Here is a 453,170-nt window from a genome sequence, read left to right on the forward strand (position 1 = left end):
ATTCCGAAACCCCATTTGCGAAAGCAGATGGGGTTTTGTTTTGGGCGGTCGAAAACATTAGCGCCTCGAATCCCCCGACAAATTTGCACAGTTATTTCTGAACCAGACCACTAGAATAGGCACCTAACCTTTTTTTAGAGTCCGAGCCCTACTTATGCCCGATCCGGTTGATGCCCTTGAGGTGTCGGATTTACCGCTGGACGACCTGGTGGCATGCCATGAGTGCGACTTGCTGATGCGCAAACCAGTGCTCGCCCTTGGCGAAAAAGCCCAATGCCCGCGTTGCGGTTACGAGCTATACGCTCACCGCCACAACGTCGTTGAGCGAAGCCTCGCCTTGGTGCTGGCGGCGTTGCTGTTGTACATCCCCGCGAACTTTCTGCCGATCATGCAGCTCAATCTACTTGGGCAGTCCTCTGAAGACACGGTATGGAGCGGCGTCGTTGGCTTGTTCGATACCGGCATGCAAGGCGTTGCCGCCGTGGTATTCCTATGCAGCATGGGTATCCCATTGCTCAAGCTGCTTTGCCAGTTGGCAGTGTTGCTCAGCATTCGCTGGAACATCGGCCGCAGTTATGGACTGCTGTTTTACCGCATCTACCATCACATGAAAGACTGGGGGATGTTGGAGGTCTATCTGATGGGCGTACTGGTGGCGATCGTTAAACTCGCCGACATGGCCGCCATCACGGTGGGCCTGGGTCTTGTCTGTTTCGTCAGCTTATTAATGGTTCAGGTGCTGCTTGAGGTGGTGATGTCGCCCCACCAGATCTGGCAAGCGTTGTCAGGAGAGGATGATCATGCGGGCGATTGATGCAGGCATTCTGATTTGTACCGAATGCCATGAGTTGAACAAGCAAGACCCCGATAGCGACGAGCAGCTCTGCACGCGCTGCGGTGCGTTGATCCATGCGCGGCGCCCCAATAGCCTCACTCGCACCTGGGCGTTGCTGATCACTGCGGCAATTTTGTACATCCCCGCCAACCTGCTCCCCATCATGACGATCAATTCCTTGGGGCAGGGGGATCCCAGTACCATCATGGCCGGTGTGATCCAACTCGTTCAGCACGGCATGTTCCCTATCGCCGCCGTGGTGTTTATCGCCAGTATCCTGGTGCCGACATTTAAGCTGGTCGGCATAGGTCTGCTACTGTTCTCGGTGCAGCGTCACCAACCGCTGTCCGCGCAACAACGCATTGTGATGTACCGTTTTATCGAATTCATTGGCCGCTGGTCCATGCTGGATATCTTCGTGATCGCCATCCTGGTGGCGGTTGTAAACTTTGGGCGACTTGCCAGCGTCGAGGCTAATCTCGGCGCGGCAGCGTTCGCCAGTGTGGTGATCTTGACGATGCTTGCCGCAGTAACTTTCGATCCCCGACTGATTTGGGATAACACGGAGTCGGACGACGACCATGAGTGATTTGCCTAAAGCTAAAACCCGCCCAGCTTCCAACTGGTCGGCTATTTGGGTGCTGCCCCTGATTGCCCTGATCATCGGTGGCTGGCTGGGGTGGCGTGCCTATTCCCAACAAGGCATCGATATCCAGGTGCGCTTTGAAAGCGGCGAAGGCATCCAGGTCAACAAGACCGAAGTGGTCTACAAAGGTATGCCGGTGGGCAAGGTCAAGGCTCTGGCCTTGGACGACGAGGGTAACAATCGCGGGGTGATCGCCACCATCGAGATGAACAAGGACGTCGACCAATACCTCAAAACCAATACGCGCTTCTGGCTGGTCAAACCGAGCGTTAGCCTCGCCGGTATCACCGGCCTGGAAACCCTGGTATCAGGCAACTACATCGCCGCCAGCCCAGGCGACGGTGAACCCACGCGCAAATTCAAGGCGCTCTCCGAAGAGCCGCCGTTGTCCGACGCGAAACCGGGCCTGCACTTGACCGTCAAGGCCGACCGCCTTGGTTCGCTCAACCGTGGCAGTCCGGTGTTCTACAAACAGATCCAGGTCGGTCAGGTCAAAAGCTACTTGCTCTCCGAAGACCAGAGCACGGTCGAGATCAAGGTCTACATCGAGCCAACCTACGCCAGTCTTGTGCGTAAACACACACGGTTCTGGAACGCCAGCGGCATCAGCATCGACGCCAATCTCTCCGGTGTAAAAGTCCGCAGCGAATCCCTTTCCAGCATCGTCGCCGGCGGCATCGCCTTCGCCACGCCGGAAAATCGCAAGGACAGCCCGCCCACCGATCCGAGCCTACCCTTCCGTTTGTACGAGGATTTTGACGCGGCCGCAGCCGGCATCCGGGTCAAGGTCAAGCTCACCGACTTCGAAGGTCTGCAAGCTGGCCGTACGCCAGTGATGTACAAAGGCATCCAGGTCGGTAGCCTGAAAACCCTGAAGGTCGACCCGGACCTGTCCAGCGCCAACGCAGAACTGACCCTCGACCCACTGGCCGAGGATTACCTGGTGCAAGACACCCAGTTCTGGGTGGTCAAACCTTCGATTTCCCTGGCCGGCATCACCGGGCTTGAAGCCTTGGTCAAAGGCAATTACATCGCCATCCGCCCTGGTGACAAAGGCACCGCCCCACAGCGCGAATTCGTTGCCCGCGCCAAGGCTCCACCGTTGGACCTGCGCTCACCAGGCCTGCACATGGTGTTGTTCACCGACAACCTCGGCTCCCTGGATGTCGGCAGTCCGATCCTCTACAAGCAGGTCAAGGTCGGCTCGGTGCAGAGCTACCAGTTCTCGCGCAAGAACAAGCAATTGGTGATCGGCGTCCATATCGAGAAGGAATACGAAAACCTGGTCAACGGCTCGACGCGTTTCTGGAATGCCAGCGGCGTCACCCTGACCGGTGGCCTCACAGGCGGCATCCAGGTCAAGAGTGAATCCCTGGCCAGCCTGATGGCCGGCGGCATCGCCTTCGAAACCCCGGAGCCGAACGTGCCTCTGAAAAAGCGCATCCCGCGTTTCCGCTTGTTTGCCGACCGCGAAGCCGCCAACCAACACGGCACCTTGGTGACCATCAAGGTCGACCGCGCCGATGGCATGCGTCCTGGCACGCCCGTACGTTTCAAAGGTTTGGACGTCGGTAAGATTGAGAGTGTCGACCTGAGTGCCGACATGCAATCGGTGCTGCTCAGCGCCCGTATCACCCAAGTGGCAGACCGCATTGCCCGCGCCGGCAGTCAGTTCTGGGTGGTCAAGCCTGAGCTGGGACTGATGAAAACCTCTAATCTGGAAACCCTGGTCACCGGGCAATACATTGAAGTGCTGCCAGCGGCGAAAAATGCCGGCCCACAAAAGAGTTTCGTCGCGCTGGATCAACCCCCAGAAGCCGTGCACCAGGAAGCTGGCTTGAGCCTCACCCTCAGCGCCGCACGCCGCGGTTCACTGAAGGAAGGCGTACCGGTCACTTACCGTGAAGTCACCGTGGGCAAAGTGACCGGCTACGAATTGGGCCAGACCGCTGACCGCGTACTGATCCACATCCTGATCGAGCCCAAGTACGCTCCCCTGGTGCGCAGCGGCAGCCGCTTCTGGAACACCAGTGGCTTTGGTCTCGACTTTGGGCTGTTCAAAGGCGCGACGGTACGCACCGAGTCCCTGGAAACCCTGGTCGCCGGCGGTATCGCCTTCGCCACACCAGCCGGTGAGCGCATGGGCAACCCCGCGCGCCCACAGCAAACCTTTGCGCTGTTCGACAAGTTCGAAGATGAATGGCTGACCTGGGCGCCTAAAATCCCACTCGGCAAATAAACGCCGACAAAAAAGGCCGCGATCCCGAAGATCGCGGCCTTTTGCATTTCAGCGAAACAAATCAGACTTCATCCAACTCCGGCTCATCCGCCTGCACATTCATCGTCGCCTTCACCACATCGTGGCGACGGATGTACTTCCAGTCCGCCTCGTCGATATAGATCCCGTTCGGCCCACTGCCGCCTTCCAGGTCGATCGCCACCTGGGCGGATACTTGTGGCTTCACGCTGGCCAGAATCGGCACGAAGCCCAGCTGCAAGCTGGTTTCCAGCAACGCCGCCTGGTTCTTCTCGTCGATGTCCGCCGCCTCGTCAAGGTAGTACGGCAAGCGCACGCGCCCAGCCTGGTCGCGGTCCATCAAGTGCAGCAACAGATACATGTTGGTCAGCGCCTTGATGGTCATGGTGGTGCCGTTGGACGCCGCGCCATCGATGTCGGTGTGAATCACTGGCTGGCCATGCACCTTGGTGATTTCGAACGCCAGCTCGAACAAGTCCTTGAGGCCCAACTGGTTATGGTTGGCCGCCACCAGGCGAGCCAGGTATTCCTTGGCTTCTTCGTTCTTGTTGTCTTGTTCGGCGCTCTGGCTCAGGTCGAACACCGACAGTGTCTCGCCTTCTTCATACTGGCCGGCACTGTGGATGATCTGGTCGATATGCTTGAGGGCTTCCTTGTTCGGCGCGAGTACGATGCGGAAACTTTGCAGGTTGGAGACCTGGCGTTTGTTGATCTCACGGTTGAACAACGCCAACTGGTGCTCAAGGCTGTCGTAGTCGCTGCGAATATTGCGCAGGGTCCGCGCAATGTCGGTGACCGCCGCACGGCGCGCCTTGCCCAACGTCAGGGCTTCATCGGTACGGTGTGCATAGGCGTTGATCAGCAACTGCAGGCGACGCTCGACGTCGTCCTCGCTGTCGAACTTGGCCACGCCCTTGAGACGTACCTGGGCATACAGTGCTTCGATCTGCCCATCGGCGCGCAGCAGACCTTGCCAGCTGTCCTGATAGTCATTGAGCAGAGGCAGCAGGTTGTCCATGGAGTCGTCCACCGGGTCCATGAACGGCGTACCGAACGGCAAGTCCGCCGGCAGCAGTTGACGACGGCGCAATGCGTCATCCAGCGTGCGTTGCTTGGCTTCCATATCGCCGATCTGACGGCCCACCAGTTGCAGCTTGGCCGACAGCTGCTGGACGCGTTCAGTGAAGGCATCACTGGAGCGTTTCAACTCATCCTGCGCTGCTTCCATCTGCGCCAGGTTTTCCAGCTTCTCGCCTTCCTCCGCGCTCAGGGTTTGTGCACGGCGGAAGTCTTCCAGCGCCTTTTGTGCATCCAGCACCTGTTGGTACAGCGCTTCGGTCTGAGTCTTGCTCGCAGCGCGGTCAGATGCGACGGCCTGCTGGGTTTTCAGTTGCTTGAGTTCTTTTTCCAGGCGCTCTTTCTGGTCGCGCAATGCCGCGCGATCCGCAAGCGCCTGCAACGCCGGCGGTTCGATGTGGGAGATGTCGATGGACAGCCCCGGTACTTCAAAGCGCTCGCCTTTGAAGCCATCGAGGATCTGCTCCAGGGATTTGACCCACTGGCCATCCTCGTCCAGCGTGATGCCATGCTCGCCCAACGGCAGGCTGAACAACGAACTGTTGAACAGACGCATCAGACGCTCGACATCCTGCTGTGAGAATTCTTCCCGCAGCTTGGCGTAGCTGTTGTTGTCCGCATGGTCGAGCTGCTGTTTGACCGACTTCAGGCGCTTTTCCAGGTCGCGCAGACGCTCGTCCAGATCCTCGGCGCTGAACTGCCGCGACTGCGCCAATGCGCCCGCCAGCTCATCGTGAGCATCCTTGGCTGCCAGCAGCTGTTGCTCTAGCACCTTCACGTCATCCACCAGCGCAAAGCGATGTTTGAGCACCGACAGCTCACCCAGCCAACGCTGGATCCCGCTGATCTCACGCTCCAGGCGCATCAATTCCTGGGTGCCGCCGCGCTGGTCATTCTGCAGCGCGTCCTGCTCGTTACGGTAATGCTCGGCCTGGATGGTCAGTTCTTCCTTGCGCGCACTGGCGTAGTCCGACCAGGTGCCCAGCAACGAATCCAGCAAGGGTGACAGGCGATGCAATTTGCCGCGCAGGATGTCGCGTTGTTTCACGCCGTTGGAAAGCGCTTCGACCAATGGACCGGCGGCGACCAAGGAGTTGTAGTCCTGCTCCATGCGCCTTACATCGCGGAAGGCTTCTTCGCACGCAGCGATGTAATCCACGCTGCCGGAACGCAGGCTGTGTTCAAACGCATCGAGGAACAGCTGCTTGAGCTTGGCCGCGGTGATTTCCCGCATGTGCAGCAGGTTGATAAACAGCGCGCGGAAGGTCTTCAGGCTTTGTTCGCTGGTGGAGCGCAGCGGAATCAGGGTCAAGTCCAGCGGGATCGACGTATGGCCGCCCACCAGCAAACGACGTAGCTCATCGGGCTTGAGTTCGTAGGCTTTCAAACCCTCGCGCTCAAGGTTGGTGAACAGCTCCTTCTGGCGCAGGCAGGTGTCGTTCTTCTGGTAGTGGGCCAAGTCCAGCTTGCCGGCATAGGCGAAGAACTGGTGACCGAAACCACCGCCCGGGCCGCGACCGACCACGCCGATCACGTGCGGGCCGTGGGGTAGAGAGACCTCCACCAGGATGTAGCTGGTATCGGTGGCGAAATAGAAACGCCGCGATTGCTCCAAGGTGTACTTGCCGAAACTCATGTCCGACATGCGCGCCAGGATCGGGAACTGCAAGGCGTTGATCGACGCGGATTTACCCAGGTTGTTCGCGCCATACACCGACAGCGGTTCTTCCAGTGGGAACAGGCCCAGGCTGTAACCGGCGGTGTTCAATAGGGCGAAGCGGCGGATGCCGTAGCGTTCCTTACTCATGCGTCGGTCTCCTGTTCTTCGGCAATGGCGCGGGCCAGGGCGTCTTCTTCGCTTTCGTCCGCAAAGTCACTCAAGTCCAGCGGGTCATCGGTTTTCAGCAATTTCTCATCGCTGTCTTCGTCGATGATCACCGGTGCCGGCAGCGGCAACACGCTATGGATGCTGGCCGCAAGATCGCGGTCCTGCTGCACCGACAGGCACACATCGAGGAAACGGTGCATCGGCGGCAGGAAGCGATAGATGCCGTTGTCTTCGCTGGCGAACCCGAGTTGAGTCATGCGGCGCATGATTTTCTCTTCGAGCTCTTCCTGGGTCTGCACTTCGGCCTGGATAAACAGGTCGCGGTACTTCTCCAGCAGCGACGGCAGTTCATCACGGCCCAGGCTGCCACCATCCAGCACGGCAATCGGGTCACGGCCCTGATCGGCCAGGTGCTCGACGATGATGAACGTGAACAACGCCAGGCGCTGGGCGGTCTTGTTAACCTGCGCGGCGGCCACGGCGGTGTCCGGCACGAAGTAGTAGAAGCCGCGGGTATCGCAGACCAGCTCAAAGCCCAAAGCCTTGAACAGCGTGCGGTACTGGTCTTGGAAGTTCGACAGTTGCGCGTACAGCTCCGGGTCGCGGCGGCTGACGTGGTAACCCTTGAACAGCTCGCGAAAGATCGGCGCCAGCTGGGACAGTTCGGATAGATCAAGATGCATGAGGTGTACTCGCAGAGTGCTCGGCGACGTCGGATCCAGCCGGGAGCAGGGCGAATGAGCGCAGGCTGACCTGGTGCTCGTGTGTGTGGTAATCGCGGCGTTCCAGGCGCTCGCGCTTGAAGCGTTTTTCGCGGGACAGGCGCGAGAACCAGTACAGCAATTCGTCGGTGGCGCCGTCCGGTTCCTGTTCCAGCAGCCAGGTCATCAGATCCGGCATCGGCAGTGCGTCTTCGCAGCGCTCGAGCATCTCCTTGACCGTGCGCGGTGCGCGCTGGGCGTCGCCCTTGTGGGACTTGTGCGCCTTGGGGAAACGCGCCGGTTTCGGCTCGAAATTCGCCAGGGCGTACACATAGGCTTCGACCTGGCTGGCACTGCCGAGAAACGTGCTTTGCGGCCGGGTGAACATCGGCATCGCCGCTTGCGGCACCGCGTCCAGGCCTTTGCGGCGAATCGCCGACAGCGCCAGCGCCGCGCCACGGGTCACGGCATTGTGTCGGCGGGCTTCTTCACGCAGTGGCAGCAACAGCTCGCGGGCGTGACGCAAGGTCAGCTGGGCGCTGGTCTGCATTTCGAGGATGCGCGCGTGAGTGCGCAGCAGCATGTCGTCATCCACCAGGTGGCCGAGGCGCTGTTGCTCGGTGAGCATGCGCAGCAGCACATTCTCCACCTTGCGCACGCCTTGCTCGAACGCGCCGTCGGCGTTCACCAATTGGATCATCGGTTCGACGTACTCGTCCCAGGTGGCCAACACCTCCGCGTAACGCTGGCGCAACGGGATCTGCCGGTCGCTGGTCTTGGCGCGGTCGGCCACGGCAGCGAGGGCCTGTTCGTCGTTGGCGAGTTTTTTCAGCACGTCCCGCACGCGCATGTCGAGCAGGCGCAGTTGGCGGGCCAGGTCGTGGCCATCACGGATGTCGAAGGCGTCCTGGATATAACCCGCCAGGCGCTCAAGGTGGCGCAGGTAGGCTTCGATTTCCAGGCACAGGCCAAGCCGGTGCTCCTTGCGAAGATAGGCGAGGAAGTCGTGGATCTGTGCGTTGAGCTCGAAACGGTTCGGGCTCTTGGCGACAGGCACCAGGATATCCAGGCGAATCCACACGTCCAGCAGGCTGGTGATGTCCTGGGGCGTGCTGTCCAGTTGTTGGGCGGCCAATTGTGCGCGCAGTTCACCCAGGCTCAGGGTGCCTTGGTCGAAGTGTTCGCACAGTGGCTCAAGTAAGGCCCAGTGTTCGGCGAGGGCGCGCAGGACGCGCTTGGGTTCGATCATGGGAATGGCCGGCTGGTTGGCGATTAAAAGTCGCGATTGTACTGCATCGGGCGCGGGATTTATCCACAGCCGGTCAGTGCGCAGTGGGCGATTGTTGCCGAACAGCGGTAGAATCCCCGCTCTTTAGTTATCCACAAGTGGCCGAGCTGTGCTTATCGAGTCCCGACGTCGCGCTTACTTGACCGCCATGCAGGTGGTCAACTGGCTGCCCCGCACCGAACTGCCGTTTGCCGCGCCGTCGCGGCCGGAGCTGTTGCAGGCGCTTGAGCCCTTTGAGGCGTTCGAGTCGTCGGGCGAGGAGGCGGCCGCGCCGGTGGCGGTGGTCAAGCCTGCGCCTGAGACGCGCCCGGTCGTCGAACGGGCGAAGGTCGAAGTGCCGCGTCCGTCGCCGGTGACCAAGGCCGCCAAGGTGGTGGAAGAGGCGGCGCCGGTGGTCAAGGCCACGGTGGTGCCGCCACCGCGTTTTGCCCTGCAATTGCTGCGTGCCGGACGCTGTCTGCTGCTGGTGGAATTGCCCACCGGCGAACGTTTCCAGACCCGCGACCCTGCCTACATGCTGCTCAAGGACATGCTGCGCGCCGCCGGCCTGCCCGACAGCCCGCAGATCGTCGGCGACCCGGTGCGCTGGCCGCTTCTGGTCCGCGGCAACATGGACCAGGGCCCGGAAGCCGCTCGGGATTTTGTGCAAGGTTTTGTGTCGGCACGCCTGGAAGACGAACCCTGTGTGTGCCTGTGGCTGATCGGCCTGCCCGCCGTGCGCTTTGCCGGCGAAGCCAATGCCGAAGCCTGGTATCGCGAACTGCAGGTCGAAGGCCTGGGTTCGGTATGGGCCCTGCCGGGCCTGGAATTATTAATGGAAGAGCCACAGCGTAAGGCTGATGTCTGGCAAGCCATGCGCCGGCTGATGGCGCGCTGGAAAACAACCGATGAGTGAGGCTTTATCCTTCCGCCCGATGACCGAGGCTGACCTCGACGCCGTGCTGAAAATCGAATACGCGGCGTTCAGCCATCCCTGGACCCGTGGCATTTTTCTCGATGGGCTGGGCAAGTACCAGATCTGGCTGATGTTCGAAGGGGAGCAGCAGGTGGGGCATGGCGTGGTGCAGATCATCCTCGATGAAGCGCACCTGTTGAACATCACCGTAAAGCCGGAGAATCAGGGCCGCGGCCTTGGCCTGGCGCTGTTGGAACACTTGATGTCCCGTGCCTACGCCGCCAGTGCACGTGAGTGCTTCCTGGAGGTGCGTGACAGCAATACCGGCGCATTCCGCCTGTATGAGCGCTATGGCTTCAATGAAATTGGCCGGCGTCGAGATTACTACCCTGCCATCGGGGGCCGCGAAGACGCGGTCGTCATGGCCTGCACGTTGGTGGATTAACCACAAATCCAAATGTGGGAGCGGGCTTGCTCGCGCAAGCAGTGTGTCAGTCAAGATATCGGTCGACTGGCACTCCGCATTCGTGAGCAAGCTCGCTCCCACCTGTTGAACCGCGTTTTTTCAGCGGTTGCCGTCAATCGGATCAAGGTCGGCCAGCTCTGCCTCATCCAACCCATTCCCGCCGCCAATTTCATCTTCATCGACGATACTCAAGTCCCAATCCGCCTGCTCGCCTTCACCCGCTTCCTGGGCATCCCGCGCACCGTCTTCATGGATCAGCGTTTCCGGGCTCATGTCATCATCCGTAGACTCATGATCCGCCGTCGAAGCGCCCGTCATCCCGGCCTCACGCACCCGCTCTTCGGGCATCAGATGCTCGCGCTCACGAGGTGGAATCTCATCGCCAATCTCTGCCGTAGGCGCTTCCTCGTCAAAATCCAGCTCGCGCATCGAGCCCATCCGGTCTTCGTTGTCGTCAATGGGTTCAGGCTGCGTAGCGCCGTAGGGACGTCGTGATTCAGTCATGGCCAATCCTCATACTGTGGGGCTTATAGTGTGTGGACAGGCTGCGCGTCCCAAAGATTCAAGCTAATTTGCGTGCGGCGTGACCTGGACGAAGGGTTGTCAGTCACAAAACTGCGCATCATTCCTGAGGCTTTCCCTGATGAACGAACTACAAGACCTGCTTGATAACAACGAACGCTGGGCGGACGCGATCAAACAGGAAGATCCCGAATTCTTCGCCAAGCTCGCCCGCCAACAAACCCCGGAATACCTGTGGATCGGCTGTTCCGACGCCCGCGTCCCGGCCAACGAAATCGTCGGCATGCTGCCGGGTGATCTGTTCGTGCACCGTAACGTGGCCAACGTGGTGCTGCACACCGACCTCAATTGCCTGTCGGTGATCCAGTACGCGGTGGACGTGCTCAAGGTCAAACACATTCTCGTCACCGGCCACTATGGCTGTGGCGGCGTGCGTGCTTCGATGCAGGACCGGCAGTTCGGCTTGATCGACGGCTGGCTGCGCACCATTCGTGATCTTTATTACGAAAACCGTGACCTGCTGGCCCAGCTGCCGACCGAAGAAGAGCGCGTCGACCGCCTGTGCGAGCTGAATGTGATCCAGCAAGTGGCCAACGTTGGCCATACCAGCATTGTGCAAAACGCCTGGCACCGTGGGCAGAGCCTGTCGATCCATGGCTGCATCTACGGCATCAAGGATGGCCGCTGGAAGAGCTTGAACACCACCATCAGTGGTTTCGAGCAGCTGCCGCCGCAGTATCGCCTGCGTCCGTTGGGTGAAGCCTAAGAGCGTTTGCGCTCGCGCCACCGGGCCATGAACGCCTGCCCCTCGGCGTTCAGCGGCTCGTCACGGCCGGTAATCCAGCCCCGGCAGTTGAGTTCGCCACACTGGCAGGCGAACTGTCGGAACAGCGCGTCTTCGGTCACCGCGTAATCCATGGTCAGCAGGGCGCCGGCAGGGATTTCATGCAGGGCCCAGACCTCCAGGTAGTGCACGTCGAGAAACACGTTCGGTTTGCACGAATGCGACAGCAGCCCACTGAACCAACAGTCGTAGAGGTGGATGCGCGGCGACAGCTGCAAGGTGTGCAGGCGTCGCTCGCTCAAGACGTAGCCGGAGATCCTGGCGATGCATACACGCCCGTCAAAGGCCGCGAGAGCCTTGACCCCGGCAACCCTGTCGCCGGGGGCCTGTATGACCTCGAATTGCGCGCTCGACGGGTAGCCTTGTCCTTTTGCCAGCTCTGATTTGAAAGGGTAAAGGCAGTCACTTACCGCGGTTCTAGCCTTATCCATGGCTTGAGTCTTCATAACTCTCCTGGCTTAGGCTGCATCGACCAGAGGGTGGGGCTGACTACCAGTCTTGCAGCTGTTGGACGCGGCTCAAGACTCGCTGAACAGGTAGCCGATTGCTACTGTCAATGTTGACAGTCAAATCGGCTTTTTTGTGCGAACTACAGCGCCGGCGCCGCAATGGCCGGTGCGGGGGCCGCGTTCTTCAGTTGTTTCAACTGGGTCTTGATGGCCGGCGTGGCGCATTTGGCGTTGGCCTCCTCCGTGGACAGGTTGCGCACCGAGGTATAGAACAACTCGCAGGTTTGCTCCTTGCGTGTGACCTGCCAGGTGTTCATGCACGCCTTGAGCAACACATTCGGATCGCTCGCCGGTTTCTGCCCCATCCCGGCTTGCCAGCAGGCGGCGCTCAGATCCTGGCCCATCACCTTCAACCCGGCCTCGTCGGCTTTCTGCTCGTTGCCGTCGTAAGTGTCGGGGCTCGCGGCATACCAAATGTAACTCGGGTGGTTGGCGCCCAGCACCGGGACGGTCTTGCCGGCGACCGGGCTGATCTGCGCCAGGCCCAGCACCGCCACGGTCTGCCCGTATTGTTGCTTGATCCAGCTGCGCACCGGTGCACCGAACGCCACCATCGGCAACGCTCCTTTGGCCGGCAGGCTCAGTTCCTGGACCATGCGCGTCTGGTATTCAGTGAAGTAGCCGTAGACGGTTTCCAGGTCCTTGCCCGCGTTGGACGGCGCGGCGATGGGCGCGATATCAATGATGGTCTGGTAAGCCGGTGTTTCAGTAGCCGGGATACCGTTCTCCGTGAGCAGGGTGGCCCAACGGTCGGTGGTGGCCGATTCCAGGTAGTCCTGGGCCTGGGTCAGCGAGTAATCCGGCGGGAAGTGCAGCAACTCGATGCTTTTGCGGTTCTCCAGGGCCATGCCCAGCGGCAGGAACAGGTACCAGTTATAGGCCCATTTGCCGTCGCTGTTGAGCTTGCTCGCGCCTTGGTAGGCCAGGTCAGCGGTGTTGAGTAGCGTGGTCAAGGGCTGGCCGTAGCCGTCCGGCACGCCGGTGAACGTCGCCGACACCTGCCCGTCACGGGTTTTGACGCTGACCTTGGCGCGGTTGTAACCGTCACGCTGCAGGCTCTGGTTCAAATAATGCTCGGCAGTCTGCTCGAGCGTCCACGGCCGGAAGCAGATCACGTTGCAGTTATTGGGGAACGCGAACAACTGGGTCACACGTTGCGTGCTGCCCAGTTGCACCTCGATGTCGGCCTGTACGGCCGCACTGGACAGCAGTGCGGCCAGGGTGAATGACAACCTGTTCGGTTTGAACATACTCGATTCCTTGTCAGCGAAAGCCCGTCTGCGCGGGGTGAAAGCCCACGTGCACACAGTAGCGGTTGACCAGGGAAATCGCGTGCTAAATCACCGTGCATGTCGCTATTGGATAAGAAAACCTACAGGTTGAACTGCAAGGCGTTGCTCAAATCACCCATGGGCTTCTGGCCACGGGCGGTCATCGCGTCGTCGCGCAGCTTGAGGCCGTCCAGTTTCTCCAATTGGAACACCCGGGTGATCAACCGCAGGATCGACGCCGTGTCGTAAACCGTATGGTCCACCGTGCCCTTGCGCGCGAATGGCGAGACCACAATTGCGGGAATCCGTGTGCCAGGGCCCCAACGGTCGCCTTTTGGCGGTGCGACGTGGTCCCACCAGCCGCCGTTTTCATCCACCGTGATAATCACCACCATGTTTTTCCACTGCGGGCTTTCCTGCAGCATTTTCAGGGCGCGGGTGATATGGCGATCGCCCGAAGCCACGTCGGCATAACCGGCGTGCATGTTGAGGTTGCCCTGGGGTTTGTAGAACGTCACCGCCGGCAGTGTTCCGGCCAGGGCATCCGCCATGAAGCGGTTGGTGCTCGGCTCATCGCCCAGGCCGCCATCGCGCAGGCGTTTGTTGCGCTCAGCGCGGTTTTCCGGGCCTTGCTGCTTGAAGTAATTGAACGGCTGGTGGTGGTACTGAAAGCTCGGGATCTTTGGAATGGCCAGCGAATCCTTGTGCTCGTCGATCGTGGCCTGCCAGGCACCGCCGTACCAGGCCCAATCGACGTTCTTCTTCGACAGCTTATCGCCAATGTGTTCGTGGGACTGCGGCACCAGCACGCTGGGCAGATCGGGCTTGGCGTAGTCCGGGCGCTCGGGATCGCGGATCCAGGTCGGCCAGTAGGGAGGTGCCATGGTGTTGACCGCATAGCCGTCCGGCGTCAGTGCGCTGGGGCCGAATTGCGGGGGGCCGGTCATGGCGCTGGCCGGGGATTGGTCCAGCGGCTTGAGGCGCGTGCCGGTCGGGTCGTCGCCCTGCAGCGTGGCGATCTGGGATTTGGCCACGGAATTGGCGGCGTCCGGGTAAAACGGCACCTGAGCGCTGATCAAGTACTGGTGATTGAGGTACGAGCCGCCAAAGGCACCTTGAAAGAAGTTGTCGCAAAGCACGAACTCTTTGGCGACGTCCCACAAGCGCAATGAGTAGCGCGTTTGCGGGTAGTGACCAAACGTCAGCGCACCCGAGTCGGCCCAGGCGACAAAACTGTCGTTCTTGCCACCATTGATCTGCATCTGGTTCTGGTAAAACACGTGCCACAGGTCGCGAGTGACCAGGCTCAATGGCAGGTCTTCGCCGTTCGGACCTTTCAGTGCGTAAGGTGCGTTGGGCAAGTGCTCCTGATATTGGGTGGCGCTGGGGTAAACCACCCCGTCAATCGTCTGTGGCCCAAGCTGAGTCACGCCGCCCCAGACTTGCGGCAGCGTGTCCAGCAGGCTGCCGTCGCGGTCGCGCTGCTGGTAGTCGGCGGGTTTGAGTGCGGACAGCGGGCTTTCCACACCAGGGAAATCGGCAAACAGGTTGTTGAAACTGCGGTTCTCGCCGTAGATCACCACCACATTCTTCACGTTGTCGTGCAGGGCCTTGTCCAGTTCGGCAGGCGTCAGATCACGTTGGGTGACCGGGCCTGGCTGATCCGCCGGGCTGCCGCAGGCGCTCAGGGTCGCCCCGGCGCCAAGCACGGCAACGCCGCCTAAAAAGCGTCGACGGCTGGAGTCGGGGAGGGTGTCGGAGGGCTTTTTTACGGAATTCTGGTCTTCTGTTTCGTTGGTCATCCGAGGCTTCTCGCGGCTGTTTTTAGTTTATTTGTTGCTGGATGTTTCGGTGAAGAGGCGGCAAATATGGCAAAACTTGAACGGTTCAGTCTATAAGGCGAGGCCTTAGGGCATAAAAGTTCTGAGGGTGACTCATGGGTTTTGTAGCGTGGCCGCGCTGCACTGCAATCCTGTGCACCTTGATAGGTGGCGTGCCGATCAAGGTGACGGAAGCGTGCCGGGCCTGGGGTGAAGCTTAGGCAGGAGATGTGACAGAAGCGTTTACGGCATCACGGGCGGCAGGTACTTGAGTGTCGTCCCCAGCGCCCACAGCAGGAACAGCACCAACGGCGTGTGCACCAGCAACTGCACAAACGAGAAGCCAATCAAATCCCGCGCCTTCAACCCCAATACGCCCAGCAACGGCAGCATGTAGAACGGGTTGATCAGGTTCGGCAGCGCCTCGGCCGCGTTGTAAATCTGCACCGCCCAGCCCAGGTGATACTGCAGGTCATTGGCCACTTGCATCACGTAAGGCGCTTCGATGATCCACTTGCCGCCGCCCGACGGGATAAAGAAGCCGAGCACCGCCGAGTACACGCCCATCAACAATGCATAGGTGTCGTGGGAGGCGATGGAGGTGAAGAACAGCGAGATATGGTGCGCCAGGGTCTGGCCGTCACCGCCCTTGACCACGGTCATCAGCGCGGCAATCGAACCGTACAGTGGGAACTGGATCAGCACGCCGGTGGTGGTGGGCACCGCACGGGCCACTGCATCGAGGAAGCTGCGCGGGCGCCAGTGCAGCAGGGCGCCAACCATGATGAACAGGAAGTTGTAGGTGTTCAGCCCCGAGATCGCGCTGATCGCCGGCTTGGTTGAAAACTCATGGAACAACCAACCGGCCGCCAGCAATGCCAGCAGGACGGTCAGCAACGGGCTGTGTTCCAGCCATTCGCCGGGGCGGGTCGGCGCCTGCAGCTTGGGCATGTTGAACGCCGGGTCGACGCCGCAGGCTTTGGCATCACGTGCGCTGTTCGGGCCGGGGGCGGTGGCGTAGGCAATGATCAGCGAGACCACGATCAATGCCAGCAACAGCACGCCGGATTGCCATAGGAAAATGGTGTCGTTGAACGGGATCACGCCGGTGATCGACAGGATCGACGGCGGCAGGCTGGCCGGGTTGGCCTGCAACTGCGCGGCGGACGATGACAGCCCCAGCGCCCATACGGCACCAAGCCCCAGGTAAGCGGCTGCACCGGCTGCGCGGTAATCCATGCGCAAATCCGTACGACGTGCCAGCGCCCGCACCAGCAAACCACCGAATACCAGGGACAGGCCCCAGTTCAGCAAGGAGGCGACCATCGAGATCAACGCTACCCAGGCCACGGCCGAGCGACCGTTCTTGGGGATACGCGCCAGACGGTCGATCAGTTTCACCGCTGGCGGAGAACTCGCGACCACATAACCGCCGATCACCACAAAGGCCATCTGCATGGTGAATGGAATCAGGCTCCAGAACCCGTCGCCGAACGCTTTGGCGGCTTCGGTCGGCGCGGCGCCCATGCCCAGTGTCGCCACGGCGACGATGATCACGGCGAGTGCCGCAAACACCCAGGAGTCTGGAAACCAGCGTTCGGCGAAGTTGGAGCAGCGCAGGGCAAATCGGGCATAGCGGCTTTCTTCGATAGCGTCGGCCACGAGTCTTTCCTCTTATAGTTATTAGGGTGAAGGCTATTTCCCGGCATGTTCCGCTACGGCCATTGATATGGGAATGCAGTTATCTTCATCGATCCATGAGGAAAACAAATATATCTGTCGCGATTGCCATCACTGGGTTCAGCTCATAACCTGCACGCCATTTTGTTTGTCTGCCGAGTCTTCACATGACTGCCACCTTTCCTGCACAGGCGCAGCGTTTTTCCCGCTCCGACTACAAAACCCTGGGCCTGGCCGCCCTGGGCGGTGCCCTGGAAATCTACGACTTCATCATCTTCGTTTTTTTCGCGTTGACCTTGAGCCAGCTGTTCTTTCCGCCGGAAATGCCTGAGTGGCTGCGCCTGCTGCAAAGTTTCGGCATTTTCGTCACCGGTTACTTGGCGCGCCCGCTGGGCGGCATCCTGATGGCGCACTTTGCCGATCATCTGGGGCGCAAGCGCGTGTTCAGCCTGAGCATCCTGATGATGGCGCTGCCGTGCCTGCTGATCGGGATCATGCCGACCTACGCGCAAATCGGTTATTTCGCACCGCTGATCCTGCTGGCGTTGCGCGTGCTGCAAGGCGCCGCGGTGGGCGGTGAAGTGCCCAGTGCCTGGACCTTCGTCGCCGAACACGCGCCGACCCACCATCGCGGTTACGCATTGGGTTTTCTGCAAGCCGGCCTGACCTTCGGTTACCTGCTCGGCGCACTGACGGCGACCCTGCTGGCGCAAGTCTTCACCCCGGTCGAAATCCTTGACTACGCCTGGCGCTTTCCCTTCCTGCTCGGCGGCGTGTTCGGTGTGATCGGCGTGTGGCTGCGTCGCTGGCTCAGCGAAACCCCCGTGTTCCTCGAAATGCAGGCCCGCCGCCAGGCCGCCGCCGAACTCCCTCTGCGCACCGTGCTGCGTGACCATCGCGCCGTGTTGCTACCGGCGATGATCCTCACCTGCGTGCTCACCTCTGCCGTTGTGGTGCTGGTGGTCATCACCCCGACCATGATGCAGAAAACGTTCGGCATGAGCCCCAGCCACACATTCGCCTTGAGCGCCCTGGGTATCGTGTTCCTGAATATCGGCTGTGTGCTGGCCGGCTTGCTGGTCGACCGCATCGGCGCCTGGCGCGCGGTGCTCGTCTACAGCCTGTTGCTGCCAGTGGGTATTGCGGTGCTGTACGCCAGCCTGATCAGCGGCGGTATCTGGCTGGGTGCGGCGTACGCCGTAGCGGGCTTGAGTTGCGGAGTAGTAGGCGCGGTGCCATCGGTGATGGTCGGCCTGTTTCCAGCGCAGGTGCGGGTGTCGGGAATTTCCTTTACCTACAACATTGCCTACGCGCTGTGGGCGAGTACCACGCCGTTGTTGCTGATTGCGCTGATGCCGACCAGCCCGTGGATTTGCGTGGGGTACTGCGTGGTGATGGGGGCGGTGGGCGTGGTAAGTGTGGCGCTGTTCGGTAAGCGCCACACCCTGGCTGCCTAAGGCTCAGGTCAGGAAGTGCCAGAGCAGCAGCGTACCGACCAGGCCCACCACGGACACAATAGTCTGCAACACCGACCACACCCAGATCGTCTGCTTCAACTGCAGGCCCAAGTACTCACGCACCATCCAGAACCCGGCGTCGTTGACGTGGCAAAAGAACACTGAGCCGGCGCCAATCGCCAGCGCGACCAACGAACTCTGGGTCGCTGCGAGCCCGGCCATCATCGGCGCGAGGATGCCTGCGGTGGTCGTGGTCGCGACGGTGGCCGAGCCGGTTGCCTGGCGCAACGCCACGGCGATCAACCAGGCCAGCAGCAGGTAAGGCATGTGCGCGCCTTCGGCGACCTTGCTGATGGTCTGGCTCACGCCGGCATCCAGCAGCGTTTGCTTGAGACCGCCGCCAGCGCCGATGGTCAGCAGCAATACGGCGATGGGCGCGAGGGCCTTGCGCAGTGTGTTGCCGACTTCCGCGCGTGGCATGCCGGCAGCCCAGCCCAGGCAGATCACGGCGGCGATCACGGCCAGGCCGAGGGCGATCAGCGGTTCGCCGAGGAATTTCAGGGTCAGGCCGATGGCGCTTTCAGCCGGCAGCGCGACTTTGGCCAAGGTGCTGCCCAGCATCAGGATCACCGGCAGCAGAATGATCAGCAATGACACGGTAAAGCTTGGCTGGCGCGGTGCCTTGGGTGGTGCGCTGAACAGCGCGCCGATGTCGGCCGGCTCGTCTACGTGGAGACGTTTGGACAGCCAGTTGCCATAGATCGGGCCAGCCAGGATCACCGCCGGCACTGCCAGGCAGAAGCCCAGCAACATGGTCAACCCCAGGTCGGCATGCAACGCGCTCACTGCGATCAGCGGCCCCGGATGCGGTGGCATCAGGGCATGCAGGGTGGTCATGCCCGCCAGCGCCGGGATCGCGATTTTCAGCAGCGGCTGGTTCGAGCGTTTAGCCATCACCAAGATGATCGGCACCATCATCACCAAGCCCACTTCGAAGAACAGCGGGAGGCCGATCACCATGGCCACCAGCGCCATCACCCAGGGCAATGCCTTGCCCTTGCCCAACCCGAGCAAGGTGGTGGCGATACGGTCGGCAGCACCCGACTCCGCCATCAGTGCGCCGAGCATCGAGCCCAGGGCGATGATGATCCCGGCTTCACCGAGGATCGCCCCGGCGCCTTTGCTGAACGCCTTGGCCACTTCTTCGGGCGGCAGCCCGGCGCCGACCCCGGCGATAAAAGTACCGATGAGGATCGACAGGAACGGCGGCAATTTGGTCGCACTGATCAGCACGATGATGCTGGCGATGGCCAGCAGTACACAGAACATAAGGCGGGTGTCGTGAACCATCCACACGGCAGTCGATAACTCCAAAACAGGGCTCCTCATCGAACAGGTCGGGAAAATTGTTTCTTTTTGTTTCCTGCTCGAAAAGCATACCTGATACGACGTTGGCCAAGTGCTTATGTGCCGTTTTGGTGCGATCAGCGGTAAGAGGCGGTGATGCCCGCCGCAGAGCCATTGCTGTCGGATTTGTAATCTTTGCTCCACCGCCTTGATAAGTCGCGACGGCTACATTGCCCCCGCTTGTACTTCATGGGCGTGGAACTCTTGTTATGGCAATTTCCGTTAAAAAACTTCTCGGAGCGGGTGTGTTGTGGGTGGTTGCCAGCGCCGCCCAGGCACAAACCCTGACCCTCGATTCAGCCCTGCAAACCGCTTTCGCCAACAACCCCGATTTGGCGGCCGCGCAATGGGAAATCGACATCGCCCAGGGCGGGCGTCAGCAGGCCGGTTTGATCCCCAACCCGGTGGCTTCCTGGGATGTGGAAGACACCCGCCGCGACTCCCGCACCACCAGCATCAAGATCAGCCAGGCCCTGGAACTGGGCGGTAAACGGGGGGCGCGTATCGACGTCGCGTCCCGTGTGCAGGACGCCGCCGCATTGACGTTGGAGCAGCGGCGCAACAGCCTGCGCGCCGAAGTCATCGACAACTACTATGGTGCGCTGCGCGCACAGGAGCGCCTCGACCTGGCGCAGCGTTCCATGACGCTGGCCGAACGCGGGCTGGTTGTCGCCAACGGTCGGGTGACAGCAGGCAAAGCCTCGCCGGTGGAGGCCACGCGGGCCCAAGTGCAGTTGTCGGAGATTCGCCTGGAACGTGACCGCGCGCAGATGGGCCTCACCGATGCCTATCGTCGCCTGGCCGCCAGCACTGGCAGCGCGGCGCCGAACTTCCAGGCCGTCGCCACACGAAACCCTTCCACACTGGCCGTGCCGTCAGCCACCCAGTTGCTGGCACGCCTTGAGCAGACCGCCGAGTTGCGCCTGGCCGAACTGAGCATCCTGCAATACGAAGCCAGCATCGGCTTGGAAAAAGCCCAGCGTATTCCCGACCTCGATGTGTCCATCGGCAGCCAATACGATGCCAGCGTGCGTGAACGGGTGAACCTGGTCGGTGTGTCGATGCCGATCCCGTTGTTCAACCGCAACCAGGGCAATGTACTCGCCGCGACGCGTCGCGCCGACCAGGCTCGCGACCTGCGCAACGCCACCGAACTGCGCCTGCGTACCGAAACCCGCCAGGCCGTCGACCTGTGGCAGTCCGCGAATACCGAGGTGCGCGTATTCAATCAGCAGATCCTGCCCGCCGCTCAAAGCGCGGTGGACAGCGCCACCCGTGGTTTCGAAATGGGCAAATTCAGCTTCCTCGACGTGCTGGACGCCCAGCGCACCCTGATCGCGGCGCGCACCCAATACCTCACTGCCACCGCCCAGGCCACCGACGCCTGGGTGCGTATCGAGCGGATTTACGGCGATCTCGCCCGTTTTTGATTCTCTTTGGAGTCCACTATGAACAACCGACACGGCGTCGCACTCGCCGTCGCCCTGGGCCTGATGCTGTCCGGCCTCACCAGGGCCGACGAAGAAGAGGGCGCACTCGAACTCACCGAACAGCAGATCCAGGCGGCCGGCATTCAACTGGCGATGGCTGAACCGCGCTCAATCGGCACGCTGCTGACGTTACCGGGGGAAGTGCGCCTGGATGAAGACCGTACCTCTCACATCGTCCCGCGTGCGGCGGGCGTGGTGGAGTCGGTGAAGGTCAACCTCGGTCAGTCGGTGAAGAAGGGTGAGTTGTTGGCGGTGATCGCCAGCCAGCAGGTGTCCGACCAGCGCAGCGAGTTGGCGGCCAGCGAACGACGCGTCGAACTGGCACGCACCACCTTCCAGCGCGAACGCCAATTGTGGCAAGACAAAATCTCCGCCGAGCAGGATTACCTGTTGGCGCGCCAGACACTGCAAGAAGCCGAAATCGCCCTGAACAATGCCCGCCAGAAGATGACCGCGCTCAGTGGCAGTGCTGGGCTGGTTGGCGGCAATCGTTACGAACTGCGCGCGCCCTTTGCTGGCGTGGTCGTGGAAAAACACCTGGGCGTTGGCGAAGTCGTGGGTGAAACCAGTAACGCCTTCACCCTCTCGGACCTGTCCCACGTGTGGGTCACGTTCGGTGTATTTCCCAAGGACTTGAACAAGGTCCGGGTCGGCAAACCGGTCAACGTCAGCTCTACCGAAATGGGCACCGAAGTGCAGGGCACTGTGGCGTTTGTCGGCAACCTGCTCGGTGAACAAACCCGCACTGCCACCGTGCGCGTCAGTGTCGCCAACCCTGACGATGCGTGGCGCCCGGGCTTGTTCGTCAACGTGCAACTCGTCACAGATTCTTACGAGGCCAAGGTCACCGTCCCACAAACCGCAATCCAGACCGTCGAGGAAAAGCCCTCGGTCTTTGTACGCACGCCCGAGGGTTTCATCACCCGCCACCTGGAACTGGGGACGAGTGAAAACGGCTACGTTGAAGTGCGCCAGGGCCTTGAGGCCGGGGCACAGGTGGCTACTGTCGGCAGCTTCATCCTCAAGTCCGAACTGGGCAAAGGCTCGGCCGAACACGCCCATTGATCCCGCGAGTGATTCCCCATGTTTGAGCGCCTTATCCAATTTGCCATCGAGCAGCGCATCATCGTGCTGCTGGCGGTGCTGTTGATGGCCGGTGTCGGCATCGCCAGCTATCAGAAATTGCCCATCGACGCCGTGCCCGACATCACCAACGTGCAGGTGCAGATCAACTCGGCGGCGGCCGGGTTTTCGCCGCTGGAAACCGAACAGCGCATCACCTTTCCCATCGAAACCGCCATGGCCGGTTTGCCGGGTTTGCAGCAGACCCGTTCGCTGTCACGTTCCGGGTTGTCCCAGGTCACGGTGATCTTCAAGGACGGCACCGACCTGTTCTTCGCTCGCCAGTTGGTCAATGAGCGCTTGCAAGTCGCTCGTGAGCAATTGCCCTTGGGGATCGAAACGGCGATGGGGCCAATTTCCACCGGGCTTGGGGAAATTTTCCTATGGACCGTTGAGGCCAAGGAGGGCGCGCGCAAGGACGACGGCACGCCTTACACGCCGACTGACCTGCGCGTCATCCAGGACTGGATCATCAAGCCGCAACTGCGCAACGTGCCGGGCGTGGCCGAGATCAACACCATTGGCGGCTTCGCCAAGGAGTACCAGATTGCGCCCGACCCCAAGCGTCTGGCCGCCTACAACCTGACCTTGAATGACCTGGTCACCGCGCTGGAGCGCAACAACGCCAACGTCGGCGCCGGGTACATCGAGCGTAGCGGCGAGCAACTGCTGATCCGCGCGCCGGGGCAATTGGCGTCTATCGAGGACATCGCCAATATCGTCATTACCAGTTCGGATGGCACGCCGATTCGCGTGCGCAATGTCGCCCAGGTCGAGATCGGCCGTGAACTGCGTACCGGTGCCGCCACGGAAAATGGCCGCGAAGTGGTGCTGGGCACCGTGTTCATGTTGATCGGCGAAAACAGCCGGAGCGTGTCCCAGGCCGTGGCGAAAAAGCTTGAAGCGATCAACCGTTCGCTGCCCGAGGGGGTGGTCGCCGTCACCGTCTACGACCGCACCAACCTGGTCGAAAAAGCCATTAGCACCGTGAAGAAAAACCTCTTCGAAGGCGCTCTTTTAGTGGTGGCAGTGTTGTTCCTGTTTTTGGGCAATATCCGCGCCGCGCTGATCACCGCGATGGTGATTCCCCTCGCGATGCTGTTCACCTTTACCGGCATGTTTACCAATAAAGTCAGCGCCAATTTGATGAGCCTTGGCGCGCTGGATTTCGGCATCATCGTCGACGGCGCGGTGGTGATTGTCGAGAACGCCATCCGCCGGCTGGCCCACGCACAGCACCGCCATGGCCGACTGCTGACTCGCAGCGAGCGCCTGCACGAAGTGTTTGCCGCCGCCAAGGAAGCACGACGGGCGCTGATCTTCGGGCAACTGATCATCATGGTGGTGTACCTGCCGATCTTCGCCCTCACCGGGGTGGCCGGGAAGATGTTCCACCCTATGGCGTTTACCGTGGTGATTGCCCTGTTGGGCGCGATGATTCTATCGGTGACCTTCGTGCCGGCGGCGATTGCGCTGTTCGTCACCGGCAAGGTCAAGGAAGAAGAAAACCTTGTCATGCGCAGCGCGCGTCGGGTCTATGCACCGGTGCTGGACTGGGTGATGGCGCGTCGTCCGTGGGTGTTCGGCTTGGCCGTGTTGACCATCGTCGCCTCGGGCGTTGTTGCCAGCCGCATGGGCAGCGAATTTATCCCCAGCCTCAGCGAAGGCGATTTCGCCCAGCAGGCCTTGCGCGTGCCCGGCACCAGCCTGACGCAATCGGTGCAGATGCAACAGCAGCTGGAAAAAACCTTGATGGCCCAGGTGCCGGAAATCGAGCGGGTATTTGCGCGCACCGGAACTGCGGAAATTGCCTCCGACCCGATGCCACCGAACATTTCCGACAGCTACGTGATGCTCAAGCCCAAGGACCAATGGCCGGACCCGCGAAAGTCCCGCGAAACCCTGATCGCCGACATCCAGCGCGCCAGTGCGATTGTGCCGGGCAGCGCGTACGAGTTATCGCAGCCGATCCAGCTGCGTTTCAACGAGTTGATCTCCGGTGTGCGCAGCGATGTGGCGGTGAAGGTGTTTGGCGATGACATGGACGTGCTGAACAAGACCGCCGGGGAAATTGCCGAGACCCTGCAAAAGCTCGGTGGCGCCTCGGAAGTCAAGGTTGAACAGACCTCCGGCCTGCCGGTGCTGACCATCAATATCGACCGCGACAAAGCCGCGCGTTTTGGCCTGAATGTGGGCGATGTGCAGGACACCCTTGCCGTCGCTGTCGGGGGGCGCCAGGCGGGCACGCTCTACGAAGGTGACCGGCGTTTCGACATGGTCGTGCGCTTGTCTGACGCGCTGCGCACCGATATCGACGGGTTGTCGCGGTTGTTGATTCCGGTACCGGGTAATGCGTCTGGACAGTTGGGTTTCATTGCGTTGTCCCAGGTAGCGAGCCTGGACCTGGTGCTTGGCCCGAACCAGATCAGTCGTGAGAACGGCAAGCGTTTGGTGATCGTCAGTGCCAACGTGCGCGGACGCGATATCGGCTCGTTCGTGGAAGAGGCTGAGGCGGCGATTCTCGCTCAGGTCAAGGTGCCGGCGGGCTACTGGACCACCTGGGGCGGCCAATTCGAACAGTTGAAGGAAGCATCCGAGCGGTTGCGCATCGTGGTGCCGGTGGCGTTGCTGCTGGTGTTTGGTTTGCTGTTCATGATGTTCAACAACCTCAAGGACGGCCTGCTGGTATTCACCGGGATTCCGTTCGCCTTGACCGGTGGGATCATGGCGCTGTGGCTGCGGGATATTCCGCTGTCGATTTCGGCAGGAGTGGGCTTTATTGCCTTGTCCGGCGTGGCGGTGTTGAACGGCCTGGTGATGATTGCGTTCATCCGTAACCTGCGCGAGGAAGGGCGCTCATTGTCGATGGCGATCAACGAAGGCGCGTTGACCCGGTTGCGCCCGGTGTTGATGACGGCATTGGTGGCTTCCCTCGGGTTTATCCCCATGGCGCTGGCCACCGGCACCGGCGCCGAAGTGCAGCGGCCGTTGGCGACGGTGGTGATCGGCGGGATTATTTCTTCTACGTTGCTAACCTTGCTGGTGCTGCCGGCGCTGTATCAGTGGGCGCATCGCAAGGACGAGGAAACACCAGGCTGAACCGCGTGAAACGGCCCGGCTGGCTGCTGACGTCGGCGTGCCCCTGATGCAGGTGCATGATCGACTGCACAATCGCCAGCCCAAGGCCGGTGCCGCCTTCAGCACGGGCGCGGCTGTTGTCGGCGCGGTAGAAACGCTCGAAAAGATGCGGCAGGTGATGGGCTTCGATGCCGCGCCCCGGGTTGCCCACCGACAGCGACACGCTCTGCTCATAGCTTTCCACCAGCAGCAAGACGCTGGCGTCGCGAGGGGTGTGGCGAATGGCGTTGGACAGCAGATTGGAAATGGCGCGCTGAATCATCAGGCGATCTCCCGTTACCCAGGCGTCGCCGCGCAGGGTCAGGCTGACGTTTTTGTCCTCGGCGCTGAGGGCGAACAACTCCATCACCCGCAGCGCTTCCTGCTCCAGCGACACCGGTGCAAATCCGGCCCGCGCCGCCGGGTGGCTGACCTGGGCCAGGAACAGCATGTCGGACACCATGCGCGACAGGCGTTCCATTTCCTCGGTGCAGGACTCCAGGCTGGCCTTGTATTCGTCCGAGGGCCGCTCGCGGGATAAAGTCACCTGGGCCTTGCCCATCAGGTTGGTCAAGGGAGCGCGCAGTTCATGGGCGAGGTCGTCGGAGAACTGCGTCAGTTGCTGCACCCCGGCGTCCAGGCGGTGCAGCATGAAGTTGATGCCCTGGGCCAGTTCGCCCAGCTCTTTGGGCAGGTTGTCCAGGGACAGCCGGTGGGTCAAGTCCTGGGTGCTGACTTTGGCTGCCACGCGGCTGAACTGCTGCAGCGGTGCAAGCCCGCGTTGCACCAGCCACCAGGCGCCCATGCCGATCAGGATCAGCAGCATCGGCAGGGCGATCACCGTGGAACGCAGGTAGGCACTGAGCAGCGCTTCATCATCAGAGCGGTCCAGGGATAGCAGCACGCGTACGTACTCGCCGCCTTGCAACGGCATCAGGCGCGTCGCACTGAGGATACGATTGCCCTGGCCGTCGACCCAGTTCAAATAAGCCAGGTTTTTACCGGTGGGCACGTCGAGCAACAGCGGTTGCTGGGGCTTGGCGCCGACGCTCAGCAGTACCGGCGCATCGGAGCGTGCGCCGATGATGGTCAGGTAGATATTGTCGTGGCCCATCACCAGGTCCAGCAGTGAGTGCGGGCGGTTAGTGATGCGGTGTTCATCGAGGCCCTGGCCGAGGGTATGGGCCAGTTGCTCCATTTTGTTTTCCAGGCCCTTGCGTGCCAGCTTGTCCAGTTCGTGGGTCAGGGCCAGGTACGCCAGGCTCGCCAGCAGCACAACCAACCCGGCGCCCATCAGGCTGACCGTCAGCCCCAGGCGCATCGACAGGCTACTGGTCTTCATGGGCGCGCCTCCAGCACGTAACCCACGCCGCGAATCGTGTGGATCAGCTTCACCTCACTCTGATCATCGACCTTGGCGCGCAGGCGGCTGATGGAGACTTCCACCACATTGGTGTCGCAGTCGAAGTTCATGTCCCACACCAGCGAGATGATCTGCGTGCGGGTCATCACCTCGCCGGCCTGGCGCATCAGCACGTGCAGCAAGGCAAATTCTTTGGTCGTCAGGTCGATCCGACGGTTGCCGCGATAGGCGCGATGCCGGCGTGGGTCCAGTTCCAGGTCCGAGACGCGCAGCACATCCGGCAGCGGGATGTGCTCGCTGCGTCGCAACAACGTGCGCACACGGGCCAGCAGCTCGGGGAACTCGAAGGGCTTGACCAGATAATCATCGGCGCCCATGTCCAGGCCCTTGATCTTGTCGGCCAGCCGCCCACGCGCGGTGAGCATCATCACGCGCTGGTTACCGTCGCGGCGCAGTTGCTCCAGCACTTCCCAGCCGTCGGTGTTGGGCAAGTTGACATCCAGGATCACCAATTCGTAGCTGTGTTGCCTGGCAAGGTGCAGGCCATCAATGCCGCTGGCGGCGCAATCGACGACATAACCGCTTTCGGTCAGGCCTTGCTGCAGGTAGTCGGCGGTTTTCTGTTCGTCCTCAACCACAAGGATACGCATGGGGAATTACCTTCAAAGAAAACGACAGGGGCATGGCCCCATAGCGAGGCTGAATTGAGCGTAGGAAAATTCTGAACCGTGAAGTAGCTTTAGGGTCAAGCCGCCTCAGGCAAGTGCGACGATTCGTCACTCAAGTCTGCACTCAAAAAAAACGCCCCAACCGGGGCGTAAAAGTTCATCTCTGTTCCAAAGGAGCTACACAAAAGCCGCAGAGATGAGGTGTGTTCGATGTGCAGTGTAAAAAGTGCAACTTAACGAGAAGGTGAGGCCGATATTACAGTTCTGTCAGATTTCAACTTGTGAACAGATGTAGCGCATTAGAAAGTGAATGTAATTGGCCTGCCTCACAGCACCGCAATTGGATATTCGACAATCACCCGAACTTCTTCCAAGTCCGACTCAAATGCACTTGAGCGCACCGTCGCCTGGCGCAGTCGCAACGACAAATCTTTCAAACGGCCCGCCTGCACCACATAGCGGGCTTCGATATCCCGTTCCCAGCGGCGCTGATCGGTAAGCGGATTGCCGGCCCCATCACGGCGCATGTACACCGCGTTGGCGTTGCTGTAGTCAGCGCCGGAGCCTCTGCCGTAGCGGGTCATGAATGACAGGCCGGGAATGCCGAAGGCCTGCATGTCGAGGTCGTAGCGCACCATCCATGAGCGCTCCTTGGGCGAGTTGAAGTCGCTGTACTGGATCGAGTTGTTGAGGAAGATCGAGTCCGACTGGCGCAGGTAATCGAAGTCGTCATCGCCGTTGTTGCGCTGGTGCGAGACAGCCAGACTGTGGGCGCCGACTTTCACGCCGAGCCTGGCGCTCCAGATGTTGTTGTCGAATGCCCCCAGCCGCTTCTTACCTTCGTCCACCGCCTTGTAGTAGTTGAAGTCGCCGAACAGCGAGACCTCGTCATTGAGTGGATAACGGGCGGCGCTGCCGACATAGTACTGGTCCCAGGCGTCTTTCAAGCGACTGCTGTAGAGGCTGAAGCTAAGGTTTTTGTTGACGGTGTAGTCACCGCCGAAATAGCCGATCCAGGGCGAGTCGACCGGGCCTGCGTAGAAGGTGGCAAACCCCTTGTCCATGCCGCTTTGCGCAGGCTGGCTCATGCCGGTCAAGCGTCCGCCCTGCAAGCTCAGGCCTTCCAGGCTGGTGTTTTGCGCGGTGACGCCACGAAAGCTTTCGGGCAAGACGCGCGAATCGCCGTAGGCCACGACCGGGGTCAGCGGGAATACATCGCCGGCTTTGATCACGGTGTCCAGCACACGCAATTTCGCGGCACCCCCGACTTTGCTGTAGTTGTCTTCCGGGTGGTTGCTGCTGTCCACCGGCAACACGCCGAACGAACCTTTGCCACCGCTGCGACCGGTGCCCGAGTCGAGTTTCACGCCGACCATGGCAAATGCGTCCAGACCGAACCCCACGGTGCCTTGGGTAAAGCCGGATTCGAATCGTCCAATCAGTCCCTGCGCCCAGGCTTCTGAATAGCCGTTGCCGGTGGGGCTGGACTGGCCCTTGCGATCATCGCGATTGAAGTAAAAATTACGTGCCAGCACGTTAACGGTGCTGCCTTCGATAAACCCCTCGGGTGGGTCTTGCGCGGCCACAGCCGTGAAGGGCAAGGCGGCGCACAGTGAGAGGTGAAGGCTGTAGTGACGGATACGCATGGTTCGCTCCTGGTGACTGGCAGTGTTCAGCTTCTTATGGGAGTGGGCGTTCTTATTGATCTGGCCCGGGCTGATAGTTGCAAACCCTGGATAACGAAGACGTGGCGTGAACATTACAATTATGGAAACTCACCGTTATCTAACAAATAAGTAATGTTCTGGTGAAGATTGCGTCAGGGTCAGTTGGTTAGTCTCGACACTGAACTTTCAATCGAGGAACTAAGCATGAACGTTTATTCAATCGGCCTGGGTGTGTTAACGGCAGTCTTGTCTTTTGGTGCCTTGGCTGAAGGCGGGGGCGATCGTACGTTCGCGCTGATGATGGAGCGTAATGAAAAGGCCATGGCCGACTACGCCGCCAAAAAGGGCAAGCCGGCACCCGAAGTCCAGGCCTATCGCTATGGCATGAAGCTGGACATTGCCGAGGTGGTCAACGTCACGGCACCGATCCGCTCGTGCAACACGGTGCCGTCGCGCATGACCTACGAAGACTCCAGCGGCAAGCTCAATACCCTTGAGTATCAAGTGATGGGCGTGTGCCGAAACAATGGCAGCTGATGGAGCTAAAAATATACTCGGGAATGGGGCTAAAGCCCTCTTCAGAAAACACCGGGAGCGCCGATGCAGGTCAGATCCATCTCCCCCATTAGATCATCGGTGCCCCATGTTCAACACCCGTTTGAAGCAGGAGCTGGCGGCTCTTCGCGAAGAGTTGTCCAGCTTGAATCAGGTCAAGGAGAGCCTGGAAAGTGAAATGCTGTGCCTGACGCTGGACGCCGAAGGCCGGGTGGAGTGGGCCAATGCCAACTTCCTGCAGGAACTGGTCTACCAGAGTGGCCAACTGCTTGGGCGTCCGATCGAAGACTTGGTGCCGGCCCACGTGCGCAAAGACGAGTTCCAGCTGCGCTTCAAGAACGCACTGGTGCGCGGCGAACATTTCGCCGGCACCGTGCGCTTGGTGCGCGGCAATGGCCAGGAAGTGTGGCTGCGCTCGATTGTGCAGCCAGTGCGCAGTTCCGATGGGCGCATCAAGCATTTCTCGATTTATTCCAGCGACCTCACTCGCACCATCGAGGCTTCCCGTGAGCATGAAAACCTGATCACCGCGTTGGTGCGTTCCACCGCGGTGATCGAGTTCGACCTTGGTGGCCACGTGCTGACGGCGAACGATCGCTTCCTCAGTGGCATGGGCTACAGCCTGGCGCAAATCCAGGGCAAACATCACCGCATGTTCTGCGAGCCGGAGGAATACAACAGCACCGAGTACCAGGACTTCTGGAAACGTCTGAACGCCGGTGAGTTCGTCGCGGCGCGCTTCAAACGCGTGGACAGCCATGGCCGTGTGGTCTGGCTGGAAGCCACCTACAACCCGGTGATGGATGCCACCGACCGGCTGTACAAAGTGGTCAAGTTCGCCACGGTGATCACCGATCAGGTCAACCAGGAACAGGCGGTTGCCGAGGCGGCAAACATGGCTTACAGCACTTCGTTGCAAACCGATAACAGCGCCCAACGCGGTACGACCGTCGTGACTCAGGCAGTGGATGTGATGCGCGACCTGGCCAAGCACATGCAACAGGCTGGCGAAGGCATTGAAGCGCTGAACGCCCAGTCCCAGGTGATCGGCACCATCGTCAATACCATCAGCGGCATTGCCGAGCAGACCAACCTGCTGGCGCTCAACGCCGCGATCGAAGCGGCGCGTGCAGGCGAGCAGGGGCGTGGTTTTGCGGTGGTCGCCGATGAGGTGCGGCAACTGGCCTCGCGTACCAGCAAGGCGACCGAGGAGATTGTGGGCGTGGTCCGTCAGAACCAGGACATGGCCCGCGATGCGGTCAGCCTGATGACCGACGGACGCCTGCAAGCCGAGCAAGGCCTGGCTCTGGCGGCCGAAGCGGGCACGGTGATCGTGGAGATCCAGGACGGCGCGCAAAAGGTGGTCAGTGCGGTGGGGCAGTTCGCCAACCAACTGTCGAGTTGAGCCTGGGGCTTCGGGTATCGTAGGCGCTTTCTGGCATAAAAGAGTCGACCGTCCATGAGCCCTACCCACCGTCGCCCCGTTCCGCTGTCCAAAGCCTACCGTTTGCTCAACCATGGCCCGACCGTGCTGGTGAGCGCCGCGCACAACGGCCAGCGCAATATCATGGCGGCTGCTTGGGCCATGCCGCTGGATTTCGAACCGCCGAAAGTCGCCGTGGTGCTGGACAAGGCCACTTGGACACGTCAATTGCTGGAAGGCGCCGGCACCTTTGTGCTCCAGGTGCCTTGCGCGGCCCAGGCGGATCTTGTGCAGACGGTCGGCAACACCACCGGCTCCGAGATTGACAAGTTTGCCGCTTACGGCTTGCAAACGTTCAAGGGAGAACACACCGAAGCACCGCTGCTGGAAGGTTGCGTGGCGTGGTTGGAATGCCGCCTGCTGCCCGAGCCTCACAACCAGCAGACTTACGATCTTTTCCTGGGTGAAGTCGTCGCGGCCTATGCCGACGACCGCGTATTCAGCGACGGCCGGTGGCACTTCGAAGGGCATGATGAACTGCGCACGTTGCACCATGTGGCAGGCGGGCATTTCTTGACCATCGGAGGTCAACTCCAGGCTTCGAGCTTGACGCCGCAGGCGTGAAACTCACCACTTCGGTGAGTACTGCCGGGACGGCGGATAGACCAGCGAGATCGTCCGACTGCGCCCGGCGACGGAGGGTGAGCGCATGAACCGCTTCGGCGTCCAGTACTGTTTCCTCGCACTCTCGCTCTGGCAGGCGCGGTGTTGGCGCTGCGCCTCAAGCGCCCGGCCGGGTCACCTGTCCTGGAAACGGTCTGACATTTTTACCCAGCGCGATGGTGGCATGCCGTAGGTGCTGCGAAACTGCCGGGTCATGTGGCTCTGGTCGGTAAAGCCGGCGGTCATCGCCGCGTCCACCAACGATTGGCCCTGGGCCAGCAGGCTGCGCACCAGATCCAACCGACGCATGGTCAGGTAGCGGTAGGGGCTGGTGCCGAACAGCAAGCGAAAATCCCGCGACAAGGCCCAGCGGTCGCGGCCGGCATGGTTGGCCATTTCATCCAGGGTGATGCTGCGGCCCAGGGCGCTGTGGATAAATTCCCGCGCGCGCTCGGCGGCCACATAGTCGAAGGTCTTGCGGCTGATGATGGCGCCCGACACGTTGCTGAGCGCGTGGGCCAGGTCGAACAGGGCGTCCTGTTCCTGCAACGGGTCGATGGGGTTTTCGAGGTTCTGCAGCAGCACTTCGCTGGCGCGGAACAGCCTCGGATCCGTGGATAAACCGTTAGGGATGAACGGCAACGGCTTGCCGCCGAGAATCTGCTGGATCAGCGACGGCTCGACATAAATCATCCGGTACTTGAACCCTTCGTCGCTGCCCGCATGACCGTCGTGGGTCTCATCGGGGTGCAGGACCATGGTGGTGCCGGGCAGGCTGTGGACCATGTGGCCGCGGTAGTGAAAACTCTGCACACCCATCAGCGTCCGCCCGATGGCGTAGGTGTCATGGCGATGCGGGTCGAAGGCGAAGCCGGCAAAATAGGCCTCGATACGGTCCAGGCCGCTGGCATGTGGGGCGCGGTGCAGCCAGTCGAGGATGGCGGTGGGTTTGCCCATGGTGGCGTGTCACAAAAAAGAGAGGGAAGTACGTTAACCCAGTCTGGCTCGGATTGTCTGCCGAGGTCTTGTACGATTGTGCAGGGTGTGGGCGAGGCCTATGATTGCTGTTCGTGCCTTGCACTGATGGAGCGGCCTCTCATGGATTTTTTCAACCCCGCCTACCTGGCGCCCCTGGTTTCGCTGGCCCTGCTGTGGACGGTGGCAGTGGTGACGCCCGGCCCCAACTTTTTCAACACGGCGCAATTGGCCGCCAGTTGTTCGCGCCGCCATGGCGTGGTGGCATCGGCCGGCGTGGCGACGGGTACCATCCTGTGGGGACTGGCCGGAGGCCTGGGGATCAAGTCCTTGTTTACCGCTGCGCCGATGCTGTACCTGGCGTTCAAGATCATGGGTGGCTGCTACTTGATCTACCTCGGGTTGAAGCTGTTCAGGCGCTCGGCACCGGCCATGGGCCAGGGCATGCTGTCGGCTGAGGCACGGCGCTCGTTGTTTTCCGCATGGCGGCTGGGCCTGCTGGGCAACTTGTCCAACCCCAAGGCGGCGCTGTTTGTGGCCACCATCTTCGCGTCCACCATGCCGCCGTCTCCCTCGCCGATGCTGCTGACCCTGGCGGTAATCACCATGGCCACCTTGTCGTTCAGCTGGTATTCGTGTGTGGCCCTGGTGTTTTCCAGTCAGCGCATGGCCGACCTTTACAGCCGTTCACGCAAATGGCTCGACCGCTTTGCCGGGGGCTGCTACCTGTTGTTCGGTGCACATCTGGTAGCGAATCGCTGACCACACGTGGTAAGAAGCCTTACTTTCAACAGTGAGGCCGGGTCATGAGCAAGGTGCGGGTAGGTATTATTTTTGGTGGCCGGTCGGCCGAGCATGAAGTCTCGTTGCAGTCGGCGCGCAACATTGTTGATGCGCTGGATCGCTCCCGTTTCGAGCCGGTGCTGATCGGCATCGACAAGGCCGGCCACTGGCACCTCAACGACACATCGAATTTCCTGCTCAACCAGGAAAACCCGGCCCTGATCGCCCTCAACCAGTCCAACCGCGAACTGGCGGTCGTGCCCGGCAAGGCCAACCAGCAACTGGTGGAAACTTCGGGCACGGGCCTGCTTGAGCATGTGGATGTGATCTTCCCCATTGTCCACGGCACCCTCGGCGAAGACGGTTGCCTGCAAGGCCTGTTGCGCATGGCGGACTTGCCTTTCGTCGGCTCCGACGTGCTCGGCTCGGCCGTGTGCATGGACAAGGACATCAGCAAGCGCTTGCTGCGCGATGCTGGCATTGCGGTCACCCCGTTCATCACCCTGACCCGTAGCAACGCGGCACGTACTTCGTTTGAGGCTGCGGTGAACAAGCTCGGCCTGCCGATGTTCGTCAAACCCGCGAACCAGGGTTCCTCGGTAGGCGTGAGTAAAGTCGGCGATGAAGCCGAGTACCACGCGGCCGTCGAACTGGCCCTGGGTTTTGATGAAAAGGTGTTGGTTGAATCCGCCGTAAAAGGCCGTGAAATCGAATGCGCCGTGCTCGGCAATGAAAACCCCATCGCCAGTGGTTGTGGGGAGATCGTGGTGAGCAGCGGTTTCTATTCCTACGACAGCAAGTACATTGACGACCAGGCTGCCCAGGTGGTGGTGCCGGCCGATATCAGCCAGGAAGCCAGCGAGCGCATTCGCGGGTTGGCCATCGAGGCGTTCGAGGTGCTGGGCTGTTCCGGTCTGGCACGGGTCGACGTGTTCCTCACCGACGACGGTGAAGTGCTGATCAACGAAATCAACTCACTGCCCGGCTTCACCCGCATCAGCATGTACCCCAAGTTGTGGCAGGCGGCGGGCATGAGCTACAGCGAGCTGGTGAGCCGGTTGATCGAGCTGGCATTGGAGCGGCATGCGGGGCGTAAGGGGTTGAAGATCAGTCGGTGAGACGAGCAATCCACGAATAGATCAACGTCTTCTGTTCCTCCGGGTTATGCGTCCTTCGGCGATAGCTGGCAAAGGTGGGGGAGGTGCAGTAAGTGCACACCTTACTCACCTCGATCTGCTCCCGCCGGATGCCGGCTGCTTGCAGCAACATCACCCCATAGCCACTCAAATCAAACCACGCACTTCCCGCATGCCTGGCGTGGGGTGGTGCGATTTCAGGTGGCAGCAACGGCGCGGGTTGCGCGGCGCTCCACGGCGCTCGCCCGTTCAACCACAAGTGCCCCTGATCCGCCTGGAACTGTGTGATAAACCCCTCGCTCACCTCATAGCAGCATGGCTTGATCGACGGTCCGATCGCCACCCGCAACTGGTCGACGGCAATGCCTTCATCAGCAAAACGCTGCACGGCGTTAGCTACAATCCCGCCTTGCAAGCCTTTCCACCCGCCATGGACGGCCGCTACCTTCTCGCCGTTTGTGGCGGCGATGAGAATGGGCAGGCAATCGGCCGTGATCACCGCGATGGGGTGAGGCTCGCCGGTATATACCCCATCTGCCTCCACCGTATTGGGCACTGCGCCGGCTTGCCATTCAATCACTGAGGCGCTGTGCATTTGCTTGCAGATGAACACCGCTTCCGGGCGCAGCGGATCATCGATCGAACAAAAACCGTGGTCGATGCCGGGAATGGCGCCGAGGTTATCTGCTTGCTGCACGGGCGTTTCTCCGTTGAATGATTAATCAGTCGCCGACCGCTTCGCCTTCACGCCGAGGGTCGGCGCCGCCGCTCAGCGACACCTTGCCCTGGGCATCCCGGGTGAGGACGATGGCCTGGATGCCGCTGGTCATATCGATCTCGCTCAGCGCATGGCCTTTGTCCTTGAGGGCCTGTTTCAGCGCGGGGCTGAACAGGCCGCTTTCCAGTTCGGTCGCGCCATTGCGGCTGCCGAAGTTGGGCAGGCTGATGGCGGCTTGCGGATCGAGTTTCCAGTCGAGCATCGCCACCAGCGACTTGCTCACGTACTCGATGATTTGTGAGCCACCGGGGGAGCCGACCGTGGCCAGTAACTCGCCGCTCTTGCGGTCGAACACCAGGGTCGGCGCCATGGCCGAACGCGGGCGTTTACCCGGCTCGACACGGTTGGCCACGGGCTGGCCGTTTTCCTCGGGGATAAACGAAAAGTCGGTCATCTGGTTGTTGAGCAGGAAGCCCTGGACCATGACATGGGCGCCAAACGCCGCTTCCACCGTGGTGGTCATCGACACGGCGCCGCCGAGGTCATCCACCGCCACCACTTGCGACGTGGAAATGCGCAGCGGCGAGCGATCCGGTGCGTAGGCCACCTGGATGCCCGCCGGCACGCCCGGCTTGGCGATGCCCATGCTGCGCGCGCCGATCAGGGCGGCACGTTTTGCCAGGTAATCCGGTGCGACAAGGCCCGCCACCGGCACCGGGACGAAGTCCGCGTCGGCGACGTAGAGGCCACGATCGGCAAAGGCCAGGCGTCCGGCTTCGGCCAACAGGTGCACGGCTTCGGGGGGTGGCTCAAGGCCGGCGGGCGACGGGCTTTTCAGCGGTTGCATCGCTGCGATGGCCAGGGCAGGATCGCGGGCTTCCAGCGCCTGCAAGGTGCCGAGGATTTGTGCGATGGCGACGCCGCCCGAGGATGGCGGCGGCATGCCGCAGACTTTCCATTGTTTGTAATCGGTGCACAGCGGCGTGCGTTCCTTGGCGGTATAGCCCTTGAGGTCCGCCTGGGACAGGCTGCCGGCGTTGCGATGGCCCTGCACCTTGCGTGCGATCTCATCGGCAATCGGCCCTTGGTACAGCGCATCCGGCCCTTCCTTGGCGATGCGTTTGAACACATCGGCCAGCGCCGGGTTTTTCAACAGGGTACCGGTGGCTTTGGGTGTGCCATCGGCGTTCAGGAAGTACGCCGCCATGTCCGGCGATTGCGCGATATAGCGGTCGGCCGCGATCAGGCTGTGCAGGCGTGGAGAAATGGCAAAACCCTGTTCCGCCAACCGGATCGCCGGCTCGAACAGCTCGGCCCATTGCAGATGACCGGTCTTCTTGTGCGCCATTTCGAGCGCACGCAATACCCCAGGGGTGCCGACCGAGCGTCCGCCGATCTGCGCTTCCGGAAATGCCATCGGCTTGCCGTCAGCCCTCAGGAACAACTGCTGCGTCGCCCCGGCCGGAGCGGTTTCTCGGCCGTCATAGGCGTGCACCTTTTTCCCGTCCCAGAGCATGATGAACGCGCCACCGCCGATGCCGGAAGACTGCGGCTCCACCAGGGTCAACACCGCCTGCATCGCAATCGCCGCATCGATCGCCGAACCGCCCTTGCGCAGCATTTCGCGCCCGGCCTCGGCCGCCAGCGGGTTGGCGGCCGCTGCCATATGACGCTTGGCCTGTTGGGTGGTGAGGTCGGTGCGATAGCCTGAACCCAGCTCCGGTGCCGGTGGCGGTTCGTTGACAGAGGTGTTGCATGCAGCCAGGGCAAGGGCTGCGGCAATCACCGACAGTTGACGGCGGGAAATCGAAAACACGCGCTGAACTCCGTTCATTTTGAGAATGATCTGTTGTCCTTGGGGCACTGCTTTTTACAGGTAAATCGTGCCTTGCAGGTAGAGCACGGCATGGCCGGAAATGATCACGCGGTCACCCTTGAGTTCGCAGCGCAGCTGGCCGCGGCGCGTTCCGCCTTGCTCCGCTGTCATGCTCGACTTGCCCAAGCGTTCGGCCCAGAACGGCGCCAGTGACGTATGGGCCGAGCCGGTGACCGGGTCTTCATTCACGCCCACGTTGGGCCCGAACCAGCGGGAGATAAAATCGAACCGTGCGCTTTTGGCGGTCACTGCAATCCCGCGTTTCGGCAAACCCTTGAGGTGGGCAAAATCCGGTTTCAGTGCGGCGACTTGCGCTTCGTCTTCCAGCAACACGATGTAGTCATCGGTGCTGAACACTTCGGCCTGTTCAATGCCCAGCGCGCTCAACATTCCATCGGGTGGCTCACAAGGCTGGGGTTGCTTGGCCGGGAAGTCCATTGCCAACTCGTCACCGTTACGCGTGACCCGCAGTTCGCCACTGCGTGTCGCAAAGCGCAACACTTCAGGCGCATCCCCCAGCAGGTGAATCAACACCCAGGCCGCCGCAAGTGTGGCGTGGCCGCACAGGTCCACTTCGACCTCCGGGGTAAACCAGCGCAACTCGTAGAACTCGCCACGGGGTACGAAATAGGCGGTTTCGGAGAGGTTGTTTTCCGCTGCGATGTTTTGCAGTTGCTCATCGCTGAGCCACTCGGTCAGCGGGCACACCGCAGCCGGGTTGCCGCCAAAGACCGATTGACTGAAAGCGTCGACTTGAAAGATATCCAGTTTCATCGAAAGCACTCCGTGTAGGGATGGAGCCGGACACTAACAGTGGGTCAAGCGAGCGTCAAAATACAGTTGAGTGGTTTTTTCGTGCGCATGCAGTCGCCGTTGTGGAAAGGCCCGTGGTGGAACCAAACAGAGCGGATGCCCACTAGACAGCTGTGATGAATTTTGTTTGGGAGTATTGCCATGCGCACGGAATTGAAAGCTCTTTTCAAGTTACAGAATGATCTGGTGGAACGCTTGAAGAGGCCGGGCCAGGAACTGTCTCCGCCAGTGTTGCTGCACTATCAACCCTTGCACCCGACCTCAATGCAGTTCGATGTTTCCCTCAACGATGGCAAGGTACAGGCTGATACGACACTGACTGGCCGTGATATCGCCCACCACCTCAACCAGCCCAATAAACACTATGTGGCTGATGGTCCTTCGACAGCAGGTACGCATACGTTGCGGATGAAGGACGAGCGCCAGCATGTGTTTCACATCCATTCCACACCGGCGGTCGCGGCGGTGTTCAAAAGCAGCCTTCCGGATGCAACCGGCGACGTTGTCGAGAGTCCGGGGCGCGCGCATCTGGGCAGCGTCAGCGCGGTTCAAACGACGGTGGATGGCCAGCAATTTCGCCTGGACGGCGATCGACTGTTTCGCTTTGAACCCCTCACACTGTCGTGGATGCATGACGCAGACGCTCGTGCATTCAGCCGTATTGGCCTGACGAACGAGGGGCAGTTGCTAAAGACCCCCAAGGGCGTTGCCGACAGCAGTGCGCATGGCCGCACTACGGTGCAGCTGAACCAGGCCCGGGATGCTTCTTTGGTGCATGTCCAGGGCGGGAGCGTGCAGGCCGTGCAGCCGGTGGATGAGCTGGGAGCGCCCGTGCAGCTCGCCCGTATCGGGTTGTCGGGAAACGCGCTGTATGGCGCGACCACGGACGGAGAATTGGTCCAAGCAGACCTGCGCATAGCGCGAGATCAACAGTTGCCGATGGTCCGTCAACCGCTTGAATCGCTGGAGCGGGCGTTGAAGGGAGCCGTCAGTGTCGAAGGCTTCTTTCATGATGATGCGGGGCAACTCAATGCTCAGGTTCGCGACGCACGTCAGCAATTGCACAGCGTGCCCCTGGGGGACGCGAATACCCTACGTCCGCAATGGAACCTTAGCGACGTGCTGGTCAAGGGCATCGAGAAAGGCCTGCCGCTGCCCAGCCAACACGCACTGGCGGCGGCGGTCGATCTGGGACAGCGGGGCAAGGTTGCCTTGGATGCGGGCAACCTGTTGACCTGGGACGCGGCGGCGCAACGTTGGCAAGACACCGTTCAGCCCGGTGTCGAGCATCTGGAGCGTGGGTTGGATGGTCGTGCCTATGTGCTGCAAGAAGGGCAACTGAAGGCCGTGGCCATCAGCCAAGTGCGCGATCCGCTGATGGAGGGTGCCAGCCATGACTTGGCCGCTCTTCCTGCGCCGCGCCCGCAAGTGTCCCTTGACGAAGTGCTCGCAGGGGATAGTCAGCGGCGCATTACCGGATTCGCTGTCGCTGACGGCCGCAATTTTGTCACCGTCGACCAGACCAACCAGCTTCAGGTCCATCACGATGGGGACGCCCAGCCGTTACACGCGTCACCCGCGATTGACATCAAAACACTGGCCCTGGATCACGTGGGCAATCTTTATGCACATACCCAGGGCGGAGAACTGTTCAGGTTGAATCGCGAAGCCTGGCAGGGTACTACCGCGGGCGTGCAGCACTGGAGCAGCGTTGAACTTCCGGGTCGCCAACCGTTGGAGTCCTTGCGGATGGACGCTGATAAGCACTTGATTGGGGGGTGGAACAAGCAGCTCTACCGACTGGATAATGCCAGCGCCTCAGCACTGGAGTGGGGCCCGATGCAATCGACGACCCCGGCGCCATCGTTAGCCGACACGTTGGCCAGTACGCAACTGCGCGCGCAGTTTCCCGGCGGGGCATTGTCAGTCGGCAGCAATGTCATGGGGCAAACCCGTGAGGGGGTGCCGCTCAAGCGTCAATATTCTCAAGGGATCAGCGCACACTTTCATCCCCTGGAGGCTCTCAGCCAAAAAGCCAAAGGTGTTCAGCAGCACTTCAATGGCCGCAAGGGGTTGGAGGGCATCTACGCTGACGATCGGCGACTGCACCAGCAACTCACTCCTCTCGCGCAGAGCAGGCCGGTTTCGGCTGACTTGGATCTGCGGCTCACCGCATTGAGCGAACCAGGACCGCGACAGGCCCTGGCCGGGCAGATTCGCCAGGCGCTGACGCAGGTGGAGGAGAGTAGCCAGTCAAGCGCACGCCGCTTGGGCGACGCTCACGGTGTAACGTTCGACCCCAAGCCCACATTGAACAGGGCGGAAATCAACCCTGGCTCGACGCTGCATCAGCTCTATGAAGCGTTCAAGAGAGCCTCTCCCTCGTCGGAAAAAACGACCGCCGCGTTGTTGGCCAACTTTGAGGGGCAGGGCGTGACGCTTCCCACGGCCAAGCCCGGGGGCAAGCGGGACCTCGATCACCCCTCGGCATTGATCGAAGGCGACCTGATCCATCATGCGAGCACGCTCAAGCAATTGGCGGACCTGGTGCAGGCGCTCGACGCTACGTCAGGCCATAGCCCAAGCGCCTTGGCACGCTTGGAAAAGTCTCTTGCGGATGTCATGCAAGCGTTCCAGGACAGCCCCGTGCACACATTGGCCAGCCAAGGTATCGCCAGTTATGCGCAGGCCGAATCCTTGTATGGCAACTTCAAGCTGTTGGCCAAGGACCTTGGCACACCCGGCTCTGCGCTTCACTGGCATCTTTCGGGGCTCCTGGGGTTGCCCAAGGATGCCTCCATCAAAGACGCGATGACGCAGCAAGTACAACAACTGAGCAGTGGCCAGACCCTTTCCCCGAGCCGAACCCAAGGCAAAAGCCTGGGGTTGATGGTGACGGGGATAAAGCCAATTGCCCCCGTAGAGTTTTTCCTGGGCGTCTCCAAGTCTCATACCCATGGGGTAAGTATCAGCCGTACCGACAAAGGCGCTCGGGTTGAAATCAGTTCGGACGACATGCGGCGACTGGCGGGTTCGGTGGGCTCGGGCGTGACCTTAGGCAAAGGATCGGGCGCAGTGGGGCCGGGCTTGAGGGTTGCAGCGGAACTGACGGCCGCAGTTGCAAAAAACCAGGGGGCAAGCATCGCCTTCGACGTCAAAGAGGCGGACTTTGGCAAGATGATGTCGATCCTTACCGGTGAGACAGGTAGCGTCTATGATCTGCTGGCTTTGGGGGAGGAGCATGCGGCAGGTAAGAGTTCGAAGGTCAGTGGTGACGTCAATGTGGACGCACTTGCGCAATTGCGCTTGATGTACAGCCCGCAGGAAGACATCGCAGAGCTGGACTCGGTTATACGTGCTGGCGTTGGCGGGGTGGCAAACCTCAATCTTTTCCATACCGATAAGAGTCAGTCCGCCACACGCACCGCAACCGGCACCCGTCACAATGCGGCAACCAGCGCACAGTTCCTCCGGCAGGGGGGCGTGGGGGCCAATATCGCGCCCCTCAATGCGTTAGCGTTGGTCAGCGCCGAAAGCGGTGGGCCCAGCGCGGCGGTGTTTGCATTGCCGGAACTGTCGGTCATGGTGAAGTTTGATCGCGGCGAATCGCAGGCCTTCAGTTTTTCTTTCAAGCATCCGCAACCGGTGACTCAGTCTCAGGTTGATGACCTGAAGCGCAGTGTGTCGCTTTACTCACCGACGTTCAGGCAGGATCTGGCTGCGATCGAGCTGTCGGGGAATACGGTGGATCAGCAGCTAGCCTCGGTGCAACGGTTTCTCGCGACGCACCCGCCGATAGCGACGAAGCCGGATGCTTACCATGCCATCAGCCAGTCATTGAATGGGTTGATGGTCCAGCAGGACCTGGTGAAACAGGGTCTTCGCCAACTGGCGTCAGTGGAGTCTTCTGTCACCCGCGTGGGGTTAAGGGACGATGGCCGTCATACCTGGCTGGATGATGTGGCGCCGGCCAACAAAGCGGCGATCGAGCAGTGGTTGAGGGATGACCCACAATTTGCCCAGGTGCTCGATCAGTTGCAGCATGGCGAGGGCACTTCGGTGACGCTTGGCATGGAGCTCAAACCAGAGATCCTGCGAGCGATAGAGCGCAGTCACCTTGCCGGTGAAAGTTCTGAGCCGCTGATCAGGCGCGCACTGAGCGATCGCACCAATCTGCGGGTCAAACACATGAGTCTGAGCTATACCGCCACCCAGTCCCATGGCATGTCGATACCCGCGATGACGAATCTCAGTTTTTCCAGCAGTGCGGGCCTGAGTCATACCCAGAAGCGCGTCAATGCAGACCTTGAATATGGTCTGGACGCCGATAAGCCCTTGCGGATGAACCTGAACGACACGTTGGGCAGCCGGCCGGGCAATGATCTGACGATTGACCTGGGAGACCTGCGTGTGAGGACACCAAGCCTGGCAAGGCGCTGAACTTATTCCTGACATGCGGGGGTATCGAATGTGGGGTGCTGCGCTAGCAGGCGGCACCACTGCATTCGAAACCAGGGTGTGAAGGGGACTGCCGGATCTGAAAGTTGGGCTGATACTTGCGCGCGGGTCAGCCACGCGACCTCACTGACTTCCTCCGTGGTCGGGGAGACCACCGCGTCAGATTGAGCAATCAATACATGACAAAGTTCGTGTTCTGCCCCGATCGAACCAAAGTGCGCATGGTATTCAAAACTGTACAGCGAGCGGCAGGGGGCAGAGATCCCCAGTTCTTCGCGCAGACGGCGTGACGCCGCATCCGGAACAGTCTCGCCGGGTGCCGGATGGCTGCAGCAAGCATTCGACCAGAAACCGGGCCACAGCATTTTACCTGCTGCGCGACGTTGAATCAGATGGCGCCCGGCGCTGTCGATCAGGTGTACCGAAAAGGCGCGATGCAGCCGTCCCGTTCCCAGGTGTGCGTCGCGTTTGTCACACACACCGATCTGAATATCGTGTGCATCGACTAAAATCACTTTGTCGTTCATCGGGTGTCCTCTTTCGTGCAGATGCGGTCGCTTACCCACGTTCGGGCACTTGTCCCCAGGCGCTGATAAACGTCAAAGCGGCCTCGGTGAACGTCGGGGAGGCGCGCAGTTTAACCATGGCATCAAGGTCGTTCTGAGAGAGTAGGCCGCGCTTGAGCAGTGCCGGCCCGGCGTGTGCTGTAGTTGTCGCCCAGAAGGCATCAGCCGGGCTGTCGTCGCCGATTCGGCCTTCCAGGGTGCGATAGCCGATGTTGGAAAGCCCCCGTTCACGTAGCCGGTCTGGAAGGGTATCGGCCCAGAGCATGTCGGATCCAATGGACTGCTCCAGGAGCGTGACGCCGGCCTGGGCGACTTTGCGGAACAACGGGTTGGCTGTTCCAAGGCTGGGTTGCAGACTCACATCTTCGATTACCAGCCAGCCGCCTGGACGGATCCAGGTGGCCAATCGGGTCAGAATGTCTTCGCGTTCGGGAAGGTGGCACAACAAGGCCCGAACGTGCACCACGTCCAAAGACGCCGCAGGAAAATCATCGGTCGCGGCATTGTGAGTGATCACCCGAATGCCGGGTATGTCGGTGAGAAATCGGGGGTCAATGTCGGTGGCGATGACAGTCGCGTCGGAGTATCGCGTGCTCAGCCAGCTTGCGAATGATCCAGCGCCTGCGCCGAGGTCAAGAATGGTCGGCCTTTCCGGGAGAGGCAGCAGGCCAAAGACTGTTCGACTCAACGGGTCAAAGGCACGCTCCAGGGTGCGCAGCCGCATTAGTTGGCCGGCCTGCTGATCACCGAGATAGCTGTTGGTGTAGCCGGGTTCCTCGGCTGGGCCAGTGGTGTTCACAGTGCGACCTCCAGCCGGTCGGGGCAGCGGTTGAGGAAGCCGTGTTCGGCGGGCTGGAACCCTGGAGCCCAGCGCACGCCTGGAAAGGTCTGTAGCAGCAGGCGGGCGCCGATCGTGATCTCCATCCGTGCCAGTATCGATCCCAGGCAGAAATGCCGACCCGCTCCGAAGGCAAAATGATTTGTCTCCTGGTGAGGGCGCGACATATTGAAGGTGTCCGGATCGGTGAAGTGGTCTGGATCACGGTTGGCCGAGCCGATCAGGCAGGCGAAGGTCGCGCCGCAAGGAATGGTTCCAGACGGCAGCTCCAACGATTCACGGGCCTCCCTGAGAACGAGCTGCAAGGGACGATTGCGTCGCAAGGTTTCTGCGAGCGCATTGTCCATCAAGTCTGGATTGGCCATCACCGCCTCCTTGACGCCGGGCTCGTCCAGCAGGTTCACAATGAGATTTGCCAAGGCACCGTGGCTGGTCTCGCTGCCGGCCGTCATCAGGATCGCGCAGTAGGCCCTGACGAACGCCTCGGGCAATGGCTGACCGTCAATCCGTGCCGCCAGAAGATGAGAGATCAAATCGTCGGTGGGTACCGTGCGGCGGGCGTCGATATGTGGCTGAATGAAATCGTAGAAACGGTCGCGGTTGGACAATCCACCGGTCAACAGGGTCGGATCCTGTCGATAGTTGCCCATGTAGGCGAAGCCAATGGCACACCACTTTTTCAGCTGCTCTACCTCTTCAGTGGTCTGCGCCGGAAGACCCAGTGCACGGGCCATCACCCGCACGGGCAACGCGCAGGTGAAGTCGGCAATGAGGTCCACCCGGTGACGGCCCTGCATCTGCGCCAGCAGGTCCATGCTCGCCGAAGTGATCGATGCTTCGAGTACTTCGAGGGCCTTGCTGCGGAACGACGGGCTCAGTAACGCTCGATGCTGGGCATGCTCACAGCCGTCCATGGCGACAAGGGTGTGCCCCAGCAACGGTCCGATCTGCCAGCTGTAGTTGTTGCTGCTCGCTCCGGGATGGGTCAGCGCTGCTTTGACATCCGCATACCGGCTGACCAGCCACACATCCGTGGGCTCGTCGTAGACGATCGGCAGCGTGGTACGCAAACGCTCATAAAGGGGGTAGGGGTCGATTTCGAATTGCCGGGATTTCAGGGTAGGCGGGGTGAGGTTCAGGTCCACCTGCTGGTTGATCCGACCCGTCGGGTCGTTGGCCTGCAGGTGATACCGGGACACGCTCCTGTGCCAGTCGCCCGCCGCACGGGCAACCTGACGCAGTCGGTCCGGGTCGGTGGCGGCGGATGGTCGTTGGCGGGTGTGCTTGGCGGCGAGCTCGGTGAATGCCGAGACAGCCGCGTTCACCATCTGATGGGCCGCTTCGATCGATGCAGGCCAGTCGGTGCCGGCGCTGTCCGCGAGAATCGACACCAGGTTGAAGCGCTCGCCACACACCACATCTTTGGCAATCGAGTGGATATCGTTTGTCCAGGTGATGATATCGGCAGCGTGCTCCCGCAGCCTGCTCCACCATTCGATATCGGCTGAGTGTTGGTAGGGGTCGAGCGTTTCGGCCGCATCGATGAGATCAAAGAAGAACAGTGCACCGAACGAATCCCGTCGCAACGGCAGATATTCGGACAGTGTGAGTGCCGCTCCTGTTTCGCGCATGTTTACCAGTGTCGCCTGCGCACGCAGGTGTCTGAGCAAATTCTGTACAAGTCTATGCCGCCAACGCTCGTTACCCCAGTTCCGTGTCCGTGGCCACAGATCATCAATCAGGACACTGAGCATGGGGTCATCAAATCGGCCGATTTCATCCAGCGGATCGGCACCGTCGTTCTCGGTTATTGCCTGCACCGCTGTGACGAAACGCTCCAGTACGCCATTTTCTGCCCAGGGCCCATCATCGATTCGGTCATCGAGTATGAGTGCCCACAGATACCAGCACACCAGGGTTTCGGCTTGCTGCGTGGGCGCCTGCCCGCACAGCGCCATCCCCAGGTCGAGCAGCGCAGTGGTACTTAGCCGGTGTGCCCCTCGGCGACCGATCAGGCCGTATCTTTGCGCCCAGGCGAGCACACGCTCCCTCAACACATCGTGATCAGAGCGCGGTGTCGGGTTGGAGAATGGCAGTTGTATGTCGGGAATGATCAGCGGTGTTGGCGGTGCGACATTCACCTCTGAATTGTTTGTCACAAGACATCCTTGTTTCATATCCAAGCAGCCTCCGCTTGAGGGCAGTTCAGGGCAATGTGGCTGTATTTCAGCCATGGGGATCATGCTTGGAAGCAAATGTCTTCGGATGTAGTCGTTATCTGATGTCGATACCGGAAATCACACAGAACGGATACAGAAATGGAGTTTCAGTGCTCGTGGTTAACCCAACTGTCGCCCTGTGGTGAGCATTTCCGGGCCGATGAGCGTGTCGCGCAGGGGAGGGACGTTCAGGACATGGCGCTGTCAGGCTGTTGCCTTGTGAAACGCCAGAAACAAGAAAGCCCGCACGAGGCGGGCTTCTTGAGGTGATTCATAGACTGCTGTAGACGTCTATGGATCGGTACTTGGTGGCTACACAGGGACTTGAACCCCGGACCCCAGCATTATGAATGCTATGCTCTAACCAACTGAGCTATGTAGCCAAGTGGCGCGCATTATTCGCGTAGAACGGCAATGCGTCAAGCATTTATTTTGAATTTTTATCTACGCTTTCAACTGTTTAAGCGAAATCAGCGAATCTGGCGACGAGTGGATCACTCTTCGCCCTGCCGAGTACCCGCGAAACTCGATCGCGTTGAGCAGATATCCCTGCCGCTCAACGCGTGCACTGACGCTACGGGTGTTTCGGGTTGTGCGTGGCGCGTTTGAGCTGTTCGCGGGCCCGTGACAGGCGTGAACGCACGGTGCCGATAGGAATGTCCAACGCGTCGGCTGTGTCCTGATAGCTGCCGTCGGTTTCCAGTGAGGCGTACAGGGTCTTGCGCATTTCCACCGGCAGATGGTCGATAGCGCTCAGGGTTTTTTCCAGGCGGCGGTTGACCTCAAATTCCCAATCCAGGTTGCGATTGTCCTCCTGACCATGCCAGAGCGACTCGTCAAACTCGCAATGCACCGGCTTGGCGTACATGCGCCTGAAGTGGTTACGGATAAGGTTTTGCGCGATACCACACATCCACGTGCTGAGCGTCGCATTGCCGCTGAAACGCTCTCGGTTGCGCCAGGCTTCCAGGTACGTCAATTGCAGAAGATCATCCGCATCTTCCGGGTTGAGTACGCGCTTATGAATGAAGCGCCGAAGTTTTTTTTGCTGTTCGTCTGTCAGGTGAAGCATGAATTGAGGCGAGCTGCCAACGAGGTGCGCTAAAGCTTCAATAGGGATATTCATGATTGTTTCCTTGGTGTAGACGCAGTCGAAAAGGTGTCGACGGGAACCCCTTTAGCACTGGCTATGCCAAGACTGTTTTTTATATAACTGACTGATTTTTATGAATAAATATTTTGTAGTGGAGTGATTTCGCGCAGGACCTTGCATAGATGCCACGGAGGTCTGTGCAAGTCTTTTCAAATTTTTCGTGGCATTCGACTTGATGGAACCGTTTGAGCTGGCCTTGCCACACAGGGAAACACTCTTCCTGTTCAGGTCTGTCCATGAAAGTCGAATCTTCCCCGGATGTGCCAGCCGTCCAGCAGTTGGATCAACCTGCTGTCAGCCAGACCTCCACGCCGGTGCCAGTTCCGGGCTTGGATGAGCTCGCTCACCTGTTCAGCCTGGAAGTGCAAAACAACAGCCAGCCCTTGAGTCAGCGGAAGATGAGCGTGCGCGTGCCTCCGGCCGAACAGCTTGCGCAAATTTATGATCAGTTGGGGCACCCTGCCCAGGCGACCCTTGCGAGCCTTTCGCGCCGCATCCGCTGGCAATTGCTGCAGCATCCCAGTGTCGACAAATTGCTGTCGCTGGCTGGCGGGGACCCCGCGCGTGCATTCGTGGTACTCAAATATGTGGCAACCCAGGCAGACGCTGAAGTGCGCCCATCGGAAGCGGCGTTGGCCCGTGATGCCATCGCCAAGCTGGAGGTCCGCTTCAAAGGGCAGATCCAGGCAGGCCTGAACATTGCTTTGGCGCTGCAGGCGGGCAGTGCCGATCCACAGGAGCGCCAGGCGCTGCGTGCGCTCTACTACGCCAGTGTGGTCACACGCCAATCGTTGTCGACGATGATGCAGGCGCTGCTGGGGGTGTATGGCGGTGAACGGCTTGCCGAAGGGCTCAAGATGATGCGCAAGGCTTTGGCGGACGACATCGCGGCCAAGGTGTCATCACTGCCTACGCCGATGCTGCGTACCCTGTTACTGGGGCTGCAAAGCTGTGGACAGTTGAGCGGCGTGTTGACCGGTTGCAACGCCCTGCTCCAACGCCTGGGTATCGATCATGATGCCGTGGCCCTGCTGCAACGCCTGCTGGGTTACGCCGGTGCAGGTATCGCTGCTGCTGAAATACTGCGACTCGGGAGCGACCTGTTGGGCAGTTCGAGCCCCCAGCAATTGTTGGCCCTCAATGCACTGTATCCGCTGGTCCAGCAACTGCCATTGGCGATATGGCTCGACAGTCGAGTACGCGAAGAAACCCTGCGTGGTTTCCTGGCCGTGATCGGCGAACTGGATCGGGTGACACGTGGCCCTGCGCGTCTTCCTGCTGAGCTGGGGGGCATGGCGTGACTGCGCTTTCGGCCATCAACAGCTTTCTGCTCAAGGTCGCGCAACGCGCAGAAGTGCTGGGCGCCGTGGTGGTGATGGCCATCGTCTTCATCTTTATCGTGCCGCTGCCCACCTGGCTGGTGGACATCCTGATCGCGCTCAATATCTGCATCTCATGCCTGTTGATCGTGTTGGCGTTGTACCTGCCAGGCCCCCTGGCGTTCTCATCGTTTCCGTCAATACTGCTGCTGACCACCATGTTTCGCCTGGCGCTGTCGATTGCCACGACGCGCCTGATCCTGCTGGAGCAGGACGCCGGTCATATCGTCGAGGCCTTTGGTAATTTCGTGGTTGGCGGCAACCTCGCCGTGGGGATGGTGATCTTCCTGATCCTGACCCTGGTCAACTTCCTGGTGATCACCAAAGGCTCGGAGCGGGTGGCCGAAGTGGCCGCGCGTTTCAGCCTGGACGCGATGCCCGGCAAGCAGATGTCCATCGACAGCGACTTGCGTGCCGGCTTGATTGACGGCATGCAAGCGCGGGACAAACGGGAACAATTGTCCCGTGAGAGCCAACTGTTTGGGGCCATGGACGGCGCGATGAAGTTCGTCAAAGGGGATGCCATCGCGGGGTTGATCATCGTTGTGGTCAACCTGTTGGGCGGCTTCTCCACGGGCATGTTCCAGCATGGCCTGAGCGCTTCCGAGTCAATATCGCTGTACTCGGTATTGACCATCGGCGACGGCCTGATCGCACAGATCCCGGCGCTGCTGATCTCCCTCACCGCCGGCATGATCATCACCCGTGTGGCGCCGGACGGACGCAGGGGCGCCAGCAACATGGGCGCCGAAATCGCCCGGCAAATGACCAGCGAACCCAAGAGCTGGATGATCGCCTCGGTGGGCATGCTCGCCTTTGCCGTGGTACCCGGCATGCCGACGGGCGTGTTCATTCTGATTGCGCTGGTTACCGGCAGCCTGGGGTACTACCTGATGCGCCAGCGTCAACGGCAGGAACAGCCCGCTGCTGAAACCGCCGAAGCGGTGCGTCCCGAAGAGAACGGCAGTGAGGATTTGCGTGGGTTTGATCCGTCGAGACCCTATCTGTTGCAATTCTCCCCGGTGATACGAGGGACGCCTGAGGTGGCTGATCTTGTTCACTCGATTCGCCAGGCCCGAAATGCACTGGTCGCCAATATCGGCCTGACGCTGCCACCGTTTGAGGTGGAACTCGACGACTCACTGGCCGACGATGAAATGCGTTTCTGTGTCCACGAAGTACCGATGGTCAAGGCATCGGTTGTCAGCCATGTGGCGGTTGAGCGTAAGGCGTTGTCGGTTGAGCCGGCGCACGCCATTGCGGGGCTGGTAGAGCGCGATGAACAGGATTGGCTCTGGTTGGCACCGGATGATCCGCTGCTGGATGATCCGCAGTTGGAGCGCTTCACCGCGGCGAGCCTCATCGTCGAGCGCATGAAGCAGGCGATGATGCTCAGCGGGCCGCAGTTCCTGGGGATCCAGGAAAGCAAGTCGATCCTCAGTTGGCTGGAACACAACCAACCGGAACTGGTCCAGGAGCTGCAGCGGATTATGCCGCTGTCGCGGTTTTCGGCGGTCCTGCAACGCCTGGCCAGCGAGGGTGTGCCGTTGCGCGCCGTTCGGCTGATCGTCGAGTCGCTGATCGAGTACGGCCAGCATGAACGTGAGCCGGACGCGCTGGCCGACTACGCGCGCATCGCGCTCAAGGCACAGATCTACCACCAGTACAGCGAAGCCGACGGCCTGCATGCCTGGCTGTTGTCGCCGCAGACTGAAAACATCCTGCGTGAGGCGCTGCGCCAGACTCAGACGGGGGTGTTCTTCGCCCTTGATGACGAACACAGTGCGGTGTTGGTCAGCCTGCTCAATCAAGCTTTTCCCGTACGGCCAAAACTCAAGAGCGTGATGCTGGTCGCACAGGATTTGCGCAGCCCGCTGCGCACGCTGCTGCTGGAGGAGTTCAACCACGTGCCGGTGCTGTCTTTCGCCGAGTTGGGCAGCGCCTCCAAGGTCAAGGTGCTGGGGCGCTTTGACTTGGGCCTGGACGAATTGATGCGCGGTGCGGTGGCATGACGGTTCGGTTTTGTTCAGCACGGAGGGCTCGATGATGTTCGAGTTGCGCGTGCTTGATGGGCGGCATCAGGGAGCGGCGCTGCCCTTGTTCGGGGAGCAGTGGAGCATCGGTGCCCACGCCGATGCTGACCTGGTGCTGAATGACCCTGGCATCGCCGAGCAGCATGCCCGGTTGCGGCTTGTCGACTCGAACTGGTCGGTGCAGGCTGAGGCCGGGTTGTTGCAGGATGCCGATGGTCAGGTGCTGGCGCAAATTGCGCACCTGGGGCTGAACGTAACGTTTTCGGTGGGGAACGTGCGGTTGTGCGTCACCTTGGCCGATGAGCCCTGGCCCCAGGCCCCAGCCCCCGCACCGGCTGTGTCGCCACGGATCAGTGAACCGGTGCCGGTGCTTAAGTTGTCGGCCATCTCCCACGCGCAGCAGAAGCGCCTGATCACGCTGGTGCTGGTGGTGACGGTGATCTTCATCGTGGTGGGCATGGCGTCCACCGGGAAGCCTGAGGCTCAGGCATCCCTGATGCCGCCTGTGGTGCAGAAGCACGAATTGGCCTCGCCGTTTGAGGTCCGCCAGCAGCTGTTGAAGATGCTCGGTGAACGTGAATTGAGCCAGCGTGTCAGCTTGCAAGTGGTCAATGGCCAGGTCGCGCTCAATGGGGATGTCTCACAGGATGATGTGGAACTGGTCGCGCGCATGCTCAGCCGTTTTGGCGAGCAGTTCGACAGCGCGGTCCCGGTGATCAGCCGTGTGCGCGTACGCGATGGGACGTTGCCGTTCAAGATTGTGCAGATCGTGGGCGGGCCGAATGGACACGTGGTCCTGGAGGAGGGCAGCCGACTGTTTGTCGGGGATGAAGTCGACGGCCTGCGCCTGGTGCTGATCGACAACAGCAAGGTGGTGTTCGATGGCGAACAGCGCTATGAGGTGCGCTGGTGAGTGCGGAAATGCAAGCACGCCTGGAGGCCTGGCAACAGCGTCAAGTCCAGTCGCTGGCCACCTTCGCGCCGGTGACGATGCGAGGGCGCATCCAGCGCGTCAATGGCATGTTGCTCCAGTGCCGGCTGCCCCAGGCGCGTATCGGTGACTTGTGCAGGGTCGAGAAAAAGCCGGGCGACTACATGCTGGCCGAGATCATCGGTTTTGATCAGCAGGACGCGGTACTCAGCGCCCTGGGCAATCTGGAGGGGGTGCAGGTGGGCGCTGGCGTGGAGCGTCTTGGCGTCGCGCATCGGGTTCAGGTCAGCGAGGCATTGCTGGGGCAAGTGCTGGATGGTTTCGGGCGGCCGATCACGGGAGAAGGCCCCGGTGCGTTTGTCGAGGCCGATTTGCCGGACACCAGTGCGGTGTTGTGTGAGGCGCCGCTGCCCACTGAGCGCCCGCGCATCAACCGCGCGCTGGCCACCGGCGTGCGGTCGATCGATGGCCTGCTGACGTTGGGTGAAGGCCAGCGCGTGGGCCTGTTCGCCGGCGCCGGGTGCGGCAAGACCACCCTGCTGGCGGAGATCGCCCGTAACGTGGACTGCGATGTCATCGTGTTCGGCCTGATCGGCGAACGGGGCCGCGAGCTGCGTGAGTTTCTCGATCATGAACTCGATGAACAGCTGCGCTCCAAAGCCGTATTGGTGTGCGCTACGTCCGACCGATCCAGTATGGAGCGAGCCCGCGCGGCCTTCACCGCGACGGCACTGGCTGAAGGTTATCGGCGCAAGGGGCTGCGTGTGTTGTTGCTGATCGACTCCCTGACCCGGTTTGCCAGGGCCCAGCGCGAAATCGGTCTGGCCGCCGGCGAACCTCTCGGTCGCGGCGGTCTGCCGCCATCGGTATACAGCCTGCTGCCGCGTCTTGTGGAGCGCGCCGGGTTGACCCGTGCGGGGGTAATCACGGCGATCTATACGGTGCTGATCGAGCAGGACTCCATGAACGATCCGGTGGCCGATGAAGTCCGCTCGCTGCTTGACGGTCATATCGTGCTGTCTCGCAAGTTGGCCGAGCGCGGGCACTATCCCGCAGTGGATGTGCTGGCGAGTCTGTCGCGGATCCTGAGCAACGTGGCCGAGCCTGCGGATATTCAGGCGGGTACGGCGTTGCGACGCTTGTTGTCGGCCTATCAACAGATCGAACTGATGCTCAAGCTGGGGGAATACCAGCCCGGCAGCGATGCCTTGACCGACCTGGCGGTGGACAGTCGCCAGGCTGTGGATAATTTCTTGCGCCAGGACTTGCGTGAGCCTGCGCCGATGGCTGCGACGCTGGAGCAACTCAAGGAGCTGACCGCCTATGTCCCATTCTGATGGTCTGCTTGGCGAAGTCGAGACGCTGCGGCGCCTGCGTCGGCACCGGGCAGATCGGGCCGAGCGAGCCTTGCGTGAGGCGAAGCGCGCCCAGCAGGCTCTGCTTGCCACTATCCGGCAGGCCGAGGAGGCACTTGAACAGACTCGGCGCGATGAAGCCGAGCGCAGTGCCCAACTGCTCAGCCAGCACCAGGGCCAGGTATTGAACCTGCAGGCGCTGAAGTCCTGGGGGGCGCAGGAGCGTTCCTTGTCTGCCGTTACGCGGCGAGGCATGGGGCAGTTGGAAGCCTTGCAGGGCCAGCAGGAAGAAAAGCAGACCTGCGTCGGCCGAGCCCAGAAGCAGGTCACCGCCTGCCTGCGGCAGGTGGAAAAACTTCAGGAGTTATCTCTTTTACTGGCGCAGGAGCCGACATGACCCAGGTTTCAGATAAGCCCGCCGAGCGGCCCCGTCCGCGTGACGCGCGAGAAGAGCGAGAGCCGGGAATGGCGGGTGTCGTTCCTGCGGAGCTAACGCGATTGTTTTCCCAATTGTGGGCTGATGACGGTGAGGGCTCTGGGGCGGGTACCCCGCTAGCACGAACCAGGACGTCGGGTGGCCCGGCGATGATCGAGGCGCTGGCCGAGCAACTGGCGCCGCGCATGCAGGCTGCCTCGCAGTGGCCGCTTCAGGCAGTCCTGTACTTGCCCCGCCTTGGGCGGATCAACGCCAGTGTGCGCCGGGAACAGGGCGCCTGGAATGTCGAGCTGGATGCGGAAGAGAAGGCGACGGTGCGCTGGCTCAGCGGTGTGCGGCAACAGTGTGAGGACCGGTTTGCGGCGACGCTGGGACAGCCGGTCAGCCTGTTTCTGCCCAATGTCAGTTGCGCATGATCGTGCCACTGCTCGCATTGCCGTTGATCAAGGGCGACTCGGTCGCCGCTCGGCGTCGACTGGGGCGTGGCTTGTGCCTGCCGTTCCAAGTGGCAGGGCGCAACGGTCAGTTGCTGCTCGAACCTGGCCGCGCGCCCGCGGGTGGCGAAGCTCTTTGCTTCGAAACGGTGTGCGGCGTGCTGGCGCTCGCCGAAGCCGGGCCGTTGCTCAGCCTGCTGGGGGAATGTCCGGTGGTCTTGGCGCCGTCCGGCAACGACCCGGAGTCCTGGTTCTGGCCGCTGTTCCAGCTCCACTTGAGTCCGCAGGTGAAGGCCCTGCTGGGCTATGTGCGATTGCTGGAGAGTGCTCGACCCAAGGCGTTCGGCTGTCGAATCAGCGTGATCCTGGGGACAACCCGGGTCGAGGGGTATGTGTGGCTGGCCCCGGAGAGCTTTCTAGCGCTATGCGATGCCGGACCTTGGCGCGCCATCGCCAGGCCGATGCCAGCGTCGTTTCGGTTAGCGATTGCGGTGGTCCTTGGGCGTCTGCAGTTACCGATCGCGCAAGCACGCAACCTGCGTGTAGGCGATGTGCTGGTCTTTGAACAGGCCTGTTTTCTAGTCCAGGGCAGCGGCTACGTGCAGGCGGGTACACGGCGATTGCATGGGCGCATTGACGATGACAGCGGGCCGTTGTGCCTGACCCTTACTTCAATCGAGGACACGTCTATGGACGAAGATTTCATCGCCCCCCATTACGCCGGGCATGAAGAGGATGAACCCGTGATGGACGTATTCGGCCACGAACCGTTCGATGAGCTGAGCATGGCGCTGAACGTACGTTGTGGCACGTTGAACCTTACCCTGGGCGAATTGCGTAACCTTGCGCCTGGCGCGGTGCTCGGCATCGGCGGTTATGCGCCGGGCATGGCTGGCTTGTATTACGGCGACCGGCCGATTGGCCAGGGTCAATTGGTCGAAATAGACGGGCGCCTGGGGTTGCAGTTGTCCCGCGTGATGTTCGGTCGATGACATTCCAGGGGATCGATCCCCTCATCCTGGCGCTGTTTGTGGGAGCGTTGGCGTTGATGCCAATGCTGCTGATCATTTGCACATCGTTCTTGAAGATTGTCATCGTGCTGATGATCACCCGCAACGCTATCGGTGTGCAGCAGGTGCCGCCGAGCATGGCCGTCAATGGCATCGCGTTGGCCGCCACGCTGTTTATCATGGCACCGGTCGGTTACGAGATCGCCGAGGGCATCAAGGCCTCGCCCGTGGACACAAGCAGCGTGACCAATTTTTTGCAGACGGGACGTGAGGCTATCCAACCATTGCGTGCATTCATGCTGCGCAACGTGGACCCGGATGTACTGACCCATCTGCTGGAAAATACCGCGCGCCTGTGGCCGGCGAAAATGGCACAGGAGGTCCAGCGCGAAGACTTGATCCTGCTGGTCCCGGCCTTTGTCCTGTCGCAACTGCAGGCGGGGTTCGAGATCGGCTTTCTGATCTACATCCCCTTCATTGTCATTGACCTGATTGTCTCCAACCTGCTGCTGGCACTGGGCATGCAAATGGTCTCGCCAATGACCATTTCCCTGCCGCTCAAACTGCTGTTGTTCGTGATGGTGTCCGGTTGGTCACGCCTGCTCGACAGCTTGTTCCTCTCCTATCTCTGAGTGGCCTATGGAACCGATCGTGCTGTTCAAACAGGGCATGTTGCTGGTGGTGGTGCTGACGGCGCCGCCGCTGATGGTGGCGGTGGTGGTGGGGGTGCTGACGTCGTTGGTGCAGGCGCTGATGCAGATACAGGACCAGACTCTGCCCTTTGGTATCAAGTTGGTGGCGGTGGGTGTCACGCTGATCATGACCGGGCGCTGGATCGGCGTTGAGTTGATCCAGCTGATCAACCTGACCTTCGAAATGATCGGCCGCTCGGCCCTGAATTGAGGTATCGCCCGTGCTGCTGTATCTCGAGTTCTTGCCCAGCCTGCTCATCGGCATGGCGCGTATTTATCCCTGTGGCATCTTGGTCGCGGCGTTCTGTTTTCAACATATACGTGGCAGGTTGCGGGTCACCATCGTGATGGTCATGGCACTGCTGCCCGCACCGGGTATTCATGCAGCGTTGGAGGGACATGACTACTCGGCGCTGATATTGGCTGCGCTGGTGCTCAAGGAAGTGGCCCTGGGATTATTGCTGGGGGTACTGCTGTCGATGCCGTTCTGGATGTTCGAGGGAGTGGGGGCGTTGCTGGATAACCAACGCGGCGCATTGGCCGGCGGTCAGCTCAATCCTTCACTGGGGCCGGATGCCACGCCGATGGGGCATCTGTTCAAGCAATTGGCGATTTTCCTGCTGATGACTACCTTGGGGTTGGGCGCGTTGACCCAGGTGATCTGGGACAGTTACCTGATCTGGCCTCCCACCGTCTGGTTCCCGCTGCCGGCAGAGAATGGGATGAGCCTGTTTATCGACTTGCTGGGCGATACCTTCACGCACATGCTGCTCTACGCCGCTCCTTTTATCGCGGTGTTGCTGTTGTTGGAGTTCGGCATCGCGTTGCTGGGGGTCTACAGTCAGCAACTGCAGGTCAGTACGCTGGCGCCACCGGTCAAAAGCCTCGCGGGTATCGGTATTCTGCTGCTCTACTTTGCGTTGCTGCAGGACTTGATCGTCGGACGCATGGGTTCGCTGGGTGACCTCAAACACGTGCTGGGACAGTTGATCAAGGTCGCGGTCCCATGAGTGATTCCGGCGAAAAAAAGCACCCGGCGTCAGCCAAGAAACTGCGTGACCAACGCAAGAAAGGCCAGGTCGCCCAAAGCCAGGATGTTGCAAAGCTGCTGGCATTGACAGCCATCAGTGAAATCGCCTTATTCACCGCTGAAACCAGCCTGCAACGCTTCCAGCAATTGATGTTGTTGCCGATATCACGTTTGAATCAGCCCTTCACGCGTGCACTGGAAGAGGTGCTGTTCGACGGGCTGGGAGTGTTCTTCTCCTTTGCTCTGTTGATGGTCGGGGTCGCGATTACCACCAAGCTGATCAGCAGTTGGATGCAGTTCGGGCTGCTGTTTGCGCCGGAGGCCCTGAAGATGGATTTCAATCGCCTCAATCCCGTCAGCCAGGTCAAGCAAATGTTCTCAGCCCAACAGTTGATGAACCTGTTGATGAGCGTGACGAAAGCCTTCCTTATCGGTTTGATTCTGTATGTGGTAATCCGGCCCTCGGTGGGCACGTTGATCAACCTGGCCACCAGTGACCTGCAGAGCTACATCGTGGCGTTGATCGCGCTGTTCCGTCATCTGCTGCATGTGTGCCTTGGCATGCTGCTGGTGCTGGCGCTGGTCGACCTGATCCTGTCCAAGCACTTTTTTGCCAAGCGCATGCGCATGACTCAAGTGGAGGTCGTCAAAGAGTACAAGGACATGGAGGGTGACCCTCATGTGAAGGGGCAGCGCCGTTCGTTGGCGTACCAGTTGGCCCAGGAAGAACCGAAGGTCAAGCTGCCCAAGCTGGAGGAGTCCGACATGCTGGTGGTCAACCCGACGCACTTTGCTGTCGCCTTGTATTACCGGCCGGGGAAGACACCGCTGCCGATGTTGGTGAGTAAAGGCACGGACGATGAAGCCCGCAAATTGATCCGCCGTGCCAAGGCGGCCGACGTGCCGGTAATCCAATGTGTATGGTTGGCTCGCACGCTTTACACGAAAAAATTGGGCGCGAGCATCCCTCGGGAAACCTTGCAGGCCGTGGCGCTGATTTACCGAACCTTGCGCGAGCTCGATGATGAGGCCAAGCGCGAAACCCTGGAGCTTCCCGAGCTTGAGCGGCGCTGATCACCTGTCCAAGGCTTGCAGAGTGGCCAGCGACAGCATCCGGCTGAGGATTCTGTCGAGAGCGTTGGCGGTTGCCGGCAGCGCGTGCCATATCACCAGGGCGTGCTGGGGATCGAGGTAGATAAAGCAGCCCTCGAACACCACCGCTTGTTCAAAGCGTCGCTCTAGCACTTGTTGCAATTGCCCAGCCTGCAGGGCCTCGCGCGCAATGCACAAGGCCACCCCAGGGCGCTGGCCAGCGTGCTGTGCGCAGACCTTGATACCGGGCGCCAGGGGCAGGTGAGCAGCAGCGCCACTCACCAGGTTGTCGAAAAATACCTGCCGTGGGGCGCCGGGCATATTCGGGGAACTCATCGTTCCAATGACACCGTCTGGTAGTCCGCCCGCTCACCGGAGGGGGCGGGCTCGACGCGCATCTGCGGCGGCCACCAGATCACCATCTTGTCCTTGCTCGATTGCGGGCGTGAGCACGAATCACCTTTGCACGTGGGCGTACAGCCGGTGAAGAGTATCGCTGCGCCAATCAGGATGACGCACAACAGTCGGTTTTTCATGGCGTGGCCTTCTGAGCTGGAGTGATCATGGAGGGGCGGGGCACGCTGAGGTGTTCATCTCTCACTACCGGGCGCATGGCGATGAATACTTCGGCTTCTTCACCCGGCTTGAGCCAGGCACGTGGCCACACGGTGACTGCCAGGGTCTGCGAGTTGCTGCATTCCTTTTCATCGATACGCACATTGCGTTTGAACTGGTTGCGCAACACCACCACCGCCACGTTGTATTCCGGGCCGGCGTACCACTGACTGCGGTCGGTGTTCAGCGCCAGCAAATCACGGGTGCTGCACAAGGTGTTCAGCGCCAGAGGCATCGGTGCCGCGCTGAAAGCCTTGGGGACTTCTCCACTGACCAAGCGCGCCAGCGTGGTGATGATGTCACTGCGTTTGATCACCGGCTGATGCGGTGAGTAGCGCCTGGCCAGTGGTGCGAGGGCAGCTTGCAACTCGGCCTGGTCGTCTTGTGGCAAGTAGCGCGACGGGTCGTCCTGGTCCCCGATGACGCGAGGTGTCAGGATAAACAAACGCTCACGGCGATTGTTGTGGCGTTCTGTCGAAGAGAACAGCGCCTTGCCCAGTAACGGAATATCCCCCAGCAGCGGGATTTTCTTTTGCTGGTCGGAACTGTCAGTGACATGAAAGCCGCCGACCACCAGCGAGCGCTTTTCCCGCATCACGGCCTGCGTGCTGACCTTGCCCCGGCGCACATCAGGGTGATTGGGGTCTCGGTCGGGATTGGTCTCGTCGAAATTACCGTCTTCTATATCGACCGCCAAATGGATCTGGTGAACACCACGTCCGGTCGTTACCCGAGGAACCACCTGAAGGCTGGTGCCTACGGTGACGGGCAGAATGGTTGCGTAATCTCTACCGGGGGTGATGTATTGGGTACGGTTGAAGTCGATCACCGCTGGTTGGTTTTCCAGGGTGAGCACCGAGGGGTTCGAAACCATGGTAGCCAGCCCCTTGGCTTCCAGCGCGCGGATATCGGCGTAGAAACGGTCGCGGTTATCAATCGACAACTGTGAGGAGGTGCCGGGCGCCATGTTGACGCCACCGCGGAAGCGGCTGTTCTGGAAACCCCAGTTCACCCCAAATTCACGCAATTGCGTACGTTCGATATCGAGAATGATCGCATCGATTTCGATCAACTTGCGCGCGACGTCGAGCTGGGTGATCAATTCGCGGTACATGGTTTGGCGTTCCGGCAAATCATAGATCAGCACGGCGTTATTGCGTACGTCGGCTTCGACTCGGATTCCGCTCGTGGATACCGGGGCCCGTGAGGTCAATGCAGGCATGGGAGCCATTTGACCTGTGGTGCCATTGGCGTCGAGCATTTGGCTCAGCAACGGATTGCCCAGCCGCGGCACATTGGGCGTAAGCGGCGCTGGCTGGGAGGCCGGACGTTGGGTCAAGCCTGTGAGCGCAGACGGGGAACGCGGTTCCAAAAGGCCTCGCAAGATGTTGGCGACGCCGGGAACGACGAGCTTTTCGCCGCGGTAATCCACTTGGCGGTCCGCCGCATTGGCGAACTTCAACGGGTAACTCAGTACGCTCTGTTTTTCATCCGGTGACCGGCGTTGGCTGCTGAATTGCTTGATCTGTTCGATATAGCGCTTGGGGCCGGAGACGAGCACGACACCGTCTTCCGGTAACTCACCCCAACCGAAACGGCTATCGAGCAGTCCAATATCGGTCAGCGCCTGCTTGAGGTCGGAAATCGTCTCTGACGAGACCTCCAGGCGCGCGGACTCCTGCTGGTCCAGCGTGCTGATGAACAGCGTGTTGTTGTAGAGAAACCACTGAAAACGATGCTCAACCCCGAGTCTGTCCAACAGTGACTGTGGGGTATTCGCGCGAATCTTGCCGTTGACGTCGCCTTCCAGCAGGCCTTCGATTTGCAGTTGCGTGCCGAATGTCTGGGCGAAGTCTTCGAGTACTTCCCGCAGCGGTTTGTGGTCGGCCTCATAGGCGTAGGCGGTGTTTTTCCATTCGGGGGGTATCGCGGCAAGGGCGTAGTGCGCCGGGGACAGCAAACAGGCGAGCGCTACCAGACTTGACCAGTTGAAACGTCTGGATGAAGTTTCACTCGAGTTAATGCGCAAGTCGCTGCGCTTGCAGATCGTGTTATGCATAGGTGTTTCCCTGTTTAGTGCAACAACGAACGTAGCCAGGTAGGTTTGAGTTGATGGATGGGTTTGTTCAGGCGCGCGACGGTGGCGCGCCAGGTATCGCGTTGGTTGAGCAGGCTCTCGATGCAGTGCAGCAGATGCTGTTCGTCGTGTGGGTTAGGCACGCAATGGATCAGCCAGAGGTCACCGCTGTCTGGTGACAGAGCGAGCGCACCTTGAAAGTGGGCCAGGCTGACGGCGCCCAGACGCATCCAGCTCACCAGCATTGATTCATTCCGGGAGTGTCGGGCCAGTTGAACGCTAAGCAGCAGGGTTCCCGAACAGTGACGCAGTACAACCGCTTCATCGTTCTCGAACAGCGTTAATTCCCCGGTGCCGTTCCTCAGGTATTCAGAAAACAGTTCTTTCAATTTACGGCACGCTATCCAGGCAGGACTTCAGTAGCATGTGCTTCACTCGGTTTTGCTCTTGGTAGACGTATTCGGAGGTGCGGTGTCGCTGTAAAAGATTGAAAAACAGCCCGATGTCTTCCTCCGAACCAGAGTTGTTTTCTGCTGCGTAGTTGTATTCCCTTTTAGTATGTCTGGCGTCGCTTAGAAGCCTGTCTTTGAAGCCGTCTAAATATTTCATAGAGGTATTCCATGAGGGGGTGTACCTCTTCTTGGTTTTTATTTCGAAATAGTTCCAGTTGTATTCAATTATTTTTAGGAAAGCGTCTGCCTGCTTCTATCGTGCGAAAGGGGGGGATCCTGTCTGACGAGAGCGCTGATCAAGACTGTCCAGTCAATACGAAAGTCGCCCTCTTCGGTATTCAATATGAGGTTTTGAGGTTCAATCGTATTTTCCGCGCGCAACGTCCAGCAATTACCGCTGTCACTGTCTAGGCATTGCCTGACTGTCTCAAGCTCATGTGGGTTGCATAAAAGCGTTGCCTTAATTGCAGGCACATGGCACGCCAGCAGTTGCCTGATCAGAGCCTTAATACGTTGGGGGGCGGGTGTTTCTTCAAGTAGAAGGGAGATAGCCTGGTTGGCAATTGAGGTTGCGTATTGCTCGAGGTTGTCACACAAGGCTTGGCGCTCGGCTTCCCAGCGTTTGAGCTGTGCATCGGCACGTTGCCATATTTCCAGACTCGCTTTTTCCAGAAGCTGCTCACGTTGTTCATTGGCCTCCTGTAGTAACTGTCTGGCTCCCGCTTTTGCCTGCTCAACCACATTGTCGGCTTGGGTGTAACTTGCCAGGGTTTCGCAGGAGAGAAGGCTCCCCGGGAGCGCACGTGTTCCGCCAGGCGAGTTGATGATGCGGCGACATAACATCGTTATTCTCCATGCTCCCATGAATCAACAGGATTGCGGGTGCCATCCATGGCGCCAATACGCCACACGACAGCATGCCAGAGCGTATCAAGGCGGCTGTGCGAACCCTTGAGCGCCAATGGCATTTGCTCTAGATCAAGTACACGTTGGCGAGGAAAGCGCAGGCGGATCCGCTGCCAGGTCGCCGGAGGAATCCAGGCGCGTAGCAATTGCAATGCGTCGTTATCAGGCTGCACGATATCAAGTGGCAGAGCCTTGGATAGGCTGTTACACCACAGGTGATGATGCTCATCCAATGCTGTCGCATAGGCCGGGCGGCAAATGCCCTCAATCAACGCAATCGCCAGATCAAGTTGCTCCGCAGAAGCAGTCGCCAGTTGAATTAATGCAGGGTCAGGCATCGGAGGTAGGCATGGAGCAATACCGAAATGTGTCCCCGTAGCCACCTGCCCGCTGCGATGGAGTTGTATAAGTGCCGCGTAGTTATCGATGCTTTTCCAGTCTTCATGCGCATATAACCAGGGGGCGGCCCACCATTGGGCCCAGGCGAGATTACTCATTGCTGGAATGAGTAGTCATGCTGGAAGACACTTCATGTGTTTGAGCGCGCACGTCAGGCGTCGGCATAACTCGTTGCTTTCGCTTTTGCCAGAACATACCTCCCGATACCATGAACACCACCGCGAGCAGCGAAACAGTCACACAGATTCTCCAGAAACCGAGGTCATCTTCGGGAACCAGGAACGGCCCGAAGTAAGCCAACCGCTGTTGCTCCAGATAAGCTGTCGCCGGCACGAACACGACGGTCAATTTTTGCGAGTTGTCGACCGCCGTGGCCATGCCCGGTAAGCTGCTAGCAACCATCCTGCGAACACGCGCCCTGATGTTGTCTGGGTCAAGCCTCGGATCATGTTTGATGAACACTGACGCAGAGGCAGGTTGCACAGGCTCTCCAGGCGCGACGCGCTCAGGCAATACCACATGGACCCGGGCGACGATAACGCCGTCAATATTCGATAGCGTTGTTTCAAGTTCTTGAGACAATGCATATATATAGCGCGCTCTTTCTTCCAGTGGCGTTGAGATCACACCTTCTTTACGAAAGGTGTTACCCAGCGTAGTGCGTGCTGCCCGAGGGAGCCCTACGGCCTCCAGCGTTCGCACTGCACGCGCAATCTCGGTGGCGTTGACAACAACGATAACGCCATCTTTTGCCGGAACTTTAGTGGCGCGGATATGTTTGTCAGCCAGCTCCGCTACTACCTCGTTAGCCTCTTGCTCAGTTAGCTGACGATGAAGCTCGACCCGTTCACTACAGGCCTGCAGCAGGAGAGAGAGACATATAACCAATACAAACGGTAGCAGGTGATTCATTTTAACCTACTGAAGACTGCTGATTTTATCAATGCATTGTGCGGTTTTACCGACGGATTTTGACAGCATCTGCTGAAGTAGGAGCGCGTCGGAAAGTTGGCCCGGATATTTTCGAGCTTCATCCAGCTTATTCGGGCTGCTCAAGGCACGCAGGCTTCTAGTCATACGGTCCGTCACAGAACTTAGCTTGCCTGCTGCCTCGGAAAGTAAGTTTTGCGTAACGGTGCTACCCGTGGCGTGTTTCGAAAATGATGAAGCGGTTACGGCGGCGTTAAAAAAGTCAATATCCGTACTCAAGTCCGTTAATTTATGGTCTGTGAGGGACTCGGATAGAGAGTTGCGTTCAGTCTGCTTAATAATGCCTATCATAGTAGGATCCTGTAACGTCGAAACTAACGTTGAGGGGGCTTATCTCCGTGTTTGCTTAAAAAGCCTTCCCCGCCGGGGCCGCAGGAAGGCTTTTGTAAGTTGAAGCTATTAAACGTTGAGTTTGTCGGATGCTGCCTTGATACCCGAGGTATTTTGGTTTTCTGCACCCTTAAATGCGTTTTTTACACCATCTGCGCGTTTTTTTGCTTCTGCAGCTTCCAAGCCTTGGTCAGCATCTTGAGCAGACATTTGGCCACCGCCGTAGCCGCCCGAATAAGGTGAGTAGGATGATCCGCTAGGAATAGCCATAGTGTTCTCCGTAATTAATATGTGTAAGTGAAACAGCACGCCTTAAGAAAAAACTCTCCATCCGTAGTGCCGTTCCATCAATTATGTGGTTCAAGAAATGTATGCGTTCCACGCATCGCTGGAGGCTATGTTTCAATAAATGTATTGGTTTGTTTCCGGTGCGCTCAACCCAGTGACACTCCCAAGTGCTTTATGCGGTGATACAGGGTTCTTTTGGGAACGCCCAGTTCGGTTGCCGCACTGTCCACACAATGGCTATTTTGGCGCAGGCACTCTTCAATCAGCGATTTTTCCATCTGATGCAGGCGCGCCTTCAGGCCCATCTCTATTTCCTGTCGGGTGATCACGGTTGCTGAAAGCGGAGGCAGGCCCAATACAAAGCGCTTCGCCGTAGATCGAAGCTCGCGGACATTGCCCTTCCAGGGGTGGCACAGCAACTGCTGCAACAATTGGCTATCGGGAGGGGGAGGGTAGGCGAGTTTGAAATGATCAGCTTCTTGCTGAATCATGTGGAGGAACATAGGGATGATTCGCGCTCGTCGATCCCGCAAGGCCGGAAGGTGGATGCTGACGACATTCAAGCGGAAGTAGAGATCACGTCTAAAAGTGCCTTGTTCGACCATCTCGTGCAAGACGCGTTGGGCAGATGCGATCACGCGCATATCCACAGGGATAAACCGGGTCGAGCCCAGACGCTCGACTCCACGGGATTCCAGCACGCGTAACAGCTTGGCTTGTAGCGTCAGTGGCATGCTATCGATTTCATCGAGGTATAAGGTGCCCAGATGGGCTGCTTCAACGAATCCAGCCCGGGATTGCATGGCCCCCGTATAGGCGCCGCTGTTTACGCCGAACAGCTGGCTCTCGGCAAGGCTTTCCGGAATGGCGGCGCAGTTGACGGCAACGAAGTTTCCCTTACGCTGGGATAGGTAATGAATATGTTGTGCCAACGTATCTTTACCCGTCCCTGTTTCTCCTAATAGCAGAATATCTATATCCAGAGCGGCGGTGTTGTTTATAGTCGTTTCGATGCTCGGGCAATCAGAGAAAGTTATATCTTCTATAAGACTATTCTGATTGAGCGTCGACATAATATTTTGCTCCAGTGCGGTGGCCGCATGATGAGGGCTATCTCCATATGAGCGCAGTTAAACAGGATTTTTTTATGTTGTCATGAACTGGTCAGGGCGTTGGGTGACGTGAAAGTTATACGTTTCAGCCAATAAAAAAGTTTCAAGTCTTGCTGGGTGAGTTTCGCCATTTCAGACGTAGGGGAAGTCTTAACGTTGCAAGGAAATATTCTAAAGAGGTGTTTTTGCATTGAGGCTTTTCATTGGGGGTCTCCTATTGAGCTTTTAAAATTCATGAGCAAATGTATCACTCATGACGTTTTTAATTTTTTCGTTAGCGAAATTCAAACGCCCACAAAAAAGCCGATGCAATGCATCGGCTTTTTATTCGCGGTATAAACCGCAGGTAACGCTTACACGTTGAAGCGGAAGTGCATCACATCGCCATCTTTTACGATGTATTCCTTGCCTTCCAAGCGCCACTTGCCCGCTTCCTTGGCACCGGCTTCACCCTTGAACTGAATGAAGTCGTTGTAGGCGATTACTTCGGCACGGATAAAACCTTTTTCGAAGTCGGTATGGATCACACCGGCAGCCTGCGGTGCGGTAGCACCGACCTTGACGGTCCAGGCGCGAACTTCTTCGACACCGGCGGTGAAGTAGGTCTGCAGGTTGAGCATCTCGTAGCCGGCGCGGATCACGCGGTTCAGGCCAGGCTCTTCCAGGCCCAGGGCCTCAAGGAACATGTCTTTTTCTTCGCCGTCGTCGAGTTCGGCTATTTCCGCTTCGATCTTGTTGCACACCGGAACAACGATGGCGCCTTCTTCGTCGGCAATGGCCTTGACCACATCAAGCAGTGGGTTGTTCTCGAAGCCATCTTCGGCGACGTTGGCAATGTACATCACTGGCTTGGTGGTCAGCAGGTGGAAGCCTTTGATTACGGCCTTCTCGTCAGCGCCCATGGTCTTCATCAGGCTGCGTGCCGGCTTGCCCAGGGTGAAGTGCGCGATCAACTGCTCCAGCAGGCCTTTCTGGACTACGGCGTCCTTGTCACCACCCTTGGCGTTGCGCGCGACTTTCTGCAGTTGCTTCTCGCAGCTGTCGAGGTCGGCAAAGATCAGTTCCAGGTCGATGATCTCGATGTCGCGTTTCGGGTCGACGCTGTTGGAGACGTGAATCACGTTCTCGTCTTCAAAGCAGCGGACCACGTGGGCGATGGCATCGGTTTCACGGATGTTGGCCAGGAACTTGTTGCCCAGGCCTTCACCTTTCGACGCGCCTGCGACCAGGCCGGCGATGTCGACGAATTCCATGGTGGTCGGCAGGATGCGCTTTGGATTGACGATGGCCGCCAGGGCGTCCAGGCGTGGATCCGGCATCGGCACGATACCGCTGTTGGGCTCGATGGTGCAGAAGGGGAAGTTCTCCGCTGCAATACCGGACTTGGTCAGGGCGTTGAACAGGGTGGATTTGCCGACGTTGGGCAGGCCGACGATGCCACAATTGAATCCCATGGTGTTTCCCCTCGGTAAGAGTCAGGCCTTCTGGCTGTGCAGGTTTTTCATCGCGCGGTTCCATTCACCGGCGAAGATATCCGGCAGCACGCCGAGGGCAAAGTCGATGCTGGCATCGAGTTTTTCCTGTTCGGCGCGTGGCGCACGACCCAGGACGAAATTTGAAACCATACTGGCAACGCCTGGGTGGCCAATGCCGAGCCGCAGGCGGTAGAAATTATTCTGATTACCCAACTGCGCGATGATGTCGCGCAGGCCGTTGTGCCCGCCGTGCCCACCGCCGAGCTTGAGCTTGGCGACACCGGGCGGCAGGTCCAATTCGTCATGGGCCACCAGGATTTCCTCGGGTTTGATCCGGAAGAACCCCGCAAGCGCCGCGACAGCCTGGCCGCTGCGGTTCATGTAGGTGGTGGGAATCAGCAGACGAACATCCTGACCCTGGTGCGAGAAGCGCCCGGTCAGGCCAAAATATTTGCGATCGGCCACCAGGTTCACACCTTGGGCGTGGGCGATGCGCTCAACAAAAAGGGCCCCCGCGTTATGCCGGGTCTGTTCGTATTCGGCGCCTGGATTTCCCAGGCCAACGATCAGTTTAATGGCAGTCACGACAGGGGCCCTTCCTTTGGAGTTGTGGATAACATCGCCGCAACCTGTGTGCGGCGAAAGTGGACGACAGAAGCTATTTACTCAAGAGTAAACGCCGCGTTATCGCCCGCTTTCTCGCTACGTTTCGGTCCGCGATGTTTCCTCAAGCTCCGGCAATACAGAGTGAATTACTCTGCAGCGCCTTCTTCAGCTTCTGGAGCAACGCGTGGAGCGTGAACGTTGGCAACAGCTTTGTCATCACCGTGAGCCAGTGCGACAAACTCAACGCCTTTAGGGGCTTTGAGGTCGGACAGGTGAACGATTGCGCCGACTTCCAGAGCCGACAGGTCGACTTCGATGAACTCAGGCAGGTCTTTCGGCAGGCAGGTCACTTCGATTTCGTTCAGGACGTGCGAGATCTCGCCGCCTTTCTTGACCGGAGCTTCTTCGCCAACAAAGTGCACAGGCACGATAGCGGTCAGTTTCTGGCCAGCTACAACGCGAACGAAGTCAGCGTGCATGATGAACTGCTTGGACGGGTGACGCTGCATCGCTTTAACGATGACGTTCTGCTTGGCGCCGTCGACGTTCAGTTCGATAACGTGGCTGTAGGCAGCTTCGTTTTCGAACAGCTTGGCGATTTCCTTGGCCAGGATGGTCACGGATTCAGCAGGCTTGTTGCCACCGTATACAACGGCTGGGATGTTGGCGGCGTGACGCAGGCGGCGGCTCGCACCTTTCCCCAGGTCAGTACGCGCTTGAGCGTTCAGAGTAAAGTCAGTCATTTTGTATCTCCAAAATAGCCATCATCGAGGGGCGTTTGCGACCAGCGCCGTACTCGACATGGGCAAAAAAGCCCCGCCCCAACAGAATGTCGGGGCGGGGCGCTTTTCGTCAGTGGGATGTGCCGAAGGTTTGACCCTTAGCGGAACATCGCGCTGATCGATTCTTCATTGCTGATGCGGCGGACCGCCTCGGCAACGACCGGTGCGATATCCAGTTGACGGATACGCGCACAGGCTTGAGCTGCGGCGGACAACGGGATGGTGTTAGTCACCACCAGTTCGTCCAACACGGAGTTCTCGATGTTCTCGATCGCTCGGCCCGACAGCACAGGGTGTGTGCAGTAGGCGAAGACTTTAGCCGCACCGTGCTCTTTCAAGGCTTTCGCCGCGTGGCACAGGGTGCCGGCGGTGTCGACCATGTCATCAACCAGAATACAGGTACGCCCTTCGACATCACCGATGATATGCATCACTTCAGAGTGATTGGCTTTCTCGCGGCGTTTGTCGATGATCCCGAGGTCCACGCCCAGGGATTTGGCAACAGCCCGTGCACGCACGACGCCACCAATGTCCGGGGACACGATCATCAGGTTTTCAAAGCGCTGGTCTTCGATGTCATCCACCAATACTGGGGAGCCGTAGATGTTATCTACCGGAATATCGAAGAACCCCTGGATTTGGTCAGCGTGCAGGTCAACCGTGAGCACACGGTCGATACCTACCACGGTGAGCATGTCAGCAACGACTTTCGCGCTGATAGCCACACGTGCGGAACGCGGACGGCGATCCTGACGGGCATAACCAAAGTAAGGGATTACAGCTGTGATTCGAGTCGCTGAGGAGCGGCGGAAGGCATCAGCCATCACGACGAGTTCCATCAGGTTATCGTTGGTCGGAGCGCAAGTCGGCTGAATAATGAAGACGTCTTTACCGCGGACGTTTTCATTGATCTCGGCTGTAATTTCGCCGTCGGAAAACTTACCGACAGAGATGTCACCGAGAGGGATATGCAGCTGACGTACGACACGTCGAGCCAGATCGGGGTTAGCATTCCCCGTAAAGACCATCATCTTGGACACGCGCAGTACCTAGAGGCTGAGGGTAACCTGGATGAGTATAGAAATGGCAGGGGCGGCTGGATTCGAACCAACGCATGGCAGGATCAAAACCTGCTGCCTTACCGCTTGGCGACGCCCCTGTATCTGTTGCAACGAGTGCCTAACACTCGGTTCCTTTAGAGCAGACTTTGCAGCTTGCGATGCAACATCGAAACGTTGCTTCCCTTTGCTACAAACCCTGTAAGGGTCTCTGTAAGAAGGGCCGAGACTTTATCAGCTTCAGCTTTGCTTGGGAAGCCCCCAAACACACAACTTCCAGTTCCGGTTAATTTTGCTTCGGTAAATTTACCTAACAAATTCAAAGCGTTACGTACTTCTGGATAACGCCTTGCTACAACCGGTAAGCAGTCATTTCGACTGTTTCCCTTGGGAACGGGGCGCACTTTAATGGGAGGAGAGTTACGTGTCAACAGTGGATCTGAAAAAATTTCTGCTGTACTTACAGATACTTGCGGAACAAGCACGACATACCACGGCTCTTCGGGGTATTCGGGGGTGAGTTTTTCCCCTACGCCCTCGGCGAAAGCCGCGTGCCCACGCACGAAAACCGGGACGTCGGCGCCCAGCGTCAGGCCCAGCGCTGCCAGGCGATCATCGTCCCAGCCCAGTTGCCATAAATGATTCAGACCCAGCAATGTGGTGGCGGCATTCGAGCTGCCGCCACCGATTCCACCGCCCATGGGCAAAATTTTATCGATCCAGATATCGATGCCGAGCCGGCAACCGGATTGCTCCTGAAGTTTTTTCGCCGCCTTCACGATCAAGTTGCTGTCGTGAGGGACGCCTTCGAATTCGGTATGCAGCTTGATCACGCCATCGTCGCGCACGGCGAAGGTCAGTTCATCGCCGTAGTCGAGAAATTGAAACAGTGTTTGCAACTCGTGATAGCCGTCTTCACGGCGACCGAGAATGTGCAGCATCAGATTGAGCTTGGCCGGGGAGGGCAGGGTCAATGTTTGTCCGGTCACGTTATTGCCCCAGCTTGCGCGGTTGCCAGTCCTTGATCACCAGCGTGACGTCAAGGTCGGTGCCGTGCAGCTTGATGCGCTCGGGCAGCCAATAGCCGCTTTGTTCCACATAGCTCAAATACTCCACCTGCCAGCCATCTTGTTCCAGCGTTGCCAGGCGGCTGTCGCCATTGAGGCTCAGGCGACTCTTGCTGTCAGGCGCGGGCAGACCGCGTACCCACCAGACCAGGTGAGACACCGGCAGCTTCCAGCCAATCTGTTCTTCCAGCAGCGCTTCCGGCGAGGTCGCTTCATAACGCCCCTGGTTGGCCACTTCGAGGCTGACTTGCCCCGGTCGACCCGTCAGGCGCGCCGCGCCACGTCCCAGCGGGCCGGACAGGCGAATATCGTAGTAATCCTGGCGTTGCAGCCAGAACAAGGTGCCGCTGCCGGAGTCCTTCGGCGCGCGAACCCCCACTTTGCCTTCGATCTGCCAGCCATCGATGCTGCTGAGCTGGTCCTTGTGTTGTTTCCATTGCGCCGGGTTGCCCTGGCCTTCAACGGATTCACGGGCGCCGAAACCCGCGCAACCGGCGAGCAGGGCGATAAAGCTGAAAACAACAATGTGGCGCAAGAACATAAGCTTAAAGGGTCTCGGATCCGGTCAGGCGTTTGATGGTGCCGCGCAGGATGGGGCTTTCGGGTTGTTCCTTGAGGAATTTTTCCCAGATCTGGCGGGCTTCGCGTTGTTTGCCATTGGCCCACAGCACTTCGCCCAGGTGAGCGGCGACTTCCTGATCGGGGAAGCGCTCCAGCGCCTGGCGCAGCAGGCGTTCGGCTTCGTCCAGGTTGCCCAGGCGGTAATTCACCCAGCCCAGGCTGTCAAGCACGGCCGGGTCTTCCGGGTTGAGCTTGTGAGCCTGTTCGATCAACACCTTGGCTTCGGCGTAACGCGTGGTGCGATCGGACAGCGTGTAGCCCAGCGCGTTGAGGGCCATGGCATTGTCCGGGTCGCGTTTGATGATCAGGCGCAGGTCTTTTTCCATCTGTGCCAGGTCATTGCGTTTTTCCGCCTGCATGGCGCGGGTATACAGCAGGTTCAAATCGTCGGGGAATTGCAACAAGGCTTGTTGCAGCAGTTTCCAGGCGCGCTCGCTCTGATTGTTGGCCGACAAGGTCTCGGCCTGGATCAGGTACAGCTGGATCGCATAGTCCGGCTCGGCATCGCGCGCAGCCGCCAGGCGCTTTTCCGCCTCGTCGGTGCGGCCGTTGCTCATCAGGATGTCAGCCTGGCGCAACTGGGCCGGGAGGTAGTCATTGCCGGGGCCGACTTGGGCGTATTCGAGCAGTGCAGCCTGCGGGTCGTTGCGCTCCTCGGCGATACGGCCGAGGTTCAGGTGCGCCGAGTCCACATGGCTTTCGCGCTGGATCAGCTCTTCAAGGTAACCCTTGGCCTCGTCCCAGGCCTTGGCTTCCAGGCACACCAGTGCCAGGGAGTAGCGCAGTTCGTCATCGTCCGGGTATTGCTGGACCAGGCTGGCGAACTGCACTTTGGCGTCCTCCATGCGGTCCTGCTCTACCAGCATGCGCGCATAGGTCAGGCGCAGGCGCTTGTCTTCGGGATACTTCTTGATGCTTTTTTCCAGCAACGGAATCGCTTCCTTGCCGCGATTGAGGTTCTGCAGCAGGCGCGCGCGCAACAGGATCGGGGCGATTTCGCCTTCTTCCGGCGGATTCTGCTCCAGAAGTTTCAGCGCCGCGTCGGCTTCGTCATCCTGTTGCAGCAGCAAGGCCTTGCCGAAAATCAGCTGGCTGTTCTTCGGGTGTTTTTGCAGCAGGCGGTCGAAGCTCTTCATCAGGCCATCGCGCGTGTCCTGGTCAGTGTCGGCCGCCGACAGCGCGAGGAAGTCGAAATGGGTATCGCCCTTACCCTGCAGCACCTTCTCCATATAGATCATGGAGTCGTCATAGCGCCCGGCGCGTGCCAGTTGAACGGCTGCCGCCCGCTGGGCTTCCAGATCGTCCGGTGCGTTTTTCGCCCAGATCAACGACGTATCCAGCGCAGCCTGGTCGGCACCCAAGTACTCGGCGATGCGGAACGCGCGCTCGGAAATCCCCGGATCCTGGGTGTTGATGGCCTGGGTCACGTAGTTATCCAGCGCAATATCGAAACGATTGCGCTGGCCGGCCAGCTCCGCGCTCAGCAGGCTGAACACCGTTTCTTCACTGAACGAGGAATAAACCTTAGGCTTTTCAGGGGCGGGGGTGCTGTCTTCCACCGGCGGCGTACCGTCCGGCGACACGGGTGCCATGGCCTGGCAGCCGCTGAGGAAGACAAAAGCAAGGAGCAACGCGGAAGATCTATTCATATAGGAAGAGGACGACTAACCTGCGGTCGGATCATCATGACACAAGCCTTCGGCCAAACATAACCGAGACTCAGCGGACGCCTTTCATAGGCACAACATATAGGGACAATAGACGACGGTGGTTGTTCTGAATCTATCGAAGTAGGACAATTGTCGGCTTCCCGACATCATCAGCGATATTGAATGGCCTTCCTCGCACTCGGTATTAACCACAAGACTGCCTCCGTAGACGTGCGCGAGCGCGTGGCGTTTACGCCGGAGCAGTTGGTTGAGGCCCTGCAGCAGCTCTGCCGGCTCACCGACAGTCGCGAAGCTGCGATCCTTTCGACCTGCAATCGCAGCGAGCTCTATATAGAGCAGGAACATCTTTCAGCGGATGTCGTACTGCGCTGGCTGGCCGATTTTCACCATTTGAGCCTCGATGACCTCCGTGCGTGCGCTTATGTGCACGAAGAAGATGCGGCAGTTCGTCACATGATGCGTGTGGCAGCCGGTCTCGATTCGCTGGTGCTGGGCGAGCCGCAGATCCTCGGCCAGATGAAGTCCGCCTACGCCGTGGCGCGTGAGGCAGGCACCGTCGGCCCGCTGCTGGGCCGGTTGTTCCAGGCCACGTTCAACTCCGCCAAGCAAGTACGCACCGATACAGCCATCGGTGAAAACCCGGTGTCCGTGGCGTTTGCTGCCGTCAGCCTGGCCAAACAGATTTTCAGTGACTTGCAACGCAGCCAGGCGCTGCTGATCGGCGCCGGCGAGACCATCACCCTGGTCGCCCGTCACCTGCATGACCTGGGCGTGAAGCGCATCGTGGTCGCCAACCGTACGCTGGAGCGCGCGAGCATCCTCGCCGAGCAGTTCGGCGCCCATGCTGTGTTGCTATCGGATATCCCGGCCGAACTGGTGCGCAGCGATATCGTCATCAGCTCCACGGCCAGCCAGTTGCCGATTCTTGGCAAGGGCGCGGTCGAGAGTGCGTTGAAGCTGCGCAAGCACAAGCCGATTTTTATGGTGGATATCGCCGTTCCCCGCGATATCGAACCCGAAGTCGGCGAGTTGGACGACGTTTACCTCTATAGCGTCGACGATTTGCACGAAGTGGTCGCCGAAAACCTCAAGAGCCGCCAGGGCGCCGCCCAGGCCGCTGAAGAGATGGTCAGCACGGGCGCCGAAGATTTCATGGTGCGCCTGCGTGAATTGGCGGCGGTGGATGTGCTCAAGGCGTATCGTCAGCAGGGCGAGCGCTTGCGCGACGAGGAGCTGATCAAGGCTCAGCGTTTGTTGGCCAACGGCAGCAGCGCCGAAGAAGTGCTGATGCAACTGGCTCGCGGTCTCACCAACAAGCTGCTCCACGCACCCAGCGTACAATTGAAAAAGCTTACTGCCGAAGGCCGCCTCGATGCGCTGGCCATGGCCCAGGAACTCTTTGCCCTCGGTGAGGGCGCGTCAGATAGCTCTTCGGATAAAAAATCGCAATGAAAGCGTCACTGCTCAATAAACTGGACGTGCTCCAGGACCGTTTCGAAGAACTGACCGCTTTGCTTGGCGATGGCGAAGTCATCTCCGATCAAACCAAGTTCCGTGCCTATTCCAAGGAGTACGCCGACGTTGAGCCGGTGGTGGCTACCTACAAGAACCTGCTCAAAGTGCAGGCCGACCTTGAAGGCGCCCAGGCACTGCTTAAGGACAGCGACCCGGACATGCGCGAGATGGCCGTGGAAGAAGTTCGCGAAGCCAAGGAAAAACTCGCCGCGCTGGAAGGCGATCTGCAACGCATGCTGCTGCCCAAGGACCCGAACGACGGGCGTAACGTCTTCCTCGAAATCCGTGCCGGCACTGGCGGCGACGAGGCGGCGATCTTCTCCGGCGACCTGTTCCGCATGTATTCGCGTTACGCCGAGCGTCGCGGTTGGCGGGTGGAAATCCTGTCCGAGAACGAGGGCGAACACGGCGGCTATAAAGAAGTCATCGCGCGGGTTGAAGGCGATAACGTTTACGGCAAGCTCAAGTTCGAGTCTGGCGCGCACCGCGTACAACGCGTGCCGGCGACCGAGTCCCAAGGTCGTATCCACACTTCCGCGTGCACTGTCGCCGTGCTGCCCGAGCCGGACGAACAGGAAGCCATCGAGATCAATCCGGCGGACTTGCGCATCGATACCTACCGCTCGTCGGGCGCGGGTGGTCAGCACGTCAACAAGACCGACTCCGCCATCCGCATCACCCACTTGCCCTCTGGCATCGTGGTGGAGTGCCAGGAAGAACGTTCCCAGCACAAGAACCGCGCGCGGGCGATGTCGTGGCTGTCGGCCAAGCTCAACGACCAGCAGACCAGCGCCGCCGCCAACGCGATTGCCAGCGAACGTAAGCTCTTGGTGGGTTCGGGCGATCGCTCCGAACGAATCCGTACCTACAACTTTGCCCAGGGCCGGGTCACCGACCATCGGGTCAACCTCACGCTTTACTCCCTGGACGAGATTCTTGCCGGGGGTGTCGACGCGGTGATCGAGCCGTTGCTCGCCGAATACCAGGCAGATCAACTCGCAGCGATAGGTGAATAAATGACCATCATCGCCAGCCTGCTGCGCGCCGCCGACCTGCCGGACTCGCCCACAGCGCGTCTGGATGCCGAATTGTTGCTGGCGGCGGCGTTGGGCAAGTCGCGCAGTTACCTGCACACCTGGCCGGAAAAAATCGTCACCAGCGAAGACGCGCTGACCTTTGCCGGTTTCCTGCAACGCCGTCGTGGCGGTGAGCCGGTGGCCTATATTCTTGGCCAGCAAGGCTTCTGGAAGTTGGACCTGGAGGTCGCGCCCCACACGCTGATCCCGCGCCCGGACACTGAATTGCTGGTGGAAGCCGCCCTGGAGTTGTTAGCGGCCACACCCGCCAAGGTCCTCGACCTGGGCACCGGCAGCGGCGCCATCGCTTTGGCCCTGGCCAGCGAACGCCCGGCCTGGCAGGTCACCGCCGTCGACCGCGTGCTGGAAGCCGTGGCCTTGGCCGAGCGCAATCGCCAGCGGCTGCACCTCACTAACGCCACGGTGCTGAACAGCCATTGGTTCAGCGCGTTGCAAGGTCATACCTATGACCTGATCATCAGCAACCCGCCTTACATCGCCGCCAATGATCCGCACCTTGTGGCGGGCGATGTGCGCTTTGAACCGGCCAGTGCACTGGTGGCCGGCCATGATGGTTTGGACGACCTGCGCCTGATCATCAAACACGCTCCCGCTCACCTGAATGCCGGTGGGCGATTGCTGCTGGAGCATGGTTACGACCAGGCCCCCGCCGTGCGCGACCTGCTGTTGAGTGAAGGTTTCGAAGACGTACACAGCCGTATCGATCTCGGCGGTCACGAGCGCATTACCCTGGGACGCCGTCCGTGCTGACCGATCAGGAGCTGTTGCGCTATAGCCGACAGATTCTGTTGCAGCATGTCGACATTGACGGCCAATTGCGCCTGAAAAACAGCCGGGCGCTGATCATCGGCCTCGGTGGCCTGGGCGCACCCGTTGCGCTTTACCTGGCGGCAGCCGGTGTGGGCGAGTTGCACCTGGCGGACTTCGACACCGTCGACCTGACCAACCTGCAACGCCAGATCATCCATGACACCGACAGCGTCGGGCAGACCAAGGTCGATTCGGCCTTGCGCCGCCTGACGGCTATCAACCCCGAGATCAAGCTGATCGCCCACCGCACCGCCCTGGATGTTGATTCACTGGCAGCCGCGGTCGAAGCGGTGGACGTGGTGCTCGATTGCAGCGATAACTTCTCCACCCGCGAAGCGGTCAACGCGGCTTGCGTCGCGGCGGCTAAACCCTTGATCAGCGGTGCAGCCATTCGCCTTGAAGGGCAGCTGTCGGTATTCGACCCGCGTCGCGCCGAAAGCCCGTGCTACCACTGTTTATACGGGCACGGCAGCGATACCGAACTCACTTGCAGCGAAGCCGGCGTGGTCGGCCCGCTGGTGGGGCTGGTCGGCAGCTTGCAAGCGCTGGAAGCCTTGAAACTGCTGGCCGGGTTCGGTGAGCCGTTGGTGGGCCGCCTGTTGCTCATCGATGCCTTGACCACGCGCTTTCGCGAATTGCGCGTCAAGCGTGACCCCGGTTGTAGCGTCTGCGGGACTCAGCATGGTTAAGGGCGCGCCTATTGGTGTGTTCGACTCCGGTGTCGGCGGTTTGTCGGTATTGGACGAAATCCAGCAATTGTTGCCCCATGAGTCGTTGCTGTACGTGGCCGACTGCGGGCATATCCCCTATGGAGAGAAAACGCCCGCGTTCATTCGCGAGCGATCGCGGTTGGTTGCCGAGTTTTTCCGCGAAAAGGGCGCCAAGGCCTTTGTGATCGCTTGCAATACCGCGACGGTCGCGGCGGTTGCTGACTTGCGCCAGGATTATCCCGACTGGCCACTGGTGGGCATGGAGCCGGCCGTCAAACCGGCCGCCGCAGCGACCCGTAGTGGCGTGGTCGGCGTGCTTGCCACCACCGGTACCCTGCAAAGCGCCAAATTCGCGGCATTACTCGACCGTTTCGCGACGGATGTGCGGGTCATTACCCAACCCTGCCCAGGGCTGGTGGAACTGATTGAAACCGGCGACCTGAACAGCCCCGCCCTGCGCAAGATGTTGCAGGGATACATCGAGCCGCTGCTCAGCGCCGGCTGTGACACCATCATCCTTGGCTGCACCCACTACCCCTTCCTCAAGCCACTCCTGGCGCAGATGTTGCCTCCCAGCATCATCCTCATCGACACCGGCGCTGCCGTGGCCCGCCAGCTCAAGCGTTTGCTGGGCGAGCGCGACCTGTTGGCCGACGGCAAGCCTGAACCTGCACAGTTCTGGACCAGTGGCGATGTGTATCAGCTAAGAAATATCCTACCGACACTATGGAAATATCCGGGCGTTGTGCGAAGCTTTGGTGCGTGAAAATTTCGTGAAATTCCGGTGTTATCCACTGGAACTTCTGACTACACGCCAGCTTCTATAGCGAGATAGCCTGTACAAAACCATATAACTTCGTTCGGAAAGGATGTTTCTTATGAAGCGCTTGTTCTGTTTGGCTGCGATTGCGGCCGCAGTAGTGGGGCACTCTGTTTCAGCGCAGGCCGCTGGCCTGGAGTTGGGTGTGGGGGGCACCAGCGATTCGACCATGACCTATCGGCTGGGGCTGACATCGGACTGGGATAAAAGCTGGTGGCAGAGCGATACCGGTCGATTGACCGGTTACTGGAGCGGCGCCTACACCTATTGGGACGGAGACAAGCGCGCCAGCGTCAGCAGCCTGTCGTTCTCGCCGGTGTTCGTGTACGAGTTTGCCGGGGAAAAGGTCAAGCCTTATATCGAAGCCGGGATTGGTGTTGCGGTGTTCTCGCGCACCAAAGTGGAAGACAACAACATCGGCCAGGCTTTCCAGTTCGAAGACCGTCTGGGTTTCGGCCTGCGCTTCGCGGGTGGGCATGAAGTGGGCATTCGTGCCACGCATTATTCCAACGCTGGCATCAGCAGCAATAACGATGGTGTAGAGAGTTACGCGCTGCATTACACCATGCCGCTGTAACCTTCAGGCCGTTGAAGATCCCCTGTGGGAGCGGGCTTGCTCGCGAAAGCGGTGTTTCAGTTGGTAAATGTCTGACTGATACACCGCTTCGCGAGCAAGCCCGCTCCCACATTTAGATCCCCGCTCATTTCATGATCAGCGATACGCCGTCGCGATCCCTTCGCGTTCGGTCAGGCACTCCGGCGCTCCCATCTCGAATTCCCGGCAGATCAGCGGCCGTCGCTCGTAGATCGTACACATCATCGTGTCCCGATCCAGCGCCGCGCACCAGCCGTCGTCCAGGCGCAGCATCACTTCGCCGCCCCAGTCATCGGTGTCGATATAGCGCTCCGGCACGCCGGTGTCGGTGATCAGCATGACCTCCAACTGACAGCAGCAAGCCGCGCAGGTCGAGCAGGTGACCGCGGGTTCGGTGATTTGGGTGTGGGGGATGTTCGTCATAGGGGGCAGTGTAAGGCAAGCGGGTGATACAGGTGTGAAACGACTGACAGGCGTCAGCGTGCCAATCGGTGCAACCCTACAAACACCACCGCCCACAGCAGCGCCAGGACAACCATCGTCGGCGCGAGGGCGAAGCCAAATTTCACCCCTGCCAATTGGCTGCCTGCAAAGTAGGAAAGCGGGCCGCCCACTGCGCCCAATATTGCCGCACGCCACCAGGGACGGGCGCTCCAGGCCAGGCAATGGCGCAATGTCGTCGCGAGCAACGCCCACAACAGGATCAACCAGAAGGGAATCAGCGGCCCCGGTTCCGTGAACTGGAACACGCCCAGCGCACGCAACGTGGTATCCAATAACGTGCCTACGACCGTTACGGCCAGGATCAGCTTGCCGTCGGCGGCCCACGAACTTATCCACAGCAGATGAATGGCAAGTACGGCCAGCCCGACCAGTAGCCACACGCTGTCACCGCCAAGCACACAAGCAAACCAGCCGCATTGAAACAGCACGGCATTGGCCAGTGTCTTAAGCACTGAAACGACCGAGCAGCGGCGGGTTGATCGCGGATGGTTTGGCCAACAGCAATTGCGCGGTGCCGATGGTGCGTTCCATAAAACCGCCTTCGCAGTAGCACAGGTAAAACTCCCACAACCGCAGGAAGTATTCGTCGTAGCCCAATTCTGCCAGGCGGCCGTGCGCGCGGCGAAAATTCTCATGCCACAGGCGCAAGGTGCGCGCGTAGTGCAGGCCGAAATCTTCCATGTGCAGCAGGTTCATATCGGTGTCGCGGCTGACGATCTGCAGCATTTTTTGCACGCAGGGCAGGGCGCCGCCCGGGAAGATATAGCGCTGGATAAAGTCGACGTTGGTTTTGGCCTGCTCGTAGCGTTGGTCGCGAATGGTGATGGCTTGCAGCAACATCAGGCCGTCGCTCTTGAGCAGGTGCGCGCACTGTTTGAAGTAGGTTGGCAGGAAGCGATGACCCACCGCCTCGATCATCTCGATCGACACGAGCTTGTCGTACTGGCCCGTAAGGTCGCGGTAATCCTGTAACAGCAGCGTGACTTGATCCTGCAGCCCCAGGGCGACGATGCGTTTTTCAGTGTAGGCAAACTGCTCTTTGGACAAGGTCGTGGTGGTGACCTTGCAGCCATACTGCTGCGCCGCATACAGCGCCATGCTGCCCCAGCCGGTGCCGATTTCCAGCAGGTGGTCGCTGGGCTTGAGGGCGAGCTTCTGGCAGATGCGCTCCAGTTTATTCAGTTGCGCCTGTTCCAGGGTGTCGTCGGCGGTCAGGAATTGCGCCGCCGAGTACATCATGGTCGGGTCGAGGAACTCTTCGAACAGGTCATTGCCCAGGTCATAGTGGGCGGCAATGTTTTTCTGAGAGCCCTTGCGCGTATTGCGGTTGAGCCAGTGCAGGCCCTGGGTGAACGGACGTGTCAGGCGTGCCAGGCCACCTTCCATTGCATCGAGTACGTCGAGGTTACTGACCATCACGCGCACCACCGCCGTGAGGTCCGGGCTGCTCCAGTAACCGTGGATAAAGGCTTCTCCGGCACCGATGGAACCGTTGGCCGCCACCAGGCCCCACACGGCCGAATCCAGGATCTGGATCTCCCCCAACAGATGCGCTTCCCGTGCACCGAATACCTGGCGCTCGCCGTCCTCGATCACCACCAACTGACCATGGCGCAACTGGCTGAGTTGCCGCAGCACGGCCTTGCGCAGCAGCGCGGCGGTCATGCCGTTGACGTTCAGGCGATGGGTTTTGACCGATAAGCTAGGGGATTTCATGGCGGCGATCCTTGGTGTACCCGACTGCGGTGCGAGAGGCGCCATCGGCGGCCCGGTGGGAAAAAATCGGTGTGCGTTTGAGCAACAGGCGCAGGGCCTGCCAATAGATCGCGAGGCAGGTCTTGGCGGTCATCCAGGGAAAGCGCCACAAGTAGCGGTGCAGGCTGGTGCGGTTCAGCGTCTCTTTCTGCAGGCTCAAGGTGGCGTCGAAGACTTTCAATTCGCCCTGCCAATCGGCCATGTGCACGCCGAGTTTGGCGGCGGGCGGGCTGAAGCTCATGCGGTATTCCAGGTCGCGCGGCAAGAATGGTGACACATGGAAGGCCTTGGCGACGGCGAAGTGCTGGTGCTCATTCGCGTTCAGTGCCTGGGCCGGCAGCACGTAGTGATAACGCTCGCGCCACGGGGTGTTGGTCACTTCACACAGGATCGCGGCCAGACGTCCGTCGGCCTCGAAGCAGTAGAAGAAACTCACGGGATTAAAAGCCAGGCCCCAACTGCGGGCCTGGGTCAGTAGGCAGATAACGCCCTGGGGTGTACGCCCCAGTGCCTTGCCGACTTCCTGGCGCACGGCATCGCTCAAGCTCATGCCGGTGCGCGTCAATTCACGCAGGTAGTCCTGCTGGCGAAAACCGAAAGGCGCCAGGCGGCTGCGCCCGGCCAGGGGCGTAAGCCCGAGCACTTCGTGTTCCTCGCTCAGGTCCAGGTACAGCAGGCCGATGCGGTACCGAAAGGCGTGGGCCTTGGGCGCAAACCGGCGATGGGCAATCCAGCCGCTGTACAGGGCGCTGTTCACAGGGCTTCTCCAAACGCCTGGGCCACGTGCAGGGCGCTGACCACGCCGTCTTCGTGGAAACCGTTGGCCCAGTAGGCACCGCAGTAGAAGGTGTTGCGCACGCCGGATATTTCTTCCCGGCGTCCCTGGGCCGCCACTGCCGCCAGACTGTATTGCGGGTGGGCGTAGGTGTAGCGGGCAAGAATCTTCAGCGGGTTGATCATCGGCGTCTGGTTGAGGCTGACGCAAAACGTGGTGTCGCTGTCGATGCCTTGCAGGATGTTCATGTCATAGGTGACCGCCGCCTGCGTCTGACGGTTGGGGGTGAGCCGGTAGTTCCAGCTGGCCCAGGCCAATTGGCGGTCGGGTAACAGGCGCGTGTCGGTGTGCAGCACGACATCATTGTCGGCATAGGGCAGTGCGCCCAATATTTGCAGCTCGGACTCGCTGGGGTCGCCGAGCAACGCCAGCGCTTGGTCGCTGTGGCAGGCAAACACCACCTTGTCGAAGGCTTCGGTGCCGGCGGCACTGTGGACCACCACGCCCTCTTCATTGCGCTCCACCAGATGCACCGGGCAATCGAGGCGGATATGTTCGCGAAAGTTGCGGGTCAGGGGTTCGATATAGCTGCTTGAGCCACCCTCGATCACACACCACTGTGGCCGGTTGTTCACCGAGAGCAGCCCGTGATTCTTAAAAAAGCGCACAAAGAACTGCAGCGGAAATTTCAGCATGTCCACCAGCGACATCGACCAGATCGCGGCACCCATCGGCACGATGTAATGCAGGATGAACCGCGGGCCATAGCCTTTCGCTTCGAGGTAATCCCCCAGCGTCATGTCGGCGCTGATGCGTTGCTCTTGCAGGTCCAGCGGTGCCTCGCGATTGAAACGCAGGATGTCGCGCAACATGCCCCAGAACCCGGGCGACAGGATGTTGCTGCGCTGGGCAAACAGGCTGTTGATGTTGTTGCCGTTGTACTCGAACCGGGTGTTTTCGTCGCACACCGAAAAGCTCATTTCAGTGGGTTTGAACTTCACCCCGATCTGCCCTAACAGGCGGATGAAGTTCGGGTAGGTCCAGTCGTTGAACACGATAAAACCGGTGTCTATCGCGTAGCTTTTATCGTCGACGGTGACGTTGACCGTGTGGGTATGCCCGCCGATGCGGTTGCCCGCTTCGAACAGCGTGATTTCATGACGACGGCCGAGCAGGTAGGCACTGGTCAGCCCCGCGATGCCGCTGCCGATGATGGCGATCTTCATAGGTCGTCCTTCTTCGGCGGCGGGCTGCGCAACATGCGTTTACCGATGATCAGTTGTGCGCGGTTTGGCAGTTTCGACAGCGGCCACAGGGTGGCGATAAACAGGGCGGGAAAGGCAATTTCCAGCGGGCGTTTTTCCAGCTTGGCGAAGATGTGCCGCGCGGCTTTGTCCGCCGACCAACTGAGCGGCATGGGGAAGTCATTGCGTTCGGTCAGTGGCGTATCGACAAAGCCCGGACTGATCACGGTCACGTCGATATTTTCCGGCGACAGGCTGATGCGCAGGGACTCGAACAGGTAGCGCAAGCCAGCCTTGGAGGCGCCATAGGCTTCGGCGCGCGGCATTGGCAAGTAGGTCACGGCGCTGGCGACACCCACCAAGTGTGGCGTCTGCCCGGCGCGCAACAGCGGCAGGGCGGCTTCGATGCAATAACTGCTCGCCAGCAGGTTGGTACGAACCACGTGCTCGATGATCGATGAGTCGAACTGACGTGCGTCCACGTACTCGCAGGTGCCGGCATTGAGGATCACCGTGTCCAGCGAACCCCAGACCACGCCGATATGCTCGCCGATCTCGCGCACGGTCTGGCTGTTGGTCAGGTCGCCCGCCACCACCAGCACTTGGCCGGGGTAGCGTTGCGCGAGCGCTTCCAAAGGCCCTTTGGTGCGGGAACTGAGCGCCACATGGGCGCCGCTGTTGAGCAACTCCACGGCCAGTGCGGCACCGATACCACTGCTGGCGCCAGTCAGCCAATAACGGCGGGGCGGTGTCAGGCTCATCCCATTCTCCTTTTAAGCCAGCTGATGACGCTACCCAGCACGGGCAAGTGTTCGTACAGCATGGCGCCGGCATCGAAATAGTCCCGGTGGCGGTACACCTTGTCGCGCCACATCAAGTGCGAGCAACCTTCCACCCGGATCACTTTGCCGTTGGCCAGGCGAGGGTGGCAAAAACTCATTTTCCAGCGCAAGTAACCTTCGCCTTCGGCGACCTGGTCGAAACTGTGGAAGTCAAAGCGCAGCTGGCTGACGTTGCTGTACAGATCGGCGAAGTAGCGGTGCAGGGCTGGCAAGCCATGGACTTCGTGCAGCGGGTCGGCGAAAGCAATGTCCTGGCTGTACAGGCTGTCGAGCAGGTGCAAGTTGTGCTTGTCCAGCGCGGTGAAGGCCTGGGCGAAGCGGCGCAGGAAGTCACTCATAGTCGCCCCCTGCGGCTTGGCGCGAGGGCAGGTTGCGGAAAGCGGCCAGCGCACGTTCACGGGATTTTTTCAGGTCGACGATCGAGCGCGGGTAGTCAGCCACGCCGAACAGGCCGCCGGCGGCTTCGGGGTTGTGCACGTCCTTTTTATTCAGCGCGGCCAGTTCCGGCAGCCAGTGCTTGATGAACACGCCTTCAGCGTCGAATTTCTCCGATTGGCTCAACGGGCTGAAAATCCGAAAGTATGGCGCCGAGTCGGTGCCGGTGGATGAACTCCACTGCCAGCCGCCGTTGTTCGCCGCCAGGTCGCCGTCGATCAGGTGGCGCATGAAAAAACGCTCGCCTTCGCGCCAGTCAATCAGCAGGTTCTTGGTCAGGAACATCGCCACCACCATGCGCAGGCGGTTATGCATCCAGCCGGTTTCCAGCAGTTGGCGCATGGCCGCATCGATGATCGGCAAGCCGGTGCGCGCTTCCTGCCAGGCGGCGAGGTCCTTGGGCGCGTTGCGCCAGGCCACGGCTTCGGTTTCCGGGCGGAACGCGCGGTGGCGCGACACCCGTGGGTAACCGACCAGGATGTGTTTGTAGAACTCGCGCCACAGCAATTCATTGATCCAGGTGATGGCGCCCAGGTCGCCACTTTCGAACTCGCCGCCGTTGGTTTGCAGCGCGGCATGCAGGCACTGTCGCGGCGAAACGACGCCCGCTGCAAGGTAGGCAGACAACTGGCTGGTACCGGGTTTCGCGGGGAAGTCGCGTTCGTCTTTGTAGTAGCTGATTTGCTGATCGGCGAAGGCATCGAGGCGCCGCCGGGCTTCGTCTTCACCGGCTGGCCAGAGGGCGCGCAGGCTGTCGCTGGGTGGGGCGAAACCTTCTACCGTGTTCGGGACGGGATCGCTTTTCAGCTTGAGCGGCGCCTGGGCCTTTGGCGCTGCAACCATGCGGGGCAGGGCGCTGTGCAGGCGGGTGTAGCAGACTTTACGGAACTGGCTGAACACCTGGAAATAAGTGCCGGTCTTGGTCAGTACACTGCCGGGTTGGAAGAACAGTTGATCGAGGTAGCGGTGGAACGTCACGCCATCGGCTTCCAAAGCCTTGGACACGGCAGCATCACGACGACTTTCGTTAATGCCATATTCTTCGTTGACGTGCACCGATTCCACCGACAGCTCGTGGCACAGCTTGCTCAGTACGTCGGGCGCTTGGTCCCAAGTGGCTGCGGTGCGGATCAGCAGGGGAATATTCAGCGCGCCCAGCGTTTTGCTCAGGTCTTGCAGGTTGCGCAGCCAGAAGTCCACTTTGCACGGCGCATCATCGTGGGACTGCCATTGCTGCGGCGTGATCAGGTACACGGCCGCAATCGGGCCCCGCTGGCTCGCGGCGGCCAGAGCAGTGTTGTCGTGCAGGCGCAGGTCGGTGCGCAGCCAGATCAAATGCATTTAAACAAGTCCACGCTGGATCAGCAGTTGGTGAGCCGACAACGGATCTTCGGCGACGAACAATTCGGGGAGGTCATGGGTTAATACGGACAACTCGGCCTGGTGGATGCATACCGTTGGTCCGACAATCAACTTTGGGCAACTGACGCCACCCAGAAGTTTTGCGAACGCCGACAGATGGAGCGACTTGCTCGAATAAAGCAGCACCGCACGCGGTTGCAGGTGTTCCACCGCCAGGGCCAGCTCACCGGCGGGCAGCGGCCAGTCGAACACTTCCACCGGGCAGTCGGCGCTGCTGGCGAGCCAGGCGCTGAGCCACAGGTGCGGCTCCAGGGGCAGGTCGGATTGGTTGACCAACAGCAGCGGCGCACCATGCAGCTGACGATTATTGTGGTAGATGCGCGCGCCAAACTTGCTGCGCAGCCAGGACAGGAAAAACACCCGTTCCATCTGCGCGCCGAACTGGCCTTGCCAGCGTTGTTCCAGCTCCTGCAGCAACGGCAGCAGCAGTTGCTCGCACAGGGTGCGGGGCGGGTAGAGCGCCATGGCCTGGTTGAAGGCGTCATCCACCCGGCGCTCGGTCAATTCGCTGATGGCTTGCACCAGGTTCTGGCGCAAGCTGTGCCATTCGTTTTCGACGGCATCGGGAATGGCCTGGGCGGAGTCGATCAGGCCTTTGACCTGGCTGACCGGTACGCCGCGATTGAGCCAGGTGAGGATGGTGTGGATACGTTGTACATGCTCGGCGCTGAACAGCCGATGCCCCTTGGGTGTGCGCTGGGGCACGATGAGGCCGTAACGACGTTCCCAGGCGCGCAGGGTCACGGCGTTGACACCGGTCTGGCGCGCCACTTCGCGGATCGGCAGCCAGCCATCTTCGAGGGCTTGGGCGAAGTCTTCGCCGGGTTCGTCTAGCAGGGCAACTTTCATGGTCTAGATCGCATTTCGCAGGCTGAGGTTTTCCGGGTGCGGTTGCAGATAGGCCTGCTGCGCGATGTAGCGGTCCGGGTGTTGACGAAAGTGGTGCTTGAGCAGGGTCATCGGCACCACCAAAGGCACGATGCCGTGGCGGTATTGGCCGATGACGGTTTGCATTTCCTGCTTGTCGTCGGCGCTGATGGCCTGCTTGAGGTAACCGCTGATGTGTTGCAGCACATTGGTGTGGGTGCCACGGGTGGCGCACTTGGTCAGGCCGGTCATCAACTCGCTGAAATAACCGCTGGCCAATTCATCCAGGTTGGCGTCCTTGGTCATGCTGCCCAGCAGGTGGCCGAGGCTTTTGTAATGCGCCGGACTGTGGGCCATCAACAAGTATTTGTAGCGCGAATGAAAGGCCAGCAGTCGGTGACGGGTCAGGCCTTCGGCCAGCAGTTGCTGCCAACTGGCGTACACGAATACGCGAGTCAGGAAGTTTTCACGCAGCACCGGGTCATTCAGCCGACCGTCTTCTTCCACCGGCAGATTGGGATGGCGGGCACAAAAGGCCTGGGCGTAGATACCGCGCCCGCCGCCGTCCACCGGAGTGCCATTTTCGCGGTACACCTTGACCCGCTCCAGGCCACAGGACGGCGACTTCTGCATGAAAATGTAGCCGCACAGGTCGGTGTGTTCCGCCGCCATCTGCTGGCCATAGTCGTCCAGCGGCTGGGTGACGTTCAGCTCGCGGTTCACCGTGCCGACGGCTTGCGGGTGAGCAGGGTCGCCCACCAGGCGGATGGGTTCGCGGGGAATGCCCAGGCCAATGGCGACTTCGGGGCACAGCGGCACAAAGTCGAAATAATCGGCGAGAGTCTGGCTGCACAGCAGGGATTGTTTATGGCCACCGTTGAAGCGCACGTTTTCGCCCAGCAGGCAGGCGCTGATGGCGATCTTCGGTTTGGTGATGCTGGACATAAACGAACCCTCGCAAGATTCCTGTACAAGGTTTGAATCTTGTACAACTAAATCCCATCATAGATTCGATGCTGTACAAGTCAAACTATTTGTACAAGTTTGCGCGTTGGCTATTTCCAGCCGATTTTCCAGGCGTCGATATCCTGCAGGGTTTGCCAGGGCAGGCGTTCGCTGCGGTGCGTCATGACCGCTTGCAGTTCGATTTCCAGCACGGTGCCTTCATCATCACGAAACAATTCGGTGACCAGGAAGTGTTTTTCCTTGTTTCGGGGGCGCGCTGCTGTCCATTTTGACAGCAGCAGTTTTGCGGGATTGATGCGGTTCATTGCAGGTGTTCCATCAAGCGTCGCGCGGCTTCCTGGCCACTGAGCCATGCACCTTCTACCCGGCCCGACAGGCACCAGTCGCCACACACGTACAGGCCCAGATCGGCGTCGGCCAGTACGCCGAATTCATGACTGCTGGACGGTCGCGCATAGAGCCAGCGGTGCGCCAGGCTGAACGACGGCGCGGGCATGGCGCTGTGCAGCAGTTCGGCGAAAGCGCCGTGCAGGTGCTCGATCACCGCCTCCTTCGACAGGTCCAGATGGGCCCTGCTCCATGCGCTGGTGGCATGCAACACCCAAGTGTCGAGGTGGGTGTCGCGCCCCGGTTTGCTGCGGTTGCGCGCGAGCCAATCGAGGGGGCTGTCCTGGACGAAGCAGCCCTCCATCGGCGTATCCAGGGGCTTGTCGAACGCCAGGGCGATGGCCCAGGTAGGGTCCATTTTCACGCCTGCGGCGGCACTCGCCAACTTGGGTGCGGCAGCCAGCAGGGCGGTGGCCTGGGGCGCTGGAGTGGCGATGATCACGTGACTGAACGGGCCGTGGTTTTCGCCGTCGGCATCCAGCAGGTTCCAGTGTTGTTTGCCCTGGAACACCTCGGTGATGCGGCAACCGAACTCCACCGGCAGGTCGTCGAGCAGCGCACGGGTGATCGCGCTCATGCGCGGCGTGCCGACCCAGCGGATCTGTTCATCGGGAGAGGGCGTGAGTTGGCCGGACTTGAAGTTGTACAGCTGGGGCTTCCATTGCTCGGCCCAGCCATTGCTTTGCCAGCGTTGCACTTCGTTGACGAAGCGCCGGTCACGGGCGGTGAAGTATTGCGCCCCCATGTCCAGAGAGCCGGCATCGCTGCGCTTGCTGGACATGCGGCCACCACTGCCGCGGCTTTTATCGAAGAGTTGTACGACGTGCCCCGCGTCTCGTAACGCTCGGGCGGCGGAGAGACCGGCGATGCCGGTGCCGATGATCGCGATGGGAACAGTCATGGGAGGCCTCGTTTTACCGTTGGTACAGACTACGCCGACACCAATAGCTGTACAATATTGTTTTTTGGTATAAGTTTTGGCTTACCTGTTCTTACGGCGTGACCTATGGTTAAAGCACAGGCTTAATCCAACGTTACGCCCGTTCAAATTGATCCCTGCTTATAAAATAGACCAGTGCGGGGCGGCGAACGTTACATGAGGAAGATCCCATGCACATTTTGCTGACCGGCGGTACTGGCCTGATCGGCCGCCAACTCTGCCAACACTGGCTTGCTCAAGGGCATCGACTGACGGTGTGGAGTCGTCATCCGGAACAGGTTGCCAAGCTGTGCGGCGCACAGGTAGCAGGCGTTGAACACCTGCAACAGGTTATCGGCCCGGTGGATGCCGTCATTAACCTGGCCGGCGCGCCCATTGCTGATCGTCCCTGGACCCACAAGCGCAAGGCGCTGCTGTGGAGCAGCCGCATCAGTCTGACTGAAACCTTGCTGGCGTGGCTTGAGGGGCTGGAGCAAAAACCTGCGGTGTTGATTTCCGGTTCAGCGGTGGGTTGGTACGGCGACGGCGGTGAGCGTGAGTTGACCGAAGCCAGCGGCCCGGTGCAGGACGATTTCCCCAGCCAGCTGTGCATTGCCTGGGAAGAAACTGCCCAGCGCGCCGAAGCCTTGGGGATTCGCGTCGTGTTGGTACGGACCGGTTTGGTGTTGTCGGCCGAGGGCGGCTTTTTGTCGCGGCTGTTGCTGCCGTTCAAACTGGCGCTGGGCGGGCCTATCGGCACTGGTCGGCAGTGGATGCCGTGGGTACATATCAAGGATCAAATCGCCCTGATTGATTTTCTTCTGCACAAGGCTGATGCCAGTGGTCCTTATAATGCCTGCGCGCCACACCCGGTACGCAATCGCGAGTTTGCGAAAACCCTGGGCCGGGTGCTGCACCGTCCGGCGTTCATGCCGATGCCGGCCTTTGCATTGAAGGTCGGCCTGGGTGAGTTGTCCGGCCTGTTGCTGGGTGGGCAGAAGGCAGTGCCCGAGCGCTTGTTGGCCGCCGGTTTCACCTTCCAGTTTACTGAGTTGCACGCGGCCCTGGATGACGTGTCCAGCCGCCTCTAAAGATAGGATGTTGCATGACGGATCACGCGTTGTTACTGGTCAATCTGGGTTCACCGGCGTCCACCTCGGTGGCCGATGTGCGCAGCTACCTCAATCAGTTCTTGATGGACCCTTATGTGATCGACCTGCCGTGGCCGGTGCGGCGCTTGCTGGTGTCACTGATCTTGATCAAGCGCCCCGAGCAGTCGGCCCACGCCTACGCGTCCATCTGGTGGGACGAGGGCTCGCCGCTGGTGGTGCTCAGTCGTCGCCTGCAACAGCAGATGACCGCACAGTGGACTCAAGGCCCGGTGGAATTGGCGATGCGCTACGGTGAGCCGTCCATTGAAACGGTGCTGACCCGCCTCGCCGCCCAGGGCATCCGTAAAGTCACCCTGGCGCCGCTGTACCCGCAGTTCGCGGACAGCACCGTGACCACGGTGATTGAGGAAGCCAAGCGCGTGGTGCGCGACAAAAAGCTCGATGTGCAATTCTCCATCCTGCAACCGTTCTACGATCAGCCCGAATACCTCGATGCCCTGGTAGCAAGCGCGCGGCCATACGTGGAACAGAATTACGACCACCTGCTGCTGAGTTTCCACGGCTTGCCTGAGCGCCACCTGACCAAGCTCGACCCTACCGGCCAGCATTGCTTCAAGGATGCCGACTGCTGCAAGAACGCGTCCGACGAGGTGCTTAAGACCTGCTATCGCGCGCAATGCTTCAGCGTCGCCCGTGATTTTGCCGCGCGCCTGGGCTTGCCGGAAGATAAATGGTCGGTGTCGTTCCAATCGCGCCTGGGCCGCGCGAAGTGGATCGAACCCTACACCGAAGCGCGCCTGGAGGCATTGGCCCAGCAAGGCGTGAAAAAGCTGCTGGTGATGTGCCCGGCGTTCGTGGCCGATTGCATCGAGACGCTGGAGGAAATCGGCGATCGTGGGCTTGAGCAGTTCCGCGAAGCTGGGGGCGAGGAGTTGGTGCTGGTGCCGTGCCTCAATGATGATCCGCAATGGGCTAAGGCGCTGAATACTTTGTGCGAAAGAGCGCCAACGCAGCTATAACTCAAGCCGAGTGAAGATCGAAATGTGGGAGCGGGCTTGCTCGCGAATGCGGTGGATCAGTCAAATAATCAGTGACTGACAGACCGCACTCGCGATCAAGCCCGCTCCCACATGGTTTACCGTGTTTACAGGTTAAGCGTCAGGCTGACCGTGAGATTGCGCGGCTCACCCGGATTGATCCAGTAATTGCTGTAGGACCGCTCGTAGTACTTCTCATCAAACAGGTTGTTCAAGTTCAAACCCACGGTGACATTCTCCGTGGCTTTGTAATGGGCCAGCAGATCAACCGTGTGGTACGCCGGCAGCTCGAAACCCGTGCCGGCCTCACCGGAGCGATCACCGACGTAGGTGATCGCTGCACCCAGGTCGGAGCCGCGCAACGCGCCGTCCTGGAATTCATACACCCCCAACAGACTGCCGCTGCGCTTGGCGACCCCGAGAATCCGGCTGCCGGCGGGAATGGTTTTATCGCCCTTGGTCACTTCGGCGTCGATGTAGGCAAACGCGCCGATCACCCTTATGGCATCGCTTACTTGCCCGCTCACTTGCAGGTCCAGACCCTGGCTGCGCGCTTTGCCTACGGCGCGGTTGAGATTGGTGGCCGGGTCCAGCGTCAATACGTTTTCCTTTTCGATATGGAACGCGGCGAGGGTTGCGCTGAGGCGGTCGTCGAACAGCTCGCTCTTGATCCCCACTTCATAGCCCACGCCTTCTTCCGGCTTGAAGGATTTGTTGTTGGCGTCCAGGCCACTGTTGGGCTTGAACGACGTGGAGGCGTTGGCGAACACCCCAACCTGCGGCGTGAGCTGATAGAGCAGGCCGGCGCGTTGAGTAAAGGCGTCGTGAGTCTGCTTGCTCTTGGCGTGGTTGCGGGTGAAGTCGTCGATGCTCTGCTCGAAATGCTCGAAGCGCACACCGACCATGCCGCGCAAGCGATCTGTGAAGATGATCTGGTCTTGCAGGTTCAGCGCGTGGCTTTTGGTCTGTTCGAAGAAGTCGGTGCCGGAGCGCGTGCCGTTGGGTTTGGGCTGGCCGTAAACCGGGTTGTAGATGTCAATGGCGTAGTCACGGCCGCCGATAGCTGTCACGCGTTCTTTCTTGCGGTAGTCCTCGTACTCGGTGCCGACCAGCAGTTCATGCTGCCAACTGCCAATGTCGAACAGCCCACGCAGCTCCAGCTGGGTAATGCTGTCGTGCCAACCCGTCGAGCGTTCGCGATAACGGCGGTTGATAGTGTGGCCGTCGGGGTTCAGTGCACGGTTTTCCGAAGCGTCGCCCCACAGGCTGCCTTGCTTGTAATGGCTGGCCAGGCGCAGTTTCCAGGCGTCGTTGAGGTGGTGTTCGAGGGTGGCCTGGAGGCGGTTGTTGTGGTTGTCGATATCGCCGTCGTTGGGTTCACCGAGGAAGGTGGAACGGGATAGGCCGGGGGCGTCGACGATGCCTCGGTCGAAGGTGGAGCTGTGACGGACGAATTCGCTTTCCACCAGCAGGCTGGTATCCGGGTCCAACTGCCAGCTGAACGAAGGCGCGACGAATACCCGCTTGCTCTGCACGTGGTCACGGAAGCTGTGGTTGTCTTCCACCGCCAGGTTGACCCGAGTCAGCACCTTGCCTTCGCTGTCCAGCGGGGTGTTCACGTCCACAGCGGTGCGATAGCGGTCCCAACTGCCCGCGCTGGTTTGCAAGGTAGTGAAGGCTTCAGGCTGAGGCTTCTTGGTGACGATGTTCACGGTGCCGCCGGGATCGCCACGCCCGTACAGGCTGGCGGCAGGGCCCTTGAGCACTTCGATGCGTTCAATGTTGGCCGCGTCCGGTGTGCTCGGGTAGCCACGGTTGGCGCTGAAGCCGTCCTGATAGAACTCCGACGTGGTGAAGCCGCGCACGCTGTATTCGTAGAGGGTCAGGCCGCCGAAGTTGTTCTGCTTGGACACGCCGCCGGCAAATTCCAGGGCGCGTTCCACGTTGGTGCTGCCCAGGTCTTTGAGCACCGTGGCGGGAATCACGCTGATGGATTGTGGGATGTCACGAATCGCCGTGTCGGTTTTTGTCGCACTGGCGGAACGGGTGGCGCGGTAACCTTTGACTGGGCTGGAGGCGGACTCGTAGGCGTCAGTGGTGACGCTGATGGTGTCGAGTTCCAGGGTATTTTCTTCGGCGTAGGCGGGGTCGAGCAGCAAACCCAAGGCCAGGCCAGCCAAGGGGGCGATTTTTCGAGACGGCATGATAGAGCATTCCAATAGCGATATTGAAACAATATAACATGACCGATGAGAATGGATCGCTCTGAAATATCAGCTTACAGGTGCCCTCGAATGGGCACCTGGGCAGCGAATTATTCCTCTTCCTTGACCGGCGCCGGCGGTGGGCGCAAACCGATTTCCGCCAGCAACTTGATCTCTTTGCCGTTGCGCATCACCTGTATTGCGACCTTGTCCGTGGGCTTGATCCGCGCCACCTGGTTCATCGACTTGCGGCCATCACCTGCCGGTTCGCCATTTATGCTGAGAATCACATCGCCCAATTGCAGGCCGGCTTTTTGCGCCGGGCCATCGCGGAAGATTCCGGCGACCACGATGCCTGGGCGTCCGGTCAAGCCAAACGACTCGGCCAATTCCTTGGTCAACGGTTGCACTTCAATCCCCAGCCAGCCACGAATCACCTGACCGTGCTCGATGATCGACTTCATCACCTCCATCGCCAGCTTCACCGGAATCGCAAAACCGATGCCCTGTGAGCCGCCGGACTTGGAGAAAATCGCCGTGTTGATACCGGTCAGATTGCCATTGGCGTCCACCAGCGCACCGCCGGAGTTGCCGGGGTTGATTGCCGCGTCGGTCTGGATGAAATCTTCGTAGCTGTTCAGGCCCAACTGATTACGCCCAGTGGCGCTGATGATGCCCATGGTCACGGTCTGCCCGACGCCAAACGGGTTGCCGATGGCCAGCGCCACATCACCGACGCGCAAGCCATCGGAACGGCCGAGGGTAATGGCTGGCAGGCTTTTCAGGTCGATCTTCAGTACCGCGAGGTCGGTTTCCGGGTCGCTGCCCACCACGCGGGCCAAGGTTTCACGGCCGTCACGCAGGGCCACCACGATCTGGTCGGCGCCGGTGGTCACGTGGTTGTTGGTGAGAATGTAGCCTTCGGGGCTCATGATCACGCCCGAACCCAGGCTGGACTCCATGCGCCGCTGCTTGGGCCCGTTGTCGCCGAAATAGCGGCGGAACTGCGGATCTTCAAACAGCGGGTGCGCCGGCTTGTTGATGACCTTGGTCGTGTACAGGTTGACCACCGCAGGGGCGGCGATGGTGACCGCATCGGCGTAAGTCACCGGGCCTTGTACCACCGCGCTGGTCTGCGGTGCCTGTTGCAGGTTCACATCCAGGCTGGGTAGGCCCACCAGCTCGGGGTAACGCTGAATAATCAGCATCGCGATCAGCACGCCAGCCAACAATGGCCATCCAAAAAAACGCAGCGCCTTGAGCATCAAGTTAGTCCTGACAGGTTGCAGGGGGCGAGAGAGCGCCCATAATGTCGCGCATTATACGAGGCTGTGACGCCTGCGAACGGGATATTTAGGAGTCTTTTATGGCCGTCCCCCTTACCACCCTCGTCGAGGAAGCGGACCGCTACCTCGGCAGTGCAAAAATTGCCGATTATTGCCCCAACGGCCTGCAGGTCGAGGGCCGCCCGCAGGTGATGCGCATCGTCAGTGGCGTGACCGCCAGCCAGGCCCTGCTGGACGCGGCCGTCGAGGCCCAGGCCGATCTGATCCTGGTGCACCACGGCTACTTCTGGAAAGGCGAAAACCCCTGCGTCACCGGCATGAAACAGCGCCGCCTCAAGACCCTGCTCAAGCACGACATCAGCCTGCTCGCCTACCACTTGCCGCTGGACCTGCACCCCGAGGTCGGCAATAACGTGCAACTCGCCCGTCAGCTGGATATCACGGTAGAAGGCCCGCTTGACCCGAGCAACCCCAAGGTCGTCGGCCTGGTCGGCTCCCTTGCCGAGCCCTTGTCGCCCCGTGATTTTGCCCGCCGCGTGCAGGAAGTCATGGGCCGCGAACCGCTATTGATCGAAGGCGGCGAGATGATCCGTCGCGTCGGCTGGTGCACGGGCGGTGGCCAGGGCTACATCGACCAGGCGATTGCCGCCGGCGTCGACCTGTACCTGAGCGGCGAAGCCTCCGAGCAGACCTTTCACAGCGCCCGCGAAAACGACGTCAGCTTCATCGCCGCCGGCCACCATGCCACTGAGCGCTATGGTGTACAGGCGCTGGGTGATTACCTGGCGCGGCGCTTCGCGTTGGAACATCTCTTCATCGATTGCCCCAATCCGATCTGAGCCTCACCACAGAAAGCCCAAACTTGGGGGCATATTCATATACCGTTTCGATCTAGTCCGCTCCCTGAATAGAAGCAGGTGCTGTGCTAGCATGCCTCGCTCGAACACGGCCCGCTGGCCGTCCATAAGATCGTTTTTCCGTGAGTAACCATGGTCGACAAACTGACGCATCTGAAACAGCTGGAGGCGGAAAGCATCCACATCATCCGCGAGGTCGCCGCCGAGTTCGACAACCCGGTGATGCTCTACTCAATCGGTAAAGACTCCGCCGTGATGCTGCACCTGGCACGCAAGGCCTTCTTCCCGGGCAAACTGCCGTTCCCTGTGATGCACGTCGACACCCGCTGGAAATTCCAGGAGATGTACCGGTTCCGCGACAAGATGGTCGAAGAACTGGGCCTGGACTTGATCACCCACGTGAACCCGGACGGCGTGGCGCAGGGCATCAACCCCTTCACCCACGGCAGCGCCAAGCACACCGACATCATGAAGACCGAAGGCCTCAAGCAGGCCCTGGACAAGCATGGTTTCGACGCAGCCTTCGGCGGTGCCCGTCGCGATGAAGAGAAATCCCGCGCCAAAGAGCGCGTGTACTCGTTCCGCGACAGCAAGCACCGCTGGGACCCGAAAAACCAGCGTCCCGAGCTGTGGAACGTCTACAACGGCAACGTCAACAAGGGTGAGTCCATCCGTGTGTTCCCGCTGTCCAACTGGACCGAGTTGGACATCTGGCAGTACATCTACCTGGAAGGCATCCCGATCGTACCGCTGTACTTCGCCGCCGAACGCGAAGTGATCGAGAAGAACGGCACGTTGATCATGATCGACGACGACCGCATCCTTGAGCACTTGTCTGACGAAGACAAAGCCCGAATCGTCAAAAAGAAAGTACGTTTCCGTACCCTTGGCTGCTACCCGTTGACGGGCGCGGTGGAGTCCGAAGCCGAGACGCTGACGGACATCATTCAGGAAATGCTCCTGACGCGAACTTCCGAGCGCCAGGGCCGTGTCATCGACCACGATGGTGCCGGCTCGATGGAAGATAAAAAACGTCAAGGCTATTTCTAAGGGGCTGTCATGTCGCATCAATCTGATTTGATCAGCGAGGACATCCTCGCCTACCTGGGCCAGCACGAGCGCAAGGAAATGTTGCGCTTCCTGACCTGTGGCAACGTCGACGACGGCAAGAGCACCCTGATCGGGCGCCTGCTGCACGACTCCAAGATGATCTACGAAGATCACCTGGAAGCCATCACCCGCGATTCGAAGAAGTCCGGTACCACTGGCGACGATATCGACCTGGCGTTGCTCGTCGACGGCCTGCAGGCCGAGCGTGAGCAAGGCATCACCATCGACGTTGCTTACCGCTACTTCTCCACCGCCAAGCGCAAATTCATCATCGCCGACACCCCCGGCCATGAGCAGTACACCCGCAACATGGCCACCGGTGCGTCCACCTGTGACCTGGCGATCATCCTGATCGACGCCCGCTACGGCGTGCAGACCCAGACCCGTCGTCACAGCTTTATCGCCTCGTTGCTGGGCATCAAGCACATCGTGGTGGCCGTCAACAAGATGGACATCAATGGCTTTGACCAAAGCGTATTCGAGCAGATCAAGGCTGATTACCTGAAGTTCGCCGACGGTATCGCCTTCAAGCCAAGCACCCTGGCCTTTGTGCCGATGTCGGCGCTCAAGGGCGACAACGTGGTGAACAAGAGTGAGCGTTCGCCTTGGTACACCGGCCAGTCGCTGATGGAAATCCTCGAAACCGTCGAGATTGCCAACGACCGCAACTACACCGACCTACGTTTCCCGGTGCAGTACGTCAATCGCCCGAACCTGAACTTCCGCGGTTTTGCCGGCACCCTGGCCAGCGGCATCGTGCACAAGGGCGACGAAGTCGTGGTATTGCCGTCGGGCAAGAGCAGCCGGGTCAAGTCCATTGTCACCTTTGAGGGTGAGCTGGAACACGCAGGCCCAGGCCAGGCCGTGACCCTGACCATGGAAGACGAGATCGACATCTCCCGTGGCGACTTGCTGGTACACGCCGATAACGTGCCGCAAGTGACCGACGCCTTCGACGCCATGCTGGTGTGGATGGCTGAAGAACCGATGCTGCCGGGCAAGAAATACGACATCAAGCGCGCCACCAGCTACGTGCCGGGCTCCATCACCAGCATCGTGCACCGCGTGGATGTGAACACCCTGGCCGAAGGTCCGGCGAGTTCGCTGCAACTGAACGAAATTGGCCGAGTCAAGGTCAGCCTTGATGCCGCCATCGCCCTGGACGGCTACGACAGCAATCGCACCACCGGTGCGTTTATCGTCATCGACCGTTTGACCAACGGCACCGTGGCAGCCGGCATGATCATCGCGCCGCCTATCACCCACGGCAGCTCGGCGCAGCACGGCAATTTGGCTCACGTAGCCACCGAAGAACGCGCGCTGCGCTTCGGCCAGCAACCGGCCACCGTGCTGTTCACCGGCCTGTCGGGCGCCGGCAAGAGCACCTTGGCCTACGCGGTTGAGCGCAAGCTCTTCGACATGGGCCGTGCGGTGTTCGTACTGGACGGCCAGAACCTGCGTCACGACCTGAACAAGGGCTTGCCGCATGACCGTGCCGGCCGTACCGAGAACTGGCGTCGTGCCGCGCATGTGGCGCGTCAGTTCAACGAAGCGGGCCTGCTGACCCTGGCCGCGTTTGTGGCCCCGGATGCCGAAGGCCGCGAACAGGCTAAGGCGCTGATCGGCAGCGATCGCCTGCTGACGGTCTACGTGCAAGCGTCGCCGCTGGTGTGCGCCGAGCGTGATCCGCAAGGCTTGTACGCCGCCGGTGGGGATAACATCCCGGGCGAGTCCTTCCCGTATGACGTGCCGTTGAACGCCGACCTGGTGATCGACACCCAGGCACTGTCGCTGGAAGAAAGCGTCAAGCAAGTGCTGGAGCTGTTGCGTCAGCGCGGCGCGATCTAACCCTCGCGGCCATAAAAAAGCCCGCCACCGAGTGATCGGTGGCGGGCTTTTTTCATTCTCAAGATCAGACTCGGTCAAAAATGTGGGAGCGGGCTTGCTCGCGAATGCGGTGGATCAGCCAATACATCTGGCGACTGACAAACCGCCTTCGCGAGCAAGCTCGCTCCCACATGTTGATTACTGTTCGCCTGGGAAATCTTTGTGCAGTTTTTCCAGCAGGAGGTCCTTGTCTTCCCAAAGCTGGTTGATCCAGCCCTGAAACGCCAACCGATACGCCCCATCCTGCTCATAATTCTTGCCAATGAACTCGGCCGGAATCTGCACCTCTTCAAACTGCACAACCACGTCTTTCACATTCCCGCACAGTAAATCCCAGTAACCTGGGCGGCCAGCAGGGTAGTGGATGGTCACGTTGACCAGTGACTTCAACTGCTCACCCATCGCATCCAGCACAAACGCGATACCACCCGCCTTGGGCTTTAGCAGGTAGCGAAACGGCGAGTTCTGCTGGGCATGCTTGCCCGGCGTAAACCGCGTACCTTCGGCAAAGTTGAATATGCCCACCGGGTTGTCGCGAAATTTCGCACAGGTCTTGCGGGTGGTTTCCAGGTCCTTGCCTTTCTTCTCCGGGTGCTTTTCCAGGTAGGCCTTGGTGTAGCGCTTCATGAACGGAAAGCCCAGCGCCCACCATGCCAGGCCAATCACCGGCACCCAGATCAGCTCCTGCTTGAGGAAGAACTTCAGCGGACGGATCCGCCGGTTCAGCACGTATTGCAACACCATGATGTCGACCCAGCTCTGGTGGTTGCTGGTCACCAGATACGAGTGCTGATAGTCCAGCCCTTCGAGCCCGGTCAGGTGCCAGCGCGTGCGGCGTACCAGGTTCATCCAGCCCTTGTTGTTGGTGACCCAGGCTTCATGGGTGTGGTTCATCAGCCATTCGCTGAAGCGCTTGGCAAACGGCAGCGCCTTGAACAACGCGACGATAAACAGGAACGAACACAACAGGATCGTGTTGAGCGCCAACAACAGCGACGCAATCACCCCGCGCACGGCGGCAGGTAGGAAAGCCAGCATTTAAATATCCATAGGTCGGTTGGCGGCTTGGATCGCAGTGAGCGCGATGGTGTACACAATGTCATCCACCTGGGCGCCGCGTGGAAGGTCGTTGACCGGCTTGCGCAGGCCCTGGAGCATGGGCCCCAGGCTCACGCAATCAGCGCTGCGCTGCACGGCCTTGTGCGTGGTGTTGCCGGTGTTGAGGTCGGGGAACACAAACACGGTGGCCTTGCCGGCGACCTGGCTGTTGGGGGCCAGTTGTCGGGCTACGTTTTCGTTGGCGGCAGCGTCGTATTGCAGCGGGCCGTCGATCAACAGCGAGCTTTGCTGTTCGTGGGCGAGCAGGGTGGCTTCGCGGACTTTTTCCACTTCTTCACCGCTGGCCGAGTCACCACTCGAGTAGCTGATCATCGCCACACGCGGGGTGATGCCGAATGCAGCCGCTGAATCGGCGCTTTGCAGGGCAATTTCCGCCAATTCGGCCGCGCTGGGGTGCGGATTCATCACACAGTCGCCGTACACCAGCACCTGCTCGGGGAACAGCATGAAGAACACCGACGACACCAGGGTGCAGCCCGGTGCCGTCTTGATCAACTGCAAGGCAGGGCGGATGGTGTTGGCGGTGGAGTGAATAACCCCGGAGACCAGGCCGTCCACTTCGTCCAGCGCAAGCATCATGGTGGCGATCACCACCGTGTCTTCCAGTTGCTGCTCGGCCATCGGCGCATTGAGGCTCTTGCTCTTGCGCAGGGCCACCATCGGTTCGACGTAGCGTTGGCGGATCAGGTCCGGATCGAGAATCTCCAGGCCTTCGGGCAGTTCGATACCCTGGGCGCGGGCGACCGCTTCCACGTCTGCCGGCTTGGCCAGCAGCACGCAACGGGCAATCCCCCGCGCTTGGCAGATGGCGGCCGCTTGCACGGTCAGCGGCTCGCTGCCTTCGGGCAGCACGATGCGCTTGTTGGCGGCCTGGGCGCGCTGGATCAACTGGTAGCGGAACACCGCCGGTGACAGGCGCATTTCCCGGGGTGTGCCGCAGCGTTGGTGCAACCAGCGCGCATCCAGGTGGCTGGCGACGAAATCGGTGATGATCTCCGCACGCTCGCGGTCATCGATGGGGATTTCTTTGTTCAGGCTATTGAGCTGGTTGGCGGTGTCGTAGGAGCCGGTGCTCACTGACAGCACCGGCAGACCGGCCTGGAAGGCACCTCGGCACAACTCCATGATGCGCGGGTCGGGCAAGGTGTCACTGGTAAGCAACAGGCCGGCCAGCGGCACGCCGTTGATCGCCGCGAGGCTGACGGCGAGAATGATGTCGTCGCGGTCGCCGGGCGTCACCACCAGCACGCCGGGCTTGAGCAGCTCCACGGTGTTACGCATGGTGCGGGCGCAGATGATGATCTTGGTCATGCGCCGGGTTTCGTAGTCGCCAGCGTTGAGGATCTGCGCGCCCATCAGGTCGGCCACGTCGCGGGTGCGTGGCGCGTTGAGTTCCGGCTGATAGGGAATGCAGCCGAGCAGGCGGAAATCGCCGCTGCGTAACAGGGGTGAGTGTTCCTTGAGGCGCGCCGAGAAGGCTTCCATGCTTTCGTCGGTGCGCACCTTGTTGAGGATCACGCCGAGTACTTTCGGGTCTTTCGGGCCGCCGAACAGTTGGGCCTGCAATTCCACGCGGCCGGAGAGCTCGGTGAGCACTTCATTTTCCGGTGCTGAGACCAGGATCACTTCCGCATCCAGGCTCTTGGCCAGGTGCAGGTTGACCCGCGCCGCATAGCTGGCGCTGCGGGTCGGCACCATGCCTTCGACGATCAGCACGTCCTTGCCCACGGCGGCTTGCTGGTACAGCGTGATGATTTCTTCGAGCAGTTCATCGAGCTGGCCGTCGCCGAGCATGCGCTCCACGTGAGCCAGGCCCAGGGGCTGTGGCGGCTTGAGGCCGTGGGTGCGCGCCACCAGTTCGGTGGAACGCTCGGGGCCCGTATCGCCTGGGTGCGGTTGGGCAATCGGCTTGAAAAAGCCGACTTTCAGTCCGGCCCGCTCAAGGGTACGCACCAGCCCGAGGCTGATGGAGGTCAGACCCACACCAAAATCGGTGGGCGCGATAAAAAAAGTCTGCATGCGAATTCTCTGAAGGTGCATGGCTTCGGTGAGGTTCTATGATTGAACGTCTACCGGGAATCAGGCGCCAAGGTTATCGTTATTCGTGCGCTTGCGCACACCAGCCGCAGGCAAAGGGCTGGCCTATTTTTTCAAGGCGTTGCGCGGGGTCGAGCACCCAGGCGCGGGACTGCCAGGGTGGCTGGTGGCGCAGGTGCTGGGTGTGGCCGCAGGACAGCTCGGCGACCCAGTGCTGGTCGTCGTCCTGATGGAGCCCGATGATGAAGGAAGCCGTTGATCGGCCCCGTCTGTCCGGGTTCTGTTCGCTTTCGGGCAAATCCTTGTTTAGACTTGTCCGTTCTTCATTCTTATGCAAAAGGTCTCGCCCCATGACGATCGCCGCTAACAAGGCTGTCTCCATCGACTATACCCTGACCAACGACGCTGGTGAGGTCATCGACAGCTCCGCCGGCGGCGCGCCGCTGGTCTACCTGCAAGGCGCAGGTAACATCATCCCAGGCCTGGAAAAGGCACTGGAAGGCAAGAGCGTCGGTGATGAGCTGAGCGTTGCCGTAGAACCTGAAGATGCCTACGGCGAGTACTCGGCCGAACTGGTCAGCACCCTGAGCCGCAGCATGTTCGAAGGCGTTGACGAGCTGGAAGTGGGCATGCAGTTCCACGCTTCCGCGCCGGACGGCCAAATGCAGATCGTGACCATCCGTGATCTGGACGGTGACGATGTGACCGTCGACGGCAACCACCCGCTGGCTGGCCAGCGCCTGAACTTCCAAGTGAAGATCGTTGCCATCCGCGACGCTTCCCAGGAAGAAGTGGCGCACGGTCATGTTCACGGTGAAGGTGGTCACCACCATTGATCGTGGTTTGATCAATAGGTAGCAAAAACGCCCCGACTGGTTCGGGGCGTTTTTTTTGTCTTGAAAATACACTGCGGTCGAAATGTGGGAGCGGGCTTGCTCGCGAATGCAGTGGATCAGTCAATACATCTCATCTGGTAACTGACACTCCGCATTCGCGAGCAAGCCCGCTCCCACACAAACAAAAATGCCCCGGACCTTTCGGTACGGGGCATTTCTTAACTGTTTCGCAACCTGGGTTGCGTTGCAGTTGTTACCACTTAGGCTGCAGCAGGAACGCTCAGAGCCTTGATGTGGCCATTCAGGCGGCTCTTATGACGAGCGGCCTTGTTCTTGTGGATGATGCCTTTATCGGCCATGCGGTCGATAACTGGCACAGCCAGAACGTAAGCTGCTTGAGCTTTTTCAGCGTCTTTGGTGTCGATGGCTTTAACTACATTCTTGATGTAGGTACGAACCATGGAACGCAGGCTGGCGTTGTGGCTGCGACGCTTCTCAGCCTGTTTTGCACGTTTTTTGGCGGAAGGTGTGTTGGCCACCGTCGAGCTCCTCGAAAGACTTTTTAGGAAATAGCAAACAAAATAGGCCGCGAATCATGCCGATGACTTGATGGGTTGTCAAGAGCGGCTGATGCGAACTGCTGAGTGGTCGATCTGAAGAGGCGGGTGATTTATTTCCGGCGCTTGACCTGTAAACTCGCGAGCTTTGGCTCTGTGCTGTTGCAGGCGCGCAGTATCGCATAAGTGGGCGCTTTGTTCGCCTGCTCTTTATCTAAAGGCGCAAACTCTTTCAATGAATCTGCTCAAATCGCTGGCCGCTGTCAGCTCTATCACGATGATCTCCCGTGTTCTGGGGTTTGTGCGTGACACGTTGCTGGCGCGCATTTTTGGCGCGAGCATGGCCACGGACGCCTTCTTTATTGCGTTCAAATTGCCTAATCTGCTCCGACGGATCTTCGCCGAAGGCGCGTTTTCCCAGGCATTCGTGCCGATCCTGGCCGAATACAAGACCCAGCAGGGCGAGGAAGCCACCCGCACGTTCATTGCCTATGTCTCGGGCCTGTTGACCCTGGTACTGATGCTGGTGACCCTCCTCGGCATGCTCGCCGCGCCCTGGGTGATCTGGGCCACGGCCCCCGGCTTTGCCAATACCCCGGAAAAGTTCGCGCTGACCACGGATCTGCTGCGGGTGACCTTTCCTTATATATTGCTGATCTCCCTGTCATCCCTGGCCGGAGCGATCCTCAATACCTGGAACCGTTTCTCGGTGCCGGCCTTCGTGCCGACCCTGCTGAACGTCAGCATGATCATCTTCGCGCTGTTTCTTACCCCGTATTTCGATCCGCCGGTAATGGCCCTCGGTTGGGCCGTATTGGCGGGCGGCCTGGCGCAACTGCTCTATCAGCTGCCGCACCTGAAAAAGATCGGCATGCTCGTGTTGCCGCGCCTGAACCTCAAGGACACCGGCGTGTGGCGCGTGATGCGCAATATGTTGCCGGCGATCCTGGGCGTGTCGGTCAGTCAGATTTCGCTGATCATCAACACGGCGTTCGCCTCGTTGCTGGTGTCCGGCTCGGTGTCGTGGATGTACTACGCCGACCGCCTGATGGAGTTGCCGTCCGGCGTGCTGGGCGTGGCGCTGGGCACGATCCTGCTGCCGACCCTGGCGCGCACCTATGCCAGCAAGGATCGCCAGGAATACTCGCGTATCCTCGATTGGGGCCTGCGCCTGTGCTTTGTGCTGGTGCTGCCGTGTGCCCTGGCGCTGGGGATCCTGGCCGAGCCGTTGACCGTGGCGCTGTTCCAATACGGCCAGTTCGATGCCCATGATGCCTTGATGACGCAGCATGCGCTGATCGCCTACTCCGTCGGCCTGCTCGGCATTATCGTGATCAAAGTGCTGGCCCCCGGCTTCTATGCCCAGCAAAACATCCGTACGCCGGTCAAGATCGCGATTTTCACGCTGATCGTCACGCAATTGCTCAACCTGGTGTTCATCGGGCCGCTGGCGCACGCTGGCCTGGCCCTGGCCATCAGTGCCGGCGCATGCATCAATGCCGGATTGTTGTTTTACCAACTGCGTAAACAGCAAATGTTCCAGCCACAGCCAGGCTGGGGCCTGTTTGCCCTCAAGCTGCTGGTGGCGGTGGGGGTGATGTCGGCCGTGCTGCTGGGTTTGATGCACTTCATGCCGGCCTGGGACGAAGGCCATATGCTGGAGCGCTTCCTGCGCCTTGGCGTGCTGGTCGTTGCGGGCGTGGTGGTGTACTTCGGGATGTTGCTGGTGCAGGGCTTCCGCCTGCGGGATTTCAATCGCAAGTCCCTGGGTTAGAGAGTTTGCCGCGATAAAACCGTTGTTTTATCGATTCGATCCATTTGGCCTGTGCTGTTGCCTGTCGTCCGGGGCCGGGTGTGGTTATAATCGACCACTTTATGAGCAAGAAGCGCGTTATGCAGCTGGTTCGAGGTCTCCACAACCTGCGCCCCGAGCATCGGGGCTGCGTCGCCACTATTGGCAACTTTGACGGTGTTCACCGTGGCCACCAGGCTATCCTGGCTAGGCTGCGCGAGCGTGCGGTCGAGTTGGGCGTGCCCAGCTGCGTGGTGATTTTCGAGCCACAGCCGCGGGAATACTTCACCCCCGAGACTGCGCCAGCCCGGCTGGCCCGCCTGCGGGACAAGCTGCAATTGCTGGCGGAAGAGGGCGTGGACCGTGTCCTCTGCCTGGCTTTCAACCAGCGTTTGCAAAGCCTGAGCGCCGCCGAGTTTGTCGACCGTATCCTGGTCGATGGCCTGGGCGTGCAGCATTTGGAGGTGGGTGACGACTTCCGCTTTGGTTGCGACCGCGTCGGGGATTTCGATTTTCTGCAGCATGCGGGCGTCAACCAGGGTTTTACCGTCGAAGCCGCGCAAACCGTCGAACTGGACGGCCTGCGCGTGAGCAGTACCCAGGTGCGTAACGCCCTGGCCGCTGCCGACTTCGCCTTGGCCGAGCGTTTGCTCGGTCGCCCGTTCCGCATTGCCGGACGGGTCCTGCACGGCCAGAAGCTGGCGCGCCAATTGGGCACGCCAACCGCCAACGTGCAACTCAAGCGCCGTCGTGTGCCGCTGACCGGGGTTTACCTGGTGAGCGTCGACATCGACGGCCAATCGTGGCCGGGAGTCGCCAATATAGGTGTCAGGCCCACGGTTGCAGGTGATGGCAAGGCCCACCTGGAAGTACACCTGCTGGATTTTGCCGGTGATCTGTATGACCGGCGTTTGACGGTGGTTTTCCACCAAAAGCTGCGTGAAGAGCAGCGTTTCGCCTCCCTTGAGGCGTTGAAAACGGCGATCAATGCGGATGTCGCCGCCGCCCGTGCACTAGCCGCACCTAGCGCCCATCGCTAACCGAAGAGCCTTAAATGACCGACTATAAAGCCACGCTAAACCTTCCGGACACCGCCTTCCCAATGAAGGCCGGCCTGCCACAGCGCGAACCGCAGATCCTGCAGCGCTGGGACAGTATTGGCCTGTACGGAAAGTTGCGCGAAATTGGCAAGGATCGTCCGAAATTCGTCCTGCACGACGGCCCTCCTTATGCCAACGGCACGATTCACATCGGTCATGCGCTGAACAAGATTCTCAAGGACATGATCCTGCGCTCGAAGACCTTGTCGGGTTTCGACGCGCCGTATGTCCCGGGCTGGGACTGCCACGGCCTGCCAATCGAACACAAAGTCGAAGTGACCTACGGCAAGAACCTGGGCGCGGATAAAACCCGCGAACTGTGCCGCGCCTATGCCACCGAGCAGATCGAAGGGCAGAAGTCCGAATTCATCCGCCTGGGCGTGCTCGGCGAATGGGACAACCCGTACAAGACCATGAACTTCAAGAACGAGGCCGGTGAAATCCGTGCCTTGGCCGAGATCGTCAAGGGCGGTTTCGTGTTCAAGGGCCTCAAGCCCGTGAATTGGTGCTTCGACTGCGGTTCGGCCCTGGCCGAAGCGGAAGTCGAGTACGAAGACAAGAAGTCCTCGACCATCGACGTGGCTTTCCCGATCGCCGACGACACCAAGCTGGCCGAGGCCTTTGGCCTGGCAAGCCTGGGCAAGCCCGCGGCCATCGTGATCTGGACCACCACCCCGTGGACCATCCCGGCCAACCAGGCGTTGAACGTGCACCCGGAATTCACCTACGCCCTGGTGGACGTCGGTGATCGCCTGCTGGTGCTGGCCGAGGAAATGGTCGAGGCATGCCTTGCCCGCTACGAACTGCAAGGTTCGGTGATCGCGACCACCACCGGCTCTGCGCTGGAACTGATCAATTTCCGCCACCCGTTCTATGACCGTCTGTCGCCGGTGTACCTGGCTGACTACGTCGAACTGGGTTCGGGTACCGGCATTGTTCACTGCTCGCCGGCCTATGGCGTGGACGACTTTGTCATCTGCAAAAAATATGGCCTGGTCAACGACGACATCATCAACCCGGTGCAAAGCAACGGCGTCTATGTGCCTTCGCTGGAGTTCTTCGGCGGCCAGTTCATCTTCAAGGCCGACCAGCCGATCATCGACAAGCTGCGTGAAGTCGGTGCGCTGATGCAAACCGCCACCATCCAGCACAGCTACATGCACTGCTGGCGCCACAAGACCCCGCTGATCTACCGCGCCACCGCGCAGTGGTTCATCGGCATGGACAAAGAGCCGACCACCGGCGACACCTTGCGTGTACGCTCGCTCAAAGCCATCGAAGACACCCAGTTCGTCCCGGCCTGGGGCCAGGCACGCCTGCACTCGATGATCGCCAACCGCCCGGACTGGTGCATCTCCCGCCAGCGTAACTGGGGCGTGCCGATCCCGTTCTTCCTGAACAAGGAAAGCGGCGAGCTGCACCCACGCACCGTCGAACTGATGGAAGTCGTGGCCCAGCGTGTCGAACAGGAAGGCATCGAAGCCTGGTTCAAGCTGGACGCCGCCGAGCTGCTGGGCGATGAAGCGCCGCAGTACGACAAGATCAGCGACACCCTCGACGTCTGGTTCGACTCGGGTACCACCCACTGGCACGTGCTGCGCGGCTCGCACCCCATGGGTCACGAAACCGGCCCGCGTGCCGACCTGTACCTGGAAGGCTCGGACCAACACCGTGGCTGGTTCCACTCGTCGCTGCTGACAGGTTGCGCCATCGACAACCACGCGCCGTACCGCGAACTGCTGACCCACGGCTTCACCGTCGACGAGACGGGCCGCAAGATGTCCAAGTCGCTGAAGAACGTGATCGAGCCGAAAAAGATCAACGACACCCTGGGCGCCGACATCATGCGTCTTTGGGTCGCGTCGACCGACTATTCGGGCGAAATCGCCGTGTCGGACCAGATTCTGCAGCGCAGCGCCGATGCCTACCGCCGCATCCGTAACACCGCACGCTTCCTGCTGTCGAACCTGACCGGTTTCAACCCGGCCACCGACCTCCTGCCAGCCGAGGACATGCTCGCCCTGGACCGTTGGGCGGTGGACCGTACCCTGTTGCTGCAACGCGAGTTGCAGGAGCACTACGGCGAATACCGTTTCTGGAACGTCTACTCGAAGATCCACAACTTCTGCGTGCAGGAGCTGGGTGGCTTCTACCTCGACATCATCAAGGACCGCCAGTACACCACCGGCGCCAACAGCAAGGCCCGCCGTTCGGCGCAGACCGCGCTGTATCACATCTCCGAAGCGCTGGTGCGCTGGATCGCGCCGATCCTGGCCTTCACCGCCGACGAACTGTGGGAATACCTGCCGGGCGAGCGTAACGAGTCCGTGATGCTCAACACCTGGTACGAAGGCCTGACCGAACTGCCGGCCGACTTCGAACTGGGCCGCGAGTATTGGGAAGGTGTGATGGCCGTGAAGGTCGCGGTGAACAAGGAACTGGAAGTGCAGCGTGCGGCCAAGGCCGTCGGTGGCAACCTGCAAGCCGAAGTCACCTTGTTTGCCGAGGACGGCCTGACCGCGGACCTGGCCAAGCTGAGCAACGAACTGCGCTTCGTGCTGATTACTTCCACCGCAAGCCTGGCGCCATTCGCCCAGGCCCCGGCGGATGCGGTCGCCACCGAAGTACCTGGCCTCAAGCTCAAAGTGGTCAAGTCGGCCTTCCCTAAATGCGCCCGTTGCTGGCACTGCCGTGAAGACGTCGGCGTGAACCCTGAGCATCCGGAAATCTGTGGTCGCTGCGTCGACAACATCTCGGGTGCTGGTGAGGTTCGCCACTATGCCTAATGCAGCCAGTCGTTTTGGACGTCTGGGCTGGCTCGTATTGAGTGTGCTGGTCCTGGTCATCGACCAGGCCAGCAAGGCTCATTTCGAGGGCTCCCTGGAGATGTTCCAGCAGATCGTGGTGATCCCGGATTACTTCAGCTGGACCCTGGCCTACAACACCGGCGCCGCTTTCAGCTTCCTGGCGGATGGCGGCGGCTGGCAGCGCTGGCTGTTCGCCCTGATCGCCGTGGTGGTCAGTGCGGTGCTGGTGGTGTGGCTCAAGCGTCTCGGCCGCGATGACACCTGGCTGGCTATTGCGTTGGCCCTTGTGTTGGGCGGCGCGCTGGGCAACCTGTACGACCGCATTGCCCTGGGCCATGTGATCGACTTCATTCTGGTGCATTGGCAGAACCGCTGGTACTTCCCGGCGTTCAACTTTGCCGACAGCGCCATCACCGTCGGTGCGATCATGCTGGCGCTGGATATGTTCAAAAGCAAGAAAACCGGAGAGACCGTCAATGACTGATCAGGTATTGGCTGAGCAACGCATCGGCCAGAACACGGAAGTCACTTTGCATTTCGCATTGCGCCTGGAGAATGGCGACACGGTCGACAGCACATTCGACAAAGCACCGGCCACCTTCAAGGTCGGTGATGGCAACCTGCTGCCGGGCTTCGAAGCGGCCCTGTTCGGTTTCAAGGCTGGCGACAAGCGTACCCTGCAGATCCTGCCGGAAAACGCCTTTGGCCAGCCCAACCCGCAAAATGTGCAGATCATCCCGCGTTCGCAGTTCCAGGACATGGACCTGTCGGAAGGCTTGTTGGTGATCTTCAACGATGCGGCGAATACCGAACTGCCCGGTGTGGTGAAGACTTTCGATGACGCGCAAGTGACCATCGACTTCAACCACCCGTTGGCCGGTAAAACCTTGACCTTTGACGTTGAAATCATCGACGTTAAAGCGCTCTGACTGACTAAACCGGTTCCTGTGGGAGCTGGCATGCCTGTGATAGCGTCACCTCGGCGTACTTGATATACCGAGTCGTTTGCATCGCGGGCAAGCCCGGCTCCTACAGAGGCTTACTCTTACAGAGTTGAGTTGATCCAATTTCTTGCGCTGCAAGACACGAGGCACAGCATGCAAATCAAACTCGCCAACCCCCGTGGCTTCTGCGCCGGCGTGGACCGGGCGATCGAAATCGTCAACCGCGCCCTGGAAGTTTTCGGGCCGCCGATTTACGTGCGCCATGAAGTCGTCCACAACAAATTCGTGGTCGAAGACCTGCGCGCGCGTGGCGCCATCTTTGTCGAGGAACTGGACCAGGTGCCGGATGACGTGATCGTCATCTTCAGTGCCCACGGCGTTTCCCAGGCAGTACGTACCGAAGCGGCAGGCCGCGGCCTGAAAGTCTTCGATGCCACCTGCCCGCTGGTGACCAAGGTGCACATCGAAGTGGCGCGCTACAGCCGTGACGGACGAGAGTGCATCCTGATCGGCCATGCCGGTCACCCGGAAGTCGAAGGCACCATGGGTCAGTACGACGCCAGCAATGGCGGGGCAATTTACCTGGTGGAAGACGAAAAAGACGTCGCCAACCTGCAGGTACAGAACCCTGAGCGCCTGGCATTCGTGACCCAGACCACCTTGTCCATGGACGACACCAGCCGCGTGATCGACGCGCTGCGCGCGCGCTTCCCGGCCATCGGTGGGCCACGCAAGGACGACATCTGCTACGCCACCCAAAACCGACAGGACGCGGTCAAGCAACTGGCCGATGAATGCGATGTGGTCCTGGTTGTTGGCAGTCCTAACAGCTCCAACTCCAACCGCCTGCGTGAGTTGGCCGAGCGCATGGCAACCCCGGCGTACCTGATCGATGGCGCCGAAGACATGCAGCGCAGCTGGTTCGATGGCGTCGAGCGTATCGGTATCACGGCAGGCGCTTCCGCCCCGGAAGTGCTGGTGCGCGGCGTTATCCAGCAGTTGCATGCCTGGGGTGCCACCGGTGCGGATGAACTGGCTGGCCGCGAAGAGAACATCACCTTCTCCATGCCCAAGGAGCTACGGGTTCGCTCGCTGCTCTGAGTACCTGTGTGCCGGAGTCGCTCCGGCACAACGCCTGCTCGGCACGCTCGCTGCGCAGGCTGATGCGCCCGCTGGGTGCCAGTACCACCTGATACAGGCTCTGCGCCAGATCTGTGGCGCATACGTGCACGGTGCCAGCGCGAAAACCTCCGCCTGAAAAAACCGGTTCGCCCAATCCGCTGAAGCGCACCTGGTTTTTGACCGGCCCATTGCCAACGATCGTCACTCCACCATTGTCCTGATGCTCCCGCAGGACTGGGTTGTCGTCATCCAAATGGCCGCGCCCGCTCGCATCCACAATGACCCGCCAGCCCTGGCTCCAGCTGTTCTCACGCGCATGAATGACCACCGCCTGGTTACGGGCGATGGCTTCGGTGCGTGCGTAGCGCAGGCCTGCGGTCAAGGATTGCGCCGCGCCGTGTCGCTGCTGTGAGTCCAGCAACCCCTTGAAACCGGGGGTTGCCAGGCCAGCCAGGATGCCGCTCACGATCAACCCGAGCAGCAGTTCGATCAGGGTGAAACCTTGTTGGTGCATGTGTCGTCCCTCCTTGGGTTCAGGTGCAGTCCTAGGTATAGCGCCCAGTGCATTGCGCCGAATGATGGCCTTCATGTCCAAAGTATTTCCCTTTGTTCCAGGAGCAGCGCGAGCGAAAAACCGACGCTAGTCTTGGGCCGCACAGCAGGTTTCTCCTGCTTTTTCCGGACCTCGACATGGATGACGACGGTTATGCCTGCCTGCCCCAACACCGGTTTCCCCCAGGATCTGTCTCGGCACCAAATTGGCATGACGCTGATCGAGGTGCTGGTTGCCGTATTGATCCTCGCCATTGGCCTGTTGGGCACGGCGGTGATCCAGCTCAATGCGCTCAAGTACACCGACAGTTCCCGAATGACCAGCCAGGCCAGTTTCATTGCCTATGACATGCTTGACCGGATCCGCGCCAATTCTGCGGTCGACTACTCCTGGGGCCGGGCCGAGCGTGCTCCGGCCAGCAGCGCATCCGCCAGCGTGCGCGATCTGGACCTGCATGATTTCGAGGCCAATATCCTCGGCTTTGCCGGGGCCAGCGCCAAAGGCTCGGTGTCGGTCAGTGCGGGTGAGGTGACTGTCAGCATCAGTTGGGACGACAGCCGGGGCGCGAACAGGCCGGGCGCTCGGGAAACGTTCACCCTGACCAGCCGCATCAGCGATGAATCGAGGGGGGCGCAATGAGGCACCGTGTTCGGGGCTTCAGCCTGGTGGAAGTGCTGCTGGCGTTGGCTGTGGGCTTGGTTGTGGTGCTTGGGGTCAGCCAGGTGGTGATTAGTTCCAGAGCCACCCATGCCAGCCAGCAGGCGGCGATGTTGCTGCAGGACGATGCGCGGTTCGTGCTGGGCAAGATCGTCCAGGACATTCGCCAGGCGGGCATGTTTGGCTGCCTGGCCACGGCGTTTATCGACGACGCTCCAGCAGCCTTTGATCAGCCTGTCAGTTGGAAGGCTGAGGCGGGTGTGAAGTCGCTGTCGCTGGTGACGGCGGATGTTGGTCAGCAGAGTGGCAAGCCTGACTGGACGGTGTTGTCCGATTGCACAGGAACCGCGCAGTCTTACGCCGGCAATGCGCCTGCGCCTGCCCCTGGACACATCAGGTTTGCGCTGCGCCAGATCACCTACACCTTCGAAGCGGGCCAATTGAGAGTGAGCACGCCTGCGGCGCCTGCCAAGGCGGTGTTGGTGGATAACGTGCAAGGGTTTGATATCAGCTTTGGCGTGGCCGCCAAACCGTCTTCCACGCAGGTGGCGCGCTACGACGCAAGCCCGGCGGACCTGTCCTTGATACGCAGCGTGCGCATCCTGATGACGCTGCGAGACCCGACCGAGCGCGTGAAGGATCAAACCTACAGCGTCGTGGCGGCACTTCGAAACCGTCTGGGGTAGGGCTGACATGATGCTTCAAAAGCCTATTCGTCTGCGGCAGGCCGGCATGGTGCTGCTGATCAGCCTGGTGGTGTTGTTGCTGTTGTCGCTGATCGGTCTGTCATCCATGCAAGGGGCGGTCAGCCAGCAAAAGGTCACCGCCAGTCTCTGGCACCGTAATCAATCGCTGCAAAGCGCCGAGAGTGGCTTGCGGCGTGGGGAGTCGGTGGTGCAGCGGTTATTTGCGACGCTGCCGCCGTGCCAGTCGATTGTCACCTGTGCACCGCCGGCCGCCGCCTATTCGGTGGTTGGGGCTGGGGTGGACCCTGTGTCGGGCATTACTTGGACTGCACTGGACGGCGGTCTATACGGCGTTCAAGCCCTGGGGGGCGCGGTGGGGCTGGCGCATTTACCACCACAAACCGTGGCCGACGTATATCGAGTGACGGCTGTCGGGTTGAGCGGCCAATTGCGCACGGTGCTGGAGAGCGTCTATGCGCATGTAGAAGAAGAGGGCGGCTCGCGTTTCCGGCGGGTGGCCTGGCGGCAACTTCAATAAGGAGCGTTGAAATGGGCATGGACAGGCGGGGTTTTACACTGATCGAGTTACTGATCGCCGTGGCCATCATCGCCGTGCTGGCCGGGATTGCTTACCCCGGCTATACCGGCCATATGAAAAAGGTCTATCGCGCTGAAATCGTCGCGTTATTGACCGACCAGGCTCAGCATCTGGAACGTTTTTATACGAGGAGCGGCACTTTTATTGATGCAAGCGGCGTCAGTGCGGGCAACGATCGCTATAGAATCACCGCAGCATTGAACCCTCAGGATTTCCAGCTGGTGGCTACGCCTGGCGTCGACTCGGTCATGACCGGCGACCTTTGCGGCGCGTTTAGCCTGACCAGCACCGGCGCGAGGACCAATCCGGGCGCTGCACCTGACATCTCGCGCAGGCAGTGCTGGGGGCAATGATGAGGGTGCGGGATGACTGGGCGCCAGGTGCGCTTGTTCCTTTTTATCGGCTGGATCAAATGATGGCAGAGCAACAGCAGGTAGTGATTGTCGGTGGCGGGGTCATCGGCTTGTTGACGGCGTTCAACCTGGCGACCCAAGGGCAAGCAGTGGTGTTGCTGGAGCGCGCGGGGTTGGGGCAGGAGTCCTCCTGGGCGGGCGGCGGTATTGTCTCGCCGCTGTATCCGTGGCGCTACAGCCCCGCTGTCACTGCGCTGGCCCATTGGTCCCAGGACTTTTATCCACAGTTGGCGCAGCGCCTGTTTGCGCAGACCGGTGTTGACCCAGAGGTTCATACCACGGGCCTGTACTGGCTGGACCTGGACGATGAAGCCGAGGCCCTGGCCTGGGCTGCGCGCGAAGGCCGTCCATTGAGCAAAGTGGACGTGTCGGCCGCCCATGACGCCGTTCCGGTGTTGGGTGGCGGGTACGCCAATGCGATCTACATGGCTAACGTCGCTAATGTGCGCAACCCGCGTCTGGTCAAATCCCTCAAGGCGGCACTGCTGACATTGCCCGGCGTGACCATTCACGAACAATGTGAAGTGACGGGTTTTTTGCTGGATGCGGGCAATGTAGTGGGGGTGAGCACTACTGATGGGGCGATCTTCGGCGATCAGGTCGTACTGGCGGCCGGCGCCTGGAGCGGTGAGCTGCTTGGTACGTTGGGCCTGTCGCTGCCGGTCGAACCGGTCAAGGGCCAGATGATCCTGTACAAATGCGCTTCGGATTTCCTGTCGAGCATGGTCCTGGCCAAGGGGCGTTACGCGATCCCCCGACGTGATGGGCACATCCTGATCGGCAGCACGCTGGAGCATGAAGGCTTCGATAAGACCCCCACTGAAACGGCGCTGGAAAGCCTCAAGGCCTCGGCGGTGGAGTTGATTCCCGCGCTGGCGGACGCCGAGGTGGTTGGGCATTGGGCCGGATTGCGCCCAGGTTCGCCGGAAGGTATTCCTTACATCGGCCAAGTGCCGGGCTTCAAGGGCTTGTGGCTCAACTGCGGCCATTACCGCAATGGCCTGGTGCTTGCGCCGGCGTCGTGCCAGTTGTTTACCGATCTGCTGCTGGAGCGTGCGCCGATCATCGACCCCGCGCCTTATGCGCCCGAAGGTCGGATCAACGCTGGATAGACTTTGGCCCTTGCTCCAAATGCGCCTGGGTGCAATACCACTCCTGGCGCGAGCTCAAGGCGCGATCCTGCGGCAGGTGCACGCCGCAGTGGGCGCAGCGCACCATCAGGGCAGCGTCAGGCTCGCTGGCGCGTTGCTGCTTGGCGGCCGGGCTTTTGAATTTGCGCCAGAACCATACTGCGGCGGCAATGACGGCAATCCAGAACAGTAGACGAAGCATGATGGGCAGTTTCTCGACAAGGAATGCGCCAGTTTAGCCAAGGACGTGCCAGGCGCACAGCGCAATAATACCGCCCACAAAAAAGGAGCCTCGAAAGGCTCCTTTTTGATGACGGCAGGTGCAATCAGTCGAACACACCGAAGGTCATGTAGCTGAACCACGAACGGTCCTGGTTGTTGCCCAGGGCCTGCGGTTCTTCCTCTTCGATCACGTCGCCGTTCTCGTCGTGGGGCTTGAGGTCCGAAGGAATGGCGTCCTTGGCGTCCTGGTACTGCTTGATCACGTCCTGGTTGGCGCGGGTTTCGCCCGGCGGCAGCGGTGGACGGGATTCGATCAGGCCCAGGGTGTACTTGCTCAGCCACGAACGGTTGTCGGCTTCGGCAACCTGAGGCACGAACTGGCCGTCCTTCAGGCTTGGGTGATCCGGGTAGTTGAGCTTCAAGGTTTCCAGGCTGGTGCTGGCCAGTTCGTCCAGGTGCAGACGCTGGTAAGCCTCGGTCATCACGGCCAGGCCGTCACCCACGGAGGGGGTTTCCTGGAAGTTCTCTACCACATAGCGACCACGGTTGGCGGCAGCTACGTAGGCCTGACGGGTCAGGTAGTAGTGAGCCACGTGGATCTCATAGGAAGCCAGCAGGTTGCGCAGGTAGATCATGCGCTGCTTGGCGTCGGGCGCGTAGCGGCTGTTCGGGTAGCGGCTGGTCAGCTGGGCGAACTCGTTGTAGGAGTCGCGGGCAGCGCCCGGGTCACGCTTGGTCATGTCCAGCGGCAGGAAGCGCGCCAGCAGGCCGACGTCCTGGTCGAACGAAGTCAGGCCCTTCATGTAGTAGGCGTAGTCGACGTTCGGGTGCTGCGGATGCAGGCGAATGAAACGCTCGGCGGCGGACTTGGCAGCTTCCGGCTCGGCGTTCTTGTAGTTGGCGTAGATCAGCTCGAGCTGTGCCTGGTCGGCGTAGCGCCCGAACGGATAGCGCGACTCCAGTGCCTTCAGCTTGGCTGTGGCGCTGGTGAAGCTATTATTGTCCAGGTCTTTCTGAGCCAGTTGGTACAACTCGACTTCGCTCAGGTTTTCGTCGACGACTTCCTTTGTTGACGAGCAAGCAGCAGTCATGGCGAGGATGGCGATCAGCAGCAGGTGTTTCACTTGCATGGCGGCTTGCGTCCCTATGACGGCCGCTGTCTTGGGCGGGGCCGTCCTGTTATGATGAGCGCCCCGTTGAAAGCCTCGGGGCAAAAGACGCCGTATTTAACCACAAGCGCGCAGCCGAAACCAAAGGCTGTGCCACGCCTAGTCTGAGCATGTCCGATAAAATTGAACTTCGCGCAGAGGTGCCGTCCGAATTGGGCGGCCAACGCCTCGATCAAGTCGCCGCACAATTATTCGCTGAGCACTCGCGCTCGCGCCTTTCCGCCTGGATCAAAGACGGCCGCCTGACTGTGGATGGAGCGGTTATCCGCCCGCGAGACATAGTCCATGGCGGTGCGATTCTTGAGCTGACTGCCGAGCAGGAAGCCCAGGGAGAATGGGTCGCCCAGGACATCGAGCTAGATATCGTCTATGAAGACGACGACATCCTGGTCATCAACAAACCCGCAGGCCTGGTGGTTCACCCGGCCGCTGGGCACGCTGATGGCACTTTGCTCAATGCCTTGTTGCACCACGTGCCGGACATCATCAACGTCCCGCGCTGCGGCATCGTGCACCGTCTGGACAAGGACACCACCGGCTTGATGGTGGTGGCCAAGACCATTCAGGCGCAGACGCAGTTGGTCACACAATTGCAGAGCCGCAGCGTCAGCCGGATCTACGAGTGCATCGTGATCGGCGTGGTGGTGGCGGGCGGCAAGATCAACGCCCCGATCGGTCGCCATGGCCAGCAGCGCCAGCGTATGGCGGTAATGGAGGGCGGCAAGCAGGCCGTCAGCCACTACCGAGTGTTGGAGCGTTTCCGTTCCCACACCCATGTGCGGGTCAAGCTGGAAACCGGCCGTACTCACCAGATTCGCGTGCACATGGCGCACATCAACTTCCCGTTGGTCGGTGATCCTGCCTACGGTGGTCGCTTCCGTATTCCGCCGGCGGCCAGTGCAACCATGGTTGATTCGCTGAAAAACTTCCCACGCCAGGCACTGCATGCGCGCTTCCTGGAACTGGATCATCCGACGAGCGGTAAGCGGATGAGCTGGGAATCGCCTCTCCCGGACGACCTCGTCTGGTTGTTGTCGCTGCTCAAGCAGGATCGCGAGGCGTTTATCGGATGAGTGACTGGCTGATTCCTGACTGGCCTGCGCCGGCTCAGGTGAAAGCCTGCGTCACCACCCGTGCGGGCGGCGTCAGTCTGGCGCCGTTTGACAGCCTCAACCTGGGCGATCATGTCGAGGACAGCCTGGAGGCCGTCCTTGAGAATCGCCGTCGTCTGACTGAGGCCTTTTCTATTCAGCCGGCCTGGTTGCGCCAGGTTCATGGCGTGAACGTGGTCGAGGCTGATCCTGCGCGCATCGCCGAAGCCGATGGCAGTTGGACCAGCACCCCAGGCATCGCCTGCACCGCCATGACCGCCGATTGCCTGCCCGTGTTGTTCTGCAACCGCGCCGGCACTCGCGTGGCGGCGGCCCATGCCGGTTGGCGTGGCCTGGCAGCGGGTGTGCTGGAAGCCGCGTTCGAGAGCCTCGACACCGAACCAGACCAAGTATTGGTATGGCTGGGCCCGGCAATCGGTCCCCAAGCCTTTGAGGTCGGTCCGGAAGTGCGTGAAGCCTTCATGCTGCAGCTGCCGATCACCGCCGAAGCCTTTGTGCCCAGTCGTAACCCCGGCAAGTTCATGGCCGACATCTATAAGCTGGCCCGTCTGCGCCTGGCAGCACGCGGCGTCACGGCTGTTTATGGTGGTGGGTTGTGCACCGTGACCGACCCACGCTTCTTTTCCTACCGGCGCAGCCCTCGCACCGGTCGGTTTGCCTCCCTTATCTGGCTGGAACGCTAGACTCATCTGATCTGCGTCAACTCCCTGTCGCTTGAAACTCCCAGAATCCACCCCATCTATAAGGGTATCTGGCAGGTTTCTTCATTCAGGATGTTTTATAGCTCCGGCCTGCTCAAAAGGAAGGTGACTAATGCGTATTGATCGTTTAACCAGCAAATTACAGTTGGCACTGTCTGACTCTCAATCCCTGGCCGTGGGCCTCGACCACCCGGCCATCGAGCCTGCGCACTTGATGCAGGCGCTCCTGGAGCAGCAAGGTGGTTCTATCAAACCCTTGCTGATGCAGGTGGGCTTCGACGTCAACAGCCTGCGCAAGGAGTTGAGCAAAGAACTCGACCAACTGCCGAAAATCCAAAACCCGACCGGCGACGTGAATATGTCCCAGGACCTGGCGCGCCTGCTCAACCAGGCAGACCGTCTGGCCCAGCAGAAGGGCGACCAGTTCATCTCCAGCGAACTGGTGCTGCTCGCTGCCATGGACGAGAACAGCAAACTCGGCAAGTTGTTGCTGGGCCAGGGCGTGAGCAAGAAAGCCCTGGAAAATGCCATCAACAACCTGCGGGGCGGCGACGCGGTGAACGACCCCAACCATGAGGAGTCGCGCCAAGCCCTGGATAAATACACCGTCGACCTGACCAAGCGCGCCGAAGAGGGCAAGCTTGACCCGGTGATCGGCCGTGACGATGAAATCCGTCGCACCATCCAGGTGTTGCAGCGTCGTACCAAGAACAACCCGGTGCTGATCGGTGAGCCGGGCGTGGGTAAAACTGCGATTGCCGAAGGCCTGGCCCAGCGCATCATCAATGGTGAAGTGCCGGATGGCCTCAAAGGCAAGCGCCTGCTGTCCCTGGACATGGGGTCGCTGATTGCCGGTGCCAAGTTCCGAGGCGAGTTCGAAGAGCGCCTGAAATCCCTGCTCAATGAATTGTCGAAGCAGGAAGGGCAGATCATTCTGTTTATCGACGAGCTGCACACCATGGTCGGCGCCGGTAAAGGCGAGGGCTCCATGGACGCCGGCAACATGCTCAAGCCAGCCTTGGCGCGGGGTGAGCTGCACTGCGTCGGTGCTACCACGCTCAACGAATATCGCCAGTACATTGAAAAGGACGCGGCCCTTGAGCGTCGCTTCCAGAAAGTGCTGGTGGAAGAGCCGAGCGAAGAAGACACCATCGCGATCCTGCGTGGCCTGAAAGAGCGTTATGAGGTCCACCACAAGGTGGCCATCACCGACGGCGCGATCATTGCGGCGGCCAAATTGAGCCATCGCTACATCACTGACCGTCAGTTGCCTGACAAGGCCATCGACCTGATCGACGAGGCAGCCAGCCGCATCCGCATGGAGATCGACTCCAAGCCGGAAGTACTCGACCGTCTGGATCGGCGCTTGATTCAACTGAAAGTCGAGTCCCAGGCCCTGAAGAAAGAAGAAGACGACGCGGCGAAGAAACGCCTGGAAAAACTCCAGGAAGAAATCGTCCGTCTGGAACGCGAGTATTCGGACCTGGAAGAAATCTGGACCTCGGAAAAAGCCGAAGTGCAGGGTTCGGCCCAGATCCAGCAAAAGATCGAGCAGTCCCGCCAGGAGCTGGAAGCCGCACGCCGTAAAGGCGACCTGAACCGTATGGCTGAGTTGCAGTACGGGGTGATCCCCGACCTGGAACGCAGCCTGCAAATGGTCGACCAGCACGGCAAGCCTGAGAACCAGTTGCTGCGCAGCAAGGTAACCGAGGAAGAAATTGCCGAAGTCGTTTCCAAATGGACCGGCATTCCCGTGTCGAAAATGCTCGAAGGCGAGCGCGACAAGTTGCTGAAGATGGAAAGCCTGTTGCACCAACGCGTAATCGGCCAGGAAGAGGCCGTGGTGGCGGTGTCCAACGCGGTACGGCGTTCGCGGGCCGGGTTGTCCGACCCGAACCGCCCGAGCGGCTCGTTCATGTTCCTCGGCCCGACCGGCGTGGGTAAGACCGAGCTGTGCAAGGCCTTGGCCGAATTCCTCTTTGATACTGAAGAGGCCATGGTGCGGATCGATATGTCCGAATTCATGGAGAAACATTCGGTGGCTCGCTTGATCGGCGCTCCACCAGGCTATGTGGGCTACGAGGAGGGCGGTTACCTGACCGAGGCTGTGCGGCGTAAGCCTTACTCGGTGATCCTGCTGGATGAGGTCGAGAAAGCGCACCCGGATGTGTTCAACATCCTGTTGCAAGTGCTGGAAGACGGCCGCCTGACGGACAGCCACGGGCGTACCGTGGACTTCCGCAACACGGTGATCGTGATGACGTCCAACCTGGGGTCGGCGCAGATCCAGGAGTTGGTGGGTGATCGTGAGGGCCAGCGCGCTGCCGTGATGGATGCGCTGACCAGCCACTTCCGCCCGGAATTCATCAACCGGGTCGACGAAGTGGTGATCTTTGAGCCGCTGGCACGTGATCAGATCGCGGGCATCACCGAGATCCAGTTGGGCCGCCTGCGTGGCCGCCTGGCCGAGCGCGAGCTGGACCTGGTATTGAGCAGCGAGGCGTTGGACAAGCTGATCGCGGTAGGTTACGACCCCGTGTATGGCGCACGGCCGCTGAAACGTGCGATCCAGCGGTGGATCGAAAACCCGCTGGCGCAGTTGATCCTGTCGGGCAGCTTCATGCCGGGCACCAGTGTCGAGGCGACCGTGGAAAACGACGAAATCGTCTTCCACTAAGCCCCGTCTGTTGGGTAATAAGAGAAGGCCCCGCATTGCGGGGCCTTTTTTTTCGATAGGGCGTTGAACTGTAAGGCAAAGGCTTGTAAAGTGCGCCCCGCAGCAACGTCAGCCCACGGGTTTCTTCTCCCCAAGAAGAAATCAGAAACAAGCGCAAATCATTGTCTTAAAAGCAATTTAAAGGGTTGACAGGGGTTTTTAAGATTGTAGAATAGCGCGCCTCAGACACATGAACGTAGCGATACGGACAAGTCGAAGAGAAGGTAGTAAGCAGTAACGTAGTACTTTGAAATATGTAGTTCCGTGATAGCTCAGTCGGTAGAGCAAATGACTGTTAATCATTGGGTCCCAGGTTCGAGTCCTGGTCACGGAGCCAATTTCAATATCGGGGTATAGCGCAGTCCGGTAGCGCGCCTGCTTTGGGAGCAGGATGTCGGGAGTTCGAATCCCCCTACCCCGACCATATTTGGGTCGTTAGCTCAGTTGGTAGAGCAGTTGGCTTTTAACCAATTGGTCGTAGGTTCGAATCCCACACGACCCACCATTTTTGAGACCAGTTAACGCTGGAATCGAATCTTAAGATCAGAGGCCAAAAGCGCTGATCGAAGAAGGCGACTGAAAGGTCGCCTTTTTATTACCGGGGTATAGCGCAGTCCGGTAGCGCGCCTGCTTTGGGAGCAGGATGTCAGGAGTTCGAATCCCCTTACCCCGACCATATTAAAAATCCTCGTATCGAAAGATACGGGGATTTTTTTTGTGCGCGAAAATCTTGACTCTCCGCAAAACAAATGTGGGAGCGGGCTTGCTCGCGAATGCGGTGTATCAGTCAGCACGTCTGGCGCTGAGCCACCGCATTCGCGAGCAAGCCCGCTCCCACATTTACCAGGTCCCACTCGGGACCGTGTTGTCAGTGGAGCTTGAGGCGTGGCTCGGTGCCTCGCCCGATCTTGCTCCCCAGCATCAGCATCGCCGTGCGAAAGAAGCCATACAGCGCCATCTGGTGCATGCGGTACAGCGACACATAGAACATCCGCGCCAGCCAACCTTCCAGCATCACGCTGCCGGTGAGGTTGCCCATCAAGTTACCCACCGCCGAGAAGCGCGACAGCGAGATCAGCGAGCCATAGTCGGTGTACTTGTAGCTCGGCAGGTCCTTGCCCTCGATGCGCAGCTTCAGCGACTTGGCCAGTAACGAGGCCTGCTGGTGAGCTGCCTGGGCCCGTGGTGGTACGTTGCGGTCGGTGCCCGGTTGCGGGCAGGCGGCGCAGTCGCCAAACGCGAAGATGTTCTCGTCGCGAGTGGTTTGCAGTGTCGGCAACACCTGCAGTTGATTGATGCGGTTGGTTTCCAGGCCATCGATATCCTTGAGGAAACCGGGTGCGCGAATACCGGCCGCCCATACCTTTAGGCTGGCCGGGATCACCTGGCCACTGGTGGTGATCAGTGCATCGGCCGTCACTTCACTGACCGCCGAATTGGTCAGCACGGTCACCCCGAGCTTCTCCAGGGTTTTGTGCACCGGCGCGCCGATACGCTCCGGCAGGGCAGGCAGCACTCGTGGGCCGGCTTCGATCAGGGTGATGTGCATGTTTTCCGGCTTGATGCGGTCCAGGCCATAGGCGGCCAGCTCATGGGCGGCGTTATGCAGTTCGGCGGCCAGTTCGACCCCGGTGGCACCTGCGCCGACGATGGCGACGCTGATTTTTTCTACCACGTCGGTCTGCCCGGCATGGGCGCGCAGGTAGTGGTTGAGCAACTGCTGGTGGAAGCGCTCGGCCTGCTTGCGGGTGTCGAGGAACAGGCAGTGCTGCGCGGCGCCCTCGGTACCGAAGTCATTGGTGGTGCTGCCGACCGCGATCACCAGGCTGTCATAGCCCAGCACGCGCGCAGGCACCAGCTCACGGCCTTCTTCGTCGAGGGTGGCGGCCAGCTGGATCTTCTTCTGTTCACGGTCGAGCCCGCTCATGCGCCCCAGTTGGAACTCGAAGTGGTTCCATTTGGCCTGGGCGACATAATTGAGTTCGTCTTCCGAAGAGTTCAGCGAACCGGCTGCCACTTCGTGCAGCAAGGGCTTCCAGATATGGGTCAGGTTGGTGTCCACCAGCGTGATGCTGGCGGTGCCGCGCTTACCCAGAGTCTTACCCAGGCGGGTAGCCAACTCCAGGCCGCCGGCGCCGCCGCCGACGATAATAATACGATGGGTCATGGGGATATCTCGCAAGGCTAAAAGAAATCGGAGCAGTTACCACCGCGAGCGCCAGGCAGCTCATAGCGTCAGGTAACTCAAAAGTCGGCTCAGCAAGCCAAGGCCGATCACCACTATCAGCACCACACCCAGGAGCAGCCACGGCCGGAAAGGCTTGCGCTCGACTCGGTGTTGGGAGAGTTGGAGGTACTCTTCGACATGCTGTTGATCATCGGGGTTCAGGCGGCTGGTCATAAAGGCCTCGTCAGGTAGACGTTGCAAAAGGGCGCCACGTTACAGTCCGGGGGCTCAGAGGCTGATGCCCACATCGAACACTATGCTGCGGCCCAGGTTGTTGCGCAAGAAATCCGGTGCATCCGGGTGGGCGAACAACACCCGTGCAAAGGTCGGCCCCACCAGCGACAGCGAGCGCCAGCCCTGGCGCAGGTATTCCGTCGGCGGCGGAAAATGACTGTTGAGGTCGAGCACTTCACGCTTGAGGCTGGTGAAGGCGACGATATCCAGCTCCCCCAGGTCCATCCCGCGCTCTTTGTAGTTATGGGCCTTCTTGCGCAGCGTGGGCGCCAGGCGCAACAAGAACTCATGGGCCGGGATGCGTCGGGGCTTGGCCTCGCGCCGCACCAGTTGGCTCAGGGAGAACGCGCTGCGTCGGCGCAGCAATTCGTCGCGCCATTCGTCGTTCAGGCGGCGGCCCTCATCCAGTACAAAAAACACCTCGAAGCTGGCGTCGCGAAACAGCACGTCCGGCGGCTCTTGCCCGGCGGCGTGGAATTCTTCGGCACGGTAGGGCACGTTCAGGCCTTGCAGCAGGCGCTGGCAGACCCAACGCTCACGCTCCCATTTGCGGGCATTGGACAAGAATGCGTTGGCTTGTTCGGCCGCTACGGTCAGCAGGCGCAAGTAATCTGAGTCATCCATAGCTAGCAGCTTAGCGCCCAAATGATGACCGCAGGAAGTCCCGCTGCAAAAGCTCGGTGTAGACTGGGCATTCGAGCGTTCCACCGGGTAAGAGGAGTGTGCAGTGAAGATTCTAGCGGTGTTTTTGTTGGCTCTGTTGCCTGTGGGGGCCCAGGCGGTTGAAGTGGGCGAGCGCCTGGCCCCTTGGACCCTGCTGGATCAATTCGATCAGGCCTACACCCTGGATAACCAGGCGCAGGTCCTGCTCGTTGCGCGTGGCATGGACGCCGCCAAGCAGGTGGATGCAGCGCTGCAGGGCCAACCCAAAGGCTACCTTGAGGCACGACATGCTGTGTTTGTTGCCGATATCCAGCGCATGCCGCGCCTGATCGCCAAGCTGTTCGCGGTACCGGCCATGCAGTCCTACAACTACCGGGTCATGCTGGACCGTGACGCACGCATTGCGCCGCGTTATCCGGGGCCTCTGGATAAAGTGCTGTGGCTGCAACTGGATAACGGCAAGCTGGTCGCCGAGCACGCCTACAGTTCTGCCGCCGAACTGCGTCAGGCCCTGGAGCAGGTGAAGCCGTGATCAGCGCCGCGGTGTTGGCGCCGGCAACACTCGGGGCCGGCTGGCTGTTGTATGTGCCCCTGGTAGTCTGGGCCATCTTGCGTTCACCTTGGGTCGAACTGTTTGCCGACCGGCGGCGCCAGCATTTGCTGTTTGGCACCGTGTTCGCCTTGTTCATGCTGTGGCTGGTACGGCGGGATTTCGATACCGGCGTGTCCTACCACTTTATCGGCATGACCGCCGTGACCCTGTTGCTCGATTGGCCCCTGGCGATCGTGGGCGGTTTTGCCGCCCAGTTGGGTTTGATGGCGTTGGGACGCCAGGACCTCGCAGCCCTGGGCGTCAACGGCCTGCTGCTTATTGGGCTGCCGGTGCTGGTCACGGAAGCCTGCGCGTTGCTGGTCGAGCGGGCGCAACCGCGCAATCCCTTCGTGTATATCTTCTGCTCCGGTTTTTTCGCCGCCGCGCTGTCGGCTTTGCTCTGCCTGGTGGTCGGACTGGGGCTGTTGTGGTTCGACGGCCGTTTTGCCCTGCCGGAATGGCTGGAGGATTTTGTCGGCTACCTGTGGCTGATCATCTTTCCCGAAGCCTTCATCAACGGCATGGTTGTCAGCGCGCTGGTGGTGTTTTGCCCGGAATGGCTGGAGACCTTCAACCGCACGCGCTACCTGTCCGCCCCCTGGAAGGACGACGATTCACAGCGTTGACCCAGATCAAATCCCACCCACCCAAGCAGGGCCATGCTCAGCGAAATTTTTCCAGGCAAGGCGGGAGCACGAATCATGAGTGTGTACGAGTGGGCACGGCAGGAATTGCGCAGAAGCCAGGACGCGGCACAGGAAATCGGTTTTGACCCGGGCCTGACCTTGCGTGCCATGCTCAGCGCGGTGGTGCAGCAGAGCAAAGGTGTGCGCAGTTTCGAAGACCTGGCCGACGAGCTGCAATACCTTGCAGAGAACCTCGACGACCAGCAGGAATACGCCTTTATGCGCCCTTAGTGGCGCGGTGGCAGGTCTTCGGAAAACAGCTCGTCTTCAGCGTCCGGGGCCACGGGGATCTTGTGTTCTTCAGCAGCCCAGGCGCCCAGGTCGATGAGCTTGCAGCGGTCCGAGCAGAACGGCCGGTTGAGGTTGGTCGCTTTCCATTCCACGGGTGCGCCGCAGGTTGGGCAGTCGACGGTCAAGGGTTGGCTCATGATCGGCCTCCACGCAAAGTAAGGTAAAAGTGGTGCAGTCGCTCGACCTCGCTGTGCAGCCAGGCAAGGTCCCGGTCATTGACCAGTACATCATCGGCATGGTTCAGGCGGTCTTCGCGGCTGGATTGAGCCTTGAGGATCGCCTGCACCTGTTGCTCGTTGATGCCGTCGCGCTGCAGGGTACGCTGAATCTGCAGCGACTGCGGCACATCGATCACCAGGATGCGCTGGGTCATGCTGTACTGGCCGGACTCGATCAGCAGCGGCGACACCAATATCGCGTAAGGCGACTTCGCGCGCGCCAGGTGGCTGCGAATCTCCTCGCCAATCAACGGGTGCAGCAAGGCTTCGAGCCAGCGGCGCTCTTCGGGTTCTTCAAAGATCAGCTTGCGCAGGGCGGCGCGGTTCAACTGGCCGTCGGGATGCAGCACGCCAGCACCGAAGTGCTCGGCGATGCGCGCCAGTGCCGGCCGTCCAGGCTCGACCACCCAGCGGGCGGCGTGATCGGCGTCCACGAGGTCGATGCCAAGGTCGATAAAGTGCTGGGCCGCGGCGCTTTTACCGCTGCCGATGCCACCAGTGAGGCCGAGAATCCAGGGTGTTGTAACAGGAGTGGTCATCTGAAACCGACAGACTGCAAATAGAAGTCGGTTATTTGACCACCCCAGAGCAATGCAATCCAGCCGGCAATCGCCAGATACGGACCAAATGGCATCGGTACCGACGCGTGGGACTTGCGCAGGCGCATCAGGATCAAGCCCACGACCACACCCACCAGCGACGACATCAAGAGGGTCATGGGCAGGATCTGCCAGCCCCCCCAGGCGCCGAGCAAGGCCAGCAGCTTGAAGTCGCCATGGCCCATGCCGTCCTTGCCGGTGACCAGTTTGAACAGCCAGAACACGCTCCACAGGCTCATGTACCCGATGACCGCACCCCACAAGGCCTCGGGCAGTGTCGTCAGCAGGCCGAACCCGTTGACGATCAGCCCCAGCCACAGCAGCGGCATCACTAGCACATCCGGCAACAGCTGATGGTCTGCATCGATCAGGCTCATCGCCAACAATCCCCAGCTCAGCACCAGCACTGCGCCCGCCTGCCAGCCAAAGCCGAAACGCCAGGCCACCCAGGCTGAGATCAATGCACACGCCAGTTCAGTGAGCGGATAACGGGCGCTGATCGCACCTTGGCAATGGGCGCAGCGGCCTCGCAGAAACAGGTAGCTGAGCAGTGGGATATTTTCCCACGGACGTATCGGATGATTGCAGTGTGGGCAGCAGGAACTGGGGTGCATCAGGTTGTAGGTCGGGCCGGCAGGCTCAGCGGGCATGCCGAGCACTTCGAGCGCCTGGGCCCGCCATTCCCGTTCGAGCATCGTTGGAAGGCGCCACACCAGCACGTTGAGAAAGCTGCCGACGATCAGGCCCAGCAGCGACGCCAGCGCAACAAAAGCCCAGGGGTGTCCGGCCAACAGCAGGCTCAAAATGCACTCCCCAACTGGAAGACTGGCAGGTACATGGCGATCACCAATGCGCCGACAATGCCTCCCAGGACCACCATGATCAGGGGCTCCATGAGGTGGGTGAGGTGATCGACCAGGTTGTCCACATCGGCCTCGTAATGGTTGGCGACCTTTTCCAGCATGCGGTCCAGTGTGCCCGACTCTTCGCCGATGGCTGTCATCTGGATCGCCATGCCGGGGAACAGGCCGCTGGTGAGCATGGATTGGTTCAATGGCATGCCAGTCGCTACATCGCGTCGCATCTGTTCGATTGCCCGTCTGAATGGCCCGGAACCGGCGGCACCGGCCACAGAATCCAGCGCCTGCAGTAACGGAACGCCGGCGGCAAACGTGGTGGACAGCGTGCGGGCGAAGCGGGCCACGGCGGATTTGCTCAGCAGTTTGCCTGCCACGGGCGCTTTCAACAAACAGCTGTCCAGCCATAGACGGAAATCCGCCAAGCGCCGATACGCTTCGCGCAGCCCCAGGCCTCCCGCAAGACCGCCCAGCGCCACGGCCCACCAGGCTTTCTGCATGAACTCGGAAAGGCCGATGACCTGCAGGGTGAAACCCGGCAGCTTGCCGTCGACCCCGGCAAACAGGTTCTGGAACTGTGGCACGACGTGGACCAGCAGCACGCCGGTGACGAGGCTGGCGACCACCAGCACGGTGATCGGATAGGTCATGGCTTTTTTGATCCTCGTCTTTAGCTGCTCGCTCTTTTCCCGGTGGATCGCCACGCGCTCCAGCAAGGTTTCAAGTGCTCCGGCCTGTTCGCCGGCGGCCACCAGGTTGCAGTACAGCTCGTCGAAACAACGCGGCTGCTTGCGCAGCGCCTCGGCAAGGCTGGTGCCGGCTTCGATGGCCTGTTTCAACCCTTGCACACGCTCACGCAAGGCGCGGTTGTCGAAGCCCTCAGCGATGATGTCGAAGGCCTGCAGCAGCGGAATACCGGCCTTCAGCAGGGTGGCCAGTTGGCGAGTGAACAGGGTGATGTCGGTTGATGTGATCGAGGCTGCCAGGCTCGACAGCACTGGGGATTTTTTGCGCACATGCCCTGGGCAGATGCCCTGTTTTCGCAACTGTGCCTTCACCAGGGCAGGGTTGTGTCCGGTGGTTTGCCCGGACACCCTGCGTCCTTTGCGGTTGATGCCTTCCCAGGCGTAGAGCGTTGAAGCGTTGTCCATGTCACGGTTCCGCACAGAGGTCGTCGAAGCTTTATAGCGTAGTCAGGTGACGGATTCTGACAGGCTGGCAGTGGCGGATAAAATGTCAGAATGTGCGTCTTGTGCGCGATTGAGCGCCTGCGGATGAGTACACTGGCGCCGCTGTACAACACGGGGCGCAGGACGCGCCTTGTCATGAGTTCTATCCTGGAGAGTGAATGTGAGACGTCAAAAAGGTTTTACCCTGATCGAGCTGTTGATCGTCGTGGCAATCATCGGCATTTTGGCCACCATCGGCCTGCCCATGTACACCACCCACCAGGCCAAGGCCAAGTTCACCGCCGGCCTGGCTGAAATTACCGCGTTGAAGCCTGGTTATGAAGACACCCTCAACCAGGGCACGGTCCCCACGTTGGCATTGATCGGCGGCACCAGCCCGACAGCCAACTGCAAGATTGACGTGACAGGGGACGTTGCCACGGGCGCGGGTTCCATCAGTTGCGAAATACTGGATGCCCCGGCACCGGTGCTCGGCAAGACCATCAGCCTGACACGCAATGCCGCCACGGGTTGGACATGCACCACCACCGCTGACGCAAAATATGTCGCCAAGGGCTGCGGCGCCGACGGCGCTTAACTGCTAAACCCTCCACAGGGAAGTTGAGGTGACCGATGGGGTTATTCGTAGAGCAGCGTGGCAGTGTTTTTCTGGTCGCAGTGATGTGCCTGCTGTTTGTCGGAATTTGTGCTCCCTTCAGTGGGCATGATCTGCAACGGGTGATGCAGATCGGTATCGGGGCTTGCGCTGTGCTGTATGGGCTGTCGGTCGCCCGCGTTGAACGGCTGGTTGACCGGCCCACAGCCTTGGGTCTGGCGCTGATCATCGGGCTGGGCCTGATGTCGTCGATGCGGGCTCACCAGCCGCTGTGGGCATTTGCTGAAGTGGCGGTGTTTGTTGGCTGCGGCGCGATTGCCGTGGCATTTGCCCTGCTGCGACGCCAGGGCGGCGAGCCTTTGGACCGTGCCTTGATCCTGTTTGTGGTGCTGTTGTGCCTGATCAAGTCGATTCAATACACCTACGCCGGTGCCCTGGCGTTCATCAGCGCCGAGCGGGTGCTGGACCCTGACGCGTTGCTGTCCGGCTTTTCCAACAAGCGTTTCTACGGCCAGTTCCAGACATTCACCTTGCCGCTGCTGGCGCTTCCTTTGTTGATCCCCACGCTGTCTCGCCCACTCAAGGCCGCGACTTTTACGCTGCTGTGCGTGTGGTGGCTGATCGCAGTGGGGGGCGGCACGCGCGGCACCTGGCTGGGCATGGGCGTCGCGGCTGTGGTGTTGGCGGTGCTGGGACCATGGGGGCGGCGCTGGTTGGGTTGGCAGTTGGCCGCACTGCTGGGTGGATTGTTGCTGTACTGGCTGGTGTTTAAGGTGTTGGCGGATCATTTGGGAATCGAGATCGCGAATGCCGCCAGCGATCGCCTCACCACCTCCTTGTCGGGGCGTGGTCCGATCTGGTGGCAGGCCTGGCATATGCTCGTCGAGCGGCCTTGGCTGGGATTCGGGCCGATGCATTTCGCTGATATCCCCAACAGTATTGCCGCTCATCCCCACCAGGCCATCCTGCAATGGACCAGTGAGTGGGGGGTGCCATCGGCTTTGTGCGTTGCGGTGTTGGCTTGGCGAGGGGGCTGGGCAACGTTCGGTGTACTGCGTAAGCGCGCGCTGAGCGCCGAGCGTGCAGACCTGCTGCGGCTCTGCCTGTTTGCGGCGCTGGTGGGTGCGTTAGTGCAGTCCATGGTCGATGGTGTGATTGTGATGCCTAACTCCCAGGTCTGGCTGGCGCTGGTGGTGGGCTGGCTGATGGCGTTGCACGTATGGCGAGCTCCGGCAGCGGTCGAACGGTCATGGGCCTGGGGGGCGTGGAAAGCACTGAGCGTGTTGGCCGTTGGTCTGCTGATTTTTATTGCGTTGCGCGATGTGCCGCACTTCAAACAGGCCCAGCAGCAGTACCTGGACGCCCATGGCGATTACCTGCAACCACGCTTCTGGGCCCAAGGTGTGATTGCCCGCTGACGGCGGCAAGTTGCCGGACTCTCGATGCGGTGCTAGCTTTAGCCCACCGCCCGTGTAGCTCAGCCGGTAGAGCAGCGCACTCGTAACGCGAAGGTCGCAGGTTCGATTCCTGTCTCGGGCAAAAAGGCAACAAAGGCAGTACTGTTTTCAGTTGATCCCAGAATGGTTCTGAAGGCCAGACGAGCTGGTATTTGCGCCCGCTCTTTTGTATCTGCGCAACCTTGATGACCCAGATGCATCCCCATTCCTCGATCTAAGAGAACAACATGACCACGACTGAAATGACCCAGGAAGTTCGGCACGAAGAAGCACTCAAGAAGTACCTTGAGGACACGCCGCAGCTGAAAGAAGAGATCAAGGACCTGAGCGCCGATGATCAGCGTGACCAGATCCAGTGGGCATTCGAGGATGAGGCCGAGAGCCAGGGCTACCAGCCCTGGGAGCTGACCCTCAAGTACACCTCGACACCGGAAGCGTTCGAAGCGGCGCGACTGGCCTTGCATAAAGAGGCGGCCGAAGTGCTGGGTGTCGAATGGGAAGAATATTGCGAAATGAATGACCTGGTGGTTTAAAAGCAGTCCGCAGGAGCGGGCAAGCTCGCTCCTGCAGTCAAGGCGCCTCAGATGCTAAGGCGCATCGACAAATCCACCGCCTTCACATCCTTGGTCATCGCGCCAATCGAGATGTAATCCACCCCGGTCTCGGCGATGGGTAGCAGGGTGCTTTCATTGATCCCGCCGCTGGCCTCCAGCTTCGCCTTACCGCCGTTCAGGCGCACGGCTTCACGCATATCGTCCAGGCTCAACTCATCGAGCATGATGATATCCGCGCCCGCCGCCAGGGCTTCGCGCAGCTCATCCAGGCTTTCAACTTCGATTTCCACCGGCTTGCCGGGGGCGATCTTGTGGGCGGCCGTGATTGCCTGGGCAATGCCGCCACAGGCCGCGATATGGTTTTCCTTGATCAGGAACGCGTCATACAAGCCGATACGGTGGTTGTGGCAGCCACCGCAAGTCACTGCGTATTTCTGCGCCAGGCGCAGCCCCGGCAGGGTTTTGCGGGTGTCCAGCAGCTTGACCTGGGTGCTGGCGACAAAGTCCGCGAGAAATTGCGCGCGGGTGGCGACCCCGGACAGCAACTGCAGGAAATTCAGCGCACAGCGTTCGCCGCTGAGCAGCGAGCGTGCCGGGCCTTCAAGGCGGAACAGCACCTGATTGGGGCTGACGCGCTCACCGTCAGCCACTTGCCAATGCACGGCAACCCGAGGGTCCAGTTGGCGGAACACCGCATCCACCCAGGCCGTTCCGGCGATGACAGCGGTGTCGCGGGTAATGATGGTGGCCGTGGCCAGCCGTTCGGCCGGGATCAACTGCGCAGTGATGTCGCCGCTGCCGATGTCTTCCAGCAGTGCGCGGCGCACGTTGGCTTCGATTTCGGCGGTGAGGTCGGCAAGACGGAGATTCGGCATAACAGGCTCCACAGACAAAGTGCCCCGATTATAGGGGCAGTGCGCGTTCGAACCCAGGCTCACCACTCATTTACCGTGCAAAGGCAGAGTTTGCTGGCGCACCTGCCCTCATTTGCCAGATAATCTAGCGCCTTGCAATTGGCGTCATAGCTTTGACGTTCAGAAAGATACCGCCGTTTCAGGAGGCCAGGATGCACAATGACGCAAAGGTGGTGCCTTTCAATAAGGCGTCCGCCACGCCATCGCCGCTCGCCAGACTGCCGGTAGTGTTGCTGCAGGTCCGCGACAAGGCGGCGCAACAGCTGCAGCAAGGGCTGCAGGACCTGTTCGATAACGCCGACGACACCTTGTTCGAAATGGCCGACAAGGCGCGCAACAACCTCGACCATCATATTTTCTTCGAGGCCATGCGCGACCTGCGGCTCAAGCGCAAGAATTTCGAGCGCGTGTTCATGGAGCGCCTGTTTGAAGCCTTCGCCAGCCTGGGTCAGGCAGGGCGGGGGGAATTGCAGTTGGTGCCAGTGGTTTCCTACGACGCGGCACCGGGCTCGTCCAGGGATGACCTGGAAAAAGCCGTTACGCTTGAAGCAATGCTGGATCGGGTGCGGCATCGTGACGGCCTGGCCCTGGGGCAACTCACGGCGCGCTTGAGCGCGTTGCTCGGCAACCACCTGGATGATCGCGAGAACCCATTGGGGCCAGCACTGCTGTGTGAGTGCTTCCTGCGGGCGGGACGCAGCCTGGGCGTGGAGATCCGCGTCAAACTGATCATGCTCAAGCTGTTTGAAAAATACGTACTCAGTGACGCCGACCAACTGTACGGCGAAGCCAATCAGTTGCTGGTCGCGACCGGTGTGTTGCCTGAACTCAAGGCCGTACCGTCCCGCCGGCGTGAGGCGCGTGAGGCCCGTGAGCTTGCGCGCGAAGAAACCTTGCCGCCTGTCGACGAAAATGGCCAGGAAGCCTTCGCTGCGCTGCAGCCGTTGCTCACCGCGGTACGCGGTAGCGTGGCGCCGACCCTTGAAGCCAGCGCCGAACCCTTGCCCATCTCCCCCCGTGACCTGCTGCGCCTGCTGTCCCACTTGCAGCAATATGTACCCGAGCCTGAGGTCGAGGATGATTTCGACCTGCGCAACCAGCTTGAACAGTTGCTCACCCGCGTCAGCGTCAAGAGCGGTAAGTCGCGGGTGGTGGAGGAGGCGGACGAAGATGTGATCAACCTGGTCGCGTTGCTGTTCGAATTCATCCTCAACGACCGGGCCGTGCCCGATGCCTACAAGGCCTTGATCGGTCGCCTGCAGATCCCGATGCTGAAAGTGGCGGTGCTGGACAAGAGCCTTTTCAGTCGAGCCAGCCACCCGGCGCGACGCCTGCTCAATGAAATCGCCACCGCTGCCATGGGCGCCAGCCAGCGCGACCCTCTGTACCTGCGCATCGAGCAGGTGGTGCAGCGCTTGCTCAATGAATTTGTCGAAGACCCGGTGATCTTTTCCCAATTGCTCGCCGAGTTCAGCGCCTTCACCGCTGATGAGCGACGGCGCAGCGACTTGCTTGAACAGCACACCCGTGATGCCGAAGCCGGGCGTGTGCGCACCGAAGCTGCGCGTCAGCGCGTGGCCGATGTGCTGAACAAACGCCTGCTTGGCAAGACGCTGCCGCGTCCGGTCGTGCAATTCCTGCAGCAGGCCTGGAGCCAGGTGCTGTTGCTGGCCAGCCTCAAGCATGGCGAGCAGTCGGTGCAATGGCAGGCGGGGCTGCGCACCATGGACGAACTGATCTGGAGCGTCGGCCTGCAGCAAGACACTGAAGCCGGGCGTCATTTGCTGGGGCAACTGCCGGGCTTGCTCAAGGCCCTGCGCGACGGATTGACCAGCGCCGCGTTCGACCCCTTCAGCACCCGCGAGTTTTTCGTGCGTTTGCAGGCCTTGCATGTCCAGGCCCCTGGCGGGGGCGACGAATGGATCGAAGTGCGTGAGCCGTTTGTACTGACCTCTGCGTTACCCGATCCGGTCCGCGATCTGCCGGACAACGACCCCGACCTGCTGAAAGCCCGACAGCTCAAGGTGGGTGATTGGGTGGTGTTCGAGGGAGACGAAGCGACTACGCTGCGCTGCCGGCTGACGGCGATCATGGCGCCGGCCGACACCTATGTCTTCACCAGCCGCACGGGGCTCAAGGTGTTAGAGAAAAGCGCGGGCCAACTGGCAGTGGCGTTCAAGCGGGGCGCGCTGCACACCCTGGACGCTGGCCCCTTGTTCGAGCGTGCCTTGACTGCCGTCGTGGGCAAACTGCGTCAACTCAATCGCGGCAAGTGATCGCAACCGAAGGGGCGAACGCGGCATACTGGTCACATGTTGTCTCGTTCAAGGAACCTGTATGCAGTTGGACCCCACCAGCGGTTGGTGCAAAGGCATCCGTCATTGCCCTTCGCCCAACTACAACGAGCGCCCCGCCGGCGAAATCTCACTGCTGGTGGTGCATAACATCAGCCTGCCGCCGGCGCAGTTCGCCACCGGCAAAGTGCAGGAATTCTTCCAGAACCGTCTGGATGTCACGGAACATCCCTACTTTGAAGGGATCGCCGACCTACGGGTGTCTGCGCATTTTCTGATTGAGCGTGATGGTGCGGTGACGCAGTTTGTGTCCTGTCTCGACCGGGCCTGGCATGCCGGGATCTCACAGTTCGAGGGTCGGGATACCTGCAATGACTTTTCCCTGGGGGTTGAGCTCGAAGGCACGGATGACCAGCCGTTCACTGACGCCCAATATGCGTCGTTGACCAACCTGACCCGCCAGTTGCTGGCGGCTTACCCCGACATCACGCCTCAGCGCATTTGTGGTCACAGCGATATCGCTCCGGGTCGCAAGACCGATCCCGGCCCGGCTTTTGATTGGACGCGCTTTCGCAGCGCCCTGCAGGATGGAGGACACGCACGATGAGTTTCCTGGTGTTGGTGCTGGCCGTATGGATCGAGAAGTTCTCGGCCCTGCGCCAGCGGTTACAGCGTGATGGTGGTTGGCTGCGTGAACTGGCCAAGCTGGAATCGAGCCCACGCATGGGCAAGCAGCCCTGGTTGATCCTGGCATTGCTGGTGTTATTACCGGTGGCCTTGCTGGCGTTGTTGCTGCTGGTGCTGGAACCGGTGGCCTACGGACTGTTGGCGCTGCCGGTGCACCTGCTGGTGGTGATCTACAGTCTGGGCCGTGGTGATCTGCTCGCCGGGCTGGGTCCCTTTCGCGACGCCTGGCGACGGGGCGACCTGCAAGCCGCCGAGCATGTCGCCGAGCGTGACCTGAATCTGAGCGCCGACAGTGGTGAACAGTTGCTCGAACGCGTCCAGGGCCATCTGTTGTGGCAGGCCTACCAGAGCTTTTTCGCGGTGATTTTCTGGTACTTCCTGTTGGGCCCGGTTGCCGCGCTGGCTTATCGCTTGCTCGCACTGGCCAGTGAATACAGCAAGAACCCTCTGGTGGCCGAGCGGGCCGGGCAACTGCGCCACGCATTTGACTGGCTGCCGGTGCGCCTGCTGGCAGCCAGTTTTGCCCTGGTGGGCAACTTCGTCGCCGTGGGCCGCGTGATGCTGCACGAACTGTTGAGCTGGGACATCAGCGCCGCCGAACTGGTGGAAAAAGTCGGCCTGGTCGCCGCTGAAATCCCGCCACCGGCGGTCGGTCCCGATGGCATCAACAGCCTGGACCGGCTCTGGGAACTGCTTTTGCGTGCGGCGGTGCTGTGGTATGCCGGGTTTGCGATCTGGACGGTGTTGCCTTAACGCCCTATCTCATTAACCTTAAGTTACAAAACTCCCTTTCAAATTGAGCTATACAGATGCTGGCTAACTGCCGCCCTGCGCCTCGATAAAAATAAAAGAAAGGGAGTTAACCTGTGAAGAGCTTGCTCTATCCCGCCGTCGCGCTGATGAACCGCCTGAGCTTCGGCATGAAGTTCAGCTTGATCAGCGTGTTGTTCCTGCTGCCGATGCTGGCGACCAACTATTACCTGGTGCGTGATTCGTGGCGCGAATACCAGGGCACGCGGGTGGAGCTGCAGAGCCTTGATTTGCTCGGTAGCAGCCTGGCCCTGCGCCGCGACCTGGAAACCCTCAACAACCAGGTGCAGATCAACGCCACGCTGGGCCAGTCCGGCAAGGCGGGCGATCTTGAGGGCAAGATCAGCGCCCTGGAACAAAGCGTGCTGAGCCGCCTGCAAAGCCTCAACGCCATGGCGACTGAGCCCGAGCAAATTGCCGCTTTTGACGCCAAGCGCGACGAGTTGATCGCAGCCTTCAAGGCCCAGCAACAGGAAACGTCGTTGCTGAGCAAAAGTGCTTTGATCGGCAAGTTGCTCAACAAGGCGCAGATGCTCAGCCAGATCATTGCCAGCCAAGCCGGTTTGAGCCGCGACCCCCAGAGCGACCTGCGCCAACTCAGTGAGCTGATCACCAGCGTGACCCCACTCGTCACCCAGACCCTGGGTGAAGGTCGAGCAATGGGCGCGTATTCCCTGGGGCAGGGTTTTCTCAACTCGTCGTCCAGCACACGGTTTGACGAGCTGTTGCAGCAATTGGAAAAAATCCAGGCCGAATATGGCCTGAAGTTGCAAGATGCCTTGGGCTCCAGCAAAGCCGCCCATGCGGCTCTCGACGGCCTGGCCAAGTCCAGCAACGCCAGCCTCAAGCAAGGCAGCGAGTTGTTTGAAGAACAGGTGGTGATGGCCGAAACCCTCGACGCGCCCTGGCAGGATTTCTACGACGGCGTCAGCCGATTGATGGCCCAGACGTACCAGTTGGATGACGCCACCCTGACGTTCCTCGGGCAGCAATTGGAGCAACGCCTGGCACAGAGCCGTACGCATATGGTGGTGCTGGTCTCGGCCCTCAGCGCGGTGTTCCTGCTGATTTTCTACTTGTATGCAGGCTTCTACGCCTCCACGCGCACCACCTTGCGGCGCTTGGGCGCGATGATGGATAAGGTCGCGGCCGGCGACATGACCGTCACCTTTGTCGCGCAAAGCCGCGATGAGCTGGGTGACCTCGGCCAGGTGTTCAATGGCACCGTGGCGAAGATCCATGACTTGATCGAGCGCGTCGGGCACACCGTCAGTCAGGTCGAGCTGCAGGCCGGGCAGGTGGAGACGGTCTCGGCCCAGAGCAACCAGGCCGTTTCCGGGCAGCGTATGCAGATCGAACAGGTGGCGACGGCCATGAACCAGATGTCGTCCACTGCCCAGGAAGTCGCGCGCAGTGCGGCGGCGGCGGTCAGCAGTGCCCACAGCGTCAACGACGAAACCGTCAGCGGCCGCAGCCTGGTGCAATCCCAGCAGGGCAGCATTGCGCGACTGGCGACGGAGATCGATCAGTCGGTGCAGGTAATCAACCAACTGGCCACCGACAGCCAGTCCATCAGCAGCGTGTTGGAAGTGATCAAAAGCATCGCCGAACAAACCAACTTGCTGGCGCTCAACGCGGCCATCGAGGCCGCGCGCGCCGGCGAGCAAGGGCGTGGGTTTGCGGTGGTGGCCGATGAGGTGCGGACCCTGGCGCGCCGTACCCAGCACTCCACCGAGGAGATCGAGCAGATGATCAGCCGCTTGCAAAGCGGCGTGGCGGCGGCCGTGAAAGCCATGGGCAGCAGTCATGATATGGCCAGTGGCACCGTGGGGCAGTCGGAAAGGGTTCAGCAAGCCCTGGAAAATATCCTCGGCGCCGTCGGGATGATCGTCGATCAAAACCAGCAGATCGCCGCCGCTGTGGAGCAACAAACCGCCGTCGCCCACGATATTGACCAGAACATCGTTGAAATCAATCGGGCTGGTGAGCATGCCGCCGAGGGCGCGTATCAGACCGAAGCGGCGAGTCGACAGCTGTCGCTGCAGGTGATTGAGTTGAAACAATTGATCGGCGCGTTTCGGGTATGAGAATTGAATGTAGGATTTATCGTTTCATGGTGTGGCGCTTGTCCTGATTTTGCTGCGTCTCTTTTCTGAAGCCGTGAATGGGTGAAACTTGTTTCACTCGATTTCAAGTCCGGGGGAGGCACAGCGATGACCGCTGCGATCGGCATCAAAGGGCACTGCGCCCATTGTGATATCACCTTTAATCTCAAGCCTTGGCAACTCAACGCCATCGCCATCGAAGAACCGTTCGATTGCCCTTACTGCCAATGGATCTTGCAACTGAACTGCCCTCGACAGTTGCGCCAGTTCAGGTCCCTGGACCAGTGGGCGCTGGTGCGCCCGAGCATGGTGGTGTTGACCTGCATGGTGCTGATCGTGGCGTTGGTGGCGGAGTGGGTGGGGCTGATCAGTGTGATCGGCCAATTCAACATCTCGTTGGTGGTCTTACTGGTGCATTTGCTGGTGTTGCGATACGTCCGTCACCGCCAGCGCCTGATCTTGAATCTGCAACGGGTAACGCCCGCGCTACCAGTTGAACAGCTCGCACGCATTGCGTGTGCTCGCCTCAGCCAGCAATAGAGGGCTGATGCCCATGCGCTCGGCAAGCTCAGTGCAGATAGCCGGCAGGTGTTCGGGGCTGTTGCGCTGGCCGGGATACATGGCGGGCGCCATATCCGGTGAGTCGGTTTCCAGTACCACGGCGTCCAACGGCAGGTGGGCCAGCACCTTGTGCATGCGCAGGGCCTGAGGCCAAGTGGCGGCGCCCCCCAGCCCGAGTTTGAAGCCGAGCTTGATGTATTCGCGGGCTTCTTCGCGGCTACCGGCAAACGCATGGATGATGCCGCCACGGGGCAGGCGAATGCGCTTGAGGGTAGCGATGACGTCCGCGTGGCTGCGACGGACATGCAGCAGCGCCGGCAGCTGGAAGTCCACGGCCAGTTTCAGTTGGGCCTCAAACAGGCTTTGCTGGCGTTCGCGGTCCAACTGTTCGAGGAAGTAATCCAGCCCGATTTCGCCTACCGCACACAGTTGCCGGTGACCGTGCAGGCGAGTCAGCCAGTCGCCGAGCTCCGTCAGGTCGGCGGGGCGATGGTCATCGAGGTAGACCGGGTGCAGGCCAAACGCAGCGAACAAGCCTTCGTCCGTTTGCACCAGATCCCACAGCCGCTGCCAATTCTGCTGATACACCCCCAGCACCACCATGCGTCGCACGCCCAGCGCTCGGCTGTGAGCGAGGACTTCCCGGCGATCGCTGTCGAAATCCGGGAAGTCCAAATGGGTGTGGGTGTCGATCAGCTCCACGCTCAAGCCTCGCGAATACGCTGCTTGAACGTCCGGCCGATGGCATGCACGCCGGGTTGGTACTGCTCGTCTTCGACCGCGACCAGGGCCAGGCGCAGCGCGGTCTCGGCGATCAGTTGATGTTGCTGGGCCATGGCGTTGACCGGCAGCGGCAGGAAATCCAGCAACTGTGTATCACCAAAGGTGCCCAGGCGCAGCGGCCGCGATTTGAGTGGGAAGTCATGCAGCGCGTCGAACACGCCCTGCAGCAGCACGTAGGACGTGGTCACCAGTGCGTCAGGCAAGTGCCCCAGTTGCTGCAGAAGTTGCTCCATCAACTGTCGGCCACAGTCGCGGCTGAAGGCTTCGCCGTGTTCGACGATCACCTCGCCGGTGAACCCTTCCAGCGCTTCACGGAAACCGGCGGCACGCTCCTGGCTGATGCTCAGCTCGGGCCGCGCGCCGATCAGCACAATCTGCTTGGGCAGGGGTTGCAACAGGCTGCTGGTCAATTGCTGGCACGCCTGGCGGTCGTCGCTGACCACCGAGCAGAATTGATCTGCGCCCATCACCCGGTCGATGGCAATCACCGGCAAACCCTTGGCCTGCAGCTCGCGGTAACTGTCATCGCTGGCCGGCAGGCAACTGGCGACAAACAGCGCGTCACACCGCCGGGCGCGGAACAGTTGCAGCAATTGACGCTCGCTGTCGGCATCGTCGTCGGAACTGGCGATCAGCAGTTGATAGCCGCGCGCCCGGGCACCTTGCTCCAAAAGCTTGGCGATGCGGGCGTAACTGGGGTTTTCCAGGTCGGGCAGGATAAAGCCCAAGGTGCGCGTGTGCCGACTGCGCAGCCCGGCGGCCTGAGGGTTGGGGGTAAAACCATGGGCTTCGACCACAGCACGCACCCGTTCGACGGTGGCGTTGCTGATGCGTTGCTGTTCGGCCTTGCCGTTGATGACGTAGCTGGCGGTGGTTACGGACACACCGGCAAGACGGGCGATATCACTGAGTTTCAAACCGGGATTTCCTTGTTTTCTGGAGCGGGCCCCGACATTTTCTCCAATCGTAACCGATTCCTGTACACGACCAATGTCCTGGCTCAAGCGCCGAGTGGTTCTTCAAGGATGCGCAATTAACGCGTAGTCTTCCATAAGATCTAGATTAAACGTTTCAGCCAGCGTATTTTTACGACGTTCGCGACTGAGTGGCTACTGCCAATTGACTACTCAGTCAGTTAATCATGAACACCCTTTACACTGTTTGTTTAAAACAATACCTAGTGCGCCACCGCACTAACTAGGAGAACGGCATGCTTGAGCTCACTGTAGAGCAGATTTCCATGGGCCAGGTGGCCGTGGACAAATCTGCTGCCTTGCACCTGCTCGCTGAAAAACTGGTGGCCGACGGCCTGGTCGCCGAGGGATACCTCAGCGGTTTGCAAGCCCGTGAAGCCCAAGGCTCGACCTTCCTCGGTCAAGGCATTGCCATTCCCCACGGCACTCCCGAAACGCGCGATCAGGTGTTCTCCACCGGTGTGCGCCTGCTGCAGTTTCCCGAAGGGGTGGACTGGGGGGACGGCCAGATCGTGTACCTGGCCATCGGCATTGCCGCCAAATCCGACGAACACCTGCGCCTGTTGCAACTGCTCACCCGCGCCCTCGGTGAAACCGACCTGGGCCAGGCTCTGCGCCGTGCCGGTAGCGCCGAAGCGCTGTTGAAACTGCTGCAGGGTGCGCCGCAGGAACTGGCGCTGGATGCGCAGATGATCGGCCTGGGCGTGTCCGCTGACGACTTCGAAGAGCTGGTATGGCGCGGTGCACGGCTGTTGCGTCAGGCCGATTGTGTGAGCAATGGTTTCGCTGCCGTGTTGCAGCAGGTCGATGCGCTGCCCCTGGGCGATGGCCTGTGGTGGTTGCACAGCGAGCAGACCGTCAAGCGCCCGGGCCTGGCGTTTGTCACCCCGGACAAACCTATGCGCTACCTCGGCCAGCCGCTCAATGGCCTGTTCTGCCTGGCCAGCCTGGGGGAAGCCCACCAGACGCTGCTCGAACGCTTATGCGCCTTGCTGATAGAAGGTCGCGGCCAGGAACTCGGCCGCGCCACCAGCAGCCGCGCCGTGCTTGAAGTGCTCGGTGGAGAATTGCCACCAGACTGGCCTGCTGCGCGCATTACCCTGGCCAACGCCCACGGCCTGCACGCGCGCCCGGCGAAGATCCTTGCGCAGTTGGCGAAAAGTTTTGACGGCGATCTCCGTGTGCGCATCGTCGATGGCCCGGTGGGCGCCGTGTCGGTGAAAAGCCTGAGTAAATTGCTGAGCCTCGGCGCGCGTCGCGGCCAGGTGCTGGAATTTATCGCCGAACCGAGCATTGCTGGCGACGCGCTGCCCGCACTGCTGGCAGCGGTGGAAGAAGGCCTGGGTGAAGACGTCGAGCCGCTGCCGACCCTGAGCGTCCAGCCTGAAGTCCTCGATATCGAGCCGGAGCTCAGCGCACCCTTGGCCGGTAGCCAGGTTCAGGCCATCGCCGCTGCGCCGGGCATCGCTATCGGCCCTGCGCACATCCAGGTTCTGCAAGTCTTCGATTACCCACTGCGCGGCGAATCTTGCGCCATCGAGCGCGAGCGTCTGCACAGCGCCCTGGCCGATGTGCGCCGCGATATCCAGGGGCTGATCGAACGCAGCCAGTCCAAGGCGATCCGCGAGATTTTCGTCACCCACCAGGAAATGCTCGACGACCCGGAACTCACCGACGAAGTCGACACGCGCCTCAAGCAAGGCGAAAGCGCTGAGGCGGCATGGATGAGTGTGATCGAAGCGGCGGCCAAACAGCAGGAGTCGTTGCAGGATGCCTTGCTCGCCGAGCGTGCCGCCGACCTGCGTGACATTGGCCGTCGTGTGCTGGCGCAACTGTGTGGCGTCGAAACCTCCCAGGAACCGAGTGAGCCTTACATTCTGGTGATGGACGAAGTCGGTCCGTCTGATGTGGCCCGGCTTGATCCGGCGCGCGTCGCTGGCATCCTCACCGCCCGCGGCGGCGCGACGGCCCACAGTGCCATTGTCGCCCGCGCCCTCGGTATTCCCGCGCTGGTGGGCGCCGGTCCGGCGGTGTTGCTGTTGGCCGCAGGTACGCCGTTGTTGCTGGATGGCCAGCGCGGGCGCCTGCATGTGGATGCCGACGCCGCTACCCTGCAACGCGCCACGGTCGAGCGCGACACCCGCGAACAACGCCTGCAAGCGGCCTCGGCACAACGCCACGAACCCGCGTTGACCCGTGACGGTCATGCCGTGGAAGTGTTCGCCAACATCGGCGAAAGCGCTGGCGTCGCCAGCGCGGTGGAGCAGGGCGCCGAAGGCATCGGCTTGCTGCGCACCGAACTGATCTTCATGGCCCATCCGCAAGCGCCGGACGAGGCTACCCAGGAAGCCGAATACCGCCGCGTCCTCGATGGTCTCGCCGGTCGTCCGCTGGTCGTGCGCACCCTCGATGTGGGCGGCGACAAACCGCTGCCTTATTGGCCGATCGCCGAAGAGGAAAACCCCTTCCTCGGCGTGCGCGGCATTCGTCTCACCTTGCAACGCCCGCAGATCATGGAAGCCCAACTGAGGGCGCTGCTGCGCTCGGCGGACAACCGTCCGCTGCGCATCATGTTCCCCATGGTCGGCAGCGTCGATGAGTGGCGCGCCGCCCGTGACATGACCGAGCGCCTGCGTCTGGAAATCCCGGTGGCGGACCTGCAACTGGGCATCATGATCGAAGTGCCGTCGGCCGCGTTGCTCGCGCCGGTATTGGCCAAGGAAGTGGACTTCTTCAGTGTCGGCACCAACGACCTGACCCAGTACACCCTGGCCATCGACCGTGGCCACCCGACCCTGTCCGCTCAGGCCGATGGCCTGCACCCGGCAGTGTTGCAACTGATCGACATCACCGTGCGTGCAGCCCATGCCCATGGCAAATGGGTTGGCGTGTGCGGCGAGCTGGCGGCGGACCCGTTGGCAGTGCCGGTATTGGTCGGCCTGGGGGTGGATGAGTTGAGCGTGTCCGCCCGCAGCATTCCCGAAGTGAAGGCGCGCGTGCGCGAATTCAGTCTGAGCGAGGCCCAGGGCCTGGCGCAAAAAGCACTGGCGGTGGGCTCACCTGCCGAAGTGCGAGCCCTAGTGGAGGCCGTATAGATGGCAAGGATTCTGACCCTGACGCTGAACCCGGCGTTGGATCTGACGGTACGCCTGGCGCGCCTGGAACCGGGTGAAGTCAACCGCAGCGAAACCCTGCTGACCCATGCCGCCGGCAAGGGTGTGAACGTGGCGCAGGTGCTGGCCGACCTGGGCCATGAGTTGACCGTGGGCGGCTTTCTCGGTGAAGGCAACCCCCAGGCCTTTGAAGCGCTCATTGCACAGCGTGGGTTTACCGATGCGTTTATCCGCGTGCCCGGTGAAACCCGCAGCAATATCAAGATTGCCGAGCAGGATGGCCGGGTCACCGACATCAATGCACCGGGGCCGCAGGTGACAGAACAGGCGCAGAACGCCTTGCTGGACAAACTGGCGCAGATTGCTCCCGGCTTTGATGCGGTGGTGGTGGCCGGCAGCTTGCCACGCGGCGTCAGCCCGCAGTGGTTCAAAGGGCTGTTGGAGCAGTTGAAACGCTATGGCTTGAAAGTCGCTTTGGACACCAGCGGCGAAGCACTGCGCGCGGGTTTGCTGGCCGGCCCATGGCTGGTCAAACCCAATACTGAAGAGCTGGCCGAAGCCCTGGATAACGCCACCGATGCGGTCAGCCAACTGCACCGGCAAGGTGTCGAACATGTGGTGGTCTCCGACGGTGCCGCCGGCGTGAGCTGGTACAGCCCAAATGCGGCGCTGCAGGCCACACCGCCCAAGGTGACGGTCGCCAGCACCGTAGGCGCCGGCGATTCGCTGCTGGCCGGTATGCTCCATGGTCTGCTCACCGGGGATACGCCGGAACAGACCTTGCGCCGCGCCACGGCGATTGCCGCGATGGCGGTGACGCAGATCGGTTTTGGCATCAGCGATCACGCGCAGTTGGCGCGTCTCGAAAGCGGCGTTCAAGTGCGCTCGCTGACAGAACAATAAGAGGGTTTGTGATGAAGTTAGCCATTGTTACCGCCTGCCCGAACGGCATGGTCACCAGTGTGCTGTGCGCCCGCTTGTTGGACGCCGCCGCACAGCGCCAGGGCTGGAGCACCAGCGTTGAAGTGGTGGATGTGCAGCGCCCGGAACGCCAGCTCTCCCAGGCCACGATCGACGATGCCGAATGGGTGTTGTTGGTCAGCAGTACCCCGGTGGATATGCAGCGGTTTGTCGGTAAGCGCGTGTTCCAGAGCACGCCGGCCCAGGCGCTGGCGGATGTCGACGCGGTATTGCGTCGCGGCGCTGAAGAAGCCCAGGTGTATGTCGCCACGCAGCAGGCGGCTGAAAATGCACCACGTATTGTGGCAATCACGGCTTGTCCGACGGGCGTGGCGCACACCTTCATGGCCGCCGAAGCCTTGCAGCAGACCGCCAAGCGGCTGGGCTACGACTTGCAGGTCGAGACCCAGGGCTCGGTCGGCGCACGCACGCCCTTGAGCCCGCAGGCTATCGCTGAGGCCGATGTGGTGCTGTTGGCGGCGGATATCGAAGTCGCTACCGAGCGCTTCGCCGGCAAGAAAATTTACCGCTGCGGCACCGGCATTGCCCTCAAGCAATCCGAAGCCACCCTCAACAAGGCCCTTGCTGAAGGCGCAGTGGAAAGTGCGGCCAGCGGTGCCGTGGCCAAGAAAGAAAAAACCGGCGTTTACAAACACCTGCTGACCGGTGTGTCGTTCATGTTGCCGATGGTGGTGGCGGGCGGGTTGTTGATTGCGTTGTCCTTCATGTTCGGCATCACTGCTTTTGAAGAGAAAGGCACACTGGCTGCTGCCTTGAAAACCGTCGGCGATCAGGCCTTCATGTTGATGGTGCCGCTGCTGGCGGGCTACATCGCTTATTCCATTGCCGACCGTCCTGCGTTGGCCCCCGGCATGATCGGCGGGTTGCTGGCGACCACCTTGGGTGCTGGTTTTATCGGCGGGATATTTGCCGGTTTCCTCGCCGGTTATTGCGTCAAGCTGATCACCCGCGCGGTGCAGTTGCCGCAAAGCCTGGATGCGCTCAAGCCGATCCTGATCATCCCGTTGCTGGCGAGCCTGTTCACCGGCCTGGCGATGATCTACCTGGTCGGGCCACCGGTGGCGCGCATGCTTGTGGGCCTGACGGAATTCCTCAACACCATGGGCACCACTAACGCCGTGCTGCTGGGCATTCTGTTGGGCGGCATGATGTGCGTCGACCTCGGTGGGCCGATCAACAAGGCAGCCTATGCGTTTTCCGTCGGCATGCTGGCGGCGCACAGTGGCGCGCCGATTGCCGCCACCATGGCGGCCGGCATGGTGCCGCCGATCGGCATGGGCATCGCTACGTTCCTGGCACGCCGCAAGTTTGCCCAAACAGAGCGTGAGGCCGGCAAGGCGGCGATCATTCTCGGGATGGTGTTTATCTCCGAAGGCGCGATTCCCTTTGCGGCCAAAGACCCGCTGCGCGTGATCCCGGCCAGCATCGCCGGTGGCGCGTTGGCCGGCGCGCTGTCGATGTACTTTGGTTGCAAGCTCGCGGCGCCCCACGGCGGCCTGGCGGTGCTGGTCATCCCGAATGCGATGAACCATGCGCTGCTGTACCTGCTGGCGATTGTCGCGGGCAGCTTGCTGACCGGTCTGGTGTACGCCTTGATCAAACGTCCGGAAGCGCAAGAGCTGACTGTCGCACCCGTGTCATAACCCCATGCTGTAGTGGCCCTTTTGATACTCAAGAGGGCACCTGCATGAGCCACTTCGATCTCGGCCGCCGCCGCGTGATGCAAGCCGTCGGCGCCGGCCTGTTGCTGCCGGGCCTGGCCCCGGCGGTGATCGCCTCTGTGAAGGACCGGCCGCAACTCACCGACGGCGTGCAGTCCGGCGATCTGCTCGGTGATCGCGCCATGATCTGGAGCCGCAGCGATCGCCCGGCGCGCATGGTGGTGGAGTGGGACACCCGCAGCGTATTCAGCAACCCGCGCAAATTCATTTCGGCCCTGGCCGATAACCGGACCGACTTCACGGCCCGCGTCGAACTCACCGGTCTGCCCGCCGATCAGGCGATTTTCTACCGCGTGCATTTCGAAGATGCCCAAACCGGCGTCGCCAGCGAGCCGTGGTTCGGCCACCTGCGCAGTGTGCCGCAACAGCGCCGCGATATTCGTTTCGTGTGGAGCGGCGACACCGTCGGCCAAGGCTTCGGCATCAACCCGGACATTGGCGGCATGCGCATCTATGAAGCCATGCGCCTGCGTTTGCCGGACTTTTTTATCCACAGTGGCGACACCATCTACGCCGACGGCCCGGTGCCGGCGCAACTGACGACCGAAAACGGGCGTATCTGGCGCAATATCACCACCGAAGCCAAGAGCAAAGTCGCCGAAACCCTGGATGAATATCGCGGTAATTACCGCTACAACCTGATGGACGAAAATGTCCGTCGCTTCAACGCCGAAGTGCCGCAGATCTGGCAGTGGGACGACCATGAAGTGGTGAACAACTGGTCGCCGAGCAAGCAGTTGGATGAGCGTTACCAGGTCAAGGACATCAACACCTTGGTCGGCCGTGCACGCCAGGCGTGGCTGGAATATTCACCGATGCGCCGGCAGAGCGCCGATGGCGGCGGGCGGATTTATCGCAAGCTCAGCTATGGGCCGTTGCTGGAGGTGTTCGTGCTGGATATGCGCAGCTATCGCGGGCCGAACGATGACAACCTGGGCGCTGAAAAACCCTTCCTGGGCCGGGAGCAATTGGACTGGCTCAAGCGTGAACTCAAGGGGTCGCAGGCGCAGTGGAAAGTCATCGCGGCGGACATGCCCATTGGGCTGGGTGTACCCGACGGCGAAGTAAGCCCCGGCGTACCGCGCTGGGAAGCGATTGCCAACAACGACCCTGGCGCACCGCAAGGGCGTGAGTTGGAAATTGCCGAGCTGCTGGGTTTTTTAAGGGCGCAGAAGGTGCGCAACCACGTATGGCTGACGGCGGATGTGCATTACTGCGCGGCACATCACTATCACCCGGATCGTGCGGCGTTCCAGGATTTTGAGCCGTTCTGGGAGTTTGTGGCCGGGCCGTTGAACGCGGGGAGCTTCGGGCCTAATCCATTGGATAAGACCTTTGGGCCTGAAGTGGTGTTCGAGAAGGCACCACCGGCGCAAAACACGTCGCCATTCGCCGGGTTTCAGTTTTTTGGCGAGGTGCAGATAGATGGGCAGACGGCGGAGTTGACCGTCATCCTGCGGGATTTGGATGGGGTCTCAGTGTTCGAGCAAACGCTGCAACCCGCCTGATTTGGAATGCAATGAAAACGGCGGGAGTTGGCTTGCCTGCGATAGCGCTAGTGAATTCACCCTCGCTGTCGCAGGCAAGCCAGCTCCCACCGTTGCCAATCAGTAGACGTCGCGACGATAACGGCCTTGTTCGATCAGCCGCTCCACGGCCTCACTGCCGAGTATGTCCACCAACGCCTGATCCACCCCGGCCGCCATGCCTTGCAGACTCCCGCACACATAAATCGCCGCGCCGTCGCTCAGCCACTTACGCAACACGTCGGCTGACTCCCGCAGGCGATCCTGCACGTAGATTTTCTCTTCCTGATCGCGAGAAAACGCCAGATCGAGCAACGCCAGGTCACCGCTGGCCAACCAGCCCTGCAACTCGTCCTGGCACAGGAAATCATGGGCGATATTGCGCTCCCCAAACAGCAGCCAGTTGCGCTGCTGGCCATCGGCAACACGCGCCTTGAGCAAGCTGCGTAGGCCGGCCAGGCCGGTGCCGTTGCCCAGCAGGATCAGTGGCACGGGGATGTCTGGTAGATGAAAACCACTGTTGCGGCGCAGGCGCAGGCTGATGCTTGAGCCGAGGGCGGCATGTTCGGTGAGCCAGCCTGACCCCAGGCCCAGGCTGCCATCGGGGTGGCGTTCCTGGCGGACGATCAATTCGAGTACGCCATCGCTGGGAATCGAGGCGATGGAATATTCGCGCATTCCCAGGGGCACCAGCGCGTCCACCAGCGCCTGGGCGTGCAGGCCGACCAGGTGAGCGCGATGCGTCGGCAATTGGCGAGTGGCCAAAGCCTGGTCGAGGGTGTGCGCCATGCCGTCGATCAACACGCCGTTGCTGCCGGCCAGACCCAGGCCTTCGAGGAAGTGCTCGATGGCCCAGGGGCAGTTGCGCGGCAGCACTTCCACCAGGTCACCGGCTTGCCAGCTGTGTGGCGAAGGCGAGGTGAGGCCCAGTAAATAGACACCGGAACCTGCGCTGTCGCGGTTGAGCAGGGTGCGCTGACACAGCGTCCAGTTTTCGTATTGGGCGGTCGGCCAAGCGGCCGCCGGGGCGTGACCGGTGAGCTGGCCGAGTTGTTGTTGCCAGTGCAGCAGGGCAGTGGTGTCGCCGCTGTCGACTTCCACCGGGGCAAACAGCGCGTTGCCGCCCTGGTTGGTCAGCCAGAAATGCAGGCGCCGCGCGAAGCCGCAGAAGTGTTCGTATTGACGATCACCCAGGGCCAGTACCGAGTAGTTCAAGCCCTTTAGGGACAGGTCCTGACCGAGCACACTGCGCTCGAAACCGCGGGCGCTGTCGGGCGCTTCGCCGTCGCCGAAGGTACTGACCACGAACAGCGCATTTGCCGACTGGCGCAGGTCATCCTGGCTGACACTGCCCAGGGACTGCACCTTCACCGGCAAGCCGGCCGCCTGCAATTGGCCGGCTGTCTGCCAGGCCAGTTGCTCGGCAAAACCGCTCTGGCTGGCAAAGCCGATCAACCATGGCGGAGCATCGCTGGTGTTGGCCGTGAGGCCTTTACGCGCGTCACGCACCTGGCGTTTCTTGCGACGCCGATCCAGGTACAACAGCCAGCCGGTAATGAAGAACAACGGCATCAGCACTGAACTGAGCGTGAGAATGATCCGCCCCACCAGGCCGAAGTAGCTTCCGGTGTGCAGCGCGTAGACGCTGGTCAGCAGTTGGGAACCGAGGGTTTTGCTGGCGTAGCGGTCGTGGGATTTGACCTCGCCAGTTGCCGGGTCCAGGTTGATCTGGTTCAGCGCACGGTCATGGGGCGAGTTGTCCAGCAGGTAGTAAACGATGGCAGGTTGCCCGGCGACGGCCGGCATGCGGATATTGTAGGCACTCAAGCCTGGGCCGGCGTTGCTGTAGATACTGCTCCAGATCGCATCGTAATTGGCCACGGGCGCCGGGCCTTCGGGGGCCGGTCCGCGTTTGCGCACGCGTTCATTCTGTGGGGCATCGGACAGCAGTTTGGTCAGGCCCTGGCTGTACCAGTCGTAGGACCAATACAACCCGGTCAGCGCCGACAGCAGGTAGGCCAACAGGCACCAGGTGCCGAATACCGAGTGCAGGTCCCAATTAAAGGCACGGCCCTTTTTGCGCCAATCCAAGGTCAGCCAGGCACGCCAGCTCGCCACCTGGCGCGGCCAGCGCAGGTACACACCGGAGAGGCAGAAGAACACCAGGATCAGCGTGCACGCGCCGGTGATGTTGCGCCCGATATCGCCCATCACCAGGAAGCGGTGGAACTGCAGCACGAACCCGAAGACCTCCTGGCCGACCACATCGCCCAGGTAGTTGCCGGTGTAGGGATCGAAATAGCGCAACTGGCCACGGCGTTCACCGGGCGGCGGGGTGAAGAACACGCGGGCGGCGTTGCCGCTTTCGCTCTCCACGAACAGCATGGCCACGGTCTTGCCTTCGGTCGCTTCCAGTTTGCGCACCAGCTCGGCGGGCGGCAGTACGCCGGCTTCGCGTGTTTGCACGGTCAGTACGCTGGGGTTGAGCGCCCGCAGTATTTCATCCTGAAACGAGACCGCAGCCCCGGTGATCCCCATCAAGGCCAGCACCAGCCCGGCGGTAATGCCGAAGAACCAGTGCAACTGGAACAGGGTTTTCTTCAACACGTCTGACCGCCTCGTCTATCCGGATATGTAGGGCACGGCGCGCATTATGCCGTGCCATGTCGAGAAACATTCTGTTTAACACGCAAAAGCCCCACGCATCCGATGCGTGGGGCTTTTTGCTGCGTGGTAGTGCTGTTTAGAAGTGGAAACTGGTGGTCAACAGCGCCGTACGACCGGCCGCCTGATTGGCGAAGTGCGTCGAGAAGGCTTTGTCGTAATACAGCTTGTCCGTCAGGTTTTGCACGTTCAATTGCAGGTCGACGTTCTTGGTCAGTTTGTAGCTGGCCATGGCGTCGTAGCGGGTGTAGGACGGTACGTAAACGGTGTTGCCTGCATCGCCATAAACCTGGTCGACGTAGAACGCGCCACCGCCGATGGTGAGCTTGGAGGTGACGTCGTAGGTGGTCCACAGGCTGAAGGTGTTCTTCGGCGTATTGGGCATTTGATTGCCTTTGTTCGACCCCGAGCTGACCACACCGTTGCGGCCGTTCAGGCCGGATTTGACCAGCTCGCTGTCGAGGTAGCTGTAGCCGGCGAACACCTGCCATTGGTCGGTGATCTTGCCGCTGGCGGACAATTCCACGCCGTCGACTTGGGACTCACCTGCGTTCTGATAGGTCAGGGCGTCGACCAGGATGCGCGTGTTTTTCTTCTCGGTACGGAACACCGCAGCGGTCAGAGACAGGCGATCGTGGAACAGGTCCCACTTGGTGCCCAACTCGTAGTTGACGGTCTCTTCCGGCTGCAGGTCGCTGCTGGCGGCACCGGCAGACAGCGGGTTGCCGTCCGAACCTTCACCGACCAGGCCACCGGCAGGCGTCGCCGACGTGGCGTAGGAGGCATAGATGCTGGCGTTTTCCACAGGTTTCCAGACCAGGCCGGCTTGCCAGTTGAAGAATTGGCTGTCTTCTTTGATTTTGCTGCGGCCGGTCGCGGAGTCGGTGTTGGCAACGGTGTCGAAGGTGTCGTAGCGCAGGCCGACGTTCAGCAACCATTTCGGGTCCAGCTCGATGGTGTCGAACACATAGGCGCCACGGCTGGTGGCCTTGGTGGCGGTGCCGTAATAGTTGCGCGCGATGCTGCCGGTCCAGGCGTCATCCGGGTTCGGGTTGCTCAGGGAGGTGCACTGGCCGCCCAGGCTGCCTTTGGCCACGGTGCAGACCGGGTTGGTGTTGGGGCTGATGGTGTAGTTGCTCACGCGGGTTTCTTCGCCGGTGAACTCCAGGCCGGTGGAGTAGCTGTGCTTGAAGCCCAAAGCCTGGAAGCTGCCAAACAAGTCCGTCTGGTTGGTGGTGGTGGTTGTGGTCGAGACCCGGCTGTTGGCGCGGCGCCACACGGTGCCGAACCGGTTGACGTTGAATTTGCTGTCGTCCGGCTGCGTCAGGATGTAATCCTGGCCAGTGCTGCCATGGCGCAGGGTGTTTTTCAGCGTCATGTTGTCGTTCAGGTCGTGCTCGATGGAGAACGTGCTGATATCGGCGCGGGTCTTGCGGAAGTCGCGATCCTTGAGGCCGTAGAAATTGTTGCTGTCGCCGCCGTCGTTGGGTTTGTCATGCACGTGGGCAGTGGCGGTCGATGAGCCGTAGCCATAAGGAATCCCCGAATCCGGCAGGTCGTCGCTTTCCATGTGGTAGTAGCTGAGGTTGACGCGGGTAGGGGTGCCCAGGCCGAACGTCAGCGACGGCGCTACGCCCCAACGGTCGTAATTCACTGCGTCGCGGCCGGCGACGTTCTGTTCGTGGCTCATCAGGTTCAGGCGGAACGCGGCGCTGTCGTCGAGGAACTGACGGTTCACGTCGAGCACGTAGCGGCGGGTCTGGTCGGAACCATAGGTGAAGCCGCCGTTGGTGAAGTCCCGCGCTTGTGGGGTTTTGCTCACCAGGTTGAGGCTGCCACCGGCCGAGCCACGACCGCCGAACGAAGAGTTCGGGCCTTTGCTGACTTCGATCGATTCGATGTCGAAAATCTCACGGCTCTGGCCGCCGGTATCGCGCACGCCGTCCAGGTATGTGTCGCCCTGGGCGTCAAAACCACGGATGAACGGGCGGTCGCCCTGAGGGTTGCCGCCTTCACCGGCACCGAACGTGATGCCCGGTACGGTGCGCAAGGCATCCTGTAACGACGTGGCGGCGGTGTCCTTGAGCACTTGTTGCGGCACCACGGTGACCGAGCGCGGTGTGTCCACCAAGGGCGCGGTGTATTTCTGCGACGAGGCTTTTTCCACTTGGTAGGAGGTGTTGTCCTGTTCTTCCCCGGTGATGCTGGTGGCGCCGAGGGAGATGCTGTTGCGCTGGCCTTTTTGTTCAGTGTCTTCAGCCGCCTGCGCCTGATGGGCGATAGCGCTGGCGCTGAGGGCAACGCCGATGGCCGAGGCCAACATGCGAGGTGAACTGGCAGGTATTTTTGTAATGGTGCGCGACATGACGTGTCCCTTCCCCAAGGATGTGAGGCGGCGGAATATAGGGTGAACACGACTTTCTATCAATTGCGATACATTGCTAATTGCACTAAATTTACATTCTTTACACTTTTGACTTACGGTTTTTACGGACTCGTTCGTCCCGGCGTTTTACAGGGCGGATAAGAATCAATACCATTGGCGCCTTTCCGAATTCAGGTATTGCCCATGCTGCTGCACATCCCCGGCCTGTTCTCTCGTGAGGAAGTGCAGCGCATTCGCCAAGCCTTGGAAAACGCCGATTGGGCCGACGGTAAAATCACCGCCGGGCACCAGTCCGCCAAAGCCAAGCACAACCTGCAATTGCCTGAAGGCCACCCTCTGGCCAAGGAAATCGGTGCGGCGATGCTGGAGCGCTTGTGGCAGAACCCGTTGTTTATGTCGGCAGCGTTACCGCACAAGGTCTTCCCGCCGTTGCTCAACTGCTACACCGCAGGCGGCAGTTTTGATTTTCACATCGACAACGCCGTGCGCCAGCCCAAAGGCAGCCACGAACGCGTGCGCACCGATTTGTCGTCCACCTTGTTTTTCAGCGACCCCGATGAATACGACGGCGGCGAGCTGGAGATCCAGGACACCTTCGGCCTGCAGCGTGTGAAGCTGCCGGCCGGCGACATGGTGCTGTATCCCGGTTCCAGCCTGCATAAAGTCAACGCCGTGACCCGCGGTGCGCGCTATGCCTCGTTCTTCTGGACCCAAAGCCTGGTGCGCGAAGACAGCCAGCGCACCCTGCTGTTCGAGATGGACGGCGCGATCCAGCAACTGAGCGCCGATGTGCCCGACCACCCTGCGTTGATCCAACTCACCGGCACCTATCACAACTTGCTGCGCCGCTGGGTCGAGGTCTGAGCATGGGCTTTTTATTGCGCCGCGAAGAAGTGCTCAACGTTGAGCAGCTGCAGAGCATGCTTGACGATTCGCCCGTCCGTGCCGCCCAGGCGATCCTGATCGCGGCGAAGGAGGGCGTGGTGGATGCCCAGGCGCTGCTCGGGCAGATCCTGCTGGAAGGGCGTGGCATTGCGCGCGATGAAGCGCTTGCCTTGCGCTGGTTCCGGATTGCAGCCCAAAGCGGGCACTTGATGGCACGCAATATGGCAGGCCGTTGCCAGGAGCATGGCTGGGGGTGTGCCGTCGATGAGGTGGCGGCTGCGAGGGAATACCGGATGGCAGCAAAGGCCGGCCTGGATTGGGGTCAATACAACTATGCCAATCTGCTGGCGACCGGACGCGGCGTCGCTGAAGACCAACAACAGGCACTGGCCTTCTACCGTCAGGCGGCGGAGCAGGGGCATGCCAAGTCGATGAACTTGGTGGGGCGTTATCTGGAAGAGGGCCTGTTCTGCCCACGGGACCTGGACGCTGCCGTGGATTGGTATCGACGCTCAGCCGAAGCCGGGGATTTTCGCGGGCAGTTCAGCTATGCGGCGGTGTTGGCTGACAGCGGTCAAATCGAGGCGGCGCTGGCGTGGCTGCGCAAGGCATTGGCGGGCGGGAATCTGAAGTTCCTGCGCACGGCGCACAAGGCACTGGCAGCAGCGAATGATCCGCAGATTCGGGCGATGGCCGAGGCTTACAAAGAGCGCGCCACACACCTGAACCTGTAGGAGCCGGCAGCCGGCTCCTACAGCGGTTGATCGTTCCCGGGAGGGACGATCAGACGTAGAACGATTTCAACGGCGGAAAGCCATTGAACTCAACCGCGCTGTAGCTGGTGGTGTACGCACCGGTCGACAACCAGTACAGACGATCACCAATCGCCAGGTTCAGCGGCAGGCCGTACTTGTAGTTCTCGTACATGATGTCGGCGCTGTCACAGGTCGGGCCGGCGATGACCACTTCTTCCATCTCGCCTTTCTTCTCGGTCCAGATCGGGAACTTGATGGCTTCGTCCATGGTTTCGATCAGGCCGGAGAACTTGCCCACATCCGTGTACACCCAACGCTCGACGGCGGTACGGGATTTACGCGCCACCAGCACCACTTCGCTGACCAGGATACCGGCGTTGGCGATCAACGAACGGCCTGGCTCCAGGATGATTTCCGGCAGGTCGTCGCCGAAATCCTCCTTGAGGAAGCGGATGATTTCTTCGGCGTAGGTTTCCAGGCTGTTGGTGCGGGTGATGTAGTTGGCCGGGAAGCCGCCACCCATGTTGATCAGCTTGAGGTGAATGCCGTCTTCTTCCTTCAGGCGTTCGAAGATCACTTTGACCTTGGCGATCGCCGCGTCCCACACGCTGATGTCGCGCTGTTGCGAGCCGACGTGGAACGAGATGCCGTAAGGCACCAGGCCCAGGTCACGGGCGAGGATCAGCAGGTCCATGGCCATGTCGGTCTGGCAGCCGAATTTGCGCGACAAAGGCCAGTCAGCCGTGGTCGAGCCTTCGGTGAGGATACGCACATACACTTTCGAGCCCGGTGCGGCCTTGGCGATGTTGCGCAGGTCGGCTTCGGAGTCGGTGGAGAACAGACGCACGCCCTTCTCGTAGAAGTAGCGGATGTCCTTGGATTTCTTGATGGTGTTGCCGTAGCTGATACGGTCGGCGCTGACGCCGCGATCCATCACTTTATCCAGCTCGTAGATCGAGGCGATGTCGAAGCTCGAACCCTTCTCTTTGAGCAGGTCGATGATCTCGACGGCTGGGTTGGCCTTGACCGCGTAATAGACCTTGGCGAATTCGAAACCGGCGCGCAGGTCATCGTAGGCCTGGCTGATCATCGCGGTGTCGATCACCACGAATGGGGTTTCTTGCTTGTCGGCGAACGCCTTCATTTTGTCAAAAGTGGCGCGCGCGAAATAGTCTTCGACGTTGATCGACATGCTGGGAACTCCTAAGGGCAAACTGTAGTAATCAATGGGTGCAACTGAACGTCCTCCGTATCCCCACTTTGGTTCGCCTACTTCCCAAGGCATGTCGCCGAAAGCAAAAAGGCCATGGGACTAACCGCTTCCCTTGGCCTTGCTGTCTCGTCGTCAGTACTTGAGCCGGATGGATCGTTTCCAGCATGGACGTTCGGCGCGAACTTTAGGACGTGAGAGGCCATAGATCAACTAAAAATGTCGCGTTTTTGCACGCGTTCGTCGCGGGAACCGGTGCAGCTACTTATGTAACCGACAGGTATGACGGAATGATGTTCCCCGGAAGGGGCAATTCGCTGGAATTTCCCTGGCACACCTCAGACCAAATGTGGGAGCGGGCTTGCTCGCGAAAGTGCTGCATCAGTCACTCTATTCAGTGACTGACACTCCGTATTCGCGAGCAAGCCCGCTCCCACATGTTTTAACCGAGTCGAGTCATATCAGGCCAGGGCGGTCTCGGCAGGCGACACAATACTGGTCTTGCCCCCACGGGACTTACCGGAACTCAGGTACTCGGCAATCGACTCCTGGGTCACTTCGCCGAGGAATACCCGCTCCGCATCCATCACCGGCAGCCACGACCGGTTGAACTCATACATGCGCGACAACAGGATGCGCAGATGCTCGTCATACGCCGCCGTCGCGTTGAACTCGCGCAGGTACTGGCCGCAAGTCCCGGTCTGACGGTGCAGGTCGCGACGTCGGACATAACCCAGTGCTTTGTTCTCGGCACAGGTGACCACCATGTAGCGGCGGTCATGCTCATCCATCAATTCCAATGCATCGGCCACCGGCGTCTCGGGGCTCACCGACGGTGCGTTGTCCGCCGCATCTTCGGCCTTCACCAGCAACAGGCGCTTGAGGGTACTGTCCTGGCCCACGAAGTTACTGACGAATTCGTCGGCCGGGTGGGCGAGCAGGGTGTCCGGATGATCGATCTGCAACAGCTTGCCGGCGCGGAAGATGGCGATCTTGTCGCCCAGCTTGATGGCTTCGTCGATGTCGTGGCTGACCATGATCACGGTCTTGTTCAGCGCGCGCTGCATCTCGAAGAACTCGTTCTGGATCATCTCGCGGTTGATCGGGTCGACCGCGCCGAACGGTTCGTCCATCAGCAGCAGTGGCGCATCGGCCGCCAGGGCACGGATCACGCCGATGCGCTGTTGCTGGCCACCCGACAGCTCACGCGGGTAGCGGTGCAGGTATTGCTTGGGCTCCAGCTTGATCATGCTCATCAACTCGCGGGCGCGGTCATGGCATTTCTGCTTGTCCCAGCCGAGCAATTTAGGCACGACCACGATGTTTTCCTCGATGGTCATGTTGGGGAACAGACCGATCTGCTGGATCACATAACCGATGTTGCGACGCAGGGTCACTTCGTCGAGGTCGGTGGTGTCTTCGCCATTGATCAGGATCTTGCCCGAGGTGGGCTTGATCAGGCGGTTGATCATTTTCAGCGTGGTGCTCTTGCCGCAGCCCGACGGGCCGAGAAAGACGCAAATCTCGCCTTCATTGACGGTCAGGCTTACATCGTTCACGGCCGTCACAGTCTTGCCGTTGCTTTGGAAGGTCTTGGACAGGTTTTGAAGTTCGATCATTTGAGCAATCCTTTTGGAGTCAGCGAGCGTTGCAGCCATTGCAGAAGCAGGTCGGCGAAGATGGCCAGGAGACTGACCAGCACGGCGCCAACGATCAGCATCGACATGTCGCTGCGGCTGATGGAAGCCAGAATAAGTACACCCAGGCCACCGGCGCCGATGGTGGCGGCGATGGTCATGACACCAATGTTCATCACCACGGCGGTGCGCACACCGGCGAGGATCACCGGCACGGCGATGGGCAGCTCGACCATGCGCAGGCGCTGGCCGAAGGTCATGCCGATGCCGCGTGCGGCTTCGCGAATGCCCGGTTCCACCCCGGTGAGGGCCAGGTAGGTGTTACGCATGATCGGCAGCAGGGAGTAGAGGAACACGGCGGTGATCGCCGGCATCGGCCCCAGGCCCTGGCCGAACTTGGAATAGAACGGCAGCAGCAGACCGAACAGCGCGATGGACGGTACAGTCAGCAACACGGTGGCGCTGGCTTGCAGCGGACCGGCCAGGGTCGGAAAGCGTGTCATCAGAATGCCCAGGGGCACGCCGATCAGGATCGCGAGGATCACGGCGATGCCGACCAAGGTGATGTGCTGTCCGGTCAGTTGTAGGACTTGGGCCCAATCAAGATGGGAAAAGGCGTTCAGGAATTCCATGTCTTCTCCTCTTATTGATTGATGGGATGTTGGCGCAGGAAGTCGGCGGCAACAGCGGATGGGCTTTCATGGTCGACGTCGACCCGCGCGTTCAACTGGCGCATGGTTTCGTCGTCGAACAGATCGGCCAGCGGCTTGAGTTCAGCCGCGAGGGTTGGATGCTGGTCGAGATACGCCTGACGGATCACCGGTGCGGCGGTGTAGTCCGGGAAGTAATGCTTGTCGTCTTCCAGCAGCTTCAGTTTGAAGGCGTTCAGGCGACCATCGGTGGTGTAGACCAAACCGGCAAACACTTGACCGTTACGCAGGGCGGTGTAGACCAGGCCGGCGTCCATCTGCCGGGTGTTTTTACGCGTGAGGTTCATGTCATACAGCTTGACCATGCCGCCCATGCCGTCGGACCGGTTGGCGAACTCGGTGTCCAGCGCCACCAGGCGCGTGCCTTTGGTTTTTTCCGCCAGGGCGTGGGTCAGGTCGCTGATGCTGTTGATCTGCGGGAACTCCTTGGCCACGTTCTCGGGCAGGGCCAGGGCGTAGGTATTGCTGAAGCGCGACGGCGAGAGCCAGATCAGGCCTTTTTTAGCGTCGAGTTCTTTGACTCGAGCGTAGGACTGTTCGCTGTCGAGTTTCTCGTCGACATGGTTGTAGGCCACCAGCGACACGCCGGTGTACTCCCAGATCAGGTCCAGTTGCCCGCTTTCCTGGGCACTGCGCGCCAGGTTGCTGCCCAGGCCGCCAGTCACACGGGCGTCGTAGCCCTTGGTGCGCAGGTACTGGGAAGTGATTTCGGCGAGCAGGGTCTGTTCGGTGAACACCCGGGCGCCGATGCGGATCACCGGTTTTTCGGCGGCTTGCGCAATGCCTGCAAACAGCAGGACGCAGCTCAATATCAGGGTCAGTCTTTTCATGTGATTTCCTTTGCCAAGCCTTAAGACGGACGCAACCCGCGTTCCAACCAGAGGCGGCTGGCCATGGTCACCAGACCGTCAAGCAACAACGCCAGCAGCGCGGTGCACGCGGCGCCGAGTAGCAATTGCGGCTGGTTGTTCAGGGCGATGCCGGGGAAGATCAGGCTGCCCAGGCTGTTGGCGCCGATCAGGAAGGCCAGCGGTGCGGTACCGACGTTGATCGCCAGCGCCACGCGCACGCCACCGATGATGATCGGCACGGCGTTGGGCAATTCGACGCGAAACAGCACTTGGCGCGGTGTCATACCGATGCCGACGGCGGCTTCCTTCAAGGAACCCTGCACGTTTTTCAGGCCTTCGTAGGTATTGCGCACAATGGGCAGCAAGGAGGCGAGGAACAGGGCGAAAATCGCAGGGCCGCTGCCGATGCCGAGGACGCCGAGGGCGATGGCCAGTACGGCCAGGGGAGGGACGGTGTTGCCGATGTTGAAGATCTGCATGAAGCGTTCTGCACGCCCGACCATGTTCGGTCGACTGAGCAGGATACCGGCGGGGATCCCCACAATCAGGGCGGCCAGCATGGAGACAAGAACCAGGATCAGATGAGCTTGCAGGTAAAACAACAAATCGTCGCGGTACAGTTCGATCGTGTTGATGCCGATCCAGTGGACCAGCAGGGCCAAGAGGGCGACGACAACCGCTCCTCCTATCAGCCCTTTGCCATAGCGAATAGCCACAGGCGGACTCCTTTTTTCTTCTGTCGGCGAACACATTCCTTCGTGGCATGCCATGCTTGGCTGCCTCTGAATGTGGTCGCGAAATGCAGCTCGCCGATACCGGCAACGCGGTATGCGATCGAGCCATGAGCGCAGCCTCGTCAGGCTAACTTGCTGATTTATCAGCCCCTGTTCCGAGTGCGGTAGCAGGGGAGTGGACGTCTCTACCTTTTAAAAGGTTCCACACTTGGCAGCATTTAGCCACCCCCAATGGGCTGAACGGTGGTCTGGCTGCCTGGGTTTGCGCTATACTCGCCGCCCTTTTTTGACTCACCTGCCAGGCGATTTCCCATGACCCACCAGGCCGCCGAAGTCGCGAAACGCCGCACTTTCGCCATTATTTCCCACCCCGATGCCGGTAAAACCACCATCACCGAGAAGCTGTTGCTGATGGGCAAGGCAATCGCGGTGGCCGGCACGGTGAAATCCCGCAAATCCGACCGCCATGCCACCTCTGACTGGATGGAAATGGAAAAACAACGGGGTATTTCCATTACCACGTCGGTCATGCAGTTCCCGTATCGCGACCACATGGTCAACCTGCTCGACACCCCGGGCCACGAAGACTTCTCCGAAGACACCTACCGCACCCTGACTGCGGTGGACTCGGCACTGATGGTCCTCGACGGCGGTAAGGGCGTCGAGCCGCGCACCATCGCGCTGATGGACGTGTGCCGTCTGCGTGACACGCCGATCGTCAGCTTCATCAACAAACTCGACCGCGACATCCGCGACCCGATCGAGCTGCTCGATGAAATCGAAGCCGTCCTGAAGATCAAGGCCGCACCGATCACCTGGCCGATCGGTTGCTACCGCGACTTCAAGGGCGTTTACCACCTGGCCGACGACTACATCATTGTCTACACCGCCGGCCATGGTCACGAGCGCACCGAAACCAAGATCATCGAGAAACTCGACTCCGACGAAGCCCGCGCCCACCTGGGTGACGAGTACGACCGCTTTGTCGACCAGTTGGAACTGGTGCAGGGCGCCTGCCATGAGTTCAACCAGCAGGAATTCCTCGACGGCCAGTTGACCCCGGTGTTCTTCGGTACCGCCCTAGGCAACTTCGGTGTCGACCATGTGCTCGACGCTGTAGTGGATTGGGCCCCGCGCCCGTTGGCACGTGTCGCCAACGAACGCACCGTAGAGCCGGTCGAAGAGAAGTTCACCGGATTCGTGTTCAAGATCCAGGCGAACATGGACCCTAAACACCGCGACCGTATTGCCTTCATGCGCATCTGCTCCGGTAAATACGAAAAAGGCATGAAGATGCGCCACGTGCGCACCGGCAAGGACGTACGCATCGGCGACGCCCTGACGTTCTTCTCCTCCGAGCGTGAACAGCTCGAGGAAGCCTACGCGGGCGACATCATCGGCCTGCACAACCACGGCACCATCCAGATCGGCGACACCTTCACCGAAGGCGAAGCGCTGGGGTTCACCGGTATCCCGCACTTCGCACCGGAACTGTTCCGCCGCGTCCGCCTGCGTGACCCGCTGAAATCCAAGCAACTGCGCCAAGGCTTGCAGCAATTGGCGGAAGAGGGCGCCACCCAGGTGTTCTTCCCCGAGCGCAGCAACGACATCATCCTCGGCGCCGTCGGCGTGCTGCAGTTCGATGTGGTCGCCAGCCGCCTGAAAGAGGAATACAAGGTTGAGTGCTCGTATGAGCCGATCACTGTGTACTCCGCGCGCTGGATCGATTGCAGCGATAAGAAGAAGTTGGAAGAGTTCTCCAACAAGGCCGTGGAAAACCTGGCGGTGGATGGCGGTGGTCACCTGACCTACCTGGCCCCGACCCGAGTCAACCTGGCGCTGATGGAAGAGCGCTGGCCAGATGTGAAATTCCGCGCAACCCGTGAGCACCATTAAGGTCTGAGCGGTTTATAAAAGGGCGAGGCTGTCATGGCTTCGCCCTTTTTTGTGGGCGCTGAACACCACATTTTGATCCGCGCATGGCGATCGATTGGCAAGAAGCCCGCATCGGGTCTAGCGTATTCAACTACTTCACCCACTCACCGACGGATCAGGAGGCGACCTTGCGTATAACTCAACGTGCCGTTCAGCTGATGTTGCTGGCGGCTCTGGGGCTGGCCGGCAATTGGGCGCTGGCGGGCGCTGGAACGCCCCAATGGAAAGACACCGGCCCTGTCACCAAGAAAAAGCAGCAAGAGGTCAACTCCGGCAGCTGGAAACCGCAAGCCCAGCCCGCCCCGAAGGAAGATCAGGAAAATCCCTACAACGATGGCGAGGACAGTGAAACCTACGACGACGGCGAAACCTGATACCTGGCGCAATCCCGGCATCGCGACTAGCGTCAACGCTGGCGGCGGTAAACGGCTGTCGCGTGGGATCTACCTACTGACTGGACGGAATCAACCATGAGTATTTTTCAACGAGTCTTGCTGTTGATAAAGGTGCTGGTGCTGTTGTCGTTGGGGATGTCGTCGGCCTGGGCGCATAACCCGCTGCAGAGCAGTGTTGGGTCTTCTGGGCATCGCCAGGATCTGCAATTGGCGAAGTCTGAGGCGGAGCCTGGCGACAAGGACCAGGGTGGCAGTGAGGGGGATGATGATCCCACCACCGACGAACCGGACAGTGATGATCCGGACGATGAGGGCGACAGCCAGACGTAGGCATCGCCCAAAAGAAAGCCCCTCCCACCCGGCTGATGCGCAACCTGATGGGAAGGGCTGTAGAACACTTGCAATGCCTTGGGCTGATCACCCAGGGCATTTTTGTTGCGATGTCACGCGACGAACTGCTCCGCGTAGTGGCAAGCCACCTGACGGTTATCCAACGGCCGCAGTTGCGGCTCCTCGGTGCTGCATCGCGCGGTCGCATACGGGCAGCGCTTGTGGAAGGCGCAGCCGGGCGGCGGGTTCAGCGGGTTGGGCAGCTCGCCGACGATTTTGATCTTCGGCTTGTTCGGGTCTGGATGGATGGTCGGGGTCGCCGACAGCAGCGCCTGCGTATACGGGTGCAGCGGGCGTGCGTAGATGTCTTCCTTGGGACCGACCTCCACTGGGCGACCGAGGTACATCACCATCACGTCGTCGGCAACGTGTTGCACCACTGCCAGGTTGTGGGAAATGAACACGTAGGCGGTGTTGAATTCCTGCTGCAGGTCCATGAACAGGTTGAGCACCTGGGCCTGGATCGACACGTCCAGCGCGGAAGTCGGTTCATCCGCCACCAACACTTTCGGTTGCAGCATCATGGCGCGGGCCAGGGCGATCCGTTGGCGCTGGCCGCCGGAGAACATGTGCGGGTAGCGCTGATAATGCTCAGGGCGCAGGCCCACTTGCTTCATCATCGCCTGTACCTTCTCGCGGCGTTCGGCGGCAGACAGGTTGGTGTTGATCAGCAGCGGCTCGGCCAGTTGATCACCGACTTTCTGCCGTGGGTTCAGCGAGGCGTACGGGCTCTGGAACACCATTTGCACGTCTTTGCGCAGTTGCTTGCGCTGGGCCTTGTCGGCGCCCGCGACTTCTTGTCCGGCGATTTTCAGGGAACCGGAAGACGGCTCTTCAATCAATGTGAGCGCGCGGGCCAGGGTGGATTTGCCGCAACCCGACTCGCCTACAACCGCAAGGGTCTTGCCGGCTTCGAGCTCGAAGGACACGCCATTGAGGGCACGCACCGTGGCGTGGCCCTTGAACAGGCCGCGGGACACTTCGTAGTGACGGGTAAGGTCGCGGGCGGTAAGAACGACGGCCATTACGCCACCTCCTGGTTCAAGGGGTAGAAGCAGCGCGCGAGGCTGTTGGTTTTCGGGTCAAGGTCGGGACGCTGGGTACGGCAGTTTTCCTGCACGTAAGGGCAACGCGGCGACAGCAGGCAGCCCTGCGGACGGTCATAGCGGCCGGGTACGATACCGGGCAGCGTGGCCAGGCGCGTGGCGCCGAGGCTGTGCTCCGGGATCGCCTTGAGCAGCGCTTCGCTGTAAGGGTGCGCTGGAATGTCGAACAGTTGCGGTACCTGGCCGACTTCCACGGCTTGGCCGGCGTACATCACGCACACGCGCTGGGCGGTTTCCGCCACGACCGCGAGGTCGTGGGTGATCAGCACCAGGCCCATGTTCTGTTCTTTCTGCAGGGCCAGCAGCAGTTCCATGATCTGCGCCTGGATGGTCACGTCCAGTGCAGTCGTCGGCTCATCCGCAATCAGCAGTTTCGGCTCGCCGGCAATCGCCATGGCGATTGCGACACGCTGGCTCATACCGCCGGACAGTTGATGCGGGTAGGCATCCATACGGCTGGCAGCGCCTGGAATTTCGACTTTTTCCAACAACTCGATGGCACGCTTGCGCGCTTGTTTGCCGGACATTTTCAGGTGCAGGCGCAGCACTTCTTCAATCTGGAAACCCACGGTGTAGCTGGGGTTCAGTGCAGTCATCGGGTCCTGGAATACCATCGCCAGGTCTTTGCCGACGATCTGACGGCGCTGGCGGTTGCTCAGCTTGAGCATGTCCTTGCCGTCGAAGTTCAGCGCGTCGGCGGTGACGATGCCGGGGTGTTCGATCAGGCCCATCAGCGCCATCATGGTCACGGATTTACCCGAACCCGACTCACCAACGATCGCCAGTACTTCACCTTTGTCGACGGAGATGTCGAGGCCATCGACCACCGGCACGGCGGTCTTGTCGCCGAAGCGGACGTTGAGATTCTTGATTTCTAACAGTGACATGGGAATCTCCTCAGGCGGCGTTCTTGAGTTTCGGGTCCAGCGCATCGCGCAGGCCGTCGCCCATCAAGTTGATTGCCAGCACGCTGAGCAAAATGGTCAAACCAGGCAGGCTCACCACCCACCAGGCGCGTTCGATGTAGTCACGGGCCGAAGCCAGCATGGTGCCCCACTCCGGGGTTGGCGGTTGTACACCAAGGCCAAGGAAGCCCAGAGCCGCGGCATCGAGGATCGCCGAGGAAAAGCTCAAGGTGGCCTGAACGATCAGCGGCGCCATGCAGTTGGGCAGCACGGTGATGAACATCAGACGTGGCAGGCCGGCGCCGGCGAGGCGGGCGGCGGTCACGTAGTCACGGTTCAGCTCGCCCATTACCGCAGCGCGGGTCAGGCGAACATAGGACGGCAACGACACGATCGCGATGGCGATCACGGTGTTGATCAGGCCAGGGCCGAGGATCGCGACAATGGCTACAGCCAGCAGCAGCGACGGCAGGGCCAGCATGATGTCCATCAGGCGCATGATGGTCGGGCCGAGCAAGCGCGGGAAGAACCCGGCGAACAGACCCAGCAGGATCCCCGGGATCAGCGACATCACCACCGACGACAAACCGATCAGCAAGGACAGGCGCGAGCCCTGGATCAGGCGCGAGAGCAAATCACGGCCCAGTTCGTCGGTGCCCAGCAGGAATTGCATCTGCCCACCTTCCAGCCAGGCTGGCGGGGTCAGCAGGAAGTCGCGGTATTGCTCGCTCGGGTTATGTGGTGCAACCCACGGGGCAAAGATCGCGCAGAACACGATCAGCAACATGAACAGCAGGCCGGCAACCGCGCCTTTGTTCTTGGAAAAGGCTTGCCAGAATTCTTTGTACGGAGACGGGTACAGCAGGCTTTGATCGACTGCTGACACTGGAGTAGGTGTGGTCATGGTCATGATCTCAGCGCTGGTGACGGATGCGTGGGTTGGCGAAGCCGTAGAGGATATCCACCACGAAGTTCACCAGGATCACCAGGCAGGCGATCAACAGGATGCCGTTCTGCACCACCGGGTAGTCCCGCGCGCCAATGGCTTCGATCAGCCATTTGCCGATGCCGGGCCAGGAGAAGATGGTTTCGGTCAATACCGCACCGGCTAACAGCGTGCCGACTTGCAGGCCGACCACGGTCAATACCGGGATCAGTGCGTTACGCAGGCCGTGCACGAACACCACGCGCGCCGGCGACAGGCCTTTGGCCTTGGCGGTGCGGATGTAGTCTTCGCGCAGCACTTCGAGCATCGACGAACGGGTCATCCGTGCGATCACCGCCAGCGGAATGGTACCGAGCACGATGGCCGGCAGGATCAGGTGGTGCAGGGCATCCCAGAACGCGTCCGGCTCGTCAGCCAGCAGGGTGTCGATCAGCATGAAGCCGGTGCGCGGCTCGATGTCGTAAAGCAGGTCGATACGCCCGGACACCGGGGTCCAGCCCAGGCTGACCGAGAAGAACATGATCAGGATCAGGCCCCACCAGAAGATCGGCATCGAGTATCCCGCGAGGGAGATGCCCATCACCCCATGGTCGAACAGGGATCCTCGTTTAAGCGCCGCGATCACCCCGGCCAACAGGCCCAGGATACCGGCGAACAACAGGGCGGCCATGGACAGTTCCAGGGTCGCCGGGAAGAGGGCAGTGAATTCAGTCCACACGCTGGTGCGGGTACGCAGCGATTCGCCAAGGTCACCCTGGGCCAGTTTGCCGACGTAATCCAGGTATTGCGCATACAGCGGCTTGTTAAGACCAAGGCGTTCCATTGCCTGTGCGTGCATCTCGGGGTCGACGCGCCGCTCGCCCATCATGACTTCGACGGGGTCGCCAGGGATCATGCGAATCAACGCAAACGTGAGCAACGTTATGCCGAAAAACGTGGGGATCAATAACCCCAGTCGGCGGGCAATAAAACTAAACATCTTGTCGTGTACCTCAATCAGCCGGTTAGGCAGGTCCGGCGCCGTCAATAGCGACGGCGCCGAGCGTTTTTCTTATTTACTTCACCTGGGTGGTGGCGAAGTTATTTGTACCCAGAGGGCTTTGGGTGAAGCCTTCTACGTTCTTGCGCATGGCGGTGAACAGTTTCGGGTAAGCCATGGGAAGCCATGGTTGGTCCTTATCGAAAACGTCCTGTGCTTGTTCATAGAGTGCAGCGCGCTGGGCGGGTTCAGCGATGGCGCGAGCTTTGTCGATCAAGTCTTGAAACTCTTTGTTACACCAGCGGGCGTAGTTTTCGCCGTTTTTCGCTGCATCGCAACTCAGGTTCGGGGTCAGGAAATTGTCCGGGTCGCCGTTATCACCCACCCACCCAGCCGAAACCATGTCGTGCTCGCCGTTTTTAGCACGCTTGAGCATTTCGCCCCATTCCATGACTTTGATATTCACCTTCAGGCCGATCTGCGCCAGGTCCGCCTGCATGCGCTGTGCGCCGAGCATCGGGTTAGGGTTGGTCGGGCCGCCGCCGTTGCGGGTGAACAGGGTGAACTCGGTGCCTTCCGGTACGCCGGCTTCCTTGAGCAGCGCGCGGGCTTTGTCCAGATCGCGGGGCGGGTTCTTCAGTTTTTCGTTGAAACCCAGCAAGGTCGGCGGATAAGGGCCGGTGCCCACCACCGCATTGCCTTTGCCGAACAGGGCTTCGGTATAGCCGGCCTTGTCGAACGCAATGTTGATCGCGTGACGGACCCGCGCATCGCTCATGTATTTGTGCGTGGTGTTCAACGCGGTGTAGCTGGTGGTCATCGCCGCCAGTTCGTCGACTTTCAGGTTCGGGTCTTTCTTGATGCTTGGAATGTCATCGGGCTTGGGAAACAACGCGATCTGACATTCGTTGGCCTTGAGCTTCTGCAGGCGCACGTTGTTATCGGTGCTGATCGCCAGGATCAACGGGTCGACTGCCGGTTTGCCACGGAAGTAGTCGGGGTTGGCCTTGAACCGCGCCTGAGCGTCTTTCTGGTAGCGGGTGAAGACGAACGGGCCCGTGCCGATGGGCTTGGCGTTGAGGTCTTCGGTCTTGCCGGATTTGAGCAACTGGTCGGCGTATTCCTTCGAATGGATTGAAGAGAATGCCATGCCCAGGTCGGCCAGGAACGGTGCTTCAGGACGGGTCAGGGTAAAGACGACGGTGTGATCGTCAGTCTTTTCTACGCTCTTGAGCAGTTCCTTGAAGCCCATGCTTTCGAAGTACGGGTAACCCACGAGGGACTTTTTATGCCACGGGTGATTCGGGTCCAGCTGACGCTGGAAACTCCAAAGCACGTCGTCGGCGTTCATGTTGCGCGTGGGTTTGAAGTAATCGGTGGTGTGGAACTTGATATCGTCACGCAGGTGAAAGGTGTAGGTCAGGCCATCGGCGCTGATCTCGGGCAAGTCTTTGGCCAGCGCGGGAACCACTTCGGTAGTGCCGGGCTTGAAGTCCACCAGGCGGTTGAACATGGTTTCAGCCGCGGCGTCAGCGGTCACGGCCGTGGTGTACAAGACCGGGTCAAAACCTTCCGGGCTGGCTTCGGTGCAGACCACCAGTGGTTTGGCCGAAACGCCGATCGCCACGCTCAACAGCGCGGCAGCCATAGCGGCTTGTAGCGGGAGCATTTTCATTCAGAGCCCTCTGCAATCGATGGGACCAGACAAGCGTAGATGGCGGGCTCGTCCTGAGCCCGCCGTCTACCTGGCGCTAATTAAAGAATGTTGAATGGGATGGTAGTAACCAGGCGGAATTCGCGCAGGTTGCCGTCAGACTGGTTTTCGCTGGCGCGGTGCGTCACGTAGGTGGCGCGAACAGTAGTCGCTTTCAGAGGACCGCTCTGGATCGCATAGGAAGAACCAATGCCGTATTCCTGGTGGTGTTCGCCGTTCTGGGCCTGGATGCCGTTGTAGGCGAAGTCTTTCACGCCGTTGTCGCCACGGTAGTGAGTCCCGTCAATGCCCCAGCCGCGTGCCGAGTAGATGTTGAACTTCAGGCCTGGAACGCCGTATTCGGCCATGTTGATGGCGTAGGCAACCTGGAAGGACTTCTCGTTTGGACCGTTGAAGTCAGAGGTCAGGGAGTTGGCCAGGTAGATGCCGTTGGTTTCGTGCAGGTAGTCGAAGTACTCGTTACCGTTCACTTCCTGGTACGAGAAGGTCAGGCTATGAGCTTGGTGAGTCAGGCCGAGCGACAGCGAGTAGGTATCGTTGTCGATTTCGCCCATCAACTTTTTGCCTTCGTCGACGGTCTTGTAGTAGTTCAGGCCTGTGGTCAGGCTCAGTACCTGGCTGTCACCCAGTTCATGGGTAGCGCCGAAGTAGTACTGGTTCCAGAAGTCTTTGACGTTAGCGGCGAAGACGCTGGTTTTCAGGCTTTTCAGCGGCTGGTAGTTGAAGCCCAGGGTGTAGACCTTGTCGGTCTCAACGCCGCTGCTGCTGTACTCACTGCGGAATTTCGACAGGCTTTGTTCGGTACGTGGCGAAACGCGGTCAAACACGCCACCTTGGAACGACAGGTTGCTGAATTCTTCGCTGTTGAAGCTCACACCTTCAAAGCTCGAAGGCAGCGCACGGTTGCCGATGGTGTCCATGATGCCGCTGCTGAAGTTCTGGCGACCGGCGGTCAAGGTCGTGTTCGAAACACGGAACTTGACGTTGGCCAGGCCCAGTTTGCTCCATTGGCCTACGGCGTCACCGTAAGTGTGGGCCAGGGTGCGGTTGGAGCCGCCAGCGATATCTTTTTGATCATCGATCAACGCGATGTAGTTATAGGCCGCCACTTCGGTGGCCACGCCAACGGTGCCCTGGGTGAAGCCCGAGGAGTAGTTGAGGATGGTGCCTTGGGCCCAGTTGTAACGGCGGGAAACGTTGGTTTTTACATCTGCGGCTTTATCGGCGGCATTTTTGTAGTAACCGAATTTCTGACCACGAAATTTCATTTCGTTGGAGTACCAGTTACGCGTGGTACCGCCCAGGCTTTGACCGTCGATAAAGCCTTTGGCCTCACTTTGGGCGCTGGTGCCGGCCAAAGTGGTCGGAACGAAGTCCTGGCTGGTGGTTTCAGCGTAGGCGGTAGCCGTGATGCTGCTGATGGCCAGGGCCAGAAGCGCTTTGCTGCTCAGTTTCATGAATGAAGCTCCTTTGGTTCTCTTTTTAATGCCGGTCTTTTTTGGTGATCCGGCTATTGGGTGTGTAACTCGTTCAAGCTCATGCAAACGTTTGGCGTAGGAAAAATCCCAACAAAAGGCCGCGCGTTTGCAGCAAGGCGGGGCTCGCCCTGCGCAATCCGGTTATTTTCTTATGGGGTGATACTGACGCCCGAGAACACGTTGCGGCCGAAGGGGCTCACTTTGAAACCTTCGACTTTGGCGCTTAACGGCTGGTTGACCGTCGAGTGGGCGACTGGCGTGATGGGCACCTGCTGCTTGAGCAGTTGCTGCGCCTGTTTGTACAGAACAGTCCTTTGTTCGCGGTCGGTCACGACCTTGGCTTGCTTGATCAGCTTGTCGTACGCCGGGTCACACCACATGGAGTAGTTGTTCCCGCCGATGGCGTCGCAGCTGTAGAGAGTGCCCAGCCAGTTGTCCGGGTCACCGTTGTCACCGGTCCAGCCGATCAGGCTGACATCGTGCTCACCGTTCTTGGTGCGCTTGATGTACTCGCCCCATTCGTAGCTGACGATCTTGACCTTGAGGCCGATCTTGGCCCAGTCGCTTTGCAGCATCTCGGCCATCAGCTTGGCGTTGGGGTTGTACGGACGTTGCACCGGCATCGCCCACAGGGTGATCTCGGTACCTTCCTTCACCCCGGCAGCCTTGAGCAGTTCCTTGGCTTTTTCCGGGTTGTAGGCGGCGTCCTTGATGCTGTCGTCGTAGGACCACTGCGTCGGTGGCATGGCGTTGACCGCCAATTGCCCCGCGCCCTGGTACACGGCGTTGAGAATGCTCTGCTTGTTCACCGCCATGTCCAGCGCCTGGCGCACTTCGAGCTGGTCGAACGGCTTGTGGCGCACGTTGTAGGCAATGTAGCCGAGGTTGAAGCCGGGCTTGGTCAGCAGTTTCAGGTTCGGGTCGGCCTTGAGGGCGTCGACATCAGCTGGGCGCGGATGCAGGGTGACCTGGCATTCGCCGGCCTTGAGTTTCTGCACCCGCACCGAAGCGTCGGTGTTGATGGCGAAGATCAGTTGGTCCAGCTTGACCCGGCTCGGGTCCCAGTACTGTTTGTTGGCCACATAGCGGATCTGCGAGTCTTTCTGATACCGCTGGAACACAAAGGGGCCAGTGCCGATCGGCTTCTGGTTGATGTCGCTGGGCTTGCCGGCCTTGAGCAATTGCTCGGCATATTCAGCCGACAGGATCGCGGCGAAACTCATGGCGATGTTTTGGATGAACGCGGCGTCGACCGTATTCAGGGTCATCACCACGGTGTGCGGGTCGGTTTTTTCGACCTTGGCAATGTTCTTGTTCAGGCTCATCCCGTTGAAGTAGGGGAACTCGGTGGGGTAGGCCTTGCGAAACGGATGGTCGGGGTCAAGCATGCGGTTGAAGGTAAACAGCACGTCGTCGGCGTTGAAGTCCCGCGTCGGCTTGAATTCCTTGTTGCTGTGGAATTTCACCCCTTCACGCAGGTGAAAAGTATAGGTCATGCCATCTGGCGAAATATCCCACTTGGTTGCCAACGCAGGTACGACACCGGTCTCGCCCTTTTCAAACTCAACCAGGCGGTTGTACAGCGGCTCGGCCGCGTCGTTGTCGGTGGCGGTGGTGTATTGCGCAGTATCAAAGCCTGCCGGGCTGCCTTCCGAGCAGAACACCAGGCTCCGCTTGTCGGCGGCGTGGCTCATCGTGGCCACAGCCAGCAGGCTGGTGGCAAACATTGCGGATAGAACGGTGGTATGGCGCATGACGATCCCGATCCTTGTTTGTAGTTGTCATCAGCGAGCAACCACCCGGGCGTTCGGCCAAGGTGACATCGCTGATCCCATACGCAGCAAGTGCCTTTCCGCATTTGGAGACTCTGCTGTCCTACGACGTTATGGGTCGCGGAGCTGGCAGTAAATGCACCAAATCGGATTGACCTTGTAGGCAACGGCGTCACGCATCGCAATTCGTTGCTGTAGGACGCAACGATTGCGAGCGTGGTCTGTTTCCTACGGTCCAGGCGGATGCAATAACGGCGACGTTAAGAAACGTCGCCGTCAATGATCCTTACTTGCCGCTGACGCTCACGCCGTAGAAGGAGTTCAAGCCAAACGGGCTGATCTTGAAGTCCTGCACGGTGGAACGCATGGGTTGATACACCGTCGAGTGCGCGATAGGTGTCATCGGGACAGCATCTTTGAGGATATGTTGCGCCTGCTTATACAGCTCGGTGCGTTTGGCGACGTCCGACGTAGCCTTGGCTTCTTTCACGATGCCGTCGAATTTCTTGTCGCACCATTTGGAGAAGTTGTTACCGGACAGCGAGTCGCAGCCGAACAGCACGTTCAGCCAGTTGTCCGGGTCACCATTGTCACCGCTCCAACCAATGATCATGGCCTGGTTCTCGCCACCTTTGGAGCGCTTGATGTACTCGCCCCACTCGTAGCTGGTGATCTTCACGTTGAGACCGATCTTCTTCCAGTCGTTCTGCAGCATTTCAGCCATCAGCTTGGCGTTCGGGTTGTACGGACGCTGAACCGGCATGGCCCACAGAACGATTTCGGTACCTTCCTTGATGCCCGCTTCCTTGAGCAGCGACTTGGCTTTCTCAGGGTCGTACTTGGCATCCTTGATGGTGGTGTCGTACGACCATTGGGTCGGTGGCATGGCGTTGACAGCCAGCTGGCCGGCGCCCTGGTAGACGGAGTCGATGATCTGCTGCTTGTTCACCGACATGTCCAGCGCCTGGCGTACGCGCAGGTCGGCCAGTGGGTTTGGCTGGTCGCTGCCCTTGACCTTGTCCATGACGTTGTAAGCGATGTAGCCCAGGTTGAAACCGGCCTGGTGCGGCAGTTTCAGGTCCTTGTCATCGCCCAGCGCCTTGAGGTCGGCCGGACGTGGGAACAGGGTGATCTGGCATTCGTTTTTCTTGAGTTTCTGGATACGCACCGACGGGTCGGTGGTGATAGCGAAGATCAGGTTGTCGATCTTCACGTCTTCAGGTTTCCAGTAGTCCTTGTTGCCGGTGTAACGGATGTTCGAGTCTTTCTGGTAGCTCTTGAACACGAACGGGCCAGTGCCGATCGGCTTCTGGTTGATGTCCGCAGGCTTGCCTTCCTTGAGCAGTTGAGCGGCGTATTCAGCCGACTGGATCGAGGCGAAGCTCATTGCCAGGTTCTGGATGAAAGCGGCGTCCACGGTGCCAAGGGTGAACTTGACAGTGTGCTCGTCGACTTTCTCGATGTTCTTGATGTTGGTGTCCATCCCCATGTCCGTGAAGTACGGGAACTCGGTGGGGTAGGCTTTGCGGAACGGATCGTCCTTGTTGATCATGCGATTGAACGTGAACAGTACGTCATCGGCATTGAAGGTACGGGTCGGCTTGAAGTACGAAGTGGTGTGGAACTTGACGCCATCACGCAGGTGAAAGGTGTAGGTCAAGCCATCCGGGGAAACGTCCCAGCTGGTGGCGAGCCCAGGAATCACAGCGGTACCGCCGCGTTCGAACTGGGTCAGGCGGTTGAACATGGTTTCGGCCGAGGCATCGAAGTCTGTTCCGGTGGTGTACTGGCCTGGGTCGAAACCGGCCGGGCTCCCTTCGGAGCAGAACACCAGGTTAGTCGCCGCTTGGGCGAAAGGAGCTGCGGCCATAAGGCCAGCGCTAACAATTAACGGAATGACTGCGTGTTTAAGCATGTTGGCCTCATGATTTGTTGTCATTTTTGGTGGTGAGGGCGACCTCGTGAGTCGGCCTGCGGATACTTATGCAGGCGCCATACCCATTGCAAGATGCTGAACCGTCGCGAGGCTGAAACAGTGGTACGAACGTACAGGAATGTCGCAATTATGAAAGTTTGTACATATTTGCGCATATTTTGAGGGTTTTTTCGGTGCAGGAGGTGCACCAAAAATGACCAGCCGAGGCGTCTAGCGCACTCGGTTGGGGCGTTGCTGTTACTTATCTAGACTCACGCCATAGAACGGCGTCAGCCCAAAGGGGCTGATCTTGAAGTCTTTGACTTCCTTGCGCAGCGGCTGGAAAACCGTCGAGTTCGCAATAGGCGTTATAGGTACTTGTTCCTTAAGGATTTTCTGTGCCTGTTGATACCACTTGATGCGCTGTTCGCGGTCGTTGCTGACCTTGGCCTGCTGCACGAGTTTGTCGTAGGCCGGGTTACACCATTTGGCGTAGTTGCTGCCCTTGACCGCAGCACAACTGTAGAGCACGCCGAGCCAGTTATCCGGGTCACCGTTGTCGCCGGTCCAGCCATAAATCATCGCGTCATGCTCGCCATTTTTGGCGCGTTTGATGTATTCGCCCCACTCATAACTGACGATATTGGCCTTGATGCCGACCTTTTCCCAATCCTGCTGGATCATTTGTGCCGACATGCGCGCGTTCGGGTTGGACGCGCGTTGTACGGTCATTGCCCACAGGTTGACGGTGGTACCGGGTGCAACCCCTGCTTCTTTTAGTAGCGCCTTGGCCTTGGTCGGGTCATAGGGTGCATCCTTGATGGTGGGGTCATAAGACCACTGCGCTGGAGGGAGGGCATTCTGCGCCAATTGTCCGGCGCTCTGGTACACGGCCTTGATGATCGCCGGCTTGTCGATGGCCATGTCCAGGGCCTGACGCACCTTGAGCTGATCAAGTGGTGGGTGGGTCACGTTATAGGCCAGGAAACCCAGGTTGAAACCGGCTTGTTGCAGCACATGCAGGTTCGGGTCCTGCTTCATCACCTCGATATCTGCAGGGCGCGGGTAACCGCTGACCTGGCATTCGCCGGCCTTGAGCTTCTGCAGGCGCGACGCCGCATCCGGGGTGATGGCAAACACCAGGTTGTCGAGCTTCACGTCCTCGGGTTTCCAATACTGTTTATTGGCCACGTAACGGATCTGCGAATCCTTCTGGTAGCGCTTGAACACGAACGGCCCGGTGCCCACCGGTTTCTGGTTGATCTCTTCGGCCTTGCCTTGCTTGAGCAGTTGCGCGGCGTACTCGGCGGACTGCACCGAGGCGAAGCTCATGGCCAGGTTCTGGACGAACGACGCATCGACGTTGTTCAGGTTGAACCGCACGGTGTGGTCATCGAGTTTGTCGACGCTCTTGATCGTGGTGTTCAACCCCATGTCGGTGAAGTACGGCGACTCGGAGGGGTAGGCCTGGCGAAATGGGCTTTGCGCATCGAGCAGGCGATTGAAGGTAAACAGCACATCATCCGCGTTGAAATCGCGGGTAGGGCTGAAGAAATCGGTGGTGTGGAACTTGACGCCATCGCGCAGGTGGAAGGTGTAGGTCAGGCCGTCTTGGGAGATATCCCAGCTTGTCGCCAGGCCAGGTTCGACTTCGGTGCCGCCGCGCTTGAACTGGGTCAGGCGGTTGAACACGGTTTCGGCGGACGCATCGAAATCGGTGCCGCTGGTGTACTGGCTGGGGTCGAAACCGGCGGGGCTGGCTTCGGAACAGTAGACCAGGGTACTGGCCGCCTGGGCCAGCGGCATGCAGGCCAGCAGGCCGGCAGCGAGGAGGAGCGGTTTTAAGGCGATTCTTTCCATGGAGACCCCTGAAGTGGCAGGCATATGTAAGCTGCCCAAACGAAAACGGCGCTACCGAGGGTAACGCCGTTCAGGTTTATCAGGTAGGGGTCACGGCATCTGCACTTCAATCACGCCATCGGCGCTCATGTTGACTTGGCTGGTGCCGGCTTCCACTTCTGGCGTAGGTGCCGAATCGGCCATGGCGGCTTTCATCATCATGCCGCCACGGGCATAGGGCATCGGGTAGCCGTTGGTGTTGAAGTTCAGGTTGACGATCTTGTAACCCTTGCCACCCAACGCATCGGTGGCCAATTGTGCGCGTGCTTTGAACGCGGCGACCGCATCTTTGAGCAGCGCATCTTCGCTGGACTTGCGCGTAGCGTCGGCGATGGAGAACTCCATGTTGTCCATTTTCAGGGTGCTCTGCAGTTCGCCGGTGAGCTTGGACAGCGCCGGGAAGTCTGCGCTTTCCAGGCGCAGTTCGGCGCGTTCACGCCAGCCGGTGATTTTCTGGTTCTTGCTGTCGTAGATCGGGTAGCTGTTGCGGCTGCCCTGGCGCAGGGTCACGCCTTTGACTTCACGGGCCTGGCCCAGGGCCTTGTTCATGGTGGTGGTGATTTCGGCGGCGAGCTTGGCCGGGTCGCTGTTCTGGGATTCGGTGTACAGGGTCACGATCATCTTGTCGCGGGCCACCTCCTGGCTGACCTCGGCGCGCAGGGAAATCTGGTTGTAGTTCAGTGCGTCAGCGGCCAGTGCTGGCAGGCTGACCAGAGTGCCGACGCTGAGGGTGAGGGCGGCTGCACTGCGAGTGAAACGAGACATGGAAGCTCCTTGAGATAGTCGTGTTCGGTATGACTGTAGACGGTGACATCGGGTTCTTCGGGTTTACACATTCGCTACAAGTTGTGGGGATGCCGACGAACGGTCATTTGCCTGGCCTGCGGCAAAGAGCCACACGCGCCGTGCCAGCTTGCCTGCTTCGTTTATACTCCTGCCGATCCGCCTGCAGCGCTCACCGGGAGAGCACATGCTCGCCGCCGTAAAACTGACTTCCGCCACTCGCCAGAACCTCTGGCGCCTGACGTTCATCCGTACCTTGGTACTGGCCGCACAGGCCGGCTCCGTCGGGCTCGCCTATTGGTTCGACTTGCTGCCGCTGCCGTGGCTGCAACTGGGTGTGACCCTGGGTTTCTCCACCGTGCTCTGTGCGTTTACCGCGATCCGGTTGCGCACCACCTGGCCGGTGACCGAGCTGGAATACGCCCTGCAACTGGCCTGCGACCTGTTTATCCACAGTGTGTTGCTGTATTTCTCCGGCGGTTCCACCAATCCGTTTGTTTCGTATTACCTGGTGCCCCTGACCATCGCCGCGGTGACGTTGCCGTGGCGCTACTCGGTGGTGCTGTCGGGCATCGCCTTGACGCTTTACACCTTGCTGCTGGCACGGTTCTACCCGCTGCAAACCTTTCCGATTGCCCGGGAAAACCTGCAGATCTACGGCATGTGGCTGAGTTTTGCCCTGTCCGCCGCAGTGATCACGTTCTTCGCCGCGCGCATGGCCGAAGAACTGCGTCGCCAGGAAGAATTGCGCGCCATTCGCCGTGAAGAAGGCCTGCGCGACCAGCAGTTGCTGGCCGTTGCCACCCAGGCTGCCGGCGCCGCCCATGAACTGGGCACACCTTTGGCCACCATGAGCGTGCTGCTCAACGAAATGACCCAGGACCATCACGACCCGGCGCTGCAGGAAGATCTCGGCGTGCTGCGCGAACAGGTCAAGCAATGCAAGCAGACGTTGCAGCAACTGGTACGCGCCGCCGAAGCCAATCGCCGCCTGGCAGTGGAGATGCAGGACGTGACCCAGTGGCTCGACGAAGCCCTGAACCGCTGGCACCTGATGCGTCCCGAAGCCAGTTACCGTTTCCACCTGCTGGGCCAGGGCAGCGTGCCGCGCATGGCGCCGCCACCGGATCTGACCCAGGCGCTGCTCAACCTGCTGAACAATGCGGCCGACGCCTGCCCCGACGGCCTGGGCGTGCAATTGGACTGGGACGCCGAAGACGTGACCATCAGCATTCGCGACCACGGCGCGGGTGTGCCGCTGGCCATTGCCGAGCAGATCGGCAAACCCTTCTTTACCACCAAGGGCAAAGGCTTCGGCCTCGGCCTGTTTTTGAGCAAGGCCAGCGTGACCCGCGCGGGCGGCTCAGTGAAGCTCTATAGTCATGAGGAAGGTGGCACGCTCACCGAGCTGCGCCTGCCCCGTGTCGCACGAGGAGATATCGATGAGTGACGAGATCCAAGTCGAAGGCGAAGAACTGCCGCACCTGTTGCTGGTAGATGACGACGCCACCTTTACCCGCGTGATGGCGCGCGCCATGAGCCGTCGCGGTTTCCGTGTCAGCACTGCAGGGTCTGCCGAGGAGGGCTTCACCATCGCCCAGGCCGACCTGCCGGACTACGCGGCGCTCGACCTGAAAATGGACGGCGACTCCGGCCTGGTGCTGCTGCCCAAGCTGCTGGAGCTCGACCCGGAAATGCGCGTGGTGATCCTCACCGGTTACTCCAGCATTGCCACGGCCGTCGAGGCGATCAAGCGCGGCGCCTGCAACTACCTGTGCAAACCGGCGGACGCCGACGACGTACTGGCGGCCTTGCTCTCCGAGCACGCCGACCTGGACACCCTGGTGCCGGAAAACCCGATGTCGGTGGACCGCCTGCAGTGGGAACACATCCAGCGCGTGCTGACCGAGCACGAAGGCAACATCTCCGCCACTGCCCGCGCCCTGGGCATGCACCGCCGTACCTTGCAGCGCAAGCTGCAGAAGCGCCCGGTCCGCCGCTGAGCCTGATCTGAACAACAGCTGAACAAGCTGCTTCAGGCCGCACGGAGTCCCGAACCGATCCACTATGATCGGTTCGAACGCGTGTCATCTTTTTCCTACCGAGCCTGAACGATGAATCCGAACGCTGAGTACTCCGCGGTCAACGACGCGGTGCGTGGGCAATTCTTCCGCCGCACCTGGGCGATGATTACGCCCTATTGGCGCAGTGAAGAGAAGGGCAAGGCCTGGTTGTTGCTGGCGGTGGTGATCGGTTTGTCGCTGTTCAGCGTGGCGATCTCCGTGTGGCTCAACCACTGGTACAAGGATTTTTACAACGCCCTGGAGAACAAGGACACCGCCGCCTTCTGGCAACAGATCGGCTATTTCTGCGGCATCGCCACCGTGGCGATTCTTGGCGCGGTGTACCGTCTCTATTTGACACAGATGCTGACCATTCGCTGGCGGGCGTGGTTGACCGAAAAGTATTTTGCACGGTGGCTGGGCCACAAGAATTACTACCAGCTGGAGCAGGGCGGCTACACCGATAACCCTGACCAGCGGATTTCCGAAGACCTCAATAGCTTTACCTCGAACACCTTGAGCCTTGGCCTAGGCCTGCTGCGCAATGTGGTGAGCCTGGTGTCGTTCTCGATCATCCTGTGGGGCGTGTCGGGCAGCATCGACGTCTTCGGTATCACTATTCCAGGCTACATGTTCTGGTGTGCCTTGGTTTACGCGGCAGTCGGCAGCTGGTTGACCCATCTGATCGGTCGCCGTTTGATCGGCTTGAGCAACCAACAACAACGTTTCGAAGCAGACCTGCGTTTTTCGATGGTGCGGGTGCGGGAGAACGCCGAAAGTATCGCCCTGTACAACGGCGAGCCCAACGAGAATCAACGCTTGAGTGCTCGCTTCGGGAAGGTCTGGCATAACTACTGGGACATCATGAAGGTGTCCAAGCGCCTGACGTTTTTCACTGCCGGTTACGAACAGATTGCCACCGTGTTTGCGTTTATCGTGGCAGCACCGCGCTATTTCTCCGGCAAGATCGAGTTGGGTGAGCTGATGCAAATCAACTCGGCGTTCGGCAACGTGCAAGGCAACTTCAGCTGGTTTATCAGCGCGTACTCGGACCTGGCCGGCTGGCGCGCGACCAGTGACCGTCTGCTGAGCTTTCAGCAGGCCATGCGTGACAACGAGCAACGTCCAGCGGCCATCGATGTATGCGTCGAGGGCGAACGCCTGGTGGTGCAGGGGCTGGGCATGGATCTGGTCGATGGCCGCCACCTGCTGACCGACGCCCATATGATCGTTGAGCCGGGGCAGCGTGTGATGCTCAGTGGCCGTTCCGGCAGCGGCAAAAGTACCTTGTTGCGCGCGATGGGGCATCTCTGGCCCGCCGGCCACGGCAGCATTCGTCTACCGGCCAAGCGTTACCTGTTCCTGCCACAAAAGCCCTACTTGCCGATCGGCACGCTGAAGGCCGTATTGAGTTATCCACAGGACGACAGCGTCTACCCGGCAGAACGTTATGCACAGGTCCTGGAAACCTGCCGCCTGCCTCATCTGGTCGGCCGGCTGGAGGAAGCCAACCACTGGCAGCGCATGCTCTCGCCGGGCGAGCAGCAACGCCTGGCTTTTGCCCGTGCCTTGTTGTTCGCGCCGCAATGGCTGTACATGGACGAAGCCACGTCGGCGATGGATGAAGAGGATGAAGCGACGCTGTATCAGGCGTTGATCGATGAGTTGCCGGGGCTGAGCATCGTCAGCGTCGGCCATCGCAGCAGCCTCAAGCGCTTCCATGGGCGGCATGTGCGCATCGAGGGTGGGCGCTTGCAAGAACAGCAATTGGCGTAAGGTCAAACTCGGTCAATGCGGGGGCGGGCTTGCTCGCGAATAGGGTCTATCAGTTACCGATGTGCTGACTGACCCACCGCTTTCGCAAGCAAGCCCGCTCCCCCATTTGATTGATGTTGTTTGTGAGACTCACAAAAAAGCCCGGCTGATCATCGATCAGCCGGGCTTTTTAGTGTTTGAGAATCAGGTTACTTCTTCAAACCGTAATGCTCATCCAGCATGCCTGGAGCGTTCGGCGTTTTTGGCGCGTAGTCCCGTGGTGGCTCCTGGTTTTCCCGTGGCGGGGTCAGGCGTTCCCGTGGGGTTTGCGGTGCATCGGAATGCAGCGCGGCCAGCAGGCGCTGACGGGTGATGTCGTCGAGGGCCAGGCGGTTGGCGCCATCGGCGAGGTGATCCTGTACTTCCTGGTAGCTCTGGGTGAGCTTCTTGACCAGGGTCGCGGTGCTGTTGAAGTGGGTAACAACCTCGTTCTGATAACTGTCAAAACGTTCCTGAATGTCATCCAACTGACGCTGCGTGCGGTTAGGCGCGGCATTCGGCAGCAAGCGAGCAACCAGGAAACCAATGGCGACACCGGCAACCAGGGCAAGAGTCGGCAACAACCAAACTAAGAGCGAGTGTTCCACGAGTCCTTCCTCTATAAACGGCTTTGCTTTACGTTAACGGCTCAAACCTGCGCTGTATACCGCGATTAAGCTCGCAATGATGCCATGCACAGACTTTTAGCTAGACGAGTCGACCCTTTGTGAGGTCACGGAGTTCATCTCTTGCTCATGCGTGAAACCCCCGTTTTGATCGATGGCCCGGTAGGCCAATTGGAAGCCTTGTACCTGGATCACCCCGAGCCACGTGGCCTGGCGCTGATCTGCCACCCCAACCCGGTGCAAGGCGGGACCATGCTCAATAAAGTTGTATCGACCCTGCAACGCACCGCTCGCGATGCCGGTTTGATTACCTTGCGTTTCAATTACCGTGGCGTTGGCGCGAGCGCCGGCACCCACGATATGAGCACCGGCGAAGTGGATGACGCCGAAGCGGCCGCCACCTGGCTGCGGGAAAAACACCCGGACCTGCCGATCACCTTGCTCGGTTTTTCCTTCGGTGGCTACGTCGCTGCCAGCCTCGGCGGGCGCCTGGAAGCCAAGGGTGAAAAACTGTCACATTTGTTCATGGTTGCGGCGGCGGTGATGCGTCTTCGCGATACCGATGCGCTTCCCCAGGGCTGCCCATTGACGCTGATCCAGCCGGAAACCGACGAAGTGGTCGACCCGCAGACCGTCTACGCTTGGTCCGCCGCCTTGAATCGCCCCCATGAGCTGCTGAAAGTGGCAGAATGCGGACACTTTTTTCACGGCAAGCTCACCGATCTGAAGGATCTGGTGCTGCCGCGACTTTCGAATTGATAGCAGTCTGATAAGCGATTACCCATGACGACTCGTACCCGTATCCTCACCGGCATCACCACCACCGGCACGCCGCACCTGGGCAACTACGCCGGTGCGATCCGCCCGGCTATCCTCGCCAGCCAGGACGCCAATGCCGACTCCTTTTACTTCCTGGCCGACTACCACGCCCTGATCAAATGCGATGACCCGCAGCGCATCCAGCGTTCGCGCATGGAAATCGCCGCGACCTGGCTGGCCGGTGGCCTGGACGTGAACCGGGTGACCTTCTACCGCCAGTCCGACATCCCGGAAATCCCCGAGCTGACCTGGCTGCTCACTTGCGTTGCCGCCAAGGGCCTGCTCAACCGCGCCCATGCGTACAAGGCCTCGGTAGACAAGAACGTGGAAGCCGGCGAAGACCCGGATGCGGGCATCAGCATGGGCCTCTACAGCTACCCGGTGCTGATGGCGGCGGACATCCTGATGTTCAACGCGCACAAGGTGCCGGTGGGTCGCGACCAGATCCAGCACGTGGAAATGGCCCGCGACATCGGCCAGCGCTTCAACCACCTGTTCGGTAACGGTAAAGAATTCTTCACCATGCCCGAGGCGTTGATCGAAGAAAGCGTCGCCACCTTGCCGGGCCTGGATGGTCGCAAGATGTCCAAGAGCTATGACAACACCATTCCGTTGTTCACCAGCGCCAAGGACATGAAGGACGCGATCTCGCGCATCGTCACCGATTCCCGCGCGCCGGGCGAAGCCAAGGACCCGGACAATTCGCACCTGTTCACCCTGTACCAGGCGTTTGCCAGCAAGGCCCAGGAAGAAGAGTTCCGTGCCGAACTGCTGCAAGGGCTGGGCTGGGGCGAGGCGAAGAACCGTCTGTTCCAACTGCTGGACGGCCAGCTTGGCGAAGCCCGCGAGCGTTACCATCAATTGATGTCGCGCCCGTCGGACATGGAAGACCTGCTGCTGGTCGGCGCCAACAAGGCCCGTGCCGTGGCGGCACCTTTCCTGGCCGAGCTGCGCGAGGCGGTAGGCCTGCGTTCGTTCGTCAACCCGATCGCAGCGCCGGTCGCGACCAAGAAGAAAGCTGCAAAAGCCGCGCGCTTCGTGAGCTTCCGTGAAGACGACGGCAGCTTCCGCTTCCGCCTGCTGGCGGCCGAGGGTGAGCAACTGCTGCTGTCGCGAAACTTTGCTGACGGTAAAGCGGCGGGCGCGGTGACCAAGCAACTGCAAAGCGGCGATGGGCTGGACGTACGCACCGAGGCCCTGAGCTTCAGTGTATGGCTGGACGGCACCGCAGTGGCCGACAGCGCCGAGTTCGCCGACGAAGCGTCCCGTGATGCTGCCATCGCCGCTCTGCGCGTTGCGTTGACCCCCCTCGAGGATTAACCCGACCAAGGGTTGATTGCCATTATCCGGGGCCGTCGTTACAGTGACGGCCCGTTTTTGTTGCCTTGCTAACGAAATTATGACGCCCCTAGAACGATATCAAGCTGATCTGAAACGCCCTGAATTCTTCCATGACGCGGCCCAGGAAACGGCGGTGCGTCATTTGCAGCGCCTGTACGACGACCTGGTTGCGGCCTCGCAAAGCAAGCCGGGGATGCTCAGCAAGCTGTTTGGCAAGAAAGACCATACGCCGGTCAAGGGCCTGTATTTCTGGGGCGGCGTGGGGCGGGGCAAGACTTACCTGGTCGACACGTTCTTCGAAGCGTTGCCGTTCAAGGAAAAAGTGCGGACGCACTTCCACCGCTTCATGAAGCGCGTGCACGAAGAGATGAAGACCCTGCCGGGCGAGAAAAACCCGCTGACCATCATCGCCAAGCGCTTCTCCGAAGAAGCACGGGTGATCTGCTTCGATGAGTTCTTCGTCTCCGACATCACCGATGCCATGATCCTCGGCACCCTGATGGAAGAGCTGTTCAAGAACGGCGTGACCCTGGTCGCCACCTCGAACATCGTGCCCGACGGCTTGTACAAGGACGGCCTGCAGCGCGCGCGCTTCCTGCCGGCCATCGCGCTGATCAAGCAGAACACCGAAATCGTCAACGTCGACAGCGGCGTCGACTACCGCTTGCGTCACCTGGAGCAAGCGGAGCTGTTCCACTTCCCGCTGAACGAAGCGGCCCACGAAAGCCTGAAGAAGAGCTTCCGCGCCCTCACGCCGGAATGCACCCAGGCGGTGGAAAACGACAAGCTGATGATCGAGAACCGCGAAATCATCGCGCTGCGTACTTGCGATGACGTGGCTTGGTTCGAATTCCGCCAGCTGTGCGACGGCCCGCGTAGCCAGAACGACTACATCGAACTGGGCAAGATCTTCCATGCGGTGATCTTGAGCGGCGTGGAGCAGATGAGCGTGACCACCGACGACATCGCACGACGTTTTATCAACATGGTCGACGAGTTCTACGACCGTAACGTCAAGCTGATCATTTCGGCGGAAGTCGAGCTGAAGGATCTGTACACCGGCGGGCGCTTGAACTTCGAGTTCCAGCGCACGCTGAGTCGCTTGCTGGAAATGCAGTCCCACGAGTTCCTGTCGCGCGGGCACAAACCTTAGCAGCAACCCAACACAAATGTGGGAGGGGGCTTGCGCCCGATAGCGGTGGTTCAGTCAATATCTACAGTGACTGACACGCTGCCATCGGGGGCAAGCCCCCTCCCACATTTTGGTTTCTGTGCACCCTTGGTTACGCGGCTTGCTGGAGTTACGCGGCCTGCTGGAATTGCTGGCGGTACTGGTTTGGCGACAGTTCAGTGTGCTGTCGGAACAGCCTGGCAAAGAAACTCGCATCGTCATAACCCACTTCATAACTGATGGTCTTGATGCTCTTGCGGCTGCCCGAGAGCAGTCCCTTGGCCGTCTCGATGCGCAGACGTTGCAGGTAATGCAGCGGCTTGTCGCCGGTAGCGGTCTGGAAGCGACGCATGAAATTGCGGATGCTCATGCCGTGTTCCCGGGCCACGTCTTCGAAGCGGAATTTGTCGGCGAAGTGCTCTTCGAGCCAATGCTGGATCTGCAGGATGATCACGTCCTGGTGTAACTTCTGCCCGCCAAACCCAATGCGTCCAGGCGAATAGCTGCGCTGCACTTCGTAGAGAATGTCGCGGGCCACCGCCTGGGCGATGTTGGCGCCGCAGAAGCGTTCGATCAGGTAGATATAGAGGTCGCACGCCGAGGTGGTGCCGCCGGCGCAATACAGGTTGTCGGCGTCGGTGAGGTGCTTGTCCTGGTTGAGCTGTACCTGGGGGAAGCGTTCGGTGAACGCGTTGAAGAAGCGCCAATAGGTGGTCGCTTCCTTGCCATCGAGCAGGCCGGCTTCGGCCAGCCAGAACACCCCGGTGGCTTCGCCGCACAACACGGCGCCGCGTGCGTGTTGCGCACGCAACCATGGCAGCACCTGGGGGTAGCGGGTGCAGAGGGCGTCGAAGTCATCCCAGAAAGCCGGTAGCACGATGATGTCGGCGTCTTCCAGGCCGCCGTCCACCGGCATGATCACATCGCTGAAGCTGCGCACCGATTGCCCGTCGGGGCTGACCAGGCGCGTTTCAAACGCGGGGGTCAGGCCCAGGCCTTGCTGTTTGCCGTACCGCAGGCTGGCGAGGTGGAAGAAATCCTTGGCTTGCATGAGGGTTGAAGCGAATACCCGATCAATGGCCAAAATGCTGACGCGCCGCAACGGCGTGGAGATTTGGTTAGACATAATTTCATTTATTCTTATAGGGGAAAGTGGTCACCAGACGGCTGGATCGTCTTATTTTTTGTCGCATGTGTCCAGTGTCCCGTGATGCCTTCGCGGCATAGTCTCTGTGGGCTCGTCCTTGTCCGACAATCCACGCAGGTGACCCATGATTCCCAGAACCTTGTTCAGCCCGGAACACGAACTCTTCCGCGAGAGCGTGCGCACCTTCCTCGAAAAAGATGCCGCGCCGTTTCATGGACACTGGGAGAAGCAGGGCTATATCGACCGCCGCTTATGGAACAAGGCCGGGGAGGCGGGCATGCTGTGTTCCCATCTGCCGGAGGAATATGGCGGGCTGGGTGCGGACTTTCTCTACAGCGCGGTGGTCATTGAAGAGATCAGCCGGCTGGGCCTGACCGGTATCGGTTTTTCCCTGCATTCGGACATTGTTGCGCCGTACATCCTGCATTACGGCAGTGAGGCGCTGAAGCACAAATATTTGCCCAAGCTGATCTCCGGCGAGATGGTCACGGCCATTGCCATGACCGAGCCGGGCGCCGGTTCCGACCTGCAAGGCGTGAAGACCACGGCGGTGCTGGACGGTGACGAATACGTGATCAATGGCTCCAAGACCTTCATTACCAATGGCTACCTCGCGGAGTTGGTGATTGTGGTGGCCAAGACCGATCCCAAGGCTGGCGCGAAGGGCACCAGCCTGTTTCTGGTGGAGGCCGACACGCCGGGCTTCGACAAAGGCAAGCGCCTGGAGAAAGTCGGCATGAAAGCCCAGGACACGTCGGAGCTGTTCTTCCAGGATGTGCGGGTGCCCAAGGAAAACCTGCTGGGCCAGGCCGGCATGGGCTTCGCGTATTTGATGCAGGAGTTGCCCCAGGAGCGACTGACGGTAGCGATTGGCGCGTTGTCATCCGCCGAGGCAGCGCTGGAGTGGACCCTGGAATACACCCGCGAGCGGAAGGCATTCGGCAAGGCGATTGCGGATTTCCAGAACACTCGCTTCAAGTTGGCGGAAATGGCCACCGAGATTCAGATTGGCCGTGTGTTCGTCGACAAATGCATGGCGCTGCACCTGGAAGGCAAGCTGGATGTGCCCACGGCGGCGATGGCCAAGTATTGGGCCACGGACTTGCAATGCAAGGTGCTCGATGAGTGCGTGCAGTTGCACGGCGGCTACGGCTTTATGTGGGAATACCCGATTGCACGGGCGTGGGCGGATGCGCGGGTGCAGCGGATCTACGCGGGGACCAACGAGATCATGAAGGAGATCATTGCGCGGGCGCTTTGACCTTTAGTCTTGTTGAAGGCCTCTTCGCGGGCAAGCCCGCTCCCACACTTTGATTTGTGAATACATTCAAATGTGGGAGCGGGCTTGCCCGCGAAGGCGGCTTAAGGGGCCATCAAGGCGCTGGGTTCGGATGATCCTTCTGAATCGCCTCAATCCCTTCCAAAACCTCTTTCGAGAGTTTCAGGTCGGCACTGGCAATGTTGCTGTCCAGTTGCTCCAGGCTGGTGGCGCCAATGATGTTGCTGGTCACGAACGGCTGCTGGGTCACGAACGCGAGCGCCATCTGCGCCGGGTCCAGGCCGTGTTCCCGTGCCAACGCCACATAACGGCTGCACGCCGCTTCCGACTGCGGGTTGAAGTAACGGCTGAAGCGGCTGTACTCGGTCAACCGGGCCTTGGCCGGGCGTGCGCCACCTTCGTATTTGCCACTGAGCATGCCAAACGCCAGCGGCGAATACGCCAGCAGGCCGCACTGTTCACGAATCGCGACTTCCGCCAAACCTACCTCAAAGCTACGGTTGAGCAGGTTGTAGGGATTCTGGATCGACACCGCACGGCTCCAGCCACGGGCTTCGGCCAGTGCCAGGAATTTCATGGTGCCCCATGGGGTTTCGTTGGACAGGCCGATGTGGCGAATCTTGCCCGCCTTGACTTGCTCGTCCAGCGCTTCGAGGGTTTCCTCCAGCGGGGTGAGATCGTCTTCGTCCTTGTGCTTGTAGCTCAGTTGGCCGAAGAAATTGGTGCTGCGTTCCGGCCAGTGCAACTGGTAGAGGTCGATCCAGTCGGTCTGCAAGCGTTTGAGGCTGGCATCCAGGGCGTCGACGATGTGCTTGCGGTTGTGGCGCAGGTGGCCATCGCGGATATAGTCGATGGTGTTGCCGGGGCCGGCGATCTTGCTCGCCAGGACCCAGTCGGCACGGTCGCCACGACTTTTGAAGTAATTGCCGATGTAACGCTCGGTGGTGGCATAGGTGTCGGCCTTGGGCGGCACCGGGTACATTTCCGCCGTGTCGAGGAAGTTGATCCCCGCGGCCTTGGCCCGCTCGATCTGTGCGAAGGCCTCTGCCTCGCTGTTCTGCTCGCCCCAGGTCATGGTGCCCAAGGCTATCGCGCTCACGTTCAGATCCGTACGGCCCAGCTGTCGATAATCCATCGGGTACTCCTTCAGGGAAAACAATCATAAAAGCAGGTTGAATTTTTTTTCGCAATCTGCATAATTGCCCACCTCTTTCTGCAGTGGAAGTGATGCGCCGCCTGCCGAAGAATCTTGCCGTTGAACGGACGCGCCGACCCGAGCCCCCGATAGCGTCTGTATCCGGCTGCCTTTGACTTGTCAAAGTACGCACTATTCAGTAAGATCCGCCGTCTAATTTACAGGGCGGCCCCTGAGGCTATTAAAGAATGACAACTTTTACTGCAAAACCGGAAACAGTTCAGCGCGACTGGTTTGTCGTCGACGCCGCTGGTCAGACCCTGGGTCGTCTGGCCACTGAAGTCGCCAGCCGTCTGCGTGGCAAGCACAAGCCTGAGTACACCCCTCACGTTGACACCGGTGACTACATCGTGATCATCAACGCTGAGCAGGTTCGTGTAACCGGCAACAAAGCAAGCGACAAAATGTACTACCGTCACTCCGGTTTCCCAGGCGGTATCAAGTCTTCCAACTTCGAAGGCCTGATTGCCAAGAAGCCTGAAGCCCCGATCGAAATCGCGGTCAAAGGCATGCTGCCTAAGGGCCCACTGGGTCGCGATATGTTTCGCAAGCTGAAAGTCTATGCGGGCGCTGTACACCCTCATGCTGCTCAGCAGCCCCAAGAACTGAAGTTTTAACGGAATAGTTCATTATGTCGGCGACTCAAAATTACGGCACTGGCCGTCGCAAAACCGCAACCGCTCGCGTTTTCCTGCGTCCGGGTACTGGTAACATCTCGATCAACAACCGCTCCCTGGACAACTTCTTCGGCCGCGAAACTGCCCGCATGGTAGTTCGTCAGCCGCTGGAATTGACCGAGACCGTTGAAAAGTTCGACATCTACGTCACCGTTATCGGTGGCGGTGTAAGTGGTCAAGCTGGCGCAATCCGCCACGGTATCACTCGCGCTCTGATGCAGTACGACGAAACCCTGCGTGGCGCTCTGCGCAAAGCTGGCTTCGTGACTCGCGATGCCCGTGAAGTTGAACGTAAGAAAGTCGGTCTGCGTAAAGCGCGTAAGCGTCCGCAGTACTCGAAGCGTTAATTCGCTTTACGTTCCACAGAAACGCCCAGCCCCTTCGCGGAGCTGGGCGTTTTTTATTGCCTGCGATTTATGCATAAATTTGTGCGTGACAACTTGCCACATCCGTAGACCCCCTATACTACAAGGCCTGGAGGCTGAGCTCCCGGCAATTCCCTTGTCATACGTGGGGCTTTTCATTACCATCCGTCAAAATTTTTATAAGTAAAGATTCAACACTTAGTAGACGCCTGATTTAACAGGCCAAAAAGCTGATGGGAGAGGACTGAATGAGCAATGACGGCGTGAATGCAGGCCGGCGTCGCTTCTTGGTAGCAGCCACATCCGTGGTGGGTGCTGCAGGAGCGGTGGGGGCTGCGGTCCCGTTCGTGGGGTCATGGTTTCCCAGTGCCAAGGCGAAAGCCGCAGGTGCACCGGTGAAGGTGAATATCAGCAAGATCGAGCCAGGGCAGCAGATGATTGCTGAATGGCGCGGCCAGCCGGTCTTCATTGTTCGTCGTACCGAGGAAATCCTGGGGAATCTCAAAAAGATCGAAGGCCAGTTGTCTGACCCTCAATCCGAGAAGTCCGACCAACCCGCCTACGCCAAGAATGAAGTGCGTTCGATCAAGCCGGAGATCCTGCTACTGGTCGGTCTCTGTACCCACCTGGGTTGCTCGCCTACCTTCCGCCCGGAAGTGGCCCCTGTCGACCTGGGCAAGGATTGGGTCGGCGGTTATTTCTGCCCCTGCCACGGCTCCCACTACGACCTCGCTGGCCGCGTCTACAAATCCCAGCCTGCTCCCTTGAACCTGCCGGTTCCTCCGCACACCTACGAAACTGACGACCTCATTGTCATTGGCCTCGATAAGGAGAACGCGTGATGAGCAAGTTCATGGATTGGGTGGATGCGCGCTTCCCCGCCACTAAAATGTGGGAAGACCATCTCAGCAAATATTACGCGCCAAAAAACTTCAACTTCTTCTACTTCTTCGGCTCCCTGGCACTGCTGGTGCTGGTCAACCAGATCGTCACCGGCGTCTGGCTGACGATGAGCTACACCCCGTCGGCGGAAGAGGCGTTTGCTTCGGTCGAGTACATCATGCGTGACGTCGAGTACGGCTCGATCCTGCGCCTGCTGCACTCCACGGGCGCGTCGGCGTTCTTTATCGTCGTCTACCTGCACATGTTCCGCGGCCTGCTCTATGGCTCGTACCAGAAGCCCCGCGAGCTGGTGTGGGTGTTCGGCATGCTGATCTACCTGGCGCTGATGGCTGAAGCCTTCATGGGCTACCTGCTGCCCTGGGGCCAGATGTCGTACTGGGGCGCCCAGGTGATCATCTCGCTGTTCGGTGCGATCCCGGTGATCGGCAACGACCTGACCCAGTGGATCCGGGGTGACTACCTGATCTCGGGCATCACCCTGAACCGCTTCTTTGCCCTGCACGTGGTGGCCTTGCCGATCGTGATCCTGGGCCTGGTGGTACTGCACATCCTGGCGCTGCACGAGGTGGGTTCCAACAACCCGGATGGCGTGGACATCAAGAAGCACAAGGACGAAAACGGCATCCCGCTGGATGGCATTCCGTTCCACCCTTACTACACCGTGAAAGACATTGTCGGCGTGGTGGTGTTCCTGTTCGTGTTCTGCTCGATCGTGTTCTTTTTCCCGGAGATGGGCGGTTATTTCCTGGAGAAACCTAACTTCGAACAGGCCAACGCCTTCAAGACACCTGAGCACATTGCCCCCGTCTGGTACTTCACACCGTTCTACGCGATCTTGCGGGCGATCCCCGACAAGCTCATGGGCGTGATTGCCATGGGCGCGGCCATTGCGGTGCTGTTCGTGTTGCCTTGGCTTGACCGCAGCCCGGTCAAATCCATGCGCTACAAGGGCTGGCTAAGCAAGATCTGGCTGTGGGTGTTCTGCATTGCGTTCGTGATCCTGGGTGTACTCGGTGTCTTGGCGCCGACTCCAGAGCGTACGCTGCTGTCGCAGGTCTGCACCTTCCTGTACTTCGCCTACTTCATTCTGATGCCGTTCTATACCCGGCTCGAGAAGACCAAACCGGTTCCGGAAAGGGTGACTGGCTGATGAAAAAGTTATTCGTTGCATTGATGCTTGCGGCACTGCCGCTACTGTCCTTCGCTGCCGAGCATGGCGGACCGGAGCTGGAAAAAGTCGATATCGACGTGTCTGACAAGGCTGCCATGCAGGATGGCGCGCGCACGTTCGCCAACTATTGCATGGGCTGCCACAGCGCCAAGTTCCAGCGTTACGAGCGTGTTGCCGATGACCTTGGCATCCCCCATGAAATGATGCTGGAAAAGCTGGTGTTCACGGGCGCCAAGATCGGCGACCACATGACCATCGGCATGAAGCCTGCAGACGCCAAGACCTGGTTCGGCGCAGCGCCGCCTGACTTGACCCTGGTAGCCCGTGTGCGGGGTACCGACTGGCTCTACGGCTACCTGAAATCCTTCTACGAAGACCCGGCACGTCCGTATGGCGTGAACAACCGTGTGTTCCCGAACGTCGGCATGCCTAACGTTCTGGTCGGCCTGCAAGGCAAGCAAGTGGTAGGATGCAAGCAGATCCAGGTCGTTGAAGACGGCAAGAAGCAATACGATCCGTTGACCGGCACACCTTTGACTCATGAAGCGTGCGATCAACTGAAGATAGAAACCCCAGGTTCGTTGACAGACGAGCAGTTCGACGAGAAGGTCAAGAACCTCGTGACCTTCCTGGCCTACTCGGCCAATCCGGTCAAACTGGAGCATCAGCGCATCGGTACGTATGTGTTGCTGTACCTGGCCTTCTTCTTCGTATTCGCCTATCTGCTCAAACGCGAATACTGGAAGGATGTGCATTGATCCAACTGTAAGCAATTGCTGTTAATCTTGCGCGCCCAGCGGCATCTCTGACGTAGCGATCGGTTGAACCGGACGTTACAGAGATGCTCTCTGGGCGCGCTCGTTTTTGAGCTTTCGATAATTTCAACAAGCGAGGAGGACCGCCATGGGCGTGACCAATCGGTTGGCCTGTTACTCCGACCCCGCCGACCACTATTCCCACCGAGTGCGCATCGTGCTCGCAGAGAAGGGTGTCAGCGCCGAGATCATCAGTGTGGAGGCGGGCCGTCAGCCGCCAAAACTGATCGAAGTGAACCCTTACGGCAGCTTGCCCACCCTGGTCGATCGTGACCTGGCGTTGTGGGAGTCGACCGTCGTGATGGAATACCTGGATGAGCGTTACCCGCATCCGCCTTTGCTGCCGGTGTACCCGGTGGCGCGTGCCAACAGCCGGCTGCTGATCCATCGGATCCAGCGTGACTGGTGTGGTCTGGTGGATGTGATTCTGGATACCCGCAGCAAAGAGGCGGCACGTGTACAGGCGCGTAAGGAATTGCGCGAAAGCCTGACCGGCGTTTCGCCGCTGTTCGCCGATAAACCTTTTTTCCTCAGTGAGGAACAAAGCTTGGTGGATTGCTGCCTATTACCGATACTCTGGCGTTTGCCGATACTTGGTATTGAACTGCCGCGGCCTGCCAAGCCGCTGCTTGATTACATGGAGCGCCAGTTTGCGCGTGAGGCTTTCCAGGCGAGTCTGTCTGGTGTCGAACGCGATATGCGCTAAGGCTTAAGGAGCCGCTGATGAACTCCAGTCGACCCTACCTGGTCCGCGCGCTCTATGAGTGGATTGTGGACAACGATTGCACCCCGCACATGCTGGTCAATTCCGAATTTCCTGCGGTTCAGGTACCGGAGGGTTTTGCCAGTGATGGGCAGATTGTGCTGAACGTATCGCCGAGTGCCGTGCGCCACCTGCACATGGACAACGAAGCCGTGAGCTTCGAAGGGCGTTTCGGCGGCGTGCCGCATACGCTGTTCGTGCCGATTGGCGCCATCCTCGGCATCTATGCCCGGGAGAACGGCCAAGGCATGGTGTTCGATCTGGAGTCGCCTTTCGAGGATGACGAAGCGATCGAAAACGAAGGCGGCGATGACTTGCCGCCACCGGATTCCGAGCCACCGCGCCCTAGTGGCCGGCCGAGCTTGAAAGTGGTGAAATAACGGGCGTTCCCTCAGGGGAGCACTGAGAAAATGCCTCGACGTGTGTCGGGGCATTTTTTTGCGCGAAGGATAGGGATGAAAGTCGCGCCTGGACGGTGATCGTACAACCACCATGGGCTATGATGCGTGCTCAAGCTCACCGAGAAAGATGATTCATCATGGAAAACGCCAACATCGCCCCTCGTCTTCCCCGCAAGCGCCGCAGCCTTGCCCAGGAATTGGTCACGGTGTTGTCCGAGCAGATCCGCGACGGCCAGCTCAAGCGGGGCGACAAATTGCCCACCGAGTCGGCGATCATGGACGCCCATGGGGTCAGCCGCACGGTGGTGCGTGAAGCCATCTCGCGCTTGCAGGCGGCGGGGCAGGTCGAAACCCGTCATGGTATCGGCACCTTTGTACTGGATACGCCCAGCCCGAGCGGTTTCCGCATCGACCCGGCCACGGTAGTGACCCTGCGGGATGTGCTGGCGATCCTGGAGCTGCGGATCAGCCTGGAGGTGGAATCCGCAGGCTTGGCCGCGTTACGTCGCAGCGACGAACAACTGGCCGCCATGCGCGCGGCGCTTGATGCCTTGAATGAAAGCGCGGCTCACGCCGGCGATGCGGTGGCGTCCGATTTTGCATTCCACCTGGAAATTGCACTGTCCACCGGCAACCGCTACTTCACCGACATCATGACCCACCTGGGCACCAGCATCATTCCGCGTACGCGCCTGAATTCGGCGCGCCTGGCCCATGATGACCAGCAGCACTACATGGGGCGTTTGAGTCGTGAGCATGAAGAGATTTATGAAGCGATCGCGCGTCAGGATTCGGACGCGGCGCGGGCGGCGATGCGGTTGCATTTGACCAATAGCCGGGAGCGGCTGCGCCATGCCCATGAAGAGGCGGAGGCGCAGCGGGGTTAAGCTGGCGTTCTCAGGCCAGGTCGAACTCGATTTCGGTCACGCTGCCATTGGCGTCGTAATGGAACGTCTTCTTGGTAACCTCCAATACCTGACCGTCCATATTGAGGTAATCGCCTTTATTGGGCAGTTCCTCAATTTTGACGTTCGAAGTGCTGTTTTTTTTGCCTTTGAATTTAACCTGAATGTTGTTAGCCATGATTAAGCCTCATTGAGCAGGAAGAAAGTTAGGTGAAGGCCCGCACATCATGTGCGGGCCTCATCACGTTAGGAGGGGTGGAAATGTGCTGATACTGTCAGAATTCACAGTTCTGACGAGCGGTATCAGGCACGCCTGGAGCGGACCCCGGCTCAAGGCCGCGGCGTATTTGGCTTGTAGTCCTTCAACAACAAATACGTACTCCACCCCCACCAATCATTCGTCCAGTGCTTGTCGTTCAAGTCATTCACCTCCTTACGACGCAGCACCTTGTCCCCCTCCATTTTGAACAGCGGCGAGAAGTTGTTCGCCGGGTTCTGCGCCGCATTCAGGTCTGGCACATACAGCGGCGCCTTGAAGTTGGCCGGAGAGGGCGCGATACCGCTGATGAAGGTTTCGAAAATTTCATCCGCCGAAACCTGCACCGCACGTTTGACCTGCACCCGATTGTCCGCATCGATGGCGTCGAAGTAGCGTTTGTCTCCATACGCGTGCCACTGATCGCCCATGGCGTTACGCACCTTGAGTCCGAATTTGCTGTCTTCGTCGTGCATGAAGCGGCTGATCAGCGAACCCAGTTCACCGGGAGTGACCACGGCGGCGAGTTGTTTGCGTGGTACTCGCAGATGGCCGGCGGAGAACAGGTCGGTCAAAAAGTGATCAGCAAAACTGTTCATGGCATACGCCAGCTCCAGCGCTTGATCGGTGCCGGTCTGGTGCGCCACGACGGCTTGTTGCAGCGCCGCCGTGTGCCCCGCCAGATAGGCCGACAGCGCCCATTCGCCGAAGTGGTCGGCATTGTCCGCCGCCAGTTTCAGGTAACGTCCCAACGGAATCAGCGCCGAAACTGCGCTGCCGCCGCCCGTGATGCGGTTCCATTCCTCGGACAACGTATCACCCAGCGCGTCGTAGGCTTCATGGGCTTGTTTGCCGTCCTTGATCGCCTGCTTGACCGCATTGATCTCCTTTTGCATCACCGCGAGGATCTTGTGCGCTTCTTCCCGCGAGGCGGGCAGCACGGCGAGCGTATTGAAGGCTGCGGTAAAGCGTTGGACGCGCTCGACGGGGGAGGCGCCATCGCTGATCGGTTGGCCGGGGATGCCATAGAAGTCGCCCCCGAGGGCGATCACTTGGCCATAGGTCAGCGCCAGCCCATTGGGCAGGTGCAGCTCGACCTGGCGTGCGGGAATCGCCGGGGCATCCTTGACGAAGCGCAACAGGGTGTCATCGCCGATGGCAGTGTGTTCACCGCCTTCGAAGCGCAATGTGGGTGGGTTCTTTTCGGGTGCGGCGAGTTCAAGACCTGACATGTTAGCTCCTTGCTATGTCGTAGGAATCTTCCGTGATAGCTGTATGTATATACAGCTAAATCGAGCATAGAGTAAAAAATTCCTACGTCAAGAAGGCGCGCATTCAACGCTCTCAGAACGAAGTCTGATGAATTGCAGTTGACGAATTGTTTTATAGTTGTACGATGACGTACGACATCACCAAAACCAACAACAACCTTTCGATAGAAAGTCTTCGCCCAGGGTGTTCGAATAATGAATCCACAAGAACTGAAGTCCATCCTTTCCCACGGTCTGCTGTCTTTCCCGGTGACCGATTTCAACGCCCAGGGTGATTTCCACCAGGCGGGCTACATCAAGCGCCTTGAATGGCTGGCCCCTTACGGCGCCACGGCTTTGTTCGCTGCTGGCGGTACCGGTGAGTTCTTTTCCCTCGCGGCCAGCGAATATTCCCAGGTGGTGAAAACCGCAGTGGATACCTGCGCGACCAGTGTGCCGATCCTCGCCGGTGTGGGCGGTTCGACACGCCAGGCCATCGAGTACGCTCAGGAAGCCGAACGCCTCGGCGCCAAAGGTCTGCTGCTGCTGCCGCACTACCTCACCGAAGCCAGCCAGGATGGCGTTGCGGCCCACGTTGAGGCCGTGTGCAAGTCGGTCAAGATCGGTGTGGTGGTCTACAACCGTAACGTCTGCCGCCTGACCGCTCCGCTGCTGGAACGCCTGGCCGAGCGCTGCCCGAACCTGATCGGCTACAAGGATGGCCTGGGTGATATCGAGTTGATGGTGTCGATTCGTCGCCGCCTCGGTGATCGTTTCAGCTACCTCGGCGGCCTGCCGACTGCAGAGGTTTACGCCGCTGCCTACAAGGCCCTGGGAGTTCCGGTGTACTCCTCGGCGGTGTTCAACTTCATCCCGAAAACCGCGATGGACTTCTACCACGCGATTGCCAAGGACGATCACGCCACCGTTTCCAAGATCATCGACGACTTCTTCCTGCCATACCTGGACATCCGTAACCGCAAGGCCGGGTATGCCGTCAGCATCGTCAAGGCGGGTGCAAAAATCGTCGGCTACGACGCAGGTCCGGTACGCACGCCGCTGACCGACCTGTTGCCGGAAGAATATGAAGCCCTGGCCGCGCTGATCGACAAGCAAGGCGCGCAATAACTCATCTACAAGGCCGCTGAGCAATCAGCGGCCTTTTGCGTCAGGAGAAGATTCGTGTCCCAAGCCCAACGTTTTGACAACTACATCAATGGCCAGTGGGTGGCCGGCGCTGACTATTGCGTCAACCTCAACCCGTCGGAGTTGTCCGATGTCATTGGTGAATACGCCAAGGCGGATGTTACCCAGGTCAACGCCGCCATCGATGCGGCCCGCGCGGCATTCCCGGCCTGGTCCACTTCCGGGATCCAGGCGCGCCATGACGCTCTGGATAAAGTCGGCAGTGAAATCCTCGCGCGCCGCGAAGAGCTCGGCACCCTGTTGGCCCGTGAAGAGGGCAAGACCCTGCCCGAAGCCATCGGCGAAGTGACCCGCGCCGGCAATATTTTCAAGTTCTTCGCCGGTGAATGCCTGCGGCTGTCCGGCGACTACGTGCCGTCGGTTCGCCCGGGCGTCAATGTAGAAGTCACTCGCGAAGCCTTGGGGGTGGTCGGCCTGATCACGCCGTGGAACTTCCCGATCGCCATCCCCGCCTGGAAAATTGCCCCGGCCCTGGCCTACGGCAACTGCGTGGTGATCAAGCCCGCCGAGCTGGTACCGGGTTGCGCCTGGGCCCTGGCAGAGATCATTTCCCGCGCCGGTTTCCCCGCCGGTGTGTTCAATCTGGTGATGGGCAGCGGTCGCGTGGTCGGCGACGTGCTGGTCAATAGCCCGAAAGTCGATGGCATCAGCTTCACCGGTTCTGTCGGTGTTGGTCGTCAGATCGCCGTCAGTTGTGTGTCGCGCCAGGCCAAAGTGCAGTTGGAAATGGGCGGCAAGAACCCGCAGATCATCCTCGACGACGCCGACCTCAAGCAGGCCGTCGAGCTGTCCGTACAGAGCGCGTTCTACTCCACCGGCCAGCGTTGCACAGCGTCCAGTCGCCTGATCGTCACCGCCGGTATCCACGACCAGTTCGTCGCGGCCATGGCTGAGCGCATGAAGTCGATCAAGGTCGGCCACGCGCTGAAAAGCGGCACCGACATCGGCCCGGTAGTTTCCCAGGCCCAGTTGGACCAGGACCTCAAATACATCGACATCGGCCAAAGCGAAGGTGCGCGGCTGGTCAGCGGTGGTGGCCTGGTGACCTGCGATACCGAAGGTTACTACCTGGCACCGACGCTGTTTGCCGACAGCGAAGCCGCCATGCGTATCAGCCGTGAAGAGATCTTCGGCCCGGTCGCCAACGTCGTGCGCGTAGCGGACTACGAAGCAGCGCTGGCCATGGCCAATGACACCGAGTTCGGGCTGTCGGCGGGCATTGCCACCACATCGCTCAAGTACGCCAACCACTTCAAGCGTCATTCCCAGGCCGGGATGGTGATGGTCAATCTGCCGACGGCAGGTGTGGATTACCACGTTCCCTTCGGCGGCCGTAAAGGCTCGTCCTATGGCTCGCGGGAGCAAGGTCGCTATGCGCAAGAGTTCTACACCGTGGTGAAAACCAGCTACATCGGTTCGTAATACGCAACACCCAGTGGGGGCCGGATGCCTGTCGGCTCCCCACGGCAAAAACAGAAAACCATTACCCGCAAAAAAAATAATTAGTGGGAGTACTTCTTCATGCAAGCGACCAAGCCGACCCATGTCCGCTATTTGATCCTGCTCATGCTGTTCCTGGTGACCACGATCAACTATGCCGACCGGGCCACTATCGCCATCGCAGGCTCCAGCCTGCAAAAAGACCTCGGCATCGACGCGGTCACGCTCGGTTACATCTTCTCCGCATTCGGTTGGGCCTACGTGGCCGGGCAAATTCCCGGTGGCTGGCTGCTGGACCGGTTCGGCTCGAAAAAAGTCTATGCCCTGAGCATCTTCACCTGGTCTCTGTTCACCGTGCTGCAAGGCTATGTCGGTGAGTTTGGTGTCTCCACCGCCGTGGTTGCGCTGTTCATGCTGCGCTTCATGGTGGGCTTGGCCGAAGCGCCGTCGTTTCCCGGAAATGCCCGTATTGTGGCGGCGTGGTTTCCTACGGCAGAACGCGGTACGGCTTCAGCGATCTTTAACTCTGCGCAATACTTCGCCACGGTGCTGTTTGCGCCGCTGATGGGGTGGATCGTCTACAGCTTCGGCTGGCAGCACGTGTTTATCGTGATGGGCGTGATCGGCATCATTTTCTCGCTGATCTGGTTGAAAGTTATCCACAGCCCGCGCCAGCATCCGATGATCAACGAAGCCGAGTTCAACCATATCGCCGCCAATGGTGCGATGGTCGATATGGATCAGGACAAAGGCAAGGGTAAGAAAACCGACGGTCCGAAGTGGGACTACATCCGCCAACTGTTGACCAACCGCATGATGCTCGGCGTGTACCTGGGCCAGTACTGCATCAACGGCATCACCTACTTCTTCCTTACGTGGTTCCCGGTGTACCTGGTGCAGGACCGTGGCATGACGATCCTCAAGGCCGGTTTCATCGCCTCGTTGCCGGCGATCTGCGGGTTTATCGGCGGCGTGCTCGGCGGGGTGATTTCCGACTACCTGCTGCGCAAAGGCCACTCCCTGACCTTCGCCCGCAAGGCGCCGATCATTGGTGGCCTGCTGATCTCCAGCAGCATCGTGGCCTGCAACTATGTGGATATCGAATGGATGGTGGTGGGCTTCATGGCCTTGGCCTTCTTCGGCAAAGGCGTTGGCGCACTGGGTTGGGCGGTGGTGTCCGACACCTCGCCGAAACAAATCGCCGGTCTCAGTGGTGGTTTGTTCAACACCTTCGGTAACCTTGCGTCGATTACCACGCCGATTGTGATCGGCTACATCATCAGCACCACCGGTTCTTTCAAATGGGCCTTGGTGTTTGTCGGCGCCAACGCGCTGGTGGCGGTGTTCAGCTACCTGGTCATCGTTGGCCCGATCAAGCGTGTAGTACTCAAAGAGCCGCCTACCCAGGGGCCTGAGTTGACCCGCCTAACCGAAGCGCATTCCTGAGGGGCCGTGTGATGCAGTTGATTGAACATGCCGACTCGCCGCGCTCGATTCGTTTGCACGAACGCGACAACGTGGTGATTGTGGTCAATGACCAGGGCGTACCGGCCGGGACCGAGTTCCCGGATGGCCTGGTGACCGTGGACTTCATCCCCCAGAGCCACAAGGTGACCCTGGAAGATATCCCCGAGGGCGGTCAGATTATTCGCTACGGCCAGACCATCGGTTACGCCCTGGCGCCGATTCCGCGGGGCAGTTGGGTGCAGGAGGATCAACTGCGCATGCCTACCGCGCCGCCGTTGGACAGCTTGCCGCTGTCCACCGAGGTGCCTGAGGCCCAGGCACCGCTGGAAGGGTTTACCTTCGAGGGCTACCGCAACGCGGATGGCACTGTGGGCACGCGCAATATCCTCGGCATCACCACCACGGTGCAGTGCGTCACCGGTGTGCTGGACCATGCGGTCAAGCGTATCAAGGACGAATTGCTGCCCAAGTACCCGCACGTCGACGACGTGGTGGCGCTGACCCACAGCTACGGCTGCGGCGTGGCGATCACTGCAACGGATGCCTACATTCCGATCCGTACCGTGCGCAACCTGGCGCGCAACCCGAACCTGGGCGGTGAAGCCCTGGTCATCAGTCTGGGCTGCGAGAAATTGCAGGCCGGGCAGGTGATGCACGACAACGACAGCTCGGTCGACCTGAGCGAGCCCTGGCTGTACCGGCTGCAGGATTCCAGCCACGGTTTTACCGAAATGATCGAGCAGATCATGGCACTGGCCGAGACGCGCTTGAAGAAACTCGACCAGCGCCGCCGCGAAACCGTGCCGGCGTCCGAGTTGATTCTGGGCATGCAGTGTGGCGGCAGTGATGCGTTTTCCGGCATCACCGCCAACCCGGCGCTGGGCTATGCCTCGGACTTGCTGCTACGGGCCGGGGCGACGGTGATGTTTTCCGAAGTCACCGAAGTGCGCGATGCCATTTACCTGCTGACGTCTCGCGCCGAAAACACGCAAGTCGCCCAGGAACTCGTCCGGGAAATGGATTGGTACGACCGTTACCTGGCCAAGGGCGAGGCGGACCGCAGCGCCAACACCACGCCGGGCAACAAGAAGGGCGGGTTGTCGAACATCGTCGAGAAGTCCCTGGGCTCCATCGTCAAATCCGGCAGCAGCGCGATCAACGGCGTGCTGGGCCCAGGCGAGCGTTTCAAGGGCAAGGGCCTGATCTTTTGCGCAACGCCGGCCAGTGACTTTGTGTGCGGCACCTTGCAATTGGCGGCGGGGATGAACTTGCACGTGTTCACCACCGGGCGTGGCACACCTTACGGATTGGCAATGGCGCCGGTGGTCAAGGTCTCGACCCGTACGGAGTTGGCGCAGCGGTGGCCGGACCTGATCGATATCGACGCCGGGCGCATTGCCACCGGGCGCGCGACCATCGAGGAGCTGGGTTGGGAGTTGTTCCATTTCTACCTGGATGTGGCCAGCGGCAGGAAGCAGACGTGGGCGGAGCATCACAAACTGCATAACGACATCACCTTGTTCAACCCTGCGCCCATTACCTGAGACCGGGTCGCCTGCCTTCGCGAGTAAACCCGCTCCCACACTTGACCGCATTCTCATGCTGGAACTCGGTCAAGTGTGGGAGCGGTGGTGCGACGATTCGACTTGCTCGCGAAGGCGTCCTACCAGACGCCGCAGGGCTGCATGGCTTATCATTAGCCACCTACCGACGCTCACCAAGGCTTTCCCGGCATGCTGGCAATTTTCCTCACCACCCTCACCATCACCGCGCCGGTGTTTGCCATGCTGTTCCTCGGTGTGCTGCTCAAGCGCGTCAATTGGATCAACGACAACTTTATCCACACGGCCTCGTCCCTGGTGTTCAACGTCACCATGCCGGCGCTGCTGTTCCTCGGCATCCTGCATGCCGACCTGCACTCGGCGCTCAAGCCGGGCTTGCTGATCTATTTTGCCGTCGCCACCTTGCTCAGCTTCGCGCTGGCCTGGGGTTGGGCGATCTTTCGGTGCCCGCGTGAAGACCGCGGCATCTATACCCAGGGTGCGTTTCGCGGCAATAACGGCGTGATCGGTCTGGCGCTGGCTGCCAGCATGTACGGCGACTACGGCATCTCCCTCGGCGCGATTCTCGCGGCACTGGTGATCCTGTTCTACAACACCCTTTCGACCATCGTGCTGGCGGTGTACAGCCCGGTGATCAAGTCCGATCCGTGGAGCATCTGCAAGAGCGTGGTGGCCAACCCGCTGATCATCAGTGTGATCGCAGCCACGCCGTTCGCGGTGTTCCAGATTGGCTTGCCGGGTTGGCTGGAGTCTTCGGGCCAGTACCTTGCGGACATGACCTTGCCGCTGGCGCTGATCTGTATCGGTGGCACCCTGTCGCTGGCGGCCCTGCGCAAAAGCGGGAGCATGGCCCTGAGCGCCAGCCTGGTGAAGATGATCGGTTTGCCGGTTGTCGCGACGCTGGGCGCCTGGCTGTTGGGTTTCCGGGGGCCGGAGCTGGGGATTCTGTTCCTGTACTTCGGTGCGCCGACCGCAGCCGCCAGTTTTGTGATGGCCAGGGCAGCCGAGGGTAATCATGAGCTGGCGGCAGCGATTATCGTGATCACCACCTTGATGGCGGCGGTGACCACCAATATCGGAATCTTTGTGTTGCAGGCGGGCGGCTGGATCTAGCCCTCTTTCTGATAGGTTTCGATCACTTCCTGCGCCGCACGAAACGCATCAATTGCCGCCGGCACACCGGCATACACCGCGCAATGCAGCAGTGCCTCGCGGATCTCTTCCACGGTACAGCCATTGTTCAGCGCACCGCGCACATGGCCCTTGAGTTCCTGCGGGCACTTGAGCGCGGTGAGGGCGGCGAGGGTGATCAGGCTGCGGGTCTTCAGCGGTAGACCTTCGCGGTTCCACACGCTGCCCCAGGCATGTTCATTGACGAAGTCCTGCAGCGGCTGGGTGAACTCGGTGGCGTTGCCCAAGGCGCGGTCGACGAACACATCGCCCATGACCTGGCGACGCATCTCAACCCCGGGCTTTTTCTGATCGGTCATTGCGGCTCCCTCTTGTGTTGGCGGCGCCAGGCTCGCAGCGTGCTGAACAACAGAAAAGCCACCAGCACTGGCAGGACGTAATACAGCATCAGTTGTTCAAGCTTGCTGGCCAGGGGCATGCCGGTGGTAAAGGCCATCACATGCAGGCCGTACGCCAGGTACAGGCTCAGCAGCACCAGGCCTTCGGCGCGGGTCACGCGGTAGCCGGTGTAAAACACCGGCAGGCACAGCACCACCACGCCGAGCATCACCGGCAGGTCGAAATCCAGGGCATTGGGCGATACCGACAGCGGCGAGGGCGCGAGCAGGGCGGTCAGGCCCAATACGCCCAGCAGGTTGAACAGGTTGCTGCCAATCACGTTGCCCACGGCGATTTCCCGTTCGCCACGCAGGGCGGCAATCAGCGAGGTCGCCAGGCATGGCAGCGAGGTGCCGACGCCGATCAAGGTCAGGCCGATCACACGTTCCGACAAGCCCAAGTCGCCCGCCACATCCACGGCTGCGCCCAACAGCAAATGGCCGGCCAGCACCAGAATCAGCAGCCCGCCAAGCATCAGCAGCACGCTGCTCAGCCAGGGCGCGCGGGCCACGGTGTCCAGCGTGCGCGGGCGGCGGGAATGACGGGTCTGGTAGTGCAGCACACCGAGGTAGGCGACCAGGGCAACGAGCAGCACCAGGCCGTCGAGTGGCGTGAGTGCTTCATTGGCGGCGAGGGTGAACACCAGCAGCCCGGCCAGGATCATTACCGGAATATCCAGGCGCACCAGCTGGCGCGAGACCCGCAGCGGAATGATCAGCGCCGACAGGCCCAGGGTGACCAGGATGTTGAAGATACTGCTGCCGATCACGCTGCCCACCGCGATATCGGTGTTGCCGGCCAGCGTGGCTTGCAGGCTGACGGTCATCTGCGGTGCGCTGCTGCCGAAGGCCACGATCGTCAGGCCGATGATCAGCGGCCGCACCTTGAGGCTCGCGGCCAGGCGCACGGCGGCGCGCACCAGGATTTCGGCGCCGATGATCAGCAGGACCAGGCCGCTGACCAATTCCAGCAGGCTCCAGGGCGAGAGGGCGGTTAATCCGAAAATGGTCAGGGCTCCGTCTTCAGTTGCTCAGGGCTTGCACGCGCACACGCGCGGTGCCGCTGCTGATCATACCCAGTTGCTGGGCAGCCTTGCGCGAAAGATCAATCAAGCGCCCACGGGTATGCGGGCCGCGATCATTGATGCGGACAACCACGGATTTGTCGTTGTCGAGATTGGTGACCTTGACCTGGGTGCCGAACGGCAATCGCCGGTGGGCGGCGGTCAGGGCGTTCTGATTGAAGGGTTCACCGCTGGCTGTCTTATTGCCATGGTGCTTGGCGCCGTAATAGGAGGCGGTGCCGGTTTCGTCGTAGCCGTTGGGGTTGATGATGCCGCTGGCGCAACCGGCCAGTAGGGAGAACAAGGCCAGGAGGCCGAGTAGACGCTTCATGTTCAAGATGCCCCATAACAAATGTGGGAGCTGGCTTGCCTGCGATGCAGATAACTCGGTGTCTCAAGAACATCGAGGGGATGCAATCGCAGGCAAGCCCGCTCCCACAGGGTATCCGGGTGGGAAGTGAAATTTCCGCCCGGACTGTCCATCGCTATCAGCCTTCGAGCTTGCTTTTCAGCAGTTCGTTCACCTGTTGCGGGTTGGCCTTGCCTTTGGAGGCTTTCATCGCCTGGCCGACAAAGAAGCCGAACATCTTGCCGCGCTTGGCTTCGTCCGCCGCACGGTACTGTTCGACCTGCTCGGCGTTGGCTGCGAGCATTTCATCCAGCACGGCCGAGATCGCGCCGCTGTCGGTGACTTGCTTGAGACCGCGTTTCTCGATGATTTCATCGGCGCTGCCTTCACCGCTGGCCATCGCTTCAAACACGGTCTTGGCGATTTTGCCGGAGATGGTGTTGTCCTTGATGCGCAGCAGCATGCCGCCCAATTGCTCGGCAGAGACCGGGGCTTCGTCGATTTCCAGGCCCTGCTTGTTCAACAGGCTGCCCAGTTCAACCATCACCCAGTTGGCCGCCAGCTTGGCGTCACCGGCAATGCTCACGACTTTTTCAAAGTAGTTGGCTTGCTCACGGCTGGAAGCCAGCACGCTGGCGTCGTAGACCGACAGGCCGAACTGCGCCTGGAAGCGCTCGCGTTTCTGCTGCGGCAATTCCGGCAGGGTGGCCCGGATGTCGTTGAGGAACGAGTCCTCAAGCACCACCGGCAACAGGTCCGGATCGGGGAAGTAACGGTAGTCGTTGGCTTCCTCTTTGCTGCGCATGGCGCGGGTTTCATCTTTGTTCGGGTCGTACAGGCGGGTTTGCTGGATGACCTTGCCACCGTCTTCGATCAGCTCGATCTGGCGACGCACTTCGCTGTTGATCGCTTTCTCGATGAAGCGGAACGAGTTGACGTTCTTGATCTCGCAGCGAGTGCCGAACTCGACCTGGCCCTTTGGACGGATCGACACGTTGCAGTCGCAACGCAGCGAACCTTCAGCCATGTTGCCGTCGCAGATGCCCAGGTAGCGCACCAGCGCGTGGATGGTCTTGACGTAGGCTACGGCTTCCTTGGCACTGCGCATGTCCGGCTCGGACACGATTTCCAGCAGCGGCGTGCCGGCACGGTTCAGGTCGATACCGGTGGCGCCCGGGAATTCTTCGTGCAGGCTTTTACCGGCGTCTTCTTCCAAGTGCGCGCGGGTTACGCCGACGCGCTTGATGGTGCCGTCTTCCAGAGGAATGTCCAGGTGGCCCTTGCCGACGATCGGCAGTTCCATCTGGCTGATCTGGTAGCCTTTGGGCAGGTCCGGGTAGAAGTAGTTCTTGCGCGCGAACACGTTGTGCTGGCCGATCTCGGCGTCAATTGCCAGGCCGAACATCACCGCCATGCGTACCGCTTCCTGGTTCAGCACCGGCAGTACGCCGGGCATGCCCAGGTCGACCAGGCTGGCCTGGGTGTTGGGCTCGGAGCCGAACGTGGTGGCGCTACCGGAGAAAATCTTCGATTGGGTGGCGAGCTGGGTATGAATCTCCAGCCCGATCACAACTTCCCATTGCATAGTGTTCTCCTCAGAAGCCGGTAGGGGTGCGAGTGTGCCAGTCTGTGTTCAACTGGTACTGGTGCGCCACATTGAGCAGGCGGCCTTCCTGGAAATACGGGGCGAGCAATTGCACGCCGACCGGCAGGCCATCGACGAAACCGGCAGGCATGGACAAGCCCGGCAGGCCCGCGAGGTTGGCGGTGATGGTGTACAGGTCTTCCAGGTACTCGGCGATCGGGTCGCCGGTCTTGGCGCCGATCTTCCAGGCCGGGTTTGGCGTGGTTGGGCCGAGGATCACGTCGACTTCTTCAAAGGCGGCCATGAAGTCGTTCTTGATCAGGCGACGGATTTTCTGCGCCTTGAGGTAATACGCGTCGTAGTAACCGGCCGACAGGGCGTAGGCACCGACCATAATCCGGCGTTGCACTTCGGCACCGAAACCTTCGCCACGGGAGCGCTTATAAAGGTCGGTGAGGTCTTTCGGGTTTTCGCAGCGATAGCCGAAACGCACGCCGTCGAAGCGGGACAGGTTGGAAGAGGCTTCTGCCGGCGCGATCACGTAGTACGCAGGAATTGCGTGCTGGTTGTTCGGCAGGCTGATTTCCTTGATGACGGCACCCAGGCTTTCCAGCGTCTTCACGCTGTTGTGCACCAGCTCAGCAATGCGCGGGTCGAGACCGGCGCTGAAGTATTCCTTCGGCACACCGATACGCAGGCCCTTGAGCGACGTGTTCAGGCTGGCGCTGTAGTCCGGAACGGGCTCGTCGATGCTGGTGGAGTCCTGTTTATCGAAGCCTGCCATGCCTTGTAACAAAATTGCGCAGTCTTCAGCGGTGCGCGCCAGAGGGCCACCCTGATCGAGGCTGGAGGCGTAGGCGATCATGCCCCAACGGGAAACGCGACCGTAGGTCGGCTTCAGGCCGGTGAGGTTGGTAAAGGCCGCTGGCTGGCGGATCGAGCCGCCGGTATCGGTGGCCGTGGCGGCGGGCAGGAAGCGCGCAGCAACCGCGGCCGCCGAACCACCCGACGAACCGCCAGGCACGTGGTCCAGGTTCCACGGGTTTTTCACCGCGCCGTAGTAGCTCGACTCGTTGGCCGAACCCATGGCGAATTCGTCCATGTTGGTCTTGCCCAGGGTCACGGCCCCGGCGGCAGCCAGCTTGGACACCACAGTGGCGTCGTAGGGAGCCTTGAAGTTGTCGAGCATCTTCGAGCCGCAGCTGGTACGGATGCCCTGGGTGCAGAACAGGTCCTTGTGGGCGATCGGTGCGCCCAGCAGTGCGCCACTTTCACCGTTGGCGCGACGTGCGTCGGCGGCCTTGGCCTGGCTCAAGGCCAGCTCTTCGGTGAGGCTGATGAAGCTGTTGACCTTTGGATCGTGCTCGGCGATGCGCGCCAGCAGGGTCTTGGTCAGCTCTTCGGAAGAAAACGTTTTGTCGGCGAGACCGCGGGCGATCTCGGCCAGAGTCATATGATGCATTGCAGGCTCTTTCCCTTTAGTCGATGACTTTCGGAACCAGATACAGGCCGTTTTCGACCGCTGGCGCGATGGACTGGTAGGCCTCGCGATTATTACTCTCGGTCACGACGTCTGCGCGCAGGCGCTGGCTGGCTTCCAGCGGGTGAGCCAGGGGCTCGATACCGTCGGTATTTACGGCCTGCATTTGGTCGACCAGCCCGAGAATGCTGTTCAGGGCTGCGGTGGTCTGTGGAAGATCGGCATCATTGAGGCCAAGCGAGGCCAGGTGCGCGATTTTTTCCACGTCGGAGCGTTCAAGCGTCATGGGAATCTCCAGTGGAAAACAGAACGGAGGCTGTCCGTGTGTTAGATTGTCGGAACACTACCGCATTTCTACGGTCTTACGGCCGCGATTGTGGGGTTAGGTGCACAGAAAGTCGGCCAATTTAGCACATTGGCGCCTTGCCCAAAATCCCTGTCGTTGTTAGAGTTTGCCGCACTTTTTTACCCACGCGTTGCCTAGGGTCCCTTTCCCATGTTCAAGAAACTGCGTGGCATGTTTTCCAGCGATCTTTCCATTGACCTGGGCACTGCCAACACCCTTATTTACGTGCGCGAGCGCGGTATCGTCCTGAATGAGCCATCGGTTGTGGCCATTCGGACCCATGGTAATCAGAAAAGTGTCGTTGCCGTCGGCACCGAGGCCAAGCGCATGCTCGGCCGTACACCAGGCAATATTGCTGCCATTCGTCCGATGAAAGACGGCGTGATCGCCGACTTCAGTGTCTGCGAGAAGATGCTGCAATACTTCATCAACAAGGTTCACGAAAACAGTTTCCTGCAGCCCAGCCCTCGTGTGCTGATCTGCGTTCCATGCAAGTCCACCCAGGTTGAGCGTCGTGCCATCCGTGAATCGGCCCTTGGCGCCGGTGCCCGTGAAGTGTTCCTGATCGAAGAGCCAATGGCTGCTGCGATCGGTGCCGGCCTGCCGGTTGAAGAAGCCCGCGGTTCGATGGTGGTGGATATCGGTGGTGGTACCACTGAAATCGCCCTGATCTCCCTGAATGGTGTGGTGTATGCCGAATCCGTACGCGTAGGCGGCGACCGCTTCGACGAAGCGATCATCACTTATGTACGTCGTAACTACGGCAGCCTGATCGGTGAATCCACCGCTGAGCGCATCAAGCAGGAAATCGGCACCGCCTACCCAGGCGGCGAAGTGCGCGAAGTCGATGTGCGCGGTCGCAACCTGGCCGAAGGCGTTCCACGTGCCTTCACCCTGAACTCCAATGAAGTGCTGGAAGCTCTGCAAGAGTCCCTGGCCACCATCGTTCAGGCGGTGAAAAGCGCCCTGGAGCAATCGCCGCCGGAACTGGCTTCCGACATCGCCGAGCGTGGCCTGGTACTGACCGGTGGTGGCGCCTTGCTGCGCGACCTCGACAAGCTGCTGGCCCAAGAGACTGGGCTGCCGGTGATCGTCGCCGAAGACCCGCTGACTTGCGTTGCCCGTGGCGGTGGTCGTGCACTGGAAATGATGGATAAACACACCATGGACCTGCTCTCCAGCGAATAAGTCATTGCTGGTCAGCCCATGTTTCGCCCGCAGGCAGCACTTTGCAGTGCTGCCTGTTGGCGTTTATCTTCTTCAATCTGCATCCAGGCCGGTTAGATGCCGTATGAATAAAGAGAACATTTGCCTGGGAGGAGCGGCTTATTAAACCGCTTTTCGCCAAAGGCCCCTCATTGGGCGTGCGCCTGTTGGTGCTGGTCGTGCTTTCGGTCGCGCTGATGGTGGTCGATGCCCGCTTTGCACTGCTCAAACCCGTGCGCAGCCAGATGTCGCTGGTGTTGATGCAGACTTACTGGATCACCGACCTGCCGCAACGTCTGTACCAGGGCGTGGCCAGCCAATTCGGCAGCCGCACCGAGCTGGTCGCCGAGAACGAAAAACTCAAGACCGAAAACCTGCTGTTGCAGGGGCGCATGCAGAAGCTCGCGGCCCTCACCGAGCAGAACGTTCGGCTGCGCGAGTTGCTCAATTCCTCCGCACTGGTCAACGAAAAGGTCGAAGTGGCTGAGTTGATCGGCATGGACCCCAACCCCTTCACCCATCGCATCATCATCAACAAGGGTGAGCGCGACGGTGTGGTCCTCGGCCAGCCCGTGCTCGACGCCCGTGGCCTGATGGGCCAGGTGGTTGAGCTGATGCCCTACACCTCGCGGGTATTGCTGCTGACGGACACGACCCACAGCATTCCGGTGCAGGTCAACCGCAATGGCCTGCGCGCGATTGCCAGCGGCACCGGTAATCCGGAGCGTCTGGAATTGCGCCATGTGGCTGACACCGCTGACATCAAGGAAGGCGATCTGCTGGTCAGCTCCGGCCTGGGCCAGCGTTTCCCGGCGGGTTACCCGGTGGCGACGGTCAAGGAAGTAATCCACGATTCCGGTCAGCCGTTCGCCATTGTGCGTGCCGTGCCGACTGCCGCCCTGAACCGCAGCCGTTACCTGCTGCTGGTGTTCAGTGATAACCGTACGCCGGAAGAGCGCGCCAACGACGCTGCGCAGGCGCAGGAAGCGGAAGACAAGCAAAACGGTACAGCTGCGATCGTTCCGGCGACGGTGCCCAAGCCGGCATTCGTGGGGCCACCCGCACCGACGGCGGCTCCGGCAGCGCCCGTCGCCACCCCGGTCAAGCCGGCAGCCCATAGCACGCCTCCAGCCAAGCCGGCAGTGACTAAACCCGCAGCCGCGACACCGGCTGCCAAGCCTCCGGCAACTGCCCCGGCAACCACGCGGCAGAGGGAGGAATAATGGCCAATACTCATTCGCGCAACGGCTGGATCGTCTGGCTGACCTTTGCTATCGGTATGCTGCTTAGCGTTTCGCCATTGCCGCAATTCATGGAAATCCTGCGCCCGCTCTGGCTGGCACTGCTGCTGGCCTTCTGGTCGCTGAACCTGCCGCATAAAGTCGGCATGGTCACGGCGATGTTCCTGGGCTTGGCGGAAGATGTGCTCTATGGCACCTTGCTGGGTCAGAACGCGTTGATCCTGACCCTGATCACCTTCCTGGTGTTGTCGTTGCAGCAACGCCTGCGCATGTTCCCGATGTGGCAGCAGTGCCTGGTGATCCTGGTGATCTTCGGCCTGGCGCAGCTGGTTCAGCTGTGGCTGAGCGCCTTGACCGGCAACCGCCAGCCAACCCTGGCGCTGGTATTGCCGGCGCTGGTCAGTGCCTTGCTCTGGCCATGGATCAGCTTCGGTCTGCGTGGGTTGCGTCGTCGCTATAAAATCAATTGAATGGATTGCGAGGCTCTGCCTGGTTATCGAACCCTACAGGGAGAGTCTGCAATGAATTCGCTTTACCTGGCCTCGGGCTCCCCGAGGCGGCGTGAACTGCTGGTCCAGATCGGTGTGCCTTTCACCGTGGTCAGCGCCGCTATCGATGAAACTCCTCTTACAAACGAATCCGCCGTTTCCTACGTCGAGCGCCTTGCGCGCGGCAAGGCGGCGGCGGGTTTTGCTGTGCTCGAAAGCACTGACGACGTGTGTGTGCTGGGTGCCGATACCGCCGTGATCGTCGATGGCCAGATACTCGGTAAGCCCGTGGATCAGGCCGATGCCCTGGCAATGCTGATGGCGCTGGCGGGGCGTGAACATGACGTGCTGACCGCTATTGCCCTCACCGATGGCCAGCGTTGCGAGACTGTTTGTGTAAGCAGTCGTGTACGGTTTCGCGGGATTTCCGTCGAGGAAGCGACCACCTACTGGCAGAGTGGCGAACCCCAGGACAAGGCGGGCGGCTATGCTATTCAAGGGTTGGGCTCAGTATTTGTCGCCGGACTCAATGGCAGTTATTCCGCTGTGGTAGGCCTGCCGGTGTGCGAAACCGCACAACTGCTCGCCCAATTCGGCATACCCTGTTGGCAAAACCTTACCGCGCGCTGAACGCCGTATTCCAGCGCCCAGCCTTAAGCGACCGGTCACTATTGTGAAAACGCCTGAACGAGACCCAGCCATGAGTGAAGAGATTCTGATCAATATCACGCCGATGGAATCGCGCGTGGCGGTGGTAGAGAACGGTGTTCTGCAAGAAGTGCACGTTGAGCGCACCCAGAAACGCGGGATCGTCGGCAATATCTACAAAGGCAAAGTCGTGCGGGTATTGCCGGGAATGCAGGCGGCGTTCGTCGACATCGGCCTGGACCGAGCCGCGTTTATCCATGCTTCGGAAATTTCCCTGCGCGAAGGGCCGGCGGTAGAAAGCATCAGCGCCTTGGTGCACGAAGGGCAGAGCCTGGTGGTGCAAGTCACCAAGGACCCCATCGGTTCCAAAGGCGCGCGCCTGACCACTCAGCTGTCGATTCCGTCGCGTTACTTGGTGTACATGCCGCGCACCGCGCATGTCGGTATTTCCCTGAAGATCGAAGACGAAGCCGAGCGCGAGCGTCTCAAAAAGGTGGTCAGCGACTGCGTGGCTGCCGAAGGCATCAAGGAAGCGGGCGGCTTCATCCTGCGCACTGCCGCTGAAGGTGCGGGTGCCGATGAGATCCTCATGGATATCCGTTATCTACGGCGGCTATGGGACCAGATCGGCGCACAGATCAAGACCATCGGCGCACCCAGTGTGATCTACGAAGACCTCGGCCTGGCCCTGCGTACGTTGCGCGACCTGGTCAGCCCGAAGATTGAGAAAATTCGCATCGACTCGCGGGAAACATTCCAGCGCACCACGCAATTTGTGGCCGAGCTGATGCCGGAAATTGCCGACCGCCTGGAACACTACCCCGGCGAGCGACCGATCTTCGACCTGTATGGCGTCGAAGACGAAATCCAGAAAGCCCTGGAACGCAAGGTGCCACTCAAGTCCGGAGGCTACCTGGTGGTGGACCCGGCGGAAGCCATGACCACTATCGACGTCAACACCGGCGCGTTCGTGGGCCATCGCAACCTCGAAGAAACCATCTTCAAGACCAACCTCGAAGCCGCCACCGCGATCGCGCGCCAACTGCGCCTGCGCAACCTCGGCGGCATCATCATCATCGACTTCATCGACATGGAAGATGAAGAGCACCAGCGCCAAGTACTGCGTACCCTGGAGAAACAGCTGGAGCGCGATCACGCCAAGACCAACATTATCGGCATCACCGAGCTGGGCCTGGTGCAGATGACGCGCAAGCGCACCCGCGAAAGCCTGGAGCAGGTATTGTGCGAGCCGTGCAGCAGTTGCCAGGGGCGCGGTAAATTGAAGACGCCGGAAACCGTTTGCTACGAGATTTTCCGCGAAATCCTGCGAGAAGCGCGAGCCTACCAGGCCGAAGGTTACAGAGTGCTCGCCAACCAGAAAGTGGTCGACCGGTTGCTGGATGAAGAGTCCGGTAACGTTGCTGAGCTGGAAGGGTTTATCGGGCGCACGATACGCTTCCAGGTCGAAACCATGTATTCCCAGGAACAATACGACGTGGTGCTGCTCTGATCCCCATTCGCTTACCTTTTATGAGACAGGCAGGCCTTGATCTGCCGTCCGACTACTGCCTTGAGGGTCGCCTGACATGGAGCGTCTGATACGCTTTTTTGCCGCTTTGACCCGTTGGAGCCTGGGCCTCTGTGCCTTGTTGCTGGTATTGGCGGCGGTGTATGTGAGCCTGGGGCGTGAATTGACGCCGCTGGTGGCCGAGTACCGTGCGGAGATCGAAGCCAAGGCCCAGGCCGCGGTGGACATGCCGCTGCACATTGGCAGCGTTGAAGGCCGCTGGAGCGGGTTCGCACCGGTATTGCGGGCCCACGATGTGATGCTGGGCGAGGGCAGCAGTGCCCTGCGTCTGGATCAGGTCGAAGTGGTGCCGGATATGTGGGCCAGCCTGATGGCCCGCGAGGTGCGCATTGCCCACCTGCAGGTCGGCGGTCTGCAGCTCAGTGCCAAGGAAGACAAGGATGGCAAGTGGGCGCTGCAAGGTCTGCCGGTGCAGGACGATCAGCCCGTGGACCCTGAGCAGCTGCTCAAGAACATGCAAAAGGTCGAGCGCGTGTCGTTGCTCGACAGCCAGGTGACCTTGCAGCCATTTGACCAGGCGCCGGTGACCCTGACGTATGTCGGCCTGAGCCTGCACACTGGCGTCACCCGCCAACGCCTGGATGCACGCCTGACCTTGCCCGACGGCCAGCCATTGGCGGTGAGCCTGCGCACGCGTATTCGCGCCAGTCAATGGAAGGACGGTGAAGTCCAGGCCTACCTGAGCCTGCCGCAAAGCGACTGGGCCAAGTGGATTCCGGCCAAACTGACCCAGCAGTGGAAGCTCACCCAATTCAAGGCCGGTGGTGAATTCTGGCTGACCTGGGCCCAAGGCACCGTGCAGAGCGCGGTGGTGCGCCTCAATTCGCCGCAGGTGAAGGGCAGCTACGCCGACCGCAAACCTGTGCATATCGAGAATCTGGCGCTTACCGCTTACCTGCAACGCAGCGAAACCGGTCTCAAGGTCCTGTTCGACTCACTGGCGATGAACCTGGGGGACACCCGCTGGGAATCGCGCCTGCAACTGCAACAGCGCCTGGCCACCGACAAGGACCTGGAAGCCTGGAAGCTCCAGGCCGACCGCCTGGACCTGACCCCGATCACGCCGCTGCTCAATGCCCTGGCGCCGCTGCCGGAAGGTTTTGCCAAGACTATCCAGCACCTTAAGGCCACAGGCCTGCTACGTAACGTGCTGGTGGACTTTCGCCCTGAAGATACGACCGATCAAAAAGTCAGCTTCGCCGCCAACCTCGAACGCATCGGTTTTGATGCCTACATGGGGGCGCCCGCCGCGCGTAACGTATCCGGCAGCATCAGCGGCGATCTGGGCCATGGCGAGTTACGTATGGACAGCAAGGACTTTTCCCTGCACCTCGATCCGATCTTTGCCAAGCCGTGGCAGTACATCCAGGCCAATGCACGTCTGACGTGGAAGCTCGACAAGGAAGGCTTCACCCTGATTGCCCCATACATCAAGGTGCTGGGTGAGGAGGGCAACGTCGCTGCCGATTTCCTGATTCGCCTGCATTTCGACCACAGCCAGGAAGACTACATGGACCTGCGGGTCGGCATGGTCGATGGGGATGGGCGATTCACCCCCAAGTACCTGCCTGCGGTGTTGAGCCCGGCGCTGGATGAGTGGCTGCGCACCGCGATTCTCAAGGGCGCAGTGGACCAGGGCTTCTTCCAGTATCAGGGGTCGCTGAACCACGACGCGCTACCGGCGTCGCGTAATATCAGCCTGTTCTTCAAGGTGCATGACGCCGAATTGGCGTTTCAGCCGGGCTGGCCTCATGTGAGCAAGGTCAGCGGCGAAGTGTTTGTCGAGGAGAGCGGCGTACGCATCCTCGCCAGCAAGGGCCAGTTGCTCGACACCAAGGTCAAGGACGTCTACGTCAATATTCCCCACGCCCCGGAGGGCAAGGACAGTCATCTGTTGTTGACGGGTGGGTTTGCCGGTGGCTTGGGCGACGGTTTGAAAATCCTCCAGGAAGCGCCGATCGGCACCGCTTCGACCTTTGCCGGCTGGAAAGGTGACGGTGACCTGCAAGGCAGCCTTGACCTGGATATACCACTGGCGAAAGGCACCGAGCCGAAGATCGTGGTGGACTTCAAGACGGATAAATCGCGCCTGCAATTGGCAGAGCCGACCCTGGACTTGACCCAGCTCAAGGGCGATTTCCGTTTCGACAGCGCCAAGGGCCTCAGTGGCCAGAACATCACGGCCCAGGCGTTCGACCGGCCGATCACTGCGCAGATTGTTGCCGATGGCAAGCCGGGGAATATCAGCACGCGTGTGACTGCCAAGGGCCAAGTGACGGTCAAGCGGCTGACGGACTGGTTGAATATCAGCCAACCGTTGCCAGTGTCCGGCGATGTGCCTTACCAACTGCAACTGACCCTGGATGGCGCCGATAGCCAATTGATGGTCAGCTCCAATCTGAAGGGCGTTGCCGTGGACCTGCCGGCACCGTTCGGCATGCCCGCCAGCCAAGGACGTGACAGTGTGTTCCGCATGACCTTGCAGGGCGCCGAGCGTCGTTATTGGTTTGACTACGGCGAACTGGCCAACTTCACGTTTGCCGCGCCGCCGGACAAATTCAACGACGGGCGTGGCGAACTTTTCCTCGGCGATGGCGATGCAGTGTTGCCAGGGGCCAAGGGTTTGCGTATTCGCGGCGTGCTGTCTGAACTCGATATCGACCCGTGGAAGAAACTGGTAGACCGCTACGCGGGCAATGATCCGGGCGGTAGCGCGAAGCAGTTGCTCAGTGGCGCCGACTTCAAGGTAGGCAAGCTGACCGGCTTTGGCACTCAGTTTGATCAGGTCAATCTGCAACTGGACCGCAAGCCTGCGGCCTGGGGCCTGCAGCTCGACAGTCAGCAAGCCAAGGGCACGGTCAACCTGCCGGACGCCAAAGGCGCGCCGATTGCGATCAACCTGCAGTATGTGAAGCTGCCGGCAGTGGACCCGACGGTGCAGGCTGACGAAAACGCGCCAGACCCCTTGGCCGATGTCGATCCAAAAAATATCCCTGCACTGGATATCGCCATCGACCAGCTGTTCCAGGGCCCGGACCTGATAGGCACCTGGTCGCTGAAAATCCGCCCGACGGCCAAAGGCATGGCCTTCAATAACCTGGACCTTGGCCTCAAGGGCATGCAGCTCAAGGGCGCCGGTGGTTGGGAAGGGACGGCGGGCGACAGCAGCAGTTGGTACAAAGGCCGCCTGGATGGCAAGAATATCGGTGATGTGCTCAAGGGTTGGGGTTATGCGCCCACTGTCACTAGTCAGGATTTCCATCTGGATGTGGACGGTCGCTGGCCCGGCTCGCCAGCCTACGTCGGGCCCAAGCGTTTCTCCGGTAGTCTGGACGCATCGTTCCGCAACGGCCAGTTCGTAGAAGTGGAAGGCGGCGCCCAGGCGCTGCGGGTGTTTGGCCTGCTGAACTTCAACTCCATTGGACGCCGTCTGCGGCTGGACTTCTCGGACTTGCTCGGCAAGGGTTTGAGCTATGACCGGGTCAAAGGCTTGTTGGCGGCCAGTAATGGCGTGTTCGTGACCCGGGAGCCGATCACCATGACCGGGCCTTCCACTAACCTGGAGCTCAACGGCACCCTGGACCTGGTCGCAGACCGTGTCGACGCCAAGCTGCTGGTCACCCTGCCAGTGACCAATAACCTGCCGATCGCCGCGCTGATCGTGGGCGCGCCCGCCATTGGTGGCGCGTTGTTCCTGATCGACAAACTGATCGGTGACCGTGTTGCGCGCTTCGCCAGCGTGCAATACAAGGTCGAAGGCCCGTGGAAGGACCCGAAAATCACCTTCGATAAGCCATTTGAAAAGCCAAACTGAGAGCCTGTGGAGTAGCATGGCGGCCTATCCATTACGGAGGGTCGGTCCATGTCCTTTGCGGTAATTCAAATGGTCAGCCAGAGCGATGTGCTGGCCAATCTGGCCCAGGCCCGGCGTCTGCTGGAACACGCCGCGGCGGGTGGCGCGAAGCTGGCGGTATTACCGGAAAACTTCGCCGCCATGGGCCGCCGCGACGTGGCCGACATCGGTCGCGCCGAAGCGCTGGGCGAAGGCCCGATCCTGCCGTGGTTGAAACAGACTGCCCGCGACCTCACCTTATGGATAGTGGCCGGTACTTTGCCGCTGCCGCCCAAGGATCGGCCGAACGCCAAGTCCAATGCCTGCTCGCTGCTGGTCGATGATCAGGGCGAAATCGTTGCCCGTTACGACAAGCTGCACCTGTTCGATGTGGATGTCGCCGATGCTCGCGGTCGCTATCGCGAATCCGACGACTATGCTTTCGGAGATCATGTGGTGGTGGCGGACACGCCCGTCGGCCGGTTGGGCCTGACGGTGTGTTATGACCTGCGCTTCCCCGAGCTGTACAGTGAGCTGCGCGCGGCGGGGGCTGAATTGATCACCGCGCCTTCAGCGTTTACGGCGGTGACCGGCGCCGCGCACTGGGATGTGCTGATCCGTGCACGTGCCATCGAGACCCAGTGTTACCTGCTGGCGGCGGCTCAAGGCGGGGTGCATCCGGGGCCACGGGAAACCTATGGCCACGCGGCGATTGTCGACCCTTGGGGCCGTGTGCTGGCAAAACAGGATCAAGGCGAAGCGGTGTTGCTGGCCGAACGCGATAGCAGTGAACAGGCGTCGATACGGGCGCGCATGCCGGTGGTCAACCATCGGCGCTTTTTCTCGCAGGGCGCACAGCGACCTGCTTCGGAACGATGAATTTAAGGCCATACCTATGAGCGAGTTGTTGTCCTCAGTCAGTGATCACCTCCTGGCCCCCGGTGGCGTGACCATCGAAAGCTTGCAAACCGTGCTTGGCGATCTGGCCGGGCCGGGCATCGACGCGGCCGACCTGTATTTCCAGGGGCAGATTTCCGAGTCCTGGGCTCTGGAAGACGGCATCGTCAAGGAAGGCAGTTTCAACCTCGATCAGGGTGTGGGTGTGCGTGCGCAGTCCGGTGAGAAAACCGGTTTTGCCTACAGCAACGCGATCACCCTGGAAGCCTTGGGCCTGGCCGCGCGTGCCGCGCGCTCGATCTCCCGTGCGGGCCAAAATGGCACGGTGCAGGCGTTCAGCACCCAGGACGTGGCGCAGTTGTACGCGCCGGATAACCCCCTGGAAGTGATCAGTCGTGCGGAAAAGGTCGAGCTGCTCAAGCGTATCGACGCTGCAACCCGCGCCCTCGACCCGCGTATCCAGCAAGTCACCGTGAGCATGGCCGGTGTGTGGGAGCGCATTCTGGTGGCGTCCACCGACGGCGGCCTGGCGGCGGATGTGCGGCCGCTGGTGCGCTTCAACGTCAGTGTGATCGTCGAACAGAACGGTCGCCGCGAACGCGGTGGCCATGGCGGCGGCGGGCGTACCGACTACCGTTATTTCCTCACCGACGACCGTGCCATGGGGTATGCCCGTGAAGCGTTGCGCCAGGCGCTGGTCAATCTGGAAGCCATCCCGGCGCCGGCTGGTACTTTGCCGGTGGTGTTGGGTTCGGGCTGGTCCGGCGTGCTGCTGCACGAAGCGGTCGGCCATGGCCTGGAAGGTGACTTCAACCGCAAGGGCAGTTCGGCCTATAGCGGGCGCATGGGCGAGATGGTTGCGTCCAAGTTCTGCACCATCGTCGATGATGGCACCCTGGCCGGGCGCCGTGGCTCGCTGAGCATCGACGACGAAGGCACGCCAACCGAATGCACCACCCTGATCGAAAACGGCGTGCTCAAGGGCTACATGCAAGACAAGCTTAACGCCCGCCTGATGGGCGTGGCGCGCACCGGTAACGGTCGGCGTGAATCCTACGCGCACCTGCCGATGCCGCGGATGACCAACACCTACATGCTCGGTGGCGAAAGCGATCCGGCGGAAATCATTGCTTCGGTGAAACGCGGCATCTACTGCGCCAACCTCGGCGGCGGTCAGGTGGACATCACCAGCGGCAAGTTCGTGTTCTCCACCAGCGAGGCGTACCTGATCGAAGACGGCAAGATCACCGCGCCGGTCAAAGGCGCAACGTTGATTGGTAACGGTCCTGAAGCGATGAGCAAGGTGTCGATGGTCGGTAACGACCTGTCGCTGGACAGCGGCGTGGGTACCTGCGGGAAGGATGGGCAGTCGGTGCCGGTGGGTGTCGGCCAGCCAACGCTGAAGATTGATGCGATCACCGTGGGTGGCACGGGGTCGTAAGGGGTGGAGCTTCGGGTGGCGCAGAACGCCACCCGGGGAAGAGGATCAACGCAGGCCGCGTTGAGTCTCGTCCAGCTCACGGATGTACTTGAAGATTTTACGGCTGGTGGCGGGCGCCTTGTTATGCGCCAGTTCGTGCTGGGCCTGACGGATCAGGGAGCGCAGTTGCTGGCGGTCCGCATCCGGGTAGTCCATCACGAATTTCTCCAGCACCGCGTCATCGCCCGAGATCAGGCGGTCACGCCAGCGTTCCAGGTTATGGAAGCGTTCGTTGTACTGGCGAGTCGAGGCATCGGTTTGATCGAGCAAAGTCAAAATGGCGTCGATGTCCTGATCGCGCATGAGCTTGCCGATAAACGAGATGTGCCGTTTACGCGCGATATTCGCGGTGTGCTTGGGCGCATCGGCCAGGGCACGACGCATTTCGTCGGTCAGTGGCAGTTTTGCAATCAAGTCTTTTTTGAGCGTTGTAAGGCGCTCGCCGAGGTCGACCAGAGCATGCAGCTCACGTTTGACCTGGGTTTTGCTTTTCTCCCCATCGAGGGAGTCGTCGTAAGAATCAACCATGGTGGCAGTCCGCAAAGAAACGCCGCCATGATAACCAGTCGGGGGCCGCTTGTCCGGCCCGGTCGCTCGATGGCCTTAACCGAAAGCAGAATTTGAGTGGAGAAAACCATGAGTGCAGCCCAAAGCGTCGGTCCGCAAGCGTTACCGGCACTGCAGGAACAAGTCGAGCAGATCCTTGCCGAGGCCAAGCGCCAGGGGGCCAGTGCCTGTGAAGTGGCGGTGTCGCTGGAACAGGGGCTGTCGACGTCGGTCCGTCAGCGGGAAGTGGAGACTGTTGAGTTCAACCGCGACCAGGGTTTCGGCATCACGCTGTACATGGGGCAGCGCAAAGGTTCGGCCAGCACCTCGGCCAGCGGTCCGGACGCGATCCGCGAGACGGTGGCCGCAGCGTTGGCAATCGCCAAGCACACCTCCGAGGATGAAAGCTCTGGCCTGGCCGATAAAGCGCTGATGGCCAAGGACCTGCAGGATTTCGATCTGTTTCACGCATGGGATATCACACCCGAACAGGCCATTGAAAAGGCGCTGATCTGCGAAGCGGCCGCGTTCGACGCCGATCCCCGCATCAAGAACGCGGATGGCACCACGTTGAGCACGCACCAGGGGTGCCGCGTGTATGGCAACAGCCATGGCTTTATCGGTGGTTATGCATCCACCCGTCATAGCTTGAGCTGCGTGATGATTGCCGAAGCCGATGGCCAGATGCAGCGTGATTACTGGTATGACGTGAACCGTCAGGGCGAGTTGCTGGCGGACGCGGTCAGCATTGGTCAGCGCGCCGCGCAGCGTGCGGCGAGCCGTCTGGGTGCGCGCCCGGTGCCGACCTGTGAAGTGCCGGTGCTGTTCTCGGCGGAACTGGCCGGTGGGTTGTTTGGCAGCTTCCTGGGGGCGATTTCCGGTGGCAACTTGTACCGCAAATCCTCGTTCCTGGAAGGCTCGATTGGCCAGAAACTGTTCCCGGAGTGGCTGACCATCGATGAACGTCCGCACTTGATGCGCGCCATGGGCAGTACGTCGTTCGACGGTGATGGCCTGGCGACTTATGCCAAGCCGTTCGTCGAGAAGGGCGAGTTGGTGTCTTACGTGCTGGGCACATACGCCGGTCGCAAGCTGGGCCTGCCCAGCACCGCCAACTCCGGCGGCGTGCATAACCTGTTCGTCACCCACGGCGATGAAGACCAGGCGGCGCTGCTGCGGCGAATGGGGCGTGGCCTGCTGGTGACTGAGTTGATGGGCCATGGCCTGAACATGGTCACCGGTGATTACTCCCGCGGGGCGGCGGGTTTCTGGGTGGAAAATGGCGAAATTCAGTTTGCCGTCCAGGAGGTGACCATCGCCGGCAATATGCGCGACATGTTCAAGCAGATCGTTGCTGTGGGTAATGATCTGGAACTGCGCAGCAACATTCGCACAGGTTCGGTGTTGATCGAGCGGATGACTGTCGCTGGCAGCTGATCCTTCCGACGCTTCACCCAATAAAGGCGCGCCCTCCTCAAGACGGCGCGCCTTTTTTTGTGCGTGCATTGCAGGTGGCTAGTTTGTTGCACTTGTTTTGATTCTCAATATCATTTAATAATAAATATCATTACCGAATGAGTGTGGATCATGAGTTCTGTCCTGCATGAGGATCCTTACCTGGAGAGCTGGCGCTGGATGAGTCGCCAGATTCGCTGCGGCCTCGACCCCAACGAACCGCGCCTGATCGAACATTACCTCAATGAGGGGCGATACCTGGCGTGCTGCACGGCGACCCATCCGTGGACGATCGCAGAAACTTCATTCCACCTGCTGCTCGATACCGCCAGCGACATCGCACTGCCCTGGCATTGGCGCTCTCTGTGCCTGGATCAAGCCTGGCGCCCCCTGCGCGACCTGGAAAAACTCTCCCACTGCGCATGCCGCCTCAAGCGCTGGCAGTCCTTTGCGTGGCGATTGGCGACCTGCGAGCTGCTGCCCTCGATTTCTGTTTCTGACCTGGTGCAAGGATCTTCCGATGAGTAACACCCGTATCGAACGCGACAGCATGGGCGAACTGCAAGTGCCGGCCGAGGCCTTGTATGGCGCGCAAACCCAGCGCGCGGTGAACAACTTCCCGATCAGTCATCAACGCATGCCGGCGCAATTCATCCGCGCCCTGATCCTGGCCAAGACCGCCGCCGCCAAGGTCAACGTCGACCTCAAGCAAATCAGCGAAGGCCAGGGCAAGGCCATCGTCGACGCCGCCCAAGGCTTGCTGGAAGGCGACTTCATGCGTCACTTCCCGGTGGATGTCTTCCAGACGGGCTCCGGCACTAGCTCCAACATGAACGCCAATGAAGTGATTGCCACCCTCGCTACCCGGTTGCTCGGCGAATCGGTCAACCCCAACGACCACGTGAACTGCGGCCAAAGCAGCAACGACATCATTCCGACCACCATCCATGTCAGTGCCGCACTGGTCCTGCATGAGCAAACGCTGCCGGCCCTGCTGCATTTGGTGCAAGTCATTGAACAGAAAGCCGAGGAGGTTCACCCGTTCATCAAAACCGGCCGAACGCACCTGATGGATGCCATGCCTGTGCGCATGAGCCAGGTGCTCAACGGTTGGTCGCAGCAGCTCAAGGCCAATATCGGCCACTTGCAGGATCTATTGCCGAGCCTGCAAGCGCTGGCCCAAGGCGGTACGGCGGTTGGCACCGGGATCAACGCACACCCGGAATTCGCTGTGCGTTTCAGTCAGCAACTGAGCAGCCTGACCGGCGTGAAATTCACGCCCGGCAAGAACCTGTTCGCGCTGATTGGCTCCCAGGACACCGCCGTCGCGGTCTCCGGCCAGTTAAAAGCCATTGCCGTGTCGCTGATGAAAATCGCTAACGACCTGCGCTGGATGAACTCCGGTCCGCTCGCGGGCCTGGGTGAAATCGAACTGGAAGGCCTGCAGCCTGGCTCGTCGATCATGCCTGGCAAGGTCAATCCGGTGATCCCGGAAGCGACGGCGATGGTTGCCGCCCAGGTTATCGGTAATGACGCGGTGATCACCGTCGCAGGCCAGTCCGGCAACTTCGAGTTGAACGTGATGCTGCCGATCATCGCGCAGAACCTGCTCAGCAGCCTCGAATTGCTGGCCAATGCCAGCCGTTTGCTGGCCGATAAAGCCATCGCCAGTTTCAAGGTCAACGAAGCCAAGCTCAAGGAAGCGCTGTCGCGCAACCCGATCCTGGTGACCGCGCTCAACCCGATCATCGGTTACCAAAAGGCCGCTGAAATTGCCAAGAAGGCCTATCAGCAAGGCCGTCCGGTGATTGACGTCGCCCTTGAACACACCGACTTACCGCGCAGCCAACTGGAAGTTCTGCTGGATCCGGAAAAGCTCACGGCCGGCGGCGTGTAATCACCGACCCTGCTTTGGAGGCTCACCATGGAGCACTGGAAACGCATGATCGAACGGGCCAATCGCTGCTTTATGGCAGGCGAGTTGGTGGACGCTCGCGAGGCCTATTTGCAAGCCCTCGCCTTGGCCCAAGTGTTGTTCGAACGCTGGGCGGACGCCGACGAAGCAGTGGCGGCTTGCGTCATTTCCCATCACAACCTGGCGGACCTTCACCTGCGCCTGAACCAGCCGGAGGAAAGCGCGGAATACCTCTGTGCCATCCACCAGCGCCTGCTGCAGACCCTGCAGGATCCGCGGCTGAGCCCGCAATTGCGGGAAGCGGCGCTGCGCCAGAGCAGCAAGACCTACGTCGAGCTCTTGAATTTCATCAGCGATCACGGCGAGTACCCTCGCACTCATCGCCTGTTGGGTGGCGCAGCGGCGCAACCCACCCCTCCTCAATACGGAGCACATTGATATGACTTATACCTTGCCTGCATTGCCTTACGCCTACGACGCCCTGGAACCGCATATCGATGCGCAAACCATGGAGATCCACTACACCAAGCACCATCAGACCTACATCAACAACCTCAACGCTGCCGTCGACGGCACCGAGTTCGCCGGCTGGCCGGTGGAGAAGCTGGTCTCCAGCGTGCAGCAACTGCCGGAAAAGCTGCGCGCAGCCGTGATCAATCAGGGCGGCGGCCATGCCAACCACTCGCTGTTCTGGGCAGTGATGTCGCCCAAAGGTGGCGGTAAACCCGACGGCGCATTGGGAAAAGCCATCGAGGAGCAGTTGGGCGGTTTCGACAGCTTCAAGGAGGCTTTCACCAAGGCTGCGCTGACCCGTTTTGGCAGCGGCTGGGCCTGGCTGAGCGTCAATCCACAAAAGACCCTGGTGGTGGAAAGCAGCGGTAACCAAGACAGTCCGCTGATGAGCGGCAACACGCCGATCCTAGGTCTAGACGTCTGGGAACACGCCTACTATTTGCTGTACCAGAACCGCCGCCCGGAATACATCAATGCCTTCTACAGTGTTATCAACTGGCCAGAAGTCGCCGCACGCTATCAGGCCGCCGTGGCCTGACATTCACCTTCATAACAAGATCTAAGGCCGACTATGGGCACTGAAACACTGGCGATCAGCAGCGGGCGAATGTTTCGTTATGCGTTTGGCTCGCTGCTGCTATTGGCAGGTACTGCATTGCTGGTGGCCCACGGGCTGGCGTGGCTGAACCTGGAGCCGCGCATTCTGCGCGCCCTGCAGGGCGGATCCATCTGTGCGCTCGGGACGGCGCTCGGCGCGGTGCCGGTGCTGGTTATCCGGCGCATGCCGGTGGCATTGAGCGATACGCTGCTGGGCTTTGGGGCTGGGGTGATGTTGGCGGCGACCGCGTTTTCGCTGATCGTGCCGGGCATCGCTGCGGCTGAAGGCCTGGGGCTCTCGCCCTGGGGGGCCAGTGGATTGATCAGTTTTGGCATTATGTTGGGCGCCTTCGGGCTGTATCTGGTTGACCGCAAAGTCTCCGGCGCCAGCCCGGAAATGCTGGTGGGCACGCCGGACAAACCGGTGATCCCGCCGCGTATCTGGCTGTTTGTGTTTGCCATCATTGCCCACAATATCCCGGAAGGCATGGCTGTGGGTGTCTCGGCGGGCGGCGGCATGCCGGATGCTGACAGCCTGGCCATGGGCATCGCCTTGCAGGACGTGCCGGAAGGGCTGGTGATTGCGTTGGTGTTGGCCGGGGCGGGGATGTCGCGGGGCAAGGCGTTCTTGATCGGTGCGGCGTCAGGTCTGGTGGAGCCGGTGTTTGCGGTGCTTTGTGCCTGGTTGGTCAGCCTTGCCGAAGTAGTGTTGCCATTGGGTTTGGCGCTTGCCGCTGGCGCGATGCTGCTGGTGGTGACTCACGAGGTCATCCCCGAGTCGCGACGCAATGGTCATGAAAAGCTCGCCAGCCTTGGGTTGTGCATCGGATTTTGCTTGATGATGGTGATGGACACGGCTTTGGGATAATACCCGCTCCCTTGTAGGCGCCGGCTCGCCGGCGATCAGTCGCGAGTCGTGGACGCTATCGCCGGTCAGCCAGACTTCTACAGGAGGGTTATTCGCCTTCGTCGAAGTAGTTATTGATCAGTGCCACCAGTGCGGCCATCGCTTCGTCTTCCTGCTCGCCCTCTGTCTTCAAGTGAATCTTGGTGCCCTTGCCGGCAGCCAGCATCATCATGGCCATGATGCTTTTGCCATCGACCATGGATTCCGGCGTACGACCGGCGCGGATCTGGCAGGGAAACTGCCCGGCGACACCGACAAATTTGGCCGAGGCACGGGCGTGCAGGCCCAGTTTGTTGATGATTTCAATTTCCAGAGCGGGCATCGCGAAGGTGTTCCTTTCAGCTAAGGTCGCGGTGGCGGACCTGGACATTCTTGAGGGTTTGTTGCAACACCTGGCCCAGGCGCTCGGTCAGGTAGACGGAGCGGTGGTGCCCGCCGGTGCAGCCGATGGCAATGGTGACATAGGCGCGATTGCTGGCGGCAAAACGCGGCAGCCATTTGAGCAGGTAACTGGAAATGTCCTGGAACATTTCCTCCACATCCGGTTGCGCGGCCAGGTAATCGGCCACGGCCTGGTCCAGCCCGGATTGCTCACGCAGCTCCGGCTTCCAGTAGGGATTGGGCAGGCAGCGCACGTCGAACACCAGGTCGGCGTCCACCGGCATGCCACGCTTGAACCCAAACGACTCGACCAGAAAGGCGGTGCCTGGCTCCGGCTGGTTCAGCAGGCGCAGCTTGATGGCGTCGCGCAACTGGTACAGGTTGAGGCTGGTGGTGTTGATCTTGAGGTCGGCGAGGTCAATGATCGGCCCCAGCAGCTTGGTTTCGTCTTCAATGGCTTCCGCCAGGGAACGGTGAGGGCTGCTGAGGGGGTGGCGCCGACGGGTTTCGGAGAAACGCTTGAGCAGGGTCTCTTCGTCGGCATCCAGGTAGAGCACATCGCAATGGATATGCTTGGCCCGCACTTCCTCGAGCAATTGCGGGAATCGCTCAAGGTGGCTGGGCAGGTTGCGTGCATCAATCGAAACGGCAACCAGAGGCTGAGCCAGTTCGGTGTGGATCAACGCGCGTTCCGCCAATTCCGGCAGCAGGCCGGCGGGCAGGTTGTCGATGCAATAGAAACCGCTGTCCTCAAGAACGTTGAGGGCGGTGCTTTTACCCGAGCCGGAGCGGCCGCTGACGATGATCAAGCGCATGATTACTGCCCGTTCTGTTCATCCAGGACAACCTGGTAAAGCGCCTCGTTGCTTTTGGCGCTGCGCAGTTTGTCGCGTACGTCCTTGCGGTCGAGCATGCTGGCGATCTGCCGAAGCAGTTCCAGGTGCGCATCGGTGGCAGCCTGCGGGACCAGCAGTACAAACAGCAGGTCGACCGGGGCACCGTCGATAGCGTCGAAATCGATGGGAGCGTCCAGGTGAAGCAGGGCGCTGACTGGGGTCTCGCAGCCTTTGAGGCGGCAGTGCGGAATGGCGATGCCGTTGCCAAAACCGGTGGAACCGAGTTTTTCACGGGCAATCAGAGCCTCGTAGACATCTTGCATTTCCAGTTCAGGCACTTCGCGGCTGATCAGGTTGGCAATTTGCTCAAGGGCTTTCTTCTTGCTGCCGCCCGGCGCGTTCACAAGGGAACGGCCGGGGGTCAGGATGGTTTCAAGTCGGATCATGGGGGGAGAGTTAACGACCTGTGCCCTGAAGCAGGCTCAGATTCTTTTCCTTATGCTTTTTAAGTTGGCGGTCAAGCTTGTCTGTGAGCAAGTCGATTGATGCATACATGTCTTCATGCTCGGCATTGGCGACTACTTCGCCACCGGGTATCTGGAGAGTCGCCTCAATTTTCTGCTGAAGCTTGTCGACCTTCATGATGACTTGCACATTGGTGATCTTGTCGAAATGACCCTCAAGCCGTTTCAGCTTCTGCTCGACGTATTCGCGCAATGGAGGGGTGACTTCTACATGGTGTCCACTGATGTTGACTTGCATACAGCTTCTCCTTCGTTGCCAGTGCATAAAGCGGCAGGTAGGACTACCTGCCACTGGAACGCTGTGGCCCGCCCGTCACATCAAACGCTTACGCTCGCTGGAAGGCGCGATCCCAAGGGATTCGCGGTACTTGGCGACGGTTCGACGGGCGACCTGAATGCCTTGTGCCTCCAGTAAACCAGCGATCTTACTGTCACTCAATGGCTTTTTCTGATTTTCCGCAGCAACCAGTTTTTTGATGATCGCGCGAATCGCCGTGGACGAGCATTCACCGCCTTCGGAGGTGCTGACATGGCTGGAGAAAAAGTATTTCAGTTCATAAATACCCCGTGGGGTATGCATGAATTTCTGGGTGGTCACCCGGGAAATCGTCGATTCATGCATGCCAACCGCTTCGGCGATGTCATGCAGTACCAGCGGTTTCATCGCCTCGTCGCCGTATTCCAGGAAGCCGCGCTGGTGCTCGACGATCTGAGTGGCCACTTTCATCAGGGTTTCGTTGCGGCTTTGCAGGCTCTTGATGAACCAGCGCGCTTCCTGCAACTGGTTGCGCATGAAGGTGTTGTCGGCGCTGGTATCGGCGCGACGTACGAAACCGGCGTATTGCGGGTTGACGCGCAGGCGCGGCACCGACTCCTGGTTCAGCTCTACCAGCCAGCGCTCGTTGTCCTTGCGTACGATGACGTCGGGGACTACGTATTCGGCTTCGCTCGACTCGATTTGCGAGCCTGGGCGCGGGTTGAGGCTCTGTACCAGCTCGATGACCTGGCGCAGGTCGTCTTCCTTGAGCTTCATGCGGCGCATCAACTGGCTGTAGTCGCGGCTGCCGAGCAAGTCGATGTAGTCGGTGACCAGGCGCTGGGCCTCGGTGAGCCAGGCCGTCTTGGCCGGCAGTTGGCGCAATTGCAGCAACAGGCATTCGCTGAGGGTGCGTGCGCCGATGCCGGCGGGCTCGAACTGCTGGATGCGGTGCAGGACGGCTTCAATCTCGTCCAGCTCGATATCCAGTTCCGGGTCGAAGGCTTCAAGAATTTCTTCAAGCGTCTCGTCCAGATAACCCTGGTTGTTGATGCAGTCGATCAGGGTCACGGCGATCAAGCGATCGGTGTCCGACATCGGCGCCAGGTTCAGTTGCCAGAGCAGATGGCTCTGCAGGCTCTCGCCAACGGAGGTGCGGGTGGTGAAGTCCCACTCGTCATCGTCATTGCTGGGCAGGCTGCTGGCGCTGGTCTGGTAGACGTCTTCCCAGGCCGTGTCGACGGGAAGCTCGTTGGGGATGCGTTCGTTCCAATCGCCTTCCTCAAGGTTATCCACCGTAGGGGCGGTTTCCTGATAGGAGGGTTCCTGCACGTCGGAATTGGGTTTTTGCTCGATGTTATCGGCCAGCGGGTCTGCATTATCGAAGTCGTCGCCTTCTTCCTGGCGTTCGAGCATCGGGTTGGACTCCAAGGCCTCCTGGATTTCCTGTTGCAGGTCCAGGGTCGACAATTGGAGCAGGCGGATGGCCTGTTGCAGCTGCGGTGTCATCGTCAGCTGCTGGCCCATTCTCAGGACTAGCGATGGTTTCATGGCAGGGGCTTAACACCTTATTCGCCGGCGCAATGCGCCATCCACGACAGGGCGCGTGAGCGCCAAACATAAGCAAATTATATGCCTGATGTCGGGGGCTTTGCCTAGAGCGCGGTAACAATAAAAATCCGGAGGTTTTCATTGACTCCCGCGCACCTCGGCAAACGGCCGTGACACCACGGTGTTTACAGGCGGAACTCGTGACCCAGGTACACTTCCTTGACCAGATCGTTGGCCAGGATGGTGGCCGAGTCACCTTCGGCGATCAGTTGGCCATCGTTGACGATATACGCGGTTTCGCAGATATCGAGGGTCTCACGGACGTTGTGGTCAGTGATCAGCACGCCAATGCCCTTGGCCTTGAGGTGATGGATGATCTGCTTGATGTCGCCGACCGAGATCGGGTCGACGCCGGCAAACGGTTCGTCCAGCAGAATGAACTTGGGGGCAGTGGCCAGGGCGCGGGCGATTTCCACACGACGACGCTCACCACCGGACAGGCTCATGCCGAGGTTGTCGCGAATGTGGTTGATGTGGAATTCCTGCAGCAGGCTTTCCAGTTCCTTGCGGCGGCCGTCACGGTCGAGTTCCTTGCGGGTCTCGAGGATCGCCATGATGTTATCGGCGACCGACAGTTTGCGGAAGATCGACGCCTCCTGCGGGAGATAGCCGATACCGGCGCGTGCACGGCCGTGCATCGGCTGGTGGCTCACGTCCAGGTCGTCGATCAGCACGCGACCCTGGTCCGCCTGGACCAGGCCGACGATCATGTAGAAGCAGGTGGTCTTGCCGGCACCGTTGGGGCCGAGCAAGCCGACGATCTGGCCGCTGTCGATCGACAGGCTGACGTCGCGCACGACCTGACGGCTTTTATAGGCCTTGGCCAGATGCTGGGCTTTCAGGGTTGCCATTACTCGGCCTTCTTCTTCGGCTGGATAACCATGTCGATGCGTGGGCGTGGTGCAGTGACCTTGCTGCCATTGGCACGACCGGCGTTAGCGATCTGTTTCACGGTGTCGTAGGTGATTTTCTCGCCTTCCGTGGAGTTGCCATCGGGGCTGAGCACCTTGGCCTGATCGATCAGCACGATGCGGTTCTGCTGGGCGTGGTACTGGATGGTCTTGCCGTAGCCTTTCATCGGGCCGGTGTCGGTAGGCGACTGCTTCTGTTCGAAGTAAGCCAGGTTGCCCACGGAAGTCACCACGTCGATGTCGCCGGCAGCGGTGCGAGTCAGGGTCACCGTATTACCGGTGATCTTCATCGAACCCTGGGTAATGATCACGCCACCGGTGTAGGTGGCGACACCTTGCTTGTCATCCAGCTGCGCATCGTCAGCCGAGATGTGGATCGGCTGCTGGCTATCGTTCGGCAGAGCCCAGGCGCTCACGCTTCCCAGTGCTGCGCCCAGACCGAGCAAAATAGGGAGAGTTTTAACGAGCCTCATACTGTCCTCTTACGTTCGATAGCAGGTGTATCCTGCTTTCTTTCAAATACGCTTTCATTCCCTTGCCAGTCGATACACCGCCAGCGCCGTCGATTCTAACGTCTTGCTCGGTCTGCGCATATTGCTTCTGCGGGAATACGGTCATGCGACTGCTGGTAATCACGGTATCGCGGTTCTGCGCGTCAGTGCGGGCGACGCGTACCGAGTCGATCAATTCAACTTCGGTACCGTCCGGGTTGACCTCGCCACGCTTGCTGGTGACGTGCCAGGGGAATTCGGTGCCGCGGTACAGATTCAGGTCGGGGTTGGTCAGCAGGGTGACTTCGGATGCCTTCAAGTGTTCGACTTTGTCCGATGTCATTTCGTACTGCACTTTGCCGTCAGGTAGGAACTGTACGCTGTAGGCATTGGTGGCGTAATAGTCGATAGCGCCTTGGTCAGCCTGCGCAACAGGCTGGTCGAGAAAGCGCTCCGGGCTGATATTCCAGTAGCCCACCGCCAGGAGCAGCGCGGCGATGACCCCGAATAACAGGAAGTTGCGAATCTTTTTGCTCAGCATAAAACGCTCTATAAGTAGGCGGCGTGGGCCGCTTCAAGGCTGCCCTGGGCACGCAGGATCAGCTCGCAGAACTCGCGGGCGGCACCTTCGCCGCCACGGGCGGTGGTGATGCCGTGGGCATGCTCGCGAACAAATGCCGCCGCATTGGCGACCGCCATGCCCAAGCCCACCCGGCGGATCACCGGCAGGTCTGGCAGGTCATCGCCCAAGTAGGCGACCTGCTCATAGCTTAGGTTGAGTTGGCCAAGAAGCTCGTCCAGAACCACCAGTTTATCCTCGCGGCCCTGATACAGGTGAGGAATCCCCAGATTTTGTGCGCGACGTTCCACAACCGGAGTCTTCCGGCCACTGATGATTGCCGTTTGCACGCCTGACGCCATCAGCATCTTGATGCCCTGGCCGTCGAGGGTGTTGAACGTCTTGAATTCACTGCCGTCTTCGAGGAAGTACAGGCGGCCATCGGTCAGCACGCCATCAACGTCGAAAATCGCCAACTTGATGTTTTTACCGCGTTGCAACAGGTCGCTGGTCATTTACATCACTCCCGCACGCAGCAAGTCGTGCATGTTCAGGGCGCCGATCGGGTGGTCATCGGCATCGACCACCACCAGCGCACCGATCTTGTGGTCTTCCATGATCTTCAAGGCTTCGGCGGCCAGCATTTCAGGGCGGGCGGTCTTGCCATGGGGGGTCATCACCGCATCGATGGTGGCGGTGTGGATATCAATGGTGCGGTCCAGGGTGCGGCGCAGGTCGCCGTCGGTAAAGACCCCGGCCAGGCGGCCGTTGTCTTCCAGGATCACGGTCATGCCCAGGCCTTTGCGGGTCATTTCCATCAGCGCGTCCTTCAACAAGGTGCCGCGCTGGACGTGGGGCAGTTCATCACCGGAATGCATGACGTTTTCCACTTTCAACAGCAGGCGGCGGCCCAGGGCGCCACCGGGATGGGAAAAAGCGAAGTCTTCAGCGGTAAACCCACGGGCTTCCAGCAGCGCCACAGCCAGGGCGTCACCCATGACCAGCGCCGCGGTGGTGGAGGAGGTGGGCGCGAGGTTCAGCGGGCAGGCCTCGTGGGCCACGTGAACATTCAGGTTTACGTCGGCGGCCTTGGCCAGGGTCGATTCCGGGTTGCCGGTGAGGCTGATCATCTGTATGCCCAGGCGCTTGATCAGTGGCAGCAGGGTCACGATTTCGTTGGTGGTGCCGGAGTTGGACAGCGCCAGGATGATGTCATCCTTGGTGATCATGCCCATATCGCCGTGGCTGGCCTCGGCCGGGTGCACGAAAAACGCAGTGGTCCCGGTGCTGGCCAGGGTGGCGGCGATCTTGTTGCCGACGTGACCCGACTTGCCCATGCCGACCACGACAACCCGGCCCTTGCTTGCCAGAATCATCTCGCACGCGCGTACGAAATCTGCGTCGATATGCGCCAGCAAGCCTTCTACGGCTTCAAGCTCGAGGCGAATGGTGCGTTGTGCGGATTGAATAAGGTCGCTGGATTGGCTCATGTCTGAAATCGTATAGCCTGACGAAAAGTCGGCGATTATAGCGGTAATGATCAATTCCCTCACGCTAGTTCGTCAGGGTTTGTTCGCAACGCGCCTGAGATTCATCCCAAGCAACGATTTTTCCCTGTCCCCAATCTGAACAAGCGCTGTTCCGGCCTTGGGCGCCCTGTACCAGCAGTGATATAGTTCGCCGCCAGTTCGGTCCGCCCAGCCCACGTGGCCAACTATTGCACAACGGTTGCAAACGTTTGTCGCAAGCGTGGTGTCTGAGTGAGAGGCTGCATCCCAAGGAGTTTAGATGAGTGCCGATAACGCCTACGCGGTCGAGCTGAAGGGACTGACCTTCAAGCGCGGGACGCGCAGCATCTTCAATAACGTCGATATCCGCATTCCGCGCGGCAAGGTCACGGGCATCATGGGGCCTTCCGGTTGCGGCAAGACCACCCTGTTGCGCCTGATGGGCATGCAATTGCGCCCCAGTGCCGGCGAAGTGTGGGTCAATGGCCAGAACCTGCCGACGCTGTCGCGCAGTGATCTGTTCGATGCGCGCAAGCATATGGGTGTGCTGTTCCAGAGCGGTGCGCTGTTCACCGACCTCGATGTTTTCGAGAACGTGGCCTTTCCGCTGCGGGTGCATACCCAGCTGTCCGATGAAATGATTCGTGACATTGTGTTGCTGAAACTGCAGGCCGTAGGCCTTCGCGGTGCCATCGACCTGATGCCTGACGAGCTGTCCGGCGGCATGAAGCGCCGTGTGGCCCTGGCGCGTGCCATTGCCCTCGACCCGCAGATCCTCATGTATGACGAGCCTTTTGTCGGTCAGGACCCCATCGCCATGGGCGTGCTGGTGCGTTTGATCCGCTTGCTCAACGATGCGTTGGGCATCACCAGCATTGTGGTCTCCCACGATCTGGCAGAAACCGCGAGCATTGCCGATTACCTCTATGTCGTCGGCGATGGCCAGGTGCTGGGGCAGGGCACGCCCGAAGAACTGATGAACGCCGACAACCCGCGCATTCGCCAATTCATGACCGGCGATCCTGATGGCCCGGTGCCTTTTCACTTTCCGGCAGCGGATTACCGCTCAGATCTTCTGGGGAAGCGCTGATGCGCAAGACATCTCTCATCGAGAAGGTTCGCCTTTTCGGTCGTTCGGGTATCGACATTGTCGAAGTGCTCGGTCGTTCGACGATTTTCCTGTTCCACGCCCTGCTCGGTCGCGGCGGCATTGGCGGCGGCTTCGGCCTGCTGATCAAGCAGCTGCATTCGGTAGGCGTGATGTCCCTGGTGATCATCGTGGTCTCTGGGGTATTCATCGGCATGGTGCTGGCGTTGCAGGGCTTCAATATTCTTTCCACCTACGGTTCGGAGCAGGCGGTGGGGCAGATGGTCGCCCTGACGCTGTTGCGTGAACTGGGGCCGGTGGTGACTGCCTTGTTGTTCGCCGGGCGTGCGGGTTCCGCGCTGACCGCCGAAATCGGCAACATGAAGTCCACCGAACAGCTGTCCAGCCTGGAAATGATCGGCGTGGATCCGCTCAAGTACATTGTTGCCCCGCGCCTGTGGGCCGGCTTCATTTCCCTGCCACTGCTGGCGATGATCTTCAGCGTGGTCGGTATCTGGGGCGGTTCGTGGGTGGCGGTGGACTGGCTGGGCGTCTACGACGGCTCCTACTGGGCCAACATGCAAAACAGCGTGACCTTCAGCGGTGACGTGCTCAACGGCATCATAAAGAGCATTGTCTTCGCCTTTGTCGTCACCTGGATCGCCGTATTCCAAGGCTACGACTGTGAGCCCACTTCAGAAGGGATCAGTCGCGCCACCACCAAGACCGTTGTGTACGCCTCGCTGGCGGTACTGGGCCTTGACTTCATTTTGACCGCCTTGATGTTTGGAGATTTCTGATGCAAAACCGCACTGTGGAAATCGGTGTCGGCCTTTTCTTGCTGGCTGGCATCCTGGCTTTACTCTTGTTGGCCCTGCGAGTCAGTGGCCTGTCGGCCAGCCCCACCGCCGATACATATAAACTTTACGCGTACTTCGATAATCTCGCCGGTTTGACTGTCAGAGCTAAAGTGACCATGGCCGGTGTGACCATCGGCAAGGTCACGGCAATCGATCTGGACCGCGACAGCTTCACCGGGCGAGTGACCCTGCAACTGGACAAGAAGGTAGATAATCTGCCGACCGACTCCACTGCATCTATCCTCACTGCGGGTCTGCTGGGCGAAAAATACATCGGTATCAGCGTGGGTGGGGAAACAGCCCTGCTCAAGGATGGCTCGACAATCCACGACACACAGTCGTCGCTGGTGCTTGAAGACCTGATCGGTAAATTCCTGCTTAATACGGTCAATAAAGACGCCAAATGAGGAATCTGTTCATGATCTCTACCTTGCGACGTGGCCTGCTGGTGTTGTTGGCAGCGCTGCCGCTGATGGCTAACGCTGCAGGTTCTGCGCACGAGCTGGTGCAGGACACGACCAGCAAGATGCTGGCTGACCTGACTGCCAATAAAGAGCAGTACAAGCAAGACCCGAGTAAGTTCTACGACGCGCTCAACACCATTGTCGGCCCGGTGGTCGATGCCGAAGGCATTTCCCGCAGCATCATGACGGTCAAGTATTCGCGCAAGGCAACTCCCGCGCAGATGCAGACTTTCCAGGAAAACTTCAAGAAAGGCCTGTTCCAGTTCTACGGCAACGCTTTGCTTGAGTACAACAACCAGGGGATTACCGTCGCTCCAGCCGGTGACGAGTCCGGTGATCGCACCAGCGTCAACATGAGCGTCAAGGGCAATAACGGCGCCGTCTACCCGGTGCAGTACACCCTGGAAAAGATCAACGGCGAGTGGAAGCTGCGTAATGTGATCATCAACGGGATCAACATCGGCAAGCTGTTCCGTGACCAGTTCGCCGACGCCATGCAACGCAATGGCAATGACCTGGACAAGACCATCAATGGTTGGGCCGGCGAAGTCGCCAAGGCCAAGGAAGAAACCGACAAACAAGCTTCCGGGAAGCCTGCGCAATGACTGAAGCGGCTGTTCGTCTAGGCGATGCCGGCGAGCTGTTCATCAGCGGCGTGCTGGATTACCTCACCGGGCCTGACCTGCGCAAGCAGGGCCAGGCACTGATCAAGACCAGTTCCGCGCCCGCGTTGGTGCTGGATTGTTCGGCGGTGACCAAGTCCAGCAGCGTCGGTTTATCGTTGTTGCTGTGCTTCATGCGTGATGCCCAAGCGGCGAAAAAGCCCGTCAGCATCCGCGCAATGCCCGAAGACATGCGTGAAATTGCCGAAGTTTCCGGTCTGACCGAACTGCTGGCCCATCCTTAATACACATCATTAAAGAGGCCCCCCGTCAGAGTCCTGCTATGCGGGGTTCGCAGGCGCGGGGCTTTTTTGTATGATGTGCGACCCGCGCGCACTGGGCGCCGATAGAGGTTGAGCATGCAGGCCCTAGAAGTTAAGAGCTTTCTTGAAGGAAAGCTGCCGGAAACGACCGTAGAAGTTGAAGGCGAAGGCTGCAACTTCCAGCTGAACGTGATTAGCGATGAACTGGCGGCACTCAGCCCGGTCAAGCGTCAGCAGCAGATCTATGCCCATTTGAACCCGTGGATCACCGATGGCAGCATCCATGCGGTCACTATGAAATTTTTCAGCCGCGCGGCCTGGGCCGAGCGCACCTGAGCCCCCAAGGCGTCGAGATTCTTATGGATAAATTGATTATTACCGGCGGTGCCCGCCTTGATGGCGAAATTCGCATCTCCGGTGCAAAAAACTCCGCCTTGCCGATCCTGGCAGCGACCCTGCTGTGCGATGGCCCGGTTACCGTGGCCAACCTGCCGCACCTGCACGATATCACCACCATGATCGAGTTGTTCGGTCGTATGGGTATCGAGCCGGTGATCGACGAGAAACTGGCCGTCGAAATCGATCCGCGCACCATCAAGACCTTGATCGCCCCGTACGAATTGGTGAAAACCATGCGTGCGTCGATCCTGGTGCTGGGCCCGATGGTTGCCCGTTTTGGTGAAGCCGAAGTCGCCCTGCCTGGCGGTTGCGCCATCGGTTCGCGTCCGGTGGACCTGCACATCCGTGGCCTCGAAGCCATGGGCGCAGTCATCGACGTCGAAGGCGGCTACATCAAGGCCAAGGCGCCGGAAGGCGGCCTGCGTGGCGCGAACTTCTTCTTTGATACCGTCAGCGTGACCGGTACCGAGAACATCATGATGGCTGCTGCCCTGGCCAAAGGCCGCAGCGTGCTGCAGAACGCCGCGCGCGAGCCGGAAGTGGTCGATCTGGCCAATTTCCTGAACGCCATGGGTGCCAAGGTTTCCGGTGCCGGCACCGACACCATCACCATCGATGGTGTAGAGCGCCTGCACACTGCAACCTACAAGGTCATGCCCGACCGTATCGAGACCGGCACCTACCTGGTTGCTGCTGCCGTGACCGGTGGCCGCGTCAAGGTCAAGGACACCGATCCGACCATCCTGGAAGCGGTCCTGGAAAAACTGCGCGAAGCCGGTGCCGAAATCACTACCGGTGAAGACTGGATCGAGCTGAACATGCACGGCAAGCGTCCTAAAGCCGTCAACGTGCGTACCGCGCCGTACCCGGCGTTTCCGACCGACATGCAGGCGCAGTTCATCTCCTTGAACGCCATTGCCGAAGGCACCGGCGCCGTGATCGAGACCATCTTCGAAAACCGCTTCATGCACGTGTATGAACTGCACCGCATGGGCGCGAAGATCCAGGTCGAAGGCAATACCGCCATTGTGACTGGCACCGAGAAACTCAAGGGTGCGCCAGTGATGGCTACTGACCTGCGGGCTTCGGCCAGCCTGGTGATCTCGGCGCTGATCGCCGAAGGTGACACGTTGATCGACCGCATCTACCACATAGACCGTGGCTACGAGTGCATCGAAGAGAAACTGCAGATGCTCGGCGCGAAAATCCGCCGCGTACCGGGCTAGTCCCTGCTGCACTGTAGGAGCAAGCTTGCTCGCGAAAGACCTCAACGATAACGTGTTTATCCAGAATCAACGCGGTGTCCATGAGTTCTTCGCGAGCAAGCTCGCTGCTACAAACACTGATTTGTTTCAAATCGAGGCTGTAATGGCCTCGATCTGTGTCCGGCGCCGTTTGCGATCGGACAGCAATAGCCTGATGAAGGACTGACGTTTCCCATGTTGACCATCGCACTGTCAAAGGGCCGCATCCTTGACGACACGTTGCCGCTTCTGGCTGAAGCGGGCATCGTGCCGACCGAGAATCCGGACAAGAGCCGCAAGCTGATCATCCCCACGACCCAGGACGACGTTCGCCTGTTGATCGTGCGGGCCACCGACGTGCCGACCTACGTTGAGCATGGCGCGGCTGACCTCGGTGTCGCCGGTAAGGACGTGCTGATGGAATACGGCGGCCAGGGCCTGTACGAGCCATTGGACCTGCGTATCGCCCTGTGCAAGCTGATGACCGCCGGCCGCGTCGGCGACGTCGAGCCTAAGGGCCGTTTGCGCGTGGCGACCAAGTTCGTCAACGTTGCCAAGCGCTACTACGCCGAACAAGGCCGTCAGGTCGATATCATCAAGCTCTACGGTTCGATGGAGCTGGCACCGTTGATCGGCCTGGCCGACAAGATCATCGACGTGGTCGACACCGGCAACACCCTGCGTGCCAACGGTCTTGAGCCGCAAGAATTCATTGCCGACATCAGCTCCCGCCTGATCGTCAACAAAGCATCGATGAAGATGCAGCACGCCCGTATCCAGGCGTTGATCGACACCCTGCGCAAGGCAGTGGAGTCGCGACACCGCGGTTGACTTACCCGCGTAGCCGGAAGGCTGCGCCCGTCTATCCGCCTCATAGCCAGAATTCTCAGGTGCCCAAGCGGAAACGACTGCTAATTTAGGGCGCCTGAGTTTTTGCCAATTCTATTGAGGCCCTCGCTATGACCACGTCCACTGCAATTGCCCGACTCAACGCTGCCGACCCGGATTTCGCCCATCATCTGGATCATCTGCTGAGCTGGGAAAGCGTGTCCGACGATTCGGTCAACGGGCGAGTACTCGACATCATCAAGGCCGTGCGCGAGCGCGGTGATGCGGCGTTGGTGGACTTTACCCGCCAGTTCGATGGCCTGGACGTCGCGTCGATGTCCGACCTGATCCTGCCGCGCGAACGCCTGGAGCTGGCCCTGACGCGCATCACTGCACCTCAGCGCGAAGCTCTGGAAGTCGCGGCGGCGCGGGTGCGCAGCTACCACGAAAAGCAGAAGCAGGATTCCTGGAGCTACACCGAGGCCGACGGCACCGTGCTGGGCCAGAAGGTCACGCCGCTGGACCGTGCCGGCCTGTACGTGCCGGGTGGCAAGGCGTCTTACCCGTCGTCGGTGCTGATGAACGCGATCCCGGCCAAAGTGGCAGGCGTGACCGAAGTGGTCATGGTGGTGCCGACCCCGCGCGGTGAGATCAACGAGCTGGTGCTGGCGGCCGCCTGCATCGCCGGCGTCGACCGTGTGTTCACCATCGGCGGCGCCCAAGCCGTCGCGGCCCTGGCGTATGGCACCGAAAGCGTGCCGAAGGTCGACAAGGTGGTGGGGCCCGGCAACATCTACGTCGCCACCGCCAAGCGTCATGTGTTTGGGCAGGTCGGTATCGACATGATCGCCGGCCCTTCGGAAATTCTCGTGGTGTGCGATGGCCAGACCGATCCGGACTGGATCGCCATGGACCTGTTTTCCCAGGCCGAACACGACGAAGACGCCCAGGCGATTCTGGTCAGCCCGGACGCCGAGTTCCTCGACAAGGTTGCGGCCAGCATCAATAAGTTGCTGCCGACCATGGACCGCGCCGAAATCATCGAGAAGTCGATCAATGGTCGGGGCGCGTTGATCCTGGTGCGCGACATGGAGCAGGCCATCGAAGTGGCCAACCGCATCGCGCCAGAGCACTTGGAACTGTCCGTTGCCGATCCACAAGCCTGGCTGCCGTCGATTCGCCACGCCGGCGCGATCTTCATGGGCCGTCACACCAGTGAAGCCCTGGGCGACTACTGCGCAGGCCCGAACCACGTGCTGCCGACGTCCGGCACCGCGCGTTTCTCGTCGCCGCTGGGGGTGTATGACTTCCAGAAACGTTCATCGATCATCTTCTGTTCGCCGCAGGGCGCCTCCGAGCTGGGCAAGACTGCCTCGGTGCTGGCCCGTGGTGAATCCCTGAGCGCCCACGCCCGTAGCGCCGAATACCGCATCCTTGATGAGAAGGGGAACTGAGACATGAGTAAATTCTGGAGCCCATTCGTCAAGGACCTGGTGCCTTACGTGCCCGGCGAACAACCCAAGCTGACCAAGCTGGTCAAGCTCAACACCAATGAAAACCCCTACGGCCCATCGCCCAAGGCGTTGGCAGCGATGCAGGCGGAGTTGAACGATAACCTGCGCCTGTACCCGGACCCGAACAGCGACCTGCTCAAGCAGGCGGTCGCCAAATATTACGGGATCGACGCCGGCAAAGTGTTCCTCGGCAACGGTTCCGACGAAGTCCTGGCGCACATCTTTCACGGGCTGTTCCAGCACGACCTGCCGCTGCTGTTCCCGGATATCAGCTACAGCTTCTACCCGGTGTACTGCGGCCTTTATGGCATCCAGTCGGATCCGGTGCCGCTGGATGAACAGTTCCAGATTCGTGTGGCGGATTACGCCAAGCCCAACGGTGGGATCATCTTCCCCAACCCGAACGCGCCGACTGGCACAGTACTGGCGCTGGACGCGGTGGAACAGATCCTCAAGGCCAGCCCGGATTCGGTGGTGGTGGTCGACGAAGCCTATATCGACTTCGGTGGTGAAACCGCTATCAGCCTGGTGGACCGTTACCCGAACCTGCTGGTGACCCAGACCCTGTCCAAATCGCGCTCACTGGCCGGTTTGCGTGTAGGCCTGGCCGTGGGCCATCCGGACCTGATCGAGGCGCTGGAGCGGGTCAAGAACAGCTTCAACTCCTATCCGCTGGATCGCCTGGCGATTGTCGGCGCGGCGGCGGCGTTCGAGGACCGTGAGTACTTCGAGAAGACCTGCCAATGGGTCATCGATAGCCGTAACACGCTCGTCGCTCAATTGGAGGAGAAGGGTTTTGAGGTGTTGCCGTCGGCGGCCAACTTCATCTTTGCTCGCCATCCTGAGTATGACGCTGCTGGCCTGGCGGCCAAGTTGCGTGAGCAAGGGGTGATCGTGCGGCACTTCAAGCAGGAGCGGATTGCCCAGTTCCTGCGGATCAGCATCGGTACGCCTGAGCAGAACCAGGCGCTGATTGATGGCCTTGGCGAGCTCTAACAGCCGCTGAAACACAGGTGGGAGCGGGCTTGCTCGCGAAAGCGGAGTATCAGTCGAAAGGTATGCGACTGATACACTGCCTTCGCGAGCAAGCCCGCTCCCACATTCAGTTTTGCGGTGTTAATTAAAGCAGCGGCTCATCCGGCTTCTTGTTCTTCCAGCCATCATTGCCCGGCAGCAGCAGGTTCAAACCAATCGCTACCACCGCACACAGGGCGATGCCCTTGAGGCCGAAATCATCCGGGCCGGTGCCGGTACCCACCAGCACACCGCCAATCCCGAACACCAACGTCACCGAGACGATCACCAGGTTGCGCGCTTCGCCCAGGTCGATCCTGTGGCGGATCAGCGTGTTCATGCCCACGGCGGCGATAGAGCCGAACAGCAGACACAGAATCCCGCCCATCACTGGCACCGGGATGCTTTGCAGCAGCGCGCCGAACTTACCGATAAACGCCAGGCTGATGGCGAACACCGCCGCCCAGGTCATGATTTTCGGGTTGTAGTTCTTGGTCAGCATCACCGCGCCAGTCACCTCGGCGTAGGTGGTGTTGGGCGGGCCGCCAAACAGGCCGGCTGCCGTGGTGGCAATGCCGTCGCCCAGCAGGGTGCGGTGCAGGCCGGGCTTCTTCAAGTAGTCGCGACCGGTCACGCTACCCACCGCAATCACTCCGCCGATATGCTCGATCGCCGGGGCCAGGGCCACCGGCACGATGAACAGAATCGCCTGCCAGTTGAATTCCGGCGCGGTGAAGTGGGGCAGGGCGAACCATGGCGCGGCGGCGATCTTCGCTGTGTCGACCACGCCAAAGTAGAACGACATGGCAAACCCCACCAGCACGCCGGAGATGATCGGCACCAGGCGGAAAATGCCTTTGCCGAACACCGCCACGATCAGCGTGGTCAGCAGCGCCGGCATCGAGATCATCATCGCCGTCTGGTAATGGATCAGCTCGGCGCCATCGCCTGACTTGCCCATCGCCATATTGGCGGCGATCGGCGCCATGGCCAGGCCAATGGAAATAATCACCGGCCCGATAACCACCGGCGGTAACAGCCGATCGATGAACCCGGTGCCTTTGATCTTCACCGCCAGACCGAGGAAGGTATACACGAACCCGGCCGCCATCACCCCGCCCATGGTCGCCGCGAGGCCGAACTGGCCCTTGGCGAGAATGATCGGGGTGATAAAGGCAAAGCTCGACGCCAGGAAAACCGGCACCTGCCGCCCTGTCACCAGCTGGAACAACAGCGTGCCCAGGCCCGCGGTGAACAGGGCAACGTTTGGATCAAGACCTGTGATCAGCGGCATCAACACCAACGCGCCAAATGCTACGAAGAGCATCTGTGCGCCAGACAGGATCTGGCGCCAAAGCGGGTCGTTGAATTCATCCTGCATGTTCACGCGTCCTTCTGCTTGGTGCCGAAGATCTTGTCACCGGCATCGCCCAGGCCTGGGATGATGTAGCCGTGTTCGTTCAGGCGCTCATCGATGGACGCGGTGTAGATCTGCACGTCCGGATGGGCCTTCTCGACGGCCGCGATGCCTTCGGGGGCAGCGACGAGGACCATGGCGCGGATGTCCCGGCAACCGGCTTTTTTCAGCAGGTCGATGGTGGCAACCATGGAGCTGCCGGTGGCCAGCATCGGGTCGATGATCATCGCCAGGCGTTCGTTGATTTCCGGAACGAGTTTTTCCAGGTAGGTGTGGGCTTCCAGCGTCTCTTCGTTGCGGGCTACGCCCACAGCGCTGACCTTGGCGCCCGGGATCAGGCTGAGTACGCCTTCGAGCATGCCGATACCGGCGCGCAGGATCGGGACCACAGTGATTTTCTTACCAGCGATTTTCTCCACCTGGACGGGACCGGCCCAACCGGGGATCTCGTAGGTTTCCAGGGGCAAATCCTTGGTGGCTTCGTAAGTGAGCAACGCTCCGACTTCCTGAGCAAGCTCACGGAAGTTCTTCGTGCTAATGTCGGCGCGGCGCATAAGGCCGAGCTTGTGTCGGATCAGCGGGTGGCGGATCTCGCGAGTGGGCATGGGAAAGGCTCCGGCGGCGGGCAAAAAAACCGGCCTAGATTAATCTATCCGAGGGTGTTGTCCTATAGACATCTAGTACGTTAGTCCATTAAGGCTTGCTCGGAGCGCACGAGAAGCGTACCTTCGCCCGCTTTTCTTGCCACAGCACCCCCTTGGAGAGCGCCATGTCCGCTGATCTCGAGCATATCCGTCAAATCATGCGCGAGGCTGACTGCCTGTACACCGAAGCGCAAGTCGAAGAGGCGATCGCCAAGGTCGGCGCGCACATCACCCGCGAAATGGCCGACACCAACCCGGTGGTCTTCTGCGTGATGAACGGTGGCCTGATCTTCGCCGGAAAATTGCTGACTCATCTGCAATTCCCGCTGGAAGCGTCCTACCTGCACGCCACCCGCTATCGCAACGAAACCAGCGGCGGCGATCTGTTCTGGAAAGCCAAGCCGGAAGTCTCGTTCATCGATCGCGACGTGCTGATCATCGACGACATCCTCGATGAAGGTCACACCCTGGGCGCGATCATCGACTTCTGCAAACACGCCGGCGCGCGCAAAGTGCACACCGCTGTGCTGATCGACAAAGACCATGATCGCAAGGCCCGCCCAGATCTGAAGGCCGATTACGTCGGCCTGCCGTGCATCGACCGCTACATCTTCGGTTACGGCATGGATTACAAAGGCTACTGGCGCAATGCCAATGGCATTTACGCCGTCAAAGGGATGTAAGCCATGGCCCGTTTTCTTGATCAGACGCTGTTTGCCGAACTGGCCGAGAAAGCGGGCGCTAGCCCTCGTGGCCGGCACCATCATAATTTCCATCAAATGGAAGAGCCGTGTCACCGTCTCGCTGTGGGGTTGCAGCCTGACACTTATGTGCCGCCTCATCGGCACCTGAGCGCGGACAAGGCGGAAACCTTGCTCGTGCTGCAGGGCCGCCTGGGTGTGCTGGTGTTCAGCGAAACCGGCGAAGTGCTCGCCAGACGCGTGATGCAGGCGGGTGGCGAATGCGCTGGCGTTGATCTTCCTCCCGGCGTGTTCCACGGTTTGGTGGTGCTGGAGCCCAACACGGTGATGTTCGAGTGCAAGGCCGGCCCGTATCGTCCGGTGGGCGAAGGCGAGCTGGCCGATTGGGCGCCCCGCGAAGGCGATGCCGGCGTGGCCGAGTATCAACGCTGGATGCTTGCCCAGTTCGATTGAGCTACAGTGCTGGGCCCATCTTGCCGGAGCGGCCCATGAGCCTGTTGATACGCACCTGCGCCGTCCTGGCGCTGACCCTCAGCCTGCCGCTGGCCGCGGCGCCTGCACCGATGCACAGCCAGTTCCTGCCCTCGGACGACCTGACCCTGCGCGCGGAAACCCCGGACCAGCAGCAACTGCTGCAAGTTAATGAGTACGCTGTGGTGGTGGGTAATCAACGCCAATCCAGCCAGCAACCGATTCCGGTGACCTCGCCGCTGATGATCCGCCTCAAGGGCAAATCCCTGAACAAAGGCGCGACCATCAGCCAGGTGGTGCTCAACTTCGATGCCGAAAGCAAAAGCCTGAAAAAGCCGGTGTACGACGATAAGAGCAAGACCCTCACCTTGTCCTACCCGGTGGCTCAGTACAGAGTGATCGTCGACTTGCTGCGCAATGACACGGTGTATGTACAGTTCCTCAGTTATGCCAATGGGCATATCTGGGCCGACTTACACACCGGTGCTGTTCGCGCACGGTAGTGAGAACCCAGCATCACCACATGTGGGAGCGGGCTTGCTCGCGAAAGCGGAGTATCAGTTAAAGGTAAGTTGACTGACCCACCGCATTCGCGGGCAAGCCCGCTCCCACATTGGTTCTGCGTCGCTTCCGAAGCTGGCGTGCCGCAGGTAAACTGCTTTTCCCGTGTAATGTCTGCAGGCTGGAGTCGGTAATGCGTAAAGATAAGAAACAGGTGATTGGCGACGAGATCGGCGACGATCAGATCAAGTTGTTCCTGGACTTCGAGCCGGTCGATGCGACTTCACCGTCCCTGCACAAACTGATCAAGGCCTACCGTGGCCTGCGTATCGACGACTTCGAACGGTTCCTGGGCTTTTTCAAGGAAGCTGGCCTGGACCTCGACGGCAAGGATGAGCATGGGCAGACCTTCGTGGACCTGATCAAGGACCAGCGTAATGCCGCCGAGTATATCGAGCTGATCGATAACGCCCGCGGCTGATTATTCGAGGCACACAAAAACGCCCCGTTCTCATCACGAGAGCGGGGCGTTTTTTATGGCGTCACGACTTCAAGCGTAGCTTTCAGTCTCGGCGGCAGGTGCAACCAGTTCCAGGCTGATGTTGTTCTGCGTGTTGATCTTGCGATACAGCTCCGCGTCCGTTTCCAGAACCTTTTCCCGCGCCGGGAAAATTTCCTGCAACTTGGCGGCCCATTCACCTGCGGCTTTGCTTGGGAAGCACTTCTCGATCAGCTCCAGCATGATCGAAACGGTCACCGAAGCACCCGGAGACGCGCCCAGCAGGGCGGCCAGCGAGCCGTCTTTGGCCGCGACCAGTTCGGTACCGAATTGCAGCACGCCGCCTTTCTTCGGGTCTTTCTTGATGATCTGCACCCGTTGACCGGCCACTTCCAGGCGCCAGTCCTCGGCTTTCGCCTCCGGATAGAAGCGACGCAGGGACTCCAGGCGCTGCTCCATGGATTGGCGCACTTCGCTGACCAGGTACTTGGTCAGGTCCATGTTGTCGCGGGCCACAGCCAGCATCGGGCCGATGTTGCCGGCGCGAATCGACATCGGCAGGTCGAGGAACGAGCCGTGCTTGAGGAACTTGGTGGTGAAGCCGGCGTATGGCCCGAACAGCAGGGATTTCTTGCCATCCACCACACGGGTGTCCAGGTGCGGCACGGACATCGGCGGCGAACCTACGGCAGCCTGGCTGTAGACCTTGGCCTGGTGGTGCTTGACCACTTCCGGGTTGTCGCAACGCAGCCATTGGCCGCTGACCGGGAAGCCGCCAAAGCCTTTGCTTTCTTCGATGCCCGAGGCTTGCAGCAGCGGCAGGGCTGCGCCACCGGCGCCGAGGAACACGAACTTGGCGTCCACGTCACGGCTGTTGCCGCTGTTCACATCCTTGATGCTCACGGTCCAGCCTGTGCCGTTGCGCTTGAGGCCGGTCACACGCTTGCTGTACTTGACCTGGGCGTCTGGCGAACTGGTCAGGTGGCTGAGCAGTTGGTTGGTCAGTGCGCCGAAGTTGACGTCGGTACCGTTCATGACGCGGGTGGCTGCGATTTTTTCGTCGAGCGAGCGGCCCGGCATCATCAGCGGCATCCACTCGGCCATTTCGCTACGGTCTTCGGTGTAGTGCATGTCCGAAAACGCGTGGTGCTGGCTGAGAGTTTCAAAGCGCTTCTTGAGGAAGTCCACGCCTTTTTCGCCCTGCACGAAGCTCAGGTGCGGCACCGGGCTGATGAAGGACTTGGACGAGCCAAAGGTGCCCTTTTTGGTCAGGTACGCCCAGAACTGCTTCGACACCTCGAACTGGGTGTTGATGTGCACGGCTTTCTTGATGTCGATGGAGCCATCGGCGGCCTGGGGCGTGTAGTTCAGCTCACACAGCCCGGCGTGGCCGGTCCCGGCGTTGTTCCACGGGTTGGAACTTTCCGCGGCACCCGAATCCATCAGCTCAACGACTTCCAGCTTGAGGCCGGGGTCGAGCTCTTTGAGCAGTACGGCCAGGGTGGCACTCATGATGCCGGCCCCTACCAGTACTACGTCGACTGCTTCGTTATGCGCCATTTAACGCGTCTCCAAAATCTGCAGCACCAAATTGACGGCATGGCTGCCAGGAGTGACGGGGCGATTCACGTGTTGCCCCAGATTACCCATGGCCAGGATCGCCATGTCCGATTCGCAATTCTTTGCATGTTCAGCGCGCGCTTCCTGCCGGGCTAATCTGCCTATGAACGCATTCATGGGCGCCTGTGGCAATTCGACTTATGGTCAAAGCGTGCGATTCATGCAATCAATCCGTAGCGGACAGGCTCAAGCTCCGGTTTTTAAAACGTGCTCGGTCCTGTGTGGTTGGGCTGTTCCAGACGCTGATGGTGCTTGTACAAACGCCAAACTATTCATTTGCTCGCCACACTCTTGTGAAGTTGTGAAAACCCGTTTTTTCACGCTCTTTTGAAGACGTGAACCTCAAAAAAGGGCTGCCCCAGCCTGGCACCTGGCCCCTAGCCGACACGCGGCAAAACGGGCAAACAACTCAAGTGGCCGAGCGCAATGGCAGCTCTGGCAGATTCGGTAAAGGCGGAGGGTTTGCAGGGAAAACAGCAAGCACGCCAGCTTCACTCGATCTGTGTGGGCGGCTCTCTGTGGGCGATTTGGGGGTTAGTGCCGTGGCAATAACGATGCTGCGAGGCCCGATCAGGAGACGTCCTTATAATCGGGGGGAGATTGTAGCGAAGAACGCCAGGGAAATGGGCGTGTTTTATGACTTTTATTAGGCGTTCGGTCAGGCGGCCAACGGCTGGTGCCGGGGCGACCGCGCAGGACGCGGGCTGACGCGTGCGCGGGCCGGTAGCGGGTGGTGCATCCAGCTCAGGCGGATTTCATCGATTTCCACCCATCCGTCCCCTACCGGCGGCTGGCTGCATTCTTTGAAGGCCTGGCAACGACCTTGCGCATCGAGCAGGGCGAACTGACGAAGGGCGGGCTTGCGCGTAAACAATGACCAGAGAAAATGCATGGTGTCTGACCTCCTGAGATTGGGGCCTAGCATGTCGGTCGGGCATGACGAGCTTGTGTATCGGCCATGACATATCAGTGACACCGAACCGCGACAGGCCGCGCAGGTCTCAGGTTGTAACTGGCGCTAGTTCCTGGCACAGGCGCACCGCTATACTGCCCGCCTGTCGGTACCTGATTTCTGGAGAGAAGAGCATGTTGCAACGCCTGTTGTTCGGTTTGATCACTGTGACCAGTTTGACCCTGGTTGGCTGCGCCAACAGCCCGCAACAACTGACCCCGGAACCGAAAATCACCACGCAGCTGGCGCCTGTGGGCCACGGCCAGCCGGTGTCGGTGCGTGTGGTGGATGGTCGTCCGTCGCCGACCCTCGGCTCTCGCGGTGGCCTGTACCCGGAAACCGCCCTGGTCTCGGTGAATGCCCAGGACGTACTGCCCAAGCTGCAGGCCCAGGCTGAAGCCGCCGTGCGTCTGCTGGGGTTCACCCCAAGCGCCAACGCACCGGGTGCGCCGCAGTTGACCATCACCCTGGCCGAACTGAAGTATCAGTCGCCTAAAGATGGCCTGTACGTGACCGAAGCGTCCATCGGCGCGACCTTCAAGTCCGATGTCAACGCCGGCACCCGTCGCTACAGCGGTCGCTACGGTGCGTCCCTGAACCAGCGCTTCGGCATGTCACCTAACCAGGAAACCAACACCAAGCTGGTCAGCGACGTCCTCAGCGACGCCTTGACCCGCCTGTTCAAGGACCCAAGCATCGGTTCGTTGCTCAGCTCGCAATAACCGATTCAGCAAAAAGCCGGGCCCAGTGATGAGCCCGGCTTTTTTTCGCCTCCAGTTTCACGCGGCGGTGTCGATACAGAAATCCAGCAAGCTCACCCCCGTCAGCAGATCGGTCTCCGGCAGGTCCGCATGCTGGTGTCCGCCGAGGGCGCAATACACCAGCCAGTGGCGATCCTGGACGTTGAAGGCCAGGCTGCCAACCAGTGCTTCTTGCTCATCACTTTGGGTGATCAGGTACAGCCGATCCTGGTTTTGTGCGTGCAGCATGACAAGCTCCTAAGCGTCGAAGGGCAACAGAGTGGCTTGTTAAGGTGACGTTCAGGTGACGGCGTAAATTACTGGATACATTAGCCGTTAACGGGGGAGGGAGCATTTACGGCGCGGGAGGTCACTATCGTTCAGGTTTGTATCTGAACCGATACCAAGACACTGTCTTACTGAGGTTTGCGATGGCGCTGCCCGCACTACTGATCAATGTTCTGGCTTTACTAGTGGCCTGCACGGGTGCGGCGCTGCTGTTCATTACCCGCCTGCGCGAACAGCGCGCGATGGCCGACCTGACCGCGCAAGGCGAAGATCGCGCGATCGACCAGCCGATGTTGTTTCTGGATGTACGCACCGAACGGGCGCATCGTCTGGCTTACCGCATTGGGTTTGCCTGCCTGGGGTTGGCGTTGGTCACTTCCTGGCTCAGCACCCACCTCTGAAAACATCGCGAAACGAATGTGTGCGGGCTAGTGTGGGAGCTGGCTTGCCTGCGATAGCATCACCTCGGTGCGATTGATATACCGAGGTGCCTGCATCGCGGGCAAGCCCGGCTCCCCACACAAGCCAGATCCCACATGTTTGATCGGCGTTTAAAGAGGGATTCCAGCTTTTACGCGATACTGGTTGCGCACCGGCGTCGCATATTGCACCACCAGGAACGGTCGGTGTTCGGCCGGGCATTCGTTCAAGCGCCGCTCCCATTCCGTCTTCGCCTTGGCCAGCTCATCGGCCGGGAACACCTCGGCCGCTGTCGGCACCTGCAATTGCGGGTCCGCCTCGCTCCATTGAGCATAAGCCAGGTAATGCACCGGGAATAACCGATAACCACCGAGAATCTGCCGGTCCATTTCTGCGGCCAACACCTTGGTATCTTCGAAACGCTCAGTGATCGGCGGCGCGAAGTTGATGTGGACCCGGCCCTTGTAGCCTGTAATGCCAAGGGCAATGCTCACGTCATCCTCGCCCGGCGCCTTGCTGTAGGTGCCGGTGGTGGCGCGGATGTACAGCTCGCGGGCCTTGGCTGAGTCGCACGGGTCGTATTCGTAGCTGATGGACACCGGCGTCAGGTTCAACGACTGGATCACCTCGGCAAACGGCTCATCCTTGCGGCTGACATGGAACATCTTGAGGATCGCCGACTCGGTGCGATCATCCCCATCCTTGGCGCGCCCTTCGGCCTGGGCAATCCAGATCGACGCACCGTCGTTGCGGATCGAATGGTTGATATACGCCGACAGCAGCTGATACGCCGCCATCTTCTCCTTTCGCCCGGTGATCGAGCGGTGCACGATGAAGCTCTTGTTCAGGCGCATCAGGTCGCTGACGAACGGCTTTTGCAGCAGGTTGTCACCGATGGCGATGCGTGGCGTCGGCAGGCCGGCGTGGTACACGGCGTAATTGACGAAGGCCGGGTCCATCACGATATCGCGATGGTTGGCCAGGAACAGGTAGGCCGTGCCGGACTTGAGCTGCTCGACGCCGGTGTAGGTCACGCCGTCGGTCGCCCGGTCGATGGTGTGGTCGACGTAGTACTCGACTTTGTCCTGCAGCGTAGCCACGGTGGTGACGCCGGCGAACTCACGGCGTAGTTTGCGGGCGATCATTGGCTTGAGCAGCCAGCCCAGCGCGCCGGCAAAGCGCGGGAAGCGGAAGTGGGTCAGGATGTCCAGAAAGGCCTTGTCACTGAACAGGCGCGCCAGCACTGCCGGGACTTCGCTGTCGTTGTAAGGTCGGATGGTATCGAATTCGCCCATCATGCTCTCTTGTTAGAAACGGCTAGGGTAAGTAAAGGAAATACCAGGGTGCGGCCTGAGTAATGGGCTCAGCCGAAATATAACCCTGTAAATAGACCGGCGATTATACGCACAAGTCACCTTGGAGGCTGCGATGCTAGAAAACGCGACGTACGATTGTCCTTATTGTGGTGAAGTGGTTGAGACAACGGTGGACTTGTCCGGTGGTGACCAGACCTATATAGAAGACTGCCAGGTGTGTTGCCGGCCGATCATTTTCGATCTGCAGGTGCATGGGGAAGAGTGGATGCTCGAAACCCGAAGCGAAAACGAATAACGGATACATCCATGCAGCGAATCTACGAACCGGAAAACCTGATGGAAGGCGAGCTGCTGCAACAGATGCTCGCCAGTGAGGGTATCGAGTCGCATCTGGTGGGCCGTCATTTGCTCGGCGGCACTGGCGAATTGCCCATTTTCGGCCTGTTGGGTCTGGAGGTGGACAATGACCGGGCCATGGAGGCCCGCGAGCTGATTACCGCCTATATCGGTGCTCAGCCGGTGCCGGGTGACGAACCCGACAGCTTCCCCGACGTGCTGGTCTGTTAGGCTGTCGGTCGGTTTATCCAAGAGTCGTGTTGCCCCATGTGTGGACGTTATGCCCTGTTTCGCTGGAATCCCGCCTTTGCTGCCTTACCGGGCTTCCCGGCCGATCAGCAGGCGCAGTGGAACATCTCCCCGAATGATTCGGTGCTGATCCAGCGCGCCACCGCCGGCCAGCGCACCCTGGCCCGCGCCCGCTGGGGCCTTACGCCGCCGTGGTTGACCGATCTTTCGCGCACACCCGCCCATGCCCGCGCCGAAACCCTGGCCGAACAGCCTATGTTTCGCGAAGCGTTCCGCCAGCGCCGCTGCCTGCTGCCCGCGAATGGGTTCTACGAGTGGCGCGGTACGCAGCGCAAACGCCCGTACTGGCTGACGCCGGGGGAGGGTTCCACATTGTTTTTCGCCGCGATCTGGGAAGCGTATCCGGTGCAGGAGCAAGTGTGGCTGAGTACGGCGGTGGTGACCCAGGCTGCCCAGGCTCAGCGTCGCCCGCTGATTCTGGATGAGGCCGGGCAGGAGGCCTGGCTCAACCCCGAGACACCGTTGCATGTGTTGCAAGGTCTATTGGCCAGTGAACCCACCGCGTTGCGCGAGCGGGTCCTGGCCAACATGGTCAATGATCCCAAGCTCAATGGGCCGGAGTGCCTGACCCCGGCTTGAGCCTATTGGCTGTCTGTGGTCTTCACTGGCCTCTTCGCGAGCAAGCCCGCTCCCACATTTGGAATAGTGAATACAGTTAAATGTGGGAGCGGGCATGCTCGCGAAGGCGGCCTCAATACCGCCGCAAATCCCTAAACCTTGAACTGATTGATCAACCGCCGCTGCTGCTCCGCCAGCTTGGTCAAATCCGCACTGGCCGCGCTGGATTCATCCGCGCCGCCTGCCACTTCATTGGCCACCTGGCCGATATTGATCACATTGCGATTGATGTCCTCGGCCACCGCGCTCTGTTCCTCGGCGGCACTGGCGATCTGGGTGTTCATGTCGTTGATCACCGACACTGCCTGGGTGATCGTTTCCAGCGCTTCAGCCGCCTTGGCCGCGTGTTGCACGCTTTCATCGGTGCGGCTCTGGCTGTCCTCCATCACCCGCACCACGTCCCGGGTGCCTTGCTGCAACTGCTGGATCATGGTCTGGATTTCTTCGGTGGCCTTCTGGGTCTTCTGCGCCAGGTTGCGCACTTCGTCGGCGACCACGGCAAACCCACGGCCTTGCTCGCCGGCCCGCGCCGCCTCGATGGCGGCGTTGAGCGCCAGCAGGTTGGTCTGTTCGGCAATCCCGCGAATCGCGGTGAGGATGGCGTTGATGTTCTCGCTGTCCTTGGCCAGGGTTTGCACCACGCTCACCGCTTTGCCGATTTCTTCAGCCAGTGCGCCGATGGACGTGGAGGTGTCGCGCACAATGCGCATGCCTTGGCTCGCGGCTTGGTCGGCATGGCTGGCGGCTTGGGCGGCCTGGGTGGCGTTGCGTGCAACGTCTTGCGCAGTGGCGGTCATCTCATGCACGGCGGTGGCCACCTGATCGATTTCAACCATCTGCTTATGCACGCCCTGGTTGGTGCGGATCGCAATGTCGGCGGTGTGTTCCGATGAGTCGCTGACCTTCTGCACCGAACTCACCACCTGGGTGATCATGCCTTGCAGCTTGATCAAGAAGGTGTTGAAGCCGTTGGCGATCGCGCCCAGTTCATCGGCGCGGTCACTGGTCAGGCGCCGCGTCAGGTCGCCTTCGCCTTGGGCGATGTCATTGAGCATCGCGACCATTTGCTTGAGCGGGCGGGCGATGCCGTGGCCGACCAGCCAGATCACCAGCAAGCCGATACCGGCGATCAGCAGACCGGCGATGGTCATGCCGAAAATGTCGGTCTTGCGCTGGGCCTCCAGGTCGCTTTGCAGCTTCTGGGAATCGGCCATCACTGCGCTGAGCGGCAGTTGCAGCATCAGCGTCCAGCGTGCGTCGGCCTGGCCAATAGTGAACGGCAGGAACAGTTCGATATGCCCGTGTTCCTTGTCGATGTCGTAACGTACTTCACCGGCTTTCAACTGGTTGAGGTTGGTCAATTCGTTGCTGTCGAGCAGGTCACTGGCTTTTTCGCCGAGTTTGCTGGCGTCCTTGGTATAGGCCACCAGGCGGCCATTGCTGGAGATCAGCGCCATTTCACCGGCACCGTTGTAGAGCTTTTGATCGGCGCTGGTGAGCATGTCCTGGATGAAGTTCACCGACAGGTCGGCGCCGACGATGCCCTGGAACGCGCCGTCGATCATGATCGGCTCAATGAACGAAGCCAGCATCACCATTGCATTGCCCACCTTGTAAGGGGCGGGATCGATGGCGCAGGCTTTTTTGTTTTCCTTCGAGCACAGGTAGTACTCGCTGGCGCGCACGCCGGTGGAGAGGATGTTCTGGTCGTTGACGTCGGCGAGCTTGTCCAGGCCCAGGCTGCCATCGGCGTTGCGGTACCACCAAGGTAGGAAGCGTCCGTCGGCGGCCATGCCGACAATGGGGCTGTTCACGTAGGCCGCGTCGTTGTGGTCGATCGCGTTGGGCTCCCAGCCGATGTAGGCGCCGAGGATCTTCGGGTTGCGCACCACGGTTTCATGCAGCAGGTTGATCAGTTGCTCGCGGCTGACTTGCAGGGCCGGCTCGCCCTTGGCGTCTTTCATGCCGAGCAGGGCGTTGGCGGTGGCCAGGCTCTTGGCGGTCACCAGTGGTGCTTCCAGTTCGCGCTGGATCAAGGTGGCCTGGGTCTGCGCCAGGGCGGTCAGGCGCTGTTCGATAATCTGTTCGAATTGCACCTGGGTGCGATCCTGCACCATCTCTTGGGTCCGCGCTCCCGCAAACAAGGCGTACAGCACCAGCACCGCGACCACGCTCAGGACAATGGCCCCGGCCAATGCCGCGACAGAAAATTGGATCGACTTGAATTTCATGAAGGCTCCGGGCGCAGGGGAGATAGTCCGCCTTTTTGTATCGGCCACGGGCGTGCAGGGCATTAGGGGGTGTCCTGCAAAAATCTTCGGGGTGTCGCAAATGGAATGCCCGCCGCCGTTGTTGGGGCAGGTAGGGTGTATCCGAAATTCTTCGGTTACACGTCTGGTGTATCTGGCGCGGATACAAATGTGCGCCTACGATACGCGCCATGTTTTAAGGGCGTCTTTCAGGGAGAGTGTTGATGAAGAAATCATTGGTGGTAAGTGGGTTGGTGGCAGCGATGCTGCTGGCTGGGTGTCAGTCGGTCAACACCACCAGCGGCGGCGCCGTTGGGGTAGAGCGCAAGCAGTACATGTTCAGCATGCTGTCGAGCCAGGAAGTCGACCAGATGTATGCCCAGTCCTACCAACAGACGTTGGGCGAAGCCAGTAGCAAGGGCCAATTGGATAAGACCAGCGCCAACGCCAAGCGCGTGCAGGCCATCGCCAACCGCTTGATTGCCCAGGCGCCGACCTTTCGTGCGGATGCCGCACAGTGGAAGTGGGAAGTGAACCTGATCAAGAGCGACGAGATGAACGCCAACTGCGGGCCTGGCGGCAAGATCTTCGTGTACAGCGCGTTGATCGACAACCTCAAGCTCACCGATGACGAACTGGCTGCCGTGATGGGCCATGAAATCGCCCACGCCTTGCGTGAACACGGCCGTGAAGCCATGTCCAAGGCCTACGGGATCGAGATGGCGAAGCAGGGCGCCGGTGCATTGTTCGGCCTCGGCCAGGACAGTCTGGCACTGGCCGATACCGTGGCAAACTACGGCATGACCTTGCCCAACAGCCGCAGCAACGAAAACGAGGCAGACCTGATCGGCCTGGAACTGTCGGCCCGCGCCGGCTATAACCCGAACGCCGCCATTACGTTGTGGAACAAGATGGCTAAAGCCTCGGAAGGTGCACCGCCGGAGTTCATGAGTACTCACCCGGCCTCCGACAGCCGAATCGCCTCGTTGCAGGCGGCGATTCCGAAGGTGATGCCGCTGTACCAACAGGCCAAGAAATCCTGAGCCTAAAGATCTGGTGAAGGTCTAAATGGGGGAGCGGGCTTGCTCGCGAAGGCGTTGGATCAGTCAAATAATCAGTGACTGACACTCCGTATTCGCGAGCAAGCCCGCTCCCGCATTTGATTGGGTTTACAGATTTAGATCCAGCCACTGCTCTGCATGGCCTTGTACACCGCCACGATCGCCAGGATGAAGAACGCTGTTGCCGCCAGTCGACGAATCAAGGTCAACGGTAGTTTTTCCGCCGCAAAATTCCCCGCCAAGACCACCGGCACGTTGGCAATCAGCATGCCCAGGGTGGTGCCGATAATCACCAGCCACAACTCCGGATACTGCGCCGCCAGCATCACCGTGGCGATCTGCGTCTTGTCACCGATTTCCGCAAGGAAGAACGCGATCAGCGTGGTCAGGAACGGGCCGAATTTGCGCGTGGTGCTGGCTTCGTCATCGTCGAGTTTGTCCGGCACCAGGGTCCACAGCGCCGTGGCGCAGAAGCTCGCCGCGAGGATCCAGTGCAACACCGCATCCGAGAAGAAACTCCCAAACCAGGCCCCCACGGCACCGGCGGCCGCGTGGTTGGCCAGGGTCGCGGCAACGATGCCGGCGATGATCGGCCAGGGTTTGCGAAAGCGTGCGGCAAGGATGAGCGCGAGCAGTTGCGTCTTGTCGCCGATTTCGGCCAAGGCAACGATTGCGGTAGGAACGAGCAATGAATCCAGCATCAGGTAGGTTTCCAGGGGCGGGTCGACACGGCTATGACACGTACAGCCTTCCCGCCCCGGGTAAGGTGTGCGTGTCATAGGTCTTGTCAAACCCCGGTCCGTCTGTGCGGACTCCTGGGTCGCATACGCCATGGTCTGCTGACCAAGTATGTTGACGTATGCCGGACGAGCGTGGCGCTCGTGGGAGACTACTCCCCTAGGACGGAGCGGATTCTGCCTAGGCAAAATCCATTCGGCAAGCCTTCTTTTTCAAACGCCCGTCAGCCGCGCTTTGCACGGTAGATGCGGAAACCGTTGCCCTCGGCCTTGATCGCGCACACGCCCAAGTGCTCTTCGATCAGCGGTTGGTACTTCAGGAAACTGTTAGCGACCAAGCGCAGTTCGCCGCCTTTTGCCAGGTGTTTCGCCGCTTTTCGCAGCAAGTTTTCGGTGGCGAAATAGTCGGTGTGCACCCCGACATGGAACGGCGGGTTGCTTAAAATCGCGTTCAACCCCATCGGGGCCGCATCGATGCCATCACCGGTCAGCACCTCGGCTTCCAAGCCGTTAGCGGCCAGGGTCAGGCGGCTGCTGGCAGCGGCAAAGGCGTCCACATCTAGCATCGTCACTGTGTTGTGCGGGTAGCGACGTTTGACCGCCGCCCCCAGCACGCCAGCGCCGCAACCGAAATCCAACAGATGGCCGCTTGGCAGCTTGTCCAGGTGCTCCAGCAACAACTCGGTGCCGCGATCCAGTCGACCGTGGCTGAACACGCCCGGCAGGCTCAACACCTTCAGCGGACCTTCAGCCAGCGGCACCTCGAAGACCTGTGCCAGGCTTTCCAGCTCGACGGCTTGGGGCGCGTTGGCCACGGTGACCTGCCACAGCTGGCAATGCCGCGCGTTGTCGAGCTTGCGCGGTTTGCCGAAAGGGATCATCTGCTTGGCGGCGCTTTCGATGCCGGCTTTTTTCTCGCCGACCAGAAACAATTCGGCGGCGGGCAAGCGTGCAGCCACGGCGTTGAGCAGGTAGTCGGTGAGGTCCTTGGACTTGGGCAGGAAGATCACCGCCGCATCAAATGCGCGCTCCGGCACGTTCACACCAAAGTGGCTGCGCTCGGCGAAGCGTGCATCTAGCGCCGCCTGGTCGCCGGCATGCCAGCTCCAGCCGTGGGCGTTGGGCAGTCGGCCGAGCAGGTCGTCGGCAGGCAAGCCCACCAACAGCAGGTTGCCTTGAAAAAGTTCGGCCTGACGAAGCAGTACTTCACTGCGCGGATCCATGGTCTGCTCCTTGAAAAGGGGCGCAGTTTATCAACTGACGACGCGCAGCGGGGCCCCGTTGAAAAAGCCACGGGCGTTTTCCGCCAGTTGGCCGACGATGCGTTGGCGCGCTTCGCGGCTGCCCCAGGCGTTGTGCGGGGTGACGATCAGCCGCGGGATATCGCCGGCCAGCAGTGGGTTGCCATGCACCGGCGGTTCTACGCTCAGTACATCGGTCGCCGCGCCACCCAGGTGACCGCTGCGCAATGCATCGGCCAGGGCCTGTTCGTTGATCAAACCACCGCGTGCGGTGTTGACCACAAACGCGCCGGGCTTGAGCAGCGCCAGTTCACGGGCGCCGATAAAGTCGCGGGTGTGTTCGTTGAGTGGGCAGTGCAGGGTCAGCGCGTCCACCTGCGCCAGCAGTTCATCCAGCGGCACGCGGTCAGCGCGGGCCGGGCGTCCCGGAATAGCGCCGAGCAGGACACGCATGCCGAAGGCTTCAGCCAGTCGCGCGACTGCGCCGCCCAATTCACCGTGGCCGAGCAGGCCGAGGGTCTTGCCTTCCAGCTCGACAATCGGGTGGTCCAACAGGCAGAACTGTTTGGCCTCCTGCCACTTGCCGGCGCTGACATCCCGTTGATAATCCTTCAAGCGCGTCGCCAGGTTGAGCAACAGCATGATCGTGTGCTGCGCCACCGAAGGCGTGCCATAGCCCTGGCAGTTGCTCACGGTGATGCCATGGGCGCGGGCGGCTTCGAGGTCGACGTTATTGGTGCCGGTGGCTGACACCAGGATCAGCTTGAGCTCCGGGCAGGCCGCCAAGGTTGCTGTGTTGAGGGCGATTTTGTTGCTGATCACGACGTGGGCGCCTTGCACGCGTTCGATCACGTTCTGCGGCGTGGTGTCTGCAAACAATTGCAACTCGCTGAAGCTGTCTCGCAGCTCGCTGAGGTCGAGGTCCCCCGGGTCCAGGGAAGGGTGATCAAGAAAGACGGCGCGGCGATTGTTCGTCATCAACTGTACCTTTTGCGACAGGGTTCGAAGGCGTAATCTCCCGAGCCTATCAGATGAAATAATCAGTTACTTAATGGGAGTGAGCATGTACGCCGCCGAGTTTTTGACCGTAGCCCTGATTCACTTACTGGCGGTAGCCAGCCCCGGCCCGGATTTCGCGGTGGTGGTGCGTGAAAGTGTGACCCACGGCCGTCGCGCCGGGACCTGGACTGCACTGGGCGTCGGTTCGGCGATTTTCCTGCACGTGGGTTATTCGTTGCTCGGTATCGGCTTGATCGTGTCCCAGTCCATCGTGTTGTTCAACGCCCTGAAATGGGCCGCGGCCGCCTACCTGCTGTACATCGGCTTCAAGGCCCTGCGCGCGCAGCCGGCCAAGCCTGCCGCCGAGGGCGAGTTGCACCGCGAAGCGGGCGAACGCACCCCGCGAGGTGCCTTCACTGCCGGTTTCGTGACCAACGGCTTGAACCCCAAGGCCACGCTGTTCTTCCTGTCGTTGTTCACCGTGGTGATCAACCCGCACACACCGCTGGCGATCCAGGCTGGTTACGGCGTGTACCTGGCAGTGGCGACGGCGCTGTGGTTCTGTCTGGTGGCGATGCTGTTCAGCCAGCAGCGCGTGCGCGCTGGGTTTGCGCGGATGGGCCACTGGTTCGACCGCACCATGGGCGCTGTGCTGATTGCGATTGGCGTAAAACTGGCCTTCACCAGCATGAAGTAAACTCGAGTGAGCACCGCACAAATGTGGGAGCGGGCTTGCTCGCGAATGCGCTGTGACAGTCAACACATGCGTGACTGATCCACCGCATTCGCGAGCAAGCCCGCTCCCAAATTGGAGCTCGGTAAGGCTTCAATGCTGGCGCAAAGCTAGCATTCATTGGGGGCTGCAAATCATTCCTTTGGCTGATTTGGTTGAAACATAAGGTCTCTACAGTGCAGATCTTGAAGCCAAGACCGTGCAGTCATAAAAGGGATTCGTATGTTGCAGACCCGTGTTATCCCGCCCGCCGAAGGTGCGTACCAATATCCGCTGTTGATCAAACGCCTGTTGATGTCCGGCGCCCGTTACGAGAAGACCCGGGAAATCGTCTACCGCGACAAGCTGCGCTACACCTACCCGACCCTGATCGAACGCGTTGCCCGCCTGGCTAATGTGCTGACCGAGGCCGGCGTCAAGGCCGGTGATACCGTCGCGGTGATGGACTGGGACAGCCATCGCTACCTGGAATGCATGTTCGCCATCCCGATGATCGGCGCGGTGATCCACACCATCAACGTGCGCCTGTCGCCGGAACAGATCCTGTACACCATGAACCATGCCGAGGACCGCTTCGTGCTGGTCAACAGTGAGTTCGTGGGGCTTTACCAGGCGATTGCCGGGCACCTGACGACGGTCGACAAGACCCTGCTGCTCACCGACGGCGATTCCAAGACTGCCGAGCTGCCCAACCTGGTGGGCGAGTACGAAAGCCTGCTCGCCGCCGCCAGCCCGAAGTATGACTTCCAGGATTTCGACGAAAACTCCGTCGCCACCACCTTCTACACCACCGGCACCACCGGTAACCCCAAGGGTGTGTATTTCACCCACCGCCAGTTGGTGCTGCACACCATAGGTGTGGCGACCATCATGGGCAGCGTCGACAGCGTGCGATTGCTCGGCACCAACGACGTGTACATGCCGATCACGCCGATGTTCCACGTGCACGCCTGGGGCTTGCCGTATGTGGCGACCATGCTCGGCCTGAAGCAGGTCTACCCCGGTCGCTACGACCCGGAATACCTGGTGGAGCTATGGCGTAAGGAAAAGGTCACTTTCTCCCACTGCGTACCGACCATCCTGCAGATGGTGCTCAACGCCAAGGCCGCCCAAGGCGTGGATTTTGGCGGTTGGAAAATCGTCATCGGTGGCAGTGCCCTCAACCGTACGCTGTATGAGGCGGCAAAGGCCCGTGGGATTCAACTGACCGCCGCGTACGGCATGTCCGAGACCGGCCCGCTGGTGTCCTGCGCCCACCTCAACGAAGAACTGATGGCCGGCACCGAGGACGAGCGCATCACCTACCGCATCAAGGCCGGTGTGCCTGGGCCATTGGTGGAAGCGGCGATCATGGACGCTGAGGGTAACTTCCTGCCCGCCGACGGCGAGTCCCAGGGCGAGTTGGTCCTGCGCGCGCCGTGGCTGACCGAGGGTTATTACAACGAGCCGCAGAAGGGCGCCGAGCTGTGGGCGGGCGGCTGGATGCACACGGGCGACGTGGCCACCCTCGATGCATTTGGCGTGATCGATATTCGCGACCGCATCAAGGATGTGATCAAGACCGGCGGCGAGTGGATCTCCTCCCTGGCCCTCGAAGACCTGGTCAGCCGTCACCCGGCGGTACGCGAAGTAGCGGTGGTGGGCATTGCCGATCCGCAGTGGGGCGAGCGCCCGTTTGCCTTGCTGGTGGTGCGTGATGGCCATGTGATAGGCGCCCGCGAGCTCAAGGAACACCTCAAGCCGTTCGTGGAATTGGGCCATTTGAGCAAATGGGCGATTCCTAGCCAAATCGCCGTTGTTACGGAAATTCCCAAGACGAGTGTAGGAAAACTCGACAAAAAACGTATCCGTATCGACATCATTGAATGGCAGGCGAACAACAGCACCTTCCTGTCCACCCTCTGACCCTCCTCGCCGTGCCCGCTCGGGCACGGCAATGCTCTATCTGGCACCTTTACTTGTGATTTGCCGATTTTCAGCCATCCTTGCCGCGTCGGCCCTCGCCGACATGGCGAAAGGACTGTGGCAGACGGGTTGGTGATGCAAATCACACTTTAGAGGGATCAAGCAGTACCCCCTGCTGGCTATAGTCCCACTCAGAGTTTTTCAAGGATGTTCCGCTTCGGGCCATGAGGGCTCGGCTGCCGAGCGGCATTGGAATCGTTGTATTCCGGCTGTTACACGCATCAACAGAAAGAACTCACTGCCATAACAATAATGCACATGGAGTAGCGTCGATGACCTCAGTAAACCAGTTCTGGCGCCGGGCAAGACTGCCCCTGGCCGTCAGTCTCGCTTCTACGCTCGCCGGGCCCGCATTCGGCGTCAGTTTCAATATCGGTGAAATCGAAGGGAGTTTTGACTCGTCGCTTTCCGTGGGGGCGAGCTGGTCGACAGCCAAGCCCAACAAGGATCTGATTGGCGTCAACAACGGTGGTCGTGGCTTATCCCAAACTTCCGACGACGGTCACCTCAACTTTAAGCGCGGTGAAACGTTCTCGAAGATCTTCAAGGGTATTCATGACCTGGAACTGAAGTACGGCGATACCGGTGTGTTTGTGCGTGGCAAGTACTGGTATGACTTTGAGCTCAAGGACGAAAGCCGTCCGTTCAAGGACATCAGCGACAACAACCGTAAAGAGGGCGCCAAGTCCTCTGGCGGGCAGATTCTCGATGCGTTCATCTACCACAACTACAACATTGCCGATTTGCCGGGGTCGGTACGTTTTGGCAAGCAGGTGGTGAGCTGGGGTGAAAGTACCTTCATTGGCGGCGGCATCAACTCGATCAACCCGATCGACGTGTCCGCGTTCCGTCGTCCGGGGGCTGAGATCAAGGAAGGCTTGATTCCGGTCAATATGTTCTATGTGTCGCAGACACTGACCGATAACCTGTCGGCGGAAGCGTTCTATCAGTTGGAATGGGACCAGACCGTTACCGATAACTGCGGCACTTTCTTCTCTCAGCCTGATGTTATTTCCGACGGCTGCAGTGACAATTTGCGCGTGTTGAACAGTCGTCGCTTCCTGCCTGCCGCAGTACTGCCAGGGCTTGCCGCCAATGGCGTCGACGTCAATAACGAAGGCGTATTGGTGCGTCGTGGTCCAGATCGTGATGCGCGCGACAGTGGTCAGTTCGGTGTCGCGTTCCATTACAACTTCGAGCCGCTGGATACAGAGTTCGGCGCTTACTTCATGAACTACCACAGTCGTGCGCCGATCTTCAGTGCCCAGGGCGCACCGCAATCGAAATACACCGGTGCAACGCCTGGTGTGCCAGCCCAGCTGCGTCCGTTGGTGGTCGCGGGTAACTCCAATTATTTCGTTGAATACCCGGAAGATATTCGTCTGTATGGCTTGAGTTTCTCCACTACCCTGCCTACGGGGACTGCATGGAGCGGCGAGTTGAGCTATCGCCCAAATGCACCGGTACAACTGAGCACCACAGACATTCTTTTCGCCGGCGTAACGCCACTTCCGCCCTTCAACAATGCGTCTGTGTTGAAAGGGACGCCGGGTCAGGACCTGCATGGTTATAACCGCAAGGAAGTCACCCAGTTCCAAACCACCTTCACGCACTTCTTCGATCAAGTCATGGGCGCCAGCCGCTTGACCACTGTCGGTGAAATCGGCGTGACCCATGTCGGTGGGCTGGAAAGCAAATCCGAGGCACGTTATGGCCGTGACCCAGTCTTTGGTCCGGGTTCGCTACCAGGGGGGTTCTGCAACGCGCTCAACAACTCCACAGCACAAGGCGGTGGTTTGCCTAATGCCGCCAGCCTGAATACCAACTGCAACAACGACGGTTACACCACCGCCACCTCCTGGGGCTACCGCGCTCGCGCCATCTGGGAATACCCGGACGTGTTCGCCGGCGTCAACCTCAAGCCAAACGTGGCGTGGTCCCATGACGTCAAAGGTTATTCGCCAGGCCCTGGCGGTAACTTCGAAGAAGGTCGCAAGGCAGTCAGCCTGGGCCTGGATGCCGAGTATCAGAACACCTACACCGCCAGCCTGGCCTACACCAACTTCTTTGGTGGCAAGTTCAGCACGGTGGATGACCGCGACTTCGTCGCTTTGAGCTTCGGCGCCAACTTCTAAGCACACGCATTTCAGGAAGACCAGAACATGAAAATAACCAAAAGTCTGTTGCACGTGGGTGTGCTTGGGCTGTCGATCCTGGCGAGCAACGTCATGGCGGCGGTGTCGGCGGATGAAGCTGCCAAGCTGGGCACGACCCTGACGCCGATGGGCGCCGAAATGGCCGGTAACGCGGCGGGCACCATTCCTAAGTGGTCGCCGCTGCCGACCAACGCGGGTGCCGTCGACGCCCGTGGGTTCCTGGCCAACCCTTACGCCAATGAACAACCGCAATTCACCATCACCGCAGCGAACGTGGAGCAATACAAGGACAAGCTGGCGCCGGGGCAGTACGCGATGTTCAAGCGCTATCCGGAAACCTTCAAGATGCCGGTCTATCCGACCCATCGCGGTGCCACAGTGCCGGCTGATGTGTTTGCCTCCATCAAGAAGAACGCCACCACGACCAACCTGGTGTCTGGCGGTAACGGCCTGGAAAACTTCGAAACCGCCGTACCGTTCCCGATTCCGAAAAGCGGCGTAGAGGTGATCTGGAACCACATCACCCGTTATCGCGGTGGCAGCGTGACCCGTCTGGTGACCCAGGCCACGCCGCAAACCAACGGATCCTACAGCCTGGTGTACTTCCGTGACCAGTTTGTATTCCGCGACAAGATGAAGGACTACGACCCGAAAAACCCAGGCAACGTGCTGTTTTACTTCAAGCAGCAAGTGACCGCGCCGGCACGTCTGGCCGGTGGTGTGCTGCTGGTGCACGAAACCCTGGACCAGGTGAAGGAACCGCGTTCGGCCTGGGTCTACAACGCCGGCCAGCGCCGTGTGCGCCGGGCGCCGCAAGTGTCCTATGACGGGCCAGGTACCGCCGCCGACGGCCTGCGTACCTCCGACAACCTCGACATGTATAACGGTGCACCGGATCGCTACGACTGGAAGCTGGAGGGCAAGAAAGAAATCTACATCGCCTCCAACAGCTACAAGATCGACGATCCGAAGCTCAAATACGCCGACATCATCAAGGCCGGCCACATCAACCAGGACCTGGCCCGCTACGAGCTACGCCGCGTCTGGCACGTGGTCGCGACCTTGAAGGAAGGCCAGCGTCACATCTACGCCAAGCGTGACTTCTTCATTGACGAAGACACCTGGCAAGCGGCCGTGATCGACCACTACGACGGCCGTGGCCAACTGTGGCGCGTGGCGGAAGCCCATGCCGAGAACTACTACGACAAGCAAGTGCCGTGGTACGCCCTGGAAACCCTCTACGACCTGCAGTCCGGCCGCTACCTGGCGCTGGGCATGAAGAACGAAGAGAAGCAGGCGTATGACTTTGGCTTCACCGCCACCACCAGCGACTTCACCCCGGCGGCCCTGCGCCAGGATGGTGTTCGCTAACCTGCGTTAGCTTGCAAATGTGGGAGGGGGCTTGCCCCCGATAGCGGTGGGACAGTCAAAAAGCGCATTGACTGATCCGCCGCCATCGGGGGCAAGCCCCCTCCCACATTTTTTGTCGCAGTTCTTTTTCAGGCAAATGTTGCAAAGATCTACAAACCCGCCGCTTTTACCGCTAGTCTGCGGACATCTGCAATGCCGACAACAGCCTTCTACAAGAGCCCGGCGATGACTGATCTGTCCCGAATCCAAGGGCCTGCCAGCACGGTCATTCCGACCCTGGAAGGTCGCTTCTACAGGCCACCTCTGCCTGACGGCTACGTGCTGCGCCCTCGCCTGTGCGAACGCCTGAGCGCTGGTCTGGAAGGGCGCTTGCTGCTGGTCAGCGCACCGGCTGGGTTTGGCAAGAGTTCGTTGGCGGTGGAGTTTTGCCAGAGCCTGCCGGCCCATTGGCAAAGCCTGTGGCTGGGCCTGAGCCCACGGGACAACGACCCCGGGCGTTTCCTCGAACGCCTGCTCGACGGCTTGCAGCAATTCTTTCCGCAACTCGGCGCCCAATCGCTGGGCCTGCTGAAAATGCGTCAGCGTCACCAACCCTTTGCCTTTGAAGAGTGGCTGGATGGCCTGCTCGACGAACTGGCTGTCCACCTGTCCACCCGTGCGCCGCTGTTGCTGGTGCTGGATGATTACCATCTGGCCCAAGGGCCGGTGCTCGACCGCTGCCTGCAGTTTTTCCTCAATCATTTGCCTGACGGCTTGGTGGTGTTGGTTACCAGCCGCCAGCGTCCGGACTGGCATCTGGCGCGGCTACGGTTGTCGCGTCATCTGCTGGAGCTGCATGAACAGGACTTGCGCCTGACTCACGACGAATCACTGGCAGTGCTGGATCGCCACAGCAATTCCCTACAAGGTGAAGCCCTCGATAACCTGATCCGCCGCAGCGAAGGCTGGGTCGCCGGCCTGCGTTTCTGGCTGTTGGCCGCCTCTGAAGCCGGTAGCGACGGCGCCTTGCCGCAGAGCCTGCACGGCGGCGAAGGGCTCATCCGCGATTACCTGCTGGAAGAAGTCATCGACTGCCTGCCGGCCGACGTGCAGGCGTTTTTGTACGACACCGCCCCTCAGGATCGATTTTGCAGCGAACTCTGCGACGCGGTGCGTGAAGCCCACGACAGTGCCGAAATCCTGCGTTACCTGCAGGCGCACCAAGTGTTTCTGGTGCCACTGGACGACCAAGGGCATTGGTACCGTTATCACCATCTTTTTTCTGATTTGCTGCGCACACGGCGCGCCAGCAGTCACGTTCTGCCAGCGGCCAGCCTGCACCTGCGTGCGTGTCGCTGGTTCAATGCCCAAGGCTTGATCGATGAAGCGGTGGAGCAGGCGCTGCGCGCCGGCCATCTGGACGTGGCGGCCAACCTGGTACAGAACCTGTCTGAAGAACAACTGCTGGCTGAGCAGAATGTTGGCATGCTACTGCGCTGGAAAATGGACTTGCCCGACAGCCTGCTGATCAGCACGCCGCGCTTGATCGTGCTCTACAGCTGGGCCTTGGGCCTGGCCTGCCAGTTGGATGCAGCGGAAGAACTGTCCAGCTACCTCAGCCGCTTCCTGCCGGCGCCGTCGGCTACCGCGCAGAAATCGATGTTGGCCCAGTGGCTGGCCCTGAGCGGGATCATCGCCCGCGGCCGGGGCGATCGCGAGCTGACCCAGCGCTATTGCAGCGAGGCCCTGGAGAGCTTGCCACAACGGCGTTACGGCCAGCGGTTGATGTGCTTATCGACCCTGTCCAACCTGGCCATTGTCGATGCCGACCTCTGGCGTGCACGTGGCTTGAACCGTGAATCCCTGGAGCTGGCGCAGCGCGTCGGCAACCCATTGTTCGAAGCCCTGGCCCACTACGACCGCGCGCGAGTGTTGCAAGCGCGCGGTGAGATCCTGCGTTCCCTGGATGAAGTCCGCCAGGGCTTGCAACGCCTGCACGGCTTGGCGCCGCAGCGCTTGTATGCAGTGCGTGCGCGGTTGTCGCTCTACGAAGGTTTTCTGCTGCTGGTGCGGCTCCAGCCCGACGCCGGCCTCGCCCGTTTGCGTGCCGGCCTCGCCGAAGCCCGAGCTTGTCGCGATATCAGCGTGTTGATCGGCCATTGTGTGATCGCCAATTTCGAAGGGCGTCGTGGTGACTTCCCCAAAGCCTTTGCCGAACTCGCCGAGGCTGAGCGCCTGATGCATATCTGGGATGTGCCGCCGATCTACTACCTGGCGATGATCACCCTGATCAAGTGCGAGCTGTGGCTGGCCCAGGGCCGCACCGACTTGGCCGACGCCTGGCTGACGCGCCTGGGGCAAACTTACCATGGCGAACACGCCGCTGCCGCGCCGGAGTTTCACCCGCACCTGCCGCAGCATATCGGGCTGCAACAGGCTGCGTTGGACGCCACTCGCCACCAACCTGCGGCGGCGTTGCAGCGTCTCGAAGAGCTGGCGCTGCAGGCGCATAACAGCGGGCGTCAGATGATCGCGTTGATGGCCCTGACCCAACGGGTGCAACTGTTGCTGGAGGAGGGGCAGGAGACAAAGGCGCGTCCAGTCTTTACCCAGGCCCTTGAGGCCGGCATAGGCGGGGCTTTGCAGCCCTTCCAGCGATTGCTGGAAACCCACCCGGACTGGATGCGTGAGCAGCTGGCCAAAGATCCTCACGGCCTGCTGAGCCAGAGCCTGCTGGCGCTGTTACCGGCGGTAGTCGTGGTAGAAGCGGCTTCTACCCATGAGACCTTGAGCGCGCGGGAGCTGGCGGTGCTGCAATTGATCGCTCAAGGTTGCTCCAATCAGGAAATCAGCAATCGACTGTTTATCTCCCTGCACACGGTCAAGACTCACGCGAGCCACATCAACAGCAAGCTGGGTGTAGAGCGTCGTACGCAAGCAGTGGCGAGGGCCCAAGAGCTGAGGTTGATCGGCTAGGGATACTCCAGTCTGTTTTAATAGTGCACTTATTCCGGCGATGTTCGCCCGGAAACGATATTTCATTTGCACGACAGGACCCAGAATGGAAACCGCCAAGCCGACCCTCATCCGCGAAACCTTCCCCGTCGGCCCCCTGCAGTGCAACTGCACCATTATCGGCGACCCCGTCAGCAAAAAGGCCATCGTGGTCGACCCAGGCGGCAACCATGAGCTGATCCTGGCGCGGCTCGATGCCCTGGGACTGAAAGTGGTGAGCATCATCCACACCCATGCCCATCTGGATCACTTCCTGGCGTCCGGCCAGTTGAAGGAGAAGACCGGTGCCACCTTGCACCTGCACAAAGAAGATCAATTCCTTTGGGACAATCTGGAAATGCAATGCCAGATGTTTCGCGTGCCCTATACCCCTGTACCTTCGCCGGATCGTTGGCTGGAACATGATGAAGAGTTGGCCTGTGGCTGTGGCGTGGCGTTGCACACACCCGGCCATACGCCAGGGTCGATGAGCTTCTGGTTTGCCGACGCCAAGCTGCTGATTGCCGGCGACACGCTGTTCCGGCGTGGTATCGGGCGCACCGATTTGTGGGGCGGCGACCAGGCGACCATCGTGCGCTCGATCAAGCAGCGCCTGTATACCTTGGACGAGGGCGCGACGGTAGTGACCGGCCACGGGCCGGATACCCGGCTGGGCGATGAAATGCGTGAGAACCCATTTGTGCGGGCGTGAAGGGTTCATTGCCGGGCAGAGCGCGTTCTATAACAGGCAAACCTTGTAGCAAAAACTCAGGTCGTGTTCAGTGAGCGTCTGCTACGGTTTCTGTAGTCACGGAATTTTTGCCGTTTGTCGCGTTCCAAACTCGGCACAGGTCCATTGCCAATGTCCTTTGCACCATAGAATGCAAAAGTAGGAGCTCCCCCCATGTTCACTTCGCGTCGTCTGCTTGTTGTCGCTACCTGCGTAGCTTTGTTGTCCGGCTGCGCATCCCCTAACCCTTATGACGGCAGCAGCCAGGGACAGGCGAGTAATGAATCCGGCGGTATGAGCAAGACTGCCAAGTACGGTGGCCTGGGTGCCCTGGCCGGCGCATTGGCCGGTGCGGCCATCGATCACAACAACCGTGGCAAGGGCGCGCTGATCGGCGCCGTCGTTGCGGGTGCCGGTGCCGCGGGTTACGGCTACTATGCCGACCAGCAGGAAAAGAAACTGCGTGAAAGCATGGCCAACACCGGTGTTGAAGTTCAGCGCCAGGGTGACCAGATCAAGCTGATCATGCCAGGCAACATCACCTTCGCGACCAACTCGGACGCGATTTCCAGCAGCTTCTACCAGCCGCTGAACAACCTGGCCAACTCGCTCAAGCAGTTCAACCAGAACACTATCCAGATCGTCGGTTACACCGACAGCACCGGTAGCCGCCAGTTGAACATGGACCTGTCCCAGCGCCGTGCTCAGAGCGTAGCCAACTACCTGACTTCCCAAGGCGTCAACGGCGCCAACCTGAGCGCCCGCGGTGCCGGCCCGGATAACCCGATTGCCAGCAACGCCGACGTCAACGGCCGTGCCCAGAACCGTCGTGTGGAAGTGAACCTCGGCCCGATTCCTGGCCAACAGTACGGACAGCCGGGTGCCCAGCAACAGGCGCCACAACAGAACAACCAGTTCCAGGGCAATCCGTACTCGCAGTACCAGTAAACATTCGTGAATAAAAAAGGGCGCCTGAGTAAGGCGCCCTTTTTTGTGGCTGTCGGTTACATCAATCGATGTACTCGAAGACCTTGACGATTTTCTGCACACCGGAAACACCCTGCACCAGGTTGGCTGCGCGAGTGGCTTCGGCCTGGGTGAGCAGGCCCATCAGGTAGACGATGCCGTTGTCGGTGACGACCTTGATGCGCGAGCCAGGGATCGCGTTATCGGTGAGCATCTGCGCTTTGATCTTGGTGGTCAGCAGCGCGTCGTTGCTGATGGCCAGCAGGGTGATCGGGTTCATCACTTGCAGCTCGTTGTGTACCTTCTTCACGCGCTGTACGGCGGCGGCGGCTTGCTCGGCCTGGGCCTTGAGGTCGGCGCGTGGCGTCTGGCCAGCGAGCAGCACGACGCCGTTAAAGCTGGTCACGACGATGCGCGAAGCACCATTGCCCAGGTCCGGTGCGGCCTTGGCAACGTTGACTTCAACCTTGGTTTCGATCAGCGAGTCATCGATCTTGCTGCCGAAAGTGCGGGTGCCCTTGTCATCCTGAATAGGGGTGTCGCGTGTTGCAGTGATGGCCGTGCTGCAGCCGCTGATAGCGAGGCACAGGGTGATGGCTAAAAGGCTGAGGCGGTTAACGGTCATTCTTCACTCCCAAACAGTTGGCTGTCGATCAGATCGCACAGGCAGTGGATCGTCAGCAGGTGGACTTCCTGAATACGTGCGGTGACTGTGGCCGGGACGCGAATCTCCACGTCTTCAGGCAGCAGCAGTGAGGCCATGCCGCCGCCATCGCGTCCGGTCAATGCTACGACAATCATTTCGCGATCATGTGCGGCCTGGATCGCTTGAATAATATTCGCCGAGTTGCCGCTGGTGGAAATCGCCAGCAACACGTCGCCCGGTTGGCCCAGGGCGCGGATCTGCTTGGAGAAGATTTCGTTGTAGCTGTAGTCGTTAGCGATCGAGGTGATCGTCGACGAGTCGGTGGTCAAGGCAATAGCCGGCAGGCTCGGACGCTCACGCTCGAAGCGGTTGAGCAGCTCGGACGAGAAATGCTGGGCATCGCCGGCCGAACCGCCGTTGCCGCACGAAAGCATTTTGCCCTCGTTGAGCAAGGCGTTGACCATGACCTGACTGGCTTGCTCGATGTGCGGTGCAAGTACGTCCATCGCCTGTTGCTTGGTGTCGATACTGGCCTGGAAAAGCTGGCGAATTCTGGATTGCATGTCCATCTGTGTGACCTTAAGTAGCGCGGCTGTTTGGCACAGGAATGTGCAGCCCGCAAAGCAAAGAGCAAAAGTGTGTGGTGAAGATGTCCGGCGAATCAGCTGTCGAAGGCATCTTTGAGCCAGTTCAGATCAGCTTGACCAGACGGTGTGCTTTCTATGGCAACCACATCGAAACGGCAGGGGGCGTCGGCCCAGCGATGCTCTTTCTGCAGGAAAAACTGCGCGGCCAGTATCAGCTTTTGACGCTTGCGCCCGTCGATACTGGCGAGTGCGCCACCCCATTGTGCGTGTTTTCTGTAGCGGACTTCGACGAATACTACTGTATCGCCGTCAAGCATGACCAGATCAAGCTCGCCACGTTTACATAACCAGTTCTGCGCCAGCAGGCGCAGACCCTGTTGTTGCAAGTGCTTCAGCGCTTGTAGTTCGGCATCCTTGCCACTTTGTGCGCTGGACCGCTCGGGCATCAGCGCGGGGTGTCCGGCAGACGCTGGATCTCACCGCCGACGAACTTGGCCCATGGCATCTGGCGATCAACGCGCTGGGTGGTGCTGATGCCCAGGCTGCCCGACAAGCCGTCAACTCGGGTGTCCGGCAATGCCTTGAGTTGCCCCAGGCGTGGCGCCAGGCGGTAGGCATCGACGCCCATGGCGTACAGGCGACCCAGGCTGCCATTGGCTTGCGGCCATTGAGCGGCAACCTGATTGCGCAGCGGGTCGGTGGTGTTGAGCAGCCAAGGGGTTTCGCAGAACATCACATTGGTCATGTCCAGGTACTGGTTCTTGTCGCCGCTGGCGCTGAACACGTGGGACGTGGCGTACACCGGCACATCGCCGGCGTATTGGAAGTTCAGGGTCGGCTTGATCTGCTGGGCCAGTTGCGGGGTCACGGCCAGGAAGATGAACTCGATGTCCTGGCGACGCGATGGTTGCGCCGCGACGTCGGTGCCAACGGTGCTTTGCAGGCTCTTGGCGCGACCTTCGCTTTTACGCAGTTGGAACAGATCGGCAATTTGCTGGGCGAGGGCGACCGGCTGGTCGACGTACTCAACCCCCATGACCTGGCCGCCATTGGCTTCCCAGTCCTGGCGGAAGGCTTTGTAGACACGCTCGCCCCACTCGCCACGGGGCACCATTGCTGCAGCGCGGTGCAGGCCGTCGGCACGCGCACGACGCGATACTTCGCGGGCTTCGTCTTCTGCGGCCAGGCCGAACTGGAACAGTTGCGCCGGGCTGCGATCGCTCTCGCTGTAATTCAGTGCCAGGGTGGTGATCGGCAGTTGTGGGCGCGCGCTGAGCTGTTTGACCAGCGGTTTCTCCAGCGGGCCGACTACCAGTTGTACGCCTGCAGCCTGGGCCTTGGCGTAAAAGTCGTCGAGGGAGGTGAGGCGCGAGCTGTCATAGAACTCGATCACTGGCGGCTTCTGCCCGGCTTGTTCAGCCTGGTAGTGCGCAGCCATGAAGCCTTCACGCAGTGCCTTGCCGACGGAGGCCAGCGGGCCATCCTGTGGCAGCAGCAGGGCGATCTTGGTCAGGGGCTGGCTGGCCAGTTCCTTGAGCTTGGTCAGTGGCGTTGGCAGTTGCACGGCAGCCGGGTGGCCCGGGTTCTGCGCACGCCAGGTGTCGATGGCAGCCTGTTGCTGCTCCAGCGTACCGGCGCCCTTGACTGCCTGGGCCAGGGTAATCCAGCCGTCGAGCGTCGGGTTGCCGCTGGCCTGCAACTGTTCCGCCGGTAGGGCGGCAATCAATACCCAGATAGCTTCGTGGTTGCTTTTGGCGGCATCGCCCGTGAGCAGTGGGGCCATGGCGACACGTTCACGGGCGGCGGCCAGGGTCTGGCCATCGGCTTCATAAGCACGGGCGTGTACGCTGGCGGTGCGGATCTGCTGCTCGGGCGGCAGGTCCTTCAGGCTTTGCAGACTTGGGTGGTTCAGGGCGGTCAACGCGGCCTTGGGCTGGTTGCGCGCCATGGCAAGTTCAGCGGCCAGGGTGCTGGCAAAAACTTGCGCGGCTGGCTTGAGGACATCCAGGGACACCTGCGCAAGAATCTGCGACGAGCGGCCAGGGTTGTTCTGCTTGTAGGCCATGTCTGCCGCACTCAGGCGCAGTAATGCGGCCTTTTCTGGCGTCTTGGCGGTGGTGGCCTGTTCGAGCAGTTGCTCGATACTGGCGTCCGGGGTCCGTGGAAGGTCGCCAAGGCTGGACGAGGGCGAGCTGGCGCAGGCGGCCAGCAAGGCAGCGAGGCAGAGGGCGGAGAGCAGCCGCAGGCAAGCGATCATGTAAGTGTTCCTGATACCGATCAAATTAGCGTGGAATTGTACCCAAGCACTGGCCCAGGCGCGATGTTACTGGCGTGAAACCGTCGATTTAGGTCGTGCAAATGTTGCAACGGGCGTCAAACGGCTGAAAAGGCATCGGCCGTGATGGCATATTTTCAAGGCGCCTACGCGCTACAATGTCGCTTTTGCCAACCATCGAGGTGTGCGTTTTGACTGCTCCAGGTCCTTTGAATTCCACTGCAGGCTCGCTTTTTGTCGTGGCGACGCCCATTGGCAACCTGGACGACATCAGTGCTCGGGCACTGAAAGTGTTGCGCGAGGTTAAATTGATCGCGGCTGAAGACACTCGTCACTCCCAGCGCTTGATGCAGCATTTTGGTATCAGCACGCCATTAGCGGCGTGCCATGAGCACAACGAGCGCGAGGAGGGCAGTCGCTTTATCGTACGCCTGCTGGCCGGCGACGATGTGGCGCTGATCTCTGACGCAGGCACGCCGCTGATCTCCGACCCTGGCTACCATCTGGTGCGCCAGGCGCGGGCCGCTGGTATCAATGTAGTGCCTGTTCCGGGCGCGTGCGCGCTGATCGCTGCGTTATCGGCGGCGGGCCTGCCGTCGGACCGTTTCATCTTTGAAGGTTTTCTGCCAGCCAAAGCTGTAGGGCGTCGTGCGCGCCTTCAAGCACTGAAGGAAGAACCGCGCACGTTGATCTTTTATGAAGCCCCCCACCGAATCCTTGAATGCCTGCAGGATATGGAGCTGGTGTTTGGCGGCGAACGCCTGGCGCTGCTGGCGCGTGAGCTGACCAAGACCTTTGAAACCCTCAAGGGCCTGCCTTTGGAAGCGCTGCGTGCGTTCGTCGAGGGCGACAGTAATCAGCAGCGCGGCGAGTGTGTGGTGCTGGTGGCGGGCTGGACGGCGCCAGAGGACGAGGACGCCGTGGGCAGCGAGGCGATGCGTATTCTGGATCTACTGCTCAAGGAGATGCCACTCAAGCGTGCAGCAGCCCTGGCGGCGGAGATTACCGGCGTGCGCAAGAACCTCTTGTATCAAGCGGCACTGGATAAGCAGAAGGCCGAATAGTTCCGGTGTCAAACCTGTATTCCGTCTGAACGTGATGGCAATTCTGAACTTTTATTACTTGTCCTAAGTCCGCCGTGCCGTTAACCTTCGCGGCGGAGAGTCGATTGGACAGTCGCTGCCCTCTATGAAAATTAGGGGGGGGAGGAAAGTCCGGGCTCCATAGGGCGAAGTGCCAGGTAATGCCTGGGAGGCGTGAGCCTACGGAAAGTGCCACAGAAAATAACCGCCTAAGCACTTCGGTGCCGGTAAGGGTGAAAAGGTGCGGTAAGAGCGCACCGCACGTCTGGCAACAGTTCGTGGCTAGGTAAACCCCACTTGGAGCAAGACCAAATAGGGTCCCAAGGCGTGGCCCGCGCTGGGACCGGGTAGGTTGCTAAAGATGTCCAGTGATGGCCATCGTAGACGAATGACTGTTCAAGACAGAACCCGGCTTACAGATCGACTCTCCACCTTTTTCCTTTTGTCCGAATCTCGGGCAGAAAACCGGTAGTAACGCAAGAATCCCTCCCTGCCGAATGATTGGCAGATGCATCTTCGTAATACCAAAAAAATCTTACTCTTAATAAATTACTTTAACTTCGAGCTATAGCTCTTTGAGCTATCTGTGCTTGTTGGGCCAAAAACATCGTCGAACTCGGTTTTCTCCTCCGTTTACGCTCCTAAATCTCCGTTCTGTAAGGCTTTTCCTTGAATCCGCGCCTTGACGGTGTGGTGGGCGCATTCCTATAGTGTGCGCAAGTGGCGGAAAGTGGCACAAAGTGGGTTTTTTGAACGTAAAACGCTAAAATTTGGAGAAACGCATCTGTGTTTCGCGGAGCTAACGCTATCAGTCTCGATGCAAAAGGCCGTCTCGCCATGCCGAGCCGGTATCGTGACGAGCTCATTTCGCGAAGTTCCGGACAGTTGATCATCACTATCGATGCCGTTGACCCTTGTTTATGTGTTTACCCCCTCGATGAGTGGGAGTTGATTGAAACCAAATTGCGCGCCCTGCCTTCATTGCGTGAAGAAAACCGCCGCCTGCAGCGTTTGCTGATTGGTAATGCCGTCGACCTCGAGTTGGATGGCAGCGGTCGTTTCCTGGTGCCTCCGCGTCTGCGCGAGTACGCCAAGCTGGATAAGCGCGCAATGCTGGTCGGCCAACTGAACAAGTTCCAATTGTGGGACGAAGATGCCTGGGATGCTGTTTCTGCAGCTGACCTGGCTGCTATTCAACAACCGGGCGCCATGCCTGATGAACTGCGTGATTTGATCCTGTGACTATTGATAGCGGCTTTAACCACATCACCGTACTGCTTGACGAAGCCGTTGAGGCTCTCGCCGTACGCGCGGATGGCTGCTATCTGGATGGCACATTCGGCAGAGGCGGGCATAGCCGGTTGATACTCAGCCAGCTCGGGCCTGACGGCAAACTCCTCGGGTTCGACAAAGACCCTCAAGCGATTGCCACCGGGCAAGCGCTAGCGGCCGAAGACGGCCGCTTTGTCGTTGTGCAGCGCAGCTTTGCCGAGCTGGGCGCCGAAGTGGCGGAGCGCGGCATGGCGGGCAAGGTGGCCGGGGTTTTGCTCGACCTGGGTGTGTCCTCGCCACAGCTCGACGACCCCGAACGCGGCTTCAGCTTCATGAACGATGGCCCGCTCGACATGCGCATGGACCCTACCCGTGGCGTCAGCGCCGCGCAGTTCATCGCGACCGCGCCAGTGGAAGAAATCGCCCGTGTGTTCAAGGAATACGGTGAAGAACGTTTCGCTGGCCGCATGGCCCGTGCCGTGGTTGAGCGCCGTGAAATCCAGCCGTTCGAACGCACAGCCGACCTGGCCGAAGTACTGAAAGTCGCCAACCCTGCCTGGGAAAAGGGCAAGAACCCGGCAACCCGAGCCTTCCAGGGCCTGCGTATTCACGTCAACAACGAATTGGGCGACCTGGAGGCCGGCCTCGAGGCTGCGCTCGAGGCGTTGGAAGTGGGCGGTCGCCTGGTGGTGATCAGCTTCCACTCCCTGGAAGACCGTATCGTCAAACTGTTCATGCGTCGCCTGGTCAAGGGTGAGTCCGACAACTTGCCGCGCAACCTGCCGGTACGTTTCGAGGCCTTTGTGCCGAAAATCAAAATCCATGGCAAAGCGCAGTTCGCTTCCGAAGCCGAACTCAAGGCCAACCCACGCTCCCGCAGCGCCGTTATGCGCGTCGCGGAGAAGTTGCGGTGAGCAAGCTTTTCGCCAAGCCCCTCCCGGGCGGCAGCTTCTTCATGTTGCTGCTGTTTGTCGGCGTGCTGATTTCCGCGATTGCGGTGTCGTACAGCGCCCACTACAACCGTCAGTTGCTGAATACCCTGTATGGGGAATTGAGTGTGCGTGACAAGGCGCAAGCGGAGTGGGGCCGGTTGATCCTCGAACAAAGCACCTGGACGGCCCATAGCCGTATCGAAGTGCTGGCCACCGAACAGCTGAAAATGCATATTCCTGGCGCGGCTGAAGTCCGCATGGTGGCGCCATGATGAAACTCGAGGGCGCACTCTACCCATGGCGCTTCCGCCTGATGCTCGGCTTGCTGGCATTGATGGTGGGTGCGATTGCCTGGCGGATCATTGACCTGCAAGTGGTCGACCGGGACTTCCTGATCGGCCAGGGCGACGCCCGTAGCCTGCGACACATCCCGATTCCTGCACACCGCGGCCTGATCACCGACCGTAACGGCGAGCCTCTGGCCGTCAGTACGCCGGTGACCACCCTGTGGGCCAACGCCAAGGAACTGCAGGTGGCCAAGGACCGTTGGCCGGCGCTTGCTGCTGCCTTGGGCCAGGACCCGAAAGCCTTGGCCGAGCGCCTCGAAGCCCAGGCCAATAAAGAATTCATCTACCTTGTTCGTGGCTTGACGCCTGAACAAGGTCAGCAGGTGCTCGACCTTAAAGTCCCCGGTGTCTACGGCATCGAGGAATTCCGTCGTTTTTACCCGGCCGGTGAAACCACCGCGCACATGGTGGGCTTTACCGACATCGATGACCACGGCCGTGAAGGCGTCGAACTCGCCTACGATGAATGGCTTGCCGGTGTTCCTGGCAAACGCCAAGTCATCAAGGATCGGCGCGGCAGACTGATCAAGGACGTCCAAGTCACCAAGAACGCCAAGGCCGGTAAGCCCTTGGCGTTGTCCATTGACCTGCGCCTGCAATACCTGGCCAACCGCGAGCTGCGTAACGCGATCATCGAGAATGGCGCCAAGGCCGGCAGCCTGGTGATCATGGACGTGAAGACCGGCGAGATCCTCGCCATGGTCAACCAGCCGACCTACAACCCTAATAACCGTCGCAACCTGCAGCCGGCGATGATGCGCAACCGCGCCATGATCGACGTGTTCGAGCCGGGCTCGACCATGAAAGCGATCTCCATGAGTGCTGCCCTCGAAACCGGGCGCTGGAAACCGAGCGACAAGGTCGAGGTGTACCCAGGTACCTTGCAACTGGGCAAATACACCATTCGTGACGTGTCCCGTACCGAAGGCCCGGTGTTGGATTTGACAGGTATCCTGATCAACTCCAGTAACGTGGGCATGAGTAAGGTCGCCTTCGATATCGGCGGCGAGACCATCTATCACTTGGCGCAGAAAATCGGTTTGGGCCAACCCACCGGCCTCGATTTCCCAGGCGAGCGCGTGGGCAACCTGCCCAACTATCGCGACTGGAAAAAGGCCGAGACCGCCACGCTTTCCTACGGCTACGGCCTGTCCGTGACCGCGATCCAACTGGCTCACGCTTTCTCTGTATTGGCGAATAATGGCCGGATGGTTCCGCTGAGCCTGATCCATGTCGACGAAGCGCCGAAAGCCACCCAGGTGATTCCGGAAAACGTCGCCAAGACCATGCAAGGCATGCTGCAACAAGTGATCGAGGCACCGCGCGGCGTATTCCGTGCCCAGGTGCCGGCGTATCACGTGGCGGGCAAGTCGGGTACCGCTCGTAAAACGTCGGTGGGCACAAAAGGCTACGCCGAAAACTCTTACCGTTCGCTGTTCGCCGGCTTCGGCCCGATGAGCGATCCACGCTACGCCATCGTCGTGGTGATCGATGAGCCGAGCAAAGCCGGTTACTTCGGTGGCCTGGTATCGGCGCCGGTGTTCAGCAAAGTGATGTCCGGCACCCTGCGCCTGATGAACATCACGCCGGACAACCTGCCGCCGACCCAACAAGCGAATGCCGGTCCACCGGCCGCTGCTGTAAAAGCCAATGGAGGGCGCGGCTGATGTCTCTTAGCCTGAACAAGATTTTTGCCCATGCCGGACGCGATCTGTTGATCCGCGAGCTGAGCCTGGACAGTCGTAATGTACGCGCCGGTGACCTGTTCCTGGCCGTGCCGGGTGGTAAGTTCGATGGCCGTGCGCACATCGCGGATGCCTTGCAACGCGGTGCGGCTGCCGTGGCTTATGAAGTGGAAGGCGCCACCGTGCTGCCGATCACTGACGTGCCATTGATTCCGGTCAAAGGCCTGGCTGCGCAGCTGTCTGACATTGCCGGACGCTTTTATGGCGACCCGAGCCGCCAAGTCAACCTGATCGGCGTCACCGGTACCAACGGCAAGACCAGCGTGACCCAATTGATTGCCCAGGCGCTTGACCTGCTGGGCCAGCATTGCGGCATCGTCGGCACCTTGGGCACCGGTTTCTATGGCGCGCTGCAAAGCGGCCTGCACACCACGCCGAATCCGATCGCTGTGCAAGCGACCCTGGCCGACCTGAAAAAGGCCGGCGCCAAGGCGGTTGCCATGGAAGTGTCGTCGCACGGTTTGCACCAGGGCCGCGTTGCTGCGCTGGCGTTTGATGTGGCGGTGATGACCAACCTGTCCCGCGATCACCTCGATTACCACGGCACCATGGAAGCCTACGCTGCCGAGAAGGCCAAGCTGTTTGCCTGGAACGACCTCAAGTGCCGCGTGGTAAACCTGGATGACGCATTCGGCCGCCAGCTGGCTGCCGAAGACCGTGAATCGCGCTTGATCAGCTACAGCCTGGAAGACGCCAGCGCGTACCTGTATTGCCGTGAAGCCCAATTCAATGATGAAGGTGTGCGCGCCACGCTGGTGACGCCTCAGGGCGAGCATCATTTGCGCAGCAGCCTGCTCGGTCGCTTCAACCTGAGTAACACTTTGGCGGCCGTCAGCGCGTTGCTCGGCCTGGAGTACGCCCTCGACGAAATCCTGCGTGTACTGCCGAAGCTGGAAGGCCCGGTCGGTCGCATGCAGCGCCTGGGTGGCGGCAAACAGCCGTTGGTCGTGGTCGATTACGCCCACACGCCCGATGCCCTGGAAAAAGTCCTGGTGGCGCTGCGTCCACACGCCAAGGGCAAGCTGCTGTGCCTGTTCGGTTGCGGTGGCGATCGCGATCGCGGCAAACGTCCGTTGATGGCCGAGATCGTCGAGCGTCTGGCCGATGGCGTGCTTGTCACCGACGACAACCCTCGCAGCGAAGATCCGGGCCAGATTTTCGACGACATCCGTGTCGGCTTCAAAGACGTGTCCAAGGCCACGTTTGTCGCCGGGCGCGGTGTAGCCATCGCCCAATTGATCGCCAGCGCCGGTGCTGACGACGTGGTGGTGCTGGCCGGTAAAGGTCATGAGGACTATCAGGAAATCAACGGCGAGCGCCACGCCTTCTCCGATCTGGTCGAGGCCGATCACGCCTTGACCGCCTGGGAGATCGCCCATGCTTAAAGCGATGAAATTCAGCGAACTGACCCAGGCCCTGTCGGCCCGCGTGCTGTCGAGCGATTGCAGCTTCGACGGCGTCAGTATCGACAGCCGCAACATCAAGCCGGGGCAACTGTTTGTCGCACTGACGGGCCCGCGCTTCGATGGTCACGACTACCTGAATGAAGTCGCCGCCAAAGGTGCCGTCGGCGCCTTGGTGCAGCGCGCAGTGGCGGACTCCACACTGCCGCAACTGTTGGTCGCCGACACCCGTTTGGCCCTCGGCCAGCTGGGTGCGTTGAACCGTGCCGCATTTACCAATCCCGTTGCGGCCATTACCGGCTCCAGCGGCAAGACCACGGTCAAGGAGCTGCTTGCCGGCGTGTTGCGCACGCGCGGCCCGGTGCACGCCACCCGTGGCAACCTGAACAATGATTTCGGTGCCCCGTTGACCCTGCTTGAACTGGCCCCGGAACACACGGCGGCGGTGATCGAGTTGGGCGCGTCGCGCGTCGGCGAAATTGCCTACACCGTGGCGCTGACCAAGCCTCACGTGGTGGTCATCAACAACGCCGGTACCGCCCATGTCGGCGAGTTCGGCGGCCCGGAAAAAATCGTCGAGGCCAAGGGTGAAATCCTCGAAGGCCTCGATGCCTCGGGCATCGCTGTGCTGAATCTCGACGACAAGGCCTTCGAAACCTGGCGTGTACGCGCCGCCGGTCGCAAGGTCCTGACGTTTGCCGTGCTCAACGCCGCGGCGGATTTCCATGCGTCCAACATCACCGTTGATGCGCGTGGCTGCCCGTCCTTTACCTTGCACACCCCGCAAGGCAACGAACATGTGCAACTGAACCTGCTGGGCAACCACAACGTCGCCAATGCATTGGCCGCCGCTGCAGCCGCCTACGCCCTCGGCGTGTCGCTGTTCGGGATCGCCACGGGCCTGGGTGCGGTGCAGCCGGTCAAGGGGCGCACCGTAGCGCAGTTGGCCACCAACGGCATGCGCGTGATCGATGACACCTACAACGCCAACCAGTCCTCTATCTGCGCTGCCATTGACCTGCTCAAAAGCTTCGAAGGCCGCAAGGTGCTGGTGCTGGGCGACATCGCCGAACTGGGCGACTGGGCCGAACAGTCCCATCGCGAGGTCGGCGCTTACGCCGCCGGCAAAGTCGACGCGCTTTATGCCGTCGGCCCGAACATGGCCCACGCCGTCAGCGTATTCGGCCCTGGTGCCCGACATTTTGTGACCCAGGCCGAGCTGATTCAGGCGCTGACCGCGGCTGAACATGACAAACATACAACCATTTTGATCAAGGGATCGCGCAGCGCGGTGATGGAAAACGTCGTCGCGGCCTTGTGTGGCTCAAGTACGGAGAAACATTAATGCTGCTGCTGCTGGCTGAGTATCTGCAACAGTTCCACAAAGGCTTCGCGGTCTTTCAGTACCTGACCCTGCGCGGGATCCTGGGTGTGCTGACTGCGTTGTGTTTGTCGCTGTTCCTGGGGCCGTGGATGATCCGCACCCTGCAGAACCTGCAAATCGGTCAATCGGTTCGTAATGACGGCCCGCAGTCGCACCTGTCCAAATCCGGCACCCCGACCATGGGCGGTGCGTTGATCCTGTCGTCCATCGGCATCAGCACCTTGCTGTGGGCCGACTTGCACAACCGCTACGTGTGGACCGTGTTGCTGGTCACGCTGCTGTTCGGCGCCATCGGCTGGGTAGATGACTACCGCAAGGTGATCGAGAAGAATTCGAAGGGGCTGCCAAGCCGCTGGAAGTATTTCTGGCAATCGGTGTTCGGCCTGGGCGCAGCGGTGTTCCTGTTCATGACCGCGCCAAGCGCGGTGGAAACCACCCTGATCATCCCGATGCTCAAGGACGCCAGCATTCCACTGGGCATTTGCTTCGTGGTGCTGACCTACTTCGTGATCGTCGGCTCCAGCAACGCGGTCAACCTGACTGACGGCCTCGACGGCCTGGCGATCATGCCGACGGTGATGGTGGGCGGCGCGCTCGGCATCTTCTGCTACCTGTCGGGTAACGTGAAATTCGCCGAGTACCTGCTGATCCCTTATGTACCGGGCGCAGGCGAGCTGATCGTGTTCTGTGGCGCGCTGATCGGTGCCGGCCTCGGCTTCCTGTGGTTCAACACCTATCCCGCACAAGTCTTCATGGGCGACGTCGGCGCACTGGCGCTGGGCGCGGCCCTGGGCACCATCGCGGTGATCGTTCGCCAGGAAATCGTGCTGTTCATCATGGGCGGTGTGTTCGTGATGGAAACCCTGTCGGTGGTCATCCAGGTGGCTTCCTTCAAATTGACCGGACGCCGCGTGTTCCGCATGGCGCCGATTCACCACCACTTTGAACTCAAGGGCTGGCCTGAGCCACGTGTGATTGTCCGTTTTTGGATCATCACCGTGATCTTGGTGTTGATCGGCCTTGCCACCCTGAAACTGAGGTAGAAACGAGTGTCCCTGATCGCTTCAGACCACTTCCGCATCGTTGTCGGCCTCGGCAAGAGCGGCATGTCCCTGGTTCGCTTCCTGGCGAGCCGGGGCAAGCCGTTTGCCGTGGCCGACACGCGGGAAAATCCACCGGAGCTGGTCACGCTGCGCCGTGACTACCCGCACGTGGAAGTGCGTTGTGGCGAGCTGGATGTCGAGTTTCTGTGCCGTGCCGATGAGCTCTACGTGAGCCCCGGCCTCGCCATCGCGACCCCGGCCCTGCAAGCCGCCGCCGCCCGTGGTGTGAAACTGTCCGGCGACATCGATCTGTTCGCACGTAACGCGCAGGCGCCGATCGTGGCTATCAGCGGTTCCAACGCGAAAAGCACCGTGACCACCCTGGTCGGCGAGATGGCGGCTGCGGCCGGTAAACGTGTGGCCGTAGGCGGCAACTTGGGCACGCCGGCACTCGACCTGCTCAGCGACGACGTCGAGCTGTACGTGATGGAGCTGTCGAGCTTCCAGCTGGAAACCACCCACGACCTCGGCGCCGAAGTGGCCACCGTGTTGAACGTGAGTGAAGACCACATGGACCGCTACAGCGGCCTGCCGGCCTATCACTTGGCCAAGCACCGGATCTTCCGTGGCGCCAAGCAGGTGGTGGTCAACCGTCAAGATGCGTTGAGCCGTCCGTTGATGGGCGAGGGCCTGCCGTGCTGGACCTTCGGCCTGGGCAAACCTGATTTCAAGGCCTTCGGTATTCGCGAAGAGAACGGCGAGAAATACCTGGCCTTCGAATTCCAGAACCTGATGCCGGTGCGCGAGCTGAAAATCCGTGGCGCCCATAACCAGTCCAACGCCCTGGCGGCCTTGGCACTGGGTCATGCCGTTGGGCTGCCGTTCGACGCCATGTTGTCGGCCCTGCGTACCTTCGGTGGCCTGGAACATCGTTGCCAATGGGTGCGCGATCTTGACGGCGTCAGCTATTACAACGACTCCAAGGCCACCAATGTCGGTGCGGCCCTGGCGGCCATCGAAGGCCTCGGCGCCGACATCGAAGGCAAGCTGGTGCTGATCGCCGGTGGCGACGGCAAGGGTGCCGACTTCAAGGACCTTAAAGGCCCGGTTGCCGAACATTGCCGTGCCGTGGTGCTGATGGGGCGCGACTCCGATTTGATCGCCGCCGCCCTCGGCGACGCGGTGCCGCAAGTGCGCGCCACGTCCCTGGACGACGCCATCGCTCAGTGCAAGGCCCTGGCCCAGCCAGGTGATGCGGTGCTGCTGTCGCCGGCGTGCGCCAGCTTCGACATGTTCAAGAACTACGAAGAGCGCGGCCAGCTGTTCGCCCGCGCCGTGGAGGCCTTGGCATGAGTATCGACTTTCGGAACATCATCAAGCCCTACCCGTCGCCGATCATCACGGGGCGCGGTATCGACCTCGATTTCCCAATGCTCGCCGGTTGCCTGGCGCTGTTGGGCCTGGGCCTGGTGATGATCACTTCGGCGTCTTCCGAAGTGGCCGCCGTGCAGTCGGGCAACACCCTGTACATGATGATCCGTCACCTGGTGTACCTGGTGATCGGTCTCGGCGCGTGCATCGTCACTATGATGATCCCTATCGCCACCTGGCAGCGCCTGGGTTGGATGATGCTGATCGGTGCGTTCGGCTTGCTGATCATGGTGATCCTGCCCGGCATCGGACGCGAGGTGAACGGTTCGATGCGCTGGATCGGCTTCGGTGCGTTCAACGTGCAACCGTCGGAAATCGCCAAGGTGTTTGTGGTGATCTACCTCGCCGGTTACCTCGTACGTCGCCAGAAAGAAGTACGCGAAAGCTGGATGGGCTTCTTCAAGCCGTTCATCGTACTGCTGCCCATGGCCGGCCTGTTGCTGATGGAGCCCGACTTCGGGGCCACCGTGGTGATGATGGGCGCGGCCGCAGCGATGCTATTCCTGGGGGGCGTCGGTCTGTTCCGTTTCACCTTGATGGTGGTGCTGGCCGTGGCCGCTGTGACGGTGCTGGTGCAGGCGCAACCTTACCGGATGGCCCGTCTGATTACCTTTACCGACCCGTGGGCCGACCAGTTCGGTTCCGGCTACCAGTTGACCCAGGCGCTGATCGCCTTCGGTCGCGGCGAGTGGCTGGGCGTGGGCCTGGGCAACAGCGTGCAGAAGCAGTTCTACCTGCCGGAAGCGCACACCGACTTCGTGTTCTCGGTACTCGCCGAAGAGCTGGGCGTGGTGGGTTCGCTGTGCACCGTTGCGTTGTTCGTGTTCGTGTGTGTACGCGGTATGTACATCGGCTTGTGGGCCGAGAAGGCCAAACAGTATTTCGCCGCCTATGTGGCCTACGGCTTGTCGTTCCTGTGGATCGGCCAGTTCCTGATCAACATCGGTGTGAACGTCGGCCTGCTGCCGACCAAGGGCCTGACCTTGCCGTTTCTCAGTTACGGCGGCAGTTCGTTGGTGATTTGCTGTGCGTGCCTGGGCTTGTTGCTGCGCATCGAGTGGGAGAGTCGAACCCACCTGGGCAGTGAAGAGATGGAATTCAGCGAAAGCGATTTTGCCGAGGAGCCACCCCATGGGCGCTAACGTGCTGATCATGGCGGGTGGCACCGGGGGCCATGTGTTCCCTGCGTTGGCCTGTGCTAGGGAATTCCAGGACCGTGGCTACTCCGTGCACTGGCTGGGCACGCCGCGTGGCATCGAAAACGAACTGGTGCCGAATGCCGGCTTGCCGCTGCACCTGATCAACGTCACCGGCTTGCGTGGCAAGAGCAAGTTGTCCCTGCTCAAGGCGCCGTTCGTATTGCTCAAGGCGGTGTGGCAGGCGCGCAAAGTGATTCGTGAACTGAAGCCGGTGTGTGTACTCGGTTTTGGTGGGTATGTGACCGGTCCTGGTGGTGTCGCCGCCAAGCTCGCCGGTGTACCGGTGATCGTGCACGAGCAGAACGCCGTCGCCGGTACCGCCAACCGCCTGCTGGTGCCGCTGGCTGCACGGGTGTGCGAGGCGTTTCCGAAGACCTTTGGCGCCTCGGACAAACTGCGTACCACCGGCAACCCGGTGCGCACTGAACTGTTTATGGGCATCGCCCGTGAAGCACTGGCGGGGCGCAAGGTGCACCTGCTGGTCATGGGCGGCAGCCTGGGCTCCGAGCCGTTGAACAAACTGCTGCCGGAAGCACTGGCGCAACTCCCTGTGGAATTGCGCCCGGAGGTCTTCCATCAGGCCGGCAAGCACCACGGTGAAGTCACCGCCACGCGTTATCGCGAAGCCGGTGTCGAGGCGAACGTACAGCCCTTCATCAAAGACATGGCCCATGCCTATGGCTGGGCCGACCTGGTGGTCTGCCGCTCCGGTGCGCTGACCGTCAGTGAACTGGCCGCCGCCGGTCTGCCGTCCTTGCTGGTGCCTTTGCCCCACGCGATCGACGATCACCAGACCCGCAACGCCGAATATTTGGCCGGGGAGGGCGCTGCCTTCCTGCTGCCGCAAAGAACGACTGGCGCCGCCGATTTGGCCGCACGCCTGACCGAGGTTTTGATGCAACCGGAACGACTCAATAGCATGGCGAGCACCGCAAGCCGCCTGGCCAAACCTGACGCAACCCGCACTGTGGTGGATATCTGCCTGGAGGTGGCCCATGGTTGAGAATCAGAAAGCCATGCCGCAACCGGAAATGCGCCGCATCCGTCGTATCCACTTCGTCGGCATTGGCGGCGTGGGCATGTGTGGCATTGCCGAAGTGTTGCTGAACCTGGGCTACCAGGTGTCCGGCTCTGACTTGAAAGAGTCGCCGGTCACTGAACGCCTGAAAACCTTTGGTGCACAGATCTTCATCGGCCACCGCGCCGAGAACGCCGCCGAGGCCGATGTGCTGGTGGTGTCCAGCGCCGTGAACACCTCCAACCCGGAAGTGGCCACTGCCCTTGAACGTCGCATTCCCGTGGTGCCACGCGCCGAGATGCTGGCCGAGCTGATGCGCTATCGCCACGGCATTGCCGTCGCCGGTACCCACGGCAAAACCACCACCACCAGCCTGATCGCCTCCGTGTTCGCGGCCGGTGGCCTGGACCCGACGTTCGTCATCGGTGGCCGTCTGAATGCAGCCGGTACCAATGCACAACTGGGCACCAGCCGTTACCTGATCGCCGAAGCCGACGAAAGTGACGCGAGCTTCCTGCACCTGCAACCGCTGGTCGCCGTGGTCACCAATATCGACGAAGACCACATGGCGACCTACGACGGGGACTTCAACAAGTTGAAGAAAACCTTCGTCGAGTTCCTGCACAACCTGCCGTTCTACGGTCTGGCCGTGGTGTGCCTGGACGATCCGGTGGTGCGCGAAATCCTGCCACTGGTCAAGCGTCCGACCGTGACCTACGGCTTCAGCGAAGACGCTGACGTGCGCGCGATCAATGTGCGCCAGGAAGGCATGCAAACCTTCTTTACCGTGTTGCGTCCCGACCGCGAGCCGCTGGATGTATCGGTGAACATGCCGGGCAACCACAACGTACTCAATTCCCTGGCGACCATCTGCATCGCCACCGACGAGGGCGTCAGCGATGAAGCCATCGTCGAAGGCCTGTCGCGCTTCGCCGGCGTGGGCCGCCGCTTCCAGGTATACGGCCAATTGCCGGTAGACGGTGGTGACGTGATGCTGGTGGACGACTACGGTCACCACCCGACTGAAGTGGCTGCCGTGATCAAGGCCGTACGCGGTGGCTGGCCGGAGCGCCGTCTGGTGATGGTCTACCAGCCGCACCGCTACAGCCGTACCCGCGACCTGTATGACGACTTCGTCAATGTACTGGCCGATGCCAACGTGCTGCTGCTGATGGAAGTCTACCCGGCCGGTGAAGAACCGATTCCGGGCGCCGACAGCCGCAAGCTGTGCAACAGCATCCGTCAGCGTGGCCAGTTGGACCCGATCTACATCGAGCGTGGTGTGGACCTGGCGCCCATCGTCAAGCCGCTGCTGCGGGCCGGTGACATTTTGCTGTGCCAGGGGGCCGGTGATATCGGTGGTCTTGCGCCTAAGTTGCTGGCGAGCCCGCTGTTTGCGGCGGCCAAGGGGAAGTCGAAATGATCAACGACTACGGCTCCCTGTTCTCGACAATCGCACCTGCCGACTTCGGTCGCGTAGCGGTGTTGTTCGGTGGCAAAAGCGCTGAACGCGAAGTCTCGCTCAAGTCCGGCAACGCCGTGCTCGACGCCCTGCAAAGCGCTGGCGTGAACGCCTTCGGCATCGACGTGGGCGATGACTTCATCGCCCGCCTGCAGGCCGAGAAGATCGACCGCGCCTTCATCATCCTCCACGGCCGTGGCGGTGAAGACGGCAGCATGCAAGGCCTGCTGGAGTGCGCCGGCATCCCCTACACCGGCAGTGGCGTCCTGGCGTCCGCGCTGGCGATGGACAAGTTGCGCACCAAACAGGTGTGGCACAGCCTGGGTATTCCGACCCCGCGTCACAGTGTTCTGTGCAGCGAAGACGATTGTATTTCTGCAGCCAAGGAACTGGGCCTGCCTTTGATCGTCAAACCAGCCCATGAAGGCTCCAGTATCGGCATGGCCAAAGTGAACTCGGCCGCCGAATTGATCGACGCATGGAAAGCGGCAAGTACCTACGATTCGCAAGTGTTGGTGGAACAGTGGATCCAGGGTCCCGAGTACACCATCGCCACCCTGCGTGGCCAGGTATTGCCGCCTATCGCATTGGGCACGCCCCACACCTTTTACGACTACGACGCCAAGTACCTGGCTTCCGATACCCAGTACCGGATCCCATGCGGCCTTGACGCAAGCAAAGAACAGGAATTGATGGACCTCACGGCGAAAGCCTGTGAGGCGCTGGGTATCGCCGGTTGGGCGCGAGCAGACGTGATGCAGGATGACCAAGGGGATTTCTGGTTCCTGGAAGTCAACACCGCACCGGGCATGACGGATCACAGCTTGGTACCTATGGCAGCCCGTGCGGCCGGTTTGGACTTCCAGCAGTTAGTGCTGGCGATCCTGGCCGACAGCATTGAGCCAAGAGGCTAAGGACATGAAAGGCGCATCGCTTCGTCATCAGCCCCCACAAGCACCGAGCCGCAAGCCGGTGCCGCGGGGTGCCAGTCGAATGGTGGCTAAAGAGCCGATGTCGGCGCGCCTGCCGAAAGCCAACTTCGGTTTCCTAAAGGCGCTGTACTGGCCGGTTTTGCTGGTGGTGCTGGGCTTCGGAACCTATGAAGGCGCGCAACGTCTGTTGCCGTATGCCGACCGGCCGATCACCAAGATCAGCGTGCAGGGCGACTTGAGTTACATCAGCCAGCAAGCGGTACAGCAGCGCATCGGCCCGTACCTGGCGGCGAGCTTCTTTACCATCGACCTGGCCGGCATGCGCTCGGAGCTGGAACAGATGCCATGGATCGCCCACGCCGAAGTCCGCCGCGTATGGCCGGACCAGGTGACGATCCGCCTGGAAGAACAGCTGCCGGTGGCCCGTTGGGGTGACGAAGCGCTGTTGAACAACCAGGGCCAGGCGTTCACCCCGCGTGAACTGGCGAACTATGAACACCTGCCGCAGCTGTTCGGGCCGCAGCGGGCACAGCAACAAGTGATGCAGCAGTACCAGGCCTTGAGCCAGATGCTGCGGCCAATGGGTTTCTCCATCGCACGCCTGGAATTGCGTGAACGGGGCAGTTGGTTTTTGACGACCGGGGCAGGCAGTTCCGGCCCGGGCATCCAGTTGTTGCTGGGACGCGACCGCTTGGTGGAAAAGATGCGCCGCTTCATTGCCATCTATGACAAGACCTTGAAAGAACAGATTACGAACATTGCGAGCGTCGACCTGCGTTACGCCAACGGCCTTGCCGTCGGCTGGCGTGAACCGGCTGCGCCCACGGCAGCGCAACCCGCTGTCGCGAAGAATTAAGAAGAGGCAGGACCCATGGCAAACGTGCAAAGCGGAAAAATGATCGTCGGTCTCGATATCGGCACCTCCAAAGTGGTGGCGCTGGTGGGCGAGGTCGGGGAAGACGGCGTCATCGAAATCGTCGGTATTGGCACGCATCCGTCCCGGGGCCTGAAGAAGGGCGTGGTGGTGAACATCGAGTCCACCGTGCAATCGATCCAGCGCGCCATCGAAGAAGCGCAGCTGATGGCCGGTTGCCGGATCCACTCGGCGTTCGTCGGCGTGGCGGGCAACCATATCCGCAGCCTGAACTCCCACGGCATCGTGGCGATCCGCGACCGCGAAGTCAGCTCCGCCGACCTTGAGCGCGTCCTCGACGCCGCCCAGGCCGTGGCGATCCCGGCGGACCAGCGCGTGCTGCACACCCTGCCGCAGGACTACGTGATCGACAACCAGGAAGGCGTTCGCGAGCCTCTGGGCATGTCGGGGGTACGTCTGGAGGCCAAGGTTCACGTCGTGACTTGCGCCGTCAACGCCGCACAGAACATTGAAAAATGCGTGCGCCGCTGCGGTCTGGAAATCGACGACATCATTCTCGAGCAGTTGGCCTCGGCCTACTCGGTACTGACCGACGACGAAAAAGAACTGGGCGTCTGCCTGGTCGACATCGGCGGTGGCACCACTGACATCGCGATCTTCACCGAGGGTGCGATCCGTCACACCGCCGTGATCCCGATTGCCGGTGACCAGGTGACCAACGACATCGCCATGGCGCTGCGTACACCGACCCAGTACGCCGAAGAAATCAAGATCCGCTACGCCTGCGCCCTGGCCAAGTTGGCCGGTGCCGGCGAGACCATCAAGGTGCCGAGCGTGGGTGACCGTCCACCGCGCGAACTGTCGCGCCAGGCCCTGGCCGAAGTGGTCGAGCCGCGCTACGACGAACTGTTCACCCTGATCCAGGCTGAACTGCGCCGCAGCGGCTACGAAGACCTGATCCCGGCCGGCATCGTGCTGACCGGTGGTACCTCGAAGATGGAAGGCGCGGTCGAGTTGGCCGAGGAAATCTTCCACATGCCGGTTCGCCTGGGCGTGCCCCATGGCGTCAAAGGCCTGGGCGACGTGGTACGCAACCCGATTTATTCCACCGGTGTGGGCTTGCTGTTGTACGGGCTGCAAAAGCAGACCGACGGCATTTCCCTGTCGGGCCCAAGCAACCGTGACAGCTACCGCAGCGACGACGAGGCCAAAGCGCCGTTGTTCGAGCGGTTGCAGGCATGGGTCAAGGGTAACTTCTAAAGATTTACCGCGACACCGCAGCACCGCAATAAGCAGTAGGCGAAAAAACTAGAGAAAACGAAAGGAGAGGGAACATGTTCGAACTCGTAGACAACATCCCCGCAAGCCCGGTCATCAAAGTGATCGGTGTCGGCGGTGGCGGCGGCAACGCTGTCAACCACATGGTCAAGAGCAACATTGAAGGCGTTGAATTCATTTGCGCCAACACTGATGCCCAGGCGCTGAAAAGCATCGGCGCGCGGACCATCCTGCAATTGGGCACAGCCGTGACCAAAGGCCTCGGCGCTGGCGCCAACCCGGAAGTCGGCCGTCAAGCCGCGCTGGAAGACCGCGAGCGTATTGCCGAAGTGCTGCAAGGCACCAACATGGTGTTCATCACCACCGGCATGGGCGGCGGTACCGGTACCGGTGCTGCGCCGATCATTGCCGAAGTGGCCAAGGAAATGGGCATTCTGACGGTGGCTGTCGTGACCCGTCCGTTCCCGTTCGAAGGTCGCAAGCGCATGCAGATCGCCGACGAAGGCATCCGTCTGCTGTCTGAAAGCGTCGACTCGTTGATCACCATCCCCAACGAGAAGTTGCTGACCATCCTGGGCAAGGACGCAAGCTTGCTGTCCGCCTTCGCCAAGGCTGACGATGTACTGGCCGGTGCCGTTCGCGGTATCTCCGACATCATCAAGCGCCCAGGCATGATCAACGTCGACTTTGCCGACGTCCGTACCGTGATGAGCGAAATGGGCATGGCGATGATGGGCACTGGCTGCGCCAGCGGTCCGAATCGTGCGCGTGAAGCCACTGAAGCGGCCATCCGCAACCCGTTGCTGGAAGACGTGAACCTGCAAGGTGCACGCGGTATCCTGGTGAATATCACCGCCGGTCCTGACCTGTCCCTGGGTGAGTACTCCGACGTGGGTAGCATTATCGAAGCCTTCGCTTCCGAGCACGCCATGGTCAAAGTCGGTACCGTGATCGATCCGGACATGCGCGACGAGCTGCATGTAACCGTGGTTGCGACCGGCCTGGGCGCAAAAATCGAGAAGCCTGTGAAGGTCATCGACAATACCGTCCATACCAACCATGCCAGCCAGCAAGCTGCCGCTCCAGCGCCTGCGCGCCAGGAACTGCCGTCTGTGAACTACCGTGACCTGGACCGTCCGACCGTGATGCGCAACCAGGCCCAGGCCGGTGCTGCAGCGTCCCGTAGCCCGAATCCGCAAGATGATCTGGACTACCTGGACATCCCGGCATTCCTGCGTCGTCAGGCCGATTAATGGAATGTATCAGGGCTATGAAGGTGATTGGTGTTCAGCAAAGGTCTGGTCTGCTATTATCGCCAGCCTTTGTTGATACCAGTTCGCAATTTGCGCTGAAGCGGTCCAAGCCATGATTAAACAACGCACCCTGAAGAATATTATTCGTGCCACAGGTGTAGGTCTGCACTCCGGGGAGAAGGTATACCTGACCCTCAAGCCTGCACCTGTCGACACCGGCATCGTGTTTGTGCGTGCCGACCTGGACCCTGTGGTGCAGATTCCTGCTCGCGCGGAAAACGTTGGCGAAACCACCATGTCGACCACATTGGTCAACGGTGACGTCAAAGTGGACACGGTGGAGCACTTGCTCTCGGCCATGGCTGGCCTGGGCATCGATAACGCCTACGTCGAGCTCTCCGCGTCCGAAGTCCCGATCATGGATGGCAGCGCTGGACCCTTCGTATTCTTGATTCAATCTGCCGGCCTGGAAGAACAGGACGCAGCCAAGAAGTTCATTCGCATTCTGCGGGAAGTGACAGTAGAAGACGGCGACAAGCGCGCCACCTTCGTCCCGTTCGAAGGCTTCAAAGTGAGCTTTGAGATCGATTTCGATCACCCGGTATTCCGTGACCGCACCCAAAGTGCAAGCGTGGATTTTTCCAGCACTTCGTTCGTAAAAGAAGTCAGCCGCGCCCGTACCTTTGGTTTCATGAGTGACATCGAGTACCTGCGCAAGCACAACCTCGCACTCGGCGGCAGCGTTGAAAACGCCATTGTGGTCGACGCGGATGGTGTACTGAACGAAGACGGCCTTCGCTACGAAGATGAATTCGTGAAGCACAAGATCCTCGATGCAATCGGTGACCTCTACCTGCTGGGCAATAGCCTGATAGGCGAGTTCAAAGGCTTCAAGTCGGGCCACGCCCTTAACAACCAGCTGCTGCGCAAGTTGATTGAGCAGACAGACGCTTGGGAAGTTGTGACCTTCGAAGATGCCAGCACCGCACCGATCTCTTACATGCGTCCCGTTGCGGCGGTGTAAGTAACAACTCTCTTTCTTTCGTTTTGAAAGGCCGCCTTCGGGTGGCCTTTTTTTATGTGCCGGCTACGACGTTGATCCTAGAGTGAGGGGGGTTGAGCCTCGACAATGCGGTTTCGGCCGCTGTGCTTGGCTTCATACAACGCCTGATCCGCACTCAGTAACAACGCTTCCAGCGACAGCCGGCTACGCTTGTCCCAGGTGCTCATGCCGATGCTCGCCGTAATCGGTTGCGCATCCCCCGCCACCCTTGGCAAATGCTCGATGCTGCTGCGGATATGCTCGGCGATGACCCAGGCACCCTTCGCGTCCGTGTGGGGCAGCACCACCGCGAATTCCTCACCGCCATAACGCGCCGCGAGATCAGCCGGGCGGCGGATATTGGCGCCTATCACTTGCGCCACGGTGCGCAATGCCGCGTCTCCACCGTGATGGCCATGGCGGTCGTTAAAGGCTTTGAAGTGGTCGACGTCGATCATCAGCACGGTCAGTGGTTCGAGCGAGCGTTGCGCGCGGTCCCATTCAAGGCGCAGGCGTTCGTCCAGAATGCGACGGTTGGCCAAGCCGGTCAGGGCGTCGACGGCTGCCAGTTCTGACAGCACGCGCTCTGCGCGATAACGGCGTCGCAGTTCGCGGCGCAGCATCCAGGTCAGCCATAACAAACCGATACACAGGATGCCAGTGGCGCCACTGGTCAACAGCGCGGCGCGTTGCCAGCGGGCGAATACATCTTGGCTGGACAGTGCAACCACAACGATCAGCGGTAGCTCACCCACATTGGTGAAGGTGTACAGGCGTTCCGTGCCGCTGATGGCAGAGATCGCCTGGAAGGTGCCACTGCCTTCACGCAGTATTCGCTTGAAATTCGGTCGCTCGCTCAGGTCCTTGTCGATCATGTCGCTTTCGAGCAGCGGCTGCTGGGCCAATAAAAAACCTTGGTTATTAAGCAGGTTGACGCTGCTGCCGTTGCCGATGGTCACGGTGTTGAAGAGCTGGTCGAAATACGCCAGGCGCATGGTCGCGACCGCAACGCCAGCAAACTCACCGTTGGGCCCCGACACTCGACGGCTGAATGCCATGCGCCAGAGCTGGTCGCAGTCGCAATGAATCTTGAACGGCCGGCTGATATACAAGCCGGCCTGGGCGTCCTTGGTATGCACCTGGAAGTAATCGCGGTTGGCAAAATTGCGTGGGGTGGGCTGCAGGGTGGAAGAATCGGCGATCACTGTGCCATTGGCATCCAACAACAGCACTTCACCTTTGAAAGGCGCAGCGGTGGACAGGTCAAACTGCACCAAGTGTTGGATATTTGCGGAAACCTGGGCCAGGTCCTCACGTTGCCTGGCAGCAATCAACCCTTTGAGGGCCAGGTCGTAGAGTTCGACGTTACGCAGCACGTCGGCATTGATCAACTGCGCAATATTGGTGGTTGAGCGCGTCGCGGCCTGCAGGGTGCTCGCGTGTTCGCGGATCAGCAACACCGCGACGATGACCACGATCAGGACGACAGTAAGGCCACTGCCCAGAATCAGAAATAGCTCTGGGCGTGCCGGTAAGCTTCGAACGCGGGGAGGACTCATCGGGCAGACTTCAGCGGGACAATACTGGCAGTTTAGATCTACCCGATGAAAATTAAATACCCGATAAAAAAGAAAGATCTGGGTGTCAGAACACGTTGATCGGGTAATCGACGATCACTCGGTATTCATCCACGTCTCGATCCACCGCCGAGTAGCCGTTGCTGCCGCGATTGGTCGCCCACTGCAGGCGCACGGCCAGGTCTTTGGCTTTGCCACCCTGTACCACGTACTTGAGGTCGATATCCCGTTCCCAGTGTTTGGCGTCTTTGCCGTCAGCGCTGTACCAGGCGCTATAGCCCCGGCTTTGCGGGTCGACCTTGGTCAGGTCGGTCTTGCCGCTGATGTAGGACACCGCCGAGGTCAAGCCGGGCAGGCCCAGTCCTCCGAAGTTATAAGCGTACTTGAGTTTCCAGGAACGCTCGTTGGGGCCGTTGAAGTCGGAGTATTGCTGTGAGTTGTCCAGGTACACGCTGTCGCCCTGGGCGATGTAGTCGAACGGCGTGTTGCCGTTGACCCTCTGGTACGCGGCAGTGACGCTGTGATGGCCGACGTCCACGGTGAAGTGCAGGCTGTAGGTGTTGTTGTCGATATCCCCCAGCAGCGACTGCCCGGTGTCCTGGGTGTGGTAGTAATGCAGACCGGGGTTGAGACTGATCATCTCGTTCACCACATAGGTGTAGTCCAGGTCGTAGTAGTACTGATTCCACACGTCCTTGAGTTCGGCGGCGTAGAGGTTGCTGGTCAGCCCGTCGATACCGCTGAACGACACGCCGGCCCAGTTCATGTGCTGGCTGTCCGTGTGCTCGGGCAGCGCGCCGTAGCTGGTGCCGATGCGACGGTGGCCGCTCTGGTTATAGAGCTTGGTGAAGCTGGCCTGGCCACCTTCGAACATCCAACCGTCGAGGCTGTGGTTGGTCAGGCTCACGCCACGGAAAGTCTGCGGCAACATGCGGGTCGCGCCGCCGGCAATCACCGGGTTATTGAGGAACAGGTCGCCGGCTTTCAGCTCGGTATCGAATGCGCGCATTTTCAAGGTGCCACCGGCCGTCGAGAACGAGCCGGGCGCCTTGCCGTTGCCGCTGCCGTACGGAAGGATGCTGGAGCCATCGGTGCCGCCACCGCCGTCCAGTTTGAGGCCGAGCATGGCGTGGGCGTCCAGGCCGAAACCGACCGTGCCCTGGGTGTAGCCGGACTCGAAGATGCCGAGAAACCCCTGGCCCCATTCCTTGCTGTCATCGGTGTGAATATCGCGACGGTCGCGGTTCATGTAGTAGTTGCGGGTGTTGATATTGAGGTGGGCACCTTCGACGAAACCGTCGGCGGGGGTGGAGTCTGCCGCGTGGGCAAGGGGGGCAATCGTTGCTGCAATCGCGAGGAATAACGGGGTGAACGTCAGCGAGTTCTTCACCGGTGGAGCTCCTTTGGTCAATCGAAAACGGCCAGTGTCGTTGGGGGGGCCTGGCCTTTTTTACGGCAAAAAAAAGCCGCTGAAGTCAGCGGCTTTAAGACAGATTCCCAGTGTAGAGCCCTGGAAAAAAGTCGAGGGAAATTCGGGTAAGCGGAGACTGCCTTTGCCGTCGCGCTCATCGATGCGTCAAATTAACGCAGGCGAGCGGTGCGATACAGAGTGTAACAAGATAATGACTGTTGCCCAAATCGCAACAGTCAGGCGTTAGACCGGCAGGGTAATGCCAAACGTATTCCCACCGCCGTCGCTGCGTACGAACACATCGCCGCCGTGCATCAGGGCAATCGCCTTGACGATGGCCAGGCCCAGGCCGTGATTGGCCCCGCTGTTGCTGCGCGATGCATCCACTCGATAGAAGCGTTCGAACAGGCGCGGCAAGTGTTCGCTGGCAATCGCGTCACCGGGGTTGGTCACGCCGATTGCTACCTGATGGTCCTGTCGCTCGATGCTCACCACGATCACCTGATCGGGTGCTGTGTGTTGCACCGCGTTGCTCAGCAGATTGATCAGTGCGCGGCGCAGGTGGGCTTTTTCGATCTGCACCGTGGCATCGCCGCGTACCTGCACCGTGACCTGGGCGTCTTCGAGGATGAAGTCCAGGTAGTCGAGGGTGGTTGCCACTTCATCGGCCAGGGAGCTTTCGGTCAGCTTGGTGGCCTTGCTGCCTTGGTCGGCGCTGGCCAGGAACAGCATGTCGTTGATGATCGAGCGCAGGCGCTCCAGCTCTTCGAGGTTGGATTGAAGCACCTCGAAATAATGCTCGGCAGAGCGCCCGCGAGTCAGCGCAACCTGGGTCTGGCCGATCAGGTTGGTCAGTGGCGAGCGCAGTTCGTGGGCCACGTCGGCATTGAACGACTCAAGGCGTGAGTAAGCCTGCTCCACGCGGTCGAGGGTGGAATTGAACGAGTTGACGAACTGGCTCAACTCCGGCGGCAACGGTGACAGTTGCAGGCGTCCGGAGAGCTTGGGTGGGGCGAGTTTCTGTGCCTCATCCGAGAGTTTGCCCAGGGGTTTGAGGCCGATGCGCGCGACCCAGAAGCCCAGCAACGACGCCAGCACCACGCCCACCAACGAGAGGGCGACCAGCGCGACCAGCAAGTGGTGCTGGGTGGCGCGGAAATTCTCGGTGTCGATGGCGATCATGAAACGCAAGGGCGGACGCTGATCCTTGGCCGGGAACTGGCTCACCAGCACCTTGAGCGGGTATTCGCGCCCCGGCAGGCGCAGGTCGCGCTTGCCCGTGGGGCCTTCGGCGAAGGCACGGATCTGCGCATCGGGGTTGCCGTACTCATAGTTCGGATCACTGCTCACGACCCAGAAGCGGATGCGCTTGTCTTCCTCACCCAACAACTTGAGCTTGGCCTGAATCTTCACCCAATGGTCCGGTGTACCGAAGCGGTTCACCGAAGACTCCAGCACGCTGTAGCGCGCATCCAGCTCGGCGCCCGGCAACAAGCCGAGGCTGCGGTCCACCTGCTGGTACAACGCGCCGCCGATCAATAGGAAGATCAGCAGCGCCACCAGGGTGAACATGCTGCTCAGGCGCAGGGCAATGGAGTTAGCTGACACTTCGGCTCTCCAGCACATAGCCCATGCCACGGATGGTGTGCAGCAGCTTGGTGTCGAACGGCCCGTCGAGTTTGGCGCGCAGGCGCTTGATCGCGACTTCCACCACGTTGGCGTCGCTGTCGAAATTGATGTCCCAGACCATTTCCGCAATCGCGGTCTTGGACAGGATCTCGCCCTGGCGCCGCGCCAATACGCTGAGCAGTGAGAACTCCTTGGCGGTCAGATCCAGGCGCACGCCGTTGCGGCTGGCCTTGCGGCTGATCAGGTCGATCCACAGGTCGGCAACTGTCACCTGCACCGGTTCGTGGCCGCCGCTGCGGCGGGTCAGGGCTTGCAGGCGGGCCACCAGTTCCAGGAAGGAGAAAGGCTTGCCCAGGTAATCGTCGGCGCCTTCGCGCAGGCCACGGATGCGGTCTTCCACGCGTTCGCGGGCGGTGAGCATGATTACCGGCGTCTGCTTGCGCGCACGCAAGGCGCGCAGCACGCCAAAGCCGTCGAGGCCGGGCAGCATCACGTCAAGTACGATCACGGCGTAGTCGTTTTCCAGTGCCAGGTGCAACCCCTCGACGCCTTCGCGCGCCACATCGACGGTGTAGCCTTGCTCCGTCAGACCGCGGTGTAGGTAATCCGCGGTTTTTTCTTCATCTTCAATAATCAGGACGCGCATCAGCCTTTTGCTCCAGGGCGGGGCCTCAGCCTCAATGTGTGGTCGCCAATGCAGGCGTTGGTTTGGGCTTGTGGAAAAACTTCTCAAGGTACAAGTATATGACCGGCGTGGTGAACAGCGTCAGTGCCTGGCTCACCAGCAACCCGCCGACCACTGCGATACCCAGCGGTTGGCGCATTTCCGCACCGGGGCCGGTACCGAGCATCAGCGGCACCGCGCCGAGCAGGGCGGCGAGGGTGGTCATGATGATCGGTCGGAACCGCGTGACGCAGGCTTCGTAGATCGCATCCTCCGGCGACAGGCCCCTGACGCGCTGAGCCTCCAGGGCAAAGTCGATCATCAGGATGCCGTTCTTCTTCACGATGCCGATCAACAGCACCAGGCCGATCAGCGCCATGATCGAAAAGTCCTGGCCCATCAGCGACAGCATGATCAGCGCACCCAACCCCGCCGAAGGCAAGGTGGAGATGATCGTCAACGGGTGCACGAAACTCTCGTACAGCACGCCGAGGATAATGTAGACCGCCACCAGTGCCGCCAGGATCAGCCATGGCTGGCTGGCCAGCGAACTCTGAAAGGCCTGTGCCGCGCCCTGGAAGTTGCCGATGAGGGTGGTCGGCATGCCGATTTCATTCTTGGCCTGGTTGAGCATGATCACCGCGTCGCCCAGTGCCACCCCAGGCGCCAGGTTGAATGACAGGTTGGCGGCCGGGAACATGCCGTCATGACTGATCGACAGTGGGCCCACGGTGGGCGGATCGACTTTGGCCAGTGCCGACAGCGGCACCATCTCGTTGGTCAGCGGCGAGCGCAGATAAAAGTAGTTGAGGCTCTCGGCCTTGCCGCGTTGCTGGGTGTCCAGTTCCAGCACCACTTGGTACTGGTTGATCTCGGTCTGGAACTCATTGATCTGGCGTTGGCCGAACGCGTCGTACAGCGCCTGGTCGACATCGGTGGCGGTGAGGCCGAAGCGCGCGGCGGCCTGACGGTCGATGCTGATGTGGGTGATGCTGCCGCCCAGTTGCAGGTCATTGGACAGGTCGCGAAACGCCGGGTTGGCCCGCAGTTTTTCGGTGAGGCGCTGGGTCCAGGTGTTGAGCGTCGGCCCGTCGTTGCTCTTGAGCACATACTGATACTGGGCGCGGCTGGGGCCGGAACTCAAGTTGATGTCCTGACCGGCGCGCAGGTACAGCACAATGCCTGGCACCTTCGCCAGTTTAGGGCGGATACGGTCGATGAACTGGCTGGCTGACACATCGCGGTCGCCACGGTCTTTCAAGGCGATCCAGAAACGGCCGTTGGCGATGGTCTGGTTGCTGCCCGTCACGCCGACCGAGTGCGAAAATGCTGCCACCGCTGGGTCGGCCTTGACGATCTCGGCGAGGGCTTTGTGTTTGGCGACCATGTCCGGGTAGGACACATCGGCCGCCGCCTCGCTGGTGCCCAGAACAAAACCGGTGTCCTGCACGGGGAAGAAACCCTTGGGGATAAACACATAGCCGACCACGGCCAAGGCCAGGGTCACTACAAAGATTGCCGCCATGGTGCGTTGATGGGCCAGGGCACGGCGCAGGTTGCGTGCATAGCCGGCCAGCAGTCGCTCGCTGAAACCGGGTTTGTCGTGGGCATGATGGGTGGGGGCGCGCATGAACAGCGCAGCCAGCGTCGGTGCCAACGTCAGCGAGACCACCACCGAAATCAGGATGGTCGAGGTGGCCGTCAGGGCGAACTCCTTGAACAGCCGCCCGACCACGCCGCCCATGAACAGCAGCGGAATAAACGCGGCCACCAGCGAGAAGCTGATGGACACCACGGTAAAGCCGATTTCACCGGCGCCCTTGATCGCCGCTTCGCGTTTGTCGAGCCCGGCTTCCAAGTGGCGGTGAATGTTCTCTACCACCACGATGGCATCGTCCACGACAAACCCCACGGCGATTACGATCGCCACCAGCGTGAGGTTGTTCAAACTGAAACCCATCAGGTACATCAGCGCAAAGCTGGCAACCAACGACACCCCCAGCACGCTGGACACGATCATCGTTGCCGACAACTGGCGCAGGAACAACGCCATCACCGCCACCACCAGCAGAATGGCGATCAGCAGCGTCACTTCCACTTCATGCAGGGACGCGCGGATGGTCTTGGTGCGGTCGGTCAGTACGCTGACCTGCACCGACGCCGGGAGCATGGCTTGCAGGCGCGGCAATTCGGCTTGAATGCGGTCCACGGTCTCGACGATATTCGCCCCGGGCTGGCGCGAGATCACCAGGTTGACCCCGGGCGTGTCGCCGGCCCACGCCTGTACGTAGGCGTTTTCCGAACCATTGATGACTTTGGCGATATCCCGCAACTGAACCGGTGCCCCGTCCTTATAAGACACGATCAACTGCGCGTAGTCCTCCGGGTGGAACAACTGGTCGTTGGTCGACAGGGTCGACACGCTGTTCTCACCGTAGATCGCGCCCTTGGCCAGGTTGAGGCTCGATTGCTGGATGGCCAAACGAATATCGGCCAGGGTCAGGCCGATGGCGGCGAGTTTGTCCGGGGATGCCTGCACCCGAATCGCCGGGCGCTGCTGGCCGGTGATGTTGATCTGGCCAACGCCGTCGATCTGGCTGATCTGCCTGGCCAGCAGGGTTTCCACGTAATCACTCAGCTCGGTGCTGGGCATGCTGTTGGAGCTGACGCTGAGAATCAGCACCGGGCTGTCCGCCGGGTTGACCTTCTTCCAGGTCGGCAGGCTCGGCATATCGCTGGGCAGCTTGCCGGACGCGGTGTTGATCGCCGCCTGCACTTCTTGCGCAGCGGTGTCGATGCTCTTGGTCAATGTAAATTGCAGGGTCAGCAGGCTGGAGCCCAGTGCGCTGCTGGACGTCATTTGGGTCATGCCGGGGATGGCGCTGAATTGCACCTCCAGCGGCGTTGCCACGGATGACGCCATGGTGTCCGGGCTGGCGCCGGGCAGGGTGGCGGTGACCTGGATCGTCGGAAATTCTGCTTCCGGCAGTGGGGCGATGGCCAGGCGCGGGAAGGCAATCAGCCCGAGCAGCACCAGGGCGAAGGTCAGCAGAAGGGTGGCAACCGGGTGGTCGACGCACCAGGCTGAGGGCGAACGGCTCATGGCTGCACCTTGGCATCAACGGTCTGGATCACCTGCGGCGGCTCCTTGAGGACTTCCACCTGGGCGCCTGCCTTGAGTCGCGATTGGCCGTCACTGACCAGCACATCCCCGGCTTGTACGCCCTTGATGATGTTCACGTCGCTGTCCTGGTAGGTGACTTGCACCGGTACCACGTCGACCTTGTCACCGTTGACCCGGTATACGAAGTGCGAATCCAGGCCACGCTGCACCACGGTCGGTGGCACCACCAAGGCGTTTTTGTCGAGGGCGGTCTGGATCTTGATGGTCACCAGTTGTCCTGGCCACAAGCGTTGCGAGGCGTTGTTGAACTCGGCCTTGGCGCGCAGAGTGCCGGTGGTGGAACTGATCTGGTTGTCGATCAGACTCAAGTGGCCTTCGCCGAGCAGGTCGCCGGTCTGGCCATCGGTGTCGGCGCCGAGGTAGGCATCGACGCTGGCCTGGGTAGGCGCTGCGATCAAGCCCTGCAAGGTGGGCAACATCTGCTGTGGCAGGGAGAACTCGACGGCAATCGGGTCGATCTGGGTCACGGAAAACAGGCCCTGGGCATCGCTGGTGCGCAGGAAGTTGCCTTCATCCACGGTGCGAATACCCACGCGGCCACTGACCGGTGAGCGAATTTGGGTGTAGGAAAGTTGTACCTGGGCTGAATCGATCGCGGCCTGTTTGCCTTGGGCCGTGGCCTTTAGCTGGTTGACCAGCGCTTGTTGCTGGTCATAGGTCTGTTTGGACACGCCGTCGTCGACGCTCAATGCCTTGTAGCGCTTGAGGTTGACCAGCGCCACCTGCAACTGTGCCTGGCTTTCGCCCAGTTGTGCCTTGGCCTGGTCAAGGCTGGCGCGGATCGAGCGGTCATCGATGGTCGCCAGCAGGTCACCGGCCTTGACCAGTTGCCCTTCCTTGACCAGCAATTTAGTCAGGATGCCATCCACTTGCGGGCGAATCACCACACTGTGCAACGACAGCACTGAACCGATCCCGCTGACAAAACGTGGAATATCCTGCTGCGCCACGCTTACCACCCTCACCGGAATCGCAGTGGGCGCCGCCAGTTTGGACTTGGCCGGGCGGGTCAGTGCCCAGGCCGCAACAGCCAACACCACGAGGACACCTACGATCAGGGCGGTTTTTCGTTGAATTTGCATGGGGTGAGGTGCCAAGGCGAAGGATTGGAAGTGGATGAGGCCTTTATAGCCCGCCAATCCGGTCAGCAAGGTGACTGCTAACTGACAGCGCTGTCAGTAAAGACCGACCATTCGTACAGGTGGTGGTTAAAGATCCGAGGCGGGCAGGTATACTGCGCGCCAGCGTGGCCCGCAAGCTGGCCCCGCGTCATTTTTTGCACGCTCCGGAGCCTCCATGACTTCCCCGACACAACCCCCTGTTGAAGCGGCCGACCTCGTCGATCCGGCCAGCGCCGAAGGCGTTGAAAAAGCCGAGATCCCGGCGTTCAAGTTTCCCTTCAAACCGGGTGAACTGGCGGGGGCCAAGAATGCCGCCCAGCCCTGGTACAAGAACGGCGCCAAGAACGGCCACACCAAGACCCCGGGCATGGCCCCGCCGGGTACGCGCCGCTCCATGGGTAAACGTTAAGATTAATCGGTTGTAATGTTTGGCGGATGTTGCCTACAGCCTCCGCTGATGTTTCTGATTGTAGGCCGGCGACTGTTTCTTGAAAGCTGCACAGCCTTTGCGCTTCCCTGGGTTTTTAGTGGGGTGGAGCGCAGCGTGCTCTTTCCGGAAAAGGACGTTTCCTGTGGCCCTGATACACCTGTGTGTAATGCTTGCCCTGTCGCTCGCGGTGGATGCCGTTGCAGGCATTGATCAACCACGGCGCGAAATCCGCTTTGCTGTCGTCGCACAGTTTTCCCCTTTCCAGAGTCGCAACCCGCAAGGACAGTTGATCGGTCTGAATATCGAGTTGGGTAACGCGCTCTGCCAGCAATTGAATGTGCGCTGTACCTGGGTCGACCAGGTGCTGGTCGAAAACTTCGAAGGCCTTGAAGCCCGGCAATTCGATGCAATCATGGGTATTGCCTCCACCCCCCAGCGCCGGCGCCGGGTGAGTTTCACCGACAACCTCTACCCCTTCACCACACGGTTGGTGGCGCTGCGAACCTCAGGCCTTTTGCCAACGCCAACGTCGCTCAAGGGCAAGCGGGTCGGGGTATTGCTGGGGAGTAACCGCGAAGCGTTTGCCCGGTCCCAATGGGGGCCAAAAGGCGTGATCATCAGGAGCTTCTGGCTCAACGACGAACTGGTTCGCAGCCTGCTGGCGGGTGAAATAGACGCGACCCTGCAGGGCACCGTGGAAATTCGCAACGCGCTGCTCGACACTGCCGCCGGCCAGGACTACGACTTTCTGGGCCCCGCCGTGTCTACTGAACTGCTGGGCGACGGTGTGGCGATCGCGCTGCGTAGCACCGATACGGGGCTGCGCACTGAGCTCAACCGTGCCCTCGAGCAGCTTATGCACAACGGCGAATATCAGCGGATCCTTGCACCTTATCGCCTGGACGCGCCGTGATGGCTTAGTCAGTTGTAGCGTCAGTGGGCGAGAGCGTTTTGCACTAAGCCGCGCGTAACGGGATAAACGCGTAGTTGGCCGGCACCTCGGTCGCAATCTGCGCCCCGGCATCCAGCACCTGCTCGGCGATGTCCAGTCCGGACACATGGAACACCCACTCATTGGCCACCGACGGCTGACTTATCGCCAACTCGATCGCCTGGGCAAATGCCCCCATGTCCGGCAGGTAAGCGGTAAATCCATCGCCCTTGAGCGCCGTGGTGCGAATGCCCAGTAATGCGCACACCGCCTCTTTGGTCTGCACATCGTCGCGGTCGGCCTGGCGCGAACGACGGATCAGTTCAGCCAGCGCCTGGTCCATCAGCTCACCGCCGACGATCAGCACCGGCCCCTGTTCCCAGGATTCCGGTGGGCATTCCTTGGCAGCGGGGTTCAGCGGGATATGCGGGTTGATTTCCATCGGATAGATGCGACACACCAACGGGCGGCGCGCATAGATGCGGCACAGGTTGTCTTCGTCAAGATTCCGGCAGCGCCCCGCGTTGTAGGCCGCAAAGGTGATTGCCACAAACGCCTCGGTGTTGCCGCTGGGCACCACCACCGAACGGCGCTCGGCATGTTCGCGTTGCAGCTGGGGCAGGCCCAGTCCATTGCCCAGGAAACCTTCCACCAGAACAATGACGTTACCGCCGTCCGCCGCCCACATCCGGGCCTCTTCCAGGGTCAGGGGCACGTGATGGTCGGAGCAGCATTTGCCGCAGCCGACGCAGGAAAATTGAGTATTCATGGCGGATCTGTCACCAGGTTAGGTCAGAGGGCACGCAAGAACGGTGACGGGTTTTTACCTCTGTTCACCAATTCGCTCTCTGGAAGCAAGTTACACGCCAGTGTGTGTTAGTCCTGAGGTACTACGTCGCGTAGGACAAATTTCATGCCTGCGCTTTCATACAGCTGGCGGGCACGCACATTGCTCTCCAGCACCTTGAGGTCCACGTAGGGTTCGCCGCGTTGCTTGAACGTCTGGAAGCTGTGCAGCAACAAGGCTCGCCCCAGCCCTTGGCCTTGGGCGCAGGGGTGAATAGAGAGGTTCTTGATAAAGGCGCTGGTCCAGCACTGGGCCACGCCGAGAATGCCTTCGTCGTTGCTGACCACCAGGCACAGGGTGGGATCGAACTCGGCGTCAGTGGTGAACTGATGCCGCCAGGTGTCCAGGTTGGGAACGCGACCGCCGCCCTGATCCTGGGTCAGGCACAGCACGGCATGAATCGCTGGAGCCAAGTCGTTGCGGTAGTGATCCAGTCGCGTACCCGGCGGCCACTGAGGGGCGGGCAGGCTGCCGGTGAGGTCACGACGCAGCAGTTGGAAATAGTCGCTCACAGGCCTTTTTGTGCCACCGTTTGAGCGGCCACTACCAGGCACTTGGTCAGTTCCGGCGAGGAGAATTTGGTGAGCACCGCGTCGGCGCCGGCCAGCCGGGCTTTTTCGCTGTTCATCGCGCTGTCCAGGGACGTGTGCAGCAGCACGTAGAGGTGCTGGAAGTCCGGGGTTTCGCGCAGGGTGCGGGTCAGGGCGTAGCCGTCCATTTCCGACATCTCGATATCCGACACCACCACATTGATCTGCTCGACCGTGCCTTGCAGCTCCAGCAGCACATCGATGGCTTCCTTGGCGCTGCGTGCGGTGTGGCAGGTGAGGCCAAGGTTGCGCAGGGTGTGCACCGATTGCTGCAGGGCGACCTGACTGTCGTCCACCACCAGGATGCATGCGTTGCCCAGTACTTCAGCTTCTTCCATGGTCAGGTCGGTTGGCGCTGCTTCGATCGGTGCCGGCGCGATACCGTGGATGACTTTCTCGATATCCAGTACCTGCACCAGACCGCCTTCCACTTGAGTCACCCCGGTAATGAACGCACGGTTACCGCCGGAGCCATAGGGCGGCGGGCGGATGTCGGTGGTCAGGCAATGCACGATCTTGCTCACCGCCTGTACATGCAGGCCCTGCTTGGAGCGGCTCACGTCGGTGACGATCAGGCAGCCGCCGTCCGGGTCTGCCAAGGGCATTTCGCCCAGAGCGCGGCTCAGGTCGATCACCGCCAGCGAGTTGCCACGCAGGGTGGCGATGCCTTTGACGTGAGGGTGGGACTCCGGCAGCTTGGTCAGCGGCGGGCAAGGAATGATTTCACTGACTTTCAGCAGGTTGATCGCCATCAGCTTGCCGCTGCGCAAGGTAAAGAGCAGAAGCGAAAGTGAGTCTGCGCGGGCTTTGGTGGTAGACATAAAAACCTTCTGTGGATCAGGGATGACGATCTATAGAGGGTTATCGACTTGGGGAGGCCAGGCTTTAACCGGATTTTGTATCGGGACGGGTGTGTGGGAGCGGGCTCCCACACACGGCCTATTTCAGCCCTTCCACACTTGCGGATTGACCAGGTCCTGCGGGCGTTGGCCCAGCAGAGCACTGCGCAGGTTGTCCAGAGCACGGTTGGCCATGGCTTCACGGGTTTCGTGGGTGGCCGAGCCGATGTGCGGCAGAGTCACGGCATTGCTCAGTTGGAACAGCGGCGACTCGGCCAGCGGCTCCTGCTCGTACACATCCAGCCCGGCACCGCGGATGGTCTGGTTTTGCAGGGCTTCGATCAGCGCCGGCTCGTCTACCACCGGGCCGCGGGAGATGTTGATCAGGATCGCGCTGGATTTCATCAAACCCAGTTCGCGGGTGCTGATCAGATGACGGGTCTTGTCGCTCAACGGCACCACCAGGCACACGAAATCCGCTTCGGCCAGCAGCTCATCCAGGCTGCGAAACTGCGCGCCCAGTTCCTGCTCCAGTGCCGGCTTGCGGCTGTTGCCGCTGTACAGGATCGGCATGTTGAACCCCAGGCGCCCACGCCGGGCCACGGCTGCGCCGATGTTGCCCATGCCGACGATGCCCAGGGTCTTGCCATGCACGTCGCAACCGAACAACGGCGCGCCGACGCTGGCTTTCCACTGGCCGGCCTTGGTCCAGGCGTCCAGTTCGGCCACCCGGCGGGCGCTGCTCATGAGCAGGGCAAAGGCCAGGTCGGCGGTGCTTTCGGTGAGCACATCGGGGGTGTTGGTGAGCATGATCCCGCGTTCGTTGAAGTACGCCACATCGTAGTTGTCGTAGCCCACCGACACACTGGACACCACTTCCAGCTTGCTCGCGCCCTGTAACTGCTCGCGCCCCAGCTTGCGGCCCACGCCGATCAGGCCGTGGGCGTGGGGCAGGGCTTCATTGAATTGAGCGCTGATGTCGCCCAGCTTGGGGTTGGGCGCGATCACTTCGAAATCCTGTTGCAGGCGTTCGATCATTTCCGGGGTGACGCGGCTGAAGGCGAGGACAGTCTTTTTCATTGCAGGCGGGCTCATCGACTACGGAAGAATGCCAAGCACGCTAACATTCCTGCCGACAATTGTCAGGGCACCCTGAACCAAAGTGGGCACAGTCCAAAACGCGGGAGCTGTTGTTTGATAGCCCTCAGTTCGCCAACCGAGCGCCGCTGAGGCTGCCGCTCAATTCATACGCCACCAACTCCGCCTGATGCGCCGCCAGAATCTCCGGCAGCGAGCCACGCAGGTATTCCACCCAGGTTTTGATCTTCGCATCCAGGTATTGGCGCGATGGGTAGATGGCGTACAGGTTCAACTCCTGGGAACGGTAGTTGGGCATTACCCGCACCAGGGTGCCGTTGCGCAGGCCTTCGATGGCCGCGTACACCGGCAACAGGCCGACGCCCATGCCGCTGGTGATCGCGGTTTTCATCGCGTCGGCCGAGTTCACCAGGAACGGCGACGTATTGATCGCCACGCTTTCCTGGCCTTCGGGGCCGTTGAAAGTCCACTTGTCCAGTTGGATCACCGGGCTGACCAGGCGCAGGCAGGCGTGGTTGAGCAAGTCCTGTGGGCGCTGCGCGCAACCTTTGGCCTTGACGTAATCCGGCGAGGCGCACGCGATGCTGTAGGTAATGCCCAGACGCTGGGACACGAAGCCCGAGTCCGGCAGCTCGCTGGCCAGCACGATGGACACGTCGTAGCCCTCATCGAGCAAGTCCGGCACGCGGTTGGCCAGGGTCAGGTCGAAGGTGACGTCCGGGTGGGTGCGGCGGTAACGGGCAATTGCATCGATGACAAAATGCTGGCCGATACCGGTCATGGTGTGCACTTTCAGCTGCCCGGCCGGGCGCGCGTGGGCGTCGCTGGCTTCGGCCTCGGCTTCCTCGACGTAGGCCAGGATCTGCTCGCAGCGCAGCAGATAGCGTTTGCCGGCCTCGGTCAGCGCGATGCGTCGGGTGGTACGGTTGAGCAAGCGGGTTTGCAGATGGGCCTCAAGGTTGGAGACCGCGCGCGACACGTTGGCGGTGGTGGTATCCAGTTGCACGGCGGCGGCGGTGAAGCTGCCGGCTTCGGCCACGCAACTGAAGGCGCGCATATTTTGCAAAGTGTCCATGGAGTGTTCTCAGGGGAGATAACAAATTGTGACAGAAAGTTGCGCCGTCCAGTGATCCCTACCAACGGATTATCGCCTGAACGGTAACAAAGATTCACAGGAATGCCAGCTTATCGTCCTCCCTATCGCCCCCTAGAATTGCGCCACCTACCCCCGCATCACCTCAGGAAGTCGCTTGCCGTGCCGCGTCGCATCAGCAGAGAGCTGAAGACTCTCAGTGTTTGGGCCTTATCGTTAGCAATCAGCGGCTGCATCGGAACCGGAGGAATTGCCCCACAAGGCCAGTCCCTCAACGCCAATACCCTGGCCACCGACGACGCCATCCAAAACGCTGCACAAGACGCCCACTGGCCCACCGGGCAATGGTGGCAGGCCTACGGCGACCCGCAATTGAACCGTTGGGTCGACCTGGCCACTCAGCACAGCCCAAGCATGGCCATGGCTGCCGCGCGAGTGCGCGAGGCGCGGGCCATGGCCGGGGTCGCCGAGTCGGCCGAATCGCTGCAGATCAATAGCGACACCACCCTCAAGCGCCACAATTGGCCCAAGGATCAGTTCTATGGTCCTGGCGAACTGAGCGGTGCCAACACCTGGGACAACAATGCCAGCCTGGGCCTGAGTTACGCCCTCGACCTGTGGGGCCGCGAAAGCAATGCCACCGAGCGTGCCGTCGACCTGGCGCACATGAGCGCTGCCGAAGCGCGCCAGGCCCAGCTCGAATTGCAGAACAACGTGGTGCGCGCCTATATCCAGTTGTCGTTGCATTACGCCAACCGCGATATCGTCGCGGCGACCCTGGCACAACAGCAACAGATTCTCGACCTGGCCAACACACGCCTGAACGCCGGGATCGGCACCCACTTCGATGTCAGCCAGGCCGAAACCCCGTTGCCGGAAACCCATCGCCAACTGGATGCGTTGGACGAAGAGATCGCCCTGAGCCGTAACCAGTTGGCAGCCCTGGCGGGCAAAGGACCCGGGGAGGGCGCGCAGTTACAGCGCCCGAGCCTGTCCCTGGCCGCGCCGTTGAAATTGCCCTCGAGCCTGCCCGCGCAATTGCTCGGCCAGCGCCCGGACGTGGTTGCCCGCCGCTGGCAAGTTGCGGCCCAGGCCCGTGGCATCGATGTGGCCCATGCCGGTTTCTACCCCAATGTCGACCTGGTCGGCAGCCTCGGATACATGGCCACCGGTGGCGGCATGCTGGAATTCCTGGCGGGCAAGAAATTCAACTACAACGTGGGACCTGCGATCACCTTGCCGATCTTCGACGGCGGCCGCCTGCGTGCGGAACTGGGCGAAGCCAGCGCGGGCTATGACATCGCTGTCGCCCAGTACAACCAGACCCTGGTCAATGCCCTCAAGGGTATCAGCGACCAATTGATCCGCCGCGAATCCATGGATAAGCAAGCCGCCTTCGCCGCGCAGTCGGTGGCCTCGGCGCAGAAGACCTACGACATCGCGATGATCGCCTATCAACGTGGCCTCACCGATTACCTGAATGTGCTGAATGCGCAGACCTTGCTGTTTCATCAGCAACAGATCGAGCAACAGGTGCAGGCCGCTCGCCTGAGCGCCCACGCCGAACTGGTGACGGCCCTGGGCGGCGGCCTCGGCGCCGGCGACGACGCACCGCAAGATGCCAAGACCCTCCCGAGCAAGACCCCGGCGGCGCTGGCCGTGTTTGATCACTGAGTAGGATTCGATGACTCCCTTGCCTGCACCGCTGCGCTGGCTGCATTCCCTTGAATGGCGCCGTGGCTTTTTCGACTGGGCACGCAGCGATGGCGTGACCTGGGTGTATATCTTCAAGGTGCTGGTCGCCGCGTTCCTGACGCTGTGGCTGGCCATGCGCCTGGAACTGCCGCAACCGCGCACGGCGATGATCACCGTGTTTATCGTGATGCAACCCCAGAGCGGCCAGGTGTTCGCCAAGAGCTTTTATCGCTTCCTCGGCACCCTGGCGGGGTCGGCGGTGATGGTGTTGTTGATTGCCCTGTTTGCGCAGAACACCGAGTTATTCCTCGGCGCGCTGGCGATTTGGGTGGGCATTTGCACCGCCGGCGCGACGCGCAACCGTAACTTCCGCGCCTATGGGTTTGTGCTTGCCGGTTATACGGCGGCGATGGTTGGCCTGCCGGCCCTGGCCCATCCGGACGGCGCGTTCATGGCGGCGGTGTGGCGGGTGCTGGAAATTTCCCTGGGGATTCTGTGCTCCACGCTGGTCAGCGCCGCGATTCTGCCGCAAACCAGCAGCGCCGCCATGCGCAACGCCTTGTACCAGCGCTTCGGCGTGTTTGCGCTGTTCGTCACCGATGGCCTGCGCGGACGCAGTCGACGTGAAGGTTTCGAGGCCAGCAACGTGCGTTTTATCGCTGAAGCGGTGGGCCTTGAAGGACTGCGCAGCGTCACGGTGTTTGAAGACCCGCACATGCGTCGGCGCAACGGCCGGCTCAGTCGCCTCAACAGCGAATTCATGAGCATCACCACGCGCTTCAATGCTTTGCATCAGTTGCTGGAGCGGTTGCGCGCGGATGAAGCGGCCCCTGTTGTCGCCGCCAGACCCGGCGTGCAAGACCTTGCCGAACTGCTCGATGGTTTCTCCGGCCGTGCGCTGACCAGCCCCGATGCGGCGCGCCTGGTCAACCAACTCAGCGCCTATAAGGACGGCCTGCCCGCCAAGGTCCGCAGCCTGCGCGCGGCTTTTCAGGAAGAGCACCCAAGTGAAGCCGAGCAGCTGGATTTCCACACCGCCTACGAGCTGCTTTACCGGTTTGTCGATGACCTGCACAACTACGCGCAAACCCACGCTTCCCTGGCGGAACATAGCCATGAGCGCGAGCAATGGGACGAAACCTTTATCCCCAAGACCAACTGGCTGGCCTGCGCTGCCTCGGGGATTCGCGCGTCATTCATCCTGATGGTACTGGGCAGTTATTGGGTGGCCACCGCCTGGCCCAGCGGCGCGACCATGACCCTGATCGCCGCCGCCACCGTGGGCTTGTCCGCCGCCACGCCGAACCCGAAACGCATGGCGTTCCAGATGGCTTGCGGAACGTTGATAGGGGCCCTGGTGGGCTTTGTCGAAATGTTTTTCGTGTTCCCCTGGATCGACGGCTTCCAGCTGCTGTGCGTGATGCTTGCCCCGGTGATCATCTTTGGCGCGTTCCTCGCTTCGCGCCCGCAATACGCGGGTGTTGGCGTAGGGCTGCTGATCTTTTTCAGCACCGGCTCGGTGCCGGACAACCTGACGGTCTACAACCCTTACACCTTTATCAACGACTACATCGCCATGATCCTCGGCATGCTGGTGTGCGCGGCGGCGGGCGCGATCATTCTGCCGCCCAACAGCCGCTGGTTGTGGCGCCGCCTCGAACAGGACCTGCGCGAGCAGGTGGTGTACGCGATCAGCGGCAAACTCAAGGGGCTGGCGTCGAGCTTTGAAAGCCGCACCCGTGATTTGCTGCACCAGGCCTATGGTCTTGCTGTTGGCCAGCCGCAAGTGCAGCGCGACCTGCTGCGCTGGATGTTCGTGGTGCTGGAGGTTGGCCACGCGATTATCGAACTGCGCAAGGAACAGGCGATGCTGCCGGTGCACCCGGCGTACGCCGAATCCCAGCCGTGGCGCCAAGCCATCCGCGTGATGGGCCGCTCGCTGGTGCGGCTGTTCCTGCAACCCAGCGCGAGCAACCTGGAGCGTGGCCTGATCGCCGTCGACCATGCGATCAGTCGTGTGCAGGCCACCGACGAACCCTTCGCCCCGCACTTCGACACCTCGGCCCTGCGCCGGGTGAAAAGCTACCTGCATTTTATCCGCACCTCGCTTTTGGACCCGCAATCGCCGTTGGCCGCTCTTAAAGGTGCCACGCAAGGAGCCACGCATGCCTCGTGAAATCGCCTTCCACGGCGTGTATATGCCGACCATGACCCTGATGTTCCTGATCGCAGCTGTGCTGGCCTGGGCGCTTGATCGCTGTTTGGCCGGGTTTGACCTGTACCGTTTTTTCTGGCACCCGGCGTTGCTGCGCCTGAGCCTGTTTGTTTGCCTGTTCGGCGCCCTGGCGCTGACCGTCTACCGTTGAGAATCCCCCGATGAAAAAGTTTTTCAGCCTGCTCGCGACCTTGCTGGTATTGGCTTTGGCGATCTGGATTGGCCGTACGCTGTGGGTGCACTACATGGAAACCCCATGGACCCGAGACGGCCGTGTGCGCGCCGATATCATCAACGTCGCGGCCGACGTCACCGGTGAGGTGGTCGACGTGCCGGTGCGTGACAACCAGTTGGTGAAGAAGGGCGACTTGCTGATGCAGATCGATCCCGAGCACTACCGCATTGCCGTCAAGCAGGCGCAATCGCTGGTGGCTTCGCGCAAAGCCACTTGGGAAATGCGCAAGGTCAACGCTCATCGGCGCGCCGATTTGGACGCCCTGGTGATCTCCAAGGAAAACCGCGACGACGCCAGCAACATCGCCGACTCAGCGCTGGCCGATTACCAACACGCGCTGGCGCAACTGGAAGCGGCCGAACTCAATTTGAAGCGCACGCAAGTGGTGGCGGCTGTTGATGGTTATGTCACCAACCTGAATGTGCATCGCGGTGACTATGCGCGTATCGGCGAAGCCAAGATGGCCGTGGTGGATATGAACTCGTTCTGGGTCTACGGCTTCTTTGAAGAAACCAAGCTGCCCCACGTCAAGGTCGGTGACAAAGCCGATATGCAGTTGATGAGCGGCGAGACCCTGAAGGGCCACGTGGAAAGCATCTCACGTGGTATCTACGACCGCGACAACCCCGAAAGCCGCGAGCTGATCGCCGACGTGAACCCGACCTTCAACTGGGTGCGGCTGGCCCAGCGGGTGCCGGTGCGGATTCACATCGATGAGGTGCCGGAAGGGGTGTTGTTGGCGGCGGGGATCACCTGTACCGTGATTGTGGACCAGACACAAAACTGAACCGGCGCTAAGCCTTAATAAACGTTTCATGCAAATGGCGCCACAGCAGCGCACCACTGGCCTGCTTTTCGAACACTACCGTGGCGCGGCGATCCGTGCGGGTGCCGCTGTCGTCGAGCTGATGTTCGCGATAGGTCACCGTGGCGCCACGTGCATGCCGATCGATGCCGGTCATTTCGCTCAAGGTGATCTTCAACCCTGGACGCATGCCGCCCAAACGCGTGAACAGGGCGTTGACCCCGGCGGCATTGACCCGTGTGCCGGTCGCCGGGGCAACCATGCTGAATTCCGGTGAGAAGCGAGCGAGCAAGGTCTGCAAGGTGCCCTCAGGCGCAACCCCGGCAAACCATTGCTCGATCTCCACGTGGGTCTGGATCACTTCTTCGAAAAAGTCGCTGTAATCAATCATCGGTGAGGCTCGCTGGCAGGGTGAAGCAGTGAGCGTACTCTGGATGCATCCAGGCGCAGCACTGCAAAAAGAGGCAGCAGGGTCAAGGCTGCCGCCATCGTGAAGGTTATGGCGAAAGAATCCAAGGCCGACAACAATGCACTCAGCGCTGCCGCGCCCAGGCAGAAGCTCACTTGGCGATTGATGTTCCACAGGGCGCTGGCGTGGCCCATGCGTTCGGCGGGGATATCCACAAAGGCCAGGGTCTGCGCGGTGCTGCTGCACAGGCTGCCACCCAACCCCATCAAGAGGTAGGCAGGGATGATCAGGGCTGGCGCGTTGAGCAACAATATGCCGACGCATTGCAGCGCCATGCCCGCCAGCAACAACGGCTTAGGGCCACAGCGGTTGAACAGTTGTTTGCTGAGGAAAATCGCCAGCGCCGACGCCAGGGCCCAGGGCAACATCAGCGCACCGGTTTGTGTCGCGTCATAGCCGAGTCCGCGCAAGTAGAGGATGGCGATAAGGCTGGTGCCGATGAATACGCCGGGGATGCACAGGTAGATCAGCATGGCGGTGCGCAACATCGGGCTGCGCACTTGTTGGAAAATACTGCCCACGTCCAGCTTCGGACGAAGCTTGGCCGTCACATCGGGCGTTATCCACAGCAGGGTTAGCAGCAAGGTAATCAACGCCAGGGGCAAGTTGGCGTAGAAGATCCAGCGCCACGACAGGCTGTCGACAATCAACCCGCCCAACGCCGGGGACAGCGCCGGCACCAGCAGTGCTACCGACATCACGCGCGCCGTCAATTGGCTGCGCTCAGCCGCAGGGAAATGCCGGTAAGCCATGGCCTGTCCCACCGGAATCAGCAAGCCGCCGCCCAGCCCCTGTAGGGCGCGCCAGCCGATCAGCGTTTCAATCGAACTCGCCTGGCCCACCATCACCGAAGCGCCGGCGAACAACAGCAGGCTGGCGGCGATCAAGGCTCTTTCGCCCATCAGCGCCGCCAGCCACACACTCAGTGGAATGATCACCGTCAGGCCGAGCAGGTAGGCGTTGCTGATCCATGCCAGTTGAGTGACCGAAGCCTGCAGTTCGCGGGCAATATCCGGGTAGGCGACTGTGGCGACAAACATGTTCACCAGGTCCAGGGCAAAGCCCAGCAAAAAGATCCAGGCGACTTTCGAGCGGTAGGTCATGAGCGCGATCCTGCGAATGAAGCGGGCAGGGTAGGCCGCGCATGCTGTTTGGGAAACGTCGGTTTGCCTGTTAGTTTGTCAAAAATATTTTGACAAAGGAGGGCGCCGCCGATGGTCAGCCTGGACCGATTCGACACTTTCAAGGCCGTGGTCGAGGCCGGCTCGCTTACCGCTGCCGCCGACTTGTTGGGCCAGACCCGCGCCGTGGTCAGCTTCAACCTCAAGCGCCTGGAAGCGGAGCTGGGCGTCACCCTGCTGACCCGTAACACCCGGCAACTGGCGCTCACCGATGCCGGCGAGCGTTTCTACGTGCGCTGCACACGCATGCTCGAAGAAGCACGGTTGGCGGTGGAAGAGGCGCGTTCGGAGCATGCCCAACTCAAAGGCACGCTGCGCATTACCACCACTGTGGAATACGCATTGGCCGTGGTTGCCCCGGCTGTCGAAGCCTTCCGCCGCCTGCATCCAGACCTGAACATCCACTTATCCACCTCCTCGACCCATGCAGACCTGATCTCCGAGCGTTTTGACGTGGCGATTCGGCTGGGACGCCTGCTGGATTCCAATCACCGTGCGGTGCAGTTGTCGTCGTTCGACGTGTTTGCCGTGGCGGCGCCATCGTTGGGCGGGGTGAGTACACTGGATGAATTGGAACAGTTGCCCAAGCTGGGACATGGCCGATTGACGGAGTTGCGCGTGACCGATCCCCAAGGCGGCGAACATCTCTATCGCCCCGGCCACGCGTCACTGGTCGCCGACAGCGCAGCCGTGCTCCAGGCCTTCGCTGTGCGTGGACATGGCGTGGCAGTGTTGCCGCAATGGCTGGTGAAGGATGATCTGGAGGCCGGGAGGCTGGTGCGCTTGCTGGCGGACCATCGTTTTGCCCCGCAAGGGGTCTACGCGATGTATCCGGACACTCGGCATTTGCCCCTGAAGGTGCGGGCGTTTATTGATTTCATGAAGGGTTAGAGCGAACCGGCCAGCCCGAAGCGCTTCTTCAACACCTTCTCCAGCAACCCCTTGGGCAACAACGCTGCCATCAACGGTAACGCGCGACTGCCATTGCCCGAGCGCAGCAGGCGAGGCGGTTGTGGTTGTTGCACGGCCTTCAATACATCCGCCGCGAACACGTTGGCCGGCGTCGGCTTGTCCTGGGACGCCTGGCTGCGCGCCCGGATGCCATCGCGCAGCGGCCACCACGGCGACTGTTCATTGATCAACAGTTCGGCCTGGGCGCCGGCGTTTTTCGCAAAACTCGTGTTGATCGCGCCGGGTTGCACTTCCATGACCCGCACGCCAAACGGTCCCAGTTCCATGCGCAGTGCGTCGCTCAAGGCATGCACGGCCGCTTTGGACGCGCAGTAGGCGCCGGCAAACGGGGTCACCAGCACACCGGAAACACTGCCGATGTTCACCACCACTCCCTTGCTGCGCCGCAGGGCCGGAAACAGCGCCTGGGTGACGCCGACGATGGAAAACACATTGGTCTCGAATTGGCGTTGCATCGCCTCGGTGCCGCCGTCGAGCAATGGGCCCATGGCGCCGTATCCAGCGTTGTTAACCAGCACATCCAATTCGCCCAGTTGTTCGGCCAGCCGTTGCAGGGCGGCGCTGTCGTTGACGTCCAATTGCACCGCGTTAAAGCCTGCGGCCGACAAACCGGCGACGTCTTCCGCACGGCGGGCGCTGGCCCACACGCGGTAGCCTGTGGCCTTGAAAGCGTCAGCCAGGGCACGGCCGATGCCGCTGGAGCAACCGGTGATCAGTACGTTGGGCATGGATCGATCCTTCATCAGTCCGAGAAACTGCCTTGCAGGTGCTCGGCACGGAACTCCAGGGTTTGCGGGCGGTAGCCGGGGCGTAAAGGTGGGGTTGGCAAGCAATCGTCCCAGGTGCCGCCGGCTTGCAGTTCGCCAGGGCCGCGATAGCGTGGGGCGGCATAGACGTTGTCGGCCAGGTTGACCGAGTCGCCCGGTGCATAGGCGGCGACGCGCCAACGCAGCTCAGTGAGGGGCACATCGTTGCCATTGTTGAGGGTCAGTTTCAGCGGACGGTCCGCAGGGCATTCCTGGGGAGCATAGCTGATGCGCAGTTCCAGGCGTGCCAGTTGGGAGGCTTCGCGGTTATCCAGCCAGACGACCCAGATGGCCACGAAACCCAGGCCAACGGCGGCGGCCAACGATACCGGCAAGGCTTTGGCCGGGTAGCGCAGCAGCAGGATCAACCAGGTGATGATCAGTAGGACGCCGAAGAACATGAGGACAGTCTCGTATGCGGATGAACCATCCTACCTGCGCGATGGCCTGGATGCCTATGGCGAGTCTCTGTTTTCATGAGGGAACCGCACAATGCCTTTTCTCCACAAATCCAGCATAGGGACATGCAGATTGCCCAGGAGGGTATCAACCCCAGTCTGATCAAGTGAGACGAACTATGATTGCTTCAGCCGTGCTTATACCTGCTGCCACGTCCGCACTGTCGTCAGTGGCTTCCTCTCTTCTCACGCCTCAATCTGCGCCAGCGCCGAGCAGCGCTGCAACATCGAATCAAGCGAACGTAAAGCATGACACTCAAGCGCAGCCCCGCATGCAAAGTCAACAATTGACCAACCTGGGGCAAACGCTGCTGCAAGGGGCTGCGACGCTTTTCCCCACAGCGTTACGTGGCGGCCCCGAAGAAAAGGCGAAGGGCGCTGGACTGATGGTGGGTGGGGCTGCCGCAGAAGGTCTTGGGAAAAGGTTTGGCATGAGTGGTGGTCTGTTGAGCAAAGCCGTTGGCGCCGGTTTGGTATATGGCGGCAGGGCTGCTCAGGAATTTGGCAAGAGCCGATACGACAGCGCGGACAGCACCACGAACAACACGGGTAACTACAACGCCTACTCCCCGTCGAATTGGGGGAGCAGGCCGGCGTCGTAACGGGCTGGCGGTGCAATAAAAAAGCCCCCGCCCAACCGGCTGCGGATAGGGGACGCAGTCGACTGGACGGGGGCTTCTTTTACGACTGTTTTACTGCGCGATAGTTTTCACCGACACGCCACGTTCAACCGGCGTCGAGCGACCGTAGATATCTTCAAAGCGCTCGATGTCGTCTTCGCCCAAATAGCTGCCCGATTGCACTTCGATGATCTCCAACGGGATCTTGCCCGGGTTGCGCAGGCGATGCACCGAGGCGATCGGGATGTAGGTGGACTGGTTCTCGGTGAGCAGGAACACGTTCTCGTCACAGGTAACTTCAGCGGTGCCGCTGACCACGATCCAGTGTTCGGCGCGGTGGTGGTGCATCTGCAGCGACAGGCACGCGCCCGGCTTGACCGAGATGTGCTTGACCTGGAAACGCCCACCCATGTCCACCGAGTCGTAGGAGCCCCACGGGCGATAGACTTCGCAGTGGTTCTGGGTTTCGCTGCGGCCCTGGTCGTTGAGGGTCGAGACCATCTGTTTGACGCCCTGGACCTTGTCCTTGTGGGCAATCATCATCGCGTCCTTGGTTTCCACCACCACGATGTTGTCCAGGCCGATCACCGACACCAGTTTACCGTTGCCGTGGATCATGCAGTTGCGGCTGTCCTGGATCACCACGTCGCCTTTGCTGACGTTGCCGTGGACGTCTTTGTCGTTGACGGCCCACAGCGAGGCCCAGCAACCCACGTCGCTCCAACCGGCGCTCAGCGGCACCACGCAGGCGCGCTGGGTTTTTTCCATCACGGCGTAGTCGATGGAGTTGTCCGGGCAGCAGGCGAAGGTGGCTTCGTCGAAGGACACCGTGTCGGCGGTCTGTTCGCTGCGTTCAAGGGTCAGCAGGCAGGTGTCGTAGATGTCCGGGTCGTGCTTTTTCAGCTCTTCGAGGAAGCGGCTGGCGCGGAACAGGAACATACCGCTGTTCCAGAAGTAACCGCCGCTCTTGACGAACTCCATGGCGCGTTTTTCATTGGGTTTTTCCACGAACTGCTCGACGCGGCTCACGCCTTCGGGCAGCAGCGAATCGTTGGTGGACTTGATGTAGCCATAACCGGTTTCCGGACGGGTGGCCGGCACGCCGAACAGCACCATCTCGCCACGCTCGGCGGCCACGGTGGCCAGGGCCAGCGCACGCTGCAGGGCTTTCTGGTCGTCGATCACGTGGTCGGCGGGCAACACCAGCATCAGCTCGTCGCGGCCTTCATTGACCAGCATCATCGCGGTGAGGGCCACGGCCGGCGCGGTGTTGCGGCCGAACGGTTCCATCAGGATGCGCTGACTTTCGAGCTTACGCGCGGCCAGTTGCTCGTTGACGATAAAGCGGTGGTCCTTGTTGCAGACCACGATTGGGGAATCCATGCCTTCAAACACCAGGCGCTCCAGGGTTTGCTGGAACAGCGTGTGCTCGCCGGTCAGGGCCAGGAATTGTTTTGGGAACTGTTTACGCGAAAGCGGCCAAAGACGTGAGCCGCTACCACCGGAAAGGATGACTGGAATCATGGGTGTTTCTCCTTGAATCGATTTGGGTCAGAGCTACGAAGGTTTGTCGTTTCACTCTTGTTTTTGTCTCGGTCTCTGTGGGAGCGGGCTTGCTCGCGAAGGCAGACAAACCGAGTCGTCTGCATCGCGGGCAAGCCCGGCTCCCTCAGGGAAATAATCAGCGGGTCGACACCGGGCGTTTCACCCACACTGGCGACAGGCTCGAACCGGAACCGGTGACGTACAGCACCGCCGCTTCACCGCGTTCCAGGGCCACCGGCTTCACGTCGCCGACTTTTTTGTCGCCGTCATACAGCGCCAGGCTGACCTTCACCGGGTTGATTTCGCGCTCGCCACGGCCTTTGGCAGCGACTGCCTTGACCACGTCGGTCTTGCCGTCAGCGGTCTTCAAGGTCAGGGCTTTGTCGCTGAGGTTCTGCACGCGCACCAGGGACTTCTGCTTGTTCTTGAACGGTGGCTCCTCGATCAGCTGTGGCTGGCCGCTGCCGCTGTTGACCAGGGTGTAATAGTGGTCGGCGGCGAGTTTGACCGGCACGGTCTGGCTGCCGACCTTGGCGCTGTAGTCACCGCCGGGCATGAAGCTGAAATCACTGCTGGCCAGTGGTGCGACATCGCTCAGGTTGGTGGCGCCGACAGTGGCGCTGACTTCCTGATTGCTGGCGTTGTAGATCCGCACGAAGCTCGAACCTTTTGGCGCGGTAGGGCCGTAGAGGGCGGCGTCGCCACCGGCGAAGGCGGACATCGATACGAAGCTCAGGCCGGCTGCGATAGCCAGGGTTTTAGCGAGACGACGAGGAGTTGTAGTGAAAGTCATGTGAGTTACCTCTCTTTCAGTTTTGCGCCCGGTCGGGCGTCTCGGATTTTTGGTTTTTAACTGGGGTGTTCAGTGCCATGTTCTGTTGGCGCGAACCGGCTTGTTTAAGCTGCGCAACCCAGGATGGGTCGGCATCACCGATTTCGTTGTTCACGGGCAGATAACGTTCAGGAAACTCCCAGATCAGCACCTGGGGCGGGCTGTTCTTGAAGTCATCGCTTTTGAGGTAGCTGAGCATCGGCAGGATCGGGCCGTGGCCGTCTTCGGCGTAGCTGACCACGTCGCTGCCCAGGGCTTGCTTGAGGGCGCCGACGAAGTTCCAGTTGGGGTTGGCGCTGTAGCTGGTGCCCACCAATGCCACCGGGGTTTCGCTGTCGCTGAACAGGGCATCGTCACCTTGGGTTTCGGCCAGGTGCGTGACGCGTTTTTCCAGCGGTTCTTTCGGCGGCATCAGGTTTTCGAACAGCGGGTCCAGGGGCAGGAACAGACGCAGGTCGCCTTTATGCGGCTCGGTCTTCTCGGCTTCGGTGATAAAACGCTGCGGCTCGCCGTGAAGCGGAGTCTTGTCGGCGATGGTCTTGGCCAACTGCTTGGCAGCGATTTCGGCACCGTCCGGTGTCCAGTGGGTGTCGGTGCGCAGGAACACTTGCTTGCCGTCGAGCTTGGCCTGTTGCAATGGGCCGAGCAGGTCCGGGGCGATGATCTTGTCGGCCGCGACACGGGCGTGGAAGTCCTGGTACAGGTTGGCGTGGATGCTGGCCGGTTTCACTTCACCCAAATGTTCCGGGTAAAGGCGCACCTTGGCTGGCACGATCGCCATCACCAGTTGAATGCCCTGGGCTTTGAGTTTCTGGCGCACGCCTTCGACCAGCGCGTAGTTGCCTTCAAGGTTCTGGTCTTCGTTGACGGCGGGGTTGAATTCCTCGTCGCTGTACAACCAGTGATCGCGGCCCAGCACCACACCGGGACGGCCTTCATTGAACAGCTTGTAGTCCAGCGCCGCCCACAGGTTGGTGCCCATGCGCTTGATCGGGAACTCGTCGTCGTAGTGGGTCTCGACGGCTTTGGTCCAGCGACCGTTGAGCACGGTGGCGTCGGCATTGGTGCTGAAGCCGAAGAAACTGCGCAGCGACCAGGCGCCCAGGGCCAGCAGCAGCACCAGGAACAGGCCGATATAGAGGACGCGTAATGAACGGGTCATGGTCGGCTCCCTCAAAATTGGAAGTAAAGGAACGGCGAGAAACTCTGCGCCGACAGTTTGAGAATCGACGCCACGAACAGCAGCAGCACCGCAGCGCGCATCGCGTAGCGTGGCCAGTCAGCGGTCCAGTAGGCCGGTTGCACGGCGGCATCTTTGCCCACGGTGAAACCGGGTTCGTGGATGCTGCCTGGGTTGTCGCCCGGCACAGCCTTGATCAGGCTAGGGTCGGCCGGTTTGGTCTTCTCGGCAGGACGATTGGTGTAGAAGTCGCGCAGGCCGAAGAACGCCAGGGTTGCATACGCCACCACCAGGGTTGCCACTTGCAGGCCGGTGAGGTTGGCGCGGTTGAGTTCCGACAGCGACCACTCGCCAAAGCTGAACATCGCACCGTACATACGGCCGGCGACGTGCAGGTTCTCGGCGCGGAAGATCACCCAACCCATCACCACCAGCAGGAAGGTGAAGGCCCAACGCACCGGGTTGAAGCTGCGCGGCGACGTGTTGAGGCCGATGGCTTTTTCAATCGCCAGCCACATGCCGTGCCACGCACCCCACACGATGTAGGTGATGTTCGCACCGTGCCACAGGCCGCCGAGCAGCATGGTCAGGAACAGGTTGCGGTAGGTGGTCAGCGTGCCTTTACGGTTGCCGCCCAGGGTGATGTACAGGTAGTCACGCAGCCAGGTGGACAAGCTGATGTGCCAGCGCCGCCAGAACTCGGTGATCGACTGGCTGATGTACGGCTGCTTGAAGTTCTCCATGAAACGGAAGCCCATCATCAAGCCCAGGCCGATGGCCATGTCGCTGTAGCCGGAGAAGTCGAAGTACAACTGCGCGGTATAGGCGAGCGCGCCGAGCCAGGCATCGCCCGTCGTCGGGTTTTGCAGGGCGAAGCAATGGTCGGCCACCACCGCCAGGGTGTCGGCGATGAAGACCTTCTTGATGAAGCCCTGCATGAACCGCGTGCAGCCCTCGGAGAACTTGTCGAGGGTGTGGGTGCGGTTGTTGAACTGATCGGCCAGGTCGCGGAAACGCAACACCGGGCCGGCAATCAGGTGCGGGAAGATCGCCACGAACGCCGCAAAGTCGATCAGGTTGCGGGTTGCAGGGGTATCACCGCGATACACGTCGATGATGTAGCTGATGGACTCGAAGATGTAGAACGAGATCCCGATCGGCAGCAGCACGTGGGTGAGAATGAACGGCTCCAGGCCGGCCGACTTCATCATCACGTTGATGCTGTCGACGCCAAAGTTGGCGTACTTGAAGTAGCCGAGGATGCACAGGTCGACCACCACGCCCAGCAGCAGCCAGCGCTGGGCCGGCTTGGTGCGCACGCCTGCCGCACCGACCTTGAGGCCGATCCAGTAATTCCACAGCGTCACGGCGGCGAACAGCGCCAGGAAGTCCACTCGCCACCAGGCGTAGAACACGTAGCTGGCCAGTAGCAGCAGCAGGTTGCGATAGCGTTGCCCGCTCAAGTAGTACAAGCCGAGAAAGATCGGCAAGAACAGAAACAGGAACACATTGGACGAGAAAACCATCCCGATCTCTCCATGTTTAACCAACAGTCAAGGGCCAGAGCCCCCCCAAACCCCCCCACGATTTCGGGGGAGGGCTGTATTGCATTCTCACTGTCGAAACCGGCTCAAAAATGTGGGAGGGGGCTTGCCCCCGATGGCGGTGTAACAGTCGCCATCTGTGTTGAATGACACCCTGCTATCGGGGGCAAGCCCCCTCCCACATTTTTTACCGAGTTCGCTCAGGAACCTTTGTTGCCTTTTTCGTGCGACGGGTCGTAGACCTTCGTCAGGTCACCCCCGAGGCGGAACGTCTTGAACGGCTGCATCCCGTGCTTGCGCTCGATCACATCCGGCGCGCAGGTGTAGAGGGTGCAGAACGGCTCAAGCCAGGCATATTTCATGTCCTCCTTGAGGTCCTTCATATCCTGCTCTTTGCCGTTCTTCTGTTCGAAGATCTCCGGATCCTTGACCCCGGCCAGCACTTTTTCGCCCAGGCGCTTGAGCGCGCTGTTGTTTTCCTGGCGCAGGTCCACACCGTTGACCAAGGCAAAGCTGGCGATCATCGACAGCGGCGGCAGGGCGTAGTTGTGGTACGACAGGGCGCGTTGCTGGCGCTTCAATTCGTTCGGCAGGAAGCCTTGGTCGTCGACCTGATTCGCGCCGACCTTGTATTCCTTCACGGCCCAGTCGAACAGGTCGCGACGGTTGGTGGCGACGGACGTTGCCATCACCGACCAGGCGGCCCAGTAAGAGTGGTTGTTGGTTTTTTCCAGCGGCAGGTTGTCCCAGTCGCTCACCACCTGGTCGGCCAGTTTGTTGAACCAGGCTTCGATCAGCTGCGATTCCTGCTGGTGGTTGGCCAGCGGGTGCGACTCGGAGAACTTCAAGCGCACATAGGCCGACGCCATGCTGCCCAGTGCCCATTTGCGCATGGACTTGCCGGTGTGGTTGAAGTCTTTGGACATCAACGCATCTGCCCGAGCCCATGTAGCCAGCCAGTTGAGCGTGCATTCCAGTTGTTCGGGCCGGCCATCGCGCATGAACTGCATCACGCGCTTGCTGGTGTCTTTTTCCAGCTTGGTGATGTCGGCGGTGCTGTCACGAAAGGCTTTTTCGGATTGCACATTCAGCGTGGAACGGGCCTTGTCCGAGCCTTCGTACTTGCTGCGAAATTGCAGCGAGCCGGTGTACGGCGCGGGCATGGCGTCGCAGTCATTCTTGAAGTCGCCGGTCTTGAACGCTTCAATCGGTGCGAAATAACCCTGGGGTGGACGCAGTGGGGCGGCGGCGTTGACTGAGCCGGCGAACATCGCCAGGCCGAGTAACGTGGGAATCAATAACTTCTGCATAAGTAACCTCATTGCCCAGTTGAGGCGGTCTGTTGACCACCGGCTGGGAATACGTTGCGTGTGCAAATTTTCGCTTCGACTTTCTGCGCGGCAGCGCCCGCTTCGGGACCCTGCACTTCCACGGCCAGCAAGTTCTGCGAGGCCCAGTCTTCATCGGTGCGCAGTTCAAAGGCGAAACGCCCGTCTGTATCGGATGTTTCGGGTTTTTCGATCTTGATGTCCTCGTGGCGCCCGTTCATGTACCAGAGGGTGGCTTGCAGGGTTTTCACCGACGGGTCGGCGAAGCGGATATCAACCTGGTGGTTGGCGTTGCGCAGGTCTTTGTTCGAACTGTTAACCAGCAATTCGTTCTTGCCGGGCTTCAATGTCGTGCTGGCGGTCATCTGCGCGGTCTTGCCTTCGCAGCCGTTGTCCAGCAGCGCCATCATCTGGCGGTAGATGGTCTCCTGGTCCAGGCGATACAGCGGCGAGAATTCCCAGATCAGAATCTTTGGCGGGGTCTTCTGGAATTCTTCGCTGCCCAGGTACTGGATCATCGAGCCTTCCAGGCCACCGCCGGGGAAGGCGACGTTGAGGATGTCAGCACCGATTTCCTGTTCCAGGAAGCCGGCGAAGTTGTAGTTCTTGCCACTGTGACTGGTGCCCACCAGCGTGATCTGCGGGTTGCCCGAATCGCTGAACAGGTCGCCGTCGCCCGCTTCGCCCTTGGGCTCGGTGGAGAACTGATCCATGTACTGGATCGCGTAGCTGGTGCCACACAGTTGCCCGGCCATGTTGTGCAGGGTGCCGGTCTTGCCCATGCGTCCGGACACTTTGGTCTCGAATTCACGCTTGGGAATATCGGCAAATTCAGGCATTGCACGCACTTTGGCGCCGACGATTTTCGCCGTGCGCTGGGCACCATACGGGGTCCAGTGCTGGTCGCCACGGAAGTAGAAATCGTGGGCTGGCAGCTCATCCGGCAGTTGCTCGTTGGTCAACGGCGACAGGTCCGGCACCACGTAGCCCATCTTGGCGAAACGGCCGAGCATGGTTTTGTAGTTGGCCAGTGCCTTGTCGAAATCGAACTTGGCTTTTTCTTCCGGGTTGAGCTTGTTGCGGTTCACCAGGCCACGGGTCGGCTGGTAGACCACCACCAGTTCCACGCCCTTGGCCTTGAACGCATCGTGCAGCTGTTGCATGCGCTTGTAGCCGGACGGGGTGGTATCGAATTCGGTGCGCAGGTCTTCCTGGGTCCGGAACAACCAGTCGCCCTGGGCTTGCACCAGGGTGGTGAAGTTCTGCTGGTAGCGCGTGGTGTAGTTGCGCGCATCGTGGGCGGCCGGACACAGGCTGCAGCACGGCTCGGCGGTGAAGGTCGGCGCCTTGACTTCGTCGGCGCGCACGCCCTGGCTGGCCGCGAGCAGGCCGAGGGTCAGACCCGAGAGGCTCAACAGTTTGATCATGTGTGGGTGCATAAGGGTCATCCTCAGTCCTGCAATTCGGTCTGGCGTTCGACAGGGTCGATCAGCACGGCTTTCTGCTGGCGTACCAGCAGGTCGAGAATCTCTTCCTGGCGATCGCCCAGCACGCCGTTGAAGCTGATGCCGCTGGATTTGGTCGGCGCCAGCATCGACACGCGGTACAGCTCCACGCTCAACGGCGAGTCGATGGACAGCGGCCCGCTGCCGTTACCCGCCAGTTCACCACCGACCACGATCAGCGAGACCTTGGCGTCGAACGGGTCGAGGGCGATGTCGCGGTCGGTGTCGGTCAAGTCCTTGATGTGGCCGTAAAGCCCGGTCAGGCCGTTGGCCATCGAGGTGTTTTCGTACAGCTTGATGTTCACGCTGTTACGCACGCGAATACCGTGGCGACGGTTGGCAATCACTTTGTTGCCCCACAGCAGGTTGTCGCCGCTCTCATAGAGGGTGATGCCGTCGGTGTGGTTACGGTAGAACTCGTTGTCGGCCACGATGTTGTTGACGCTGTTACGGTCGAGTACCAGGCCGGAGAGCTTGTTGTCGTAGCTGCGGTTGTTGAAGATGAAGCTGTCGTTCACTTCCCGGGAAATGATGATGCCGTGCTTCTTCTTGGTGCCGTAGACGGTGTTGTCCGCGATGATCAGGCCGTGGGAACGGTCGTGGGGGTCAATGCCGTAGACGATGTTGTCTTTGTAGGTATTGCCCTTAATCACGAAGTTCGTGGTCTCGTAGCAGTAGAAGCCGTACCACATGTCCGAGAACTCGGAGTTGATGATCCAGCCGGTCGGCTCTGGACGCTTGAGCACCTTGGCCATGTTCGGCGTGTACTGGGAAATACTCACCCCGTACGACTTACTGTTGGCGTAGCCGAAACTGGCCATCTTGGTGTTGGAGATGTAAGTCTCGGTGCCGCCCCACGCCAGTAGAAACGGACGGAATTCCTTCGGCGACTTGAACAGCGCCGGGCCGTTGGCTTTTTCGCTCCAGCCGGTGACTTTGGTGTCACGCACAAACAGCTGGCCGTCGTTGATCAGGAACGAACCGCTTTCCTGGGACAGGCGCAACTCCTGGGTTTTTTTATCGATTTCCAGGATGCCCTTGCGACCGACCACGATTGGCAACTTGGCCAGGAATACACCCGGCGATGTCTCGCTCAGGTACTGTTTGGGCACCTTGCCCAGCAAGTCCTTGAGGTTCATGTAGCCGTCGTCGACAAAGATCGCCTGGGGAATGCCGTGCTGGCGCACCACCCATTCGGCCATCTTGTTGTCACCGCCGATGAAGTCCTTGAGGGCATCTTCCTGCATCATGCGGCGGATGCTGATCTTGCCTGGCTTGGCGCGCACGATCTTTTTTTCCATCGCCGCGTCGGTATAGCCCGACAGGTCCGGCAGGGCCGGCTTGGCCATTTCCAGCGGCGCGGTCGGCGGGCTGGAGATGGTGTAGGTCTTGGCCTGTTGCAGCTCTTTGGCGATGGTCGGCGCTTTAGCCTGCGGCGCGACATCGGCCATGGCAGCAGCGCTGGCCAGCAGCATCGCTGCCGCCAACATGGCCGAGCCTTTGAGGGCTTGAGGGTTCATTGCGCAGGCTCCCATCAGAACTTCCAGATCACGTCGACAAAGGCGCGATGCATGTACGAGTCAACCTGGCTGCCATAGGCGTCGCCCGGCTTGAACACACCTGCACGGAAACGCACCAGGGCCGATGGCTCGTCGATCGACTGGCTGAGCGCAGCCGGCAACAGGCCGGTCTTGAAGTACTTGGTGACCACCAGGTCCATCTCCTGGCCCAGATCTTTCTTGCCGTCTTCGAGCGGCAGGGAAGTGCTGGACAGGATCGCGCCGGTCACGTCATCGGTGTTGTTCTGTACGGCATCGATGCCGTTGCTGCCCACCGGCTTGTTGCCGTCGACGCGCCAGAACTTGTGGTACACCAGGCTGGCGTCGTAGTCCTCGCGCAGCTGCCAGGAGCCGAACAAGCTCATGGACTGCATGTTGTTCATCTCGCCACGGAAGGCTTCGCCGAAGCGGTGCACGCGGGACTGGGTGCCGGTCCAGTTCGAACGGTTGCTTTGCAGGCCGTTCTGCTCGTATTCGGCGCTGGCGCGGGAGTAGGCCGCACCGACTTGCCACTGTGGGTCCAGGCGCAGGCGGATACCCAGGTCGGTGGCCCAGCCATTCACGTCATCGCTGCGCTTGGCCGTGGTCGGACGGGTGCCGTCGGCGTTCAAGGCGTTGACCGTGTCGCGGTCGCCCTGCATACCGGTGATGCTCGCCCAATAGTTGACGGTGTTGGTGTTGCGCCAGTTGTAGGCGTCGCTGTTGGCTTCGATGCCGAGCCAGGTCAGGTCGCCGTTCTCGCGCTTGTCCAGCGAGTCAGTGGCGACGCCCGGTTCCGGGTAGTCCAGCTTGCCGTCGTCATGGGTGTGGTGAGCGCGCAGGCCGATCCACTGGCCTGGCGTCCACTGGTAGGCGGCGTCGGCGTAGAGGTGCTGACGGTCCTTATCCTTGGGCGACAGTTCCTTGAGGTCGGTGCGGTATTCGCTGAAGCGTTCAGCGACGCCGACGTTGGCCTTGAGCAAGGTGGTGTCGAAGGTCCAGTTCAGCGCTTCGATGTTGGTGTCGCGCCATTGGCCGTCGTCATTGCGCAGGCGTTGGCGGCCCAACTTGAGGATCTCGCCAGGGTAAGGCGTGAAGCCGCTGTAGCCGACCCAGAACTCACGCATGGCCAAGTAGTTTTTCTTGGTTTTGCGGTCGTTGTTGGTGGTCTGCTGGTTTTCGTCATCCGCCGACTGCTGCAGCGTGTCGGTCTCGATGATGTCGCTCGATACTACCGCCTGGCCCATGGCATAGGCACTCCACGCGCCGCTTTCACCGTAGATCCACGGGCGCAGGTCGAGGCCGATACCGTTGACGTCGCCGCCTTTCTGCGTGCCGAGGTCGCGGTCATCTTCGGACTGGGCGGTGGCTTTGACTTCCAGGCCGAAGTTTTTGGCTTCGGTCAGCGCGGCCAGGGTAGGGCACGACCACAGCAGGGCGAAGGTCAGGCCGATGCCGGCCTTGACGAATGGGTTGAGCTTCATAGGGATTCCTCGCCGTCTTCTTCTTCCAGGGCGTGCAGTTGCAGCGTGCTCTGAGCCAGGGTGCCGCGAGCGGCCAGTTCCTGTTGCACCAGGCGTTGGCCTTGGGCGCGTTGCTCCGGAGTCAGTGGGGTTTCCAGCTGCGTGGCCAAGTCATTGGCCTCTGGCGTGTCTTGGGCTTTAGCCAACTGGCTGAAGACATAGGCATTCAATGGGTCGGGCTTGGTGCCCTTGCCTTGGGAAAACAATTGGGCAATCGCGAAATCGGCGCTGTTCTGGCCATTGCGCGCAGCGGTCAGTAAGTGGTCCAGGGCTTTTTGCGGGTAAACCTTGCCCAGGTAGCCACGGCGATAGATCTGGCCGAGGTAGTAATCGGCGGCCACTTCCTTGCCCACGGCTTTTTCGAAGTGTGCTTCGGCGGCCTTGGCGTCGGCGGGCACCCACTTGCCTTCGTAGTAGAGCTTGCCCAGCAACAGCTCGGCGCGCGGTTGGTCGGCGGCGCGGCCGTTGTCCAGGTACTTCATCATCTGGTCGACATCGCCCAGTTCGGGGAAGTCGTAGAGCAGTTGTGCCAGGCTGACCCACGAAGCCGGGTAGCCGGGGGCGATTTTTTCCAGCAGCGCCTGGGCGGTTTTTTCGTCGGTCTTGCCAAGCGATGCGTCACCCAATACACGGGCTACGCTGTCGACGCGCTGTGCAGTGACGGTGCCACGGCTGTAGCCGGCTTCCATCTGCTTGAGCAGCTCGGCCTGCTTTTCCGGCTCGGCTTTTTTCTGGTAAACCGTGGCCAACTCGACGTAGCAGATATCGGTGGTATTCAGCGCGGCCTTGCAGATGCGCTCCACGTCATCCAGATGCTGGTCGTAAGTGTCCTGAGTGCGATACAGCAGCACTTGGGCGAGGCCGGCTTCCGGGTAACCGGCGGCCTGCCATTTGCTGATCTGCTGCTGGGCATTCACATTCGGGAAGCTGTGCGGGTATTGCAGGTACAGCATCGCCAGTGGAATCAGGGTGTTGCCTTCGCCATTGGCAAAGGCTTTTTTCAGCAGGCCTTCGGCTTCATGGTGTTCGGCTTCGGTGCTGCCAGGCTTGGCCACCAGCAGGCGACCGAGACGGGCCTGGGCGCGGGGCGAAGTGTCCGCCGCGGCGCGGTAGGTGGCTTCAGCCTGTTTGATTTGCGCCGGATCGCGGGTGCCGACCTGGATGTCAGCCAGGCCCACCTGGGCCTCGCTGTAACCCAGGTCTGCCAGTTGCTGGTAATTCTGCTGGGCGGTGACGGTGTCGCCACGTTTCAACGCTTCGTTAGCCAGGCGTTGGTCGGGCAGGCCGGCGCAACCGGCGAGGCTGACTGCAACAGCTAGCAACGCCGCAGTACCCATGTGGGAGCGGGCTTGTTCGCGAAGGGGCCCTGTCAGTTGATGCATGTGCTGGCTGACACACTGCTTTCGCGAGCAAGCCCGCTCCCACAGGGATTGCGGTGTTTTTGAGAAAGTCGTCACAGGCATGTCCTCGCTTACAGACCGTGGGCCATGGCTTTATCGATCAGCCAGTTCAGGGACGGGCCACGGTCGCTGGTCACTTCCACCGGGCGACCGGCGTAGGTGCTGTCCAGCGGTACGTCAGGCTTGATCTGCACGCGAATGTCGGAGGACAGGTCGGCGCTGTTCAGGCTGGTGCTGCTGACGATGGTGCCGGTACGGATCTGTTCTTCGTCGGCCACCTGGAAGCTCACCGGTGTACCTGGGCGAACGTCGGCGAACTGGCGATAGGTGAAGCGCGCTTCAACATTGGCGAGGCTGCCGCGCGGCACCAGTTGGAAGATCACATCACCTTTGTTGGCGTACTGACCGTCCGCGACCATTTGCTGGGCCACCACGCAATCGCAGGGCGACGTCAGGGTGCCGGTCATTTGCTTGCCGAACAGCTCTTCAACCTTGGCCGGTTGCAGTTGGTCTTCGTCCAGGTGACCCTTGAGCACGTCCAGCATGCTGGTGCTGAAGGTCGCCAGTGGCGCGCCTTTGGCAGCGATCCCGTCACCCTTGAGCAGGCTTTGCACAGTGCCGTCGCGCGGCATGGTCACGTTCATGCCGGGTACGTTGACCAGGCCTGCCTGGGCGTGGCTGACGAAGTACATGCCGTAGATCGACTTGAAGACAAAACCGAACGCGGCGAGGCCGACCAGAAAGATCGCCAGGCTGAACGTCACGGCGCGCAGGCGGCCGAAGGCGCTCATGTTGCTGCCGCCGTCCTTGACCTTGCGCGCCTTGGTGAAGTTGTCGCGTTGCAGGGTCGCCAGCACGTCGCCCATGGTCACGATGTCACCGGACAGGTGCGAGGTGATCAGATGGCGCAGGGTGGAAATGTCCTGAGCGTCGAGGTTCTGGAACTGGCAACCGGTACGGCCGCTCTGGCGATCGTAGGAGCGGATCTGCAACTCCACATCCATGGCCAGGCCGAGGTTGTCGATGACGAATTGCAGGCGACCCTTGTGCACTTCCCCCACGGTCAGCGGCTGCGTGGCGGTGAACGCCAGGCCGCCGGCCGACAGGTCGATGACCCGTGCTTCGGTCTGGGTGCGGTCGGTGTTGAAGAAGCGCAGCTTGGCCGGGATTTTTACCCGGGCATGTTGGCGCTGGGCTTCGGATTCGTGGACAACGTTGGCGTTTACTTGGCTGTTCATGACGGTGTAATTCCTTGGTTAATTCAGGCTTGGCAGGGTCAGACCATCATCAGCAACACGGCGACGAAAATGCTGCCGGCGGAGAAGGTCATGGTCCGAGACGACCAGGTGTTGAACCAACGTTGAAAGCTGGCCAAATCGCGGGTCAGTTTGGTGTCCTGGCGGGTCCAGGACTGTTGATCAAGGCGGAAGAACACGTAGATCTTCACCAGCGCGCCCATGATCTGGTTGTAATAGAGAATCACCGGGTACGCCGGGCCGATCTTGTGGCCGGAGCACGACAGCAGCAGGGTCAGAATCAGACGGGTGATGCCGATCCACAGCAGGTACGCGAGGATGAACGCGCCGCCGTACTTGAAGGTGGCGATAATTGCCACGGTCAGGCCGAGCAGGGAGGTCCACATCGAGACGCGCTGGTCGAACAACACGATGCTGGTGAACAGGCCCAACCGACGCATACCCAGGCCCAGGGCACGGGAGTTCTGGCGCAGGTTGTTGCCGTACCAGCGGAACATCAGTTTGCGGCTGGCCTTGATGAAGCTCTTTTCCGGCGGGTGTTCCACGGTGTGGATCGCCGCGTCCGGCACGTAGAACGTGTCGTAGCCCAGGCGCATCAGGCTGAACCAGCTGGACTTGTCATCACCGGTCAGGAACTTGAAGCGGCCCAGGCGCCAGTGTTGCAGCGAGTCGCTTTCCACGTCGGCGATAAAGCCCGGGTCGGTCACTACACTGGCGCGGAACACTGACATACGACCGGTCATGGTCAGTACGCGCTTGGACAGGGCCATGGAGCACATGTTGATGTGGCGCTGGGCGAAGCGCAGCTTGTGCCACTCGCTCATGATGTAGCCGCCGCGCACTTCGCAGAACTCGTTGGTGGTCAGGCCGCCGACATTGTCGAACAGCTGGAACCACGGCACGGTTTTGCGTACCACGCCTTCGGCGAGCACGGTGTCGCCATCGATCACCGCAACCACTGCGCGGTCATCCGGCAGGTGGCGGGAGATGGCGCGGAAACCGAAGGCCAGGCCGTCGCGCTTGCCGGTACCGGCGATACGCACAAAATCGAGCTTCACGTGTTCCGGCGGGTTCATGCGTTCCCACAGGCTTTTCACCAGCAGCTCATCGGACATTTCCACCAGCGAGCAGACCACGGTGGTGGGAAAGCCACATTCGATGGCTTCACGGATCACCGAGCTGTAGACCTGCGCGGTGGTCAGCGCATCGATACGGAAACTGGTGACCATCAGGAACACATGGGATGGGTCGGCAGCTTTGCCCAGCTTGCGCACTTTACGGCGCAGGTGTGGGTAGACCACGTAGAGAAACAGCATGCCGCGAAAGAAATGCGTAGCACCCATCGAGTAGCGCCAGATGCCGACGGCGCCAATCAGGAAAATAAAATTCTTCGACTCGGAGTCGAACGTACTCGCCGGCAAAAGCAGGGCGAGTCCCATCAGCAGGCTCAGAAAGAACAGCCAGCCGGCGGATTGGAGCAGTACGTGTTTTAACTTGGACATAAGCGTCATCCGAAGGTGAAGAAGGCTCCAGGCTGCAAGCGCTGGGGATGGGTACGCTTGCAGCCCGGAACTTGCCGTTGCTCTTACCAGCAAATACCTTCGGTGCGGCTACCGGCGCTGGTGGCATTGGCCATGAAGCCCACCAGGTCGATCACTTGCTTGCCGTGCGGTGCGTTATGCGCCAGGGCACGGAACTTCTCATCGCGGTTGCCCAGGATGATCACGTCGGAGTTGTTGATCACGTCGTCGAAGTCCGAGTTGAGCAGGGACGACACGTGCGGGATCTTGCCTTCGATGTAGTCTTTGTTCGCGCCGTGGACACGGGCGTACTCGACGTTGCTGTCGTAGATGCTCAGATCGAAGCCTTTGCCGATCAGCATTTCGGCCAGCTCCACCAATGGGCTTTCGCGCAGGTCATCGGTGCCGGCCTTGAAGCTCAGGCCCAGCAGCGCGACTTTGCGTTTATCGTGGCTGGAAACGATGTCGAAGGCGTTCTGTACCTGGGATTCGTTGCTGCGCATCAGCGAGTTGAGCAGCGGTGCTTCCACATCCAGGGAACTGGCGCGGTAGGTGAGGGCACGCACGTCTTTAGGCAGGCACGAACCACCGAAGGCGAAGCCAGGGCGCATGTAGTACTGGGACAGGTTGAGGGTCTTGTCCTGGCAAACCACTTCCATCACTTCGCGACCGTCGACGCCGACGGCCTTGGCAATGTTGCCGATCTCGTTGGCGAAGGTCACTTTGGTGGCGTGCCACACGTTGCAGGTGTACTTGATCATCTCGGCAACGGCGATGTCCTTGCGGATGATCGGTGCGTCGAGTTCTTCGTACAGCGACTGCAGGACATCGCCGGAGGCTTTGTCGAATTCGCCAATGACCGTCATCGGTGGCAGGTCGTAGTCGGCGATGGCGGTGGATTCACGCAGGAATTCCGGGTTGACCGCGACACCGAAGTCGACGCCGGCTTTTTTGCCGGAGCAGTCTTCGAGAATCGGGATTACCACGTTGGCCACGGTGCCCGGCAGTACGGTGCTGCGCACGACCACGGTGTGGCGGGTGGCTTTGTCACGCAGGACCAGGCCGATTTCGCGGCATACCGCTTCGATGTAGTCCAGTTCCAGATCGCCGTTTTTCTTGCTCGGCGTACCGACGCAAATCATCGACAGGTCGGTATCACGGATGGCTTCGGCGAAGTTGGTCGTGCCGCGTAGTCGGCCGGTTTCGATACCCTGGCTCAACAACTCGCCCAGACCCGGTTCAACGATTGGCGATTTGCCGGCATTGATCAGGTCAATCTTGTCCTTGGAGATGTCTACGCCAACCACTTCGTGGCCACGGGCAGACAGGCAACCGGCACATACTGCGCCAACGTAACCGAGACCAAATATGCTGATGCGCATCGCATTTACCTCTTTGTCATTGAAGACTGTATTAATCATGCCAATTAATGGCCGGAGTTCATGTTTGCAAGCGTCACTGATGCCACGGAAGTTGGGCGAATAGACGCCGACTTACCGCGTACAGGCATGTTAATTAGTGAGTGACTAACTATTGCACTCAAGTTGTGCGCAACTTGGCCTTGTTATTGGGGCTTGCCCTGAAATGCAGCCGGCCTTCCTGGTGGAAGGTGCCGACGCCAGTGCCTCAGGGTGCAGATAGAAGCTTTAAGCCTTTAACTATCAACACCTTGGGTGTCATCACTGACACATTTGGGTAAGCGCTCCCTTGGCCTATAGGGGATAGCAATTCATCCTTATCGCCGCCCTCAACTCATATCAGTTGATGTTATGACCCATGAGTCAAAGTTGATGGGGCAACTTTGCTACTTCCTTGGGTCATGGTGTAAGTCATCTCCTACAGAAACAGAGAATTTCGTTACCGGTGGTATGAGCCGTGCGTTTAGACGAAGTTCCAGGCCGCTCATCCTGTTTCCGGAAATTTCTTGAAATATTAGGAAAGATGGCACTGGTACTATATTGATAGCACTTGCTACTTGGGCCAGTAGTTGTGGGGAGTTGGTACAGGGAGATAGTTTTGTGCCACTACACTTTAAAAAAAGTGGTGCCACTACGAAAAAAAACGACGAATGTCGAGTGAAAGAATTGTTAGAGAGGTTTCGGAATATTTTTTGACGTCAAAATAATGACTATTTTCTGAGTGAGCTGGATAAAAAAGTGGGAGCTGGCTTACCTGCTCCCACAGTTGATATTCCGTGCGGTGACGGGCGGAGCCGCCTTATTCCGGTGCGTGATCGCGTAAAAACACCAGGTTGTCCGGCTTCGACTGCTCGGCATTGAAGCGATAGCCCTGCACATCAAACGCCTTGAGCTTGGCCGGGTCATTGATGCGTTCTTCGATCACAAAGCGGCTCATCATGCCCCGTGCTTTCTTGGCATAGAAGCTGATGATCTTGTACTGGCCGTTCTTCAGGTCCTTGAACTCGGTGTTGATGATCCGCGCGTTCAGGGCCGTACGCTTGACCGCCGAGAAGTACTCGTTGGAGGCCAGGTTCAACAGAACGTCATCGCCTTGTTCAGCCAACGCTTCATTCAGCCATTCGCTGATACGTGTACCCCAGAACGCGTACAGGTCCTTGCCACGGGCATTGGGCAGCTTGGTGCCCATCTCCAGGCGGTACGGCATCATCAAGTCCAGGGGGCGCAGCAGACCGTACAGGCCCGAGAGCATGCGCAGGTGGTCCTGGGCGTAGGAGAAGTCGGCATCGCTGAAAGTGTCGGCATTCAGCCCGGTGTATACGTCGCCTTTGAACGCCAGCAGCGCTTGCTTGGCATTGGCGGGGGTGAACGCCGGGGTCCAGCTGCCGAAACGGGCGGCGTTGAGGCCGCCGATCTTGTCGGATACGTGCATCAATTCGCTGATTTGCGCCGGGCTGAACTCGCGCAGTTGCTCGATGAGCTCCTGAGAGTGGTCCAGGTACTGCGGCTGTGTAAAGCGCTGGGTCGCAGGCGCGGTCTCGAAATCGAGGGTCTTGGCGGGTGAAATCACCATCAGCATGAAGTCGTCTCCTGTAATCGTGAAGGGATTCTAGGGGCTGGGGCGTTTTGACTCCACCTATGAAGCCCATAGATACCCCGATTTCTGTAGGCGCGAGCAAGCGCGCGCCGACGATAATCGGCAGTTAGTCCGCTATGATGGCCGGTGACTCTGGAGAGGGAGACCCCGTGTGCGAATAGCGCTTTTGTTGTTGGCTTGTATGTTGTGCCTGAATGCCCGGGCGGCGCCCGTGGATGTGGCCAGCCTGGACCGTGGCACCTGGCCCGAAAAACTCGGCAGCCCGGCGTTGTTCGACGTGGCCTCACGCGCCGAAATCCTGATGTTCGCCCACAGCCTGCTGGCCAGCGAGAATCAGGACGAAGCCGCGCTCAAGCAGCGCCTGGGCCTGAAGATCATTAACCTCTCCGCCATTGACGACCTGCGTCGCCAGCTCTGGCAGCGATTGTTGGAGAACTACACCTTTGCCCAGCAGAGCTGCGAGGTAGATGCCTCATTCTGCTACCTGGTAGAGAGCATGGACGACCTGCGCGAGCAGGCGGGCAAGTTCGAGGTCAGTGCAGATTCCTTCTATATAGGCTGGGCCGACCCCAGCCGGCACTTTCATGAGCGCTATCTGGACGAGCTGCTGCGCAAGGCCGCGCTGTTCCCGCAGATCAGCAGCGAAATCGCGCGCTTTGGCGACCATGAGCGTAATGGCGATGAATTCAACGACCGCCTGTTCCTGCTGACCTTCGACGGCGGCCCGGCCCCGGTCAGCGGCAATACCGACTGGCTCACCGACTACCTGCGCAAGCAGAAGATGAACGCCACGTTCTTCGCCCTCGGCAGCAGCCTGCAAACCCGTGTCGAACGCAGTTCGGTTGCCGATGTGCAGGCGCTGTACCAGGGCCAGTGCGTGGGCACCCAAGGTTGGCAGTACCGCTCCCACAGCCATTGGGTGGACTGGCAGAGTTCCATCACCCGCAGCGCGACACTGGCGCAAAACCTGATGCCGGAAAACTACGTGCCGCTGTTCCGTCCTCCCTATGGTCAACGTCGCGCAGACAGCCAGGGTTTCTTTCAAGCCCAAGGCTTGCAAGTGGCATTGTGGGACATCGATTCCCAGGACGAGCCGGGCAAGCTCAAGGCCGATGAGTCGGCGCAGCGGGTGCTGACGTTGATGCTGCTGTGGCGCAAAGGCGTGATTGTGTTTCACGACACCCAGGACAAGGCGCGGGTAGCATTACCCATGCTGTTGCAGGCGACGGCGCAGAGTGGTCTGGGTTGGCAGGACTGCCGGGAGGCATTTCGCTGAAGTGCCCGGCCCTGTTGAGTGTGAGGCGATTTCGGGGTGATTTTGTGCGAGATTTCGATGCAGGCGGACTTCCGACTTTAGCGGGGTACGTGGCACGCGGCTAGTGCTATTCGTCATCCTGAAAAATAAACTTCAAAAAAACGTCAAAGTGCTTTTTTCTGTCACACGTTTTGCGGTATTACGAAGTCAGATCGCCGAAACCTGCAGCACAGGTGGCGTCTTCCAAGACTCCTCAGGTGGGCACTGCGCTTGACGTCACTCAGGTGCAGTCGGTGGTCGAATCGAGGCGCAGCACCGCCCAGGTATTGCGTCGACTGGCTCCCACAAAGGTGACCGAGTATGGATGATCATGGACGTAACCCTTCTTCCGACCAGCCAATCCTTTATGTGCTTGATACCAACGTACTGATTCACGATCCAAACGCACTGCTCAACTTCGAAGAACACCACGTCGCCATCCCGATGATCGTGCTTGAGGAGCTCGACAAACTCAAAAGTGGGCACCACAGCGTTGCCGCCGAATGCCGCCAGGCCATCCGCCTGATCGACAAGACATTGGGCGAAGCGTCGCCGGAGGACGTCGAAGTCGGCGTACCGATCCAGCGCGGCAAAAGCGGGCCCAAGGGCTTGCTGTCGATTCTGATGAGCAAGCGCAGCGAGCCCAACAGCCTGCTGCCGGAGAATCTGAACGACAACAAAATCATCAACCAATTGATCGACCTGCACGCCCGCGACAAGGACCTGCGCGTGGTGCTGGTGACCAAAGACATCAATATGCGTCTCAAGGCCCGAGCGTGTGGGATCGCGGCCGAGGACTACAGTACCGACCAACTGGTCGACGACGTGTCGATGCTGTCCCGTGGTTATCACATGATGACTGGCTCATTCTGGGACCGCGTCAGCAAGGTCGAAACCCGCCAGGACCATGGCCGCACTTGGCACCAGGTGCAGTTGATCGACAACCTGCCGGCCGTGCACATCAATGAATTCATCGTCGACGAACAAGGCTTCGTGGGCTGGATCAAAGAGATCCAGGTCGACAAGCTGCTGATCCTCGACCTGCATCAGGAACCCCTGTTGCACCAGGAAGCCTGGGGCCTGAAACCGCGTGACATCTACCAGAGCCTGGCGCTGTATGCGCTGCTCGACCCGGACATCCACCTGGTCAACCTGACCGGTGCTGCCGGTTCCGGTAAAACCATTCTTGCCCTGGCTGCCGCCATCGAGCAGACCATGGTGACCAAGCGCTATCGCCGCATCATCGCCACCCGCAGTGTGCAGGGCCTGGACCAGGAAATCGGCTTCCTGCCCGGCACCGAAGCGGAAAAAATGGAACCGTGGCTGGGGGCGATTACCGACAACCTCGAAGCCTTGCACATGGATGACGAAAACACCCATGGCAGCGTCGACTACATCCTCAGCAAAGTGCCGTTGCAGTTCAAATCCCTCAACTACATCCGAGGTCGCAGCTTCCAGCAGAGCCTGATTTTGATCGATGAATGCCAGAACCTCACCCCGCACCAGATGAAAACCATCATTACCCGTGCCGGCGCCGGTTCCAAAGTGGTGTGCCTGGGTAACCTGGCACAGATCGACACCCCTTACCTGTCCGCGACCAGCTCCGGGCTGACCTACCTGACGGAACGCTTCAAGGACTTCCCGAACGGCGTGCATATTGCGCTGCAAGGGGTACCTCGTTCGATTCTGGCTGAATACGCCGAATCGCATTTGTAAACGCAATCACTGTGGGAGCGGGCTTGCTCGCGAAAACGGTGTGTCAGTCGCCGGCTTTATTGGCTGACACGCCGCATTCGCGAGCAAGTCCGCTCTCACGTAAGGCTGCTGCCACATTTTGATCGGTGTTAGGTTTACAATCGACGCTCCTGATCAGGAGTATCCCCGTGCTGACTCATCTCGATTCCCAAGGTCGCGCCCATATGGTCGACGTCACCGACAAGTCCGTGACGTTCCGCGAGGCGGTGGCCGAAGCGCGCGTGCGCATGTTGCCCGAGACCCTGCAAATGATTGTCGACGGCGCCCATCCCAAGGGCGACGTGTTTGCCGTGGCCCGCATTGCCGGGATCCAGGCCGCGAAAAAAACCAGTGACCTTATCCCGCTGTGCCATCCGCTGATGCTGACCGGCGTCAAGGTCGAATTGAGCGCCGAGGGCGCAGACTCCGTACACATTGTGGCGCGCTGCAAACTCACGGGGCAGACCGGCGTGGAGATGGAAGCGCTGACGGCCGCCAGTGTCGCCGCATTGACCCTCTACGACATGTGCAAGGCCGTGGACCGCGGCATGACCATCGAAAACATCCGCCTGCTGGAAAAGCTCGGCGGTAAAAGCGGGCATTTCAAGGCGGATCAGGCATGAGCATCAACGTATTGTTTTTTGCGCGTTACGCAGAGGCTGTGGGCTTTGATTCGCTGGAGATGGAGGGCGATTTCGCCACCGTCGATGCTGTGCGCCTCGCGTTGGCCAGCGACCCTGCGTTCGCGGTACTCAACGAGACCAGCCTGATGTGCGCGCGCAACGAAGAGTTGTGCGACCTCGAGGAACCGGTGCAGGCAGGTGACGACGTGGCGTTCTTCCCCCCCGTGACGGGAGGCTGACCATGGCCGTTCGTGTGCAAGCCCAGGCGTTTGATCCGGGCGTCGAGGTGAATGCCATGCACGCGGCCAATGTCGGCGTGGGGGCGGTGGTGAGCTTTGTCGGCTATGTGCGCGACTTCAACGACGGCCTGGATGTGGCGGGAATGTTCCTTGAACACTACCCCGGCATGACCGAAAAAGCCCTGGCCAAGATCACCGTCGAAGCCGAGCAGCGCTGGCCGTTGCTCAAGCTGGAAGTGCTTCACCGCATCGGCGCGCTGGAGCCGGGCGAGCCGATTGTGTTTGTCGCGGCAGCCAGTGCCCATCGTCAGGCAGCGTTTGATGCCTGTGCGTTTGTGATGGATTACTTGAAGACGCGGGCGCCGTTCTGGAAGAAGGAAAATACGCCTCAGGGCCCCCGCTGGGTAGAAGGTCGCAGTAGCGACCATGATGCGGCGCTGCGCTGGAAGTAATGCAAGGTTAAAAACCTCGTTAATACATGCTCAAGGTGATAACGAGGTTTGAGCGCATGGCTCAGTTGAAACGCTCTGAGCGACAGTCTTTTAATTCAAAACTAATCTGAAAAACACCGCTTGCCTGTCAGTTCTGACAGTAGGCACGGTGCCGCGCTGAATATTAAATAAGTCTAGGTGGTTAAATTTACTTTGATGGTCATGCCGCCAGTGCGACAGCATGAGGCATGCGTGAAGGAGAGCGTTATGGCCGCGGGCGACATTGTTATAAGAGCCTTTGAGGTGAAGCTGCCTAACGGGCAGAACTGGACTAATGAGCTTTATGCCAACGGTCGGCATCAATGCCAGTTAAATATATTGATAAAGAAAGAAGTCGAAGATGCCAATGGCAGCTATATTGAAACTCCGTTAACTACAACTGAGCGCAATAGCGCAACAATTACGGCTTATGGTTTCCCTGAATCCGTACTTCCTCGGGGGTGGTCGTGCGATAAAACTAAAAACCAATTCGACGTAGGCCTGCGGCCGCTAGGCACGGAAGACTCCGCGGAAGAGCCTAGGGCAGAATTCGACCCTGTTGACAGCAGTTTTGAATTGATAAAGTTGTATATGAGAGCCGGTACGAGCGCGTCCATAGGGACCGAAAGGTTAATGGCAAAAATTTACGTAGGGGGAAAAACGTATACCACCAATGGATCGGTGGGGGGGGTACCCTTTCAGAGTTACGTGGATATCCAACTCACTAGACCCTACCGGTTAGAGATTAACGAGCTGAGTACCTATGTCGACCTTGATGCGTACTCCCACAACCACAATAAAGTCGATATAGATATCTATTATATGACGCCAACCGTTAAAGGTATTCGTTTTGTTGAAAATCGGGGTTTGGATTCGCCCGTGGTTGTCGAGGGAGAAGGGTCACATTTTCATACCTCGTATGTTCAGCATACGAACGATGGGATCCGGTTTAAAGGTGGTGTTGTAATGGTTGAGAGCGGTAGGTTAACAGTGGATAAAATTCAGAAGGACAATGGTTCGGGGGAGGTTCTTTATAATAAGATGTCTACCATTATGCGTGCTGCGCGATATAGAGGGTGGATCAATACTCCCGATGACAACCGGCAAAGTGGATGGCGTCTGTGGGATAACTATGGGTGTGAGCACGTTTTTTATATTGGCTTCACCGACAAAGGAAATGTGCTGGTGTTAAGAACTTAGTTGTTGATTGGGGTTGTGACGCGCATCTATTTTGAATAGGGGCTTTCACTTTTATGAACGTTTACTCCAATGCTTTTAACTTCAATAGCCGCCTCAATGGCGTTGTCGACACGCGCACTGGTCAGTACGTTTGCCGTATTGCACTGGCCACACTCTACCCGCAGGGGCCGTTGGAAATAAGTCGTGAAATTGCACTCTCCTTCTCCCTGTTGAACTCAGATGTCTCAGGTAACTATGGCGCCGGGTGGCGCCTTGACAACACGGAGTTTGATCTGGCGACTTCAAAGCTGACGTTGTTGACAGGTGAGCAATACCAAACCCATGGGCTGCCGTCTGTGGGGCGCACATTGGTGATCAAGGACCGAAAGCTCAAGGACCTGGTGGTCCAGCGTGTCGGCGAGTCCACGCTTCACGTGATTTATAAGGACGGCACCCTTGAAATCCTAGGGCGCCCGAGTAGCTCTGGGCCTTACAAGATCACAGCCATTCAGTTTGAAAACGGTGAGCGCTTGCGCTTTTCTTATCTCCAGGGGGGCCGTTGGAGCGCATTCAGAACGATCAAGGGCAAGACTTGTTGGTGTTGACCTACATGGGCGCCTTACTTGTGGAGGCCGACGTTTTGATTGACGGTGGCCGGTATGCCCGTACTCGAATTGCCTATGGGAATGTTAACAACCAACTAGTGCGCGTCACTGTCCCTTACGATCGTACACAGGCTCCGGAAACTGCGGCCTATACATTTGTCTACCACAGACCGTTTCGCAACGGCCTCATCGCGATCAGCGAAGTCAACTCACCGATGGGGGGTAACACACTCATCAGCTACGAAGAGAATGGCCATCAATACGCAAACAATCAGTACATCCCGCGCGTGGTGGGGTGGCGGCAAACCCCGGGGGGTAATCAGCCACCGATCGGTCGTAAGTACAGTTACAGTGCGGGGACTAACTTCACAGGTTATCCCTACTCGGGTGGCTTCACTCCGGGTGAAGAAAACATGTACCTGATTGCCGGTGACTATGCCTATTGGGGCGAAGAGACGGTCATTGATGTGAGCAACAATGATGCCCCGTTGTATGCCACCCGCATGACCTATAACAAGTTCCACCTGTTGACCGAGGAGCGCGTGACCCGCGAAGGGACCCGAACCACCACAAGTCTTGCCTATAACATCCTCCCTGGAAAATTGTTCCCTGATCAGCCGCCCAACCTGCAATTGCCTCGGCAGGTGGTCAGACGCTTCGAATTGGTTGCTGGCGGCAACGCTCGTGAAGAAGTGCAAACCATGGAGACCGATGACTATGGCAACGAGCTAAGTCGTACCGAAGCCTCTGGCGTTTGTGTCGAACGCAGCTATTACCCGGTCGCGGGCGAGGCGGGAAAGTGTCCGGCCGACCCCCATGGTTTGTTCCAGCGCTTCGTGAAGCAAGAGCGCCTTGTTGCCGCAGGCGATACGCCAGCCGCACGACTCACCGAGTACACACATACCCGTGTGCCACAGACGGGTAACAGCTACTTTGTGGTGCAGGAGTCGGTGACTCAACCTGACCTGTTCAGCACGCGGCATACCTACTACGACACACCCGTCTTGTTGGTTGGTCGATTGAAAAGCACGTCCAATACAATCGACGAGCTTGCGTTGACCAGTCACTTCACCTACACCGTTGCGGCGGGCAACCTTGTTGAGACCCGGCGCATGATGGGGCGTGAGGGGCAATGGCTTGAGTCGGCACGCACGCTCTCGCTGGTCAATCGGCGGTTGCTGTCGATGACTCGAGACGGTGGTTGCTCACTGGATCTGGCGTTCGATGTCAGTGGCCGTTTGACAGCGGAAACAGTTTCTCTCGGCAAACCCCAGCAAGCCGGGCGGCGTTACGCCTATCATTTTGCGACGCCGGAAAAACGTGCTCATTTGATCACCACTGATGCGCAAAATAACCAGGTCATTACCTACTTTGATGGTGTCGGGCGCCAAGTGTCCGAAGCTCAATTGATCGGTGCCAACCGTGACCAGGAGCGTGTCACCAGAACGTGGCGTTACGACGCGTTGGAGCAACTATCGGAAGTGGTCAAGCACGATTACCTGACCGATGGGCAGCGCTCATTGAAAAGCACCTACTCCTATAACCATTGGGGCAACTCCAGTCGTGTGACCCGCGCCGATGGCAGTGTGCAGATCGATGAGTACGATCCACTGCTCAACCTCAGGGTCGAAGGAGTTGAAGGCGGCGAGCGCTTGAGGCGTTACTTCAATGAGCACAATCAGCCGGTAAAAGTGGAACGTCTCGACGCAGGCGGCGCGACTGTCGAAGTGGAGTCGCGCACCTACGATGGCTTGGGGCGCTGCCTGTCGGTACTGGATAATATGGGCAACAAGCGCACCGAGTTTACCTATGATGCCTTCGACCGGTTAATGACGACCCTTGAAATACCGCTTGATGGCACGCCGCAAAGGCTGCAAAAAACGGACTATGCCCCCGGCACCAGCGACGCAATGATCAGTGCGTTGGCGGTCGATGGCAAGTGTCTGGGGGCCCGTACTTATGACAGCCTGGGCCGCTTGACCAGTCAGACGCGCGGGACGGGGCAGGCCACAACCTGGGAGTATGAGCCTGGATGGAATGAGCCTGTCGCCATAACTTCCCCACGGGGTCATCGTCAGACGCTGACTTACGATAAGGAGTTGGGTGTACCGATCCGTAGAGAGATGACAGGGCTTCCGGTGAGCGCCTACCGACATGATGCAACTACCAGCATGTTGACCCGCTCGGAAACCGATGGCCTGATTCACGAGTATTTTCAGGACGCGAATGGCCATCCAGAAAAGGATATTCAAACCGCCAACGGTGCGTCACTCACTGCGCTGTATAGCCATTCTCCTGGTGGGCGCCTGTTGTATCAAACGGCTGCCGATGGTCAGCTCAGCACGCTTGAGTACGATATTTACGGGCGTTTTTCCCGGATCACCACCGGGCCCCTGGTGATCGAGCAAGGCTACGATACCCTTGGCCGGCCTCAGGACCTGACCACGGTCTATGAGGACACGACGGTGGTGACCAAGGTGTCTTATGATGCATGGGGACGGGAAGCCGAACGCCGCTTCGAGGAGAACGGTGTACTGCTGCAGGTGATGACCAATACGTATCACGCCAACAGTCTGTTGGCGACCCGCTTTCTTCGAGACGCGAGTTCGCGGGTGGTGATTGGTGAAACGTTCACCTACGACGCTTTCTTACGGTTGAAAACCTACCGTTGCGAAGGCCTCGAACAGCCTCAGGATCATTTGGGGAGAGGCATTGTCGGGCAGGACTTCAGCTTAGATGGCCTCAACAATATCACCGGCGTAGTGACCACCTTTGTCGATGGCACGCAGGACATCTGCGAGCGATTTTTCACCGGCGCCGATCCGACACAATTGACTCGCCTGACCCATACGGCACCACCACAAGATGTGACCCTGACGTACGATGCGGCGGGCAACCTGCAGGCAGGACCGTCTGGGCAGGTCTATACGTACAATGCCTTTGAGCAACTGACAGGTGTGCACGCCGGTTCCGACCAGTACAGCTACCAGTACGATGCCGACTCCCGACAGGTCGTTGCATCCCGGGGCGATGAGCCGCCAGTGAGGTTGGCCTATAGCGGCGAACGCCTTGAACTACTGGTTGAGGGGAACAAAACCATCCGTTACGCCAACGGCGATGATCAAGTGATGGCACTCAGCGGTGGGGTGGATGGGGTGCAGTTGTATGCCAACGATGCCTCTGGCAGCGTGCGCGGCATAACCGCCCCAAGCGAGGCTCATGTGCGGCGACACTACACGCCCTATGGCGATACGACGATATCGCTGGACGATGGTAAGGCCCGCAGCATGGCCGACCTGCAACTACCTGGAATCAATGGCCAGCGACTGGACGTAGCGACCAACCTCTACGTCCTCGGCAGCGGCGTGCGCGCCTATGACCCGCGCCTGATGATATTTCTGCAGGCTGATCCGCTGAGCCCTTTCGATGAAGGTGGGGTCAATGGTTATGGGTACGCTGCGTGTAATCCGACCAACATGATGGACCCCAGCGGGTTGTGGCCGACCTGGTTGAAGTGGGCTTTCACGGGGGCTGCGTTGGCGTTTGGCGTTGTGACACTGGGGGCAGGTTTGGCAGGCATTGCTGCTGCTGGTTTAGCCGCCGTTACCTCGGCCCAGATAGTAGCCGTCGTCGGAGCGACGATGGGTGTCATTGGCAACATCTTAGGGGTGACCGCACTGAGTATAGAAGCGGTTGATAACGCAAACGGATGGGATCGCTCCCATCACATTAAAAATCTGGGGTGGGCGTCTTTCTCCTTTTCCATCGCCAGTTGGTCAGCCAGTGGATACAACGCCTGGGGGGCTGCGAGTAAAGCGTATGGCGCGGCGAAGACGGGGGTGGATGTAGGGAAGAACACAGCTGGTTTTGTTGTCGACGTCCCACTGCGTGAGGCGCTGAGGAGTGGGAGCAAATTAATCTTGGGTCGAACCTTTAAATTCGGTAAAGCGGTGACCACTAGCAGTAAGGCGTTCGGTTCCACACGAGCATTTGTCAGAACGGCTAATTTGATGCGCTCGTTGGTGGCGCGTTACGACGCTCTCGACTCCCCTTCCGAAGTGGACGACGCGACTAAGGGGGAAAGACGTGAGGCGCAGTCGCAATCACGTTCGGAGCTGGCGCACATCGCCGACATGCCAGACACCGCAAACCGGTTTTATCAGGCGTTCAGGGAGGAGGCTTTACGTATTCGTCAGCCGATCCTGAGTGAGCTTTACCAGGCGGCACCACAACGGTAAGGGTGATTCAAACACATCAGCAACGTGGAAAGCGTTGCGGCGATGTCGCTCCGCAGGAAATAGTGGACAAAAAAGCAGGTACATAAAGCCCTGCTTCTTCGTCCTTGGTTCAGGCTTACGGGCGTTTGCGCTCGACAGGGCGCAACAGGTGCGTCGGCGGCGTTTCACAGCTGATCTTGCGCCCCAGCAGCGTCTCGATCGACGGCAACTGATACGAGTCATCTTCCCCGGCAAAGCTGATCGATACACCCGCCGCCCCGGCACGACCGGTACGGCCGATACGGTGTACGTAATCGTCCGGCACTTCCGGAAGGGTGAAGTTGATCACATGGCTGATGCCATCGATGTGAATCCCGCGACCGGCCACGTCGGTGGCCACCAGCACGCGGATCTTGCCTTCGCGGAAGCCTTCGAGGGTCTTGATGCGCTTGTGCTGTGGCACATCGCCCGACAGTTGCGCAGCGTTGACGCCGTCACGCACCAGGCGTTCTTCGATGCGGCGCACTTCGTCCTTGCGGTTGGCAAACACCATCACGCGCTCCCAACCGTTGTCGTTGACCAGGTTGTAGAGCAGCTTGTACTTGTCGGCACCGGCCACGGCATAGATGTGTTGCTCGACGTTCTCGCTGGCGACGTTTTCCGCTTCGATCTCGACGATGGACGGGTCGGTGGTCCACTGCTTGGCGAGGTTCATCACGTCCTCGGTGAAGGTCGCGGAGAACAGCAGGGTCTGACGCTCGGATTTCGGCGGGGTCTGGCGAATGATCTGACGCACTTGTGGGATGAAACCCATGTCGAGCATGCGGTCGGCTTCGTCCAGTACCATCACTTCTACCATGTCCAGGTGCACGTCGCCGCGCTGGTTGAAGTCCAGCAGTCGGCCCGGCGTGGCTACCAGAATGTCGCAGTGACGGGCTTCGAGGTGCTTGAGCTGTTTATCGAAGTCCATGCCGCCGACGAACGTCATTACGTTAAGGCCGGTGTACTTGGTCAGGTCTGCGGCGTCCTTGGCAATCTGTACCACCAGCTCCCGGGTCGGGGCGATGATCAGCGCGCGCGGCTCACCCATGTAGCGTTCTTTCGGCGGCGGCGTCTGCAGCAACTGGGTAATGATCGAGATCAGGAACGCGGCGGTCTTGCCGGTGCCGGTCTGTGCGCGACCGATGGCGTCTTTGCCGGCCAGGGTGAAGCCCAGCACCTGCGCTTGGATCGGTGTGCAGTACGGGAATCCCAGGTCCTGGATGGCGTGCATCAGTTCAGGCGCCAATTTGAAATCGTGGAAGCGCGTCTTGCCTTCCTGCGGCTCGACGACGAAGTCTTCGAGTTTCCATGGGATCACCGGCGGCGTTGGCGCACGTTCGCGACGTGGCTTCGGCGCCACTGGCGCGGCAGCGGGTTCAACCGGCTTTGCCTGTTCAGGCGGTGTCACCGTTGGCTTCTTTGGCTGGGCAGCAGGTGCGTGCCGTGCGGGCTGTTTGCCGTCATTGCGGCTACCGGCTGTCGGAGCAGGAGCACTGGAATCAGGCGCGAGCGGCTCAGCCTCGCTTTTGCCGAACATCTTCTTGAGTGCTTTGAGCACGGTGATCTCATTAATTGGTTAAGGAATGTACGCCGGCCAGTGTAATGCAAGAATCGGGCGCGGCGTAGTGCGTCTGTCATACAGCTACATAAACTGTGGTTTTCAGCCCAGGCGAACGGTCAACCAGGCACCGATATCGCGTATCTCCTCGGGTAACACTTCGTGGCCCATTGGGTATTCCTGCCATGTCACGGTGACACCACGGGTTTTCAAATGCTCGTAAGCGCTGCGGCCCATGGCGTTCTGTACCACATCGTCGTACTGGCCGTGCAGGCACAGGGCGGGAATGCGCTGTTGGCTGGCTGATAATTCCAGCTCGTCGCTGAACGTAGGGGCATAGGTGGAGAGGGCGATCACGCCACCCAAGGGACCTTCCCAGTTCAGGAATGCGGTGTGGAAAACCACGGCGCCGCCCTGGGAAAAACCGGCGAGGAAAATTCGCGAAGCGTCTATTCCGGTTCTCTTCTGCGCTTCGATCAGGTCCGTGACCATTTTTGATGATGCTTCCAGTTCTTCCAGGCTGATCGAACGGGCCGGGCTCATGGCCTTGATGTCGTACCAACTGGGCATTTCATAGCCCCCGTTGATCGTCACCGGACGGGTCGGTGCCTGAGGCAAAACGAAGCGAGTGGTCAGCAAGCTTTCTTGTAGCGCCTCGGCCACCGGCAGGAAGTCGTAGCGATCGGCACCCAGGCCATGCAACCAGATTACGCAGGCATCTGCGGGCTTGGCGGGCTGAAGAATCAAGGGGTCGGTCATGTCTGCTCCATTAATGTGCGTGCGCTCCGATTAAGTGCGACGGAACGGTGCGTGGCTTGTCGATCTGTTAAGAGAATGTCGCAAGGTTGAATCTTTTGCACTTGATCATGGGCTGAAACGGCTCAGCCAGCACTCTGGTACGCGCCTTGCTACGTGTAGGTCGATGTCAGAACTTTCCTCAAGCGGTAACACTATCAGTGCATGCCGCTTGTAGGAAACAAGCTGGAATTACTGCGACAACTTCATGCCGCTTGACCCTAAAAAAAGCCAACACGGGTCGATATCGCCTCATAAGGGTGCGCTGAGGTTCGAGCTCCGACACAACAAGAGCAAACTGGAGGTTTGAATGAAGGTATTGAAATCCACCCTGGCCATCGTTTCCGCGGCGGCCGTTCTGGGTGTCAGCGGTTTCGCCCAAGCCGGCGCCACTCTGGATGCCGTGCAGAAGAAAGGCTTTGTGCAATGTGGCGTGAGTGACGGCCTGCCGGGTTTCTCGGTGCCGGATGCCAGCGGCAAGATCCTCGGGATCGACGCTGATGTGTGCCGCGCCGTGGCCGCTGCCGTTTTCGGCGACGCTACCAAGGTCAAATTCAGCCAGTTGAATGCCAAGGAGCGTTTCACCGCGCTTCAGTCCGGCGAAGTCGACATTCTGTCCCGTAACACGACCATGACCAGCTCCCGCGACGCCGGCATGGGCTTGAAATTCCCAGGCTTCATCACTTATTACGATGGCATCGGCTTCCTGGTAAACAACAAGCTGGGCGTGAAAAGTGCCAAGGAGCTGGACGGTGCAACCATCTGCATCCAGGCCGGTACCACCACTGAGCTGAACGTTTCCGACTACTTCCGCGGCAACAACCTGAAATACACCCCGATCACCTTCGATACCTCCGACGAAAGCGCCAAGTCGCTGGAGTCCGGGCGTTGCGACGTGCTGACCTCCGACAAGTCCCAACTGTTCGCCCAGCGCAGCAAGCTGGCCGCACCGAAAGACTACGTGGTACTGCCGGAAACCATTTCCAAAGAGCCATTGGGCCCCGTCGTGCGTAACGGCGACGACGAGTGGCTGGCCATCGTGCGCTGGGTTGGCTACGCCATGCTCAACGCTGAAGAGGCCGGCATCACTTCGAAAAACGTTGAAGCTGAAGCCAAGTCCACCAAGAACCCGGACGTTGCACGTCTGCTCGGTGCTGACGGCGAATACGGCAAAGACCTGAAAGTGAAGAAAGACTGGGTCGTACAGATCGTCAAGCAAGTCGGTAACTACGGTGAAGTGTTTGAGCGCAACCTGGGCAAGAGCACCCCACTGGAAATCGACCGTGGCCTGAACGCGCTGTGGAACAACGGCGGCATTCAATACGCACCCCCTGTGCGCTGATCGCTGATGGTTCTGTCACCCGGTGGGCCAACCGCCGGGTGATGTTCTGTTCCATTATTTTCGGGGCATTTCATGCAAAAACAAATCGGCGCACCCAAGCAGAAGCTCAGCTTCAGCGATCCCAAATTGCGTGCGTGGCTCTTCCAGATCATCACGATTGTGGCGGTGGTCTCGCTGGGCTGGTACCTCTTCAACAACACCCAGACCAACCTTCAGCACCGAGGCATTACCTCGGGTTTCGATTTTCTTGAACGCAGTGCCGGCTTCGGCATCGCGCAGCATTTGATCGACTACACCGAATCGGACAGTTATGCCCGGGTGTTTGTGATCGGTTTGCTCAACACCTTGCTAGTGACTTTTATCGGCGTGATCCTGGCGACGCTGCTCGGGTTCGTCATCGGCGTGGCGCGGTTGTCGCCGAACTGGATGATCAACAAGCTGGCGACCGTGTATGTGGAAGTGTTCCGCAACATCCCGCCGCTGCTGCAAATCCTGTTCTGGTACTTCGCGGTGTTCCTGACCATGCCGGGGCCACGCAACAGCCACAACTTCGGCGACACCTTCTTTGTCAGCAGCCGTGGCCTGAACATGCCGGCAGCGATTGCCGCTGACGGTTTCTGGCCATTTGTGGTCAGCATCGTGGTTGCCATCGTGGCAATCGTGCTGATGGCGCGTTGGGCCAACAAGCGCTTTGAAGCCACCGGCGTACCGTTCCATAAGTTCTGGGCGGGCCTGGCGTTGTTCATCGTGATCCCGGCGTTGTGCGCCTTGATCTTCGGTGCACCGCTGCACTGGGAAATGCCCAAGCTGCAAGGTTTCAACTTTGTCGGCGGCTGGGTACTGATCCCTGAACTGCTGGCATTGACCCTGGCGCTTACCGTGTACACGGCAGCGTTTATCGCCGAGATCGTGCGTTCGGGTATCAAGTCCGTCAGCCACGGCCAGACCGAAGCCGCGCGCTCACTGGGCCTGCGCCCTGGGCCGACGCTGCGCAAGGTCATCATTCCGCAGGCCCTGCGGGTGATCATTCCCCCGCTGACCAGCCAATACCTGAACCTGGCGAAAAACTCGTCGCTGGCAGCCGGTATCGGTTACCCGGAAATGGTTTCGTTGTTTGCCGGCACGGTGCTCAACCAGACCGGCCAGGCCATCGAAGTCATTGCCATCACCATGAGCGTGTACCTGGCGATCAGCATCAGCATTTCCCTGCTGATGAACTGGTACAACAAGCGCATTGCGCTGATCGAACGGTGAGGAAACGCCCATGAGTTCACATACTTTCAAACCGGATATGCCGCCGCCGAACAAAGTGTTCGGGCCGATGGCATGGATGCGCGCCAACCTGTTTTCCAGCTGGCTCAACACCCTGCTGACGCTGCTGGCGTTCTACCTGATCTACCTGGTGGTGCCGCCAATCCTGAGCTGGGCGATCATCGACGCCAACTGGGTTGGCACCACGCGTGCCGATTGCACCAAAGAGGGCGCCTGCTGGGTGTTTATCCAACAGCGCTTCGGGCAGTTCATGTACGGCTACTACCCCGGCGACCTGCGCTGGCGCGTGGACCTGACCGTGTGGCTGGCCATCGTCGGTGTGGCGCCGTTGTTTATCTCGCGTTTCCAGCGCAAGGCGGTCTACGGCCTGGGTTTCCTGGTGCTGTACCCGATCATCGCGTTCTTCCTGCTACACGGCGGGGCGTTTGGCCTGACCAACGTGGCGACCAGCCAATGGGGCGGCCTGATGCTGACCCTGGTAATCGCCACTGTCGGCATCGCCGGCGCCTTGCCGCTGGGCATCATGCTCGCGTTGGGGCGGCGCTCGAACATGCCGGCGATTCGGGTGGTCTGCGTGACCTTCATCGAGTTCTGGCGCGGTGTACCGTTGATCACTGTGCTGTTCATGTCCTCGGTGATGCTGCCGTTGTTCCTGCCGGAAGGCATGGGCATCGACAAACTGCTGCGGGCGCTGATCGGCGTGATCCTGTTCCAGTCGGCCTACGTGGCTGAAGTGGTGCGCGGTGGCTTGCAGGCGATTCCCAAAGGTCAGTACGAAGCGGCCGCTGCGATGGGCCTCGGCTACTGGCGTTCGATGGGCCTGGTGATTCTGCCGCAAGCCCTGAAGATGGTGATCCCCGGCATCGTTAACACCTTTATCGCGTTGTTCAAGGACACCAGCCTGGTGATCATCATCGGCCTGTTCGACCTGCTCAACAGCGTCAAGCAAGCCGCCGCCGACCCGAAATGGTTGGGCATGGCCACTGAAGGCTACGTGTTCGCGGCCCTGGTGTTCTGGATTTTCTGTTTTGGTATGTCGCGCTATTCCATTCATTTGGAACACAAGCTCGACACTGGCCACAAGCGTTAGGAGTTGATGTTATGAGCGAAGCGATCAAACAGCCTGTGAGCCCTGAAGGCATTATCCAGATGCAGGGCGTCAACAAGTGGTACGGCCAGTTCCACGTGTTGAAAGACATCAACCTCAACGTCAAGCAAGGCGAGCGTATCGTGCTGTGCGGCCCGTCGGGTTCGGGCAAGTCCACCACCATCCGCTGCCTCAACCGTCTGGAAGAGCACCAGCAGGGCCGCATCGTGGTCGATGGCGTGGAGCTGACCAACGACCTCAAGCAGATCGAAGCGATCCGCCGTGAAGTGGGTATGGTGTTCCAGCACTTCAACCTGTTCCCACACCTGACCATCCTGCAGAACTGCACGCTGGCGCCGATGTGGGTGCGCAAGATGCCTAAGCGCAAGGCCGAGGAAATCGCCATGCACTACCTGGAGCGCGTGCGCATCCCGGAGCAGGCGCACAAGTTTCCGGGCCAGCTCTCTGGCGGCCAGCAACAGCGTGTGGCGATTGCCCGTGCACTGTGCATGAAGCCGAAAATCATGCTGTTCGATGAGCCCACTTCGGCACTCGATCCGGAAATGGTGAAGGAAGTTCTGGACACCATGATCGGTCTGGCTGAAGACGGCATGACCATGTTGTGCGTGACCCACGAAATGGGCTTTGCGCGCACCGTGGCCAACCGTGTGATCTTCATGGACAAGGGCGAGATCGTGGAACAGGCGGCGCCAAATGACTTCTTCGACAACCCGCAGAATGACCGGACCAAGTTGTTCTTGAGCCAGATTTTGCATTGATCGATGTCTGAAAAAATAAACCCGGCCAAGTGCCGGGTTTATTTTTGCCTGCTGAAAATTTTCAGGAGGCTTGTAGGGCGAGTTGTTGTGCGTCAATCGAAAATACCGCTCCTTTTTCCTACCTAAGAACCCCTAGTGCGTTGCCTTTGTAGGTCAGTCCGAATAGGCTGTAGGAAAATTCATCCTATGATGGGACGAAAGCGCAAAATCCTATGACAGACATCGCCCCCCTGATCAAACGCTCTCTGGTCGACCAGGCCCTGGAGCAACTGCGCCAGCGCATCAGCCAGGGCATATGGGCCATCGGCGAGCGCCTGCCCACCGAGCCCGAGCTTTCCGCAGAGTTGGGCATCAGCCGCAATACCGTGCGCGAAGCCATGCGCGTATTGGCGTTTTCCGGCTTGATCGAGATCCGTCAGGGCGACGGCAGTTACCTGCGCTCGATGACCGACCCGCTGGGCGCCATGCGCGCGTTGTCCCATTGCACTCTGGAGCAGGCGCAGGAGACGCGGCAGATCCTGGAAGTGGAGGCCATCGGCCTGGCCGCCCTGCGTCGTACCGAGCAAGACCTGCATCGGTTGCGCGCGGCGCTCGACACCAGCGCCGCGCTGTACCACGGGGAACTGGAGGCCTACATCAGCGCCGATCTGGTATTCCACCAACAGTTGGTGGACGCGGCGCACAACCCGGCGTTGAGCGAGTTGTACCAATACTTTTCCAGCATCATCGGCGCGCAACTGCGCCAGACCCTGAACCTCTCGCCGCGCCGCCAAGCGGTGTTCGACCTGCACACCGCCCTGCTTGATGCCGTCGCACAGCAAGATGCGGAGCGCGCCAAATCCCTTTGCCGGCAGTTGATCAATGAACCTTGATGCCCCACGCACGCCTGAGTTGGAACAACTGCTGATTGACGCCGAGGCCGATGACGATGAGGTCCAGCACAGCCCCCCGCCAGTGAGCCGGCCGTGGGTATTGCTGCTGGGCCTGGTGCTGGTGGCGCTGAACCTGCGCCCGGCCCTGTCGAGCCTGTCGCCGCTACTCAGTGAGGTTTCCAGCAGCCTGGGGTTGTCGGCGGCCAGGGCCGGTTTGCTGACCACCTTGCCGGTGCTGTGCCTGGGTCTGTTCGCGCCGCTGGCGCCGATCCTTGCCCGGCGTTTCGGCGCCGAGCGGGTGGTGCTGGGGATTTTGCTGATGCTGGCCGGCGGTATTGTGCTGCGCAGTGCGTTCGGAGAAGTCGGCTTGTTTGTTGGCAGCCTGATCGCCGGCGCCAGCATCGGCATCATCGGCGTGTTGTTGCCCGGTATCGTCAAGCGCGACTTTGCCAAACAGGCGGGCACCATGACCGGGGTCTACACCATGGCGCTGTGCCTGGGCGCGGCGTTGGCGGCGGGGGCCTCGGTGCCCTTGAGCGACTACTTCGGCCACCGTTGGAGCATCGGGTTGGGCTTCTGGATGCTGCCGGCGTTGCTGGCCGCGTTGTGCTGGTTGCCGCAAATCGGGCACAAGCATGGCGCGCATCGCGTTGCCTACCGGGTGAAGGGCTTGCTGCGTGATCCGCTGGCCTGGCAAGTGACCTTGTACATGGGCCTGCAATCGTCCCTGGCCTACATCGTGTTCGGCTGGGTGCCATCGATCCTCATCGACCGCGGCCTGAGCGCCACCGACGCCGGGCTGGCGCTGTCCGGTTCGATCATCGTGCAACTGCTCAGCGCCCTCACCGCGCCGTGGCTGGCCACGCGCGGCAAGGACCAGCGCCTGGCCATCGTGGTGGTGATGCTGCTGACCCTCGGCGGGCTGATGGGCTGCCTGTATGCGCCGCTCGACGGGCTGTGGGGCTGGGCGATCCTGCTGGGCCTGGGGCAGGGCGGCACGTTCAGCCTTGCGCTGACCTTGATCGTGCTGCGCTCGCGGGATGCCCACGTCGCCGCCAACCTGTCGGGCATGGCCCAAGGTATCGGTTACACCCTGGCGTCCCTCGGCCCGCTCGCGGTGGGCCTGATTCACGATTGGACCGGTGGCTGGGCCGCCACCGGCTGGGTTTTCGCGGTGATCGGCCTGGGCGCCATCGTCGCCGGTCTCGGTGCGGGGCGGGCGAAGTACGTCGGCGTGTGCAGCGAAAAAGTCTAGAGGTACACCACCTCCAGGGTCGCCGAACCGTCCATGAGGATGTCGGTACTCAGGTCCAGATTCTGTTTGGCGTTGATCACCGTCTCCAGGGTCAGCGTGCTGGTCAGGTTCTGGATCGCCATGGGGCCGGCGGTGCTGCCCGCAGTATCGGTGAAGCCCAGCAGGCTTTTGGCGCCCACGTCGATCGGGTTGCGGTTGGCCGTGCGCCAGGCCAGGCCGGCGGTGGTGGATTCGGTGCCGTAGACCTCGGCCACGGCGTCCACCACGGTCAGCGTTGGATCGAACGTCACTGAGTACACGCCGATCTTGTTCGCGCTGTTGTCCAGGCCCAATCCGTAATAAATCTCGCTGTTGACGTAGGCGGTGCCGTCGCGGTTGTCGCGCATGCGCAATGCGTAACGCACCGGGCCGTTGCAGGTCACCGTCAGGCCCAGGGACTTGAGCGGCAGCCGCGTGCCCGTCGTGAGGTTGAGGTCTTGCTGGGCGATCTTGCCGAAGTCCACCTGCCCGTTGTCCGACAGGCTCGGCACACAGGACGCCGGGGTGATTGTGGCGTTGACGTTCAGGTCGACAGCGGCGGCCTGCGCCGGTTGGCTGAACAGCAGGGGTACGAGGATCAGGTAGCGAGTAATCATGGGAGCCTCCGAGGTGCTTAGAAGTAGGTGATTTCCAGGGTCGCCGAACCGTCGAGCCGCACTTCACTGCTCAGGTCCAGGCTGTCGAGCGGCGCGACAAAGGCTTTCAGGCTGAGTAGCGCGCTGAGGTTTTGCAGGGCCGTCGGGCCTTCTGTGCTGCCGGTTGTGGCGGTAAACCCCAGGAGGCTGCGTGCGCCCAGGGGAATTGTGCTGGCGCTGGCGTTGCTCCAGGCGGCGCCGCCGGTGGTGGAGTCGGTGCGATACAGCTGTGGCAGGTTGTCGGCGCTGGCCTGGGCGGGGTCGACCAACAGGTAATAGCGGCCGATTTTCTGCCCGCGTGCATCCAGGCCCAGGCCGTAGGCGGTTTCATCGATGCCGCCGGTGGCTGAGCCGGCGCGGTTGTCGTGCATGACCAGGGCAAACGGGGTCGGGCCGTCACAGCTGACCGTGAGACCCAACGCGCGGGCGGGCAGGGCGGTGTCTTTGTCGCGACGCAAATCGCTGACCGACAACTTGCCAAAGTCCACCGTGCCGTTGTTGGCCAGGGTGGGCGTGCAGGCCGCTGGCGCGAAGCGCGCTTGCAGATGCAGCTCGCGCGAGCGTCCGGACGCGGGGGCATCGACCAGCGCCGAGGCGTCCCAGGTCTCGGCATCGCGCACCCGAAACGCCTCTTCCCGGGCCCAGGCATTGACCTGCAGTTGTGCAGAAAAACTGCGCCCGGCGACGGGCTGGCCGTCGTGCAGCGGGACGATGCCATGGTCGGCGCGCCAAGTCAGGCTCGCCGCCACCTGGGCGGGCGCCTGGCCGGGGCCGGCGAGCAGGCCCAGTTGCACCGCGCGGCCATCGAGCACGGCGTCATGCACTTGCACGCGGTAACTGCCACCGTCGGTGAAGCGCAAACGCTCGGTGCCGGCGGCCAGAGCGCGGTAGAACAGGCTCATGTCGGCGGTTTCCGGGCAGTTGAGGGTCAAGGACAGGCGTCGTTCACCGAGCAGTCGCTCGGCGGTCGGCGTTGACGCAATGGCGCGGTTCATCAGGCCAAAATCCAGGCGCGATTCGCTCAGGTCCAGGCGGCAGTCGTCCTGGGCCAGGGCGGTGCCGGTACACAGCAGCAGGGCTGCCAGGCAGTGGTGACGTTTCATGGGGCGTTCCTCAAGGCCGCTGGCAGCGGGCCGGGGCGGTTTCGAAATACACGTGGGGGTCGGCCTTGGCCGGCAGTTCAAAGCGCAAGTGGCAGCGCGGCTGATCGGCGGCCTTGATCCAAAGCGAACGGGTGTCGAGCACGTCGGACAAGAACACTTGGTTGCCTTCCTGGACCAGCGTGATGAACTCGCCGTCCTCGGTGGTCACGGTCGAGCCGCGTGGCATCGGGGTGTCCAGGGTCAGCAGCGCGCGGCGGGTGAGCGACACGCCGAACTCGATGCGGTCCACCGCGCCGCGCCCTGCCGAGACCACCGCGAGCCCGTTGTGGATGTCGGCATTGCGCGGCAGCGAGCGGGTTTGCACTTCCAGCGGGCTGCGCCCATAGGCGCTGAGCTGGGGCGCGACGGCCTGACCCTGCCAGTCGGTCCACACCGGGCCGCTGGGGGTATTGACCTTGATTCCGGCCATGTCGCCCACCGACAGCACGGCAAAGGTGTCGCGCACCGGGTAGGGCGAGAACGTCAACCCGTCGCCGTGCAGCACCACCGCGCCGCGTGCGCCGCCCTGGTAGCTGGAGCGTTCGGCGTCGGAGCGGGTGTAGTTGAAGTCCAGCTGGCTGTAGAACGGCAGGGCCGAAACGCCCAGGGACGACTCGACCTCGCGGTCGCGGGTGTCATGTTCGACGCCGACCCGATACGCCAAATGGTCGTTGATCTGTTCGTTGAGCCCAAGCCCGGTGCGGTGCTCGCCACCGGAATTGCGCACCCACGCGCGGCCTCGGCGGCTTTCGCCCAGGGGCAGGCTGACCGTCAGGTACAGGCTGTCGTCGTTATAGCGACGCCCGCCCATGTGCCATTCGGCGGTGGCGGACACCGACATGCCGGCGATTTGCGTGCCCCAGGACGCCAGGGCACGGCTGCTGCTGTCGCCCTGGAACGAGGACGAACGCGAAAACCCCGCGCTGAAGGCGCCCAGCCACGGATGCGACCACGAGGTGGTGGCGCTCTGCTGGTCGCGGTAGCGCGTGCGTTGCTGCTCGCGGGTGTCGACGACGTAGGTCGACTCGCTGAGGTCGCGGTAGCCCAAGGTGCGCCAGGAATTGGCCGCCGTGAAGGCCCAGCGCTCGCTCAGTTTCTGCGACCACGACAGGTCGGTCTGCACACCGCGCTCCTGGGTGCGCCGCGAGGCTTCGGAGGCGACCACGGCGACTTGCACCTGGCTATCCTGCCAAGGCAACAGCCCCAGGCTCAGGCCCGCCGAGCGATAATCCTCGGCCGCCAACAGCCCGCTGCCGAAGCTGACCTGCGGATGCGGCGAGGCGCTCCAGCCCGCACTCACCACCCAGGGTTCAGCGCCTGGGCCGTCGCCGATATTGCGCACCCGCCCGGCCGCCACCGAGTAACCAGGCGCGGGCAGGCCCAGGCCGAGCATGGCGGCGGGCACGGTGAACCGGCGTTCCTCGCCGGTGCTTTCCTTGACCGTGACTTCGACGTCGGAGCGCCCATTCAGCCGCGGCACATTGCTCAGGCTGAACGGACCGGCGGGCACCACCGTGGAGTGAATCAACGTGCCGTTCTGGCGCACTTCCACCTGGGCCGGGCCATTGGCGATGCCATCGATGGTCGCGCCCTGGTTCTGATCTTGCAGGGCCTGTTCGGTGAGCACTTGCACGCCGGTGATTTGTGCCCCGGCGAGCACCGGGTTGTAGAGGTTGATCTGCCCGGCCTGCAACACCGCCTGGTGGCTGGCGAAGGTGCGCTGGGCGTAGGCGTCCAGGTGGGTGGTGCTTGAGGTGCTGTCTTGCCAGGTCTGCACCTGGCGGCTGCGCACGATCCAGTCGCCGGCATTGAAGCCGACCTCGGTATTGGCCGAGCCGAAGCGGCTGGCGTCGTCGCCGTAGTGGTTGTACAGGCCGGTCACGTCGTAGTTGAGCAGCGCGGCAAACCCGCCGGTCTGATAGCCGGAAATGTCCTGGGTGACCGGGCGCAGCGCCTGGGTCGGTACCACCAGGTTCAGGTTCAGGTTGGCCGGGTCATGCTCAATCACGGTTTGCGGGTATTGCTGGAGAAAGTCGTAGCAACGGCTTTCCTCGGCCGGGCCCGAAGACGGCGTCACCAACTGCGCGGCGTTCAGCAGCGGCGGGTCGAAGCAGGTTGCGCCGTGCTGATCGATGCTCACATCGACGCGCCCGCGCCGCTGGCCGTTGACCGTCAGGTTGAGCGCGTGGCGGCCTTGGGTAAACCGCGGGGCCTGCATCAGCAGGCTCGCGAGTTCAGGGTCGATGCCGCGCTGGAGCAGGGTCTGTGGGTCAAAGGAATCGCTCGACGACGGCGTCTGTGCCCAGGCCAGGTTTGTCGGCAACCCCAGGCTGAGTGTCAGCACAAGCAAGGCGAGGTGCGGTGAAACGCCGGGCACGGCTTTGCCGTCACGGTAATGAATGACTGTGTTCACACAAATGCACTCGGATGATGGAAGTACCCGGCGTGATTCCCTATCGCGTCAGGTCTTCCCGGTGGCCTTCAGTGGGTGGCCACTTCGTTATCGTGGCGCCGTTGCATCCCTGGGCGCCGTTGCATCACAGGGTTATGGGCGCGTCGTGGGGCTCGACGGCAAAGCCATACACGGTGGCCGGTTGCAGGCGCACGCGGGTGGCGCCGGTGCCGGTGCCGCTGGCGGTCATGGTCAGTGTTTCGCCGGGCAGCACGTAGGTGCGCGGCAGCATCGCCGAGGCATTGCCGGGCAGCAGTTGCAGCTCCTGGGCCAGGCGCACTACATACGGGGTAGGGTTGTGGACGCTGAGTTGGTCGGCCTTCAAGGTCCAGCTCAGGCCCAGCCACGGTGTGCGATTCGGTGCCAGCCCCTTGGGATGAATGATCACCGGCAGGTTCTGGCGTACGGTCACGCCCACTTGCGCGCGCCCGGCCTGGGCCGGGTCGCGTTGGGCGGGCATGCCTTCGAATATCGCGCGCTTGAGGCGCTGGGTTTGCAGCGGCGCCTGGGTTTGCAGGATGAAGCGCACCAGCTGGCTCTTGGACGCTTCGACGCGGGTCAGGGGTGGGGTCACGAACAGCAAGGTGTCGCTGTCCTCGGGAATGTTTTCGAGGGTGACGTGCAGCAGGGCCATTTTGTTGTCGGTGTTGGTGACCGAGACCGTAGCCTCGCCGTCGGCCTCGTTGACGATCACCACCGAGGTGTCCGGGACCATGCCGTCGGCACGCGCGACGGTTGCGCCGAAGACGGCCAGTGCCACGCAGCAGAGGCGCGGCATCGCACGCCAAACGGAAAGAAACAGGTTCATAACAGGGCTCTTCAATACAAGGTGCTTCAAGGGGGTCGCCATGTGCTCGGCATGTGACCGGGGCGCTGACGACGCAGGGTCAGAGGTAACGCAGGTTCAGCGTGATCGAGCCATCGAGGGGCACCTCTTCGTGGAGCGTCAAGGTGTTGGCCGGGCTGATCGAGGTGTCGACCCGCAGAGAGGCCACCAGCAGCCGGATCGGCGCGGGCAACGCATCGCCAGCGTGGGCGAAGCCCATGAACAGGCCGGGGTACACGTAAGGCTCGGGTTTCCAGGTGGCGCCCTGGTCGGATGAGGTCAGGGTCTGCATCAACTGCGAATCGCCAACCGGCCCGCGCAATGACAGGCTGACCGAGCCGAGGCGTTCGTCGGGGGCGTGGGGGTTCATGCCCAGCCCATAGAAGTAGTCCGGCGCCAGCGATGACTCGCGTTTGTTGTCGATGCCCACCAGAGCGAACAACACCGGTCCTTCGCAACTGATGCTCAAGCCCATTTGCTGATTCGGCAGCACGGTGTACTCACTGGGGTGCAGTGTCGTCGCGAGGATCCTGCCGTGGTCGACAAGGCCGTTGTCCGACAACGATACGGTGCAGGCGCTGGGGGTTATTCGCCCGTTGACGTCCAACTCCACAGGCGAGAGGGCGAAGGCCAAGGGCGTCGTCAGCAACAGCGAGGCGAGGGCCGGCAAGCGAATAAGCAGGGTCATGGCGTAAGTTACCTGGTGTTGAACGGTGGTACGGGCATCGGCTCAGGCGGCGTTACAGGTACTTGACTTGGATCGTGACCGAGCCATCAATCGGGGTATCGTCTGTGAGCGTCAGGTTCTTTGCCGCCAGGATGAACGGCCTTACCGCGAGCTCCATCGCGGTGTTCTTGGCCGCGACAGGGATGCGCCCTGCGTTGGGGTCGCGGATTGAAATAATGAGGTTTTTTGACCAGTTAGTGTCCGGATCATGGGTGCCCCAACTGGCGCCGTTGTCCATCGAGAAGATATGTGTGACGGCAGCCCCGTCGGCGACCCCTTTGTCGAGGAGCATGATGTAACCACCGATACGCTCACCCGCGAGCGTCTTGCCGATGCCATATCGGCCGATGTCACCGGAGTCTGCCCGGTTGTCAGTGGTCTGCATGGCAAACAGTGTCGGTGCCTCGCAGTCGATGCCCAATTGCAGGGTGGTCGGGGTCAGCCAGGTTGACGCCTCCGGGTTCAGGTCTTTGACCGAAATCCGGCCGACGTCGACGGTGGTGGCCGACAGGCTTGGCGTACACGCCGAGGGTACGATCAGGCCCTTGACGCTCAGGTCGACGGTGGATGCGGCGAATGCCGGGAATGCGCTGGCGATCAACAGGCCGGCAACGCTGGTGCTGAGTAGTTTTTTCATCACGGGTAAAGCTCCAGGGAAAGGGGGCATGCCCAGCCCATACAGGTGAACGGCGATACGGGCTTCGGAAAGGGCAGTGGCGTTACAGGTACTTGACTTCGATGGTGGCCAAACCATCGATCGCGGTGTCTTCGCTGATGGTCACGTTCTTTGCCGGGTGGATGAACGGGTTGACGGAAAGCGCCATCAGCGTGTTCTTGGCCGGGATGGGTGTTGACGCCGTACCGATTGCCTTGATCGAGATCAGACTCGTGGATTGCCAAAGGTCGTCTTCATAATGAGTGAACCAGGTGGTGCCGCCGTTGTAAGAAACAATGGTTTGGACGGCGACCGCGTCGGCCACGGCGTTGTCGAGAAACAGACCGTAGCCGCCGATCGGTTCGCCGGCGGCGGTCTTGCCGATACCAAACTCGCCGGCGTTGGCACTGGAATCAGTGCGGTTGTCGGTGGCCTTCATGGCGAACAGCGTCGCGGCCTCGCAGTCGACGCTCAGCGACAAGGTGCTCGGGTTCAGCAGGGTGCGGCTTTCCTGATTAAGGTCCTTGACCGACACCCGGCCCATGTCGACGGTGTTGGCCGACAGGCTTGGCGTACACGCCGAGGGCACAATCAGGCCCTTGACGGTCAGGTCCACGGTGGACGCGGCGAGTGCCGGTAATGCGCTGGCGATCAACAGACCGGCAACGCTGGTGTGGAGTAACTTTTTCATGCGGGTAAAGCTCCAGGGAAGGATAGGCATACAGGGGGTGCAGGGGTTACAGGTAACGCACTTCGACGGTCACGTGCCCGTCGAGGGGGGCTTCATCGGTCAGGGTCAGGCCGTCGGCGCGGGCGATCCGGGTGTAGAGCGCAACGTCCGCGTCGAAACGCGTCACCGCCATGGGCCGGGTGGTGTTGTCGGCCGAAGCAGCCGCGAGCAGGTTGAGGTGGCTCAGCTGGGTTCCGGCGGCCCAACTGGTGCCGCCATCCAGTGACACGATGGTGCGCGCGGCCGCCTCATCCGCCACCGGGTTGCTCAAAGCCAGGGACACGCTGCCCAGGTTCTCGCCTTGGGACGTCGTGCCCAGGCCGTGATGGTTGGGAATCACCGCGGTGCCTTGACGGTTGTCGATGGTGGTCAAGGCAAAGAGCGTCGAGCCCTCGCATTGCACGCTCAGGTGCAGGGAATTGGGGGGCAACAGCGTGTGTCGGTCCGGGTTGAGGTCGCGCACGGTGACTTTGCCGTGGTCGATCACGCCGTCGTTCGACAAGCCCGTGATACAGGCTTTGGGCGTGATCGCGCCGGTCACGCGCAGGTCGGTTTGGCTGCCAGCCAAGGCGCTGGGCACAGTGGCCAGTAACAGGCTCGCCAGCAGCGCTGGGACATATTTATCCATGGAACGAACAACCTCTCTGGGTAATGTCCTGAGTGGATGGGTCACAGGTACTTGACTTCGATCGTGGTGGAGCCGTCGATCAGCACTTCATTGCTCAGGTCCAGGCTGTTGGCGGCGGCGATCTGGGTGTCGACCAACAGGTCGACGATCACGTTTTTGAGCGGGATCGGCTTACGGTTTTGCCCCGTCGAACCGTCGCCGAACGCCGCCAGGTACTGGCTCTGCCACATCACATCGTCGATGGGGCGCCAGCTCACGCCGTCCAATGACTCGATGGGCTCGGCGGCGACGTTGTCGGCCACCGGGCTCCTGAGGGAAATCCAGAACGTGCCGATTTTTTGCAGGTTGTTGATCAAGCCCAGGCCGTAACCGTAGCTGCTGGTCGACGACCCGGCGCGGTTGTCGGTGGTGCGCAGCGCAAACAGGGTCTGGGCTTCGCAGTCGACGTTGAATTGCAGCCGGGCGGTGGGCAGGTTGGTCGCCGTGGTGAGGTTCAGGTCTTTGGCCGAGAGCTTGCCGTGATCCACCAGGCCATTGCCCGACAACGTCGGTGTGCAGGCACTCGGGGTAATCACGCCAACGACCGCCAGTTCCACGGTGCTGGCGGCAAACGTCATGCCGCTGCAGACAAGGGCGACGGCGGCGGTGAGGGCGGCTAAGGGCTTTTTCATGTGATCGAGCTTCCAGTGCAAAGCTGATTGCCGAGGGGTCAAGGGAGGACGCGTCGGCAACGAGGTGGCGAACGCCTGGAGTGGCCGGTCGCGTCCCGCTTAGGGGATGCCGGGCAATTTATCGGGGGGAAGGCGTCTGGCAAATACAACAAATACGACAATGAACGGGTATCGCACACGCCCAATCGACTTGTCGGAACTCGTTTTAGTGTGTGTAGGAAATTTAAGGATTTCGTAGTTGTTGTATCGCTTCAGCGCGCTCATTCAACTAGCGTTCCGGCCGATAGTTTTTCCACAGCACATTCGAACAGGTCTGAGCGTCAGCGCTTGAACCGCGGCCCCTCCGTCGGTGGATGGTTTGCCAGCCGTTGAGGTTGCCGATTCCGGCGCCGCGCGCTTTTTGAAGTTGAGGTAGTCATGTCTTCAGACCCTATCCCAGGCGACCAAGCAGGGGATGACCGGGTCGCGCAGCCCCCGTCGACCGTGCATTGGCGTGAGCTCAAGGTGTTGTTGGTGGACGATCACCCCGCGTACTGCCTGCTGATGGGCGCCATGTTCGAGCGGCTGGGGCTGGCTTTTGAAGTGTGCGCACATGGCCAGGCCGCGTTGGCGTTTCTGGACGTGACCTGTGTCGACCTGATTTTCAGCGACTGCCAAATGCCGGTGATGGACGGCTTTGCCATGACGCGCGAACTGCGCCGCCGCGAACAGCGCGCCGGAACGCAGGGCGTGCCGGTCATCGCGTTCACCGGCAAGCTGGGCGCGCATGAAATCCAGCAGTGCCAGGCCGCCGGCATGGATGCCTGGCTGGACAAACCGGTGACTTTCCAACAACTGCGCCAGGTGCTCGGCGACTGGCTGCCCGGCCCACGTATCAGCGAGGCGGTGCAGCCGATGGTGGCGGTCGAAGGGCGCTGGCCGAGTCGCGCACGGCTGGGTCAACTGTTCGGATGCCCGGAGGCGTTGCCCGGCATCCTGGCGAGCCTGGTGTACGAAGCCGAGATCGATCTGCATGCGCTGGCACAAGCCACCGACGGCCTGCACGCGCAGGCAACGGTCGAGCACCTGCACCGCTTGATCGGCAGCGTGGCATTCTTCGGTGCCACACCGCTGGAAAAGCGCGGTCACCTGTTGATCGAAGCGATCAACCGCGACGGCGTGGCCATGCACCTTCCGCGCTTGCTCGCATTGCGCAGTGACTTGATCGGGTATTTGAACTATTTGTCGGCGTTAGGAAATGGATGACAGCTCATGCTGATGCGTGTTGTAGGTCTTCGGAGTGGGGTATTTCCTTTTTTTCTGTAGGGCAAAATCCTGTTTCCAGGGATTGCTGGGCTATCTGCCATTACTGCTTTCAGGGGCGGTTGTTGCTGATCCGATCCGGGAGTATTTTGCGCGGATTCAAGTTGCCATCATGGTGGTGCTCATGCTTCGCGTAATTATTGCTGACGATCATCCCATTGTGCGTATCGGGCAGAAAGTGGTGATAGAAGCCAATGGCCGATGCAAAGTCGTTGCCGAGGCCGACGGTCCGGATCAGTTGCTGGCGCTGGTGGACAGCACGCCGTGCGACATCCTGGTCACGGACTTTGCCATGCCGGGTAACCAGCAAGCCGACGGTTATAGCTTGCTGGGCCTGATGCAGCGCCGGCATCCGGACTTGCCGGTGATTCTGGTAACCATGTTTGCCAGTGTCGCCACCTTGCGCGAATCGTTTGCCCAGGGGGCCCGGGCGGTCCTGGCCAAAAGCGCGTCGGCCCGTGAACTGCCGCTGGCGATTGCCGCCGTCAGTGAAGGGCGCACCTTCGTCAGCGAATGTTTGCGTGCGCAACTGGCGGAGGCCGGGACGGGCAACCAGCAAGCCGTGCCGCAGTTGTCCTGCAAGGAGCGCGAAGTGGTGCGCATGCTCGCCAGCGGTATGACCGTCAGCCAGATCGCGGCGCGGGTCAACCGCAGCATTTCGACCATCAGCAAGCAGAAAAGCACGGCGATGAACCGGCTGTGCATTTCTACCGATGTGGATCTGTTCGCCTACGCCCGCAGCAGCGGCATGGTGCCCTGAGCCCGGCGCGGCAAGCCGCCCATTTGCGCGGCGAATGTTGCTAGCCTTGGCGCTGCCGGCGGCTTATCGTGCGGCTATCTTTTCGACGCCAGCGGACCCTGCCCATGAGTGATGCCCATAACGCCCTGATCACCGAGTTCTACAGCGCCTTCCAGCGCCTGGACGCCGAAGCCATGGCCGCCTGCTACACCGACGACGTGGTGTTCAGCGACCCGGCCTTTGGCGAGCTGCGTGGCCGCGATGCCGGGGATATGTGGCGCATGCTCACCACCCGCGCCAAGGACTTCTCCCTGACCTTCGACCATGTGCGCAGCGATGACAGCACCGGCAGTGCGCATTGGGTCGCGACGTACCTGTTCAGCGCCACCGGCAATACGGTGGTCAACGACATCGGTGCGCGGTTCGTGTTTCGCGATGGCAAAATCTGCGAGCACCACGACCACTTCGATCTGTGGCGTTGGTCGCGCCAGGCCCTGGGCTTGAAAGGCCTGCTGCTGGGCTGGTCGCCTGCGCTGAAAAACGCCGTGCGCGCCCAGGCGCTCAAAGGGTTGAAGGCATTCCAGGCCGGTCGTTGATAAGATTAGCGTTCCTCTGGTTTGCAGACATCGCCCGTGACTGATCCTTCCGCACCCAAACCCTGGTTCGTCTACCTGGTGCGCGCCGCCAATGGTTCCCTGTATTGCGGCATCAGCAATGACCCGGTGCGCCGCTTTGCCTCGCACCAGAGCGGCAAGGGCGCCCGGTTCTTTTTGTCGAGCCCTGCCGTGGCGTTGGTGTACACCGAGCAATGCGCATCCAAGGGCGAAGCGCTGCGCCAGGAACGCCTGATCAAGAAGTTGAAGAAGAGCGCCAAGGAGTGCCTGGCGGCCAGTGGCTCATTGATTTGACTGATGGGTTCCCATCGCCCCGTTTCCTGTGGTTGCAGGCTAAGCTAGCGGTTCATTTCTAGCGCGGAGCCTGGCATGTCTGAGTTAATCCTCCACCATTACCCGCAGTCCCCCTTTGCTGAAAAAGCCCGCCTGCTTCTGGGTTTCAAGGGATTGTCCTGGCACTCGGTGCATATCTCGCCCGTCATGCCCAAGCCTGACCTGACAGCCCTCACCGGCGGTTATCGCAAGACCCCGGTGTTGCAGGTCGGCGCAGATATCTACTGTGACACCGCCTTGATTGCCCGTCGCCTGGAGCAGGAAAAGTCTGCGCCGGCACTGTTCCCCCAAGGCCTGGAACTGGTCACTCAAGGCTTCGCGGCCTGGGCGGACTCGGTGGTGTTTTCCCATGCTGTGGCGCTGGTGTTCCAGCCGGAATCCCTGGCGGTGAAATTTGCCAAGGTGCCGCCGGAAATGATCCAGGTGTTGGTGGCGGATCGCAGCAAGCTGTTCAGCGGCGGCACCGCAACCCGTGTGCAATTGGACCAGGCCAAGCACCAGTGGCCGACGATCATCCATCGCATCCATCAGCAGTTGCAGCACCCGGCGGGGGATTTCCTGTTCGGCGAGCCGTCGATTGCCGACTTTGCCCTGGCCCACCCACTGTGGTTCCTCAAAGGCTCTTCAGTGACGTCGCCGTTGGTGGACGCCTATCCAGCCGTCGCTGCCTGGCTGGACCGTGTGCTCGGGTTCGGCCATGGCACCTCTATCCAGATGAGCGCCGAGCAAGCCTTGGAGGTATCGCGTAACGCTGCACCGGCTGTTTTGCCTGAAGAAGTGTTCGAGGACTTGAACGGCTTCAAGGCCGGCCAGCAGGTGACCATTTCCGCCACCGACTACGGCACCGACCCGGTCGCTGGGGAACTGCTGTTCGCCGGGCGCGAAGAGCTGATCCTGCGCCGTACGGACGAACGTGGCGGCACCGTGCATGTGCATTTCCCGCGCATGGGGTTTTGCATCCAGGCGCAATAAACAAAAAAGTTGCAAATAAAAGTGAGGTAAATCCACGGCCCATCCGTGTAGTGCTTGAAACTGCGATCTATTCGCATTAACAGCGTTTTCTACACGGGTTCTCACAGCATGAAGTCGACGGCGGGCGGTTGGGTTAAACAGTGGCTGGGAGCCTCGGTATTGGCGGTATCGGGGCTGGCGCTGCTGCCCTTGAGTGTGGCGCAGGCGCAGGAGCAGCAAAGCGCCCGGTTCAACTTCGCCCTGACGGCCAAGCCGCTGCCCCAGGCCTTGAGCGATTTCAGCCGCGTCACCGGCATCAGCGTGATCTACACCGATGAAGCGCCCTACGGCCTCAGTGCCCCGGCGGTCAACGGGCAAATGAGCGCGACCCAAGCCCTGCAACGGCTGCTGAGCAACACCGGCTTCACCTTCCGTCAGATCGATGCCCGCACCCTGGCGCTTGAGCCGGTGCCGACGGAGGGCGCGGTCAACCTCGGCGCAACCACCATCAGCGGTGTCGGCCAGCAAGTCGAGGACAGCACCAGCTACCAGCCACCGCCCACCAGTTCGGTGATGCGCTCCCACGCGCTGCTGCTGGAAACCCCGCAAACCGTCAACGTGGTGCCTGCCCAAGTACTGCGTGACCAGACCCCGCGTAATCTGGATGACGCCCTCGCCAACATCAGCGGCATCACCCAGGCCAATACCTTGGCCAGCACCCAGGACGCCGTGATGCTGCGGGGCTTCGGCGACAACCGTAACGGTTCGATCATGCGCGACGGCATGCCCATCGTGCAGGGGCGCGCGCTGAATGCTACGGCCGAGCGCGTCGAAGTGCTCAAGGGCCCGTCGTCGCTGCTGTACGGTATTCAGGACCCGGGCGGCGTGGTGAACATCGTCAGCAAAAAGCCGGAGCTGATGCGCTCCACTGCCCTGACCGTGCGCGGCTCTACCTTTGGTGACGGCAAGAACGGCAGCGGCGGCAGCCTCGACACCACCGGCCCGATTGGCGACAGCGGCTTGGCCTACCGGCTGATCGTCGACCATGAAGACGAAGATTACTGGCGCAACTTCGGCACTCACCGTGAGAGCCTGATCGCGCCGTCCCTGGCCTGGTACGGTGACAGCACCCAATTGCTGTTTGCCTACGAACACCGCGAATTTCTCACGCCGTTCGACCGTGGCACCGCCATCGATCCCAAGACCAATCACCCGCTGGACATCCCAGCCACACGCCGTCTGGATGAACCTTTCAACAACATGGAAGGCCGTTCCGACCTGTACCGCTTCGAAGCCGATCATGACCTGAACGATGATTGGAAAGCCCATTTCGGCTACAGCTGGAACCGCGAGACCTACGACGCCAGTCAAGTGCGTGTGAGTGCGGTGAACGCCAACGGCACGCTGACCCGCAAGATGGACGGCACCCAGGGCGCGATCACTACGGACCGCTTCGCCACGGCGAGTCTGGAAGGCAAAGTCAATGTGTTCGGCCTGCAAAACGATGTGGTGTTCGGCCTGGATGACGAGTACCGCAAGATCTACCGCGCCGACCTGATCCGCCAGAGTTCGCGCGCCACCAGCTTCAACTACAACAATCCGGTGTACGGCAACGAAGTGGCGGGCACGACCGTCAGCCCCGCCGACAGTGCCCAGACCGACCTGCTGCGCAGCGATTCGTTGTTCTTCCAGGACGCCATCCACCTGAACGAACAGTGGATTTTTGTCGCCGGCGCGCGCTACCAGATGTATGACCAATACGCCGGCAAAGGCGTACCGTTCAAGGCCAACACCAACGGCAACGGCCAGGCCTGGGTGCCGCGCGCGGGCCTGGTGTATCGCTACACCGATGAGTTGTCGTTCTACGGCAGCTACACCGAGTCGTTCAAACCCAATTCCACCATCGCCGCCTTGGCCGATGGCAGCACCTTGACCGGCGACCTCACGCCCGAGGAGTCCAAGTCCTGGGAACTGGGGGCCAAGCTCGACATTCCGGGACGCATCACCGCCAGCGCGGCGTTGTTCAATATCGACAAGCGCAACGTGCTCGTCTCTGTTGGCTCAGGCGCCAACACCGTCTACAGCATTGCCGGCCAGGTGCGTTCCCGTGGCCTGGAACTCGACGCTACCGGGCAGTTGACCGACAAGGTGAGCCTGATCGGCAGCTACGCTTACACCGATGCGCTGGACGTCAAGGACAAGGACCCGACCCTGGAAGGCAACCGTCTGCAAAACGTCGCCAAGCACACCGGCTCGTTGGCTGTCGCCTATGACTTCGGCAACATCTTTGGTGGCGACCAGTTGCGGGTGGGGACCGGTGCACGTTACGTCGGTGCACGCGCAGGCGATGCGGCCAACGATTTCACCTTGCCGGGGTATACCGTGGCGGATGCGTTCGCCACCTACGACACCAAGATCGATGGGCAGAAGGTCAAGTTCCAGCTCAACGTGAAGAACATGTTCGACCGCGTCTACTACACCTCGGCGGCCAGCCGCTTGTTTGTGTCCATGGGCGATGCACGGCAGGTGTCGGTGTCCAGCACCCTGGAGTTCTAAGGGGGTTGTGGTAGCGTTGCCGCCATTGATGTCTTGGCGGAAACGATACTGATGCATTTTGGACGATGGCTACATCTGCTGTGCTTGAGCTTTTTGCTGGGTGGTTGCGCGAGTGTTTCACCGACTTCCACCCCGGCAACCCTGGAGCAACTCCTGGCTGACCCGGCCCTCAACGGCGCCACTGTTTCCCTGATGGTGCGTGATGCCCGTAGCGGTAGCACGCTCTATCAACACAACTCGCGTACACGGTTGATCCCCGCGTCCAATCTCAAATTGCTCACCACCGCAGCGGCGATGGATGTGCTGGGGCCGCAGTACCGTTTTTCTACCCAATTGCTGAGTAATGGCACGCTGCAAGGCGAGCGCCTCACCGGTAACCTATACCTCAAGGGCCTGGGTGATCCGACCACGCAGTTCGCTGATTACCAGGCATTGGCGGCACAGCTTGCAGCCCAAGGCGTGCGTCAGGTCCAGGGCGACCTGGTTTTCGACGATACCTTTTTCGACGCCGAGCGCCTGGGTGTGGACTGGGCTCACGACGATGAAAGTACCTATTACGGTGCGCAGATTTCAGCGTTGACCGTATCGCCGAACACGGATTTTGATGCGGGGACGTTGCTGGTCACGGCGAAGGCCCCTAGCGGGGTTGGCCAACCGGTCAGCGTGGTGGTGAGCCCGTCTACCGACTACGTGCAACTGAGCAACCGTGCTGTCAGCGGCCCCGGCAACAACTACGGCATCACCCGCCAGCATGGCACCAATCTGTTGCAGCTCACCGGCACGCTGGCGCCGGGCAAGCAAAGTCGACAGTGGGTGAGTGTGTGGGAGCCGACGCAACTGGTGGCCAATCTGTTTGAGCAGGCGTTGGCGCAGCAGGGCATTCAGGTGCTGGGGCGGCGTGTGATCGGTGGCGCAAGCCCGGTCACGGCCAGGGTGCTGGCCGAGCATCAATCGGCGCCGCTGCAGGCACTGCTCACACCGCTGCTCAAACTGTCGAATAACAACATGTCCGAAGCCTTCCTCAAGGCCATGGGCCGCAAGGCGTCCAATGCAGGGACGGCGCAGGCCGGTGTCGCGGCAGTGGCAGACTTTATGCGGCGCCAAGGTTTGGACCCGATGACGCTGAGCCAGGTCGATGGTTCGGGCTTGTCGCGGCGCAATCTGGTGTCGTCGCAAAACCTCACCGATCTGCTGCTGGCGACGGCCAAACAACCCTGGTTCGAGGCCTGGTACAACGCCTTGCCGATCGCCGGTAACACCGATCGCATAAGCGGCGGCAGCCTGCGTTATCGACTGCGCGGGACGCCGGCCGAAAATAACCTGCATGCCAAGACCGGCTCCATGGCCGGCGTGTCATCGTTGAGCGGCTACATCACCGACGCCCAGGGCCGGCGCCTGGTGTTTTCTATTATCAGCAACAACTACCTGAGTACCGCCGCACCGATCCGCGCCCTGGAAAACCGCGTGGCGCTGGCCCTGGTCCAGTGGCACGACTAGTTCAGGGCTGATAGCCCATGCGCCAACTCACGGCCCGGGTCGCCGCCAGCAAGTGCTGCGCCGCCGGGCCATCTTCGTCGGCATGGAACAACGAGGTGGGGCCAACGACGGTCATCACCGCCGCCACTTGGCCGATGGCGTTGAACACCGGCGCCGACAGGGCATCGACGCCGGGCATCAACAGACCGTGCACGAAGTGCAGACCACGGCTGCGGATCTGCTCGCAGGTGGTGGCGTAGGCCTGGTCATCCGCCAGGGCATGAGCGATGCCGGCCTGGATTTCCCGCTCACGCAGCTCCACGGTTTCCCGCGACGGCAGGTAAGCGCTGAACACCAGCCCGGTGGACGAGCTGAGCAGCGGCAGCACCGAGCCCAATTGCGTGACCACTGTTACCGCGCGCACCGCCGGCTCAATCTGCACGACGGTGGCGCCCTGGTTGCCCCACACGGCTAAAAAGCAGGTTTCATTCAGTTCATCGCGCAGCTCCGCCAGGGGCATCGCGCCGACTTTCAACACATCCATGCTGCCCAGCGCCGCCAAGCCCACGCGCAACGCTTCACGGCCCAGGCCGTAGTGGTTGGTGGCGGTGTTCTGTTCGGCAAAACCCGAGGCGATCAGCGCCTGTAAATAGCGGTGCACCTTGCTCGCCGGCATCTGCACGTGCTCGGCCAGGCGTGACAGCGAAGTGGCCGGCGACAGTTCGGCCAGAGCCTTGAGGATATCGGTGCCGACTTCGGCCGAGCGGACTTTCTGTTTACCGGTGTCGCGGGGCTTTTCCATGGAAGGGCGAGAATCCGAGAGATGAATGGGCGTCTTTATAGCTTGACGGTCGATGGTGATCAAATTACGTTATGCGTAACTGGATTACGATAAAAACAACTTCCGTGTAGAGGACGATCCATGAACCTCGAATACCTGTCGGGCTTCGGCAATGAATTCGCCAGCGAAGCCTTGCCCGGCGCGCTGCCGATCGGCCAGAACTCCCCGCAAAAAGCGCCCTACGGGCTGTACACCGAACTGTTCTCTGGCACTGCGTTCACCATGGTGCGCAGTGAAGCCCGGCGGACCTGGCTGTACCGCATTCAGCCGTCGGCCAATCACCCTGCATTCATCAAGCTTGAGCGGCAACTGGCCGGGGGGCCGTTGGGGGCGGTAACGCCTAATCGCTTGCGCTGGAACCCGTTGGATATGCCGAGCGAACCGACGGACTTCATCGATGGGCTTGTAGGAATGGTCGCCAATTCAGGGGCAGAAAAGCCCTCAGGCATCAGCATCTACACCTACCGCGCCAACCGTTCCATGGAGCGTGTGTTCTTCAACGCTGATGGCGAGTTGTTGATTGTGCCGGAGCTGGGTCGCCTGCGTATTGCTACCGAGCTTGGCGTGCTGGAGGTGGAGCCGCTGGAAATCGTCGTGTTGCCTCGTGGCCTGAAATTCCGCGTCGAGTTGCTGGATACGCAAGCGCGCGGTTACGTCGCCGAGAACCATGGTGCGCCGCTGCGTCTGCCGGACCTGGGCCCTATCGGCAGCAATGGCCTGGCCAATCCACGCGACTTCCTGACGCCGGTTGCCCACTACGAAGATGTGAAAAAACCAACAACGCTGGTGCAGAAATTCCTCGGCGAACTCTGGGCCTGTGAGCTGGACCATTCGCCACTCAACGTGGTCGCCTGGCACGGCAACAACGTGCCGTACAAATACGATCTGCGCCGCTTCAACACCCTTGGCACCGTGAGCTTTGACCACCCGGATCCGTCCATCTTCACTGTGTTGACCTCACCTACCAGCACCCACGGCCTGGCCAACCTCGACTTCGTGATCTTCCCGCCACGTTGGATGGTGGCTGAGAACACCTTCCGTCCGCCGTGGTTCCACCGCAACCTGATGAACGAATACATGGGCCTGATCCAGGGGGCCTACGACGCCAAGGCCGAAGGCTTCCTGCCCGGTGGCGCGTCGCTGCACAGCTGTATGAGCGCCCACGGCCCGGACGGCGAGACCTGCACCAAGGCCATCAACGTGGACCTGGCGCCGCACAAGATCGATAACACCATGGCCTTCATGTTTGAGACCAGCCAAGTGCTGCGTCCCACCCAGTTCGCCCTGGACTGCCCGCAACTGCAAAACACTTACGACGCGTGCTGGGCCTCGCTGCCCGCCACCTTCAACCCGAACCGGAGATAACCCATGACTCAGCCTACACTTACCCGCAGCTGGGTGGCCTCCGCCAATGGTCACACCGATTTTCCCCTGCAAAACCTGCCGTTGGGCGTGTTCAGCGTCAACGGTTCGACCCCGCGTGCTGGCGTGGCGATCGGCGACTCGATCCTGGATCTGCAAGCCGCCATCGATGAGTTTGACGGTGAAGCCCGCCGTGCGGTCGAAGCGACCGCGGGTGGCCAACTGAACGCGTTTTTTGCACTGGGCCGCGGCCCGCGCGTGGCCTTGCGCGAGCGTCTGTTGGAGTTGCTGGCCGAAGGCAGCACGTTGCACACCCGTGAAGCGCAGGTGCTGCATCGCGCTGCCGATTGCCAGATGCACGTTCCGGCGCGGATCAATGACTACACCGACTTCTACGTCGGCATCGAGCACGCGCAAAACGTCGGCAAACTCTTCCGCCCCGACAATCCTCTGCTGCCCAACTACAAGTACGTGCCGATTGGATACCACGGCCGTGCTTCGACTATTCGCACCTCGGGCACCGATGTACGCCGCCCCAAAGGCCAAACCCTGCCGGCCGGCCAGAGCGAGCCGACCTTCGGCCCGTGCGCACGCCTTGATTACGAATTGGAGCTGGGCATCTGGATCGGCCAGGGCAATGAGATGGGTGATTCGATTGCCATTGGCGATGCGGCCGATCACATCGCCGGTTTCTGTTTGCTCAATGACTGGTCGGCACGGGATATCCAGGCCTGGGAATACCAGCCGTTGGGGCCGTTCCTGTCGAAAAGCTTTATCACCACTATCTCGCCTTGGGTGGTGACGGCCGAAGCCCTGGAACCGTTCCGCAAAGCGCAGCCGGCGCGCCCTGAAGGCGACCCGCAGCCGCTGTCGTATCTGCTGGATAAACGTGACCAGGCCGCAGGTGCGCTGGATATCGAGCTGGAAGTACTGCTCACCACCGCCGCCATGCGCGAGCAGAACCTGCCGGCCCATCGCCTGGCCCTGAGCAACAGCCTGCACATGTACTGGACTGTCGCGCAATTGGTGGCGCACCACAGCGTCAACGGTTGCCAATTGCAGGCGGGCGATCTGTTTGGTTCGGGCACCTTGTCCGGCCCGCAAGCCGGCCAGTTCGGCAGCCTGCTGGAAATGACCGAAGGCGGTAAAAAGCCGGTCGAATTACCGTCCGGTGAGGTGCGCAAGTTCCTCGAAGACGGTGATGAAATCATCCTGCGTGCGCGCTGCAACCGTGAAGGCTTCGCCTCCATCGGCTTCGGCGAATGCCGCGGCACCGTGATCGCGGCACGCTAGGAGGGCAGGGCGATGGAACTCTACACCTACTACCGTTCCACCTCGTCGTATCGGGTGCGCATCGCCCTGGCGCTCAAGGGCCTGGACTTCACCGCCGTGCCGGTCAACCTGCTGGTGCCGGCGGGCGGTGCCCATCGCCAGCCCGAGTACCTGGCGATCAACCCGCAAGGTCGTGTCCCGGCCTTGCGTACCGAGGAGGGCGAACTGTTGATTCAGTCGCCGGCGATCATCGAGTACCTCGACGAACGTTATCCACAGGCGCCGCTGCTCTCCAGGGACCTGGCGACCCGCGCTCATGAGCGTGCGGTGGCCTCGATCATCGGCTGCGATATCCATCCGCTGCATAACTCCAGCACCCAGAATCTGCTGCGCCAATGGGGGCATGACGAGGCGCAACTGTTGGAGTGGATCGGGCATTGGATCAGCCAGGGCTTGGGCGCGGTGGAACAGTTGATCGGCGACCAAGGGTTTTGCTTCGGCGAGCAGCCGGGGTTGGCCGATACGTTCCTGATCCCGCAACTGTATGCGGCCGAGCGCTTCAAGGTGCCGTTGGCCAGTTACCCGCGCATTGGACGGGTGGCGGCGTTGGCGGCCCAGCACCCGGCATTTGTGCGGGCACACCCCGCCAATCAGCCGGATACACCCGCTGCCTGATTCCTGCTGTTCCATAAAAATAAAAAACAGGTACTTGCGATGCACAATCAGCTTGCCAGCTTTCGCGCGGCACTCGACGCCCGTCCGGTGTCGCGCTATCAGTGGTTGATTCTCCTGTTGCTGGCGCTGCTGCTGGTGACCGACGGCTATGACGCCCAAGTGCTGGGTTACGTGGTGCCGGCGCTGGCCCAGGACTGGGGGCTGGAAAAGGCTGCATTTGGCCCGGTCTTCAGCGCCAACCTGCTGGGGCTTACCTTGGGGTCGTTGCTGGTGACGCCGCTGGCGGATCGGTTCGGCGTGCGGCGCATCCTGCTCGGCTGTGTGCTGATCTACGCCAGCCTCACCGTGTTGATGGTGTTCGCCAACTCGCTGACCACACTGATGGCCGCCCGGTTTATCTGCGGCATCGGTATGGGGGGCGCGATGCCGAGTGCGATGGCGTTGATGTCGGAATACTCGCCGCCGCGCCTGCGTACCTTGATGGTGACCCTGGCGGCGTGTGGCTTCTCGTTCGGCGGTGCGGCGGGCGGGTTTGTGGCGGCGGGGTTTATCGAAGGCTTTGGGTGGCAGGCGGTGTTTCTGGCGGGTGGCGTGACGCCATTGCTGTTGTTCCCGTTTCTGGTATGGCTGCTGCCGGAATCATTGCCGCGTTTGCTGCGTGATGCACCACCCTATGCACGGTTGCAGAACGTGACGTCACGCATGCTGCCGGGCTGGCAACCGCCGCTGGCGACCGAGGCCGAAAACCAACAGGAGCAGGGCAGCAAACTGACGGTGGTGGAACTGTTCCGCAATGGCTACGCACGTCCGACGCTGCTGATCTGGTCGACGTTTTTTGTCAGCCTGATCCTGCTGTATTTCATGATCAGTTGGCTTCCGTCGTTACTGCTGGAGAGTGGGTTGGCGTTGAAAGAGGCCAACCTGGTGACCTCGATGTTCCTGTTCGCCGGTACTTTGGGTGCCATCGCCATGGCCTGGTTCGCCGACCGCTTGAAACGCAAAGTGCGGCTGTTGTCCGGCGTACTGGCCGCCGCAGCGGTGTGCACGCTTCTGCTCGGCCTGAACCATGACAACCCGCGCTACTTGGTGGCCTGTGTCGTTGCGGCCGGTTTTTGCATCATCGGTGGTCAACTGACCCTCAATGCCTTCGCCAGTAACTTCTACCCCGCTCATGTACGTGCCACCGGTACGGGGTGGGCGCTGGGAGTGGGGCGTTTTGGTTCAATCCTGGGGCCGTTGTTTGGCAGCCTGTTGCTGGCAATGCATATCCCGGTGCAGCAGATTTTCTTTTTCTGCGCGATCCCGGCGGTGATCGCGGCTCTGTTGATCATTCAGGTGCGTTCGCCCGAAGCTGAAGGTTCGAAGAGCCCGTTGGCTGGGGATACCCTCAAGGCGCCACAGGCCTAATGCACCACTGAATTGGGCGGCAGGTGCCCCAGGCGCTCGGTCAGGCGCAGGCGCTGGATCGGGTCTTCGCTGAGCATCAGCGCATGTTCCAGGTCGAAGCGTTCGGCGTTGGGGCAGTCGAGGCGCTGATACAGGCTCGCCCGTGCCAGGTAATCGGCGGCGCTGGCATTGCCCAGTTCCAGCACGCGTTCGGCGTCGATCAGGGCCTGGAGTGGAATGTCGTTGGAAAGGTGCAGTTGTCGCAGGTTGCGTGACAACCGTTGCAGGATCGAACGTGGATCGGCGGTGTGCAGGTGATCGGCCTGCAGCTTGAGGTTGGGGCCGTATTGGCGCTGCAACAGGTCGCGGCAATCGTTGGGGTACAACCGCCGACCGCCGCAGGGATCCAGCAGGTGATCGGCGCCGGGTACCCGCAGCAGGAAATGGCCGGGGAAATTCACGCCGACCATGGGGATTTCCAGGCGGCGCGCCAGCTCAAGGGCGATCAGGCCCATAGCCAGGGGTTGCCCGCGTTTGCGCTGCAAGACCTTGTCCAGCAGGGCGGCGGCGGGGCGCAAAGGGGTGAATTCATCCTGGGCAAATCCCAGGTCATTCAGGCGTCGCAACAGCGGCTGGCCGAGTTCATCCGCCGGCAACAGGGGCATGCCCTGGCTCACCTGTTGTTGCAGCAAGGTCAGTTCCTGCAGGGTCTGCGAGGGTTGTACGGTCGGGTCATGCTCGGCAGCAATCCACAACGCCGCTTCAAACAGCGCAGGTGGGGAGCGTTCCAGGCAGGCGAAAAAGGCTTTGCGGGGATTCATTGCATTCTCCGGCGTATGCCCCCGTTTTAGCCTTGCTGGGAATTTTCGTCCAGTGGCTTAAAGAATATCCTGCTCGCTTATGTCGCAAGTCCTGCGAAAACGGGCGTCTTATTCCAGCGTGGTCCGGCAGTTTTCTGCCGCAAGCCTATACTTGGCCCACTACCAGAAGTGATTCGGGAGCTTGACGATGTTTGCTCTCATGCACAGCACCCGCCTTGAATCGCTGCACTTGAGCGTCGACCCGGTCACCGGGCTGAAGGCGGTCATCGCCATCCATAGCAGTCGCCTGGGCCCGGCCCTGGGTGGCTGTCGCTATCTTTCCTACCCCGACGACGAAAGTGCCGTGGCCGATGCCGCGCGCCTGGCCCAAGGCATGAGCTACAAGGCGGCCCTGGCCGGTTTGCCGGTAGGCGGTGGCACCGCCGTGATCCTGCGCCCTGGCCACGTGGAAAATCGCGCGGCCCTGTTTGAAGCCTTCGGCCGTTGCATCGAGCAACTCGACGGCCGCTACATCACCGCCACCGACAGCGGCACCTCGGTGGCCGACATGGATTGCATCGCCCAACAAACCCGCTACGTCACCAGCACCACTGCCGCAGGCGATCCTTCGCCCTATGCGGCAATGGGCGTGTTCGCCGGCATCCGCACCACCGCCATGGCGCGCCTTGGCAGCGACAACCTCGAAGGCCTGCGCGTGGCGGTTCAGGGGCTGGGCAATGTCGGTTACGCCCTGGCTGAACAGCTGCACGCCGCCGGCGCGGAACTGCTGGTGAGCGACATCGATCATGGCAAGGTGCAACTGGCCATGGAGCAGTTGGGCGCGCACCCCATCGCCAACGACGCGTTGCTGAGCACGCCGTGCGATATCCTCGCGCCCTGCGGCCTGGGCGCCGTGCTCAACCGTCAGAGCGTTGGCCAGTTGCGCTGCGCCGCCGTGGCCGGTTCCGCCAGTGCGCAACTGACCAACCTGCAAGTGGCCGACCAACTGGAAGGCCGCGGCATCCTCTACGCCCCCGACTACGTGATCAACTCCGGCGGCCTGATCTACGTCGCGCTCAAGCACAGCGGAGCGGAACTGCCAACGATTACCGCGCACCTGTCCAATATCGGCACGCGCCTCACCGAGATCTTCGCTCACGCCCAGGCGGAAAAACGCTCACCCGCACGGGTGGCGGATGAGCTGGCCGAGCGTTTGCTGTACCGCTGATACACCGGTCAGAGTTGATACTTCTCACGCACCAGTGAGCCGACCCCCATGCGATCCAGAATGTGCATCGGACACAGGAGCGTGACGCGGACGGTCCCCGGTAGCCGACTGATTTCAATCGAGCCGTTAAGCGTTGCGCGGTTGCGCACCTCATCCATCGACAGGCCCGTGACGGCCGCTGCGCGCTCCAGGCCGTTTTCCGTCGCTAAGTTGAGGTCGGCGCCACTGCCGATAAACGTAATGGGTCCGTTGTCTTCTATCTCGAACTGCCCCCAGCGCTCGCCCAATGCCTTGACATGCAACCGTTGCTCGGCAGTCATCGGACGAGCCATGGGCGGCAGGTCATCAAGGTTCTGCAGCAGGATCGGGCCGTCGAGTGCCAACCCCTTGATCACATGGGCGGTCAGTTCGGTTTCACCCGATACATCGGTGGCATGCCCGGCAATTTCGCCGTTGCCTTGCTGGGCGTGCATATCGCCCATGTAAACCCCGGCGCCGGGGACTCTCACCGGGCAAATCAGCACGCAACCTTCACGTACCGAGTTGGTGTCCATGTGCCCGTCGGTTTTCGCGGCATGCAGTTGGTCATGGGTCATGCCGTAGCGATGGGGCGCGCCGACCAGGTACTGGCCGAAGTCGGCACAGTTGTGGGAATCCGGCAGATCCCGTGAAGGCGTGGTGCCAATATTGCCCAGGAACGGCCGCATGTGCGCGGCAAGGCCGGGGATATCGGCGCGGGCCAGGGACAGAATCGAATGCTGGGCGGACATCTCCGGCAACGCCGCCATATCCGGTGCCTGGCCGGCGAGGCGGTCGGCTACCAACTGGTTCACGGTCAGGCTCAGCTGATGCTCGGCATCGAACACGATGACGTAGCCATGGCTGAAACGAAATGCGCTGACCTCCGCCCCGCAGGCGTTGCAACGAATGGCGTCGGCGCCGATGCCGTCGACATGGCTGGCGGGATGCTCCTGGCCACAGTTGGAACAGAACTTGGCGACAAAGGGATCGCCATGATAACGCCCCTCAACAAAACGCATGACACCTGACGAAGTGGCCAGAGACGTCACGCGCATGCGTTTGATCTTCAGGGCCACGGCGTCACCAACCTCTGCGCCGGCGATGAATACGGGTTGAGTCACCTCATGACCACCCTCAAATGCGGGCGTGATCATTGGGCCCCAACACCCCGGCGGAGTACCGGTGATAAGCGTGCCGCCATCGGCGAGCGGGCCGAGCATCTTCTGGCTGGGGCCGATGAGGCCATTGGTGTAGGTGTTGACGATCAGGCGATCAACCGGTGCTGAGTGGTGCATTTTTATTCTCCGGGTCCTATGTGATTGAACCTTCGGTCACGGCTTATTGATCAGGGAAGGTTCAGGCAGGCCCAGTAGACCGGTGTTTTGTATCCCGAATATGTCGCGCGGGTGCGCTAATACACAGTGGTACATAACGATGGGAGAGGAGGGTTTGTAACTGCAAAAATCCTGATAGGGTTCTGTGGGCTGGCGCTTTGAGGTGCTTGCTCAGCTATCGTTTTCCTACTTGCTGCGGAGAATATTCATGTCCAATCAAGCAACAGCCCATTCCGTAACGTTCAAGCGTCCGGACGGCGCCGAGGTCAATGGCTATCTGGCCAGCCCGGCTGTGCTGGAAGAGGCGCCGGCCATCGTATTGATTCAAGAGTGGTGGGGGCTGAACGAGCAGATCAAGGGCGTGGCCATCCGCCTGGCCGAGTGCGGTTACCGGGTGCTGGTGCCGGACCTTTATCGCGGCGCCTCGACCGTGGAAGAGGAAGAAGCCCATCACCTGATGGACAGCCTGGATTTTGGCGATGCGGTATCCCAGGACATCAAGGGTGCGGTGCGCTACCTGCAGGCCGACTCGCAAAAAGTGGGCGTGACCGGCTACTGCATGGGCGGGGCGTTGACGCTGTTGGCGCTCAATGCAATTCCGGAGCTGGCTGCGGGTGTGGTCTGGTATGGCTTCCCACCGCTTGAATATCTGGATGCGGCAAAAATCAAAGCACCGCTGATTGGCCATTGGGGCACACAGGATGCTTTTTTCAACATCGAAACCGTCGCGGAGCTGGAGTCAACGCTGCACGCGGCAGGTGTGGACGCGACCTTCTACCGTTACCTGGCGCGCCATGCCTTTGCCAACGAAACAGCGATCGGCAACGGCCGTATCCCCGACACGCAATACGACGCCGCATGGTCGCAACTGGCGTGGGACCGCACGTTGACCTTCTTCGGTAAAACCCTGTGGCAGGCGTAAGGCGCAAATAGCCTTCGGTAAAACGATGAGTTGCCGGTCTGCCTGAACCTGTTGGTTCACCCTGAATCAACGGAGGCGGGCCGGCCTCCTTACTCTGCCTCTGGCTGCCCGATCTCGGCCAGGGCGCTGGCGTTGTTCTTGAACGCTGCTGCAAAGGCGGCGCGGTTCTTGGCCATGAAAATACCGGCGTCTTCTGCCTGCTTTTCAGTCAAGCCTTCCACGTTTTTCAACAGGACTTCCATCAGGGACTCTGCCAGTTCGAGCATCTGGTCGTGTGCGTCGGCAAGTTTGCGGTCCACGAATGTAGTCTCCAAGTCGCGGGTACTGCGATACAGGGTTTCAACAGCCATTTTTTGGCCTCGTCATCAGGGTGCAGTAGTGAAGGGGAGTAGCCCTTGTGTTCGGGTGTCGCTAGAGTGCTGTATTTATATACAGTAAAAAGAGTAAGCCAAACCCTCGGGTTTGGGTAGCAGTTTTTTAATGTAGCCCGTAAATACAGGTTTGGAGTGCCTCATGTCACCCCGCCATCATCTTATACCTGCCCCTGGCCTTTTTTCTGCATGCAGAACAACTGTCACGTCTAACCCGCATTATCCGGTCGAGTCGACCTAAGGAAGCATCATCGTGAAGATCAATTGGGCCGAAAGGCTGCGCCAGCAAGTACACGGGCTGGCCGAGTCACTGGGCAATCTGTTTGTCGAGTCGTTTCACTACCTGGCGCTGTTCGCCATTGGTGCGGTGACGGCCTGGGCGGCGGTGATGGAGTTTCTGGGGATGCTGGAGAACGGGCACATCAAGATCGATGACATCTTGTTGCTGTTCATCTACCTGGAACTGGGCGCTATGGTCGGGATTTATTTCAAGACCAACCACATGCCGGTGCGCTTCCTGATCTACGTGGCGATCACCGCGCTGACGCGTCTGCTGATCTCCAACGTGTCTCACCACAACCCACCTGATGTGGGAATCATCTACTTGTGCGGTGGGATTCTGCTGTTGGCGTTTGCGATTCTGGTCGTGCGTTACGCGTCGTCAGCCTTCCCATCGGTGAAGGTCGAAGGCCCGCGTCGCAAGGGCGAGGCGAGCCTGGAGACCGAGAAGGGCGAGCTTTAAAGCCCGACGCTGAACGGCAGGGCGCGGGTCGGCGGTCGCTGTAGGACTTTGTGATCGCCATCCGTCATCATCGCCAGGATCTCCATGGCGCTGTGGCCCTGTTCGATGGCGATGCCGAACTGGATGCTTTGCACCAGGCGTTTTAGCCGCTTTGGGTCATTGCGCTGTTCGGCGCTGATCATGCGCTTGGCCACCACGCCTTGTTCGTTGGAGAGGGTCAGCATGATGCTGCCGTCCAAGCGTTGGATGCTCAGGTTGACGCGATATTCGGGAGTGAATGTGTCGGTGATGATCTGAAAAGGATTGTCCATGGTGCGTACCGCCTAATAAGAACATGCAGTCATTGACGACCGGTGTCGGGATTAGTTCGCGTCTCCTGACCATCGGCCAAATTCCGTTTCCCTCATAAGCTGTACAGCAAGGGCCGTGCCGTATAGAGATCTTTCAGGCGGTAAGGGGCCAATGTGGGAGCGGGTTTGCTCGCGAATGCGGTCCTTCAGCCGAGTATTCATTAGCTGATACACCGCATTCGCGAGCAAGCCCGCTCCCACATTTGTTCGGTATTGTCGTTTCGGTCAGTGATCTGTTTCAGGGCAGGACGGAAAAAACGATCGCAGACAGCGCAATCAATCCAATCACCACCACAAATACGTTGGAGACCTGGCCCGAGTACTTGCGCAGCGATGGCACGCGGCGAATCGCGTACATCGGCATCAGGAACAACAGGCACGCGATGATCGGCCCGCCCATGGTTTCAATCATGCGCAGGATGCTCGGGTTGAAGGTGGCGACGGCCCAGCAGGTCAGCACCATGAACAGCGCGGTGCAACGCTCCAGCCATTTGGCCGACATCGAGCGATTGCGCCCCCGTAGGGATTTGACGATCAAGCCCTGGAAACCTTCGCTGGCGCCTATGTAGTGGCCGAGAAAGGATTTAGTAATGGCCACCAGCGCGATCAGCGGTGCGGCGTAGGCGATCACTGGCGTCTGGAAGTGGTTGGCGAGGTAAGACAGGATCGAGATGTTCTGGGCCTTGGCGGCTGCCAGGTCGGCCGGCGACAGTGCCAGTACGCAGCTGAAGCAGAAGAACATCACGGTCAGCACCATCATGCCGTGGGCCGTGGCCAGGATGCCGCTGCTTTTGCGCTCGGCCTGCGCGCCGTACACGCGTTTCTGGTCGACGGCGAACGCGGAGATGATCGGCGAGTGGTTGAAGGAAAATACCATCACCGGAATTGCCAGCCACAGGGTCTTGAAGAACAGCGGCATGGGCATGCCATCACCGGCGGAGGCGAAGAATGCGCCGTTCCAGTTGGGAATCAGGCTGAACGCAAGCAACAGCAGGGACGCGACGAACGGGTACACCAACACGCTCATGGCCTTGACGATCACGCCCTGGCCGCAGCGCACGATGGCCATCAGGCCAAGAATCAGCACCAGCGACAGAATCGCCCGAGGCGGTGGGGTCATGTGCAGTTGGTGTTCCATGAAGCTGCCCAGGGTGTTGGTCAGCGCCACGCTGTACACCAGCAGGATCGGGAAAATGGCGAAGAAATACAGCAGGGTGATCAGCTTGCCCGCACCGACGCCAAAGTGCTCTTCGACCACTTCGGTGATGTCGCCGGATTTGCCCGACAACACAAAGCGCGTCAGCCCACGGTGGGCGAAGAAGGTCATCGGGAAGGCCAGCAGTGCCAGCACGATCAGCGGCCAGAAGCCGCCGACGCCGGCGTTGATCGGCAGGAACAGGGTACCGGCACCGATGGCGGTGCCGTAGAGGCCCAGCATCCAGGTGGTGTCGTATTGGGTCCAGCCGGTGGTCACGGTTGTTGTGGCAGCGGGATTTTCAGCAGCAGGTGTACGTACATCGGTCATCGGTATTGCCTCGTTATTATTTTTGCGCGGGCTCACGTTGGGGCGGGTAGAGGTGCTCCGATCAGCACTCCACCCAGCTGACCGCCAGGCCGCCCCGTGAAGTTTCTTTGTATTTGTCATGCATATCGGCGCCGGTATCACGCATGGTGCGGATCACCCGGTCGAGAGAAATGAAGTGTTTGCCGTCACCGCGCAGGGCCATTTGCGTGGCGTTGATTGCCTTGACCGCCGCGATGGCATTGCGCTCGATGCAGGGCACTTGCACCAGGCCGCCGACCGGGTCGCAGGTGAGGCCGAGGTTGTGCTCCAGGCCGATTTCGGCGGCGTTTTCCAGTTGCTCGGGGGTGGCGCCGAGGACATCGGCCAAGCCGGCCGCGGCCATGGCGCAGGCAGAGCCCACCTCGCCCTGGCAGCCGACTTCGGCGCCGGAGATCGAGGCGTTTTTCTTGCAGAGGATGCCGACAGCAGCGGCAGCCAGGAAGAAATTCACCACGTCGTCGTCGGACACCTCGGCGTTGAACTTCATGTAGTAATGCAGCACAGCGGGGATGATGCCCGCAGCACCATTGGTCGGTGCGGTGACCATGCGCCCACCGGCGGCGTTTTCTTCGTTGACGGCGAGGGCGAACAGGTTGACCCACTCCATGGCCGACAAGGTCGAGGTGATGACATTCGGCTTGCCGATTTCCAGCAGGCTGCGGTGCAGTTTCGCCGCGCGACGGGGCACGTCCAGGCCTCCCGGCAAGATGCCTTCATCGCGCAGGCCCTGTTCCACGCATTCACGCATTACCGACCAGATATGCAGCAAGCCACTGCGAATGTCGGCGTCGCTGCGCCAGGCGCGTTCGTTGGCCATCATCAGCTCGGAAACCCGCAAGCCGTGCTTGTTGCACAACGCCAGCAGTTCCACGGCGCTGGAAAAGTCGTAGGGCAATTGCACATCGCTGGTCGGCGCAATGCCCGAGGCCGCTTCCGCCGCTTCGATGATGAAACCGCCGCCCACCGAGTAATAGGTTTGCTCGCTCAGCAGGCCGTTTTCGCCGTAGGCGTGCAGGGACATGGCGTTGGGGTGGTAGGGCAGGCTTTCGTCCAGTAGTCGGAGATCCTGTTGCCAGTTGAAGGCAATGTCCTGCAGGCCAGCGAGCAAGAGTCGGCCGGATTCGCGCAGTTGCTGGATGCGTGCATTGATCGAGGTGGGGTCGACCCGGTCCGGCCATTCGCCCATCAGGCCCATCACGCAGGCACGGTCGGTGGCATGGCCGACACCGGTAGCGGACAGTGAGCCATACAGGCGCACTTCCACACGACGAGTCTGGCTCAGTAATTGTTGATCGATCAGGGCCTGGGCAAAGGTTGCCGCCGCCCGCATCGGGCCGACAGTGTGGGAGCTGGAAGGGCCGATGCCCACTTTGAATAGATCGAAAACACTGATAGCCATGCTAAAGCCTTACAAGCAATGGAGTAGGAATCGCTGCCATGTTTTGTAGAGCGAGCGGAATTGGCGTGATACTGAGCCTCTGGAACGGCACTGACCAACGAATTATCCTAAGACACTCTTTAGCAGGACTAAACGCTATGACCCGGCCCCTCCATGGCCAGACTTATGTCTGGTTGCACGTTTTTTCCTGTGCTGCGCGGCATTTGTCGTTCACCCGCTGTGCCGAGGAACTGCACATCACACCGGGTGCGGTGAGCCAGCAGATTCGCCAGTTGGAGGAGCGATTGGGTTTCCGCTTGTTTCATCGGCGCGCGCGTGGGGTGGAGCTGAGTGCCGAGGGGCAGCGGTTGGCGGCCACGGTGGGCGAGGCCTACGGCAGCATCGACGCGGAGTTGCAGCGCCTGGATGCAGGGATGATCAGCGGCACCTTGCGCCTGCGCTCGATCCCGTCGTTTCTCGGTAAGTGGCTGACCCCGCGCCTGCCGCGTTTGCAGCAGCGCTTTCCGGATATCCAGCTGCGCATGGTCGCTGAAGACAGCAGCATCGCCCTGCATGAGGGCGACTTCGACCTGGCCATCGACTTGAACGACGGCAGCTACCCTGGCTTGTTATCCACAGCCCTGTTGGACGAGCAGATTTTCCCCGTCTGTGCCCCGAGCCTGCTGCGCGGCAGACCGCCGCTGCATGGTCCCGCCGACCTGGTGCATTTTCCGTTGCTGCACGACATCACCGCCTGGCGTGGGAGTTATGAGTACGCCGAATGGGAGTTTTACCTGAATGCTATCGGCTATCACCACGCCGACGTGCGACGCGGTCACACCTTCAACCGCAACCACCTGACCATCGAAGCCGCCATCGCCGGTATGGGCGTGGCCATTGCGCGACGCACCTTGCTCAACGATGAGCTGGAGCGTGGCACCTTGATCGTACCCTTCGGGCTTGCCGTGCCTAACTACAAGCGTTACGTGTTGCTGTATGCGCCAGGCGCACTGAGCCATCCGGGCGTACGCGCGGTGCATGATTGGCTGGTTGAAGAAGCGGGGATTTTCCGGGGATTGCACCCGTTGGGAGAGGGGCAATTATGAGGTTCGCAGGGCGTAAGAAGATGTAACTAACTCCCCACCCTAACAGTGTTTTTGCTCGTAGTCAGACTTAATTTGTAATGTGGGATTTATCTTTGCAAAGGGGTTGAATTGTTCTGCTGACTGCTCAATTGTGTAGTTAAGAGGTCATGGTTTCACCGACCCGGTGTTGCAGTTGTGACCTCTCGCGAGCTAGCTGAAATAAGGGAAGAACTATGCAAATCCAAGTCAATAGCGATAACCATATTGAAAGCAGCATCCGACTGGAGGAGTGGGTACGTACTACCATTGAGAGCACGCTCGAACGTTACGAAGAAGACCTGACCCGAGTGGAGGTCTACCTGCGGGATGAGAACGGCGATAAGCCCGGTCCCCACGATTTAAGTTGCCGCCTGGAAGCGCGGCCAAAAGGCCATCAACCGCTGTCCGTGCTGCACAAAGCCGATACCCTGGAACAGGCGATCGACGGTGCGGCCACCAAGCTGGAACATGCGTTGGAACATCTGTTTGGTAAACTGCAAGGCAAGCCACGCGCTGCCGGGAAAAACCAGCCGACCACCAAAGTCAACGAAGACGAGCTTGAGCAGGAGTTTCTCGAAAAAGAACGCGCTGTGTTCAACGGCTGATAGATTTATCACGCTCCACTAAAAACGGGCCTGCATATGCAGGCCCGTTTTCGTTTGGGCGGCGTTAGAACGCGATAGAGGTCTGCACGTAGACCGTGCGTGGTTCGCCTACGTATTTGCCCTTGTTGTTATCGTCGAACGAGCGGGTGAAGTACTGGGTGTTGAAGATGTTTTTCACACCCACTGCCACATTCAGGTCCGACAGCTGCGGGCCGAAGTCATAGGCCGCACGGCTGCTGAACAGCATGTAGCCAGGGATGCGTCCGTTGGCGCCGTTGGCGGTTTCCTTCTCGGTGTTGGCGTTGTCGGCGAACTGGCTGCTCTGGTAGCTGCTGTCCAGGTTGAGCTTCCAGCGGCCTTCGGTGTAGCCCACGCCGAGGGTGCCTTTGTGCTTGGAGGAGAAGGGCACGCGGTTGCCTTTGTTCGGGCCGTCTTCGCGAATGGTGGCGTCGACGTAGGCGTAGGTGGCATACACATCGAACCCCGCCAGCGCCGGGCTCAAACCATCAAGCGCGTAATTGATGCTGGTCTCGATCCCCTGGTGACGGGTTTCGCCGCGGGCAATTACCGAGTCATTGGTCTGGTTGCTTTCGTATTGGTTGTCGAAGTTGATCAGGAACGCGCCGATTTCCGCACGCAAGGTGCCGTCGTCGTAGCGGGTACCCAATTCCCAGGTACGGGCTTTTTCCGGTTTCACTTCGCCGCTGGTCACGCGGTTCGGCATCTGGCTGTACTGCACGCTGCCGAACGAACCTTCGGTGTTGGCGTAGAGGTTCCAGTTGTCGGTGAGGTGGTAGAGCACATTCAGCGCCGGCAGCGCGGTGTTGTAGTCGCCCTTGTATTTGACGTTGGTCAGGTTGTTCGTCTGCTGCGACTCGATAATCTCGTAGCGAATGCCCGGGGTGATGGTCCACTTGCCGATATCGATCCGGTCATCGACGAAGAAGGCATTGGCCTCGGTGCCGCCACGGGTGTCGCGGTCGTTGCGGCTGTTGGTAGTGGGGATCTGCTGGTTGGCGGCAATCGGCGTGCGGTAACGCAGCTCGTGGCCGGCCTCGTTGATGTATCGGTAGCCGACGCCCACTTCGTGGCTGGTCGGGCCCAGGTCAAAGCCTTGGGCGAAGCGGGTCTCGATGCCACGCACCCAGTATTCACGCGGGGACAACGAGAGGAACGTGCCCTGGTCCAGGTAACCGCTGCGCAAGGTCTTGGTGAAGAAACTGTTCACAGTGAATTCACGGCGGTCCTGCTCATAGCGATAGCCGACGTTGAACATCGTACGGCGGCCCCAGAATTTGTCGTAGGGGCGGGTGGACTGGTAGGGGTCCGCCTTGTAGTCCGCGACGTTCAAGCCACCCGGCATATCGGCCTGGCCTTCGTAGTACTGCGCCATGGCGTTAAAGCTGTTGGCGTCATCCAGTTGGTATTTGCCCTTGAGGATCAGGTCGTCGATGCGCGTGTTGCTGTTCTCGCGCCAGTCACCACCACGGGTTCCGGAGTACAGAATCGCGCCACCCAAACCATTGTCGGCGGTGCCGCCGGCCAGCAGGTTGCCGGTGGTCTTGAAGCCGTCGTGGCTGGAGGACGGGCTGGTTTCGGTCTGCAAGCCGCCTTTGACCGTGGGGGCATCCGGGATCGCACGGGTCACGAAGTTGACCACACCACCGACGTTCTGCGGGCCGTAGCGCACCGCACCGCCGCCGCGCACCACGTCGACCGCGTCCATATTGCCCATGCTGATCGGCGCAAAGGAAAGCTGCGGCTGGCCGTAGGGCGCGAACGGCACCGGAATGCCATCCATCAGCACCGTGGAGCGCGATGCCAGGCGCGGGTTGAGGCCACGAATGCCGAAGTTCAATGCCATGTCGTGGCTGCCGGTGCCGTTGTTGTCCGGGGCATTTACGCCGGGAATGCGGTTGAGCACGTCCTTGGCTTGGGTCGCGCCCTGGCGTTCAAACTCTTCACGGCGGATCACATCGCGGGCGCCGGGGTGTTCGAACACATGGGTTTGCGCCGCGTCGCCCAGCCAGTCGCCGACGACGCTGGACGTGCCCAATTCGATACTGGCCGGTGCCGTGGCCGGTTGCAGGCTGTAGGCATTGTCGCCTTCGGCGCGGGCTAGCAGGCCGGTGCCTTCCAGCAGCTTTTGCAGGCCGTCCGCGGCGCCGTAATTACCGGACAAACCGCGGCTCTGCATGCCCGCCGTGACTTCTGAACCGAACGAAATCAGCACGCCCGCTTCGCGCCCAAACTGGTTCAGCGCAGCTTCCAGCGACGTCGGGGCGATGTGATACGGCTTGGCATCGGCCGCCATCACAGGGGGAAGTGCCATGAGACTCAAGCTGGCGCCGAGTAGGAGTTGGCGCAGAGTGCGGGCAAGAAGCGTCGGTTGCTGGGGCATGAAGAGCGGTCCTGAGAAGGAAGGATCAAGGTGGCTTTCCTTCTCTGTCACGCGAGGGGTGGAAAACGGCTCAGTGTTTTTGAAATAAATTTCAGGCGCGTGCCTGCACCGTCACCCAATACCGCGTAAAGCGCCGCACTTTCACGGGCAGGCTGACTTCCAGCAGGTCGAGAATGCGTTCGCTGTCGTCCAGGGGGTAGCTGCCGGAGATCAACAAGTTGGCCACCTGCGGATCGCAATTGACCTGGCCACGACGATAACGGCCCAGTTCGCCAAGGAAATCTTCCAGGCGCATGTGCGCGGCGACCAGCATGCCGTCGGCCCAGGCGCCGCTGTTGGCGTCGGTGGGGCACGGAGTGTCCCAGCCTTTGCGCGTAAAATTGACTTGGCGCGTGGCGTCGACCGCCAGCGGCAGGCCGCTGTACGTAGTGGGCATCACCTCGACGCGACCGTCCAAGACCGCCAGTTGGGTATGGTCGTTGAACTGGCGCACGTTCATGTGTGCCGCCTGGCTGGTGAGCAACCCCTGGCCGGTCAGCACCTGCAGCGGCGTACCGGCTGCGTGGCCGGTGAGCAGTATCTCGCCTTCAAGCAGGCGGATCAGCCGTTGTCGGCCATCGAAATGCACATCCACCGCGCTGCCGGTATTGAGCTGCAACTGGCTGCCGTCGGCCAATTGCACCTTGCGTCGCTGGCCAACGGGGCTGCGGTAGTCGGCGGTCAGTGGCGGCAGGATATGTTGCTGGCGAAGGCTCCAGGCGGCAGCGGAACCGGCGCCGAGTATCAACAGCAGTTTCAACGCCTGGCGACGGCTGGTGGAGGTTGGTGCATTCAACGCCGCATGGGCCAGTGGCGAGGGCATGCCGCGCAGGCGCTGGTTGACGCGTTGCATGTGGTCCCAGGCGCGCTGGTGTTCGCTGTGGGCGTTCAACCATTGCTGCCAGGCGGCTTGCTGGCGTGGGTTTAGCGCGCCGTGCTGCATTTCCACCAGCCAATGCACGGCTTGTTCGGCGACTTGAGTGGAGAAGTTCATAGGGCGAAGTAGCAGCGCATGGCCGCTTTGCTCAGGTGGCGTTTGACGGTGGCAATGGAAATACCCAGTTCAGCGCCGATTTGCGCGTAGGTCAGGCCATCGCATTGGGCCAGCAGGAACGCACGCTTGACCTGGACGGGCAGGCCATCGAGCAGTTGGTCCAGTTCGACCAGGGTTTGCAGGATGATTGCGCGTTCTTCTTCCGACGGTGCCACGTGCTCGGGCATCTGCGCCAAGGCGTCGAGGTAGGCGCGCTCAAGGTCCTGGCGGCGGTAGAAGTTGAACAGCACGCGCTTGGCGACCGTGGTGAGGAACGCACGGGGCTCGATCAGCGTGGGTGCTTCCCGCGCAGTGAGCACGCGCATGAAGGTGTCCTGGGCCAGGTCGGCGGCGCTTTCCGGGCAGCCGAGCTTGCGTCGCAACCAGCCGGTGAGCCAGTGGTGATGGTCGTTGTACAACACTTCGACGGTATTGGGCGGGCTCAACGCGGACACTCCACAAGCATCGCCATGCTTTAGAGAACAAGAATTGTTCGCATTGTAGGGGCGGAGACTGGCTTCGGCAATCCGTCGGGACAGGTCTTTCATCCGTTCTGTTTTGCTTATGAGAATATTTATCATTAATATTGCGACCTGATGAACCTGGCGCCTCCCGCATGAAAAGCAAAACCTCGCTGCCCGTCTCCTATCGTCTCGCCGTCACCTCGCGCGTGCTGGCTGCCGTGGTGGGCGGTTATCTGATGGCCTCCCTGGCCAGTATCTGCCTGGCGCTGTGGATACCCACTTCCCGCGCTGATGCCGTGATCACCGGGATGATGAGTTCGTTCGTGTTCTACCTGCTCGCCGTGCTCTGGTGTTTCGCCTGCCGCAGCGCCGCGCGCGCCTGGTTTGGCGTGATGTTACCGAGCGCGGCATTTGCCACCCTGGCAGGTGTGGGCTTCTGGATGGCGCGCACATGAAAGAGGGTTTCCGCCAGGCCATGGCCTGGTTGCACACTTGGGCGGGCCTGATCTTTGGCTGGCTGCTGTTTGCGATTTTCCTGACAGGCACCTTGGCGTATTTCAAGGATGAGATCAGCCATTGGATGCAGCCTGAAGTGCAGGCCCGTGCCCTGGACGATGCACGCAGCCTGACGGCCGCCCAGACCTATTTGCAGCAGGTCGCGCCGACCGCTGCGCGTTGGTTCATCACCCTGCCGGACAGCCGCGACCCCGGCCTGTCGGTGATGTGGCAAGACAAGGTCGACCCTGGCAAACGCGGCAACTTCATCCAGAAAACCCTCGACCCTGTCACGGGCCAGGCCGTGGAAGCCCGTGAAAGCATGGGCGGCGAATTCTTCTATCGGTTCCACTTCCAGTTGCAAATGCCCCATCCCTGGGGCCGCTGGCTCTCGACCCTCGCCGCGATGGTGATGTTCGTCGCCTTGATCACCGGCATCATCACCCACAAGAAAATCTTCAAGGACTTCTTCACCTTCCGCCCCCGCAAGGGCCAGCGTTCCTGGCTCGACGGGCATAACGCGGTGGGGGTGCTGGTATTGCCCTTCCACCTGATGATTACCTACAGCAGTCTGGTGATCTTCATGAGCATGGTGATGCCGGCCCCGATCATTGCTTCCTATGGCAATGACACCCGGGCCTTTTTCAGCGAAGTGTTTCCGAATACCAACAACGCGCCAGCACTGGGCCAGCCAGGCACATTGCTGCCGCTGACGCCGATGTACGAGCAAGCACGGGCGCAATGGGACGGTGGCCACGTGGGGCGCGTCGCCGTGAACAACCCCAGTGATGTGAACGCCTCGGTCAATGTGTTCCGTGCGGGTTCCGACAGCGTGGTGCATGACTTCGGCAGCACCGTGTCCTTCAACGGCACCACCGGCGAGCTGTTGCGGGTCAGTGGCGGGCAGTCGCTTCCTGCTGCCATCGGCGGCACGTTCTATGGCCTGCACATGGGGCATTTCGCCGGGCCGGTGCTGCGCTGGTTGTACTTTATCTGCGGCCTGGCGGGCACGGCGATGATCGGCACCGGTCTGGTGATCTGGCTCGGCAAGCGCCGGCTCAAACATGCCAAAGCGGCCGCAATGCCTTTTGAATTACGCTTGGTGGAAGTCCTGAACATCGCCAGCATGTCCGGGTTGATGATCGCCATCGCGGCGTTTTTCTGGGCTAACCGGTTGTTGCCGGTCAGTTTCGCCGAGCGTTCCGACTGGGAAGTGCAGACCTTCTTCATCGCCTGGGGCCTGAGCCTGTTGCATGCGGTTCTGCGCCGAGGCCGTCAGGGCTGGGTCGAGCAACTGAGCATTGGCGCGCTGCTGTTTAGTGCCATTCCATTGCTCAACGCCTTGACGACGTCGCACCACCTCGGTGTTTCGTTGAGAACCGGCGACTGGGCCATGGCGGGTTTCGACCTGACGTGTCTGGCCAGCGGTGTGTTCCTCGCGTGGGCCGCCTGGAAGATGCAGCATCGCACCGCGCCTGCGACCAAGGCTGCGCGCGCACGCCCATTGGCGCTGAAGCAGGAGGCCAACTAAATGCTCCTCGCACTGCTGATGTGCTATGCCGGATTCACCGCACTCTGCCTGTCCACCGACCGTCACCACGGCGAGTTACTGCACCGCAAACTCTCGCCCCGTCGACGCCTGGGCTTGCGTGTGACCGGTTGGATGCTGCTGGTGGTGTCGATCTGGCCGGCGGTGGACGTCGCCGGATGGGGCCAGGGCCTGGTGGAGTGGTGCGCCGTGCTGATGCTCAGCGCATTGCTGCTGGTGCTGTTGTTGCCGTATCGGCCACGGCTGGCCTTGATCCTGGCGGGCGTCGGCCTGCTCGCCAGCCCTGTTGCAGCCTTCGCCACCCTCTGAGCCCGCCCATGATGATCAGCACGCCACCCGAATCCCAGGACAGCCAGCACGCTGACGCGGCAGGCGGGCGTGCGCATTTTCTGCAGGTGTTTTTGTCCCAGCGTTCGCAGATGGAGGCCTTGGTGAGTCGCCGTGTCGGCTGCCGCGCCACGGCGGCCGACCTGGTGCAGGATCTGTTCCTGCGTTTCTGGCGCCGGCCTTTGGTACAGGTCGAGGAACTCAGCACTTACCTGCTGCGCTGCGCCGGCAACATCGCCATCGATCACCTGCGCAGCGAAGGCGCGCGGGCGCGCAGCAGTGAAGGCTGGTTGCCCGAACAGCAAGACAACCAAGGTTCGGAACCCCAGGCGGCACTGGAAGCCGGCAATGATCTGCGTCACGTCGAAGCGGCCTTGCGCAGCCTGCCCGAGCGCACGCGGCAGATTTTCCTGCTCAACCGCATCCATGGCCGCAAGTACGCGCAAATCGCCAAGGCGATGGGCCTGTCCCAAAGCGCCGTGGAAAAACATATGATGCGTGCCCTCGAAGCCTGCAAAGCCAGCCTTCGCGAACCCTCATCCCCACGCACGCCAGGGAAAGCACCGTGAACGTCACCCCTACGCCCGCCCAGGAACAAGCAGCACTGGCCTGGCTGAGTCTGCTGCATGACCAGCCCAGCGGTGGTGACCAGGCCACGTTCAGCCAGTGGCTGCGGGCTGACCCGGCGCACGTCGAGGCCTATGCCCAGGCCCAGGTGCTGTGGGAGTTGAGCGAAGTGCCAGCGCGCAAGCTCGCGGACGAAGAGGCGTTGGTGTTGCAGGGTTATCTCAACGCGATGAACCCTTCGAAGCGCTCGCGGGTGGCGCGTTGGTCTGGCGCGTTGGCGATGGCCGCCTGTCTGCTGTTGATGGTGTCCATGGGCGTCGGATGGCAGCCGTCACGCTGGGTTGATGATTTCGGCGCCGACTACGTGACGGCGCCGGGCGAAGTCAAAACCGTCACGCTGGCCGACCAATCCCAAGTGACCCTTGATGCCGACAGCGCCATCGCCGTGGACTTCACCCAGGGCGAACGGCATATCCAGTTGCGCCGCGGGGCCGGCTTTTTCAGCGTGACTCACACCGGGCAATCTTTTGTGGTGGAGGCGGGCAGTGGTGAAGCGCGGGTGCTGGGTACACAATTTGAAGTGCGCCTGCAGCCGGCAGGCGCTGAGGTGACGGTGTTGTCCGGGCGGGTTGGCGTGACGCCGTCCAAGCAGGGTCAACAGCAAATTCTTACGGCAGGGCAGCAGGTGGCCTACGCCGAGGGCGTCGCCGACGCCCTGCACGCGGTCGACAGCGAATCACGCCTGGCCTGGCGCGACGGTTGGCTCAACTATTACAAAGCGCCGTTGTCGGACGTGGTCAAGGACCTGGAGCGTTATTACCCAGGTCGCATTCTGTTGCTCAACAAAGAGATGGGTGCCAAGCGCGTCAGCGGCAGTTTCCCGAGCAAGGACCCGCAGGCCGTGTTGAATGCGTTGCAAGCCGTGCTTGGCTTCGAACAGCACACATTATTGGGACGGATGATCGTGGTGCGCTGATTATTTCAGCGCCGCCATGATTTTTTCCGGTGCGTAATCGCGAATCAGCGTGCCGTTCACGTCCACGAACGGAATTCCGCCCCCACCCAACGCCTCATACGCCTTGCGCGCCTGGGCATCTTTCTCGATATCGAACGCCTGGTAGGGAATGCCCTTCTGGTCCAGAAAGCGGCGGATCTGCTTGCAGTACCCGCACCACTCGGTGGAATAGAGCACCACACGCGCCGAAGTGCGCACGTGCTCCGGCGCCACCTGCGACGGGTTGAACACCCGCTCGATCTTGCCCCAGTTCTGGATCACTACCACCACCAGCAACACCAGCAGGACTTTCTTGAAAACCCCGCCAAGCATCAGTTACGGCGCTTGAGCTGATCAGTCAGTTGAGTCGGCAGGCCCTTGATGATCAAGGTGCCGGCGGCTTCGTCGTATTCGATCTTGTCGCCCAGCAGATGGGCTTCAAAGCTGATGGACAAACCCTCGGCGCGGCCGGTGAAACGGCGGAACTGGTTGAGCGTGCGCTTATCCGCCGGGATCTCCGGCGACAGGCCGTAGTCCTTGTTGCGGATATGGTCATAGAACGCCTTAGGCCGATCTTCATCGATCAACCCCGACAGTTCCTCCAGGCCCATCGGCTCGCCGAGCTTGGCCTGGCTGCTGGCGTAGTCCACCAAGGTCTTGGTTTTCTCGCGAGCGGACTCGTCCGGCAAATCTTCGCTTTCGACGAAGTCGCTGAACGCCTTGAGCAGGGTACGGGTCTCGCCCGGACCGTCGACGCCTTCCTGGCAGCCGATGAAGTCGCGGAAATACTCCGAGACCTTCTTGCCGTTCTTGCCCTTGATAAAGGAAATGTACTGCTTGGACTGCTTGTTGTTCTGCCACTCGGACACGTTGATGCGTGCCGCCAGGTGCAGCTGGCCGAGGTCCAGGTGGCGCGACGGGGTCACGTCCAGCTCGTCGGTCACCGCCACGCCTTCGCTGTGGTGCAGCAGGGCGATGGCCAGGTAGTCGGTCATGCCTTGCTGGTAGTGGGCAAACAACACATGGCCGCCGGTGGAGAGGTTGGACTCTTCCATCAGTTTTTGCAGGTGCTCGACCGCCGTGCGACTGAAGGTGGTGAAATCCTGGCCACCGTCGAAATACTCCTTCAACCAGCCGCTGAACGGGTGCGCGCCGGACTCGGCGTGGAAGAAACCCCAGGCCTTGCCTTGTTTGGCGTTGTAGCTCTCGTTGAGGTCGGCAAGCATGTTCTCGATGGCGGCCGACTCGGCAAGCTCGGAGTCGCGGGCGTGGAGAACTGCGGGTGTGCCGTCGGGTTTTTTGTCGATCAGGTGGACGATGCAATGACGGATCGGCATAGGCTTCTCGGCTGGTTGAAGGGGAGCAGTTGGCCTCCCCGAAAAGTCGCCCAGTGTACCGCACCCATTGGCCAAGACACGCTTCGAAGGCGGTTTTGGGCACCCTCCGACGGTCTATATGCCTTTTTTTCACGGTTTAGAGCGATAAAGCTGACCAAATGGGTAGGTAGAAGCGGATATTTCCCCGTCTCTGTGCTAGTTTTGCCCCGTCTTACGCCAAGTCTCGGCGATAAGCGTGCATTCAGCATCTGTCAGGTCGAACCAATCCCCGTTTCAAGCATCTATAACCCCGATCTCCGTGGTTATAGCCGGGGGTGCCAGGCCATGACGGTCAGGCTCGACGGCTGACACTGCACTCTGCAATCCATATGAATTTGATAGGGAAGGAACACCACAATGGCTTTGACTAAAGACCAACTGATCGCTGATATCGCTGAAGCTATCGACGCGCCGAAAACCACCGCGCGCGCAGCTCTGGACCAACTGGGCCAGATCGTTGCCGATCAGCTGGAAAACGGCGGCGAAATCACTCTGCCAGGTATCGGCAAGCTGAAAGTGACCGAGCGTCCTGCCCGTACTGGCCGTAACCCTTCGACTGGCGCTGCCATCGAAATCGCTGCCAAGAAAGTTATCAAGCTGGTTGTGGCCAAAGGCCTGACCGACGCTGTTAACAAGTAAGATGCGGTAAAAAAACCGTGCACCGGAGTGATCCGGGCACGGTTTTTTGTTGCCTGCGATTTGTGCTTAACGCACCCAGCGCTGACGCCAGATCTGCTGTTCGTTCTTGGTCTGGAAGGTCCATGCCACGAAACGGCTCTGCTTCTGGCCCTGGGACATTTCCACTACCTGGCTTTCCAGAACACCGGCTTTTTTCAGGGCTGTCTCGATCGCGGGCAAGTTCGACGCTTTTGACACAAGGGTGCTGAACCACAGCACTTTATGAGCAAAGTGTGCGCTCTCGGCAATGAGTTGGGTCACAAAGCGCGCTTCACCGCCTTCACACCACAGCTCGGCCGATTGGCCACCAAAGTTCAGCACCGGCAACTTGCGCTTGGGATCCGCCTTGCCCAAGGCGCGCCACTTGCGTTCGCTGCCCTTGGTCGCTTCATCCATCGACGCGTGGAAGGGCGGGTTGCACATGGTCAGGTCAAAGCGCTCGCCCGGCTCCAGCAAGCCCAGCAGGATCTGTTTGGGATTGGTTTGCTGGCGCAATTGAATGACCTTGCTCAGGTCGTTGGACTGCACGATGGCCCTGGCTGCGGCGACGGCGATAGGGTCGACTTCCGAACCGAGGAAATTCCAACGGTATTCCATGTAGCCAATCAGCGGGTAGACGCAGTTGGCGCCCATGCCGATGTCCAGCACCTTGACGATAGAGCCGCGCGGGATCTTGCCGTCGTTGGTACTGGCCAGCAGGTCGGCGAGGAAGTGCACGTAGTCTGCACGCCCCGGTACCGGCGGGCACAGGTAGTCGGCCGGGATGTCCCAGTGCTGGATGCCATAGAACGCTTTCAGCAGCGCTCGGTTGAACACACGCACTGCATCCGGGCTGGCAAAGTCGATACTTTCCTTGCCGTATGGGTTGATGATCACGAATTGCGCCAGTTCCGGCGTGGTCTTGATCAGCGCCGGGAAGTCGTAACGGCCTGTGTGGCGGTTGCGCGGATGCAGGGTGGCCTCCTTGCGCGGCACAACGGGCTTGGTCGTGGCTGCGGTTTTAGGCTTCTTGCGCGGAGGTTTTGGCGTGCTGGGGGCGGTCATGATGATTCTGGTGTTGGCTCAAAGTGGTGGGCATTGTCACACATCTTGAGCGCAACTCGGTCAAATGTGGGCGCAGGCTTGCTCGCGAAGGCGGTATATCGGATACACATTCAGTGACTGACCCAGCGCTTTCGCGAGCAAGCCCGCTCCCACATTGACCGCGTTGCCAGCAGGAGATCGGAAATGTCCAGGCAAAAAAAAGAGACCCGAAGGTCTCTTTTTTCACACGGCTCACACCTTACAGGCTGGAGATCCGCGCATGTTGCTCCGCCAGCTTGCCCAGGGCCTGTTCAGCCTCGGCCAGCTTGGCGCGTTCTTTCTCGATCACTTCAGCCGGGGCCTTGTCGACGAAGGCCGCGTTGGACAGCTTGCCGCCCACTCGTTGCACTTCGCCTTGCAGACGGCCGATTTCCTTGTCGAGACGTGCCAGTTCGGCGCCCTTGTCGATCAGGCCCGCCATCGGCACCAACACTTCCATCTCGCCAACCAGCGCGGTGGCGGACAGCGGTGCTTCGGCGTCGGCCGCCAAGACGGTGATCGATTCCAGCTTCGCCAGCTTCTTGAGCAGTGGATCATTTTCGGTGAGGCGACGCTGATCTTCCGCACTGGCGTTCTTCACAAACACGGCCAATGGCTTGCCCGGCCCGATGTTCATTTCGGCGCGGATGTTACGCGTGCCCATCATCAGGGTCTTGAGCCATTCGATATCGCTTTCGGCCGCTTCATCGATGCGTGCTTCGTTGGCCACTGGCCAAGGTTGCAGCATGATGGTCTTGCCTTCGATACCGGCCAGCGGCGCCAGGCGCTGCCAGATTTCTTCGGTGATGAATGGCATGAACGGGTGGGCCAGGCGCAGCGCCACTTCCAGCACGCGCACCAGGGTGCGACGGGTGCCGCGCTGGCGCTCGACCGGCGCGTTTTCGTCCCACAGTACCGGCTTGGACAGTTCCAGGTACCAGTCGCAATACTGGTTCCAGATGAACTCGTACAAGGCCTGTGCGGCCAGGTCGAAACGGAACTGGTCGAGTTGGCGGGTCACTTCGGCTTCGGTGCGCTGCAGCTGCGAGATGATCCAGCGGTCGGCCAGGCTCAACTCATAGGCTTCGCCGTTCTGGCCGCAGTCTTCGCCTTTGTCCAATACGTAGCGCGCCGCGTTCCAGATCTTGTTGCAGAAGTTGCGATAGCCTTCGACGCGGCCCATGTCGAACTTGATGTCGCGACCGGTGGACGCCAGTGAGCAGAACGTGAAGCGCAGGGCGTCGGTGCCGTAGCTGGCGATGCCGTCGGCAAATTCGTCGCGGGTTTGCTTCTCGATCTTCTTCGCCAGTTTCGGCTGCATCAGGCCCGAGGTGCGTTTCTGCACCAGGGTTTCCAGGTCGATACCGTCGATGATGTCCAGCGGGTCCAGCACATTGCCCTTGGACTTGGACATCTTCTGGCCCTGGCCATCACGCACCAGGCCGTGCACGTACACGGTCTTGAACGGCACTTGCGGCGTGCCATCCTCGTTTTTCACCAGGTGCATGGTCAGCATGATCATCCGGGCAACCCAGAAGAAAATGATGTCGAAACCGGTGACCAGCACGTCAGTGGAGTGGAATTTCTTGAGGAATTCGGTCTGCTGCGGCCAGCCCAGGGTGGAGAAGGTCCACAGGCCCGAGCTGAACCATGTGTCCAGTACGTCGTTGTCCTGTTGCAGCGCAATGTCGGCACCGAGGTTGTGCTTGGCGCGCACTTCAGCTTCGTCACGGCCTACGTAGACCTTGCCCGACTCGTCGTACCAGGCCGGAATGCGGTGGCCCCACCACAGTTGACGGCTGATGCACCAATCCTGGATGTCACGCATCCACGAGAAGTACATGTTCTCGTACTGTTTCGGCACGAACTGGATGCGGCCATCTTCCACGGCGGCGATGGCAGGTTCTGCCAACGGCTTGGTGGAGACGTACCACTGGTCGGTCAGCCACGGCTCGATCACGGTGCCGGAGCGGTCGCCCTTCGGCACTTTCAGGGCGTGGTCGTCAACGCTGACCAGCAAACCGGCAGCGTCGAAGGCAGCGACGATCTGCTTGCGTGCTTCGAAACGGTCGAGGCCTGCGTATTCGGCCGGAATCTTGCCGTCGATGCTGTCGTTCAGCGTGCCGTCCAGGTTGAACACCTGGCAGGCCGGCAGTACGGCGGCGTTTTTGTCGAAGATATTCAGCAGCGGCAGGTTGTGGCGCTTGCCGACTTCGTAGTCGTTGAAATCGTGGGCCGGGGTGATTTTCACGCAGCCGGTGCCGAATTCAGGGTCGCAGTAGTCGTCTGCAATGATCGGGATGCGCCGGCCGACCAATGGCAGCTCGACGAACTTGCCGATCAGCGCCTGGTAGCGCTCGTCAGTCGGGTTAACTGCAACGGCGGCATCGCCGAGCATGGTTTCCGGACGGGTGGTGGCGACGATCAGGTAGTCGTTGCCTTCAGCGGTCTTGGCGCCGTCGGCCAGCGGGTACTTGAGGTTCCACAGGAAGCCTTTCTCATCGTGGTTTTCCACTTCGAGGTCGGAAATCGCCGTGTGCAGCTTGGTGTCCCAGTTGACCAGACGCTTGCCGCGGTAGATCAGTCCGTCTTCATGCAGACGCACGAAGGCTTCTTTCACGGCTTCCGACAGGCCGTCGTCCATGGTGAAGCGCTCGCGGCTCCAGTCCACGGACGAGCCCAGGCGACGAATCTGACGGCTGATATTGCCGCCGGATTGGTCCTTCCATTCCCAGATCTTTTCCAGGAATTTCTCGCGCCCCAAGTCGTGGCGACTCTGGCCGGTGGCTTCGAGTTGGCGTTCCACCAGCATCTGGGTGGCGATACCGGCGTGGTCGGTGCCCGGTTGCCACAGGGTGTTGCGGCCCTGCATACGGCGGAAACGTATCAACGCATCCATGATCGCATTGTTGAAGCCATGGCCCATGTGCAGGCTGCCAGTGACGTTCGGTGGCGGAATCATGATGGTGTAGGAATCGCCCGCGCCTTGCGGGGCGAAATAATTCTCGGACTCCCAGGTCTGGTACCAGGAAGTTTCAATAGCGTGCGGCTGGTAGGTCTTATCCATGCGCGGCGGGACCCTAGTTGGCATTAATTCAGGAAAGCCGACAAGTATAACGGGGGATAGGGCGCAGGGCGAGGTGAAGACAGGCTTGAGATGTACGCTGAGCAAATGTGGCAGCGGGCTTGCTGGCGAAAGCGGTGTGGCAGTCAGCTCAGGCGTTGACTGATCCAGCGCTTTCGCCAGCAAGCCCGCTCCCGCAGGGTGACGTGTAAGGCTTAAGACTGGTATTGGCTGAGCAACCGCTCCATGCGCGCATCCAGCCGGCGCTTGATCTCGGTTTCGATATGCGGGGCAAAGTCGTCGATCACGTCTTGCATGATCAGTTGCGCGGCAGCGCGCAGTTCGTTGTCCAGGTGCAGCAGCAGGGCATCTGGGCCTTTTTCAGCAGGCGCAGGTTCGACGGCGGGGGCCACGGCGACGGGCTCCGGCGCGACGGGTTTGCCGCCGACCATGTCGAACAACAGCGGAATCTGTACCTCGCCCTCGACCGGTTCGGTCAACAGCGGCGGTTGCAAGTCGTCATCACCCAGCAACTGACGGATCGACTCGAGGTCGTCCAGCAGGTGGTCATCTTTTTTTAGAGGGTTTGGAGTGTCCATCGTGTGCTCAAAGTCGTTGTAGCCGGTGATCCTGCAGAGGATAGCCCTGTTCGCGGTAGAAACGGAAACTCTCCCGCGCGGCCTGACGAATAGCCGGATCCTCAACCACCACTTCCGCCACACGGGCGAATGCCTTGGCGAACGGCGGTACTTTCAGGTCCAGGTTGACCAGCAGGTCCTGGTGGTCGCCGCAACTGTCTCCCAAACCCAGGACAACCAGGCCTTCAGGTTCAGATTCGGCGGGGCCGTGGGGCACGAAGCTTTCGCCCTTGAAACGCCAGAGGCGGGCATCCAGCTCATCGCGTTGGGCGGCATCGCTGCAATGCAGGTAGATGCGGTGGCCCATGCGCCAGGCTTTTTCGGTGAGTTTGCAGGCAAAGTCCAGGCGCGCGAGCGGGTCGGCGCTGGGCAATATATAGAAGTCGACTTGGGTCATTGCATTTCCTGGGCTTGCGCATCCCCCCGCAGGACCGGGCAAGCCGGCTCCTGCAGGGGGATTGCGTTTAGGCCTTGGCGCGGTCCAGCAGGTACTGGGTCAGCAGGGGAACCGGACGGCCGGTGGCGCCCTTGTCCTTGCCGCCGCTGGTCCAGGCCGTGCCCGCGATGTCCAGGTGGGCCCAGTTGAAGTTCTTGGCAAAGCGCGACAGGAAGCAAGCAGCAGTGATGGTGCCGGCTTTCGGGCCGCCGATGTTGGCGATGTCGGCGAACGGGCTGTCCAGTTGTTCCTGGTACTCATCGAACAGCGGCAATTGCCAGGCACGGTCGTCAGCGGCTTTACCGGCGCTGAGCAGTTGCTCGATCAGTTCGTCGCTGTTGCCCAACAGGCCCGAAGTGTGGGAACCCAGGGCGACGATGCAGGCACCGGTCAGGGTCGCGATGTCGATCACGGCCTGTGGCTTGAAGCGCTCGGCGTAGGTCAGCGCGTCGCACAGCACCAGGCGGCCTTCGGCGTCGGTGTTGAGGATTTCGACGGTCTGGCCGCTCAGGGTGGTGACGATGTCGCCCGGACGGGTCGCGCCGCCGCTCGGCATGTTCTCGGCGCAGGCCAGGATGCACACCAGGTTGATCGGCAGCTTGAGTTCCAGCACAGCACGCAGGGTGCCGAACACGCTGGCGGCGCCGCCCATGTCGTACTTCATCTCGTCCATGCCCAGGCCCGGCTTGAGGCTGATGCCGCCGGTGTCGAAGGTGATGCCTTTACCGACCAGTGCGTAAGGCTTCTCGGACTTCTTGCCGCCGTTGTATTGCATGACGATCAGGCGTGGCGGCTGGTCGCTGCCCTGGCCCACGGCATAGAACGAGCCCATGCCCAGTTCCTTGATCTTCTTCTCGTCCAGCACTTCGACTTTCAGGCCCTTGAACTCTTTGCCCAGCGCCTTGGCTTGTTCGCCGAGGAAGGTCGGGTGGCAAATGTTCGGCGGCAAGTTGCCCAGGTCGCGGGTGAACGACATGCCGTTGGCGATCGCTTGTGCGTGGGTCACGGCGCGCTCGACTTCAGCCTGGGCGGCCTTGATGGTCAGCAGGGTGATTTTTTTCAGCGCGCGGGGTTCGGCTTTGGTGCTCTTGAACTGGTCGAAGACATAACCGCCATCCACCAGGCTCTCGGCCAGCAGGCGAGTCTTGCCATAGCTGTCACGGCCTTTGACCACGACTTCGTCGAGCGCCAGCGCGGCGTCAGTGCCGCCCAGGCCCTTGAGGGTGGTGAGGATGCCGCTGATGATTTTGCGGAATGGACGGTCGCCCAGTTCAGCGTCCTTGCCCACGCCCACCAGCAATACGCGGTCGGCCTTGAGGTTAGGCAGGCTCTGCAGCAGCAGGCTCTGGCCGACTTTGCCGGCCAGGTCGCCGCGCTTGAGCACTGCGCTGATGGCGCCGCCGCTGAGTTCGTCGAGTTGCTTGGCGGCAACGCCGAGCTTGCGGCCTTCGCCGATGGCGACCACGAGGGTGGCGGTTTTCAACGTTTCGGGGCTAACGCTTTTTACAACCAATTCCATTTTCGGGTCCCTTATACAGGTCGGTTAGCCAGGAGTCTGTACTCCGGCTTTAATACCAGGCAGCTGTGTAAGCCGCCGGCAACAAAGGCCGCAGTTTGAACCTCGCCGGCGGAGCCTGACAACCCTTGTCACCCGCTTTGTGCATGCGCATGAGGTTGCGCAGTGACAGGCGCGGTCAATCACAGGATAATGCGCCATCTTTTTAGTCGGCCCCTGCAAATGGGCTGGCTCGGTATGCTTGCTTGTTTGGCCGCCTTAGCCTGACAACCCTGGAGTGTCTGGTTTGATCGTCTTCCGTTATCTGTCCCGCGAAGTCCTGTTGACCCTGAGTGCCGTGAGTGCGGTGTTGCTGGTCATCATCATGAGTGGTCGTTTCGTCAAATACCTGGCTCAAGCCGCCTCGGGCGCCCTGGATCCGGGCTCGCTGTTCCTGATCATGGGCTTTCGCCTGCCGGGCTTCCTGCAGCTGATCCTGCCGCTCGGCCTGTTCCTCGGGATCCTGCTGGCTTACGGCCGCCTGTACCTCGAAAGCGAAATGACCGTGCTTTCGGCCACCGGCATGAGCCAGCAGCGCCTGCTGGGCATGACCATGATCCCGGCCGCCGGCGTCGCGCTGATCGTGGCCTGGCTGAGCCTGAGCCTGGCCCCCCAGGGCGCCATGCAGTTCCAGCTGGTCCTGAACAAACAGGACGCGATGACCGAGTTCGACACCCTCGAACCGGGCCGCTTCCAGGCGCTCAATGACGGTTCGCGTGTGACCTACACCGAAACCATGACCGACGACCGCGCCAACCTGGGCGGTGTGTTCATCTCCGAGAAGCGTTTGGGCCAGGACAAGAAAGATCGTGGTATTTCCGTGCTGGTGGCCGATTCAGGTCGCCAGGAAGTGCGTCCTGACGGCAGTCGCTACCTGATCCTGGAAAATGGCTATCGCTACGATGGCAGTCCGGGCATGGCTGATTACCGTGCGATCAAGTACGACACCTATGGGGTGATGCTGGCTCGTCCGGATATCAGCGACGAAGTCACCGACCGCGACGCCATCCCGACCACCGAGCTGTTCGGTAGCAAGGAACTGCGCTCGATCGCCGAGTTGCAATGGCGGATTTCCTTGCCGTTGCTGGTGTTCATCGTGACCTTGATGGCGGTGCCGCTGTCCCGCGTCAACCCACGTCAGGGCCGCTTCCTCAAGCTGTTGCCGGCGATCCTGCTGTACATGGCTTACCTCACCATTCTGATTTCCGCCCGTGGCTCCCTGGAGAAAGGCAAGCTGTCGCCGACCCTGGGGCTGTGGTGGGTGCACGGGATCTTCCTGGTGATTGGCCTGGGCCTGCTGTATTGGGAACCGATCCGTTTGAAAATGAAGAGCCGTCGTGGCCAGAAGGAGTTGGCTCGTGGCTAAGCTCGATCGCTACATTGGTAGCAGCGTACTGATCGCCATCCTGGCGGTACTGGGCATCATCCTCGGGCTGGCATCGTTGTTCGCCTTCATCGATGAAGTCGGCAACGTCACCGACACCTACACCGTGTGGGACGTGCTGAGCTATGTGGGCCTCACCGCGCCGCGCCGTCTGTACGACATGATGCCGATGGCCGCGCTGATCGGCTGCCTGATCGGCCTGGGCAGCCTGGCCAGCAACAGCGAACTGACCATCATGCGCGCCGCCGGCGTGTCCATCGGTCGTATCGTATGGGCGGTCATGAAGCCCATGCTGCTGCTGATGGCGTGCAGCGTACTGATCGGCGAATACGTGGCCCCACCGGCGGAAACCACGGCCCAGGCCAATCGCGCCCTGGCCCAGGGGTCGGGCGATGCGCAAAGCGCCAAGCACGGCCTGTGGCACCGCCAGGGTGATGAATTCATCCATATCAACGCCGTGCAGCCGGGCGGCCTGTTGATTGGTGTGACCCGCTACACGTTCGACAAAGAACGTCATTTGCTGGAGTCCAGCTTCGCCAAACGTGCACAGTACAGCGGCGAAAAATGGCAACTCAGCGACGTTACCACCACCTACTTCCGTAATGTCGGCCAAGGCACCAAGGCCAGCACCGAAGTGATCAATGTGCCGAGCCAGGAGTGGGATATTGCCCTCAAGCCGGAATTGTTGAATACCGTGGTGATGATCCCTGAGAGCCTGCCGATCTCCGGGCTGTGGGGTTATATCCACTACCTGAAGGACCAGGGCCTGAACAACGGCCGTTATTGGCTGGCATTTTGGGTCAAGGTGTTGCAACCCGTGGTGACTGCCGCGTTGGTGCTGATGGCAATTTCCTTCATCTTTGGTCCGCTGCGTTCCGTAACGCTGGGGCAGCGCGTATTCACGGGTGTGCTGGTGGGCTTCACGTTCCGCATCGCCCAGGACCTGCTGGGCCCTTCGAGCCTGGTGTTCGGCTTCTCGCCGCTGTTTGCGGTGCTGGTGCCCACGGCGATCTGCGCCCTGGCCGGCTTCTGGCTGCTGCGCCGGGCCGGTTGATTCCGCGCTTATGAACAAAAAATGCCCCGGTCGGTAGATCGGGGCATTTTTGTTCTGGTCAGCAAAGATGACGTCTGGCCTGAGCATCAGGTACAATTCCCGGCTATTTTTCAGCGGGCAATCTGCCTGCAGCCTTTTTGAGTGTTGATCCGTGAGTGATTTGAGTCATATCCGCAATTTCTCCATCATCGCCCACATTGACCATGGCAAGTCGACGCTGGCCGATCGATTCATCCAGATGTGCGGCGGCCTTGCCGAGCGTGAAATGGAAGCCCAGGTCCTGGACTCCATGGACCTCGAGCGCGAGCGCGGGATCACCATCAAGGCCCACAGCGTTACGCTGTATTACAAAGCCAAAGACGGCATCACCTACCAGCTGAACTTCATTGACACCCCGGGCCACGTTGACTTCACCTACGAAGTCAGCCGGTCCCTGGCGGCCTGTGAAGGTGCCTTGCTGGTGGTCGACGCCGGCCAGGGCGTTGAAGCGCAGTCGGTTGCCAACTGCTACACCGCGATCGAGCAGGGCCTGGAAGTCATGCCCGTGCTGAACAAGATCGACCTGCCCCAGGCCGAGCCTGAGCGCGTCAAGGAAGAGATCGAGAAGATCATCGGCATCGACGCCACCGACGCCGTCACCTGCAGCGCCAAGACCGGCCTGGGTGTCGACGAAGTGCTCGAACGCCTGGTGCACACCATTCCAGCCCCGACCGGCAACTACGAAGATCCGCTGCAAGCGTTGATCATCGACTCCTGGTTCGACAACTACCTGGGCGTTGTGTCCCTGGTTCGCGTTCGTCACGGCCGCGTGAAGAAGGGCGACAAGATCCTGGTCAAGTCCACCGGCAAGATCCACCTGGTGGACAGCGTCGGTGTATTCAACCCCAAGCACACCGCGACCGTTGATCTGAAAGCCGGTGAAGTAGGCTTCATCATCGCCGGCATCAAGGACATTCACGGTGCACCGGTGGGTGACACCCTGACCCTGAGCTCCACGCCGGACGTCGACGTGCTGCCAGGCTTCAAGCGCATCCAGCCGCAGGTCTACGCCGGTCTGTTCCCGGTCAGCTCCGATGACTTCGAAGATTTCCGCGAAGCCCTGCAGAAGTTGACCCTCAACGACTCGTCGTTGCAGTACACCCCGGAAAGCTCCGACGCACTGGGCTTCGGCTTCCGCTGCGGCTTCCTGGGCATGCTGCACATGGAAATCATCCAGGAGCGCCTTGAGCGCGAATACGACCTGGACCTGATCACCACCGCGCCGACCGTTATTTTCGAGTTGTTGCTGAAAACCGGTGAAACGATTTACGTCGACAACCCGTCCAAGCTCCCGGATCTCTCGGCGATCGAAGACATGCGCGAGCCTATCGTGCGGGCCAATATCCTGGTGCCGCAGGAGCACCTGGGCAACGTCATTACGCTGTGTATCGAAAAGCGTGGCGTCCAGCGCGACATGCTGTTCCTCGGCACCCAGGTCCAAGTGACCTACGACATGCCGATGAACGAAGTGGTATTGGACTTCTTCGACCGCCTCAAATCCACCAGTCGCGGCTATGCTTCGCTGGATTACCATTTTGACCGTTACCAATCGGCTAATCTGGTGAAACTGGATGTATTGATCAACGGCGACAAGGTCGATGCCCTGGCACTGATCGTGCACAAGGACAACGCGCACTACAAAGGTCGCCAGTTGACCGAGAAGATGAAAGAGCTGATTCCGCGCCAGATGTTCGACGTCGCGATCCAGGCCGCCATTGGCGGGCAGATCATTGCGCGGACCTCCGTCAAGGCACTCAGAAAGAACGTACTGGCCAAATGCTACGGCGGTGACGTAAGCCGTAAGCGCAAGCTGCTTGAGAAGCAAAAGGCCGGTAAAAAACGCATGAAGCAAGTAGGTAACGTGGAAGTTCCACAAGAAGCCTTCCTTGCGGTGCTCAGGTTGGATAGTTAGGTCCTATGTCGCTAAATTTCCCGCTGTTGCTGGTCATCGCCGTTGCCGTTTGCGGCCTCCTGGCGTTGCTCGATCTGGTGTTCTTCGCCCCGCGTCGGCGGGCGGCTATCGCGTCCTATCAGGGCAGCGTCAGCCAGCCCGATGGCGTGGTGATCGAGAAGCTGAACAAAGAGCCCTTGCTGGTTGAATATGGCAAGTCGTTCTTCCCGGTGTTGTTCATCGTGCTGGTGCTGCGTTCGTTCCTGGTGGAACCGTTTCAGATTCCTTCGGGGTCGATGAAACCCACCCTGGACGTGGGCGACTTCATCCTGGTGAACAAGTTTTCCTACGGGATCCGCCTGCCGGTGATCGACAAGAAGGTCATCGAAATCGGTGACCCACAGCGTGGCGATGTGATGGTGTTCCGCTACCCGAGCGACCCGAACGTCAACTACATCAAGCGTGTGGTTGGCCTGCCGGGCGACGTGATCCGTTACACCAGCGACAAGCGCCTGTTCATCAACGGTGAGTCGGTGGCCGAGAAACTGGTCGGCTCCGAGCCGAACAGCCTGGGCAGCGCCGAGCTGTACCAGGAAAAACTCGGTGCGGTGGAGCATGAAATCCGTAAGGAAATGAGCCGCTACCGTGCCCAGCCAGACGGCCAGTGGAAAGTGCCGGCCGGGCACTACTTCATGATGGGCGACAACCGCGACAACTCCAATGACAGCCGGTACTGGGATGACCCCAACATTCCCAAGGACCTGCTGGGCATGGTTCCCGACCAGAATATCGTCGGCAAGGCCTTCGCGGTCTGGATGAGCTGGCCTGAACCCAAACTCAGCCACCTGCCGAACTTCTCGCGGGTCGGGCTGATCAAGTAATACAGGCGGCGCTGTGAACACAGCGCCGAATGCTTTTCTGGGGTGGGGACAAATCGGTCCTGCCTCATGCTGCACCAACCAGGATTTGAATTTGAACACTGCGTCAATCGTCGATGGCCGCCGGTGCCACCAAACAGATATGGGTAAACCGTGAGCGTTTCTCTAAGTCGTCTCGAGCGCCAGCTCGGCTACACCTTCAAGGACCAGGAATTGATGGTCCTTGCCCTTACACACCGCAGCTTTGCAGGGCGCAATAACGAGCGCCTGGAATTTCTCGGTGATGCCATCCTCAATTTCGTCGCCGGTGAAGCTCTTTTCGAGCGCTTCCCCCAAGCCCGTGAAGGCCAGCTGTCGCGCTTGCGCGCACGCCTGGTGAAGGGCGAGACCCTGGCCGTGCTGGCCCGTGGCTTCGGCCTGGGCGAGTACCTGCGCCTGGGTTCCGGTGAGCTGAAGAGCGGCGGTTTCCGCCGTGAATCGATCCTGGCCGACGCCCTCGAAGCGCTGATCGGTGCCATCTACCTCGATGCAGGTATGGAAGCAGCCAAGGAACGTGTCACCGCGTGGCTGACCTCCGAGATCGAAAGCCTCACGCTGGTCGACACCAACAAAGACCCCAAGACCCGCTTGCAGGAATTCCTGCAATCGCGCGGTTGCGACCTGCCACGCTATGAAGTGGTGGATATCCAGGGTGAGCCGCATTGCCGCGTGTTCTTCGTGGAATGTGAAATCACCTTACTGAACGAAAAAAGCCGAGGTCAGGGTGTGAGCCGTCGTATTGCCGAACAGGTAGCGGCCGCTGCAGCACTGATTGCCCTGGGCGTGGAGAATGGCCATGACTGATTCAAACGCAACACGCTGTGGCTATGTTGCCATCGTCGGCCGCCCGAACGTGGGCAAGTCCACGCTGCTGAACCACATCCTTGGCCAGAAGCTCGCGATCACCTCGCGCAAGCCGCAGACCACCCGCCATAACATGCTGGGCATCAAGACCGAAGGCAACGTGCAAGCGGTCTACGTCGATACCCCGGGCATGCACAAAGGTGGCGAAAAAGCCCTGAACCGCTACATGAACAAGACCGCTTCGGCGGCGTTGAAAGACGTCGACGTGGTGATCTTCGTGGTCGACCGCACCAAGTGGACCGACGAAGACCAGATGGTCCTGGAGCGTGTGCAGTACGTCACCGGCCCGCTGATCGTCGCGCTGAACAAGACTGATCGCATCGAAGACAAAGCCGAGCTGATGCCGCACCTGAGCTGGTTGCAGGAACAGCTGCCGAACGCCCAGATCATCCCGATCTCCGCCCAGCACGGCCACAACCTGGACGCCCTGGAACGTGTGATCGCCGAGCACCTGCCGGAGAACGAACACTTCTTCCCGGAAGACCAGATCACCGACCGCAGCAGCCGCTTCCTCGCCGCCGAACTGGTGCGCGAGAAAATCATGCGCCAGATGGGCGCCGAGCTGCCGTACCAGATCACCGTCGAGATCGAAGAGTTCAAGCAGCAAGGCAAGACCCTGCACATCCATGCACTGATCCTCGTCGAACGTGACGGCCAGAAGAAGATCATCATTGGCGACAAGGGCGAGCGCATCAAGCGTATCGGCACCGAGGCGCGCAAGGACATGGAGTTGCTGTTCGACTCCAAGATCATGCTCAACCTGTGGGTGAAGGTGAAGGGTGGCTGGTCCGATGATGAGCGTGCATTGCGCTCTCTGGGCTACGGCGACCTGTAAGGACGCCGCAGGAAAAAAATGTGGGAGGGGGCTTGCCCCCGATAGCGGTGGGTCAGTTAGCAAATAAGTGACTGACACACTGCCATCGGGGGCAAGCCCCCTCCCACATTAGGTTTGTGTCGTTTTCACTAGTGCATTCCAGCAACGAGAACCCATGTCCTCAACCACGCCCCCCAGCCAGCCCGCGTACGTCCTGCACAGCCGCGCCTACCGCGAGACCAGCGCCCTGGTGGACTTCCTCACGCCCCAGGGCCGCCTGCGCGCAGTATTGCGCAGTGCGCGGGGCAAGGCGGGCACGTTGGCGCGGCCATTTGTGGCCTTGGACGTGGAGTTTCGCGGCAAAGGCGAGCTGAAAAACGTCGGGCGCATGGAAAGTGTCGGCACTTCTGCCTGGCTTAATGGTGAGGCGCTGTTCAGCGGCCTCTACCTCAACGAATTGCTGATCCGCCTGCTGCCCGCCGAAGACCCACACCCGGCGGTCTTCGATCATTACGCCGCCACCTTGCTCGCCCTGGCCGAAGGGCGTCCCCTGGAACCGCTGCTGCGCGCCTTCGAATGGCGTCTGCTCGACGACCTGGGTTACGGCTTCGAACTGGCCAACGACCTGCACGGCGATCCTGTCGCCGCCGATGGCATGTATCGCCTGCAAGTCGACGCCGGCCTGGAGCGCGTGTACCTGTTGCAGCCGGGCCTGTTCCAGGGCACCGAACTGTTGGCCATGAGCGAGGCGGACTGGACCGCACCCGGTGCGCTTTCTGCCGCCAAGCGCCTGATGCGCCAGGCCCTGGCCGTGCACTTGGGCGGACGGCCGCTGGTCAGTCGCGAGTTGTTTCGAAAGCCCTGACAACCCCGTGTATGCTGTGCAGCGTTTCTTTCCCTATTCAGGAGCGCTTCCGTGACCACCAGCAATCGCATTCTTCTTGGCGTCAACATCGACCACGTCGCTACCCTGCGCCAGGCCCGGGGCACCCGTTACCCGGACCCGGTCAAGGCCGCGCTGGACGCCGAAGAAGCGGGCGCCGACGGCATCACCGTGCACCTGCGCGAAGACCGCCGTCACATCCAGGAGCGCGATGTGCTGGTGCTCAAGGACGTGCTGCAAACCCGCATGAACTTCGAAATGGGCGTCACCGAAGAAATGATGCAGTTCGCCGAGCGCATCCGCCCCGCGCACATCTGCCTGGTGCCGGAAACCCGTCAGGAACTCACCACCGAAGGCGGCCTCGACGTGGCCGGCCAGGAAGCGCGGATCAAGGCCGCCGTGGAGCGCCTGTCGAAGATCGGCAGCGAAGTGTCGCTGTTCATCGACGCCGACGAGCGCCAGATCGAAGCCTCGCGTCGTGTCGGCGCACCGGCTATCGAACTGCACACTGGCCGTTACGCCGATGCCACCACGCCGACCGAAGTGGCTGATGAGCTGCAACGCATCATCGACGGTGTGAGCTGCGGTCTCAAGGAAGGCCTGATCGTCAACGCCGGCCATGGCCTGCATTACCACAACGTCGAGGCAGTGGCGGCGATCAAGGGCATCAACGAGCTGAACATCGGCCATGCGCTGGTGGCGCATGCGCTGTTCGTCGGTTTCAAAGGTGCGGTTGCCGAGATGAAGGCCCTGATCCTGGCAGCCGCCAGAACTTAAGCGAACACAATATAAGACCCAATGAAGTTCAAAATATGGGAGGGGGCTTGCCCCCGATTGCGGTGTGCCAGTCAGCCTATTCTTACCTGGTACACCGCAATCGGGGGCAAGCCCCCTCCCACATTGTGATCTTTATCGACATCCACAATTGCGCTGTGCGGCAATGCGAACCCTTACTGTTTAGCGCCTGCGGGTGTATCGTATCTGCCCTTTGCAGGCCCCGTGCCTGCTGCAGATACGTGAGGTTGTTGTGTCCCAATCGTTTTCCCGTCGACAGATTCTCGGTGGCCTTGCCGGCCTGGCAGTAGTCGGTGTGGGTGCCGGTGGCGCCTACCGCTACTGGCTGGGCAAGGTTGCCGATGCCAACGCAGGAAGCGATTACCAATTGATTGCCGCGCCGCTGGACGTGGAACTGGTGCCGGGTCACAAGACCGAAGCCTGGGCATTCGGCCCTTCGGCGCCTGGCACCGAGCTGCGCGTGCGCCAGGGCGAATGGCTGCGAGTGCGCTTCATCAACCACTTGCCGGTCGCCACCACCATCCACTGGCATGGCATCCGCCTCCCGCTGGAAATGGACGGCGTGCCTTACGTCTCGCAATTGCCGGTGCTGCCCGGCGAATACTTCGACTACAAGTTTCGCGTGCCCGACGCTGGGAGCTACTGGTATCACCCCCATGTGAACAGCAGCGAAGAACTCGGCCGCGGCCTGGTTGGCCCGCTGATCATCGAAGAGCGCGAGCCCACCGGTTTCAAATATGAACGCACCCTGAGCCTAAAAAGCTGGCACGTGGACGAAGAGGGCGCTTTCGTGGCCTTCAGCATTCCCCGTGAAGCGGCGCGTGGCGGCACCGCCGGGCGGTTGTCGACGATCAATGGCGTGTCCCAGGCCGTCATCGATCTGCCCGCCGGGCAGATCACCCGCGTGCGCCTGCTCAACCTCGACAACACCCTGACCTATCGCATCAACATCCCGGATGTCGAAGCGCAGATCTACGCGCTGGACGGCAACCCCATCGAGCCGCGCCCGCTGGGCAAGGAATACTGGCTGGGCCCCGGCATGCGCATCTGCCTGGCGATCAAGGCACCGCCTGCCGGTGAGGAACTGTCGATTCGCAACGGCCCGGTGCGCCTCGGTACGTTTCGTTCGGTGGCCAACTCCGATGCACCGACTGCGTGGCCGCCTGCATTGCCCGCCAATCCGATCAGCGAACCGGACCTGGCCAATGCGGAGAAACTCAACTTCAATTTCGAATGGGTTGGCACCGTTTCAGTCGATGACGGCAAGCCACCCAGCCTGTGGCAGATCAACGGCAAGGCCTGGGACATCACTGACAAGACCTGCGCCGACCGCCCGATTGCCAAGCTTGAGAAGGGCAAGAGCTATATTTTCGAATTGAAGAACATGACCCAGTACCAGCACCCGATCCACCTGCACGGCATGAGCTTCAAGGTGATCGCGTCGAACCGCCACAAGGTGATCCCGTACTTCACCGACACCTACCTGTTGGGCAAGAACGAACGCGCCCGCGTGGCGTTGGTGGCGGATAACCCAGGCGTGTGGATGTTCCATTGCCACGTGATCGACCATATGGAAACCGGCCTGATGGCCGCCATCGAGGTGGCGTGATGCGCCAGTTTCGCCCCCCCGCGATCATCGACCGCAGCCGCGACCAGGACTTCATGCGCGAAGCCCTGGCCCTTGCTGCCCAAGGTGCTGCATTGGGTGAAGTGCCCGTCGGTGCAGTGCTGGTGCAGGACGGTGAAATCATCGGCCGTGGCTTCAACTGCCCCATCAGCGGCAACGACCCCAGTGCCCACGCCGAAATGGTCGCCATCCGCGCCGCCGCGCAAGCGATCAGCAACTACCGCCTGGTGGGCAGCACGCTGTATGTGACCCTGGAACCCTGCAGTATGTGCGCCGGCTTGATCGTGCACTCACGGATTGCGCGGGTGGTGTACGGCGCGCTGGAGCCCAAGGCGGGGATCGTGCAAAGCCAGGGGCAGTTTTTTACCCAGGGCTTTCTCAATCATAAGGTGCTGTTTGAAGGCGGCGTGCTGGCCGAGGAGTGCGGCACCGTGTTGAGTGAGTTCTTCAAGGCTCGCCGGGCCAAACCACCACGCTAAAGAACACTGAGGACAAAAATGTGGGAGGGGCTTGCCCCCTGCCACATTTGGCCATGTGTTTCTTCAGGGTGATCGGGACTATTTCTTGGCGATGATCACCGCCCGCATTGGCGCCGGCAGCCCTTCGATGGTCTTGCTGTGATCTTCCGGGTCCAGGAAATCGCTGAGGGACTGGTACTTCATCCACTGCGTCCCACGCTGTTCCTCAACCGTGGTCACACTCACATCCACGCACCGTACGTCGCTGAAACCTGCACGCCGCAGCCACAGCATCAAGGCCGGCACCGAGGGCAGGAACCATACGTTACGCATCTGCGCGTAGCGATCTTCCGGCACCAGCACCTGTTGCTGATCGCCTTCCACCACCAGGGTTTCCAGGACCAGTTCGCCGCCTTTGACCAGTGTATCTTTCAGTGCAAGCAGATGCTCGATGGGCGAACGACGGTGGTAGAACACGCCCATGGAAAACACCGTATCAAAGCCTTCCAGGTTCGACGGCAGGTCTTCGAACGGAAACGGCAGGTGCCAGGCCTTGGGCTCGGACAGGTAACGCTGCACCGCCTGGAACTGGCAGAAGAACAGCCAGTTGGGATCAACGCCAATCACGCTATCGGCGCCGGCGCCGAGCATGCGCCACATGTAGTAACCGTTGCCGCAGCCCACGTCGAGGATGCGCTTGCCCTTCAGGTTCAAGTGCGGTGCAACGCGGGACCACTTCCAGTCCGAGCGCCACTCAGTATCCACATGCACGCCGAATAGGTTGAATGGTCCTTTGCGCCAAGGGCTCAGGCCCATCAGCGCGGTATGCATCTGCGCGCGGGTGTCATCGTCGCAGTGGGTATCGAGTGTCAGGCCGTTGAGCAAATCCACTTCGCTGGGTTGGATCTTTGGCAACGCATCCAGCGCACTCTGCCAGCGCTCCAGGTCGCCATGACCCTTTTCCATCTTGCTATCGAGTTGCGCTTGCAGGCCCTGGGCCCACACGGCCAGGGGAGTGCCGACCAGGTGGCGGGCGAGGGGAGACAGATCAATCATGGCAAGGCAATCAACGAGGCAAAGTTAAGACACTGGAACCATGGCACAACTGTCGAGAACCCGGCCGCCAACAGGCGTTCGCGATGTTCTTCGAGGCTGTCGGGCTTCATGACGTTTTCGATGGCGCTGCGCTTCTGGGCGATTTCCAGTTCGCTGTAGCCATTGGCGCGTTTGAACGCGATATGCAGGTCGGTGAGCAGCGCATGTTCTTGCGCATCGTTGAAACGCAGCTTCTCCGAAAGGATCAGCGCACCGCCCGGCAACAGTGATTGGCGGATGCGCGAGAGCAGCGCCAGGCGCTCATCGGGTGCGATGAATTGCAGGGTGAAATTCAGCGCGACCACTGACGCCGGCTGAAATTGCAGCGCGAGGATATCGCCCTCGATCACTTCAACCGGCAGCAACTCCTGGAACATCGAGTCCTGGCCATTGAGGTATTCACGGCAACGCTCGACCATCGCCGCCGAGTTATCCACCGCGATCACTTGGCAACCGTCGGTGCGCACATGACGGCGCAAGGCCTGGGTCACTGCGCCGAGGGATGACCCCAGGTCATACAGCACGCTGTTGGGTTGGGCGAACTGCGCGGCGAGTACGCCAAGGTTCTCGACGATGGTCGGGTAACCCGGTACCGAGCGCTTGATCATGTCCGGGAACACCCGCACCACGTCCTCGTTAAAGGCGAAGTCCGGCACCTGGGGCAGGGGCTGGGCGAATAGGCGATCGGGTTCTTTGCTCACGGTTGTTCCGGCGACGAAGGGGGAAAGGCCGGCATTTTAGCCAACTTGGCCCTCATGTGCGCGGGTTGTCTGATGGAAAGCCGAGGCCGTGATGCCCCATTGGCCGAGCCAATACGTCGTGATCAGCAAATACGGCGCTGCATCGAACGCCACCACAAATCGGTTGATGCCGATCAGCGTGTCGGAAAACACGAACGACGCCGCGCCCGCAGCCGCCAACCCTGCCGAACGCTTTGGCACATCGCTGCCTAGCCGGGCCAATGCGCGCCAGAGCATGGCGCTGATTACCAGGGCATACACCACCACTGGAATCAGCAGGTCGCCCAGCCCATGGGAAATCAGGATGCTCAGCAGGATCGCGCCCACGCCCAGTGCCAAGATCAGCGGCAGCAGCGCCAAGCGGCGACAGTCACTGAAATAGGCTTTGAGGTAGGCCAGGTGCGCAAACAGAAATGCACCCAAGCCAAAGATGAACAGGTCACCCGGCCAGGCAAGCAGCACATCGCCCACCAGGGAAAAAATCAGCCCCAGGCTGATCCAGCGTCGATAGTCGGTGGGTGGCGCATCATGCAGCCAGCCCAGCAGCGCCAGTACTGGCAGCGGCTTGACCAGCAGGCACAGCAACGTGGCATGGGTGGTCAGGCCGTAGATAAAGGTGCCGGCGCCCATCAACGCAAGAATCAGCCATGGCATATCAGTTCACCGTGATAGCGCAGTCAAAGGTCTCGACGGGTTCGGCTTCCGGCTCCCAGGGTTGTTGGGAGGTCAGGCGCAAACGGCCCTGCCCGGTGGCGAACGCCTGGAAGCGCCAGGTCGACTGGCAGCCGCCACCGATCACGCCGGATTCCGAGCTGCTGTAGACCTCCGGGCTCAACGCACGCAACACGCCGCCGGCGGAGTCCTGGATCGCCCAGCGGTAGCCAGTGGTGGGGTTGCTCGGCAGCGTCAGGATCAGGTTTTGTCCGCTTTTAAGCTGCAGCGGGCAGGCGCTCTGATTGTCCACGGTGACGTTTTGCTTCGGTGCACTGGCGCACGCGGTCAGCAGGGTGAGGCTCAAGGGGAGAAGCAGGCGGGCAGCGATCATGGGGGCTCCGTTGTTGGGCGACGAAGACCGAGCATAACCGAAGATGAGACAAGGTGTGACAAGACAGGGGGGCTGAGGCCAATGACGCCATCGCCGGCAAGCCGGCTCCTACAGGGGAACGCATTCCATTGGTAGGAGCCGGCTTGCCGGCGATGGCGTCAGGTCAGGCCGTGCAGATCAATCAGAACAGCACTTTGGCCACATCCGCAAACCGCTTGGCAAAGTGCACCGTCATGCCTTCTTTCAGGTACTCCGGCAACTCTTCAAAGCTCCCGCGATTCGGCTCCGGCAAGATCAGCTCATGGATCTTCTGGCGCCGCGCTGCAATCACCTTCTCGCGCACCCCGCCAATCGGCAGCACATGCCCGGTCAGTGTCAGCTCGCCGGTCATCGCCACGCCTTTTTTCGGCGGCTGGTTGCGTGCCAGGGACAGCAGCGCACTGGCCATGGTTACCCCGGCGCTTGGGCCGTCTTTCGGCGTGGCGCCTTCCGGCACGTGCAAGTGCACGAAGGCTTCGTCGAAGAACTTCGGATCACCGCCAAACGACTTCAGGTTCGAGCTGATGTAGCTGTAGGCAATCTCCGCGGACTCCTTCATCACCTCACCCAATTGCCCAGTGAGCTTGAAGCCGCGATTGAGGGTATGGATACGCGTCGCCTCGATCGGCAGGGTCGCGCCGCCCATGCTGGTCCAGGCCAGGCCGGTGATGACGCCGGTGCCGGACAGCACTTGCTCATTGCGGAACACCGGCACGCCCAGGGAGCTTTCCAGGTCCTTGTTGCCGATCTTGATCACCGAGTCCGGCTCATCCAGCAACTTGACCACCGCCTTGCGCACCAGTTTGCCCAGCTGTTTCTCCAGCTGACGCACGCCGGCCTCTCGCGCATAGCCGTCGATCAACGCACGCAGCGCGCCATCGCTGATGGTCAGGGCGTTTTTTGACACGCCGGCTTTTTCCAGCTGTTTCGGCCACAGGTGGCGCTTGGCGATGGCGACTTTCTCTTCGGTGATATAGCCCGACAGGCGGATCACTTCCATACGGTCCAGCAACGGGCCGGGGATGGAGTCCAGGGTGTTGGCGGTGCACACGAACAGCACTTTGGACAGGTCCAAGCGCAGGTCCAGGTAGTGGTCGAGGAATTCGACGTTCTGTTCCGGGTCGAGGGTTTCCAGCAGCGCCGACGCCGGGTCGCCCTGGAAGCTCTGGCCCATCTTGTCGATCTCGTCGAGCATGATCACCGGGTTCATCACTTCCACATCTTTAAGCGCCTGCACCAGCTTGCCGGGCATGGCGCCGATGTAGGTGCGGCGATGGCCCTTGATCTCGGCCTCGTCGCGCATACCGCCGACGCTGAAGCGATAGAACGGCCGCCCCAGGGACTCGGCGATGGATTTACCCACGCTGGTCTTGCCCACGCCCGGCGGGCCGACCAGCAGCACGATGGAGCCGGCGACTTCGCCCTTGTAGGCACCCACCGCCAGGAATTCGAGGATGCGGCTCTTGATGTCATCCAAGCCCGCGTGGTGTTTATCCAACACTTTTCGCGCATGTTTCAGGTCGAGCTTATCCTCGCCATACACGCCCCATGGCACCGACGTGGCCCAGTCCAGGTAGTTGCGTGTCACCGCGTATTCCGGCGAGCCGGTTTCGAGGATCGACAATTTGTTCAGTTCTTCATCGATGCGTTTTTTCGCCTGGGCCGGCAGTGCTTTGCCTTCCAGGCGTTGCTCGAACTGTTCGACGTCCGCACTGCGATCGTCCTTGGTCAGCCCCAGTTCTTGCTGGATGACCTTGAGCTGTTCCTTGAGGAAGAACTCGCGCTGGTGTTCACCGATCTTGCGGTTCACCTCGGCGGACAGTTCTTTTTGCAGGCGCGCGACTTCGACTTCTTTGCGCAGCATCGGCAGCACTTTTTCCATGCGCTTGAGCATGGGCACGCAGTCCAGCACTTCCTGCAACTCATTACCGGTGGCCGAGGTCAGCGCAGCGGCGAAGTCGGTCAGTGGCGATGGGTCGTTGGGGCTGAAGCGGTTGAGGTAGTTCTTCAACTCTTCGCTGTACAGCGGATTGAGTGGCAGCAGTTCCTTGATCGCATTGATCAGCGCCATGCCGTAGGCCTTGACCTCGTCGGTCGGCTCGCTCGGCTGGTGCGGGTATTCGACTTCCACCAGATAGGGCGGGCGGTGGTGCTTGAGCCAGGTTTTGATGCGCACACGGGTCAGGCCCTGGGCCACGAATTGCAGCTTGCCGTTCTCGCGGCTGGCGTGGTGCACCTTCACCAGGGTGCCGTACAGCGGCAGGGCTGAGGTGTCGAAGTGGCGTGGGTCTTCCGGCGGCGTGTCCATGAAGAACAGGGCCAGGGAGTGGTGGTCGGATTTGCTCACCAACTCCAGGGTCTCGGCCCACGGCTCTTCGTTGACGATCACCGGCAGCACTTGCGCCGGGAAGAAGGGCCGGTTGTGGATCGGAATGATGTAGACCTTGTCCGGCAGGTTTTGCCCAGGCAGGGCCAGGCCGGTATTGGACGAGGCGGATTCAGCGTTTTCGGGGTCGGCGTAGTCGTTGAGGTCGTAATCAGGGAATTCTTGCTGGTCGCTCATGGGGCACCTGCATAAGGAAGTATGCAAGTTAGATGGGGCGGGGTAGCGGTGGTTTCAATGGTCGGGTGAAGTTAGCAACAAATTGCATGAATTCAGCTGATTTTGTGCAGGTAGCTCGGCAATGGCTGCTCCGGCAGCACTGACAACACTTTCAACCGCTGCAGCATACGCTGCCGTGCGCGTTGCAAATGCTCGCGCAGGTTCAGCGCCGCCGCGTCAAATGCGCCGTGCAACAACAACTCTAGAATCAGCCGATGTTCGGCCAGCATGGCTGGATCGGCGCCGATCCCCAGCAAACGGTAGAAAATCCGGCTGATGATCATCGGGCTCTGTCCTTGGCGGATCAGTGCCGCGATCTTGCGATTCTGCAGGCCGGCGAGGCAGCGCTGGTGCAGGTCCTCCTCGATCTGTTCGATGGACTCCAGGCTGCAGTGGGGGCTGTCCTGGGCATCGAGCACGCGTTGCAACATGGCCTCCAGCAATTCGCGGTCGAGGTGGGGCGCGCTCTGGCGCAGGGCTTCGGGTTCCAGGCAGGCGCGCAGCTCGTAGTCTTCGGTGACTTCGCGGGCGGTCAGCGGTCCTGCCAGCCATTGAGAGTAGGGCTCTTTTTCCACCAGGCCTCGGTCGCGCAGGCGCATCAGCGCTTCGCGCACCACTGCGCGGCTGACGCCGTAGTGGTCGGCGGCGGCTTGCTCGTCCAGGCGGTAGTGACCGAAGGCAATGCAGGTGGACAACGCAGCGCCGATTTCCTCGACGATGCGCTCGCCCAGGGGCCGCGTGTCCACCAACTCATCTTCCCCGTTGAGGCCCAAGTGCGCATGGCTCAAGGGTAGGCGCAGCGGTTCCAGCGCCAGGCCTTCGGGGTTGATCAGGTAACCCCGGCCGTTGAAGCGACAGATCAGCCCTTCCTCATGCAGCAGGTCGAGGGCTCGGCGAACCGGCACGCGACTGGTGCCGAACAATTCGGCCAGCGGCGCTTCCAGCAAGACCAGGCCGTGGCGTGCGGTGCCGTTGACGATCGCATCACGCAATACCTGGTGAATCATCGCGTAACGGGAGGCCGAGGCGGACACTGCTTTCATCGCTTTCTCTGGGGCTTGTAGGACGGTGGCCGGGGATTCTCTCATAAGTTGCGCCTGTCACCCTGCGCCACAGCGGCGGCACTTTTTTGGGGCTTGAAATGTGGTGATGTTACTTTTCTGCACCAAAATGTACTTATTAATAAAAGATACATTATTTCATTCGGCACGCTTTCCGGCGTGCTCCCGTCCTTTTTTTGCGCTGTTTAAAACCTTCTATCCCGTAGCTCTGGGCAAAATTCACGGTTTGCGTAGAGCCCGTCAAACAGAGACTGGCACGAAAGCTGCCTTTGTAAAATGTATATTTTATTAATATGTACGTTTTATAAGGGGCAACCTGATGTCAGACGCCACTTCAATGGCCGAGGATTTCGCCAGCGGTCGCAGCGACCCGGTGCAAGTCCTTGAACAGGCACTCGAGAAGGCGAGCCAGGTCCCGGCTGTGTTCATCAGCCTGACTGCCGAGCGCGCGCGCCGGGAAGCTGAAGCCGCTGCCGCCCGTTGGCGCGCCGGCCAGCCTTTGAGTGTATTCGACGGCGTACCCTTGGCCTGGAAGGATCTGTTCGACGTGGCCGGCAGCATTACCACTGCTGGCGCCGCCTACCGCCGCAACGCGCCTGCCGCATTGCTCGACGCACCGACGGTCGGCTTGCTGTGCCGCGCCGGGATGGTCAGCGTGGGCAAGACCAACCTCAGCGAATTGGCGTATTCCGGCCTGGGCCTGAACCCGCATTTCGGCACGCCACACAATCCCCATGGCACTGACCAGCCACGCATTCCCGGCGGCTCGTCGTCCGGTTCAGCCGTGGCCGTCGCTGCCGCAATTGTGCCCATCGCCATGGGGACCGACACCGCCGGTTCCATCCGCATCCCCTCGGCGTTCAACGGCCTGGTGGGTTACCGCAGCAGCAGCCGACGCTATAGCCGCGACGGCGTGTTCCCCCTGGCCCACACCCTCGACAGCCTGGGTCCGCTGACGCGCAGCGTGCGTGATGCCCTGGCCATCGACGATCTGCTGCATGGCCGTCGCCAAACGCACATCGCCCGCAGCCTCAAGGGCCAGCGTTTTGTGTTGGCGCAGCAAGATGTCGAACCCGCTGTACGCAACAACCTGCTGCGCGCAGTGGAGCAACTCAAGGCCCACGGCGCGTTGATCGAAGAACGCGAGTGTCCGGCCTTCCAGGCCACCTTGGACCTGATCAAGCACCATGGCTGGCTGGGTTCCTTCGAAGCCTTCGCCTTGCACGAAGCCTTGCTCGACAGCCCCGACGCCGAACAACTCGACCCCCGTGTACGCCGCCGCCTCGAAGCCGCGCGCGCGCTGCCGGCCAGCCAACTGCTCCACTTGGTCGACGCCCGTCGCCGCCTGCAGCAGCTATTGATGGCCGACCTCGACGGCGCCCTCCTGATCACCCCCACCATCGCCCATGTCGCTCCGGCGTTGGCACCGCTGGAAGCCGATGACGAGCTGTTCGTCAAAACCAACCTCGCCACCCTGCGCCTGACCATGCCCGGCAGTTTGCTCGACATGCCGGGCGTGACCCTGCCCAGTGGCCGTGATGCCCAGGGCCTGCCCACCGGGCTGCTGCTCAGCGCCCCGACGGGGGAAGACGCTCGCCTGTTGCGCGCGGCGCTATCCGTCGAATCCGTACTCAACGTTTAAGGAGACACATCATGGCTAAAGACATTCTCTGTGCATTCGGCGTCGACGTTGACGCCGTCGCCGGTTGGCTCGGTTCCTACGGCGGCGAAGACTCGCCGGACGACATCTCCCGTGGCCTGTTCGCCGGCGAAGTCGGCGCGCCGCGCCTGCTCAGGCTGTTCGAACGCTATGGCCTGCGTACCACCTGGTTCATCCCTGGCCACTCGATGGAAACCTTCCCCGAGCAGATGAAGGCCGTGGCCGACGCCGGTCACGAAATCGGTGTGCACGGCTACAGCCACGAAAACCCCATCGCCATGACGGCCGAGCAGGAAGAAATTGTCCTGGATAAATCCATCGAGCTGATCACCCAAGTCACCGGCAAGCGCCCGACGGGTTACGTGGCGCCGTGGTGGGAATTCAGCAAGGTCACCAACGAACTGCTGCTGAAAAAAGGCATCAAGTACGACCACAGCCTGATGCACAACGACTTCCATCCCTACTACGTGCGCAAGGGCGACAGCTGGACCAAGATCGACTACAGCCAGCACCCCGACACCTGGATGAAACCCCTGGTGCGCGGCGAAGAAACCGACCTGGTGGAGATCCCGGCCAACTGGTACCTGGACGACCTGCCGCCAATGATGTTCATCAAGAAAGCCCCCAACAGCCACGGCTTCGTCAACCCGCGTCACCTCGAAGAAATGTGGCGCGACCAGTTCGACTGGGTGTATCGCGAACACGAACACGCCGTGTTCACCATGACCATCCACCCCGACGTCTCCGGCCGTCCGCAAGTGCTGCTGATGCTTGAGCGCCTGATCGAACACATCCAGAGCCATGCCGGTGTGCGCTTCGTGACCTTCGACGAAATCGCCGACGACTTCATCCGCCGCCAACCCCGTACCTGACACACCCCACCTGTAGCAGCGGGCTTGCCCGCGGAAACCGTCAACGATGACGCGGGCATCCTGGATGAACGCGGTGTCGAGGCGTTCTTCGCGAGCACGTTCGCTCCTACGGTGGGCCACTAACCCTTGAGGCGCGACCCATGTCCATCTACAACAAGCTTGACCTGACTGGCTGGAAGCCCCGGCAACTGACGTCCAAGGAGGTGCGATTCGCCACCTGGATCGCGTTTTTCGCCTGGGTGTTTGCGGTGTATGACTTCATCCTGTTCGGCACCTTGCTGCCGGAGATCGGCCGGCATTTTGGCTGGGGTGAAGTGGAGCAAGCTGAAATCGCGACGTGGGTGGCGGTCGGCACGGCGGTGGTTGCGTTTGCCATCGGCCCGGTCGTGGACAAATTGGGGCGGCGCACCGGCATTATCTTCACGGTGGCCGGCTCCGCGCTGTGCTCGGCACTCACCGCGATCGGCGGTGCGTGGGGCAAGTCGCCGCTGATTCTGATCCGTTCGTTGGGTGGCTTGGGGTATGCCGAAGAAACCGTCAACGCGACGTACTTGAGTGAGTTGTATGGCGCCTCGGAAGATCCGCGACTGACCAAACGCCGTGGTTTTATCTATAGCCTGGTGCAAGGCGGCTGGCCGGTGGGGGCTTTGATTGCCGCCGGGTTGACCGCGCTGTTGCTGCCGATCATTGGCTGGCAGGGCTGCTTCATCTTCGCCGCGATCCCGGCGATTGTCATCGCGATCATGGCGCGCAAGCTCAAGGAGAGCCCGCAGTTCCAGATCCATCAGCGCATCAGCGAACTGCGTAAAAGCGGCGCAGTGAAGGAAGCGCAAAACGTCGCCGTGACCTACGGCGTGGACTATGACGAACACAGCAAGGCCGGCCTCAAAGCCGCGTTCCGGGGCCCGGCGCGGCGCGCCACGTTAGTGATCGGCGCGGCACTGTTGCTCAACTGGGCGGCGATCCAGGTGTTCAGCGTGCTCGGTACGTCGGTGATCGTCAGCGTGCACCATATCTCGTTCGAGAATTCGTTGATCATCCTGGTGCTGTCGAACCTGGTGGGTTACTGCGGTTACCTCAGCCACGGCTGGATGGGTGACAAGATCGGCCGTCGCAACGTGATTGGCCTGGGCTGGATGCTCGGCGGCCTGTCGTTCGCCGGGATGCTGTTTGGCCCGAGCAATATGCCGATGGTAGTCGGGCTGTACAGCCTGGGCCTGTTCTTCCTGATCGGTCCATATTCGGCGGCGTTGTTCTTTATCAGCGAGAGTTTCCCCACCAGCATCCGCGCCACTGGAGGCGCAATCATCCACGCCATGGGGCCGATCGGTGCGGTGGTTGCAGGCTTTGGCGCAACCCAGGTGTTGTCTGCCGGCAGCGACTGGCAGACCGCCGCGCTGTGGTTCGGTGCGCTGCCGTGTTTCCTGTCCGGCGCCTTGATGTTTGCCGCACGCCATGTGCGCCCGGAAACCGTTCAGTAAGGAGTGTGTGATGAGCCGTAAAGTCGCCTTGATTACCGGTGCCGCCAGCGGCATCGGCCAAGCCCTCGCCATGGCCTATGCCCGTAACGGCGTGGCGGTGGTCGGCGGGTATTACCCGGCCGATCCCCATGACCCGCAGGCCACCGTCAGCCTGGTAGAAGAGGCCGGTGGCGAGTGCCTGATGCTGCCGTTGGACGTGGGTGACACCGCTTCGGTCGATGCACTGGCCGCGCAAGCCATCCAGCATTTCGGTCGACTGGATTACGCCGTGGCCAACGCCGGCCTGCTGCGTCGCGCACCGTTGCTGGAGATGACCGACGCGCTGTGGGACGAAATGCTCAACGTCGACCTGACGGGGGTGATGCGCACCTTCCGCGCGGCGACCCGGCACATGCAGGAAGGCGGTGCGCTGGTGGCGATTTCGTCGATTGCCGGCGGTGTATATGGCTGGCAGGAACACAGCCATTACGCGGCGGCCAAGGCCGGCGTGCCGGGGTTGTGCCGGTCGCTGGCGGTGGAGTTGGCGGCCAAGGGCATCCGTTGCAATGCGGTGATCCCAGGGTTGATCGAGACGCCGCAATCGCTGGATGCGAAGAACTCGTTGGGACCGGAAGGCTTGGCGAAAGCGGCGCGCGCGATTCCGCTGGGCCGGGTAGGGCGGGCGGATGAAGTGGCGTCTCTGGTGCAGTTTTTGACCAGTGACGCATCGAGCTATCTGACCGGGCAAAGCATCGTCATCGACGGTGGCCTGACCGTACGCTGGCCCGATTGACTGTACCCACATCAGAACTGTGTTTGTCTCGGGAGAATTTACATGCCCCAACTCATCCACCGCCGCGCCGTCATCACCGGCGCCGGCAGCGGCATCGGTGCCGCCATCGCCCATGCCTACGCCACTGAAGGCGCGCGCCTGGTACTGGCCGACCGCAACGCCGCCAGCCTCGCGGAAACGGCGATCACCTGCCGCAACCTCGGTGCCGAGGTGTTCGAGTGCCTGGCTGACGTCGGCACCGTCGAAGGCGCCCAGGCCAGTGTCGATTGCTGCATCGAACACTTCGGCGGAATCGATATCCTGGTCAACAACGCGGGCATGCTCACCCAGGCACGCTGCGTCGACCTGTCCATTGAGATGTGGAACGACATGCTGCGTGTCGACCTCACCAGTGTGTTCGTCGCCAGCCAGCGCGCCTTGCCGCACATGCTCGCGCAACGTTGGGGGCGGATCATCAACGTCGCGTCGCAACTAGGTATCAAGGGCGGCGCCGAGCTGACCCATTACGCCGCAGCCAAGGCCGGGGTGATCGGTTTCACCAAGTCCCTGGCCCTGGAAGTGGCCAAGGACAATGTGCTGGTCAACGCCATCGCGCCAGGCCCGATCGAGACGCCGCTGGTAGGCGGTATCAGCGACGACTGGAAGCGCGCCAAGGCCAAGGAACTGCCCCTGGGGCGCTTCGGTCTGGCTGATGAAGTTGCGCCAACGGCGGTGCTGCTCGCCAGCGAGCCCGGTGGCAACCTGTTCGTCGGCCAGACCCTGGGCCCGAACTCCGGCGATGTCATGCCATGAGTGGGGTGTAGCCATGTGCGGACTCTGCGGACTGCTTGGCGAAGACCTGCACTGGAGCGATCCCCTGGGCGATGAACTGCCCCGGCGCCGCGAACGCCTGCGCCGGATTGCTGCGATAAACCAGGTGCTGGCAGTGTTCCGGCTCAAGGTCGAAGATTTCCAGGGCGCGTCGTATTTGCTGTTGGGCGCCACCGGCAAACAGGCGCTGGCCAGCGGCCTGGATCAACTCTGGCAGGCGGCCGAGAGCATGCTCGGCCGCCCGCTGGACCCCCTCGACCCCCACTTGCTGGATCACCTGGACTTGTAGGCGCCCGGCTTGCCGGCGATGGCATTCTGAAGGACGCCATCGCCGGCAAGCCGGGCTCCTACAGGGGCATCATTGAGGTAGTAAACAATGAGCATGGCTCTGAATGTGATCACCGGCTTCCTTGGCAGCGGCAAGACCACCTTGCTCAAGCGCCTGCTGCAAGGCGAAAGCCTGGGCGACACCGCGCTGCTGATCAACGAATTCGGCGATGTCGGCATTGACCACCTATTGGTGGAAGAGGTGGCACCGGACACCGTATTGTTGCCCAGCGGATGCGTGTGCTGTTCGATCCGTGGCGAGTTGAAAGACGCACTGCTCGGCCTGCTGCAGCGTCGCGAACGGGGTGAAATTCCGGCCTTCAAGCGGGTGATCCTGGAGACCACCGGCCTGGCCGACCCGGCACCGATTCTTGCCACCTTGAACAACGACGTGCAACTGCGCGGGCGTTTCCATGTTGGCCTGGTGATTACCCTCGTCGATGCCAGCCACGCCTCTGTGCAAGAACGCCTGCACCCGGAATGGCTGGCGCAAGTGGCGGCGGCGGATCGCCTGCTGCTGAGCAAGACCGATCTGGCCGGCGATTGCACGGCGTTGCGCGCCCATTTGCAGGCGCTGAATGCCGGCACGCCGATTCTCGATACCCACGAGATCCACAGCGGCGATCAACTGCTGCTCGGCGAAGGCCTGCGCAGCCCCGAACCCGCTGTGGAGGTCAGTCGCTGGCAACTGCATCGCACCACCACCGCCACCCACGGCGCCGCACAAGTGTGCAGCCTGACCTTCGACCAGCCCCTGGACTGGGTGGGGTTCGGGGTGTGGTTGTCGATGCTGTTAAGATGCCACGGCGAACGGATCCTCCGTGTCAAAGGGCTGCTCAACGTGAACGCCAGTAACGCCCCCATCGTCATTCATGGTGTGCAGCATTGCCTGCATGCGCCGGTGCACCTGCCTGCGTGGCCGGGCAGTGATCGGCAATCGCGCCTGGTGTTTATCCTGCGCGGCCTCGACCCCGAACTGTTGCGACGTTCCTTCAACGTGTTTTCACGACGGTTTGCGGCATGATCACGTTAAGAGTCCTCGGTACTTCGGTCACCCTGCTTGAATGCTTGCGCGTGCGCGCTGAGCAGGAGCTGGGCATTCGCCTGATCTATCAGGTGCACGACGTCGAACAGGCCCAGCGTATCGCGGTGATGCAACCCGACAGCTACGACCTGTACGACCAGTGGTTCCACAACGTTGACTTCGTGTGGCCGGCCCGGGCGATCCAGCCCATCGACACCCGACGCATCGCGCTGTGGCACGAAATCAATGATCTGCCCAAGCGCGGTCGCCTGTCACCCGATGACCGCCTCGGCAGCGGCAGTGTGCCCAGTGAACGGTTGTTCGTGCAGCACGATGGCAGCCTCGGCAGCACGGTCACCGACCGCATCAGCATGTTGCCCCTGACCCACAACGCCGACAGTTTCGCCTACCGCCCCGAACGGTTGCCCGAAGGCTTTTGCCACGGTAACGAAAGCTGGGGCTGGCTTTTGGACCCCGCTTGGCGTGCGCGCACGGCCTTGCAGAGTGACGCCGCCATCGGTGCGTTGGATGCGGCGTTGGCGGTGCAGGGCGCGGGGCTGGCGAGCTTCAGGGACATCGGCAACATGAGCATTGAAGAGATCGACGTGCTTGCTGACATCCTGGTGCGCAAGCAGAAGGAGGGGCACTTTGCGGCGTTCTGGTCCGATGATGAAGAGGCCGCGCAATTGATGCTCAGCCCGAGTATCGATATCCAGAGCCTGTGGTCGCCGACCTTGATGCGGCTGCATCGCGCCGGGGTGAAATACCGCTTGGCGGTGCCGCGTGAAGGGTATCGCGCGTGGTTTGGTGGGTTGTCGTTGTCGCGGCATGCCAAGGGCGCGGTGTTGGATGCGGCGTATGCGTATTTGAATTGGTGGTTGTCGGGGTGGCCTGGGGCGGTGATGGCGCGCCAGGGTTACTACATTGGGAACCCGGCGCGTACGCGGGATCACTTGAGCAGTGCGGAGTGGGATTATTGGTACGCGGGGGAGCCGGCGCGGGAGGAGTTGCTGGGGAGTGACGGGTTGCCGTTGATTGATGTCGGGGAAGTGCGGGATGGGGGGTCTTATGAGCAGCGTATGGGGCATATTGCGGTGTGGAATTCGGTGATGGATGAGCATAATTATTTGGTGCGGCGGTGGGGGGATTTTATGCGGGCTCGCTGTCTTTGATTGATTGATTGATTGATTGATTGAGTACATATCCGTTTCTTTGGTAACGGCGACTATGGGTTCCGCTCTTACAGCGGGTCACTTTTTGAAGAGCGCAAAAAGTAACCAAAAACGCTTCGCCCCAACACTCGGTGCCTCACCTAGGCTCGGCATGCCCTCACTCCGGCTTGTTTGACGGGGCGCCCCAGATCAAAAGCAAAAGCGCGGCGGCCTTAGAGCCGACCGGTTTGGGGAGGCGTACGCGGTCAAATGTGGGAGCTGGCTTGCCTGCGATGGCATCACCGGGGTGTGCCTGCGGTACCGAGTCGTTCGCATCGCCGGCAAGCCAGCTCCTACAGGTAACAGCCTTTGATCCAACCACTCGGGCTGGCTGTCAGGGCGCCGTGCTTTTGCTTTGCTTTTGATCTCAGGCGCCCCGTCAAACACGCTGGCCGGAATTCGGCAGGGATTTGGGGGGTAAACCGGCAGGGATGCCGGTTTAGCCGCCCCGCGCCATGGATGGCGCGGGGCGGCGGCCCCCCAAATCACTGTCGGATTACGGGCACACCGAGCGTGAGCGAGGTGCCGAGTGTTGGGGCAAAAGCCTTTTGGTTACTTTGGGGCTTTTCCAAAGTGACCCGCTGTAAGAGCGGAACCCATAGTCGCCATGACCGAAATAAAGGATATGTACTCAATCCCGCGCCCCCCTAGCCCAGTAGCCAACCCATTGTCGCCAAAAAACCGTCACAAAACTCCCCGTTTTTATTGGGTGCACTTAACCCTACTCCCAGCTAATCTCCTAAAACCTAATATCCACTCAAAATAGATGTTTTTTTGACGCCAGGTCAGCGGTCGCAGGGAATGCACATGACAAAGGGACGTAGTGGCAGAGAGAGGCGAACGCTGCCAGAGGGCACTGCAATGAGGTGGCGCCATACGTTCCAAACCCGCATTGCCGGGGTGCTGGCTCTGTTGCTGCTGGTGGTCGTCGCCGCCACTTATTTCGCCGTCAAGACCGCCACCACCCGCGCCGTGGAAAACCAGGCGCGAGTCCAACTGCAGACCGGCAGTCAGGTGTTCGAGCGCCTGCTCGACCTGCGCGGGCGTCGCCTGCAGTACGGCCTGGACTGGCTGACCGCCGATCTCCCATTCAAACATGCCGTGGCCGAAGGCAAGACCGGGCCGGTTCTCGCTGCATTGCGTCGCCACGGCACGGGCATCCGTTCCAGCGAAGTGTTTGTACTGGGGCTGGATGGCAAGGTCATGGTCAGCACCTTGCCAATCTTCGTGCGCGGTCAGTCTTTTCCCTATGACGACGCCTTGCGCCACGCCCGGCGTACGGGCCTGCAGATGCTGATCGTGGCCCTGGATGGGCGGCCCTATCTGTTGGTGCAGCGCGAAGTGATCGACGATTTACCCATTGCGCGCGTCGTCATGGGCTTTCCCATGGATAAGCTGTTCGCCAGTGAGCTGCGCTCCATGAGCAACCTGGAGGTGTCGTTCCTCAGCGTGCAAAATGACACGCCCGGCCCGCTGTTCAGCACCCAGCCGCAGGCTTACCAGGCCGGTACGCTTAGCCTGTTGCGCGAAGGGCATGTCGACCCCGAACCGAAAATCCATATGTTCTACGGTCAGCGTGTGCTCAGCCTGGTATTGCCGCTGGCCAATACCGGCAATGGCGATGAAGTGCGTGTGCTGCTGCAAAGCCCGCTGGACCATGCCCTGGAATCCTTTGCACCGCTGGACCGGCAGTTCCTCGGGATTGCCCTGGCGGTGCTGCTGGTGTCGTTGGCCGCCGCGTTGTTTCTGGCGCGACGGGTGTCGCGCCCGCTCAACGCCCTGGTGCAGGCGGCCGAGCGTATCGGCGCCGGTGATTACCGCACGCCGGTGCGCGTGCGCAGCCACGATGAATTCGGTCTGTTGGCCCGCGCTTTCAACGCCATGCAAAGCGGTATCGCCGTGCGCGAGCGGCAATTGGCGCACAACGCGCTGCACGACCCGCTCACCGGCCTGCCCAATCGGGCCCTGGCCATGGAGCGCCTGGGCAGCGCGATCAGTGCGCGCCGGCCGGTGGTGTTGCTGTACCTGGGGATCGAGAACTACCGGGTGATCAACGAAGGTTTCGGCCCCCAGGGCGTGGAAGAGATGCTGCGCGAAGCCAGCCGTTGCCTGTCCATCAGCCTGTTGGCCAGTGATACGGCGGCGCGTATCGCCGGCAGCGAATTCCTGCTGTTGTTGGAAAACACCGAGGTTGACCGCGCTGTGGCCCGTGCCGACCGCCTCTACGCGCTGCTCACCGAGCCCCAGCGCATCGGCAATGACGAACTGCGCCACGAGGTGAGCATGGGGATTGCCGCCTACCCGGCAGACGGCCAGCAAGTGGAAGAGTTGATCAGCCGCGCCGCCATCGCCCGGCATGACGCGGCCAGCCTGCCGGGGCATTTGCAGATCTACCAGCAGGACCGCGACCTGGCCCATCAACGCCAGATCACCTTGATCCGCGACCTGCGGCGTGCCGCCATCGAGGGCGAATTGTTCCTGTGTTACCAGCCCAAGCTCGACCTCAAGCACGGCCATGTATGCCAGGCCGAAGCCTTGTTGCGCTGGCAGCATCCGACCCTGGGCCAAGTCTCTCCCGTCGAATTCATCCCCCTGGCCGAACGTACCGGCAGCATGCGCAGCCTGACGCTGTGGGTGATCGAAGAAGCCATCCGCCAGATCGCCGAGTGGGCGCAGCGCGGCATGCTGATCCAGCTGTCGGTGAATATTTCAGTGGACGATCTGGCTGATGATGACCTGGCGATCCGTGTCACCGCGCTCTTGATGACGTACCAAGTGGAGGCCGAGCAACTGATTTTCGAGATCACCGAGAGCGCGATCATGCACAACCCGCAACAGGCGCTCAGCGTCCTGGAGCAACTGCGCGGCTGCGGTATCAGCCTCTCGGTGGATGACTTTGGCACCGGCTATTCGTCCCTGGCGCAATTGCAGCGCCTGCCGGTGCAGGAGTTGAAGATCGACCAGTCCTTCGTGCGCAACCTCGACAGCACCAGTGGTGACGGGGTGATCGTGCGCTCCACCATCGAGATGAGCCATAACCTTGGGCTCAAGGTGGTGGCCGAAGGCGTGGAATTCGCCCCCAGCCTGAAACTGCTCAAACAATGGAATTGCGACACCGCCCAGGGTTATCTGATCAGTCGGCCGTTGAATGCGATGGCGTTCGAGATGTGGATGCGCCGGGAGCGGGTGCCGCTTTAACCGGCATAAAAAAGGCGGCTACCTTCACAGGTAGCCGCCTTTGTTTTACCGCCGGTGACGCTTATTCCGGCAGTTTGAACGCCATCACGTAGTCACCCTGTTTGGTGCCCAGGGAGCCGTGACCGCCGGCCATGACCAGCACGTACTGCTTGCCGTCTTTACCGGTGTAGGTCATCGGCGTGGTTTGCGCGCCTGCTGGCAGGCGGCCTTCCCACAGTTGCTTGCCGTTTTTCACGTCATAGGCACGCAGGTACTGGTCGAGGGTACCGCTGAGGAACGCAACACCACCGGCGGTGGTGAAGGTGCCGCCCAGGCTAGGTACGCCCATGGTCAACGGAATTGGAACCGGCGCGCTGTCACGCACGGTGCCGTTCTTGTGCATCCAGATGGTCTTGTGGGTGGTCAGGTCGACCGCCGCTACATAACCCCATGCCGGCGCCTGGCACGGCAGGCCCATTGGCGACAACATGGCTTCGAGGATCACACCGTATGGCGCGCCTTTGTTTGGCTGCACACCTTCGGTTTCGCTGACGCGTGGGCCTTGCTTGGCGATGTCGGCGGCCGGGATCAGCTTGGATTTGAACGCCATGTAGCTTGGGTTCACGAAGGCGATCTGGCGCACCGGGTCGACGGAAATGCCACCCCAGTCGAACACGCCGAAGTTGCCTGGGTAAACGATCGAACCTTGCAGCGAGGGCGGCGTGAAAGCACCGTCGTAACGCATGGATTTGAAATCAATCCGGCACAGCAGTTGGTCGAACGGTGTCACGCCCCACATGTCACGCTCTTTGAGCGGCGGTGGCATGAAGTTCAGGTCGGACTTCGGTTGGGTCGGGGAGGTGCGGTCGCCCGCCACTGCGCCTTGCGGTACCGCCACTTCGTGGATCGGCACGACCGGTTGGCCGGTGGCGCGGTCCAGCACGTAGATGCTGCCTTGTTTGGTCGACGCCATCACTGCCTGCTTCACGCCGGCTTCGGTCTTGATGTCGATCAGCGAAGGCTGGCCGCCCACGTCCATGTCCCACAGGTCGTGGTGAGTGAACTGGAAGGTCCACTTCACGTGGCCAGTGTCGATGTCCAGGGCGGTGAGGCCGGCAGCGTATTTCTCGGAATCGTCGGTACGGTCGCCGCCGTATTGGTCGGGCATCTGGTTGCCCATCGGCAGGTAGAGCATGCCGAGTTTTTCATCCACGGCGAACATGGACCACATGTTCGGCGAGTTGCGGGTGTAGGTCTTGCCTTCGGCCAACGGGGTGGTGTCGTCCGGGTTGCCGCTGTCCCAGTTCCACACCAATTTGCCGGTGTGCACGTCGAACGCACGGATCACGCCGCTCGGCTCGTCGGTGGAGACGTTATCGGTCACGTGACCGCCGATCACGACCAGGTTCTTGGTCACGGCCGGTGGCGAGGTGGAGTAGTAACCGCCTGGGGCGAAGCCCCCGATGTTCGCGCGCAGGTCGACTTGGCCTTTGTCACCGAAGTCTTCGCACATCTTGCCGGTGTCGGCGTTGAGGGCGATCAAGCGGGTGTCGGCAGTCGGTACAAAGATGCGTTTCGGGCAGGCATTCGGTGCGGCAGCCGGGCTGGCGCTACCGGTTGGGCTCTGCTCGGAAGCGTAGGCGGCGTCATCGTGGTACGACACGCCACGGCAAGTCATGTGCGCCCAACCCTTGAAGTTCTCGGCACCCATGCTGCTGATCTTCGGATCGAAGCGCCAGATTTCCTTGCCGGTGTCCGGGTCCAGGGCAATCACTTGGCTGTGTGGCGTGCACACGTAGAGCATGCCGTTGACTTTCAGCGGGGTGTTTTCCGCGGTGGTTTCGCCTGGATCGTTCGGGCCAGGGATGTCACCGGTGCGATACGTCCACGCCGGCACCAGCTTGTGGGCGTTTTCCGGGGTGATCTGCGCCAGTGGCGAGTAGCGATCGCCGTAGGCCGAACGGCCGTAGGAGTTCCAGTCACCCTCAGCCTGGGACGGCGCAGCACTGGCCATGCCAGGTACTGCGTCGCGGTCCAGTTGGCCGGTCTTGACCATTTCACCTGGGTTGGTGAATTGGCTGGCCAGGGCGGTAGCACCCGCCAGCACCACGGCCACACTCAGTGCGCCAGTGCCCAGCGGGGCAGGTTGGCCACGCAGCAACGGACGGCGAAACCACGGAAGCAGCATGACGATGCCCAGGGCGAACAGCAGCGCCAGGCGCGGCACCAACTGCCACCAATCCAGGCCGACTTCCCACAAGGCCCATACGGTGCTGGCGAACAGCACCAGTGCATACAGGCCCAGTGCAGCGCGGCGGGTGGCCAGCAGCAGGACGCCGGTCAGGGTGATGCCGATACCCGCCAGCAGGTAGTACAGCGACCCGCCAAGCATCGTCAGCTTGATACCCCCGGCCAGCAAGGCCAGGCCCATGATCAGCAGCAAGACGCCTAGCAACCTGGGCAGCAGGCGGCTTGGGCTTGAAGCACCATCAGTGCTCATAGTGTGTTTCTCCGTGACGTTGGAATTATGTATCCCCGTGTTTCTTCACTGTAGATGACGATTCGACACGGGCTTGGTTCAGCGTTAATTCGGATTTTCTGGGGATAAGTAGGGTTATCCACAGGCGGGCGATTTATCCTCAGGCGCAGGTCTGGGTAAGACAGCGCTGTCTTGAAAGGCGGTTTGAAGCAGCAAGATGGGGTCGACCGGGAGGTGAAACGTTTCAGATTATTGCGGGCAAGGATAAAGGGAGTTTTCTTGGAGAGAAAGGACGAATCGCGATATGCATCATTTCTGAATTGGTAACAGTGACCAAGTGTCGCTGCAAAACCAATGTGGGAGCGAGCACGCCCGCTCCCACAGGGGGCATAGGGTGTGAGTTAGAACGTGGTGCGAATGCCGAACTGCACGCTTCGACCCGGTGCCGGCGCAATATCGCGCAGGATCGAACTGGCATAGCGCACAGTTTGATTGGTCAAGTTTTCACCGTTCACAAACGCCAACCACTGGCTGCCACCGACATTGAAGCGATAACCCGCGCTTGCCCCCAACGTGGTGTAGGCATCGGTGCCGCTCTCGTTATCCGGCACACGGCCCTGGCCTGCGGCATGTTCCACGTCGATGCGCGCCTGCCAGCGGTCCAGTTCCCACAGCAAACCGCTGTTCAAGCGCAGCGGTGCAATACGCGGCAGGGCTTCGCCGGTGTCCAGGTTGGTGGCGCGGGTGTAGTCGCCCGACAGTTCCAGTGCGAACTTGCCGTAGGCGCTTTCGCCAAGTTTCCAGTGATCCTGGGCTTCGAAGCCAGCGAAACGGGCGCGCACGCCGGAGTATGTGTACTCGGGGATGCCGCCAGCGTCTTCTTCGCCTTCATCGTTCAGCGTGCGACCGCTGCCCAGCAGGCCGATGTAGTTGGAGAAGCGGCTGTAGAACATGCCGAAGCTGCCCTTGTGAGTGCCATTGTCAAAGCGCAGCGCCAGGTCGCTGGACACGGCTTTTTCTTTCTTGAGGTTGGCATCGCCCAACTCGTAGGTGCCGGTGGCGACGTGGGCGCCATTGGCATACAGCTCGTAGAACGTCGGTGCGCGTTCGGTGTAGCCCAGGGTTGCGGCCAGGGACCAAACCGGCGTGAGGGTGTAGACCGCACCGGAAGACAGGCTGCCGGCGGTGAAATCGTTGGATTTATCGGCACCGGCAAAACGTGCGTTGCCCTTGGCATCCGGGTCGACGTTGGTGTGTTCCAGGCGTCCGCCGAGGCTGAGTTTCAGGCGTTCAGTGGCCTGCATTTCTTCAAGGATGAACAGCGCGCCGGCATTGGTGTTGGTCTGCGGAACAAAGGCTTCTTCACCCAGGGCCGAGAACTCGTTGCGGGTCACTTGCGCGCCTACCACACCGTCGAACGGACCAATGGGTTGGTGGCGTGCTTCGACGCGTGCTTCATAGCCTTTGTTCTTGAAGATCGTACCGGTTTCGCCGCCTTCGATTTCGCGGTGTTCGTAGTCGGTGTAGCCGGCGTCGAGTTTTACCGAGGTAAATGGGCCTTGCAGGTTGCGGATTTCCGACGCGAAGGCGTAATGATCCTGCTTCATGCGGATGCGTACGTCCTGCTCGGCCGGGGAGCCATAGTTCGCGTCGTAATTGCTGTAGGACAAACCAGCATAGCCGTCGTCCCAGGTGTAGGAACCGCCCACGGCACCGCCATCCTGGCGTCCGTCGCTGTTGCCCAGGCGACCGTTTTTGCCGGGGGCGTCTTCGGTTTCCGGGGCGTGACGGCTGCGTGCCTGGCCGGGGATTTTCAGGTCGTTGAAGGCCCGCGCATTGGCATCCAGGTGCAAGGCGAACGTACCGTTGCCGGCTTCCAATTTGCCCGCGCTGCTGCGGGTGGTGTCGGCGCCGCCGTAGCGCAGTTCACCGGCACCGTGGATGCCTTCGATGGCCTCGGTAGGGATGCGGTTGTCGAAGGTATTGACCACGCCGCCGATGGCGCTGCCGCCATACAACAGTGCGGCCGGGCCACGCACGATTTCGATACGGTCGACGTTGACCGGGTCCAGCGGCACTGCGTGATCGTAGGACAGCGACGAGGCATCCAGCGCGCCCACGCCGTTGCGCAGGATGCGAATGCGGTCGCCATCCTGGCCACGGATGATGGGACGGCTGGCACCGGGGCCAAAGTACGACGATGAAACACCCGGCTGCTTATTCAGGGTTTCACCAAGGCTGCCTTTTTGTTGCAGGGTCAGGTCATCGCCCTCCAGTACCGTGGTCGGCGAGGCGAGTTGTTCGCTACCCAATGGGTTGCCAGTGATGACTTGGGGTTGCAGCTCCAGCGCGTGGGTTTCGGAGCAGATCAACAGGGCGGCGGCAAGTGGGGTCAAGCGCCATACAGAAGAGAAGGGCATCAAACACATTCCTTGGCAAAACGACTAAAGATTTGAAATTCATGGTTACAATATAACATTCCTTTTTAGCTGAGAACGGGAACTTTTTTGTTCGTGCTAAAGTGACCGGCTGTATTTCTACTTACTGCAAAAGGCCCGGCATGACCGCGACAAGCAACGACCCACTCCACGGCGTGACCCTGCAACACGTCCTCACCACCCTGGTGGAACATTACGAATGGAGCGGTCTGGCCGAACGCATTGATGTGCGCTGTTTCAAGAGCGACCCCAGCATCAAGTCGAGCCTCACGTTCCTGCGCAAGACCCCTTGGGCGCGGGAGAAAGTCGAAGGCCTCTACGTAAAACTGATGCGCACCAAACGTCCGCTGGACTGAACCTATGAAGCGCTGTGTAGCGGCGGCCGCCTTGGCCGGTTGGGTGGGGCTGGCGATTCAGCAGTACCTGATTTTCCATTCGCGCTGGTCGACAGGCGCCAGTCTGTTGGGCGGGCTGGTCAACTTCTTCAGCTTCTTTACGGTGCTGACCAACACCCTGGTGGCGGTGGTGCTGAGTTATGCCGTGGTTCATCGTGATTCAGCGGTGAAGCGGTATTTTCTGGCGCCCGGGGTCAGCAGCGCGATTGCCGTCAACATTGTGCTGGTGAGCCTGGCCTATAACGTGTTGCTACGGCATTTGTGGCAGCCCGAGGGGTTCCAGTTCATCGCCGACGAATTGCTTCACGACGTGATGCCGCTGCTGTTTGTCGTCTACTGGTGGCGCTGCGTGCCCAAGGGCGCCTTGCGGTTCAAGCACATTGGCCTGTGGGTGTTGTACCCGCTGGCGTACTTCGCCTATGTGTTGCTGCGCGGGGATTTGCTCGGGCAGTACCAGTACCCGTTCATCGACGTCGGTACCCTTGGTTATCCACAGGTGTTTGTGAATGCCGGGGGGATTTTGACGGGGTTTGTGCTGATCGCGTTGGCGGTGGTGGGCTTGGACAAATGGCTCACGCGGGCACAGTAAAAAAGCGCGGGCTTGCCCGCGATCACGCCTGCCCGAACACCTTCCCTCTCAAACCTCTGCACCCCTAAGTCTCCACCCGCCGTATGCGCCGCCGCTGACAGCTCTCTGCGCGTCGCTCGCCCCTGGCTTGGTTTCCATCGTGACGAAGGTATACAGCGCACCGCGCGGCAACGGATGGACGCTGAATCAGCGTCTGGTCGCACGAAACCGATAACTAACTCGCCGAGGCACAATCGGCTGCCTCTACACGCTCGTGTCTTAATTAGTTAGTGGGTTTGGCCCGGTAGAGGCTGTTATTTTTCTACGCTTGTAATCCCGTTCTTACATACCTGTTTGTAGTTGATGGATGCTCATTAACTTGCATGTAGTCTGTTTCTTACGGATGGTTTTAAAGTTTTGGCAAGTTGCCATTATTTTCCTATGTGTCTGCGTGTAACAAAGCTACGCACGTTTGCGAATCGGACGGCTTACTTCTTAATGGCGACGGGGGAAACTTGCGCTGCTTCGAACAACATCCTGATTAAGCAATGCAAATAGTTGGAAAAGCCGTTTTACGCACAATCGCGTGATCCAAACTTTTACCGAGATAAATCAGGCGCTACACCCTGTTCGTCGCTCGCTTAGTAAGTCCTGTAGCACTGTTGTTGCAGGGGGTCTTAATGAAAATTATTAATGTGTGAGTACTGGAAAATGAAAAGCAAAATGAAAACTGCACTGTTGTCTGTCGGGCTGTTGCTGGGTTCGGCGTCCATGGTTCATGCGGCGGATGGAACGGTTACGTTTATCGGGTCGGTCCACTCGGGTGCTTGCTCTATTAAGCCTGACTCCGTCGATCAGACTGTTCACCTGGGGGCGATCGCAAAGCATCAGTTGCAGAGCGGAGGCAAGTCTGAGGCCCGACGTGTGCTTATTGAACTTGAAGGCTGCGATTTGACTGGCCTCACTGATAACACCGTGACGACCACCTTCACCGGGGCACCCTCGGGCGCTGTGCCTGGCGCGATCGGCACGGTCGGCGGTGCGGGTGGTATCGGCATCATGATGACGCATGGCAACAAACTCGTTGAGCTGGGTGTCCCTACGGCTCCGCAGGCCATTGTCGTCGGTGATAACACCCTGGAGTTCGGTGCCTATGTACAAGGCGCCGCTGCGGACCCGATCGTCCCTGGCAGTTTCAGCGCGGTAACCAATTTCACCTTGGCTTATCAGTGAGTTTTCCCCCCGCCACTTAAGGTGGCGGGGGACGCTGGCGGGAGAAAACGGTGAATACATTCATACGCCTTGCTATCACCTCTTCATTGACGATTTTCATCAACCCTAGCGTGTTCGCGCAGGAGCCTGCGCAAGGCGCCGGGGTCGTCACGTTGGGAGGGGAGATCATTGACTCAGCTTGCGGGCTGGAATTGGTCAGTGCCGATCAATCCATCGAGATGGCGCCCGAACCCATAGGTCGGCTCTTGCGAAATACGATGGGCGAACCACACCCCTTCCAATTGCGTCTGGTCAATTGCTCATTGAGTCGCCCCGACCCGTCGCGGCCAGGCGTCAGTTTGCCGGATTGGCAGCATCTGCAAGTGACCTTTGACGGGGCTCGCGATAGAAACGGTCGCTCCTTTGCTGCCTTCGGCGATTCAGAGGGGATTGCCCTTCATATCTGGGATGCGGCTGGTCAAGAGAGTGTTCCGGGTGAGCCGATGCCTCTGCTGCCGTTGGCTGAAGGTGACATGACACTTCACTACACGCTTCGCCTGATTGGAAACGGACTGCCGCTGGTGCCTGGCGCTCACCTTGCTGCGGTGCGGTTCAAGTTGGAATACTTTTGAACAGTGATGGGTTGTTTTCATGTTGAATGCGTCGAAGATCAAAAAAACGCTCCGCCCAAGCCTGTTTGGCGGGTTGATGTCAGCGGTGGGAACGGCATTGGGTGCAGGGGATATCGAGTTTAATACCGATGTTCTTGATCTCGTTGACCGCACCAATATTGACTTGTCTCAGTTTGCTCGCAGTGGGTTTATTCTGCCGGGCACTTACTCGATGGTTGTGCAGATCAATAGCCAGCCTATTTCTGAGCAATCGGTGGCGTTCTATCCCCCCGATGATGATCCCAAAGGCAGTCAGGCCTGTGTGTCGCGCGCGCTTGTGGAGGAGTTGGGCCTCAAGGCCTCCGGCGCTGCCGGGCTTACTTGGTGGAAAGGCGGGGAGTGTCTGGATATTCAAGGCTTGCCGGGTATGGAAGTCGCTGGCGATCTGGCCACCTCCACCCTGAGCATCAACCTCCCCCAGGCCTACCTTGAATACAGCGCCATCAACTGGGACCCACCCTCCCGCTGGGACGAGGGGGTGCCGGGGTTGCTGGTTGACTACAACGTGACGGCGCAAGCCAGTCACCAAAAGAATGACAGTGTCCGCCATAACTTCAGTGGCAACGGCACCGTGGGCGCCAATGCCGGGGCCTGGCGCCTGCGGGCGGACTGGCAGGGGCGTGTCGACAGAGACCGCGATCAGGCGGCCAGGCATCCGACACTGGAGTGGAGCCGCTACTATGCCTATCGCGCCATTCCTGCGCTCAAAGCGCGCCTGGTACTGGGTGAGGACTACCTGTATTCGGAGCTGTTCGACAGCTTCCGTTTTACCGGTGCTGCACTCAACTCGGATGAAAGTCAGCTGCCACCCAACTTGCGCGGTTACGCACCTGAAGTGGTCGGGGTCGCCAAGACCAATGCAAGGGTCATCATCAGCCAGCAGGGGCGTGTGCTGTATGAAACGCTGGTCGCGGCCGGACCTTTTCGTATTCAGGACCTGAATGACGCCGTGAGCGGCAGGCTCGATGTGCGGGTCGAAGAGCAGGATGGTTCGGTCCACACGTTCCAGATCGATACGGCAGGCGTGCCCTACCTGACGCGGCCTGGACAAGTGCGTTACAAACTGGCGAGCGGGCGACCGTCGAATCTTCAGTACGGCGGTGATGGTGACTTCTTCGGCAGTGGCGAGTTTTCGTGGGGCATCAGTAACGGCTGGTCGTTGTATGGCGGCGGTATAACCGATAACAACTACCGTGCGCTGTCGGTCGGTGCCGGTCGTGACCTGTTGGCGTTCGGTGCTGTGTCACTGGATGCAACTCAGTCGCACGCGAGTGTGTGGAATGAGACGCTCTCGGGGAAATCCTACCGCCTTCAATACTCCAAGAAGTTTGAAGAATACGACAGCCAAGTCACCTTTGCCGGTTATCGCTTTTCCGAGAAGAACTACTTGAGCATGAGTGAATACCTCGATGCTCGACATTACGGGAGAAACGGCGAACTCGCCGGGCTCGACAAAGAAAGTGAGTACAGCGGCAGTTGGAAACCGATTGGGGGCAGCAAGGCACTTTATACGGCCACGCTGAATAAGCAGTTTCGGGATCTGGGGGCCACGGTTTACCTGAGTTACAACAAACAAACATATTGGGAGCGCCCGGCCACTCAGCGTTGGAACGTGTCGATGTCACGCTACTTCAATGTGGGTAGCGTCAAGAACTTGAGCGTTTCGCTGAACATGTATCGCACTCAGGAGTACAACTATAAGGATAACGGCATGGCGCTGACGGTCAGTCTGCCGTTGGGGCGCAGCGGCACGCTGTCGCTGGATGCCAATAGGGCAGCAGGCAAGAACAGTTTTTCGACGCGCTACAGTGATCGCCTCGATGAGCGTAATAGCTACCAGCTCAGTGCCAGCGATAACGCTGCCAGTGGTTATCTGAGTCATATCGGTGACCAGGCAGACATCGATCTCGCTGCCAGTAAGCAACAAGGCGATTACACCAGCCTCAGTGTCTCGGCGCGTGGCGGCGGCACACTCACCGCTCACGGTGCGGCATTGCATCGTACCAACAGCACGGGCGGTACGCGCCTGATGGTCGATACCGCCGGTGTGCCCGATGTGCCTGTGCGGGGTTATGGCGCGCCGACGCGCAGCAACGCCTTCGGCAAAGCGGTCATTTCCGATATCGGCAGCTATCAGCGCACGGCGGCCAGTGTCGATCTGGAGAGTTTGCCGAGCAATGTCGAAGCCACTCAATCCGTCACGCAACTGACGCTCACCGAAGGGGCGATCGGATATCGATTCCTGGACGTGATTTCCGGCCAGAAGGCCATGGCCGTTCTGCGCCTGCCGGATGGCAGTTCCCCGCCCTTCGGCGCGACGGTGAAGAACGTCAAACAGCAGGACACCGGGATTGTGAATGACGGCGGCAATGTCTACCTCAGCGGTATTCAGCCCGGCGAAGAGATGATCGTCAGTTGGGGTGGGGCCGAGCGATGTGTCCTCACGCTGCCAGGTGTTTTGCCGGCCGATGGCTTGACCCATGCCCTGCAACTGGGCTGCCGCAGGGTAGCCACTGATCAATCCTTGCCCGAGCCAGCCAAGCTGACCGGGAAGCCTACCGATATGGAGAACACATCCTCATGATGCTCAAAACGCGCCTCACACTCCAAGCCTTTACGCTGCTGGCCCTGGGCTTGAGCCAGAGCGCCAACGCGGCGGTTGGCCTGGATCGTACCCGAGTGATTTTTGATGGTGGCAAAGAGGCCACCAGCGTGAACATCACCAACAACAACACCCAGTTGCCCTATTTGGCTCAGGGCTGGATCGAGGACGAGGCGGGCAAAAAAATCACCTCGCCGTTGATCGTACTCCCGCCGGTTCAACGCCTGGAGCCAGGGAAGCAAAGCCAGGTGAAAGTTCAGGCGTTGCCGGCGGCCAAATCGTTACCGCAGGATCGAGAGACGGTCTACTACTTCAACCTGCGGGAAATTCCGCCGCGCAGCGATAAGGCCAACACCCTGCAAATTGCGCTGCAGACTCGGATTAAATTGTTCTATCGGCCGCAAGCCATTGCGCCAAGCCAGCAAGACTTATCCAACCCGTGGCAGGAAAAACTGACCCTTACCCGCGAAGGCGAGCGTTACCAGGTGAATAACCCTACGCCTTACTACGTGACCCTGGTGGATGCACGCAGCACCAAGGACGGTAAAACCGTGCCGGGCTTCGAACCCCTGATGGTTCCGCCCAAAGGCACGCTGACCTTGGGGCCAACGGCCACCGTACTCGGCACAACGCCTTATTTGGCCTATGTGAATGATTACGGCGGGCGTCCGGTACTGGCATTCACCTGCGGTGGCAATACTTGCAAGGTCAACTCGCAAGTATCGACGCCTAATGAATAGTGCCTGCTGCTGGAGAACGTCATGAAGTCGCGCAATGTGAAGGTCTTGGGCGGCCTGTTGCTGGTCTTTGCGGGGGGCGCACAGGCCGAGGATGTCGAGGGCATGAATGGGCTGCTGAACATTTCCGGGGCCATGCATGAAACCCCCTGCAGCCTGGAGATGGCCTCACTCCATCAAACGGTTGACCTGGGCGCCGTGTCGACCAGCCAGTTGCAGCGTCCCGGCGATCAGGCAAAACCGGTGGCGTTTCAGCTGCGGTTTACCGATTGCCACCGCACCGCAGGCAGCATCCGCAGTGAACGTACCGGGAACCTGACCTGGAGTGCCTTTCAACCCGTGCTGTCGGTGGCGTTTTCCGCACCCGCCGATGCTGATGATCCGCGGTTGGTCAAAGTGCAAGGCGTCACCGGGATGGGCCTGCAATTGACCGATGCACTGGGGCGGGATGTGCAGTTGGGCGCCAGGGGCGAACCGTTGTTTTTACCCCTGGGCGGCAATGTCCAGACCTGGAACGTTCAACCCACGCGCACTTCCGCGGCGTTGACCAGTGGGGCGTTTCGGGCCGTGGTGGATTTCAGGCTCAATTATGAGTAGGGGCAGAGTGATGGCAACCTCAACCGGCCCGTGGGCCATTCTTATCGCTGGCAGCCTGCTGTGGGCTGTCGGCCAAGGCGTGCAGGCTGAAACCAGCCTGACCATCCGCGCGGTCATCATCGCGCCGCCGCCCTGTGTCATTAACAACGGCAGTACGCTCGATGTGCCGTTTGGGAACGACCTGCTGACGTCGCGGGTGGACGGGGTCAATTATCGTCGAGACGTGCCTTACACCGTCAGGTGCGACTCCCCCTTCAGCAACGCGTTGACCCTCGAACTCAAGGGCTCGGGGGCTGCGTTCGACAATCGTGTGCTGGTGACCCGCAAACCGGATCTTGGGGTCAAGCTGTTCGTGAACGGGGCTGACTGGCCGCTGAATACGGCGGTGAATTTTACCTATCCGAACTTTCCGGTGGTGCAGGCGGTGCCGGTCAAACGGGCGGGCAGCACGCTGACGGGAGGCGCATTTGATGCGACCGCCACCCTTGTGGTCGATTACCAATGAAGAGGAACGATCAATGACATTTTGGCAACCGCGAGCGTTGCTCGTCTGGTGGTCCATCGGCCTTTGCAGTGGTGCTTCGGCCAACCTGACCTTTAGCGGAACGCTGAACGAGCCTCCTCCTTGCACGATCGATGGCGGCAACACCATCGAAGTCGACTTTGGGGACGTCGGCGTCAAGCGAGTCGATGGCGTGAAATATCGCAGGGGGCTCGGTTACACCATCAGTTGCAGCCCTGCCACGCTCCCTTGGGAGCTGAAGTTGAGTGTGAACGGCACGCCCACGGTGTTCGACGGCTCGGCGGTGCAGACCAATGTGCCTGAACTGGGCATTCGGATTTTTCAGAATAACCTGCCGTTTCCACTCAATACGCCACTGGAGATAACCCTGTCGTCGCCGCCGGTGTTGGAAGTCGTACCGGTCAAACCGCTGGGCGCCATTCTGGCCCCGGCAAGGTTTACGGCGGTGGCCACGCTATTGGCCGAATACGAGTAGGAGTTGAGCCCATGCGACATGAAATGCTTCATAAAGGCTGGGCATGTGCCGGGCTGGCATGCCTGTTGATCTTCGGCCTGATCCCGGCGGGGCAGGCGGCGGACAACCTGAGTTTCAAGGGCAATCTGGTTGAAGAGGCTTGTACGATCCGCCCTGGCGACGAGGCCATCACCTTGGAACTCTGGGACGTTACCAGCAAGCACCTCTATATCAACACGCGCTCACAGGGGAAGGGTTTCAAACTGCACCTGGAGGATTGCGACACCACGATTGGCAACACGGTCACCATCACGTTCGGCGGCAGGGAAAACATGGCGCTCCCTGGATTGTTCGCGCTGGACGGTGGAAGCGGTGCATCAGGTATTGGCGTCGGTTTAGAGACGCCGAGCAACAAGCCATTGCCGCTCAATACCGTCAGCGATGAACAGGTGCTGAGTAATGGCAACAATGTCATTGAACTCAAGGCCTATGTGCAGGGTGAGCCGGATGCGATCAGGGATCAAACCATCGGGCATGGCCTGTTCACAGTGACCTCGACGTTTACGCTGGACTACCCGTAACCGCCTCAGACAAGCCTCAACTCTCCCCTGGGCGGCGTTAAAGCGTGGGCTGAATGTTCGCGGGGCAATGCATGGGTAGAGCAACAAGAGAGATCAAAATGAAACAACTCTATAGTGCGATGGCGCTGTTCGTCCTGATGGGTTTCAGTACGATCGCAAGCGCCGCTACATGCCGTGTGAATGGCGGACAGTGGACAGAGATAGTCGGGGAACTCCCCCTACGGGTCCCTGTTACGGTGACCTTGGCCGCAGATCGTACACGGATAATGATGGAAGGCGCACGGCTTGAATGTGGGTTCTCCAGAGGCTCGCAGAGCCCGTCTTCCCGGCGGGACTACTGGGCAACGGGTAGCTCGGCGGGGACCCCCTGGGTACCGGGTATCAAATTCAGCCAGGAAGGGGCTGGTTTGCGAATCAATGGAACGTACCGAAATAACCCTATCCCGAACGGAATAAGGTTCGCCACACTGCCTGACGACCTGAGAGGTTATCCGATCGATGTCACGCCCTACATTCTGCTGCGCAACAATCCGTCCAATCCGATCGATATTCGAGTAGGGGATACGCTGGGAATCCTGCGTCTCACCGCCACGAACAACTACAACGCCAATACGGCAAGGATCTCGGTTACCTACACCGCCGCCAACAACTTCACCATCACACCGTCAACCTGCACGATCAACAATAACAACCCGATCGAGATCAATTTCGGCAACGTCCACCAGCGGGCCATCGGCGCCGATCCGTTGACCACGACGATCCGTAGCGACCGCAGGCTTACCTACTCATGCCCGGACGGCGGGATTACCACGCCGATAACTATTTCCTACAAAGGCAGCCCGTCGTCGTTCGACACACGCCTGCTGATGATGTCCAACCCGGACGTGGGCACGGCCCTTATTCGTGCGGGATCTGCGGTTCCAGTCAACGGTTCGTTCCTGACCCACATTACCAACAGCGTGGGGGGCGACGATGTGACGTTTTCTCTGGTTCGGCGCGCGGGGTCGCTACCTGCCGCTGGCGCCACCAGCGGCAGCGGGGTATTGGTGATGGGGGTGCCGTAACACCCGCACCAGGCTCATTCTTCCTCACTGCCCTCGGCACGCCAATAACCGACGGCCTTGAGGAACGCTTCATCGACCTTGTGCGTGTCCAGCAACACCCGACGCACCTGACGCGACAGCTTGGTTTCCATCGCGACGAAGGTGTACAGCGCGCCGCTCGGCAACGTCAGTGTGCGCACGGTGTCGAGCAGGTCAACCTGGCCGCGTAGCACCCAGATCACTTCCAACTCGGCCGCGCTGTGCAGCGCCTGTTGCTCGGCCGCATCGGCGATTTCAATCACCGCCAGCACCTTGCGCCCGGCCGGCAGTTCTTCGAGGCGGCGGGCGATGGCGGGCAGGGCGGTTTCGTCGCCGATCAGCAGGTAACTGTCGAAGATATCCGGCACGATCATCGAGCCCCGTGGGCCGCCGATGTACAGGTGCTGGCCGACTTGGGCCTGTTCGGCCCAGGTGGAGGCGGGGCCATCGCCGTGCAGCACGAAGTCGATATCCAATTCGCCAAGGCTGAGGTCGAAACGCCGTGGCGTGTAGTCGCGCATCGCCGGCTGCGGGCCATCGCCCTTGATGCTGAACGTCGGGCTTTGCAGCGCGGCCTGCTCGGCGGCGTTTTGCGGGAACATCAGCTTGATGTGATCGTCACTGCCCAGGCTGACAAACCCCGCCAGCTCAGGCCCGCCGAGGGTGATGCGGCGCATGCGCGGGGTGATATCGACCACCCGTAGCACGTCGAGGCGACGGCGTTTGATTTCATGGGTGACGCGATGGATGACGGGCGTATTCATTGGGTTTCCCCCTGGACAGGTTGAACGGCCGGGCCGTCGACGATGGCCCGGGCGGTGCTGTTGAGCAACGCGGCGACGCGCGTGATTTCTTCGGCGCTCCAGCGCCCATGGTGCAGTTGCAGGGCATGGCGCAGGTTATGCACCGCCTCGTGGATTTCCGGCGGGCGATCATGGCCGCGCAGCGAGCGTTTGCTGACATCGATGCGCATGCGCACGCCTTCCAGTGCAATCGCCTGCTCACCTAAAGAAAGACGACCGGCGTCGGTGAGGGTGTAGCGTTTTTTTCCACCTTCGGCGTCGCCGCTGATCAATTCGCTTTCTTCAAGAAAGGTCAGGGTGGGGTAGATCACGCCGGGGCTGGGACTGTAGGCACCGTCGAACAGGCCTTCGATCTGGCGGATTAAGTCGTAGCCGTGGCACGCCTGTTCGGCGATCAACGCCAGCAACAGCAACTTCAGGTCGCCGGGGGCGAACACGCGTGGGCCGCGGCCGCCGCGTTCTCGGCCGGGGCGTTTTTCGAAGCCGTCGCGGCCGTCGCCGTGGTGGTGGGAATGATGCTCTCTCATTTTGGGCCTCTCCGTTCTGGTTAAGATATAACTTAAGATATATCTTAAGGCTGTTCAAGATCAGTCGACCAATGGTCGCGGCCCTACTTAACTACCACCGCCTCGTGTGATGCGCCCAGCATGCTGATAGCCCTTCCCATGTGCATGGAGCCAGTGCGATGAGCACATTGATTTCTCCCCCTTACTCGCCGACCTCCTTGGAAATACGGGGCTATCTGCATCAGATCGGTCACCAGTTGCTCGAAACCGACACCCCTTTGCTGTCCAAACGGCCGCTCCCCATCGAGTTGCAGCAGTTGGAAAAACTCAACCAGACGCTCAAGGCATACACGCAAGCGCATGTTGAAGAAAATCGTGCGCTGTACGCCGATGTGGCCCAGGTCGACCTGCAGAGTGACGAGGGCAAGCGACGGCTGGCGACGCTCAAACGCGACCTCACCCCGCAGTTGCAGAAGCTGGACGAAGTCGGTGTGCTGGGCAGCAAAAGCCTGCGCACGTTCATGGCCAACGACGCGGGCCTGGTTGCGTTGGAACTGGAAGCCAGGCTCAACATTCAGGACTATCTGCTGCATCGTGAAGAAGCCCGGCTGGTGCAGAACCTGGGACTGGGGCCGAGCTTTCGACCGGGCATCTATGCGCTGACCTTCACCTACCAAACGCAGACGATCGAATTCGCCGGGGCCTTTGTGCTGACCGAAAAAAACACCCCCGTGGTCACGCAGTTGACCGCTGCGGAGGACGTCGGCTACGTGGTGCTGTTTACCCCAGCCCGTGGCTTTGAGTCGTTCGGCACGCTGGCCGAGATGAACAGCCAACTGCGCGAAGCAATGGCGGTCGGCAGTTGGCGCAAGGAGTTCATGACCCTGCTGCCGCGCCAATACCAGGGGCTGTCCGCCATGGGCGTCTGGCCTCTGCTGTTGACGTCCATCGATGGCGAACCGCTGTGCGAACACACCTACGACGCCCGGCTGGCCAAGCGCGCGCTGGATATCGACTGGGCCCTGAGCAACCCCGGCCCCAGCGCCCAACACCTGCTTGCCGAGCTGGACGCTGCGATACGCGCCGCGTTGCCCGACTTCAGTCAGCGCCTGGAATTGCGCGCCCAACGCCTGCTGGACCGCTGCCTGGAACACAGCGCCCCGGCCTGGTACCGCAACGCCCCCAGCCACCAACGCGAGGCTCTGGCGCGGCACCTGGCCGAGTACGACGAGGCCCGGCAAACCCTGCTGAACCTGTTCGGCCATGCCGCCTCGCCGCAGACCCTGGCGCGCTATCAGTTGCTCGAACAACTGGCCACTGACCTGGAAATCAACGACCTTGACCCCGACCGCCTGCACGTGCGCACGCGTCGCAGCGTGGCCAGGGTCGGCACCTACGAACAAAAACACAGCCTGACCGAGCTGGCGCTGCGCGGCCTGCACAGCGGCGACGAACTGGCCGGGTCGACGTTTTTGCTCAATACCTCCTTCACCTATGCCGACGCGCCGCTGCCCGAGGCCTATCAAGACTTGACCGCCGACTATCTGGTCGGCCTGCTCGACACCCTCAAGCCGCGTGTGGCGTTTGAAACCGTGCGCCGCGAGTACTACGCCAAACCCGAGATCCATGCCGCCATCGAACAGTTGCTCGACCGCCGCCTCAACGCCCTGGCCTACACCGCCAAGCTGCAACGCCACATCACCGCGGCCGACTATCAACGCTTCACCCGCCTGCGTCGCGGCACCGACGCGCAACTGCGCGCGAGCAGCGTTGCGCTCAATGGCTATGTGCTCAAAGACCTCTGGCTGCTGCGCGAAAGCGACGAGCAGGGCGGCCTCACGCGCTTGCTGCTGTGTACCCCCGAAGCGCCCCAGGCCCAGCAGTTTCATGGTTTCGACTCAGAAGTGCTGTGCCAGGCCCACCTCCTCGCGTGGTGTGCAGACGACGCCATGCGCGCGTATCTGCTGGAGCAAGTACCCCTCAAGTCCCGTGCGGGCCTGAACACCTTCATGACCGGCCTGGGCTTTATCCCGGCACACCAGGAATACCGTCACGTCACCTTCAGCGAGGCGAGCAGCCACGCCGACTGCCTCAAGACCTTGCGCGGCCAGCTGCTGGCGGTGCAGACCGACGATTACCACTGGGGCACCCCAACATGGTACCGCGCGGCCAGCGAGGCCCAGCGCCGACAATTGACGCTGTTGGCCGAGCAGGCCGAAGGCGCCGCCAACACCTACGCGCAGCACCCGTTGTCCGACGCCAGCTTCATCACCTTCGAGCGGTTCCTGCATGCCCAGGCCAAGGTACAGCTCAATACCCTGCTTGGCCGCCAGCGGCAAAACGATGTCGACCCCGATACGGTGTGGGTGCATTACCCCAAAAACTTCCCGGCGTTAACGCGCCCCGCGTCCGTGACTTATACCCGGCTGTATCGCGATGGTTATGAGGAGTCGCTGGGGTTTCTCGACGCGAAGTTCGAAACCGTCGCCACCTTCATGGGCCCGGCCGGGGTCGACCTGAGCAAGCTCACGCCGCGCAATGTCGGGCTGTCAGTGCGCGGCGTGTGGATCGGCCAGCGCTACGCCAATGAAGTCCAGGCCAAACTGCAAAACCCCACCAGCCCCGGATACGCCCTGCGCCGCGATGCAACGCTGGCCATCAACCAGTTGCAGTTGCGCAACGCGGCGCTGGAGTCGCGCCTCAAAGGCCATATCGTTCAGGCCGATCTGGACTGGTTCGAGCGCGCCGTCCAGAGCCTGGACGACACCTCGGTCGAGACGCGCAGCACCTACCGCGTGCATCGCCTGATGATCGACGGCGACTGGGTGATCGACACCCTGCTGTTCAGCCACGCCGCGAACCCGGTGTTGCTCTATACACCGCAGGCCCCGGACGGCGTGTTCTTCCGAGAAGCCAGGCAGTTCAACTACCTGCTGAAAAAAGTCGACGGCATGCTCGACTACTTCTGCACCCGCGTCGCGGTGCAGTCCCAGGTGCGCGTGCGGCATTTTCTGCAAACCGCCCAGGCCGGCCTGCCCGCGGACCTCAACAGCACCGACCTGAGCCTGGCGCGCTACGACACGATCGAGCGCGTGCCGCCCGTGCTCGACCTGCGTCACCTGCTGCACGACATGAAGCTGCAACGCAAGATCGACGACGTGGCCGCCACCACGGTCAATCGCACCGACATGATCATTGGCCTGGTCTGGCGTTGCCTCGAACCGCTGATCGCGATTGCGACCGCGCCGTTCCCGATGTTGAGCCTGAGCCTGGGCCTGCTGCTGGCGCTCAAGGACGGCATGCTCGCCCTGCACGCCTACAACCAGGGCGACACCGACGCCGCGCTGCAACACTTCGTCGGCTACCTGAGCAACAGCCTTGGCGCGGTGTTCACCGACCTGCGCCCGGCACTCAAGTCCATCGGCCCGCTGGTGCGGCCGATGCGCCACCTCATGCGCCCAGCCGCGCCGCGCGAGGCCATGGCGCTGATCAAACAACTGCAGCCACCGCCCCCCGCGCCCGCCGCTATGCAGGCCGTACTATTCGAAGGCCGGCCGTTATGGGCGCCCAAGCAACCCGATGCCTTGGGCCGCTATCTGCTGTTTCGCCAAGACCCGGTAAGCGGCAAACTGTTGTCGACTGCGCGCCTGGTCAACCAGACGGTCGAGGGGCGCTGGGTGCGCTCGGGCCTCACCGGCGGCGCGCCGAAACGTGCGCTGCCGACACCCCATGCGTTGCAGCGCTATGAAGTGCCGATCGAACAGGCCAAAGACTACGAAACCCTGATGACATTGGAGTTTGGGCAACACTCCAGTGTCGATCAGTTGTTAGGCGAGGGCACCCGTGACAGCCTGCTGACCTATGAAATGAGCCCGCTACGGGCTCCGTATTTAAAGGCATACCTGCAGTTGCGCAGCGACGCCGACACCTTCTTCGCCGAGCTCAAACCCATCGTCCCCAGGGCCGATGTGCTGGCCTTGGAAGTGAACGCGAGCCATCGGCATATCCTGGAAAGCGCCTTCAAGGAAAACCAAGGCTTGGTGCTGGGCGCGGTGCCTGGCTCGCTCGCCGCCAAACAGCTGCTGATCGACAACATGCCCACCCTCTACGAGCAGGGCGTGCGGCGCCTGTATATCGAATACCTGCCGGGCGACTTGTTCCGGGCCAAACTGGACAAGTTCAACGCCGGCGGCAGCTACAGGCACATCGGCGACTATTTGAAAAAAATCGAGACAGCCCTGGGGATCGTCAAAGACTCGCCGCACTCCTATCGCGCCCTGATCCTGGCGGCACGCCGCGAAAAAATCGCCGTCTGTGCGCTGGATGCGTCCACCGGCTACGAGGTGGACAAAGCCTTCAACCTGAGCAACGGTGCGATGGTCAGCCCGCGACCCAACGCCCAGCGCAATTTTTATTCCCACAAACTGATCGAGACCGACCTCGCCGAAAAACCCAGCGAAGGTTGGGTCGCGCTGGTCGACAGCCGCCGCCTCAACACGCACACACAGACCCCAGGGTTGGCGGACCTGCAAAAGACCCTGAGTGTGCGCGTCGAAGACGTCGCTGCCGGCCAGCCGGTAGGCATCTGGAACGACGTGCCCGGCTCGATCGCCGACGATCCGTTGGCCAAAGCCGATTTCAAGCTGACCCTGCAAACCTCCTACAGCGCGCCCCCTGTGTTCGTCAGCGCACCCCGCGCGGCTAACACCTTCAGCGACTTCGATATCGACCCACGATTCACCCAAGAACTGCACGAAATGGGCAAAGACCCGCATCCGTTCGACACCCGTTACGGCTCGCTCAACCCGAAAATCGCCGCCGCCGAAAACGCCTTTCGGAAAACCCGCGACCGTCTGAATAAGCGCGCGCAAGAGTTCTTCAAAACCCATGAACTGCCACCCCGGCCCACCTTGCCGGACTTGCCGGCGAGCACCACGCCCGCCGACTTTATCGAGCGCAGCTACCAACACGCCCCAGGGCTGATCATCTGCGAGAGCCACGCCGAGCAATCGAGCAAAGCCCTGCTGATCGATCAGATGAGCGTACTCAAGGCGCAGGGGGTCAAAACCCTGTACATGGAGCACCTGTTCACCGACCTGCACCAGGCGCACCTGGATGCCTTCCATCAAACCGGGGTGTTGGCCAAACCGCTCAAAGACCACCTGTGGACCTTAGACCGTGGCCACATGATCGAGTACCAGGGGCCGCACACCTACACCAGCGTGGTGGAAGTGGCGGGCAAACACGGCCTGCGCATCCGCGCATTGGATTGCGTATCGAGCTACTACACCAAGGGCATGAGCGAACCGAGCACGTCGCGGACGTCGATGTTCAACTTCTTCGCCAGCGAGGTCATCCGTCAAGACCAGGTCGCCCAGGGCGCGCACAAGTGGGTGGCGCACATGGGGAACGGCCATGTGTTTCCGGTCGAAGGGATTGCCGGGGTGGCCCAAACGCAAGGCGCGATCAGCCTGCGGACATTCGATGTACCGACGGGCACGACCACCGAGTTGCGTTCAGGGCTGGAGTGGACAGTGGCCTACGGCTCGTCGTTGTACCCCAACCGGCTGACGGCGATCCGCAGCGACTTCACCTTGAGTGTCGGCATTCCTGGCAAGCGTCCTCCTCCCGCCTATGTGCCCGCCGATCGTTCACGCTTGACGCGACCGGGGCAGTTCATGGTCGAGCAGCGTTCACCCCACGAAGTGAACCTGGTGCATCACTCGCGCAGTGGCGAGATCCTCTCCACGCCGATCCAGATCGACGATCAAGGCCGCTTCTTCATCGAGCGCTGGGCAGAACTGAAGGACGAGCGCTTTACCGTGTTCGAACGACTGCTCAGCGCCCTTGATCAGGTGCTCAAGCTCACGCACGTCCAGTAGGCCTGGCGCCCCCTGTCGGCATGCGGCAGGGGGAAAGCGCGAATTGCCGTTCGGCTCAGAGCGAATCTTGCCCACACCGTTTATCCCGGATTGGCTGCAAGGCCTGTGTTGCCGGCGCGAGCAAACCATGCGTTCAAACCCGGTGACTGAAACCCTGAGCGCGGTGGACGCTTACCTCGCCGCCGGTGTTGTTCAACGGCCGCGACAACATTGCGCTCAAAGTCACCTGCAACCCACCGAAACTGGGGCTTGACGCCTTGCGCGTGGTACCCATGAGCGGCGCGCCGTATCGAGGACGAGTGAAGCCGGTGCGCATAAACCACACGTCACGGTGATCCGGGACTAACTGTCTACCGCCGTTGCCCATGGCTGCGGAACTAGTTTCCCAGGCTTGGGTGAGTCGTCGACTCACCAGGCAAGGAGCTAGTTTTGTGACACAAGCCAATCCCACGGCGCTGCTGCGTCAGACTCACATCGATACGATCCACGCCCTGTTCGCCGATCCACCGTCCCTGCAGGCGGTGGCCCAGGCCAGTGCCCAGGCCCATCTGGACGAGCACTTCGCGGCGCGTACACTGGCCGTCGAGCAGCTTTACCTGCGCACGCCGCTGGCGAGCCAAACCGGGACGTATGACTACACCGCGTTGGCGGACGCACTGGTGGCGCGGCTGGTCAATGGTGAACCGGTGCTCTACGTGCCGGGCCACCATGAGAGTGTCCAGCGGGTGGGGGATGACTATGAGCCGAGCACACTGGACGTGTTCGAGTGTGAAGTGCTGGTCAATGAGCGCGGCGCGCTGTTGTTGGCGTCTTACCGGGAGCAGTTGCAGGCCTGGTGGAAAACGCGCTGGTGGCCGCTGGTCGAGGCGTTGATGGGCGTCGTCAGCGATACGCCCAGGCAGCCTGGCATGAGCCAGCGCCATCTTGATACGTTCTTTTCACTGTCTTTCACCAACCCCGGCGGGGAGCTGACCGCTCCGGCCGGTCCGTTGCGTGTCTCTACGGTTCACCTGCGCCGCGAGGACGCGGGAGACGACGATTCGGGCGAAATCCTGCCCCTGTGGTTGCTCCAGGCAACGCATTCCACGGACATGGCACTCTACAGCCCGGCGATGGGCGTGCAGTTGATCGACCAGTTGGACGATATCGGGCCGTTGCTGGCCGATCACCTGAGCCCGTTGTTGGATGAACCGGCAGGTGAGTGGTTTGTCGTTGAGCACGCAGGCCTGGCCCCTGAATCGCTGGCAAGCGGTTACCTGGCACGCCAGTTGAGTGAAATTTCCGCCATCGACCCCACGGTGCGTAGAACCGCGCAACAGTATCAGGCGCTGCTCAATGCCATCACCGACACGCGTCGCTGGTTTGTGTCCCCCCTGACAGCGTTCGGACAAGGCGTTCACGAGGCCATCCCGGCGTGGCTGTTCAACGCCGCGCAAACTGATCGACTTCAATATGGGCGTCTGCTGGTCGAGCAGGTGCGCCACTTGAACCAGGGCGCGGGCAAGCGGTTTTTCCCCGAAGTCCCGTCTCTGGCGGCGTTTGCCGAAGCAGCGTTGCAAGACTGTCTGGACAACGAGCCACGCGCGGTCGAGCTCAAGGTCCTGGATATCCATGGGGTGTTCGGCCCGCCGAGCGCTGCGCCCCTTGAGTTGACCCTGACCGAGTGGGCGCTGGAAACCCTGGGCGGGTTCACGCCGAGCCCCACCACTGTCACGCTCAAAGGCGCCCCCGCACCCGCCTGGCTGACCGAGCCCTTGCTCAGAGACTGGCTGGTCAAAGCCGATATCGCCAAGACTTACGGCGCGGTTCTGAGGCAACGGTTGGCCAAGGGCAACGCCGCCAAAGACTGGGACCGGGACCTGGCCGGCGATCAGGTGCTGTCACAGCTGAAGATGCTGGCAATGGCATACAAAATCCAGGGACTGCACGGGCTGACCCAGCAGGGCTATCGCCTCATTAGCGAACGTGCCGCGGGGCTGCGGGCATCCTCCCGTCTGTTGCCGCTGACGCTCAAGGCCATGCCTCAAGGGCAGACGGCCGTTGTGCAGCACATGCACCTGTTGATGCCCCGGCAGGCGCCACCGGGCGCGTGCCTGTTGTATCGACCGCTGTTGAATCCGGTCATACAGGAATTTGCCTCGCTGGAGGATCTGCACGCAGCGATCAAGGCGCCTGGTGCCTTGCGCGACAGTGTCCTGGCATGGCTGCCGACGAGTCACCGAGCGGTGTTCGAGCCGCTGCTCAGCGCCTTGCCGGTCGATGACAACGCGGCGCTGGCGGTGGAGGTGAGCGAGGACCTCGAGTCGGTGCATTCCCTGCGCGAGGCGTTCTATCTCGCGCTGGAAACCTTGAGTGAATGGCCCGTATCGGGTGGTGATGCACGGCACTGGGCCTGCTTCAAAGAGGCAGGCTGGTCGCTGACCGATGGGCTGATGCCACTGGTGC

Annotated in this window: 415 protein-coding genes, 7 tRNA genes, 1 other RNA gene, 1 pseudogene and 1 riboswitch (1 of these 425 running past the window's edge); of the genes and pseudogenes, 233 read left to right on the forward strand and 191 right to left on the reverse strand. The window is 60.6% G+C overall.

Annotation, left to right across the window (positions count from 1 at the left end; all coding sequences use genetic code 11):
• The first annotated feature begins 154 nt into the window (after positions 1-154).
• The 3 genes from AC4PS7_RS00005 to AC4PS7_RS00015 are packed head-to-tail and all read left to right on the forward strand — an operon-like array spanning position 155 to position 3,720.
• The gene (locus AC4PS7_RS00005) at positions 155-814 is read left to right on the forward strand and encodes a paraquat-inducible protein A (RefSeq protein ID WP_010213403.1); all 660 of its coding nucleotides are present in this window, start codon (positions 155-157) and stop codon (positions 812-814) included.
• On the forward strand, positions 801-1,424 hold the full coding sequence (locus AC4PS7_RS00010) for a paraquat-inducible protein A (protein ID WP_010213402.1): 624 nt from the start codon (positions 801-803) through the stop codon (positions 1,422-1,424). Before AC4PS7_RS00005 ends, AC4PS7_RS00010 begins: the two co-directional genes overlap by 14 nt.
• Positions 1,417-3,720, forward strand: coding sequence for a PqiB family protein (locus AC4PS7_RS00015; protein ID WP_305375491.1), 2,304 nt, complete (start codon positions 1,417-1,419; stop codon positions 3,718-3,720). Before AC4PS7_RS00010 ends, AC4PS7_RS00015 begins: the two co-directional genes overlap by 8 nt.
• A 61-nt stretch (positions 3,721-3,781) precedes the next feature.
• Here AC4PS7_RS00015 and mksF read toward each other — a convergent pair whose 3' ends face one another.
• From mksF to mksB, 3 genes are read right to left on the reverse strand one after another with little or no spacing between them, the layout of a single operon-like run.
• Positions 3,782-6,622 (reverse strand): Mks condensin complex protein MksF, encoded by a 2,841-nt coding sequence (gene mksF, locus AC4PS7_RS00020; protein WP_010213400.1) that lies wholly within the window; start codon positions 6,620-6,622, stop codon positions 3,782-3,784.
• Positions 6,619-7,326: an Mks condensin complex protein MksE gene (gene mksE, locus AC4PS7_RS00025; protein WP_010213399.1), complete on the reverse strand. Its 708-nt coding sequence runs from the start codon at positions 7,324-7,326 to the stop codon at positions 6,619-6,621. Before mksE ends, mksF begins: the two co-directional genes overlap by 4 nt.
• Positions 7,316-8,593: an Mks condensin complex protein MksB gene (mksB, locus tag AC4PS7_RS00030; RefSeq protein WP_010213398.1), complete on the reverse strand. Its 1,278-nt coding sequence runs from the start codon at positions 8,591-8,593 to the stop codon at positions 7,316-7,318. The genes mksE and mksB overlap by 11 nt, the downstream gene beginning before the upstream one ends.
• Positions 8,594-8,780: 187 nt before the next feature.
• Here mksB and AC4PS7_RS00035 point away from each other — a divergent pair, with 187 nt between their 5' ends.
• On the forward strand, positions 8,781-9,527 hold the full coding sequence (locus AC4PS7_RS00035) for an SPOR domain-containing protein (protein ID WP_492179208.1): 747 nt from the start codon (positions 8,781-8,783) through the stop codon (positions 9,525-9,527).
• On the forward strand, positions 9,520-9,972 hold the full coding sequence (gene rimI / locus AC4PS7_RS00040) for a ribosomal protein S18-alanine N-acetyltransferase (RefSeq protein ID WP_010213396.1): 453 nt from the start codon (positions 9,520-9,522) through the stop codon (positions 9,970-9,972). Before AC4PS7_RS00035 ends, rimI begins: the two co-directional genes overlap by 8 nt.
• A 120-nt stretch (positions 9,973-10,092) precedes the next feature.
• Here rimI and AC4PS7_RS00045 read toward each other — a convergent pair whose 3' ends face one another.
• Positions 10,093-10,497 carry a hypothetical protein gene (locus AC4PS7_RS00045; protein ID WP_010213395.1) on the reverse strand — a complete coding sequence of 135 codons (405 nt, stop codon included), beginning with the start codon at positions 10,495-10,497 and terminating at the stop codon, positions 10,093-10,095.
• Between the two features lie 139 nt (positions 10,498-10,636).
• Here AC4PS7_RS00045 and can point away from each other — a divergent pair, with 139 nt between their 5' ends.
• The gene (can, locus tag AC4PS7_RS00050; RefSeq protein ID WP_010213394.1) at positions 10,637-11,281 is read left to right on the forward strand and encodes a carbonate dehydratase; all 645 of its coding nucleotides are present in this window, start codon (positions 10,637-10,639) and stop codon (positions 11,279-11,281) included.
• Here the strand turns inward: can and AC4PS7_RS00055 are convergent.
• From AC4PS7_RS00055 to AC4PS7_RS00070, 4 genes are all read right to left on the reverse strand, one after another.
• Entirely contained in the window at positions 11,278-11,805 is a 528-nt protein-coding gene (locus tag AC4PS7_RS00055; protein ID WP_047543679.1) for an SET domain-containing protein, read from the reverse strand. The genes can and AC4PS7_RS00055 overlap by 4 nt on opposite strands.
• Positions 11,806-11,948: 143 nt before the next feature.
• The gene (locus tag AC4PS7_RS00060) at positions 11,949-13,118 is read right to left on the reverse strand and encodes a hypothetical protein (protein WP_010213390.1); all 1,170 of its coding nucleotides are present in this window, start codon (positions 13,116-13,118) and stop codon (positions 11,949-11,951) included.
• 122 nt (positions 13,119-13,240) lie between these two features.
• Complete coding sequence (locus tag AC4PS7_RS00065; protein WP_010213389.1) at positions 13,241-14,941, reverse strand: acid phosphatase; 1,701 nt, start codon at positions 14,939-14,941, stop codon at positions 13,241-13,243.
• 261 nt (positions 14,942-15,202) lie between these two features.
• Positions 15,203-16,621: a short-chain fatty acid transporter gene (locus tag AC4PS7_RS00070; protein ID WP_010213387.1), complete on the reverse strand. Its 1,419-nt coding sequence runs from the start codon at positions 16,619-16,621 to the stop codon at positions 15,203-15,205.
• Between the two features lie 185 nt (positions 16,622-16,806).
• On the opposite strand from AC4PS7_RS00070, the gene AC4PS7_RS00075 reads away from it, so the two are divergent.
• Positions 16,807-18,096, forward strand: coding sequence for an MFS transporter (locus AC4PS7_RS00075; protein ID WP_010213385.1), 1,290 nt, complete (start codon positions 16,807-16,809; stop codon positions 18,094-18,096).
• Positions 18,097-18,099: 3 nt separating this feature from the next.
• On the opposite strand, the gene AC4PS7_RS00080 is transcribed toward AC4PS7_RS00075, so the two are convergent.
• Positions 18,100-19,470: a GntT/GntP/DsdX family permease gene (locus AC4PS7_RS00080; protein ID WP_492179018.1), complete on the reverse strand. Its 1,371-nt coding sequence runs from the start codon at positions 19,468-19,470 to the stop codon at positions 18,100-18,102.
• A 242-nt stretch (positions 19,471-19,712) separates the two neighbouring features.
• Here AC4PS7_RS00080 and AC4PS7_RS00085 point away from each other — a divergent pair, with 242 nt between their 5' ends.
• The 3 genes from AC4PS7_RS00085 to AC4PS7_RS00095 are packed head-to-tail and all read left to right on the forward strand — an operon-like array spanning position 19,713 to position 25,214.
• Entirely contained in the window at positions 19,713-20,933 is a 1,221-nt protein-coding gene (locus AC4PS7_RS00085; protein WP_031290791.1) for a TolC family protein, read from the forward strand.
• Between the two features lie 18 nt (positions 20,934-20,951).
• The gene (locus AC4PS7_RS00090) at positions 20,952-22,058 is read left to right on the forward strand and encodes an efflux RND transporter periplasmic adaptor subunit (protein WP_010213379.1); all 1,107 of its coding nucleotides are present in this window, start codon (positions 20,952-20,954) and stop codon (positions 22,056-22,058) included.
• A gap of 18 nt (positions 22,059-22,076) precedes the next feature.
• Positions 22,077-25,214: a CusA/CzcA family heavy metal efflux RND transporter gene (locus AC4PS7_RS00095; RefSeq protein WP_010213376.1), complete on the forward strand. Its 3,138-nt coding sequence runs from the start codon at positions 22,077-22,079 to the stop codon at positions 25,212-25,214.
• Here the strand turns inward: AC4PS7_RS00095 and AC4PS7_RS00100 are convergent.
• The 3 genes from AC4PS7_RS00100 to AC4PS7_RS00110 form a co-directional block, all read right to left on the reverse strand.
• On the reverse strand, positions 25,138-26,574 hold the full coding sequence (locus tag AC4PS7_RS00100; RefSeq protein WP_492179019.1) for a heavy metal sensor histidine kinase: 1,437 nt from the start codon (positions 26,572-26,574) through the stop codon (positions 25,138-25,140). The two genes, AC4PS7_RS00095 and AC4PS7_RS00100, sit on opposite strands and share 77 nt — an antisense overlap.
• Entirely contained in the window at positions 26,571-27,245 is a 675-nt protein-coding gene (locus AC4PS7_RS00105) for a heavy metal response regulator transcription factor (protein WP_010213373.1), read from the reverse strand. Before AC4PS7_RS00105 ends, AC4PS7_RS00100 begins: the two co-directional genes overlap by 4 nt.
• A 344-nt stretch (positions 27,246-27,589) precedes the next feature.
• A complete protein-coding gene (locus AC4PS7_RS00110; protein ID WP_492179020.1) occupies positions 27,590-28,909 on the reverse strand; it encodes an OprD family porin in 1,320 nt (439 codons plus the stop codon).
• Positions 28,910-29,134: 225 nt separating this feature from the next.
• Here AC4PS7_RS00110 and AC4PS7_RS00115 point away from each other — a divergent pair, with 225 nt between their 5' ends.
• The 3 genes from AC4PS7_RS00115 (at position 29,135) to AC4PS7_RS00125 (ending at position 31,532) form a co-directional block, all read left to right on the forward strand.
• Positions 29,135-29,467, forward strand: coding sequence for a DUF2790 domain-containing protein (locus AC4PS7_RS00115; RefSeq protein ID WP_044286599.1), 333 nt, complete (start codon positions 29,135-29,137; stop codon positions 29,465-29,467).
• 106 nt (positions 29,468-29,573) lie between these two features.
• A complete protein-coding gene (locus tag AC4PS7_RS00120; protein WP_042571030.1) occupies positions 29,574-30,890 on the forward strand; it encodes a methyl-accepting chemotaxis protein in 1,317 nt (438 codons plus the stop codon).
• A 54-nt stretch (positions 30,891-30,944) separates the two neighbouring features.
• Positions 30,945-31,532 carry a flavin reductase family protein gene (locus tag AC4PS7_RS00125; RefSeq protein ID WP_492179021.1) on the forward strand — a complete coding sequence of 196 codons (588 nt, stop codon included), beginning with the start codon at positions 30,945-30,947 and terminating at the stop codon, positions 31,530-31,532.
• A gap of 174 nt (positions 31,533-31,706) precedes the next feature.
• On the opposite strand, the gene AC4PS7_RS00130 is transcribed toward AC4PS7_RS00125, so the two are convergent.
• On the reverse strand, positions 31,707-32,528 hold the full coding sequence (locus AC4PS7_RS00130) for an AraC family transcriptional regulator (protein ID WP_021491954.1): 822 nt from the start codon (positions 32,526-32,528) through the stop codon (positions 31,707-31,709).
• Positions 32,529-32,669: 141 nt separating this feature from the next.
• Between AC4PS7_RS00130 and AC4PS7_RS00135 the strand changes: the two genes are divergently transcribed.
• Positions 32,670-33,308, forward strand: a complete 639-nt coding sequence (locus AC4PS7_RS00135) for a LysE family transporter (protein WP_021491953.1) — start codon at positions 32,670-32,672, stop codon at positions 33,306-33,308.
• A gap of 44 nt (positions 33,309-33,352) precedes the next feature.
• Positions 33,353-34,447 (forward strand): D-alanine--D-alanine ligase, encoded by a 1,095-nt coding sequence (ddlA, locus tag AC4PS7_RS00140; protein ID WP_044286601.1) that lies wholly within the window; start codon positions 33,353-33,355, stop codon positions 34,445-34,447.
• On the opposite strand, the gene pgeF (AC4PS7_RS00145) is transcribed toward ddlA, so the two are convergent.
• The 3 genes from pgeF (AC4PS7_RS00145) to AC4PS7_RS00155 are packed head-to-tail and all read right to left on the reverse strand — an operon-like array spanning position 34,437 to position 37,833.
• Entirely contained in the window at positions 34,437-35,162 is a 726-nt protein-coding gene (pgeF, locus tag AC4PS7_RS00145) for a peptidoglycan editing factor PgeF (protein ID WP_042571033.1), read from the reverse strand. The two genes, ddlA and pgeF (AC4PS7_RS00145), sit on opposite strands and share 11 nt — an antisense overlap.
• A gap of 25 nt (positions 35,163-35,187) precedes the next feature.
• Positions 35,188-37,017: a gamma-glutamyltransferase gene (gene ggt / locus AC4PS7_RS00150; RefSeq protein WP_492179022.1), complete on the reverse strand. Its 1,830-nt coding sequence runs from the start codon at positions 37,015-37,017 to the stop codon at positions 35,188-35,190.
• 36 nt (positions 37,018-37,053) lie between these two features.
• The gene (locus tag AC4PS7_RS00155; protein WP_010213357.1) at positions 37,054-37,833 is read right to left on the reverse strand and encodes a PhzF family phenazine biosynthesis protein; all 780 of its coding nucleotides are present in this window, start codon (positions 37,831-37,833) and stop codon (positions 37,054-37,056) included.
• Positions 37,834-38,013: 180 nt separating this feature from the next.
• Between AC4PS7_RS00155 and AC4PS7_RS00160 the strand changes: the two genes are divergently transcribed.
• Positions 38,014-42,312, forward strand: a complete 4,299-nt coding sequence (locus tag AC4PS7_RS00160) for an AvrE-family type 3 secretion system effector (RefSeq protein ID WP_305375494.1) — start codon at positions 38,014-38,016, stop codon at positions 42,310-42,312.
• A 2-nt stretch (positions 42,313-42,314) separates the two neighbouring features.
• Here the strand turns inward: AC4PS7_RS00160 and idi are convergent, their stop codons facing one another.
• The 5 genes from idi to AC4PS7_RS00185 form a co-directional block, all read right to left on the reverse strand.
• Positions 42,315-42,857: an isopentenyl-diphosphate Delta-isomerase gene (gene idi / locus AC4PS7_RS00165; RefSeq protein WP_021491948.1), complete on the reverse strand. Its 543-nt coding sequence runs from the start codon at positions 42,855-42,857 to the stop codon at positions 42,315-42,317.
• Between the two features lie 31 nt (positions 42,858-42,888).
• Positions 42,889-43,695, reverse strand: coding sequence for a class I SAM-dependent methyltransferase (locus tag AC4PS7_RS00170; RefSeq protein ID WP_154847667.1), 807 nt, complete (start codon positions 43,693-43,695; stop codon positions 42,889-42,891).
• On the reverse strand, positions 43,692-45,911 hold the full coding sequence (locus AC4PS7_RS00175) for a cytochrome P450 (RefSeq protein ID WP_492179210.1): 2,220 nt from the start codon (positions 45,909-45,911) through the stop codon (positions 43,692-43,694). The genes AC4PS7_RS00170 and AC4PS7_RS00175 overlap by 4 nt, the downstream gene beginning before the upstream one ends.
• Positions 45,912-46,259: 348 nt before the next feature.
• Positions 46,260-46,336, reverse strand: a tRNA-Met gene (locus AC4PS7_RS00180).
• Positions 46,337-46,527: 191 nt separating this feature from the next.
• Positions 46,528-47,079 carry an RNA polymerase sigma factor gene (locus AC4PS7_RS00185; RefSeq protein ID WP_010213349.1) on the reverse strand — a complete coding sequence of 184 codons (552 nt, stop codon included), beginning with the start codon at positions 47,077-47,079 and terminating at the stop codon, positions 46,528-46,530.
• A gap of 263 nt (positions 47,080-47,342) precedes the next feature.
• On the opposite strand from AC4PS7_RS00185, the gene sctW reads away from it, so the two are divergent.
• The 11 genes from sctW (at position 47,343) to sctU (ending at position 57,480) form a co-directional block, all read left to right on the forward strand.
• On the forward strand, positions 47,343-48,407 hold the full coding sequence (gene sctW, locus AC4PS7_RS00190) for a type III secretion system gatekeeper subunit SctW (protein ID WP_010213348.1): 1,065 nt from the start codon (positions 47,343-47,345) through the stop codon (positions 48,405-48,407).
• A complete protein-coding gene (gene sctV, locus AC4PS7_RS00195) occupies positions 48,404-50,497 on the forward strand; it encodes a type III secretion system export apparatus subunit SctV (protein ID WP_137205940.1) in 2,094 nt (697 codons plus the stop codon). The genes sctW and sctV overlap by 4 nt, the downstream gene beginning before the upstream one ends.
• A gap of 34 nt (positions 50,498-50,531) precedes the next feature.
• Positions 50,532-51,431 carry an FHA domain-containing protein gene (locus AC4PS7_RS00200; protein ID WP_305375765.1) on the forward strand — a complete coding sequence of 300 codons (900 nt, stop codon included), beginning with the start codon at positions 50,532-50,534 and terminating at the stop codon, positions 51,429-51,431.
• An 8-nt stretch (positions 51,432-51,439) separates the two neighbouring features.
• Positions 51,440-52,786: a FliI/YscN family ATPase gene (locus tag AC4PS7_RS00205; RefSeq protein WP_198729527.1), complete on the forward strand. Its 1,347-nt coding sequence runs from the start codon at positions 51,440-51,442 to the stop codon at positions 52,784-52,786.
• Positions 52,773-53,201, forward strand: coding sequence for a type III secretion system stalk subunit SctO (sctO, locus tag AC4PS7_RS00210; RefSeq protein ID WP_010213344.1), 429 nt, complete (start codon positions 52,773-52,775; stop codon positions 53,199-53,201). Before AC4PS7_RS00205 ends, sctO begins: the two co-directional genes overlap by 14 nt.
• A 188-nt stretch (positions 53,202-53,389) precedes the next feature.
• The gene (locus AC4PS7_RS00215; protein ID WP_010213343.1) at positions 53,390-53,656 is read left to right on the forward strand and encodes a type III secretion system HrpP C-terminal domain-containing protein; all 267 of its coding nucleotides are present in this window, start codon (positions 53,390-53,392) and stop codon (positions 53,654-53,656) included.
• Complete coding sequence (locus AC4PS7_RS00220) at positions 53,653-54,666, forward strand: FliM/FliN family flagellar motor switch protein (protein ID WP_010213342.1); 1,014 nt, start codon at positions 53,653-53,655, stop codon at positions 54,664-54,666. The genes AC4PS7_RS00215 and AC4PS7_RS00220 overlap by 4 nt, the downstream gene beginning before the upstream one ends.
• Entirely contained in the window at positions 54,663-55,316 is a 654-nt protein-coding gene (gene sctR, locus AC4PS7_RS00225) for a type III secretion system export apparatus subunit SctR (RefSeq protein WP_021491941.1), read from the forward strand. The genes AC4PS7_RS00220 and sctR overlap by 4 nt, the downstream gene beginning before the upstream one ends.
• 7 nt (positions 55,317-55,323) lie before the next feature.
• Positions 55,324-55,587, forward strand: coding sequence for a type III secretion system export apparatus subunit SctS (gene sctS / locus AC4PS7_RS00230; RefSeq protein WP_010213339.1), 264 nt, complete (start codon positions 55,324-55,326; stop codon positions 55,585-55,587).
• A 10-nt stretch (positions 55,588-55,597) separates the two neighbouring features.
• On the forward strand, positions 55,598-56,386 hold the full coding sequence (gene sctT, locus AC4PS7_RS00235) for a type III secretion system export apparatus subunit SctT (RefSeq protein WP_010213336.1): 789 nt from the start codon (positions 55,598-55,600) through the stop codon (positions 56,384-56,386).
• On the forward strand, positions 56,383-57,480 hold the full coding sequence (gene sctU / locus AC4PS7_RS00240; RefSeq protein ID WP_010213335.1) for a type III secretion system export apparatus subunit SctU: 1,098 nt from the start codon (positions 56,383-56,385) through the stop codon (positions 57,478-57,480). The genes sctT and sctU overlap by 4 nt, the downstream gene beginning before the upstream one ends.
• Here sctU and AC4PS7_RS00245 read toward each other — a convergent pair whose 3' ends face one another.
• The 19 genes from AC4PS7_RS00245 to AC4PS7_RS00335 all read right to left on the reverse strand — a co-directional run bounded on the left by AC4PS7_RS00245 (position 57,481) and on the right by AC4PS7_RS00335 (position 71,925).
• Positions 57,481-57,819 carry a hypothetical protein gene (locus AC4PS7_RS00245; RefSeq protein WP_010213333.1) on the reverse strand — a complete coding sequence of 113 codons (339 nt, stop codon included), beginning with the start codon at positions 57,817-57,819 and terminating at the stop codon, positions 57,481-57,483.
• Between the two features lie 11 nt (positions 57,820-57,830).
• Positions 57,831-58,034: an HrpT family type III secretion system protein gene (hrpT, locus tag AC4PS7_RS00250; RefSeq protein WP_010213331.1), complete on the reverse strand. Its 204-nt coding sequence runs from the start codon at positions 58,032-58,034 to the stop codon at positions 57,831-57,833.
• Positions 58,031-60,172 carry a type III secretion system outer membrane ring subunit SctC gene (sctC, locus tag AC4PS7_RS00255; protein ID WP_492179023.1) on the reverse strand — a complete coding sequence of 714 codons (2,142 nt, stop codon included), beginning with the start codon at positions 60,170-60,172 and terminating at the stop codon, positions 58,031-58,033. The genes hrpT and sctC overlap by 4 nt, the downstream gene beginning before the upstream one ends.
• 14 nt (positions 60,173-60,186) lie before the next feature.
• Positions 60,187-60,579, reverse strand: coding sequence for a CesT family type III secretion system chaperone (locus AC4PS7_RS00260; RefSeq protein ID WP_029529247.1), 393 nt, complete (start codon positions 60,577-60,579; stop codon positions 60,187-60,189).
• Between the two features lies 1 nt (position 60,580).
• On the reverse strand, positions 60,581-60,799 hold the full coding sequence (locus tag AC4PS7_RS00265) for a hypothetical protein (protein ID WP_010213328.1): 219 nt from the start codon (positions 60,797-60,799) through the stop codon (positions 60,581-60,583).
• Between the two features lie 74 nt (positions 60,800-60,873).
• A complete protein-coding gene (gene sctL, locus AC4PS7_RS00270; protein ID WP_305375496.1) occupies positions 60,874-61,485 on the reverse strand; it encodes a type III secretion system stator protein SctL in 612 nt (203 codons plus the stop codon).
• Between the two features lie 2 nt (positions 61,486-61,487).
• Positions 61,488-62,045, reverse strand: a complete 558-nt coding sequence (locus tag AC4PS7_RS00275) for a hypothetical protein (protein ID WP_047543658.1) — start codon at positions 62,043-62,045, stop codon at positions 61,488-61,490.
• Positions 62,038-62,859 carry a type III secretion system inner membrane ring lipoprotein SctJ gene (sctJ, locus tag AC4PS7_RS00280; RefSeq protein WP_305375497.1) on the reverse strand — a complete coding sequence of 274 codons (822 nt, stop codon included), beginning with the start codon at positions 62,857-62,859 and terminating at the stop codon, positions 62,038-62,040. Before sctJ ends, AC4PS7_RS00275 begins: the two co-directional genes overlap by 8 nt.
• A 6-nt stretch (positions 62,860-62,865) precedes the next feature.
• Positions 62,866-63,228, reverse strand: coding sequence for a hypothetical protein (locus AC4PS7_RS00285; protein ID WP_021491935.1), 363 nt, complete (start codon positions 63,226-63,228; stop codon positions 62,866-62,868).
• A 108-nt stretch (positions 63,229-63,336) separates the two neighbouring features.
• A complete protein-coding gene (locus AC4PS7_RS00290) occupies positions 63,337-63,537 on the reverse strand; it encodes a hypothetical protein (protein ID WP_137205936.1) in 201 nt (66 codons plus the stop codon).
• A gap of 164 nt (positions 63,538-63,701) precedes the next feature.
• The gene (locus tag AC4PS7_RS00295; RefSeq protein WP_305375498.1) at positions 63,702-64,628 is read right to left on the reverse strand and encodes a sigma 54-interacting transcriptional regulator; all 927 of its coding nucleotides are present in this window, start codon (positions 64,626-64,628) and stop codon (positions 63,702-63,704) included.
• Between the two features lie 392 nt (positions 64,629-65,020).
• Positions 65,021-66,121, reverse strand: coding sequence for a redox-regulated ATPase YchF (gene ychF, locus AC4PS7_RS00300; RefSeq protein ID WP_010213320.1), 1,101 nt, complete (start codon positions 66,119-66,121; stop codon positions 65,021-65,023).
• A 21-nt stretch (positions 66,122-66,142) separates the two neighbouring features.
• Positions 66,143-66,727, reverse strand: coding sequence for an aminoacyl-tRNA hydrolase (gene pth, locus AC4PS7_RS00305; RefSeq protein ID WP_010213318.1), 585 nt, complete (start codon positions 66,725-66,727; stop codon positions 66,143-66,145).
• A gap of 167 nt (positions 66,728-66,894) precedes the next feature.
• A complete protein-coding gene (locus AC4PS7_RS00310) occupies positions 66,895-67,491 on the reverse strand; it encodes a 50S ribosomal protein L25/general stress protein Ctc (protein WP_010213317.1) in 597 nt (198 codons plus the stop codon).
• Positions 67,492-67,628: 137 nt separating this feature from the next.
• Positions 67,629-68,570: a ribose-phosphate pyrophosphokinase gene (locus AC4PS7_RS00315; RefSeq protein ID WP_003171603.1), complete on the reverse strand. Its 942-nt coding sequence runs from the start codon at positions 68,568-68,570 to the stop codon at positions 67,629-67,631.
• Between the two features lie 44 nt (positions 68,571-68,614).
• Positions 68,615-68,689, reverse strand: a tRNA-Gln gene (locus tag AC4PS7_RS00320).
• 36 nt (positions 68,690-68,725) lie between these two features.
• Complete coding sequence (ispE, locus tag AC4PS7_RS00325; protein ID WP_197999077.1) at positions 68,726-69,529, reverse strand: 4-(cytidine 5'-diphospho)-2-C-methyl-D-erythritol kinase; 804 nt, start codon at positions 69,527-69,529, stop codon at positions 68,726-68,728.
• Between the two features lie 49 nt (positions 69,530-69,578).
• Complete coding sequence (gene lolB / locus AC4PS7_RS00330; RefSeq protein ID WP_069673371.1) at positions 69,579-70,196, reverse strand: lipoprotein insertase outer membrane protein LolB; 618 nt, start codon at positions 70,194-70,196, stop codon at positions 69,579-69,581.
• A 4-nt stretch (positions 70,197-70,200) separates the two neighbouring features.
• Positions 70,201-71,925, reverse strand: a complete 1,725-nt coding sequence (locus AC4PS7_RS00335) for a tetratricopeptide repeat protein (RefSeq protein ID WP_010213313.1) — start codon at positions 71,923-71,925, stop codon at positions 70,201-70,203.
• Positions 71,926-72,108: 183 nt separating this feature from the next.
• Here AC4PS7_RS00335 and hemA point away from each other — a divergent pair, with 183 nt between their 5' ends.
• The 6 genes from hemA (at position 72,109) to AC4PS7_RS00365 (ending at position 77,475) form a co-directional block, all read left to right on the forward strand.
• Positions 72,109-73,398, forward strand: a complete 1,290-nt coding sequence (gene hemA, locus AC4PS7_RS00340) for a glutamyl-tRNA reductase (protein WP_010213311.1) — start codon at positions 72,109-72,111, stop codon at positions 73,396-73,398.
• Positions 73,395-74,477, forward strand: a complete 1,083-nt coding sequence (prfA, locus tag AC4PS7_RS00345; RefSeq protein ID WP_010213310.1) for a peptide chain release factor 1 — start codon at positions 73,395-73,397, stop codon at positions 74,475-74,477. Before hemA ends, prfA begins: the two co-directional genes overlap by 4 nt.
• Positions 74,478-75,308, forward strand: coding sequence for a peptide chain release factor N(5)-glutamine methyltransferase (gene prmC / locus AC4PS7_RS00350; protein ID WP_010213309.1), 831 nt, complete (start codon positions 74,478-74,480; stop codon positions 75,306-75,308).
• Positions 75,302-76,057 (forward strand): molybdopterin-synthase adenylyltransferase MoeB, encoded by a 756-nt coding sequence (locus tag AC4PS7_RS00355; protein ID WP_010213308.1) that lies wholly within the window; start codon positions 75,302-75,304, stop codon positions 76,055-76,057. The genes prmC and AC4PS7_RS00355 overlap by 7 nt, the downstream gene beginning before the upstream one ends.
• Complete coding sequence (murI, locus tag AC4PS7_RS00360; RefSeq protein ID WP_010213307.1) at positions 76,050-76,844, forward strand: glutamate racemase; 795 nt, start codon at positions 76,050-76,052, stop codon at positions 76,842-76,844. The genes AC4PS7_RS00355 and murI overlap by 8 nt, the downstream gene beginning before the upstream one ends.
• 112 nt (positions 76,845-76,956) lie before the next feature.
• Positions 76,957-77,475 (forward strand): acyloxyacyl hydrolase, encoded by a 519-nt coding sequence (locus tag AC4PS7_RS00365; protein ID WP_010213306.1) that lies wholly within the window; start codon positions 76,957-76,959, stop codon positions 77,473-77,475.
• Positions 77,476-77,610: 135 nt separating this feature from the next.
• Here AC4PS7_RS00365 and AC4PS7_RS00370 read toward each other — a convergent pair whose 3' ends face one another.
• The 12 genes from AC4PS7_RS00370 to AC4PS7_RS00425 form a co-directional block, all read right to left on the reverse strand.
• Positions 77,611-77,916, reverse strand: a complete 306-nt coding sequence (locus AC4PS7_RS00370) for a YkgJ family cysteine cluster protein (protein ID WP_016977069.1) — start codon at positions 77,914-77,916, stop codon at positions 77,611-77,613.
• 53 nt (positions 77,917-77,969) lie between these two features.
• Positions 77,970-78,449, reverse strand: a complete 480-nt coding sequence (locus tag AC4PS7_RS00375; protein ID WP_137205934.1) for a DUF2878 domain-containing protein — start codon at positions 78,447-78,449, stop codon at positions 77,970-77,972.
• Entirely contained in the window at positions 78,442-79,713 is a 1,272-nt protein-coding gene (locus AC4PS7_RS00380) for an SAM-dependent methyltransferase (protein ID WP_010213303.1), read from the reverse strand. Before AC4PS7_RS00380 ends, AC4PS7_RS00375 begins: the two co-directional genes overlap by 8 nt.
• The gene (locus AC4PS7_RS00385) at positions 79,700-80,509 is read right to left on the reverse strand and encodes a DUF1365 domain-containing protein (RefSeq protein ID WP_010213302.1); all 810 of its coding nucleotides are present in this window, start codon (positions 80,507-80,509) and stop codon (positions 79,700-79,702) included. The genes AC4PS7_RS00380 and AC4PS7_RS00385 overlap by 14 nt, the downstream gene beginning before the upstream one ends.
• A complete protein-coding gene (locus AC4PS7_RS00390; protein ID WP_305378142.1) occupies positions 80,506-81,753 on the reverse strand; it encodes an NAD(P)/FAD-dependent oxidoreductase in 1,248 nt (415 codons plus the stop codon). The genes AC4PS7_RS00385 and AC4PS7_RS00390 overlap by 4 nt, the downstream gene beginning before the upstream one ends.
• A complete protein-coding gene (locus AC4PS7_RS00395) occupies positions 81,750-82,532 on the reverse strand; it encodes an SDR family NAD(P)-dependent oxidoreductase (protein WP_010213299.1) in 783 nt (260 codons plus the stop codon). The genes AC4PS7_RS00390 and AC4PS7_RS00395 overlap by 4 nt, the downstream gene beginning before the upstream one ends.
• A complete protein-coding gene (locus AC4PS7_RS00400) occupies positions 82,529-82,951 on the reverse strand; it encodes a nuclear transport factor 2 family protein (RefSeq protein WP_010213297.1) in 423 nt (140 codons plus the stop codon). The genes AC4PS7_RS00395 and AC4PS7_RS00400 overlap by 4 nt, the downstream gene beginning before the upstream one ends.
• On the reverse strand, positions 82,944-84,389 hold the full coding sequence (gene phrB, locus AC4PS7_RS00405; RefSeq protein WP_154847657.1) for a deoxyribodipyrimidine photo-lyase: 1,446 nt from the start codon (positions 84,387-84,389) through the stop codon (positions 82,944-82,946). The genes AC4PS7_RS00400 and phrB overlap by 8 nt, the downstream gene beginning before the upstream one ends.
• The gene (locus AC4PS7_RS00410; RefSeq protein ID WP_047543641.1) at positions 84,390-85,319 is read right to left on the reverse strand and encodes a MerR family transcriptional regulator; all 930 of its coding nucleotides are present in this window, start codon (positions 85,317-85,319) and stop codon (positions 84,390-84,392) included. It abuts the gene before it with no gap.
• A 3-nt stretch (positions 85,320-85,322) separates the two neighbouring features.
• Complete coding sequence (locus AC4PS7_RS00415; protein WP_010213292.1) at positions 85,323-86,282, reverse strand: YbgA family protein; 960 nt, start codon at positions 86,280-86,282, stop codon at positions 85,323-85,325.
• 110 nt (positions 86,283-86,392) lie between these two features.
• Positions 86,393-86,608 (reverse strand): TIGR02450 family Trp-rich protein, encoded by a 216-nt coding sequence (locus tag AC4PS7_RS00420; RefSeq protein WP_010213290.1) that lies wholly within the window; start codon positions 86,606-86,608, stop codon positions 86,393-86,395.
• Positions 86,605-87,591, reverse strand: coding sequence for an NAD(P)/FAD-dependent oxidoreductase (locus AC4PS7_RS00425; protein ID WP_010213289.1), 987 nt, complete (start codon positions 87,589-87,591; stop codon positions 86,605-86,607). The genes AC4PS7_RS00420 and AC4PS7_RS00425 overlap by 4 nt, the downstream gene beginning before the upstream one ends.
• Before the next feature lie 209 nt (positions 87,592-87,800).
• On the opposite strand from AC4PS7_RS00425, the gene AC4PS7_RS00430 reads away from it, so the two are divergent.
• Together AC4PS7_RS00430 and hemH are read left to right on the forward strand one after the other, a co-directional pair.
• Positions 87,801-88,700, forward strand: coding sequence for a TIGR01777 family oxidoreductase (locus AC4PS7_RS00430; protein ID WP_010213288.1), 900 nt, complete (start codon positions 87,801-87,803; stop codon positions 88,698-88,700).
• 14 nt (positions 88,701-88,714) lie between these two features.
• Positions 88,715-89,740, forward strand: a complete 1,026-nt coding sequence (hemH, locus tag AC4PS7_RS00435; protein ID WP_044286618.1) for a ferrochelatase — start codon at positions 88,715-88,717, stop codon at positions 89,738-89,740.
• Between the two features lie 125 nt (positions 89,741-89,865).
• On the opposite strand, the gene AC4PS7_RS00440 is transcribed toward hemH, so the two are convergent.
• Together AC4PS7_RS00440 and algW are read right to left on the reverse strand one after the other, a co-directional pair.
• Positions 89,866-91,962: a TonB-dependent siderophore receptor gene (locus AC4PS7_RS00440; protein ID WP_044286620.1), complete on the reverse strand. Its 2,097-nt coding sequence runs from the start codon at positions 91,960-91,962 to the stop codon at positions 89,866-89,868.
• Positions 91,963-92,072: 110 nt separating this feature from the next.
• On the reverse strand, positions 92,073-93,227 hold the full coding sequence (gene algW / locus AC4PS7_RS00445; protein ID WP_010213284.1) for a Do family serine endopeptidase AlgW: 1,155 nt from the start codon (positions 93,225-93,227) through the stop codon (positions 92,073-92,075).
• A gap of 101 nt (positions 93,228-93,328) precedes the next feature.
• Here algW and AC4PS7_RS00450 point away from each other — a divergent pair, with 101 nt between their 5' ends.
• From AC4PS7_RS00450 to cysN, 3 genes are all read left to right on the forward strand, one after another.
• On the forward strand, positions 93,329-94,087 hold the full coding sequence (locus tag AC4PS7_RS00450) for a Nif3-like dinuclear metal center hexameric protein (protein WP_044286621.1): 759 nt from the start codon (positions 93,329-93,331) through the stop codon (positions 94,085-94,087).
• A gap of 150 nt (positions 94,088-94,237) precedes the next feature.
• On the forward strand, positions 94,238-95,155 hold the full coding sequence (cysD, locus tag AC4PS7_RS00455; RefSeq protein WP_010213282.1) for a sulfate adenylyltransferase subunit CysD: 918 nt from the start codon (positions 94,238-94,240) through the stop codon (positions 95,153-95,155).
• 9 nt (positions 95,156-95,164) lie between these two features.
• Entirely contained in the window at positions 95,165-97,063 is a 1,899-nt protein-coding gene (cysN, locus tag AC4PS7_RS00460; RefSeq protein ID WP_010213281.1) for a sulfate adenylyltransferase subunit CysN, read from the forward strand.
• Between the two features lie 177 nt (positions 97,064-97,240).
• On the opposite strand, the gene yihG is transcribed toward cysN, so the two are convergent.
• The 3 genes from yihG to AC4PS7_RS00475 all read right to left on the reverse strand — a co-directional run bounded on the left by yihG (position 97,241) and on the right by AC4PS7_RS00475 (position 100,610).
• On the reverse strand, positions 97,241-98,140 hold the full coding sequence (gene yihG / locus AC4PS7_RS00465) for a 1-acylglycerol-3-phosphate O-acyltransferase, YihG family (RefSeq protein WP_021491926.1): 900 nt from the start codon (positions 98,138-98,140) through the stop codon (positions 97,241-97,243).
• A complete protein-coding gene (pta, locus tag AC4PS7_RS00470; RefSeq protein WP_025856577.1) occupies positions 98,141-100,240 on the reverse strand; it encodes a phosphate acetyltransferase in 2,100 nt (699 codons plus the stop codon).
• Between the two features lie 79 nt (positions 100,241-100,319).
• Complete coding sequence (locus AC4PS7_RS00475) at positions 100,320-100,610, reverse strand: DUF3565 domain-containing protein (protein ID WP_144410422.1); 291 nt, start codon at positions 100,608-100,610, stop codon at positions 100,320-100,322.
• On the opposite strand from AC4PS7_RS00475, the gene AC4PS7_RS00480 reads away from it, so the two are divergent.
• Positions 100,609-101,094 carry an FKBP-type peptidyl-prolyl cis-trans isomerase gene (locus AC4PS7_RS00480; RefSeq protein ID WP_010213275.1) on the forward strand — a complete coding sequence of 162 codons (486 nt, stop codon included), beginning with the start codon at positions 100,609-100,611 and terminating at the stop codon, positions 101,092-101,094. The two genes, AC4PS7_RS00475 and AC4PS7_RS00480, sit on opposite strands and share 2 nt — an antisense overlap.
• 260 nt (positions 101,095-101,354) lie before the next feature.
• Here AC4PS7_RS00480 and rpsT read toward each other — a convergent pair whose 3' ends face one another.
• Complete coding sequence (gene rpsT / locus AC4PS7_RS00485) at positions 101,355-101,633, reverse strand: 30S ribosomal protein S20 (RefSeq protein WP_003188401.1); 279 nt, start codon at positions 101,631-101,633, stop codon at positions 101,355-101,357.
• Between the two features lie 253 nt (positions 101,634-101,886).
• Here rpsT and murJ point away from each other — a divergent pair, with 253 nt between their 5' ends.
• From murJ to ispH, 6 genes are all read left to right on the forward strand, one after another.
• Entirely contained in the window at positions 101,887-103,425 is a 1,539-nt protein-coding gene (gene murJ, locus AC4PS7_RS00490; protein ID WP_042571053.1) for a murein biosynthesis integral membrane protein MurJ, read from the forward strand.
• A 119-nt stretch (positions 103,426-103,544) separates the two neighbouring features.
• Entirely contained in the window at positions 103,545-104,483 is a 939-nt protein-coding gene (gene ribF / locus AC4PS7_RS00495) for a bifunctional riboflavin kinase/FAD synthetase (RefSeq protein ID WP_010213269.1), read from the forward strand.
• Positions 104,484-104,497: 14 nt separating this feature from the next.
• The gene (ileS, locus tag AC4PS7_RS00500; RefSeq protein WP_010213267.1) at positions 104,498-107,329 is read left to right on the forward strand and encodes an isoleucine--tRNA ligase; all 2,832 of its coding nucleotides are present in this window, start codon (positions 104,498-104,500) and stop codon (positions 107,327-107,329) included.
• Positions 107,322-107,834: a signal peptidase II gene (gene lspA / locus AC4PS7_RS00505; protein ID WP_010213265.1), complete on the forward strand. Its 513-nt coding sequence runs from the start codon at positions 107,322-107,324 to the stop codon at positions 107,832-107,834. The genes ileS and lspA overlap by 8 nt, the downstream gene beginning before the upstream one ends.
• Positions 107,835-107,841: 7 nt before the next feature.
• The gene (gene fkpB / locus AC4PS7_RS00510) at positions 107,842-108,279 is read left to right on the forward strand and encodes an FKBP-type peptidyl-prolyl cis-trans isomerase (RefSeq protein ID WP_010213263.1); all 438 of its coding nucleotides are present in this window, start codon (positions 107,842-107,844) and stop codon (positions 108,277-108,279) included.
• Positions 108,280-108,447: 168 nt separating this feature from the next.
• Positions 108,448-109,395, forward strand: coding sequence for a 4-hydroxy-3-methylbut-2-enyl diphosphate reductase (gene ispH / locus AC4PS7_RS00515; RefSeq protein ID WP_010213261.1), 948 nt, complete (start codon positions 108,448-108,450; stop codon positions 109,393-109,395).
• Here ispH and AC4PS7_RS00520 read toward each other — a convergent pair.
• Complete coding sequence (locus AC4PS7_RS00520) at positions 109,349-109,930, reverse strand: GspH/FimT family pseudopilin (RefSeq protein WP_021491923.1); 582 nt, start codon at positions 109,928-109,930, stop codon at positions 109,349-109,351. The two genes, ispH and AC4PS7_RS00520, sit on opposite strands and share 47 nt — an antisense overlap.
• Positions 109,931-110,122: 192 nt before the next feature.
• On the opposite strand from AC4PS7_RS00520, the gene pilV reads away from it, so the two are divergent.
• From pilV to thiO, 5 genes are all read left to right on the forward strand, one after another.
• Positions 110,123-110,608 carry a type IV pilus modification protein PilV gene (gene pilV / locus AC4PS7_RS00525; protein WP_021491922.1) on the forward strand — a complete coding sequence of 162 codons (486 nt, stop codon included), beginning with the start codon at positions 110,123-110,125 and terminating at the stop codon, positions 110,606-110,608.
• The gene (locus AC4PS7_RS00530; RefSeq protein ID WP_457244438.1) at positions 110,605-111,312 is read left to right on the forward strand and encodes a PilW family protein; all 708 of its coding nucleotides are present in this window, start codon (positions 110,605-110,607) and stop codon (positions 111,310-111,312) included. Before pilV ends, AC4PS7_RS00530 begins: the two co-directional genes overlap by 4 nt.
• Before the next feature lie 7 nt (positions 111,313-111,319).
• Positions 111,320-111,850 carry a pilus assembly PilX family protein gene (locus AC4PS7_RS00535; protein WP_021491921.1) on the forward strand — a complete coding sequence of 177 codons (531 nt, stop codon included), beginning with the start codon at positions 111,320-111,322 and terminating at the stop codon, positions 111,848-111,850.
• Positions 111,851-111,861: 11 nt separating this feature from the next.
• Entirely contained in the window at positions 111,862-112,263 is a 402-nt protein-coding gene (locus AC4PS7_RS00540) for a type IV pilin protein (RefSeq protein WP_021491920.1), read from the forward strand.
• Between the two features lie 62 nt (positions 112,264-112,325).
• Positions 112,326-113,435, forward strand: coding sequence for a glycine oxidase ThiO (thiO, locus tag AC4PS7_RS00545; RefSeq protein WP_457244437.1), 1,110 nt, complete (start codon positions 112,326-112,328; stop codon positions 113,433-113,435).
• Here the strand turns inward: thiO and AC4PS7_RS00550 are convergent.
• Together AC4PS7_RS00550 and AC4PS7_RS00555 are read right to left on the reverse strand one after the other, a co-directional pair.
• Positions 113,422-113,655 (reverse strand): PP0621 family protein, encoded by a 234-nt coding sequence (locus AC4PS7_RS00550; RefSeq protein WP_010213250.1) that lies wholly within the window; start codon positions 113,653-113,655, stop codon positions 113,422-113,424. The two genes, thiO and AC4PS7_RS00550, sit on opposite strands and share 14 nt — an antisense overlap.
• Before the next feature lie 124 nt (positions 113,656-113,779).
• On the reverse strand, positions 113,780-114,805 hold the full coding sequence (locus AC4PS7_RS00555; RefSeq protein ID WP_010213249.1) for an outer membrane protein assembly factor BamD: 1,026 nt from the start codon (positions 114,803-114,805) through the stop codon (positions 113,780-113,782).
• Positions 114,806-114,954: 149 nt separating this feature from the next.
• On the opposite strand from AC4PS7_RS00555, the gene rluD reads away from it, so the two are divergent.
• The 7 genes from rluD to AC4PS7_RS00590 all read left to right on the forward strand — a co-directional run bounded on the left by rluD (position 114,955) and on the right by AC4PS7_RS00590 (position 120,049).
• Positions 114,955-115,917: a 23S rRNA pseudouridine(1911/1915/1917) synthase RluD gene (gene rluD / locus AC4PS7_RS00560; protein ID WP_010213248.1), complete on the forward strand. Its 963-nt coding sequence runs from the start codon at positions 114,955-114,957 to the stop codon at positions 115,915-115,917.
• Positions 115,914-116,639, forward strand: a complete 726-nt coding sequence (gene pgeF / locus AC4PS7_RS00565) for a peptidoglycan editing factor PgeF (RefSeq protein WP_021491919.1) — start codon at positions 115,914-115,916, stop codon at positions 116,637-116,639. The genes rluD and pgeF (AC4PS7_RS00565) overlap by 4 nt, the downstream gene beginning before the upstream one ends.
• A 130-nt stretch (positions 116,640-116,769) precedes the next feature.
• On the forward strand, positions 116,770-119,334 hold the full coding sequence (gene clpB, locus AC4PS7_RS00570; protein ID WP_010213245.1) for an ATP-dependent chaperone ClpB: 2,565 nt from the start codon (positions 116,770-116,772) through the stop codon (positions 119,332-119,334).
• A gap of 300 nt (positions 119,335-119,634) precedes the next feature.
• Positions 119,635-119,710: transfer RNA gene (locus tag AC4PS7_RS00575), tRNA-Asn, on the forward strand.
• A gap of 10 nt (positions 119,711-119,720) precedes the next feature.
• Positions 119,721-119,797 (forward strand) — tRNA-Pro (locus AC4PS7_RS00580).
• A 5-nt stretch (positions 119,798-119,802) separates the two neighbouring features.
• Positions 119,803-119,878, forward strand: a tRNA-Lys gene (locus AC4PS7_RS00585).
• A 94-nt stretch (positions 119,879-119,972) separates the two neighbouring features.
• Positions 119,973-120,049 (forward strand) — tRNA-Pro (locus AC4PS7_RS00590).
• 192 nt (positions 120,050-120,241) lie between these two features.
• Here AC4PS7_RS00590 and AC4PS7_RS00595 read toward each other — a convergent pair.
• Genes AC4PS7_RS00595 through AC4PS7_RS00605 form a run of 3 tightly spaced genes read right to left on the reverse strand, consistent with a single transcriptional unit; the run spans position 120,242 to position 122,458 of the window.
• Positions 120,242-121,540: an NAD(P)/FAD-dependent oxidoreductase gene (locus AC4PS7_RS00595; RefSeq protein WP_042571057.1), complete on the reverse strand. Its 1,299-nt coding sequence runs from the start codon at positions 121,538-121,540 to the stop codon at positions 120,242-120,244.
• Between the two features lie 60 nt (positions 121,541-121,600).
• Positions 121,601-121,774, reverse strand: coding sequence for a DUF3094 family protein (locus AC4PS7_RS00600; RefSeq protein ID WP_010213243.1), 174 nt, complete (start codon positions 121,772-121,774; stop codon positions 121,601-121,603).
• Between the two features lie 54 nt (positions 121,775-121,828).
• Positions 121,829-122,458, reverse strand: a complete 630-nt coding sequence (locus AC4PS7_RS00605) for a DUF1780 domain-containing protein (protein ID WP_010213242.1) — start codon at positions 122,456-122,458, stop codon at positions 121,829-121,831.
• A 103-nt stretch (positions 122,459-122,561) separates the two neighbouring features.
• Between AC4PS7_RS00605 and AC4PS7_RS00610 the strand changes: the two genes are divergently transcribed.
• The 3 genes from AC4PS7_RS00610 (at position 122,562) to AC4PS7_RS00620 (ending at position 124,006) form a co-directional block, all read left to right on the forward strand.
• Positions 122,562-123,029 (forward strand): FAD/FMN-containing dehydrogenase, encoded by a 468-nt coding sequence (locus tag AC4PS7_RS00610; protein WP_492179024.1) that lies wholly within the window; start codon positions 122,562-122,564, stop codon positions 123,027-123,029.
• Positions 123,026-123,715 carry an energy-coupling factor ABC transporter permease gene (locus AC4PS7_RS00615; protein WP_457244369.1) on the forward strand — a complete coding sequence of 230 codons (690 nt, stop codon included), beginning with the start codon at positions 123,026-123,028 and terminating at the stop codon, positions 123,713-123,715. Before AC4PS7_RS00610 ends, AC4PS7_RS00615 begins: the two co-directional genes overlap by 4 nt.
• A 75-nt stretch (positions 123,716-123,790) precedes the next feature.
• Entirely contained in the window at positions 123,791-124,006 is a 216-nt protein-coding gene (locus tag AC4PS7_RS00620) for a hypothetical protein (protein WP_003171680.1), read from the forward strand.
• On the opposite strand, the gene yacG is transcribed toward AC4PS7_RS00620, so the two are convergent.
• From yacG to AC4PS7_RS00640, 4 genes are read right to left on the reverse strand one after another with little or no spacing between them, the layout of a single operon-like run.
• Entirely contained in the window at positions 124,003-124,203 is a 201-nt protein-coding gene (gene yacG / locus AC4PS7_RS00625; RefSeq protein WP_003188437.1) for a DNA gyrase inhibitor YacG, read from the reverse strand. The genes AC4PS7_RS00620 and yacG overlap by 4 nt on opposite strands.
• On the reverse strand, positions 124,200-124,823 hold the full coding sequence (gene coaE, locus AC4PS7_RS00630) for a dephospho-CoA kinase (RefSeq protein WP_010213235.1): 624 nt from the start codon (positions 124,821-124,823) through the stop codon (positions 124,200-124,202). The genes yacG and coaE overlap by 4 nt, the downstream gene beginning before the upstream one ends.
• The gene (locus AC4PS7_RS00635) at positions 124,820-125,686 is read right to left on the reverse strand and encodes a prepilin peptidase (RefSeq protein WP_457244368.1); all 867 of its coding nucleotides are present in this window, start codon (positions 125,684-125,686) and stop codon (positions 124,820-124,822) included. The genes coaE and AC4PS7_RS00635 overlap by 4 nt, the downstream gene beginning before the upstream one ends.
• Positions 125,683-126,891 carry a type II secretion system F family protein gene (locus AC4PS7_RS00640; RefSeq protein WP_010213233.1) on the reverse strand — a complete coding sequence of 403 codons (1,209 nt, stop codon included), beginning with the start codon at positions 126,889-126,891 and terminating at the stop codon, positions 125,683-125,685. Before AC4PS7_RS00640 ends, AC4PS7_RS00635 begins: the two co-directional genes overlap by 4 nt.
• Positions 126,892-127,084: 193 nt before the next feature.
• On the opposite strand from AC4PS7_RS00640, the gene AC4PS7_RS00645 reads away from it, so the two are divergent.
• The 4 genes from AC4PS7_RS00645 to AC4PS7_RS00660 all read left to right on the forward strand — a co-directional run bounded on the left by AC4PS7_RS00645 (position 127,085) and on the right by AC4PS7_RS00660 (position 129,515).
• Complete coding sequence (locus AC4PS7_RS00645) at positions 127,085-127,507, forward strand: pilin (protein WP_021491914.1); 423 nt, start codon at positions 127,085-127,087, stop codon at positions 127,505-127,507.
• A gap of 35 nt (positions 127,508-127,542) precedes the next feature.
• On the forward strand, positions 127,543-128,943 hold the full coding sequence (locus AC4PS7_RS00650) for an O-antigen ligase family protein (protein ID WP_010213231.1): 1,401 nt from the start codon (positions 127,543-127,545) through the stop codon (positions 128,941-128,943).
• 48 nt (positions 128,944-128,991) lie between these two features.
• Positions 128,992-129,064, forward strand: a tRNA-Thr gene (locus AC4PS7_RS00655).
• A 145-nt stretch (positions 129,065-129,209) separates the two neighbouring features.
• Entirely contained in the window at positions 129,210-129,515 is a 306-nt protein-coding gene (locus AC4PS7_RS00660) for a DUF6388 family protein (protein ID WP_010213230.1), read from the forward strand.
• A gap of 47 nt (positions 129,516-129,562) precedes the next feature.
• Here AC4PS7_RS00660 and nadC read toward each other — a convergent pair whose 3' ends face one another.
• The gene (gene nadC, locus AC4PS7_RS00665; protein ID WP_010213228.1) at positions 129,563-130,411 is read right to left on the reverse strand and encodes a carboxylating nicotinate-nucleotide diphosphorylase; all 849 of its coding nucleotides are present in this window, start codon (positions 130,409-130,411) and stop codon (positions 129,563-129,565) included.
• Positions 130,412-130,602: 191 nt separating this feature from the next.
• Here nadC and AC4PS7_RS00670 point away from each other — a divergent pair, with 191 nt between their 5' ends.
• The 5 genes from AC4PS7_RS00670 (at position 130,603) to AC4PS7_RS00690 (ending at position 136,886) form a co-directional block, all read left to right on the forward strand.
• Positions 130,603-132,726, forward strand: a complete 2,124-nt coding sequence (locus AC4PS7_RS00670) for a DUF1631 domain-containing protein (protein ID WP_010213227.1) — start codon at positions 130,603-130,605, stop codon at positions 132,724-132,726.
• 61 nt (positions 132,727-132,787) lie between these two features.
• Positions 132,788-133,351 carry a 1,6-anhydro-N-acetylmuramyl-L-alanine amidase AmpD gene (gene ampD, locus AC4PS7_RS00675; RefSeq protein ID WP_010213226.1) on the forward strand — a complete coding sequence of 188 codons (564 nt, stop codon included), beginning with the start codon at positions 132,788-132,790 and terminating at the stop codon, positions 133,349-133,351.
• The gene (gene ampE / locus AC4PS7_RS00680) at positions 133,348-134,184 is read left to right on the forward strand and encodes a regulatory signaling modulator protein AmpE (protein WP_010213224.1); all 837 of its coding nucleotides are present in this window, start codon (positions 133,348-133,350) and stop codon (positions 134,182-134,184) included. Before ampD ends, ampE begins: the two co-directional genes overlap by 4 nt.
• A 1,439-nt stretch (positions 134,185-135,623) precedes the next feature.
• Entirely contained in the window at positions 135,624-136,328 is a 705-nt protein-coding gene (locus tag AC4PS7_RS00685) for a methyl-accepting chemotaxis protein (protein WP_392397730.1), read from the forward strand.
• Positions 136,329-136,454: 126 nt separating this feature from the next.
• Positions 136,455-136,886, forward strand: a complete 432-nt coding sequence (locus tag AC4PS7_RS00690; RefSeq protein ID WP_069673355.1) for a hypothetical protein — start codon at positions 136,455-136,457, stop codon at positions 136,884-136,886.
• On the opposite strand, the gene AC4PS7_RS00695 is transcribed toward AC4PS7_RS00690, so the two are convergent.
• Positions 136,833-137,609, reverse strand: coding sequence for a TatD family hydrolase (locus AC4PS7_RS00695; protein WP_021491907.1), 777 nt, complete (start codon positions 137,607-137,609; stop codon positions 136,833-136,835). The two genes, AC4PS7_RS00690 and AC4PS7_RS00695, sit on opposite strands and share 54 nt — an antisense overlap.
• A 2-nt stretch (positions 137,610-137,611) precedes the next feature.
• Positions 137,612-138,607, reverse strand: a complete 996-nt coding sequence (gene cra, locus AC4PS7_RS00700; protein WP_021491906.1) for a catabolite repressor/activator — start codon at positions 138,605-138,607, stop codon at positions 137,612-137,614.
• A 293-nt stretch (positions 138,608-138,900) separates the two neighbouring features.
• Between cra and ptsP the strand changes: the two genes are divergently transcribed.
• The 4 genes from ptsP to AC4PS7_RS00720 are packed head-to-tail and all read left to right on the forward strand — an operon-like array spanning position 138,901 to position 145,987.
• Positions 138,901-141,759 (forward strand): phosphoenolpyruvate--protein phosphotransferase, encoded by a 2,859-nt coding sequence (gene ptsP / locus AC4PS7_RS00705; protein WP_010213215.1) that lies wholly within the window; start codon positions 138,901-138,903, stop codon positions 141,757-141,759.
• Positions 141,760-142,680 (forward strand): 1-phosphofructokinase, encoded by a 921-nt coding sequence (gene pfkB, locus AC4PS7_RS00710; protein ID WP_047541177.1) that lies wholly within the window; start codon positions 141,760-141,762, stop codon positions 142,678-142,680. It abuts the gene before it with no gap.
• 11 nt (positions 142,681-142,691) lie between these two features.
• The gene (locus AC4PS7_RS00715) at positions 142,692-144,401 is read left to right on the forward strand and encodes a PTS fructose-like transporter subunit IIB (RefSeq protein ID WP_010213212.1); all 1,710 of its coding nucleotides are present in this window, start codon (positions 142,692-142,694) and stop codon (positions 144,399-144,401) included.
• Between the two features lie 44 nt (positions 144,402-144,445).
• Positions 144,446-145,987 (forward strand): alkaline phosphatase D family protein, encoded by a 1,542-nt coding sequence (locus AC4PS7_RS00720; RefSeq protein ID WP_042571067.1) that lies wholly within the window; start codon positions 144,446-144,448, stop codon positions 145,985-145,987.
• 99 nt (positions 145,988-146,086) lie between these two features.
• Here AC4PS7_RS00720 and AC4PS7_RS00725 read toward each other — a convergent pair whose 3' ends face one another.
• Both AC4PS7_RS00725 and AC4PS7_RS00730 read right to left on the reverse strand, forming a co-directional pair.
• A complete protein-coding gene (locus AC4PS7_RS00725) occupies positions 146,087-148,612 on the reverse strand; it encodes a PepSY domain-containing protein (RefSeq protein ID WP_492179025.1) in 2,526 nt (841 codons plus the stop codon).
• A 136-nt stretch (positions 148,613-148,748) separates the two neighbouring features.
• Positions 148,749-151,034 carry a TonB-dependent receptor gene (locus AC4PS7_RS00730; RefSeq protein ID WP_038452691.1) on the reverse strand — a complete coding sequence of 762 codons (2,286 nt, stop codon included), beginning with the start codon at positions 151,032-151,034 and terminating at the stop codon, positions 148,749-148,751.
• Positions 151,035-151,238: 204 nt separating this feature from the next.
• Here AC4PS7_RS00730 and AC4PS7_RS00735 point away from each other — a divergent pair, with 204 nt between their 5' ends.
• Both AC4PS7_RS00735 and AC4PS7_RS00740 read left to right on the forward strand, forming a co-directional pair.
• Positions 151,239-151,919 carry a Fe2+-dependent dioxygenase gene (locus AC4PS7_RS00735; protein WP_010213205.1) on the forward strand — a complete coding sequence of 227 codons (681 nt, stop codon included), beginning with the start codon at positions 151,239-151,241 and terminating at the stop codon, positions 151,917-151,919.
• A 2-nt stretch (positions 151,920-151,921) separates the two neighbouring features.
• Entirely contained in the window at positions 151,922-152,674 is a 753-nt protein-coding gene (locus AC4PS7_RS00740) for a tetratricopeptide repeat protein (protein ID WP_010213204.1), read from the forward strand.
• A 49-nt stretch (positions 152,675-152,723) separates the two neighbouring features.
• Here AC4PS7_RS00740 and AC4PS7_RS00745 read toward each other — a convergent pair whose 3' ends face one another.
• From AC4PS7_RS00745 to AC4PS7_RS00765, 5 genes are all read right to left on the reverse strand, one after another.
• Complete coding sequence (locus AC4PS7_RS00745; RefSeq protein ID WP_010213203.1) at positions 152,724-153,887, reverse strand: type III PLP-dependent enzyme; 1,164 nt, start codon at positions 153,885-153,887, stop codon at positions 152,724-152,726.
• 479 nt (positions 153,888-154,366) lie between these two features.
• Entirely contained in the window at positions 154,367-155,524 is a 1,158-nt protein-coding gene (locus AC4PS7_RS00750) for an osmoprotectant ABC transporter ATP-binding protein OsmV (RefSeq protein WP_010213202.1), read from the reverse strand.
• Positions 155,521-156,174 (reverse strand): ABC transporter permease, encoded by a 654-nt coding sequence (locus AC4PS7_RS00755; RefSeq protein ID WP_010213201.1) that lies wholly within the window; start codon positions 156,172-156,174, stop codon positions 155,521-155,523. Before AC4PS7_RS00755 ends, AC4PS7_RS00750 begins: the two co-directional genes overlap by 4 nt.
• A gap of 11 nt (positions 156,175-156,185) precedes the next feature.
• Complete coding sequence (locus AC4PS7_RS00760; RefSeq protein ID WP_010213199.1) at positions 156,186-157,082, reverse strand: glycine betaine ABC transporter substrate-binding protein; 897 nt, start codon at positions 157,080-157,082, stop codon at positions 156,186-156,188.
• A gap of 20 nt (positions 157,083-157,102) precedes the next feature.
• Complete coding sequence (locus tag AC4PS7_RS00765) at positions 157,103-157,819, reverse strand: ABC transporter permease (protein WP_003215977.1); 717 nt, start codon at positions 157,817-157,819, stop codon at positions 157,103-157,105.
• A 330-nt stretch (positions 157,820-158,149) separates the two neighbouring features.
• Between AC4PS7_RS00765 and AC4PS7_RS00770 the strand changes: the two genes are divergently transcribed.
• The 3 genes from AC4PS7_RS00770 (at position 158,150) to AC4PS7_RS00780 (ending at position 160,497) form a co-directional block, all read left to right on the forward strand.
• Positions 158,150-159,733 carry a peptide chain release factor 3 gene (locus AC4PS7_RS00770; protein ID WP_010213196.1) on the forward strand — a complete coding sequence of 528 codons (1,584 nt, stop codon included), beginning with the start codon at positions 158,150-158,152 and terminating at the stop codon, positions 159,731-159,733.
• A gap of 83 nt (positions 159,734-159,816) precedes the next feature.
• Positions 159,817-160,146, forward strand: coding sequence for a hypothetical protein (locus AC4PS7_RS00775; protein ID WP_021491899.1), 330 nt, complete (start codon positions 159,817-159,819; stop codon positions 160,144-160,146).
• A gap of 96 nt (positions 160,147-160,242) precedes the next feature.
• Positions 160,243-160,497: a hypothetical protein gene (locus tag AC4PS7_RS00780; protein ID WP_492179026.1), complete on the forward strand. Its 255-nt coding sequence runs from the start codon at positions 160,243-160,245 to the stop codon at positions 160,495-160,497.
• A 113-nt stretch (positions 160,498-160,610) separates the two neighbouring features.
• On the opposite strand, the gene AC4PS7_RS00785 is transcribed toward AC4PS7_RS00780, so the two are convergent.
• The 10 genes from AC4PS7_RS00785 to AC4PS7_RS00830 form a co-directional block, all read right to left on the reverse strand.
• A complete protein-coding gene (locus AC4PS7_RS00785) occupies positions 160,611-161,582 on the reverse strand; it encodes a peptide ABC transporter ATP-binding protein (protein ID WP_010213193.1) in 972 nt (323 codons plus the stop codon).
• Positions 161,582-162,550: an ABC transporter ATP-binding protein gene (locus AC4PS7_RS00790; protein ID WP_010213192.1), complete on the reverse strand. Its 969-nt coding sequence runs from the start codon at positions 162,548-162,550 to the stop codon at positions 161,582-161,584. Before AC4PS7_RS00790 ends, AC4PS7_RS00785 begins: the two co-directional genes overlap by 1 nt.
• 10 nt (positions 162,551-162,560) lie before the next feature.
• Entirely contained in the window at positions 162,561-163,472 is a 912-nt protein-coding gene (locus AC4PS7_RS00795; RefSeq protein ID WP_010213191.1) for an ABC transporter permease subunit, read from the reverse strand.
• Between the two features lie 10 nt (positions 163,473-163,482).
• Positions 163,483-164,493 (reverse strand): ABC transporter permease subunit, encoded by a 1,011-nt coding sequence (locus tag AC4PS7_RS00800; RefSeq protein ID WP_003171721.1) that lies wholly within the window; start codon positions 164,491-164,493, stop codon positions 163,483-163,485.
• Positions 164,494-164,569: 76 nt separating this feature from the next.
• The gene (locus tag AC4PS7_RS00805) at positions 164,570-166,168 is read right to left on the reverse strand and encodes an ABC transporter substrate-binding protein (RefSeq protein WP_010213190.1); all 1,599 of its coding nucleotides are present in this window, start codon (positions 166,166-166,168) and stop codon (positions 164,570-164,572) included.
• An 80-nt stretch (positions 166,169-166,248) separates the two neighbouring features.
• Positions 166,249-167,664, reverse strand: a complete 1,416-nt coding sequence (locus tag AC4PS7_RS00810; protein WP_010213189.1) for an OprD family outer membrane porin — start codon at positions 167,662-167,664, stop codon at positions 166,249-166,251.
• Positions 167,665-167,834: 170 nt separating this feature from the next.
• Positions 167,835-169,412, reverse strand: coding sequence for an ABC transporter substrate-binding protein (locus AC4PS7_RS00815; protein ID WP_492179214.1), 1,578 nt, complete (start codon positions 169,410-169,412; stop codon positions 167,835-167,837).
• 331 nt (positions 169,413-169,743) lie between these two features.
• Positions 169,744-171,372 (reverse strand): ABC transporter substrate-binding protein, encoded by a 1,629-nt coding sequence (locus AC4PS7_RS00820; RefSeq protein WP_010213186.1) that lies wholly within the window; start codon positions 171,370-171,372, stop codon positions 169,744-169,746.
• Positions 171,373-171,630: 258 nt separating this feature from the next.
• Positions 171,631-173,232 (reverse strand): ABC transporter substrate-binding protein, encoded by a 1,602-nt coding sequence (locus tag AC4PS7_RS00825; RefSeq protein ID WP_010213185.1) that lies wholly within the window; start codon positions 173,230-173,232, stop codon positions 171,631-171,633.
• Positions 173,233-173,322: 90 nt separating this feature from the next.
• A complete protein-coding gene (locus AC4PS7_RS00830) occupies positions 173,323-174,036 on the reverse strand; it encodes an SIMPL domain-containing protein (protein WP_010213182.1) in 714 nt (237 codons plus the stop codon).
• A 205-nt stretch (positions 174,037-174,241) separates the two neighbouring features.
• Here AC4PS7_RS00830 and AC4PS7_RS00835 point away from each other — a divergent pair, with 205 nt between their 5' ends.
• The 3 genes from AC4PS7_RS00835 (at position 174,242) to AC4PS7_RS00845 (ending at position 177,893) form a co-directional block, all read left to right on the forward strand.
• On the forward strand, positions 174,242-175,504 hold the full coding sequence (locus AC4PS7_RS00835; RefSeq protein WP_010213179.1) for an ATP-binding protein: 1,263 nt from the start codon (positions 174,242-174,244) through the stop codon (positions 175,502-175,504).
• The gene (locus AC4PS7_RS00840; protein WP_010213178.1) at positions 175,497-176,057 is read left to right on the forward strand and encodes a response regulator transcription factor; all 561 of its coding nucleotides are present in this window, start codon (positions 175,497-175,499) and stop codon (positions 176,055-176,057) included. The genes AC4PS7_RS00835 and AC4PS7_RS00840 overlap by 8 nt, the downstream gene beginning before the upstream one ends.
• Positions 176,058-176,168: 111 nt before the next feature.
• On the forward strand, positions 176,169-177,893 hold the full coding sequence (locus tag AC4PS7_RS00845; RefSeq protein WP_021491895.1) for an ABC transporter ATP-binding protein/permease: 1,725 nt from the start codon (positions 176,169-176,171) through the stop codon (positions 177,891-177,893).
• Positions 177,894-178,081: 188 nt separating this feature from the next.
• Here the strand turns inward: AC4PS7_RS00845 and AC4PS7_RS00850 are convergent, their stop codons facing one another.
• Positions 178,082-178,519, reverse strand: a complete 438-nt coding sequence (locus tag AC4PS7_RS00850) for a Z-ring associated ZapG family protein (protein WP_003171734.1) — start codon at positions 178,517-178,519, stop codon at positions 178,082-178,084.
• 147 nt (positions 178,520-178,666) lie between these two features.
• Here AC4PS7_RS00850 and AC4PS7_RS00855 point away from each other — a divergent pair, with 147 nt between their 5' ends.
• From AC4PS7_RS00855 to zapE, 3 genes are all read left to right on the forward strand, one after another.
• The gene (locus AC4PS7_RS00855; RefSeq protein ID WP_021491894.1) at positions 178,667-179,296 is read left to right on the forward strand and encodes an alpha/beta hydrolase; all 630 of its coding nucleotides are present in this window, start codon (positions 178,667-178,669) and stop codon (positions 179,294-179,296) included.
• A 24-nt stretch (positions 179,297-179,320) separates the two neighbouring features.
• Positions 179,321-180,676: a tryptophan--tRNA ligase gene (locus AC4PS7_RS00860; RefSeq protein ID WP_485616182.1), complete on the forward strand. Its 1,356-nt coding sequence runs from the start codon at positions 179,321-179,323 to the stop codon at positions 180,674-180,676.
• Between the two features lie 79 nt (positions 180,677-180,755).
• A complete protein-coding gene (gene zapE, locus AC4PS7_RS00865) occupies positions 180,756-181,850 on the forward strand; it encodes a cell division protein ZapE (protein WP_010213172.1) in 1,095 nt (364 codons plus the stop codon).
• Between the two features lie 148 nt (positions 181,851-181,998).
• On the opposite strand, the gene AC4PS7_RS00870 is transcribed toward zapE, so the two are convergent.
• On the reverse strand, positions 181,999-182,919 hold the full coding sequence (locus AC4PS7_RS00870; RefSeq protein WP_175439681.1) for a GlxA family transcriptional regulator: 921 nt from the start codon (positions 182,917-182,919) through the stop codon (positions 181,999-182,001).
• 220 nt (positions 182,920-183,139) lie between these two features.
• Here AC4PS7_RS00870 and AC4PS7_RS00875 point away from each other — a divergent pair, with 220 nt between their 5' ends.
• Positions 183,140-184,276: an acyl-CoA dehydrogenase family protein gene (locus AC4PS7_RS00875; RefSeq protein ID WP_010213169.1), complete on the forward strand. Its 1,137-nt coding sequence runs from the start codon at positions 183,140-183,142 to the stop codon at positions 184,274-184,276.
• Positions 184,277-184,388: 112 nt separating this feature from the next.
• Here the strand turns inward: AC4PS7_RS00875 and AC4PS7_RS00880 are convergent, their stop codons facing one another.
• Entirely contained in the window at positions 184,389-185,429 is a 1,041-nt protein-coding gene (locus AC4PS7_RS00880; RefSeq protein ID WP_021491892.1) for an NADP(H)-dependent aldo-keto reductase, read from the reverse strand.
• A gap of 248 nt (positions 185,430-185,677) precedes the next feature.
• On the opposite strand from AC4PS7_RS00880, the gene rplM reads away from it, so the two are divergent.
• From rplM to AC4PS7_RS00920, 8 genes are all read left to right on the forward strand, one after another.
• Positions 185,678-186,106 (forward strand): 50S ribosomal protein L13, encoded by a 429-nt coding sequence (rplM, locus tag AC4PS7_RS00885; RefSeq protein WP_003188508.1) that lies wholly within the window; start codon positions 185,678-185,680, stop codon positions 186,104-186,106.
• 14 nt (positions 186,107-186,120) lie between these two features.
• On the forward strand, positions 186,121-186,513 hold the full coding sequence (gene rpsI, locus AC4PS7_RS00890; RefSeq protein ID WP_002555064.1) for a 30S ribosomal protein S9: 393 nt from the start codon (positions 186,121-186,123) through the stop codon (positions 186,511-186,513).
• Between the two features lie 266 nt (positions 186,514-186,779).
• Complete coding sequence (gene petA, locus AC4PS7_RS00895; RefSeq protein WP_010213167.1) at positions 186,780-187,373, forward strand: ubiquinol-cytochrome c reductase iron-sulfur subunit; 594 nt, start codon at positions 186,780-186,782, stop codon at positions 187,371-187,373.
• The gene (locus AC4PS7_RS00900; RefSeq protein WP_003171746.1) at positions 187,373-188,584 is read left to right on the forward strand and encodes a cytochrome b; all 1,212 of its coding nucleotides are present in this window, start codon (positions 187,373-187,375) and stop codon (positions 188,582-188,584) included. Before petA ends, AC4PS7_RS00900 begins: the two co-directional genes overlap by 1 nt.
• Complete coding sequence (locus tag AC4PS7_RS00905; protein ID WP_010213166.1) at positions 188,584-189,363, forward strand: cytochrome c1; 780 nt, start codon at positions 188,584-188,586, stop codon at positions 189,361-189,363. Before AC4PS7_RS00900 ends, AC4PS7_RS00905 begins: the two co-directional genes overlap by 1 nt.
• Positions 189,364-189,508: 145 nt before the next feature.
• Positions 189,509-190,126 carry a glutathione S-transferase N-terminal domain-containing protein gene (locus AC4PS7_RS00910; RefSeq protein WP_010213164.1) on the forward strand — a complete coding sequence of 206 codons (618 nt, stop codon included), beginning with the start codon at positions 189,509-189,511 and terminating at the stop codon, positions 190,124-190,126.
• Positions 190,127-190,143: 17 nt separating this feature from the next.
• Positions 190,144-190,563, forward strand: coding sequence for a ClpXP protease specificity-enhancing factor (locus AC4PS7_RS00915; RefSeq protein WP_021491891.1), 420 nt, complete (start codon positions 190,144-190,146; stop codon positions 190,561-190,563).
• Between the two features lie 158 nt (positions 190,564-190,721).
• Positions 190,722-191,471 carry a FadR/GntR family transcriptional regulator gene (locus AC4PS7_RS00920; protein WP_010213160.1) on the forward strand — a complete coding sequence of 250 codons (750 nt, stop codon included), beginning with the start codon at positions 190,722-190,724 and terminating at the stop codon, positions 191,469-191,471.
• A 10-nt stretch (positions 191,472-191,481) separates the two neighbouring features.
• On the opposite strand, the gene AC4PS7_RS00925 is transcribed toward AC4PS7_RS00920, so the two are convergent.
• Both AC4PS7_RS00925 and AC4PS7_RS00930 read right to left on the reverse strand, forming a co-directional pair.
• Positions 191,482-191,667 (reverse strand): hypothetical protein, encoded by a 186-nt coding sequence (locus AC4PS7_RS00925; protein ID WP_010213158.1) that lies wholly within the window; start codon positions 191,665-191,667, stop codon positions 191,482-191,484.
• A gap of 152 nt (positions 191,668-191,819) precedes the next feature.
• Positions 191,820-192,977 (reverse strand): phospholipase, encoded by a 1,158-nt coding sequence (locus AC4PS7_RS00930; RefSeq protein ID WP_106118872.1) that lies wholly within the window; start codon positions 192,975-192,977, stop codon positions 191,820-191,822.
• Positions 192,978-193,211: 234 nt separating this feature from the next.
• On the opposite strand from AC4PS7_RS00930, the gene kdgD reads away from it, so the two are divergent.
• The 5 genes from kdgD (at position 193,212) to AC4PS7_RS00955 (ending at position 199,783) form a co-directional block, all read left to right on the forward strand.
• Complete coding sequence (gene kdgD, locus AC4PS7_RS00935) at positions 193,212-194,123, forward strand: 5-dehydro-4-deoxyglucarate dehydratase (RefSeq protein WP_010213155.1); 912 nt, start codon at positions 193,212-193,214, stop codon at positions 194,121-194,123.
• A 54-nt stretch (positions 194,124-194,177) separates the two neighbouring features.
• Positions 194,178-195,623, forward strand: coding sequence for an aldehyde dehydrogenase family protein (locus AC4PS7_RS00940; protein WP_010213153.1), 1,446 nt, complete (start codon positions 194,178-194,180; stop codon positions 195,621-195,623).
• Between the two features lie 99 nt (positions 195,624-195,722).
• On the forward strand, positions 195,723-197,087 hold the full coding sequence (locus AC4PS7_RS00945) for an MFS transporter (protein WP_010213152.1): 1,365 nt from the start codon (positions 195,723-195,725) through the stop codon (positions 197,085-197,087).
• A gap of 11 nt (positions 197,088-197,098) precedes the next feature.
• The gene (garD, locus tag AC4PS7_RS00950; RefSeq protein ID WP_010213151.1) at positions 197,099-198,652 is read left to right on the forward strand and encodes a galactarate dehydratase; all 1,554 of its coding nucleotides are present in this window, start codon (positions 197,099-197,101) and stop codon (positions 198,650-198,652) included.
• Between the two features lie 189 nt (positions 198,653-198,841).
• The gene (locus tag AC4PS7_RS00955) at positions 198,842-199,783 is read left to right on the forward strand and encodes an AEC family transporter (protein ID WP_021491890.1); all 942 of its coding nucleotides are present in this window, start codon (positions 198,842-198,844) and stop codon (positions 199,781-199,783) included.
• Here the strand turns inward: AC4PS7_RS00955 and AC4PS7_RS00960 are convergent.
• The 6 genes from AC4PS7_RS00960 to gatC form a co-directional block, all read right to left on the reverse strand.
• Positions 199,780-200,160 carry a carboxymuconolactone decarboxylase family protein gene (locus tag AC4PS7_RS00960; RefSeq protein ID WP_010213149.1) on the reverse strand — a complete coding sequence of 127 codons (381 nt, stop codon included), beginning with the start codon at positions 200,158-200,160 and terminating at the stop codon, positions 199,780-199,782. The genes AC4PS7_RS00955 and AC4PS7_RS00960 overlap by 4 nt on opposite strands.
• Positions 200,157-201,203 (reverse strand): calcium/sodium antiporter, encoded by a 1,047-nt coding sequence (locus AC4PS7_RS00965; RefSeq protein WP_492179027.1) that lies wholly within the window; start codon positions 201,201-201,203, stop codon positions 200,157-200,159. The genes AC4PS7_RS00960 and AC4PS7_RS00965 overlap by 4 nt, the downstream gene beginning before the upstream one ends.
• A gap of 58 nt (positions 201,204-201,261) precedes the next feature.
• Positions 201,262-201,633, reverse strand: a complete 372-nt coding sequence (locus tag AC4PS7_RS00970) for a septal ring lytic transglycosylase RlpA family protein (protein WP_010213146.1) — start codon at positions 201,631-201,633, stop codon at positions 201,262-201,264.
• Positions 201,634-201,790: 157 nt separating this feature from the next.
• The gene (gene gatB, locus AC4PS7_RS00975; protein WP_010213144.1) at positions 201,791-203,236 is read right to left on the reverse strand and encodes an Asp-tRNA(Asn)/Glu-tRNA(Gln) amidotransferase subunit GatB; all 1,446 of its coding nucleotides are present in this window, start codon (positions 203,234-203,236) and stop codon (positions 201,791-201,793) included.
• Positions 203,237-203,246: 10 nt separating this feature from the next.
• A complete protein-coding gene (gene gatA / locus AC4PS7_RS00980; RefSeq protein WP_010213143.1) occupies positions 203,247-204,698 on the reverse strand; it encodes an Asp-tRNA(Asn)/Glu-tRNA(Gln) amidotransferase subunit GatA in 1,452 nt (483 codons plus the stop codon).
• Positions 204,699-204,714: 16 nt separating this feature from the next.
• Positions 204,715-205,002: an Asp-tRNA(Asn)/Glu-tRNA(Gln) amidotransferase subunit GatC gene (gene gatC / locus AC4PS7_RS00985; RefSeq protein ID WP_010213142.1), complete on the reverse strand. Its 288-nt coding sequence runs from the start codon at positions 205,000-205,002 to the stop codon at positions 204,715-204,717.
• A 210-nt stretch (positions 205,003-205,212) separates the two neighbouring features.
• Between gatC and mreB the strand changes: the two genes are divergently transcribed.
• The 8 genes from mreB (at position 205,213) to tldD (ending at position 216,403) form a co-directional block, all read left to right on the forward strand.
• Positions 205,213-206,250 (forward strand): rod shape-determining protein MreB, encoded by a 1,038-nt coding sequence (gene mreB, locus AC4PS7_RS00990; protein WP_002555108.1) that lies wholly within the window; start codon positions 205,213-205,215, stop codon positions 206,248-206,250.
• A gap of 188 nt (positions 206,251-206,438) precedes the next feature.
• Positions 206,439-207,491, forward strand: coding sequence for a rod shape-determining protein MreC (gene mreC / locus AC4PS7_RS00995; RefSeq protein WP_370737436.1), 1,053 nt, complete (start codon positions 206,439-206,441; stop codon positions 207,489-207,491).
• Positions 207,491-207,979 (forward strand): rod shape-determining protein MreD, encoded by a 489-nt coding sequence (gene mreD, locus AC4PS7_RS01000; RefSeq protein WP_010213138.1) that lies wholly within the window; start codon positions 207,491-207,493, stop codon positions 207,977-207,979. Before mreC ends, mreD begins: the two co-directional genes overlap by 1 nt.
• Before the next feature lie 51 nt (positions 207,980-208,030).
• Positions 208,031-208,627 (forward strand): Maf family protein, encoded by a 597-nt coding sequence (locus tag AC4PS7_RS01005; RefSeq protein ID WP_010213136.1) that lies wholly within the window; start codon positions 208,031-208,033, stop codon positions 208,625-208,627.
• Positions 208,628-208,697: 70 nt separating this feature from the next.
• Complete coding sequence (rng, locus tag AC4PS7_RS01010) at positions 208,698-210,155, forward strand: ribonuclease G (RefSeq protein WP_010213134.1); 1,458 nt, start codon at positions 208,698-208,700, stop codon at positions 210,153-210,155.
• A 76-nt stretch (positions 210,156-210,231) separates the two neighbouring features.
• The gene (locus tag AC4PS7_RS01015; RefSeq protein WP_042571665.1) at positions 210,232-214,047 is read left to right on the forward strand and encodes a YhdP family protein; all 3,816 of its coding nucleotides are present in this window, start codon (positions 210,232-210,234) and stop codon (positions 214,045-214,047) included.
• A 48-nt stretch (positions 214,048-214,095) separates the two neighbouring features.
• Positions 214,096-214,944, forward strand: coding sequence for a carbon-nitrogen hydrolase family protein (locus AC4PS7_RS01020; protein WP_042571666.1), 849 nt, complete (start codon positions 214,096-214,098; stop codon positions 214,942-214,944).
• A 16-nt stretch (positions 214,945-214,960) separates the two neighbouring features.
• Positions 214,961-216,403: a metalloprotease TldD gene (gene tldD, locus AC4PS7_RS01025; protein WP_492179028.1), complete on the forward strand. Its 1,443-nt coding sequence runs from the start codon at positions 214,961-214,963 to the stop codon at positions 216,401-216,403.
• 45 nt (positions 216,404-216,448) lie between these two features.
• Here the strand turns inward: tldD and yjgA are convergent, their stop codons facing one another.
• A complete protein-coding gene (yjgA, locus tag AC4PS7_RS01030; protein ID WP_010213128.1) occupies positions 216,449-216,970 on the reverse strand; it encodes a ribosome biogenesis factor YjgA in 522 nt (173 codons plus the stop codon).
• A 108-nt stretch (positions 216,971-217,078) separates the two neighbouring features.
• Between yjgA and pmbA the strand changes: the two genes are divergently transcribed.
• The 6 genes from pmbA to AC4PS7_RS01060 all read left to right on the forward strand — a co-directional run bounded on the left by pmbA (position 217,079) and on the right by AC4PS7_RS01060 (position 222,336).
• Positions 217,079-218,425: a metalloprotease PmbA gene (gene pmbA / locus AC4PS7_RS01035; RefSeq protein ID WP_010213126.1), complete on the forward strand. Its 1,347-nt coding sequence runs from the start codon at positions 217,079-217,081 to the stop codon at positions 218,423-218,425.
• Positions 218,426-218,575: 150 nt separating this feature from the next.
• Positions 218,576-218,971, forward strand: a complete 396-nt coding sequence (locus AC4PS7_RS01040) for a hypothetical protein (protein WP_021491886.1) — start codon at positions 218,576-218,578, stop codon at positions 218,969-218,971.
• Positions 218,964-220,340 (forward strand): class II fumarate hydratase, encoded by a 1,377-nt coding sequence (locus AC4PS7_RS01045; protein WP_045791314.1) that lies wholly within the window; start codon positions 218,964-218,966, stop codon positions 220,338-220,340. The genes AC4PS7_RS01040 and AC4PS7_RS01045 overlap by 8 nt, the downstream gene beginning before the upstream one ends.
• A 27-nt stretch (positions 220,341-220,367) precedes the next feature.
• Positions 220,368-220,796 (forward strand): DUF2753 family protein, encoded by a 429-nt coding sequence (locus tag AC4PS7_RS01050; protein ID WP_137205851.1) that lies wholly within the window; start codon positions 220,368-220,370, stop codon positions 220,794-220,796.
• Position 220,797: 1 nt separating this feature from the next.
• Positions 220,798-221,409 (forward strand): superoxide dismutase, encoded by a 612-nt coding sequence (locus AC4PS7_RS01055; protein ID WP_010213122.1) that lies wholly within the window; start codon positions 220,798-220,800, stop codon positions 221,407-221,409.
• A gap of 33 nt (positions 221,410-221,442) precedes the next feature.
• Positions 221,443-222,336, forward strand: coding sequence for a ZIP family metal transporter (locus AC4PS7_RS01060; protein WP_010213121.1), 894 nt, complete (start codon positions 221,443-221,445; stop codon positions 222,334-222,336).
• 88 nt (positions 222,337-222,424) lie between these two features.
• Here AC4PS7_RS01060 and AC4PS7_RS01065 read toward each other — a convergent pair whose 3' ends face one another.
• From AC4PS7_RS01065 to AC4PS7_RS01110, 10 genes are all read right to left on the reverse strand, one after another.
• Positions 222,425-222,697: an HPr family phosphocarrier protein gene (locus AC4PS7_RS01065; protein WP_010213120.1), complete on the reverse strand. Its 273-nt coding sequence runs from the start codon at positions 222,695-222,697 to the stop codon at positions 222,425-222,427.
• 16 nt (positions 222,698-222,713) lie between these two features.
• Entirely contained in the window at positions 222,714-223,571 is an 858-nt protein-coding gene (rapZ, locus tag AC4PS7_RS01070; protein WP_010213119.1) for an RNase adapter RapZ, read from the reverse strand.
• Between the two features lie 2 nt (positions 223,572-223,573).
• Positions 223,574-224,038, reverse strand: coding sequence for a PTS IIA-like nitrogen regulatory protein PtsN (gene ptsN, locus AC4PS7_RS01075; RefSeq protein ID WP_010213118.1), 465 nt, complete (start codon positions 224,036-224,038; stop codon positions 223,574-223,576).
• Between the two features lie 10 nt (positions 224,039-224,048).
• Positions 224,049-224,354, reverse strand: coding sequence for a ribosome hibernation-promoting factor, HPF/YfiA family (gene hpf / locus AC4PS7_RS01080; protein WP_010213116.1), 306 nt, complete (start codon positions 224,352-224,354; stop codon positions 224,049-224,051).
• 75 nt (positions 224,355-224,429) lie between these two features.
• The gene (locus AC4PS7_RS01085) at positions 224,430-225,923 is read right to left on the reverse strand and encodes an RNA polymerase factor sigma-54 (RefSeq protein WP_010213115.1); all 1,494 of its coding nucleotides are present in this window, start codon (positions 225,921-225,923) and stop codon (positions 224,430-224,432) included.
• Positions 225,924-226,108: 185 nt separating this feature from the next.
• On the reverse strand, positions 226,109-226,834 hold the full coding sequence (gene lptB / locus AC4PS7_RS01090; RefSeq protein ID WP_010213114.1) for an LPS export ABC transporter ATP-binding protein: 726 nt from the start codon (positions 226,832-226,834) through the stop codon (positions 226,109-226,111).
• Complete coding sequence (lptA, locus tag AC4PS7_RS01095; RefSeq protein WP_021491882.1) at positions 226,834-227,367, reverse strand: lipopolysaccharide transport periplasmic protein LptA; 534 nt, start codon at positions 227,365-227,367, stop codon at positions 226,834-226,836. The genes lptB and lptA overlap by 1 nt, the downstream gene beginning before the upstream one ends.
• Positions 227,354-227,926: an LPS export ABC transporter periplasmic protein LptC gene (gene lptC / locus AC4PS7_RS01100; protein WP_010213110.1), complete on the reverse strand. Its 573-nt coding sequence runs from the start codon at positions 227,924-227,926 to the stop codon at positions 227,354-227,356. The genes lptA and lptC overlap by 14 nt, the downstream gene beginning before the upstream one ends.
• Before the next feature lie 8 nt (positions 227,927-227,934).
• The gene (locus AC4PS7_RS01105) at positions 227,935-228,459 is read right to left on the reverse strand and encodes a KdsC family phosphatase (RefSeq protein ID WP_010213109.1); all 525 of its coding nucleotides are present in this window, start codon (positions 228,457-228,459) and stop codon (positions 227,935-227,937) included.
• Positions 228,460-229,434 (reverse strand): KpsF/GutQ family sugar-phosphate isomerase, encoded by a 975-nt coding sequence (locus AC4PS7_RS01110; protein WP_187516716.1) that lies wholly within the window; start codon positions 229,432-229,434, stop codon positions 228,460-228,462.
• 298 nt (positions 229,435-229,732) lie between these two features.
• Between AC4PS7_RS01110 and AC4PS7_RS01115 the strand changes: the two genes are divergently transcribed.
• The 10 genes from AC4PS7_RS01115 (at position 229,733) to hisC (ending at position 237,769) form a co-directional block, all read left to right on the forward strand.
• Complete coding sequence (locus AC4PS7_RS01115; RefSeq protein WP_003171811.1) at positions 229,733-230,542, forward strand: ATP-binding cassette domain-containing protein; 810 nt, start codon at positions 229,733-229,735, stop codon at positions 230,540-230,542.
• On the forward strand, positions 230,542-231,339 hold the full coding sequence (mlaE, locus tag AC4PS7_RS01120) for a lipid asymmetry maintenance ABC transporter permease subunit MlaE (protein WP_492179029.1): 798 nt from the start codon (positions 230,542-230,544) through the stop codon (positions 231,337-231,339). The genes AC4PS7_RS01115 and mlaE overlap by 1 nt, the downstream gene beginning before the upstream one ends.
• Positions 231,339-231,806, forward strand: coding sequence for an outer membrane lipid asymmetry maintenance protein MlaD (gene mlaD / locus AC4PS7_RS01125; protein ID WP_010213106.1), 468 nt, complete (start codon positions 231,339-231,341; stop codon positions 231,804-231,806). The genes mlaE and mlaD overlap by 1 nt, the downstream gene beginning before the upstream one ends.
• An 11-nt stretch (positions 231,807-231,817) precedes the next feature.
• Positions 231,818-232,468: an MlaC/ttg2D family ABC transporter substrate-binding protein gene (locus AC4PS7_RS01130; protein WP_010213105.1), complete on the forward strand. Its 651-nt coding sequence runs from the start codon at positions 231,818-231,820 to the stop codon at positions 232,466-232,468.
• On the forward strand, positions 232,465-232,770 hold the full coding sequence (locus AC4PS7_RS01135) for an STAS domain-containing protein (protein ID WP_010213104.1): 306 nt from the start codon (positions 232,465-232,467) through the stop codon (positions 232,768-232,770). Before AC4PS7_RS01130 ends, AC4PS7_RS01135 begins: the two co-directional genes overlap by 4 nt.
• A gap of 114 nt (positions 232,771-232,884) precedes the next feature.
• The gene (locus tag AC4PS7_RS01140) at positions 232,885-233,124 is read left to right on the forward strand and encodes a BolA family protein (protein ID WP_003188597.1); all 240 of its coding nucleotides are present in this window, start codon (positions 232,885-232,887) and stop codon (positions 233,122-233,124) included.
• Positions 233,125-233,147: 23 nt separating this feature from the next.
• Positions 233,148-234,413, forward strand: coding sequence for a UDP-N-acetylglucosamine 1-carboxyvinyltransferase (gene murA, locus AC4PS7_RS01145; RefSeq protein ID WP_010213103.1), 1,266 nt, complete (start codon positions 233,148-233,150; stop codon positions 234,411-234,413).
• 213 nt (positions 234,414-234,626) lie between these two features.
• The gene (gene hisG, locus AC4PS7_RS01150; RefSeq protein WP_010213102.1) at positions 234,627-235,262 is read left to right on the forward strand and encodes an ATP phosphoribosyltransferase; all 636 of its coding nucleotides are present in this window, start codon (positions 234,627-234,629) and stop codon (positions 235,260-235,262) included.
• 128 nt (positions 235,263-235,390) lie between these two features.
• The gene (gene hisD, locus AC4PS7_RS01155; protein ID WP_010213100.1) at positions 235,391-236,713 is read left to right on the forward strand and encodes a histidinol dehydrogenase; all 1,323 of its coding nucleotides are present in this window, start codon (positions 235,391-235,393) and stop codon (positions 236,711-236,713) included.
• Positions 236,714-236,716: 3 nt separating this feature from the next.
• Positions 236,717-237,769 (forward strand): histidinol-phosphate transaminase, encoded by a 1,053-nt coding sequence (gene hisC / locus AC4PS7_RS01160; RefSeq protein WP_010213097.1) that lies wholly within the window; start codon positions 236,717-236,719, stop codon positions 237,767-237,769.
• 124 nt (positions 237,770-237,893) lie between these two features.
• On the opposite strand, the gene AC4PS7_RS01165 is transcribed toward hisC, so the two are convergent.
• Together AC4PS7_RS01165 and upp are read right to left on the reverse strand one after the other, a co-directional pair.
• Positions 237,894-239,168, reverse strand: coding sequence for a uracil-xanthine permease family protein (locus tag AC4PS7_RS01165; RefSeq protein ID WP_010213095.1), 1,275 nt, complete (start codon positions 239,166-239,168; stop codon positions 237,894-237,896).
• A 2-nt stretch (positions 239,169-239,170) separates the two neighbouring features.
• Positions 239,171-239,809 carry a uracil phosphoribosyltransferase gene (upp, locus tag AC4PS7_RS01170; protein WP_010213094.1) on the reverse strand — a complete coding sequence of 213 codons (639 nt, stop codon included), beginning with the start codon at positions 239,807-239,809 and terminating at the stop codon, positions 239,171-239,173.
• Between the two features lie 164 nt (positions 239,810-239,973).
• Here upp and AC4PS7_RS01175 point away from each other — a divergent pair, with 164 nt between their 5' ends.
• The 4 genes from AC4PS7_RS01175 (at position 239,974) to AC4PS7_RS01190 (ending at position 242,002) form a co-directional block, all read left to right on the forward strand.
• Complete coding sequence (locus AC4PS7_RS01175) at positions 239,974-240,531, forward strand: hypoxanthine-guanine phosphoribosyltransferase (protein WP_010213093.1); 558 nt, start codon at positions 239,974-239,976, stop codon at positions 240,529-240,531.
• Positions 240,532-240,534: 3 nt separating this feature from the next.
• A complete protein-coding gene (locus AC4PS7_RS01180; protein WP_021491878.1) occupies positions 240,535-241,002 on the forward strand; it encodes a WbuC family cupin fold metalloprotein in 468 nt (155 codons plus the stop codon).
• A gap of 35 nt (positions 241,003-241,037) precedes the next feature.
• On the forward strand, positions 241,038-241,523 hold the full coding sequence (locus tag AC4PS7_RS01185; protein WP_010213090.1) for a hypothetical protein: 486 nt from the start codon (positions 241,038-241,040) through the stop codon (positions 241,521-241,523).
• A 191-nt stretch (positions 241,524-241,714) separates the two neighbouring features.
• Positions 241,715-242,002: a PA4642 family protein gene (locus AC4PS7_RS01190; RefSeq protein ID WP_003188614.1), complete on the forward strand. Its 288-nt coding sequence runs from the start codon at positions 241,715-241,717 to the stop codon at positions 242,000-242,002.
• 69 nt (positions 242,003-242,071) lie between these two features.
• On the opposite strand, the gene mqo is transcribed toward AC4PS7_RS01190, so the two are convergent.
• Positions 242,072-243,580 (reverse strand): malate dehydrogenase (quinone), encoded by a 1,509-nt coding sequence (gene mqo / locus AC4PS7_RS01195; protein WP_021491877.1) that lies wholly within the window; start codon positions 243,578-243,580, stop codon positions 242,072-242,074.
• Positions 243,581-244,298: 718 nt separating this feature from the next.
• Positions 244,299-244,532, reverse strand: coding sequence for a hypothetical protein (locus AC4PS7_RS01200; protein ID WP_010213085.1), 234 nt, complete (start codon positions 244,530-244,532; stop codon positions 244,299-244,301).
• A 194-nt stretch (positions 244,533-244,726) separates the two neighbouring features.
• Between AC4PS7_RS01200 and AC4PS7_RS01205 the strand changes: the two genes are divergently transcribed.
• Entirely contained in the window at positions 244,727-245,314 is a 588-nt protein-coding gene (locus AC4PS7_RS01205) for a YajG family lipoprotein (RefSeq protein ID WP_010213084.1), read from the forward strand.
• Between the two features lie 57 nt (positions 245,315-245,371).
• Here the strand turns inward: AC4PS7_RS01205 and AC4PS7_RS01210 are convergent, their stop codons facing one another.
• Positions 245,372-245,581: a hypothetical protein gene (locus tag AC4PS7_RS01210; RefSeq protein WP_021491876.1), complete on the reverse strand. Its 210-nt coding sequence runs from the start codon at positions 245,579-245,581 to the stop codon at positions 245,372-245,374.
• Positions 245,582-245,763: 182 nt separating this feature from the next.
• Here AC4PS7_RS01210 and AC4PS7_RS01215 point away from each other — a divergent pair, with 182 nt between their 5' ends.
• Positions 245,764-246,021 carry a hypothetical protein gene (locus AC4PS7_RS01215; RefSeq protein ID WP_010213081.1) on the forward strand — a complete coding sequence of 86 codons (258 nt, stop codon included), beginning with the start codon at positions 245,764-245,766 and terminating at the stop codon, positions 246,019-246,021.
• Between the two features lie 150 nt (positions 246,022-246,171).
• Here AC4PS7_RS01215 and AC4PS7_RS01220 read toward each other — a convergent pair whose 3' ends face one another.
• The gene (locus tag AC4PS7_RS01220; protein WP_029529243.1) at positions 246,172-247,335 is read right to left on the reverse strand and encodes a 1-acyl-sn-glycerol-3-phosphate acyltransferase; all 1,164 of its coding nucleotides are present in this window, start codon (positions 247,333-247,335) and stop codon (positions 246,172-246,174) included.
• A gap of 133 nt (positions 247,336-247,468) precedes the next feature.
• Here AC4PS7_RS01220 and AC4PS7_RS01225 point away from each other — a divergent pair, with 133 nt between their 5' ends.
• From AC4PS7_RS01225 to AC4PS7_RS01235, 3 genes are read left to right on the forward strand one after another with little or no spacing between them, the layout of a single operon-like run.
• On the forward strand, positions 247,469-247,651 hold the full coding sequence (locus AC4PS7_RS01225; RefSeq protein WP_010213079.1) for a CPXCG motif-containing cysteine-rich protein: 183 nt from the start codon (positions 247,469-247,471) through the stop codon (positions 247,649-247,651).
• 11 nt (positions 247,652-247,662) lie between these two features.
• Positions 247,663-247,923 carry a putative signal transducing protein gene (locus AC4PS7_RS01230; RefSeq protein WP_010213078.1) on the forward strand — a complete coding sequence of 87 codons (261 nt, stop codon included), beginning with the start codon at positions 247,663-247,665 and terminating at the stop codon, positions 247,921-247,923.
• A gap of 36 nt (positions 247,924-247,959) precedes the next feature.
• Positions 247,960-248,580 carry an SOS response-associated peptidase gene (locus AC4PS7_RS01235; protein WP_010213077.1) on the forward strand — a complete coding sequence of 207 codons (621 nt, stop codon included), beginning with the start codon at positions 247,960-247,962 and terminating at the stop codon, positions 248,578-248,580.
• A 131-nt stretch (positions 248,581-248,711) separates the two neighbouring features.
• Here AC4PS7_RS01235 and AC4PS7_RS01240 read toward each other — a convergent pair whose 3' ends face one another.
• Complete coding sequence (locus AC4PS7_RS01240; RefSeq protein ID WP_392397717.1) at positions 248,712-249,554, reverse strand: methyl-accepting chemotaxis protein; 843 nt, start codon at positions 249,552-249,554, stop codon at positions 248,712-248,714.
• A gap of 15 nt (positions 249,555-249,569) precedes the next feature.
• Positions 249,570-250,913, reverse strand: a pseudogene (locus AC4PS7_RS01245) (methyl-accepting chemotaxis protein); the annotation flags it as partial.
• A gap of 179 nt (positions 250,914-251,092) precedes the next feature.
• On the opposite strand from AC4PS7_RS01245, the gene AC4PS7_RS01250 reads away from it, so the two are divergent.
• Complete coding sequence (locus AC4PS7_RS01250) at positions 251,093-251,911, forward strand: M48 family metallopeptidase (RefSeq protein ID WP_010213075.1); 819 nt, start codon at positions 251,093-251,095, stop codon at positions 251,909-251,911.
• 134 nt (positions 251,912-252,045) lie between these two features.
• On the opposite strand, the gene AC4PS7_RS01255 is transcribed toward AC4PS7_RS01250, so the two are convergent.
• The 3 genes from AC4PS7_RS01255 to AC4PS7_RS01265 all read right to left on the reverse strand — a co-directional run bounded on the left by AC4PS7_RS01255 (position 252,046) and on the right by AC4PS7_RS01265 (position 254,885).
• Positions 252,046-252,630, reverse strand: a complete 585-nt coding sequence (locus AC4PS7_RS01255) for a TMEM165/GDT1 family protein (RefSeq protein WP_004372026.1) — start codon at positions 252,628-252,630, stop codon at positions 252,046-252,048.
• Positions 252,631-252,718: 88 nt separating this feature from the next.
• A riboswitch (yybP-ykoY riboswitch) is annotated at positions 252,719-252,840 on the reverse strand.
• 50 nt (positions 252,841-252,890) lie between these two features.
• Positions 252,891-253,889, reverse strand: a complete 999-nt coding sequence (locus AC4PS7_RS01260; RefSeq protein WP_010213070.1) for a methyltransferase — start codon at positions 253,887-253,889, stop codon at positions 252,891-252,893.
• A gap of 30 nt (positions 253,890-253,919) precedes the next feature.
• Complete coding sequence (locus AC4PS7_RS01265; protein ID WP_457244052.1) at positions 253,920-254,885, reverse strand: 2-hydroxyacid dehydrogenase; 966 nt, start codon at positions 254,883-254,885, stop codon at positions 253,920-253,922.
• 85 nt (positions 254,886-254,970) lie between these two features.
• Here AC4PS7_RS01265 and AC4PS7_RS01270 point away from each other — a divergent pair, with 85 nt between their 5' ends.
• From AC4PS7_RS01270 to AC4PS7_RS01300, 7 genes are all read left to right on the forward strand, one after another.
• Positions 254,971-255,603 carry a LysE family translocator gene (locus AC4PS7_RS01270; RefSeq protein ID WP_010213066.1) on the forward strand — a complete coding sequence of 211 codons (633 nt, stop codon included), beginning with the start codon at positions 254,971-254,973 and terminating at the stop codon, positions 255,601-255,603.
• 258 nt (positions 255,604-255,861) lie between these two features.
• A complete protein-coding gene (locus AC4PS7_RS01275; RefSeq protein ID WP_010213065.1) occupies positions 255,862-257,544 on the forward strand; it encodes a fatty acid--CoA ligase in 1,683 nt (560 codons plus the stop codon).
• Between the two features lie 332 nt (positions 257,545-257,876).
• Complete coding sequence (locus AC4PS7_RS01280) at positions 257,877-259,739, forward strand: DUF1302 domain-containing protein (protein ID WP_010213063.1); 1,863 nt, start codon at positions 257,877-257,879, stop codon at positions 259,737-259,739.
• 27 nt (positions 259,740-259,766) lie between these two features.
• Positions 259,767-261,131 carry a DUF1329 domain-containing protein gene (locus AC4PS7_RS01285; RefSeq protein ID WP_010213061.1) on the forward strand — a complete coding sequence of 455 codons (1,365 nt, stop codon included), beginning with the start codon at positions 259,767-259,769 and terminating at the stop codon, positions 261,129-261,131.
• Positions 261,132-261,356: 225 nt separating this feature from the next.
• A complete protein-coding gene (locus AC4PS7_RS01290) occupies positions 261,357-264,086 on the forward strand; it encodes a winged helix-turn-helix domain-containing protein (protein WP_044286651.1) in 2,730 nt (909 codons plus the stop codon).
• An 85-nt stretch (positions 264,087-264,171) separates the two neighbouring features.
• Positions 264,172-264,816, forward strand: coding sequence for an MBL fold metallo-hydrolase (locus AC4PS7_RS01295; RefSeq protein ID WP_010213059.1), 645 nt, complete (start codon positions 264,172-264,174; stop codon positions 264,814-264,816).
• A 192-nt stretch (positions 264,817-265,008) separates the two neighbouring features.
• Entirely contained in the window at positions 265,009-265,782 is a 774-nt protein-coding gene (locus tag AC4PS7_RS01300) for a YiaD family glycine zipper/OmpA-like lipoprotein (protein WP_021491873.1), read from the forward strand.
• Positions 265,783-265,843: 61 nt separating this feature from the next.
• Here AC4PS7_RS01300 and AC4PS7_RS01305 read toward each other — a convergent pair whose 3' ends face one another.
• The 4 genes from AC4PS7_RS01305 to AC4PS7_RS01320 all read right to left on the reverse strand — a co-directional run bounded on the left by AC4PS7_RS01305 (position 265,844) and on the right by AC4PS7_RS01320 (position 269,290).
• Positions 265,844-266,425, reverse strand: a complete 582-nt coding sequence (locus AC4PS7_RS01305; RefSeq protein WP_010213057.1) for a BON domain-containing protein — start codon at positions 266,423-266,425, stop codon at positions 265,844-265,846.
• On the reverse strand, positions 266,422-267,015 hold the full coding sequence (locus AC4PS7_RS01310; RefSeq protein ID WP_021491872.1) for a phosphoheptose isomerase: 594 nt from the start codon (positions 267,013-267,015) through the stop codon (positions 266,422-266,424). Before AC4PS7_RS01310 ends, AC4PS7_RS01305 begins: the two co-directional genes overlap by 4 nt.
• Positions 267,016-267,107: 92 nt before the next feature.
• Complete coding sequence (locus AC4PS7_RS01315) at positions 267,108-267,479, reverse strand: YraN family protein (RefSeq protein WP_010213054.1); 372 nt, start codon at positions 267,477-267,479, stop codon at positions 267,108-267,110.
• Positions 267,479-269,290, reverse strand: coding sequence for a penicillin-binding protein activator (locus AC4PS7_RS01320; protein ID WP_010213053.1), 1,812 nt, complete (start codon positions 269,288-269,290; stop codon positions 267,479-267,481). Before AC4PS7_RS01320 ends, AC4PS7_RS01315 begins: the two co-directional genes overlap by 1 nt.
• A gap of 176 nt (positions 269,291-269,466) precedes the next feature.
• Here AC4PS7_RS01320 and rsmI point away from each other — a divergent pair, with 176 nt between their 5' ends.
• The 18 genes from rsmI to lpxC all read left to right on the forward strand — a co-directional run bounded on the left by rsmI (position 269,467) and on the right by lpxC (position 288,987).
• A complete protein-coding gene (gene rsmI, locus AC4PS7_RS01325) occupies positions 269,467-270,372 on the forward strand; it encodes a 16S rRNA (cytidine(1402)-2'-O)-methyltransferase (protein WP_021491871.1) in 906 nt (301 codons plus the stop codon).
• A 96-nt stretch (positions 270,373-270,468) separates the two neighbouring features.
• Positions 270,469-270,822: RNase P RNA component class A (gene rnpB / locus AC4PS7_RS01330), an RNA gene on the forward strand.
• Positions 270,823-271,176: 354 nt separating this feature from the next.
• On the forward strand, positions 271,177-271,632 hold the full coding sequence (gene mraZ, locus AC4PS7_RS01335; protein WP_003171868.1) for a division/cell wall cluster transcriptional repressor MraZ: 456 nt from the start codon (positions 271,177-271,179) through the stop codon (positions 271,630-271,632).
• Positions 271,629-272,576 (forward strand): 16S rRNA (cytosine(1402)-N(4))-methyltransferase RsmH, encoded by a 948-nt coding sequence (gene rsmH / locus AC4PS7_RS01340; RefSeq protein ID WP_010213048.1) that lies wholly within the window; start codon positions 271,629-271,631, stop codon positions 272,574-272,576. The genes mraZ and rsmH overlap by 4 nt, the downstream gene beginning before the upstream one ends.
• The gene (ftsL, locus tag AC4PS7_RS01345; protein ID WP_010213047.1) at positions 272,573-272,866 is read left to right on the forward strand and encodes a cell division protein FtsL; all 294 of its coding nucleotides are present in this window, start codon (positions 272,573-272,575) and stop codon (positions 272,864-272,866) included. Before rsmH ends, ftsL begins: the two co-directional genes overlap by 4 nt.
• The gene (locus AC4PS7_RS01350; protein WP_165447909.1) at positions 272,866-274,608 is read left to right on the forward strand and encodes a peptidoglycan D,D-transpeptidase FtsI family protein; all 1,743 of its coding nucleotides are present in this window, start codon (positions 272,866-272,868) and stop codon (positions 274,606-274,608) included. The genes ftsL and AC4PS7_RS01350 overlap by 1 nt, the downstream gene beginning before the upstream one ends.
• Complete coding sequence (locus tag AC4PS7_RS01355) at positions 274,608-276,071, forward strand: UDP-N-acetylmuramoyl-L-alanyl-D-glutamate--2,6-diaminopimelate ligase (protein WP_492179030.1); 1,464 nt, start codon at positions 274,608-274,610, stop codon at positions 276,069-276,071. Before AC4PS7_RS01350 ends, AC4PS7_RS01355 begins: the two co-directional genes overlap by 1 nt.
• Positions 276,064-277,434 carry a UDP-N-acetylmuramoyl-tripeptide--D-alanyl-D-alanine ligase gene (locus AC4PS7_RS01360; RefSeq protein WP_038452722.1) on the forward strand — a complete coding sequence of 457 codons (1,371 nt, stop codon included), beginning with the start codon at positions 276,064-276,066 and terminating at the stop codon, positions 277,432-277,434. Before AC4PS7_RS01355 ends, AC4PS7_RS01360 begins: the two co-directional genes overlap by 8 nt.
• On the forward strand, positions 277,434-278,516 hold the full coding sequence (gene mraY, locus AC4PS7_RS01365) for a phospho-N-acetylmuramoyl-pentapeptide-transferase (protein WP_492179031.1): 1,083 nt from the start codon (positions 277,434-277,436) through the stop codon (positions 278,514-278,516). The genes AC4PS7_RS01360 and mraY overlap by 1 nt, the downstream gene beginning before the upstream one ends.
• A gap of 6 nt (positions 278,517-278,522) precedes the next feature.
• Positions 278,523-279,869: a UDP-N-acetylmuramoyl-L-alanine--D-glutamate ligase gene (gene murD, locus AC4PS7_RS01370; RefSeq protein WP_010213038.1), complete on the forward strand. Its 1,347-nt coding sequence runs from the start codon at positions 278,523-278,525 to the stop codon at positions 279,867-279,869.
• Positions 279,866-281,089 (forward strand): putative lipid II flippase FtsW, encoded by a 1,224-nt coding sequence (gene ftsW / locus AC4PS7_RS01375; protein ID WP_010213037.1) that lies wholly within the window; start codon positions 279,866-279,868, stop codon positions 281,087-281,089. Before murD ends, ftsW begins: the two co-directional genes overlap by 4 nt.
• Complete coding sequence (gene murG / locus AC4PS7_RS01380; protein WP_010213036.1) at positions 281,079-282,149, forward strand: undecaprenyldiphospho-muramoylpentapeptide beta-N-acetylglucosaminyltransferase; 1,071 nt, start codon at positions 281,079-281,081, stop codon at positions 282,147-282,149. Before ftsW ends, murG begins: the two co-directional genes overlap by 11 nt.
• On the forward strand, positions 282,142-283,587 hold the full coding sequence (murC, locus tag AC4PS7_RS01385) for a UDP-N-acetylmuramate--L-alanine ligase (protein ID WP_010213034.1): 1,446 nt from the start codon (positions 282,142-282,144) through the stop codon (positions 283,585-283,587). Before murG ends, murC begins: the two co-directional genes overlap by 8 nt.
• Positions 283,584-284,540 (forward strand): D-alanine--D-alanine ligase, encoded by a 957-nt coding sequence (locus AC4PS7_RS01390; protein ID WP_010213033.1) that lies wholly within the window; start codon positions 283,584-283,586, stop codon positions 284,538-284,540. Before murC ends, AC4PS7_RS01390 begins: the two co-directional genes overlap by 4 nt.
• A 4-nt stretch (positions 284,541-284,544) precedes the next feature.
• On the forward strand, positions 284,545-285,414 hold the full coding sequence (locus AC4PS7_RS01395; protein ID WP_010213032.1) for a cell division protein FtsQ/DivIB: 870 nt from the start codon (positions 284,545-284,547) through the stop codon (positions 285,412-285,414).
• A gap of 15 nt (positions 285,415-285,429) precedes the next feature.
• Positions 285,430-286,692: a cell division protein FtsA gene (ftsA, locus tag AC4PS7_RS01400; protein WP_010213031.1), complete on the forward strand. Its 1,263-nt coding sequence runs from the start codon at positions 285,430-285,432 to the stop codon at positions 286,690-286,692.
• A gap of 74 nt (positions 286,693-286,766) precedes the next feature.
• Positions 286,767-287,963, forward strand: coding sequence for a cell division protein FtsZ (ftsZ, locus tag AC4PS7_RS01405; protein ID WP_010213029.1), 1,197 nt, complete (start codon positions 286,767-286,769; stop codon positions 287,961-287,963).
• Between the two features lie 112 nt (positions 287,964-288,075).
• Positions 288,076-288,987 carry a UDP-3-O-acyl-N-acetylglucosamine deacetylase gene (gene lpxC / locus AC4PS7_RS01410; RefSeq protein WP_003171886.1) on the forward strand — a complete coding sequence of 304 codons (912 nt, stop codon included), beginning with the start codon at positions 288,076-288,078 and terminating at the stop codon, positions 288,985-288,987.
• A gap of 77 nt (positions 288,988-289,064) precedes the next feature.
• Here lpxC and AC4PS7_RS01415 read toward each other — a convergent pair whose 3' ends face one another.
• From AC4PS7_RS01415 to AC4PS7_RS01440, 6 genes are all read right to left on the reverse strand, one after another.
• Positions 289,065-290,564, reverse strand: coding sequence for a sensor domain-containing diguanylate cyclase (locus tag AC4PS7_RS01415; protein WP_492179032.1), 1,500 nt, complete (start codon positions 290,562-290,564; stop codon positions 289,065-289,067).
• Positions 290,565-290,649: 85 nt separating this feature from the next.
• Positions 290,650-291,972 (reverse strand): OprD family porin, encoded by a 1,323-nt coding sequence (locus tag AC4PS7_RS01420; protein ID WP_042571674.1) that lies wholly within the window; start codon positions 291,970-291,972, stop codon positions 290,650-290,652.
• Positions 291,973-292,236: 264 nt separating this feature from the next.
• A complete protein-coding gene (locus AC4PS7_RS01425; RefSeq protein ID WP_252958912.1) occupies positions 292,237-293,601 on the reverse strand; it encodes a heavy metal sensor histidine kinase in 1,365 nt (454 codons plus the stop codon).
• Positions 293,591-294,268, reverse strand: coding sequence for a heavy metal response regulator transcription factor (locus AC4PS7_RS01430; protein ID WP_010213025.1), 678 nt, complete (start codon positions 294,266-294,268; stop codon positions 293,591-293,593). Before AC4PS7_RS01430 ends, AC4PS7_RS01425 begins: the two co-directional genes overlap by 11 nt.
• 31 nt (positions 294,269-294,299) lie before the next feature.
• Positions 294,300-297,389: a multidrug efflux RND transporter permease subunit gene (locus AC4PS7_RS01435; RefSeq protein WP_010213022.1), complete on the reverse strand. Its 3,090-nt coding sequence runs from the start codon at positions 297,387-297,389 to the stop codon at positions 294,300-294,302.
• Positions 297,386-298,552 (reverse strand): efflux RND transporter periplasmic adaptor subunit, encoded by a 1,167-nt coding sequence (locus AC4PS7_RS01440; RefSeq protein ID WP_305437012.1) that lies wholly within the window; start codon positions 298,550-298,552, stop codon positions 297,386-297,388. The genes AC4PS7_RS01435 and AC4PS7_RS01440 overlap by 4 nt, the downstream gene beginning before the upstream one ends.
• A 214-nt stretch (positions 298,553-298,766) precedes the next feature.
• Between AC4PS7_RS01440 and AC4PS7_RS01445 the strand changes: the two genes are divergently transcribed.
• Positions 298,767-299,000: a hypothetical protein gene (locus tag AC4PS7_RS01445; protein ID WP_010213018.1), complete on the forward strand. Its 234-nt coding sequence runs from the start codon at positions 298,767-298,769 to the stop codon at positions 298,998-299,000.
• Positions 299,001-299,163: 163 nt separating this feature from the next.
• Positions 299,164-299,934, forward strand: a complete 771-nt coding sequence (locus AC4PS7_RS01450) for a transporter substrate-binding domain-containing protein (RefSeq protein WP_042571675.1) — start codon at positions 299,164-299,166, stop codon at positions 299,932-299,934.
• 43 nt (positions 299,935-299,977) lie between these two features.
• On the opposite strand, the gene AC4PS7_RS01455 is transcribed toward AC4PS7_RS01450, so the two are convergent.
• From AC4PS7_RS01455 to AC4PS7_RS01475, 5 genes are all read right to left on the reverse strand, one after another.
• The gene (locus AC4PS7_RS01455; RefSeq protein WP_183701191.1) at positions 299,978-300,721 is read right to left on the reverse strand and encodes a YkgJ family cysteine cluster protein; all 744 of its coding nucleotides are present in this window, start codon (positions 300,719-300,721) and stop codon (positions 299,978-299,980) included.
• 107 nt (positions 300,722-300,828) lie between these two features.
• Positions 300,829-301,311, reverse strand: a complete 483-nt coding sequence (locus AC4PS7_RS01460) for a GNAT family N-acetyltransferase (protein ID WP_010213013.1) — start codon at positions 301,309-301,311, stop codon at positions 300,829-300,831.
• Positions 301,308-302,210, reverse strand: coding sequence for a chemotaxis protein CheV (locus tag AC4PS7_RS01465; protein ID WP_492179033.1), 903 nt, complete (start codon positions 302,208-302,210; stop codon positions 301,308-301,310). Before AC4PS7_RS01465 ends, AC4PS7_RS01460 begins: the two co-directional genes overlap by 4 nt.
• Before the next feature lie 123 nt (positions 302,211-302,333).
• Positions 302,334-303,308 (reverse strand): 2-hydroxyacid dehydrogenase, encoded by a 975-nt coding sequence (locus tag AC4PS7_RS01470; RefSeq protein WP_042571676.1) that lies wholly within the window; start codon positions 303,306-303,308, stop codon positions 302,334-302,336.
• A gap of 124 nt (positions 303,309-303,432) precedes the next feature.
• On the reverse strand, positions 303,433-304,401 hold the full coding sequence (locus tag AC4PS7_RS01475) for a LysR family transcriptional regulator (RefSeq protein WP_010213008.1): 969 nt from the start codon (positions 304,399-304,401) through the stop codon (positions 303,433-303,435).
• A 180-nt stretch (positions 304,402-304,581) separates the two neighbouring features.
• Between AC4PS7_RS01475 and AC4PS7_RS01480 the strand changes: the two genes are divergently transcribed.
• The 4 genes from AC4PS7_RS01480 to AC4PS7_RS01495 are packed head-to-tail and all read left to right on the forward strand — an operon-like array spanning position 304,582 to position 309,351.
• Positions 304,582-306,093 carry an efflux transporter outer membrane subunit gene (locus AC4PS7_RS01480; protein ID WP_010213007.1) on the forward strand — a complete coding sequence of 504 codons (1,512 nt, stop codon included), beginning with the start codon at positions 304,582-304,584 and terminating at the stop codon, positions 306,091-306,093.
• Positions 306,094-306,103: 10 nt separating this feature from the next.
• The gene (locus AC4PS7_RS01485; protein WP_457244010.1) at positions 306,104-308,290 is read left to right on the forward strand and encodes an FUSC family protein; all 2,187 of its coding nucleotides are present in this window, start codon (positions 306,104-306,106) and stop codon (positions 308,288-308,290) included.
• Positions 308,280-308,480 (forward strand): DUF1656 domain-containing protein, encoded by a 201-nt coding sequence (locus AC4PS7_RS01490; protein WP_010213002.1) that lies wholly within the window; start codon positions 308,280-308,282, stop codon positions 308,478-308,480. The genes AC4PS7_RS01485 and AC4PS7_RS01490 overlap by 11 nt, the downstream gene beginning before the upstream one ends.
• A gap of 10 nt (positions 308,481-308,490) precedes the next feature.
• Complete coding sequence (locus AC4PS7_RS01495) at positions 308,491-309,351, forward strand: efflux RND transporter periplasmic adaptor subunit (protein ID WP_021491861.1); 861 nt, start codon at positions 308,491-308,493, stop codon at positions 309,349-309,351.
• A 7-nt stretch (positions 309,352-309,358) separates the two neighbouring features.
• Here the strand turns inward: AC4PS7_RS01495 and AC4PS7_RS01500 are convergent, their stop codons facing one another.
• Together AC4PS7_RS01500 and AC4PS7_RS01505 are read right to left on the reverse strand one after the other, a co-directional pair.
• Complete coding sequence (locus tag AC4PS7_RS01500) at positions 309,359-309,760, reverse strand: hypothetical protein (protein WP_010212999.1); 402 nt, start codon at positions 309,758-309,760, stop codon at positions 309,359-309,361.
• A complete protein-coding gene (locus tag AC4PS7_RS01505) occupies positions 309,757-310,941 on the reverse strand; it encodes an MFS transporter (protein ID WP_021491859.1) in 1,185 nt (394 codons plus the stop codon). Before AC4PS7_RS01505 ends, AC4PS7_RS01500 begins: the two co-directional genes overlap by 4 nt.
• 111 nt (positions 310,942-311,052) lie before the next feature.
• Between AC4PS7_RS01505 and AC4PS7_RS01510 the strand changes: the two genes are divergently transcribed.
• Positions 311,053-311,910, forward strand: a complete 858-nt coding sequence (locus AC4PS7_RS01510; RefSeq protein WP_044286661.1) for a LysR family transcriptional regulator — start codon at positions 311,053-311,055, stop codon at positions 311,908-311,910.
• Here the strand turns inward: AC4PS7_RS01510 and AC4PS7_RS01515 are convergent.
• Both AC4PS7_RS01515 and AC4PS7_RS01520 read right to left on the reverse strand, forming a co-directional pair.
• On the reverse strand, positions 311,907-312,719 hold the full coding sequence (locus tag AC4PS7_RS01515) for an SDR family oxidoreductase (RefSeq protein WP_457244011.1): 813 nt from the start codon (positions 312,717-312,719) through the stop codon (positions 311,907-311,909). The two genes, AC4PS7_RS01510 and AC4PS7_RS01515, sit on opposite strands and share 4 nt — an antisense overlap.
• Positions 312,720-312,733: 14 nt before the next feature.
• The gene (locus AC4PS7_RS01520; protein ID WP_010212990.1) at positions 312,734-313,198 is read right to left on the reverse strand and encodes a hypothetical protein; all 465 of its coding nucleotides are present in this window, start codon (positions 313,196-313,198) and stop codon (positions 312,734-312,736) included.
• Positions 313,199-313,527: 329 nt separating this feature from the next.
• Here AC4PS7_RS01520 and AC4PS7_RS01525 point away from each other — a divergent pair, with 329 nt between their 5' ends.
• Positions 313,528-313,857: a hypothetical protein gene (locus AC4PS7_RS01525; RefSeq protein ID WP_010212989.1), complete on the forward strand. Its 330-nt coding sequence runs from the start codon at positions 313,528-313,530 to the stop codon at positions 313,855-313,857.
• Between the two features lie 90 nt (positions 313,858-313,947).
• Here AC4PS7_RS01525 and AC4PS7_RS01530 read toward each other — a convergent pair whose 3' ends face one another.
• The 13 genes from AC4PS7_RS01530 to yaaA form a co-directional block, all read right to left on the reverse strand.
• Complete coding sequence (locus AC4PS7_RS01530; protein WP_010212986.1) at positions 313,948-315,399, reverse strand: mannose-1-phosphate guanylyltransferase/mannose-6-phosphate isomerase; 1,452 nt, start codon at positions 315,397-315,399, stop codon at positions 313,948-313,950.
• Positions 315,400-315,556: 157 nt separating this feature from the next.
• Entirely contained in the window at positions 315,557-316,213 is a 657-nt protein-coding gene (locus AC4PS7_RS01535; RefSeq protein WP_021491856.1) for an alginate O-acetyltransferase AlgF, read from the reverse strand.
• A 16-nt stretch (positions 316,214-316,229) separates the two neighbouring features.
• Entirely contained in the window at positions 316,230-317,414 is a 1,185-nt protein-coding gene (locus AC4PS7_RS01540; RefSeq protein WP_457244012.1) for an alginate O-acetyltransferase, read from the reverse strand.
• A gap of 11 nt (positions 317,415-317,425) precedes the next feature.
• The gene (locus AC4PS7_RS01545; RefSeq protein ID WP_010212981.1) at positions 317,426-318,958 is read right to left on the reverse strand and encodes an MBOAT family O-acyltransferase; all 1,533 of its coding nucleotides are present in this window, start codon (positions 318,956-318,958) and stop codon (positions 317,426-317,428) included.
• A 218-nt stretch (positions 318,959-319,176) separates the two neighbouring features.
• Entirely contained in the window at positions 319,177-320,286 is a 1,110-nt protein-coding gene (locus AC4PS7_RS01550) for a mannuronate-specific alginate lyase (protein ID WP_021491855.1), read from the reverse strand.
• A gap of 8 nt (positions 320,287-320,294) precedes the next feature.
• On the reverse strand, positions 320,295-321,743 hold the full coding sequence (locus tag AC4PS7_RS01555; protein ID WP_010212978.1) for an alginate O-acetyltransferase: 1,449 nt from the start codon (positions 321,741-321,743) through the stop codon (positions 320,295-320,297).
• Between the two features lie 11 nt (positions 321,744-321,754).
• Entirely contained in the window at positions 321,755-323,344 is a 1,590-nt protein-coding gene (gene algG, locus AC4PS7_RS01560) for a mannuronan 5-epimerase AlgG (protein WP_021491854.1), read from the reverse strand.
• A complete protein-coding gene (locus AC4PS7_RS01565; protein ID WP_010212974.1) occupies positions 323,344-324,831 on the reverse strand; it encodes an alginate export family protein in 1,488 nt (495 codons plus the stop codon). The genes algG and AC4PS7_RS01565 overlap by 1 nt, the downstream gene beginning before the upstream one ends.
• Positions 324,828-326,252, reverse strand: a complete 1,425-nt coding sequence (gene algK, locus AC4PS7_RS01570) for an alginate biosynthesis TPR repeat lipoprotein AlgK (RefSeq protein WP_422393848.1) — start codon at positions 326,250-326,252, stop codon at positions 324,828-324,830. The genes AC4PS7_RS01565 and algK overlap by 4 nt, the downstream gene beginning before the upstream one ends.
• An 89-nt stretch (positions 326,253-326,341) precedes the next feature.
• Positions 326,342-327,508: an alginate biosynthesis protein Alg44 gene (locus AC4PS7_RS01575; protein WP_457244013.1), complete on the reverse strand. Its 1,167-nt coding sequence runs from the start codon at positions 327,506-327,508 to the stop codon at positions 326,342-326,344.
• 38 nt (positions 327,509-327,546) lie between these two features.
• Complete coding sequence (gene alg8 / locus AC4PS7_RS01580; RefSeq protein WP_032882964.1) at positions 327,547-329,028, reverse strand: mannuronan synthase; 1,482 nt, start codon at positions 329,026-329,028, stop codon at positions 327,547-327,549.
• Positions 329,029-329,111: 83 nt separating this feature from the next.
• Complete coding sequence (locus AC4PS7_RS01585; protein ID WP_010212967.1) at positions 329,112-330,428, reverse strand: nucleotide sugar dehydrogenase; 1,317 nt, start codon at positions 330,426-330,428, stop codon at positions 329,112-329,114.
• An 835-nt stretch (positions 330,429-331,263) separates the two neighbouring features.
• Positions 331,264-332,043, reverse strand: coding sequence for a peroxide stress protein YaaA (gene yaaA, locus AC4PS7_RS01590; RefSeq protein ID WP_010212966.1), 780 nt, complete (start codon positions 332,041-332,043; stop codon positions 331,264-331,266).
• A gap of 169 nt (positions 332,044-332,212) precedes the next feature.
• On the opposite strand from yaaA, the gene AC4PS7_RS01595 reads away from it, so the two are divergent.
• The 8 genes from AC4PS7_RS01595 (at position 332,213) to AC4PS7_RS01630 (ending at position 342,443) form a co-directional block, all read left to right on the forward strand.
• On the forward strand, positions 332,213-333,337 hold the full coding sequence (locus AC4PS7_RS01595; RefSeq protein WP_154847405.1) for a polysaccharide deacetylase family protein: 1,125 nt from the start codon (positions 332,213-332,215) through the stop codon (positions 333,335-333,337).
• A gap of 339 nt (positions 333,338-333,676) precedes the next feature.
• Positions 333,677-335,071, forward strand: coding sequence for a PhoH family protein (locus AC4PS7_RS01600; RefSeq protein ID WP_005785025.1), 1,395 nt, complete (start codon positions 333,677-333,679; stop codon positions 335,069-335,071).
• A 167-nt stretch (positions 335,072-335,238) separates the two neighbouring features.
• Positions 335,239-335,712, forward strand: coding sequence for a cyclic pyranopterin monophosphate synthase MoaC (gene moaC / locus AC4PS7_RS01605; RefSeq protein WP_021491848.1), 474 nt, complete (start codon positions 335,239-335,241; stop codon positions 335,710-335,712).
• Complete coding sequence (gene moaD, locus AC4PS7_RS01610; RefSeq protein ID WP_010212960.1) at positions 335,709-335,951, forward strand: molybdopterin converting factor subunit 1; 243 nt, start codon at positions 335,709-335,711, stop codon at positions 335,949-335,951. Before moaC ends, moaD begins: the two co-directional genes overlap by 4 nt.
• Positions 335,952-335,953: 2 nt before the next feature.
• On the forward strand, positions 335,954-336,403 hold the full coding sequence (gene moaE / locus AC4PS7_RS01615) for a molybdopterin synthase catalytic subunit MoaE (protein ID WP_069672387.1): 450 nt from the start codon (positions 335,954-335,956) through the stop codon (positions 336,401-336,403).
• A 246-nt stretch (positions 336,404-336,649) separates the two neighbouring features.
• Positions 336,650-337,621 carry a hypothetical protein gene (locus AC4PS7_RS01620; protein ID WP_069672386.1) on the forward strand — a complete coding sequence of 324 codons (972 nt, stop codon included), beginning with the start codon at positions 336,650-336,652 and terminating at the stop codon, positions 337,619-337,621.
• A 53-nt stretch (positions 337,622-337,674) separates the two neighbouring features.
• Positions 337,675-338,205, forward strand: coding sequence for a hypothetical protein (locus AC4PS7_RS01625; RefSeq protein WP_492179034.1), 531 nt, complete (start codon positions 337,675-337,677; stop codon positions 338,203-338,205).
• Positions 338,160-342,443, forward strand: a complete 4,284-nt coding sequence (locus AC4PS7_RS01630; protein ID WP_492179035.1) for an RHS repeat domain-containing protein — start codon at positions 338,160-338,162, stop codon at positions 342,441-342,443. The genes AC4PS7_RS01625 and AC4PS7_RS01630 overlap by 46 nt, the downstream gene beginning before the upstream one ends.
• Positions 342,444-342,558: 115 nt before the next feature.
• Here AC4PS7_RS01630 and rhlB read toward each other — a convergent pair whose 3' ends face one another.
• Positions 342,559-344,022, reverse strand: coding sequence for an ATP-dependent RNA helicase RhlB (gene rhlB, locus AC4PS7_RS01635; RefSeq protein WP_010212956.1), 1,464 nt, complete (start codon positions 344,020-344,022; stop codon positions 342,559-342,561).
• Positions 344,023-344,124: 102 nt separating this feature from the next.
• The gene (locus AC4PS7_RS01640) at positions 344,125-344,781 is read right to left on the reverse strand and encodes an alpha/beta hydrolase (RefSeq protein ID WP_010212955.1); all 657 of its coding nucleotides are present in this window, start codon (positions 344,779-344,781) and stop codon (positions 344,125-344,127) included.
• A 346-nt stretch (positions 344,782-345,127) separates the two neighbouring features.
• On the opposite strand from AC4PS7_RS01640, the gene AC4PS7_RS01645 reads away from it, so the two are divergent.
• The 6 genes from AC4PS7_RS01645 (at position 345,128) to AC4PS7_RS01670 (ending at position 351,424) form a co-directional block, all read left to right on the forward strand.
• Positions 345,128-346,159, forward strand: a complete 1,032-nt coding sequence (locus AC4PS7_RS01645; protein ID WP_010212954.1) for an amino acid ABC transporter substrate-binding protein — start codon at positions 345,128-345,130, stop codon at positions 346,157-346,159.
• 72 nt (positions 346,160-346,231) lie between these two features.
• Positions 346,232-347,413 carry an amino acid ABC transporter permease gene (locus AC4PS7_RS01650; RefSeq protein WP_010212953.1) on the forward strand — a complete coding sequence of 394 codons (1,182 nt, stop codon included), beginning with the start codon at positions 346,232-346,234 and terminating at the stop codon, positions 347,411-347,413.
• 10 nt (positions 347,414-347,423) lie between these two features.
• The gene (locus AC4PS7_RS01655) at positions 347,424-348,521 is read left to right on the forward strand and encodes an amino acid ABC transporter permease (protein ID WP_021491844.1); all 1,098 of its coding nucleotides are present in this window, start codon (positions 347,424-347,426) and stop codon (positions 348,519-348,521) included.
• 11 nt (positions 348,522-348,532) lie between these two features.
• The gene (locus tag AC4PS7_RS01660) at positions 348,533-349,297 is read left to right on the forward strand and encodes an amino acid ABC transporter ATP-binding protein (RefSeq protein WP_003171943.1); all 765 of its coding nucleotides are present in this window, start codon (positions 348,533-348,535) and stop codon (positions 349,295-349,297) included.
• Between the two features lie 212 nt (positions 349,298-349,509).
• Positions 349,510-350,169, forward strand: a complete 660-nt coding sequence (locus tag AC4PS7_RS01665) for a FadR/GntR family transcriptional regulator (RefSeq protein WP_010212949.1) — start codon at positions 349,510-349,512, stop codon at positions 350,167-350,169.
• Positions 350,159-351,424 (forward strand): CynX/NimT family MFS transporter, encoded by a 1,266-nt coding sequence (locus tag AC4PS7_RS01670; RefSeq protein WP_205517939.1) that lies wholly within the window; start codon positions 350,159-350,161, stop codon positions 351,422-351,424. Before AC4PS7_RS01665 ends, AC4PS7_RS01670 begins: the two co-directional genes overlap by 11 nt.
• Here AC4PS7_RS01670 and AC4PS7_RS01675 read toward each other — a convergent pair.
• The 9 genes from AC4PS7_RS01675 to AC4PS7_RS01715 all read right to left on the reverse strand — a co-directional run bounded on the left by AC4PS7_RS01675 (position 351,421) and on the right by AC4PS7_RS01715 (position 359,929).
• Complete coding sequence (locus AC4PS7_RS01675) at positions 351,421-352,059, reverse strand: DUF1120 domain-containing protein (RefSeq protein ID WP_305437019.1); 639 nt, start codon at positions 352,057-352,059, stop codon at positions 351,421-351,423. The two genes, AC4PS7_RS01670 and AC4PS7_RS01675, sit on opposite strands and share 4 nt — an antisense overlap.
• Before the next feature lie 17 nt (positions 352,060-352,076).
• On the reverse strand, positions 352,077-353,201 hold the full coding sequence (locus AC4PS7_RS01680; RefSeq protein WP_045791292.1) for a DUF1120 domain-containing protein: 1,125 nt from the start codon (positions 353,199-353,201) through the stop codon (positions 352,077-352,079).
• A 10-nt stretch (positions 353,202-353,211) separates the two neighbouring features.
• Positions 353,212-355,653, reverse strand: a complete 2,442-nt coding sequence (locus AC4PS7_RS01685; RefSeq protein ID WP_047541251.1) for a fimbria/pilus outer membrane usher protein — start codon at positions 355,651-355,653, stop codon at positions 353,212-353,214.
• A gap of 124 nt (positions 355,654-355,777) precedes the next feature.
• Complete coding sequence (locus AC4PS7_RS01690) at positions 355,778-356,500, reverse strand: fimbria/pilus chaperone family protein (protein ID WP_080923181.1); 723 nt, start codon at positions 356,498-356,500, stop codon at positions 355,778-355,780.
• Between the two features lie 79 nt (positions 356,501-356,579).
• Positions 356,580-357,206, reverse strand: coding sequence for a DUF1120 domain-containing protein (locus tag AC4PS7_RS01695; protein WP_042571685.1), 627 nt, complete (start codon positions 357,204-357,206; stop codon positions 356,580-356,582).
• 52 nt (positions 357,207-357,258) lie between these two features.
• The gene (locus AC4PS7_RS01700) at positions 357,259-357,882 is read right to left on the reverse strand and encodes a DUF1120 domain-containing protein (protein WP_042571686.1); all 624 of its coding nucleotides are present in this window, start codon (positions 357,880-357,882) and stop codon (positions 357,259-357,261) included.
• Between the two features lie 82 nt (positions 357,883-357,964).
• Positions 357,965-358,591, reverse strand: coding sequence for a DUF1120 domain-containing protein (locus AC4PS7_RS01705; protein WP_042571687.1), 627 nt, complete (start codon positions 358,589-358,591; stop codon positions 357,965-357,967).
• 46 nt (positions 358,592-358,637) lie between these two features.
• Positions 358,638-359,258, reverse strand: coding sequence for a DUF1120 domain-containing protein (locus AC4PS7_RS01710; protein ID WP_010212936.1), 621 nt, complete (start codon positions 359,256-359,258; stop codon positions 358,638-358,640).
• A 41-nt stretch (positions 359,259-359,299) separates the two neighbouring features.
• Complete coding sequence (locus tag AC4PS7_RS01715) at positions 359,300-359,929, reverse strand: DUF1120 domain-containing protein (RefSeq protein ID WP_010212935.1); 630 nt, start codon at positions 359,927-359,929, stop codon at positions 359,300-359,302.
• Positions 359,930-360,346: 417 nt separating this feature from the next.
• Here AC4PS7_RS01715 and AC4PS7_RS01720 point away from each other — a divergent pair, with 417 nt between their 5' ends.
• The 7 genes from AC4PS7_RS01720 (at position 360,347) to dacB (ending at position 367,921) form a co-directional block, all read left to right on the forward strand.
• The gene (locus tag AC4PS7_RS01720) at positions 360,347-361,174 is read left to right on the forward strand and encodes a response regulator (RefSeq protein WP_010212934.1); all 828 of its coding nucleotides are present in this window, start codon (positions 360,347-360,349) and stop codon (positions 361,172-361,174) included.
• A 181-nt stretch (positions 361,175-361,355) separates the two neighbouring features.
• Positions 361,356-361,991: a response regulator gene (locus tag AC4PS7_RS01725; RefSeq protein ID WP_029529239.1), complete on the forward strand. Its 636-nt coding sequence runs from the start codon at positions 361,356-361,358 to the stop codon at positions 361,989-361,991.
• Positions 361,992-362,095: 104 nt separating this feature from the next.
• Entirely contained in the window at positions 362,096-362,566 is a 471-nt protein-coding gene (locus tag AC4PS7_RS01730; protein WP_010212931.1) for a nuclear transport factor 2 family protein, read from the forward strand.
• 36 nt (positions 362,567-362,602) lie between these two features.
• Entirely contained in the window at positions 362,603-362,878 is a 276-nt protein-coding gene (locus AC4PS7_RS01735; protein ID WP_010212929.1) for a GIY-YIG nuclease family protein, read from the forward strand.
• A 75-nt stretch (positions 362,879-362,953) separates the two neighbouring features.
• Complete coding sequence (locus AC4PS7_RS01740) at positions 362,954-363,889, forward strand: glutathione S-transferase family protein (protein ID WP_010212928.1); 936 nt, start codon at positions 362,954-362,956, stop codon at positions 363,887-363,889.
• A gap of 108 nt (positions 363,890-363,997) precedes the next feature.
• Positions 363,998-366,424, forward strand: coding sequence for a TonB-dependent siderophore receptor (locus AC4PS7_RS01745; protein WP_029529238.1), 2,427 nt, complete (start codon positions 363,998-364,000; stop codon positions 366,422-366,424).
• Between the two features lie 51 nt (positions 366,425-366,475).
• Positions 366,476-367,921, forward strand: a complete 1,446-nt coding sequence (gene dacB, locus AC4PS7_RS01750) for a D-alanyl-D-alanine carboxypeptidase/D-alanyl-D-alanine endopeptidase (protein WP_042571690.1) — start codon at positions 366,476-366,478, stop codon at positions 367,919-367,921.
• A 1-nt stretch (position 367,922) separates the two neighbouring features.
• On the opposite strand, the gene AC4PS7_RS01755 is transcribed toward dacB, so the two are convergent.
• Positions 367,923-368,702, reverse strand: coding sequence for an IclR family transcriptional regulator (locus tag AC4PS7_RS01755; protein WP_010212925.1), 780 nt, complete (start codon positions 368,700-368,702; stop codon positions 367,923-367,925).
• Positions 368,703-368,822: 120 nt separating this feature from the next.
• Between AC4PS7_RS01755 and hmgA the strand changes: the two genes are divergently transcribed.
• The 4 genes from hmgA to AC4PS7_RS01775 are packed head-to-tail and all read left to right on the forward strand — an operon-like array spanning position 368,823 to position 373,457.
• Positions 368,823-370,106 carry a homogentisate 1,2-dioxygenase gene (gene hmgA, locus AC4PS7_RS01760; RefSeq protein WP_044286672.1) on the forward strand — a complete coding sequence of 428 codons (1,284 nt, stop codon included), beginning with the start codon at positions 368,823-368,825 and terminating at the stop codon, positions 370,104-370,106.
• A 3-nt stretch (positions 370,107-370,109) separates the two neighbouring features.
• Positions 370,110-371,396 carry a fumarylacetoacetase gene (gene fahA / locus AC4PS7_RS01765; protein ID WP_044286673.1) on the forward strand — a complete coding sequence of 429 codons (1,287 nt, stop codon included), beginning with the start codon at positions 370,110-370,112 and terminating at the stop codon, positions 371,394-371,396.
• 12 nt (positions 371,397-371,408) lie between these two features.
• Positions 371,409-372,050: a maleylacetoacetate isomerase gene (gene maiA, locus AC4PS7_RS01770; RefSeq protein WP_010212921.1), complete on the forward strand. Its 642-nt coding sequence runs from the start codon at positions 371,409-371,411 to the stop codon at positions 372,048-372,050.
• A gap of 39 nt (positions 372,051-372,089) precedes the next feature.
• Entirely contained in the window at positions 372,090-373,457 is a 1,368-nt protein-coding gene (locus tag AC4PS7_RS01775; RefSeq protein ID WP_021491836.1) for an MFS transporter, read from the forward strand.
• Here AC4PS7_RS01775 and AC4PS7_RS01780 read toward each other — a convergent pair.
• On the reverse strand, positions 373,454-374,257 hold the full coding sequence (locus tag AC4PS7_RS01780) for a SirB1 family protein (RefSeq protein ID WP_010212919.1): 804 nt from the start codon (positions 374,255-374,257) through the stop codon (positions 373,454-373,456). The genes AC4PS7_RS01775 and AC4PS7_RS01780 overlap by 4 nt on opposite strands.
• 187 nt (positions 374,258-374,444) lie before the next feature.
• Between AC4PS7_RS01780 and AC4PS7_RS01785 the strand changes: the two genes are divergently transcribed.
• Positions 374,445-375,464, forward strand: a complete 1,020-nt coding sequence (locus tag AC4PS7_RS01785) for a Leu/Phe/Val dehydrogenase (RefSeq protein WP_045791286.1) — start codon at positions 374,445-374,447, stop codon at positions 375,462-375,464.
• Positions 375,465-375,472: 8 nt separating this feature from the next.
• Here AC4PS7_RS01785 and AC4PS7_RS01790 read toward each other — a convergent pair whose 3' ends face one another.
• Positions 375,473-376,780, reverse strand: a complete 1,308-nt coding sequence (locus tag AC4PS7_RS01790) for an acetamidase/formamidase family protein (RefSeq protein WP_010212917.1) — start codon at positions 376,778-376,780, stop codon at positions 375,473-375,475.
• A 247-nt stretch (positions 376,781-377,027) separates the two neighbouring features.
• Between AC4PS7_RS01790 and AC4PS7_RS01795 the strand changes: the two genes are divergently transcribed.
• Positions 377,028-377,741, forward strand: a complete 714-nt coding sequence (locus tag AC4PS7_RS01795) for a dienelactone hydrolase family protein (RefSeq protein WP_492179036.1) — start codon at positions 377,028-377,030, stop codon at positions 377,739-377,741.
• 89 nt (positions 377,742-377,830) lie between these two features.
• Here AC4PS7_RS01795 and AC4PS7_RS01800 read toward each other — a convergent pair whose 3' ends face one another.
• The gene (locus AC4PS7_RS01800; protein ID WP_010212914.1) at positions 377,831-378,091 is read right to left on the reverse strand and encodes a YebG family protein; all 261 of its coding nucleotides are present in this window, start codon (positions 378,089-378,091) and stop codon (positions 377,831-377,833) included.
• Positions 378,092-378,365: 274 nt separating this feature from the next.
• Here AC4PS7_RS01800 and AC4PS7_RS01805 point away from each other — a divergent pair, with 274 nt between their 5' ends.
• Positions 378,366-378,854, forward strand: coding sequence for a phosphate-starvation-inducible protein PsiE (locus AC4PS7_RS01805; RefSeq protein WP_016978246.1), 489 nt, complete (start codon positions 378,366-378,368; stop codon positions 378,852-378,854).
• Here AC4PS7_RS01805 and AC4PS7_RS01810 read toward each other — a convergent pair.
• From AC4PS7_RS01810 to AC4PS7_RS01820, 3 genes are all read right to left on the reverse strand, one after another.
• On the reverse strand, positions 378,851-379,165 hold the full coding sequence (locus AC4PS7_RS01810; RefSeq protein ID WP_010212911.1) for a DUF3509 domain-containing protein: 315 nt from the start codon (positions 379,163-379,165) through the stop codon (positions 378,851-378,853). The genes AC4PS7_RS01805 and AC4PS7_RS01810 overlap by 4 nt on opposite strands.
• A gap of 277 nt (positions 379,166-379,442) precedes the next feature.
• Positions 379,443-380,729: a serine/threonine transporter gene (locus AC4PS7_RS01815; RefSeq protein ID WP_010212910.1), complete on the reverse strand. Its 1,287-nt coding sequence runs from the start codon at positions 380,727-380,729 to the stop codon at positions 379,443-379,445.
• A gap of 61 nt (positions 380,730-380,790) precedes the next feature.
• Complete coding sequence (locus tag AC4PS7_RS01820) at positions 380,791-382,167, reverse strand: L-serine ammonia-lyase (protein WP_492179037.1); 1,377 nt, start codon at positions 382,165-382,167, stop codon at positions 380,791-380,793.
• Between the two features lie 137 nt (positions 382,168-382,304).
• Between AC4PS7_RS01820 and AC4PS7_RS01825 the strand changes: the two genes are divergently transcribed.
• Both AC4PS7_RS01825 and AC4PS7_RS01830 read left to right on the forward strand, forming a co-directional pair.
• Positions 382,305-383,252, forward strand: a complete 948-nt coding sequence (locus AC4PS7_RS01825) for a LysR substrate-binding domain-containing protein (protein WP_010212907.1) — start codon at positions 382,305-382,307, stop codon at positions 383,250-383,252.
• Positions 383,253-383,464: 212 nt separating this feature from the next.
• Complete coding sequence (locus tag AC4PS7_RS01830; protein WP_010212906.1) at positions 383,465-383,875, forward strand: HPF/RaiA family ribosome-associated protein; 411 nt, start codon at positions 383,465-383,467, stop codon at positions 383,873-383,875.
• A 64-nt stretch (positions 383,876-383,939) separates the two neighbouring features.
• Here the strand turns inward: AC4PS7_RS01830 and fecA are convergent, their stop codons facing one another.
• The 3 genes from fecA to AC4PS7_RS01845 form a co-directional block, all read right to left on the reverse strand.
• Complete coding sequence (gene fecA / locus AC4PS7_RS01835; RefSeq protein ID WP_154974616.1) at positions 383,940-386,276, reverse strand: TonB-dependent Fe(3+) dicitrate receptor FecA; 2,337 nt, start codon at positions 386,274-386,276, stop codon at positions 383,940-383,942.
• 91 nt (positions 386,277-386,367) lie between these two features.
• On the reverse strand, positions 386,368-387,309 hold the full coding sequence (locus tag AC4PS7_RS01840) for a FecR domain-containing protein (protein WP_154974613.1): 942 nt from the start codon (positions 387,307-387,309) through the stop codon (positions 386,368-386,370).
• Complete coding sequence (locus AC4PS7_RS01845; protein WP_010212902.1) at positions 387,306-387,794, reverse strand: sigma-70 family RNA polymerase sigma factor; 489 nt, start codon at positions 387,792-387,794, stop codon at positions 387,306-387,308. Before AC4PS7_RS01845 ends, AC4PS7_RS01840 begins: the two co-directional genes overlap by 4 nt.
• 170 nt (positions 387,795-387,964) lie before the next feature.
• On the opposite strand from AC4PS7_RS01845, the gene AC4PS7_RS01850 reads away from it, so the two are divergent.
• Genes AC4PS7_RS01850 through AC4PS7_RS01870 form a run of 5 tightly spaced genes read left to right on the forward strand, consistent with a single transcriptional unit; the run spans position 387,965 to position 391,726 of the window.
• A complete protein-coding gene (locus AC4PS7_RS01850) occupies positions 387,965-388,267 on the forward strand; it encodes a DUF3649 domain-containing protein (RefSeq protein WP_010212901.1) in 303 nt (100 codons plus the stop codon).
• The gene (locus tag AC4PS7_RS01855) at positions 388,264-389,838 is read left to right on the forward strand and encodes a PepSY-associated TM helix domain-containing protein (protein WP_492179038.1); all 1,575 of its coding nucleotides are present in this window, start codon (positions 388,264-388,266) and stop codon (positions 389,836-389,838) included. Before AC4PS7_RS01850 ends, AC4PS7_RS01855 begins: the two co-directional genes overlap by 4 nt.
• On the forward strand, positions 389,839-390,165 hold the full coding sequence (locus tag AC4PS7_RS01860) for a DUF3325 domain-containing protein (RefSeq protein WP_106118903.1): 327 nt from the start codon (positions 389,839-389,841) through the stop codon (positions 390,163-390,165).
• A gap of 8 nt (positions 390,166-390,173) precedes the next feature.
• The gene (locus AC4PS7_RS01865; RefSeq protein ID WP_010212898.1) at positions 390,174-390,752 is read left to right on the forward strand and encodes an RNA polymerase sigma factor; all 579 of its coding nucleotides are present in this window, start codon (positions 390,174-390,176) and stop codon (positions 390,750-390,752) included.
• Positions 390,749-391,726, forward strand: a complete 978-nt coding sequence (locus tag AC4PS7_RS01870; protein ID WP_042571698.1) for a FecR family protein — start codon at positions 390,749-390,751, stop codon at positions 391,724-391,726. Before AC4PS7_RS01865 ends, AC4PS7_RS01870 begins: the two co-directional genes overlap by 4 nt.
• Here AC4PS7_RS01870 and AC4PS7_RS01875 read toward each other — a convergent pair whose 3' ends face one another.
• Together AC4PS7_RS01875 and yejK are read right to left on the reverse strand one after the other, a co-directional pair.
• Positions 391,727-392,077 carry a glutaredoxin family protein gene (locus AC4PS7_RS01875; RefSeq protein ID WP_010212895.1) on the reverse strand — a complete coding sequence of 117 codons (351 nt, stop codon included), beginning with the start codon at positions 392,075-392,077 and terminating at the stop codon, positions 391,727-391,729.
• Positions 392,077-393,081, reverse strand: coding sequence for a nucleoid-associated protein YejK (gene yejK, locus AC4PS7_RS01880; protein ID WP_010212893.1), 1,005 nt, complete (start codon positions 393,079-393,081; stop codon positions 392,077-392,079). The genes AC4PS7_RS01875 and yejK overlap by 1 nt, the downstream gene beginning before the upstream one ends.
• A 396-nt stretch (positions 393,082-393,477) precedes the next feature.
• Here yejK and AC4PS7_RS01885 point away from each other — a divergent pair, with 396 nt between their 5' ends.
• The gene (locus AC4PS7_RS01885; protein ID WP_005785131.1) at positions 393,478-393,759 is read left to right on the forward strand and encodes an HU family DNA-binding protein; all 282 of its coding nucleotides are present in this window, start codon (positions 393,478-393,480) and stop codon (positions 393,757-393,759) included.
• Positions 393,760-393,825: 66 nt separating this feature from the next.
• Here AC4PS7_RS01885 and rlmF read toward each other — a convergent pair whose 3' ends face one another.
• The 5 genes from rlmF to AC4PS7_RS01910 form a co-directional block, all read right to left on the reverse strand.
• Entirely contained in the window at positions 393,826-394,842 is a 1,017-nt protein-coding gene (gene rlmF / locus AC4PS7_RS01890; protein ID WP_010212891.1) for a 23S rRNA (adenine(1618)-N(6))-methyltransferase RlmF, read from the reverse strand.
• Between the two features lie 238 nt (positions 394,843-395,080).
• Positions 395,081-397,927 (reverse strand): valine--tRNA ligase, encoded by a 2,847-nt coding sequence (locus AC4PS7_RS01895; protein ID WP_044286682.1) that lies wholly within the window; start codon positions 397,925-397,927, stop codon positions 395,081-395,083.
• Positions 397,928-398,139: 212 nt separating this feature from the next.
• Positions 398,140-398,523, reverse strand: a complete 384-nt coding sequence (locus AC4PS7_RS01900) for a hypothetical protein (RefSeq protein ID WP_010212888.1) — start codon at positions 398,521-398,523, stop codon at positions 398,140-398,142.
• A gap of 7 nt (positions 398,524-398,530) precedes the next feature.
• Entirely contained in the window at positions 398,531-398,959 is a 429-nt protein-coding gene (locus AC4PS7_RS01905; RefSeq protein WP_010212887.1) for a DNA polymerase III subunit chi, read from the reverse strand.
• Positions 398,960-399,026: 67 nt separating this feature from the next.
• Positions 399,027-400,517, reverse strand: a complete 1,491-nt coding sequence (locus AC4PS7_RS01910; RefSeq protein ID WP_010212886.1) for a leucyl aminopeptidase — start codon at positions 400,515-400,517, stop codon at positions 399,027-399,029.
• A 283-nt stretch (positions 400,518-400,800) separates the two neighbouring features.
• On the opposite strand from AC4PS7_RS01910, the gene lptF reads away from it, so the two are divergent.
• The 10 genes from lptF to tadA all read left to right on the forward strand — a co-directional run bounded on the left by lptF (position 400,801) and on the right by tadA (position 411,300).
• On the forward strand, positions 400,801-401,919 hold the full coding sequence (gene lptF / locus AC4PS7_RS01915; RefSeq protein ID WP_042571699.1) for an LPS export ABC transporter permease LptF: 1,119 nt from the start codon (positions 400,801-400,803) through the stop codon (positions 401,917-401,919).
• Complete coding sequence (gene lptG / locus AC4PS7_RS01920) at positions 401,912-402,991, forward strand: LPS export ABC transporter permease LptG (RefSeq protein WP_010212884.1); 1,080 nt, start codon at positions 401,912-401,914, stop codon at positions 402,989-402,991. The genes lptF and lptG overlap by 8 nt, the downstream gene beginning before the upstream one ends.
• Before the next feature lie 151 nt (positions 402,992-403,142).
• Positions 403,143-404,942 (forward strand): translation elongation factor 4, encoded by a 1,800-nt coding sequence (gene lepA / locus AC4PS7_RS01925; RefSeq protein ID WP_003188853.1) that lies wholly within the window; start codon positions 403,143-403,145, stop codon positions 404,940-404,942.
• 5 nt (positions 404,943-404,947) lie between these two features.
• Positions 404,948-405,802, forward strand: coding sequence for a signal peptidase I (gene lepB / locus AC4PS7_RS01930; RefSeq protein WP_010212881.1), 855 nt, complete (start codon positions 404,948-404,950; stop codon positions 405,800-405,802).
• A gap of 150 nt (positions 405,803-405,952) precedes the next feature.
• A complete protein-coding gene (gene rnc, locus AC4PS7_RS01935; protein WP_010212880.1) occupies positions 405,953-406,642 on the forward strand; it encodes a ribonuclease III in 690 nt (229 codons plus the stop codon).
• Positions 406,635-407,537 carry a GTPase Era gene (era, locus tag AC4PS7_RS01940; RefSeq protein ID WP_010212878.1) on the forward strand — a complete coding sequence of 301 codons (903 nt, stop codon included), beginning with the start codon at positions 406,635-406,637 and terminating at the stop codon, positions 407,535-407,537. The genes rnc and era overlap by 8 nt, the downstream gene beginning before the upstream one ends.
• 154 nt (positions 407,538-407,691) lie before the next feature.
• Positions 407,692-408,381 carry a DNA repair protein RecO gene (recO, locus tag AC4PS7_RS01945; protein WP_106118904.1) on the forward strand — a complete coding sequence of 230 codons (690 nt, stop codon included), beginning with the start codon at positions 407,692-407,694 and terminating at the stop codon, positions 408,379-408,381.
• 51 nt (positions 408,382-408,432) lie between these two features.
• Complete coding sequence (gene pdxJ, locus AC4PS7_RS01950) at positions 408,433-409,176, forward strand: pyridoxine 5'-phosphate synthase (protein ID WP_021491822.1); 744 nt, start codon at positions 408,433-408,435, stop codon at positions 409,174-409,176.
• Positions 409,177-409,426: 250 nt separating this feature from the next.
• Positions 409,427-410,803, forward strand: a complete 1,377-nt coding sequence (locus AC4PS7_RS01955; RefSeq protein WP_029529236.1) for a multicopper oxidase family protein — start codon at positions 409,427-409,429, stop codon at positions 410,801-410,803.
• Positions 410,803-411,300, forward strand: a complete 498-nt coding sequence (gene tadA, locus AC4PS7_RS01960) for a tRNA adenosine(34) deaminase TadA (protein ID WP_010212871.1) — start codon at positions 410,803-410,805, stop codon at positions 411,298-411,300. The genes AC4PS7_RS01955 and tadA overlap by 1 nt, the downstream gene beginning before the upstream one ends.
• Before the next feature lie 78 nt (positions 411,301-411,378).
• On the opposite strand, the gene cmoB is transcribed toward tadA, so the two are convergent.
• The 6 genes from cmoB to AC4PS7_RS01990 all read right to left on the reverse strand — a co-directional run bounded on the left by cmoB (position 411,379) and on the right by AC4PS7_RS01990 (position 417,843).
• Entirely contained in the window at positions 411,379-412,335 is a 957-nt protein-coding gene (cmoB, locus tag AC4PS7_RS01965; protein ID WP_010212870.1) for a tRNA 5-methoxyuridine(34)/uridine 5-oxyacetic acid(34) synthase CmoB, read from the reverse strand.
• Entirely contained in the window at positions 412,332-413,075 is a 744-nt protein-coding gene (gene cmoA / locus AC4PS7_RS01970; RefSeq protein WP_492179039.1) for a carboxy-S-adenosyl-L-methionine synthase CmoA, read from the reverse strand. Before cmoA ends, cmoB begins: the two co-directional genes overlap by 4 nt.
• Positions 413,076-413,111: 36 nt before the next feature.
• Positions 413,112-413,768 (reverse strand): lysoplasmalogenase, encoded by a 657-nt coding sequence (locus tag AC4PS7_RS01975; protein WP_183701215.1) that lies wholly within the window; start codon positions 413,766-413,768, stop codon positions 413,112-413,114.
• Between the two features lies 1 nt (position 413,769).
• Positions 413,770-414,159 (reverse strand): protease inhibitor I42 family protein, encoded by a 390-nt coding sequence (locus AC4PS7_RS01980; RefSeq protein ID WP_492179040.1) that lies wholly within the window; start codon positions 414,157-414,159, stop codon positions 413,770-413,772.
• Positions 414,160-414,340: 181 nt separating this feature from the next.
• Entirely contained in the window at positions 414,341-416,761 is a 2,421-nt protein-coding gene (gene lon, locus AC4PS7_RS01985) for an endopeptidase La (RefSeq protein ID WP_492179041.1), read from the reverse strand.
• 92 nt (positions 416,762-416,853) lie between these two features.
• Positions 416,854-417,843: a GntR family transcriptional regulator gene (locus AC4PS7_RS01990; RefSeq protein WP_492179042.1), complete on the reverse strand. Its 990-nt coding sequence runs from the start codon at positions 417,841-417,843 to the stop codon at positions 416,854-416,856.
• 337 nt (positions 417,844-418,180) lie between these two features.
• Here AC4PS7_RS01990 and AC4PS7_RS01995 point away from each other — a divergent pair, with 337 nt between their 5' ends.
• From AC4PS7_RS01995 to AC4PS7_RS02035, 9 genes are all read left to right on the forward strand, one after another.
• Positions 418,181-419,503: an amidase gene (locus AC4PS7_RS01995; RefSeq protein WP_154974606.1), complete on the forward strand. Its 1,323-nt coding sequence runs from the start codon at positions 418,181-418,183 to the stop codon at positions 419,501-419,503.
• 11 nt (positions 419,504-419,514) lie between these two features.
• Positions 419,515-420,393 carry a polysaccharide deacetylase family protein gene (locus AC4PS7_RS02000; RefSeq protein ID WP_021491817.1) on the forward strand — a complete coding sequence of 293 codons (879 nt, stop codon included), beginning with the start codon at positions 419,515-419,517 and terminating at the stop codon, positions 420,391-420,393.
• 140 nt (positions 420,394-420,533) lie between these two features.
• Positions 420,534-421,874 carry an MFS transporter gene (locus AC4PS7_RS02005; RefSeq protein ID WP_010212856.1) on the forward strand — a complete coding sequence of 447 codons (1,341 nt, stop codon included), beginning with the start codon at positions 420,534-420,536 and terminating at the stop codon, positions 421,872-421,874.
• A 10-nt stretch (positions 421,875-421,884) separates the two neighbouring features.
• Positions 421,885-422,646, forward strand: a complete 762-nt coding sequence (locus tag AC4PS7_RS02010; protein WP_021491816.1) for an SDR family NAD(P)-dependent oxidoreductase — start codon at positions 421,885-421,887, stop codon at positions 422,644-422,646.
• 42 nt (positions 422,647-422,688) lie between these two features.
• Complete coding sequence (locus tag AC4PS7_RS02015; protein ID WP_010212852.1) at positions 422,689-423,438, forward strand: SDR family NAD(P)-dependent oxidoreductase; 750 nt, start codon at positions 422,689-422,691, stop codon at positions 423,436-423,438.
• 13 nt (positions 423,439-423,451) lie between these two features.
• Positions 423,452-423,745: a hypothetical protein gene (locus AC4PS7_RS02020; protein ID WP_021491815.1), complete on the forward strand. Its 294-nt coding sequence runs from the start codon at positions 423,452-423,454 to the stop codon at positions 423,743-423,745.
• A gap of 87 nt (positions 423,746-423,832) precedes the next feature.
• A complete protein-coding gene (locus tag AC4PS7_RS02025; RefSeq protein ID WP_038452746.1) occupies positions 423,833-424,807 on the forward strand; it encodes a CobW family GTP-binding protein in 975 nt (324 codons plus the stop codon).
• Complete coding sequence (locus AC4PS7_RS02030; RefSeq protein WP_021491813.1) at positions 424,804-425,979, forward strand: ABC transporter substrate-binding protein; 1,176 nt, start codon at positions 424,804-424,806, stop codon at positions 425,977-425,979. Before AC4PS7_RS02025 ends, AC4PS7_RS02030 begins: the two co-directional genes overlap by 4 nt.
• A gap of 900 nt (positions 425,980-426,879) precedes the next feature.
• On the forward strand, positions 426,880-429,216 hold the full coding sequence (locus tag AC4PS7_RS02035) for a putative bifunctional diguanylate cyclase/phosphodiesterase (protein ID WP_021491812.1): 2,337 nt from the start codon (positions 426,880-426,882) through the stop codon (positions 429,214-429,216).
• A 61-nt stretch (positions 429,217-429,277) separates the two neighbouring features.
• On the opposite strand, the gene AC4PS7_RS02040 is transcribed toward AC4PS7_RS02035, so the two are convergent.
• Positions 429,278-431,695 carry a glucose/quinate/shikimate family membrane-bound PQQ-dependent dehydrogenase gene (locus AC4PS7_RS02040; protein ID WP_044286685.1) on the reverse strand — a complete coding sequence of 806 codons (2,418 nt, stop codon included), beginning with the start codon at positions 431,693-431,695 and terminating at the stop codon, positions 429,278-429,280.
• A gap of 380 nt (positions 431,696-432,075) precedes the next feature.
• Positions 432,076-434,094, reverse strand: a complete 2,019-nt coding sequence (locus AC4PS7_RS02045; protein ID WP_492179043.1) for a TonB-dependent receptor — start codon at positions 434,092-434,094, stop codon at positions 432,076-432,078.
• A gap of 140 nt (positions 434,095-434,234) precedes the next feature.
• On the opposite strand from AC4PS7_RS02045, the gene AC4PS7_RS02050 reads away from it, so the two are divergent.
• The 11 genes from AC4PS7_RS02050 to AC4PS7_RS02100 all read left to right on the forward strand — a co-directional run bounded on the left by AC4PS7_RS02050 (position 434,235) and on the right by AC4PS7_RS02100 (position 443,516).
• Entirely contained in the window at positions 434,235-434,468 is a 234-nt protein-coding gene (locus AC4PS7_RS02050) for a VF530 family protein (RefSeq protein WP_010212838.1), read from the forward strand.
• 4 nt (positions 434,469-434,472) lie between these two features.
• Entirely contained in the window at positions 434,473-435,096 is a 624-nt protein-coding gene (locus AC4PS7_RS02055; protein WP_010212837.1) for a Pr6Pr family membrane protein, read from the forward strand.
• A 702-nt stretch (positions 435,097-435,798) separates the two neighbouring features.
• The gene (locus AC4PS7_RS02060) at positions 435,799-436,308 is read left to right on the forward strand and encodes a fimbrial protein (protein ID WP_032883091.1); all 510 of its coding nucleotides are present in this window, start codon (positions 435,799-435,801) and stop codon (positions 436,306-436,308) included.
• A gap of 50 nt (positions 436,309-436,358) precedes the next feature.
• The gene (locus tag AC4PS7_RS02065; RefSeq protein WP_010212835.1) at positions 436,359-436,919 is read left to right on the forward strand and encodes a fimbrial protein; all 561 of its coding nucleotides are present in this window, start codon (positions 436,359-436,361) and stop codon (positions 436,917-436,919) included.
• A 19-nt stretch (positions 436,920-436,938) separates the two neighbouring features.
• Entirely contained in the window at positions 436,939-439,542 is a 2,604-nt protein-coding gene (locus AC4PS7_RS02070; protein WP_021491809.1) for an outer membrane usher protein, read from the forward strand.
• Positions 439,539-440,300: a fimbria/pilus periplasmic chaperone gene (locus tag AC4PS7_RS02075; protein WP_010212832.1), complete on the forward strand. Its 762-nt coding sequence runs from the start codon at positions 439,539-439,541 to the stop codon at positions 440,298-440,300. Before AC4PS7_RS02070 ends, AC4PS7_RS02075 begins: the two co-directional genes overlap by 4 nt.
• Positions 440,301-440,321: 21 nt before the next feature.
• Entirely contained in the window at positions 440,322-440,894 is a 573-nt protein-coding gene (locus AC4PS7_RS02080; protein ID WP_010212831.1) for a fimbrial protein, read from the forward strand.
• Between the two features lie 10 nt (positions 440,895-440,904).
• Entirely contained in the window at positions 440,905-441,399 is a 495-nt protein-coding gene (locus AC4PS7_RS02085) for a fimbrial protein (protein WP_010212830.1), read from the forward strand.
• 13 nt (positions 441,400-441,412) lie between these two features.
• A complete protein-coding gene (locus AC4PS7_RS02090; RefSeq protein WP_010212829.1) occupies positions 441,413-441,892 on the forward strand; it encodes a fimbrial protein in 480 nt (159 codons plus the stop codon).
• Between the two features lie 11 nt (positions 441,893-441,903).
• Positions 441,904-442,452 (forward strand): fimbrial protein, encoded by a 549-nt coding sequence (locus AC4PS7_RS02095; protein WP_021491808.1) that lies wholly within the window; start codon positions 441,904-441,906, stop codon positions 442,450-442,452.
• 98 nt (positions 442,453-442,550) lie between these two features.
• Positions 442,551-443,516, forward strand: coding sequence for a fimbrial protein (locus AC4PS7_RS02100; RefSeq protein WP_045791274.1), 966 nt, complete (start codon positions 442,551-442,553; stop codon positions 443,514-443,516).
• Positions 443,517-443,530: 14 nt separating this feature from the next.
• Here AC4PS7_RS02100 and AC4PS7_RS02105 read toward each other — a convergent pair whose 3' ends face one another.
• Positions 443,531-444,298 (reverse strand): siderophore-interacting protein, encoded by a 768-nt coding sequence (locus AC4PS7_RS02105; protein WP_010212823.1) that lies wholly within the window; start codon positions 444,296-444,298, stop codon positions 443,531-443,533.
• Positions 444,295-444,864 (reverse strand): PadR family transcriptional regulator, encoded by a 570-nt coding sequence (locus tag AC4PS7_RS02110; protein ID WP_010212822.1) that lies wholly within the window; start codon positions 444,862-444,864, stop codon positions 444,295-444,297. Before AC4PS7_RS02110 ends, AC4PS7_RS02105 begins: the two co-directional genes overlap by 4 nt.
• A gap of 158 nt (positions 444,865-445,022) precedes the next feature.
• Here AC4PS7_RS02110 and AC4PS7_RS02115 point away from each other — a divergent pair, with 158 nt between their 5' ends.
• Positions 445,023-450,725 carry a membrane-targeted effector domain-containing toxin gene (locus AC4PS7_RS02115; protein WP_492179044.1) on the forward strand — a complete coding sequence of 1,901 codons (5,703 nt, stop codon included), beginning with the start codon at positions 445,023-445,025 and terminating at the stop codon, positions 450,723-450,725.
• A gap of 431 nt (positions 450,726-451,156) precedes the next feature.
• A protein-coding gene (locus AC4PS7_RS02120; protein ID WP_492179045.1) for a hypothetical protein crosses the window boundary here: on the forward strand, positions 451,157-453,170 show its 5' portion. It continues 2,072 nt past the right edge of the window; only the first 2,014 of its 4,086 coding nucleotides appear in the window; its start codon is at positions 451,157-451,159; the stop codon falls past the right edge of the window.

This window comes from Pseudomonas sp. DW-iso3 (genome assembly GCF_058725305.1).

What these genes read in the sequence shown, in the direction of transcription:
- fahA (WP_044286673.1), top strand. Translation starts at nt 370,110, where the DNA reads ATGACTCAGCCTACACTTACCCGCAGCTGGGTGGCCTCCGCCAATGGT.
- AC4PS7_RS00010 (WP_010213402.1), top strand. Translation starts at nt 801, where the DNA reads ATGCGGGCGATTGATGCAGGCATTCTGATTTGTACCGAATGCCATGAG.
- AC4PS7_RS00120 (WP_042571030.1), top strand. Translation starts at nt 29,574, where the DNA reads ATGTTCAACACCCGTTTGAAGCAGGAGCTGGCGGCTCTTCGCGAAGAG.
- dacB (WP_042571690.1), top strand. Translation starts at nt 366,476, where the DNA reads ATGCATTTTGGACGATGGCTACATCTGCTGTGCTTGAGCTTTTTGCTG.
- AC4PS7_RS01455 (WP_183701191.1), bottom strand. Translation starts at nt 300,721, where the DNA reads ATGAATACTCAATTTTCCTGCGTCGGCTGCGGCAAATGCTGCTCCGAC.
- AC4PS7_RS00115 (WP_044286599.1), top strand. Translation starts at nt 29,135, where the DNA reads ATGAACGTTTATTCAATCGGCCTGGGTGTGTTAACGGCAGTCTTGTCT.
- lolB (WP_069673371.1), bottom strand. Translation starts at nt 70,196, where the DNA reads ATGTTCTTGCGCCACATTGTTGTTTTCAGCTTTATCGCCCTGCTCGCC.
- AC4PS7_RS00365 (WP_010213306.1), top strand. Translation starts at nt 76,957, where the DNA reads ATGAAGCGCTTGTTCTGTTTGGCTGCGATTGCGGCCGCAGTAGTGGGG.
- AC4PS7_RS00160 (WP_305375494.1), top strand. Translation starts at nt 38,014, where the DNA reads ATGCGCACGGAATTGAAAGCTCTTTTCAAGTTACAGAATGATCTGGTG.
- AC4PS7_RS00915 (WP_021491891.1), top strand. Translation starts at nt 190,144, where the DNA reads ATGAACTCCAGTCGACCCTACCTGGTCCGCGCGCTCTATGAGTGGATT.
- AC4PS7_RS01745 (WP_029529238.1), top strand. Translation starts at nt 363,998, where the DNA reads ATGAAGTCGACGGCGGGCGGTTGGGTTAAACAGTGGCTGGGAGCCTCG.
- sctC (WP_492179023.1), bottom strand. Translation starts at nt 60,172, where the DNA reads ATGCATAACACGATCTGCAAGCGCAGCGACTTGCGCATTAACTCGAGT.
- AC4PS7_RS02070 (WP_021491809.1), top strand. Translation starts at nt 436,939, where the DNA reads ATGTTGAATGCGTCGAAGATCAAAAAAACGCTCCGCCCAAGCCTGTTT.
- AC4PS7_RS01535 (WP_021491856.1), bottom strand. Translation starts at nt 316,213, where the DNA reads ATGACTTTCACTACAACTCCTCGTCGTCTCGCTAAAACCCTGGCTATC.
- AC4PS7_RS00955 (WP_021491890.1), top strand. Translation starts at nt 198,842, where the DNA reads ATGCTGGCAATTTTCCTCACCACCCTCACCATCACCGCGCCGGTGTTT.
- AC4PS7_RS00820 (WP_010213186.1), bottom strand. Translation starts at nt 171,372, where the DNA reads ATGCTTAAACACGCAGTCATTCCGTTAATTGTTAGCGCTGGCCTTATG.
- lon (WP_492179041.1), bottom strand. Translation starts at nt 416,761, where the DNA reads ATGAGCGACCAGCAAGAATTCCCTGATTACGACCTCAACGACTACGCC.
- AC4PS7_RS01285 (WP_010213061.1), top strand. Translation starts at nt 259,767, where the DNA reads ATGAAAATAACCAAAAGTCTGTTGCACGTGGGTGTGCTTGGGCTGTCG.
- AC4PS7_RS01205 (WP_010213084.1), top strand. Translation starts at nt 244,727, where the DNA reads ATGTTGCAACGCCTGTTGTTCGGTTTGATCACTGTGACCAGTTTGACC.
- coaE (WP_010213235.1), bottom strand. Translation starts at nt 124,823, where the DNA reads ATGACCACTCCTGTTACAACACCCTGGATTCTCGGCCTCACTGGTGGC.
- AC4PS7_RS00130 (WP_021491954.1), bottom strand. Translation starts at nt 32,528, where the DNA reads ATGGGCAAACCCACCGCCATCCTCGACTGGCTGCACCGCGCCCCACAT.
- AC4PS7_RS01795 (WP_492179036.1), top strand. Translation starts at nt 377,028, where the DNA reads ATGTCCAATCAAGCAACAGCCCATTCCGTAACGTTCAAGCGTCCGGAC.
- AC4PS7_RS00045 (WP_010213395.1), bottom strand. Translation starts at nt 10,497, where the DNA reads ATGACTGAATCACGACGTCCCTACGGCGCTACGCAGCCTGAACCCATT.
- AC4PS7_RS01700 (WP_042571686.1), bottom strand. Translation starts at nt 357,882, where the DNA reads ATGAAAAAACTACTCAGCACCAGCGTTGCCGGCCTGTTGATCGCCAGC.
- yaaA (WP_010212966.1), bottom strand. Translation starts at nt 332,043, where the DNA reads ATGCTGATGGTGATTTCACCCGCCAAGACCCTCGATTTCGAGACCGCG.
- AC4PS7_RS00880 (WP_021491892.1), bottom strand. Translation starts at nt 185,429, where the DNA reads ATGGATTATCGACAGCTGGGCCGTACGGATCTGAACGTGAGCGCGATA.
- AC4PS7_RS00475 (WP_144410422.1), bottom strand. Translation starts at nt 100,610, where the DNA reads ATGGGGCGAGACCTTTTGCATAAGAATGAAGAACGGACAAGTCTAAAC.
- lptC (WP_010213110.1), bottom strand. Translation starts at nt 227,926, where the DNA reads ATGCTGAGCAAAAAGATTCGCAACTTCCTGTTATTCGGGGTCATCGCC.
- AC4PS7_RS01050 (WP_137205851.1), top strand. Translation starts at nt 220,368, where the DNA reads ATGGAGCACTGGAAACGCATGATCGAACGGGCCAATCGCTGCTTTATG.
- AC4PS7_RS00690 (WP_069673355.1), top strand. Translation starts at nt 136,455, where the DNA reads ATGACCGCTGCGATCGGCATCAAAGGGCACTGCGCCCATTGTGATATC.
- mraY (WP_492179031.1), top strand. Translation starts at nt 277,434, where the DNA reads ATGCTGCTGCTGCTGGCTGAGTATCTGCAACAGTTCCACAAAGGCTTC.
- petA (WP_010213167.1), top strand. Translation starts at nt 186,780, where the DNA reads ATGAGCAATGACGGCGTGAATGCAGGCCGGCGTCGCTTCTTGGTAGCA.
- AC4PS7_RS01820 (WP_492179037.1), bottom strand. Translation starts at nt 382,167, where the DNA reads ATGGCTATCAGTGTTTTCGATCTATTCAAAGTGGGCATCGGCCCTTCC.
- AC4PS7_RS01395 (WP_010213032.1), top strand. Translation starts at nt 284,545, where the DNA reads ATGAAAGGCGCATCGCTTCGTCATCAGCCCCCACAAGCACCGAGCCGC.
- AC4PS7_RS01555 (WP_010212978.1), bottom strand. Translation starts at nt 321,743, where the DNA reads ATGCACCCACACATGATCAAACTGTTGAGCCTCTCGGGTCTGACCCTC.
- AC4PS7_RS01990 (WP_492179042.1), bottom strand. Translation starts at nt 417,843, where the DNA reads ATGAAAGCAGTGTCCGCCTCGGCCTCCCGTTACGCGATGATTCACCAG.
- AC4PS7_RS01360 (WP_038452722.1), top strand. Translation starts at nt 276,064, where the DNA reads ATGCTTAAAGCGATGAAATTCAGCGAACTGACCCAGGCCCTGTCGGCC.
- ftsZ (WP_010213029.1), top strand. Translation starts at nt 286,767, where the DNA reads ATGTTCGAACTCGTAGACAACATCCCCGCAAGCCCGGTCATCAAAGTG.
- AC4PS7_RS00410 (WP_047543641.1), bottom strand. Translation starts at nt 85,319, where the DNA reads ATGAAAGTTGCCCTGCTAGACGAACCCGGCGAAGACTTCGCCCAAGCC.
- AC4PS7_RS02000 (WP_021491817.1), top strand. Translation starts at nt 419,515, where the DNA reads ATGGCTAAAGACATTCTCTGTGCATTCGGCGTCGACGTTGACGCCGTC.
- AC4PS7_RS01530 (WP_010212986.1), bottom strand. Translation starts at nt 315,399, where the DNA reads ATGATTCCAGTCATCCTTTCCGGTGGTAGCGGCTCACGTCTTTGGCCG.
- AC4PS7_RS02085 (WP_010212830.1), top strand. Translation starts at nt 440,905, where the DNA reads ATGGCAACCTCAACCGGCCCGTGGGCCATTCTTATCGCTGGCAGCCTG.
- AC4PS7_RS01705 (WP_042571687.1), bottom strand. Translation starts at nt 358,591, where the DNA reads ATGAAAAAGTTACTCCACACCAGCGTTGCCGGTCTGTTGATCGCCAGC.
- AC4PS7_RS01640 (WP_010212955.1), bottom strand. Translation starts at nt 344,781, where the DNA reads ATGACCGACCCCTTGATTCTTCAGCCCGCCAAGCCCGCAGATGCCTGC.
- AC4PS7_RS01905 (WP_010212887.1), bottom strand. Translation starts at nt 398,959, where the DNA reads ATGACCCAAGTCGACTTCTATATATTGCCCAGCGCCGACCCGCTCGCG.
- ggt (WP_492179022.1), bottom strand. Translation starts at nt 37,017, where the DNA reads ATGAACGGAGTTCAGCGCGTGTTTTCGATTTCCCGCCGTCAACTGTCG.
- murJ (WP_042571053.1), top strand. Translation starts at nt 101,887, where the DNA reads ATGAATCTGCTCAAATCGCTGGCCGCTGTCAGCTCTATCACGATGATC.
- AC4PS7_RS00540 (WP_021491920.1), top strand. Translation starts at nt 111,862, where the DNA reads ATGGGCATGGACAGGCGGGGTTTTACACTGATCGAGTTACTGATCGCC.
- AC4PS7_RS01085 (WP_010213115.1), bottom strand. Translation starts at nt 225,923, where the DNA reads ATGAAACCATCGCTAGTCCTGAGAATGGGCCAGCAGCTGACGATGACA.
- AC4PS7_RS01840 (WP_154974613.1), bottom strand. Translation starts at nt 387,309, where the DNA reads ATGAACTTCTCCACTCAAGTCGCCGAACAAGCCGTGCATTGGCTGGTG.
- AC4PS7_RS00755 (WP_010213201.1), bottom strand. Translation starts at nt 156,174, where the DNA reads ATGGAATTCCTGAACGCCTTTTCCCATCTTGATTGGGCCCAAGTCCTA.
- AC4PS7_RS01110 (WP_187516716.1), bottom strand. Translation starts at nt 229,434, where the DNA reads ATGAGCCAATCCAGCGACCTTATTCAATCCGCACAACGCACCATTCGC.
- kdgD (WP_010213155.1), top strand. Translation starts at nt 193,212, where the DNA reads ATGAATCCACAAGAACTGAAGTCCATCCTTTCCCACGGTCTGCTGTCT.
- AC4PS7_RS02090 (WP_010212829.1), top strand. Translation starts at nt 441,413, where the DNA reads ATGACATTTTGGCAACCGCGAGCGTTGCTCGTCTGGTGGTCCATCGGC.
- rapZ (WP_010213119.1), bottom strand. Translation starts at nt 223,571, where the DNA reads ATGCGCTTGATCATCGTCAGCGGCCGCTCCGGCTCGGGTAAAAGCACC.
- AC4PS7_RS00090 (WP_010213379.1), top strand. Translation starts at nt 20,952, where the DNA reads ATGAACAACCGACACGGCGTCGCACTCGCCGTCGCCCTGGGCCTGATG.
- pta (WP_025856577.1), bottom strand. Translation starts at nt 100,240, where the DNA reads ATGCAGACTTTTTTTATCGCGCCCACCGATTTTGGTGTGGGTCTGACC.
- AC4PS7_RS00670 (WP_010213227.1), top strand. Translation starts at nt 130,603, where the DNA reads ATGCACAATGACGCAAAGGTGGTGCCTTTCAATAAGGCGTCCGCCACG.
- AC4PS7_RS00380 (WP_010213303.1), bottom strand. Translation starts at nt 79,713, where the DNA reads ATGAAATCCCCTAGCTTATCGGTCAAAACCCATCGCCTGAACGTCAAC.
- AC4PS7_RS01800 (WP_010212914.1), bottom strand. Translation starts at nt 378,091, where the DNA reads ATGGCTGTTGAAACCCTGTATCGCAGTACCCGCGACTTGGAGACTACA.
- AC4PS7_RS01200 (WP_010213085.1), bottom strand. Translation starts at nt 244,532, where the DNA reads ATGCATTTTCTCTGGTCATTGTTTACGCGCAAGCCCGCCCTTCGTCAG.
- clpB (WP_010213245.1), top strand. Translation starts at nt 116,770, where the DNA reads ATGCGTATTGATCGTTTAACCAGCAAATTACAGTTGGCACTGTCTGAC.
- alg8 (WP_032882964.1), bottom strand. Translation starts at nt 329,028, where the DNA reads ATGTCCAAGTTAAAACACGTACTGCTCCAATCCGCCGGCTGGCTGTTC.
- ftsW (WP_010213037.1), top strand. Translation starts at nt 279,866, where the DNA reads ATGAGTATCGACTTTCGGAACATCATCAAGCCCTACCCGTCGCCGATC.
- AC4PS7_RS01350 (WP_165447909.1), top strand. Translation starts at nt 272,866, where the DNA reads ATGAAACTCGAGGGCGCACTCTACCCATGGCGCTTCCGCCTGATGCTC.
- AC4PS7_RS01415 (WP_492179032.1), bottom strand. Translation starts at nt 290,564, where the DNA reads ATGAGTCCTCCCCGCGTTCGAAGCTTACCGGCACGCCCAGAGCTATTT.
- AC4PS7_RS00780 (WP_492179026.1), top strand. Translation starts at nt 160,243, where the DNA reads ATGAGTATTTTTCAACGAGTCTTGCTGTTGATAAAGGTGCTGGTGCTG.
- AC4PS7_RS01715 (WP_010212935.1), bottom strand. Translation starts at nt 359,929, where the DNA reads ATGAAAAAGCCCTTAGCCGCCCTCACCGCCGCCGTCGCCCTTGTCTGC.
- AC4PS7_RS00745 (WP_010213203.1), bottom strand. Translation starts at nt 153,887, where the DNA reads ATGTCGATCAACGTCGAAGACTATTTCGCGCGCGCCACTTTTGACAAA.
- AC4PS7_RS00920 (WP_010213160.1), top strand. Translation starts at nt 190,722, where the DNA reads ATGGAAAACGCCAACATCGCCCCTCGTCTTCCCCGCAAGCGCCGCAGC.
- rluD (WP_010213248.1), top strand. Translation starts at nt 114,955, where the DNA reads ATGTCCGATAAAATTGAACTTCGCGCAGAGGTGCCGTCCGAATTGGGC.
- cysD (WP_010213282.1), top strand. Translation starts at nt 94,238, where the DNA reads ATGGTCGACAAACTGACGCATCTGAAACAGCTGGAGGCGGAAAGCATC.
- AC4PS7_RS01355 (WP_492179030.1), top strand. Translation starts at nt 274,608, where the DNA reads ATGTCTCTTAGCCTGAACAAGATTTTTGCCCATGCCGGACGCGATCTG.
- AC4PS7_RS02015 (WP_010212852.1), top strand. Translation starts at nt 422,689, where the DNA reads ATGCCCCAACTCATCCACCGCCGCGCCGTCATCACCGGCGCCGGCAGC.
- AC4PS7_RS00285 (WP_021491935.1), bottom strand. Translation starts at nt 63,228, where the DNA reads ATGATAGGCATTATTAAGCAGACTGAACGCAACTCTCTATCCGAGTCC.
- AC4PS7_RS00110 (WP_492179020.1), bottom strand. Translation starts at nt 28,909, where the DNA reads ATGCGTATCCGTCACTACAGCCTTCACCTCTCACTGTGCGCCGCCTTG.
- AC4PS7_RS01815 (WP_010212910.1), bottom strand. Translation starts at nt 380,729, where the DNA reads ATGACCGATGTACGTACACCTGCTGCTGAAAATCCCGCTGCCACAACA.
- AC4PS7_RS01005 (WP_010213136.1), top strand. Translation starts at nt 208,031, where the DNA reads ATGAATTCGCTTTACCTGGCCTCGGGCTCCCCGAGGCGGCGTGAACTG.
- AC4PS7_RS00480 (WP_010213275.1), top strand. Translation starts at nt 100,609, where the DNA reads ATGACGATCGCCGCTAACAAGGCTGTCTCCATCGACTATACCCTGACC.
- AC4PS7_RS02035 (WP_021491812.1), top strand. Translation starts at nt 426,880, where the DNA reads ATGAGGTGGCGCCATACGTTCCAAACCCGCATTGCCGGGGTGCTGGCT.
- AC4PS7_RS01060 (WP_010213121.1), top strand. Translation starts at nt 221,443, where the DNA reads ATGGGCACTGAAACACTGGCGATCAGCAGCGGGCGAATGTTTCGTTAT.
- lpxC (WP_003171886.1), top strand. Translation starts at nt 288,076, where the DNA reads ATGATTAAACAACGCACCCTGAAGAATATTATTCGTGCCACAGGTGTA.
- AC4PS7_RS01440 (WP_305437012.1), bottom strand. Translation starts at nt 298,552, where the DNA reads ATGCAAATTCAACGAAAAACCGCCCTGATCGTAGGTGTCCTCGTGGTG.
- AC4PS7_RS01785 (WP_045791286.1), top strand. Translation starts at nt 374,445, where the DNA reads ATGTTTGCTCTCATGCACAGCACCCGCCTTGAATCGCTGCACTTGAGC.
- AC4PS7_RS01895 (WP_044286682.1), bottom strand. Translation starts at nt 397,927, where the DNA reads ATGGATAAGACCTACCAGCCGCACGCTATTGAAACTTCCTGGTACCAG.
- mqo (WP_021491877.1), bottom strand. Translation starts at nt 243,580, where the DNA reads ATGGCGCATAACGAAGCAGTCGACGTAGTACTGGTAGGGGCCGGCATC.
- AC4PS7_RS00370 (WP_016977069.1), bottom strand. Translation starts at nt 77,916, where the DNA reads ATGACGAACATCCCCCACACCCAAATCACCGAACCCGCGGTCACCTGC.
- AC4PS7_RS00415 (WP_010213292.1), bottom strand. Translation starts at nt 86,282, where the DNA reads ATGTCCAGCATCACCAAACCGAAGATCGCCATCAGCGCCTGCCTGCTG.
- AC4PS7_RS01180 (WP_021491878.1), top strand. Translation starts at nt 240,535, where the DNA reads ATGGCCCGTTTTCTTGATCAGACGCTGTTTGCCGAACTGGCCGAGAAA.
- yejK (WP_010212893.1), bottom strand. Translation starts at nt 393,081, where the DNA reads ATGCCGATCCGTCATTGCATCGTCCACCTGATCGACAAAAAACCCGAC.
- hisC (WP_010213097.1), top strand. Translation starts at nt 236,717, where the DNA reads ATGAGTAAATTCTGGAGCCCATTCGTCAAGGACCTGGTGCCTTACGTG.
- AC4PS7_RS02020 (WP_021491815.1), top strand. Translation starts at nt 423,452, where the DNA reads ATGTGCGGACTCTGCGGACTGCTTGGCGAAGACCTGCACTGGAGCGAT.
- AC4PS7_RS00770 (WP_010213196.1), top strand. Translation starts at nt 158,150, where the DNA reads ATGACCCACCAGGCCGCCGAAGTCGCGAAACGCCGCACTTTCGCCATT.
- upp (WP_010213094.1), bottom strand. Translation starts at nt 239,809, where the DNA reads ATGCCCACTCGCGAGATCCGCCACCCGCTGATCCGACACAAGCTCGGC.
- AC4PS7_RS01665 (WP_010212949.1), top strand. Translation starts at nt 349,510, where the DNA reads ATGACAGACATCGCCCCCCTGATCAAACGCTCTCTGGTCGACCAGGCC.
- mksF (WP_010213400.1), bottom strand. Translation starts at nt 6,622, where the DNA reads ATGAGTAAGGAACGCTACGGCATCCGCCGCTTCGCCCTATTGAACACC.
- AC4PS7_RS00055 (WP_047543679.1), bottom strand. Translation starts at nt 11,805, where the DNA reads ATGAAGACTCAAGCCATGGATAAGGCTAGAACCGCGGTAAGTGACTGC.
- gatA (WP_010213143.1), bottom strand. Translation starts at nt 204,698, where the DNA reads ATGCATCATATGACTCTGGCCGAGATCGCCCGCGGTCTCGCCGACAAA.
- rsmI (WP_021491871.1), top strand. Translation starts at nt 269,467, where the DNA reads ATGTCGCTTTTGCCAACCATCGAGGTGTGCGTTTTGACTGCTCCAGGT.
- cysN (WP_010213281.1), top strand. Translation starts at nt 95,165, where the DNA reads ATGTCGCATCAATCTGATTTGATCAGCGAGGACATCCTCGCCTACCTG.
- AC4PS7_RS01565 (WP_010212974.1), bottom strand. Translation starts at nt 324,831, where the DNA reads ATGAAGCTCAACCCATTCGTCAAGGCCGGCATCGGCCTGACCTTCGCC.
- AC4PS7_RS00420 (WP_010213290.1), bottom strand. Translation starts at nt 86,608, where the DNA reads ATGAACCGCATCAATCCCGCAAAACTGCTGCTGTCAAAATGGACAGCA.
- AC4PS7_RS01655 (WP_021491844.1), top strand. Translation starts at nt 347,424, where the DNA reads ATGAGTTCACATACTTTCAAACCGGATATGCCGCCGCCGAACAAAGTG.
- AC4PS7_RS01515 (WP_457244011.1), bottom strand. Translation starts at nt 312,719, where the DNA reads ATGCCCAACGTACTGATCACCGGTTGCTCCAGCGGCATCGGCCGTGCC.
- AC4PS7_RS02040 (WP_044286685.1), bottom strand. Translation starts at nt 431,695, where the DNA reads ATGAGCACTGATGGTGCTTCAAGCCCAAGCCGCCTGCTGCCCAGGTTG.
- AC4PS7_RS00430 (WP_010213288.1), top strand. Translation starts at nt 87,801, where the DNA reads ATGCACATTTTGCTGACCGGCGGTACTGGCCTGATCGGCCGCCAACTC.
- AC4PS7_RS01305 (WP_010213057.1), bottom strand. Translation starts at nt 266,425, where the DNA reads ATGACCGTTAACCGCCTCAGCCTTTTAGCCATCACCCTGTGCCTCGCT.
- AC4PS7_RS00835 (WP_010213179.1), top strand. Translation starts at nt 174,242, where the DNA reads ATGCTCGCCGCCGTAAAACTGACTTCCGCCACTCGCCAGAACCTCTGG.
- AC4PS7_RS00290 (WP_137205936.1), bottom strand. Translation starts at nt 63,537, where the DNA reads ATGGCTATTCCTAGCGGATCATCCTACTCACCTTATTCGGGCGGCTAC.
- AC4PS7_RS01740 (WP_010212928.1), top strand. Translation starts at nt 362,954, where the DNA reads ATGTCTGAGTTAATCCTCCACCATTACCCGCAGTCCCCCTTTGCTGAA.
- AC4PS7_RS02045 (WP_492179043.1), bottom strand. Translation starts at nt 434,094, where the DNA reads ATGCCCTTCTCTTCTGTATGGCGCTTGACCCCACTTGCCGCCGCCCTG.
- AC4PS7_RS01600 (WP_005785025.1), top strand. Translation starts at nt 333,677, where the DNA reads ATGGATGATCATGGACGTAACCCTTCTTCCGACCAGCCAATCCTTTAT.
- AC4PS7_RS01280 (WP_010213063.1), top strand. Translation starts at nt 257,877, where the DNA reads ATGACCTCAGTAAACCAGTTCTGGCGCCGGGCAAGACTGCCCCTGGCC.
- yacG (WP_003188437.1), bottom strand. Translation starts at nt 124,203, where the DNA reads ATGAGCCAACCCTTGACCGTCGACTGCCCAACCTGCGGCGCACCCGTG.
- yihG (WP_021491926.1), bottom strand. Translation starts at nt 98,140, where the DNA reads ATGCTGGCTTTCCTACCTGCCGCCGTGCGCGGGGTGATTGCGTCGCTG.
- rplM (WP_003188508.1), top strand. Translation starts at nt 185,678, where the DNA reads ATGACAACTTTTACTGCAAAACCGGAAACAGTTCAGCGCGACTGGTTT.
- AC4PS7_RS00440 (WP_044286620.1), bottom strand. Translation starts at nt 91,962, where the DNA reads ATGCCGTCTCGAAAAATCGCCCCCTTGGCTGGCCTGGCCTTGGGTTTG.
- era (WP_010212878.1), top strand. Translation starts at nt 406,635, where the DNA reads ATGACTGATTCAAACGCAACACGCTGTGGCTATGTTGCCATCGTCGGC.
- AC4PS7_RS01900 (WP_010212888.1), bottom strand. Translation starts at nt 398,523, where the DNA reads ATGGACACTCCAAACCCTCTAAAAAAAGATGACCACCTGCTGGACGAC.
- AC4PS7_RS01550 (WP_021491855.1), bottom strand. Translation starts at nt 320,286, where the DNA reads ATGCAGAAGTTATTGATTCCCACGTTACTCGGCCTGGCGATGTTCGCC.
- AC4PS7_RS01065 (WP_010213120.1), bottom strand. Translation starts at nt 222,697, where the DNA reads ATGCCCGCTCTGGAAATTGAAATCATCAACAAACTGGGCCTGCACGCC.
- AC4PS7_RS00135 (WP_021491953.1), top strand. Translation starts at nt 32,670, where the DNA reads ATGGATTTTTTCAACCCCGCCTACCTGGCGCCCCTGGTTTCGCTGGCC.
- AC4PS7_RS00730 (WP_038452691.1), bottom strand. Translation starts at nt 151,034, where the DNA reads ATGTCGCGCACCATTACAAAAATACCTGCCAGTTCACCTCGCATGTTG.
- AC4PS7_RS01995 (WP_154974606.1), top strand. Translation starts at nt 418,181, where the DNA reads ATGTCAGACGCCACTTCAATGGCCGAGGATTTCGCCAGCGGTCGCAGC.
- AC4PS7_RS02010 (WP_021491816.1), top strand. Translation starts at nt 421,885, where the DNA reads ATGAGCCGTAAAGTCGCCTTGATTACCGGTGCCGCCAGCGGCATCGGC.
- AC4PS7_RS00750 (WP_010213202.1), bottom strand. Translation starts at nt 155,524, where the DNA reads ATGATCGAACTTCAAAACCTGTCCAAGACCTTCCAAAGCAACGGCAAG.
- AC4PS7_RS01875 (WP_010212895.1), bottom strand. Translation starts at nt 392,077, where the DNA reads ATGCTTGGCGGGGTTTTCAAGAAAGTCCTGCTGGTGTTGCTGGTGGTG.
- hemA (WP_010213311.1), top strand. Translation starts at nt 72,109, where the DNA reads ATGGCCTTCCTCGCACTCGGTATTAACCACAAGACTGCCTCCGTAGAC.
- AC4PS7_RS00185 (WP_010213349.1), bottom strand. Translation starts at nt 47,079, where the DNA reads ATGAATATCCCTATTGAAGCTTTAGCGCACCTCGTTGGCAGCTCGCCT.
- cmoB (WP_010212870.1), bottom strand. Translation starts at nt 412,335, where the DNA reads ATGATTGATCTGTCTCCCCTCGCCCGCCACCTGGTCGGCACTCCCCTG.
- hrpT (WP_010213331.1), bottom strand. Translation starts at nt 58,034, where the DNA reads ATGAAAAACCGACTGTTGTGCGTCATCCTGATTGGCGCAGCGATACTC.
- nadC (WP_010213228.1), bottom strand. Translation starts at nt 130,411, where the DNA reads ATGCCGAATCTCCGTCTTGCCGACCTCACCGCCGAAATCGAAGCCAAC.
- phrB (WP_154847657.1), bottom strand. Translation starts at nt 84,389, where the DNA reads ATGCATTTGATCTGGCTGCGCACCGACCTGCGCCTGCACGACAACACT.
- lptB (WP_010213114.1), bottom strand. Translation starts at nt 226,834, where the DNA reads ATGGCAACCCTGAAAGCCCAGCATCTGGCCAAGGCCTATAAAAGCCGT.
- AC4PS7_RS00095 (WP_010213376.1), top strand. Translation starts at nt 22,077, where the DNA reads ATGTTTGAGCGCCTTATCCAATTTGCCATCGAGCAGCGCATCATCGTG.
- murG (WP_010213036.1), top strand. Translation starts at nt 281,079, where the DNA reads ATGGGCGCTAACGTGCTGATCATGGCGGGTGGCACCGGGGGCCATGTG.
- AC4PS7_RS00105 (WP_010213373.1), bottom strand. Translation starts at nt 27,245, where the DNA reads ATGCGTATCCTTGTGGTTGAGGACGAACAGAAAACCGCCGACTACCTG.
- AC4PS7_RS01675 (WP_305437019.1), bottom strand. Translation starts at nt 352,059, where the DNA reads ATGATTACTCGCTACCTGATCCTCGTACCCCTGCTGTTCAGCCAACCG.
- AC4PS7_RS01045 (WP_045791314.1), top strand. Translation starts at nt 218,964, where the DNA reads ATGAGTAACACCCGTATCGAACGCGACAGCATGGGCGAACTGCAAGTG.
- mlaD (WP_010213106.1), top strand. Translation starts at nt 231,339, where the DNA reads ATGCAAAACCGCACTGTGGAAATCGGTGTCGGCCTTTTCTTGCTGGCT.
- can (WP_010213394.1), top strand. Translation starts at nt 10,637, where the DNA reads ATGAACGAACTACAAGACCTGCTTGATAACAACGAACGCTGGGCGGAC.
- AC4PS7_RS00740 (WP_010213204.1), top strand. Translation starts at nt 151,922, where the DNA reads ATGGGCTTTTTATTGCGCCGCGAAGAAGTGCTCAACGTTGAGCAGCTG.
- AC4PS7_RS01825 (WP_010212907.1), top strand. Translation starts at nt 382,305, where the DNA reads ATGACCCGGCCCCTCCATGGCCAGACTTATGTCTGGTTGCACGTTTTT.
- AC4PS7_RS00795 (WP_010213191.1), bottom strand. Translation starts at nt 163,472, where the DNA reads ATGACCACACCTACTCCAGTGTCAGCAGTCGATCAAAGCCTGCTGTAC.
- AC4PS7_RS01270 (WP_010213066.1), top strand. Translation starts at nt 254,971, where the DNA reads ATGTACGCCGCCGAGTTTTTGACCGTAGCCCTGATTCACTTACTGGCG.
- AC4PS7_RS00840 (WP_010213178.1), top strand. Translation starts at nt 175,497, where the DNA reads ATGAGTGACGAGATCCAAGTCGAAGGCGAAGAACTGCCGCACCTGTTG.
- prfA (WP_010213310.1), top strand. Translation starts at nt 73,395, where the DNA reads ATGAAAGCGTCACTGCTCAATAAACTGGACGTGCTCCAGGACCGTTTC.
- hpf (WP_010213116.1), bottom strand. Translation starts at nt 224,354, where the DNA reads ATGCAAGTCAACATCAGTGGACACCATGTAGAAGTCACCCCTCCATTG.
- AC4PS7_RS01650 (WP_010212953.1), top strand. Translation starts at nt 346,232, where the DNA reads ATGCAAAAACAAATCGGCGCACCCAAGCAGAAGCTCAGCTTCAGCGAT.
- AC4PS7_RS00800 (WP_003171721.1), bottom strand. Translation starts at nt 164,493, where the DNA reads ATGTTTAGTTTTATTGCCCGCCGACTGGGGTTATTGATCCCCACGTTT.
- AC4PS7_RS02095 (WP_021491808.1), top strand. Translation starts at nt 441,904, where the DNA reads ATGCGACATGAAATGCTTCATAAAGGCTGGGCATGTGCCGGGCTGGCA.
- gatC (WP_010213142.1), bottom strand. Translation starts at nt 205,002, where the DNA reads ATGACGCTTGAACGCTCCGACGTGGAAAAAATCGCGCACCTGGCCTCG.
- AC4PS7_RS00530 (WP_457244438.1), top strand. Translation starts at nt 110,605, where the DNA reads ATGAGGCACCGTGTTCGGGGCTTCAGCCTGGTGGAAGTGCTGCTGGCG.
- algW (WP_010213284.1), bottom strand. Translation starts at nt 93,227, where the DNA reads ATGCTCAAGGCGCTGCGTTTTTTTGGATGGCCATTGTTGGCTGGCGTG.
- pgeF (WP_021491919.1), top strand. Translation starts at nt 115,914, where the DNA reads ATGAGTGACTGGCTGATTCCTGACTGGCCTGCGCCGGCTCAGGTGAAA.
- AC4PS7_RS00775 (WP_021491899.1), top strand. Translation starts at nt 159,817, where the DNA reads ATGGCGATCGATTGGCAAGAAGCCCGCATCGGGTCTAGCGTATTCAAC.
- AC4PS7_RS00390 (WP_305378142.1), bottom strand. Translation starts at nt 81,753, where the DNA reads ATGAAGATCGCCATCATCGGCAGCGGCATCGCGGGGCTGACCAGTGCC.
- AC4PS7_RS01810 (WP_010212911.1), bottom strand. Translation starts at nt 379,165, where the DNA reads ATGGACAATCCTTTTCAGATCATCACCGACACATTCACTCCCGAATAT.
- hemH (WP_044286618.1), top strand. Translation starts at nt 88,715, where the DNA reads ATGACGGATCACGCGTTGTTACTGGTCAATCTGGGTTCACCGGCGTCC.
- AC4PS7_RS01130 (WP_010213105.1), top strand. Translation starts at nt 231,818, where the DNA reads ATGATCTCTACCTTGCGACGTGGCCTGCTGGTGTTGTTGGCAGCGCTG.
- AC4PS7_RS00175 (WP_492179210.1), bottom strand. Translation starts at nt 45,911, where the DNA reads ATGAAACAAGGATGTCTTGTGACAAACAATTCAGAGGTGAATGTCGCA.
- AC4PS7_RS01860 (WP_106118903.1), top strand. Translation starts at nt 389,839, where the DNA reads ATGCTCCTCGCACTGCTGATGTGCTATGCCGGATTCACCGCACTCTGC.
- ispE (WP_197999077.1), bottom strand. Translation starts at nt 69,529, where the DNA reads ATGCTGCACATTCTCGGTCGCCGTGAAGACGGCTATCACGAGTTGCAA.
- AC4PS7_RS01670 (WP_205517939.1), top strand. Translation starts at nt 350,159, where the DNA reads ATGAACCTTGATGCCCCACGCACGCCTGAGTTGGAACAACTGCTGATT.
- AC4PS7_RS01445 (WP_010213018.1), top strand. Translation starts at nt 298,767, where the DNA reads ATGACTTCCCCGACACAACCCCCTGTTGAAGCGGCCGACCTCGTCGAT.
- AC4PS7_RS01210 (WP_021491876.1), bottom strand. Translation starts at nt 245,581, where the DNA reads ATGCTGCACGCACAAAACCAGGATCGGCTGTACCTGATCACCCAAAGT.
- sctS (WP_010213339.1), top strand. Translation starts at nt 55,324, where the DNA reads ATGGAACCGATCGTGCTGTTCAAACAGGGCATGTTGCTGGTGGTGGTG.
- prmC (WP_010213309.1), top strand. Translation starts at nt 74,478, where the DNA reads ATGACCATCATCGCCAGCCTGCTGCGCGCCGCCGACCTGCCGGACTCG.
- AC4PS7_RS01320 (WP_010213053.1), bottom strand. Translation starts at nt 269,290, where the DNA reads ATGATCGCTTGCCTGCGGCTGCTCTCCGCCCTCTGCCTCGCTGCCTTG.
- ptsN (WP_010213118.1), bottom strand. Translation starts at nt 224,038, where the DNA reads ATGATCCGACTTGAAACCATCCTGACCCCCGGCCGTTCCCTTGTGAAC.
- AC4PS7_RS01265 (WP_457244052.1), bottom strand. Translation starts at nt 254,885, where the DNA reads ATGACGAACAATCGCCGCGCCGTCTTTCTTGATCACCCTTCCCTGGAC.
- idi (WP_021491948.1), bottom strand. Translation starts at nt 42,857, where the DNA reads ATGAACGACAAAGTGATTTTAGTCGATGCACACGATATTCAGATCGGT.
- AC4PS7_RS02115 (WP_492179044.1), top strand. Translation starts at nt 445,023, where the DNA reads ATGAGCACATTGATTTCTCCCCCTTACTCGCCGACCTCCTTGGAAATA.
- AC4PS7_RS01105 (WP_010213109.1), bottom strand. Translation starts at nt 228,459, where the DNA reads ATGACCAGCGACCTGTTGCAACGCGGTAAAAACATCAAGTTGGCGATT.
- AC4PS7_RS01040 (WP_021491886.1), top strand. Translation starts at nt 218,576, where the DNA reads ATGAGTTCTGTCCTGCATGAGGATCCTTACCTGGAGAGCTGGCGCTGG.
- mksE (WP_010213399.1), bottom strand. Translation starts at nt 7,326, where the DNA reads ATGCATCTTGATCTATCCGAACTGTCCCAGCTGGCGCCGATCTTTCGC.
- AC4PS7_RS01185 (WP_010213090.1), top strand. Translation starts at nt 241,038, where the DNA reads ATGAGCCTGTTGATACGCACCTGCGCCGTCCTGGCGCTGACCCTCAGC.
- AC4PS7_RS01240 (WP_392397717.1), bottom strand. Translation starts at nt 249,554, where the DNA reads ATGATCACCCAGGTGGTGAGTTCGGTGCAGAAGGTCAGCGACTCATCG.
- AC4PS7_RS00825 (WP_010213185.1), bottom strand. Translation starts at nt 173,232, where the DNA reads ATGGAAAGAATCGCCTTAAAACCGCTCCTCCTCGCTGCCGGCCTGCTG.
- ptsP (WP_010213215.1), top strand. Translation starts at nt 138,901, where the DNA reads ATGCTTGAGCTCACTGTAGAGCAGATTTCCATGGGCCAGGTGGCCGTG.
- AC4PS7_RS01690 (WP_080923181.1), bottom strand. Translation starts at nt 356,500, where the DNA reads ATGAACCTGTTTCTTTCCGTTTGGCGTGCGATGCCGCGCCTCTGCTGC.
- ychF (WP_010213320.1), bottom strand. Translation starts at nt 66,121, where the DNA reads ATGGGATTCAATTGTGGCATCGTCGGCCTGCCCAACGTCGGCAAATCC.
- AC4PS7_RS01015 (WP_042571665.1), top strand. Translation starts at nt 210,232, where the DNA reads ATGGAGCGTCTGATACGCTTTTTTGCCGCTTTGACCCGTTGGAGCCTG.
- AC4PS7_RS00275 (WP_047543658.1), bottom strand. Translation starts at nt 62,045, where the DNA reads ATGAGTAATCTCGCCTGGGCCCAATGGTGGGCCGCCCCCTGGTTATAT.
- tadA (WP_010212871.1), top strand. Translation starts at nt 410,803, where the DNA reads ATGCGCCAGTTTCGCCCCCCCGCGATCATCGACCGCAGCCGCGACCAG.
- AC4PS7_RS00245 (WP_010213333.1), bottom strand. Translation starts at nt 57,819, where the DNA reads ATGCCCGGCGCCCCACGGCAGGTATTTTTCGACAACCTGGTGAGTGGC.
- lptA (WP_021491882.1), bottom strand. Translation starts at nt 227,367, where the DNA reads ATGAGGCTCGTTAAAACTCTCCCTATTTTGCTCGGTCTGGGCGCAGCA.
- gatB (WP_010213144.1), bottom strand. Translation starts at nt 203,236, where the DNA reads ATGCAATGGGAAGTTGTGATCGGGCTGGAGATTCATACCCAGCTCGCC.
- AC4PS7_RS01830 (WP_010212906.1), top strand. Translation starts at nt 383,465, where the DNA reads ATGCAAATCCAAGTCAATAGCGATAACCATATTGAAAGCAGCATCCGA.
- AC4PS7_RS00855 (WP_021491894.1), top strand. Translation starts at nt 178,667, where the DNA reads ATGCGTGAAACCCCCGTTTTGATCGATGGCCCGGTAGGCCAATTGGAA.
- AC4PS7_RS01220 (WP_029529243.1), bottom strand. Translation starts at nt 247,335, where the DNA reads ATGGGCGAATTCGATACCATCCGACCTTACAACGACAGCGAAGTCCCG.
- ribF (WP_010213269.1), top strand. Translation starts at nt 103,545, where the DNA reads ATGCAGCTGGTTCGAGGTCTCCACAACCTGCGCCCCGAGCATCGGGGC.
- AC4PS7_RS00720 (WP_042571067.1), top strand. Translation starts at nt 144,446, where the DNA reads ATGAGCCACTTCGATCTCGGCCGCCGCCGCGTGATGCAAGCCGTCGGC.
- AC4PS7_RS00220 (WP_010213342.1), top strand. Translation starts at nt 53,653, where the DNA reads ATGATCGTGCCACTGCTCGCATTGCCGTTGATCAAGGGCGACTCGGTC.
- ampD (WP_010213226.1), top strand. Translation starts at nt 132,788, where the DNA reads ATGCAGTTGGACCCCACCAGCGGTTGGTGCAAAGGCATCCGTCATTGC.
- AC4PS7_RS00395 (WP_010213299.1), bottom strand. Translation starts at nt 82,532, where the DNA reads ATGAGCCTGACACCGCCCCGCCGTTATTGGCTGACTGGCGCCAGCAGT.
- AC4PS7_RS00605 (WP_010213242.1), bottom strand. Translation starts at nt 122,458, where the DNA reads ATGGATGACTCAGATTACTTGCGCCTGCTGACCGTAGCGGCCGAACAA.
- AC4PS7_RS00035 (WP_492179208.1), top strand. Translation starts at nt 8,781, where the DNA reads ATGCAGGTGGTCAACTGGCTGCCCCGCACCGAACTGCCGTTTGCCGCG.
- AC4PS7_RS01885 (WP_005785131.1), top strand. Translation starts at nt 393,478, where the DNA reads ATGGCTTTGACTAAAGACCAACTGATCGCTGATATCGCTGAAGCTATC.
- AC4PS7_RS00910 (WP_010213164.1), top strand. Translation starts at nt 189,509, where the DNA reads ATGGGCGTGACCAATCGGTTGGCCTGTTACTCCGACCCCGCCGACCAC.
- AC4PS7_RS00065 (WP_010213389.1), bottom strand. Translation starts at nt 14,941, where the DNA reads ATGACCAACGAAACAGAAGACCAGAATTCCGTAAAAAAGCCCTCCGAC.
- AC4PS7_RS01230 (WP_010213078.1), top strand. Translation starts at nt 247,663, where the DNA reads ATGCAGCGAATCTACGAACCGGAAAACCTGATGGAAGGCGAGCTGCTG.
- moaE (WP_069672387.1), top strand. Translation starts at nt 335,954, where the DNA reads ATGGCCGTTCGTGTGCAAGCCCAGGCGTTTGATCCGGGCGTCGAGGTG.
- AC4PS7_RS00085 (WP_031290791.1), top strand. Translation starts at nt 19,713, where the DNA reads ATGGCAATTTCCGTTAAAAAACTTCTCGGAGCGGGTGTGTTGTGGGTG.
- AC4PS7_RS01250 (WP_010213075.1), top strand. Translation starts at nt 251,093, where the DNA reads ATGAAGAAATCATTGGTGGTAAGTGGGTTGGTGGCAGCGATGCTGCTG.
- AC4PS7_RS00945 (WP_010213152.1), top strand. Translation starts at nt 195,723, where the DNA reads ATGCAAGCGACCAAGCCGACCCATGTCCGCTATTTGATCCTGCTCATG.
- AC4PS7_RS01275 (WP_010213065.1), top strand. Translation starts at nt 255,862, where the DNA reads ATGTTGCAGACCCGTGTTATCCCGCCCGCCGAAGGTGCGTACCAATAT.
- AC4PS7_RS01775 (WP_021491836.1), top strand. Translation starts at nt 372,090, where the DNA reads ATGCACAATCAGCTTGCCAGCTTTCGCGCGGCACTCGACGCCCGTCCG.
- AC4PS7_RS00960 (WP_010213149.1), bottom strand. Translation starts at nt 200,160, where the DNA reads ATGACCGATCAGAAAAAGCCCGGGGTTGAGATGCGTCGCCAGGTCATG.
- AC4PS7_RS01115 (WP_003171811.1), top strand. Translation starts at nt 229,733, where the DNA reads ATGAGTGCCGATAACGCCTACGCGGTCGAGCTGAAGGGACTGACCTTC.
- AC4PS7_RS00215 (WP_010213343.1), top strand. Translation starts at nt 53,390, where the DNA reads ATGATCGAGGCGCTGGCCGAGCAACTGGCGCCGCGCATGCAGGCTGCC.
- AC4PS7_RS01510 (WP_044286661.1), top strand. Translation starts at nt 311,053, where the DNA reads ATGGTCAGCCTGGACCGATTCGACACTTTCAAGGCCGTGGTCGAGGCC.
- AC4PS7_RS00205 (WP_198729527.1), top strand. Translation starts at nt 51,440, where the DNA reads ATGCAAGCACGCCTGGAGGCCTGGCAACAGCGTCAAGTCCAGTCGCTG.
- fecA (WP_154974616.1), bottom strand. Translation starts at nt 386,276, where the DNA reads ATGCCCCAGCAACCGACGCTTCTTGCCCGCACTCTGCGCCAACTCCTA.
- ileS (WP_010213267.1), top strand. Translation starts at nt 104,498, where the DNA reads ATGACCGACTATAAAGCCACGCTAAACCTTCCGGACACCGCCTTCCCA.
- AC4PS7_RS00535 (WP_021491921.1), top strand. Translation starts at nt 111,320, where the DNA reads ATGATGCTTCAAAAGCCTATTCGTCTGCGGCAGGCCGGCATGGTGCTG.
- rng (WP_010213134.1), top strand. Translation starts at nt 208,698, where the DNA reads ATGAGTGAAGAGATTCTGATCAATATCACGCCGATGGAATCGCGCGTG.
- pmbA (WP_010213126.1), top strand. Translation starts at nt 217,079, where the DNA reads ATGAGTGCAGCCCAAAGCGTCGGTCCGCAAGCGTTACCGGCACTGCAG.
- AC4PS7_RS01315 (WP_010213054.1), bottom strand. Translation starts at nt 267,479, where the DNA reads ATGCCCGAGCGGTCCAGCGCACAAAGTGGCAAGGATGCCGAACTACAA.
- rlmF (WP_010212891.1), bottom strand. Translation starts at nt 394,842, where the DNA reads ATGACCGCCCCCAGCACGCCAAAACCTCCGCGCAAGAAGCCTAAAACC.
- AC4PS7_RS01910 (WP_010212886.1), bottom strand. Translation starts at nt 400,517, where the DNA reads ATGGAATTGGTTGTAAAAAGCGTTAGCCCCGAAACGTTGAAAACCGCC.
- AC4PS7_RS00100 (WP_492179019.1), bottom strand. Translation starts at nt 26,574, where the DNA reads ATGAAGACCAGTAGCCTGTCGATGCGCCTGGGGCTGACGGTCAGCCTG.
- ddlA (WP_044286601.1), top strand. Translation starts at nt 33,353, where the DNA reads ATGAGCAAGGTGCGGGTAGGTATTATTTTTGGTGGCCGGTCGGCCGAG.
- AC4PS7_RS00595 (WP_042571057.1), bottom strand. Translation starts at nt 121,540, where the DNA reads ATGACCCATCGTATTATTATCGTCGGCGGCGGCGCCGGCGGCCTGGAG.
- AC4PS7_RS00425 (WP_010213289.1), bottom strand. Translation starts at nt 87,591, where the DNA reads ATGACTGTTCCCATCGCGATCATCGGCACCGGCATCGCCGGTCTCTCC.
- AC4PS7_RS01295 (WP_010213059.1), top strand. Translation starts at nt 264,172, where the DNA reads ATGGAAACCGCCAAGCCGACCCTCATCCGCGAAACCTTCCCCGTCGGC.
- AC4PS7_RS01310 (WP_021491872.1), bottom strand. Translation starts at nt 267,015, where the DNA reads ATGGACATGCAATCCAGAATTCGCCAGCTTTTCCAGGCCAGTATCGAC.
- AC4PS7_RS01470 (WP_042571676.1), bottom strand. Translation starts at nt 303,308, where the DNA reads ATGAAAAAGACTGTCCTCGCCTTCAGCCGCGTCACCCCGGAAATGATC.
- AC4PS7_RS00660 (WP_010213230.1), top strand. Translation starts at nt 129,210, where the DNA reads ATGACCACGACTGAAATGACCCAGGAAGTTCGGCACGAAGAAGCACTC.
- ampE (WP_010213224.1), top strand. Translation starts at nt 133,348, where the DNA reads ATGAGTTTCCTGGTGTTGGTGCTGGCCGTATGGATCGAGAAGTTCTCG.
- AC4PS7_RS01055 (WP_010213122.1), top strand. Translation starts at nt 220,798, where the DNA reads ATGACTTATACCTTGCCTGCATTGCCTTACGCCTACGACGCCCTGGAA.
- ftsA (WP_010213031.1), top strand. Translation starts at nt 285,430, where the DNA reads ATGGCAAACGTGCAAAGCGGAAAAATGATCGTCGGTCTCGATATCGGC.
- AC4PS7_RS01495 (WP_021491861.1), top strand. Translation starts at nt 308,491, where the DNA reads ATGAAAAAGTTTTTCAGCCTGCTCGCGACCTTGCTGGTATTGGCTTTG.
- AC4PS7_RS02105 (WP_010212823.1), bottom strand. Translation starts at nt 444,298, where the DNA reads ATGAATACGCCCGTCATCCATCGCGTCACCCATGAAATCAAACGCCGT.
- AC4PS7_RS00555 (WP_010213249.1), bottom strand. Translation starts at nt 114,805, where the DNA reads ATGCAAGTGAAACACCTGCTGCTGATCGCCATCCTCGCCATGACTGCT.
- tldD (WP_492179028.1), top strand. Translation starts at nt 214,961, where the DNA reads ATGAGCGAGTTGTTGTCCTCAGTCAGTGATCACCTCCTGGCCCCCGGT.
- AC4PS7_RS00735 (WP_010213205.1), top strand. Translation starts at nt 151,239, where the DNA reads ATGCTGCTGCACATCCCCGGCCTGTTCTCTCGTGAGGAAGTGCAGCGC.
- algG (WP_021491854.1), bottom strand. Translation starts at nt 323,344, where the DNA reads ATGGGAGCCTGCGCAATGAACCCTCAAGCCCTCAAAGGCTCGGCCATG.
- AC4PS7_RS01490 (WP_010213002.1), top strand. Translation starts at nt 308,280, where the DNA reads ATGCCTCGTGAAATCGCCTTCCACGGCGTGTATATGCCGACCATGACC.
- AC4PS7_RS01545 (WP_010212981.1), bottom strand. Translation starts at nt 318,958, where the DNA reads ATGGTTTTCTCGTCCAATGTGTTCCTGTTTCTGTTCTTGCCGATCTTT.
- sctU (WP_010213335.1), top strand. Translation starts at nt 56,383, where the DNA reads ATGAGTGATTCCGGCGAAAAAAAGCACCCGGCGTCAGCCAAGAAACTG.
- murI (WP_010213307.1), top strand. Translation starts at nt 76,050, where the DNA reads ATGGTTAAGGGCGCGCCTATTGGTGTGTTCGACTCCGGTGTCGGCGGT.
- AC4PS7_RS00155 (WP_010213357.1), bottom strand. Translation starts at nt 37,833, where the DNA reads ATGAAACTGGATATCTTTCAAGTCGACGCTTTCAGTCAATCGGTCTTT.
- AC4PS7_RS00060 (WP_010213390.1), bottom strand. Translation starts at nt 13,118, where the DNA reads ATGTTCAAACCGAACAGGTTGTCATTCACCCTGGCCGCACTGCTGTCC.
- AC4PS7_RS00815 (WP_492179214.1), bottom strand. Translation starts at nt 169,412, where the DNA reads ATGTTTGCCACCAGCCTGCTGGCTGTGGCCACGATGAGCCACGCCGCC.
- AC4PS7_RS00550 (WP_010213250.1), bottom strand. Translation starts at nt 113,655, where the DNA reads ATGCTTCGTCTACTGTTCTGGATTGCCGTCATTGCCGCCGCAGTATGG.
- murA (WP_010213103.1), top strand. Translation starts at nt 233,148, where the DNA reads ATGGATAAATTGATTATTACCGGCGGTGCCCGCCTTGATGGCGAAATT.
- garD (WP_010213151.1), top strand. Translation starts at nt 197,099, where the DNA reads ATGCAGTTGATTGAACATGCCGACTCGCCGCGCTCGATTCGTTTGCAC.
- AC4PS7_RS00870 (WP_175439681.1), bottom strand. Translation starts at nt 182,919, where the DNA reads ATGCAAGCCAAGGATTTCTTCCACCTCGCCAGCCTGCGGTACGGCAAA.
- AC4PS7_RS01225 (WP_010213079.1), top strand. Translation starts at nt 247,469, where the DNA reads ATGCTAGAAAACGCGACGTACGATTGTCCTTATTGTGGTGAAGTGGTT.
- AC4PS7_RS01755 (WP_010212925.1), bottom strand. Translation starts at nt 368,702, where the DNA reads ATGGAAAAGCCCCGCGACACCGGTAAACAGAAAGTCCGCTCGGCCGAA.
- AC4PS7_RS00715 (WP_010213212.1), top strand. Translation starts at nt 142,692, where the DNA reads ATGAAGTTAGCCATTGTTACCGCCTGCCCGAACGGCATGGTCACCAGT.
- maiA (WP_010212921.1), top strand. Translation starts at nt 371,409, where the DNA reads ATGGAACTCTACACCTACTACCGTTCCACCTCGTCGTATCGGGTGCGC.
- pfkB (WP_047541177.1), top strand. Translation starts at nt 141,760, where the DNA reads ATGGCAAGGATTCTGACCCTGACGCTGAACCCGGCGTTGGATCTGACG.
- AC4PS7_RS00900 (WP_003171746.1), top strand. Translation starts at nt 187,373, where the DNA reads ATGAGCAAGTTCATGGATTGGGTGGATGCGCGCTTCCCCGCCACTAAA.
- AC4PS7_RS01660 (WP_003171943.1), top strand. Translation starts at nt 348,533, where the DNA reads ATGAGCGAAGCGATCAAACAGCCTGTGAGCCCTGAAGGCATTATCCAG.
- AC4PS7_RS02100 (WP_045791274.1), top strand. Translation starts at nt 442,551, where the DNA reads ATGAAACAACTCTATAGTGCGATGGCGCTGTTCGTCCTGATGGGTTTC.
- AC4PS7_RS00015 (WP_305375491.1), top strand. Translation starts at nt 1,417, where the DNA reads ATGAGTGATTTGCCTAAAGCTAAAACCCGCCCAGCTTCCAACTGGTCG.
- mreD (WP_010213138.1), top strand. Translation starts at nt 207,491, where the DNA reads ATGGCCAATACTCATTCGCGCAACGGCTGGATCGTCTGGCTGACCTTT.
- AC4PS7_RS01625 (WP_492179034.1), top strand. Translation starts at nt 337,675, where the DNA reads ATGAACGTTTACTCCAATGCTTTTAACTTCAATAGCCGCCTCAATGGC.
- mreB (WP_002555108.1), top strand. Translation starts at nt 205,213, where the DNA reads ATGTTCAAGAAACTGCGTGGCATGTTTTCCAGCGATCTTTCCATTGAC.
- AC4PS7_RS01165 (WP_010213095.1), bottom strand. Translation starts at nt 239,168, where the DNA reads ATGCAGGATGAATTCAACGACCCGCTTTGGCGCCAGATCCTGTCTGGC.
- AC4PS7_RS00295 (WP_305375498.1), bottom strand. Translation starts at nt 64,628, where the DNA reads ATGTCGACGCTCAATCAGAATAGTCTTATAGAAGATATAACTTTCTCT.
- AC4PS7_RS02060 (WP_032883091.1), top strand. Translation starts at nt 435,799, where the DNA reads ATGAAAACTGCACTGTTGTCTGTCGGGCTGTTGCTGGGTTCGGCGTCC.
- AC4PS7_RS00930 (WP_106118872.1), bottom strand. Translation starts at nt 192,977, where the DNA reads ATGTCAGGTCTTGAACTCGCCGCACCCGAAAAGAACCCACCCACATTG.
- AC4PS7_RS01520 (WP_010212990.1), bottom strand. Translation starts at nt 313,198, where the DNA reads ATGTTCTTCGGCGTCCTACTGATCATCACCTGGTTGATCCTGCTGCTG.
- lepB (WP_010212881.1), top strand. Translation starts at nt 404,948, where the DNA reads ATGTCGCTAAATTTCCCGCTGTTGCTGGTCATCGCCGTTGCCGTTTGC.
- AC4PS7_RS01780 (WP_010212919.1), bottom strand. Translation starts at nt 374,257, where the DNA reads ATGAATCCCCGCAAAGCCTTTTTCGCCTGCCTGGAACGCTCCCCACCT.
- AC4PS7_RS00520 (WP_021491923.1), bottom strand. Translation starts at nt 109,930, where the DNA reads ATGCACCAACAAGGTTTCACCCTGATCGAACTGCTGCTCGGGTTGATC.
- sctJ (WP_305375497.1), bottom strand. Translation starts at nt 62,859, where the DNA reads ATGAATCACCTGCTACCGTTTGTATTGGTTATATGTCTCTCTCTCCTG.
- AC4PS7_RS01850 (WP_010212901.1), top strand. Translation starts at nt 387,965, where the DNA reads ATGAAAAGCAAAACCTCGCTGCCCGTCTCCTATCGTCTCGCCGTCACC.
- AC4PS7_RS00805 (WP_010213190.1), bottom strand. Translation starts at nt 166,168, where the DNA reads ATGAAAATGCTCCCGCTACAAGCCGCTATGGCTGCCGCGCTGTTGAGC.
- AC4PS7_RS00400 (WP_010213297.1), bottom strand. Translation starts at nt 82,951, where the DNA reads ATGAGTGACTTCCTGCGCCGCTTCGCCCAGGCCTTCACCGCGCTGGAC.
- AC4PS7_RS02050 (WP_010212838.1), top strand. Translation starts at nt 434,235, where the DNA reads ATGACCGCGACAAGCAACGACCCACTCCACGGCGTGACCCTGCAACAC.
- AC4PS7_RS00125 (WP_492179021.1), top strand. Translation starts at nt 30,945, where the DNA reads ATGAGCCCTACCCACCGTCGCCCCGTTCCGCTGTCCAAAGCCTACCGT.
- AC4PS7_RS01585 (WP_010212967.1), bottom strand. Translation starts at nt 330,428, where the DNA reads ATGCGCATCAGCATATTTGGTCTCGGTTACGTTGGCGCAGTATGTGCC.
- AC4PS7_RS00905 (WP_010213166.1), top strand. Translation starts at nt 188,584, where the DNA reads ATGAAAAAGTTATTCGTTGCATTGATGCTTGCGGCACTGCCGCTACTG.
- AC4PS7_RS01620 (WP_069672386.1), top strand. Translation starts at nt 336,650, where the DNA reads ATGGCCGCGGGCGACATTGTTATAAGAGCCTTTGAGGTGAAGCTGCCT.
- mlaE (WP_492179029.1), top strand. Translation starts at nt 230,542, where the DNA reads ATGCGCAAGACATCTCTCATCGAGAAGGTTCGCCTTTTCGGTCGTTCG.
- AC4PS7_RS01290 (WP_044286651.1), top strand. Translation starts at nt 261,357, where the DNA reads ATGACTGATCTGTCCCGAATCCAAGGGCCTGCCAGCACGGTCATTCCG.
- AC4PS7_RS00650 (WP_010213231.1), top strand. Translation starts at nt 127,543, where the DNA reads ATGGGGTTATTCGTAGAGCAGCGTGGCAGTGTTTTTCTGGTCGCAGTG.
- pilV (WP_021491922.1), top strand. Translation starts at nt 110,123, where the DNA reads ATGCCTGCCTGCCCCAACACCGGTTTCCCCCAGGATCTGTCTCGGCAC.
- AC4PS7_RS01790 (WP_010212917.1), bottom strand. Translation starts at nt 376,780, where the DNA reads ATGCACCACTCAGCACCGGTTGATCGCCTGATCGTCAACACCTACACC.
- AC4PS7_RS00450 (WP_044286621.1), top strand. Translation starts at nt 93,329, where the DNA reads ATGGCCGTCCCCCTTACCACCCTCGTCGAGGAAGCGGACCGCTACCTC.
- AC4PS7_RS00925 (WP_010213158.1), bottom strand. Translation starts at nt 191,667, where the DNA reads ATGGCTAACAACATTCAGGTTAAATTCAAAGGCAAAAAAAACAGCACT.
- AC4PS7_RS00790 (WP_010213192.1), bottom strand. Translation starts at nt 162,550, where the DNA reads ATGTCACTGTTAGAAATCAAGAATCTCAACGTCCGCTTCGGCGACAAG.
- AC4PS7_RS00265 (WP_010213328.1), bottom strand. Translation starts at nt 60,799, where the DNA reads ATGAAATATTTAGACGGCTTCAAAGACAGGCTTCTAAGCGACGCCAGA.
- AC4PS7_RS01020 (WP_042571666.1), top strand. Translation starts at nt 214,096, where the DNA reads ATGTCCTTTGCGGTAATTCAAATGGTCAGCCAGAGCGATGTGCTGGCC.
- mksB (WP_010213398.1), bottom strand. Translation starts at nt 8,593, where the DNA reads ATGATCGAACCCAAGCGCGTCCTGCGCGCCCTCGCCGAACACTGGGCC.
- AC4PS7_RS01645 (WP_010212954.1), top strand. Translation starts at nt 345,128, where the DNA reads ATGAAGGTATTGAAATCCACCCTGGCCATCGTTTCCGCGGCGGCCGTT.
- AC4PS7_RS01215 (WP_010213081.1), top strand. Translation starts at nt 245,764, where the DNA reads ATGGCGCTGCCCGCACTACTGATCAATGTTCTGGCTTTACTAGTGGCC.
- AC4PS7_RS01465 (WP_492179033.1), bottom strand. Translation starts at nt 302,210, where the DNA reads ATGTCTACCACCAAAGCCCGCGCAGACTCACTTTCGCTTCTGCTCTTT.
- AC4PS7_RS01475 (WP_010213008.1), bottom strand. Translation starts at nt 304,401, where the DNA reads ATGGACACTTTGCAAAATATGCGCGCCTTCAGTTGCGTGGCCGAAGCC.
- AC4PS7_RS02055 (WP_010212837.1), top strand. Translation starts at nt 434,473, where the DNA reads ATGAAGCGCTGTGTAGCGGCGGCCGCCTTGGCCGGTTGGGTGGGGCTG.
- AC4PS7_RS01390 (WP_010213033.1), top strand. Translation starts at nt 283,584, where the DNA reads ATGATCAACGACTACGGCTCCCTGTTCTCGACAATCGCACCTGCCGAC.
- yjgA (WP_010213128.1), bottom strand. Translation starts at nt 216,970, where the DNA reads ATGGTTGATTCTTACGACGACTCCCTCGATGGGGAGAAAAGCAAAACC.
- AC4PS7_RS01175 (WP_010213093.1), top strand. Translation starts at nt 239,974, where the DNA reads ATGTCCGCTGATCTCGAGCATATCCGTCAAATCATGCGCGAGGCTGAC.
- AC4PS7_RS00875 (WP_010213169.1), top strand. Translation starts at nt 183,140, where the DNA reads ATGATTCCCAGAACCTTGTTCAGCCCGGAACACGAACTCTTCCGCGAG.
- AC4PS7_RS02025 (WP_038452746.1), top strand. Translation starts at nt 423,833, where the DNA reads ATGAGCATGGCTCTGAATGTGATCACCGGCTTCCTTGGCAGCGGCAAG.
- AC4PS7_RS01190 (WP_003188614.1), top strand. Translation starts at nt 241,715, where the DNA reads ATGCGTAAAGATAAGAAACAGGTGATTGGCGACGAGATCGGCGACGAT.
- zapE (WP_010213172.1), top strand. Translation starts at nt 180,756, where the DNA reads ATGACGCCCCTAGAACGATATCAAGCTGATCTGAAACGCCCTGAATTC.
- AC4PS7_RS00620 (WP_003171680.1), top strand. Translation starts at nt 123,791, where the DNA reads ATGAGTGTGTACGAGTGGGCACGGCAGGAATTGCGCAGAAGCCAGGAC.
- AC4PS7_RS01980 (WP_492179040.1), bottom strand. Translation starts at nt 414,159, where the DNA reads ATGATCGCTGCCCGCCTGCTTCTCCCCTTGAGCCTCACCCTGCTGACC.
- AC4PS7_RS00810 (WP_010213189.1), bottom strand. Translation starts at nt 167,664, where the DNA reads ATGAAACTGAGCAGCAAAGCGCTTCTGGCCCTGGCCATCAGCAGCATC.
- AC4PS7_RS00075 (WP_010213385.1), top strand. Translation starts at nt 16,807, where the DNA reads ATGACTGCCACCTTTCCTGCACAGGCGCAGCGTTTTTCCCGCTCCGAC.
- hisG (WP_010213102.1), top strand. Translation starts at nt 234,627, where the DNA reads ATGTTGACCATCGCACTGTCAAAGGGCCGCATCCTTGACGACACGTTG.
- AC4PS7_RS01235 (WP_010213077.1), top strand. Translation starts at nt 247,960, where the DNA reads ATGTGTGGACGTTATGCCCTGTTTCGCTGGAATCCCGCCTTTGCTGCC.
- AC4PS7_RS01680 (WP_045791292.1), bottom strand. Translation starts at nt 353,201, where the DNA reads ATGAAACGTCACCACTGCCTGGCAGCCCTGCTGCTGTGTACCGGCACC.
- AC4PS7_RS01260 (WP_010213070.1), bottom strand. Translation starts at nt 253,889, where the DNA reads ATGGATCCGCGCAGTGAAGTACTGCTTCGTCAGGCCGAACTTTTTCAA.
- AC4PS7_RS00785 (WP_010213193.1), bottom strand. Translation starts at nt 161,582, where the DNA reads ATGGCCGTCGTTCTTACCGCCCGCGACCTTACCCGTCACTACGAAGTG.
- ispH (WP_010213261.1), top strand. Translation starts at nt 108,448, where the DNA reads ATGCAAATCAAACTCGCCAACCCCCGTGGCTTCTGCGCCGGCGTGGAC.
- AC4PS7_RS00685 (WP_392397730.1), top strand. Translation starts at nt 135,624, where the DNA reads ATGTCGTCCACTGCCCAGGAAGTCGCGCGCAGTGCGGCGGCGGCGGTC.
- rpsI (WP_002555064.1), top strand. Translation starts at nt 186,121, where the DNA reads ATGTCGGCGACTCAAAATTACGGCACTGGCCGTCGCAAAACCGCAACC.
- AC4PS7_RS01695 (WP_042571685.1), bottom strand. Translation starts at nt 357,206, where the DNA reads ATGACCCTGCTTATTCGCTTGCCGGCCCTCGCCTCGCTGTTGCTGACG.
- AC4PS7_RS02080 (WP_010212831.1), top strand. Translation starts at nt 440,322, where the DNA reads ATGAAGTCGCGCAATGTGAAGGTCTTGGGCGGCCTGTTGCTGGTCTTT.
- AC4PS7_RS01730 (WP_010212931.1), top strand. Translation starts at nt 362,096, where the DNA reads ATGAGTGATGCCCATAACGCCCTGATCACCGAGTTCTACAGCGCCTTC.
- AC4PS7_RS01140 (WP_003188597.1), top strand. Translation starts at nt 232,885, where the DNA reads ATGCAGGCCCTAGAAGTTAAGAGCTTTCTTGAAGGAAAGCTGCCGGAA.
- AC4PS7_RS00005 (WP_010213403.1), top strand. Translation starts at nt 155, where the DNA reads ATGCCCGATCCGGTTGATGCCCTTGAGGTGTCGGATTTACCGCTGGAC.
- AC4PS7_RS01500 (WP_010212999.1), bottom strand. Translation starts at nt 309,760, where the DNA reads ATGATTGATTACAGCGACTTTTTCGAAGAAGTGATCCAGACCCACGTG.
- AC4PS7_RS02110 (WP_010212822.1), bottom strand. Translation starts at nt 444,864, where the DNA reads ATGAGAGAGCATCATTCCCACCACCACGGCGACGGCCGCGACGGCTTC.
- sctO (WP_010213344.1), top strand. Translation starts at nt 52,773, where the DNA reads ATGTCCCATTCTGATGGTCTGCTTGGCGAAGTCGAGACGCTGCGGCGC.
- AC4PS7_RS01575 (WP_457244013.1), bottom strand. Translation starts at nt 327,508, where the DNA reads ATGAACAGCCAAGTAAACGCCAACGTTGTCCACGAATCCGAAGCCCAG.
- AC4PS7_RS00310 (WP_010213317.1), bottom strand. Translation starts at nt 67,491, where the DNA reads ATGACTGACTTTACTCTGAACGCTCAAGCGCGTACTGACCTGGGGAAA.
- AC4PS7_RS00335 (WP_010213313.1), bottom strand. Translation starts at nt 71,925, where the DNA reads ATGAATAGATCTTCCGCGTTGCTCCTTGCTTTTGTCTTCCTCAGCGGC.
- AC4PS7_RS01430 (WP_010213025.1), bottom strand. Translation starts at nt 294,268, where the DNA reads ATGCGCGTCCTGATTATTGAAGATGAAGAAAAAACCGCGGATTACCTA.
- hisD (WP_010213100.1), top strand. Translation starts at nt 235,391, where the DNA reads ATGACCACGTCCACTGCAATTGCCCGACTCAACGCTGCCGACCCGGAT.
- AC4PS7_RS00970 (WP_010213146.1), bottom strand. Translation starts at nt 201,633, where the DNA reads ATGAAGCGTCTACTCGGCCTCCTGGCCTTGTTCTCCCTACTGGCCGGT.
- recO (WP_106118904.1), top strand. Translation starts at nt 407,692, where the DNA reads ATGTCCTCAACCACGCCCCCCAGCCAGCCCGCGTACGTCCTGCACAGC.
- AC4PS7_RS01540 (WP_457244012.1), bottom strand. Translation starts at nt 317,414, where the DNA reads ATGACCCGTTCATTACGCGTCCTCTATATCGGCCTGTTCCTGGTGCTG.
- AC4PS7_RS02030 (WP_021491813.1), top strand. Translation starts at nt 424,804, where the DNA reads ATGATCACGTTAAGAGTCCTCGGTACTTCGGTCACCCTGCTTGAATGC.
- AC4PS7_RS01135 (WP_010213104.1), top strand. Translation starts at nt 232,465, where the DNA reads ATGACTGAAGCGGCTGTTCGTCTAGGCGATGCCGGCGAGCTGTTCATC.
- AC4PS7_RS01505 (WP_021491859.1), bottom strand. Translation starts at nt 310,941, where the DNA reads ATGACCTACCGCTCGAAAGTCGCCTGGATCTTTTTGCTGGGCTTTGCC.
- AC4PS7_RS00600 (WP_010213243.1), bottom strand. Translation starts at nt 121,774, where the DNA reads ATGACCAGCCGCCTGAACCCCGATGATCAACAGCATGTCGAAGAGTAC.
- hmgA (WP_044286672.1), top strand. Translation starts at nt 368,823, where the DNA reads ATGAACCTCGAATACCTGTCGGGCTTCGGCAATGAATTCGCCAGCGAA.
- AC4PS7_RS01300 (WP_021491873.1), top strand. Translation starts at nt 265,009, where the DNA reads ATGTTCACTTCGCGTCGTCTGCTTGTTGTCGCTACCTGCGTAGCTTTG.
- rimI (WP_010213396.1), top strand. Translation starts at nt 9,520, where the DNA reads ATGAGTGAGGCTTTATCCTTCCGCCCGATGACCGAGGCTGACCTCGAC.
- AC4PS7_RS01855 (WP_492179038.1), top strand. Translation starts at nt 388,264, where the DNA reads ATGAAAGAGGGTTTCCGCCAGGCCATGGCCTGGTTGCACACTTGGGCG.
- AC4PS7_RS01710 (WP_010212936.1), bottom strand. Translation starts at nt 359,258, where the DNA reads ATGGATAAATATGTCCCAGCGCTGCTGGCGAGCCTGTTACTGGCCACT.
- AC4PS7_RS00860 (WP_485616182.1), top strand. Translation starts at nt 179,321, where the DNA reads ATGACGACTCGTACCCGTATCCTCACCGGCATCACCACCACCGGCACG.
- AC4PS7_RS00845 (WP_021491895.1), top strand. Translation starts at nt 176,169, where the DNA reads ATGAATCCGAACGCTGAGTACTCCGCGGTCAACGACGCGGTGCGTGGG.
- AC4PS7_RS01485 (WP_457244010.1), top strand. Translation starts at nt 306,104, where the DNA reads ATGACTCCCTTGCCTGCACCGCTGCGCTGGCTGCATTCCCTTGAATGG.
- murC (WP_010213034.1), top strand. Translation starts at nt 282,142, where the DNA reads ATGGTTGAGAATCAGAAAGCCATGCCGCAACCGGAAATGCGCCGCATC.
- AC4PS7_RS01725 (WP_029529239.1), top strand. Translation starts at nt 361,356, where the DNA reads ATGCTTCGCGTAATTATTGCTGACGATCATCCCATTGTGCGTATCGGG.
- AC4PS7_RS01720 (WP_010212934.1), top strand. Translation starts at nt 360,347, where the DNA reads ATGTCTTCAGACCCTATCCCAGGCGACCAAGCAGGGGATGACCGGGTC.
- sctW (WP_010213348.1), top strand. Translation starts at nt 47,343, where the DNA reads ATGAAAGTCGAATCTTCCCCGGATGTGCCAGCCGTCCAGCAGTTGGAT.
- AC4PS7_RS01525 (WP_010212989.1), top strand. Translation starts at nt 313,528, where the DNA reads ATGCAAAGTCAACAATTGACCAACCTGGGGCAAACGCTGCTGCAAGGG.
- AC4PS7_RS02075 (WP_010212832.1), top strand. Translation starts at nt 439,539, where the DNA reads ATGATGCTCAAAACGCGCCTCACACTCCAAGCCTTTACGCTGCTGGCC.
- AC4PS7_RS00830 (WP_010213182.1), bottom strand. Translation starts at nt 174,036, where the DNA reads ATGTCTCGTTTCACTCGCAGTGCAGCCGCCCTCACCCTCAGCGTCGGC.
- moaD (WP_010212960.1), top strand. Translation starts at nt 335,709, where the DNA reads ATGAGCATCAACGTATTGTTTTTTGCGCGTTACGCAGAGGCTGTGGGC.
- AC4PS7_RS02005 (WP_010212856.1), top strand. Translation starts at nt 420,534, where the DNA reads ATGTCCATCTACAACAAGCTTGACCTGACTGGCTGGAAGCCCCGGCAA.
- sctR (WP_021491941.1), top strand. Translation starts at nt 54,663, where the DNA reads ATGACATTCCAGGGGATCGATCCCCTCATCCTGGCGCTGTTTGTGGGA.
- AC4PS7_RS00200 (WP_305375765.1), top strand. Translation starts at nt 50,532, where the DNA reads ATGTTCGAGTTGCGCGTGCTTGATGGGCGGCATCAGGGAGCGGCGCTG.
- algK (WP_422393848.1), bottom strand. Translation starts at nt 326,252, where the DNA reads ATGCATCAACTGACAGGGCCCCTTCGCGAACAAGCCCGCTCCCACATG.
- AC4PS7_RS01865 (WP_010212898.1), top strand. Translation starts at nt 390,174, where the DNA reads ATGATGATCAGCACGCCACCCGAATCCCAGGACAGCCAGCACGCTGAC.
- AC4PS7_RS01435 (WP_010213022.1), bottom strand. Translation starts at nt 297,389, where the DNA reads ATGAGCCGTTCGCCCTCAGCCTGGTGCGTCGACCACCCGGTTGCCACC.
- thiO (WP_457244437.1), top strand. Translation starts at nt 112,326, where the DNA reads ATGGCAGAGCAACAGCAGGTAGTGATTGTCGGTGGCGGGGTCATCGGC.
- AC4PS7_RS00640 (WP_010213233.1), bottom strand. Translation starts at nt 126,891, where the DNA reads ATGGACAACGCTTCAACGCTCTACGCCTGGGAAGGCATCAACCGCAAA.
- AC4PS7_RS01975 (WP_183701215.1), bottom strand. Translation starts at nt 413,768, where the DNA reads ATGCCATGGCTGATTCTTGCGTTGATGGGCGCCGGCACCTTTATCTAC.
- AC4PS7_RS00760 (WP_010213199.1), bottom strand. Translation starts at nt 157,082, where the DNA reads ATGAAAAGACTGACCCTGATATTGAGCTGCGTCCTGCTGTTTGCAGGC.
- AC4PS7_RS01255 (WP_004372026.1), bottom strand. Translation starts at nt 252,630, where the DNA reads ATGCTGGATTCATTGCTCGTTCCTACCGCAATCGTTGCCTTGGCCGAA.
- sctL (WP_305375496.1), bottom strand. Translation starts at nt 61,485, where the DNA reads ATGTTATGTCGCCGCATCATCAACTCGCCTGGCGGAACACGTGCGCTC.
- lspA (WP_010213265.1), top strand. Translation starts at nt 107,322, where the DNA reads ATGCCTAATGCAGCCAGTCGTTTTGGACGTCTGGGCTGGCTCGTATTG.